General features: G+C 60.9%; 393 protein-coding genes, 24 pseudogenes and 1 riboswitch (2 of these 418 running past the window's edge). Of the genes and pseudogenes, 220 read left to right on the top strand and 197 right to left on the bottom strand.

Annotated elements, in window-relative coordinates; translation table 11 throughout:
* On the bottom strand, positions 1-916 hold the 5' portion of the coding sequence (locus tag FKV68_RS30725) for a malto-oligosyltrehalose synthase (RefSeq protein WP_180942676.1). 1,715 nt of this gene lie to the left of the window's left edge; only the first 916 of its 2,631 coding nucleotides appear in the window; it begins with the start codon at positions 914-916; its stop codon lies off the left edge, out of view.
* Between the two features lie 438 nt (positions 917-1,354).
* Here FKV68_RS30725 and FKV68_RS30720 point away from each other — a divergent pair, with 438 nt between their 5' ends.
* Positions 1,355-1,765 (top strand): hypothetical protein, encoded by a 411-nt coding sequence (locus tag FKV68_RS30720; protein ID WP_180942675.1) that lies wholly within the window; start codon positions 1,355-1,357, stop codon positions 1,763-1,765.
* A 154-nt stretch (positions 1,766-1,919) separates the two neighbouring features.
* On the opposite strand, the gene FKV68_RS30715 is transcribed toward FKV68_RS30720, so the two are convergent.
* Positions 1,920-2,834: a LysR family transcriptional regulator gene (locus FKV68_RS30715; protein ID WP_180942674.1), complete on the bottom strand. Its 915-nt coding sequence runs from the start codon at positions 2,832-2,834 to the stop codon at positions 1,920-1,922.
* 241 nt (positions 2,835-3,075) lie between these two features.
* On the opposite strand from FKV68_RS30715, the gene FKV68_RS30710 reads away from it, so the two are divergent.
* From FKV68_RS30710 to FKV68_RS30670, 9 genes are all read left to right on the top strand, one after another.
* A complete protein-coding gene (locus tag FKV68_RS30710; RefSeq protein ID WP_180942673.1) occupies positions 3,076-4,314 on the top strand; it encodes a urate hydroxylase PuuD in 1,239 nt (412 codons plus the stop codon).
* On the top strand, positions 4,311-5,660 hold the full coding sequence (gene guaD, locus FKV68_RS30705; RefSeq protein WP_180942672.1) for a guanine deaminase: 1,350 nt from the start codon (positions 4,311-4,313) through the stop codon (positions 5,658-5,660). Before FKV68_RS30710 ends, guaD begins: the two co-directional genes overlap by 4 nt.
* A 516-nt stretch (positions 5,661-6,176) precedes the next feature.
* Positions 6,177-6,542 carry a Rieske (2Fe-2S) protein gene (locus FKV68_RS30700; RefSeq protein WP_180942671.1) on the top strand — a complete coding sequence of 122 codons (366 nt, stop codon included), beginning with the start codon at positions 6,177-6,179 and terminating at the stop codon, positions 6,540-6,542.
* On the top strand, positions 6,529-7,017 hold the full coding sequence (locus tag FKV68_RS30695; protein ID WP_180942670.1) for a hypothetical protein: 489 nt from the start codon (positions 6,529-6,531) through the stop codon (positions 7,015-7,017). The genes FKV68_RS30700 and FKV68_RS30695 overlap by 14 nt, the downstream gene beginning before the upstream one ends.
* 46 nt (positions 7,018-7,063) lie before the next feature.
* A complete protein-coding gene (locus tag FKV68_RS30690; RefSeq protein ID WP_180942669.1) occupies positions 7,064-8,356 on the top strand; it encodes an amidohydrolase family protein in 1,293 nt (430 codons plus the stop codon).
* Positions 8,357-8,409: 53 nt separating this feature from the next.
* Positions 8,410-9,888 carry an aldehyde dehydrogenase family protein gene (locus FKV68_RS30685; RefSeq protein WP_180942668.1) on the top strand — a complete coding sequence of 493 codons (1,479 nt, stop codon included), beginning with the start codon at positions 8,410-8,412 and terminating at the stop codon, positions 9,886-9,888.
* An 83-nt stretch (positions 9,889-9,971) separates the two neighbouring features.
* Positions 9,972-11,081 carry a Bug family tripartite tricarboxylate transporter substrate binding protein gene (locus FKV68_RS30680; protein ID WP_180942667.1) on the top strand — a complete coding sequence of 370 codons (1,110 nt, stop codon included), beginning with the start codon at positions 9,972-9,974 and terminating at the stop codon, positions 11,079-11,081.
* A 65-nt stretch (positions 11,082-11,146) separates the two neighbouring features.
* Complete coding sequence (locus tag FKV68_RS30675; RefSeq protein WP_180942666.1) at positions 11,147-12,946, top strand: thiamine pyrophosphate-binding protein; 1,800 nt, start codon at positions 11,147-11,149, stop codon at positions 12,944-12,946.
* Positions 12,947-12,954: 8 nt separating this feature from the next.
* Positions 12,955-13,995, top strand: coding sequence for a LysR family transcriptional regulator (locus FKV68_RS30670; protein ID WP_180942665.1), 1,041 nt, complete (start codon positions 12,955-12,957; stop codon positions 13,993-13,995).
* A gap of 74 nt (positions 13,996-14,069) precedes the next feature.
* Here the strand turns inward: FKV68_RS30670 and FKV68_RS30665 are convergent, their stop codons facing one another.
* Positions 14,070-14,891: an IclR family transcriptional regulator gene (locus FKV68_RS30665; RefSeq protein ID WP_180942664.1), complete on the bottom strand. Its 822-nt coding sequence runs from the start codon at positions 14,889-14,891 to the stop codon at positions 14,070-14,072.
* 172 nt (positions 14,892-15,063) lie between these two features.
* On the opposite strand from FKV68_RS30665, the gene gcl reads away from it, so the two are divergent.
* The 4 genes from gcl (at position 15,064) to FKV68_RS30645 (ending at position 20,011) form a co-directional block, all read left to right on the top strand.
* Positions 15,064-16,848, top strand: coding sequence for a glyoxylate carboligase (gene gcl / locus FKV68_RS30660; protein ID WP_180942663.1), 1,785 nt, complete (start codon positions 15,064-15,066; stop codon positions 16,846-16,848).
* 81 nt (positions 16,849-16,929) lie between these two features.
* The gene (gene hyi / locus FKV68_RS30655) at positions 16,930-17,745 is read left to right on the top strand and encodes a hydroxypyruvate isomerase (RefSeq protein WP_180942662.1); all 816 of its coding nucleotides are present in this window, start codon (positions 16,930-16,932) and stop codon (positions 17,743-17,745) included.
* A 5-nt stretch (positions 17,746-17,750) separates the two neighbouring features.
* On the top strand, positions 17,751-18,635 hold the full coding sequence (gene glxR, locus FKV68_RS30650; protein ID WP_180942661.1) for a 2-hydroxy-3-oxopropionate reductase: 885 nt from the start codon (positions 17,751-17,753) through the stop codon (positions 18,633-18,635).
* A 107-nt stretch (positions 18,636-18,742) separates the two neighbouring features.
* Positions 18,743-20,011 carry a glycerate kinase type-2 family protein gene (locus tag FKV68_RS30645; protein ID WP_180942660.1) on the top strand — a complete coding sequence of 423 codons (1,269 nt, stop codon included), beginning with the start codon at positions 18,743-18,745 and terminating at the stop codon, positions 20,009-20,011.
* A gap of 63 nt (positions 20,012-20,074) precedes the next feature.
* Here FKV68_RS30645 and FKV68_RS30640 read toward each other — a convergent pair whose 3' ends face one another.
* Together FKV68_RS30640 and FKV68_RS30635 are read right to left on the bottom strand one after the other, a co-directional pair.
* On the bottom strand, positions 20,075-20,587 hold the full coding sequence (locus FKV68_RS30640; protein ID WP_180942659.1) for an Hsp20/alpha crystallin family protein: 513 nt from the start codon (positions 20,585-20,587) through the stop codon (positions 20,075-20,077).
* Positions 20,588-20,685: 98 nt separating this feature from the next.
* Positions 20,686-21,165 carry an Hsp20 family protein gene (locus tag FKV68_RS30635; protein ID WP_180942658.1) on the bottom strand — a complete coding sequence of 160 codons (480 nt, stop codon included), beginning with the start codon at positions 21,163-21,165 and terminating at the stop codon, positions 20,686-20,688.
* Between the two features lie 290 nt (positions 21,166-21,455).
* On the opposite strand from FKV68_RS30635, the gene FKV68_RS30630 reads away from it, so the two are divergent.
* A complete protein-coding gene (locus FKV68_RS30630) occupies positions 21,456-21,761 on the top strand; it encodes a DUF982 domain-containing protein (RefSeq protein WP_180942657.1) in 306 nt (101 codons plus the stop codon).
* A gap of 99 nt (positions 21,762-21,860) precedes the next feature.
* On the opposite strand, the gene pbpC is transcribed toward FKV68_RS30630, so the two are convergent.
* Both pbpC and FKV68_RS30620 read right to left on the bottom strand, forming a co-directional pair.
* Complete coding sequence (gene pbpC / locus FKV68_RS30625; RefSeq protein ID WP_245181887.1) at positions 21,861-24,248, bottom strand: penicillin-binding protein 1C; 2,388 nt, start codon at positions 24,246-24,248, stop codon at positions 21,861-21,863.
* 7 nt (positions 24,249-24,255) lie between these two features.
* A complete protein-coding gene (locus FKV68_RS30620; protein ID WP_180942656.1) occupies positions 24,256-29,712 on the bottom strand; it encodes an alpha-2-macroglobulin family protein in 5,457 nt (1,818 codons plus the stop codon).
* Positions 29,713-30,102: 390 nt separating this feature from the next.
* On the opposite strand from FKV68_RS30620, the gene FKV68_RS30615 reads away from it, so the two are divergent.
* The 4 genes from FKV68_RS30615 to FKV68_RS30600 all read left to right on the top strand — a co-directional run bounded on the left by FKV68_RS30615 (position 30,103) and on the right by FKV68_RS30600 (position 35,084).
* The gene (locus FKV68_RS30615; RefSeq protein WP_180942655.1) at positions 30,103-30,828 is read left to right on the top strand and encodes a DeoR family transcriptional regulator; all 726 of its coding nucleotides are present in this window, start codon (positions 30,103-30,105) and stop codon (positions 30,826-30,828) included.
* Between the two features lie 153 nt (positions 30,829-30,981).
* Positions 30,982-31,995 carry a deoxyribose-phosphate aldolase gene (deoC, locus tag FKV68_RS30610; protein WP_180942654.1) on the top strand — a complete coding sequence of 338 codons (1,014 nt, stop codon included), beginning with the start codon at positions 30,982-30,984 and terminating at the stop codon, positions 31,993-31,995.
* A 5-nt stretch (positions 31,996-32,000) separates the two neighbouring features.
* Entirely contained in the window at positions 32,001-34,385 is a 2,385-nt protein-coding gene (locus FKV68_RS30605) for an aldehyde dehydrogenase family protein (protein WP_180942653.1), read from the top strand.
* A gap of 243 nt (positions 34,386-34,628) precedes the next feature.
* A complete protein-coding gene (locus FKV68_RS30600) occupies positions 34,629-35,084 on the top strand; it encodes an RbsD/FucU family protein (protein WP_180942652.1) in 456 nt (151 codons plus the stop codon).
* 93 nt (positions 35,085-35,177) lie between these two features.
* On the opposite strand, the gene FKV68_RS30595 is transcribed toward FKV68_RS30600, so the two are convergent.
* From FKV68_RS30595 to FKV68_RS30575, 5 genes are all read right to left on the bottom strand, one after another.
* Entirely contained in the window at positions 35,178-35,681 is a 504-nt protein-coding gene (locus tag FKV68_RS30595; RefSeq protein ID WP_180942651.1) for a GAF domain-containing protein, read from the bottom strand.
* Positions 35,682-35,814: 133 nt separating this feature from the next.
* Entirely contained in the window at positions 35,815-36,555 is a 741-nt protein-coding gene (locus FKV68_RS30590) for an ABC transporter ATP-binding protein (RefSeq protein WP_180942650.1), read from the bottom strand.
* Complete coding sequence (locus FKV68_RS30585) at positions 36,552-37,385, bottom strand: ABC transporter ATP-binding protein (RefSeq protein WP_180942649.1); 834 nt, start codon at positions 37,383-37,385, stop codon at positions 36,552-36,554. The genes FKV68_RS30590 and FKV68_RS30585 overlap by 4 nt, the downstream gene beginning before the upstream one ends.
* Positions 37,385-38,290: an ABC transporter permease gene (locus FKV68_RS30580; RefSeq protein ID WP_180942648.1), complete on the bottom strand. Its 906-nt coding sequence runs from the start codon at positions 38,288-38,290 to the stop codon at positions 37,385-37,387. Before FKV68_RS30580 ends, FKV68_RS30585 begins: the two co-directional genes overlap by 1 nt.
* Positions 38,291-38,303: 13 nt before the next feature.
* Entirely contained in the window at positions 38,304-39,398 is a 1,095-nt protein-coding gene (locus tag FKV68_RS30575) for an ABC transporter permease (RefSeq protein WP_180942647.1), read from the bottom strand.
* A gap of 99 nt (positions 39,399-39,497) precedes the next feature.
* On the opposite strand from FKV68_RS30575, the gene FKV68_RS30570 reads away from it, so the two are divergent.
* The 3 genes from FKV68_RS30570 (at position 39,498) to FKV68_RS30560 (ending at position 42,358) form a co-directional block, all read left to right on the top strand.
* A complete protein-coding gene (locus FKV68_RS30570; protein ID WP_246452720.1) occupies positions 39,498-40,193 on the top strand; it encodes a helix-turn-helix domain-containing protein in 696 nt (231 codons plus the stop codon).
* Positions 40,193-41,782, top strand: coding sequence for an ABC transporter substrate-binding protein (locus FKV68_RS30565; RefSeq protein ID WP_180942646.1), 1,590 nt, complete (start codon positions 40,193-40,195; stop codon positions 41,780-41,782). The genes FKV68_RS30570 and FKV68_RS30565 overlap by 1 nt, the downstream gene beginning before the upstream one ends.
* A 147-nt stretch (positions 41,783-41,929) precedes the next feature.
* The gene (locus tag FKV68_RS30560; RefSeq protein ID WP_180942645.1) at positions 41,930-42,358 is read left to right on the top strand and encodes an OsmC family protein; all 429 of its coding nucleotides are present in this window, start codon (positions 41,930-41,932) and stop codon (positions 42,356-42,358) included.
* 23 nt (positions 42,359-42,381) lie between these two features.
* Here the strand turns inward: FKV68_RS30560 and FKV68_RS30555 are convergent, their stop codons facing one another.
* Positions 42,382-42,915: a hypothetical protein gene (locus tag FKV68_RS30555; RefSeq protein ID WP_180942644.1), complete on the bottom strand. Its 534-nt coding sequence runs from the start codon at positions 42,913-42,915 to the stop codon at positions 42,382-42,384.
* 202 nt (positions 42,916-43,117) lie between these two features.
* On the opposite strand from FKV68_RS30555, the gene FKV68_RS30550 reads away from it, so the two are divergent.
* Positions 43,118-43,921: a dimethylarginine dimethylaminohydrolase family protein gene (locus FKV68_RS30550; RefSeq protein WP_180942643.1), complete on the top strand. Its 804-nt coding sequence runs from the start codon at positions 43,118-43,120 to the stop codon at positions 43,919-43,921.
* 206 nt (positions 43,922-44,127) lie between these two features.
* Here FKV68_RS30550 and FKV68_RS30545 read toward each other — a convergent pair whose 3' ends face one another.
* Together FKV68_RS30545 and FKV68_RS30540 are read right to left on the bottom strand one after the other, a co-directional pair.
* Positions 44,128-45,501, bottom strand: a complete 1,374-nt coding sequence (locus FKV68_RS30545) for an FAD-containing oxidoreductase (protein ID WP_180942642.1) — start codon at positions 45,499-45,501, stop codon at positions 44,128-44,130.
* The gene (locus FKV68_RS30540; RefSeq protein ID WP_180942641.1) at positions 45,498-45,962 is read right to left on the bottom strand and encodes a DUF4126 domain-containing protein; all 465 of its coding nucleotides are present in this window, start codon (positions 45,960-45,962) and stop codon (positions 45,498-45,500) included. The genes FKV68_RS30545 and FKV68_RS30540 overlap by 4 nt, the downstream gene beginning before the upstream one ends.
* 221 nt (positions 45,963-46,183) lie before the next feature.
* Here FKV68_RS30540 and osmF point away from each other — a divergent pair, with 221 nt between their 5' ends.
* The 10 genes from osmF to FKV68_RS30490 all read left to right on the top strand — a co-directional run bounded on the left by osmF (position 46,184) and on the right by FKV68_RS30490 (position 56,251).
* Positions 46,184-47,095, top strand: coding sequence for a glycine betaine ABC transporter substrate-binding protein OsmF (gene osmF / locus FKV68_RS30535; protein WP_180942640.1), 912 nt, complete (start codon positions 46,184-46,186; stop codon positions 47,093-47,095).
* Positions 47,096-47,167: 72 nt separating this feature from the next.
* Positions 47,168-48,367 carry an ABC transporter permease gene (locus FKV68_RS30530; RefSeq protein WP_180942639.1) on the top strand — a complete coding sequence of 400 codons (1,200 nt, stop codon included), beginning with the start codon at positions 47,168-47,170 and terminating at the stop codon, positions 48,365-48,367.
* Positions 48,364-49,302 (top strand): ABC transporter ATP-binding protein, encoded by a 939-nt coding sequence (locus FKV68_RS30525; RefSeq protein WP_180942638.1) that lies wholly within the window; start codon positions 48,364-48,366, stop codon positions 49,300-49,302. Before FKV68_RS30530 ends, FKV68_RS30525 begins: the two co-directional genes overlap by 4 nt.
* Complete coding sequence (locus tag FKV68_RS30520) at positions 49,302-50,039, top strand: ABC transporter permease (RefSeq protein ID WP_180942637.1); 738 nt, start codon at positions 49,302-49,304, stop codon at positions 50,037-50,039. Before FKV68_RS30525 ends, FKV68_RS30520 begins: the two co-directional genes overlap by 1 nt.
* Before the next feature lie 195 nt (positions 50,040-50,234).
* A complete protein-coding gene (locus tag FKV68_RS30515; protein WP_180942636.1) occupies positions 50,235-51,392 on the top strand; it encodes a Gfo/Idh/MocA family protein in 1,158 nt (385 codons plus the stop codon).
* A 14-nt stretch (positions 51,393-51,406) separates the two neighbouring features.
* Positions 51,407-52,291, top strand: coding sequence for a carbohydrate ABC transporter permease (locus FKV68_RS30510; protein WP_180942635.1), 885 nt, complete (start codon positions 51,407-51,409; stop codon positions 52,289-52,291).
* Entirely contained in the window at positions 52,288-53,145 is an 858-nt protein-coding gene (locus FKV68_RS30505; RefSeq protein WP_180942634.1) for a carbohydrate ABC transporter permease, read from the top strand. Before FKV68_RS30510 ends, FKV68_RS30505 begins: the two co-directional genes overlap by 4 nt.
* A gap of 28 nt (positions 53,146-53,173) precedes the next feature.
* Positions 53,174-54,403 (top strand): ABC transporter substrate-binding protein, encoded by a 1,230-nt coding sequence (locus tag FKV68_RS30500; protein WP_180942633.1) that lies wholly within the window; start codon positions 53,174-53,176, stop codon positions 54,401-54,403.
* Between the two features lie 191 nt (positions 54,404-54,594).
* Positions 54,595-55,728: an ABC transporter ATP-binding protein gene (locus tag FKV68_RS30495; RefSeq protein WP_180942632.1), complete on the top strand. Its 1,134-nt coding sequence runs from the start codon at positions 54,595-54,597 to the stop codon at positions 55,726-55,728.
* 139 nt (positions 55,729-55,867) lie between these two features.
* The gene (locus FKV68_RS30490) at positions 55,868-56,251 is read left to right on the top strand and encodes a VOC family protein (RefSeq protein ID WP_180942631.1); all 384 of its coding nucleotides are present in this window, start codon (positions 55,868-55,870) and stop codon (positions 56,249-56,251) included.
* A gap of 90 nt (positions 56,252-56,341) precedes the next feature.
* Here the strand turns inward: FKV68_RS30490 and FKV68_RS30485 are convergent.
* The 10 genes and pseudogenes from FKV68_RS30485 to ehuB form a co-directional block, all read right to left on the bottom strand.
* Positions 56,342-56,806 (bottom strand): annotated as a pseudogene (locus FKV68_RS30485) (aminotransferase class III-fold pyridoxal phosphate-dependent enzyme); the annotation flags it as partial.
* A gap of 72 nt (positions 56,807-56,878) precedes the next feature.
* On the bottom strand, positions 56,879-57,952 hold the full coding sequence (locus tag FKV68_RS30480) for an alcohol dehydrogenase family protein (protein WP_180942630.1): 1,074 nt from the start codon (positions 57,950-57,952) through the stop codon (positions 56,879-56,881).
* Positions 57,953-57,963: 11 nt separating this feature from the next.
* Entirely contained in the window at positions 57,964-59,340 is a 1,377-nt protein-coding gene (locus tag FKV68_RS30475) for an aspartate aminotransferase family protein (RefSeq protein WP_180942629.1), read from the bottom strand.
* Between the two features lie 24 nt (positions 59,341-59,364).
* Positions 59,365-60,861: an NAD-dependent succinate-semialdehyde dehydrogenase gene (locus tag FKV68_RS30470; RefSeq protein WP_180942628.1), complete on the bottom strand. Its 1,497-nt coding sequence runs from the start codon at positions 60,859-60,861 to the stop codon at positions 59,365-59,367.
* Positions 60,862-60,994: 133 nt separating this feature from the next.
* Positions 60,995-61,477, bottom strand: coding sequence for an Lrp/AsnC family transcriptional regulator (locus FKV68_RS30465; RefSeq protein WP_180943968.1), 483 nt, complete (start codon positions 61,475-61,477; stop codon positions 60,995-60,997).
* Entirely contained in the window at positions 61,477-62,196 is a 720-nt protein-coding gene (locus FKV68_RS30460; RefSeq protein WP_269808479.1) for a GntR family transcriptional regulator, read from the bottom strand. The genes FKV68_RS30465 and FKV68_RS30460 overlap by 1 nt, the downstream gene beginning before the upstream one ends.
* A 14-nt stretch (positions 62,197-62,210) precedes the next feature.
* Entirely contained in the window at positions 62,211-62,990 is a 780-nt protein-coding gene (gene ehuA, locus FKV68_RS30455) for an ectoine/hydroxyectoine ABC transporter ATP-binding protein EhuA (RefSeq protein WP_269808472.1), read from the bottom strand.
* A gap of 3 nt (positions 62,991-62,993) precedes the next feature.
* Positions 62,994-63,641, bottom strand: coding sequence for an ectoine/hydroxyectoine ABC transporter permease subunit EhuD (gene ehuD, locus FKV68_RS30450; RefSeq protein WP_180942626.1), 648 nt, complete (start codon positions 63,639-63,641; stop codon positions 62,994-62,996).
* Positions 63,641-64,282 carry an ectoine/hydroxyectoine ABC transporter permease subunit EhuC gene (gene ehuC, locus FKV68_RS30445; protein ID WP_427916004.1) on the bottom strand — a complete coding sequence of 214 codons (642 nt, stop codon included), beginning with the start codon at positions 64,280-64,282 and terminating at the stop codon, positions 63,641-63,643. Before ehuC ends, ehuD begins: the two co-directional genes overlap by 1 nt.
* A gap of 150 nt (positions 64,283-64,432) precedes the next feature.
* On the bottom strand, positions 64,433-65,296 hold the full coding sequence (gene ehuB / locus FKV68_RS30440) for an ectoine/hydroxyectoine ABC transporter substrate-binding protein EhuB (protein ID WP_180942624.1): 864 nt from the start codon (positions 65,294-65,296) through the stop codon (positions 64,433-64,435).
* Between the two features lie 190 nt (positions 65,297-65,486).
* On the opposite strand from ehuB, the gene FKV68_RS30435 reads away from it, so the two are divergent.
* From FKV68_RS30435 to purU, 11 genes are read left to right on the top strand one after another with little or no spacing between them, the layout of a single operon-like run.
* Positions 65,487-66,668 (top strand): M24 family metallopeptidase, encoded by a 1,182-nt coding sequence (locus FKV68_RS30435; protein ID WP_246452718.1) that lies wholly within the window; start codon positions 65,487-65,489, stop codon positions 66,666-66,668.
* Between the two features lie 60 nt (positions 66,669-66,728).
* Positions 66,729-67,877 carry a M24 family metallopeptidase gene (locus tag FKV68_RS30430; protein ID WP_180942622.1) on the top strand — a complete coding sequence of 383 codons (1,149 nt, stop codon included), beginning with the start codon at positions 66,729-66,731 and terminating at the stop codon, positions 67,875-67,877.
* A gap of 10 nt (positions 67,878-67,887) precedes the next feature.
* Entirely contained in the window at positions 67,888-69,144 is a 1,257-nt protein-coding gene (locus FKV68_RS30425) for a sarcosine oxidase subunit beta family protein (protein WP_180942621.1), read from the top strand.
* Positions 69,145-69,153: 9 nt separating this feature from the next.
* Positions 69,154-69,420 (top strand): sarcosine oxidase subunit delta, encoded by a 267-nt coding sequence (locus tag FKV68_RS30420; protein ID WP_180942620.1) that lies wholly within the window; start codon positions 69,154-69,156, stop codon positions 69,418-69,420.
* Complete coding sequence (locus FKV68_RS30415) at positions 69,417-72,356, top strand: sarcosine oxidase subunit alpha family protein (RefSeq protein WP_180942619.1); 2,940 nt, start codon at positions 69,417-69,419, stop codon at positions 72,354-72,356. Before FKV68_RS30420 ends, FKV68_RS30415 begins: the two co-directional genes overlap by 4 nt.
* Positions 72,349-72,846, top strand: a complete 498-nt coding sequence (locus FKV68_RS30410; protein ID WP_180942618.1) for an aminomethyltransferase family protein — start codon at positions 72,349-72,351, stop codon at positions 72,844-72,846. Before FKV68_RS30415 ends, FKV68_RS30410 begins: the two co-directional genes overlap by 8 nt.
* A complete protein-coding gene (gene eutB / locus FKV68_RS30405) occupies positions 72,846-73,832 on the top strand; it encodes a hydroxyectoine utilization dehydratase EutB (protein ID WP_427915999.1) in 987 nt (328 codons plus the stop codon). Before FKV68_RS30410 ends, eutB begins: the two co-directional genes overlap by 1 nt.
* The gene (gene eutC / locus FKV68_RS30400) at positions 73,829-74,818 is read left to right on the top strand and encodes an ectoine utilization protein EutC (RefSeq protein WP_180942616.1); all 990 of its coding nucleotides are present in this window, start codon (positions 73,829-73,831) and stop codon (positions 74,816-74,818) included. The genes eutB and eutC overlap by 4 nt, the downstream gene beginning before the upstream one ends.
* Before the next feature lie 32 nt (positions 74,819-74,850).
* Complete coding sequence (gene doeA / locus FKV68_RS30395) at positions 74,851-76,032, top strand: ectoine hydrolase DoeA (protein ID WP_180942615.1); 1,182 nt, start codon at positions 74,851-74,853, stop codon at positions 76,030-76,032.
* Positions 76,033-76,035: 3 nt separating this feature from the next.
* Positions 76,036-77,034 carry a N(2)-acetyl-L-2,4-diaminobutanoate deacetylase DoeB gene (doeB, locus tag FKV68_RS30390; protein WP_180942614.1) on the top strand — a complete coding sequence of 333 codons (999 nt, stop codon included), beginning with the start codon at positions 76,036-76,038 and terminating at the stop codon, positions 77,032-77,034.
* Positions 77,035-77,057: 23 nt separating this feature from the next.
* On the top strand, positions 77,058-77,942 hold the full coding sequence (gene purU, locus FKV68_RS30385) for a formyltetrahydrofolate deformylase (RefSeq protein WP_180942613.1): 885 nt from the start codon (positions 77,058-77,060) through the stop codon (positions 77,940-77,942).
* Positions 77,943-78,312: 370 nt separating this feature from the next.
* Here the strand turns inward: purU and FKV68_RS33490 are convergent.
* Positions 78,313-78,568 (bottom strand): annotated as a pseudogene (locus FKV68_RS33490) (SDR family oxidoreductase); the annotation flags it as partial.
* A gap of 109 nt (positions 78,569-78,677) precedes the next feature.
* On the opposite strand from FKV68_RS33490, the gene FKV68_RS30380 reads away from it, so the two are divergent.
* The 5 genes from FKV68_RS30380 to FKV68_RS30360 all read left to right on the top strand — a co-directional run bounded on the left by FKV68_RS30380 (position 78,678) and on the right by FKV68_RS30360 (position 83,568).
* Positions 78,678-79,421: a FadR/GntR family transcriptional regulator gene (locus tag FKV68_RS30380; RefSeq protein ID WP_180942612.1), complete on the top strand. Its 744-nt coding sequence runs from the start codon at positions 78,678-78,680 to the stop codon at positions 79,419-79,421.
* Positions 79,422-79,489: 68 nt separating this feature from the next.
* Positions 79,490-80,464, top strand: coding sequence for a sialic acid TRAP transporter substrate-binding protein SiaP (locus FKV68_RS30375; RefSeq protein WP_180942611.1), 975 nt, complete (start codon positions 79,490-79,492; stop codon positions 80,462-80,464).
* Between the two features lie 63 nt (positions 80,465-80,527).
* Positions 80,528-81,100 (top strand): TRAP transporter small permease, encoded by a 573-nt coding sequence (locus FKV68_RS30370; RefSeq protein WP_180942610.1) that lies wholly within the window; start codon positions 80,528-80,530, stop codon positions 81,098-81,100.
* Between the two features lie 3 nt (positions 81,101-81,103).
* Positions 81,104-82,510, top strand: coding sequence for a TRAP transporter large permease (locus FKV68_RS30365; protein WP_180942609.1), 1,407 nt, complete (start codon positions 81,104-81,106; stop codon positions 82,508-82,510).
* Positions 82,510-83,568 carry an L-idonate 5-dehydrogenase gene (locus tag FKV68_RS30360; protein WP_180942608.1) on the top strand — a complete coding sequence of 353 codons (1,059 nt, stop codon included), beginning with the start codon at positions 82,510-82,512 and terminating at the stop codon, positions 83,566-83,568. Before FKV68_RS30365 ends, FKV68_RS30360 begins: the two co-directional genes overlap by 1 nt.
* Before the next feature lie 936 nt (positions 83,569-84,504).
* Here FKV68_RS30360 and FKV68_RS30355 read toward each other — a convergent pair.
* The 6 genes and pseudogenes from FKV68_RS30355 to FKV68_RS30335 form a co-directional block, all read right to left on the bottom strand.
* Entirely contained in the window at positions 84,505-84,735 is a 231-nt protein-coding gene (locus tag FKV68_RS30355) for a hypothetical protein (RefSeq protein WP_246452797.1), read from the bottom strand.
* A gap of 25 nt (positions 84,736-84,760) precedes the next feature.
* Positions 84,761-84,976, bottom strand: a pseudogene (locus tag FKV68_RS30350) (transposase); the annotation flags it as partial.
* Positions 84,977-85,346: 370 nt separating this feature from the next.
* A complete protein-coding gene (locus tag FKV68_RS30345) occupies positions 85,347-85,859 on the bottom strand; it encodes a hypothetical protein (RefSeq protein WP_245182019.1) in 513 nt (170 codons plus the stop codon).
* 125 nt (positions 85,860-85,984) lie between these two features.
* Positions 85,985-86,212 (bottom strand): annotated as a pseudogene (locus tag FKV68_RS33700) (hypothetical protein).
* A 238-nt stretch (positions 86,213-86,450) separates the two neighbouring features.
* A complete protein-coding gene (locus FKV68_RS30340; protein WP_180942607.1) occupies positions 86,451-86,837 on the bottom strand; it encodes a type II toxin-antitoxin system VapC family toxin in 387 nt (128 codons plus the stop codon).
* Entirely contained in the window at positions 86,837-87,091 is a 255-nt protein-coding gene (locus tag FKV68_RS30335) for a type II toxin-antitoxin system VapB family antitoxin (RefSeq protein ID WP_180942606.1), read from the bottom strand. The genes FKV68_RS30340 and FKV68_RS30335 overlap by 1 nt, the downstream gene beginning before the upstream one ends.
* A gap of 990 nt (positions 87,092-88,081) precedes the next feature.
* Here FKV68_RS30335 and FKV68_RS30330 point away from each other — a divergent pair.
* From FKV68_RS30330 to FKV68_RS30315, 4 genes are read left to right on the top strand one after another with little or no spacing between them, the layout of a single operon-like run.
* On the top strand, positions 88,082-89,110 hold the full coding sequence (locus FKV68_RS30330; protein WP_180942605.1) for an ABC transporter substrate-binding protein: 1,029 nt from the start codon (positions 88,082-88,084) through the stop codon (positions 89,108-89,110).
* 57 nt (positions 89,111-89,167) lie between these two features.
* Complete coding sequence (locus FKV68_RS30325) at positions 89,168-89,515, top strand: DUF4286 family protein (RefSeq protein WP_180942604.1); 348 nt, start codon at positions 89,168-89,170, stop codon at positions 89,513-89,515.
* 8 nt (positions 89,516-89,523) lie between these two features.
* Positions 89,524-90,453 carry an SMP-30/gluconolactonase/LRE family protein gene (locus FKV68_RS30320; protein WP_180942603.1) on the top strand — a complete coding sequence of 310 codons (930 nt, stop codon included), beginning with the start codon at positions 89,524-89,526 and terminating at the stop codon, positions 90,451-90,453.
* A gap of 32 nt (positions 90,454-90,485) precedes the next feature.
* Positions 90,486-92,696, top strand: a complete 2,211-nt coding sequence (locus FKV68_RS30315) for a CaiB/BaiF CoA transferase family protein (RefSeq protein WP_180942602.1) — start codon at positions 90,486-90,488, stop codon at positions 92,694-92,696.
* Positions 92,697-92,743: 47 nt separating this feature from the next.
* On the opposite strand, the gene leuD is transcribed toward FKV68_RS30315, so the two are convergent.
* The 15 genes from leuD to FKV68_RS30240 all read right to left on the bottom strand — a co-directional run bounded on the left by leuD (position 92,744) and on the right by FKV68_RS30240 (position 108,942).
* Positions 92,744-93,349: a 3-isopropylmalate dehydratase small subunit gene (gene leuD, locus FKV68_RS30310; protein ID WP_180942601.1), complete on the bottom strand. Its 606-nt coding sequence runs from the start codon at positions 93,347-93,349 to the stop codon at positions 92,744-92,746.
* Positions 93,350-93,358: 9 nt separating this feature from the next.
* Complete coding sequence (leuC, locus tag FKV68_RS30305) at positions 93,359-94,768, bottom strand: 3-isopropylmalate dehydratase large subunit (RefSeq protein ID WP_180942600.1); 1,410 nt, start codon at positions 94,766-94,768, stop codon at positions 93,359-93,361.
* A 49-nt stretch (positions 94,769-94,817) separates the two neighbouring features.
* A complete protein-coding gene (locus FKV68_RS30300; RefSeq protein ID WP_180942599.1) occupies positions 94,818-95,744 on the bottom strand; it encodes an electron transfer flavoprotein subunit alpha/FixB family protein in 927 nt (308 codons plus the stop codon).
* Positions 95,744-96,505, bottom strand: coding sequence for an electron transfer flavoprotein subunit beta/FixA family protein (locus FKV68_RS30295; RefSeq protein WP_180942598.1), 762 nt, complete (start codon positions 96,503-96,505; stop codon positions 95,744-95,746). The genes FKV68_RS30300 and FKV68_RS30295 overlap by 1 nt, the downstream gene beginning before the upstream one ends.
* The gene (locus FKV68_RS30290) at positions 96,502-97,317 is read right to left on the bottom strand and encodes an HpcH/HpaI aldolase/citrate lyase family protein (RefSeq protein WP_245182017.1); all 816 of its coding nucleotides are present in this window, start codon (positions 97,315-97,317) and stop codon (positions 96,502-96,504) included. The genes FKV68_RS30295 and FKV68_RS30290 overlap by 4 nt, the downstream gene beginning before the upstream one ends.
* A complete protein-coding gene (locus FKV68_RS30285; protein ID WP_180942596.1) occupies positions 97,317-98,183 on the bottom strand; it encodes an HTD2 family dehydratase in 867 nt (288 codons plus the stop codon). The genes FKV68_RS30290 and FKV68_RS30285 overlap by 1 nt, the downstream gene beginning before the upstream one ends.
* A gap of 9 nt (positions 98,184-98,192) precedes the next feature.
* Positions 98,193-99,425, bottom strand: a complete 1,233-nt coding sequence (locus FKV68_RS30280; protein WP_180942595.1) for a CoA transferase — start codon at positions 99,423-99,425, stop codon at positions 98,193-98,195.
* Positions 99,422-101,089 carry an acyl-CoA dehydrogenase family protein gene (locus tag FKV68_RS30275; RefSeq protein ID WP_180942594.1) on the bottom strand — a complete coding sequence of 556 codons (1,668 nt, stop codon included), beginning with the start codon at positions 101,087-101,089 and terminating at the stop codon, positions 99,422-99,424. Before FKV68_RS30275 ends, FKV68_RS30280 begins: the two co-directional genes overlap by 4 nt.
* A gap of 17 nt (positions 101,090-101,106) precedes the next feature.
* Positions 101,107-102,108, bottom strand: a complete 1,002-nt coding sequence (locus FKV68_RS30270) for a phosphoglycerate dehydrogenase (protein ID WP_180942593.1) — start codon at positions 102,106-102,108, stop codon at positions 101,107-101,109.
* Between the two features lie 64 nt (positions 102,109-102,172).
* On the bottom strand, positions 102,173-103,390 hold the full coding sequence (locus tag FKV68_RS30265) for an acetyl-CoA C-acetyltransferase (protein WP_180942592.1): 1,218 nt from the start codon (positions 103,388-103,390) through the stop codon (positions 102,173-102,175).
* The gene (locus FKV68_RS30260; RefSeq protein WP_180942591.1) at positions 103,387-105,036 is read right to left on the bottom strand and encodes an AMP-binding protein; all 1,650 of its coding nucleotides are present in this window, start codon (positions 105,034-105,036) and stop codon (positions 103,387-103,389) included. Before FKV68_RS30260 ends, FKV68_RS30265 begins: the two co-directional genes overlap by 4 nt.
* A complete protein-coding gene (locus FKV68_RS30255) occupies positions 105,033-105,854 on the bottom strand; it encodes an alpha/beta fold hydrolase (RefSeq protein ID WP_180942590.1) in 822 nt (273 codons plus the stop codon). The genes FKV68_RS30260 and FKV68_RS30255 overlap by 4 nt, the downstream gene beginning before the upstream one ends.
* Positions 105,851-106,702 (bottom strand): MaoC/PaaZ C-terminal domain-containing protein, encoded by an 852-nt coding sequence (locus FKV68_RS30250; protein ID WP_180942589.1) that lies wholly within the window; start codon positions 106,700-106,702, stop codon positions 105,851-105,853. The genes FKV68_RS30255 and FKV68_RS30250 overlap by 4 nt, the downstream gene beginning before the upstream one ends.
* A 5-nt stretch (positions 106,703-106,707) precedes the next feature.
* On the bottom strand, positions 106,708-107,634 hold the full coding sequence (locus FKV68_RS30245; protein WP_180942588.1) for an isocitrate lyase/PEP mutase family protein: 927 nt from the start codon (positions 107,632-107,634) through the stop codon (positions 106,708-106,710).
* Between the two features lie 375 nt (positions 107,635-108,009).
* Complete coding sequence (locus FKV68_RS30240; protein WP_180942587.1) at positions 108,010-108,942, bottom strand: LysR family transcriptional regulator; 933 nt, start codon at positions 108,940-108,942, stop codon at positions 108,010-108,012.
* 310 nt (positions 108,943-109,252) lie between these two features.
* Between FKV68_RS30240 and FKV68_RS30235 the strand changes: the two genes are divergently transcribed.
* From FKV68_RS30235 to FKV68_RS30200, 8 genes are all read left to right on the top strand, one after another.
* The gene (locus tag FKV68_RS30235) at positions 109,253-110,281 is read left to right on the top strand and encodes an ABC transporter substrate-binding protein (protein WP_180942586.1); all 1,029 of its coding nucleotides are present in this window, start codon (positions 109,253-109,255) and stop codon (positions 110,279-110,281) included.
* A 69-nt stretch (positions 110,282-110,350) separates the two neighbouring features.
* Entirely contained in the window at positions 110,351-112,117 is a 1,767-nt protein-coding gene (locus tag FKV68_RS30230; protein ID WP_246452713.1) for an ABC transporter permease, read from the top strand.
* Positions 112,118-112,198: 81 nt separating this feature from the next.
* Positions 112,199-113,323: an ABC transporter ATP-binding protein gene (locus FKV68_RS30225; RefSeq protein ID WP_180942585.1), complete on the top strand. Its 1,125-nt coding sequence runs from the start codon at positions 112,199-112,201 to the stop codon at positions 113,321-113,323.
* Positions 113,324-113,389: 66 nt separating this feature from the next.
* On the top strand, positions 113,390-114,607 hold the full coding sequence (locus FKV68_RS30220) for a lactonase family protein (protein WP_180942584.1): 1,218 nt from the start codon (positions 113,390-113,392) through the stop codon (positions 114,605-114,607).
* A gap of 24 nt (positions 114,608-114,631) precedes the next feature.
* Positions 114,632-115,108, top strand: a complete 477-nt coding sequence (locus tag FKV68_RS30215) for a nuclear transport factor 2 family protein (RefSeq protein ID WP_180942583.1) — start codon at positions 114,632-114,634, stop codon at positions 115,106-115,108.
* Positions 115,109-115,173: 65 nt separating this feature from the next.
* Positions 115,174-116,199, top strand: coding sequence for an ABC transporter substrate-binding protein (locus tag FKV68_RS30210; protein ID WP_180942582.1), 1,026 nt, complete (start codon positions 115,174-115,176; stop codon positions 116,197-116,199).
* A gap of 44 nt (positions 116,200-116,243) precedes the next feature.
* Positions 116,244-117,269 (top strand): ABC transporter substrate-binding protein, encoded by a 1,026-nt coding sequence (locus tag FKV68_RS30205; protein ID WP_180942581.1) that lies wholly within the window; start codon positions 116,244-116,246, stop codon positions 117,267-117,269.
* 156 nt (positions 117,270-117,425) lie between these two features.
* A complete protein-coding gene (locus tag FKV68_RS30200) occupies positions 117,426-118,493 on the top strand; it encodes an AbrB family transcriptional regulator (RefSeq protein WP_180942580.1) in 1,068 nt (355 codons plus the stop codon).
* Between the two features lie 686 nt (positions 118,494-119,179).
* Here the strand turns inward: FKV68_RS30200 and FKV68_RS30195 are convergent.
* Complete coding sequence (locus FKV68_RS30195; protein ID WP_180942579.1) at positions 119,180-120,232, bottom strand: IS110 family RNA-guided transposase; 1,053 nt, start codon at positions 120,230-120,232, stop codon at positions 119,180-119,182.
* A gap of 132 nt (positions 120,233-120,364) precedes the next feature.
* Here FKV68_RS30195 and tnpA (FKV68_RS30190) point away from each other — a divergent pair, with 132 nt between their 5' ends.
* From tnpA (FKV68_RS30190) to tnpC (FKV68_RS30180), 3 genes and pseudogenes are all read left to right on the top strand, one after another.
* Positions 120,365-120,760: an IS66-like element accessory protein TnpA gene (gene tnpA, locus FKV68_RS30190; RefSeq protein ID WP_245182016.1), complete on the top strand. Its 396-nt coding sequence runs from the start codon at positions 120,365-120,367 to the stop codon at positions 120,758-120,760.
* A complete protein-coding gene (gene tnpB / locus FKV68_RS30185) occupies positions 120,757-121,104 on the top strand; it encodes an IS66 family insertion sequence element accessory protein TnpB (protein ID WP_180942577.1) in 348 nt (115 codons plus the stop codon). Before tnpA (FKV68_RS30190) ends, tnpB (FKV68_RS30185) begins: the two co-directional genes overlap by 4 nt.
* Before the next feature lie 96 nt (positions 121,105-121,200).
* Positions 121,201-122,097 (top strand): annotated as a pseudogene (tnpC, locus tag FKV68_RS30180) (IS66 family transposase); the annotation flags it as partial.
* A 69-nt stretch (positions 122,098-122,166) separates the two neighbouring features.
* Here tnpC (FKV68_RS30180) and tnpC (FKV68_RS30175) read toward each other — a convergent pair.
* From tnpC (FKV68_RS30175) to tnpA (FKV68_RS30165), 3 genes are read right to left on the bottom strand one after another with little or no spacing between them, the layout of a single operon-like run.
* Positions 122,167-123,738, bottom strand: coding sequence for an IS66 family transposase (gene tnpC / locus FKV68_RS30175; protein ID WP_180939348.1), 1,572 nt, complete (start codon positions 123,736-123,738; stop codon positions 122,167-122,169).
* A gap of 54 nt (positions 123,739-123,792) precedes the next feature.
* A complete protein-coding gene (tnpB, locus tag FKV68_RS30170; protein WP_180939347.1) occupies positions 123,793-124,146 on the bottom strand; it encodes an IS66 family insertion sequence element accessory protein TnpB in 354 nt (117 codons plus the stop codon).
* Positions 124,127-124,600 (bottom strand): IS66-like element accessory protein TnpA, encoded by a 474-nt coding sequence (gene tnpA / locus FKV68_RS30165; protein ID WP_180939346.1) that lies wholly within the window; start codon positions 124,598-124,600, stop codon positions 124,127-124,129. Before tnpA (FKV68_RS30165) ends, tnpB (FKV68_RS30170) begins: the two co-directional genes overlap by 20 nt.
* Positions 124,601-124,678: 78 nt before the next feature.
* Between tnpA (FKV68_RS30165) and tnpC (FKV68_RS30160) the strand changes: the two are divergent.
* Together tnpC (FKV68_RS30160) and FKV68_RS33925 are read left to right on the top strand one after the other, a co-directional pair.
* A pseudogene (tnpC, locus tag FKV68_RS30160) lies at positions 124,679-125,398 on the top strand (IS66 family transposase); the annotation flags it as partial.
* A 157-nt stretch (positions 125,399-125,555) separates the two neighbouring features.
* Positions 125,556-125,750, top strand: coding sequence for an Imm27 family immunity protein (locus FKV68_RS33925; RefSeq protein ID WP_180942576.1), 195 nt, complete (start codon positions 125,556-125,558; stop codon positions 125,748-125,750).
* 1,086 nt (positions 125,751-126,836) lie between these two features.
* Here FKV68_RS33925 and FKV68_RS30150 read toward each other — a convergent pair.
* Positions 126,837-127,319 carry a BA14K family protein gene (locus FKV68_RS30150; protein WP_180943965.1) on the bottom strand — a complete coding sequence of 161 codons (483 nt, stop codon included), beginning with the start codon at positions 127,317-127,319 and terminating at the stop codon, positions 126,837-126,839.
* A gap of 400 nt (positions 127,320-127,719) precedes the next feature.
* Here FKV68_RS30150 and FKV68_RS33475 point away from each other — a divergent pair, with 400 nt between their 5' ends.
* The 3 genes from FKV68_RS33475 (at position 127,720) to FKV68_RS30140 (ending at position 130,319) form a co-directional block, all read left to right on the top strand.
* A complete protein-coding gene (locus tag FKV68_RS33475; protein WP_245182030.1) occupies positions 127,720-127,899 on the top strand; it encodes a hypothetical protein in 180 nt (59 codons plus the stop codon).
* Positions 127,900-129,321: 1,422 nt separating this feature from the next.
* Entirely contained in the window at positions 129,322-129,795 is a 474-nt protein-coding gene (locus FKV68_RS30145) for an MFS transporter (RefSeq protein WP_180942575.1), read from the top strand.
* Entirely contained in the window at positions 129,792-130,319 is a 528-nt protein-coding gene (locus tag FKV68_RS30140; RefSeq protein WP_180942574.1) for a hypothetical protein, read from the top strand. Before FKV68_RS30145 ends, FKV68_RS30140 begins: the two co-directional genes overlap by 4 nt.
* A 49-nt stretch (positions 130,320-130,368) precedes the next feature.
* Here FKV68_RS30140 and FKV68_RS30135 read toward each other — a convergent pair whose 3' ends face one another.
* Together FKV68_RS30135 and FKV68_RS30130 are read right to left on the bottom strand one after the other, a co-directional pair.
* Complete coding sequence (locus FKV68_RS30135) at positions 130,369-131,160, bottom strand: L,D-transpeptidase (protein ID WP_180942573.1); 792 nt, start codon at positions 131,158-131,160, stop codon at positions 130,369-130,371.
* A 237-nt stretch (positions 131,161-131,397) separates the two neighbouring features.
* A pseudogene (locus FKV68_RS30130) lies at positions 131,398-131,718 on the bottom strand (LysR substrate-binding domain-containing protein); the annotation flags it as partial.
* A 119-nt stretch (positions 131,719-131,837) separates the two neighbouring features.
* Here FKV68_RS30130 and FKV68_RS33470 point away from each other — a divergent pair.
* Positions 131,838-131,999: pseudogene (locus FKV68_RS33470) on the top strand (IS66-like element accessory protein TnpA); the annotation flags it as partial.
* Between the two features lie 6 nt (positions 132,000-132,005).
* Here FKV68_RS33470 and FKV68_RS33920 read toward each other — a convergent pair.
* Together FKV68_RS33920 and FKV68_RS33915 are read right to left on the bottom strand one after the other, a co-directional pair.
* Positions 132,006-132,157 (bottom strand): annotated as a pseudogene (locus FKV68_RS33920) (IS66-like element accessory protein TnpA); the annotation flags it as partial.
* A 156-nt stretch (positions 132,158-132,313) separates the two neighbouring features.
* Complete coding sequence (locus FKV68_RS33915; RefSeq protein WP_180942572.1) at positions 132,314-132,994, bottom strand: acylneuraminate cytidylyltransferase family protein; 681 nt, start codon at positions 132,992-132,994, stop codon at positions 132,314-132,316.
* Between the two features lie 172 nt (positions 132,995-133,166).
* Between FKV68_RS33915 and FKV68_RS30115 the strand changes: the two genes are divergently transcribed.
* The 9 genes from FKV68_RS30115 to FKV68_RS30075 all read left to right on the top strand — a co-directional run bounded on the left by FKV68_RS30115 (position 133,167) and on the right by FKV68_RS30075 (position 143,778).
* Complete coding sequence (locus FKV68_RS30115; RefSeq protein ID WP_180942571.1) at positions 133,167-134,219, top strand: SGNH/GDSL hydrolase family protein; 1,053 nt, start codon at positions 133,167-133,169, stop codon at positions 134,217-134,219.
* 7 nt (positions 134,220-134,226) lie between these two features.
* Entirely contained in the window at positions 134,227-134,997 is a 771-nt protein-coding gene (locus FKV68_RS30110) for an ABC transporter permease (RefSeq protein WP_180943964.1), read from the top strand.
* A gap of 103 nt (positions 134,998-135,100) precedes the next feature.
* Positions 135,101-136,120 (top strand): capsular polysaccharide export protein, LipB/KpsS family, encoded by a 1,020-nt coding sequence (locus tag FKV68_RS30105; RefSeq protein WP_180942570.1) that lies wholly within the window; start codon positions 135,101-135,103, stop codon positions 136,118-136,120.
* Between the two features lie 453 nt (positions 136,121-136,573).
* A complete protein-coding gene (locus FKV68_RS30100) occupies positions 136,574-139,195 on the top strand; it encodes a CDP-glycerol glycerophosphotransferase family protein (protein WP_180942569.1) in 2,622 nt (873 codons plus the stop codon).
* Positions 139,192-140,241 (top strand): N-acetylneuraminate synthase, encoded by a 1,050-nt coding sequence (gene neuB, locus FKV68_RS30095; protein ID WP_180942568.1) that lies wholly within the window; start codon positions 139,192-139,194, stop codon positions 140,239-140,241. Before FKV68_RS30100 ends, neuB begins: the two co-directional genes overlap by 4 nt.
* Positions 140,238-140,897, top strand: a complete 660-nt coding sequence (locus FKV68_RS30090; RefSeq protein WP_180942567.1) for an acetyltransferase — start codon at positions 140,238-140,240, stop codon at positions 140,895-140,897. Before neuB ends, FKV68_RS30090 begins: the two co-directional genes overlap by 4 nt.
* Complete coding sequence (locus tag FKV68_RS30085; protein WP_180942566.1) at positions 140,890-141,831, top strand: GNAT family N-acetyltransferase; 942 nt, start codon at positions 140,890-140,892, stop codon at positions 141,829-141,831. Before FKV68_RS30090 ends, FKV68_RS30085 begins: the two co-directional genes overlap by 8 nt.
* Before the next feature lie 93 nt (positions 141,832-141,924).
* The gene (gene neuC, locus FKV68_RS30080) at positions 141,925-143,091 is read left to right on the top strand and encodes a UDP-N-acetylglucosamine 2-epimerase (protein WP_180942565.1); all 1,167 of its coding nucleotides are present in this window, start codon (positions 141,925-141,927) and stop codon (positions 143,089-143,091) included.
* A gap of 6 nt (positions 143,092-143,097) precedes the next feature.
* A complete protein-coding gene (locus FKV68_RS30075) occupies positions 143,098-143,778 on the top strand; it encodes a PIG-L deacetylase family protein (RefSeq protein WP_180942564.1) in 681 nt (226 codons plus the stop codon).
* Here the strand turns inward: FKV68_RS30075 and FKV68_RS30070 are convergent.
* From FKV68_RS30070 to FKV68_RS30030, 9 genes are all read right to left on the bottom strand, one after another.
* Positions 143,761-144,879: a nucleotidyltransferase family protein gene (locus FKV68_RS30070; protein ID WP_180942563.1), complete on the bottom strand. Its 1,119-nt coding sequence runs from the start codon at positions 144,877-144,879 to the stop codon at positions 143,761-143,763. The two genes, FKV68_RS30075 and FKV68_RS30070, sit on opposite strands and share 18 nt — an antisense overlap.
* 291 nt (positions 144,880-145,170) lie before the next feature.
* Positions 145,171-146,310, bottom strand: coding sequence for a LegC family aminotransferase (locus FKV68_RS30065; protein ID WP_245182029.1), 1,140 nt, complete (start codon positions 146,308-146,310; stop codon positions 145,171-145,173).
* A gap of 38 nt (positions 146,311-146,348) precedes the next feature.
* On the bottom strand, positions 146,349-147,365 hold the full coding sequence (locus FKV68_RS30060) for an NAD-dependent 4,6-dehydratase LegB (RefSeq protein ID WP_180942561.1): 1,017 nt from the start codon (positions 147,363-147,365) through the stop codon (positions 146,349-146,351).
* The gene (locus FKV68_RS30055) at positions 147,362-148,354 is read right to left on the bottom strand and encodes a Gfo/Idh/MocA family oxidoreductase (RefSeq protein ID WP_180942560.1); all 993 of its coding nucleotides are present in this window, start codon (positions 148,352-148,354) and stop codon (positions 147,362-147,364) included. Before FKV68_RS30055 ends, FKV68_RS30060 begins: the two co-directional genes overlap by 4 nt.
* A complete protein-coding gene (locus FKV68_RS30050; protein ID WP_180942559.1) occupies positions 148,339-149,298 on the bottom strand; it encodes a Gfo/Idh/MocA family oxidoreductase in 960 nt (319 codons plus the stop codon). Before FKV68_RS30050 ends, FKV68_RS30055 begins: the two co-directional genes overlap by 16 nt.
* Positions 149,295-150,395: a glycosyltransferase family 29 protein gene (locus FKV68_RS30045; protein WP_180942558.1), complete on the bottom strand. Its 1,101-nt coding sequence runs from the start codon at positions 150,393-150,395 to the stop codon at positions 149,295-149,297. Before FKV68_RS30045 ends, FKV68_RS30050 begins: the two co-directional genes overlap by 4 nt.
* 183 nt (positions 150,396-150,578) lie before the next feature.
* Positions 150,579-151,913 (bottom strand): KpsE/RkpR family capsule polysaccharide export protein, encoded by a 1,335-nt coding sequence (locus FKV68_RS30040; RefSeq protein WP_180942557.1) that lies wholly within the window; start codon positions 151,911-151,913, stop codon positions 150,579-150,581.
* A complete protein-coding gene (locus FKV68_RS30035) occupies positions 151,914-152,573 on the bottom strand; it encodes an ABC transporter ATP-binding protein (protein WP_180942556.1) in 660 nt (219 codons plus the stop codon).
* Between the two features lie 255 nt (positions 152,574-152,828).
* Positions 152,829-154,139: a capsular polysaccharide biosynthesis protein gene (locus FKV68_RS30030; protein ID WP_180942555.1), complete on the bottom strand. Its 1,311-nt coding sequence runs from the start codon at positions 154,137-154,139 to the stop codon at positions 152,829-152,831.
* 572 nt (positions 154,140-154,711) lie between these two features.
* Between FKV68_RS30030 and FKV68_RS30025 the strand changes: the two genes are divergently transcribed.
* Entirely contained in the window at positions 154,712-154,957 is a 246-nt protein-coding gene (locus FKV68_RS30025; RefSeq protein ID WP_180942554.1) for a hypothetical protein, read from the top strand.
* A gap of 126 nt (positions 154,958-155,083) precedes the next feature.
* Here FKV68_RS30025 and FKV68_RS30020 read toward each other — a convergent pair.
* Positions 155,084-155,436, bottom strand: a pseudogene (locus FKV68_RS30020) (transposase domain-containing protein); the annotation flags it as partial.
* A 415-nt stretch (positions 155,437-155,851) separates the two neighbouring features.
* On the opposite strand from FKV68_RS30020, the gene tnpA (FKV68_RS30015) reads away from it, so the two are divergent.
* From tnpA (FKV68_RS30015) to FKV68_RS33465, 4 genes and pseudogenes are all read left to right on the top strand, one after another.
* Positions 155,852-156,325 carry an IS66-like element accessory protein TnpA gene (gene tnpA / locus FKV68_RS30015; protein ID WP_180939346.1) on the top strand — a complete coding sequence of 158 codons (474 nt, stop codon included), beginning with the start codon at positions 155,852-155,854 and terminating at the stop codon, positions 156,323-156,325.
* Positions 156,306-156,659 carry an IS66 family insertion sequence element accessory protein TnpB gene (gene tnpB, locus FKV68_RS30010; RefSeq protein ID WP_180939347.1) on the top strand — a complete coding sequence of 118 codons (354 nt, stop codon included), beginning with the start codon at positions 156,306-156,308 and terminating at the stop codon, positions 156,657-156,659. Before tnpA (FKV68_RS30015) ends, tnpB (FKV68_RS30010) begins: the two co-directional genes overlap by 20 nt.
* A gap of 54 nt (positions 156,660-156,713) precedes the next feature.
* Positions 156,714-158,285, top strand: coding sequence for an IS66 family transposase (tnpC, locus tag FKV68_RS30005; protein WP_180939348.1), 1,572 nt, complete (start codon positions 156,714-156,716; stop codon positions 158,283-158,285).
* A 127-nt stretch (positions 158,286-158,412) separates the two neighbouring features.
* A pseudogene (locus FKV68_RS33465) lies at positions 158,413-158,652 on the top strand (IS66 family transposase); the annotation flags it as partial.
* Positions 158,653-158,788: 136 nt separating this feature from the next.
* Here FKV68_RS33465 and FKV68_RS30000 read toward each other — a convergent pair.
* Positions 158,789-159,004 carry a hypothetical protein gene (locus FKV68_RS30000; RefSeq protein ID WP_180942553.1) on the bottom strand — a complete coding sequence of 72 codons (216 nt, stop codon included), beginning with the start codon at positions 159,002-159,004 and terminating at the stop codon, positions 158,789-158,791.
* 399 nt (positions 159,005-159,403) lie between these two features.
* A complete protein-coding gene (locus tag FKV68_RS29995; protein ID WP_180942552.1) occupies positions 159,404-161,113 on the bottom strand; it encodes a hypothetical protein in 1,710 nt (569 codons plus the stop codon).
* 287 nt (positions 161,114-161,400) lie between these two features.
* On the opposite strand from FKV68_RS29995, the pseudogene FKV68_RS29990 reads away from it, so the two are divergent.
* Together FKV68_RS29990 and FKV68_RS29985 are read left to right on the top strand one after the other, a co-directional pair.
* A pseudogene (locus tag FKV68_RS29990) lies at positions 161,401-161,640 on the top strand (transposase); the annotation flags it as partial.
* 110 nt (positions 161,641-161,750) lie between these two features.
* Positions 161,751-162,785, top strand: a complete 1,035-nt coding sequence (locus FKV68_RS29985; RefSeq protein ID WP_180942551.1) for an IS110 family RNA-guided transposase — start codon at positions 161,751-161,753, stop codon at positions 162,783-162,785.
* Between the two features lie 511 nt (positions 162,786-163,296).
* On the opposite strand, the pseudogene FKV68_RS29980 reads toward FKV68_RS29985, so the two are convergent.
* Both FKV68_RS29980 and FKV68_RS29975 read right to left on the bottom strand, forming a co-directional pair.
* Positions 163,297-163,470 (bottom strand): annotated as a pseudogene (locus tag FKV68_RS29980) (transposase); the annotation flags it as partial.
* A 593-nt stretch (positions 163,471-164,063) separates the two neighbouring features.
* Positions 164,064-164,990, bottom strand: coding sequence for a nucleotidyltransferase and HEPN domain-containing protein (locus FKV68_RS29975; protein ID WP_180942550.1), 927 nt, complete (start codon positions 164,988-164,990; stop codon positions 164,064-164,066).
* A gap of 1,210 nt (positions 164,991-166,200) precedes the next feature.
* Here FKV68_RS29975 and FKV68_RS29970 point away from each other — a divergent pair.
* The 4 genes and pseudogenes from FKV68_RS29970 to FKV68_RS33690 form a co-directional block, all read left to right on the top strand.
* Positions 166,201-166,389 (top strand): annotated as a pseudogene (locus FKV68_RS29970) (carbohydrate ABC transporter permease); the annotation flags it as partial.
* A 234-nt stretch (positions 166,390-166,623) separates the two neighbouring features.
* Positions 166,624-166,946: pseudogene (locus FKV68_RS33460) on the top strand (sunset domain-containing protein).
* Positions 166,947-167,217: 271 nt separating this feature from the next.
* Positions 167,218-167,520 carry a beta/alpha barrel domain-containing protein gene (locus tag FKV68_RS29965; RefSeq protein ID WP_180942549.1) on the top strand — a complete coding sequence of 101 codons (303 nt, stop codon included), beginning with the start codon at positions 167,218-167,220 and terminating at the stop codon, positions 167,518-167,520.
* Positions 167,521-167,806: 286 nt separating this feature from the next.
* Positions 167,807-168,072, top strand: a pseudogene (locus FKV68_RS33690) (hypothetical protein).
* A 92-nt stretch (positions 168,073-168,164) separates the two neighbouring features.
* Here the strand turns inward: FKV68_RS33690 and FKV68_RS29955 are convergent.
* The 4 genes from FKV68_RS29955 to FKV68_RS29940 all read right to left on the bottom strand — a co-directional run bounded on the left by FKV68_RS29955 (position 168,165) and on the right by FKV68_RS29940 (position 175,088).
* A complete protein-coding gene (locus FKV68_RS29955) occupies positions 168,165-169,679 on the bottom strand; it encodes a S10 family peptidase (RefSeq protein WP_180942548.1) in 1,515 nt (504 codons plus the stop codon).
* 549 nt (positions 169,680-170,228) lie between these two features.
* Positions 170,229-173,237, bottom strand: coding sequence for an AsmA family protein (locus tag FKV68_RS29950; RefSeq protein WP_180943962.1), 3,009 nt, complete (start codon positions 173,235-173,237; stop codon positions 170,229-170,231).
* A gap of 744 nt (positions 173,238-173,981) precedes the next feature.
* Positions 173,982-174,227, bottom strand: a complete 246-nt coding sequence (locus FKV68_RS29945; RefSeq protein WP_180942547.1) for a hypothetical protein — start codon at positions 174,225-174,227, stop codon at positions 173,982-173,984.
* Between the two features lie 474 nt (positions 174,228-174,701).
* Positions 174,702-175,088 (bottom strand): MarR family transcriptional regulator, encoded by a 387-nt coding sequence (locus FKV68_RS29940; RefSeq protein ID WP_180942546.1) that lies wholly within the window; start codon positions 175,086-175,088, stop codon positions 174,702-174,704.
* A 96-nt stretch (positions 175,089-175,184) separates the two neighbouring features.
* On the opposite strand from FKV68_RS29940, the gene FKV68_RS29935 reads away from it, so the two are divergent.
* The 13 genes from FKV68_RS29935 to virB11 are packed head-to-tail and all read left to right on the top strand — an operon-like array spanning position 175,185 to position 185,269.
* Positions 175,185-175,700, top strand: a complete 516-nt coding sequence (locus tag FKV68_RS29935; protein ID WP_180942545.1) for a hypothetical protein — start codon at positions 175,185-175,187, stop codon at positions 175,698-175,700.
* A 3-nt stretch (positions 175,701-175,703) separates the two neighbouring features.
* On the top strand, positions 175,704-176,375 hold the full coding sequence (locus FKV68_RS29930; protein ID WP_180942544.1) for a lytic transglycosylase domain-containing protein: 672 nt from the start codon (positions 175,704-175,706) through the stop codon (positions 176,373-176,375).
* Entirely contained in the window at positions 176,372-176,671 is a 300-nt protein-coding gene (locus FKV68_RS29925; RefSeq protein WP_180942543.1) for a TrbC/VirB2 family protein, read from the top strand. Before FKV68_RS29930 ends, FKV68_RS29925 begins: the two co-directional genes overlap by 4 nt.
* A gap of 4 nt (positions 176,672-176,675) precedes the next feature.
* On the top strand, positions 176,676-177,017 hold the full coding sequence (locus FKV68_RS29920) for a VirB3 family type IV secretion system protein (RefSeq protein WP_180942542.1): 342 nt from the start codon (positions 176,676-176,678) through the stop codon (positions 177,015-177,017).
* A complete protein-coding gene (locus FKV68_RS29915) occupies positions 177,010-179,376 on the top strand; it encodes a VirB4 family type IV secretion/conjugal transfer ATPase (protein WP_180942541.1) in 2,367 nt (788 codons plus the stop codon). The genes FKV68_RS29920 and FKV68_RS29915 overlap by 8 nt, the downstream gene beginning before the upstream one ends.
* The gene (gene virB5 / locus FKV68_RS29910; protein WP_180942540.1) at positions 179,376-180,074 is read left to right on the top strand and encodes a P-type DNA transfer protein VirB5; all 699 of its coding nucleotides are present in this window, start codon (positions 179,376-179,378) and stop codon (positions 180,072-180,074) included. Before FKV68_RS29915 ends, virB5 begins: the two co-directional genes overlap by 1 nt.
* Positions 180,071-180,304, top strand: coding sequence for an EexN family lipoprotein (locus FKV68_RS29905; RefSeq protein ID WP_180942539.1), 234 nt, complete (start codon positions 180,071-180,073; stop codon positions 180,302-180,304). Before virB5 ends, FKV68_RS29905 begins: the two co-directional genes overlap by 4 nt.
* A 3-nt stretch (positions 180,305-180,307) precedes the next feature.
* Positions 180,308-181,243 (top strand): TrbL/VirB6 family protein, encoded by a 936-nt coding sequence (locus tag FKV68_RS29900; RefSeq protein ID WP_180942538.1) that lies wholly within the window; start codon positions 180,308-180,310, stop codon positions 181,241-181,243.
* Between the two features lie 37 nt (positions 181,244-181,280).
* Positions 181,281-181,556 (top strand): hypothetical protein, encoded by a 276-nt coding sequence (locus FKV68_RS29895; RefSeq protein WP_180942537.1) that lies wholly within the window; start codon positions 181,281-181,283, stop codon positions 181,554-181,556.
* A 4-nt stretch (positions 181,557-181,560) separates the two neighbouring features.
* Complete coding sequence (locus FKV68_RS29890; protein ID WP_180942536.1) at positions 181,561-182,232, top strand: VirB8 family type IV secretion system protein; 672 nt, start codon at positions 181,561-181,563, stop codon at positions 182,230-182,232.
* On the top strand, positions 182,232-183,083 hold the full coding sequence (gene virB9, locus FKV68_RS29885; RefSeq protein WP_180942535.1) for a P-type conjugative transfer protein VirB9: 852 nt from the start codon (positions 182,232-182,234) through the stop codon (positions 183,081-183,083). The genes FKV68_RS29890 and virB9 overlap by 1 nt, the downstream gene beginning before the upstream one ends.
* Before the next feature lie 10 nt (positions 183,084-183,093).
* The gene (gene virB10 / locus FKV68_RS29880) at positions 183,094-184,263 is read left to right on the top strand and encodes a type IV secretion system protein VirB10 (RefSeq protein WP_180942534.1); all 1,170 of its coding nucleotides are present in this window, start codon (positions 183,094-183,096) and stop codon (positions 184,261-184,263) included.
* 10 nt (positions 184,264-184,273) lie between these two features.
* Positions 184,274-185,269, top strand: a complete 996-nt coding sequence (virB11, locus tag FKV68_RS29875; RefSeq protein ID WP_180942533.1) for a P-type DNA transfer ATPase VirB11 — start codon at positions 184,274-184,276, stop codon at positions 185,267-185,269.
* Positions 185,270-185,558: 289 nt separating this feature from the next.
* Here the strand turns inward: virB11 and traG are convergent, their stop codons facing one another.
* From traG to FKV68_RS29860, 3 genes are read right to left on the bottom strand one after another with little or no spacing between them, the layout of a single operon-like run.
* Positions 185,559-187,472, bottom strand: a complete 1,914-nt coding sequence (gene traG / locus FKV68_RS29870) for a Ti-type conjugative transfer system protein TraG (RefSeq protein ID WP_180942532.1) — start codon at positions 187,470-187,472, stop codon at positions 185,559-185,561.
* Entirely contained in the window at positions 187,463-187,702 is a 240-nt protein-coding gene (locus FKV68_RS29865) for a conjugal transfer protein TraD (protein WP_180942531.1), read from the bottom strand. Before FKV68_RS29865 ends, traG begins: the two co-directional genes overlap by 10 nt.
* Entirely contained in the window at positions 187,692-187,979 is a 288-nt protein-coding gene (locus FKV68_RS29860) for a TraC family protein (RefSeq protein WP_180942530.1), read from the bottom strand. The genes FKV68_RS29865 and FKV68_RS29860 overlap by 11 nt, the downstream gene beginning before the upstream one ends.
* Positions 187,980-188,200: 221 nt before the next feature.
* Here FKV68_RS29860 and traA point away from each other — a divergent pair, with 221 nt between their 5' ends.
* Entirely contained in the window at positions 188,201-192,811 is a 4,611-nt protein-coding gene (gene traA, locus FKV68_RS29855; RefSeq protein ID WP_180942529.1) for a Ti-type conjugative transfer relaxase TraA, read from the top strand.
* A 283-nt stretch (positions 192,812-193,094) separates the two neighbouring features.
* On the opposite strand, the gene FKV68_RS29850 is transcribed toward traA, so the two are convergent.
* From FKV68_RS29850 to FKV68_RS29835, 4 genes are read right to left on the bottom strand one after another with little or no spacing between them, the layout of a single operon-like run.
* Complete coding sequence (locus FKV68_RS29850) at positions 193,095-194,168, bottom strand: ABC transporter substrate-binding protein (RefSeq protein ID WP_180942528.1); 1,074 nt, start codon at positions 194,166-194,168, stop codon at positions 193,095-193,097.
* Between the two features lie 43 nt (positions 194,169-194,211).
* Positions 194,212-195,078 (bottom strand): ABC transporter permease, encoded by an 867-nt coding sequence (locus FKV68_RS29845; protein WP_180942527.1) that lies wholly within the window; start codon positions 195,076-195,078, stop codon positions 194,212-194,214.
* Complete coding sequence (locus tag FKV68_RS29840) at positions 195,068-195,967, bottom strand: ABC transporter permease (protein ID WP_180942526.1); 900 nt, start codon at positions 195,965-195,967, stop codon at positions 195,068-195,070. The genes FKV68_RS29845 and FKV68_RS29840 overlap by 11 nt, the downstream gene beginning before the upstream one ends.
* A complete protein-coding gene (locus FKV68_RS29835; RefSeq protein ID WP_180942525.1) occupies positions 195,964-197,079 on the bottom strand; it encodes an ABC transporter ATP-binding protein in 1,116 nt (371 codons plus the stop codon). Before FKV68_RS29835 ends, FKV68_RS29840 begins: the two co-directional genes overlap by 4 nt.
* Positions 197,080-197,350: 271 nt before the next feature.
* Here FKV68_RS29835 and FKV68_RS29830 point away from each other — a divergent pair, with 271 nt between their 5' ends.
* The 5 genes and pseudogenes from FKV68_RS29830 to FKV68_RS29810 all read left to right on the top strand — a co-directional run bounded on the left by FKV68_RS29830 (position 197,351) and on the right by FKV68_RS29810 (position 202,426).
* The gene (locus FKV68_RS29830; RefSeq protein ID WP_180943961.1) at positions 197,351-198,040 is read left to right on the top strand and encodes a GntR family transcriptional regulator; all 690 of its coding nucleotides are present in this window, start codon (positions 197,351-197,353) and stop codon (positions 198,038-198,040) included.
* Between the two features lie 111 nt (positions 198,041-198,151).
* A complete protein-coding gene (locus tag FKV68_RS29825) occupies positions 198,152-199,510 on the top strand; it encodes an aspartate aminotransferase family protein (RefSeq protein ID WP_180942524.1) in 1,359 nt (452 codons plus the stop codon).
* A pseudogene (locus FKV68_RS29820) lies at positions 199,507-200,923 on the top strand (thiamine pyrophosphate-dependent enzyme). Before FKV68_RS29825 ends, FKV68_RS29820 begins: the two are co-directional and overlap by 4 nt.
* The gene (locus FKV68_RS29815; protein WP_180942523.1) at positions 200,920-201,696 is read left to right on the top strand and encodes an SDR family oxidoreductase; all 777 of its coding nucleotides are present in this window, start codon (positions 200,920-200,922) and stop codon (positions 201,694-201,696) included. The pseudogene FKV68_RS29820 and the gene FKV68_RS29815 overlap by 4 nt, the downstream one beginning before the upstream one ends.
* 28 nt (positions 201,697-201,724) lie before the next feature.
* Positions 201,725-202,426, top strand: coding sequence for a response regulator transcription factor (locus FKV68_RS29810; protein WP_180942522.1), 702 nt, complete (start codon positions 201,725-201,727; stop codon positions 202,424-202,426).
* Positions 202,427-202,622: 196 nt separating this feature from the next.
* Here FKV68_RS29810 and FKV68_RS33450 read toward each other — a convergent pair.
* Positions 202,623-203,217: pseudogene (locus FKV68_RS33450) on the bottom strand (nucleotidyltransferase domain-containing protein); the annotation flags it as partial.
* Between the two features lie 229 nt (positions 203,218-203,446).
* Here FKV68_RS33450 and FKV68_RS29800 point away from each other — a divergent pair.
* From FKV68_RS29800 to rctB, 3 genes and pseudogenes are all read left to right on the top strand, one after another.
* The gene (locus tag FKV68_RS29800; RefSeq protein WP_342454808.1) at positions 203,447-204,169 is read left to right on the top strand and encodes a response regulator transcription factor; all 723 of its coding nucleotides are present in this window, start codon (positions 203,447-203,449) and stop codon (positions 204,167-204,169) included.
* 205 nt (positions 204,170-204,374) lie between these two features.
* A pseudogene (locus tag FKV68_RS29795) lies at positions 204,375-205,638 on the top strand (8-amino-7-oxononanoate synthase family protein).
* Positions 205,639-205,694: 56 nt separating this feature from the next.
* Positions 205,695-206,063, top strand: a complete 369-nt coding sequence (gene rctB / locus FKV68_RS29790) for an SMa0974 family conjugal transfer regulator (RefSeq protein ID WP_180942520.1) — start codon at positions 205,695-205,697, stop codon at positions 206,061-206,063.
* A gap of 68 nt (positions 206,064-206,131) precedes the next feature.
* Here the strand turns inward: rctB and FKV68_RS29785 are convergent, their stop codons facing one another.
* The gene (locus FKV68_RS29785; RefSeq protein ID WP_245181497.1) at positions 206,132-207,319 is read right to left on the bottom strand and encodes a right-handed parallel beta-helix repeat-containing protein; all 1,188 of its coding nucleotides are present in this window, start codon (positions 207,317-207,319) and stop codon (positions 206,132-206,134) included.
* A gap of 460 nt (positions 207,320-207,779) precedes the next feature.
* Here FKV68_RS29785 and FKV68_RS29780 point away from each other — a divergent pair, with 460 nt between their 5' ends.
* Positions 207,780-208,274, top strand: a complete 495-nt coding sequence (locus FKV68_RS29780; protein WP_180942519.1) for a hypothetical protein — start codon at positions 207,780-207,782, stop codon at positions 208,272-208,274.
* Between the two features lie 229 nt (positions 208,275-208,503).
* On the opposite strand, the gene FKV68_RS29775 is transcribed toward FKV68_RS29780, so the two are convergent.
* A complete protein-coding gene (locus tag FKV68_RS29775; protein WP_180942518.1) occupies positions 208,504-209,670 on the bottom strand; it encodes an MFS transporter in 1,167 nt (388 codons plus the stop codon).
* Positions 209,671-209,772: 102 nt separating this feature from the next.
* Positions 209,773-210,030 carry a DUF1127 domain-containing protein gene (locus FKV68_RS29770; RefSeq protein WP_245181496.1) on the bottom strand — a complete coding sequence of 86 codons (258 nt, stop codon included), beginning with the start codon at positions 210,028-210,030 and terminating at the stop codon, positions 209,773-209,775.
* Between the two features lie 129 nt (positions 210,031-210,159).
* On the opposite strand from FKV68_RS29770, the gene FKV68_RS29765 reads away from it, so the two are divergent.
* The gene (locus tag FKV68_RS29765) at positions 210,160-211,668 is read left to right on the top strand and encodes a winged helix-turn-helix domain-containing tetratricopeptide repeat protein (RefSeq protein WP_180942517.1); all 1,509 of its coding nucleotides are present in this window, start codon (positions 210,160-210,162) and stop codon (positions 211,666-211,668) included.
* A gap of 103 nt (positions 211,669-211,771) precedes the next feature.
* On the opposite strand, the gene FKV68_RS29760 is transcribed toward FKV68_RS29765, so the two are convergent.
* The 3 genes from FKV68_RS29760 to FKV68_RS29750 form a co-directional block, all read right to left on the bottom strand.
* A complete protein-coding gene (locus FKV68_RS29760) occupies positions 211,772-212,164 on the bottom strand; it encodes a GFA family protein (protein ID WP_180942516.1) in 393 nt (130 codons plus the stop codon).
* Positions 212,165-212,308: 144 nt separating this feature from the next.
* Positions 212,309-212,950 carry a LuxR C-terminal-related transcriptional regulator gene (locus FKV68_RS29755; RefSeq protein ID WP_180942515.1) on the bottom strand — a complete coding sequence of 214 codons (642 nt, stop codon included), beginning with the start codon at positions 212,948-212,950 and terminating at the stop codon, positions 212,309-212,311.
* Positions 212,947-214,347 carry a sensor histidine kinase gene (locus FKV68_RS29750; protein ID WP_425347605.1) on the bottom strand — a complete coding sequence of 467 codons (1,401 nt, stop codon included), beginning with the start codon at positions 214,345-214,347 and terminating at the stop codon, positions 212,947-212,949. Before FKV68_RS29750 ends, FKV68_RS29755 begins: the two co-directional genes overlap by 4 nt.
* A 284-nt stretch (positions 214,348-214,631) precedes the next feature.
* Between FKV68_RS29750 and FKV68_RS29745 the strand changes: the two genes are divergently transcribed.
* Both FKV68_RS29745 and FKV68_RS29740 read left to right on the top strand, forming a co-directional pair.
* The gene (locus FKV68_RS29745) at positions 214,632-215,765 is read left to right on the top strand and encodes a hypothetical protein (RefSeq protein ID WP_180942513.1); all 1,134 of its coding nucleotides are present in this window, start codon (positions 214,632-214,634) and stop codon (positions 215,763-215,765) included.
* Positions 215,766-215,835: 70 nt separating this feature from the next.
* A complete protein-coding gene (locus tag FKV68_RS29740; RefSeq protein ID WP_180942512.1) occupies positions 215,836-216,627 on the top strand; it encodes an EAL domain-containing protein in 792 nt (263 codons plus the stop codon).
* Positions 216,628-216,691: 64 nt separating this feature from the next.
* On the opposite strand, the gene FKV68_RS29735 is transcribed toward FKV68_RS29740, so the two are convergent.
* Positions 216,692-217,588 carry a LysR family transcriptional regulator gene (locus tag FKV68_RS29735; protein ID WP_180942511.1) on the bottom strand — a complete coding sequence of 299 codons (897 nt, stop codon included), beginning with the start codon at positions 217,586-217,588 and terminating at the stop codon, positions 216,692-216,694.
* A gap of 100 nt (positions 217,589-217,688) precedes the next feature.
* Here FKV68_RS29735 and FKV68_RS29730 point away from each other — a divergent pair, with 100 nt between their 5' ends.
* The gene (locus FKV68_RS29730) at positions 217,689-218,066 is read left to right on the top strand and encodes an Atu4866 domain-containing protein (protein WP_180942510.1); all 378 of its coding nucleotides are present in this window, start codon (positions 217,689-217,691) and stop codon (positions 218,064-218,066) included.
* 368 nt (positions 218,067-218,434) lie between these two features.
* Here FKV68_RS29730 and FKV68_RS29725 read toward each other — a convergent pair whose 3' ends face one another.
* The 7 genes from FKV68_RS29725 to FKV68_RS29695 all read right to left on the bottom strand — a co-directional run bounded on the left by FKV68_RS29725 (position 218,435) and on the right by FKV68_RS29695 (position 228,667).
* Positions 218,435-220,252, bottom strand: a complete 1,818-nt coding sequence (locus FKV68_RS29725; RefSeq protein ID WP_180942509.1) for a hypothetical protein — start codon at positions 220,250-220,252, stop codon at positions 218,435-218,437.
* Positions 220,253-220,741: 489 nt separating this feature from the next.
* A complete protein-coding gene (locus FKV68_RS29720; protein ID WP_180942508.1) occupies positions 220,742-222,661 on the bottom strand; it encodes a caspase family protein in 1,920 nt (639 codons plus the stop codon).
* Positions 222,609-224,633 (bottom strand): C1 family peptidase, encoded by a 2,025-nt coding sequence (locus FKV68_RS29715; RefSeq protein ID WP_180942507.1) that lies wholly within the window; start codon positions 224,631-224,633, stop codon positions 222,609-222,611. Before FKV68_RS29715 ends, FKV68_RS29720 begins: the two co-directional genes overlap by 53 nt.
* A 79-nt stretch (positions 224,634-224,712) precedes the next feature.
* Complete coding sequence (locus tag FKV68_RS29710; protein WP_209647270.1) at positions 224,713-225,660, bottom strand: glycoside hydrolase family 19 protein; 948 nt, start codon at positions 225,658-225,660, stop codon at positions 224,713-224,715.
* 22 nt (positions 225,661-225,682) lie between these two features.
* A complete protein-coding gene (locus tag FKV68_RS29705) occupies positions 225,683-226,114 on the bottom strand; it encodes a hypothetical protein (RefSeq protein ID WP_180942506.1) in 432 nt (143 codons plus the stop codon).
* Positions 226,115-226,858: 744 nt separating this feature from the next.
* Positions 226,859-227,248 carry a hypothetical protein gene (locus tag FKV68_RS29700; RefSeq protein ID WP_180942505.1) on the bottom strand — a complete coding sequence of 130 codons (390 nt, stop codon included), beginning with the start codon at positions 227,246-227,248 and terminating at the stop codon, positions 226,859-226,861.
* Positions 227,249-227,617: 369 nt separating this feature from the next.
* Positions 227,618-228,667 carry a glycoside hydrolase family 25 protein gene (locus tag FKV68_RS29695; protein ID WP_180942504.1) on the bottom strand — a complete coding sequence of 350 codons (1,050 nt, stop codon included), beginning with the start codon at positions 228,665-228,667 and terminating at the stop codon, positions 227,618-227,620.
* A gap of 287 nt (positions 228,668-228,954) precedes the next feature.
* Between FKV68_RS29695 and FKV68_RS29690 the strand changes: the two genes are divergently transcribed.
* Positions 228,955-229,500 carry an iron transporter gene (locus FKV68_RS29690; RefSeq protein ID WP_180942503.1) on the top strand — a complete coding sequence of 182 codons (546 nt, stop codon included), beginning with the start codon at positions 228,955-228,957 and terminating at the stop codon, positions 229,498-229,500.
* Positions 229,501-229,820: 320 nt separating this feature from the next.
* A complete protein-coding gene (locus FKV68_RS29685; protein ID WP_180942502.1) occupies positions 229,821-231,221 on the top strand; it encodes a 4Fe-4S binding protein in 1,401 nt (466 codons plus the stop codon).
* A 248-nt stretch (positions 231,222-231,469) separates the two neighbouring features.
* Here FKV68_RS29685 and pepT read toward each other — a convergent pair whose 3' ends face one another.
* Positions 231,470-232,702, bottom strand: a complete 1,233-nt coding sequence (pepT, locus tag FKV68_RS29680; protein WP_180942501.1) for a peptidase T — start codon at positions 232,700-232,702, stop codon at positions 231,470-231,472.
* A gap of 159 nt (positions 232,703-232,861) precedes the next feature.
* Here pepT and FKV68_RS29675 point away from each other — a divergent pair, with 159 nt between their 5' ends.
* Positions 232,862-233,923: a maleylacetate reductase gene (locus tag FKV68_RS29675; RefSeq protein ID WP_180942500.1), complete on the top strand. Its 1,062-nt coding sequence runs from the start codon at positions 232,862-232,864 to the stop codon at positions 233,921-233,923.
* A gap of 72 nt (positions 233,924-233,995) precedes the next feature.
* Here FKV68_RS29675 and FKV68_RS29670 read toward each other — a convergent pair whose 3' ends face one another.
* The 8 genes from FKV68_RS29670 to FKV68_RS29635 all read right to left on the bottom strand — a co-directional run bounded on the left by FKV68_RS29670 (position 233,996) and on the right by FKV68_RS29635 (position 243,019).
* A complete protein-coding gene (locus FKV68_RS29670) occupies positions 233,996-235,069 on the bottom strand; it encodes an ABC transporter ATP-binding protein (protein WP_180942499.1) in 1,074 nt (357 codons plus the stop codon).
* A gap of 4 nt (positions 235,070-235,073) precedes the next feature.
* The gene (locus FKV68_RS29665; RefSeq protein ID WP_180942498.1) at positions 235,074-237,002 is read right to left on the bottom strand and encodes a glycoside hydrolase family 127 protein; all 1,929 of its coding nucleotides are present in this window, start codon (positions 237,000-237,002) and stop codon (positions 235,074-235,076) included.
* 22 nt (positions 237,003-237,024) lie between these two features.
* On the bottom strand, positions 237,025-237,888 hold the full coding sequence (locus tag FKV68_RS29660) for a carbohydrate ABC transporter permease (protein WP_180943956.1): 864 nt from the start codon (positions 237,886-237,888) through the stop codon (positions 237,025-237,027).
* A 26-nt stretch (positions 237,889-237,914) separates the two neighbouring features.
* On the bottom strand, positions 237,915-238,835 hold the full coding sequence (locus tag FKV68_RS29655) for a carbohydrate ABC transporter permease (protein ID WP_180942497.1): 921 nt from the start codon (positions 238,833-238,835) through the stop codon (positions 237,915-237,917).
* A gap of 169 nt (positions 238,836-239,004) precedes the next feature.
* Positions 239,005-240,243 (bottom strand): ABC transporter substrate-binding protein, encoded by a 1,239-nt coding sequence (locus FKV68_RS29650; protein WP_180942496.1) that lies wholly within the window; start codon positions 240,241-240,243, stop codon positions 239,005-239,007.
* 39 nt (positions 240,244-240,282) lie between these two features.
* Positions 240,283-241,275, bottom strand: a complete 993-nt coding sequence (locus tag FKV68_RS29645) for a LacI family DNA-binding transcriptional regulator (protein ID WP_246452709.1) — start codon at positions 241,273-241,275, stop codon at positions 240,283-240,285.
* A 116-nt stretch (positions 241,276-241,391) separates the two neighbouring features.
* Complete coding sequence (locus tag FKV68_RS29640) at positions 241,392-242,051, bottom strand: DUF6064 family protein (protein WP_180942495.1); 660 nt, start codon at positions 242,049-242,051, stop codon at positions 241,392-241,394.
* Positions 242,052-242,101: 50 nt separating this feature from the next.
* Complete coding sequence (locus FKV68_RS29635) at positions 242,102-243,019, bottom strand: aldo/keto reductase (RefSeq protein ID WP_180942494.1); 918 nt, start codon at positions 243,017-243,019, stop codon at positions 242,102-242,104.
* A gap of 269 nt (positions 243,020-243,288) precedes the next feature.
* On the opposite strand from FKV68_RS29635, the gene FKV68_RS29630 reads away from it, so the two are divergent.
* The 7 genes from FKV68_RS29630 (at position 243,289) to FKV68_RS29600 (ending at position 250,585) form a co-directional block, all read left to right on the top strand.
* On the top strand, positions 243,289-244,224 hold the full coding sequence (locus tag FKV68_RS29630; protein WP_180942493.1) for a DUF930 domain-containing protein: 936 nt from the start codon (positions 243,289-243,291) through the stop codon (positions 244,222-244,224).
* Positions 244,225-244,635: 411 nt separating this feature from the next.
* Entirely contained in the window at positions 244,636-245,895 is a 1,260-nt protein-coding gene (locus FKV68_RS29625) for an ABC transporter substrate-binding protein (RefSeq protein WP_180942492.1), read from the top strand.
* Between the two features lie 83 nt (positions 245,896-245,978).
* Positions 245,979-246,905 (top strand): carbohydrate ABC transporter permease, encoded by a 927-nt coding sequence (locus FKV68_RS29620; protein ID WP_180942491.1) that lies wholly within the window; start codon positions 245,979-245,981, stop codon positions 246,903-246,905.
* Between the two features lie 5 nt (positions 246,906-246,910).
* The gene (locus FKV68_RS29615) at positions 246,911-247,777 is read left to right on the top strand and encodes a carbohydrate ABC transporter permease (RefSeq protein ID WP_180942490.1); all 867 of its coding nucleotides are present in this window, start codon (positions 246,911-246,913) and stop codon (positions 247,775-247,777) included.
* Positions 247,778-247,780: 3 nt separating this feature from the next.
* Positions 247,781-248,842 (top strand): ABC transporter ATP-binding protein, encoded by a 1,062-nt coding sequence (locus FKV68_RS29610; RefSeq protein WP_180942489.1) that lies wholly within the window; start codon positions 247,781-247,783, stop codon positions 248,840-248,842.
* Positions 248,835-249,599, top strand: coding sequence for a formylglycine-generating enzyme family protein (locus FKV68_RS29605; protein ID WP_180943954.1), 765 nt, complete (start codon positions 248,835-248,837; stop codon positions 249,597-249,599). Before FKV68_RS29610 ends, FKV68_RS29605 begins: the two co-directional genes overlap by 8 nt.
* A complete protein-coding gene (locus FKV68_RS29600) occupies positions 249,578-250,585 on the top strand; it encodes a ScyD/ScyE family protein (RefSeq protein ID WP_180942488.1) in 1,008 nt (335 codons plus the stop codon). The genes FKV68_RS29605 and FKV68_RS29600 overlap by 22 nt, the downstream gene beginning before the upstream one ends.
* Before the next feature lie 13 nt (positions 250,586-250,598).
* Here the strand turns inward: FKV68_RS29600 and FKV68_RS29595 are convergent, their stop codons facing one another.
* The 6 genes from FKV68_RS29595 to FKV68_RS29570 form a co-directional block, all read right to left on the bottom strand.
* A complete protein-coding gene (locus FKV68_RS29595; protein ID WP_180942487.1) occupies positions 250,599-251,381 on the bottom strand; it encodes an ATP-binding cassette domain-containing protein in 783 nt (260 codons plus the stop codon).
* Positions 251,371-253,626 (bottom strand): ABC transporter permease, encoded by a 2,256-nt coding sequence (locus tag FKV68_RS29590; protein ID WP_180942486.1) that lies wholly within the window; start codon positions 253,624-253,626, stop codon positions 251,371-251,373. The genes FKV68_RS29595 and FKV68_RS29590 overlap by 11 nt, the downstream gene beginning before the upstream one ends.
* Before the next feature lie 181 nt (positions 253,627-253,807).
* Positions 253,808-254,890, bottom strand: coding sequence for a substrate-binding domain-containing protein (locus FKV68_RS29585; RefSeq protein WP_180942485.1), 1,083 nt, complete (start codon positions 254,888-254,890; stop codon positions 253,808-253,810).
* Between the two features lie 249 nt (positions 254,891-255,139).
* Complete coding sequence (locus FKV68_RS29580; protein WP_180942484.1) at positions 255,140-256,156, bottom strand: amidohydrolase family protein; 1,017 nt, start codon at positions 256,154-256,156, stop codon at positions 255,140-255,142.
* Between the two features lie 39 nt (positions 256,157-256,195).
* Complete coding sequence (locus FKV68_RS29575; RefSeq protein ID WP_180942483.1) at positions 256,196-256,888, bottom strand: class II aldolase/adducin family protein; 693 nt, start codon at positions 256,886-256,888, stop codon at positions 256,196-256,198.
* Between the two features lie 85 nt (positions 256,889-256,973).
* Positions 256,974-257,963 (bottom strand): ABC transporter substrate-binding protein, encoded by a 990-nt coding sequence (locus FKV68_RS29570; RefSeq protein ID WP_180942482.1) that lies wholly within the window; start codon positions 257,961-257,963, stop codon positions 256,974-256,976.
* 256 nt (positions 257,964-258,219) lie between these two features.
* Between FKV68_RS29570 and FKV68_RS29565 the strand changes: the two genes are divergently transcribed.
* Positions 258,220-259,833, top strand: a complete 1,614-nt coding sequence (locus FKV68_RS29565) for an FAD-dependent monooxygenase (RefSeq protein ID WP_180942481.1) — start codon at positions 258,220-258,222, stop codon at positions 259,831-259,833.
* Positions 259,834-259,897: 64 nt separating this feature from the next.
* Here FKV68_RS29565 and FKV68_RS29560 read toward each other — a convergent pair whose 3' ends face one another.
* The 5 genes from FKV68_RS29560 to FKV68_RS29540 all read right to left on the bottom strand — a co-directional run bounded on the left by FKV68_RS29560 (position 259,898) and on the right by FKV68_RS29540 (position 265,062).
* Complete coding sequence (locus FKV68_RS29560) at positions 259,898-261,469, bottom strand: ethanolamine ammonia-lyase reactivating factor EutA (protein ID WP_209647268.1); 1,572 nt, start codon at positions 261,467-261,469, stop codon at positions 259,898-259,900.
* Positions 261,418-262,656 carry a cupin domain-containing protein gene (locus FKV68_RS29555; protein ID WP_180942480.1) on the bottom strand — a complete coding sequence of 413 codons (1,239 nt, stop codon included), beginning with the start codon at positions 262,654-262,656 and terminating at the stop codon, positions 261,418-261,420. The genes FKV68_RS29560 and FKV68_RS29555 overlap by 52 nt, the downstream gene beginning before the upstream one ends.
* 201 nt (positions 262,657-262,857) lie before the next feature.
* Positions 262,858-263,607 (bottom strand): IclR family transcriptional regulator, encoded by a 750-nt coding sequence (locus tag FKV68_RS29550; protein WP_180942479.1) that lies wholly within the window; start codon positions 263,605-263,607, stop codon positions 262,858-262,860.
* A gap of 259 nt (positions 263,608-263,866) precedes the next feature.
* The gene (locus tag FKV68_RS29545) at positions 263,867-264,646 is read right to left on the bottom strand and encodes a class II aldolase/adducin family protein (protein ID WP_180942478.1); all 780 of its coding nucleotides are present in this window, start codon (positions 264,644-264,646) and stop codon (positions 263,867-263,869) included.
* 98 nt (positions 264,647-264,744) lie between these two features.
* Positions 264,745-265,062: a non-heme iron oxygenase ferredoxin subunit gene (locus FKV68_RS29540; protein WP_180942477.1), complete on the bottom strand. Its 318-nt coding sequence runs from the start codon at positions 265,060-265,062 to the stop codon at positions 264,745-264,747.
* Positions 265,063-265,290: 228 nt separating this feature from the next.
* Between FKV68_RS29540 and FKV68_RS29535 the strand changes: the two genes are divergently transcribed.
* The 7 genes from FKV68_RS29535 (at position 265,291) to FKV68_RS29505 (ending at position 271,666) form a co-directional block, all read left to right on the top strand.
* On the top strand, positions 265,291-266,577 hold the full coding sequence (locus FKV68_RS29535) for an aromatic ring-hydroxylating dioxygenase subunit alpha (protein ID WP_180942476.1): 1,287 nt from the start codon (positions 265,291-265,293) through the stop codon (positions 266,575-266,577).
* Between the two features lie 76 nt (positions 266,578-266,653).
* Positions 266,654-267,175 (top strand): hypothetical protein, encoded by a 522-nt coding sequence (locus FKV68_RS29530; protein WP_180942475.1) that lies wholly within the window; start codon positions 266,654-266,656, stop codon positions 267,173-267,175.
* An 84-nt stretch (positions 267,176-267,259) separates the two neighbouring features.
* Complete coding sequence (locus FKV68_RS29525) at positions 267,260-268,099, top strand: IclR family transcriptional regulator (protein WP_245181493.1); 840 nt, start codon at positions 267,260-267,262, stop codon at positions 268,097-268,099.
* A 2-nt stretch (positions 268,100-268,101) separates the two neighbouring features.
* Entirely contained in the window at positions 268,102-269,106 is a 1,005-nt protein-coding gene (locus tag FKV68_RS29520; protein WP_180942474.1) for an FAD-binding oxidoreductase, read from the top strand.
* Positions 269,107-269,144: 38 nt separating this feature from the next.
* Entirely contained in the window at positions 269,145-270,095 is a 951-nt protein-coding gene (locus tag FKV68_RS29515; protein ID WP_180942473.1) for a LysR family transcriptional regulator, read from the top strand.
* 241 nt (positions 270,096-270,336) lie between these two features.
* Positions 270,337-271,272: a substrate-binding domain-containing protein gene (locus FKV68_RS29510; protein ID WP_180942472.1), complete on the top strand. Its 936-nt coding sequence runs from the start codon at positions 270,337-270,339 to the stop codon at positions 271,270-271,272.
* A gap of 187 nt (positions 271,273-271,459) precedes the next feature.
* Positions 271,460-271,666, top strand: coding sequence for a hypothetical protein (locus FKV68_RS29505; protein ID WP_180942471.1), 207 nt, complete (start codon positions 271,460-271,462; stop codon positions 271,664-271,666).
* Between the two features lie 186 nt (positions 271,667-271,852).
* Here FKV68_RS29505 and FKV68_RS29500 read toward each other — a convergent pair whose 3' ends face one another.
* The gene (locus tag FKV68_RS29500; protein ID WP_180942470.1) at positions 271,853-272,449 is read right to left on the bottom strand and encodes a HupE/UreJ family protein; all 597 of its coding nucleotides are present in this window, start codon (positions 272,447-272,449) and stop codon (positions 271,853-271,855) included.
* A 165-nt stretch (positions 272,450-272,614) separates the two neighbouring features.
* Between FKV68_RS29500 and FKV68_RS29495 the strand changes: the two genes are divergently transcribed.
* The gene (locus tag FKV68_RS29495) at positions 272,615-273,550 is read left to right on the top strand and encodes a LysR family transcriptional regulator (RefSeq protein WP_180942469.1); all 936 of its coding nucleotides are present in this window, start codon (positions 272,615-272,617) and stop codon (positions 273,548-273,550) included.
* A gap of 81 nt (positions 273,551-273,631) precedes the next feature.
* Here FKV68_RS29495 and FKV68_RS29490 read toward each other — a convergent pair whose 3' ends face one another.
* The 3 genes from FKV68_RS29490 to FKV68_RS29480 form a co-directional block, all read right to left on the bottom strand.
* Positions 273,632-274,510, bottom strand: coding sequence for an alpha/beta fold hydrolase (locus FKV68_RS29490; RefSeq protein ID WP_180942468.1), 879 nt, complete (start codon positions 274,508-274,510; stop codon positions 273,632-273,634).
* A gap of 226 nt (positions 274,511-274,736) precedes the next feature.
* Complete coding sequence (locus FKV68_RS29485; RefSeq protein WP_180942467.1) at positions 274,737-275,414, bottom strand: RraA family protein; 678 nt, start codon at positions 275,412-275,414, stop codon at positions 274,737-274,739.
* Positions 275,415-275,442: 28 nt separating this feature from the next.
* A complete protein-coding gene (locus FKV68_RS29480) occupies positions 275,443-276,552 on the bottom strand; it encodes a zinc-dependent alcohol dehydrogenase (RefSeq protein WP_180942466.1) in 1,110 nt (369 codons plus the stop codon).
* Between the two features lie 161 nt (positions 276,553-276,713).
* Here FKV68_RS29480 and FKV68_RS29475 point away from each other — a divergent pair, with 161 nt between their 5' ends.
* Positions 276,714-277,007: a hypothetical protein gene (locus tag FKV68_RS29475; protein WP_180942465.1), complete on the top strand. Its 294-nt coding sequence runs from the start codon at positions 276,714-276,716 to the stop codon at positions 277,005-277,007.
* 63 nt (positions 277,008-277,070) lie between these two features.
* Here the strand turns inward: FKV68_RS29475 and FKV68_RS29470 are convergent, their stop codons facing one another.
* From FKV68_RS29470 to FKV68_RS29455, 4 genes are all read right to left on the bottom strand, one after another.
* Complete coding sequence (locus FKV68_RS29470) at positions 277,071-278,111, bottom strand: amidohydrolase family protein (protein WP_180942464.1); 1,041 nt, start codon at positions 278,109-278,111, stop codon at positions 277,071-277,073.
* A gap of 59 nt (positions 278,112-278,170) precedes the next feature.
* A complete protein-coding gene (locus FKV68_RS29465; protein WP_180942463.1) occupies positions 278,171-279,037 on the bottom strand; it encodes a substrate-binding domain-containing protein in 867 nt (288 codons plus the stop codon).
* 211 nt (positions 279,038-279,248) lie between these two features.
* A complete protein-coding gene (locus FKV68_RS29460; protein ID WP_180942462.1) occupies positions 279,249-279,788 on the bottom strand; it encodes a chromate transporter in 540 nt (179 codons plus the stop codon).
* Positions 279,781-280,368, bottom strand: a complete 588-nt coding sequence (locus tag FKV68_RS29455) for a chromate transporter (RefSeq protein ID WP_180942461.1) — start codon at positions 280,366-280,368, stop codon at positions 279,781-279,783. Before FKV68_RS29455 ends, FKV68_RS29460 begins: the two co-directional genes overlap by 8 nt.
* 600 nt (positions 280,369-280,968) lie before the next feature.
* Here FKV68_RS29455 and FKV68_RS29450 point away from each other — a divergent pair.
* The 13 genes from FKV68_RS29450 (at position 280,969) to FKV68_RS29390 (ending at position 297,083) form a co-directional block, all read left to right on the top strand.
* On the top strand, positions 280,969-282,480 hold the full coding sequence (locus FKV68_RS29450) for a tripartite tricarboxylate transporter permease (RefSeq protein WP_180942460.1): 1,512 nt from the start codon (positions 280,969-280,971) through the stop codon (positions 282,478-282,480).
* Positions 282,477-283,004, top strand: a complete 528-nt coding sequence (locus tag FKV68_RS29445; protein WP_180942459.1) for a tripartite tricarboxylate transporter TctB family protein — start codon at positions 282,477-282,479, stop codon at positions 283,002-283,004. Before FKV68_RS29450 ends, FKV68_RS29445 begins: the two co-directional genes overlap by 4 nt.
* Before the next feature lie 203 nt (positions 283,005-283,207).
* Positions 283,208-284,212, top strand: coding sequence for a Bug family tripartite tricarboxylate transporter substrate binding protein (locus FKV68_RS29440; RefSeq protein ID WP_180942458.1), 1,005 nt, complete (start codon positions 283,208-283,210; stop codon positions 284,210-284,212).
* Positions 284,213-284,369: 157 nt separating this feature from the next.
* The gene (locus tag FKV68_RS29435) at positions 284,370-285,377 is read left to right on the top strand and encodes a Bug family tripartite tricarboxylate transporter substrate binding protein (RefSeq protein ID WP_180942457.1); all 1,008 of its coding nucleotides are present in this window, start codon (positions 284,370-284,372) and stop codon (positions 285,375-285,377) included.
* Between the two features lie 524 nt (positions 285,378-285,901).
* A complete protein-coding gene (locus tag FKV68_RS29430) occupies positions 285,902-287,128 on the top strand; it encodes a cupin domain-containing protein (RefSeq protein WP_209647266.1) in 1,227 nt (408 codons plus the stop codon).
* Positions 287,129-287,287: 159 nt separating this feature from the next.
* Positions 287,288-288,793: an ethanolamine ammonia-lyase reactivating factor EutA gene (locus FKV68_RS29425; RefSeq protein ID WP_209647263.1), complete on the top strand. Its 1,506-nt coding sequence runs from the start codon at positions 287,288-287,290 to the stop codon at positions 288,791-288,793.
* A 37-nt stretch (positions 288,794-288,830) separates the two neighbouring features.
* Positions 288,831-289,793, top strand: coding sequence for a LysR family transcriptional regulator (locus tag FKV68_RS29420; protein WP_180942456.1), 963 nt, complete (start codon positions 288,831-288,833; stop codon positions 289,791-289,793).
* A 30-nt stretch (positions 289,794-289,823) separates the two neighbouring features.
* Positions 289,824-291,350, top strand: a complete 1,527-nt coding sequence (gene gpmI, locus FKV68_RS29415; protein WP_180942455.1) for a 2,3-bisphosphoglycerate-independent phosphoglycerate mutase — start codon at positions 289,824-289,826, stop codon at positions 291,348-291,350.
* Between the two features lie 255 nt (positions 291,351-291,605).
* Entirely contained in the window at positions 291,606-292,355 is a 750-nt protein-coding gene (locus FKV68_RS29410) for a GntR family transcriptional regulator (RefSeq protein WP_180942454.1), read from the top strand.
* Between the two features lie 69 nt (positions 292,356-292,424).
* Positions 292,425-293,951, top strand: coding sequence for a putative N-acetylmannosamine-6-phosphate 2-epimerase (locus FKV68_RS29405; RefSeq protein WP_180942453.1), 1,527 nt, complete (start codon positions 292,425-292,427; stop codon positions 293,949-293,951).
* Positions 293,952-294,004: 53 nt separating this feature from the next.
* Complete coding sequence (locus FKV68_RS29400) at positions 294,005-295,336, top strand: extracellular solute-binding protein (RefSeq protein ID WP_180942452.1); 1,332 nt, start codon at positions 294,005-294,007, stop codon at positions 295,334-295,336.
* 55 nt (positions 295,337-295,391) lie between these two features.
* Positions 295,392-296,258, top strand: coding sequence for a carbohydrate ABC transporter permease (locus tag FKV68_RS29395; RefSeq protein WP_180942451.1), 867 nt, complete (start codon positions 295,392-295,394; stop codon positions 296,256-296,258).
* A 3-nt stretch (positions 296,259-296,261) separates the two neighbouring features.
* Positions 296,262-297,083, top strand: coding sequence for a carbohydrate ABC transporter permease (locus FKV68_RS29390; protein ID WP_180942450.1), 822 nt, complete (start codon positions 296,262-296,264; stop codon positions 297,081-297,083).
* Between the two features lie 117 nt (positions 297,084-297,200).
* Here FKV68_RS29390 and FKV68_RS29385 read toward each other — a convergent pair whose 3' ends face one another.
* Positions 297,201-297,620: a GlcG/HbpS family heme-binding protein gene (locus tag FKV68_RS29385; RefSeq protein ID WP_180942449.1), complete on the bottom strand. Its 420-nt coding sequence runs from the start codon at positions 297,618-297,620 to the stop codon at positions 297,201-297,203.
* A gap of 359 nt (positions 297,621-297,979) precedes the next feature.
* On the opposite strand from FKV68_RS29385, the gene FKV68_RS29380 reads away from it, so the two are divergent.
* Positions 297,980-298,495, top strand: coding sequence for an acyl-CoA thioesterase (locus FKV68_RS29380; RefSeq protein ID WP_180942448.1), 516 nt, complete (start codon positions 297,980-297,982; stop codon positions 298,493-298,495).
* A gap of 325 nt (positions 298,496-298,820) precedes the next feature.
* On the opposite strand, the gene FKV68_RS29375 is transcribed toward FKV68_RS29380, so the two are convergent.
* Both FKV68_RS29375 and bdcA read right to left on the bottom strand, forming a co-directional pair.
* Positions 298,821-299,258 carry a hypothetical protein gene (locus FKV68_RS29375; RefSeq protein ID WP_153437222.1) on the bottom strand — a complete coding sequence of 146 codons (438 nt, stop codon included), beginning with the start codon at positions 299,256-299,258 and terminating at the stop codon, positions 298,821-298,823.
* 251 nt (positions 299,259-299,509) lie between these two features.
* A complete protein-coding gene (bdcA, locus tag FKV68_RS29370; RefSeq protein WP_180942447.1) occupies positions 299,510-300,223 on the bottom strand; it encodes an SDR family oxidoreductase in 714 nt (237 codons plus the stop codon).
* A gap of 73 nt (positions 300,224-300,296) precedes the next feature.
* On the opposite strand from bdcA, the gene FKV68_RS29365 reads away from it, so the two are divergent.
* From FKV68_RS29365 to FKV68_RS29355, 3 genes are all read left to right on the top strand, one after another.
* Positions 300,297-300,890: a TetR/AcrR family transcriptional regulator gene (locus FKV68_RS29365; protein WP_180942446.1), complete on the top strand. Its 594-nt coding sequence runs from the start codon at positions 300,297-300,299 to the stop codon at positions 300,888-300,890.
* Between the two features lie 156 nt (positions 300,891-301,046).
* A riboswitch (TPP riboswitch) is annotated at positions 301,047-301,149 on the top strand.
* A gap of 113 nt (positions 301,150-301,262) precedes the next feature.
* Positions 301,263-302,057: a bifunctional hydroxymethylpyrimidine kinase/phosphomethylpyrimidine kinase gene (gene thiD, locus FKV68_RS29360; RefSeq protein ID WP_180942445.1), complete on the top strand. Its 795-nt coding sequence runs from the start codon at positions 301,263-301,265 to the stop codon at positions 302,055-302,057.
* A gap of 230 nt (positions 302,058-302,287) precedes the next feature.
* Complete coding sequence (locus tag FKV68_RS29355; RefSeq protein ID WP_180942444.1) at positions 302,288-302,497, top strand: hypothetical protein; 210 nt, start codon at positions 302,288-302,290, stop codon at positions 302,495-302,497.
* Positions 302,498-302,744: 247 nt separating this feature from the next.
* Here the strand turns inward: FKV68_RS29355 and FKV68_RS29350 are convergent, their stop codons facing one another.
* The 12 genes from FKV68_RS29350 to exoX form a co-directional block, all read right to left on the bottom strand.
* Positions 302,745-305,111 (bottom strand): polysaccharide biosynthesis tyrosine autokinase, encoded by a 2,367-nt coding sequence (locus FKV68_RS29350; RefSeq protein ID WP_180942443.1) that lies wholly within the window; start codon positions 305,109-305,111, stop codon positions 302,745-302,747.
* A gap of 65 nt (positions 305,112-305,176) precedes the next feature.
* Complete coding sequence (locus FKV68_RS29345) at positions 305,177-306,082, bottom strand: UTP--glucose-1-phosphate uridylyltransferase (protein ID WP_180942442.1); 906 nt, start codon at positions 306,080-306,082, stop codon at positions 305,177-305,179.
* A 1-nt stretch (position 306,083) separates the two neighbouring features.
* Complete coding sequence (locus FKV68_RS29340; protein ID WP_180942441.1) at positions 306,084-307,094, bottom strand: glycosyltransferase family 2 protein; 1,011 nt, start codon at positions 307,092-307,094, stop codon at positions 306,084-306,086.
* Positions 307,091-308,041: a glycosyltransferase family 2 protein gene (locus tag FKV68_RS29335; protein ID WP_180942440.1), complete on the bottom strand. Its 951-nt coding sequence runs from the start codon at positions 308,039-308,041 to the stop codon at positions 307,091-307,093. The genes FKV68_RS29340 and FKV68_RS29335 overlap by 4 nt, the downstream gene beginning before the upstream one ends.
* A complete protein-coding gene (locus tag FKV68_RS29330) occupies positions 308,038-309,030 on the bottom strand; it encodes a glycosyltransferase family 2 protein (RefSeq protein ID WP_180942439.1) in 993 nt (330 codons plus the stop codon). Before FKV68_RS29330 ends, FKV68_RS29335 begins: the two co-directional genes overlap by 4 nt.
* Positions 309,027-310,235, bottom strand: a complete 1,209-nt coding sequence (locus FKV68_RS29325) for a glycosyltransferase family protein (protein WP_180942438.1) — start codon at positions 310,233-310,235, stop codon at positions 309,027-309,029. The genes FKV68_RS29330 and FKV68_RS29325 overlap by 4 nt, the downstream gene beginning before the upstream one ends.
* Before the next feature lie 109 nt (positions 310,236-310,344).
* Complete coding sequence (exoK, locus tag FKV68_RS29320; RefSeq protein ID WP_180942437.1) at positions 310,345-311,136, bottom strand: endo-1,3-1,4-beta-glycanase ExoK; 792 nt, start codon at positions 311,134-311,136, stop codon at positions 310,345-310,347.
* Between the two features lie 5 nt (positions 311,137-311,141).
* Positions 311,142-311,540 (bottom strand): hypothetical protein, encoded by a 399-nt coding sequence (locus FKV68_RS29315; RefSeq protein WP_269808471.1) that lies wholly within the window; start codon positions 311,538-311,540, stop codon positions 311,142-311,144.
* A gap of 552 nt (positions 311,541-312,092) precedes the next feature.
* Entirely contained in the window at positions 312,093-312,350 is a 258-nt protein-coding gene (locus FKV68_RS29310) for a hypothetical protein (protein WP_180942436.1), read from the bottom strand.
* Between the two features lie 18 nt (positions 312,351-312,368).
* Positions 312,369-312,836: a thermonuclease family protein gene (locus tag FKV68_RS29305; RefSeq protein ID WP_245181518.1), complete on the bottom strand. Its 468-nt coding sequence runs from the start codon at positions 312,834-312,836 to the stop codon at positions 312,369-312,371.
* Between the two features lie 837 nt (positions 312,837-313,673).
* Positions 313,674-314,699 carry a glycosyltransferase family 2 protein gene (locus FKV68_RS29300; protein WP_180942435.1) on the bottom strand — a complete coding sequence of 342 codons (1,026 nt, stop codon included), beginning with the start codon at positions 314,697-314,699 and terminating at the stop codon, positions 313,674-313,676.
* A gap of 191 nt (positions 314,700-314,890) precedes the next feature.
* Positions 314,891-315,181: an exopolysaccharide production repressor ExoX gene (gene exoX / locus FKV68_RS29295; protein ID WP_180942434.1), complete on the bottom strand. Its 291-nt coding sequence runs from the start codon at positions 315,179-315,181 to the stop codon at positions 314,891-314,893.
* Between the two features lie 787 nt (positions 315,182-315,968).
* Here exoX and FKV68_RS29290 point away from each other — a divergent pair.
* Genes FKV68_RS29290 through FKV68_RS29275 form a run of 4 tightly spaced genes read left to right on the top strand, consistent with a single transcriptional unit; the run spans position 315,969 to position 320,285 of the window.
* Positions 315,969-316,649, top strand: a complete 681-nt coding sequence (locus FKV68_RS29290) for a sugar transferase (protein WP_180942433.1) — start codon at positions 315,969-315,971, stop codon at positions 316,647-316,649.
* 57 nt (positions 316,650-316,706) lie between these two features.
* Complete coding sequence (locus FKV68_RS29285) at positions 316,707-317,978, top strand: polysaccharide biosynthesis/export family protein (protein ID WP_180942432.1); 1,272 nt, start codon at positions 316,707-316,709, stop codon at positions 317,976-317,978.
* An 8-nt stretch (positions 317,979-317,986) separates the two neighbouring features.
* On the top strand, positions 317,987-319,267 hold the full coding sequence (locus FKV68_RS29280; protein WP_180942431.1) for an O-antigen ligase family protein: 1,281 nt from the start codon (positions 317,987-317,989) through the stop codon (positions 319,265-319,267).
* Between the two features lie 22 nt (positions 319,268-319,289).
* Positions 319,290-320,285: an acyltransferase family protein gene (locus FKV68_RS29275; RefSeq protein ID WP_180942430.1), complete on the top strand. Its 996-nt coding sequence runs from the start codon at positions 319,290-319,292 to the stop codon at positions 320,283-320,285.
* A 313-nt stretch (positions 320,286-320,598) separates the two neighbouring features.
* On the opposite strand, the gene galE is transcribed toward FKV68_RS29275, so the two are convergent.
* A complete protein-coding gene (gene galE, locus FKV68_RS29270; protein WP_180942429.1) occupies positions 320,599-321,606 on the bottom strand; it encodes a UDP-glucose 4-epimerase GalE in 1,008 nt (335 codons plus the stop codon).
* A 472-nt stretch (positions 321,607-322,078) separates the two neighbouring features.
* On the opposite strand from galE, the gene FKV68_RS29265 reads away from it, so the two are divergent.
* Positions 322,079-323,893, top strand: coding sequence for an ABC transporter ATP-binding protein (locus FKV68_RS29265; RefSeq protein WP_180942428.1), 1,815 nt, complete (start codon positions 322,079-322,081; stop codon positions 323,891-323,893).
* A gap of 150 nt (positions 323,894-324,043) precedes the next feature.
* On the opposite strand, the gene hutC is transcribed toward FKV68_RS29265, so the two are convergent.
* Positions 324,044-324,748, bottom strand: coding sequence for a histidine utilization transcriptional repressor HutC (hutC, locus tag FKV68_RS29260; RefSeq protein WP_180943948.1), 705 nt, complete (start codon positions 324,746-324,748; stop codon positions 324,044-324,046).
* A 221-nt stretch (positions 324,749-324,969) separates the two neighbouring features.
* Between hutC and FKV68_RS29255 the strand changes: the two genes are divergently transcribed.
* The 9 genes from FKV68_RS29255 (at position 324,970) to queE (ending at position 332,504) form a co-directional block, all read left to right on the top strand.
* On the top strand, positions 324,970-326,124 hold the full coding sequence (locus tag FKV68_RS29255) for a CaiB/BaiF CoA transferase family protein (RefSeq protein ID WP_180942427.1): 1,155 nt from the start codon (positions 324,970-324,972) through the stop codon (positions 326,122-326,124).
* Positions 326,117-327,271, top strand: a complete 1,155-nt coding sequence (locus tag FKV68_RS29250) for an acyl-CoA dehydrogenase family protein (protein WP_180942426.1) — start codon at positions 326,117-326,119, stop codon at positions 327,269-327,271. Before FKV68_RS29255 ends, FKV68_RS29250 begins: the two co-directional genes overlap by 8 nt.
* A 158-nt stretch (positions 327,272-327,429) precedes the next feature.
* A complete protein-coding gene (locus FKV68_RS29245) occupies positions 327,430-328,248 on the top strand; it encodes a transporter substrate-binding domain-containing protein (protein ID WP_180942425.1) in 819 nt (272 codons plus the stop codon).
* Between the two features lie 56 nt (positions 328,249-328,304).
* Positions 328,305-328,952 (top strand): amino acid ABC transporter permease, encoded by a 648-nt coding sequence (locus FKV68_RS29240; RefSeq protein ID WP_180942424.1) that lies wholly within the window; start codon positions 328,305-328,307, stop codon positions 328,950-328,952.
* Complete coding sequence (locus FKV68_RS29235) at positions 328,952-329,614, top strand: amino acid ABC transporter permease (protein ID WP_180942423.1); 663 nt, start codon at positions 328,952-328,954, stop codon at positions 329,612-329,614. Before FKV68_RS29240 ends, FKV68_RS29235 begins: the two co-directional genes overlap by 1 nt.
* A gap of 1 nt (position 329,615) precedes the next feature.
* A complete protein-coding gene (locus tag FKV68_RS29230; RefSeq protein WP_180942422.1) occupies positions 329,616-330,389 on the top strand; it encodes an amino acid ABC transporter ATP-binding protein in 774 nt (257 codons plus the stop codon).
* Between the two features lie 314 nt (positions 330,390-330,703).
* Positions 330,704-331,414 (top strand): 7-cyano-7-deazaguanine synthase QueC, encoded by a 711-nt coding sequence (queC, locus tag FKV68_RS29225; protein ID WP_180942421.1) that lies wholly within the window; start codon positions 330,704-330,706, stop codon positions 331,412-331,414.
* Positions 331,414-331,770: a 6-carboxytetrahydropterin synthase QueD gene (queD, locus tag FKV68_RS29220; protein WP_180942420.1), complete on the top strand. Its 357-nt coding sequence runs from the start codon at positions 331,414-331,416 to the stop codon at positions 331,768-331,770. The genes queC and queD overlap by 1 nt, the downstream gene beginning before the upstream one ends.
* On the top strand, positions 331,767-332,504 hold the full coding sequence (gene queE, locus FKV68_RS29215) for a 7-carboxy-7-deazaguanine synthase QueE (protein WP_180942419.1): 738 nt from the start codon (positions 331,767-331,769) through the stop codon (positions 332,502-332,504). Before queD ends, queE begins: the two co-directional genes overlap by 4 nt.
* Before the next feature lie 107 nt (positions 332,505-332,611).
* Here the strand turns inward: queE and FKV68_RS29210 are convergent, their stop codons facing one another.
* Complete coding sequence (locus FKV68_RS29210; RefSeq protein ID WP_180942418.1) at positions 332,612-334,423, bottom strand: ABC transporter ATP-binding protein/permease; 1,812 nt, start codon at positions 334,421-334,423, stop codon at positions 332,612-332,614.
* 625 nt (positions 334,424-335,048) lie between these two features.
* Here FKV68_RS29210 and FKV68_RS29205 point away from each other — a divergent pair.
* Both FKV68_RS29205 and FKV68_RS29200 read left to right on the top strand, forming a co-directional pair.
* Positions 335,049-335,300: a helix-turn-helix domain-containing protein gene (locus FKV68_RS29205; protein WP_180942417.1), complete on the top strand. Its 252-nt coding sequence runs from the start codon at positions 335,049-335,051 to the stop codon at positions 335,298-335,300.
* A gap of 320 nt (positions 335,301-335,620) precedes the next feature.
* Positions 335,621-336,310: an alpha/beta fold hydrolase gene (locus FKV68_RS29200; protein ID WP_180942416.1), complete on the top strand. Its 690-nt coding sequence runs from the start codon at positions 335,621-335,623 to the stop codon at positions 336,308-336,310.
* A gap of 60 nt (positions 336,311-336,370) precedes the next feature.
* Here the strand turns inward: FKV68_RS29200 and FKV68_RS29195 are convergent, their stop codons facing one another.
* Positions 336,371-337,006: a TetR/AcrR family transcriptional regulator gene (locus FKV68_RS29195; protein WP_180942415.1), complete on the bottom strand. Its 636-nt coding sequence runs from the start codon at positions 337,004-337,006 to the stop codon at positions 336,371-336,373.
* Positions 337,007-337,121: 115 nt separating this feature from the next.
* Between FKV68_RS29195 and FKV68_RS29190 the strand changes: the two genes are divergently transcribed.
* The gene (locus FKV68_RS29190; protein ID WP_180942414.1) at positions 337,122-338,348 is read left to right on the top strand and encodes an MFS transporter; all 1,227 of its coding nucleotides are present in this window, start codon (positions 337,122-337,124) and stop codon (positions 338,346-338,348) included.
* Positions 338,349-338,428: 80 nt separating this feature from the next.
* On the opposite strand, the gene FKV68_RS29185 is transcribed toward FKV68_RS29190, so the two are convergent.
* Entirely contained in the window at positions 338,429-338,794 is a 366-nt protein-coding gene (locus FKV68_RS29185; protein ID WP_180942413.1) for a response regulator, read from the bottom strand.
* Positions 338,791-341,661 carry a PAS domain S-box protein gene (locus tag FKV68_RS32955; protein ID WP_245181490.1) on the bottom strand — a complete coding sequence of 957 codons (2,871 nt, stop codon included), beginning with the start codon at positions 341,659-341,661 and terminating at the stop codon, positions 338,791-338,793. Before FKV68_RS32955 ends, FKV68_RS29185 begins: the two co-directional genes overlap by 4 nt.
* 204 nt (positions 341,662-341,865) lie before the next feature.
* Between FKV68_RS32955 and eglC the strand changes: the two genes are divergently transcribed.
* On the top strand, positions 341,866-343,263 hold the full coding sequence (gene eglC, locus FKV68_RS29175) for an endo-1,3-1,4-beta-glycanase EglC (protein WP_180942412.1): 1,398 nt from the start codon (positions 341,866-341,868) through the stop codon (positions 343,261-343,263).
* A gap of 58 nt (positions 343,264-343,321) precedes the next feature.
* Here the strand turns inward: eglC and FKV68_RS29170 are convergent, their stop codons facing one another.
* Positions 343,322-344,311 carry a sugar-binding protein gene (locus FKV68_RS29170; protein WP_180942411.1) on the bottom strand — a complete coding sequence of 330 codons (990 nt, stop codon included), beginning with the start codon at positions 344,309-344,311 and terminating at the stop codon, positions 343,322-343,324.
* Positions 344,312-344,359: 48 nt separating this feature from the next.
* Positions 344,360-345,340, bottom strand: a complete 981-nt coding sequence (locus tag FKV68_RS29165; protein ID WP_180942410.1) for an NAD-dependent epimerase/dehydratase family protein — start codon at positions 345,338-345,340, stop codon at positions 344,360-344,362.
* Positions 345,341-345,600: 260 nt separating this feature from the next.
* Between FKV68_RS29165 and FKV68_RS29160 the strand changes: the two genes are divergently transcribed.
* Together FKV68_RS29160 and FKV68_RS29155 are read left to right on the top strand one after the other, a co-directional pair.
* Positions 345,601-346,341 carry an ATP-binding cassette domain-containing protein gene (locus tag FKV68_RS29160; protein WP_180942409.1) on the top strand — a complete coding sequence of 247 codons (741 nt, stop codon included), beginning with the start codon at positions 345,601-345,603 and terminating at the stop codon, positions 346,339-346,341.
* A 37-nt stretch (positions 346,342-346,378) separates the two neighbouring features.
* A complete protein-coding gene (locus FKV68_RS29155) occupies positions 346,379-347,377 on the top strand; it encodes an ABC transporter permease (protein ID WP_180942408.1) in 999 nt (332 codons plus the stop codon).
* A gap of 3 nt (positions 347,378-347,380) precedes the next feature.
* Here the strand turns inward: FKV68_RS29155 and FKV68_RS29150 are convergent, their stop codons facing one another.
* Positions 347,381-348,625, bottom strand: coding sequence for a S41 family peptidase (locus FKV68_RS29150; RefSeq protein WP_180942407.1), 1,245 nt, complete (start codon positions 348,623-348,625; stop codon positions 347,381-347,383).
* A gap of 286 nt (positions 348,626-348,911) precedes the next feature.
* Here FKV68_RS29150 and FKV68_RS29145 point away from each other — a divergent pair, with 286 nt between their 5' ends.
* Positions 348,912-349,397 (top strand): DUF1772 domain-containing protein, encoded by a 486-nt coding sequence (locus tag FKV68_RS29145; protein WP_180942406.1) that lies wholly within the window; start codon positions 348,912-348,914, stop codon positions 349,395-349,397.
* Positions 349,398-349,459: 62 nt separating this feature from the next.
* On the opposite strand, the gene FKV68_RS29140 is transcribed toward FKV68_RS29145, so the two are convergent.
* The 4 genes from FKV68_RS29140 to FKV68_RS29125 form a co-directional block, all read right to left on the bottom strand.
* Positions 349,460-350,017 (bottom strand): DUF1772 domain-containing protein, encoded by a 558-nt coding sequence (locus FKV68_RS29140; RefSeq protein WP_245181488.1) that lies wholly within the window; start codon positions 350,015-350,017, stop codon positions 349,460-349,462.
* A 20-nt stretch (positions 350,018-350,037) separates the two neighbouring features.
* The gene (locus tag FKV68_RS29135; protein WP_180942405.1) at positions 350,038-351,168 is read right to left on the bottom strand and encodes a site-2 protease family protein; all 1,131 of its coding nucleotides are present in this window, start codon (positions 351,166-351,168) and stop codon (positions 350,038-350,040) included.
* Positions 351,169-351,324: 156 nt separating this feature from the next.
* Positions 351,325-351,627, bottom strand: coding sequence for a hypothetical protein (locus FKV68_RS29130; protein WP_180942404.1), 303 nt, complete (start codon positions 351,625-351,627; stop codon positions 351,325-351,327).
* A 161-nt stretch (positions 351,628-351,788) separates the two neighbouring features.
* The gene (locus tag FKV68_RS29125; protein ID WP_180942403.1) at positions 351,789-352,826 is read right to left on the bottom strand and encodes a LacI family DNA-binding transcriptional regulator; all 1,038 of its coding nucleotides are present in this window, start codon (positions 352,824-352,826) and stop codon (positions 351,789-351,791) included.
* Positions 352,827-352,961: 135 nt separating this feature from the next.
* On the opposite strand from FKV68_RS29125, the gene FKV68_RS29120 reads away from it, so the two are divergent.
* The 6 genes from FKV68_RS29120 to FKV68_RS29095 all read left to right on the top strand — a co-directional run bounded on the left by FKV68_RS29120 (position 352,962) and on the right by FKV68_RS29095 (position 359,178).
* On the top strand, positions 352,962-353,990 hold the full coding sequence (locus FKV68_RS29120; RefSeq protein WP_180942402.1) for a Gfo/Idh/MocA family protein: 1,029 nt from the start codon (positions 352,962-352,964) through the stop codon (positions 353,988-353,990).
* A gap of 8 nt (positions 353,991-353,998) precedes the next feature.
* Complete coding sequence (locus FKV68_RS29115; protein ID WP_180942401.1) at positions 353,999-354,901, top strand: sugar phosphate isomerase/epimerase family protein; 903 nt, start codon at positions 353,999-354,001, stop codon at positions 354,899-354,901.
* Between the two features lie 62 nt (positions 354,902-354,963).
* Positions 354,964-356,193: an ABC transporter substrate-binding protein gene (locus FKV68_RS29110; protein ID WP_180942400.1), complete on the top strand. Its 1,230-nt coding sequence runs from the start codon at positions 354,964-354,966 to the stop codon at positions 356,191-356,193.
* 125 nt (positions 356,194-356,318) lie between these two features.
* Positions 356,319-357,221: a carbohydrate ABC transporter permease gene (locus FKV68_RS29105; protein ID WP_180942399.1), complete on the top strand. Its 903-nt coding sequence runs from the start codon at positions 356,319-356,321 to the stop codon at positions 357,219-357,221.
* On the top strand, positions 357,218-358,045 hold the full coding sequence (locus FKV68_RS29100) for a carbohydrate ABC transporter permease (RefSeq protein ID WP_180942398.1): 828 nt from the start codon (positions 357,218-357,220) through the stop codon (positions 358,043-358,045). The genes FKV68_RS29105 and FKV68_RS29100 overlap by 4 nt, the downstream gene beginning before the upstream one ends.
* Positions 358,042-359,178, top strand: coding sequence for an ABC transporter ATP-binding protein (locus tag FKV68_RS29095; RefSeq protein WP_180942397.1), 1,137 nt, complete (start codon positions 358,042-358,044; stop codon positions 359,176-359,178). The genes FKV68_RS29100 and FKV68_RS29095 overlap by 4 nt, the downstream gene beginning before the upstream one ends.
* A 77-nt stretch (positions 359,179-359,255) precedes the next feature.
* Here the strand turns inward: FKV68_RS29095 and FKV68_RS29090 are convergent, their stop codons facing one another.
* The 19 genes from FKV68_RS29090 to FKV68_RS29000 all read right to left on the bottom strand — a co-directional run bounded on the left by FKV68_RS29090 (position 359,256) and on the right by FKV68_RS29000 (position 383,215).
* On the bottom strand, positions 359,256-360,011 hold the full coding sequence (locus FKV68_RS29090; RefSeq protein WP_180942396.1) for a FadR/GntR family transcriptional regulator: 756 nt from the start codon (positions 360,009-360,011) through the stop codon (positions 359,256-359,258).
* Between the two features lie 20 nt (positions 360,012-360,031).
* Positions 360,032-361,000 (bottom strand): galactofuranose ABC transporter, permease protein YjfF, encoded by a 969-nt coding sequence (yjfF, locus tag FKV68_RS29085; protein ID WP_180942395.1) that lies wholly within the window; start codon positions 360,998-361,000, stop codon positions 360,032-360,034.
* Entirely contained in the window at positions 360,997-362,022 is a 1,026-nt protein-coding gene (locus tag FKV68_RS29080; protein WP_180942394.1) for an ABC transporter permease, read from the bottom strand. Before FKV68_RS29080 ends, yjfF begins: the two co-directional genes overlap by 4 nt.
* On the bottom strand, positions 362,019-363,536 hold the full coding sequence (ytfR, locus tag FKV68_RS29075; RefSeq protein ID WP_180942393.1) for a galactofuranose ABC transporter, ATP-binding protein YtfR: 1,518 nt from the start codon (positions 363,534-363,536) through the stop codon (positions 362,019-362,021). Before ytfR ends, FKV68_RS29080 begins: the two co-directional genes overlap by 4 nt.
* A gap of 247 nt (positions 363,537-363,783) precedes the next feature.
* Complete coding sequence (gene ytfQ, locus FKV68_RS29070; protein ID WP_180942392.1) at positions 363,784-364,746, bottom strand: galactofuranose ABC transporter, galactofuranose-binding protein YtfQ; 963 nt, start codon at positions 364,744-364,746, stop codon at positions 363,784-363,786.
* A gap of 141 nt (positions 364,747-364,887) precedes the next feature.
* A complete protein-coding gene (locus FKV68_RS29065; RefSeq protein ID WP_180942391.1) occupies positions 364,888-365,934 on the bottom strand; it encodes a glutathione synthase in 1,047 nt (348 codons plus the stop codon).
* A 9-nt stretch (positions 365,935-365,943) separates the two neighbouring features.
* The gene (locus FKV68_RS29060) at positions 365,944-367,821 is read right to left on the bottom strand and encodes a flavohemoglobin expression-modulating QEGLA motif protein (RefSeq protein WP_180942390.1); all 1,878 of its coding nucleotides are present in this window, start codon (positions 367,819-367,821) and stop codon (positions 365,944-365,946) included.
* Positions 367,818-368,648, bottom strand: coding sequence for an N-formylglutamate amidohydrolase (locus tag FKV68_RS29055; protein WP_180942389.1), 831 nt, complete (start codon positions 368,646-368,648; stop codon positions 367,818-367,820). The genes FKV68_RS29060 and FKV68_RS29055 overlap by 4 nt, the downstream gene beginning before the upstream one ends.
* A 146-nt stretch (positions 368,649-368,794) precedes the next feature.
* Positions 368,795-369,007, bottom strand: a complete 213-nt coding sequence (locus FKV68_RS29050; protein ID WP_180942388.1) for a hypothetical protein — start codon at positions 369,005-369,007, stop codon at positions 368,795-368,797.
* 373 nt (positions 369,008-369,380) lie between these two features.
* Positions 369,381-370,313: a hypothetical protein gene (locus FKV68_RS29045; protein ID WP_180942387.1), complete on the bottom strand. Its 933-nt coding sequence runs from the start codon at positions 370,311-370,313 to the stop codon at positions 369,381-369,383.
* An 84-nt stretch (positions 370,314-370,397) separates the two neighbouring features.
* Positions 370,398-371,717 (bottom strand): glycosyltransferase family 4 protein, encoded by a 1,320-nt coding sequence (locus tag FKV68_RS29040; protein WP_180942386.1) that lies wholly within the window; start codon positions 371,715-371,717, stop codon positions 370,398-370,400.
* On the bottom strand, positions 371,714-373,924 hold the full coding sequence (locus FKV68_RS29035) for a hypothetical protein (protein ID WP_180942385.1): 2,211 nt from the start codon (positions 373,922-373,924) through the stop codon (positions 371,714-371,716). The genes FKV68_RS29040 and FKV68_RS29035 overlap by 4 nt, the downstream gene beginning before the upstream one ends.
* Before the next feature lie 9 nt (positions 373,925-373,933).
* Positions 373,934-374,662: a hypothetical protein gene (locus FKV68_RS29030; RefSeq protein WP_180942384.1), complete on the bottom strand. Its 729-nt coding sequence runs from the start codon at positions 374,660-374,662 to the stop codon at positions 373,934-373,936.
* Between the two features lie 10 nt (positions 374,663-374,672).
* Entirely contained in the window at positions 374,673-375,935 is a 1,263-nt protein-coding gene (locus FKV68_RS29025; RefSeq protein ID WP_180942383.1) for a glycosyltransferase family 4 protein, read from the bottom strand.
* Positions 375,932-376,777, bottom strand: a complete 846-nt coding sequence (locus FKV68_RS29020; RefSeq protein ID WP_180942382.1) for a class I SAM-dependent methyltransferase — start codon at positions 376,775-376,777, stop codon at positions 375,932-375,934. The genes FKV68_RS29025 and FKV68_RS29020 overlap by 4 nt, the downstream gene beginning before the upstream one ends.
* Entirely contained in the window at positions 376,774-379,017 is a 2,244-nt protein-coding gene (locus tag FKV68_RS29015) for a glycosyltransferase family 2 protein (protein ID WP_180942381.1), read from the bottom strand. Before FKV68_RS29015 ends, FKV68_RS29020 begins: the two co-directional genes overlap by 4 nt.
* 72 nt (positions 379,018-379,089) lie before the next feature.
* On the bottom strand, positions 379,090-379,749 hold the full coding sequence (locus FKV68_RS29010; protein ID WP_180943946.1) for a calcium-binding protein: 660 nt from the start codon (positions 379,747-379,749) through the stop codon (positions 379,090-379,092).
* Positions 379,750-380,024: 275 nt separating this feature from the next.
* Positions 380,025-381,449, bottom strand: a complete 1,425-nt coding sequence (locus tag FKV68_RS29005) for an HlyD family type I secretion periplasmic adaptor subunit (RefSeq protein ID WP_180942380.1) — start codon at positions 381,447-381,449, stop codon at positions 380,025-380,027.
* A complete protein-coding gene (locus tag FKV68_RS29000) occupies positions 381,449-383,215 on the bottom strand; it encodes a type I secretion system permease/ATPase (protein ID WP_180942379.1) in 1,767 nt (588 codons plus the stop codon). Before FKV68_RS29000 ends, FKV68_RS29005 begins: the two co-directional genes overlap by 1 nt.
* Positions 383,216-383,419: 204 nt before the next feature.
* On the opposite strand from FKV68_RS29000, the gene FKV68_RS28995 reads away from it, so the two are divergent.
* The 12 genes from FKV68_RS28995 to FKV68_RS28940 all read left to right on the top strand — a co-directional run bounded on the left by FKV68_RS28995 (position 383,420) and on the right by FKV68_RS28940 (position 396,979).
* A complete protein-coding gene (locus FKV68_RS28995; RefSeq protein ID WP_180942378.1) occupies positions 383,420-383,992 on the top strand; it encodes a MarR family transcriptional regulator in 573 nt (190 codons plus the stop codon).
* Positions 383,993-384,037: 45 nt separating this feature from the next.
* On the top strand, positions 384,038-385,300 hold the full coding sequence (locus FKV68_RS28990) for a glycosyltransferase family 4 protein (RefSeq protein WP_180942377.1): 1,263 nt from the start codon (positions 384,038-384,040) through the stop codon (positions 385,298-385,300).
* Between the two features lie 157 nt (positions 385,301-385,457).
* A complete protein-coding gene (locus FKV68_RS28985) occupies positions 385,458-386,930 on the top strand; it encodes a DUF6212 domain-containing protein (RefSeq protein WP_180942376.1) in 1,473 nt (490 codons plus the stop codon).
* Positions 386,917-389,595, top strand: coding sequence for a glycosyltransferase (locus FKV68_RS28980; RefSeq protein ID WP_180942375.1), 2,679 nt, complete (start codon positions 386,917-386,919; stop codon positions 389,593-389,595). Before FKV68_RS28985 ends, FKV68_RS28980 begins: the two co-directional genes overlap by 14 nt.
* A 37-nt stretch (positions 389,596-389,632) precedes the next feature.
* The gene (locus tag FKV68_RS28975) at positions 389,633-390,811 is read left to right on the top strand and encodes a polysaccharide pyruvyl transferase family protein (protein WP_180942374.1); all 1,179 of its coding nucleotides are present in this window, start codon (positions 389,633-389,635) and stop codon (positions 390,809-390,811) included.
* A gap of 43 nt (positions 390,812-390,854) precedes the next feature.
* Entirely contained in the window at positions 390,855-392,027 is a 1,173-nt protein-coding gene (locus FKV68_RS28970; RefSeq protein ID WP_180942373.1) for a polysaccharide pyruvyl transferase family protein, read from the top strand.
* Positions 392,014-393,141, top strand: coding sequence for a glycosyl hydrolase (locus FKV68_RS28965; protein WP_245181484.1), 1,128 nt, complete (start codon positions 392,014-392,016; stop codon positions 393,139-393,141). Before FKV68_RS28970 ends, FKV68_RS28965 begins: the two co-directional genes overlap by 14 nt.
* A 52-nt stretch (positions 393,142-393,193) precedes the next feature.
* The gene (rfbA, locus tag FKV68_RS28960; RefSeq protein ID WP_180942371.1) at positions 393,194-394,075 is read left to right on the top strand and encodes a glucose-1-phosphate thymidylyltransferase RfbA; all 882 of its coding nucleotides are present in this window, start codon (positions 393,194-393,196) and stop codon (positions 394,073-394,075) included.
* Complete coding sequence (gene rfbC, locus FKV68_RS28955; RefSeq protein WP_180942370.1) at positions 394,068-394,631, top strand: dTDP-4-dehydrorhamnose 3,5-epimerase; 564 nt, start codon at positions 394,068-394,070, stop codon at positions 394,629-394,631. Before rfbA ends, rfbC begins: the two co-directional genes overlap by 8 nt.
* A 9-nt stretch (positions 394,632-394,640) precedes the next feature.
* Positions 394,641-395,711 carry a dTDP-glucose 4,6-dehydratase gene (gene rfbB, locus FKV68_RS28950; RefSeq protein ID WP_180942369.1) on the top strand — a complete coding sequence of 357 codons (1,071 nt, stop codon included), beginning with the start codon at positions 394,641-394,643 and terminating at the stop codon, positions 395,709-395,711.
* Complete coding sequence (gene rfbD, locus FKV68_RS28945) at positions 395,708-396,601, top strand: dTDP-4-dehydrorhamnose reductase (protein WP_180942368.1); 894 nt, start codon at positions 395,708-395,710, stop codon at positions 396,599-396,601. Before rfbB ends, rfbD begins: the two co-directional genes overlap by 4 nt.
* A gap of 105 nt (positions 396,602-396,706) precedes the next feature.
* Positions 396,707-396,979 (top strand): hypothetical protein, encoded by a 273-nt coding sequence (locus FKV68_RS28940; RefSeq protein ID WP_180942367.1) that lies wholly within the window; start codon positions 396,707-396,709, stop codon positions 396,977-396,979.
* Positions 396,980-397,051: 72 nt separating this feature from the next.
* On the opposite strand, the gene FKV68_RS28935 is transcribed toward FKV68_RS28940, so the two are convergent.
* The 4 genes from FKV68_RS28935 to FKV68_RS28920 are packed head-to-tail and all read right to left on the bottom strand — an operon-like array spanning position 397,052 to position 401,163.
* On the bottom strand, positions 397,052-398,113 hold the full coding sequence (locus FKV68_RS28935; protein WP_180942366.1) for an ABC transporter ATP-binding protein: 1,062 nt from the start codon (positions 398,111-398,113) through the stop codon (positions 397,052-397,054).
* 2 nt (positions 398,114-398,115) lie between these two features.
* Entirely contained in the window at positions 398,116-398,964 is an 849-nt protein-coding gene (locus FKV68_RS28930; protein WP_180942365.1) for a carbohydrate ABC transporter permease, read from the bottom strand.
* Complete coding sequence (locus FKV68_RS28925) at positions 398,957-399,838, bottom strand: carbohydrate ABC transporter permease (RefSeq protein ID WP_180942364.1); 882 nt, start codon at positions 399,836-399,838, stop codon at positions 398,957-398,959. The genes FKV68_RS28930 and FKV68_RS28925 overlap by 8 nt, the downstream gene beginning before the upstream one ends.
* A gap of 53 nt (positions 399,839-399,891) precedes the next feature.
* A complete protein-coding gene (locus FKV68_RS28920; protein ID WP_209647261.1) occupies positions 399,892-401,163 on the bottom strand; it encodes an ABC transporter substrate-binding protein in 1,272 nt (423 codons plus the stop codon).
* A 218-nt stretch (positions 401,164-401,381) separates the two neighbouring features.
* Between FKV68_RS28920 and FKV68_RS28915 the strand changes: the two genes are divergently transcribed.
* Genes FKV68_RS28915 through FKV68_RS28895 form a run of 5 tightly spaced genes read left to right on the top strand, consistent with a single transcriptional unit; the run spans position 401,382 to position 408,277 of the window.
* Entirely contained in the window at positions 401,382-402,140 is a 759-nt protein-coding gene (locus FKV68_RS28915) for an IclR family transcriptional regulator (RefSeq protein ID WP_180942363.1), read from the top strand.
* A complete protein-coding gene (locus tag FKV68_RS28910) occupies positions 402,121-403,206 on the top strand; it encodes a Gfo/Idh/MocA family protein (protein ID WP_180942362.1) in 1,086 nt (361 codons plus the stop codon). Before FKV68_RS28915 ends, FKV68_RS28910 begins: the two co-directional genes overlap by 20 nt.
* A complete protein-coding gene (locus FKV68_RS28905; protein WP_180942361.1) occupies positions 403,203-405,095 on the top strand; it encodes a thiamine pyrophosphate-dependent enzyme in 1,893 nt (630 codons plus the stop codon). Before FKV68_RS28910 ends, FKV68_RS28905 begins: the two co-directional genes overlap by 4 nt.
* Before the next feature lie 10 nt (positions 405,096-405,105).
* Positions 405,106-406,545, top strand: a complete 1,440-nt coding sequence (locus FKV68_RS28900; RefSeq protein WP_180942360.1) for an NAD-dependent succinate-semialdehyde dehydrogenase — start codon at positions 405,106-405,108, stop codon at positions 406,543-406,545.
* Between the two features lie 10 nt (positions 406,546-406,555).
* Positions 406,556-408,277, top strand: coding sequence for a dihydroxy-acid dehydratase (locus FKV68_RS28895; protein WP_180942359.1), 1,722 nt, complete (start codon positions 406,556-406,558; stop codon positions 408,275-408,277).
* A 983-nt stretch (positions 408,278-409,260) separates the two neighbouring features.
* Here FKV68_RS28895 and FKV68_RS28890 read toward each other — a convergent pair.
* A pseudogene (locus FKV68_RS28890) lies at positions 409,261-410,428 on the bottom strand (IS110 family RNA-guided transposase).
* Positions 410,429-410,500: 72 nt separating this feature from the next.
* Positions 410,501-411,163 (bottom strand): annotated as a pseudogene (locus tag FKV68_RS28885) (LysR family substrate-binding domain-containing protein); the annotation flags it as partial.
* Positions 411,164-411,362: 199 nt separating this feature from the next.
* Between FKV68_RS28885 and FKV68_RS28880 the strand changes: the two are divergent.
* The 5 genes and pseudogenes from FKV68_RS28880 to paoC form a co-directional block, all read left to right on the top strand.
* Positions 411,363-411,659, top strand: a pseudogene (locus FKV68_RS28880) (helix-turn-helix domain-containing protein); the annotation flags it as partial.
* Positions 411,653-411,807, top strand: a pseudogene (locus tag FKV68_RS28875) (ISNCY family transposase); the annotation flags it as partial. The pseudogenes FKV68_RS28880 and FKV68_RS28875, both read left to right, overlap by 7 nt.
* A 486-nt stretch (positions 411,808-412,293) precedes the next feature.
* Entirely contained in the window at positions 412,294-412,929 is a 636-nt protein-coding gene (gene paoA / locus FKV68_RS28870; protein WP_180942358.1) for an aldehyde dehydrogenase iron-sulfur subunit PaoA, read from the top strand.
* On the top strand, positions 412,926-413,876 hold the full coding sequence (locus tag FKV68_RS28865) for an FAD binding domain-containing protein (protein ID WP_180942357.1): 951 nt from the start codon (positions 412,926-412,928) through the stop codon (positions 413,874-413,876). The genes paoA and FKV68_RS28865 overlap by 4 nt, the downstream gene beginning before the upstream one ends.
* A gap of 4 nt (positions 413,877-413,880) precedes the next feature.
* Positions 413,881-416,083, top strand: a pseudogene (gene paoC, locus FKV68_RS28860) (aldehyde oxidoreductase molybdenum-binding subunit PaoC).
* A gap of 138 nt (positions 416,084-416,221) precedes the next feature.
* On the opposite strand, the gene FKV68_RS28855 reads toward paoC, so the two are convergent.
* Together FKV68_RS28855 and katE are read right to left on the bottom strand one after the other, a co-directional pair.
* Positions 416,222-416,497 carry a hypothetical protein gene (locus FKV68_RS28855; protein ID WP_180942356.1) on the bottom strand — a complete coding sequence of 92 codons (276 nt, stop codon included), beginning with the start codon at positions 416,495-416,497 and terminating at the stop codon, positions 416,222-416,224.
* A gap of 80 nt (positions 416,498-416,577) precedes the next feature.
* On the bottom strand, positions 416,578-418,695 hold the full coding sequence (katE, locus tag FKV68_RS28850; RefSeq protein WP_180942355.1) for a catalase: 2,118 nt from the start codon (positions 418,693-418,695) through the stop codon (positions 416,578-416,580).
* A gap of 380 nt (positions 418,696-419,075) precedes the next feature.
* Between katE and FKV68_RS28845 the strand changes: the two genes are divergently transcribed.
* From FKV68_RS28845 to FKV68_RS28830, 4 genes are all read left to right on the top strand, one after another.
* On the top strand, positions 419,076-421,061 hold the full coding sequence (locus FKV68_RS28845) for a protein-L-isoaspartate(D-aspartate) O-methyltransferase (RefSeq protein ID WP_180942354.1): 1,986 nt from the start codon (positions 419,076-419,078) through the stop codon (positions 421,059-421,061).
* A 145-nt stretch (positions 421,062-421,206) separates the two neighbouring features.
* A complete protein-coding gene (locus FKV68_RS28840; protein ID WP_180942353.1) occupies positions 421,207-422,028 on the top strand; it encodes a nucleotidyltransferase family protein in 822 nt (273 codons plus the stop codon).
* Complete coding sequence (locus FKV68_RS28835; protein ID WP_180942352.1) at positions 422,025-422,735, top strand: metallophosphoesterase family protein; 711 nt, start codon at positions 422,025-422,027, stop codon at positions 422,733-422,735. Before FKV68_RS28840 ends, FKV68_RS28835 begins: the two co-directional genes overlap by 4 nt.
* Before the next feature lie 447 nt (positions 422,736-423,182).
* On the top strand, positions 423,183-423,905 hold the full coding sequence (locus tag FKV68_RS28830) for a haloacid dehalogenase type II (RefSeq protein ID WP_180942351.1): 723 nt from the start codon (positions 423,183-423,185) through the stop codon (positions 423,903-423,905).
* Positions 423,906-423,922: 17 nt separating this feature from the next.
* On the opposite strand, the gene FKV68_RS28825 is transcribed toward FKV68_RS28830, so the two are convergent.
* The 4 genes from FKV68_RS28825 to FKV68_RS28810 form a co-directional block, all read right to left on the bottom strand.
* Entirely contained in the window at positions 423,923-424,513 is a 591-nt protein-coding gene (locus FKV68_RS28825) for a DMT family transporter (protein WP_209647259.1), read from the bottom strand.
* Between the two features lie 214 nt (positions 424,514-424,727).
* Positions 424,728-426,110 (bottom strand): NADP-specific glutamate dehydrogenase, encoded by a 1,383-nt coding sequence (gdhA, locus tag FKV68_RS28820; RefSeq protein WP_180942350.1) that lies wholly within the window; start codon positions 426,108-426,110, stop codon positions 424,728-424,730.
* Between the two features lie 663 nt (positions 426,111-426,773).
* Positions 426,774-428,891, bottom strand: coding sequence for a carboxy terminal-processing peptidase (locus FKV68_RS28815; RefSeq protein ID WP_180942349.1), 2,118 nt, complete (start codon positions 428,889-428,891; stop codon positions 426,774-426,776).
* Positions 428,892-429,653: 762 nt separating this feature from the next.
* Positions 429,654-430,526 (bottom strand): hypothetical protein, encoded by an 873-nt coding sequence (locus FKV68_RS28810; protein WP_180942348.1) that lies wholly within the window; start codon positions 430,524-430,526, stop codon positions 429,654-429,656.
* Between the two features lie 241 nt (positions 430,527-430,767).
* On the opposite strand from FKV68_RS28810, the gene FKV68_RS28805 reads away from it, so the two are divergent.
* Complete coding sequence (locus FKV68_RS28805) at positions 430,768-431,307, top strand: transcriptional regulator (protein ID WP_180942347.1); 540 nt, start codon at positions 430,768-430,770, stop codon at positions 431,305-431,307.
* A gap of 331 nt (positions 431,308-431,638) precedes the next feature.
* Entirely contained in the window at positions 431,639-432,139 is a 501-nt protein-coding gene (locus FKV68_RS28800; RefSeq protein ID WP_180942346.1) for a GFA family protein, read from the top strand.
* Between the two features lie 677 nt (positions 432,140-432,816).
* Here the strand turns inward: FKV68_RS28800 and FKV68_RS28795 are convergent.
* Positions 432,817-434,076: a DUF763 domain-containing protein gene (locus FKV68_RS28795; protein WP_180942345.1), complete on the bottom strand. Its 1,260-nt coding sequence runs from the start codon at positions 434,074-434,076 to the stop codon at positions 432,817-432,819.
* A gap of 92 nt (positions 434,077-434,168) precedes the next feature.
* Complete coding sequence (locus tag FKV68_RS28790) at positions 434,169-436,070, bottom strand: potassium transporter Kup (protein ID WP_180942344.1); 1,902 nt, start codon at positions 436,068-436,070, stop codon at positions 434,169-434,171.
* A gap of 512 nt (positions 436,071-436,582) precedes the next feature.
* Here FKV68_RS28790 and FKV68_RS28785 point away from each other — a divergent pair.
* Positions 436,583-438,172, top strand: a complete 1,590-nt coding sequence (locus FKV68_RS28785) for an ABC-F family ATP-binding cassette domain-containing protein (RefSeq protein WP_180942343.1) — start codon at positions 436,583-436,585, stop codon at positions 438,170-438,172.
* Between the two features lie 39 nt (positions 438,173-438,211).
* On the opposite strand, the gene FKV68_RS28780 is transcribed toward FKV68_RS28785, so the two are convergent.
* Complete coding sequence (locus FKV68_RS28780; RefSeq protein WP_180942342.1) at positions 438,212-439,147, bottom strand: LysR family transcriptional regulator; 936 nt, start codon at positions 439,145-439,147, stop codon at positions 438,212-438,214.
* Between the two features lie 371 nt (positions 439,148-439,518).
* On the opposite strand from FKV68_RS28780, the gene FKV68_RS28775 reads away from it, so the two are divergent.
* The 3 genes from FKV68_RS28775 to FKV68_RS28765 all read left to right on the top strand — a co-directional run bounded on the left by FKV68_RS28775 (position 439,519) and on the right by FKV68_RS28765 (position 442,812).
* A complete protein-coding gene (locus tag FKV68_RS28775) occupies positions 439,519-440,589 on the top strand; it encodes an alcohol dehydrogenase family protein (protein ID WP_180942341.1) in 1,071 nt (356 codons plus the stop codon).
* Positions 440,590-440,608: 19 nt separating this feature from the next.
* Complete coding sequence (locus tag FKV68_RS28770; RefSeq protein WP_427916003.1) at positions 440,609-441,715, top strand: mandelate racemase/muconate lactonizing enzyme family protein; 1,107 nt, start codon at positions 440,609-440,611, stop codon at positions 441,713-441,715.
* Between the two features lie 95 nt (positions 441,716-441,810).
* Positions 441,811-442,812 carry a glycine betaine ABC transporter substrate-binding protein gene (locus tag FKV68_RS28765; RefSeq protein WP_180942339.1) on the top strand — a complete coding sequence of 334 codons (1,002 nt, stop codon included), beginning with the start codon at positions 441,811-441,813 and terminating at the stop codon, positions 442,810-442,812.
* Positions 442,813-443,003: 191 nt separating this feature from the next.
* On the opposite strand, the gene FKV68_RS28760 is transcribed toward FKV68_RS28765, so the two are convergent.
* The 10 genes from FKV68_RS28760 to FKV68_RS28715 form a co-directional block, all read right to left on the bottom strand.
* Positions 443,004-444,356, bottom strand: a complete 1,353-nt coding sequence (locus FKV68_RS28760; RefSeq protein ID WP_246452706.1) for a mandelate racemase/muconate lactonizing enzyme family protein — start codon at positions 444,354-444,356, stop codon at positions 443,004-443,006.
* 73 nt (positions 444,357-444,429) lie between these two features.
* Positions 444,430-445,506 (bottom strand): ABC transporter ATP-binding protein, encoded by a 1,077-nt coding sequence (locus FKV68_RS28755; protein ID WP_180942338.1) that lies wholly within the window; start codon positions 445,504-445,506, stop codon positions 444,430-444,432.
* Between the two features lie 59 nt (positions 445,507-445,565).
* Positions 445,566-446,912 carry an ABC transporter substrate-binding protein gene (locus tag FKV68_RS28750; RefSeq protein WP_180942337.1) on the bottom strand — a complete coding sequence of 449 codons (1,347 nt, stop codon included), beginning with the start codon at positions 446,910-446,912 and terminating at the stop codon, positions 445,566-445,568.
* Positions 446,913-446,944: 32 nt separating this feature from the next.
* Positions 446,945-447,790 carry a carbohydrate ABC transporter permease gene (locus tag FKV68_RS28745; RefSeq protein ID WP_180942336.1) on the bottom strand — a complete coding sequence of 282 codons (846 nt, stop codon included), beginning with the start codon at positions 447,788-447,790 and terminating at the stop codon, positions 446,945-446,947.
* Positions 447,790-448,737, bottom strand: coding sequence for a carbohydrate ABC transporter permease (locus FKV68_RS28740; RefSeq protein ID WP_180942335.1), 948 nt, complete (start codon positions 448,735-448,737; stop codon positions 447,790-447,792). Before FKV68_RS28740 ends, FKV68_RS28745 begins: the two co-directional genes overlap by 1 nt.
* Before the next feature lie 233 nt (positions 448,738-448,970).
* Positions 448,971-449,603 (bottom strand): DAK2 domain-containing protein, encoded by a 633-nt coding sequence (locus tag FKV68_RS28735; protein ID WP_180942334.1) that lies wholly within the window; start codon positions 449,601-449,603, stop codon positions 448,971-448,973.
* Entirely contained in the window at positions 449,603-450,601 is a 999-nt protein-coding gene (locus tag FKV68_RS28730) for a dihydroxyacetone kinase subunit DhaK (RefSeq protein ID WP_180942333.1), read from the bottom strand. Before FKV68_RS28730 ends, FKV68_RS28735 begins: the two co-directional genes overlap by 1 nt.
* 12 nt (positions 450,602-450,613) lie before the next feature.
* Positions 450,614-451,726, bottom strand: coding sequence for an amidohydrolase family protein (locus tag FKV68_RS28725; protein ID WP_180942332.1), 1,113 nt, complete (start codon positions 451,724-451,726; stop codon positions 450,614-450,616).
* Positions 451,723-452,787 (bottom strand): amidohydrolase family protein, encoded by a 1,065-nt coding sequence (locus FKV68_RS28720; protein WP_180942331.1) that lies wholly within the window; start codon positions 452,785-452,787, stop codon positions 451,723-451,725. The genes FKV68_RS28725 and FKV68_RS28720 overlap by 4 nt, the downstream gene beginning before the upstream one ends.
* Positions 452,788-452,821: 34 nt before the next feature.
* Positions 452,822-453,235 (bottom strand): Rieske (2Fe-2S) protein, encoded by a 414-nt coding sequence (locus FKV68_RS28715; RefSeq protein ID WP_180942330.1) that lies wholly within the window; start codon positions 453,233-453,235, stop codon positions 452,822-452,824.
* Positions 453,236-453,416: 181 nt separating this feature from the next.
* On the opposite strand from FKV68_RS28715, the gene FKV68_RS28710 reads away from it, so the two are divergent.
* From FKV68_RS28710 to FKV68_RS28690, 5 genes are all read left to right on the top strand, one after another.
* Positions 453,417-454,445, top strand: coding sequence for a LacI family DNA-binding transcriptional regulator (locus FKV68_RS28710; protein WP_180942329.1), 1,029 nt, complete (start codon positions 453,417-453,419; stop codon positions 454,443-454,445).
* A 385-nt stretch (positions 454,446-454,830) separates the two neighbouring features.
* Positions 454,831-456,072: an ABC transporter substrate-binding protein gene (locus tag FKV68_RS28705; protein ID WP_245181482.1), complete on the top strand. Its 1,242-nt coding sequence runs from the start codon at positions 454,831-454,833 to the stop codon at positions 456,070-456,072.
* Positions 456,073-456,142: 70 nt separating this feature from the next.
* Positions 456,143-457,024, top strand: a complete 882-nt coding sequence (locus FKV68_RS28700; protein ID WP_180942328.1) for a carbohydrate ABC transporter permease — start codon at positions 456,143-456,145, stop codon at positions 457,022-457,024.
* Positions 457,025-457,028: 4 nt separating this feature from the next.
* Positions 457,029-457,946: a carbohydrate ABC transporter permease gene (locus FKV68_RS28695; RefSeq protein WP_180942327.1), complete on the top strand. Its 918-nt coding sequence runs from the start codon at positions 457,029-457,031 to the stop codon at positions 457,944-457,946.
* Positions 457,947-457,952: 6 nt separating this feature from the next.
* Positions 457,953-459,038 (top strand): ABC transporter ATP-binding protein, encoded by a 1,086-nt coding sequence (locus tag FKV68_RS28690; protein WP_180942326.1) that lies wholly within the window; start codon positions 457,953-457,955, stop codon positions 459,036-459,038.
* Positions 459,039-459,070: 32 nt separating this feature from the next.
* On the opposite strand, the gene FKV68_RS28685 is transcribed toward FKV68_RS28690, so the two are convergent.
* Complete coding sequence (locus FKV68_RS28685; protein ID WP_180943885.1) at positions 459,071-459,853, bottom strand: SDR family oxidoreductase; 783 nt, start codon at positions 459,851-459,853, stop codon at positions 459,071-459,073.
* A gap of 170 nt (positions 459,854-460,023) precedes the next feature.
* Here FKV68_RS28685 and gloA point away from each other — a divergent pair, with 170 nt between their 5' ends.
* Both gloA and FKV68_RS28675 read left to right on the top strand, forming a co-directional pair.
* The gene (gene gloA / locus FKV68_RS28680) at positions 460,024-460,440 is read left to right on the top strand and encodes a lactoylglutathione lyase (RefSeq protein ID WP_180943884.1); all 417 of its coding nucleotides are present in this window, start codon (positions 460,024-460,026) and stop codon (positions 460,438-460,440) included.
* Positions 460,441-460,454: 14 nt separating this feature from the next.
* Positions 460,455-461,373, top strand: the 5' portion of a protein-coding gene (locus FKV68_RS28675; RefSeq protein ID WP_180943883.1) for an aldo/keto reductase. Its footprint extends 62 nt past the window's final position; only the first 919 of its 981 coding nucleotides appear in the window; its start codon is at positions 460,455-460,457; the stop codon falls past the right edge of the window.

Here is a 461,373-nt window from a genome sequence, read left to right as displayed (position 1 = left end):
CTTCGGGATCGGCGAGACCGTCGATGTGATCGACCCGAAGTCCTTCAACCAAGCCCCCCTGGACGAGGTCCAGAGTCAGTCGATGGGTGTCCTCGAAAACGGATGGATCTTCGACTCGCATGCCGATGAGACCGGCTATCTCGAAGAACCGGCGATAGCTCAGCTGGTCCCGCGCAGTCTTCCAGCTCGTAAGCCGCCAAGCCTGCATCTGATGCAGGCGCCGCAGATGATCCTTGTCGGCGGAGAGTTGTTCGAGAAATTCGTCGAGCTCGGCGGCGACCGCGGACGCCTTCACAATCGAAGAAACTGCCGAATGAAGATGTGCGATACCCGTTGGTCCGGCCGCTGCGGCAATGGCGCAGATCCTTTCGAGAGCGGAGTTCGCTGCCCTCAGAATTGCCGGATAGGTGGCCGGATTGAGCGGATAGAGCGCGTCGTAATACATGAGCGCCAGGCAATTGCGCTTGCGGTCGAGGGCGAGCCGGATGTTGCCGGCGGCGAGCTCTTCCTCAAAAGACCGTCCCAGGAAGGGTAAGGTGAGAGGCGACTGCCAGTCGATGTCAAAATGATCGGCGAAGGCACTGGAACGGCCCGATTCGATGACGCTGTGCCACCATTCGTTATCGAGGCTCGCAGCCATGTGGTTCGGGACGACGTCCAGGATTATTCCAAGCCCTTGCGCGTTCAACTCGTGGACCAGCCGCGAGAAACCCTCGCGACCGCCCAGTGCGGGCTCGATCTCGTTAAAGTCGATGACGTCGTAGCCATGCGTCGAGCCACGCACGGCGGAAAATATCGGCGAGGCGTACAGATGGGATATGCCGAGGCCGACGAGATGGGGGACCAACTCCACGGCTTTTGCGAAGTCCATCCCGTTTCGAAATTGCAGGCGGTAGGTTGCTTTGGGCGGCTGCATTGCGGGTGATTTGAATCCTGTGCTGCCTCAACACGATTCGTCGCTCTTTGTTCCCAAGCGCTTTGATAACCGCATGGGGCGAGCTCAGGCCCGCACAGTGTGACCGCAGGTGTTCCGCGCCGCCCGAACCGATCGGTGCTGCTGCAGATCAACCCTTCGCCGTGATACCGCGCATGATGGTGCATCTATAATTGCAGAAAGAATTAATCCGGAATGATGATTATGAAATAGTGGAAAGGCTGTCAGGAAAATCCTTTCTCAGATTCTGGAATTGCCTGTGCGTAGCTTGAAATTCTTACGCTAACCTAACATGAGGTGACGGCGTGTTTTGGTTGTATCATCAGAAGGCGCAACCGTGCCTAAAAATACATAAAACTGGATCCAGAAAAGCTCATTTACTTTTCCTGATCCTGCAAACAAGGAGAAAGGGAGAACGTTATGAATAGCAACAGCGAAGATACCGTAGATAAACTGCGGCGGATTCTGACCATTTCCACGGCAGCAGCATTGCTGGCGACTTTCGCTGCTCCCTTCACGACCAATGTTGCCAAAGCCGACGGCACCGGAACGGGCGAGGGCGGTGGTAGTAGCGACGGCGGCGGCGAAGGTGACGGCGGCGGCGAGGGTGACGGCGGGGGCGAGGGTGACGGCGGCGGTGAAGGTGACGGCGGCGGTGAAGGCGACGGCGGCGGCGAGGGTGACGGCGGCGGCGAAGGCGGCGGCGGCGGCGAAGGCGGCGGCGGCGAAGGCGGCGGCAATGGCAAGGGCCCGAAGGGCAACAACGGCTTCGGCAATGGCGGCGGTGACGGCGTGCCTGGGAAATCCGGCAAGACCGACGGCAATCGTTAGCATACAGAACATGTGAGGGCGGCCGCTTGCAGGAGGGCCGCCCTCCTTTGATCGAAGCACCGAAGCGGGGCGAGCGCGAAGCAATCTACCCGCCGCGATCTACATGGCGCCACGGGCCTCACCGCGAGCGCCGGTAAGCCGGCGGGTCGAGGCGTCAGACGAGCAATTTGCCAATCAGCCGCTGACAGCGTTCGGCCATGAAGTCGATGATCAGGCGCACCTTCGGATCCTGGAAGCGCTTGTGCGGATAGATCGCCGCAAGCTGCGCGCCGAGCGGCGGCGTATCCTGCAGGATCGGGGTCAGGACACCTTCGTTGATATACTGCTTCACCTCGAAGAGCGGTTTGTTGATGATGCCGCGGCCATCGAGCGCCCATTGTGTCAGCACGTCGCCGTCGTCGGAATCGTAGGGGCCGGTCACTTCGAACTTGCGCACGCCGTCTGCCGTCTGCAGCGTCCAGTAATATTCCTTGGAGCCCGGGTAGCGCAGCAGCAGACAGTCGTGACGGTCGGTGATGAGCTCGTCGGGAGTGCCCGGCGTCCCGCGCCGCTCGAAATATGCCGGCGCGCCGCAGACGACCCGCTCGCAGTTCATGATGCCGCGCATGCGCAGGTTCGAATCCTCCAGAATGCCGAGCTTGAACGCGACATCGACGCCCTCGCTCAAGATATCGACATTGTGATCGGAAAGCCGCAGGCGCACCTCGATATCCGGATATTTGTCGTGGAACTCCGGAATGCCGGAGGCAATCAGCCTTCGGCCGATGCCGAGCGGCGCGGTGATGCGAAGCGCGCCTTTGGGATTGCGCGAGAGGTCGGCGATGGCGCTTTCGGCCTCGTTTACGGCTTCGAGAATTTTGACGGCACCATCATAGAAGACGCGGCCGTGCTCCGTCGGCGTCAGCTTGCGGGTGGTGCGGTTGAAGAGGCGGACGCCCATATGCCGCTCCAGCTCCTTGATCCGGTTGCTGGCAACCGCAGGCGTCACACGCTGATCGCGCCCTGCCGCGGACAACGTTCCGAGTTCGACGACACGCACGAAAACGCGTACATTATCGAGATAAGACATGCCTCCCGCCTATGCTCCTCCAATGCCGACCGGCGTGCTTCAGCGCGCAAACAGTCGCTTTAACGCTTTGAATTTCTGCATAATTTTATTCGCAAATCGACTCCGATTTAACCGGCCATTCAGTAAAGCACTCGCGCTCCTTCGATTTTATAGTTTTTTTTGAAAGAGTTGATGCCCGCGCGGCGTTCTCCCCTGCTCAAGCAATGACACATAATGCCGCCCAGAAAAATGGGAGAGCCGCATGTATGAATTTGCCATTGCCTGGGACTGGCTGACATTTGCCGTGAGATGGCTGCATGTCATTACCGGCATCGCCTGGATCGGTTCGTCCTTTTACTTCGTCGCGCTCGACCTGGGTTTGAGACAGGGACAGGGCCTGCCGGTCGGTGCCTATGGCGAGGAATGGCAGGTCCACGGCGGCGGCTTCTATCATATCCAGAAATATCTGGTGGCGCCGGAAAACATGCCCGAGCACCTGATCTGGTTCAAATGGGAGTCCTACGTCACTTGGCTTTCGGGCTTCGGCATGCTTGCTCTTGTCTATTATGCCGGTGCCGACCTCTATCTGATCGATCCGAGCGTGCTCGACGTGTCGAAGCCGGCGGCGATTGCCATTTCGCTCGCTTCGCTCGCCTTCGGCTGGCTCGCCTATGATAGGGTCTGTCGCTCGCCGCTCGGCAACGACAACACCCGGCTGATGGTGCTGCTCTATTTCGTGCTTGTGGGCGTCGCATGGGGCTACACCCAGCTCTTCACCGGCCGTGCCGCCTATCTGCATCTCGGCGCATTCACGGCGACGATCATGTCGGCGAACGTGTTCTTCATCATCATTCCGAACCAGAAGAAGGTCGTCGCCGATCTGATCGCGGGTCGGACGCCGGACCCGGCACTCGGCAAGCAGGCAAAGCAGCGGTCGACCCATAACAACTACCTGACGCTGCCCGTGCTGTTCCTGATGCTGTCGAACCACTATCCGCTGGCCTTCGGCACTCAGTACAATTGGATGATCGCCTCGCTCGTCTTCCTAATGGGGGTCACGATCCGCCACTGGTTCAACACCCGCCACGCCCGCAAGGGCAGCCCCACCTGGACGTGGCTCGTCACGGCGGTGCTTTTCATCGTGATCATGTGGCTTTCGACCGTGCCCAAGGTTCTTTCCGAGGGCGGCGAAGCCCGAGCTTCAACGGCCGAACAGGCCGTTGTCGCGTCGGCGGACTTCGAAAAGGTACGCGACACCGTACTCGGCCGCTGCTCCATGTGTCATGCCAAGGAACCCGGCTGGGAGGGGCTCGTCGTGCCCCCGAAGGGTGTCGTCCTCGAAAACGACGGCGACATCGTCGCGCATGCCCGCGAGATTTATCTGCAGGCCGGGCGATCGCACGCCATGCCGCCCGCCAATGTCACCGGTGTAACCGAAGAAGAACGCCGCCTGCTGGTCTCCTGGTATGAAACCGCGGCGAAGGAAGGAAAGCTTCAATGAGTGAGTTGCTGATCCGCGGCCGGGTGCTGACCTTCGTCAAGGAGCCCGAGGGTATCGATGACACGGTTTCCTACTGCTTTTTCGAGGATGGCGCCGTGCTTGTCCGGAACGGCAAGGTCGCCGGTGTCGGTTCCCATGCTAACGTCGCGAAACAGGCAGGCGACGGCGTGAAGGTCGCCGATCATCGTCCCCACCTCGTCCTGCCGGGTCTCATCGATACGCATCTGCATTTCCCGCAGACGCAGGCGATCGCCTCCTATGGCGCGCAGCTTCTCGAGTGGCTGAACACCTATATCTTCGTCGAAGAGCAGAAGTTCAAAGCGCCTGAGCATGCGGCCTTTATCGCCGGCCGTTTCATGGACGAATTGCTCGCGAACGGCACCACGACCGCCGTCGCCTATTGCTCCGTACATCCGGAAAGCGTCGATGCCTTCTTCAAAGCGGCCGAGGCACGCGACATGCTGATGGTCGGCGGCAAGGTGATGATGGACCGCAATGCGCCGGACGCACTGCGCGACACGCCTCAGAATGGCTATGACGAGACCAAGCGTCTGATCGACAAGTGGCACGGCCGTGGCCGGGCGCATTATGCGATCAGCCCGCGTTTCGCCATCACCTCGACGCCGGAACAAATGGAGATGAGCCGGGCGCTTGTGGCGGAGAATCCCGACTGTTATGTCCAGACGCATCTTTCGGAAAACAAGGACGAGATCGCCTTCGCAACCTCGCTCTACCCGCAAGCGAAGGACTATACGGATATTTACGCGCGTTATGATCTTCTCGGCCGCAAGACGCTGCTCGGCCATTGCATCCATCTGAGCGACCGCGAGATATCCGTGCTTGCCGAGACCGGAGCGGTCGGCGTGTTCTGCCCGACGTCCAACCTCTTCCTCGGCAGCGGCTTGTTCGACCGCGATCGTTTCGACAGGCTCGGCGCCCGCTATTCCGTTGCAACCGATGTCGGCGCCGGGACGAGCTTCTCGATGCTGGAAACCATGGACGAGGCCTATAAGGTACTGCACCTGCAGGGCCAGCGGTTATCGCCGCTCAACTCGTTCTACATGATGACGCTGGGTAACGCCCGCGCGCTTGAGCTCGACCATTCGATAGGCTCGCTGCATGTCGGCGCTGATGCGGACATTGTCGTTCTCGACAGCCGCGCGAAGCCCGCGATGGAGTTGCGGATGCAAGTGGCCTCTTCGCTCGTCGAGGAGCTTTTCATCCTGCAGACGATGGGCGACGATCGCTCGGTGGCTGAAGTCTATGTCGCCGGCAAGCCGATGAAGCGCGGTGCGCGTGAGGCGTCTGCGCCCGCCCCCTCGGCGAAGATGGTCGAAACGGCCTGATCACGATCTTAAACGACCACGCCGGCCGGGACTTGTGTTCCGGCCGGTTGCAGTTTTCCGGCCGCTTGCGCGCCCACGGCACTGGTCAAGGCGTCGGCGGTTTCTCGCGCCATCAGGCCGCGGATGGCGGGTTTTGCATCCGTCATCTCTACGAAATGGCCGACATCGATATGCCGGCGATCGTCACCCGATATTTTTGAAGACCGTTGCCGCGAGGCCGTCCACTGTCACGATTGCAGAGTGCCGCTCGTCGCTCGAAGGAGAGCTCCGCACCGGCAAGAACCGGCGTCATATTCACGGATACACGTGTGCACGAAGCTGAAGTGCACTGTAATTTGATAATTAATTCAAAAGCCTACCGCAGACCAAAGAAAAAGCTATCGCTAAGCTAAATCGAATGTTCTGGACGCAACGGCAGTGCCGTCGAATGCTGCGTCCAACAGAGTATCGCAGCAAAAGCCGACTATCTCGGCAAGTGAACGATGCTCCAAAGCATGCAGTCAAGGGAGGTCAATTTTGGGCGAGCAATACGTCTGTAAGTCGTTCGAATTCAAGGACGGTGAACGGCGGATCATTCGGATCGGCGATGATGAAATCGGCGTGTTCAGGCACGAGGGCGAATTTTTCGCCTATAGCAATTATTGCGTTCACCAGGGTGGCCCGGCTTGCGAAGGGCTGATTATCGCGCGGGTCGAGGAGCGCCTGCGACCTGACAAGACATCAATGGGTCTCTTCTTTTCCGAGAAGGACATGAGCTTCGCCTGTCCCTGGCATGGCTATGAATACGATATGCGCACCGGCCAGCACATTGCCGATCGCAGAGTCCGCTTGCGCAAATATCAAGTCTTGCAGAAGGGGGAGGATGTCTATGTCGTCGTCTGAACGCATGGTCTCGGCCTGTGAACCCGATGCGGCGGAAAAGGTCGCCTTCGTGAAGGCTGTTTTCAAAGGCATCGAATCGGGAACCGAAGCGGCCCGGATCGTGGAGCGCAAAAAGCAGGGTGAGGCAGCAGCGCCGCAGGTGGAGCTGTTGCGCCGGATCCCGGCGCAACCATCGTCAGAATCTCAGCCTCTCCATCAGTTGTCGGCTTCCATGCTGGCAATGGCGGCCGAGATCGAGACGGCAGTTTCCGACGATGATCCTGGCCGCATCGATGTTGGCGCACAACAGGCGCTCATGAGCGCGCTTTGCCGGCTCTATGCGGCAAATGACGAACGAGGCAATCATTTCGACGTGCTCAGCGAACAGACGACGGTCACGGCAACCGATGCGATGGTTCTGTGCGGTGCGCTGCTCAAAGCCGTCGATCTGCAGGTGTTCGAGCTCGCCCTCTGGCAGAGCTGGAGTTCGCGATAACCGCAGCTTGCCTCAGCCAGACAATCTCTTTGAAAGCAAAGCCACCATGGACCTTATTTCCGATCGCGGCCGCCGCGTCCCTATCGAAGACCTCAACACGACCAGGCTTCTCGATCATGCCGCCAAGCAGGCGCGTGACCGCAGATATGAAGATGTGCTGATCGTAGATTGCGATGCGCATCATTACGAGAATGAAAATCTCTCCGAGATCATCCCCTTTATGGAAAACGAGGTCTTCAAGCAGCTCTCGCTTTCCAGCCGCACGAAAGGACGCGGTCATATTTCGCCGGTCGGCTACGGCTGGCAAGACATGGGTGGGCGCGTAACCCGTTATCCCATGCGGTCGTCAGAGAAGACGCCTGTCGAGAAGGGGCCGAAGCGGGATGTCGAGCTCGGCTTTCGCTGGATGGACGCAATGGGGGTCGATTATTCATGCCTCTTTCCGACGGGCATGCTGAATATCGGCCTGCATCCCCAGAAGGAAATGGAGTTCGAACTGTCCTGGGCCTATGCCCGCTGGGTGACCGAGAAGGTCCTGCCGGAATCGCAGGGTCGCATGTACACGATGCTGGGCCTGCCTTTCAGCGATCCGGAAGGCTGTCTGCGCATGGTGGAAACCTTCGGTGACCGCAAAGGCGTAGGCGGTTTCATGGTCACGTCCGTCCGAGAGAAGATGGCCGTCTATGACAACGCCTATATGAAGCTCTATCGGGCTCTGGAGGAGCGTGGGCTTGCGCTTGCATTCCATTCGGGGCCGAACTGGAACTCCTCGACCTTCCAAAGCTGCAACCGCTTTATTTCCGCGCACGCTCTCGGCTTTAGCTGGTTCAGCATTCTGCACTGCACCAACTGGGTTGTGAACGGCATGGGCGAGCGGTTCCCCAAGCTGCCGGTCATCTGGATCGAATCCGGGCTGGCATGGATCCCCTTCCTCATGCAGAAGCTCGATCATGAATTCATGCTCCGCCCCTCGGAATGTCCGCTTCTGAAGAAGAAGCCGTCGGACTACATGCGGGACATGTTCTATTCCACGCAGCCGATGGAAATCCAGGACATGCAGGCCCTGGAAACGACGTTTCGGATGATGAATGCCGAAACGCAGCTGATGTATGCTTCGGATTATCCTCACTGGGATTTCGACTTGCCGTCGACCATCTGGGATCTCCCTTTTCTCAGCGATAGGGCGAAGCACAACATCATCGGTGGAACAGCGGCCCGCCTCTTCAAGCTGGAGCCCCGCAATGACGCTCAACGGCAGAACCTGATCAAATATGGAAACTATCGGGGTTCGACCGCCGCACCGGCGCGGGAGCAGACGCCGCCCCAACCCGCTCTTTGAAGAAAGATCTACCGACGACCATCGGTCGGGCTGCTGTGGGAGGAATGGAAGTAATGGGAGATATCGTTTTCCCGGCGGAGCGCGCGCTCTTCTACGGCGGTGGCTGGCACGCTCCCGTCAGGGGCGGAGTGAAGCACAGCATCAGCCCGGCAACCGGCGAGGACCTCGGCCCGGTTCCGGAAGCGACCTTGGAAGATGCGGAACGGGCGATTGCTGCGGCGCAGAAGGGTTTTGAGGAATGGCGCAACGTCCTGCCGCTTGAGCGGGGCAAGATCATGAAGGAAGCGGCGGCGGTCATCCGCCGCCACGGTCCGGAACTGACCTTGCTCGATGCGGTCGATGGCGGCAATCCGATGACACCGATGGTCAAGGATGCGGTCTCGGCTGTCCAGAGATTTGAATATTTTGCAGGTCTCGTGACGGAGATGAAGGGAGCTTCGATACCGGTCGGGCCGGATGCCATCAATTTCTCCGTACGAGAACCGCTCGGTATCGTGGCCAGAATTACGGCGTTCAATCATCCATTCCAGTTCTGCGCGAGCAAGATCGCCTCCGCGCTGGCAGCCGGCAACGCCGTCATCCTGAAGCCGTCCGAACAGGCGCCACTGTCAGGGCTCCGCCTTGCAGAACTGATCGGTCCGCTTTTCCCTGCCGGGACGCTCAATGTGCTGACAGGCGGTCGCGAGTTCGGCCAGGTCTTGTCATCGCACCCGTCGATTGCGGCCGTCTCGCTCGTCGGCAGCGTTCCGACCGGCCGAGCGGTGATGCGTTCGGCAGCCGATACTCTGAAGAAGGTGGCGCTGGAGCTTGGAGGCAAGAATGCGCTCATCGCCTTTCCGGATGCCGATCCGGACCGTGTTGCGGCGGCAGCCGTCAGCGGCATGAACTACGCTTGGTGCGGTCAATCCTGCGGCTCGATGAGTCGCCTCTTCCTGCATGATGCCATTCATGACGAAGTTGTTGAGCGCATCGGCAAATATATCAGCCGCTTCAAGCCCGGCCTGCCAACCGACCCTGCAACGACTATGGGATCGCTGATTAGCCGCGCGCACTACGAAAAGGTTCTCGGGTATATCGAAACCGGGAAGCGGGAGGGAGCGCGCGTCGTCTATGGCGGTAAGCGACCCGATAATCCGGAGCTTGCAGAGGGCTGTTTTATCGAGCCGACAGTCTTCGTCGACGTGAAGCAATCGATGCGCATCGCCATGGAAGAGATCTTCGGCCCCGTGCAGTCGGTTATCCGGTGGTCTGATGAACACGCCATGCTGAAGGACGTCAATTGCGTCGAATACGGGCTGACCTCGTCGATCTACACCAACGACCTGGAAAAGGCGCATCGTGCGGCGGCGGCAGTTCAGGCGGGTTATATCTGGGTAAACAGCACCAGCCGGCACGTGCTCGGGGCGCCCTTCGGCGGCTACAAACAGTCTGGTCTGGGCCGCGAGGAGTGTCTCGAGGAACTCCTTGCCGCGACACAGGAGAAGAACATCAACATCCACTTCTCCGGGGCGCGGGCGCAAACGGCGTCGTGAGCGGTCGCCCCTGGTGGTGAGCGGCACAGCAGAGGACGTGTCCATCATCATCTGAAAAGACGTGAGCGTGCGGCGCGGTCGGATTGGATCTGCGCGGCCAGGGAGGCTTGTCGTTTGGAGGAATTGGCTGGCTGGGCAGCCACGTTGCCGAGGGTTCTCGGCAACAGTGTAGAGCGAAAGGGAGGAGTTCAATGACTATTTTTTCGAGAGGCATCGCAGCTGGTGCCGCTCTTCTTGCATGTGGATGGGCAACGGTTGCCATGGCGCAATCGGGGCCAGAATACTTCAACGGTAAAACGGTGAATTACATCATCGCGACCGAACCCGGCGGTGGTTATGACACCTATGGCCGACTGGTCTGCGAGTTCATGCAGAAGCACCTGCCGGGCTCGACCTTCGTCGTGCGCAACATGCCCGGGGCCGGCAACCTCCTTGGCGCAAATTACATCGCTGCGTCGACCCCGGACGGACTGACGATCGGTAGCTTCAACACGGGGCTGGTCTATAGCCAGCTCTCTGGAAACGAAGGCGTCAGGTTCGACCTCACGAAGATGTCGTGGATCGGCAAGGCAGCCTCGGATCCGCGTGTGGTTGTCGTAGCGGCTGACGCCAATATCAAGGATTTCAAGGAACTGCAGAGTCTCGACAAGAAGCTGAAGTTCTCCACTTCGGGAGCAGGCAGTGCGTCGGAGGTCAACACAACGATCCTGGTTAGCGCATTGAAGCTGCCGATTGATATCATCAGCGGCTACAGCGGCAATGACGACCAGCTCGCCATCATGCGGGGCGAAGTGCAGGGTGTGATCAGTTCGCGGTCGAGCTTCGAACCCTTCGTCAAGGAAGGCCATGGCAAGTTCCTTGCGCAGATTGGTGGCTCGGATACCGATGTTCCTCAGCTGGCAACGTTGGTCGACAACGCGGAAGCGCAAAAGGCCATCGCACTCGTTGAATCGCAGAGCGACATTTCGCGCCTTACCGTGGGTCCGGAGGGGATTCCCGACGACATCCTGAAGACGTTGCGGGACGCTTATTCCGCAGCAATATCCGATCCGGAGTTCGTCGCCAAAGCCGATAAGCTCGGTCTGCCGCTCGACCCGGCCATTGGTGACGAAGTCGCCGATCTGGTCAAGAAGGCACTCGATCAATCGCCGGAAATGGTCGGGTTTTTGAAGCAGGCCCTCAAGAAAGACTGATCGGCAAACGTTTCTGTTGGGCGGCGGCCTCCGCCGCTCATTTTCTTACCCAAGGAGCGGAATGCATGACGATGCAGGAGAAGGTTGATCCGAAGGCCAAGGCGCTGGAGGAGAGCGAAGGTTCGGCACCGTTCGGATGGCAGTCCGATGTGATCGCCGATCTGATCAAGCAATACGGTTTTCCCTTCATCACGCTCAATCCAGGCGCCAGTTATCGCGGCCTGCACGACTCGCTTGTCAATCACAATGGCAACACGCCGGAAATGCTGGTCTGCCTGCATGAAAAAATCGCCGTCGAGATCGCGCATGGCTATGCCAAGGCGACAGGTAAGCCGCTTGCCGTGATCGTCCACAACGTTGTCGGTCTGCTTCATGCGACCCTCGGCGTTTATACCGCCTACACGGACCGTGCGCCGGTTTTCTTGATCGGCGCCACCGGCCCGATGGACGAAGGAAAGCGCCGCCCCCGCGTCGATTGGGCTCATACGGCCAATGTTCAGGGCACCCAGGTGCGCGATTACGTCAAGTGGGATTACCAGCCAGGCGGCATCGACGGTGTCGTCGACAGTTTTGCCCGCGCCTATTCGATCATGATGACGGAGCCGCGCGGTCCGATCTACATGGTCTATGATGCCGCGCTGCAGGAAGCGCCCCTTGCTGCACCGGTTACCTTGCCGTCACCCGCTTCGGCAACGGTACCGAGCCGCATAGCACCCGATCCGAAAGCGCTGGAAGAAGCCGCGGACCGCCTCGTTTCGGCCGAATGGCCGGTGTTGCTTCCGCAATACGTCGGTTGCGATCCGAATGGCTTTTCCAATACTGTCGCGCTTGCCGAAGCGCTCGGTGCGCCTGTCGTCGACACGCAATGGCGTCTGAACTTCCCTACCGAGCATCCACTCGACATGCGCATGAACAAAGAGGTCTTCAAACAGGCCGATCTCATCACCTTGCTCGATTGTCGGGACTGGGAGCGACCGACCCACGTGAACGACCGGATCAACCGTACACTGCAACCTCTTTACCCGAAGGGGTGCGAGTGGCTGGACATCGGCTTTGCCGATATCGAAATTTCAAAATGGGCAGCCGATTATCAGCGCTACCCTGATTGTTCGCAGCGGCTGCTTGCCGATCCGGCCCTTGCAATGCCGGCGCTCACCTCGCTGATTTCAAAACGTTCCAGGGACGATAGACATCTTGCAAGGCGCATAGAGGAACGGTCGCACGCGGTGGCCGGGATGCATGATGCCCAACGCGCGAAATGGCGCGAGGAAGCGAGTGAGAACTGGAATGCCAGCCCGATTGCACTGCCGCGCCTTGCCAGCGAGGTGTGGGAGAAGATCAGGCATGAGGACTGGGTCCTGACCACGAACCCGTTCGAGGACTGGGCACCCAAGCTCTGGGATTTCGACAGGCATTATCGCTGGGCAGGCCGAGGTCTCGGTCCTGGAACACAGATAGGCATTTCCCTTGGCATCGCGCTTGCGCATCGCGGCACGGGTCGCCTGGTGGTCAATTGCCAGACGGACGGCGATCTGCTCTTCGATGTCGGCGCGCTTTGGTTCGCTGCCAAGCACAAGGTGCCGTTCCTCTGTGTCATGCACAACAACCGCGCCTATTACAACGATTGGGAACACCAGGTGACCGTGGCCGAACAGCGCGGGACGCCGGTCAACCGCGCGCATATCGGCATGGACTTGTTTGATCCTGCCCCCGATTTCGCAACGCTGGCCCGAGGATGCGGCTGGTATGCGGAAGGCCCAATCGAGGATCCGGCGGACATCGGCCCGGCACTGGAACGTGCCATTGCCAAAGTGAAAAGCGGCGTTCCCGCCCTGATCGACACGATTACTCAATTCACCGGTTGAACAACCGCTTGACGCTTGTCAAGAAAGGCGCATGCGTGAAAAGGTACGCATGCGCCGTAGTCTTGGCAAAAAGGGGCGAACTGATCCCTCAAGTGCGGACGAGAAGCAATGTCGTCACACTTTGGGAGGAACGTCACATAAATTTTCGGCAGTTGACCTATTTCCGCAAGGTTGTCGAGCTGGGCAACATGACAGCTGCGGCCGAAACGCTGAACGTCGCGCAACCTGCACTCGGCTCGCAGATCAAGCAGCTCGAAGGCGAGCTTGGCATCGAATTGCTTGTGCGGCATTCGCGCGGCATCACCCCAACCCCGGCCGGCAGACTTCTCTACACGCATGCGCAGCATATTCTCGATGATGTCGCGACGGCAGCCAACGAAGTCCGTGCGCTCAAGGCCGCCAAGCGGATTGAACTGCGGCTCGGCGTGGGTCGAACAATGTCAAAGCTACTCGGCCAAGATCTCTTGGCCGATGCGGACCAAACAATGCCAGATGTCACGGTCCGCGTCGTTGAAGAGGGGCCACCAACGCTGTTGCATGCATTGGAAGCGGGAGAAGTCGATGTCGCATTCCTCAACAATGTCGGTGAATGGTCCGGCTTGAAACGGACAGCGGTCCTGGAGGAGGATCTTCTGTTCGTCACCGCTTCGAGCCAGGCCGCACAGGAAGAAAGCATCGAATTTACAGAGGCTTTGCAATACGACCTTGCAATTGGCGGCGAACGCGGCGTTCTGCGTCATATTGTCGAAAGCGAAGCCAGGAGATTGTCGCTCGACGTTCGCATTGCCCATGAAGTTCATTCGATCGATTCAATCGCGTCTGGCGCCGCGGCGATGATCATGCCCTACAGCTTGATCGCTAAAGAAGTGCGCGAAGGAACGCTCGCCGCTCGCCGCATCATAAAGCCTGCCCTCACGCGTACGCTCTATATGGTTCGGCGACATTCCGAAGTGCCGGTTCTGGACGACCAGCGTGTGATTGATCATCTCCAGAGGCTGATGGATGTCTATCTGAGCTTGGTCAAACCATGGGCACGACTGCTCTCATAGTACAGTTGCATAATTGACGGTCCGCGGGGCGGAGGTGCGCGCCAATAGAAGCTGCCGCCGGAATTTGCCTTCCGCTACAGTTCCTCCGGCCGCTTGCCGCCCATCGCGCGTGTCAGGGCATCGGCGGTTTCTCTGACCATCGGCCCGAGGGTGGCGAGCTTTTCGTCGGTTACCCGGACCGAGGGGCCCGAGATCGATATGCCGGCGATCGTCTCGCCATATTCGTTGAAGATCGGGGCCGCAACGCAGCGCATGCCAAGCGTGTGCTCCTCGTCGTCGATCGACCAGCCCCTGAGCCGTGTTTCCTGAATGTCCCGCAACAGGCCGGGCAGCGTATCACGTGTCTTCTCGGTAAAGTGGATGAGGGTTCGGCCGGACATCAACTGGCCGATTTCCTTGTCGGACCACGTCGACAGGATAGCCTTGCCGATGCCCGACGCGTGGACCGGGCCACGCCGCCCCGGCCGGAAGAAAGCCCGCATCGGCGCATGGCTCTCGACCTGAGAGATGAAGACGACATCGCCGCCTTCCTCGATACCGATATTGGCCGTTTCGCCGCTGGCCTCCATCAGTCCTTTGAGGAACGGGCGGCTAATCGTCCCGAGCTTGCGAAAGCGCAGAAAGGCATTGCCGATTTCGAAGGCCTTGAGGCCGACCGTCCACACACCCGTGTCGCTATCGTTCATGACCATGCCGTGGGAGGCGAGCGAGGTGAGCAGCCGGTGCACGGTCGAGGGCGCCATGCCGGTGCGCTCCGAAAGCGAGGTCAGCGTCGAGTCGTCGTTTTCGGCAACGATCGCCAGGAGCGCCAGGCTGCGGTCGAGCACTTGCACGGACGATGGCGCGGCATTCTCGGCGGCCTTGCGGCCGCGCTTTCCCTTGCCCGTCAACTCCATGAATCATTCTCCAAATCGGTTGCCTCGGTCCATCTTCCTCTACCGCGATTGCATTCGATTTTCTCCTTTTTGTTGAAGATCTTTATTTCCATATGATGGAAATGATTTCCATTTATTAATTGATGAAATCGGGAAATGGATTATCGTCCTAATTCAAACAGGAGGAGTTTCCATGGCCAAGATGCGCGCGGTCGATGCGGCAGTTTATGTTCTGGAAAAGGAGGGGATCGATTGCGCGTTCGGTGTTCCGGGCGCCGCAATCAACCCACTCTATTCGGCTTTGAAGGCGCGCGGGTCGATCCGCCACATTCTCGCCCGTCACGTCGAAGGCGCCTCGCATATGGCGGAAGGCTATACGCGGGCCAGGCACGGCAACATCGGTGTCTGCATCGGCACCTCGGGCCCGGCCGGCACGGACATGATCACCGGCCTCTATTCGGCCTCCGCCGACTCGATCCCGATCCTCTGCATCACCGGCCAGGCGCCGCGCGCCCGCCTCGACAAGGAGGATTTCCAGGCCGTCGATATCGCTTCGATCGCAGGCCCTGTCACGAAATGGGCGGTCACGGTCATGGAGCCAGCCCTGGTCCCATTCGTCTTCCAGAAGGCGTTTCACCTGATGCGTTCCGGCAGACCGGGTCCGGTTCTCATCGACCTCCCGGTCGATGTTCAACTCGCCGAGATCGAGTTCGACCCGGAAACCTATTCGCCACTTGAGCCCTATAAGCCGTCGGCGACCCGCGCGCAGGCCGAAAAGGCCATCGCCATGCTGAACGAGGCCGAGCGACCGCTGATCGTCGCGGGTGGCGGCATCATCAATGCCGACGCTTCGGACCTTCTGGTCGAATTCGCCGAGATCACCGGCATCCCGGTCGTTCCGACATTGATGGGCTGGGGCACGATCCCGGACGACCACCCGCTGATGGCCGGCATGTGCGGCCTGCAGACGTCTCATCGCTACGGCAACGCGACGCTGCTCGCCTCCGACTTCGTGCTCGGCGTGGGCAATCGCTGGGCCAACCGCCACACGGGCAACGTCCCGACCTATACCGAAGGCCGGAAGTTCGTTCATGTCGATATCGAGCCGACCCAGATCGGTCGTGTCTTTGCGCCGGATTTCGGCATCGTCTCGGACGCGGGTGCGGCGCTCAAGCTCTTCCTCGACGTTGCCACCGAATGGAAGACCGCCGGCAAATTGCGCGACTGGTCGGCCTGGGCCGAAGAGTGCCGCGAGCGCAAGCGCACAATGCTGCGCAAGACCCACTTCGACCAGACGCCGCTCAAGCCACAGCGGGTCTACGAGGAAATGAACCGGGCCTTCGGCCGCGACACTTGCTACGTCTCGACCATCGGCCTCAGCCAGATCGCCGGTGCGCAGTTCCTGCACGTCTACAAGCCGCGCAACTGGATCAATTGCGGCCAGGCGGGTCCGCTCGGCTGGACGCTGCCGGCAGCACTAGGCGTCAGGGCTGCCGATCCAGACCGGCCGATCGTCGCGCTTTCCGGTGATTATGATTTCCAGTTCCTGATCGAGGAACTCGCCGTCGGCGCGCAGCACAAGCTGCCCTATCTGCATGTGGTCGTGAACAATTCCTATCTCGGCCTCATCCGCCAGGCGCAGCGCGGCTTCAACATGGATTTCGAGGTCAGCCTCGCCTTCGACAACATCAATGCCGGCGGCGATGCCGAGAAGGGTTACGGCGTCGATCACGTCGCGGTCGCCGAAGGTCTGGGCTGCAAGGCGATCCGCGTCCGCAGCCCCAACGAATTCGCTGAAGCCTTCGACAAGGCGCGGGCGCTGATGGATGAACATCGGGTCCCTGTCGTCATCGAGTTCATTCTCGAGCGCGTAACGAACATCGCCATGGGCGCCGACATCAACGCCGTCGTCGAATTCGAGGAACTCGCCGCCCGTGGTGAGGACGTGCCGACGGCGATCGCCGCCCTTCTCGACTGAGAACAATCAAAGCGGGACGAGGAAAAGTGTGTGCGGTTTTTCCGCCCGCGTCCCGCGTCAACTTCCAGGAGGAACAATCGCATGCCGAGATTTGCTGCGAACCTGACCATGCTGTTCAACGAGGCGCCGTTCCTCGATCGCTTTGCGCTGGCCGCCAAGGCGGGCTTCGAGGGGGTGGAATATCTCTTCCCCTATGAGTTCGAGAAGATGGCGTTGCGTGCCGCACTCGACCGTCATGGCTTGACCCAGGTTCTGCACAACTTGCCGGCCGGCGACTGGGCGCGCGGCGAGCGCGGCATCGCCATTCTTCCGGACCGTATCGACGAATTCCGCAAAGGCGTTGCGACCGCCATCGACTACGCGACCGCGCTCGATTGCAAGCAGGTCAATTGCCTCGTCGGCATCGCGCCGGACGGCGTCTCCGACAATATCCTGCGCACGACGCTGGTTGCGAACCTGAAGCTCGCGGCAACCGAACTCGGCAAGAGTGGCATCCGCCTCCTGATCGAGCCGATCAACCGATTCGATATTCCGGGTTTTTATCTCAACACCGTGGAGCAGGCGGCCTCTATCATCGCCGAGGTCGGGAGCGACAATCTCTTCATCCAGTACGATCTTTATCACCAGCAGCGCACGCAGGGTGAATTGGCCGGCACCTACAAGCGCTTCGCCGACCGCATCGCCCACGTCCAGCTTGCCGACAATCCGGGTCGCAACGAACCTGGCACCGGTGAGATCAACTATCCCTTCGTATTCGACGCGCTGGAGGCGGCCGGCTACGACGGCTGGATCGGGTGCGAATACAAGCCGCTCACGACGACGGCCGATGGGCTGGGCTGGCTGGGTGCCGAGCGCAAGCGCAAGCAGTCCGCAGACATCATCAAAATCAGGAGCTAAGCACGATGGCATCTATCGGTTTCATTGGACTGGGTATCATGGGCACGCCGATGGCGCGTCACCTGCAGGATGCCGGGCATACGATCATCACGTCGAAATTCGCCATCCCGCCGCGCCAGGAGCTCGTCGATAACGGCCTCAGATTTGTCGAGACGCCGAAGGCGCTCGCCGAGACCGTCGATACGATCATCCTGATGCTGCCGGACACGCCGGAAGTGAAGGATGTCCTCTTCGGCGAGAACGGCGTCTTCTACGGCCTTGATAGGGGCAAGCTGGTCATCGACATGAGCTCGATCTCGCCGATCGAAACGAAGGAATTCGCCAGGAGGGTTCGTGAAACGGGCGCGGAATACCTCGACGCGCCAGTTTCCGGCGGCGAAGTCGGGGCAAGGAATGCCTCGCTGAGCATCATGGCCGGCGGCTCGCAGGAATCGTTCGATCGCGCCCTGCCGCTGTTCAAGCTGATGGGCAAGAACATCACCCTTGTCGGCGACTGCGGCGACGGCCAGGTCACCAAGGTTGCCAACCAGATCATCGTTGCACTGACGATCGAGGCAGTCTCCGAAGCGTTGGTCTTTGCGTCCAAGGCCGGTGCCGATCCGGCACGGGTGCGTGAGGCGCTGATGGGCGGCTTTGCTTCCTCGCGCATTCTCGAGGTCCATGGCGACCGGATGATCAAGCGCACCTTCGATCCGGGTTTCCGTATCTCGCTGCACCAGAAGGATCTCAATCTGGCCCTGCAGGGCGCAAAGAGCCTCGGCATCTCGCTGCCGAACACGGCGGCCACCCAGGAACTCTTCAACAATTGCGCAGCCAACGGCGACAGCGGGCTCGACCATTCCGGCCTCGTTCGGGCGCTCGAGCGGATGGCCAACCATCAGGTTGCATAGGTTCGAAGGGGCAGAACGTTTCATGGGCTTCGAAGAAGCCTTGAAACGTTCATCCGTGGGGCGGCAGTGAGGAGGCCGCCGCCCTTCATTTTCTGGGAGACATAAACGTGGCACCGATCGCCGACCCGCGCGCCTTTCTCGAAACGCTGTTCACTTCGGCCGTCGCCGCTGCCGATCCCGCCCTCGTCATCGCCTCGAACCTGCCGGAAAGGCCGAAGGGGCGGACCGTTGTCGTCGGGGCGGGGAAGGGTGCCGCGCAGATGGCGCACGCCTTCGAAAGCCTCTGGCACGATCCGCTGAGCGGTGCCGTCGTCACCCGCTACGGCTTCGGCGTTCATTGCGAACGCATCGAGGTGCTGGAGGCCGCCCATCCCGTGCCGGACGAAAGCGGGCTGCATGCCTCGAAACGCCTTCTCGCCGAGGTTCGCGGCCTGACCAAGGACGATCTGGTCGTGGCGCTGATCTGCGGCGGCGGCTCTGCGCTCCTGCCTTCGCCACCGGCCGGCCTGTCGTTGCAGGATGAAATCGCCTTCAATCGCGCTCTTCTCGCCTCCGGCGCGCCGATCAGCGCCATGAACTGCGTGCGCAAGCATGTGTCAACGATCAAGGGCGGCAGGCTCGCAGCGGCCGCCTATCCCGCGAAAGTCGTCTCACTTGTCGTCTCCGACATCCCGGGCGACGATCCGGCGCTGGTCGCCTCCGGTCCGACGATCGCCGACGAAAGCACGCGCCGGGACGCCTTGAAGATTGTCGCGCGCTACGGGCTGTCGTTGCCGGAAAAGGTCATGCAGTGGCTGGCGACGGATGCTGCGGACGCGCCGACGCCGTCCGATCCGAGGTTTGCCCGAAACGAAGTGCGCCTGATCGCCTCCGCCGCCGTCTCGCTGGAGGCTGCGGCCGCGCGTGCCCGTGAAGCCGGGATCGAGGCGATCATCCTTTCCGACGCGATCGAAGGCGAGGCACGCGAAGTCGGGCGCGTCCATGCCGCAATCGCGCGCGAAGTGGCTCAGCGCAGCCGCCCGTTCTCGAAGCCGGTCGTCGTCCTCTCGGGTGGCGAAACGACCGTGACTATCAAGGGCGAGGGAAAGGGCGGCCGCAACAGCGAATTCCTCTTATCGCTGGCACTCGGTATCGACGGCATCCAAGGTGTATCTGCGCTGGCTGCCGACACCGATGGCATCGACGGTTCGGAAGACAATGCCGGCGCCTTTGCCGACAGCACGACGATTGCCAGGCTCAGGGGAGAGCGGTTGGACCCGTCAGCACTGCTTCAATGCAACGATAGCTGGACCGCATTCGATGCACTCGGCGATATCTTCAAGCCGGGACCCACAGGCACCAATGTCAACGATTTTCGAGCCATCCTCGTACAGTAGGGTGGCGTCGAAACGGCCCGGCGGCGCTGAGCCGCCGCCGAGCCTGATGGGTGCTACCGGCTTCTACTCGGTCCCGATCGCAATACGCTTGGACTTGCTCTGGCTCTGCTCCGTTTTCGGAAGCGTGACGCTCAGTACGCCGTTCTTGAACGACGCTTTGACCTTGCCTTCGTCAATGTCGTATCCAAGCGGAATGCGCCGTTCGAAGCGGCCATAGTAGCGTTCGGAAAACTGCTTTTCCTTGTCCTCGCTCTCGGCACGCTTTTCGCCGCGCAGCCTCAGAACGCCCTCGGAGAAGGATAGCTCGATATCCTTCTCGTCGAGCCCGGGTAGTTCCGCCGTGACCTTGATCTCGTTATCGCGGTCGGTGACTTCGACATTGGGCCAACCGGCACCGAAACCAGGATGGTTCGGCAGCGCAAAGGGCATTCCTTGATCGAAATTGCGGAAGACGTCGTCGAACAGCCGGTTCATTTCCCGATGAAGCATCAGGAACGGATTGCGGTCGCCATCGTGATAGGTTGTCGGCACGTGCTCCTGGGCGCGGCCCCATGGAATGAGATCACGTACGTTCATTGTTCAGCTCCTTTTCCTTTGTCTTTATAGCCGTCCGCCAAAGCAACGGCGGCGACGGCGCTTGCCGGCCTTCGGCATAAGGCCGTCGCCAGCATGCCCTAGGCGGCGTGCTTGCCGCCTTCGGCCCGCTCGCGGTCCTCGATCGGGGGCAGTGTGTCAGCCTGATGAATTTCGATCCGATGTGGCTTCATCTGCTCGGGCAACTCACGGACGAGATCGACTGCCAACAGACCGTTGGCGAGGTTGGCACCTGTGACCGTCACATGATCAGCCAACTGGAAGCGGCGGTCGAAATTGCGGCCAGCAATGCCGCGATAGAGATATTCGGCCTTGTCTTCTCCGGGCTTTTCGCCGCGAACGACAAGAAGATGCGGCTCGTGCGTAACCGTTATCTCCTCGGGCGCGAAGCCGGCGACTGACATGACGATGCGATACTGGTTATCGCCGACGCGAAGAATGTCGTAGGGCGGCCAATTGTCGGTTGGCGCCAGACGGCTCGCTGCGTCGAGCAGGTCGAAAACGTGGTCAAATCCCACGCTTGACCGAGACAGGGGCGAAAAGTCGAGTGTTGTTCTCATAGCCATATCCTCCTTGAGCAACATGGACGATGAGGAGCAGCGTCGAAGAGGACGATGCCCCTCGACTGCGAACCCCGAAAGGCGGCCCGCAAGTGCGATTTAGTGACTTCCGCAGCGGTTTCAAGGGGTTGTGCCGGCCGCGGCCGGGATGATCCGGCGGCACGCAAGAAGGTGGATGCAAGTCTTTGTAATATCGTGGAAAATTTCGACGCGCCCGCGCCTTGATTTTCAGGGATCGGGGCCAATATCTGTGTCATCGATCCATTGATGGCGCCTGAAAGGAGGAAGCAATGCTTCTCAATGAGATTCCGTGGACAAATCCCATCACCGTACGCCTTTCAAGTGGTATCAAGCACACCTTCAATTCCGTATACGAAGCCCTGGACTTTCTCGAAAATGAGTGGCCGCTACGCAATGGCCAGCGCTACGAACGTGCGGTACGCACGTGCCGCGGCGCGCTCAACCGGATGACGCCGGCCGCGATCGCCCGAGAGGCTTTCGTCGCCGCCTGCCTTGAAGCCGAAATGCCGATCGTGATGGCGGGCCATCCATCGCACCGGCAGGCGGGTGAAGGCAAATCAACCCGGCGTGCGTGAGGAAGAGTGAGTGCCGTCCACCGATCCAAAATGGACGATCGGTGGACGGGCGCGAAGTCGCCCGGAACCCGCCGCGCCTGATGCCGTCCGGAAACGGAATTACTCTACAAAAACGCGAACGCTTGCCGCCCGCCCCGCAGCATCGATGACCGTGAGAGTGGAATAGCCGCCGCCGTCGGGCAGCCATTGGCTGGTGCGGCGGCGAGTGACATCGGGTAACGGCCGGCCATTGGCGAGCCATCGGAACGGGGCGCGACCGCCCTGCAACTTGAGGGTCAGCGGCATCATCGTTTCACTGTTGGTCCCGCCAAGCTCCACGCGCGCGCCCTCCGGCGGAAAGACGATCTGCGGCGCCGGCTCGCGGGCCGATGCTGAGAGCAGGCCGCTCGCCGTCATCGAAAAGCGCCGCTGGCTGATCGGCAGGTCGGCCTGCGCAAAACGCACGGCACCAGCCGGGGGATCCGGCAGCGGCGTGATGGCAATCCCCGATTTGGCAAAGCCTTCGAAAAGGATCGGTGCGGCGGCACCGTAACCGGTCAGACCTGGCACTGCGCCGTTGTCCGGGCGGCCGACCCACACGCCCAGCACATAGCGGCCGTCGAAACCGACGGACCAGGCATCGCGATAACCGTAGCTGGTGCCGGTCTTGTAGGCGATGCCGCGCTGGCGGCTGCCCGCGGGCGGCAATACGTCTGAGAGGATATCGGCGATCTGCCAGGCGGCAACGGTCGAGAGCAGCGGCTCGCCGTCAATGAGGCCCGCCTTGCCCTCGATGCCGTCGCCGAGCCGCACCGGCCAGCCGCGATTGGCCAGGCCCGCGTAAAGCTGAACGAGATCACGCAAGCTGATGCCGAGGCCGCCGAGGCCAATCGCGAGCCCCGGTGCCTCATTGGGCGGCAGGGCAGGGCGCACATCGGCCCGGCGGAATCGCACCATCAGTCGGGCCGGGCCGACAGCATCGAGCAGGCGGATCGCCGGCACATTGAGCGAGAGCTGCAGCGCCTGCCGGATGCTGACGTCGCCCTGATAACTCATGTCGAAGTTGCGCGGGCGATAGCCGAAGAAATCCGCCGGCCGGTCCTCGATGATGGTTTCCTGGGCAACCAGTCCCTCCTCGAACGCAAGCCCGTAGATGAAGGGCTTCAGCGTCGAACCTGGCGAGCGCGTGACCCGCGTCATGTCGGTCCAGCCGGCGCGGCTCGCGTCGAAGTAGTCGGCCGAACCGACCTCGCCGACGATCTCGCCGCTGCGGACATCGGCCATTACCATGGCGACGGAGACCTTCGGCCCGAGCTTCGCCGCCCCCTCGCGCGCAACGGCTTCGAGCCCGCGCTGAATGTCGCGTCGTAGTGTCGTATGGTGTTGAAGGATCGTCGGCTCCTTCCGACGCGCCACTTCCGCAAGATGTGCTGCATAGGCGGGAAGCTGGAGCCGCCGGGTTGGTATGGCAGCCACCGCCGCCCGTTCGGCCTCGCCGTCCCCGATTGCGTTGGCAACCGCCGCACGGCCGAGGACCCGTTTGCGGGCAGCTTCTGCGGCGGCGAGATTGCGGTCGGGACGACGCTTTTCCGGCAATTGCGGCAGCGCGACGAGAAGCGCCGCCTCGGCAACCGAGAGACGGCGCGGCTCCTTGCCGAACCAGGCGAGGCTTGCGGCGCGCACCCCTTCGAGATTGCCGCCATAGGGCGCATGGGTGAGGTAGAGATCGAGGATCTGGTCCTTGCTGAGGCGAAGCTCGATCTGGATGGCGCGGACGAGTTGCAGAAGTTTCGCCGGCAGCGTCCGCTCTCCGCGCGGTTCGATCAGCCTTGCCACCTGCATCGAGAGCGTCGATGCGCCGGAAACGATGCGGCCGCTTGTGACGAACTGCAGCACCGCGCGACCCAGCGCCAAGGGGTCGACTCCGTGGTGATCGCGAAAGCGCTGGTCCTCATAGGCGATCAACATGTTCAGAAAGCGTGGGTCGACATCTTCCACGGTGGTCTTCAGCCGCCACAGACCATCCTTGGTCGCGAAAGCGCGCAGCAGGCGGCCGTCTTTGTCCAGCACCTCGGCAGAGACGGTACCGGCTTCCTCGAGCGGCGGCGGAAAGGCCTTGTCCGCCCATTCGAGGCCGACGATTGTGAGCGCGGTGAGGACGAGGACGATCGGCAGTGCGATCAAAATCGCGCCGAGGCGGGGATGTCGAAAACAATCGGGTTTGACCGTGCCGACCGCACCCCCCTCTGCCCTGCCGGGCATCTCCCCCACAAGGGGGGAGATCGGCGAGTGGCCACGCTTCGGTCCCCAACCCCCGCCGGAATTGGAGGCGACATCTCCGGCTGATGGACGCCTCTCAAGCTCGATGGCCGCCGGGGAGCGAGCGGCCGCATCCCTGTTCTCCTCCCCTGTGGGGGAGACGTCCGGCAGGGCAGAGGGGGGTGGCGCCGGAACAACGCCCTTGCGGCTCATCCCGAAGCCGATGAAAAGCTTTCGCAGGAAGGACATGGCGCGTCTACTGGGCTGCCAGCACCTCCATGCGGCCGGTTGCCGTTCGCGCCGAGAATTGCGGCCGGTACATATCCTCCACGCTTGCGGCCGGATGATCATAGGTGCCGGGGGTCACCGCGCGCACGACATAGGCAAGCGTGATCTCACGGTTGTCGCCGGTCGACCGATCGAAGGCTGCGACAAAGCGATCGCTCCGGAACTCGGTATGGGCGGCCTCGACTTCGCCGATCCATTCGAAGTTTGTCAGCTGCGCGCTGTCGACAAGGCTCGGATTGTCGATCTCGAACCCGGCCGGCAACAAGTCGGTGATCAGCATGCGCGACGGCCAATCATTGCTTTCGGTGACCTTGAGCACGACGACATAACGTTCGTTCTGCCGCGCTCCGCTGACATCGGCCTCGGCGCCGTCGAGTGTGTAGTAGGTGCGCTCGATCGTGAAGCCATCACCCCCGGCCGAAAGTGGCTGGGCGGGAGCCGCGACGGTCGTCACCACGGCGGAAACCGCGTCGGCGCCGTTGTTGCGAATGACGACCGGGTGCTCGATGAGGGCATCCCCGGTTATGCGTGCGGCGTAACTCCCGGTGCGCGCGGCGCCGTTGATGTCGAGTTTCATATCCTCGTCACCGCCCTGGATCGCACGGGCTGCAAGCAGCATCCAGGTCTGTTCCTGCGTGCTCGTATATTGCGCCTGCTGCCACTCCCTCGCGACGATCCTGGAAAGCTCCGGAATGATCGCCGGCACGGGGCGGCTTTCGGCGGCCAGCGCCAGCACTGCCGCATCGTCGCGCAGCGACGAGCCGTAGTCGGACCGGGCGAGGCTGACTTTGACAAGACCGGAACCGGTCGACATGTTCAAGGATGCCGCGAAGATATTCTGCGAGCGCGCCGCATCGCCGTAGAGCGCCAGCGCCGAGGCGATATGCGCCTTGGCGAGCGGCGTCGGGAAATCGTCGAGCATCGTGTCGGCGTAATAGCGAAGATCGCTGATCGCCGCCTTGCGATTGCGGGCGAGCACATAGAGCGTATAGGCGATCTCGTTGCCGCGGTCCTTGACGTTGGTCTCGTAGCTCAGCGCATTCTGGAGATTTTCGAGCGCCTGCACCATCGCCTGTTCGGGCACGTCGTATTTCTGTTCGCGCGCCCGCGTCAGGAAATCGCTCACATAGGCGTCGAGCCAGAGGTCGCCCGAACCGGGCCCCCAAAGGCCGAAGCTGCCGGAGGAGGACTGGTAGGAAAGCACGCGGTAGATCGCCTCCTGCACCCGCTTCGCCACCTCGCTGTCGTCGGCAAGGCCGGACTGCTTTGCGAGTTCGCTGAGATAGAGCAGCGGCAGGGCGCGGCTCGTCGTCTGTTCGGCGCAGCCATAGGGATAGCGGTCGAGCGTCATCAACAGTGCCGGAATGTCGAAGGCTTCCGAGCGCGTGACGTTGAGACTGACGGAAGCGCCCTGCAGCAGGCTGTCGGCGAGCAGTTGGTCGTCGACCGTCAGGCTGCTGCCGGCAGCAATGTTGACCACCTGCCGCTGGGTGACCGGCAAGGCGGCCGGGCGGACCGCAACGTTCAATGGCTGCTCGATCATCAAGCCGGAGGCGTTGGAAAGTGCCACGGTGACAAGCCCGTTTCCGGGATATTGGCCCGCCAGCGGCAGCGTGACGGCGGTCTTGCCGCCGGCGTCAAGATGCACGGTTTCGGCAGCGCCGGTCTGTTCGACGGTCACGGGACCACTGGTCGTCACCTGCAATTGGTAGTTGCCGGCAGGTGCATCCGTGTTGGCGATGTCGAGCCTGAGCTCCGCGCGGTCTCCGGGGGCCAGGAATTTCGGCAGGCTTGCGGTCACCACGACCGGATCGCGGATCACGACGTCCTTGACCGCATGGCCGATACCGGCTTTCGTCCAGGTGACGGCCATGACCCGCGCCGTGCCGTTGAACTGCGGAATATCGAAGCTGACCTTCGCCTCGCCGTCCGCATCGAGCTTCACCGGCCCCGAGAAGAAGGCAACCAGCTTTTCGGTCGGCGGGCTGCCTTGCAGCGGCATTTGCCCGCCATCTCCGCCGGTGCGCAGCCGGCCGGTGGCTCCGAGTGAACCGTCGATCAAGCGGCCGTAGAGGTCGCGGATCTCGAGGCCGAGCTGCCTTTGGCCGAAGTACCAGCCATCCGGATCGGGTGCCTCATAGCGTGTGAGGTTCAGAATGCCGACGTCGACGGCGGCGATTGTCACGTATGCGTCCTCGTTCGCGCCTGCGCCGCGCACCTTGAGGTTGACGCCGAGGGGCTGGCGCGGCTGCATTTTCTCCGGCGCGTCGAGCGTGATTGCGAGCTTGCGCTCCGCCGGATCGACCGCTAGCCACTTGATGCCGATGGCCCGCATCGGCATGCGGCTCTCGTGGGCATCGCCGGGCCGATAGAGCGTCGCGGTGACATAGGCACCGCCGCCCCACTCGGCGGTCACGGGCAATTCCACCTCGCCGCCGGTCTCGGAAATGGTCGCCGTCTTCGTCGTGATCAGGTTTTCCGTGCCGACCGTGACCAGCAATTCGCCGGCAAAGCGCGGCGAGACCTTGAGTCTCGCGGTCTCGCCGATCGTGTAGCTCTCCTTGTCGAGCGCGATCTCTAGCCCGTCCGGCGTTTCAGTCGAGGTAGCCTCGACATACCAGCCGGCATCGAACTCGACGCTGGAGGCGGGACCGTCGATCGCAGCCGTCTCGATCTCGAGGCGGTAGCGGCCCCAGCCGACCGGCACGGCGATCGTGGCACCGTCTGCGGTCACGTCGACGGTGCCGTTCGCCACTTGTTTCGTAGAGATGACCGGCTCGTATTTCCAGGCGCTTCCGTCCCGATACCATTGGTAATTGCGTTCGACGCTGATCAGCTTCCAGAGCAGGCCGGGCATCGGGATTTTCGCGCCATCCTCCCCGACTGCAATGACGTGGAACCGCCCGACCGAACTTTCGGCAAGATCCCCCGAAAACTCCGGCTTGATGCCGATCATCGGCCCCTCCGGCTTGACCGGCAGGGTGAGCGAGCGCTCCACGGCGCGGCCGCCGGCTTCCCGCATGCGGACGGTGACATTGGCGTTGAGCAATTGCGTCGTCGAGGGGACCTCGGTCAGATCGACGTCGAACATGGATCTGCCGTTCTCGTCCAGCGGCTCCAGCGCCTCGAGCGGCAGGCGCGTGTCTTCGCTCGCCTCCTCGTCGGCAAGGCCGAAGACGTAGCCCTTGAATGCAGCGCTCTCGCGCGTCGGCTTGATCGAGACTTCCCCCTCGAGCGTCAGCCCGGCCGCCGGCGCGCCATAGAGATAGCGGCCTTCAACAGAGACAGGCACCGGCGTGCCAACGGTGATCTCGTTTGCCTCGCTCGTCAGATCAAACTCGGTGCGGTCCGGTACGAAGTCGTCGACGAGGAACTGCTTTTCGCCGATCGCGGACGCCTTCGGATCGGCGAAGATCTGCATGGTCCAGGTGCCGCGCATCGCGTTTTCCGGAATCGGCAGGTCGAGCGTGTGGCCGCCGAGCTTGCCACCGTTGCTGACCATACGCCGGTCCTCGACACCATCCGGGCGCAGGAAGACGAAGGTCAGCGGCAGGTTCTCGATCGCAGCGCCGTTCACGTCGCGGGCAAGCGCTGCCGCATGCACCATCTCGCCGACGCGGTAGATGCCGCGTTCGGTCCAAGCGAAAAGGTCGATTGCGCCCGGTGCAGCGCGGCCGGTGACACCACGGTCGGAAAGATCGAAGCCGGCGCGCGTCATATCTATGAAGACGTAGTCCGCGTCGGCCTTCTTCGCCGTGATGACTGCCGGCGTCATGCTCGCCGTGCCGCGCATAAGACCGGCGGCGAAGATCGCTTTGCCCTCCGCATCGCTCGTTGCGGTGCCGAGAACCTCGTTGTTCTTCGCGACGAGTTGCAGTTCGACGCCGTCGAGCGGCTTGGCGGTGGCGAGCGAGCGGGCAAAGACGGTGAGGCCGTCCGTCCCGGCATAGGTCGAGATGCCGATGTCGGAGACGACGAACCATTGGGTGGCGCGGGCGTCCCAATCCTGGCTGAGACCGGCGCCCGACACTGCTGTCAGGACGTAGACGCCGGGCTTGCGTTGAGGGAGCGCCTCGTCCACCGGAAAGCTGGTCACCACTTCCTTGTTGAGTTCGGTGGCGATCTCGATGCTGCCCTGCCAGACGAGTTCGCCGCTTTGGTCCTTGATGAGTTCCTCGCTGTAGCCGTCGAGCTGGGTCAGGAACTGCGAATTCACGAGCAGCGAAGAAATGCTGCGGTCGCCGATGCGATAGAGCTTGAGGTTGGCGCTCTCGGTATTGACCGAGACGATCGGAATGCCGCGCCGAGCGGTCGACGGCAGCACGAAGCTGTCGCCGGTAAAGCGCACCATCGGCGAGCGATCCTTGACATAGATATCGAGGCTGACGGGCGTTTCGATGACCTCGTCGACGGAGGAGGGCAGGCCCTGCCTCAGCACCAGCTTATAGCGCTGTCCATGGGCCAGCCCCTCGACGCAGATCTGGTTTCCCTTGGCTTCGACCGCTTTCGGAGCCTTGCCGTCGAGGGTGACGAAAGAGGAATAGTCCGCTCCACTCTTGACGAGCTGCTCGGAGAACTGGACGCAGGCACGCGGGCTGGCGCTGTCGGCATCGATCGTATGGTCGGTGACGCGGAAACCCTGCCGTGCCTTGAGATCGAGGTAAGCCGCTTCGACCGTGTTCGCCTGCACGAGTTCGAGGCTCGCCTTGTAGGCCTGGAGCGCAGCGCGATAGTTCTCCGCGTTTTCGAGTGCCCTGGCGAGAACCGCAAGCGCGTCTGCCCGGCTCCGAGTCGTGCGGGTAAGTTGGTAGCCGTTGAGGGCGGCAAGCGCTGCCTGGCCGGCGATCTCGGTGTTGCCGGTGATCCGGTTGGCTGCACGCGCCGTCTCCAGCCACAACTCGCGGTCATCCGGCGTTATCGCCACCGCGCCGCGAAAGGCCTTCAGCGCGTTTTCGACGTTGCCGGCTGTCAACTCGCTCCGTCCTGCTTCGATCAGGCCGTTGACGCCGAAACCCTGCTGATCTTCGGTGAGCGCAAGGTTGGCCTTGACGTCACGCGCCTGCTGCAGGAGATCGTCCGAGATGAAGGAGAGACGTGGCGGCGCGCCGATATCGGGCTCGCTGCTGCCTGTCTCGACAACCTTGCCTGCGATCGCGCCTTTGAAGGTGTTCAACTGATTGAAGTCGGATTTCAGGAAGCACCACTTCACCTTTGGATTGTAGGTGAAGGCGCGGCAGGCCTGGTCGGCGATGCAGGCGGTCTCACATTGCTGAAGCGAGACGTTCTGCTCGGTGCGGAGATCGAACCCGAAATAGTCGCCGTCTTGGGTCATCTCGACGGTGCGGGTCGTTTCAGCCGCCACAGCCGGTGAGCCAAGGGAAGCGATGGTGAGAAGAAGGGGGAAAAGGCCGACAAGCGCGCGCATAGACTTAAGTCCTCCCAATGCTGCCCGTCTCGATTGAGCGTCACTTTGTCAACGTTCTCGGGGGCTTGTCAATCGCCCACGCGGCAAGCAGACCGCTTGTGCGAGGCTGCAACCGGAGCGATTGACGGAGAGCGGAATTCAGGGTCAGGAGACTCCGCCAACAATCACCGGAAATGCCATTCTCCAGCGTTTTCATGGACGAACTCGTTGCGCGGTCCTCGCGGGTGGTTGACGCGATCGACGCGTTGACGGCCGGATACCGCGGTTGCCTGCCCCTAGCCTGCGTCCGACCGAACCCGCTTGCCCGCAGGATAATTTCTGTGATAATTTTCACAAATATTGTTCTGCGCGGGCTGTCGCTCGCATCCTGGATCGCGGAAACCGAGACCAATGGCCAACCGCAAAGCGACGCGCATCACGACCTTGACCGACGCGCTTTCGGCGCGGCGCGTGCTGCACCTGAAAGACGCCGCCGCTCTGCTTGGCGTATCGGAGATGACGGTGCGCCGGGACATCGCCGACAATCCCGGGCTTTTTGGCTATCTTGGTGGCCACATCGTTCCCGCGGCTGATATCGAAAGCGACGTTCCCTATGAACTCGCGCGCGCGGCCGACAGCCACGCCACCGCCAAACGCGAGGCCTGCGCCCATGCGGCGCGATACATTCGCCCCGATGAGACGATCTTCATCGACTGCGGCACGACGCTTGAGTATCTCGTCGACCTGATTCCGGAAAATTATTCAATAACGGCAGTCTGTTATTCTTTGAATGCGGCCGACCGCCTGACCCGCAAGCCCAATGTGCGGATCGTCATGCTGGGCGGCGTCTACCACCCGTCCTCGGCATCGTTTTCCGGCGACGCCGGCCTGGAAACGCTGGACAGGCTCGGCATCAATGTCGCGTTTCTCTCCGCCGCCGGGATCGACCGTCAGCGGGGTGCGACCTGCGTCCATTTCCATGAGGTGCCGATCAAGCAAAGGGTGATTTCGCTCGCGCGGGAGAATTACCTCGTCGTCGATCGCAGCAAGATCGGCAAGCTTAAGCCGGCCTTCTTCGCGCCGACGAGTGCCTTTGGCGCGATCATCACCGAAGAGGGCGAGACGGCGGTCGCATAGGCCGTTTCGCGGACGCGGCCGTTTGCTTGACAGATGGACGGTTTGGTGGAATTCTAACATAAATCGATAGAACGATAACAATATCGCCAAGGCGGACAAAAGCTGCGAAGATGCGCGCCGAGGGCGACATCGGCGATACCAGGGAGTAGTCGGTTGCAAGACCTTGCTGTGAAGAGCACGGCGGCGGGGCCCGCTGAGACGGCCGGTGTAGGCCACAATTGGCCGCGCAATGATGGCATCGAGCTCGACCTTTCGTGGGTCGTCGATCAGCGCGTCAATCTGTCTGCGGCGGAGCGGCGCGTCGCAACGCTGCCGGGGCGGCGTACGGTCAAGAAAGATGCGCAGGCGGCTTGGCTGCTGAAGGCCGTGACCTGCATCGATCTCACCACGCTCAACGGCGACGACACGACGGAGCGCGTCAAGCGTCTCTGCGCGAAGGCGCGCCAGCCGGTGCGCCAGGACATTCTCGAGGCGCTCGGCATGGGCGATCGCGGCATCGCGACCGGCGCCGTCTGCGTCTATCATCGCTTCGTTTCAACCGCCGTCGAGGCGCTTGAAGGTTCCGGCATTCCGGTTGCCGCTGTCTCCACCGGCTTTCCGGCGGGTCTCGTGCCGCATGACGTGAAGCTGAAGGAAATCGAGGCCTCGGTCGCCGACGGTGCGCGCGAGATCGATATCGTCATCACGCGCGAGCATGTGCTGACCGGCAATTGGCAGGCGCTTTACGACGAGATGCGCGATTTCCGTGCCGCCTGCGGCGACGCCCATGTCAAGGCGATCCTGGCGACCGGTGACCTCAAGACTTTGCGCAATGTGGCGCGCGCATCGCTGGTCTGCATGATGGCTGGCGCGGACTTCATCAAGACCTCGACAGGCAAGGAGGGCGTCAACGCGACGCTGCTCGTAACGCTTGTCATGCTGAGGATGATCCGCGCCTATCAGGAGCGCACCGGGCGCAAGGTCGGCTACAAGCCGGCCGGCGGCATCTCGGCGGCAAAAGACGTGCTGAACTACCAGTTCCTCATGAAGGACGAGCTCGGCCGTGAATGGCTGGAACCCGATCTCTTCCGCGTCGGGGCGTCGAGCCTGCTCGCCGACATCGAACGCCAGCTCGAACATCACGTCAGCGGCGCGTACTCGGCCCTCAACAGACACCCGATAGGATAATCCCGATGACGGTTGCCAGGTATTTTGACGAAATGTCCTACGGTCCCGCACCTGAGGGCGATACGGAAGCACGCCAGTGGCTCGCGCGCCACAAGGGCGAGTTCGGCCACTTCATCAACGGCGCCTTTGTCGCTTCGGAGTCTGGAAAGACGTTCGATACCTACGAGCCGGCGACCGGTGCCTTGCTCGCCAAGATCGCGCTCGGTGGCCGTGAGGACGTCAGCAGCGCGGTTGCTGCCGCTCGCAAGGCGCAGGGCGCCTGGGCGAAGTTGCCGGGCCATGCTCGCGCGCGTCATCTCTATGCGCTGGCACGAATGATCCAGCGTCACGCGCGCCTCATCGCAGTGGTGGAGGCGATGGACAACGGCAAGCCGATCCGCGAGACACGCGACATCGACGTCCCGCTTGCCGCACGCCACTTCTACCATCATGCCGGCTGGGCGCAGTTGCAGGAGACCGAGTTTGCCGATCAGGTTCCGGTCGGCGTCGTCGGCCAGGTCATCCCGTGGAACTTCCCGTTCCTGATGCTTGCCTGGAAGGTCGCGCCGGCGTTGGCTCTCGGCAATACAGTCATCTTGAAGCCCGCCGAATTCACGCCGCTGACGGCGCTGCTCTTCGCCGAACTCGCCGCCGCGGCCGGCCTGCCGCCGGGCGTCCTGAATGTGGTGACGGGCGAGGGCGAAACAGGCGCGCTGATCGTCGAGCATGACGATATCGACAAGATCGCCTTCACCGGTTCGACAGAGGTCGGGCGCCTCATCCGCGAGAAGACCGCCGGAACCGGCAAGTCGCTGACGCTGGAACTCGGCGGCAAGTCGCCCTTCATCATCTTCGACGATGCCGATATCGATGGCGCGGTCGAAGGCGTGGTCGATGCCATCTGGTTCAACCAGGGCCAGGTATGCTGTGCAGGTTCGCGCCTCCTCGTCCAGGAGGGCATCGCGCCGCTTTTTCATGAGCGTCTGACGCGGCGCATGGGGACCTTGCGTGTCGGGCATCCGCTCGACAAGGCGATCGACATGGCGGCAATCGTCGCGCCGGTGCAGTTGCGGCGGATCGAGAGCCTCGTCGCCCAGGGTGTGACCGAGGGCGCATCGCTGCATCAGCCGAAGATCGAGCTGCCGAAGGGTGGCAGCTTCTACCCGCCGACGCTGCTCACCAATGTCCAGCCGACATCGATCGTTGCCACCGAGGAAATCTTCGGGCCAGTGGCGGTTTCCATGACCTTCCGCACGCCGGAGGAGGCGATCCAGCTCGCCAATCATTCGCGCTACGGCCTCGCCGCCAGCGTCTGGAGCGAAACGATCGGGCTTGCCTTGCATGTTGCCGCGAAGCTTGCGGCCGGCGTGGTCTGGGTCAATGCCACCAATCTCTTCGATGCTGCGGCCGGTTTTGGCGGCAAACGCGAGTCCGGCTTCGGCCGTGAGGGCGGGCGCGAGGGCGTCTATGAATACCTGAAGCCGAAGGCCTGGATCGGGCGCAAGCTCCGTGCTGCTCCGGCCGAGCCGGCCGTGAAAGCGGCCGCGGGCGACTTCTCCATGCCGGCGCTCGACCGCACCACCAAGCTCTTCATCGGCGGCAAGCAGGCGCGGCCGGATGGAAACTATTCGCGGCCGGTGCTTTCCTCGAAGGGCAAGGTGATCGGCGAGGTCGGCGAGGGCAATCGCAAGGATATCCGCAACGCCGTCGTCGCGGCGCAGGCCGCGTCGGCCTGGTCCTCCGCAACGACCCACAACCGCGCGCAGATCCTCTATTATATTGCCGAAAACCTGAGCGGCCGTGCGGCGGAATTTGCCGATCGTATTGGCGCGATGACCGGTGCCTCGGCAGCCGGTGCCACGGCCGAGGTCGATGCCGCGATCGCGCGTCTCTTCACCTATGGCGCCTGGGCCGACAAGTACGATGGCGTCGTGCACCAGCCGCCGCTGCGCGGCGTTGCGCTCGCGATGCCGGAGCCGCAGGGTGTCGTTGGCGTCATCTGCCCGCCCGAGGCACCGCTGCTTGGCTTCATCAGCCTTGTGGCCCCGTTGATCGCCGTCGGCAACCGCGTCGTTGCTGTTCCGAGCGAGCAGCATCCGCTGGCAGTAACGGATTTCTATTCCGTGCTCGAAACCTCGGATGTACCGGCTGGCGTCATCAATATCGTCACCGGTTCGGCGGTCGAGCTCGCCAAGACGCTTGCCGCCCACAACGATGTCGATGCGCTCTGGGCCTTCGGGTCGCCGGAGCTCTCGACGCTGGTCGAGAAGCTCTCCGTCGGCAACCTCAAGCGCACCTTTGTCGACTACGGCAAGGCGATCGACTGGATGGACCGGACGGCCGCCGAAGGCCCGGCATTCCTGCGTCGTGCCGTCGACGTCAAGAACATCTGGATCCCCTACGGCGAGTAGGGGGCCAAGCATCCTTCCGGCGGAAGATACGGCCGAAAGAGCGCGGAAATAACAACAATCTGTTGACGACCGGCGCTGGAAACGGCCTGATGCGGCCGTGCGCCGCTGGACCTTTGCCGGCGGTTGCCTATGGCGCCATGCGTTGATAGGACGCGCAAAAGCTCGCTATAGATCTGTGAATTGCGGCACGATTCCTTTGGTCCGGCTTCGATCTAAGGAATCATGCAGGGGAGGAAGACAGGAATGCTCAAGAATATCGACCCCGCTCTCAACGCCGACGTACTGCACGCGCTGCGCTCGATGGGTCACGGCGACACGCTGGTCATCTCGGACACCAATTTCCCGTCTGACGCGATCGCGCGCCAGACGACGCTCGGAAAATTGCTGCATATCGACAATGTCTCGGCCGCGCGCGCCGTGAGGGCGGTGCTTTCGGTCCTGCCGCTGGATACGCCGCTGCAACCTTCGGCCGGACGCATGGAAGTGATGGGAGCACCCGACGAGCGTCCGACGGTGCAGCGGGAAGTTCAGGCCGAAATCGATCGCGCCGAGGGCAAGCCGGCGCCGATGTACGGCATCGAGCGCTTCGCTTTCTACGAGGAGGCGAAGAAGGCCTATTGCGTCATCACCACAGGCGAGACGCGCTTCTACGGTTGCTTCCTCTTCACCAAGGGTGTCGTTCCGCCGGAATCCGCCTGACGCGTCAGAGCGACAACAGGCCGGACGACCAAGGGCAGAGGGTCGCGACCGCGCCGCGACCCGATCAAGCTCTCGCAAGCGACCGACCGCTCCTTATTTTGCCGTGTTCCGCGCAGCTGCGAGGAATGCGAGCTTCGCCGGCATCTCGAGGAGCTTTGAAAGCGCGACTCTCTCCGGCGTGTAGTGATGCTCGACGTCCAGGCAGTTGACGGTGCCGAGCAGTTCGCCGCCGACGACAACGGGAATGTTCACGACCGATCCGCAGCCAAGCGCGGCGATCGTCTCGTAGTCGCCGAAGACGGTCGAAATGTCGGCAATCGTATTGGCGACGAAGGTTTCGCGCGCCTTGTGGACCGTGTCGAACCAGCGATCGTAATGGATCGGCTTGGTGCCGGAGACCGGGTATTCGTCGGGATGCGAAGTATAGGCGCGGCGCGCCAGCTCGTTCGCCATGTCCACCGTCATGATCGTGAACAGCTTGGCGCCGATCAGCTTTCGGCTGAGCGTCTGCAGAGCGCGATAGGCCGCCTCCGTGCCGGCGTCGTTGGCAATGGTCGCGTCGAAATCCGCCAGGGCGGCGATATGCTCGGTATTCATCGTGTTTCCTTGGGAGGATTGGTGTGAGGGGGTTGGAGCAATTCCAGGAAAAGTGTGTAACGGTTTCCGTCCGGAATTGCGTGGTTTCAGAAGGTTAGATCGTTTCACTGTTTCAATGAAACCAGGAAAGGATCTAGGTGGCGTGTGCGGCGCTGATCTGCATCAGCTCGCGCGAATAAGGTTCCTTGAGTTCACTGCGCTTGAGCTCGTCGATGCCGGCCACTTCGACGATGCGGCCCTGGCGCATGACGGCCAGCCGGTCGCAGAGGAAGGAGACGACGGGCAGATTGTGGGTGACCATCAGGAATGTGAGATTCTGCTCGCGGCGCAGTCGCTTGAGCAGGTTGAGGATTTCCGCCTGGACCGAAACATCGAGCGCCGAGGTCGGCTCGTCGAGCAGCAGGATCTTTGGCTTCAACATCAGCGCACGGGCAATCGCCACGCGCTGGCGCTGGCCGCCGGAAAGCTGGTGCGGAAAGCGGAAGCGGAATTTCCGGTCGAGGCCGACGGAGGCCATGACCTCTTCGACCCGGGCGCTGCGGTCGCCAATGCCATGGATCGTCAGGGCTTCGCCGAGCGTTGCGTCGACGGTTTTTCGAGGATGCAGCGAACCATAGGGATCCTGGAACACCATCTGGCAGACCCGAGAGAAGCCGCGGTCGACGCCGTGGCCGCGCGCCTTGCCGAGAACGCTGATCTTGCCGGTCCACTGAGGCGCGAGCCCGGCGATCGCCTTTAGCACGGTGGACTTGCCTGAGCCACTTTCGCCGACGAGCGCGAAGCTTTCGCCCTCGGCGATATCGAGGCTTACGTTGTAGGTGATCTGCGTGTCGCCGTAGAAGATGTCGAGGTCTTTGAGAGAGAGAGCGGTCATGCTTTCGACCAGGCGTTGCGGTCGAGCACGGGCAGCTCGTCCCTTGTTTCATCGAGACGCGGAATGGAGGCGATAAGGCCGCGCGTATAGGGGTGTGTGGCCTTCATCAATTCGCCGGCCGTGCATTCTTCCACGACCTCGCCGCTATTCATCACCAGGATCCGGTCGCAATAGCTCGAGACGAGATTGAGGTCGTGGCTGATGAAAATCAGCCCCATACCCTTGCGCCGAACGAGCTCGTCGATGATGTCGAGCACCTGTGCCTGGACCGAGACGTCGAGCGCCGAGGTCGGCTCGTCGGCAATGAGCAGGTCCGGCTCGGGAATGAGCATCATCGCGATCATCACCCGCTGCCCCATGCCGCCGGAAACCTCGTGCGGGTAAAGCCGGGCAACGCGCTCCGGATCGGTGATGCGCACCGATTCGAGCATCGCATGCACGCGGTCTTTCACTTCGCGCCGCGGCAGACGTTTGTGCGTCAGCAGCGCCTCGGCGATCTGCTCGCCGATGGTCATCACCGGATTGAGCGAGAATTTCGGATCCTGCATCACCATCGAGATGCGGGCGCCGCGGATGGCGCGCATCTCTTTCTCCGAGCGGGCGTGAAGATCGATGCCGTCGAAGGCGAGCTTGTCGGCGGTCACGCGACCGGGCGCGCGCACGAGCTTCAGGATCGAGCGGCCGGTCATCGATTTGCCGGAGCCGCTTTCGCCGACGATTCCGAGGCGCTCGCGCCCGAGCGTGAAGGAGACGCCACGCACGACATCGATGTCACCGCGTGCCGTCGGGAAGGTGATGCGCAGGTTTTCGATTTCGAGAAGCGGATTCATCAGCGCTGTTCTCCGCTCTTCGGGTCGAGCACGTCGCGCAGACCATCGCCGAGGAAGCAGAAGCCGAGGCTGACGAGGATGATCGCGAAGCCCGGCATCGTTGCGACCCACCATTGATCGAGAATGAAGGAGCGTCCGCGCGAGATCATCGCGCCCCATTCCGGCAGCGGGGGCTGGGCGCCGAGGCCGATGAAGCCGAGGCCGGCGGCCGTCAGGATGATGCCCGCCATGTCGAGGGTGACGCGGATGATCATCGACGAGGTGCAGAGCGGCAGCACATGGCCGAGATTGACCCTGAGGCTCGACGCGCCGAGCAGGCGCACGGCGGCGATGAACTCGGAATTCTTGAACGTGAGCGTTTCGGCGCGCGCGACGCGGGCATAGCCGGGCCAGGAGGTGATCGCGATGGCGATGATGGCGTTTTCGATCCCGGGGCCGAGCGCGGCCACGAAGGCGAGCGCCAGGATCAGCTTCGGCAGCGACAGGAAGATATCGGTGACGCCCATCAGGACGCGATCGACCCAACCGCCGAAATAGCCGGAGACAACGCCGATGACGAGTCCGGCCGGCGCCGCAAGCACGGCAACGAGCGCGACGATCACCAGGGTGATGCGGGCGCCATAGACGACGCGCGACCAGATATCACGTCCGAGCTCGTCCGTGCCCATCCAGTGTTCGGCGCTTGGCGGCAACAGCCGTTCGGCAAGCGCCTGGCGCAGCGGGTCGTGCGTCGCGAGCCACGGCGCAAAAAGTGCTGCGAAGATCAGGGCGACGATGATGATCGCGCCGACCACCGCCAGCGGATTGTGCATCAGCGCGCCGAGGATGCGGTAGAGCCGGCCAAGTCGGGCCTGCATCGGGGAAGCGGGGCTGTCGTCGATCAGCCAGTCGCGAAGCGTTGCCATGGCCCACACCTCCCTAGCGCGCACGCGGATCGAGCACGCGATAGAGCACGTCCGAAATCTTGTTGATGCCGATGAAGACCGCGCCGACCACGAGGGTCGAGCCGAGCACCGCCGACATGTCCGCGTTGAGCAGCGCCACCGTGAGATAGTTGCCGATGCCTGGCCAGGAGAAGATGGTCTCGATCATCACCGAGCCTTCGAGCAGGCCGGCATAGGAAAGTCCGATGACGGTGATCAGCGGCACGCGGATCGGCCGGAACGCGTGGCGCCAGATGACCAGCCGCTCCGGAACACCCTTGACCCGGGCGGTGGTGACATATTCCTGGCTCAACTGGTCGAGCATGAACGAGCGCGTCATGCGGGCGATATAGGCCAACGAGAAAAAGCCGAGGCAGGAGGCCGGCAATATCAGATGCCAGACGGCGTTGCCGAAGACCTCCCAATCGCCGGCGATGATGCTGTCGATCAGCAGGAGGCCGGTCACCGGCTGCACGATGCCATCGAGGAAGATCTCGACGCGACCGGGACCTCCCACCCAGTTGAGCCGGGCATAGAACACCGCGAGCCCGACAAGGCCAAGCCAAAAGGCCGGAACGGAATAGCCGAGCAGGCCGACGACGCGGATTGCCTGGTCGAGCCATGAGCCGCGCCGGCTTGCGGCAATGACGCCGAGGGGGACGCCGAGCAGGACGCCGATGACGATGCCGAGCGTTGCCATCTCGAGCGTTGCCGGGAAGACGCGGGCAAGATCCTCGAGAACCGGCCTGCCGGTGGAAACCGACGTGCCGAAATTGCCGGTCAGCACGTCGCCGACATAGCTTACGAACTGTGTCGTCAAGGGGCGATCGAGCCCCATTTCCACGCGCACGCGCTCATATACCGCGGCGGGGGCGCGGTCGCCGACGACCGCGAGCACCGGATCGATCGGCACGATCCGGCCGATGAAGAACGTGATCGCGAGAAGTCCGAGGAACGTTACGGCCAGCGTGACGAGAAAGCCGGCAGGTGCGATGAGCCGACGGTGGCCCGAGCCGATCGCCCCACGGCGGCGTGCCGGTTCGGCGACGGTGGTCGTGCTGTCATTTGCCACGGCGGCTCCATCCCTCATTGCCCTGCATTGGGCCACGCCCATAGCGCGACAATTCGCTTGGAGTATATAAATAAATTTGCTTAAATCAAAAAAATTTTACTGGGAGGGGAGTCGGTCGTGACCGCATCGGACGATGCACGCGCCGCACAAGGGAGCGCAAATTCCGCGTCGCAGCCAAGGATCGGCGCGCTCGTCCGTGCGCGCCGGCGGCAGATGCACATGACGCTCCAGGAATTGAGCGACGCAGCCGGTGTTTCGGTCGGCTATCTCAGCCAGGTCGAACGGGATCTCGCCATGCCCTCGCTCGGCACGCTCGCCCAGATCGCACGCGGGCTCGACACCGAGATCAGCCATTTCATCCTGGCCCCGGCAATCGACACCGGTCTCTCGCGCGCTGAAGATCGAATGGTCTTTTCCGTTGGTGGCTCGCCGGTCGCCTACGAGCGCATCGGCGCAGACTTTGCCGGCAACCAGCTTTCGAGCTTCGTCATCACCATCCCGCCGGGCCACCGGTCGGAAGTGTTCAGCCATGAAGGGGAGGAGATCGTCTTCATCCTCGATGGTGAGATCCTCTTCGGCCTCGATGGCGAGCAGACGACGCTGACGAACGGCGACGGGCTGCATTTCAGGGGCGTCCAGCCGCATTACTGGTGGAACACGACCGACAAGGCGGCGCGCATCCTCTGGACCGGAACGCTGCCGCTTTTTAGGCCCCGAACCGCCGCATCGAAGGAACCAGGCGGTGCCGAGACCACGGGAACACCGGCACTGCCTGCAAAAACCAAGCCTCATCGAAAACAGGAGAAGCGATGATGAAAATCTTCAAGGCCGCGGTGTTCGCGGCATCACTGGCGCTCAGCGTCTCGCCGGCAGCATTCGCCGAAACGCCGGCGGATGTCCTGGTTGTCGCCCAGAACATCGACGACATCGTCAGCATCGATCCGGCCGAGGCTTACGAGTTCTCGTCGGGCGAATATGTCACGCAAACCTATGACCGTCTGGTGCAGTATGACGCTCCCGACGTTCAGAAACTCGCGCCCGGCCTCGCCAGCGAGTGGACAGCGGATGATGCCTCCAAGACGATCACCTTCACCTTGCGTGACGGCGTGACCTTTTCGTCCGGCAATCCGCTGCGCGCGGAAGACATCGTCTACTCGTTCAAGCGCGTCGTGGCGCTGAACAAGGCGCCGGCCTTCATCCTGACGCAGCTCGGCTGGACGCCGGAAAACATCGACAAGATGGTGACCGCCGACGGCAACAAGGTCGTCGTCAAGTACGAGGGTGACTTCTCGTCCGCCTTCGTGCTCAACGTTCTCGCCGCCCGCCCGGCATCGGTCGTCGATGCCGAGACGGTCAAGGCGAACGAGCAGAACGGCGACTTCGGCAATGCCTGGCTCAAGGCCAACTCGGCCGGAACCGGGCCCTTCGTGCTGCGCGCCTTCCGCGCCGGCGAACTCCTGAACCTCCAGAGCAATCCGAACTATTTCGGCGGCGCTCCGGCGATCAAGGGCGTGATCATCCGGCATGTGGCGGAAGCGGCGACCCAGCAGCTTCTGCTGGAGACCGGTGACGTCGACATGGCGAAGAACCTGACGCCCGACCAGGTCGCCGGCATCACCGGCAAGGAAAACATGAAGGTCGAGTCCTATCCGCAGGCGGCCGTTCACTTCCTCTCCTTCAACCAGAAGACCACCGCCCTGCAGCCGGAAGCCGTTTGGGAGGCCGCGCGCTATCTCGTCGACTACAAGGGCATGACCGAGAGCTTCCTCAAGGGACAGATGGAAGTGCACCAGGCCTTCTGGCCGAAAGGCTTCCCCGGCTCGCTCGACGAGACGCCCTATGGCTATGATGTCGAGAAGGCGAAGAAAATTCTTGCCGACGCCGGCATCAAGACGCCGATCAAGGTGACGCTCGATGTCATCAACTCGACGCCCTTCACCGACATGGCGCAGTCGTTGCAGGCATCGTTCGCTGAAGCCGGCATCAATTTCGAAATCATTCCGGGGACCGGGAGCCAGGTGATCACCAAGTACCGGGCCCGCACCCATGAAGCGATGCTGCTCTATTGGGGTCCCGATTTCATGGATCCGGATTCCAATGCCGCAGCCTTCGCCTTCAACGAGGACAACTCCGACGATCACTACCAGTCGACGACGACCTGGCGGAATGGCTGGGCCGCGCCGGCCGAGCTCAACGCGGCCACCAAGGCAGCGAAAGCCGAGGCGGATCCCGCCAAGCGGAACGCGATGTATGTCGACCTGCAGAAGAAGGTGCAGGAGAAGTCGCCGATCGTGATCATGTTCCAGGCGGCGACGCAGGTGGCGATGAACAACAATGTCGCCGGCTACGTCAACGGCGCCACGTCCGACTTCGTTTTCTATCGCCTGGTGAAGAAGAACTGAGCGACGCGCGGATCGCTATGCGATCTACGTCCATTTCTGGTAACAAATCCCGCCGCGGGCCTAATAAGGTCCGCGGCGTTGTTGCAGGAGCGGAGCTTTGGCTTGCTATTGCGCCGGTCGCGTGCGGCGGCGAGAAGGGGATGGTGAATGGCTGAATTGAAGGTAAGGACGAGGGAGACGGGCGCGACTGCCGTCGTCGGGCGGACGGGCTTTCCGCACGTGATGTCGGTCACCGGCGGCGAACTCGATATCGTCACCGGTCCGTCACAGCCGGGTTATGGCCCGCTTGATCTTCTCTATGCTTCGCTGGCGAGTTGCCTGGTGCTCAGCGCCCGCATCGCGGCAAGCCGCTTCGGTGTGCTTGACAGGCTGACGGAAGTCTCCGCGAAGGTCACTGGCGAGAAAGCTCATGACGAGCCGTCGCGTGTTGCACGCTTCGACATCGAATTTTCCATCAAGGGCGATTTCGATGATACCGTTCGCCAAGCGATCGCGGAGGCTGCGGAAAACGAGATCTGCACCGTCAGCAACACGCTGCGCGGCAATCCCGCTTTCACGAGCAGAGTATCGCATTGACACCGCGGCCAGTGCTGGCCTCGTCAGGCTGATGACGCGTCCGCGTAAGGCAGCAGTTCCGGGTCGAAATCGACTTCGACGACATTGTTGAACAACGCGGTTGCAACCATGATGCCGGCAAAGGCGACGAGGTTGACGAGCGTGGCGCTGTCATAGCGCGCCTTCAACCCGTCCCAGATCGCAGCGGGAACATTGTTGGAATCCGCAACGACCGCCCGGCCGAACGCAATCAGGCGCTCTTCGTCCTCGCTAGGCGCAATCGACTTGAAATCAATCCCGGCATTGGCAAAGGCGCGGCGAAAGAACCCCATCGCGATGCGCGAACGCATGGCCTCGGAGATTGCGTGGCAGAGCAGCCAGACGGCACGGTCGTTGAGCGCAGGCCGCAATTCCTCTCGCAGCGTGAACCATTCTGCGTAGATGCGGTGTGCCGTCGGCGAATGAAGCAGCGTGCGCTTCATGTTCGTCATTCGCCCGCGAACGCGGATCTCCTCATCGTGCGCCGTGCGGATTGCCTCGGACGCGGTGTCATAATCAATCTGCGGAATATGGCTCACGATATTTTCCAGTTGCTGTGAGGAGGACTGGCGGCGCCGCACCCCAGATGAGGCCGACTGACGTGTGGTCGCGATGTTACCGCGCGCTTACACTTCGGCTCGAATTTAACTTCCGCGCCGAGCGCTCGCAACCAGTGAACCGCTTTACAGCTTTCCTCGCCAGGCTTTAGAAACGGTTGGTCCAAACCAAAGGATGCAAAGAATGCCGCAGCCACGCCCCGCCTACGAATTCAACTCCATTATTGTCCGCACGCCGTCGCAGTCCGTCGTCAACGGCCTGCGCGCTGACGATCGCGGCAACCCGACCTTTGAGGGCGTGAAGGCCGAGCATGACGCCTACATCGGCGCCATGCGCGAAGCTGGCGTCAAGGTGACCGTTCTGCCGGCACTCGAAGCCTTTCCGGACTCGATCTTCGTCGAGGACCCGGCGCTGGTCTTCACCGAAGGCGCGATCGTTCTGCGTCCGGGCGCGGCGACCCGCGTCAAGGAGACCGCGGAAATCGAGCCGACGCTGCGAGAAATGTTCGAGACAGTTCTCGGCCTGCCGGGTGCCGGCTATGCCGATGGAGGCGACGTGCTGACAACGCGCGAAAGCGTGATGATCGGTCTCTCTGCGCGCACAGACAAGGCGGGCGCCGAAGCGCTTCAGGACTGCCTCGAAAGGCTCGGCCGCAAGAGCGAGATCGTCGCGACGCCTGAAGGGGTCTTGCATTTCAAGACCGATTGCTCGCTGCTCGACGACGAAACCGTGCTCTCCACCAACCGCCTGGCGCGCTCGGGTGTCTTCAGGAAATTCAAGCAGGTGATCATTCCGGAGGGCGAGGAGGCGGCCGCCAATGCGCTCCGCGTCAATGACGTCGTCATGGTCGGCTCCGACTTCCCGCGCACGATCGAGATGCTCGACAAGGCGGGCTTCAGGGTCGTACCGCTGAAGACGACGGAAATCGGCAAGATCGATGCAGGGCTCTCGTGCATGTCGCTGAGGTGGTTTCGGGACGCGCCATAAGCATCTGCGCCCCATCCTGAATTTGCCCCTCTCCTCGGGTTTAACCCGAGGACTAACCCTCTCCCCGCACGCGGGGCGAGGGGACGTGCCCGATACCGGCCCTCCTATTTCAGGCTTGTAGGGCGTGAGCGTTGCCGCTCGTCCCTTCTCCCCGCCTGCGGGGAGAAGGTGGCCGGCAGGCCGGATGAGGGCAACGCCTGCCTACTCTACGCAGGCGACAAATCTCCGAACACCGTCGGTATCAGTTCCGACACTGTCGGGTGAATGTGCACGGCGCGCGTGATCGTCGTATAGGGCCTTTTCGCATACATGACGTCGAGAATGCTCTGGATCGCCTCGTCGCCGCCGGTGCCGAGGATCGATGCGCCGAGGATTTCCTCAGTGTCCGCGTCGACGAGCACCTTGATGAAGCCTTGCGTTTCGCCCTTCTCGACCGCGCGCCCGACCCGCGTCATCGGTCGTGTGCCAATCATGAGCTTGCGGCCGGACTTGCGGGCGTCGCTTTCGGTCATCCCTGCGCGACCGAGCGGCGGGTCGATATAAAGCGCGTAGGTCGGGATCCGGTCGGTCACCCGGCGCGGATCGTTATCGAGGAGGTTGGCGGCAACGATCTCGAAATCGTTGTAGGCGGTATGGGTGAAGGCCCCGCGGCCGTTGCAGTCGCCCATCGCAAAGATATGCGGAACGCTCGATCGCAGAAAATCATCGACCTCGATATTGCCCCGCGCGTCGGTCTTGACGCCAGCCTTGTCGAGCCCGAGATCGTCGGTGTTCGGCCGGCGGCCTGTGGCGAGCAGCACATGCGAACCGATGACCTCCGGAGCCCCTGACGTGCAATCGACGCCGGCGGCGACTCCGTCCTTGTGCCTGGCGAAACGGATGCATTCGGCACTGAGGCGGATATGGACACCTTCCTTTTCGAGAATGTCACGGATCGCATCGGAGACGTCAGGATCTTCGCGCCCGATCAGGCGCTGCGCCTTCTCGATGACCGTGACTTCCGAACCGAAGCGACGGAACATCTGGGCGAATTCGAGCCCGATATAGCTGCCGCCTATGATGACGAGATGCTCCGGGAGTTCGCTGAGGTCCATCACCGAAGTATTGGTGAGATAGGGAACCTCGTCGACGCCCGGAAAATCCGGAACGGCGGCACGTCCGCCGGTGTTGATGAAAATCTCATCGCCGGAAATCAGTTGATCGCCGACGCGGACCTCCGTCGGGCTCTCGAAGCGCGCATGGCCTTCGAAGACCGTGCAGTTCTTCATGCTCTTGAGCCAGCTTTCCACGCCCGAGCGCGCATCGAGCCGAACCTTTTCCTTGCGCGCCATGACGCGGGCGAAGTCGACGGAAACGGCGCCGGTCACCATGCCGTATTCGGCGCCGCGGCGGGCTGTGTGGATTGCGTAGGCGCTGGCAACCATCGCCTTGGTCGGCATGCAGCCGGTATTGACGCAGGTGCCGCCGAAGAGTTTGCGTTCGATGAGCGCAACGGTTTTGCCGGCAGCGGTCAGCCGCCCGGCGAGCGATGGTCCCGCTTGGCCGGCGCCGATGATGATTGCGTCGAAGTGCTTGCTCATGACACGGAGGACACCACCCAGAAGGCTAGCAGAACTGCTATCAGGTCTTCGAGAAGGGCGGCCGGAAGGTCCTTGCCAATGGCAAGGCCAAGTCGCTTTCGCGCCTCGTAGCCGCCGAGCGTGCCGATGACGGCCCCGATCACGCCGGCGACGACGCCGCCTATGGGTGATCCGGCCGCAGTGCCGATCACCGCGCCGCAGAAACCGCCGCTGACGATGCGCGCGCCGAACTGCTGCGGCACCTTGCGGCTCGGCGTGCTCGGAAGCTGGTCGGTGACATATTCGACGAGAGCGAGCAGGCCAAAGATATAGGGTGTGAACCGGAAGCCCATGAAAGCCGCCCAGCTATTGGCGGCAGGTAGCCAGCCGGCGGCCGCGGCGATGCTGACGGCGGCGGGCGCGGTCATGGCCCGAAGCCCCGCCACCAAACCGATCAAAAGCGCGAGAATATAGACGGACATGTTTCCCCCGAAACAATTCCATGCGCAGACCGAAGAGTGGCTGAGAATGGCATCGATTGCAATGTCCAATAGAAGGGTGCGCGCGCCGGAGAATTCAACCGCAGGTACGGTCGCCCAACTCGCTCTATTTTTCGCCGAACCCTGACATATATGGAATGGCTTACCCCGACGCGGCGGAGAATCCGTGATCAAACTGCGAGACCAATCCGAGGGAGACAATCATGCGCCTGATCAAGACTGTTATCGGTACCGCCTTTGCCATTGTGCTCACCGCAGCCGCGGCTGAGGCCGATGTCGTCGTTTCCTCAAAGATCGACACGGAAGGGGGCGTGCTCGGCAATATCATTCTCGCCGTGCTCAATGCCAACGGCATCAAGACCACGGATCGTGTTCAGCTTGGCGCAACACCCGTCGTGCGCAAGGCGATTACCGCCGGGGAGATCGACATCTATCCGGAATACACCGGCAACGCGGCCTTCTTCTTCGAGAAGGCGGACGACCCGGCCTGGAAGGATGCTGCCAAGGCCTATGAGCAGGCAAAGAAGCTCGACTACGACGCCAACAAGATCGTTTGGCTGACGCCATCGCCCGCCAACAACACCTGGGCGATTGCATTGCGCAAGGATGTCGTGGAGGCCAACAAGCTCAAGACACTCTCCGACTTCGGCAAATATGTCTCTGGCGGTGGCGAGGTCAAACTTGCGGCTTCATCCGAATTCGTCAACTCGGCCGCAGCACTACCGGCGTTCCAGACGACCTATTCTTTCAAGCTGAAGCCGGAACAACTGATCACGCTTTCCGGCGGTGATACGGCGGCGACGATTGCCGCGGCTGCAAACCAGACGAATGGCGCCAACGCCGCGATGGTCTATGGCACCGATGGCGGCATCGCGCCCTCGGGCCTTGTCGTGCTCGAAGACGACAAGAACGTGCAGCCGGTCTATCAGCCGTCGCCGATCATCCGCGAGGCTGTGCTCAAGGAAAATCCGCAGATCGAAGAACTCCTGAAACCGGTGTTCGAAAAGCTCGACCTGGTGACGCTGCAGGAGCTTAATGGCCGCGTGCAAGTTGGCGGCGAACCGGCAAAGGCCGTTGCCGAGGACTTCTTGAAGAAGAACGGCTTTCTGAAATGATGTGAGGAGGGGCGCTTGCTCGGACAGGCGCCCCCTCGTCCATCCGGTCGGACGGGCAACTCCTGAAACGCCATGGGTGATGGCATGATCCAAGGAAAGGAACGCGTGCCCTTCCGCCTCGACAAGCTCGGCGTCGTCATTGCCGCGCTTGCTGTCTACGGCGCGCTTCTCGCGCCATTTGCAACGTTTCGGGCCAACCGGATCGTCCAGGGTGAAGCGAAGGCAATTCTGGAGGCCTTGCCGCCATCGCTCGGATACGCCCTTCTCGCCCTCGTCGCATTGGCTGCCGCAATTGCCTTCTTCAAGACGCCGAACCTGGTGCGAATGATGGTGGCTTTTGCCGCTCTCGTCGCGCTTGGCGTTCTGATCGGAGTGGCCGCCAATCATCTGACGCCGCCGGAAAACACCTATGCCCGCGTTTCGCCGGCCTCCGGCTTCTGGGTCATGGTTTTTGCCTTCGCGCTTCTGGTTGCCGATGCGCTGACACGCATGAACCCCGGGCCGGTCATCCGACTCCTCTTCCTTGTCGCTGTTCTTGCAGCCGCCGGTGCGATGCTGATCGCCGGCGGCTGGGACGGGCTTTCCATGCTGAAGGAATATGCGAGCCGCGCCGACACCTTCTGGAAGGAGGCGGGGCGGCACGTAACGCTCGCGCTCGGGTCGCTCGCAGCGGCGACCGTGATCGGCTTGCCGCTTGGCGTGCTTTGCCATCGGGTGGAGCCGTTGCGTGCCGGCGTGTTGAACGTCCTCAACGCTATCCAGACAATTCCGTCGATTGCGCTTTTCGGCATTCTGATCGCGCCGCTCGGCTGGATCGCGATGCACGTGCCGGGCGCAGCGGCAATCGGCATTCGCGGCATCGGCGTCGCGCCCGCTTTTGTTGCGCTGTTTCTCTATTCGCTGCTGCCCGTCGTCGCCAATACGGTGGTCGGGCTCGCCGGCGTTCCGCGCGACGCCAACGACGCGGCGCGCGGCATCGGCATGACAGACTGGCAGCGACTTGCCGGCATCGAGTTTCCGCTCGCCTTTCCGGTGATCCTCACCGGCATCCGCATCGTGCTCGTCCAGAATATCGGGCTCGCAACGATCGCGGCCCTCATCGGCGGCGGCGGCTTCGGTGTTTTCGTCTTTCAGGGCATAGGCCAGACGGCGATGGACCTCGTGCTGTTGGGCGCCGTGCCGACCGTCGTCCTGGCTTTCGCGGCGGCGATTGTCCTCGACGCCTTGATCGAAATGACCGTAACGGACCGCAACCAGGGCAATGCCGCATGATCGAAATCGAACACGTTACCAAGCGCTATGGCAACACGACCGTTGTCGATGACGTGTCGCTGACAGTCGAACCGCATACGATCACGGTGATCGTCGGCACCTCCGGCTCGGGCAAGACGACGCTGATCAGAATGGTTAACCGGCTGGTCGAGCCGACCTCGGGCACGATCAGGATCGATGGGCAGGATAACCGCGCCCTGCCGGATTTCGAGCTTCGGCGGAGGATCGGCTACGCCATCCAGGGCCACGGGCTGTTTCCGCACCGCACGGTCGCCCAGAACATCGCCACCGTGCCGACGCTCCTCGGCTGGGACAGGAGGCGCATCGACGCTAAGGTCGAGGAACTGCTGACGCTTTTCCAGCTCGAGCCCGCGGCCTTCGGCCCGCGCTATCCGCATGAGCTTTCGGGCGGCCAGCAGCAGCGGGTCGGCGTTGCCCGCGCGCTCGCCGCCGAGCCGAACGTGCTGTTGATGGACGAACCTTTCGGTGCTCTCGATCCGATCATCCGCTCCAAGGCGCAGGACGATCTCGTCGCCATCCAGAGACATTTTGGCACCACGATCATCCTCGTCACCCATGACATGGAGGAGGCCTTTCATCTCGCTGACCGGATCGCGGTGATGGACAAGGGAGAGGTCGTGCAATACGCGACACCGGCCGAGATGCTGGTCAAACCCGCGACACCCTTCGTCGAAACGCTGATCGGCACCAGCGAGCGGCCGTTCCGGCTGCTCGCGATCGACACGGCCGCAGACGCGGTCGAGCCTGGTGTGGCCGAAGGTGCGCCGATACCGGCGACGCTCAGCCAGCGCGAGGCGCTCTCCGAACTCCTGTGGTCCGGGCGGGCCGCGCTGCCGGTTGCCGCGCCGGATGGCGCGATCCTCGGCAAGGTAAGCCTTGAAGGCTTGGCGAAACGCGCGGCGAGGCCACGGTGATGGCGTGGCTTCCCAAGCTCGCCCGGATGGCGGTCCTGGTGCTGTTGCTCGCCTTCCTGCTGCAGCCCTCCTGGTTCGAACCCTTGTTGAGGCCGCTGGTGCAGCAAAATGCGCCGGCGATCTATAATCAGGGCAGCCTGTTCTGGCTGACGGTGCTGCATCTCAGGACGGTTTTTGTCGCAACGCTTGCCGCGGCGATCGTCGCTGTGGCACTGGCCATCCTCGTGACGCGGAGGGCCGGGGCCGAGTTTCTCCCGCTTTCGCGTAGCCTCGTGAACATCGGCCAGACCTTCCCGCCGGTGGCCGTTCTGGCGCTGGCGGTGCCGATTTTCGGCTTCGGGGAGAAGCCGACGCTGATCGCGCTCTTCCTCTACGGCCTGCTGCCGATCTTCGAAAATGCGCTGACAGGCTTGACGACCCTGCCACCCGCCGTGATGGAGGCTGCACGTGGCGCGGGTATGACGGAGCGCCAGCGGCTCTTCAACATTGAGCTTCCCCTGGCGCTGCCCGTCATCCTGACGGGCATCCGATTGTCCGTCGTCATCAGTCTCGCGACCGCAACGATCGGTTCGACGGTTGCGGCCAAGACACTCGGAGAAGTCATCATCGCCGGCCTGCAGTCGAACAACCTCGCCTTCGTGCTTCAGGGTGGCCTCATTGTCGCCGCGCTGGCCGTCCTCATCCATGATGCGCTTCAGGCACTGGAACGCTTCCTTTCCGGCAGGGTGCGCGCCTAGCCGTCCCGGCGGCTTTCCACTGCTCGCAGAAGTCGGGGCAGCAGCATTCCAAAAGGCAAGCTGAAGCCGTTTGGCGCAAGTGTGAAAATGAATTTCACAATTTGCCGGATTGACCGATTTTTTGTTGACGCCCTGAAAATTCTATCTCAGTCTGCGAAAATAAATTACGCCAAAAGGCAAGGGAACAGCGCGAGCATGAAAGTCGGTATAATCGGACTCGGATTCCGTCTTGGCTATCTGGGCTACGTTTTCAAGGCGATCGACGAAAGCTTCGAGATTGCAGGCTATGTCGATCCTGCGCCTGCCGGGCTTGCGACCCTTATCGAAAAAGACATATCCGCCGGCAAAGCCTATGCCTCGCCTAAGGAACTGATCGCCAGCGAGAAGCTCGATCTTCTGATGATCGGCTCGCCGAACCACATGCATCTCGATCATATCCGCATCGGCCTCGAGGCCGGCCTCAAGATTTTCTGCGAGAAGCCGATCGTCAGCACGATCGAGCAGAGCCTGGAGCTTGCAGGGCTTCTGGCAAAGCACGGTCACGACCGTCTGATGGTTGGCCTCGTGCTGCGCTACGCGCCGATATATCGCGACCTTCGCGCCGCCCAGGATGCGGGATTGCTCGGCCAAGTCGTCTCGATCGAGGCTGCGGAACATATCGAACCCTATCATGGCGCATTTTTCATGCGCGACTGGCGCCGCTATGGACGCTACGCCGGCAGTTTCATGCTCGAAAAATGCTGCCATGACCTCGATCTCTATAACGGCGTCGTCGGCGCACGGCCCGAGCGGGTCGCAAGCTTCGGCGGTCGCAAGAGCTTCATCCCCGCCAACGATCCCGCCCGCGAGGGCATCAACGATCTGCAGCTCTTCCACCGCAAGCCGAGCGGGTGGCTCGGATCGGACAAGGTCTTCGACAGCGACGGCGACATCATTGATTATCAGGTTGCGATCATCGAATACGCCAACGGGGTCGCGATGAATTTCCACACCAACCTGAACGTGCCGGACCAGTTCCGCCGCTTCTGTGTGATGGGGTCGCGCGGCATGGCGGAAGGCGACTTCATCCGCGGCTATCTCGACGTCCACGAAATGCTTTCCGGCAAGAAGGTCGTCGAGCAGCGCTATGCGGCGACGGTGCTTTCGCAGCATTACGGCGCCGACGAGCAGATGGCGGCCGAAATCATTGCCCACGTCAGGGACGAGGGGGCGCTGCCGGTCTCACCGCTCGATGCTCTGGAGGCCGGCATCCTGGCGCTTTCGATGGACGAGGCGCGGATGAAGAGGGCGGTCGTCGATCTAAGACCGCTCTGGGACCGCTTCGACGAAGCGCTTCACGTCCGCGCGGCCTGAGAGGGGGCGGGAGGATGAGCGTTCGGCGCAGCACCATCATCTTCGCCTGGATCCTGCTTCTTCCCGCCTTGCTCTATGTGTCGGTCATCGTCGCCTATCCGCTGGTGGACACTTTCATCCTGTCGTTTACGGATGCTTCACTGAAGAAGACGACGAAGTGGGTCGGCACGCTCAACTACGACAAGATCTTCAACGGCACTTTCGCGGAGGTGATCATCCGAACCTTCGTTTGGACCTTCTTTTCGGTCTCGATCAAGATGATCATCGGCACCTTCGGCGCCGTCATGTTGAACGCCGCCGTACCGGGGCGCGCGCTGTTTCGCGTGCTCACCATGCCGCCATGGATCGTGCCGATGGCGATCGGCATCTTCATGTGGGGCTGGATGTACAACGGCCAGTTCGGGATGATCTCCGGCGTGCTGCAGAACATGGGCCTTGTCGACGGCCCGATCGCCTTCCTCGCCCATGGTTCAACGGCATTCTGGGCAACGATCATCACCGATGTCTGGATCGGCGTGCCGCTGGTGACGCTCTATCTTCTGGCCTCGATCCAGGCGATTCCGCAGGATCTTTACGAGGCGGCATGGACGGACGGGGCCGGCCGCTTCTACCGCTTTCGCCGCATCACGCTCCCGCTTCTCGTGCCGGCGATGATCACCATGTCGATGCTGTCGCTGATCGCCACCTTCAACTCCTTCGACATCATCTGGATTCTTACGCAAGGCGGGCCGAACGGTGACACAACGACGATGATCATCGACACCTATCGAACGGCCATCGGCTCGAAGAAATACGGCGAAGGTGCTGCGCGCGCCGTGGTGATCTGCATCTTTCTGTCGATTTTCTGCCTGCTCTACTTCCGCGTCACCCACCGCCTCGCCTCGGGAGAAAGCCGATGAGCCAACCGGCCCTGATCAATCGCTATCGCTGGTACGAACTCATCGGTATCTATGCGGGGATCTTGGTTTTCCTGAGCTTCATTCTCGCCCCCTTTGTCGAAGGCTTCCTGGTGTCGCTGAAGCCGCTCAGCCTGCTCTTTTCATCGCCCTATCGCTTTTGGCCCGAGAATGGGTCGTTTGCCGCCTACAGAACCATGTGGGTGAGCGTGCCGGGCTTTGCCCGCTATATCTTCAATTCGTTCTTCGTTTCCACCATCGTCACCGCGGTCGTGCTGGCGCTGGTGGTGCCGGCTGCCTATGCCTTTGCACGCTTCAGGTTCCACGGCAGCGGGCCGCTGCTTGCGGCCTTCCTCGCGGTCAACATGTTCTCCGGCGCGGTGCTTTTGATCCCGCTCTTCCGGCTGATGCGCAGCTTCGGCGTGCTCAACACCTACTTCGCCATGATCGTGCCGGGTGTCGCCTTCCTCATTCCCTCGGCGATCTGGCTCTTGCGCACCTATATGATGCGCATTCCGCGCGAATTGGACGAGGCAGCCTTCGTCGACGGCGCCAGTCACTTCTACACGCTTCGCCGGGTGATCCTGCCGATTGCCATGCCAGGCATCACTGTCGTCGCGATCACCACCTTCATCGGGTCCTATGCCCAGCAGTTCATCTTCGCGCTGACCTTCAATTCCAAGACCGAGTACATGCCGCTGCCCGTAGGCCTCTTCGCCTATTTCGGCCGGCAGGAAGTGGTCTGGAACGAACTGATGGCCGCAAGCTTCGTAGGCATCGCGCCGGCCGTCATCGTGATTTTCTTCCTGCAACGTTATCTCGTCAGCGGTCTGACCGCCGGCGCGGTAAAACAATAAGCAACCACCAGAGAAGGGGAGTTCCATCGTGACCATTGCTTACAAGACTGCTTTTCTAACGCTTGCCTTGCTCGGTTCGACCGCGCTCGGGAGCGTTGCCGCGCAGGCCGCCGACCAGGAGATCAGTTGGATCTACTGTGGCGACAAGATCGATCCGATTCATGAGAAATACATCAAGGAATGGGAAGGCAAGAACGCCGGCTGGAAGGTGGTGCCGGAAGTCGTCGGCTGGGCGCAGTGCCAGGACAAGGCGACGACGCTTGCCGCGGCCGGTACGCCGGTCGGCATGGCCTATGTGGGGTCCCGCACACTCAAGGAGTTCGCCGAGAACGATATGATCGTTCCGGTCCCGATGACCGAGGAAGAGAAGAAGAGCTACTATCCGAACATCGTCGACACCGTGACCTTCGATGACACCCAGTGGGGCGTCCCGGTGGCTTTCTCGACCAAGGCGCTCTATTGGAACAAGGACCTCTTCAAGCAGGCGGGCCTCGACCCAGAAACGCCGCCGAAGACCTGGGCCGAAGAAATCGCCTTTGCGAAGCAGATCAAGGAAAAGACCGGCATTGCGGGCTATGGTCTGCCGGCCAAGACCTTCGACAACACGATGCACCAGTTCATGCACTGGGTTTACACCAACAACGGCAAGGTGATCGATGGCGATAAGATCGTCATGGATAGCCCGGAAGTGCTGGCGGCGCTACAGGCCTACAAGGACATCACGCCCTATTCGGTCGAAGGGGCAACCGCTTACGAGCAGAACGAAATTCGTGCCATCTTCCTTGACGGCAAGGCTGGCATGATCCAGTCGGGCTCCGGGGCGGCTTCGCTGCTCAAGGAAACGAAGATCAACTGGGGCATCGCGCCGCTGCCGCTCGGTCCCTCGGCCAAGGGTGAAGGGACGTTGCTGATCACCGACAGCTTGGCGATCTTCAAGGGGACTGGCGTCGAGGAAAAGGCGATCGAATTCGCGAAGTTTATCACCTCCCCGGGTCCGCAGGGCGAGTACGAACTGCAGGGCGGTGCAGGCCTGACGCCGCTGCGCCCGTCTCCGAAGGTCGATGAATTCGTCAAGGCCGACGCGTCCTGGAAGCCGTTGATCGACGGCATCGCCTATGGTGGCCCAGAGCCGCTCTTTAAGGACTACAAAGGATTCCAGAATGCGATGATCGATATGGTCCAGTCCGTCGTCACCGGCAAAGCCGAACCCGGCGACGCGCTGAAGAAAGCGGCTGGCGAACTCGAGCAGTACAAGTAAGCCCGACGGAGACCGCGGAGCGCCAGCCCGCGGTCTCCCCATGTTCTGGCGGCAAAGCCGCCTCGCCCTAGAGCATCCCGCTTTCAAGTGGAATCACTGAAAGCGGATGAGATGCTCTAGAATCAAAGTGCTAGAGCGTCCTTTGTGCGTGCACTTGAACGCACGGCGCTCTAGCGGCCGGAGACAGATTTTTGGGACAGCTCAATCTAAAAAAGGTTCAGAAATTCTACGGCACGTACGAAGTGCTGAAGGGTGTCGAACTCGAAGTCAGGAACGGCGAGTTCGTGGTCTTCGTCGGCCCGTCGGGCTGCGGCAAGTCCACGCTGCTCAGAATGATCGCTGGCCTTGACGAGACGACGGCGGGCGACATCGTCATCGACGGCAAGCGTGTCAACGACCTGCCGCCGGTCAAGCGCGGAATCGCCATGGTCTTCCAGTCCTACGCGCTCTATCCGCACATGACCGTGTTCGAGAACATCGCCTTCCCACTGCGCGTGGAAAAGGTGCCGGAGGAGAAGCTCAAGGCCAAGGTCGAGCACGCGGCGCGCATTCTCCATCTCGATCAGCGGCTGCAGCAGAAGCCCGGCATGCTCTCCGGCGGCCAGCGCCAGCGTGTCGCGATCGGCCGCGCCATCGTGCGCGAGCCGAAGATCTTTCTGTTCGACGAGCCGTTGTCGAACCTTGACGCGGCTTTGCGTGCCGACATGCGCATCGAACTGGCGAAACTGCACCGGCAACTGAAGGCAACGATGATCTACGTCACGCACGACCAGGTCGAAGCGATGACGATGGCGGACCGGATCGTCGTGCTGAACGCCGGAGAGATCGCCCAGACGGGCGCGCCGCTTGAACTTTACCATAAGCCGGCCAATACCTTCGTGGCCGGCTTCATCGGCAATCCGAAGATGAACTTCCTGCCGGTGACCTGCAGGAGTGTCAGCGAGGCCGGCGTAGAGGTCGAATACAAGGGGCAGGCGGTGATCATTCCGGTCAAGCCGCGCAGCGGCATGGCCGGTGCGATCTTGACCCTTGGTGTGCGCCCCGAACATATCCAGATCGGTTCCGGAGACCTGACGTTGACGGTCAGACCCTCAGTCATCGAGCGTCTCGGCGCGCATACCGTTGCCTATGCGTCGCTCGGGGGCGAGGGGGAGAACTATTGCGCAATGCTGCCGGGCACCGTTGCGATCCGGGCGGACGAAGAGGTCAGGACCGGCTTTCGTGCCGCCGATTGTCACCTGTTCGATGAAAGCGGTATCGCCTTCGAGCGTCGTGTCGAGATGACCGATATCGACATGGCGCTTTTCGATCCAGCGGCGGCCTGACGGCCGGCGGTGCCGGGTTGTCACCGGAAGCTCTTGGCTGCGGTTTTGGTCGTGCGCGGCGGAAGATTTCTCTTCCTTGATCGTTGGCGTAGAATGCGAACGTCATTCTGGCTCGTGGAACTCACATTGGGAGGCAGGAATGTCGGAAGTAACCGTCAACGTGCGTTACATGGTCGATGACGTCGAGGCCGCCATCGAGTGGTACACGAAGCACCTCGGATTTTCGCTTCTCTCCAACCACGCTCCGGCCTTCGCGGACGTCAAGCGGGGGGCATTGCGGCTATTGCTTAGCGGCCCCTTGAGCTCTGCGGGACGCCCGATGCCCGACGGCGAACGTCCGGCGCCCGGCGGCTGGAATCGGATCCACCTCATTGTCGATGATCTCGCTGCCGAAGTCGCCCGACTGCAAGCCGCCGGCGCTAAGTTCCGCAACGACATGGTGACCGGACCCGGCGGATCGCAAATCCTGTTGATTGACCCATCGGGCAATTTTGTCGAGCTGTTCCAGCCCGCCGGTCGCTGACTGGTGATGGCGAACCAGCAAAGGCGCGAACGCTTGCGGAGCGCCGTAGAGACAGCGCTCCGCCCGATTGAAAGACCGGAATTCAGGCCGTTATTTGCTGCCGAGGACTTCGGAGACGGCGCCGGCTGCCGCCTTCACGACGATGTCAGCCTCATCGCGCGTCAGGCAGAGTGGCGGTGCAAAGCCCAGGATGTCACCCTGCGGCATCGCCCGGCCGAGGACACCGCGCTCCGCCAGCGCCGTAGCCACTCTTGGCCCGACCTTCTGCGCCGGATCGAAGAACGTCCGATCGTCACGGTCTTCAACGAACTCGATCGCCGCCATCAGGCCGTCTCCGCGTACCTCGCCGACATGCCGGTGCCCCGCGAGTGGCTTTGCAAGTTCGGACCGGAAATAGGCTCCGGTCGAACCGGCATTCTCGACAATGCCCCGTTCGTCGATCAGTTCGAGATTGGTGATGCCGGCCGCTGCGCAGATCGGATGGGCGGAATAGGTTCAGCCGTGGCCGATCGGACCGAGTTCGTCCGAACCCTGCACCAGCACTTGCCACATCTTTGCCCAGCATGTCTCAGATCCGGCAGGGGAGGGGCGGCAATCCGGTCCTATGAGCGACCGCCCGTCGCAGGGTCAGTTCGGAACGACGACGAGTTTGCCGACGAAGTTCTTCGCCATGAAGTCTGTCTGCGCTCGATGAAATTCCGACAGAGGATAGGTCCCCCCGACGAGCGGGCGGATCTTTCTCTCTTCGATATAGCGCACCAGACGCCGGAAATCGGCGCGGCTGCCCTGGCTCGATCCGTGCAGTTCCAATTGCTTCAGATACATCGTCCTGAGATCGAGCTTAACGACGGGGCCGGCGATGGCGCCCGCGGTGGTATAGCGGCCTTCCGGGCGCAGGATCTTCAGAAGATCGTTGAAGAGCGGGCCGCCGACGAGATCGGCGACGACGTCGATCGGCTGGCCGCCGCTTACTGCGTGCACGGCCTCGGTAAGGTCGCCCTCCCCGCGGGTGACCACGGCTTCGGCGCCGATCTCGCGAATCGCGGCTTCCTTGCCGCGGCCGGCGACGGCGATCGGAATAGCGCCGCGGGCGCGGGCGAGCTGGATGATCGCCGAGCCGACGCCTCCGGAAGCGCCGGTCACCAGGACCAGCTCGCCGGCCGCGAGCCTCGCCCTTTCGAGCATGCGTTCGCCGGTCAGATAGGCGCAGCAAAAGGTCGCAAGTTCGACGTCGGTCAGGTCGGTCGCGACCACATGGGCGTTTTCGGCTGGAAGCGCCATATATTCGGCGTAACCGCCGTCGCGGCCGTGGCCCATGTAATCGATGTCGGCGAGGCTATCGTCGTCGCGATTGTAGATCGAGAAGTCGACCATGACGCGCTCGCCGATGCGCGCCTCATCGACGCCGTCGCCGACGGCGACGACGTGGCCGACCGTGTCCGTGCCCTGGATGCGCGGGAACGTCAGCGTGTTGCCGTGGCGCCGCCACGTCGAGACGGCGGAGGGATCGTCCTCGGTGCCGTAGGCACCTTCGCGCACCCAGACATCGGTGTTGTTCATGCCGCAGGCGGTGACCTTGATCAGCACCTCGCCCGGGGCTGGTGCCGGGACGGGGACGTCCCGGCTGTAGACGAGCTTGTCCAAACCGCCATGCCCGGTGAGTTGTACGGCCGCCATGGTCCTCGGAACCGAATGCATCATCCGTATTCCCCTCAACGGCCGAGGACTTCGGAGATGGCGCCGACTGCCGCCTTCACGACGATGTCAGCCTCATCGCGCGTCAGGCAGAGTGGTGGTGCAAAGCCCAGGATGTCACCCTGCGGCATCGCCCGGCCGAGGACACCGCGCTCCGCCAGAGCCGTAGCCACTCTTGGGCCGACCTTCTGCGCCGGATCGAAGAACTTCCGATCATCGCGGTCCTCAACGAACTCGACCGCCGCCATAAGGCCGTCTCCGCGCACTTCGCCGACGTGCCTGTGCTCCGAGAGCGCCTTTGCAAGTTCGGACCGGAAATAGGCTCCGGTCGAACCGGCATTCTCGACGATGCCGAGTTCGTCGATCAGTTCGAGATTGGCGATGCCGGCTGCAGCGCAGATCGGGTGGGCGGAATAGGTCCAGCCGTGACCGATCGGGCCGAGTTCATCCGAACCCTGCACCAGCACCTGCCACATCTTTTCCGAGACGATGCTGCCGGAAAGCGGCGCGTAGGCCGACGTCAAACCCTTGGCGATGGTGATGAGGTCCGGCTTCATGCCATAGTGGTCGGAGCCGAACATTGTCCCCAGGCGGCCGAAGCCGGTTACGACCTCGTCTGCGACGAGCAGGATGTCGTATTTCTCAAGCACCGTCTGGATCTTCTGCCAGTAACCCTTCGGCGGCGGCACGATGCCGCCCGTACCAAGGATCGGCTCCCCGATGAAGGCTGCGATCGTGTCCGGCCCTTCGGCGAGAATCATCTCCTCCAGCTTGTCGGCGCAATATTGCGAGAACTGCTCTTCGTTCATCGAGCGGTCCGGACGGCGGAAATAGTACGGCGCCTCGGTGTGCAGGATCGGTGCGCGCGGCAGATCGAAAGCATTGTGGAAAAGCTGCAGGCCGGTCAGCGAGCCCGTCATCACGCCGGAACCGTGATAGCCGCGCCAGCGGGAAATGATCTTCTTCTTCTCGGGCCTGCCGAGAATGTTGTTGTAGTACCAGATGAGCTTGATGTTGGTCTCGTTGGCGTCCGAACCGGAAAGGCCGAAATAGACGCGGCTCATGCCTTCCGGCGCGCGATCGATGATCATCTTGGAGAGCCGGATCGACGCCTCGGTGCCGTGGCCGACATAGGCGTGGTAGTAGGCGAGGTTCTTCGCCTGTTCAGCGATCGCCTCGGCAATCTTCTGCCGGCCATAGCCGACATTGACGCAGTAGAGACCGGCGAAGGCGTCGAGGCTGCGCTTGCCGGCAATGTCGGTGATGTAAGCGCCTTCGCCGCCGCCGATGACCCGCGTCGGGGTTTCACCGCGCGCATGCATGCCCATATGCGTGGACGGATGGAAGAAATGGTCGCGGTCCCAGGCGGTGAGTTCGTTGCTTTTTTCGAGCATGGTGTTTCCTTTCATGAAATCCGTTCAGGCGGCGGTATCGATGCAGAGATATTTGAGTTCGGTGAAGGCCTCCATGCCATGGCGTGAGCCTTCGCGTGCGAGGCCGGACTGCTTCCAGCCGCCGAAGGGGATCGGTCCGCCGGTGATCTTCACCCGGTTGATTGCCACCATGCCATACTCGAGGGCTCGTGCGAGCCGCAGCTGGCGAGCGCCGTTTTCGGTGACGACGTAGGCCACGAGGCCATATTCGGTGTCGTTCGCCCGGGTGATGACTTCATCTTCGCTGTCGAATGCGGTGACGGCGGCCACGGGGCCGAATGTCTCCTCGCGCATGATCAGGGCGTCGTCCGCTACGTCGGTGAGCACGGTCGGTTGGAAGAACAGCGGTCCCGCGGCGTGCCGCTTGCCGCCGATCGCGACTTTCGCGCCGCGCTTCAACGCGTCGGTTACCTGCTCCTCGACCTTGGCGATGGCGCGCTCATGCATGAGCGGTCCGATGTCGGTGTCTTGTGCCAGCCCCGCGCCGACTTTGAGGCGGGAAACGCGTGCGGCGAAGGCCTCGTTGAAGGCTTTGAGGATCGGTCGCTCGACATAGATCCGGTTTGCTGCGAGGCAGTCCTGACCGGAGGTCGCGAATTTTGCGGCGATCGCGATATCCGCCGCCTTCTCCACATCGGCATCGGCGAACACGATGAGCGGCGCATGGCCGCCAAGTTCCATCACCAGCCGCTTCATCGTCGGAGCGCACTGGCCGGCGATCAGCCTACCAATCTCGGTCGATCCGGTAAAGCTCATGGCGCGGACACGGGGCTCTTCGCACAGGCGGCCGACGATGGTCGCAGCATCACCGGTGACGACGTTGAACACACCGGCCGGAAGACCGGCGCGTTCGCCAAGCTCTGCGAGCGCCAGGGCAGAAAGCGGCGTCTCGGAGGAGGGGTGAGCAACGACCGTGCAGCCGGCGGCGAGTGCAGCGGCCGCCTTTCGGGTGATCATCGCCGAGGGGAAGTTCCAGGGCGTGACGACACCGACGACCCCGAGCGCCTCGCGGCGTACGATCATCTCCGCGCCCGGCAGATGGCTCGTCACGCTCTCGGCGTTGAGCCGCTTGCCTTCTTCGGCATACCACTCGATGAAGGAGGCGGCGTAGTCGATTTCTCCGCGGGATTCCGCAAGCGGTTTGCCCTGCTCGAGCGTCATCAGCAGGGCGAGATCCTCCTTGGCGGCAAGCATCAGTTCGTACCATTTGCGCAGAATGCCTGCGCGCGCTTGCGGCAGCATGCTACGCCATGCCGGAAAAGCCTTGGCAGCGGCATCGACGGCTTCCGAAGCCTGGGTGGCCTCGAGCGAGGCGACCCAGGCAAGCGTCGCGCCCGTTGCCGGATCTGAGACCTCGAAGGCCTTGCCATCACGCCCGGCAACCCACCGCCCTCCAACATAAGCGAGCTCCCGCAGGAGCTGCCGATCATTCAGGTGGTTCAATGCGTCGTGGAAGGTCGTGCGCGCGAAAACAGCAGTCATATCCGATCTCCTCTCTTGTTGCGGGTAGTCTGGACCGCAAAGGGGAGAGAAGTTGTCTATTCCGGGCACATGCGGCAGAGAGTTGGACTAAATAACCGGGACAGGAGAGCCGGATTGTCTATGATGTCCCGGTCTACAGCGTATCAGGGAGCAAGCTGGTCAGCGGGAGCAGAGTTTCTTCCTTGACCGTCTTGGTGACGATGTAGGTGAAATAGCGGTCGATGCCCAATTCGCGATCCAGCAGGCTGTCGATGAGCCGCTGGTAGGCGTCGACGTCGGCTGTCATGATCTTCAGAATGTAATCGACGCCGCCGCCGACCGACCAGCAGGCGACGATTTCCGGGATCGAGGCGACCACGCGTTCGAAGCGTTCGAAGTCGGTCTGGCGGTGGTTGCCGAGCGTGATCTCGGTGAGAACGCTTGTGACCGGGGTGACCCGGCGCATCGCGAGCCGCGCATGATAGCCCGTCACGATGCCGGCCTTTTCCAGCTTCCTCAGTCTGAGCCAGCAGGGTGTTGGCGACAGTCCCGCCTTCTCGGCAAGCGCGAGCTTGGTAATTCTTCCATCCTTCTGGATCGCTTCCAGGATGCGCAAATCAATGGCGTCAAGCTTGATCATGCCTTGGTGGGCTCTTCGGACCGTTCCGACCTCTCGGCGTAGGCCATCATGCGGTGGAAGCTCATGGAGATGTGGGCCCGCCGAATGTATCCGATCGCCTCCCAGTCGCCGATTTCGGCGGCAGACAGGACGGCCTGCATCTCGTTGCGAAAGGCCGAGTACTCTTCCGCCAATCCCAGCTTCGGCATCATCTTCAACACGACGCGAACGACCTGGTAGTACAACCGCTCGCTGATCTCCCGCAGCGGGAGGTTTCCGGTGAATGCCCTGATTTCGGTAAAGAACGCCATATTCAGGTGCAGGAACGCCCTTTGTGTCGGATTTTTCATCTCCTCGTCGCAGCGGGCTATGAGCGCCCTGATCCGTTCCAGATCCTCCGCGCTGCGTGGGATCGGAGAAAGCTTGCCGACCAGAAGCGCAAGTTCCATGCGCAAATGATAGATCTGCACCAATTCGCCGATATCGGGGTCGGTCACGATCGTCCCGACACCATGCACCGATTCCACCAGCCCCTCGGACTCCAGCCTTGCCAGCACACGCCTCACAGGCGTGCGGCTGGTGGAGAATTCTTTCGCCAGCTCTTCCTCGGACAGGCGGCTGCTCGGCGCGTACTCGAGCATGCAGATGCGGTCCCTGAGAGTGTGGTATATCCGGTCGAACCTCTCTCGGGCCGATGCGGGCTGTAAGGCGCCGCTGGTTTCGACTTTACCAGGCAATTCGGGGTGCAAGGTTATCCTGCTTCCAAGACAGCGTTGAGAAACTGTCTTGTCCTTTCGTTCTTGGGGTTTCCAAAGATTTCCGCGGGAGCGCCCTGTTCGCAAATCTTGCCTTGATAGAAGAAGCACACCCTGTCCGAAAACTCCTTGGCGAAACCCATCTGGTGGGTAACCATGAGCATGGTAAGGTCGTGCTCGTGGCCGATCTTCCTTATAACCTGCAGCACTTCGCCCACAAGTTCCGGATCGAGCGCCGACGTTACTTCGTCGAACAGCATGATCTTCGGCCGCATTGCAAGCGCACGCGCGATTGCCACGCGCTGCTGCTGACCGCCCGACAGTTGCGACGGATAGTGATCCTTCTTGGCGGACAGGCCGACCATGTCCAGGAGCTCCGCCGCGCGCTCCTCAGCCTCCGAGCGCTTCATTCCGAGTACGGTTATCGGAGCTTCGATGCAGTTTCCCATCGCAGTCATGTGCGGGAACAGGTTGAAGGACTGGAACACCATGCCGATTTTTGCACGGATCCGGCGTATGTGCTTGGTGGTCGCGGGCACAAGCTTGCCGTTCTGCATCATGTGCGTCATGGGTTCGCCATCGACCCAGAGGACACCATCGTTGATGGCCTCGAGCGTCATGAGCATGCGCAGCACGGTGGTCTTGCCGGAGCCCGAGGGACCGATGATCGATACCTTCTCGCCGCGGCCGATATCGAGGTTGAGATTGTCGAGAACGGTGAGCGCGCCGTAGCGTTTTGAAACGTTCTCGAAGCGTACCATTGGCATGTCGTTCATCTTCTATCTCCGCTGCAACCACGATTCGAGTATCCGGACGATGCCCGCTGAAACGAGACTCATAACCAGGAAGAACACCCCGACGAGCGTGACGGGCTCGGTGTAGCGGAATGTCTCAGATCCGATGTTTTTCGCGGTCTGCATGAGTTCGAGGACGGCAATGGCCGAGAGCAAGGGCGTCTCTTTGAAAAGCGCAATCAGGTAGTTTCCGAGCGCAGGAACGACCGGAGGCAGCGCCTGAGGCAGGATTATGTCCTTGAAGGTATTCCACGGAGACAGGTTGAGAGCGATCGATGCCTCCCATTGGCCCCTCGGAACGTTCTCGAATCCCGCGCGGTAGACCTCGGAGCAATAGGCGGCGTAGTGAACGCCTATGGCTGCCACGCCCGCCGTAAACGCATCCAGCACGATTCCTGCCTTCGGCAAGACGAAGTAGAGGAAGAATATTTGGATGAGCAGGGGCGTCGACCGGATGAGTTCCACCAACACCGTAACCACGACGCCGGCGGTCGGAAAGGCCAGCCTGATGGAGGCGAGCACGAGCCCGAGTGTCGCCGCTATGACGAAACCGAGAGCGGTCGCTTCGACTGTCATGATCGCCGCCCTAGCAAGCACCGGCAGAATCTCGAATGTGAATGTCCAATCCCACATCAGGCGACCCTTCCGCGTGTCAGTCCCTTCGACGCACGCTGTTCAAGCAGGCGCATGGCAATGGTGACGGTTAGAGAAATGGCCAGATAGATCAGCAGCACGAGGGTAAACACAGGTACCGTCTTCAGCGTTGACTGGTTCATTTGCTGGGCCTTGAAAGTGAGGTCCGCCAGCGTAATCAGGGAAACGAGCGAGGTAGACTTCACCAGTTCGATAAAGAGGTTGCCCCAGGGAGGAATCATGGCCGTAAACGCCTGAGGCAGAATGATCCGACGCAGCATTTGTGCTCTCGACATGTTGAGGGCGATTGAAGCCTCCCACTGTCCGCGCGCCACGGAAACGATGGCGCCTCGGACAACCTCCGCCCCGTAGGCCCCAATGTTCAGGCCGAGCGCCAGAACCGCCACCAGGAAGGCGTCAAGGAAGATGCCGAATTGCGGCAGGACGAAATAGAGCCAGAAAAGCTGCACCAGCGCGGAAGTCCCGCGGAAGATCTCAATGTAGGTCGTCGAAAGCCACCTTATCGGCAGAGGGCCATAGAGCTTTGCGAGCGCCGCTATCAGCGCCATGAACACGGCGAGCACGGCTCCCAAGACCGTAATCTCCGCCGTCAGCACGGCGCCTTCTAACAAACCTGGCATGAAGAGCCGGTATTCAGCGTTGGCTGAAAGCAAGGCGATCAGCAGCAACGTTGCCGCGAGCATCGCGACGAGCATACGAATCCACATCTGGGTCCCTCATGAACGCAGGGATTGGAAGTGCGGCGCTTTCGCGCCGCCGGCCAGAAGGCGTTACTCGCCTGCGCAAAGCTGCGCGGTCGTCTTGTTCGGCAGATAGCCCTTGCCAAAGCCCAGCGGTTCGACGAGGGCGAGATGCTCCGGGGTGCCCAGGAAGGCGGTGAGCTCCTTGTTGAAGGCCTCGACGAGATCCTTGTCTTCCTTGCGGAAGCCGAAGCCGCCGTGACCCTTGACTGACTTTCCGGCAACTTCACCGAAGGGCTCGGTCGACTCCACGCCTTCCGCCTTTTTGGCCATTTCGGCGATCGACAGTGCGGTGAGGGCTGCCGCATCGGCGCGGCCGGCTTGGACGGCAGCGACAAGGCTGGACTGATCGGGCAGTGAGATGACCTGCTCGGCGGAGAGGCCCGCATCCTTCGCGTAGCCACTTTCCACGGCACCCGCCATTACGGCGAGCTTCAGATCCTTGTTGGATGCGAAGGTGGAATAGTCTTTGACGCCCTTGGGGTTGCCCTTCGCGACCAGCATGGCCTGCCCGATGCCGTAGGAGGGCTCGGAGAAGGCGATCTCGGCGCAACGCTTGGGATTGATGAACATGCCCGCCGCGATGATGTCGAAGCGGCCGGCCTTCAGGCCGGGAATGAGCGAGCCGAATTCGGTCAGCACGCCGTCTACCTCTGCGATGCCCATTTTCTTGAGTACGGCCTTGGCGACTTCCGGAGCCTCTCCGGTGAGCTTTCCGTCCGGAGTGGCGAATCCGAAGGGCGCCTCATTGGCAAACCCGATGCGAATATAGCCGGCGGCCTTTGCTTTCTCGAGGGTCGATTCTGCATGGGCGTAGCCGCAGAAGGATACGGCGGCGACTGTGAGGGCTGCGGCCCTCAGTGCATTCCTGCGGGAAATGAGAGATTTGAACATGGGTTCCCCTTTTTTTGAAGCTGGTGTTCGCCTCGCACAGCTTGGATGCCTCGCGAGACGGTAGAAGTATACATCTGACTCTCGTTTTTACAAGATGGCCTGCTATAAATACGAAAATTTCGATACACAGTTGCGTGCTGTAGAAAATGATGTACACATCTATGACGTCGTACACGATGGAGGAGATGTCGTGAGCAGGTCGGCTGTTTTTACCGCGGCGGAGTATTCCCGCCGGATCCGTGATGTGAAGAAACGCATGGAGCGGGCGGGCTTCGACCTCATTATCTGTCAGGATCCTGCGAACATGGGCTGGCTCACCGGCTACGACGGCTGGTCGTTCTATGTGCCGCAATGTGTTCTCGTGCACGTCGACGAGGAGCGGCCGATCTGGTTCGGTCGGGCGCAGGACGAGAAGAGCGCCCTTCTGACGACCGGGTTGCCTCAAGGCAACGTCGTGCCGTTTTCGGAGTATCTGGTGCAGAACCCGGAAGGCCACCCCTTCGATGAGCTTGCCGAACTGGTCCGCGCCCGTGGCTGGGGGAAGGCGCGCATCGGTGTGGAGATGGATGCGCATTACTACACGGCGCGCTGCCATGCCCATCTCGTCCAAGGGCTTCCGGAGGCCAGCTTTTCCAACAACGGCGACCTGGTCAATTGGGCGCGCCTGATCAAATCCGAGCCCGAACTCGCCTTGATGCGCGAAGCCGGCGCCATTTGCTCACATGCGATGGAGCGGGCCATCTCGAAGATGAGCCCCGGGGTGCCGCAGAACGAAGTCATCGCCGAGCTCTATCACGCTCAGATCATGGGCGTGGGTGGTCTTGGCGGCGACTATGCCGCGATCTGCCCGCTGATGCCCGTCGGCGAGGGTACTGCCACGCCGCATCTGACCTGGACCGAGGATCCTCTGCCGCAGTCCGGCCTCGCGATTCTCGAAATTGCCGGCGCGAGGCGGCGTTACCATGCGGCGCTTACCCGCACGGTGCACTTTGGCCGGCCGCCGCAGACCTACGTCGACATCGCCAAGGCCATTGTCGATGGTGTGGATGCCGGGCTCGAGAAGGCGCGGTCCGGCAACACCGCCGAAGAGGTCGAGGCCGCATGGCAGGCGGTTCTGCGCAGCCGGGGACTGAAGAAGGAAAGCCGCGTCGGTTATCCGATCGGCCTCGCCTATCCGCCGGACTGGGGCGAGCGCACGGTCAGTCTCCGGCCGGGCGACCGGACCGAGCTGCAGCCGGGCATGTGCTTTCACATGATGGCGGGTGTCTGGCTTGGCGATTTCGGCCTGGCGATATCCGAGTCCTTCGTCGTCACGGACAAGGGCGGGGAGAAGCTTTGCACGTCGCCCCGGAAACTGATCGCCGTCGAATAGACGCCCGTTGATATCCATTCGAAGCGCCGCCGACTGAGGGCGGAAGACAAGAGAGAGACCATGGACGGTAATCCCTTTACCGATGGCGAGATCGCGCGCCGTCTTGATGCTGTAAGAGCTGGGCTCGTCGATCGCGGACTTGACGCGGCGGTTTTCGCGTCGCCGGAAAACATCTTTTATCTGACGGGCCTCGATCACTGGGGCTACTTTGCACCCCATCTTCTCATCGTCCCGCTCCAGGGCAAACCGACGCTCGTCACCCGTGCGATGGAGCGCGTGACGATCGAAAATCATGTCCGTGCCGCCGAGTTCCGCGGTCACAGCGACAGCGAGACCGCGGCCGACCTTGCGTCGCGCATTCTCAATGATCAGGGTTTTGCGGGAAAGCGGCTTGGGCTTGAGCAATGGACATCCGGGCTGAGCCATGGGCTTGCGCGGCGGCTGGAGTCGCTTGTGTCCGCCGAGTGGAACGATGTCTCCAATCTCGTGGACCACCTGAGATTGGTGAAGAGCGCCGAGGAGCAAGTCCTCATGCGGCGGGCCGCTGCGGTTACCGACGCGGCAGCCGGCGCCGCAATCGGGATGATCGCCGACGGTGCGCGGGAGTGCGACGTTGCTGCCGAATGCATCGCGGCGATGACCCGGGCGGGAGGTCATGTGCCGGGCTTCGGCCCGTTCATCCGTCCGGCCTCCCGGCTGGGCGAAGAGCACACGACATGGGGATCCGGAAACTACCGCCAGGGGGAGCCGGTCTTCATCGAGCTTTCCGGATGTATTTCACGCTATCACGCGCCGCTGGGTCGTCTGATCCGGCTTGGCGGCATCAGCGACGCCGATGCGCGCATGGCGGAAGTGACGGCTGCGGCCTTTAATGCCGTCGTCGGGGCGCTCAGACCCGGCGCGCGCGCCCGTGATGTCTACGCCGCCTGGCAGGCTGTCGTCGATGATGCGGGTCTTTCCCATTACCGCCGCCATCACTGCGGCTACTGCGTGGGCGTCGGTCAGCCTCCGTCGTGGACCGGGGGAAATACGGTGACCGGTCTTAGACACGATTCCGATCTCGAGATCCGCACGGGGATGAGCTTCCACATCCTTTCCTGGCTGATGGGGACCGGCAAGGGGGACGATTTCGTCTCCAATACCGTGTTGCTGACGGGGACCGGACCCGAGGTGCTGACGCGCACGCCGCTCGGCCCGATCGTTCGATAGGACCTTTGTCATGAGCCGGTATTCGGTCTTCTCGCTGCTACGCCACGCAGCCACAGGCAATCGGGGATGGCAACGCGCCTGGCGCGCAGCCAGTCCAAAGGCCTCCTACGACGTCGTCATCATCGGCGGCGGCGGGCACGGCCTCGCAACCGCCTTCTATCTCGCCGAGAACCACGGCGTCCGCAACGTCGCGGTGCTGGAGAAGGGCTATATCGGCGGCGGCAATGTGGGCCGGAATACCACGGTCATCCGGTCGAACTACCTGCTCGACGGCAATACCCAGTTCTACGAGTTCTCGATGAAGCTCTGGGAGGGAATGTCGGCGGCGCTCAACTTCAACGTCATGTTCTCGCAGCGCGGCCAGCTGGTGACGGCACATTCGGCGGATCAACTCGATACGTTCACTCACCGCGCCAATGTCATGCGCTCGAACGGCATCGACGCGGAGATTCTCGACCGGGACTCCGTGCGCAAGCTTGTACCCTATCTCGACTTCTCCGACACCGCCCGGTTTCCGATCCATGGCGCGATCTTCCAGGGGCGAGCCGGCACGGCCCGCCACGATGCGGTGGCGTGGGGTTATGCGCGGGCCGCAAGCGGCCACGGCGTGGACATCATCGAGGGCTGCGAGGTGACCGACTTTGTCCGGCAGGGCGATCGGATCGTCGGCGTTGAAACCACCCGCGGCCGTATCGGTGCCGGCCGGGTCGGTCTCGCGGTGGCCGGCCATACGTCCGTCCTTGCCCAGAAAGCTGGGCTCGAACTGCCGATCGAGAGCCATCTGCTGCAGGCCTTCGTGACGGAGCCGGTCAAGCCGTTGGTCGACCATGTCGTCGCCTACGGGGCGGACCACTTCTATCTCAGCCAGTCGGACAAGGGTGGGCTCGTCTTTGGCGGCAACCTCGACGGCTACAACTCCTACTCCCAGCGCGGCAACACCGGCGTGCTGCGCGAGGTCTGCGAGGCCGCAATTGCGCTGATGCCGAACATCTCGCGCCTGCGCCTGCTGCGCCATTGGGGCGGCATCATGGACATGACGCCGGACGCAAGTCCGATCATCTCGCTGACGCCCGTCGATGGCCTCTATTTGAATGGTGGCTGGTGTTACGGCGGGTTCAAGGCGACCCCGGCATCCGGCTGGTGCTTCGCCGAGATGCTGGCGACCGGCGAGACACCCGCCCTTGTCCGCGGTTACGGGTTGGGGCGCTTCCGCAGCGGGCACATGATCGATGAAGCGGGCGCCGGCCCCTTCGCCTGGCTTCAATAGGAGAGCGAGATGCTTCGTATCGACTGCCCCTGCTGCGGCGTGCGTGACCACAGCGAATTCCGTTACGGCGGCGATGCCACCGCCGAGCGGCCCGCTCACGACAATCCGGATCTCGATGCCTGGTACCACTATGTCTACGTGCGGGCCAATCCCAAGGGGCTGCATCGCGAATTTTGGCAGCACGTTCTCGGCTGCCGCCAATGGCTCGTTGTCGAGCGCGACACGGTCACGCATTCGATCCATTCGGTCAGTTTTTCAAGAAGGCGACGGGCATGACACCCACCCAAAAGCGCCTTGCGTCAGGCGGCTATCTGGACCGCTCGCAAGTTCTCAAGTTTACGTTCGATGGCCGTCAGTACGCCGGGTTCAAGGGAGACACGCTCGCTTCCGCCCTGCTCGCAAGCGGAGTCTCGCTGGTCGGCAGGAGTTTCAAGTATCATCGCCCTCGCGGCATTCTCTCTGCCGGCGCGGAAGAGCCGAACGCGTTGGTGACGGTCGGCACGGGCGCGCGCCGGGAACCGAACTTGCCGGCCACGATGTTGGAACTGACATCGGGTCTGGACGCGGCAAGCCAGAACAACTGGCCGTCGTTGCGTTTCGATGTCCAGAGCGTCAACAGCCTGTTCAGTCCGCTTCTTTCCTCCGGGTTCTATTACAAGACCTTCATGGGACCGAGCCGCCGGGCGTGGATGTTCTATGAGCACTTCATCCGCAAGGCTGCGGGTCTCGGCAAAGCGACAATGATGCCGGACCCAGATGTGTACGACTCCCGTGACGATTTCACGGACGTGGCGGTCGTTGGCAGTGGAGCGGCCGGACTTTCTGCCGCCCGGGCCGCCGCGCACGCCGGCGCGCGTGTGCTGCTGATCGAGCAGGACTTCGAAATCGGCGGCCGCCTGCTTTCCGAGCCGGCCGCAGCGGCATGGCTCAGCGCGATGCGGGCAGAGCTTGAGGAAATGGCGAACGTGCGCATCATGCGCCGCACGACCGCCTTCGGGCTCTATGACGGGAACACGCTCGCACTGATCGAGGATGCGGATCCCTTCGCTGGTCCCGCGATGGATGCGGCGCGGAAAACATTCACGTTGCTGCACGCCCGCAGCATCGTCCTTGCGACCGGCGCGATCGAGCGGCCGATGGTCTTCTCGAACAATGACCGGCCCAGCGTCATGCTGAACTCGGCGATCAGGACGTATGTCAATCGCTACGCGGTTCTGCCCGGCAGGAATGTCGTGATCGCGACCGCCGACGACAGCGCTTATCTCACCGCTTTCGATCTCCTTGCCCACGGCGCACGCGTCACTATCGCCGATGCAAGGCCGATGGCGGAGCCGACGCTGTTGACGAGAGCCAAGCAAATGGGCGCCGAGGTTCATCTCGCGACGAATGTGGCGAACGTGAAAGGCAAATATGCGGTAGAGGGCGTCGTCCTCGCCGGGATGGCAGGCACGACCGGCGTCAGCTGCGATCTGGTCGGCATGTCCGCCGGCTGGTCTCCGGTGCTGCATCTGACGTCGCACCAGGGAGTGAAGCCGGTTTACCGTCCAGACATCGACGCCTTTGTTCCGGGACTGCTCCCTGAAACCCAGTTCGTCGCCGGTGCGGCGACCAGAAGCTCGGGTGTCTCGGCGGCGATCGCCGAGGGTGCCGGCGTCGGCCGTGCGGCGGCCGCCGTCGCTGGAAAGGTGGGCGCGGTAGCCGAAGCGCCCGCGTTGGAGATCGAGGAAACGGCCGGCCCGACGACCGTCTACAAGCCGATCTTCGGTCAGCGAAAGGCATTCGTCGATTTCCAGATGGACGTGACGCTCGACGACATCCAGCTGGCCCAGCGGGAAGGCTACGAGTCGGTCGAACATCTCAAGCGCTATACGACGCTCGGGATGGGAACGGACCAGGGCAAGACCAGCAATATCAACGCCTTGAAGGCGATGGCCAAATTGCGCGGGATTTCGATCCCGGAGGCCGGAACGACAACGTTCCGGCCACCTTACACGCCGGTGGCGATCGGAGCGGTTGCCGGACGTGCTACAGGTCACCACTTCCGTCCCTACCGTCTCACGCCGATCCACGACTGGCACACGGCAAATGGCGCGCAAATGCTCGAAGTCGGGCTCTGGATGCGGCCGTGGTTCTTCGAGGCCTCCGGCAAGGACGTGAATGCGGCTTACGTCAACGAAATGCGCCACGTGCGGTCCGCGGCGGGGATCATGGATATCTCGACGCTCGGCAAGATCGACATCCAGGGACCGGACGCGGCCACCTTTCTCGACAGGGTCTACGCCAATGGCTTCGCCAGCCTCAAGGTCGGGCGCGCGCGTTACGGCGTCATGCTGCGCGACGACGGCATCGTCTTCGATGATGGAACGACGACACGCGTGGGGCCAGATTGTTTCTTCATGACGACGTCAACCGCCAAGGCGGCGGACGTCCTTTCCTGGCTGGAATTCCTGCTGGATACCGCGTGGCCCGACCTGCGCGTCTCCGTTTCGTCGGTCAGCGACGAATGGGCGGGCATGTCGGTCGCCGGACCCGAGAGCGGAAAAATACTCGCGGCCGCGTTTCCGGATATCGGTTTCTCCAACGAAGCTTTGCCGCATATGGGGCTGGCCGAGGGAGCGTTCAGGGACAGTCCGCTGAGGATCATACGCCTTAGCTACTCTGGCGAGCGCGCCTATGAGATCTATGTCGGAGCCTCGAATGGTGAAGCCGCCTGGCGGCATCTCATCGACGTCGGCGCACCCCACGGCTTGAAACCCTATGGCGTCGAGGCGCTCGGTGCGCTGCGCGTCGAAAAGGGCCACGTGGCTGGCCCTGAAATCGACGGCAGAACGACCCTCTCGGACCTCGGCATGGGACGTATGGTCGCCAAGCGCAGCGGCTATGTTGGCGAGGCCCTGAGTCGGCGCGAGGCGTTTACGGCTGCAAATCGCCAGCGGCTGGTCGGCCTGAAATGCATCGAGGCCGGCAAACGCCTTCGCGGTGGGGCGCTTTTGTTTGCGCCCGGCGAGCCGCTGGAGGGCCACGGCCACGGCCGCATGACGTCGATCACCTACAGTCCGGAACTGGACTGCTACGTCGGCCTCGGCCTCCTCGCCGCGGACTTCGAGGGCGACGAGGTGATTGCTTCCTATCCCATGAAAAATGAAGTGGTGCGGGCGCGCGTCGTTTCGCCCGTCTTCCTCGATCCTGCCGGAGAACGCATGCATGGTTGAGACGTTACCCGCCGAGCGCATGGTGCTGAAGCAACTGCCATGCCCGCTCATTCAATGTGATGCATGGGAGGGCGCACTTGCGGCGTTCGAGCCGGCGCTTGCCCGTGAGATCGGCGGTCCCCTGCCGACGCAGGTCGGGGAGATTGCCGGCCGCGACGGCCTGAGGGTCGTCCGTGCAGGACCACGCCGCTTCTGGGTCTTCCCGGCAGAGCGCGCGTCGGCGATTGCTTCCGGCATTCCGCCCGAATTGGGCTGCAGGCTCGACCTCAGCGAAGGGCGGATACGCATCGAGGTGACCTCGCCTGATCTGCGAGACCTCGTGTCCAAGTGTCTGGCGATCGACTGGGAACGGACGCTCGGCGTTGCGACCTTTTCCTCGCTGCACCGTATCCCGGTCATGTTCACGCGTTCCTCCGAGCGCGATGGCGCGTTCGTCGTACCGCGAAGTTTCGCCAGAAGCATCTCTGAATGGCTGGAGGGATGTCAGTGATGGAGCTCGATACTATCCTGGCTGCCCGCCAACGCATCGCCGGCCGAGTCCTGCGCACGCCGTTCGTGCTTTCCGCGGTGCTGTCCGAGCGCTGCGGCGTGCCTGTCGGCCTGAAGCTCGAACACCACCAGACGACCGGCAGCTTCAAGCTGCGCGGCGCCACCAACGCCGTGCTGTCGCTGAGCCCTGAGGAGCGGGCCCGCGGCGTCGTGGCGGCCTCGACGGGAAATCACGGCCGGGCGCTCGCCCATGCGGCGAAAGCGGAAGGATCGAGCGCGACGATCTGCATGTCGCGGCTGGTGCCGGAGAACAAGGTCTCGGAGATCCGGCGCCTCGGCGCGAATGTGAGGATCGTCGGCAGATCGCAAGACGAGGCCCAGCAGGAGGTCGACCGCCTGGTCAGCGACGAGGGGCTGGTTATGGTGCCGCCGTTCGACCATCCGGCAATCGTTGCGGGCCAGGGTACCTTGGGGCTGGAGATTGTCGACGACATGCCGGACGTGTCGACGGTGCTGGTGCCGCTGTCGGGCGGCGGGCTCGCGGCCGGCGTCGCCGCCGCGGTCAAGGCGCGCCGACCGAAGGCGCGCGTGATCGGGCTGACGATGGAGCGCGGTGCGGCGATGAAGGCGAGCCTCGAGGCCGGCCGGCCGGTGCAAATCGAGGAAGAGCCAAGCCTTGCGGATTCGCTCGGCGGGGGGGTCGGGCTCGACAACCGGGTCACATTCGCCATGTGCCGCGACCTTCTCGATGACGTCGTGCTGCTTTCCGAGGACGAGATCGCCGCCGGCATTCGGCACGCCTACGAACAGGAGCGCGAGATCGTCGAGGGGGCGGGGGCCGTCGGCATCGCGGCGCTTTTGGCCGGCAAGATCAAGAACATCGAGGGCCCGATCGCGGTCATTCTTTCCGGCCGCAACATCGACATGGGGCTGCATTTGCGCGTGATCAACGGCGAAACGGATCCGTTCCGCGAGGAGGCGGCATGACACGGATGACGATTTTGACCGAGGCGGAGCTGCGTCGGATCGTGCCGCTCGATCGCGAGGCGGTCGATTGCGTTGAGGGCGCGTTCCATGCGCTTGCCACCAAGGCCGTGGCGATGCCGCCCATCCTCAGGCTCGACATTCCGGAATACCGCGGCGAGGTCGACGTCAAGACCGCCTATGTTCCCGGGATCGAAGGCTTTGCGATCAAGATCAGCCCTGGTTTCTTCGACAATCCGAAGATCGGGTTGCCGAGCACCAACGGCATGATGGTGCTCCTGTCCAGCCGCACCGGTCTCGTAGAGGCGCTGCTGCTCGACAACGGCTATCTGACCGACGTGCGTACGGCCGCCGCCGGCGCGGTGGCGGCGAAGCATCTGTCGCGGGCGGATTCCTCGGTGGCCGCGATCTTCGGTGCCGGGATGCAGGCAAGGCTGCAGCTTCAGGCGCTCGCGCTGGTGCGGCCGATCCGGGAAGCGCGCATCTGGGCGCGCGACGCAGCGAAGGCCGAAGCGACGGCGAAAGCGCTTGCCGAAAAGCTCGGCTTCCCGGTCAAGGCAGCAATCGACCCGAAGGCAGCCGTCACCGGCGCCGACATCGTCGTCACCACCACACCGTCGGAAGCGCCGATTCTCAAGGCCGAATGGCTGCAGCCGGGGCAGCATGTCACCGCCATGGGCTCGGACGCCGAGCACAAGAACGAGATCGAGCCGCGGGCGATCGCCGAGACAACCTATGTCGCCGACAGCCTCAGGCAGACACGCCGGCTCGGCGAACTGCACCACGCGATTGCGGCCGGGCTTGTTGCAGCCGACGCCGAATTCGCGGAGCTCGGGCAGGTGATCGCCGGGCTGAAGCCCGGCCGGACCGGGACGGAAGAGATCACGATAGCGGATCTCACCGGCACCGGCATTCAGGACACGGCAATCGCCACGCTCGCCTTTACGCGAGCCAATGCGGCAGACGCCGGAACCACGTTCGAGAGTTAAGGCCGGCACGGCCGGAAAACGAGGGAAGAAGCATGACCCAACCCAACCTCAAATTTTCTCTTGCAGAATACGAAACGCGGCTGAAGAAGACGCGCCAGTCGATGGAGGCGAAGGGCATCGATCTCTTGATCGTCAGCGACCCCTCGAACATGGCCTGGCTGACCGGCTATGACGGCTGGTCGTTCTACGTGCACCAGGCGGTGATCGTACCGCCGTCGGGCGAACCGATCTGGTATGGCCGCGGTCAGGACGCCAACGGCGCGAAGCTGACCGCCTATCTCAAGCACGAGAACATCATTGGCTATCCCGATCACTATGTGCAGTCGACCGAGCGCCACCCGATGGACTATCTCTCCGGCATCCTTGCCGACCGTGGCTGGGGTTCGCTCAGGACCGGCGTCGAGATGGACAACTACTGGTTCTCCGCCGCCGCCTTCGCCGCGCTGCAAAAGCACCTGCCGAATGCCCGCTTTGTCGACGCGACGGCGCTCGTCAACTGGCAGCGCGCGGTCAAGAGCGAGACCGAGATCAAGTATATGCGCAACGCGGCCCGCATCGTCGAGGGCATGCATCGCCGCATCTTCGACAAGATCGAGGTCGGCATGCGCAAATGCGATCTCGTCGCCGAGATCTATGATGCCGGCACGCGCGGGGTCGACGGTATCGGCGGCGACTACCCGGCGATCGTCCCGCTGCTGCCTTCGGGCGTAGAAGCCTCCGCGCCGCACCTGACCTGGGACGATCGGCCGATGAAGAGCGGCGAGGGCACCTTCTTCGAGATCGCCGGCTGCTACAACCGCTATCACCTGCCGCTGTCGCGCACGGTCTTCCTCGGCAAGCCGACCCAGGCCTTCCTCGACGCGGAAAAGGCGACGCTCGAGGGCATGGAGGCGGGACTTGCCGTCGCCAGGCCGGGCAACACCTGCGAGGACATCGCCAAAGCCTTCTTCGCGGTCCTGAAGAAATACGGCATCGTCAAGGACAACCGCACCGGCTATCCGATCGGGCTTTCCTATCCGCCGGACTGGGGCGAGCGCACCATGAGCCTGCGTCCCGGGGACAGGACGGAACTCAAGCCGGGCATGACCTTCCACTTCATGACCGGGCTTTGGCTCGAGGACATGGGCTTCGAGACCACCGAAAGCATTCTCATCACCGAAACGGGTGTCGAGTGCCTGGCCTCCGTACCCCGCAAGCTGATGATCAAGGACTGAGACATGAGCGAGCAGCATCTGCGGCCGTCGCCGATCAGCGCGACGGTCGACTTCGAAGCCGAGGGCGTGCAGCACGGTTTCCTGCGGTTGCCTTACAGCCGCGATGACTCCGCCTGGGGATCGGTGATGATCCCGATCACCGTCATCAAGAACGGGGAGGGTCCGACGGCGCTTCTTACCGGCGGCAACCACGGCGACGAATACGAAGGGCCGATCGCGCTCTTCGATCTCGCCCGGACACTCGGGCCGGATGCGATGACGGGACGGGTCATCATCGTGCCGGCGATGAACTACCCGGCCTTTACCGCCGGCACCCGTACCTCGCCGATCGACAAGGGCAACATGAACCGCAGCTTTCCGGGAAGGCCGGACGGCACGGTGACTGAGAAGATCGCCGACTATTTCCAACGGGTTCTTCTGCCGCTCGCCGACATCGTGCTCGACTTCCACTCGGGCGGAAAGACGCTTGACTTCCTGCCGTTCTGCGCCGCGCACATCCTGCCCGACAAGGAGCAGGAGGCAAGGGCGTTCGAACTGGTCAAGGCGTTCGGCGCGCCCTGGTCGATGAAGATGCTGGAGATCGACGCCGTCGGAATGTACGACACCGCGGCCGAGGAGATGGGCAAGGTGTTCATCACCACCGAGCTTGGCGGCGGCGGAACGGCAACCGCCAGGAGCGCCGGCATTGCCAAACGCGGCGTCAGGAACGTGCTTCGCGCCGCCGGCATCCTCAAAGGTGCAGTCGAGACATCGAAGACCGAATGGCTCGACATGCCGGACGGCGACTGCTTCTCCTTCGCGGAAGATGGAGGCCTGATCGAGCCACTCGTGGATCTGGGGGACAAAGTACGCAAGGACGATCTGGTCGCCCGCATTTACCCCATCGGGCGCACCGGCGCCGAACCTGTCGCGATAAAGGCGAAGATGGACGGCCTGCTGGCCGCCCGGCACTTTCCGGGCCTGGTCAAACAGGGCGACTGTGTTGCCGTCGTCGCGGTTTAGCTCACGTCCCAAGGAAGATAGTCGTGAAATCGCACATCCTTACAATTACGTGCCGGTCGACGACCGGCATCATCGCGGCAGTTTCGGGCTTTCTCGCCGAGAAGGGCTGCAACATCACCGACAGCTCGCAGTTCGACGATCTCGAAACGGGCCTGTTCTTCATGCGGTTGGTCTTCATCAGCGAGGAAGGCGTGAAGCTTGACGAATTGCGTGAGGGCTTCCAGCCGGTCGCTGAACGGTTCGCGATGACGGCGGAGATCCGCGCCTCCGAAGAGCGCGTGAAGGTGCTTTTAATGGTGTCGCGTTTCGGCCATTGCCTGAACGACCTGCTCTACCGCTGGAAGATCGGCGCGTTGCCGATCGACATCGTCGGCGTCGTCTCCAACCACTTCGACTACCAGAAGGTGGTCGTCAACCACGACATCCCGTTCCACTGCATCAAGGTGACGAAGGAGAACAAGCCGAAGGCGGAAGCCCAGCTGATGGAACTCGTCGAGCAGACCGGCGCCGAGCTGATCGTGCTGGCCCGCTACATGCAGGTCTTGTCCGATGCGCTCTGCAAGAAGATGTCGGGCAAGATCATCAACATCCACCACTCGTTCCTGCCGAGCTTCAAGGGCGCCAACCCCTACAAGCAGGCCTATGAGCGCGGCGTGAAACTGATCGGCGCGACGGCGCATTACGTCACCGCCGACCTCGACGAGGGTCCGATCATCGAGCAGGACATTGCCCGCATCACCCATGCGCAAAGCGCCGAGGACTATGTCTCGATCGGCCGCGACGTCGAAAGCCAGGTGCTGGCCCGCGCCGTCCACGCCCATATCCACCACCGCTGCTTCATCAACGGCAACCGCGTCGTCGTCTTCCCGCCGAGCCCGGGAAGCTATGCCTCGGAGCGGATGGGGTGATCCAACAGGTGAAAAGATAGCTGCGTGAGGTGTCGATCAAGGGATGCGCGCCCGATACAGCCAGAAATGGACCACATTTAGAAGAAGGGAACGAGCGCCTTCTTCGCCGAACTCGAAAAATTGAGGATGGAGTTTTGAGTTCACCTCCCAGTGGGGCCGCCTGGCCGCCTTGATCAAGAATGGTCAGGGCGGCTTTTTTGGGGACGCACTCAGTGCTCCGAAGAAATCAATGGTTCCTGGGCGGAGCCTAGCGACCAGCTCGTCAGGTTGTCAATTTAGTCGAACTACGGCGCGCAATCCTAAAAGGCCTTGTTTCACCACCACCCCAAATTCCGCGATCCGTTGTGCGTTCACTTGAACGCACCGTGCACTAGTATCCGCCTGACATGACCAGGGTTTCGCTGGTCATGAAGCTGCAGGCGTCCGAGGCGAGGAGGAGCGCGGCGCCCACCATTTCATCGGGGGGCCGCCAGCGCGGCCCATCCAGTTGAGGGTGCGGACGTAGTGTGCCCAACCCTTTGGATCTTCGCACGGCGGGCAGCGTTGCGATCGGTATCGACTAGGCCGGCGGCAAGCGTGTTGAGCAACACGCCGCGAGGCGCGTAGTCGCGGGCAAGACTCCTGATGCGGAGATCTGGCGATAATGAGGTTGACTCGACTGCCGTGGCGAGTATCTTGGCTAAAATTGGTATGACCACTTGGCCACCTGACTGCGAGTCGATATCGAGGAGCACGATGTTTTCTGCCGTGGAATCGCGCCGCCTGTACCGGCAAGTCGCGGACCAAATGCGGGGCCTGATAAAGCGGGGCGACTTGGCGCCCGGTTCGAGGCTTCCGTCCGAGCGGGAGCTCGCGCAGAAGCTCGGTGTTTCGCGCCCCACCATCCGGGAAGCATTGATCGTGCTCGAGGTCGAGGGCTTCATCGATATCCGGATGGGATCAGGCATCTATGTCACGGCACGGCAGGTGCCGGCGTCCGACACGCCGCCAGAGGATTTCGAAGGTCCATTCGAATTGTTGAGGGCGAGGGCGGTGGTTGAATGCGCGATTGCCGAGGAGGCAGCGCGATTGGCGCGCCCCGAGCATATCGCCATTATCGATGACAATCTAAAGCGAATGGCTGCGGCGCTCGAGGATCGTCGCCAGGCGCTCGCGCTTGATCGTGAGTTCCATGTCATCGTCTCCAGTATCATCGCCAATCAGACGTTGAACCGCTTCGTCGGCAGCATCCACGACATGCGCATGACGCCCTATTTCGAGAAGCTGGCGAGCTATTTCGAAAATACCGAGACCTGGCGCGCCGCGATGGAGGAGCATCGCGTCATCCGCGACGCGATCGCTGCCGGAGATCCAGCGGCAGCGCGTGCCGCGATGCGTGCACATCTCGATCAATCCCAGCTTCGTTTGTCGGCCAGCTTCGGGGAGGAGCCGACCGACAGCGCGATACCAGCTGCGTGGAGGCGCGTCGAGGACAACTGACACTGACGGGTTGAAAGTGGGATGTGATCCCGCTTTGAGCAATCACTTCACTTTGGAGGAGGAACAAGATGAAGTCCAAACTGTTGATGCTACTGGGTGCGACTGCGACTATCCTGGCTTCAGCGCTCGCCGCTCAAGCTCAGACGGCGCTTAAATGGGCGCATGTCTATGAGACTTCGGAGCCGTTCCACACCGAGTCCGTCTGGGCAGCCGAAGAGATCGCCAAGCGCACTGAGGGGCGCTACAAGATCGACGTCTTCCCGGCCTCGCAACTCGGTAAGGAGGCCGATCTCAACCAAGGCCTGAAACTCGGCACCGTCGACATCATCATCTCCGGTTCGAGCTTTGCCGCGCGTGAATACGCGCCGATCGGGGTCACCTATTTCCCGTATACGTTCCGCGACCCGGCGCATTTGATCGCCTATACGAAAAGCGACGTGTTCAAGCAGTTGGCCAAGGGCTACGAGGAAGCTTCGGGCAACCACATCACCGCCGTCACCTATTACGGCACGCGCCATACGACCTCGAACAAGCCGATCGCCAAATGCTCCGACATGCAGGGGCTGAAGATGCGCGTCCCGGATGTTCCGGCGTACCTCGCCATGCCGCGCGCCTGTGGCGCCAACACGACGCCGATCGCCTTTGCGGAAGTCTACCTCGCATTGCAGAACGGCACGGTGGAAGCCCAGGAAAACCCGCTGACGACAATCGAGGCGAAGAAGTTCTTCGAAGTGCAGAAGCATATCGTTCTGACCGGCCACATCGTCGATCACCTGAACACGGTTGTGTCGAAGAACCTGTGGTCGCAACTCTCCGATGCCGACAAGCAGATCTTCACCGAGGTGATGCAGGAGGCCGCCGAGCGTGCCACCAAGATCATTGAAGAACGTGAGCAGAAGCTCGTTCAGACGTTCCAGGAGCGCGGCGTCGAAGTGACCGAAATCGACAAGGCCGATTTCGAGGCGACCGTGATGGACAAGGTGGCGCTCGAAGACTTTGGCTATAAGAAGGAAGACTGGGAGGCCATCCGCGCCGTCAAGTGAATCGTTGACGCCGGCCGCCCGTCAGCGGCCGGCACTCCGCCCACCGTTTGCCGGATGATCGCCATGTCACAGGAAGTCCATTTGCAAGTGACGCCGGAGGAAATTGCCCATTCCTTCGACGAAGCCCCGCCAGCCGCGGATGTCTCGAGTTATGCCTTCGAGGACTGGGTCACGCTCGCCATTTTCTGGGTGATGACGGGGTGCGTGTTCCTGCAGTTCTTCACCCGCTATGTGCTCAACGATTCCTATGCCTGGACGGAGGAGATCGCCACCAACTGCCTGATCGGCGTGGTGTTCCTCGGTTCTGTCATGTGCGTCAGGGTTTCGCGGCACATCCAGGTCGACGTGCTCTATCACTATCTGCCGCGGCCGGTGGCGCGAGGCATGGCGATCTTCGTCGATCTCGTCCGTATCGGCTTCTTTACCTATGCCTGCTGGCTGATGTGGCGCTATGTGGCGATCGTCGCCAACGAACGTATGGTGACGGTCGACCTGCCGCGCAACATCGTCTTCTACAGCGTGATGGCCGGCTTCGTGCTGATGCTCGTTCGCTCCGTCCAGGTGTTTATCGCCAATCAGCGCCGCGGTTATTCGGTTCTCGAAAAGCCCGAGGAATTCCAAAAGGTTGAGGGCTGATCCATGCTGCTGCTCGTCGGTTCGTTTCTTCTCCTGATGCTGGTGGGTGTGCCGGTCGCCATCTCGATGGCCGTGGCATCCGTCCTCTATCTGGTCTTCTACAATGTCGCGCCCGACATCATCGCTGCACAGCGAATGATCGCCGGTGTCGAGAGTTTTCCGCTGCTCGCCGTGCCGTTCTTCATTCTAGCCGGCAACCTGATGAATTCCGCAGGCGTCACCGGCCGCATCTATTCCTTCGCCGTAGCGCTCGTCGGCTGGATGAAAGGGGGATTGGCACAGGTCAACATCATCGGCTCGGTGATCTTTTCCGGCATGTCCGGCACGGCGCTCGCCGATGCCGCCGGCATCGGTACGATCGAAATCAAGGCGATGAAGGATCACGGCTATCCGGTCGAGGCCGCCGTCGGCGTCACCGCCGCCTCGGCGACGCTCGGGCCAATCTTTCCACCCTCGTTGCCCTTCGTCATCTACGGCATGATGGCGAACGTCTCGATCGGCGCGCTGTTCATGGCCGGCATCGTGCCGGGCGTGGTGATGACGGTGCTGATGATGCTGACGGTCGCGATCTTTGCTTATAAGCGCGGTTGGGGCTCGGACACGCCTTTCGAGATGAAGCGGTTGCTCTCGGCGTCGCTCGAAGTCGTCGTTGTGTTGTCCGTACCGATCATCGTTTATCTCCTGATGTCGGCGGGGTTGTCGATGAATGCCGCCGCCGGCATTGCCCTCCTGGTGTTGCTGGCCCTTGACTGGTATTTCGACTTCTCGGCCGTCATGGCGCTGATGACCCCGGTCATTCTAATCGGCGGCATGACGATGGGCTGGTTTACGCCGACGGAAGCGGCCGTCGCCGCTGTTCTCTGGTCGCTGTTCCTCGGGCTGGTGCGCTACCGGACGATGACCATGTCGACGCTGGCGCGGGCGACGTTCGACACCATCGAGACGACCGCTTCGGTGCTCTTCATCGTCACGGCCGCCTCCATTTTCGCGTGGCTGTTGACGGTCAGCCAGGCCGCCCAGATGCTCTCCGGCGCGATTCTGACGATCACCGAGAACAAATGGGTCTTCCTGATCCTGGTAAACCTCTTGATGTTGTTCGTCGGCTGCTTCCTGGACACGATCGCCGCGATCACCATCCTGGTGCCGATCCTGCTGCCTTTGTCGGCCCAATTCGGGATCGATCCGGTTCACTTTGGCCTGATCATGACGCTTAACCTGATGATCGGCCTCCTGCATCCCCCGCTTGGTATGGTGCTCTTCGTCCTGTCGCGCGTGGCGAAGCTTTCGGTGGAGCGAACCACGATGGCGATCCTGCCTTGGCTCCTGCCGCTCTTCATCGCGCTCATCCTCATCACTTTCGTTCCGGCGATCACGCTGTGGCTGCCGAGTGCAGTCGGGTTGATCCGCTGATGGCAGGTGCGCTCATCCGCACGCGTCTCACGCGGCTCTACGGTCAACGCGATCTCAGGCTGGAGGCTGAGGATGTTGCGCAACCGGGCGAAGGCGAGGTCCTCTTGAAAATGGCGGCCGGGGGGATCTGCGGCTCGGACCTCCACTATTACCAGGACGGCGGCTTCGGTCCCATCCGGGTACGAGAGCCGATCATTCCGGGCCATGAAGGCTCCGGATATGTCGCCGCCCTCGGCGCCGGCGTCTCCGGACTTGCGATCGGCGACCTCGTCGCGCTCAATCCGAGCCAACCCTGCGGCTCCTGCCGCTTTTGTGACGCGGGGCTGCCCATTCATTGCCTGAACATGCGATTCATGGGGAGCGCCATGCGTTTTCCTCATACGCAGGGCATGTTCCGCGACTGGCTCGTCGTTGCGGCCGGCCAATGTTTCGCGGCGGGGGCGCTGGTGAGCGCTGGCGAGGCCGCCTGCGCCGAACCGCTGGCAGTCTGCCTTCACGCGGTTGCCCAAGCCGGGGATCTCAAGGGCAAGCATGTGCTTGTTACAGGAGTTGGGCCGATCGGCGCGCTCGTGGTCGCGGCCGCTCGCCATCGAGGGGCCGAGGCGATCGTGGTGACGGACCTTGCCGACGCGGCGCTCGAGCGCGCAATGGCGATGGGTGCTGCGCTCGCTGTCAATGTGCGCCGCGATCCGGCGCCTTTGGCTGCATACGAGGCAGACAAAGGGCAGTTTGATGTCGTCTTCGAATGCGCCGCAGCCGAGCAGGCGCTGCGCAGTGCGATCGCCACTGTCAGACCGCGAGGCCTGATCGTGCAAGTCGGCGTGACGGGCGACATCACCCTTCCGATCAATGCGCTCGTCGGCAAGGAATTGCGGCTCATCGGATCGCAGCGCTTCAACAGCGAGTTCGCCCTTGCCGTCGACCTCATTGCTCGCCGCCGGATCGATGTCCGGCCGATCATTTCCCATGCGTTTCCGGTCGATCAGGCGGTCAAGGCCTTCGAGCAAGCCGGCGACCGTTCCGTTGCCTGCAAGGTGCAACTGACATTCCTGCCTTGAAAGTGTCGGCACATGAAGAGATAGCCTGGAATAGGAGATGATGGAAAGCGCGCGTGAAGGCGCTGGAGAGGCGGCGAGACGAGGATGCGCCAGCTGAGGTGGCGGCGATCTCTAAGCGGAGCTCGCTTCCGATGCTTTCCATGAGCGATAGCGCTAAATGCGATGTTCAGTGTGTCTTCGCCGAAGACGTACTCGGTCAAATCGCGGCCATTACCCTCGTGACGCGAAGGTCTACCGCAATTTTTGCGCCGAATATGATGGACCGCAGCAAGGGTACCTCGTGAATTTCCGCGAATACGCCGAGAACGTGCGCCCCGGCGCCTCTCTGGAAAAGGGAACCACTGCGATTACGAGAAGGTGATCGTCAAACCACAACATCCCTTTCCGCTGCGTCAATGAAGCTGCGCGCCCCCAAAAAGAAAGCCCCGCTTGCCGGCCGGGTCAGACTTCTGATCTCGGATACAGGTATAGCAAGTGCGTCCGGCGATATTTGGAGACGTTACGTCACTTTGCGCGTGACGAATCCGGCTTCATCCAGCCATTGCAGCGCGCTCGGCGCTGAGTTCTTGTCGGTGTGGAGATTGGGTGTGTAAGGATCAGTGCTCATGCTTGAGCGGACCGACGATGCTGATCCCTTCGCTCCGTGCGGCGGCCGGTCGCAAGGGGCATTTCACTTGATTTTGCCAGTGCAACGTAGCTCGCGTCGTAGCCCGGGAGGCCATGCTTAAGGGCAAGATCAACGACGGACACGTCATTGCCGATGCCTCCGTCTTGCAAGGGCAAACCGCGCAGACTCAAGGTCATGGCAAGCGCTGTTCCGGGGTTCACGCGACCACGCCGCTCCGCCATGATGAACAGATTGCGGATCTCGAACCATACATTGACGGCACGAGAACCGGCGCAACTCCAAGTGCCGCAATGAGCGGCTCGGCGGCTTCACTTTGCTTGTCGGCCAGGAACCAGCTGGCAGCAATCGAGGCGTCGAGGACGAACGCCATCGTCAGGCCCGGCCTGATCGCGCCAGGCGCGGGTCTCGTCCTGGGTGACGGGTTTGGCGAGCGCCCGCATCGCCCGGATCTCGGCGATCGCGGTCTCGATGCTGGTCTCCTTGCGAATGCGCCAAAGCACCGCAATGATGATCTCCTCGCCGGCTTCGACGCGCGCCACCAACGGCTGCGAACTCCAACGCTTCCTCGGGGGCAGGCAGAATCAGCTTGCCCTGCCGTGCCATCATCCGCCAGGTGGATAGGTGGTTCGGCTTCAGGCCATGTCGCTCTGCGACTTCATTCACCAACGCTCCGGGCCGAAGGCTCTCCGAAACGATCTGCGCCTTGATCTCGTCCGGCCAATGCCGATGAACCTCACGTCCAGACTTCCTGGTCGTGAGAACCTCCAATGTACTCTCCATGGAGAAACTCCTGTTGCTCGTTCATGGAAAGGCGATCACAGATCAGGGCGGCGACGACAACGTGGGAGCAGAACACCGCTTACGAATAAAACGCGACAACGCGCGTCTGTGTTCTGTGTTCATGTTTAAGGTGAGAAGCCGAAACAAGTTGGTAAACCGGTCGACATCTTGCAAGCCGGAGGACCTTTACCTGAGAAAGTGATTGTTATGGGCTTGCCGAGGGTCGCCATTTGCGCCGTTGGCGGGTTCGGTCCGACGATGAACGTCAATGGAACGCACGTCGTCTGCCTCGATCGACTTTGCCGGTCGGAGTGCACGCTAGTTTTTGCGCCGGTCGAATTGGTGCAGATGGTTTCCAGGAGCTTGATCGTCATTGCCTGAGCGACGCGGGGAACATCGGAGAAGTGTTGGCGGTACAGAAGTCTCGCCATGATAGCCTCAGCGACTGCGGGTTCATCTGGCGAGCGACTTCCAGCGCCGCATCGCATTTGTCCCGGAACGGCGTTAGGGCCTCCTTGAGATACTCCACGCCATGAGTTTTCACGACGCAGGCGATTTCGAACATGTCGCGAGGCTGCATCGCAGCGCCACGGTAGTATATCTTCTTTGCGATGATCTCCGCCGGGGTCTCAAGCAGAACGTCTCGGCTGCGCACGTCCGTTTTCAACGTCGGGTTGTCGGTCAGGCTGGGGGCACAGATAAAGTAGATCTCGCCGACATGTTCAAAGACGATCTTCAACGTCCGCGATTCGTCGGATTCATAGCTGTGAGGGTTGATGTCGAGCGCGTAGCCCTGTGTCTTCGGATTCAGACATGGCAGTAGCTGCGGATCGTCGAGGAAGATGTCGACATCAAAACTCTCGCGGTGATCAGTCTGGAGCATCAGGGCCGCGCCATCTCCAAAAGTCCAGCTGTCGATTAATGTGTGAGTTTGGAGTTTGCTTGATCGATGATGCGGGCGGCCTGGTGAAACAAATCACCCCATCTGCTAGCCGGGTGTTCGACCAACTAAGCCGCCCGCGCCAAAGGAAGCGGATAGCCGACACGTGCCGAGATTTTCCGTGCCAGGTCGGCGGCGGTCGATGGATCAACGTGCATTCGTCCAGGAACGAGACCTGACGATTCTCGTCTACCTCGGAAAAAAGGAGAATGCAGATGGATCGAAAGAGACCGCACTGGCAGGATCGGACATCTTGGATGCCAACTGGACAAAACCTTTACGGCAACAATCGACATCGTTTGAGACCACAGAATTCTTGGAGTTCTATATGCCGCGACGGTCTTAGAATCACTATGGATACTCGGTCCGACCGGCGGGGCGGTTTCCAAGGATTTCGGGAGCTACCAAGATGCCGCCATGTGCGGACGTGATAACGGCCGGCCGTGGCAAGGAACGGCGCTGCTTGGGGCTGGCGGTCGTCGCCAAGCTTGAGCATGGAACGTTGTCTGGGCGTGACGGGCGCGGGGTGCATTGTCATGCCGTCCCTATATCTGTTCGCGAGAAATCATCGCCTTTATAGAGCAGCGGTTCGTTGCGCGTCCTCGCCAGCGCATAGGAGAAACAGTCCCCATAGTTCAGACCGGCCGGATGTCGGCCCTTGCCGTAGCTGCGCCAGGCTCGCCTTGCGACGGCGATCTGTTCCGCGTCGACGGCGACGATTTCGACACCCGCCTTGTAAAGCCACAGATCAAGCTCTGCCGCACCTGCCTCGCCGAGGCGCGATTCGATGACGATGGCGAGTTCAAGGACCGTCGCGGCCGAGATGAAGCGCCGCGGAGCGTCGACGACTTTTTGTTCGTAGGTTTCTGCTTCCGGCTCGTTGAATGCGATCGCGACGATGGCGGACGTGTCGATGACCATCAGCCGGGGAGCCCATTTTCGTCGTACCCCAAAATCTCATCGGCGGAGCGGTTGTCGTGAACCGGCAGCTTTGCCCAACGTCTGCGGCTGGCGGCAAGCTCCTCGAGAAGAACATCGCGATTTTCCGCGTTTGCGAGGCGCCGTAGCCGTTCTTCCAGTGCCCGGCGGGTCGCCATGGTGATGGTTTCACCAGTTTTCTCGGCCAGCGCCTTGGCGAGACGTTCCGTCTCTAGATCTTTAATGCTGAGCGCCATTCCTGGTCCCTAGGTTCCTAGTCATCTATATTCTACCTTGTCCCGGCGTCGGCGCAAGCGCCTGGACCTCGTATCTGGTCGAAACTGAGCCCCCGAGCGCAAATCGGACCCGGTCGTCCACGGTGTTCGCTTCCGTCTTCGTTGTGATTTGGGGCGAATCTAGGCGATTTGCGACTCCAGATCCATCACTGTCGATACTGGATCCCTAAAACGAGATGGCCGTGATCACGGCCGGTCCATCGAACTTCGTCGGAGTGCCGTTGGAGCTCCCTTGCAGACAGAAGCCCCTAAGCATCCCAACTGAAAATCCTTTGACCACCTCTGCGGAGGTCGGGCGTCGTGTGCCTGCGATCAATCGATGTATCAGCCAACACAAAGGGAACGAACGATCATGATTTACTCTGTCAAGAACCAACTCAAAACACTCAAAGCAGGCGCATTGGCGGTCGCGACGATGGTGACCGTCGGGTCATTGTCCTGATCGACCGTGTCGGCTGTAACCCCGCAGAAATCAAAAGTCGCGATACATTGATTGTCGGTTCGTTGCCGAAGCACGCTCGGAGGCGCGGACAGGCTTTCATCCTACAAGCGCTGGAACGCACAGGCCTTTGGCGACGACACTGAGCATGCAGTCGGGTCGCCGAACAAGCGTTGCGCCTGGGTTATCTTACATACGTTTAGAGAGCCTTTCGAGTTTTGCAACGCTGTCGCTGGTCGCCTCGCGCAAACTCGCGAATACGATCGCCGAGGAGGCGAGACCGATGGTAGCCGGCTCTATCGTCGCTCGGTACCTCCAGACAGCTTTGCAGGTCGGTGGGACAATTCCGTGCGTTGGCGCCCGCCATCGGAATTCAGAAGGGCATCTTGTTCTCGAATTTCGAACAGGTCGACAAGATAATCTCATTTTAATGAACTGCAGCGGTCCTTTATTGTGCAGATCGCGGTTGGTTCAACGCCGCATTTTCGGTGAACTCGGGGAGGAGGAGCACCATGCTTAGGAGGATAGCGCACTCCGGTGCCATTGTTTTGGTATCGCTCGCTGGCAGTGTCGCAAACGCACAGGATTCGGATCTCGTCGCAGCCGCAGAGGCAGAAGGAAAGCTCGTCTGGTACACAACGGTAAATGTGCGCCAGTTCGTGCGGCCGATGGTTGAGGCCTTTGAAAATCGCTACAAAATCACAGTCGAATTCGTTTCGGGCGGCTCGCGTGATGTCGCGACCCGACTGACAAATGAAGCTCAAGCTGGGAAGGTCTATGGTGACGTCTGGGACGGCTCCACAGCCTTCTCTACCCTCGGCCCGGCGGGGCTGGCCGAGCCCTATAAGGTGGCGGCCTGGGCTGATTTTCCCGAGGCGCTGAAGGATAAGGAAGGTCGTTGGACGGCGCAGTACATTCAGGTCATCACCGCGGCGGTCAACACCGACTTGGTCCCGGCAGCCGATATTCCCAAGACATATGAGGACCTTCTGGATCCGAAATGGAAGGGCAAGATGGCGTGGAATGCCGATGGCGGCCCGACCAGCCCCGAAGGCTTTATCGGCAATATCCTTATATCGATGGGCGAAGAAAAGGGCATGGGGTACCTGCGCAAACTCGCAGACCAGGACGTTGCCAATGTTGCTGCCAACCAGCGCGCTATCTTGGATCAGACGATCAACGGAGAATACGCGATTTCGATCCTGACCGAGAACCATCATGCCTCGATCAGCGCCGCCAAGGGCGCACCCGTCAAATGGGTGCCAATCGAGCCGGCAATAATGTCGTTCAGCCGGGTTGGCATCGTCAAGGGTGCGCCGCATCCGAACGCGGCCAAGCTCTTTCTCGAGTTCCTGTTGTCGGAAGAAGGGCAGGCGATCTACCGCGAGGCCGATTATCTGCCGGCCAATCCGAAGGTCGCGGCCAAAGAGCCTGGCCTGCGGCCGGGGGCCGGCGGTTTTACGGCAAATGTGATCTCGCTCGAGACTTACACCGAGAACAAGGAAAAGTGGGCGGGCATCTACAAGGAACTCTTCGAGTAAATACTGACGCCCCCTCGGCCAGCATGACGCGGGGGGCTTTCATTTAAGGAGAAAGAGATGGACGATTCCGAACGGAAGGCCATGTTGATGGTCATGCTCGAATGCGAGCAGGGCTGGGAAGACGAATTCAACCAATGGTACGATGAAGAGCACCTTCCCGAGCGCTTGGCGTGTCCGGGATTCCTGTCCGCGCGGCGGTACAGAGCGATCGAGGGAAAGCCGCGCTTTCTGGCAACCTACGAGCTCGAGTCACTCGCTGCGCTGCAGACGGAGCAGTACCTTGCGCTGAAGGAAGGCACTGCGTGGACGAAGAGAATGCGTCCCCACAAAGGGGGATTGGTACGCCATGTCTATGTGGATATTACCACGCCACTGAGACCCTTCCTCGGCCCCCGCAAGTTCTAGGCGCGCCGATGGCAGAGCGACACAGTTTTGAACCTCATCAGCAAAACATTTCGGCGGGTGGCAGAACCCTTGGCCTTGATCCGATCTGTGCCGACTTTGAACTGGAGCGTTTTGCGCATGTGCCGGGCGCACGCCTGGAGGGGCCGGTCTTCGACACGGAAGGCAACCTCTGGGTTGTCGGGCTTAATACCAGGAAGGTGTATCGCATTGACGGCGCGGGCGCTGCAACCGCCGTTGCGGAAACCCCGGGACCGAACGGGCTCGCAATCGGGCCAGACGGCAACATCTACGGTGCCGATCATGTCATGGGTCTGTTTCGCCTCGACCAATCGACGGGCGTCGTGGCGTGGCTGGCAGGGAAAGGCGGCCATGGCAACTTCCGCGGTCTCAATGATCTGACTTTCGATGCCTCAGGCGGTCTCTACCTCACGGACCCACGTGGATCGGGCGAATTCAGACGGTGTGGCGGGCTCTACTATCGCGCCGCTGACGGAGCGTTGACGCGGCTGGTCGACAATATGGCCTACCCGAACGGCGTGGCATTGTCGCCGGCGCAAGACATGCTTTATGTCGCCGAGACCGCCGCCAACCGGGTCGTCCAGTTCAAGATCAAGGCGCCGGGTACCATCGATCTAGAAGACGGTCGCGTCTTTGCGTGGCTGAATGGGGGGCGCGGTCCTGACGGGCTCACGGTCGATGCGGGCGGCAATGTCTATGTCGCGCACCATTCGGCCGGAGAGGTGCTCGTCTTCAGTTCGCTCGGGTTCTACTATGGCGCGATCCTCATGCCAGACGATGCCATGGTGGCAAACAATGTGCAGATCCACCGTGGTTATCTCTACATCACGGAGGCTGATGGCCATTCCGTCTGGCGGATCAGAACACGCATCCCGGCAATCGGCGAAGACACCAAACAGAACTGGCCGGAGTACAAATGACACGCAGCGCATCGTTGGGGTAGGGAAAGGCCGTGACCAACAGTAAGGGTGCGTTGCATGGGATGAGGGTCGTCGACTTCGGCCAATACATGGCTGGCCCCATGGCTGCGATGTACCTGGCCGATGACGGAGCGGATGTGATCCGCGTTGAGCATCCCGCCGGGCCTCTATGGGATATTGCGGCCAATGCGGTTTGGAATCGCGGCAAGCGGAGCATCCGGCTTGATTTGAAAACAGCCGAAGGGCTGCGGGTCGCCAGGCGATTGATAGAGTGTGCCGACGTCTTGATAGAGAATTTCCGTCCGGGCGTCATGGAGCGTCTGGGTCTCGGTTCGGCAGAGATGCTCCGACTGAACCCGCGTCTCATCTACCTGTGCTTGCCGGGTTTCGGCCGCCGGGACGATCGCTCCGGAAATCGCGCATGGGAGGGGGTTCTGGGTGCCGCGACCGGCGCTTTTCGCCCGGCCGAAAGAGGGCAGCCCGTCTACACGGCAATCCCGTATTCCTCGGCATTCGGCTCGTTTCTGGGAGTGGCTGCCGTTGCTGCGGCCCTTTTCGAGCGAGAGAGATCCGATCTGGGGCAGGTCATCGAGGTGCCTCTGTTCGACGCGACCTTCACGGCCATCGGCTTGAAGGGAATGAAAATTCATAGTCATCCCACCGAACATGCCGCCTTCAACTGGACACGGCAGGCAAGGACTGCCGACGGCCGCTGGTTCATGTACATGGGCTCCAACAAACGGGCAGGGGCGTTCTTGAAGGAGACAGGGCTGGACCACCGGGCCGATCCGGCTGCGCCTGACGATCTTGCCCGGGAATTCGACGCTCTTTTCGCCACTCGAAGCGCGGCAGAGTGGGAGCAGATCTGTGAAGCGATCGGAACCGAAGGGGTAACTTGCCTTATCAGTGCGGAATGGATGCAGCATCCGCAAGCCCGGCAATCCGGAGCGATCATCACCCTGGACGACCCGCAACTCGGCATGGTCACGATGCCGGGTCTTCACACGCTGCTTTCGCGTACACCTGGGTCAATCCGTGGGCCAAGGCCACTAGCAGACCAGGACCGCGAGTCGGTATTGGCGGAACTCGAGACCATGCCGCCACCGGCACACGACCGCCCGAAGGCGATACCCGCAACCGCGGCGGCTCTCGAGGGCATCCGAGTTCTGGACCTTTGCATCATCTTGGCCGGTCCCGCGTGTGGTCGGACGCTTGCCGAGTTCGGCGCCGAAGTCATCAAGATCGACAGCCCGCACCACGACTTTGTGAAACTGCACAATGACATCAACCGCGGCAAACGCAGTCTTCTACTCGACCTGAAAAGCCCCGATGGGATGGAAATCTTCTTGAAGCTGGTCGATCGTTCGGATGTGGTCTTACAGAATTTCCGCCCCGGCGTGGCAGAAGCCCTGGGGATCGACTACGCGCGCGTTCACAGACGCAAACCCGATATCGTTTACTGCTCGCTCAACACCTACGGGCAGGTGGGTCCCTATGCAGAACGGCCGGGGCACGAGCAGATCGCACAGGCCGTCACCGGGATGCAGCTTCGCTATGGCGGCGGGCGCCCCGTGCTCGCGCCCTTTGCGGCGAATGACTACGGCACCGGCGTGATGGCCGCCTACGCGGTCATGCTGGCGCTCTACCATCGCAAAAGAACCGGAGAGGGCCAGCTTGTGACAAGTTCGCTGATCCAAACCGCGACGCTGTTGCAGTCGCACCTGCTGGTGGACTTCGCGGGCAAGTGCTGGGACGAACCATCGGGCCAGCAGGCTCTCGGTGCAGGCGCGCTCTGCCGGGCCTATCGTTGCGCGGATGCTTGGATCTTCCTTCAGGGCCGGCCCGAAGAGGCGGTCAAATTAGCCGAGTTGTGCGACGCGATGGAAGACGAACGCGCGATGGAACAGGTCTTCGTCACCCGAACGGCACGGGAATGGTGCGTGCTTCTGACTGCCGCAGGACTAGGGGCTCATGAGGTCGAATTCGACATGGACGCTCTGATGGAGGACGCGCGGGTCAGACGCTTCGGCCTCAGCCTGACACGCGAGCACGATGGCATCGGGCCGGTCACGACGACAGGGCCTGCCATTAGTCTGTCGCGCTCGCCAATTCGTGCGGGCGAGCCGGCGCCGATGCCGGGGCGCGACGGGCCTGCAATCCTACAGGAACTGGGCTTCGCCGACAGGCTGGAAGATCTCGTCACCCGCCGCGTCGTCGCCATTGACGGCGTGCGCTCGATCTAGCGGGCCGCTTCGGCGCCAAAGTTCGTAGGCGGTCTGCGGCGCCTCAATCAGGCGAACCATGGATTGTCCCGGAAATGCCGTTCTTCGAAGGAGCGGATCTCATCCGCGCTTTCGAGCGTCATGCGCACGGCATCTAATCCGCGCACGATCGCATCCTTTCGCAGGGGGTCAATATCGAAGGAAACCTGTGTATCCCCCGTGCGCATGGTTTGCCCGGGAAGGTCGATAGTGAACCTGTTCGCACCAGGGGTCTCAGCAAGATCGGCAAGCTTTGCGACCGTCTCGGGTTCCAATGAAATGGTCAGAAGCCCGTTGCGCTGACAGTTGTCGTTGAAGATCCCTGCGAAGCTCGTACCGATCAAGGCACGGATGCCAAGCTGCATCAGGCCCCAGACCGCATGCTCGCGGCTGGAGCCGCAACCGAAATTCGGGCCTACAACCAGGAAGGCTGCCTCTTGCCAGGGCGCCTGGTTGAGAATGAACTCCGGGCGGACTGCACCGCTCTCATCGAAACGAAGCGCGTGAAAGACGCCGACATCAAGTCCTTGGCGATCCACGCCCTTCAGGAACTGCTTGGGCATGATTACATCGGTATCGACATTGGGCAGCATAAACGGGGCAGCCTCGCCGGTCACTGTGGTGAATGTAGGCATGTCGTTTCCTTATCCTAAAGTCCGCACATCAGTGAGATGACCTGCCACGGCGGCGGCGGCCACCATCGCCGGGCTCATCAGATGGGTGCGTGCACCTGGACCCTGACGCCCTTCGAAATTGCGGTTGGTACTGGAAGCGCAACGGTCGCCGGCCTCTAGAATGTCGTCATTCATTGCAAGACACATCGAGCAGCCCGATTGCCGCCATTCGAAGCCTGCATCCAGAAATATGCGGTCGAGTCCCTCCGCCTCAGCTTGGGCACGCACCTGCGTGGAGCCGGGCACAATGATGGCGCGCACGCCGTCGGCTACCTTGCGGTCCTTGAGAACCCGTGCGGCATCGCGCAGGTCCTCGATCCGCGAATTTGTGCAGGAGCCGATGAAGGCGTGGCTTATTGGAACGCTGTCCATCGGCGTTCCGGGAGTCAGTCCCATATAGTCCAACGCACGCTGCATCGCCTTGCGCTTGATCGGGTCGTTAATGTCCTCGATCGAGGGGATTGCGGCGGTCACCGGGCAGGCCTGATCGGGGCTCGTTCCCCACGTCACCATCGGCACCGCCTCGTTGGCGTTCAGCACCACTTCCCGATCAAAGCGGGCGTCGGGATCGGATCTGAGATTCAACCAGTCTGCACAGGCCCGGTCCCATAGCTTGCCCTTCACCATGCGTGGCCGATCCCTGAGATAGTCGATCACCTTGTGGTCCGCGCCAATGACCGCCCCGCGGGCGCCTGCTTCGACGATCATCGTACAGACGGTCATACGCGCCTCGACCGACATTTCGAAAATCGCATCGCCTGCGAATTCTACCGCGTAGCCGGTTGCCCCGTCGGCGCCGATCCGCCGGATCAGTTCGATTACCAGGTCCTTCGAGGTCACGCCCAGCGGGAGCTTTCCGTTGACTGTTACGCGCATGGTTTTCAGGCGACGATAGACCAGCGTCTGCGTTGCCAGATAATGTTCTATATCGGAGGTGCCGATACCGAAGCCAAGCGCCCCCAAGGCACCATAGGCCGTGGTGTGACTGTCGCCTGCAGCAATCACCATCCCAGGCATGACAAGACCTTGTTCCGGTGCGACGACGTGTTCGATGCCCTGGCGCGGATCAAGAATATCCAGGAGCTCTATTCCGAAATCGCGGGCATTCTCATGAAAATACGAGACCTGCCGCGCCGCACCAGGGTCCGGCATTTCGCGGGTGCGACGGGCCGCTGTTGGGTTCACATGGTCGACGACCATAAGAGAGGCCGAGGGCCGCCATGCTTTGAGCCCCTTTTCCCGCAAGCCGGAAAAGGCCTGCGGGCTGGTGTACTCGTTCATGACCGTGCGGTCGACATATAGCAGGAGTTGACCCTGGTCACCCAAGGTTTTCACCGTATGGGCATCGACGATCTTGTCGTAAAGGGTTGTCTGTTCCATGGGCGTAACTCTCGAGTTGTCCTGTAGTTTTGTCGGCCAGGCGATATATTCAGAGCTTTGCGGTGAGTTCGGGCAGGATTTCGAAGAGGTCTCCGACGACGCCATAATCTGCGACTTGGAAGATGGGGGCCTCTTCGTCCTTGTTGATGGCGACGATGATCTTCGAATCTTTCATGCCCGCTAGATGCTGGATGGCACCCGAGATGCCGACGGCGACGTAAAGCTGTGGCGCGACGACCTTGCCGGTCTGGCCCACCTGCCAGTCGTTCGGGGCATAGCCGGCGTCCACGGCCGCTCGGCTGGCACCCACTGCGGCGTCAAGCTTGTCGGCCAATTGCTCGATCAGGGAAAAGTCGGCCTGTGACCCGACGCCGCGCCCGCCGGAGACGACGATCTTAGCGCTCGTCAGATCCGGACGGTCCGAAGCCACGACTGTGTCTTCGACCCAAGCCGACAGCCCCTCGGCCGCGGGCCCGCTAACCGTCTCGATTTCAGCTGAGCCACCCGCGCCAGCGGCGGCAAAAGCGGCGGTGCGCACCGTGAAAACCTTGGTCGCATCGCCGGACCTCACCGTCTGGATCGCATTGCCGGCGTAGACCGGTCGCTCGAACGTATCGGCATCGATGACCGCCGCCACATCGGAGATTACCATTACATCCAAGAGAGCGGCGACACGGGGTATGATGTTCTTGCAGAAGGCCGTCGAGGCGCCGCAGACATGACTGTAATTGCCTGCAAGGCTGACGATCAGGGCCGCAATCGGCTCGGCAAGGCCGTGGCTATAGGCGTGATCGCCGGCGAGCAGCACCTTTGCCACCCCGTCAAGCTTCGCCGCCTCGGCCGCGGCGCCATCACCGTCTTGACCGGTCACCAGCACATGCACCTCGCCAAGCGGCTTCACCGCGGTCAACGCCCGGGCGACCGTTTCCGTCGCAAGTCGCCCACCGCTCACCTCGGCTAGAAGAAGGACAGCCATCAGATCACCCTCGCTTCGTCTCTGAGTTTCGCGATCAGTTCGTCGACCGATCCCATTTTCGCGCCAGCCTTGCGACGCGCGGGTTCCGCTGTCCTCACCACAGTCAAGCGCCGAGTGACGTCCACGCCGTAATCCGCGGGAGTTTTAATAGCCAATGGCTTCGCCTTGGCCTTCATGATGTTCGGCAGCGAAGCGTAGCGTGGCTCGTTCAGCCGAAGGTCTACGGTGATGACCGCCGGAAGCTTGATCTTGATTGTTTGCAGTCCACCATCCACCTCGCGCGACACGGTGGCGCTGTCGCCATCCGCCGTCACCTCGCTGGCGAAGGTTGCCTGCGACCATCCAAGGAGGGCAGAAAGCATCTGGCCTGTCGCGTTCATGTCATTGTCTATGGCCTGCTTGCCCCCGAGGATCAGGCCGGGGGCCTCCTCCTTCGCCAGGCTTGCGAGCAGCTTGGCCACTGCGAGCGGTTCGATGACGGTGTCAACGTTTGCCGCCGCCTCGATCAGGATCGCGCGGTCTGCCCCCATGGCGAGCGCCGTCCGCAGCGTCTCCTGCGCCTGCTTCACGCCCACGGAAACAACCACGACCTCGCTCGCAATGCCTTTTTCCTTCAATCGGATAGCTTCTTCGACAGCGATCTCGTCAAAGGGGTTCATCGACATCTTCACGTTCGCAAGATCTACGCCGCTCCCATCCGAGTGCACACGAACTTTCACATTGTAGTCGATCACCCGTTTGACCGGGACGAGCACTTTCATTCGCCTTCCTCCAAAGAAGTTGTGCTGCGCAGGATCGCTGTCGCCCGGTCGATCACCGGGCGGTCGATCAACGCGCCATCCAGTTGAAATGCGCCTTTGTGTCCGGCGGATTCGGCGGCCGCAAGGACGCGCCGCGCCCAGGCAATCTCCGCTTCTCCCGGGAGAAAGAGACGGTTTACCTCGGACACTTGTCTGGGGTGGATGCAAAGCTTGCCCCGGAAACCAAGCTTGCGGGCATGTCTGATGTCGGCCTGCAGCGCCTCGGCGTCGTCCACCTTCAGGGTGACACCGTCGATTGGTGCGACTTTGTGCGACATGGCGGAAGCCAGAACCAGGCGACTGCGGGCGTGAAGCATGGCCTCATGATCTTGAGCGATGCCTGTTTCGGCCTCCAAGTCGACCGAGCCGAACGCTATCCGGGCGGTCCCTGCTGCTCGCGCGATCTCCCCTGCATTCCAAATCCCGAGCGCTGTTTCGATTAGGGCAATGATCGGAATTTCACCATCGAGAACTGCGGCGAGACGATCGATCTGATCGCCGGTTTCTGTCTTGGGCAACATGACCGCGGCAGGTCTGACGCGTGCAATCAATGCACAATCGACCGAGTGTTCATCGCTACCAACCGCGTTGATCCGCACCGCTGCCCTTCGTCCGTCGGCGAGCCAATGTTCCACGGCGGCACGAGCCTCGGCCTTTCTGCCAGGCAGGACGGCATCCTCGAGGTCGAGCACAACGACATCGGCCCCGCTTACTTCAGCTTTGTCGAACCGCTCCGGCCGGTCACCCGGAACAAACAGGAACGAACGTTGCATCATCGGTCTCCATCAGCGGGCGTCCGGAGCGTCGCTTCGGCCTGCATGCAATCGTCACCGTCTGGTCCGCGCGCTGCCAGCATCACCCGGTCCGGGCCGCTCTCCCCGCAGATCAGGAACGGGGCGATGTCGAAGACAGGACGTCTGGCACGAAAGCTGAAGCTGGCGAGACGGTTGCCGGTCCGACGTTCCGCGAGATTGGCCAGCAGCGTCGCTAACAATGGACCATGCACCACAAGGCCGGGATAGCCCTCTTCTGCGGTCGCATAGCTGCGGTCATAGTGGATACGATGGCTGTTGCTGGTGGCGGCAGAGTAGCGGAACAACTGCACGGGAGAGGGAGCGACCGCTTCCGTCCACGCCATCGATGGCGCGGGGGAAACGCTGCCGGCCGGTGCCCTCGGCGTCTCGTGCCCGCGATAGACGATATCCTGCCGCTCCTCGATGACGAGACGGTCGGCAACGGACAGCCGATGTTCGACGGTCACGAAGCACAGAGGACCACTGCGGCCCTCCTTCATGACGACGTCGGCGATGGTCGACTTGCGCGTCACCTCATCACCAAAGCACAGGTCGCGGTGAAAGCTCACCGCACCACCTGCCCACATACGGCGCGGCAAATCGACCGGAGGTAAGAATCCCCCCCGCATTGGATGGCCGTCCACATCATTCAGTGCGAGGGGCACGATCTGCGGGAATAGCAGCCAATGCCACAGGGCAGGCATGACGTCGGCGTCTCCTCCCGGTACGCATTGCGGAAGGATCGAGGCCAGCATCCGCGCGGCGCTCGAGTCGGCGCACAGTCGGTCGGTGGATTCGATGCTACGGCCGATCCATTCGGCGAATTGCTCTCTGCCTTCAGACATGGGGAACCCCTATGATGGTTCGGCTGCGTCGGGTCCGGCGACGATGCCCTTTTCGTGCAATCGCCCGATCTCGGAGGAAGAAAGGCCCAGTACCTCGGCCAGAACTGTGTCGGTGTCCGCTCCGAGCTTAGCCGCAGGGTGGACAGGCGCGCGCTCGTCCCCGACAATGCGTACCGCGGCGCCGGCGGAGAGATGGGCGCCTACGCCTTCAGTTCGAACTCGCTCAAAGACCGGGTTCGAGGCCGACAGGCGCGGGTCGTTGGCCAGCGCCTCGCGCGTCGTGGCATAGCGCCCCCAGCACACACCCGCACGATCGAAGGCGAGCGCAATCTCGGCCAGAGTGCGGCTTCGGCACCATTGCTTGACGAGGGCCGCGATCAGATCACGCCCCTCGAAGCGATCGGTCTCTTTCTTGAAGTCCATGGCAGTTGTACGTTCTATCGCGGCGATGGCATCGGCCATGTCGCAAGCCTCCACCAAAGCCTGCCATTGGCGCAGGGAAATGGCGGCGACCATCAGCCGCTGATGGTCGGCGGTGCCGAAATCACGGCCGAAGGCCCCGTAGATGTCATTGCCGATGGCCGTCCGCGGGTCGGGCAAAAGCTCAGCCTCGGTCAGGATGCCAAGATGCGAGAGAAGGCTGAAGGCAGTGTCGGCCAGTGCCAGCCGCATCTGCGCCCCTTGGCCCGTTTGTTTTCGCCGGACCAGAGCTGAGGCTATGGCCGTCGATGCCTGGAGTGCACAGGCCAGATCCCACGCGGGCAGCGCCTGATTGACAGGGCGATCGACTGAGCCATCGCCCGTGATCGCGGGAATGCCCGTGGCGCAGTTGACCGTGTAATCTACCGCAGTCGTGCCGTCGGGGTTCCCTTCGATCAGACAGGAGATCAAGTCAGGGCGCATTTTCGCCAGCGCGGCCGGATCAAGCCATTTCGCGGGAATGTTGCTCAACAGTATGCCGCCACCATCACCTGGGGCGGTGACGAGGTCCGCCACCAACTCGCGGCCCTCCGCTCGCTTCAAGTCGATGGCAATCGAGCGCTTGTTCTTGTTCAGGCTGGTCCAGTAGATGCTGCGGCCCTCGGGCATCAGCGGCAGACGGCGATAGTCGATGCCGCCGCCGATGGCGTCCACCCGGATCACGTCTGCGCCCATTTGTGCCAGTGTCAGTCCACCCAGTGGCGCGGCGATGAAAGCCGAGCTTTCGATAATCCTCGTGCCGGAAAGGAGATCGTAGGTCATGCCGCACCCCAATTGCGTTGCGTGATGCGGTCCAACAGGCCGCGGCCAATGACATGAGCCTGGATCTCGGCCGATCCTTCGAAAACGCTGAGGATGCGGGCATCGCACAGCACGCGGCTGATCGGCGTTTCCAAGGCATAGCCAATGCCACCATGAATCTGCATCGCGGCATCGGCATTGGCCCATGCCACGCGCGCAGCCAACAGTTTTGCCATGCCCGCCTCGATATCACTGCGATCACCCCGGTCCTTCACGCGGGCGGCGCGATAAGTCAGTTCGCGCACGAAAAGCGTGTCTGCTGCCATCTGCGCGATCTTGTCGGAGACGCGCGGAAATGTAGCAAGCGGCTTGCCGAACTGCATGCGTTCGGTTGCATAGCGGGCGCCAAGTTCCATCGCATTGCGCGCCACCCCCACGGCGCGGGCGGCCGTCTGGATGCGCGCGCCTTCAAAAGTCTGCATCAGTTGCCGGAAGCCTTGTCCGCGCTCGCCACCCAGAAGCGCGTCAGGGCCGACTTGAAACCCCGTGAATGCGAGGTCGTATTCGCGCATACCGCGGTAGCCCAGAACGCGGATTTCGCTGCCGGTCAGGCCCGCGTCGGGGAATGGGGCATCTTCGGTGCCGCGGGTCTTGGCTGCAAGAAACATCGACAGGCCGCGATGGCCTGCCACATCTGGTTCGGTGCGGGCCAGAACAGTCATCAGGTCGGAACGGCTGGCGTGGGTGATCCAGGTCTTCGCGCCGGTGATCGTCCAGCTGCCATCTTCGCCTTGGCGCGCGCGCGCGGTCAGCGAGCCGAGGTCCGAGCCCGTGTCAGGCTCGGTGAACACGGCGGTTGGCAGCACCGCCCCCGAGGCGAGGCGTGGTAGCCAGGTTGCCTTCTGGGCGTCGGTCCCCGCGGCGGCGATGAGGTCTCCCGCGATTTCCGACCGGGTACCAAGGGATCCAGCTGCGATCCAGGCGCGGCTGAGCTCTTCCGTCACGACGCACATGGCAAGCTTCCCCAGGCCAAGGCCGCCATGGGTCTCGGGGATGCAAATCCCGAACACGCCCAGCTCGGCCAGCTGCGCCACTACCGTGTCCGGGATAAGGGCATCAGCCAGATGCCACTGATGGGCATGAGGCGAGATATGATCCTCGGCAAAACGGCGGATCATGTCGCGCATCGCGTCGAGTTCGTCGTCCAACCGGTCATCAAGCCATTCGCCTGCCGCGATATGCTTGGCCAGCGTTGCACGTAGCGAGGCCCCGGCATCCTCGCCCAGCAGAGCGGCTGCTGTCCGGGCCATTTCGGGGTTGGGCTCAACGCCAAGCTCAAAGGCCCGGAAGGTTTCCACTTGGCTCATAGCAAGGCCTGAGGCGAGCTGGTACAGGGCTTCGGCGACGGCAAGCCGGGCGGCCGCTAACTCTGGCGGGGTGCTGCGTTCGCGTGCCCAGTCGGCCACGGCTGCAACGCCTTCGGCAAGAGTAGCCGTCCAGGCAACGCCATGGGCTAGCCTCTGTTTCGCATTCAGTTTTTGGCTTGCATTACCGGAATCGTTCTGGAGGTGGGTCAAGAGACCTGCAAGGCAGGCGTCCGAGTGCGCGCCTGCAAGACGCTTCGCGGCGTCGAATAGCGCGTCAGGCGCGGTGTTCGAAAGGAATGAAACGTTCTCGATCGTCATTTCTTGACTTCCTCCAGTCAGGCGGTTGCTGCCAAGGTGCGGCCATCGGCAATGACTGTGCCGGGAGGGGGTTCGTGCCCGTCGAGAATCGCCACAACGGCGCGGGCGGCCACCATGTTGGTACGCGCCAGCCCTTCCATCGACGATGCACCGGCATGCGGCGTGGTCACCACGTCAGGTCGAGCAATAAGCGCTTCGGACACCGGCTTCAGCTCGGGCTGTGCCTCGCTTTCGAATACATCGAGCCCCGCCCCCAATAGCTGCCCCGATTCCAATGCCGACAGCAGCGCGCGGTCGTCCACCAGACCGCCTCGTGCCGTGTTAACTAGGATTGCTCCCGGTTTCATCCGTGCCAGGGTATCGCCGTTGATGATGTGGCGCGTATTCTCGTTCAGGGGGGCATGTAGCGTGAGGACGTCGCTTTCCCGAAGAAGTGTTTCGAAATCGACGAATGTGACATCGGGCGTTTCCACCGGCGAACGCGTGCAGACCAGCACGCGCGCATCAAAGCCGGACAACCGGCGGACTACGCTTTTTGCGATGCGCCCGAAGCCCAGGATACCAACGGTCTTGCCGTTAAGATCATGCGAAGGCAGGATTCGCCAGTCACCCTCTTCCATGCGCCGCTGGCTGTCGCGCAGGCGGCTTCCAACCGAGAGGATCAGGCCTAGCGTATGATCGGCAACCGATGCATCGTTGCCGCCCGCGCCGATAGCGAGAACTCGGCCCAGATCGCGCACGGCCTGAACGTCGACCCGCTCGTAACCAACTCCCCGGCGGGCAATCACCTTCAGATCCGGCAGCCGCTTCAGCAGCGACCGGGTGATCAGCGGATGACCGACAATCCAACCTTGTGCCTCCTGCAGAAGCTCTACGAGCTGGTCCTCGGACAGATTGCGCTCGGCGACACCTTCGGGCAAGGCCGGGCTTTCAAGGCAGCACCCGTGGGACCGTAGAAACGATGTGGTTTCCCCATCCAGATAGTTCTGGGTGAATACGACTTTCCTGTCAGTGGACATACGTCCCTATCCTTCTCTCTATCAAACGTAAGATCCGCGCAAGCGGGCAAAGAGCCCTACCTGGTTAGCCGACCCGCTTGAAAATAGCGGTCAGCCCCTGGCCGCCGCCGATGCACATGGTCTCGAGCCCATAGTTCGCTTCGCGGCGCCGCATTTCCCGTAGCATCGTGGTCAGGATGCGCACTCCGGTGGCGCCGACCGGATGGCCAAGCGAAATCCCCGAACCGTTCACGTTCATGCGTTCAAAATCGACCGCTCCGAAGCCCCATTCGCGGGTGCAGGCCAGAACCTGCGCGGCAAAGGCCTCGTTCAGTTCGATGAGATCGATGTCCTTAAGCGCCAACCGGGCGCGCTCCAGCGCCTTCTTGGTCGAGGGTACCGGTCCGATTCCCATGCGCGACGGATCAACTCCGGCGGCTGCCCAAGTGACCAGTTCCGCATAGGGGTGCAGGCCCAGTCGCTCAGCAGTTTCGATGTCAGTCATCAAACAGACGGCCGCGCCATCGTTCTGGCCACTGGCATTGCCGGCGGTTACGGTCGCTTCGGGGTCCGCGTTCGCCATCACCGGGCGCAGCTTTGAGAGCTTCTCCAACGTTGCGTCGGAGCGCGGATGTTCATCGCGATCGATCACCAGATCGGGTTTTCCGTGCTTGCCGGGTACGATGACTGGTACGATTTCTTCTGCAAAGCGCCCGTCCGCTATCGCCGCGCACGCACGCACGTGTGAGCTCAGCGCGAATTCGTCCTGCTCGGCCCGAGGAATGGCATAGTCGCGCCGCAGGTTTTCAGCCGTTTCCAGCATGCCACCCGAAACCGGATAGCGAAAGCCGCCAGACGTGACACGCCCGCGCGCCAGCCTGTCATGCAACTGAGCAGGGCGCCCCTTGGCTCCCCAACGCATGTCTTCCGTATAGTATTCGGCACGGCTCATGCTTTCAGCGCCGCCCGCCAACACGATATGGGCGACGCCGGTTTGGATGCGCATTGCAGCGTCCAGGACTGCCTGCAGGCCGGAGCCGCAACGCCGGTCAATCTGCAGACCGGGGATGGTGACCGGCAGGCCGGCATCGAGAGCCGCCACCCGCCCGATGGCCGGTGCCTCGCCATTGGGGTAGCATTGGCCGAATATGACATCGTCGATCCGTTCGGGATCGATCTTCGTGCGTGACAGAACGGCTTCGATCACGGTGCGGCCCAAGTGAGTTGCGGGCACATCGACATACATCCCGCCGTAGCCGCCAACCGCGGTGCGCAACGGTTCGCAGATGACCACGCGTTTCATGCTGTTTCCTTTCGCTCAGGGCTGTGGCTTAGGGCCAGAGCCTTTGCCATCTCCCGCAGGTCGGCGGCCTTGATCTTGGCACCATTGACCCCAGCGACAGTCGGCATTTCTTCGATGATGTGAATGGTTTGCGGTACCTTGTAGGCGGCCAGCCCCGATGCGCACCACTGCCGCAGATCTTCCGCAACAACCTGCTGTTCCCCGGCGAGGGTCACAAAGCCGATCGCAACGGTTTCGCCGTCGCTCTGACGCAGGCCGACGATCTTGGCGAGGTCAACGGCACTGTGGGCAAGCAGGCGCTCCTCGATCTCGGTCGGTTCGACCAGGAACCCGCGGAGTCGCAGCGAGTCGCCGATGCGGCAGAGATAGTCGAAGGAGCCGTCGGCAGCGACGATGGCGAGATCTCCGCTGCGGAACCAGCCATCCTCGGTGAACTGCGCTGCGTGAAGGTCCGGCTGGCCAAGATAGGCGTCTACGATGTTTTCGCCTTTGATCTGAAGCTCTCCGGTTTCGCCCGGAGCCTTCAAAGCCCCGGTTTCCGGATCGGCCGCTCGCACTCTGATGTCTTTGCTGACGGGTGTGCCACCGCCTTGCCACCGGCGTGGTAACGCCTCGGTCGGCGGCCTAAGCGCCATCAAGGAAAAGCTTTCGGACGATCCATAGACTGCCCCGGCTTTGAGACCAAAGGTCGTTTCGCCCCATTCGGCCAATTCCTTCGAAAAGCCGTTGAAATCGGCAAACAGCATTCGTCGCCATTTCGGAAGCGGCAGCGGATTGGCATTCCAGGCATCGGCTATGCGGCCGATGATGTCATCGGCCCCGATTACGTGCGTGACGCCAAAGCTTGCCATATGCGCAACGATCCGATCAGCGTCGAAAACCGGTTCGAGAAGGCAAAGACCACCGACGCCAATGCTCGTCATGGCCGGTATGAACGAGAAAACGCCGGTGAGAGGGAGGGCGCACAGGATGACGTCCGTCTCGCGCCAATCGTCGAAAGTGGCGACAGCAAGCATTTGCGCGGCCACCGCGCCGGCGTTATGGGCTGCGAGTTTGGGTTTGCCGGTGGAGCCGGAGGTGGTGAAGGCAACTGCAAGCGCCTCCGGATCGGTCGCGGTCGGAACCGTCCCGGACTGGCGCGATGGAACGAAGGCGCCGGCGCCAACGTCATAGCTTGCCAGGATGTGGACATCCGCCGGGGCCTTGCCCGGGCCTGTCAGCACGGCGACCCTAAATGCCGGGCATGCCGCCTGGGCGAAGGCTGCGTGAAGCCGGTCGCGAAGGTCGAGCTTGTGAAAGCCATGCGCAACGGCAACTGCTTTCGGCCGGGCTTTTTCCAAGACATGGGCGATCTCATCCACATTGTAGCGCGTGTTGATACCCACCACATGTGCGCCAAGCGCGATCGCCGCGAACTGCCAGACCAGGCTGTCCGTCCAGTTGGGAAGCCAGACGGCAAGGCAGTCGCCCTCGCTCACGCCGGACTCGCGCAGTTCTTCGGCGAGCCCGACGGCGCGGCCGAGCAATTCGCCGCGCGATACGAAGATTGGCTCGTCGCCGCCAGCGTCGATAATGGCCGTACGCTCGGCCGCTTCCGTCGCTCGCTGGATCAGGAAATCCAGTGGGGTTGAAGCATCGATACTCATATCGCTCTGTCCTCTGTCATTTCAGTAAACCAGGCGTCGAGGCGTACGGCGATGTCGGGCACTTCCTCCATAGGGTAGTGGCCGATGCCGTTCAGCAGAGTGAAGCGGCCACCCGGAATACGCTCAACCGTTCGCCGTACCGCTGCGGAATCCACCCAGAGATCGTCGGCACCGACCGCGAGATGAATAGGGCAGGCCACTGCATCGAGCCGTGACCAGCGGTCAAAACCGGCCCAACCGATCAGGTCGGAAATCGAAACGAGCGGATCTTCGCGCCGGTGCATCAGGGCAATCATTTCCGCCCGCTCGCGCGGTACCGCCTGCCCGACCACGGCATGAGTGCCCAGGTACGTCCGTTCTGATCGACTGGGCGCGGCGCTGTCTTCCAATTCGCGCCGCAGGCCAGCCGCCATGGCGGCGCCTCGTTGGGGCGCAAGCCCGGCATCCGCCGCCATCGCGACGGCAGCCGACAGACGATGGCCGTGATTGATCGCCAGATCGAGAGTGATCTTGCCGCCAATTGAGCAACCGGTCACGAACGGTCGTTCCAGCCCAAGCGCATCGATCAGCGCCGCGCAGAAAGCCGTATAGCGGCAGAGGTCCGTCACCGGCCCTCCCTGGGCAGGGTCTGATCTGCCGTGTCCGGGCAGGTCGGGTACAATGGCCATATATCCCAGCCGCGCGAGCTCCGGGGCAGCGTAGCGCCACTGAACCCCGCTTTGGCCGGCGGTGTGGATGCACAGAACCGGGCGACCGGAGCCCCACCGTTCGACATAGGCATCTGCGCCGTCAATCCGAATGTAATCGGCAGAAATCACAACTCCGCTCCTTCTTGTGCGAAGTCGCGCATCGCACTCACGACGAGGCTCAGTGCCTTGGTGAAGCGCAGGTATTCGTAGGCGTTACCACGTACTGAGAACGCGCCTTGCATGGCCTCGATCATGAACAGGCCGTCAGCCCCGGTCATCAGACGGCTCCAGGTCGCGCCGTCGGCGTGCACGGCAAAGTCTGTTCCCCTCGGCGGCCGCGTGCCCGCCTCGATGATTCTGCCGCGATAAATGCGAAAGGCGACCTCATCCCTGTTATTGCCAAGTCCGAAAGCGCCGTCCCAAGTGGCCATAGCCGAAACGAAAGCTGCATTTGCGTTCAGCCGTTCAGCCAAGGCTTTGGCCCATTCGCTGGTGAAAAGCTCCTGGCCCAGCCTGCGACGACCGGGTTCACTGCGATACATCAGCGCGCTGTTGCCCTTCTGGACCACGGTGCCGGACTGGTTCAGGACCTCGACGCTGCGCGTCACGATGCCCCGGTCACCCGTCGACGTACGGCGGCAGCCCGTGATGATCATGCGGAAGCTGAGCGTATCGCCCGCGTAGATCGGTCCGACATAGTGCCAGTCGGTATTCAGAAGACCGACGATGTCTGCCCGCGCAAGCGACAAATCAAAGAACCATCCGAAGAACGCCGACAGTCCGAGGGGACCATGCGCGAGCTTCGACGCATATCCCTGTGCTTGGGCGGCGCTGTCGTCTCGGTGCAAGGGGTGGAAATCACCGCCAAGATCGGAAAACCGGGCGATATCTTCCTCCGTTACCCGGCGCGAACCGCCGGCAAACGTCTGGCCGATCCTGAAATCGTCAAAGCTGCAGATGACAGGAGCTTCGCTCATGCCGATTACTCCGCCGCCATAGCGGAATGGCCGTTCAGTGCATACCATTCGCTAAAGTCGACAAGCTCGATCCATTCGTTGAAGGGCATCGACATGTCTTCAAAGCTGTTGCAATCCCCGGTCTCACGGAACTTGCGCGCAGCCACTTCGATGGCTTTCATCATGACGGTCTGGAACGTCGCGCCGACCGTCAGCAAGTGATAGCCGAGCTCAAAATAGTCTTGAGCAGTGCGGACCTTCTCCTTGCGCCCTCCTGACCCCACGCGGCCCTGCGCCCGCTCACCCGCAATCGACTGAGACAGCGGGCAGCTGAATTCGCGGCGCACGCGTGCCAGATGGTCATCGTTGTAAACGCGGGGCCAGATGATGTCGGCGCCGGCCTCTTTCCACATGTGGAAGCGCCGCATGCTTTCCTCGAACGCCGCCTCCTTGTCGGGGAAGGCGATGGACGAGGTAGCGCCACAACGAACCATAATGAGGAAGTCATCGTTATCGCGGCGGTCGCAGATTGCCTTGATCTTGTCTGCAATGCTCTCGGCCGACATCAGCTGTGGAAGATAGGGCGGCAGCCAGGGGCATTTATCATCGCCGTAGTCATCGATGTGGATAGCCGCCGCACCTGCGCGCTCGAACTCGTGCGCCCAGTGCACCGCCGATGCGATGTCGTACTCGCTGCCGTAACCCGATTCGAAATCCACCATCAACGGGATGTCGATGTGATCGCAGATGTTGAATATGCGATCTCGGGTTTCCGCGGCAGACAGCAGGCCGATGTCGGGCAAACCGAGCGAAGCCGCCAGTTGGGATGAACCGAGCTTGACCGCATCGAGACCTGCACGCTCTTCGATGATGGCGGAAAGAGAATCCCATACCCCACCACAAAGTATCATTTCACCATTACGCAGCCTGCGCGCCATATCCCATCTAGCCACCAGTCGATCCTTTCGCGTTGCTGATCGTCCGTCGCGGCAAAGTGCGCACGACGGGCAGCCCGCGGTATCGCGTGCTGCATACCCATGGTTTCAAAGTCCGGAGGATTACGTGCAACCTGGCTGCGGCCAGATCGGGCGGGTGGCTGTTTCACGCCTACCGATGGCATACTGACACGAACCAGCACACATCGAGCGAAGCGCTCAACCGGCCCGTGTCCTTACCCGTCGTGCATCCCGCCTTTTCCAAAGGACTTCGAGTTACCTTGGAAGAAGGTAGCGGCGGGCTTTGCATAAGTATAATGAGAGTTTCTGTATCACGCGATCTAAAAAACAGAACGCATTGACGTCAGCGATACGCTTGAAACGAAAGCCACTTCAGTGCGCGGTCGCATCGGCGATGAGATCGGCTTCCCAGCGTCCATCTTCGACAGCTTTACGGACGAGTTGCACGAGAAGCTTACGCATCATCTCCGTTACGAAGGTCTCTGGTCGCTCGGCCAACTCTACAAGGCAAAGCGTGCGCTTGAATTGCGCGTCGGCAATCGGCCGCATGGCGACGATCCCGCTTTCCACGAGTTCCTGCGTGTACAACTTACTGCCGATAAAGCAGCCATGGCCGACAGAAAGCGCTTGGCCGATCGCCTGGAAGCTGTTTATCCGGACCCGAGCGCGAGCGTTAATCTCTCGCAGCACTGACGCCTCGACGGATGGTGCCGAGAACTGTCGATACATTACGAGGGGCAAACGCAACACCTCGTCCAGCGAGATCGGCTGATCGGTGTCACCAATGAAGGACGGCAGGCCGACACAGACCAGGGGCTCTTCGACGAGTGGTGTGCGTGTCAGTTCACCGAGTGCGGGCGGATTGAACGTCATCGCAATGTCGAGCTCAGTCTGCATCATGTGGAGAAGGGTGCTGCTTGGAACGCTTTCGGTTAGCGATAGGCGCAGTCGCGGATGGTTCTCGAGTGTCGTCCGCATAAGATCTGCGCCGATTACCTTCACCACGGAATAGGCAAGTCCTATCGAGTAGTCGCCGGCCATTTCACCTTGCCGCTGGTGCATCGCCTCCGTCGCGACCGCAAGGTTGCGCAATAGTGGCACGGCGTGCCTGTATAGCAGTTCTCCCGAAGCCGTAGGCTGCATGCCCCAGGTCTCGCGGATGAACAGCTTGGTGCCAAACTCCTCCTCAAGCTTCGTGATCTGCAGGCTAACTGCTGACTGGGAGATGTTACAAAGATCGGCAGCCCGCGACAGGTGGCGTTCCTCGTAGACCTTGACGAAGTAGCGAAGCTGTCGCGTATCCATGGCACCTCGTTCTGTAAAATAGATTGGGGCGTTGCAAACTTCATATTATACAGATGGCCGGACTTTGGCTACGGTCATTCTTGGTCATCGACCCGCTGAATTACGCAGCTCCCGGAGCACGCGGGACAAACACGCGCTTGGGAGAGGAGCCCGGCGTCCGCAAACAACGCAGCTCCAGCCTGCCGGTGCCAGATATTGTGGCCTGTGAGGCGCCGCCGATTGACGCGGCGAAAAGTTGTGTAGGCGGTCTCTGGCCAATCAAGCGCATCGATGCTCGTTATCTGATGCACGAATGAAGGGAGGAGAAGAAATGTTGAAAAGACGCAGCGTGTTGATATCACTGCTTGCGATGACTTGCTTTGCCGGTGCGGCATCGGCAGACGGCGCTGCATTGGTCGAAGCGGCCAAGAAAGAAGGCAAGGTTATCTGGTATTCCAGCGTCAATGTCGACGCGGTTGTCCGGCCCATGGCGGCTGCATTCGAAGCCAGGTACGGCATTCCTGTCGAATATGTCACCGCCGGGGCGACCGATCTTGCCGCGCGTCTAATCAATGAGGCCCAGGTCGGTCAAGTTGGTGGCGATGTCTGGGATGGATCTAGCACGTTCCCAACGCTTGATGCCGCGGGCCTTACGGATGCCTACAAGTCGCCTTCTGCGGCGTCGTTCCCAGCGGAGCTTCGCGCTGCGGATGGCAAATGGTACGCGCAGTCGGTGCAATACTATGGACCGGCAATTAATACCGAGCTCGTTCCGAAAAGTGACTGGCCGAAGACCTACCAAGACCTTCTCAATCCGCGGTGGAATGGCAAGATGGCCTGGCCCGCCGAAACGGGCATGACAAGCCCGGTTGGGCTCATGGTCGTTCTTGCAAACGCCTTGGGAGATGAGCAGGCGAAGGCCTTCATGGAGCAGCTTTCGGCCCAGAAGGTCGCCAATGTCCCGAGCGGCAATCGCGTCGTTCTCGACCAGGCCATCGCAGGTGAATATGAAATCGCGATGATGGCCCAGAACATCGCAGTCGAAAGCAGCAAGGAGAAAGGCGCGCCGATCGAGTTTCTGCGTCTTGACCCTGCCGTAGGCGTGACAAGCCGGATCGGTGTCGTCAAGGGCGGCCCCAATCCGAATGCTGCGCGCCTGTTTCTTGACTTTGTGTTGTCAGAAGACGGTCAGAATGTTTACCGCGACGCGGGGTACATCCCGTCGAACCCCGCGGTGGCGCCCGCAAACCCGGCGCTTGCTCCTGCGACCGGAAACTTCAAAGGCGCCATGCTCGACCTCGAAGATTTCACCGAGAAGAAGGATCACTGGGTCTCGGTTTTCGAGAGCCAGTTCCAGTAGTCGATTGGCAACGGACCAGAGCGCAACGCGTTCTGGTTCAGCCGGTTGAGTTTGATAAGGAAAATCACCGTGACCACGAACGGTAATCTGCCTGCGGCCACAACCTCGTTCAGCGGCCAGTCGTCCATCGCGTTTGGCAGCTTTGGCCGGATGTTCAAGGCCTCACCGCTCAGCATCATCCTGATTGTGATCCTGACGGCGCTTGTCTTTCCGCCGCTCTACATGCTGATCCAGACGAGCGTGCTGGAAGTCCGACCGGATCTCAGCCTGGGTGACTTTACTTTAGAGTATTACCACAGGCTCGTTACCAATCCGCGCCTGTTTGAGGTGGTCACCAACTCGGTCATCTTCGGCATCCTGTCGACCGCGCTGGCATTGATCGTCGGCTCGCTTGTGGCGTGGGTTGTGGAGCGTACCGATGCTCCGTGCAAGTTCCTTATCTACCTGACCTCGATCGTCGCGCTCGGCACGCCCGGCATCCTGAAGGTTTCCGCCTGGCTGTTCCTGTTCGGCCGGTCCGGTCCTTTCAACGAAGCCTATCGCAATCTGACCGGCATGCGGGGCAATCTCATCAACGTCAACTCCATGACGGGAATGGTACTGATCGAGTCGATCATCTGGCTCCCAATGGTGTTTCTGCTGATGTCGGCGACATTCCGCGCTGCGAATGCCGAGATGGAGGAGGCGGCCCGCATGAGTGGCGCGAGCGTGCCGACAACCGTCTGGCGGATCTCACTCAAGCTTGCAATGCCTGCGGTCTTGGCGCTTGCGATGTTCATCTTCATCCGCACGCTCGAGGCATTCGAAGTTCCCGCCTTGGTCGGCATGCCAGGGAAGGTCGATGTTCTGACGACCGAAATCTATCGTTCGATGCACGATCTGCCGCCGCAGACGGGCTATGCGAGCGCTTTCTCGGTCATTCTCCTGTTGGCTCTCTCGGTTCTCCTGGTTTGCTACTCGCGCATTTCCCGCAATGCCGAAAAATATGCGAGCATCACGGGCAAGGGCTACCGCCCCCGTCCATTCCAGCTGGGCCGCTACCGCTGGGCCGGCGCTCTGATGAATATCGCAGTCTTTCTTATCGTCCTGGTCCTGCCATTGGTCGGAATTCTTTGGGTCGCTCTGTCACCTTTCCCCCAGCCGATCCGCATTTCAGGAATGTCGCGCCTGACGATGGACAATTTCGCTCACATCGTGAACTCGGCGTACTATTCCAAGCTTGTCGTCAACACGCTCCTGGTTGCCGCAGGCACGGCAACGGTTGCGATGACCTTCAGCCTCGCCGCCGGTTGGCTGGCCGCACGACGCAAAGCTGGCGGACAAATCATCGACCAGCTGATGACCATTCCTCTGGTTTTTCCGGGACTCGTACTTGGCGTTGCGATGCTGCAAATCGGGCTTCGTTCGCCAGTTCCGATCTATGGCACCCTCTGGCTCATCGGCCTGGCGTTTTTGATCCGCTATATACCGTATGGGATGCGCTATTCCTTCACGGGCGTGCTGCAGATTCATCCGGAACTGGAACAGGCTGCCGGCGCGGCAGGCGCCAACACCTTTGAAACGCTGCGAAAGATCGTTTTTCCGCTTCTTCTGCCGGCGCTGACCTCCGGCTGGATCTTTATCTTCCTGCTTTGCGCCAAGGAAATGTCACTGCCACTGCTGCTGGCGGGTCCAAACTCTCAGACCATTCCGGTGGCCATGTTCAATCTTTGGACGAACGGCCAGGCAGGAGAAGTGGCGGCACTGGGTTTGCTGTGGGCACTCGCCCTGACGATCGTCGCAATTGTGTTCAAGAAGCTCGCCAATCGCGGGGCTGCGGACACGTTCGGCCACTGAGGAGACACCATGAACACCATCAAACACTCAGATTTTGCGCCCGCACCGCGCAGTATGCCGCCTCAGAAGGGAGCCTCCTCCATGGCTGACACGTCACAGAACTTCGAGGTGCGAGACCTCTCAAAAGTCTACTTCTCGGCAGATGGCCTGTCCGGAGGTATCCGGGATGCGAATTTCTCGCTCGCACCTGGAACCTTCTTCACCCTGCTCGGCCCCTCGGGCTGCGGCAAGACGACGACACTTCGCTGTATTGCCGGGCTTGAGCAGCCGAACGAGGGGGTGATCTCTCACGGAGAGGATGTTTACTTTGACGGCGCGCGCAAGATCAACGTCGCCCTCAACCGTCGCAATTTCGGCATGGTGTTCCAGAGCTATGCGATCTGGCCGCACATGAGCGTGTTCGAGAACGTGGCTTTCCCGCTGCGCGTCTCGAAGTCGCGCAAATATGCTGCGTTCGAAATCCAGAAGATGGTCGGTGAGGCGCTGGAAATCGTCGGCCTCGGGGGCTTCGCACAGCGTGCTGCGACCCGGCTTTCCGGTGGGCAGCAGCAGCGTGTGGCGCTTGCCCGAGCTATCGTCGCCAGGCCGAAGCTACTCCTGCTCGATGAACCACTGTCAAACCTCGACGCGGCGCTCCGGGAAGAAATGCGTGCAGAACTGAAACGGCTGCAGCAGCAGATCGGCGTCACTACGATCTACGTGACACACGACCAGTCGGAAGCCCTTGACATGTCCGACCTGATCGCCGTCATAAACCAGGGCCGTGTCGTGCAGTTCGGGTCGCCCCGGGAAATCTACTTCCGTCCGAGCAGCCGCTTTGTTGCCGGGTTCGTTGGTTCTACCAACCTCATCCGCGGCAAGCTCCTGGAGCCCGCGGAGGACAATGGCATTGCGGCGGTGCGGCTGGAGCAGGGCGACGTCGTGCGCTGTATCTTCCCCCGAGCCGAGGCACGGGACACGGAGATTTCCGTTTCGGTCCGACCCGAGTCGATCTCAATGGGTGACACGGGCACTGAGGCGACCGATCTAAACCGAGTGCAGGGGGTGGTGGAATCGAATGGCTTCCTGGGAAACCTGAACCGCTATGTCGTCAAAGTGGGCTTGACGCCGCTGATCGTGAATACCGGCCCTGAACTGATGTTCGACATCGGATCGACGGTGAACCTGAGCTTCGCTGTCGAAAGCACGCTTGCAGTGCCCGACTGATCAGATCGCCCGCGGTCGCCAGTTCGGCGACGATGCCTACTGCAATCTCTCAAGACGTGAGTCGAGATGGCCGAAAACCGTATCGCAATTCATGCGTCTGAAGGCGCAATTCTTCACAGCTATCTGCTGGACAAGGCTACCGGATCCCTCACCGCCGTGGCAAAAGTCAAGCTGCCTCAGAAGGCGCAGTACGGCTGGTATCACCCGGATGGCCGACATCTTTATGTGGCAAGCTCCGACGGTGGGCCGCGTAGGGCAGGCTGCGATCATGCCCTTTCAACGCTTCGTATTGCCCCGGAGGATGGCCGGCTATCCCACGTAGCCAAGCCGCAACCGCTGCCCGCTCGTTCCGTTGCGATCTGCCTCGACGGCGATGCGAGCAACATCATTTCGATTTCCAACGAACCGACGGGGCTGTCACTCTCGCCGATTGATCAGCAGGGTGTCGCCCAAGCTGGCGTGGCACAGCCGGTTGAAGGCACACTGGGAACGTTTCCCCATCAGGTTCGCGTGGTTCCGGGCGGAGAGCATGTCGTGGTTGTTGCACGTGGTTATCCGAATAGCGGTCCGCGCGGACCGGCGCCCGGCGCCTTATGCCTGTTCCGGCAGGTGGCCGGCCGGATGGAACCGGCAGGGTTTATTGCTCCAAACGGCGGGAGATCATTCGGCGCACGAAACCTGGACTTTCACCCCACATTGCCTGTGGCCTATGTCGGCTTGGAAACCGAAAACCGGCTCATCGCCTTTCCGCTGTCAGATGGCCGCATAACGCCTTCTGCCATCGTCGATCTATCAACGCTGGAGCGTCCAGAAGCCGCAGATCCGCGCCAGATTGCCGGATCGGTAAAGGTCCATCCGCGGGGCAGCTTCGTTTATGCGATCAATCGCGCCGACGGGACCGATGCCGAAGGCGTTTTTCACGGGGGTGAGAACTCCATCGCGGTTTTCCGGCTAGATGGCGACGGATTGCCAAGCCTCACGGGTCATGTGCCGACGGGAGGCATCCATGCCCGGACCTTTGCCATAGATCCTTCGGGTCAATGGATGGTCGTTGCAAATATGAAGCCGCGCCGGATACCCGGTGGAGACATCGTGCCACCCAGCGTCGCCACTTTCCATCTTGGCGAGGATGGTACGCCCGTGCCCTGCCGTACCCACCCTCTGCCTTTCGACAGCATCGACTTGACCAACGCCTACGCGCCGCATTCGGGGCAACGGTCGGTGTTCTGGATGGGTCTGACGGAGTTGCCCTTTGCGGCAGCAGCTAAACCCACCTCGCATTGAAACATCACACCAAGGATCAATGAAGTGTCCAAACTGACTGCTGACGACCACATGGAGATTCTCAACCTCTATGGTCGATATTCCTTTGCCCTCGATACGGGCGATGGTGTGCTGCGCGGGTCCACATTTGCCGAGGATGGCACCTTCGCGACGTACCTTTCCGGCCATCAGCCGGAACATGTCAACGGTTTGATCGCCCGAACCAACGAGATCGGTAATCGGGGTCACAGGCACCTGACATCCAACATCATCATTGAAGCTTCCGATGATGGCGCGATCGGTCAATGCCACGTCCTCGTCCTGGGGCGGCACGCCCCCTACGACGCGTCGACCTATGACGAACCGGGTAATGGCTACACAATGAAAACCGGGTTCTACCGCGATACGCTGGTCAAGACGGCACAAGGCTGGCGCTTCAAGACGCGACACCTCTTCCTTGACCATGAGGCTGACAGCCCGTTCCGGGCCAGGCGCCCTTCGACGTTTCCTACATCCGACTGATTGACGGTCCGTGGCGATCCGGGGCGCAGGCGATGAGTCTGTGAGATACGAAAGGGAGGAAAGACATGCAAAGGCTCATGCTGGCAGCACTCTGCGTTGCGCTCGGCGGTGTTCCGGCATCGGCCCAGGTGACCGATGATCTGGTAAGGGCGGCGAGAGAAGAAGGTAAGATCGTATGGTATACGACCGTTGCCGACGGCCTCACCGTTCTCACACCTCTGGCCGCGCTGTTCAAGGAGAAATACGGCGTAGCCGTCGAATATGCGACCGGCAGCACCGCCGACAATGTATCGAAGATAGTCAACGAGGCCAAGGCGGGCGTGCTGCAAAGCGACCTATGGGATGGCTCGACCGCGTACACGACCATTGCCGCGGCCGATCTGGCTGGGAGCTATCTTCCTTCTTCTGCGGCGTCGCTGCCCGCCGAACTGAAAGACCCGAGTGGACGATGGGTGGCGATGACACTGCAATATTACGGTGCCGCAGCGAATACAGAACTGGTCGGCACCGATGCTCTGCCTAAGTCATATCAGGATCTTCTTCGTCCCGAATTCAAGGGACAGATGGCCTGGAGTACCGGCGGGGGTATCATCAGCCCTCCAGGTATGATCGGTGGTCTCGTGAAAGCCATGGGCGAAGACAACGCGCTGGCTTATCTCGAGGCGCTCTCTACACAAGACGTCGCCAACTCGGCTGAGCGCCAGACCGGACTGCTGGACCAGGTGGTGGCGGGCCAATACAAGATCACTCTGGTTGCCGGGACCCACCATGTCCACGCGCGACAGGCGAAGGGTGCACCGATCACTTTCCTCAAACTCGATCCTGCGATCACCCTGATCAGTCGCGTAGGAATGCTGAAAGGCTCTCCGCACCCAAATGCGGCCCGGCTGTTCCTGGAATTCATATTGTCCAACGAAGCCCAGTCGATCTTCGCGAAGGGTGGCTACATTCCCGCCAATCCCAACATACCGCCGAGCGTGCCTTCGCTGGCTCCGTCAACCGGTGATTTCAATGCCGTGGCCGTTTCACTGGAGGAGTATGAAGCAAGGCAGAAAGAGTGGAAGGCAATCTACGAGCGATTGTTCCAATAACGAGAACGCTGAGGCGTGATCCACATACACAGGAGGAGGATAAAGTGAAGCTGCTTAACGCGATCTGTGTCGCATCACTATTTGCGACGGCTACTGTGCCGGCGATGGCTCAGGACCGGACGTTGATCGACGCCGCGAAAACTGAAGGGGAGGTCGTGTGGTATACCACGCTTGTCGTCGATCAGGTTGTTCGCCCTATCGCCGAGGCCTTTGAAGCCGAGTATGGCATCAAAGTGAATTTTGTATCCGGAAACATGAACGATGTCGTGTCGCGTCTGGTCAACGAAGGCGCAGCGGGAACGATGGTTGGTGACCTTTGGGACGGGTCAACGGCATTTGTTACCCTGCGTGATGCCGGTCTAACGGAAGGCTTCAACGCGCCGGCGGCGGCGAATTTTAAACCGGAACACAAGGATCCGGAAGGCCGCTGGTACGCACAGTTCCTGCAATATCCTAGCGCCGCCATCAACACCGAACTAGTCGCCGCGGAAGAGGCACCCAAGACGTTCGAGGATCTGCTTGGCCCCAAGTGGAAGGGCCGCATCGGCTGGACCAGTAGTCCCGGGGTGAATGGTCCGATAGGCTTCATCGGCAATATTCTGAACACGATGGGCGAGGAGCAGGGGCGGGCCTATCTCGAAAAGCTGGCCCAGCAGGAGATTGCAAACATCCCCTCGAACCAGCGCGTTGTCCTCGATCAGGCGATTGCTGGACAGTATCCCTTGGTGCTGCAGGTCCATAACTACCATGCCGCACTGTCCAAGGCGAAAGGCGCGCCGATTGAGATCGTCTATCTTCCCACCAACGTGGGTAACATGAACACCATTGGTCTAGTGAAGGGTGCTCCCCACCCCAACGCGGCCAAACTGTTGATCGACTTCATTCTTTCCGAAGGAGGCCAAACAATTCTGGTGAATGCGGGCTACATCCCTGCGAACCCGGCGGTTGACGCGGAGTCTCCTGAGCTTCGCCCCGAAACCGGGGGGTTTAAAGCCAATGTCATCGGCTTTGACGAATACATCGAAAAAAAGGATCACTGGACAGCGATCTATAAGGAGCTCTTTGAATAGCATCTCACCGGCGCTCCGAAGCAAGCGAATCGTTCGCTTCGGAGCCGAGCCGTGAGTGCTCTCTTCCAGCCAGAAATTCATTTGCATTCCACGCCAGCCGACAATCGGCCAGTTGCACGGAAACTTGCACGCCAACTGCCTCTACGCTCACGGTGAATGAACGACATGAAATCTTGCATCCAGGATGGCACGAGACTTGCGGCTGTCTATCTGGTCGCCGCCCTCGGTGGATGGCTTATGGCTCGCATCGGGGCACCGTTGCCTTGGATGATTGGAGCATTGATCTTTACTGCGCTCCTCTACCTCACGCAGTTTGCCCGGTTGACTATTCCTGCGCGTACGCGGCCGGTGGGTCAATTGATCGTGGCTATTCAAGTCGGGCTGGCCTTTTCGCCTACTGCCTTCGAACAACTGATATCGCTTGCGCCTTTGCTGGTCGGCCTGGCTGCGGTGACGGCTTTCGCCTCTCTTGCGGTCTCGATAATTCTTAGCCGCATGTCGGGAATGCCGCTGGTTACATCATTTCTTTCGACCATACCGGCCAGCCCGGTTGAAGCAGCGGTCCTGGCCCAGAAATATGGTCTGCAGACTGGACCTATCGTCTTCTCTCAGATCTTGCGGATAGCAAGCGTCGTCATTCTCATTCCGATCGCACTCTATGCGGTCGACGGCTGGCCGGAGCGAAGTCTCACGGTACAGTCAGCGTTGCACGACCCGATGGGAATGCTTACACTGATCATTGCAGGCGTGGTCAGCGCGACAGCCTTCCGGATTTTGGGCATTTCAAACCCGAACTTCCTTGGACCTTTGGCCGCGGCTGCCGTGATGAGTGCATCTGGCGTTCCACCGGCACCTTTTCCGCCCGTGGTGTTGGCTGCCGCCCAAATTGTTCTCGGTACCTGGTTGGGATCCTGCTTTAAGCCGGCTTTGTTTGCGAACGCAGGCCGCTTGGTGGGTTCGGTAATGGTTTCGACCCTATTGTGTCTTGTCCTGACCACAGGCTTTGGTGTGGCCCTTGGCCATTTTATCAACGTACCTTGGGAGGACATGGTGCTCGGTGCGGCACCCGGGGGGATCACGGAACTGTCGCTAACGGCTAAGTTTCTTGCACGCGATGTTCCGTTTGTAGCCGCGTGCCACATCGTCAGAATTTTTCTGATCGTGCCAGCTTTGCCATTTGGCGTCGCCGTTATCCGCCGGTGTATCAATTTCAAGCCCACCTAGAGTTGCACGTCAACTCTCGGAGAACCCAAATCTGGCCACGACTTAATAGGACGATTTGATTGACTGGAACAGTCGTCTCTACCCACGTCCTTCCAGAAAGATACCTTCGACATTTGTGGGATTAGAACAGGACATCGGTCCGATGTACTGTTCAAGCTAGTCAACCGGGCTTCAGTCCATCGTGATGTTCCTGCTTTGTGCTTTGAAAGTCGCATAATGTATCAACCGGAACATCGTCTTTGACGCCGAACGGTGTTGAAGTACTTCAGCGCATCTTCAATTTCGAACTGAAAACAAGAACGCTCAAGCGTAATGTATACCTCCGGTGACGGCCGCCTTGCCGACGTAGGCTGAAGACTGCAAGTCCTAGTGCAAGCACTTCTCTATTCGGCGGTTGCGGTCAAGCGCTTGCGAGCTTTGCGTTCCGGCCGGCGCTAATTTGGATGCTCTTCGCGGGGTCTTGCTTCTCTTCGGGATCGGCACCTTGGCCCTCCCACCATGGGATCGGAAGAATGAAGCGGTCCAATCTAGGAGACGTCCTGACCGCAACTGATGCGACCGGCACAGTGCTTGCAACGAACTCACCTCATCCATCGTCCCGCGAAGGACATCCATACCGCCGGGGGCGGAATATCGTCACCTCCTCTTGTTCGGTCCTCGACGACGTCAGGCTCGGGGCGGAGCCTTCAAACAGCGCAGCGTTGAGCCGGGCCAAGATCGTCTTTTCTGCTCCAGCAAAACTCGGTTTCATCACTCCACATGCGATGCATGATCACCGCCAGCCGGCGGCCAAGCGCGACGACTGCTCGTTTGAGACCACGTCTCCTGGCGACATTCATCGCCCAGGCCTTCAGCCACGACCATTTCTTCACGCGCGTCAAAAGCACCTGGGCTGCTTCATAGAGCAAAGTCCGCAGCATCGCGTCGCCGGCCAGCGAGATATGGCCGATGCGACAGCTTTCGCCCGATTGGTTGAGCACCGGCGTCAGCCCGAGGGCCGGGCCCACCGCCTTGGAGTTTTTGAACCTCGCGGGGATGTCGATGGTGCTCTTGAAGGCTAGCGCCGTCACCGCGCCGACGCCGGGGATCGTCATCAGCCGCCGGCAAACTGCATCGTCGCGCACGATCGACAGCAGTTTGCCACTCAATCTCGTGAACTCCTGACGCAGCTTTCGCCGTGCCGCCAGCAGACAGGCAATGATTTCCTCTAACTCCGGCATGCGCTCGACGAGCTCACGGATGCGGTCCTCGAACTTGATTGCACCGACAGCGCCGACCTTGAGGCCGAAGTTGCGCAGCAGGCCACGGATATCATTCTCAATGGCAATCGCCTTGGTCTGCAAGAGCTTGCGGGCCGAAAGCAACGCCCTGCGGTTCTGACTCTCAAGAGTCTTCACATGCACCGGGCGATAAAGTCCGACCCGGACCATCTGGGCAATGCCACGGGCATCGTTCCGGTCGGACTTGTTCACCTGCGCCTTCAGGAAAGCCTTGGCGTGCCGGGTCTCGATGCAGATCGCTGGTAGGCCGGCACGCCAAAGTCCATCGAACAGCCATTGCGACAACGGTCCCGCTTCAAGGCCGACACGGGCCAGTTGCCAGACCGGGTCCATCAGCGCCCGCGCCAAATCCTCCGGATGGCTGGTGACCTTCAATTCCCGGCAGATCTTGCCCGTCTCATCGACAATGCAGATCGAGGTCTCTTTTACCGACACGTCCAATCCAGCATAGTGTCTCATGCTGCGCTTCCTTTCCTGATGCTTGTGGCTGTTCTCGCAGACCACGTTTTATCATCAGCTCGAAGCGCAGCACCTCTCTTCACCCCACCACAGATGCAGCGCAAGCCGAATACCCCATCTAGGACTAGTCCTATGACGAAGCATCAGATTGAGGTGATCACGTCGGTCGAGCGGCGTCGGCGCTGGTCCCGGGAGGAGAAGGAGCGGCTGGTCGCGGCGACGCTTGAGTCAGGCGCAAGTGTTTCGGAGATTGCTCACTCGGCCGGCATCCATGTGAGCCAGCTCTTCCGCTGGCGCAAGGAGCTCTGCCAGATCTCCGCGCCGTCTGTCCCGCAACTCGTTCCGGTGGAGGTCGTCGAAGCGCTGCCAGCGCCAGCGACCCCGGCCGAGCCGCCGCCGGTCTCCCGGCCGCGCAAGAAGGCAAGCATGGTCATCATCGAGCTTGGCGGCGGCCGTCGCCTGCGGGTCGAGAGTGACATCGACACTGATGCGCTCGGTCGGATCCTTGATGTGCTGGAGCGGCGATGATCCCGGTCCTGAGCGGTGTGAAGGTCTGGCTTGCTACCGGCTATACCGACATGCGGAGAGGCTTTCCCGGCCTGTCGCTGATGGTGCAGGAGACCTTGAAGCGCGATCCGATGAGCGGCCATCTGTTCGTCTTCCGGGGCCGGAGCGGCGGCTTGATCAAGGTGATTTGGCACGATGGCCAGGGTGCCTGCCTGTTCACGAAGAAGCTCGAGCGCGGCCGTTTTATCTGGCCGTCGGCGGCCGACGGCACGGTGGTGATCACGCCCGCCCAGCTCGGCTATTTGCTCGAAGGCATCGACTGGCGAATGCCGCAAAAAACCTGGCGTCCGACGTCGGCAGGATGAGCAAAACCGCTGGCACGGCGGGAGCGAATATGATTCCATCCCGCCATGACCGATGCGGCCGATCAGCTTCCCGACGACCTTGCCAGCGCGCATGCGATGATCCTCGCGGAGCGCGCGGCACGTCGTGAAGCGGAAGCCGTTGCCGCCCGCGCCCAGGCGGTGAACTCGCACTCGGATGCACTGATTGCCCGGCTCCGGCTGGAGATCGAGAAGCTGAAGCGCGACATCCATGGCAGCCGCTCGGAGCGCAAGGCCAGGCTTCTCGAACAGATGGAGTTGCAGCTCGAGGAGCTGGAGGCCGACGCCAGCCAAGACGAACTGGCGGCGGAGATGGCGGCACGTTCCGCCACGGTCAGGGCCTTCGAGCGCAAGCGTCCATCGCGCAAGCCTTTTCCAGAGCATCTGCCGCGCCAACGCGTCGTCATCGCCGCCCCGGCAAACTGCCCGTGCTGCGGATCGGCCAAACTGGCGAAGCTGGGTGAAGACGTCACCGAGACGCTGGAGGTGATCCCGCGTCAGTGGAAGGTGATCCAGACCGTGCGCGAGAAGTTTACCTGCCGCGAATGCGAGAAGATCACCCAGCCGCCGGCACCCTTCCATGTGACGCCGCGCGGCTTTGCCGGGCCGAACCTCTTGGCGATGATCCTGTTCGAGAAGTTCGGTCAGCATCAGCCGCTGAACCGGCAGAGCGAGCGCTATGCCCGCGAGGGCATCGACCTCAGCCTGTCGACGCTGGCCGACCAGGTCGGAGCCTGCGCCGCGGCGCTGAAGCCGGTGCATCGGCTGATCGAGGCGCATGTGCTGGCCGCCGAGCGGCTGCATGGCGACGATACCACCGTGCCGATCCTTGCCCGCGGCAAGACCGATACGGGTCGTATCTGGACCTATGTCAGGGATGACCGGCCGTTCGGCGGAACATCGCCGCCGGCAGCGCTCTACTATGCCTCGCGCGATCGGCGGCAGGAGCATCCCGAGCGCCATCTGAAGAGCTTCACCGTAAGCGCTCATTTCCCCGCACGTTGACGGCCCTTGCAACTGATCGCTTTCAGACGGACGCGTCGGTCAGGCTGCGGCGGCCTTGAGGAAGTTGAAGGGCAGGAGATCGTCGATAGCTACGTTCTGAGGGCGCTGAGGCAGTTCAGTAAGGACGTGGCGTAACCAGGCTAATGGCTCGACGCCACAGGCGCGGCAAGTCAGCATCAGGCTATAGATGACTGCGCTAGCTCTGGCTCCGTCAACGGTATCGCTGAACAGCCAACTCTTTCTGCCGGTTGCAAAAATTCTGATATCGCGCTCCAGAAGATTGTTGTCGATCGGCATCCTGCCGTCCTCGGTGTGGCGCGTCAGATAGTCCCACTGGTTCAGAGTGTAGGACACAGCGTCGCCGAGCTTGCTGTCCGGCAAGACCTTCGGCGCGATGTCGTCGAGCCAAGCCTTGAGTGCGTTCAGGACGGGCACGCTGTGCTGTTGGCGAGAGCGCCGAATGCAGTCGGCCTGCGTTTCACCATCCTCGGGTTTTCTGTCCCTGGCCTGCCTTTCAATCCGGTAGAGCTGTTCGAAGAAGCGGAGTGCCTGCTCCGGTGGTCCGCCACCCTTCTTTCTCGCCTTGAGGGCGTCGACAAAGCGTCGTCTGGAATGGGCCATACACCCAAGATGGGTTGCCCCATCCAGCGTGCGCCAGGCGGAATAGCCATCACTCATCACTATCCCGCGATAATCGCCGAGGAAGGTTTGCGGGTATATCTGGCCGCGGCCCGGCTGATAATCGAGCAGCACGATCGGCTCGTCACTGTCCTCGCCGCTTCGGTAAGCCCACATATATGACGTGCTGGCGGCCTCTCGATCCTTTTCCTTTAGGACCTGAACAGTCGTCTCGTCGCCATGGATGAGGGGCTGCGATCTGAGCCGCAGCTTCAGGGCGTTATAGATGCGGGAGAGATGCTTTTCGCTCGAGCCGATCACCCAGTGGCCCAGAGCGCCACGGCTGACAGGAACACCTGCGCGCTCGAATGCCTGCGCCAAGCGGTAGAGCGGTGTGCCGTCGACATACTTATGAACGAGCGCGAAGGCCAGCGTCGAAGCCGTGGCGATGCTGCCCGGCAAGGGCTGCGCGGGCATCGGCGCGATCACGACCGGGGTGTTGATCCCGGTGCGGTCGCAATGACGGCAAGCATATTTGAACCGCACATTCTGCAGGACCTTCGCCTTCACCTCGATATGAAGTTGCTCGGTAACGGTCTCGCCCATGCGATGCATCTGGTGACGGCAGCATGGACAGGCCTTCTTATCGTCGGGAAGGTCATACTCGACACGCTCGCGCGGCAGGTTTTCCGGCAAGGCCTTGCGGCCGCGCTTCTTTCCCGTCGTGCCGTCGGTCGCCGGCAAGCCCGTGTCCGGCAGAGCAACGACATCGCCATCTTCGTTGTCGGCATCGTCCTCATCCGCGGCCTGTTCGGCTTCATTGAAGAGGCGGTCAATGTGCTTTTCGCTCTTCGGCGCAAAACGATGCAGCCGTGCAAGCGCCAACTCTTCCTCGAGTTTGACGACGCGTTCTGTGAGCTGGCGGTTCTCCGCCTGCAGCGCAGCAATACGCGCCATCAGCTCTTCAACAGTCGGTTCGCCGGATCGATTCATCAGATTCTTGAATCGAAAGCATGCCGCCGCGTCAACCGCGGAGTTCGAGAGCCCTCAACCAGCAACCTGATATTGCCGCACCGGATGGCGGACCATTGCATCGATATCGATGCCGTCGAGGAGCCAGTGCAATTGCTCGGTCGTAAGCTGAACGACCGCCGCCTCCCGGCGAGGCCACCGGAACTTGTCCTCGGTCAGCCGCTTCAGAACCAGCACAAAGCCGGATCGGTCGAAGAACAAGAGCTTCATCCGATCGCGACGGCGATTGCAGAACGCAAAAACCGCCGGCGCAAACGGATCGAGCGCCATCGTCTCCTGAACCAGCACCGCAAGGCTGTTGATGCCGGCCCTGAAGTCGATCGGCTCGCGGTGAAGGTAGACTTGAAGGTCAGCGCCCAGTGTGAACATGACCCAACGCTCCGATGACCGCTGCCAACGCATCCACATCACCGCATTCCAGCGTCAGCTTCACCCCGTTCGGCAGTGACGCGCTCACCTTGGCTGGAGAGGAAAAAGGCGCAGCCCTTTTCGATGCCGACCCACGCACTCCATCGCAAGTCCCCGGCAAATCCACCGCAGCCATGCTGCTCTGTCGCAGCAAGGCCCGATCGGAAGTGCTTTCAATCTGAACCGGGATAAACGACGGTGATGAGGACGGCGGGAGGGACTGGGTCTCCGTGCGCTTCTTTATCCACTTCCGAAGAAGGTTCGCATTGACCCCATGTTCGAGCGCAAGCCTCGATACCGACACGCCAGGCTCAAGGCAGGCCGAGACAAGACGGTTCTTCGATGCGGGGTCGTATCGGCGTCTCCCGTTCCGACCAACAAGCCTTACCTGCAGTTTCTGATCATCTTCTTCCATCACAAGGTGTCCACCTATTTTGGTGGACACCTCATGCATCAGAGCACTCAACAGCAAAAGGTGCGGGGAAATTCGCGCTTACGCTTCACCGGCATTCTGCAGGCGGACGCCTATGGCGGCTACAACCCACTGTTCAAGGTCGATCGCAATCCTGCTCCGCTGACGCAAGCGCTATGCTGGGCCCATTCGCGGCGCAAATTCTTCCTGCTTGCCGACATCGCCAGCAACGCCAAACGCGGCAAGAATGCTGCCGCAATCTCGCCGGTCGCGCTGGAGGCGGTCAAGCGCATCGATGAGCTGTTCGACGTCGAGCGCGAGGTCAACGGCCTTTCAGCCAACGACCGGCTGCAACGACGTCAGATGGACAGCCGTCCCCTCGTTGATGAGCTTCGGACCTGGCTTCGATCTGAGCGAACAAAGTTGTCGCGCAGTTCACCGGTCACTGAGCCGATCGATTACATGCTGAAGCGCTGGGACGGGTTTACGGCCTTCCTTGGTGACGGCCGGGTCTGCCTGACGAATAATGCCGCCGAACGGGCGCTGCGTGGCTTCGCTCTCGGCAGGAAGTCGTGGCTCTTCGCCGGCTCCGATCGTGGTGCCGATCGCGCCGCCTTCATGGCAACACTGATCATGAGTGCCAAGCTCAATGACATCGACCCGCAGGTATGGCTTGCCGATGTTCTCGCTCGCATTGCGGACACGCCGATCACCAGGCTCGAGGACTTGCTCCCTTGGAAGTGGTCGGCCTTGGCAGTGATTGGTGAAAGGCTGCCTGATCAAGGATCGGATCGGGGATGAAATGCTCGTCGAGAACACGATTGCTCTGTCGGGATGGTCTCCGAGGATGGTTGTTTGTTACGACAACGCGGGTCGGTTCTGGTGGCGCAAAGGAATTGGTAGCCCCCAATATGAGCGTCAATGAACCGGCGAATGTCACTATGAAGAGTGTGGAATAATGCGTAGCAGCGACGAGTATATTGGGGGAGAAGCTCTTTCGCGCGCAAAGAGCCTCACTAAAGTTAAAGTTGACTCTGATAATTGGGAGACAGAGTATAGGGACGAAGCAACGGGGGAGATTTGGATTCTCGATTACCCCCACTCTGAACAACATGGTGGCGGAAGTCCCAGGCTGCGAAAAACGCGACCATAATTTGACTAATTCCCCAAACTCTCAATGCCAGCCGCCGCGGTTCTCACCGGAGGCATACAGCGTAATAGCCCCGAACAGAAGGTCTCGCAACTATCAGTCACGCGTGAAGGATCCGGCCGAACTGCGTGAAAATCGACTGATCAGAGAAAAGAGAAGCCCGCGAAGAGGGATGCGGGCTCATTGACGCCATTGGAAGCCCGGTGACCGACGGCCTGCCGAGCACGGGTTACGTTGCTTGGGTGATCGAGCCGCTGGGACTCGCTGTCGGGGTTTCGCGATGCCGCTGGTGGCCTGGTCCCTCGCGAGGTATGTTCCCTCGTGTAACCGCTAGCAATATTGCCACAATCAAGACGGGTTAGAAAGTGGGACCTACAGCGCCGCGCGTCTTTTCAGACGCGCAAAGGACGCTGTAGCACTTTGAATTGCTGCATGTTCTTGTCCTTTAATCGGCTACGATTAGAGGCGACATGCAGTAGGTCCGAAACGGTGCCGAAAAGGCCCTTTGTGTCCCAATCGCGGAACGATCCCTTGAGCACAGCGTTTGGGCTCTGCCGCTGTTAGCGATCCTCTCTCAGGAGGATGCCGGTCTTAGACCGGAGCCGGCAAAGAGCGATGTTGGCCACTGCGAACTCCTGCTGGCATCGCTCACCCGCTCGCTTTGAGGTTATGGATGCGGGACGCTTACGTTCTCAGCTTCATCATTCTGATTGGCGCTCTCACGACCTTTGTTCTCGTGATGGTGGGCTAGCGGGACCGATTCGCGGAAGAGGCGTAAAAGGAGCCCGCCGGAGAGGGAGAGAAAGAGAGCGGGCTCAGTTTGTCGCCAGCAATATTGGCATGCATACGATGCCAGAACCTGTCGAATTGTCGAGTAGACCGATCCGGCTAAATCGAGCCGACGCCCTCTGACCTCGTCACGCGATTGCCGCGGCATTGGTTATCGCCGGGGCAATCTTCTCGGCGGGTGGCTGCACTAGCCCGCAGGGGCCACAGGCTCCCACCAACTACCAGGACATTTTGAGCGACCACAACCACTCGACCGCATGGACGGCGGTCATTTGGTGGTCGCGCGTCTGCCAAACTGCATCAATAGTACGGCGAAATGCACTGCTGACGCGGCCCATAGTAGGGCTGGAATGTGTTGTCGTAGGCACTATACGAACGGTAACGCGAGTAGCACCAGTCAACGTGGGCCGAGTTTGAGTTCGAGTAGGCCGGACGCGGTGGCGACGCAATCGCTCCGCCGATAATCAGTCCTGTTCCAAACGCTGCGAGTGGATACCACCATCCGTCATTGTGCCGATGGTAGCCATGTCGATAGGATCGATAACCCCGGTAGCCATTGTAGTAGCCGTAGCGCGGACCGGCGCTGTATCGCGGGCCGCCGTATCTGCCGTACCCACGCGCGTGCTTCGGGCCGCCACGGTGGCCGGGCTTGTGGTGGATCAAGTCCACGCCCTGAGCGCTCAAATCCGGCACCGTAACCATTGAAACAGGCAGCGCCTGGGCTGGGGCCGCGCCCGCAAATGCCGTAGCCGCCGCGATTAACAATGCACCAATCCTCTTCATCAACATAACCATACTGTTTGCATCCCTGAATTCCTCGGTTTCGTTTTCTTCGCTACCGCGCGGCCCAAGACAAGCGAAAGGCCCGGCGACCGACGGCCTGCCGAGCCCGGGTTACGTTGCTTGGGACATCGGCCTCTGGGACTTCGTCCCGGTCTTGCAGACGATGTCGCTGGTGGCCCTGGTCCCTCGCGATGCCTCCTCCGTAACCGATACCGATATTGCCACGACAGCTAGCAGTCACCCACGGACTAAAGTCCGAGCCAGATGGGCAAAGGTCCTAACCGCCTTCGAGCCTGGAACGATCCAACGAGCATAGAGTTCGCCCCTCAGGGCGCGTGGAGTTCCTGGGGCTGCTTGATGGAACTCCGCCGCCTCGGCTTCCCGCCGAAAGGAACTCGTGATGCATGATAGAGACAATTATGGACATCCGGAACGAAGGGCTTCAACTGGTCTGCCCTTGGGTATAATGCTCCTTTCGATGTTAGCAATTGGCGCTTATCTGCTGGTCGGAGGCGCGCTGTTGGACGACGAAAACCAGGACGTCGTGGTCTACGTCCCCAGGGTATCCGCACCAAATTAATTCAGCATGCGCACTTGCCGATCTGTGGGAGCCAGCGCGCCGCTGACGTACCGGCGTGCAACTCTACAGGTGGCGGGATAATTCGGGACAGCCATTCGGTTGCCGCGAGGAATCGCATGCGCTGAATACGCCGGTTCCCGCTGATCGCTAACGCTTAACTTGCTGCTCTTCTGTCAGATGCGTCCGCTTAGGGGGTGCCGAGTCTCTCCCCTAGACTCTCCGCTCCGGTCGGGAGAAACCGCAAACAGATTTTTTTCAACAAACGGAAAAGATTTCCAGGTGAGGGAAATACCCTGAATCATGACTAACTTGGGCGGCACCAGACTTGAGATGAAGGCGCAACGACATTCGTCTTCGCGCCTCCTGAGCTTTCCCGGCAGCGAAAAAGCGTCATAGGATCCTAGGACGGGCAAGCGAGACTCAAGCTCATGATCGGCCTCACTCTAAATTGTGTCTGAAAGGATTAGGTCCTTGTCGGTGCGTTGTCCGCGGCAACTCCCTGAAAACTAGGGGGATCTCAACTTACATCTATGGGCCTTAAGTCCGATCCTCCATGCCAAAGGTCTTATGGCTGTTGTCGAGTGTTTGTGGCGCAACATATGCTCGGTCAACGCCGAGGAGGGGCGCTATCGATCGACTCAAAAGGGACTACGAGGATTTTCTGTGATGGCATCGAGTTCTAAATGGAAAGATCGCACGACCGATTTCATTTGGGCGGTGTTATCCAGCCCCTCCACGCTCGGTATCTACATCGGCCTTGCCCTGGTGTTTGCCTTTCTTGCGAGCGCAAGGACAGGTGTCCCAGCGTACATATTTATGGCCGTAGGGTTTCTGTTGGTGATATTCGTCGACCCACCGGAGCGATTGGCCAGGTCTAGAGAACGGTGGCGGCGATCGCAGAGCCGCCATTACGATGGATATTCCGGTCCCGATTCTCGGGTGCGGTCGCGGTAGCTATCACATGGCTCCCGCAGAGGTCCCGGGACAGCGAGCCGCCGGGACCTGGGATTCCGCGATATCGCTGGTGACTCTGGTCCCTCGCTATACATGGCCTCCTAGGGCAGTCCAATGCGGATGGGCAAAGATCTCCACACTTCGTTCTCGGTCTCATGCTGCCTCGCGGCGATTCTATGCCCGAAGAACGGAATTCATATGAGAACGTGGCGGGAACTTCGCTTCCCGGAAAACGTTCTACATCAGGTGTTCCTGGAACATCACACATGCATACTCGTCATGTTACTTCGCCCGCTCTCAGGCGGGCGTCTTTTTGCCGGCGCTACTGTCAGTCATCTGGGATCCAACCAAACACTTCGAGGCATCAGCACGGTGGCTGGCAAGCGATTGGGACTCCTGCTTTCCGGCCTCCCAAGCCACCCCTTCGGTTGAACTCTGCTCGTTGACGCACCTCCCGCCGCGCCTTCTTTGGCCGCATCGCTTGCCGTTTCCGGCTGGCGCAGCATCTTCGTGGCGCTGGGCCTGCTCGGTTTGGCGAATTCCTATCTCGTCTGGTGTCGTCTGCCGGAAACGTCGGAGCGAAACCGACACGACGCGCCGCCGCTTATGAAAAGTTATGGCAAGCTGCTGCGTTCGCCACGCTTCATCGGCTTCGTGCTTGGCGGAAGCTTCGCGACGACCGCCATCTATGCCTTCGTAAGCGCTGCGCCCTTCATTTTTGTCCAGCAGTTGCACCGTCCCCCGCATGAGGTCGGCGCCTATCTCGCTCTCAACTTTCTCGGCACCTGGATTGGAAGCCTCGCCGCGAGCCGGCTGATCGGCAGAGTTCCTCCGCGCATGCTTCTTGACGGCGGCAACCTGATCGGTTGCTTCGGAACTGTGTTGTTTCTGCTCTTGTTCTTGCGGATCGCCTCACCGTTTCCGGTGTCGTGCTGCCGATGATCCTGTTCAGTTTTGGCGTCGGCGTTGCCTCGCCGATGGCCTTGTCGGAGGCGCTCTCGGTGAATCCTTCGGTCGCGGGCTCGGCGTCGGGCATTTACGGATGCGTGCAGATGGCGATCGGCGCGTTGTGTGCGGCGACCGGCGGATTTGGCGAAAATCCGGCTCTCGCGGCTGGGGTGACGGGTTATCGCCGGATGTGTGGCGCAGGTCGCGTTTTTCGTTGCCGGCCGTATGAGACGTTGATCGCAAGAACGCTGGGGATGCGGGGGGCGCAAAGTAACCATTGCGCCCCGGCTGATCTCAATGACGGCGTCGAGTCCAATCTCACCCGAGACATGGAAGATGGAACGCTTCGTGTCTGGAGTAAGACGTTGCTGATCCCATTGGGGGAGTTTGGCACAGTAGCATTGTACTGTGTCTGTTTCCGATTTGTGCGTCCAGGATCGCATAATGTATCAACGGCTACGGTCATTTCGCTCAACGGCCGAAGGGCGACGGCGGATGCGGCAGTATTGAACGACTGACCTTTTTCATAGGGCCTGGCGTGGCTGATGAGTAGGAGCGAGGCGCCTGTCACGCCACCACGATCGGGACTCTGGTCGGAGACGCCTTGACCCGATTGTAGAGATCGATGACGTCCTGGTTGATCATGCGAACGCAACCGGAAGACGCCTGAGTGCCGATGCTCCACCACTCGGGTGAGCCGTGCACGCGATAACCAGTGTCGCGGCCGTCCTTGTAGATATAGTGCGCGCGGGCGCCGAGAGGGTTGTCGAGCCCGCCCGGCTGACCACCCGACCATTTCACCAGCTCCGGCTTGCGCGCGATCATCTCTTTCGGCGGCGTCCAGGTCGGCCACTGTTTTGTGTACTGGATCTCCGCGCGGCCGTTCCATTCGAAGCCGGCCTTGCCGATGCCGACGCCGTAACGGATCGCTTCCCCGCCTTCCTGTACCCAATAGAGATGCCGCTCGTTGAGCCGCACCACGATTGTGCCTGGCGCTTCTCCCGTCGGATCGAGGACGATCTGACGACGGAATTCCGGCTTGACCTTCTGGAATGGGACTGCGGGGATCACGAAGCCATTGTCGATCAGCGAGGCATACATCGTGCCATTGTCGGTGATGTTGCTGTCAATGCTGACCAGTGGGATTGAACCGGTCGACATGCGGTCAACGCCCACAGGCGGCATACCACCGGACGGCTCGACTGTTCCCAGAGACGGAAGTTCGAGCGTCTGCGAACAGCCGGAGGCGCCCAATAAAGTCATGACACCGAGGCCTGAAAGCACAGCGCGCCGGGAAAGGACATAGCTGGAGTCCGACAGGCCGCCAAAGGACAGCTTCTGATCTTGCGGCTTACGCATGCACTCTTTATCCCCGCCAACGGTAGGCATCATGCCCACCGGGTAAGGGCATCTTCACAATTCATGGTTAAGAAGGCGTGAAACCATGGCCGACGATATCCGCTCGTACAGGAGTACCGGACTAGACCTGCGCCGTTGAAATCTGTGGTTCGTAGCCCTCCAAGAGCCACGCCAGGCTTGAGGATCTCGTCGTCCGCGGCCGACCCTGTGCCCTGCGAGTAGAAACCTTCGCTACAACTATCTTCGATGCCGCAGCGCGTCGACAATGACCTTGAACGCGGGGAGGTGCTGCCGGCGGCTGGGATAGTAGAGGAAATAGCCGTCGAACATCGGCGACCAGTCGTCCAAAACTTGCACCAGCGCGCCAGAAGCGATCTGCCGCTCGACTATGTTCTCCGGCACATAGGCGATGCCGTAGCCGTTCACCGCGGCGTCGATCATGGCGTAGGAGTTGTTGAAGGTGAGCTGACCACCCACGCGCACGCGCAACTCCTGCCCGTCCTTCTCGAATTCCCAGGCGTAAAGCCCACCGGCGGTCTCATGGCGCATGTTGATGCAGGCACTGCCGCGATCGAGATACCGGAGACGACCACCATTCTAGTGAGCGACGAACATCCCACCTTCCTTTTGTGATGGAGGCCGCGAGATAAGCTCCTTCATCGATAGGAGCGGAACGAATGATTGGAGATCGCGCTGATGCCATGCTTGAAGTCATGGTTGAAGCCAGGCATGAGGGAAGGTATCGTCGGATCGAGGTGACCACCGGTCGGCGCCAGCGGCGGAATTGGACGGACGAGGAGAAGGCGCGGATCCTTGCGGAAAGCGCAGAGCCCGACGTTCTCGGAAGACGTTCTATCGCCAACCACCGTCACCGGCACGAACATCGGCTGCTGCGCGCAGGCTTTCGCGGATCGTTGAAAGTCAGTCCGGCTTCGCGACGCCAGACGTTCAGCAGACCCCGGTTGACGCCCCAGCGCCGGGCAATCGCCGAGATGTTCTACCTATATCTATGCTGATGCGAATGGCGATAAGCTTGCGGATTTCAAGATCAATCGGGATAATGCCGTGGCGCTGACAAAGGACTGCTTCATTCTGTAGCCGCGCTCTGAGAGCGGAGGCGGCAGGCTCGGAACGTGACCTCGACAAGTTGTTCCTAACTGTTCTGCTCCCCTCCCGCATGCGTGCTATAAACGGCCTTGGCCACTGTGAGGTCGTATGGCGTGTCGATATCGACAGAACGTTCAGGCGGCATTAGGTATGGCAGCGCTCCAACTGACCACCACGCATCGCCACTTCGTAGAAATTCAGCGCTAAAAACATATACTGCGCCGTTTGGGGAGAAATATTCTACTTCTTGGCGCTGAGTCGCGAACTCGATCGCTGGGGTGAGTGCCCCGCTATTTGTTTTGCGAAAAAGCCAAGGTTTTGCGGGGCATACGGATACGACGGGTTTGCCCGTCTCGCGATAGAGTGAGACGCAGGCCGCAACGTCTCCGGCAGTTCGCAACGGAGACGTAGGTTGTAGGACTACCACGATATCGGCTGGCGATTGGTCGAGCGCATGGACGACAGCGGCCATAGTAGATGCTTTGTCATCGGCAAGGTGTTGCGGCCGCAACCAGGGAGCAATTGCCCCGCCCGCAATGGCTATGTCGGCTATCTCCCGGCTGTCGGTCGAAACGAGAACCGTATTACAACAGCCAGATTCCAGTGCGGCAGAGATAGACCAATGGATGAGCGGTCGCCCATGAAATTCTATGATGTTCTTGCCGGGCAGCCCTTTGGAGCCTGACCTTGCTGGGATCAAAGCAAGTACTGAGCCAGGAATTTGCATATCATTGTCCTCGTGGATCGATCACGGCGACGACTATCAGGCAAAACGCAGGTTCGCAACGCTGGGGATAGGCGCACCGAGCCCTTATCCGCTCGATTGTGAGTCATTGACGTTGTGTTCGATTGATGCTGATTAGGCGGCCGGATCCGCGGCGATTGAGGGGAGGCAATCCGTGCTCTTAAACTTGGCTCCTGAAAGAAGGGAAATAGCGATTCAGGGAAGTGCGTGGATGCGAACTCTCTTTGGCTGCAGAGGATTTTCAGGTTTTAATGCTATGTTCGGATCGTCCGAAAAGAGATTGGTAGAAATTGAGGCTCTTATCGACAGGGCCGGTGTGTTGGCCAGAAAAGGAGAGATAAAAGAGGCTATCGCATGCTTTAAGGATGCGCGTTCAAAGCTGGTTCACGCCGATCCTCCGAAAGTCGTGGCGGCAATCGAAGACGAGCATACAAAGCTCGATCAGGAGTCAGCTGATTTTGAGCAACATGCGAGAATGCATTCCTCGGAGGGAGAGACTCTCAGGAAGGCAGTGATAGTCAGCGATTCTCTTGGGCTTCCGAGAGGGGTTCCCGGATCCAAGATTGAGGCTACAAATTTCGAGATGACAGCTTCTGGAAAAATACTGGAAAGCATGCTCGAGAGTGGGAGCGCGTCGGTCCAGCCTTTGTGCCGGCGCTATGGCACTACTGAGTTCATGCTTAAGGCTCTTCGATCGCGGGCAGACTGTCGCAACGCTGACGTGCTCATTCATATCGGACTCAATGACTGCGTTGTCCGCATGTTCATGGAAGAGCAGCGATTGGCACTCTCGACTCTGACGGTAGAGATTCGCCAGAAGATTGTACAATTTGCTCAAGTATATCGCACACCTCTGGTTGAGAGTGATTTCGATCATACCTACACTCCACTGACAGTCTACGAGAAGCGCCTCGAGGAAGCCGCGAAGTTGGCCCGCTCCAATGGGGCTCGCTCAGTCACCTTTGTCACTATCATTCAGCCACCGACGAAGTTTGCCGCCAAAACGCCGCACATGTCATGGAGCTTTAACCGCTTCAACATGGCAGTATATGATGTTGCCAAACGCGAGCGATGCAACCTCATTGATATGGACCGGATCTGCTGGGAACAGGGAACACAGAAGACCTTGTCACCCGATGGGATGCATCTGTCGGCAGCGGGGCACGCGCTTATGGCTGAAAACTTTATGGCGCTCTTGAAGATCTGAGGTGTTTGTGGAGCTTATCAGACAACATGCCCGCGTTACCGCGGCTTTGATGATTAGGGAGATGTCTACAAGGTATGGTGGCAAGCCCGGGGGTTACCTGTGGGCGCTTTTTGACCCGGTCGCCCACGTCGTGATGTTGACCCTGATATTTCAGACAATCGCCAGATTGCCTGCGCTCGGCACCAGTTTCCCCCTATTCTTTGCCACGGGCTACTTGCCATTTCACTGTTATCAGACGATGCAGTCATTCGTCTCCGGCACGATAAAGTCCAACAAGGCTCTTTTGAGTTATCCGATGGTCACGCCGGCGGATGCCGTTTCGTCGCGTTATTTGTTGCAAGCATCCACGTCGTTTCTCATCGTAATTATCGTAATGAATGTGGTGGCCTTGGAGAGCGATCTCACGCTGCATATCGACTTAGCCTCTGCCGCGGGGGCTTGCTTCCTGGCGACACTCTTGGGCTTAGGTGTTGGTCTTTCCAATATTGCCCTGTTTGCTCGCTTCCCAATATATGAGCAAATCTTCGGCGTGGTAATGCGTCCCCTTATGCTGCTATCTGGGGTACTCTTCTTACCACATTTAATCCCGCATCCATTCGACGATGTGCTGCTATTCAATCCTGTCGTCCACGCTATCATCCTTTTTAGGAAGGGCGTATATCCTGAATATTGGGCGCAGGGGTTGGATCTAAACTACCTCTACACATTCACAGCGATCAGTGTGTTCGTCGGCCTCTCACTTTTCACTTTCTCGGCAAGAGCAATGAGAGAAGGTTGAGTAGTCGAATAGCCAGATACGCTTCGCCACGGCGACTTGCGAGTTCTGATATTGAAACGCACCGCTCCTTCCGGAATATACTCCCCAAAGACTGGAGAGGCTCATGGCACGGCAAGCCGTTTTCTTTGGGTTCAAACCATGGAAACAATACATCCCCCGCTGGTTCCCGGATTTGCAATGCACTGTGGTTACCCGCAATCCCAAACTGATGTTTTTGCAAGGTTGGCCTTTGCGGCTTCTGCTAGTCCCACGGCCAAGTGTCTTCGTTTGGGGTTTCAAGTATCCGGCCTTCTTGAAGGCATTTTGTCGGCAGTTTCGCATTCCTTTCTTCTATGTTGAGGATGGCTTCGTTCGCTCCGTATCACTCGGCACCCTGAACGCTGCGCCGGCCTCCTTGATCATCGACAGACGAACGGTCCACTATGACGCGAAAAATCCATCGGAGTTGGAGCGAACGCTGCAGACTTATGATTTCCGAGCGGATACGGCACTGATGGAGCGCGCCGATGCATGCATCCGGATGCTACTCGACTTGCGAGTGAGTAAATACAATATGGGCAAGCACGTGGACATCGACACGTTGCTCGGTCCTAAAATAAGGAAACGCGTGCTTGTGGTCGGTCAGGTGGAGACAGATGCAGCGATTGCTTATGGGTGTGACAGGCCCTTCAACAACAACGAACTCGTCAGACTTGCCGCGTTGGAAAATCCTGGCGCCCAGGTGGTCTACAAACCTCACCCCGAAATCTTGCGCAAAAAGCGGGCGGGTGTTTCTGATCCAGCCGAGGTGTCACATCTCTGCGATATTCTGGATATGGACGTGACGCCTGCCGACGCACTCGACGTAGCCGACCACGTTTATACGATTACCTCCCTGATGGGCTTCGAAGCAGTATTGCGCGGCATTCCCGTTACCTGCGTCGGTCTGCCGTTTTATGCCGGTTGGGGTGTTACCGACGATCGACAGACGAGTGCCCGTCGGACGCGACGCCTGTCCGCCCGCGAGATTTTCGCTGCCGCGTACCTTATGCATTCGCAATATTTTGATCCCGAAACAGGGGGGCCCTCGTGTTTAGAGGCGGTGATCCGTCGATTGGCTGAGATGCGCCGTCCCCGCCCTTAAATTGTCCGTGCGAACGCTAGCCGCAGGACCACGCTTGACGCGCCGCGCTGCATCTGCCTTAAACACTTCAGCGTCGATGAGGTCCGACAGAGGAACACGACTTATGAGTTTGACAAATGCAGAGGAAATTGCTGGCGGGGTGTTCGTTCCTTCAACTCCGGCAAAGCCCAGGCTAGGAAACTTCTTTGACAAGGAATTAACCCGTTTGGTCTAATTCCCAGAGGTTGAGAAAAGAGCTTAGCGCAGCTCTGTGCCTCGGGGGCCCTCGCTCCAACAGGATTTACAGTTGCGCCCTCGATAGCAGCTTTGAGCACAGATTGGTCAGGGGCCATCATTGAAAGATCTGGACAACTTCGTCCGTGTCGCCTAACGCCATTCCGCTCCTCTCGCAGGCAACTAGGCGCGAATGCAGCCTGAATATCGCGTCGTCTTTTTTGAACAAAAATAATGCTCATGAACCGCATTCTTGCATATCTCCCGAATAACCTCGAAGCGCGCTACTCTCGAGCCATGATGAGTTTGCTGGCGGGCGCTCTGGGGCCGCGAGCTGCTATTGGATGGATGACCCACTTTCCGCTTCGCCGGCGCACAAGGGCGAGGCTGCTCTGGCTTCACAAGCGGCTTGTGACACGCTACGGTCAGGACATCGGCGATAGCTTGGTTCAAAGCTACCTTTGCGCGAAACCTCGACCTAAAGATTATCGGATTCTTTTATGTGAGACTGACGATCCGACGTCCTCGGCGAGACTAAGAGAGATGGTGCCTCAACTCGCCGACAGTACGCGCGGAGATCCCGCCCGTATCGCAGGCCTGGCCGTGGCGCTGTTGGAGCGAGGTGAAGCGGACTTACTTGAAGCCTTGCTGGCTTTGATCACAAAAGGATCAAACCAGCCGGTGATCCCATCAGCTGTGAAAGCGATATTTCTGAGGCCGCTTGGACAGGGAGCAGATGCCTCGGTCGCTCCGAATGGCGCACACGCCCTCAGTCGCCCTGCGCCATGCCGCAACCGTTTGCTAGTCATCGATGGCGAATTGCATCCAAAGGTCATGAGCCGTCTGGCTGCCGGAGCCAAGAGACTGACGATCATCCGATACGGAGATCTCTACGGTCACGCTGATCTCGCGGCGGTCCAAGCTGAACTGCCGGGCATAGACATAACGATTGAGCACGCACGGTCGCGTGTTGATCGTTTTCATCGTCGGTATCACCGGTTGCACGAAGCCAGCCACAAGGCAGCTGCCGCCCTCTCCAACGCTTTTTTTGAGGCCAATCCTTGGATCGAAACCGAGATACCCGAATTCGACGGCGCAAAAGCCGACTTTACTCTCGGGGTCGCGGACTTCATTTTTTTCAAGATGCTTCGCATGGAGGGCGTCGCTCAAGCGCTCCAGGAACCGACTTTCGATAGCGTAATCGTATCGTTTTCGGAAAATCGGGAGCTTTATGGTTTATGCGCTGCTGTGCCGAACCTCGTCGGGGATCCGCGCATTGAAGCTTGTTGCTGGCAGCCGGGGAGCGCGCAGATCAAGTTCGAAGCGCGCCAAGTCGACATGGGAGCGCGGCGCGGAACAGCAGGAGGTTACTTACCCAGAATCTTCGAAGACATCAGAGAGTTCAGTGAAACCCCACTCAGTGTCGCGCCTGAAGCCGTGCGAGCGTATCTCCGAAAGGCAACCAAGCTGCCTCGTTATAGACGAGGTAGCCATCAAAGGGGGCGCCGCAACATAGCGCTGATTTCAAATGAGACCCGCGCATACGGCTACAATGCGGTGCAAATCGCTTCCGCACTGCAGACGCATTTCAATGTCGATGTGGTGTGGACGCAGGGGCGGGAGAGGTCGTTTCACGAAAGCATCAGTCGAGCCGCTGATGATCCCGTGCTCAGCAGTTTGAAGCAGAACGATGCCTCTCTACCAGGATTCATGCGCGCAGTTTCACCCGTTCCGGACGCCCGCGCAAGTACCGCCGTCCGTGCATCGACATTTACGGCCTTCGCGGCTCCAATCTCGAACCTGGCAAGCGAGTGGAAACGCGATCCAGCGGTCATCAACGCTCTGGCCTGTGTCGTTAGAGATGGACTTGTGGATTTCATGCTTCGGCAAGTCGGCCAGATTGCTCTTGCGAAGAGGCTGTTAGAATCCTACGAGTATGATGCCATCGCGATTTCCCCTATACGAACATCAACCAACGCAATCGTCGGGGCTGTCGCGCGGATGAGCGGCATTCCAAGTTTGACGATCGAAACGCATTGCCTGAACGCGGCCTATTGCCGTTATACAAGCATCCGTACAGACTACGCCGCCGTGTACTCGGACCATTTCGTCCAGGAATACGACCGACACTTCGGTATTCCGGCAGAGAGGGTCCGATCTTTTGGGTCTCCCCGCATACTTCGTCCGCACTATTACAATTCGGAAGAGGCGCGTCTGCATGCAAGGGAACGGCTTGGTCTCGAGCTTGGTGCCGACCGCATCATCGCGGTCCCCACACAGCCCATGCCGCCCGCGTTAAGCATGGCTCTATGGCGGATGATAATACAGGCGGCCAAAGGTCTGATGCAGCCTGTCAAGGTCCTCCTCAAGACCCATCCCGAGGAGGGGCAGGGTCATATCGAGCGATACAGACACATAATAGACGATGAAGCCGCGGGCGACATATGTTCTGTGATCGACCCCGATATCAAGAACCTTCTCATGGCCAGCGACCTTGTGCTGACGGCCTACAGTGTCACCGCGCTCGAAGCCGTGGTCTTGGAACGCAATGTTGCGATTGTTGGCCAGCCGGGCGTGAGCTATCCAGCAGCGTATGATGAGATTCTGGGCGTCCCACTTTGCTGTACCCCGGCGGAGACGCTTGCCGCCATGGAAGAAGCCTTCGCACTGGGGCCGAAGGCAAGCTCTGGTGCAGGGGCCTTCAAGGCCAAGAATCCGCATCTCTTCGACAACAGTACTTACAGTAGGCTGAGGGAGATCGTAGATGAGATCATACACAAGGGGACGCTTGGAATTCGAACACAGAGCGAACTTCCCCGGGAGATCTTCGTCACGGCCCCTTTTCAGGAGTACATGGTATGAGCGTTGGTTTTAAGATTGGCGACCGTGCAATTGGCCACGGTGAGCCATGCTTTGTCATCGCGGAAATTGGCGTAAATCATAACGGTTCGATCGAATTAGCCGAGAGGATGATCTCGGCTGCGCGAAAGGCCGGGGCCGATGCCGTAAAGTTCCAGACGTTTCGGGCTGATCGTCTGGTCGTCAGGGACACCCCGACGGCGGCATATCAGAAGACAAACACGGGGGAAACAAACCAGCACCAGATGCTGTCTGCCTTGGAGCTGGACGCAAGGGCACACGAGCGGCTCCTGAAACATTGTTCTGCGGAAGACATCATTTTCCTTTCCTCGCCCTTTGACCGGGACAGCATAGATCTGCTCGATGCAATGGACGTGCCCGCATTCAAGGTTCCGTCACCCGACTGCGTTTCTACCTCCTACCTTACCGACATGGGAAAACGCGGCCGACCCGTCATTCTCTCGACGGGTATGTGCGCGATGGAAGAGGTCATGACCGGCATATCGACATTGCGAAATTCTGGTTGCAATGAGATAGCAGTTCTCCACTGCACCAGCTGCTATCCAGCGCCCCTCGACGAATTGCACTTGCGGGCGATTCCGCTAATGCAAGAGGTGACATCGCTGCCAATTGGCTATTCCGATCATTCAGAAGGGATAGAGGTCGTGCTGGCAGCCGTTGCTTTGGGCGCATGCATCATAGAAAAACACTTCACGTTGGATCGGGGTCTCCCGGGTCCGGACCATCGTGCTTCCTTGGAACCGGCCGAATTCGCCGCGATGGTGAAGGGCGTTCGCATCGTCGAACGATCGCTCGGTCAAGCCCGAAAGGAGCCTCAGCCATGCGAAGCATCGTCGCGTCGCCTGGGTCGCCGCAGTCTGGCTGCTGCCCGCGACATGTCGCCCGGAGAAAAGCTATCGGAAAATGACATCATATTGCTGCGTCCGGGCACCGGATTGGCTCCGTCTTTGGAAGTCGAGATGATCGGAAAGCGTTTGAAACGGCAGGTGAGGGCGTTGACGCTCTATTCGATGGGCGATTTCGAATGAGCGAAGGCCGATCCCTCATACTCCTGGGCGCCGGCGGCCATGCGAAGGTGGTCGCCGAAGTGGCGCGTGCTAGTCACTGGCAGGTGGCGGGGTATTTGGACCCCGCTTTGATGCGGGGAGAGATTGTTGCTGGTGCCCCCGTTCTTGGTGGCGTCAGCGATCTATTCGACGGTGCCGCTTGGTTGAGGGAATATGCAGTGTTTCCTGCAACCGGAAGGACAGACATCCGGTGGCGGGAATTTCAGAGACTATTGGAGCTCGAAGCGACCGTCCCCACGTTGGTGCATCCGAGGGCAATTGTTTCGTCGTCCGCAGTCATTGATACGGGTACTGTTGTAATGGCAGGCGCCGTGATTCAGGCGGACGCGAGAGTAGGCGCATGCTCGATTATCAATACTGGGGCGCTCGTTGATCACGATTGTGTCATCGGTTCGGGCGTGATGATTGCGCCAGGAGCTGTTCTCTTAGGTGGGGCTAAGATCGGGAACAACTCCTTTATCGCCGCCGGCGCCATTGTTGTGCCTGGAGCAATGGTGGGAAGTGGAGCGTTCGTGGGCGCGGGGACGGTCGTCGCAGGTGATGTTCCGGATGGTGCGCGCATAACATCTGCGCGGAGCAGGATCTCCGCTGAACGTCAGGGTGAAGTCGATGTTTGAGTACCGATTGTTCCAGCTGGGTGACGAAAGCGCGATCACTAAACTCTTTCAAACAGTGTTTTCCAGGTCAATGTCACGCGACGCATGGACGTGGCGATATCTAGGTCATCCTGCGGGTTCGGCCAAAGTGATGCTGGCGTTCTCCGGTGATGAGCTTGTGGGTCACTATGCAGCGAATTCGGCGCCTCTGTCCGTGGACGGCTCAGAAATTTCCGCCGCTTTGTCCATGACCACAATGACACACCCGGACTACAGAGGCCGCGGGCTTTTCGAGAAGACCGCGAATAAGCTATATGGTCACCTCCCGGAGATGGGGGTGGCGGCTGTATACGGCTTCCCCAACGCGGCTGTCCACGCCCTCAGGCAGCTAAAGGTTGGCTGGCGTGACGTTTACGAAGTGCCCACGTTGACGCTGGATTTGGGCTCTCTTTCGAAGGTTTACAGGCCAGACTCGACGGTCGTCGAGATCGACCATATCGACGAGCGGTTTGACCTTTTTTTTCAAGCCGTTGGACCAAAGCTGCCAATTTGCGGGGCGAGAAATGCGGCCATTCTAGCGTGGCGACTCGACCAGCATCCTGATAACCGGTATACGCGACTGGTCCTATGTGAGGGCAGTGAGATATCCGGTTATGCAATCACTAAATCCTATGGTGCCGATGCGACAGACCTGGTTGAGCTGCGCTGTTCAGACAACAGTGCCGCGCGAGCGCTGTTGTCAACCGTAATTGCACGAGCATCGGCTGCCGGGCACGCCCGTATTTCAACCTGGTGCCTTCCGGAGGAGACGCATAGATTGGTCCTCGAAGCTTTGGGGTTCAAGGCCGGTGGGCCGGTAACATACTTTGGGGCTCGAACTTTTCTGCCAATATCGAAAGACATGTTTGACAGTCGATTGTGGCGACTATCGATGCTCGATTCTGATCTCTATTGAATTGCGCGCGCGTCTAGACTCCGTTCACGCGTCAACCCCTTGATAGTGACTGAACGCAACAGTCCATGCAAGTCCGTAGAAGAAGGGCCGCAAATGCACCGTCGCCTGATACATTTCCTGACTGGAATACGCTCGGAGTACGACATTTTAGCGCCGATCATAGAAGCTGTAGGCGCTAGACCGGATCTGGAGGCCGCTGTTATTGCCACAGGCGCTCACCTGACGGGTCTGCATGGGTATTCGGTGCAACAGATCAGAGCGGATGGTCACCGAATCGTTGGTGAGGTTGATTCGCTCCTCGCGTCCGATGGACTCTCTGGGCGCGTCAAGGGCATGGCGCTCCAGTTGACAGGCATGACTGATATATTCGCACGCGAGCGGCCGGACTTTCTTGTCGTCATGGGCGATAGGGAGGAAGTGATGACCGGCGCCATCGCTGCCGCCTATCACCGTATACCGCTGGCACACGTGGGCGGTGGCGATCACGCCGACGATGATAACGTGGACAACATCATTCGCCACGCCGTATCAAAGATGGCGCATATCCACATGGTCACAACGGAGTTGAGTGCTAAGCGGCTCCGCGCGCTTGGGGAGGAGGAGTGGAGGATCCACGTAACCGGCGCGTCGGGGCTCGATAGGTTGTTATCCGTTCCTCTAATGAGCCGAGCAGAGCTGGACGAGGCGGTGGGGGTAGATTGGGCCGGTGCGCCCTACGTGGTGCTGCTCTTCCACCCGACGATTACCGACTTTTCGCAGGCGAGCGAGCATATAAAGGCTATCACGCGCGTATTAGAGCACAGCGAATTGCGTGTGGCGGCGATGGCACCCAACTCTGATCCGGGCAACCACGCAATAAGCGCGGAGATCGCGGAGTTCGCCGCTCGCTGTTCGCGCGTCAAAGTCTTCAATCATCTTGACAGGCAGAAGTTTGTAAATCTGCTGCGGCACGCATCATTGATGATAGGCAACTCGTCCGCCGGAATACTCGAGGCCCCCAGTCTCGGGCTCCCTGTTGTGAATGTTGGCATACGCCAGCGCGGTCGCGAATGCGGTGATAATGTCATCTTCACAGGTTACGACGAAAGGGAAATCTCCGCGGCGATCGACAAGGCAACCCGCGATGCTGGCTTTCGCGACCGCGTTTCTCAATGCCGGACGCCTTATGGCGACGGTCGCACTGGCGCGAGAATTGCAGCGATACTCGCGGAGGTTGAGTCCGGACCAAAGTTGTTGAATAAGCGTTTCATCCTGGAGTGACACTAAATGTTCGAACCAAACAGCGGCCCTGTTATGATCGTTGCGCCTCATCCTGATGATGAGACACTCGGAGCAGGCGGATTTCTCCTGCGAGCAATTGAGGCTGGAGTATCGGTCCACTGGCTGGTCGTAACTGGAATCTCTGTCGAACATGGGTGGGCGCAGGAAAAGGTTGCGCGTCGGGAACAGGAAATTTCGGCTGTTGCCGACGCTTATGGATTTGCTGGCGTGCATCGTCTCAATCTGCCCTCCGCCAAGCTTGAGACGATTCCGATGGGCGAAATGGTCAGCGCCATCGGAACGGTCGTGAAGTCGGTGGAGCCAACGACTCTTTTGGTTCCTCACCGAGGAGATGCTCATTCAGACCATCACGTGGTGTATGAAGCAACAACGGCTTGCACGAAATGGTTCCGGTACCCGTCGATCAAATGGACCCTGGTCTACGAAACGCTATCAGAAACAGACGCAGGGCTTTTCAATAGCGATCCTTTCCTCCCCAATTTGTATATCGACATCTCCAGCCAATTGGAGAAGAAGTTGCACATCACTTCGATGTTCGGCGATGAAATTGGCGGGTTCCCATTCCCCCGAAGCCTCGAAGCGGTGGGCGCCCTCGCAAAGGTGCGAGGAGCCGCGAGCGGGTACACGGCAGCGGAGGCGTTTATGCTCCTACGCGGCAGGACTTAGCGGCCGTTTTAGAGCGATGATCTCTGCAGCATCATACCGGGCGCGCTCGAGGTCTTCGATACGGCCGATATCACACCAGTACTCGCGAAGCGGATATACCGTAGCTGCTGCCGGATCATCGGCCATAAGCTTGTCGAAGAGCGAGGGCATATCGAAGTAGCCCTCAGCCGGAACGTGCGACAATGCAGAAGGATTGAGAACGTATATACCCGCGTTGACGAAATGTTGGTGCTTGGGTTTCTCTTGGAACCCGGTCAGCCGCCCGTCCTCGTGTTCGATGACGCCATACGGCACTTCCACTGTGTATTCGCGGAGGCACATAGTCGCTTCCGCACCACAATCGAGGTGATAGTGCATCAACATGCTGAAGTCAGTTGTCGTAAGAAGGTCCCCATTCATGACAAAGAAAGGCGTGTCCGGCACGGTAGGTAGCAAGCGCAGGCTGCCGGCAGTGCCCATTCGTTCGAACTCTTCCAAGTAGCTCACCTCCACGCCTAGATTGCTACCGTCACCGAAGTGAGATTTGATTACCTCGGCCATGTAGTTCACCGAGAGGTAAAAGCGGTGGAAGCCGTGTGACTTGAACTGCAAGATGATCTGTTCGAGGATGGGCCGTCCGCCTACCTCCAGCATTGGCTTCGGCATCGAGTCAGTATACGGGCGCAAGCGACTACCCAGGCCACCGGCCATTAACACTACAGGCCACTCTCCAGCTGCCTCAGGCGCGATTTCCTCAGCCCGATACAAGCCTATGACCTTGCCGGCTGCGCTGACAACCGGCAGTCGAAGGATTCGACTCTTGGCGCAAATCAACTGGCCCAGCTCGTGCATGCTCATGTCCTCGCGGGCGACAAGAGGCTGATAATTGAGAACCTGCGATATCGGGCTGTGCAGTTGGGTGCCGCGCAGAATTGCGCGACGGATATCGCCGTCTGTGATCACACCAACAAGACGCTTATCGTCATCGATACATAAGGCGATCTGCATTGCTGCAGCGTCTACGACTTTGATTGCATCGATGACTGTCGAGCTCAAAGTAACAAACGTAGACTCCGCAGGGTAGAGTTTTAGGGGAGAAACGCCTTTGGTCGAAAGTGACATATACTACTCCGAATATTTTCCGCGAGGTTGGAATGCTGCTGCGTCTTTATTCAAATAATCGCACCGGATGTGTGGCTATTGTCGCGACGAGAAAACTATCGGTAAGCGTGTGGACTCTGCTTTGATGAGCCCCCACAGCTGTAACGATCTTGATCAATAATGGCAACCCTACACTGGTCCGTGATCAATCGTTTCCAAGTAAGATTGGAAGATACCAGAGGAATGGCGACGGGCCCCCTATTGATTGTGGCTCCACATATTATTCCGAGAAAAACACGCTATTTCTAGCCGCTACCCTTTATTCGCCACGCCGAGTTTGGGACTACTCGGTATATTGACCAGCCGCGACTCGATAGCACGGGCAACTGGCAACTCCATCTGTGGGCAATCGCGATACATCGGCAGATCACACATGAGTTTCCAACAAGGGCGCGTCATGATACCTGCATCGTTTGTAGTGCTTAGGAAGTCATCCCGCTGGTCGGGATCGTCCAAGATCACTGCGTTGAGCCAGTAGTTGCTCTCTGCCCCATCCGGTTCAGCAAAGAAACGCAGTCCCGAAAGGCTTGCGAGTGCCTCCGAGTATCGTCTTGCCAAGGCACGCTTCGCGTGTATGAATGCCGGCAACTTTTCCAATTGCGCACATCCGAGCGCCGCATTGATGTTAGGCATTCGATAGTTGAATGCAGTTTCATCATGCGAAAAGGCCCAGCGGTGAGGTGCCTTGGCGGTGGTTGTCAGGTGTTTGGCTCGATTGGCGAGAGCGTCATCGTTTGTGAGGACGGCGCCGCCTCCTCCTGTGGTAATGATTTTGTTGCCGTTAAAGCTGGTTGCCCCAAGCAGACCAAGCCCGCCGAGTGGTCGCCCGTTTTGTAGGCTACCAAGAGACTCCGCCGCGTCTTCAACCACGGGTAATCCCCACCGGGTGGCGACCTCCAGGAGGCTCGGCATGTCCACTGGATGGCCGAATGTGTGCATAGGGACGATAGCTGCCAGTCGGCGCCCCGTTACGCGGTTTCGAGGCCCGTCGGCATGCGGTTCTGCAATCCGATCAAGCCAATCTGAGAGAGCTTGAGGGTCAAGTCCAAGTGTGTCCCACGAACTGTCGACGAAATGCGGAATACCTCCGCAGTGAGCAATCGCGTTTGCCGTCGCGACGAACGTGAGCGCCGGGGTTAGCACCTCGTCACCACGCCGGACTCCGGCTAGCAACAGTGCGATGTGGAGTGCGGCAGTGCCGTTTACGACTACTACTGCCCGTTCGACCCCGAAAGCCGCGGCTAGATCGCCTTCAAATCGATCCACAAAAGAGCCAACCGAAGACACCCACCCCGAATCGAGGCATTCTTTAACATATTCCCATTCCGCCCCCGAGAATTGTGGCTCATGCAGAGCCACGTGTCCTCCCGACGGTGCAGCGATTTCGGCCATCACTGATGTCGCATGTCTGACGTTCAAACCGACCATCGTTACACCATGTAAGAATCGGGTTTATAGAACGAGAGATTTTCAGGATTACTGAACCATTTGATAGTTTCTGCCAATCCCCTCACAAATCCGTCCCGCCCGGAGTACTGTGGCGACCAGTTCGTGAGACGACGCGCCTTATCGATGCCTGCGAACAGACGTTCGACTTCACTCAGCTCAGGTCGTAGGCGTTCCTCTTCCGACACTACACCCGCGTCAACCCCCATCGTTTGGGCGATAAGGTTCGCAACCTCGCCAATGGAAATTTCAAAGCTGCTTCCGAAATTGACAACCTCGCCCAACACGCTGGGACTTTCTGCCATAGCTTGGAAAGCGCGCGCGGTATCCGTAACGAATGTGAAATCTCGCGTTGGACTGAGTTTCCCGAGACGGACTTCCGTCTTGCCAGCTGCCAACTGGCTGATGATGGTTGGGATAACGGCACGGGCCGATTGCCGTGGCCCGAAGGTGTTGAACGGGCGAATGACAGTAACCGGTGTTCCGAACGAACGGTAGAATGACAATGCCAGTTGGTCCGCGCCGATTTTTGAGGCCGAGTACGGCGACTGGCCGACCAGCGGATGCTCTTCCGTGATCGGAACGAACTGTGCGCTCCCGTACACCTCACTCGTGGAAGTGTGCACCACTCGGCTGACATCGAGCTGGCGAGCAGCTTGTAGAATGTTGAGAGTGCCTTTGATGTTCGTATCGACGTATGTGTCAGGTGAGTGATAGGAATAGGGAATAGCAATGAGCGCCGCGAGGTGCAGGACGATGTCCACGCCGCGCATCGCGGTCAGCACGCCATTTGGGTCGCGTATATCCCCCATGAATACTTCGAATTGATCGCGAACGTCGTCTGCGAGTCGATCCAGCCACCCCCAGCTTCCGAAACTGTTGTACAGCACAAACGCGCGTACTTTCAGTCCCTGCCGCACGAGATGTTCTACGAGATGCGATCCAATGAAGCCGTCAGCTCCCGTAACGAGGATTGTCTTGCCTTTCAGCGCGGTGCTCATTCAGTCGTCGTTCCTTGTGATGTGGAGTAAACGCCGCCATCGCGGATAGTGGCGTAAACAGCGAAAAGCGAGGCGTGCTTGGCAAGCGGAAGTAACCTTTCGTCTGGCTCGGCAGCGAGAAACGCTCTCGTCTGACGATAAATACCGGGTTTGTAAAGGCGATCCAACTCGTCGTCCAAGCTCATTTGTTCTAGGTTGAACGTGTTATGATCTTGACGAAAGAGCTGCTCCATGGGTTGCAGAACCAAACGCCTGTGGCGTGTCATGATTTCCACTCCCCACCGGCCGGGGGCAAGCCAATTTGCGTGATAGGAGAAAATTGCGTCGCGATTCGTGACGCCATGGCCGCTGAAGATGGCACCGGTCGGATGCCATGGTAAGGCACCGCAACTCTGCGCTTGCAATTCGCGTGGTTCACCAGCCAGAAAAAATGCTAGGTCGACGACGTGCGTGGAGTTGCCAAAAAACCAGCCCTCCAACTCGGTAGCGCTTTTGCCGATGGCCTCAATTCGGCGCGTTGCTTCTGTGAAGTCAAACTTCAGGGACAAGGCGCCCCCGTCTTCCGCAATTAGACTTTGGGCTCGCGAGACTGACGAATAAAAGCGACGGTTGTAGGCAACGTAAGCGTCCACGTCATGCCGTTCCGCGAGTCGCGCGAGATCAGCGACTGCGGCGGGGTTCATCGCGGCAGGCTTTTCAATAAGGATCCTGCGGCATCCAAATTTGATCAAAGCCTTGGTAACTTCGGCGAGCGACGCCGCGCTCACTGCGACGATCGCTGCAGCAGGCAATGGCTCAAGAGAGGCGAGCTGTTCCTCATGAGGACCATGTCCCACGGTCACATCCCACTCGGCGGCAAATTTCTCGGCGCCTGCCTGGCTCCGCCCCAAGACCACGAACGGCTGCTCTATTTGGCGCAACACCTTCGCATACGCGGCAGCCATGCCGCCGCAGCCAGCCAATATTATTCTTTTTAACTGATCGGACACGGCATATCCTCCGAAAGACGCATGCCCAGCCTGCGGCGTATCGCGTCGATAAACAGTCGATGGTGGATTGCTGAGGTCTCGTACGAGGGAAGGCGTGATTTCCGATTCTCCAAAATCTCCTCGTACAAATGCCCCATGCGGCTAACCGTCATTGTTTCAAATGGGCGCGAAGATTGTTGTACTCCGTCGATTTCATAAATTACTCGCCCTTTCGACTCTTCAACCGTCCATCTTTCGTTTCGGTGAGATATCTCGATTGCAAGCGGAACGCCCGGAGACCGTAAGCTCGTGAGTTTGAGCGTCCCTCCGCCAGCCATTTGAGCCACCAAACTTCCGAAGAACTCAATGCAACCGGGGTGCCGGCTGGGGATAGGTTCGGGTTCTAACTCTTTCTCTGATAACGACACCGGCATGTCGCCGAAAAGGTGCGCAGCCAAATCAAGGAAGTGGATCCCGTTGGAGCAAAGGTTCCAGTCCGACCCCACCACATTCATCGACAGTCCGCGCCGGGACCCGAGTTGGATGCGCAAGCGATCATAGTCGTGGAAACCACGCCGGCCGCAATTGACTGCAGCTGGTATTCCTAGCTGGGAAAGTATTTCTTCACATTCGTCCAGGTCGCGACGGGTTGTGAACAGCACCTTTTCAAGGACAACAAACCCCGGGCGCGTGGCCGAAAGCAAATTTTCCAAGACCAGCCGCCGTGGGGCGGCCGACGTTGCGACGATGGCGAGGTCAACCGACTGCGGTATGCCCGCCCAATCCGCTTGCAAACGCGTGGTGATATGGTCAGAGAAGGGCGCCAGGAGTGCGGCAGTTGCTTCTCGTGCGGAGCTTTCTGGCTCAATGACGAGCAGCTCCAAACGCCGCTTCAGTGTCGATAGGGCCTGTAGATGACGGCGGCCAATATTGCCGCTACCAACTAGAAGGATGGTGTGTTTCATTGCTGCTCCGTTTCAACCAAATTTTGGAATAGTCTGAGCTCGGCCTTCCAGTTGTGGCGGCTTGGCCGATCGCCTTGAACACTTCCGTGATGGTAGATCGACATGTTCTCCCTGTTGTCCTCAAGTGAGTAGCCGAAGACTCGCGTTTGTGGAACCCGATTGCCCCAATGCTCTGCAAGGAGCGCGAGACCCAATATTCCGCTACTCGGCGACGCCTCGAGCTCTTTAAAAAGCTTCGCGTATAGGGACGACGGCACGACAGCTATATCGCCATATTCCTCGGGACAGGCGGCCAATAACTGAACCGCATCCGAAAACCGGTGCCGCAAGTTCGGCCCGGTGAAAAGGAGCAGCGGCTGCTTCCGGAACTTCCTCCAAGGTACGTACTGCGGGAACGGCGGGCGGACCCAAATATCAGTGCGTTGGCCAAGGTCGATGACGTCTCCTGTAGCATAATTGTTAAATCGCATTACGTTTCGATGAGCATCGATTTTCGACCCCAGTGATCGGCCTTTAAGCGAGCGGCCGTTCGCGACAACGGCGACATCCCTCGTGTCCAGCAGGGACTGCAAACGTGCGGTCCCTGCATCGAGTCTTTGTGCGACGGCGGCCGCCTTCCGAGCTTGAGCCAGGTGGTTGAACCCTGCTTTTTGCGCAGCGAGTGTCAGTTCCAGGTATCCCATGTTACGGAGCGAACGAGGGTGTTCGTTTGCGACTTCCGCTAGCAGTTCGAGTGCCTCCTCCGCCAGTCCTGCGTCATGCATGAGAGCCGCCAAGCGCAATTTCATGGCCGGCTTCGAACCAAGCCAGGGCATGGTCCCGGGCAGATGGACAACTGCAGCTGCCGCGCCAGCTCTTTCCCAGCACAGATTCAAGAGATCGATTGACGCATTTCGCGCCAAGTTGGGCGGGGCGTTATCGACGATCTTTAGCAGCATTTCCTTCGCATGCTCAAAAGGAACAATACCGTACCTTGCCCATCGGGACATTCTTAGCTGAAGAGAGTAGTCATGAGGAAATTTATCGAGCGCCACCTGCAGCCAGTCAGCCGCATCCGAATACAGGCCTGAAGCATAGGCGCTATTGCTGAATCCCAATTCGGCGGATCCCGGCCTGCCGTTTAGGCACCACGAGACTCGACAGGTTAGGTTCCTTGCCCACCTTGCTGCGTGGGAGACACTCTTGATGGCCAGTTTTTTCATAAAACATCTGGGCGACCGGTCGCCGTTCATTGCGTTGGAAGCGCGTGGGAGTGCGGAGAGAGGAAGCGATATGCGGGGTTACGCCCTGTCACGAATGTTGTAGTAGCCCATCACCCCAATGCCCCAAATAAAAAGGAGCCCGAAGGTGACAAGCAGAGCATTCATGATGCGTGCCGGATATTGCGCCATCTCGGAAAGAGTAGGCTCGATAAATAGTGCGAGGTAGCGTTGCCTGTTGTTCGCCTCAACCCGCGCTTTCTCAAGAGAGCCTAATGCAGCAGTGTATGCACGTTCAGCAAATTCGCGTTCGGTTTCCAACTCCTCGAACTGCGCAATTCGTCCCGCTACGTCCTTGAAGCCCGATTCGAGACGGGATGCAGAACCGCTCTCTCCGGTGCCAAGACGTTTGCGTTCGAGGTCCAGTTGATTTTCAAGGCTCTCGATGCGCGCTTTCAAGACACGAATTCTTGGCGTGTCGTCACTCATCTGGCTTTTCGCCGTAGCGAGGTCGGCGTTGAGTTTTGTCAACTGCTGCTCAAGTGAAGCGATGATCTGGACAGCGAGCTTCGCCCCTTCTTCCGGACTTATTTCCTGCGATCGGTCTCGATACTCGCGGAGCGCTACGCGGGCCTTTGCCAAGCGGGCTTCGCCTGCCAGTACTTCATCCTGCGCCGCCCTCAGTACATCATTGCGGGCAGAAAGCGATAGGCTGTTTACGAGATTGTCGCTCTGGTCCACGATAAACTGCGCAATAGCCTGCGCCTGCTTCGGATTGAAGGCCTTCACGGTCACCTCTAAGATCCCGGACGCATTGTCGAAATTGACGCTCACCATGCTGCGCCAGTAGGCCAGCTTGTCCTCGATCGGCAGGTCGGAGCCGATGCCGTAGAAATAGTCGAGGCCGCGGGCAGCATAGACATCTTCGAGCTTGAACCTGCGATCGGCGTCGGCCGCCATTCGCTCGCTCAGGATGTAATCCATCAGAATATAGCTGTCGGAAACCGTGCTGCCGCCGGAGGCTTGGGTGAACATACCGAGGATATCGCTGGAAAAGCCGCCGTCGATGCTGCGCACCGCAAAGGACGTGGTGCTGTGATACTGGTCGGCGGCGATGAAGGCCATGTAGAGTGATGAGAGCGTGGCCGGCAGGGCAACGAGGCCAAGGAAGGAGGCGCCAATTATGGCGTGGCGCCAGCGCAGCTTGTTCAGCCACTTCGGCTGCCAACCGGTCTTCTCGGACGGCTCGATCTTGGTACGTCCCGGAAGGGGAATGATGGGGGCGCTCTTCTTGCCGAGCAGACCTTCCAGTACCGCGATACCTTTGCTTGTATCGATGGCCTTGGCGGCCTCGTTCTTGTCGGCCGCCTGCGCGGAATCAGGCTTGTTCACTGCCGCGTCTTTGCTTGCCGCCATTCAGTTGCCCTTCATGTTCCTGTCGTGCGCGTCGATCGCGTCCTCGACATCCTCATAATAGGTGAGCTTGCCCTTTTCCAGCACGACGCCGCAATCGCAGTAGTCGCGGATCGTGCTGGTACTATGTGAAACCATGATCACGTCGGAATCCCGGAGTTTGGTGTCAAAGATAGCCTGACATTTCTTCTTAAAATTTGCGTCACCAACAGCAGTAATTTCATCTACCAGATAATAGTCAAAATGAATGCCCATGCTCAAGCCGAACGCCAGACGTGCTTTCATTCCTGAAGAATAGGTCCCGACGGGCGCCCTGAAGAATGGTCCAAGTTCAGCGAACTCCTTCACGTAGTCAATGAGCTGTTCAGTGTCCAGCCCGTAGATGCGTGCGACGAAGCGCACATTCTGTTCGCCTGTCATTGAACCCTGAAAACTTCCTTGAAAGCCCAACGGCCAAGATATCTTGCCGCGGCGGATAATCCGCCCTTTATCCAGCCGGATCGCGCCGGCAATCAATCGCAGCAGCGTCGATTTGCCGGCGCCATTGCGGCCGAGCAGGCCGACACTCTTTCCCCGGTTAAGGGTGAGCGAGGCGTCCTCAATAATCGGCTTCTTAATGCCCTTGGTACGGGCATATTTCGTCGCCTGCTCGAACCGGATCATTCGTTTCTCAGCGTCTTTGGGAAAGGGTAAGCACAAGCATTCCGCCAAACAATGTCAGAAATGCGATTCGGTAAAGACAATCCAAGCCTAATCCAACTGCGCGACATTCCGATAGACCCCACCCCGCCGGAGGCACGTGGTGATGTAGACGAGCGGATGACAGGAGCAGCAGATCGCGGTGGCTGCTACTCCATTCGCGTACCAGGACGCGGCGCCGACGACACGAAGATGAGTGGACGATTAGGCTCACGTCACTCATCCGAATGGATAGAGAATGCGGCCGATGATCCTGAGTCGGTGGTCGGAAAGACCACGGAAGAAGCGGATGGGATCGGCCCTGAATTCTTCGACGTCGCGGTCATTGCCCAGGTGGCGGATCGCCGGCATCACGGCGGCGGTGAGCAGGTGGCGCCAGCCGAGGATGCCATATGGCCCCCAGGCGCGCCATGCCGGCCGCTGGGGAGAGAGCGCTTCCGGCTCCTCGATTTGCCTTCGGATGGTGGCGACGGTCTCCTCGAATGTTGTTTGTCCTCCGGTTTCGGGATCGAAGTAGCGAGGGTAGAGGAGATAGGCGCCGGCGAAAAGCGCCTCCAGGCTGAGTTTCCGCCCTCGACGTGGGTTCGGCTGCCTGTCATCCGTCAGGCCCCAGCCGGAATAGAAGGGACATCCGGCCGTTGTGACCTTTATGCAGCGCATCAGCGCCTCGAAGCCCGCGAGCGAGGTGATCGTATAGACGTGGTCCACGGTACGCAGTGCCTCTGCAAGCGGAAGCCTGTCGGTCACGATCTCGCAGAGATGCGCTACGTCGGCCGGATTGGACTTCAAGGCACGCACGCGGCTCAGAACGTCTGGATGCGGCCTGTACAGGATCTGGGCGTCCGGCTGCTCCGCAGCGGCGAGCCGCACCAGATCGTTGTTGCTCGTCCGGCCAAGACATCCGTAGAGAATTGAGGCGTCGTCCTCTACCTGGCCGACGACGAGCACGCGCTTGCGTGTCTTTTCACCATAGACCTCTTCCGCTGTCTGAGTGCGCTCGTCGTTGTATTTGCTGATGCCGCTTCGCAGCAGCAGATCAATTCCTGCCCGGGCACGCTCCATCAGCGGCCGATCCGCCTCGAAATTGTAGGCGTCAAGCAGCGCTTCGAGATCGGAGGGCTTGCGGCAATCGAAATAGGGAGTTCGGCGGTCGAGCGCCAGCGAGAGGGGAGGGGTGCGGCTGGCGCTGGGGCGCGCCGAACGGAGAAGGCCGTCCTCCAGAAACCAGACAGGAATGTTCTGCACCCTGGCGAGCGCGGCCAGTGCTGTAGGCAGTTCCGTGCCCCAAACGAAAAGTTCCGCGGCCCGTTCCCCTTGAATTCGAGGCTTCCAGAGACGCTCGAAATCGCGCTCACTCAGATCTTTTGGTAGGAAATGGAAGTGTCTTTGAGGGAAATATCGCCTAAGAAAGGCCTTTTTCCATTCCGTGATGTGGACGGCAAAAGTCGACACCAGCCCTGTTGCCCGAGCAGTGATTGCGTAGTCGCCTGCCGCTTCCGCCGCCTCTGTCTGTCGCTTAGTCACCACCATCGGCGCTCAACCCAAGAAAACCCACTGCTATATACATGTCCGCCCACATCTCGGCCAGCCTTCATTCGCCGTATCTTGGCACTGGTTGGTGGCGTTTCATGTCAAATCTTTCGATCAGCTCTGGCAATGTTGGCGCGAACTTCTTACGTGATCTGGTTTCAAGCATGCTGGTGGGGCTTTGCGTTTGGAGCGTGGCCATTCCGCCGCAAGATAAATGATGTCGATCGCCGCAGGTGCTCGGTACGACGACGTTCTCCGAGCGGGCGGGCAACGTGAAGGCTTCGAATACACCGACGATGGCACGCCGCCGGCGATTTCGTCGGTCATCGTCACGGGTCCGGATGCCATGCACATCAGGCTTGCCTCGACGCCGGCCGGTGCAAACAAGAAGATCCGCTATGCGATGAAGAAATACGACACGGCGAACCCGCGTCCTGCCCTCAGAGCGGCAGCGCGGCAACCTGCGCGACAACAACCCAACCCGCGCCCGTTTCGATCCATCGAGGGCCGTCTACAACTGATGCGTCCATTTCGCAAATGTCTGTGGCTCTGGGAGCATCTGATGAGCCTGCGTGCAAACCTCGACCGTCGTTGTAAAATCCGACATCACCTTAAGCAAGGTCACTCTGTTGCAGCAGCTGGAGGCTGTCGTCCCGGCAGGCCTGACGCACTGCCTCAATGCCATCGCGGCGCAACTCGCCGGCGGCGTCGTCACCTGCAACGACCTGGTAACCGGAGAGGCGCCTGCGCTTTCGTCGGGAATGGTTGCCTTGACGGAGGGCGCGAGCGCGCCAGTCAAGTTCACGCGTCGTGGGTGATATCGTGGTACGCGCCGGCGCCGATGTCGATCCCGATCACCTGACCAAGATTCTCCGGGTGGTCCGCAAGGCATGCTCGCTTCCGCATTTGTGGTTTACGTGTCGTGCCGCCAGTCGACTTCCGCAAGGGAGCCGCGTCTCCTCGATGCGTTCAAGGTGACTGGCAACGCCCTTGCGCGGAAGCGGCGCACGCTTCGGCGTGTCCGCGGCCGCGCGGTTTGAGTTCGCTCTGGATTTCCGAAAGGCCGATTTCGACCTGCTCGAACGCAAAGGACACCTGTTCGTCGTTGACAGCCAGGCGTAGCCGTTCGGGCCGCGTGCCATGTTGCGTGCGCTGCAATACTTTCAGGATCGACGTGAGGTTGGCGATCCGCTCATTGGCGCTTTTTCTCGACGGCCTTCAGCCGGGCGACCTCTGCCGCCGCGGCTGCAAGTCGTACCTCGTTCGCAGCTCGCTCCTCGGCCATTGCGAGGATCATCGCTTTCAGCGCATCGACGTCGTCGGAAAGCAGGCAAAACCATGGGAGGCAATAGAGAACAAAAACAGCCGCTTTCCCAACCGCTACAGCCACATGATTGTAGCAGACCGCTTTCAGCCCGTCAGCAACGGCCGCCTGACCTTGGCCGGGCGGATCTTTTTCCAATCGAGCCTGGCCCAGAGGCGCCATCAACTGCGAATGGTCCAGACCGCATCCGCGCCGGCGATGTGCCCGACCAGCAGAAGCCTCGGTCTTCCGGAGTTTTCGAATAGCGGCAAACCCCGCCGCCGCCCACCAAACGATCCGAACACGGTCCGCCCGCTTCAATCGAAAGTAAGCGCGAATTTCCCCGCACCTTTTGCTGTTGAGTGCTCTGATGCATGAGGTGTCCACCAAAATAGGTGGACACCTTGTGATGGAAGAAGATGATCAGAAACTGCAGGTAAGGCTTGTTGGTCGGAACGGGAGACGCCGATACGACCCCGCATCGAAGAACCGTCTTGTCTCGGCCTGCCTTGAGCCTGGCGTGTCGGTATCGAGGCTTGCGCTCGAACATGGGGTCAATGCGAACCTTCTTCGGAAGTGGATAAAGAAGCGCACGGAGACCCAGTCCCTCCCGCCGTCCTCATCACCGTCGTTTATCCCGGTTCAGATTGAAAGCACTTCCGATCGGGCCTTGCTGCGACAGAGCAGCATGGCTGCGGTGGATTTGCCGGGGACTTGCGATGGAGTGCGTGGGTCGGCATCGAAAAGGGCTGCGCCTTTTTCCTCTCCAGCCAAGGTGAGCGCGTCACTGCCGAACGGGGTGAAGCTGACGCTGGAATGCGGTGATGTGGATGCGTTGGCAGCGGTCATCGGAGCGTTGGGTCATGTTCACACTGGGCGCTGACCTTCAAGTCTACCTTCACCGCGAGCCGATCGACTTCAGGGCCGGCATCAACAGCCTTGCGGTGCTGGTTCAGGAGACGATGGCGCTCGATCCGTTTGCGCCGGCGGTTTTTGCGTTCTGCAATCGCCGTCGCGATCGGATGAAGCTCTTGTTCTTCGACCGATCCGGCTTTGTGCTGGTTCTGAAGCGGCTGACCGAGGACAAGTTCCGGTGGCCTCGCCGGGAGGCGGCGGTCGTTCAGCTTACGACCGAGCAATTGCACTGGCTCCTCGACGGCATCGATATCGATGCAATGGTCCGCCATCCGGTGCGGCAATATCAGGTTGCTGGTTGAGGGCTCTCGAACTCCGCGGTTGACGCGGCGGCATGCTTTCGATTCAAGAATCTGATGAATCGATCCGGCGAACCGACTGTTGAAGAGCTGATGGCGCGTATTGCTGCGCTGCAGGCGGAGAACCGCCAGCTCACAGAACGCGTCGTCAAACTCGAGGAAGAGTTGGCGCTTGCACGGCTGCATCGTTTTGCGCCGAAGAGCGAAAAGCACATTGACCGCCTCTTCAATGAAGCCGAACAGGCCGCGGATGAGGACGATGCCGACAACGAAGATGGCGATGTCGTTGCTCTGCCGGACACGGGCTTGCCGGCGACCGACGGCACGACGGGAAAGAAGCGCGGCCGCAAGGCCTTGCCGGAAAACCTGCCGCGCGAGCGTGTCGAGTATGACCTTCCCGACGATAAGAAGGCCTGTCCATGCTGCCGTCACCAGATGCATCGCATGGGCGAGACCGTTACCGAGCAACTTCATATCGAGGTGAAGGCGAAGGTCCTGCAGAATGTGCGGTTCAAATATGCTTGCCGTCATTGCGACCGCACCGGGATCAACACCCCGGTCGTGATCGCGCCGATGCCCGCGCAGCCCTTGCCGGGCAGCATCGCCACGGCTTCGACGCTGGCCTTCGCGCTCGTTCATAAGTATGTCGACGGCACACCGCTCTACCGCTTGGCGCAGGCATTCGAGCGCGCAGGTGTTCCTGTCAGCCGTGGCGCTCTGGGCCACTGGGTGATCGGCTCGAGCGAAAAGCATCTCTCCCGCATCTATAACGCCCTGAAGCTGCGGCTCAGATCGCAGCCCCTCATCCATGGCGACGAGACGACTGTTCAGGTCCTAAAGGAAAAGGATCGAGAGGCCGCCAGCACGTCATATATGTGGGCTTACCGAAGCGGCGAGGACAGTGACGAGCCGATCGTGCTGCTCGATTATCAGCCGGGCCGCGGCCAGATATACCCGCAAACCTTCCTCGGCGATTATCGCGGGATAGTGATGAGTGATGGCTATTCCGCCTGGCGCACGCTGGATGGGGCAACCCATCTTGGGTGTATGGCCCATTCCAGACGACGCTTTGTCGACGCCCTCAAGGCGAGAAAGAAGGGTGGCGGACCACCGGAGCAGGCACTCCGCTTCTTCGAACAGCTCTACCGGATTGAAAGGCAGGCCAGGGACAGAAAACCCGAGGATGGTGAAACGCAGGCCGACTGCATTCGGCGCTCTCGCCAACAGCACAGCGTGCCCGTCCTGAACGCACTCAAGGCTTGGCTCGACGACATCGCGCCGAAGGTCTTGCCGGACAGCAAGCTCGGCGACGCTGTGTCCTACACTCTGAACCAGTGGGACTATCTGACGCGCCACACCGAGGACGGCAGGATGCCGATCGACAACAATCTTCTGGAGCGCGATATCAGAATTTTTGCAACCGGCAGAAAGAGTTGGCTGTTCAGCGATACCGTTGACGGAGCCAGAGCTAGCGCAGTCATCTATAGCCTGATGCTGACTTGCCGCGCCTGTGGCGTCGAGCCATTAGCCTGGTTACGCCACGTCCTTACTGAACTGCCTCAGCGCCCTCAGAACGTAGCTATCGACGATCTCCTGCCCTTCAACTTCCTCAAGGCCGCCGCAGCCTGACCGACGCGTCCGTCTGAAAGCGATCAGTTGCAAGGGCCGTCAACGTGCGGGGAAATGAGCGCTTACAATCGAAACGCGGAAAGCGAACCATTGAACGGTCGAGACCGCCGTCCCTCACCAACACCATCAAAGGGTTATCGAGCCGGAAGTCACGGCCGACGGCGCCGGGCAGGAAAGGGTTTTGATCGGCGAGAACCGCTCCGGGTGGCTGGACGTCGCGCCGCCCCAAATACGTGTTCCGAGGCCGCGACGGCGTGGTTCAGGCCTTAGCGCCAGCACACGTCATTGATAGCGGCCTGCCGACGGAGGCGGCTGCTCGCCTATATCGCCTCCCCTTTACCGGCAGGAGGCGACCTATCTGCGCGATTCCTCGCTCAACTTCGCGGGGCGCTGGGCGGTGATGACCTGCCACAATGTCGATCTGGCGCTCAATAACCCAGAACGCCGCGATCATGCAGGCCATCGCCGCCTATGGCGGGATCACCGGCGACAAAGCATCTTAGCTACTTGCGAGCCTTCCTTGCTCGGAGCGTCCTCTCGATCACTTCGATCCGCTCCACGACGTAGATGATCTTTGGGGTTGGGGCCCCGTTATCTTTATCGGGTACGGAAGCGTCGAAGACGATCTGCGTCCCGTTGGGGTGATCGTTGGCGTGCAGCACCTTGCTGAAGTCGACAACGGTTTTAGTCTGATTGGTTGTTGTGAGTGAAATCCACATTGAAGAAATCCTACAACTGGGATGCTTGGCTTGGGAGACCTGCCGTGCTTGTGCACAGGATAGCCGAGCGGCGCAAGCGAAATGTCTCATAAAAGTTGAGTTAACCAAAAGAACTCGCGCGATGCGGCCGGCGCCCTTGCAAGGGGCGAATAGTTGGTTAATAGGTTGCGGTCTCTGTGAATTCGAACGTTCAGACGCGGGCCCCTCCTTTCGTTGCGAGAGAAGGGCCTCTTTAATTGCGGACGTCGGACCTGGGAAACTTGCGTCCCTGCCTATACGATACGCCTATTGCGAATGCGTTCTATACTCTGTCGTCGAGGTTGAGCGTTGCCCCGGACAGAAGACTGAACCTGCGGCACGCGTCGTTCAAGGGGCTAGGGAAAACAATGGATCATACGCCTATTTGAGTCGCAGGTCAGTCAAGCCTGCGCTGTAAGATGCGAAGGTGTTGCCGACCGCGAGAATTTGCTGGGGTGTGCCAATTACCGTTTTGCCCCCGACGCGGTCGGTTAGGGTCAGTGTTAGGTTCGCGAAAGCGGCCATGCTCGGATCGATGAGGCCACCGGTTAGGACGTTTCCGTCGACAGCAATCTCCATTTCGCCGGTCAATTCGTCTGCAGCCACCCGTAACGAGGGGTTGGGGTCGATGCGAACGATGTATTCGTTGATGACACCGTGGTGCTCAATACCCTTGAAAGACCAATTGAAGCAGTTCTGTGGGGCCCCAGTCGGGCCTGCGTCGTCACCAAGCGCTCGACCGCGACGCACTACTACTACGTTATCTACCTTGCCATGGTGAACGAAGCTGTTGATGCTTAGGTTTCGCCCCCAACCCCATATCATAGCGCCGACGCTGCCCGTCAGCCCGTATCCGACACGTGTGCGATAGTCTGTCGGGTATCCTGGCGATGTGCTCGGATAACTGGGGTCATTCCGCCCCCGCACGTTGCTGATACTGACGTTCTGGGCCTCTAGGAAGTTGATGATGCCTGACTTTTGCCGGTCGCCGCGGACGATGCGGTGTGGAGAATGGCCGAAATTCTCGTATTTGATATTGTTCGCTATGATCACGCTGTCGTTGGTGTCGCCATCAGGGTCAGCGGTGGAGTTGATACCCGCCGCTGTTAGCAAAGAGCCGCCGTTCTTCGCATATATATTCTCCCAGCGGACAACGGCTCGCTTCCTCTCACCATTGGCGAATGTCCCCTCTACTCCTTGGGCAAACAGCGGGTTGTGGACGCCATCAAACGACGTTCCGATCACGTTGAGATCCACGACGCCCTGTTCTCCACTCACTCCCTTGCCGCCTGTGCCGGACGGTACCATTTTCTCGGCGGCCAGATTTCGCATTGAGCCACCAATGATCCTGAGGTGACCCGCTCCGGCCGCGACGCCGATCAGGTTATCGTTCCAGCCGGCCAGAATTCTCGTTCCCGCGGGTGGGTTGCGCGACCATGGGGTAGAATGCGTGGCGGTCCTTGTTGACCCGTCGTAGTGAGTGACGATGCGGAGCCCGCCGCCGTTCGCACCGCCGGTATCCTCCAAACACAGACCGACATAGAACCCGTCAACAGCAGAGGCGTTAGCTCTAAAGGTCACGGTATTGCTTGTGGAACTCAAAACCTCGAGTTCGACGGGAGAAGGGTAGAACGAGCCATCAAGCTGCGGATTTTCCAATGTGATATTGGAGACGATTGAGCGAGGACTGCTAGAGTCCGGATCAAGGTTCTGGATGAGTGAACCCGTCCGGGAAAACCCATCAAAATACGTGTAAGCGCCATGCAACCACTGTACATGCAGATCGCTTCTAAGGGTCAGCTGGCCGCGAGGCCGGAGCGGCTCTTTCATCAGGACTGCGCCCCTGTTTCCAGCCGCTGCGTTCCACGCCGCCTGAATGGTGCCGCGATCGTCCCTGGTACCCTCGTGAACGACGACTAGATCATTATTATCAACGACGGAGAAGGTGTCGGCGACGATGGGGGCGTACTGGCTGATGGTCTCCTCCAGCAAGGTGATCGGCGTTTCAGGATGATCCTCGCCCATGCAAGGTTCAGCACGGAACAAGATAGCGGCTAAAGATGCAAACGTGATGAGTGACTTGTAAAACATGAGCGAGTCTTCGGTTTCGTGGAGGCCTTCTCAGCTCCGAGCATAGATCGGTCGCCGTAGCGACGGCTAGATGATCGCGCCGGGACGTTTCGCACTAAAAGCTGCGGGCAACCATGTTGTCCCATTAGGAAGAAACAAGAGTGGCTGGGTGGAGCGTGTAAGGGCCGACCGCGTGGAATTGTACGGAATGTTTCAGGCTATCACTCGGCGTTCGTCTTGGAGTTGGGTCTGGTGCCCCGTTTACTTGTCAACGTGGCCCACCACTGATCCGATCCCGAAGTTCCTAGGCCGACTGGTTTCGCAATGAGCTGAAGGAGAAGGGAATTTCCCCGTGTATCCCGCCCAAACGAAACCGCCGGCAAGCCATCGCGTACGACGCGCAACTCTACAAGCAACGGCACCGGATCGAAAACATGTTCGGCGGGATCAAGGACTGGCGGCGCATCGCCACCCGATACGACCGATGCGCCCACACCTTCTTCTCCGCTATCCTCATCGCCGCGACCTGCTGCTTCTATCTCAATTAATGAGATGCTGTAACGGGGCCTGCGCCGTGCACCACCGCCTCACGCATCTTGCAATTGCCCACGGCAAGCCGTCGCTGTTCCCGTGTCAGTCTCAATCGGAGGAATACGGGATGAAGCTGTTTATCGGACTGGATGTGTCACTGGCGAAGACTGCGGTCTGTGTGATCAATGAGCATGGCAAGATCGCAAAGGAAGCGCAGGTTCCCAGTGATCCTCAGGCGATCGTGGACTTTGCAAACACCCTGGAGGGAGCGGTCGCCATTATAGGGCTGGAAGCTGGACCGCTGTCCCAGTGGCTGCATCGCGGTCTCACCGATGCCCGGCTGGATGTCGTCCTGATGGAAACCCGACAAGTGAAGGGCGCACTGAAGGCGATGCCAATCAAGACGGATCGGCGGGACGCTGAAGGGATAGCCCGACTGCTTCATCTCGGTTGGTTCAGGCCCGTACATTGCAAATCCGTGTCTGCACAGGAGGTGCGCGCGCTTTTGGCCGCCCGCAAGGCGATACAACAGGGTATGATCGCACTAGAGCAATCACTGCGCGGACTGCTGAGAAACTTTGGCCTGAAGGTTGGCGCCATCTCACGCGGCCAGTTCGACGCCCGGATTAGGGAACTGGTGGATGGCAATCCCATGCTGCAAGCAGCGTCCGGGCCAATGTTGCGCGCGCGCACCAGCCTGCGCCATGAACTTGCGGGGCTCGAACGTCAGGTCCGTCTGCTTGCGAAGGAAGACACGGTGTGCCGGCGGTTGATGACGATGCCAGGTATTGGGGCGGTCGTCGCCTTAACTTTCCGATCCGCTGTCGATGATCCCGCGCGGTTCTCATCGTCTAAAAAAGTTGGTCCATGGGTTGGCCTTACACCTTCGCGCAACCAGTCCGGCGAGCGCGACGTGATCGGCGGCATTACGCGAGCTGGCGACGCCAATCTGCGAAGAGCCTTGTGCCAAGCAGCTACCGTCATGCTCCATCGGGGGCGCTCGACATGGCTGAGGAGTTGGGCCGCACAAGTTGCCAAACGTCGAGGTGCAAAGCGTGCGATGGTGGCTTTGGCGAGGCGCATCGGCACAATCCTTCACCGCATGTGGAAGGATGGCACTGAATTCTCCACGACAGTGCCGTTGATCGCCAAGTCTGCCTGAGCGTTCACATCAGAACCATGTCGTTGACGTCTGCCTGAGCGCAGACCTTCGAGGTCCCAACCGGGACGCGGTTCCGATGATGCCGTGGTCAGGACTGTCGCCGGCCTCGGGTCGAGCACGCCAATGAGATGGGCACATCGGAATTACCGCACTGGACCAGCATCATGTTGGCAGCCATCGCGCTGACCACGGACCGAAGCATGAACCCGGGGGCACCTCAAACGAAGGGCGAAGCGAGCCAGGCGCCGACAAACAGGAAGTATAGCCGCGCTGGCAGCATGACTGCGCTACTGCGGCCATATCTTTTTTGACTCAGACGGCCCCGTTGCCGAAGTCCTGAGCCTAGGGTTTTTCGCTCGCGTCTGGCCCTTGGGCTGATAGCGGCGGAGCAGTCGATTCTTTGTGCGGGGTGCTTCCTTCGATTCGCCGGCTGACGGACGGTCAGTTTCGTATTGGTCGAGGTCTCGAACAACCGGTGACACGACCAGTGCAAGCGGATGTGATTACCCGTGGCGGCCTGCGCGTCATCATCGAACGCGCCTTCCTCATACTTGCGCACCCAAATCCGGATCAGGTTGCGTGACACGTCGTGGCGTTTGGCCAGACCATGCAGCGTCTCGCCCGCGATAAACTCCTGCACGACCTGCCGTTTGAACTCGATACTGTGACTACGATGTCTTGCCATGGGTTCCACTTTCGGAAACCCGACAACCCTGGTCAATTCATCAAGCCTGTCTGTCCACCCTCAGGGGCGCACTCCAATAAGGGGTGAATTTTGGACGCCGATTGACAGCCATCGTCGGCTTTGCGATCTATGCGATCACGTCCATGCCGGTCGCGCGAAGCGACATTCGGGCCGGAGGCGCGCGTTTCCGAGATCACGCGATCGGCCGGCACCATGTGAACGAGCTTTTTTCGCTGGCGCAAGGAACTCTGCCAGATATCCGCGACGCATCCGACACATATCAACGCATGTGTGGCGCGCCACATATCCGTTTAGCGGCCATCTCTTCGTTTTTCGGGGGCGCAGCGGCGGCCTGATCAAGGTGATTCAAGCTGCCTAACCTGCGGCCTTGGCCGGATGGTTACTGATGTCATATAGCCTATTCGGCTGAGAACATTCGGCCAGGACGCGAGATTAGCTTGCGGCCTACCGCGGCGTAGGCGGCATCTTCAGAGCTATGCAATGTGAACGGCTCCTGCCAAACGATGCCGACGGCGATCGGCAAACCGCTCGGTTAAGCAGCGCGAGGTTGACAGATGCCCGCAAAGGGAAAGTCAATTGGCGCTGCCTTCCCGCGCCAGTTCCGACAACCACTCCTTACAGATAATTTCTACCAGACTGCGAAGGTGTTCGGTTCGCTCAAGCAGCCAAATGAGCGCTTCCCCCGTGATCTCGAAATTCTTCGAATAGCGAGCCTTCACATAGGCCTCGTTGAGGACGTTGTACCACGCGGTATACCGGTGTTGGTCACGTGGCCAAGCGTCTACGAGCCGACGATCTTGGTCCTCGGCGAGACCGCGTAGGAACTTTAGGTTATGTGACGGCGGACTGTAATTCGTCCGTGTAAGCAGCAGTGCGGCATACAATCGCTCAATGGCCTGATGCAATGTGAATGCCGCATCTTTCGCCCATTCCGGATCTCTCAGCATTTTATGGAGATGGAACCGCGCCGTCTCGAGGAGGCGCTCGGACGCCGGCAACATTGTGGAGTAATGTTTTGTGGCCGCTTGATAGCGCTCCGCTGGGCTCAACCGCTTCGGTTCCGCGAGGGGGCGGCCGTCGAGCGCGTAGAGCACGATGCCTTCGCGCCGGATGTCGACGAAGAAATATTGGCCATCGGCGAGGAAGTTATTCACCTCGCGGGCGCCATGGACGATCAGCCCAACCGGTGTCGAAACGCCCTTGTCCCACATCAGCCGGTCGGTCACCTTATCCCAGTATTGCGGTTCGGCCAGCTTCTTCGAATTGACGATGACGAGGATATCGTAGTCGGAGCGATAGCCTTTCATCGTATGCGGCTCGTCGACGAAGGTGCCGCGGGCATAGGAGCCGAACAGGATGATCTTCAGGATCCGCCCGCGCTTCTTGAAGTCAGATGAACTTCCCTCGAGCGAATCGGCGAATTCCTCGTGAATGATCTCCACGACGCGGGCAAGCTCGCGCTGCTTTATCTCCGGCAGATGTTCGAGGCTCGATCTCATGTTCCAACCGATAGGACAAAGATGACTCTCCGTCTACTGCCGGAGTTCATGGGTTCTCGGCATCGACTTCCTAAGGGGTCAAGGGCCCATACTCGGTTCGACCATGCTTTCGAACGGGCGATTCCGGTCCCGAGGGAGGGGAGAAGAGGGTACAAGAGGGGGACGGCGCTGGACTTGCCGAGCGGAGCAGCTTGCCCCGGGGGCAGTTCTCTACTTGCGGCCTTCCGGTCAACTGGTTTCTTCCAGCCTCCTCTTGCTGGCTTCACCGTTCTACGTAGTCGAGACGGGTGCTCGCCAAATCACGGCATCGGATGCTGTGGTTCCCAATGTCAGTCGTGCGGTCCTGTTTCAGAAGCCTCGCAACTCCCCTGCGGGATCACACAGCTCCGTCCGGCAAGGGATAGGACTGCCGTCAGCTACGGATCTGGTGATCGATCGAGACGCCCCTACCACCGCGCACCTGTTCCTTATCGCGAGGGGCGTTAAGGCTTCCCTTCGAAGGCCGGCGGCTTGCTTGATGCTCTCGAACTAACCCATTTGTGCAGCTTTTGCTGATGCGCTCGGGCTGCTGGCTGGCGGAAGGCATACAGATGACCAGCCCTGGAGATTTTCTCAATCAGGAAACGGTTCTCGCCCTTTTTGTTGGCACTTGTGTCGGCCTGCTCGCGTATTTTGCGCTGTCGAGGTTCATCGGCGGGGTAGGCCCTTCAAGAACAAATCATTGGTCGAGCGGCAATTCAGGAACATTTTCGCTATCGTGGACGAGGGGCGGCGGCAGTCGCTGATCCAATACTACATGGAAAAGTATCAATGCAGTCGAGCGGAGGCAATGTGTCGGGCAGTCGACGAGCGCCAGCGAGACGCCAACAGGTGGTAGGTTCAATGCGCACGAGGGGTGGCGATGCCAGCACGAGATTGCAGCGGGCCGACATCGCTCTTGGCCGGTTCCGGGCTAAACCGACATCCTCCTGCGGGAAGGGTTGCTGACAAGAGCGACAGGTTTCCACGCGCAATCCCGATGCATGGTTCCGGGCTTGAAGAGGTGCGGCGCAAGGGCGGATTTTAGCGCGGCCTGCGTTCGGCGCCAGCACCACACCCGCTCCTCCGATGTCAAGAGCCTTTGTCGAGCAGCTAATGTTCACGCTCCGGTGCTTCGACGTCGCATAATTACAGCAGGGAAATTCGGACAACCGAATGCTCCTTCAAGCGGATGGTCCTGATGCCCCTAGTGACGGCCGCGCTCGGCGACTTGCGCGTCAATCCTTTCGGCCTGCCGTCGGAATGGCTGTGGTCGAACTATCTCGATATTCTTTTCGGCGACCGCTACTGGCGGCAGACGCTGAACTCGCTGTTCATTGCGGCGGTGACGGTGGTGTTGACGATCATCGTCGCGGCCATGGAAGTCGGTTCGCGCGATCGCGACGTCAGAGAGGGCCTGGCTCAAACAATCAAATCTATCACTGGTTGTGAAGCGAAGGTTGTGTCTAGAACGCGATTCACGCAGAGGATTAGAGACCCTGGAGTAGAGGACTAGCCGCAGGACCACGTTGGCGGCGACTAACACCCATTTGTGCAGCTTTTGCGAAGTCGTGTCCTGAACTACCATCTTCGCGCGAGTTCGCTGGGGAAGGACATGAGCTATCGTCAAAGGGGTAGGAGTCCACAGCAGCGTTCGGTGCTCCGCACGGCGCCTGGGTTAGTGATTGCGGCCGTCGCGGTGGGCGCCGCAGGCGGCATGACCGCAACCGACCTGATCGCCAAGTGGGATAGTCTTGAAAGCATAGGAACGTCTTGCAACATCAAGGGCAATATCAGCATCGATTCAGGTGAGCGGATATTTCATGTGCCTGGCCAGAAATATTACTCGCAGACGCGAATAAGACCGGAATACGGGGAGCGCTGGTTCTGCTCGAGGAAGAGGCGTGGGCTGCTGGCTGGCGGAAGGCATGCAGATGACCAGTCCTGGAGATTTTACCGGAATAATATCATAAAGTTGCGCACCCCTCTTGGGGGGGCTGGGGGACTTCCCGAGCGGAGCAGCTTGCCGGGGTTCTCTAATTGCGGATCGCCGGTCGAGTGGCTTTTCCACCCCGCTCTAGCTGCTCTGTGAGACGACTTGCCGTACGCTGACATACGGCGAAGTTTATGTGCCGCCTGAAAGGCATATTATGCTTGCGCGTCACGGTGAACCGCTGCAACGATCGTCGCGACAACAGGAATCAAGCAAATGTCGTCAATTCCATGGATAGAATTAGTTCAGCACAATACGGCTAAATACAGCGAGCTCGTTGCTGGCATTGATCCTTCGCTGGTGGATATGCCTGCTTGCTTTGATCAGGATGACGGCATCCCCTGGATTAGCCGCTTCGTCGATTTCGTTTTGGATGCCATCGACAGACAGGTTGGATTCGTAAAGTTTCAGAGCGCCTACTTCGAAGCATGCGGCCTTTCCGGTCTCACGGCGCTCTCATTAGGCATGAAGCGGGCCAAGGTAGGCCCGGACGAGAGGATCACCACATTTGGAGAATGAAATCTGCCCGAGAATGAACGTGGACATACGAATTGGACAGGCTGACGCTCGTCGCGGCACGGGGGACGCGACTTTCCGCTCGCAATGCTGGCGTCGAGGCTACGATGTCCGCGGTGCGGCTCGAGGCGCGTCGCTGTCGTCTTCATGCCGTCTTCACAGGGTGAGCTTGACGCCGGAAGGAACGAACCTGCACGAGCGCGGTTAGGGAACTAGCACTTCTGCGAGTTTACGGTCGAGTGGGCGCCTGCTTACTTTTCGCGTGAATTGACAAGCGGGAACAGTTTCCATGGCCCAGAGTACTAAGCAGAAGCTGATGAAAGCACGCGATACCCGGCCTTCGTCGACGACGTTGTAAGGACCGGCTGCGATATCTGCGCTGTTGGGCACGACAAATATGTGCTCGGCGACATCGAAGAAATGGACGCGGCAGCCGACGATCTGGACCGCATCGGCGACAAATACGGCGACAGGGACTTCCTCAAGCTTGAGATTGCCGCTTACCTGCGCTCAATCGGTCGGTACGTCGATGTTGGCGCGGATGGGTCTGAATAGCCATCCGGCGAAGCCGCGGGCAACGACCCCCACATCGGACTGAAGTCCATCATGGGAGCAAGGCGAATAGCTCCAGAGCCGGCGCGGCGACACTATTGGGCGGGCTGATAGATATCGACAGCCATTTCCTTCAACGCTCGCCGGCTATCGGGCCTGAAATACATCATGTGGCCCCCCTCGAGTACGGCGGCGCGAATGGGCTTTGCATCCTGAAGCGAGCTGATCTGGTTTAAAAGATAGCGAGTGATCATGTATGGCGTGACAAGATCCGTATAGCCGTTGACGATCAGCACGCCCATGGATGGATTCAGGCTGCGCGCACGCTGGAGATCATCCATTACACCAGCGTAGCCCTGGCGCGATGCGCTGGTTCCATAGTCCCATTGTCGGCTGACCTCATCATTCAACAGGCGATAGGACATGTCCGTGCGAAAGCCCAACTCGTCGCGAACGTAGGCCGTAAACGCCGATGTCAGCACAGAAACGCTGCGATCGAGTACCGGATCGGGACCTGCGGCTCGGCTCTGCGGTTCGATGTCTCCAGTCTCGATCATGCCGTCGTAAGGGCTCAGGACACTTGCTCTTGTCCGGGCAAATTCCTTGGTGAAGAGACCAGTTGAAATGCGCGCGAAGTTGCGTTGCACGACCTCAAGCGGCACACCGGTAATCGCGGCGACCCGTTCGCTCGCTAAGCGGCCGCCGGACTCCAGTCCGCTGGCGAGGGCGACGATATAGTCGCCAAGAGCGTAACGCTCGACATCCGCCAGACGGTTTTGCAGGTCACGGCCGGTGACGCCCTCATGCTGCAAGCGCACGGCCGCGAGCGAGGGGAGCTCCAATGCCAGGTGGACAATGTCGAATTCATCGGGCCGCAGCAAGGCGAATTCCAAAGCGGGAGAGACGAGGACGATGCCACTTGGACTAATGCCGACATCTTGCTGAAGCGTCCTTGCCAGAAGAGCTGCCCGGTATCCGCCGTAGCTCTCCCCAGCGAGGAAAACCGGCGATCGGCTTCGGCCCGTCTGCGCAAGATACAGCCGGATGAACGCGCCCATCGAGGATGCGTCTTGATTGATGCCCCAAAAGCTCCTGGACTGCTGGCCTGGCGCCTCACGGCTGTAGCCGGTGCCAACCGGGTCGACGAAGATCAGGTCGGTTATGTCAAGCCAAGTATCGGGATTGTCGATGACCGTCTGCGGTGAGGGGAGGAAGGCTCCGTTGGAACCCGTTGCAACTATGCGCGGACCCATTGCTCCCAGATGGAGATAAGCTGCTGCAGCCCCCGGACCGCCATTGAAAACGAAGGTTATCGGTCGCTGCGGTATCGGAACCTGTCCTTGCTCGGGGCGGAGCGTATATGCGACATAGAAGACTTCCGCCGTCACGTCGGCGTTGCCCGCCAGCAACGATAGGGTGCCCGCTCGGGCTTGGTATCGAAGAGTGCGCCCGTGGATGTCGATCGAATGTTCGCTCGTCCGTGGCGGAGGCAAAAGCGAGAGGACGCCACCTCTTGGCGCGGGGCGCTCGACAACCTCGCCGTGGCTAGCATCCGGGACGACTGCGAGCAATACGAATGCTGCGGCGATGGCTTTGGCTAGTGCGTGCATTCGGCCTTCGGAGGGTCATATTGCCTGTATTTTGGCCGCTCTATTGGCCGTTCTTATTTTTGCGATCACCAAAATAATATCATATAGATGGATTGCGTGGAGGCCTAGACCATTCCTCTTCATTGGCCGCTTTCTCTGCCGGTTCTAAATCCTCATCTGACGGAAAACGGATAAGTTGCGCACCCCTCTTGGGGAGGGCTGGGGCTTCCCGAGCGGAGCAGCTTGCCGGGCGCAGTCGGTCCCGGTTTCCGCCCTTCGGGCGGCGCTATGCGAAACCTCCTGCGGCTGCCCTGTTGACCGGTCAAGCTGCGCGCGAACTGGCTACGGCGCTCAGGCGCATCCGCCTGGTACGCTCTTTGTTAGTTTGGCGGCATGAAATCCTCTAGGGATTCATGCCGCAGACCTGCGGGCTCAAAAAACGCGGCGCTTATTGCGGAGAAGCCTACCACGTCGCGGTATCGCAACGGAGTCGCTGGGCCGCACGCAGATTTGTCGAGAAAGCTGCATCTCGACGTAGCGTAAGGCTTCTGCCTCTCGAGGCGAGATCCTTTATCTAAATATCTGATTGAACAGGCTTTCCAGCGAGCCGCCGGATTCCTGGTCGGGCTGTTCTGCACCTTGCGGCGGTTGCTCATTTGTCGCTTCGGGCTGGGCAGGTTCCGGGCCGGCCTCTTGTGTCGGAAGTGCCTGGTCGCGGTTTGCGGCATTGCCGGTGATAATCTCTTCGATGGAAAGCTGGTTATCTTCTCCTTTCAGCATCTTTTCCACGTTGCCACGGATGAGGTTCTCAACCGGGCCGCTCTTTTTTCCTTTGGTGAGGAGACCGTCAATCCGCAGCTTGTCGGTTGGCAGTCCTATTTTCTTCAGTGCAGCCAAAGCGGCGCCAGGATCCTTCAACAATCCCGAGAGATCTGGATAGATCCGCGGGTTGGCAAAGCTCCCCTCGACGACGACCGGGACCCCGATGCCATCGGTCGATATCTCGGCTCCCTGTCCTTCCAGCGAAGCGACGACCCGAGGGTCGAGACGAAAATTCAGGGAGCTCTCTGCAAGGTTGGCGGCGCCTTTCCCGGTCATGCGGACCAACGGGCCGACAAGCTTGATATCTTCGGTTTGTGCAACGCCACGCTCAATGGCAAAGGAAGCGCCAAGTTCGGTGAACGCGGTTGCGTTGTTCTGGTCCTGTTTGAAACCCGATGACATCAGGCCGACGAGATTGTTATAGACGTCGGCAATATCGAGGCCGCGAATGGCGCCATCCGAGAAGCGGACATTTGCGGTCCCGCGAAGTGAGTTTGCCATTGCCTTGGTCGTCCCGCCCGCGCCCGCAATGTCGAACTTCGCCTGCAACGCGCCCTCAAGATGCCTGAAGCCTGCCATGTCGGTCAGAAGCGGCGCGGCCGAGGCTCCCGAAATGGACGCCTGCAAGGCAATCGCAGGTTCCGACTGGGAGCCATCGGCCTTCAGGCTTGCAGCAACCTGGCCGCCGTAAAACGGGCTCTTCGGAAGGGCAAGACTTGCGACACCATCGGAGACGATGAGGCTCGTTGCCACCGGTCCGGCGAAGACGCGACCGTATCCGAGTTTTTTCGCGTTCAACTTGATCGTTGCGTCGATCGATTGCAGCGCAGAAAGATCCAGCGGAGCGTCGGGGCTTGTTTTGTCTCCTTTCGCTTTTTTCGCTTTCGCTTCAGGAGCAGGTGAGTGCGCGCCGGCGAGGCGCGCAAAATCCAGTTCGTCGAAGCTGAGTGCGCTGGATATTTTTGTTGGCGCAGTGAACTCAACAGACCCGTTCCCGCTCCCTTGCACGCCGTTGATCGACAGGATGGCGCGCTCGAAGGAAACGCCTGTTGGACTTCCACTGACGTCACCTTTGAACGCCAGCAGGCCGACGCTCTCTGCCCCGCTCCGTCCGAGCCAGGTAAGAAACGCATCAAGATCAGCTGTCGAAAAATCGAGCTTTCCAACATACTGACTCGGAAGCACAGCCTTGCCATCGATGGCCAGGGATGCGTCCGACATGCGCATCTGAAGCTTGAGGGGGATGTCAGTTGTGCCAGGATTTTTGTTTAGAAGCAGATCCCGGACGGGCATTTGCAGGTCGACGGCGATGGGCTTGTCCCGCCATGCCAGGCTGCCCGAAAGGTGCACCGGTTTTGTGAGATCGTCGATCCTGATGGCAAGCTTCTTTGCCTTCACCTCACGCATGCTTTCATCAGCTACATTCGGCGCGACAAACGTCGCGTCGCGCATGCCGATATTGCCGGTCAGATTGAGTGTTTCTCTTAAGGTATCCCCGCTGAGGCCGCGAAAGGCAAAGGCGGTATCTATCGTCAAGGCACCGGAAAGTGGGACCGATTGCCCCATCAACGTTGCAAGTTTGTCGATGTCGAGTCCGTCGCTCGATATATGACCCTGGAAGGTCGGCTCGTCATCGCGTACATCGGTGCTGACATTGGCGGCAATGCTGCCCGCATCAATACGCAAGTGCTCGAGGCGCGCGGAAAGCTCTCCGTCTTTGAGCTCCGCCACCAGCGACACGTCGGAAGCCGACATGTCGCCCAAGGTCAGGGTGCCCACGTGAACGCTCATGTCGCTGTCGAAATCAGCCAGAAATCGCAGGCTTGCGGGGGAGGCGGGGTCTGCCGATCCTGCCTCTGATTGCGAGGAACCTGAAGTGGCCTCGGCAAATGGGCCCAAATCCAACCGGTCGGCATCGAGGTCGGCGAGAATCCGGGGACGCTTGCCGGGTATGAAGAGTGTGTCCAGGCCAAACGCCTGTTCGCCGACGCGCAATTTGCCCCCGCGGATCTGATAGCTGCCATTGGCATTGAGGGCCACTTGCCCGACTGCCTCGAATTCCGACAAACCGGATGCAGGATCTGCTTGCAAGGAGACGGTCATGTCGGTTGGCCGGCGTTGAAGCAGTGACTGCAAAGAGGAGATCGTGAGGGTAGTCTCGTAGCGTCGCTCCGCCATTCGGGCGCTCGCCGAAAGAGACAGTTCATCATCGATGCTCGGCGCCGTAAGCGAAAGGTCGACATCGGTCACGGTCTGCTCGGAGCCCGCCGCGTCTTTCCGAATAAACGTGCCGCCGGCGATCGAGATTGAATCGATCGCGCTACGTTCAAGGAAAGTTGCAACGGCCGCAAGTGGGTCGCCTTGTTCGGCCTGATCGTTGCCGCCAGCCTCTTTCGTCGATGCGCGACCTGTGCCTTCACTGAGCACGATCACCGGTCGATCCACCTTGATCTCTTTTATGTGCAGGCGATCCGACCAGAGGGATGACAGCGTCACAGAACCCGCAACCTCCCCGAATTCGGCTGTGATGCCCTGCGTTTCCGCGGAGAGTGCGACATCTTCCGCTAAAACTGCGAGATGGGGGAAGGCAGAAAGCCTGACAGGACCATTGAGCGAAATCGAACTGCCTGTCGCAGCAGATAGTTGCCTGCCGAGTTTGCCGCGAATCCATTCGCTTGAAACGAGGCTTGGCAAGACGACGATGGAAGCGACAGCGAGCGCACCGAGCGCCAGAAGACCTAGAAAGTAGCGCCTCATGTGCCCTCCGTCTTTCAAAAGCGGCTGATTCGCTATGGTTTTCCAGAAGGTGCCCATTTGCAAATGTTCCGTAGAGCTCGGGCTACTCCGGGGCAGGCTGTCGCCCTGGCAAAATACCCCTTCGCCCTCCGGCCAACTCTGGGGCGTTGTTCGAAGAGAGGCCGGCGCCTCGTGCGCTGGCTATGACGGCAGGCCGTCGCGATTTTCCCGCATTTCAGATGCGAGAAAATTCCTGACTCGTGGTGCTGCTGTCGGACTTCGCGCATCGCGGGAAAGTCCATGCCAATGCCGTCGGTTGGGGAGACGGTAGATAAGGACTTGCACAGCTCTGGCGGCGGCCGGCGAGGGCAGGAAGCCCTCACGTTCGGGATGTCGTCGATCTTTGCCACGCGGTCACAAGCGCTGTTGATGGATGCATCGCCCAGGAGAACCGTCCGGTGGACCGTAAAAGCGGCTGAAGCTCATCCACCTTGCGGCGGGGTGAAAGTCGTCAGCCTATTCGCGTCGCTCTCGTAATCATTCAGCTCTGACACCAAGGCGCGGGGCAGGAGCCGATCCAGGTCACGACGTATGTATAGTTAACTGCTATTTTGGGTAGCAATTACGGGGTGGCCCACCAGGAAATTACCCGTGGCAGGTCATGCCAAAGCTGCGCCGTCGCTGCAGTACTGCCTCGTGCCCTACAGAGGCACGCGCGAAAGCTGCGTAAACTGACACTTGCGAGAGTACGGCTGGAGCCCGTCGTCAACCTGGCTGGCAGATTTCACCGAAGCAATTCGGATTGGATTTCAGAGACAGGAAAATATGCAGCCAGAACGTGAATTCGCCTTCACGTCTGAGGACCCAAGCCTCAACCCCACGCTTTGCGGCGGCAGTTGCGGGGTCACAGTCGTAATACTCCATCGCGCGCTGCACAGCGACCCTTACGGCATGATTATCCGCATCCGCCACATTTCCCGGGCGAACTGTCTTCTTCGATAGCTTTGACATGACGACTCTCCTTCGAGAATCCGGCGCCTGGAAGATGTGGCCGGACGTTCTCGCAGCGAAAATCGAAATCGCATCGTCCGGAAGCACGGGGCCGTTCATGTCAGGTAAGCTGTAGCCTATTTTATTTCCCTCGAAAGGAGAAGCCCGATTTGCTGCCCCGACGGGATATTCGCATCGTCCCCGAGACCATACCACCGGATGAAGCGTAGTGGCGACGAGCAACGAGGCTGAAGTTTCCGAACCATGATCATGCTCCTCAAAAGGAGCTGCATCACATTTCGAGCCCAATGAGTGACGCGCGAACTTCAGCGGACCCAGACCTCAAAGAAGGTCCGCGTGAGAGCCGTTTTCAATCTTTTGGGTTGCGGGAACGGCGCCAAGCAGGACGGTGAAACAGTAATGTCGGTCGAACCGCTTGCGCTTCCCGCTAGACCGACCGGCCGCGCACAATCAAAGTGAACTGTTTGCTGCACTCTATGTTGACTGACGCCGGTCCACGGCGGGATTTTTGCCACTCTCGAAGTCGCGAATCTTCTCCAATATCTCCGGTGCGATCTCGAACTGCCGAGCCTTGCCGCGGCCCATCGAGTTCTTCACGAACGTCTCGGTTAGTAGCCCGCGCTTGACCAGCGGGTCAATCGTTTCCGTCACACCTGTGCGCGTCAGGCCTGTATTTTCAATGATATTTGAAAGGGTTAGCCGCTGATGCCCTTGATGCATGATGTATAGCACGCTCATCATGCCGATCTGCTTCAGCCGCGACTGTGGCGTCTCGTCTTCCTGCGGATTGTCAATGATCTCGTGAAAGATGAAAGCCGAGAAGGCTAGGCTGTGCCACTGCTGATTGAGTGCTCTTGTCATTCGTTTAACTACGTTATATAAGTTTGTATGTCGGGCTCGTGACGCTCGATCGCGAACAGGTGTTGAACTGCGTTGTGTTGGCGGAGGGTCATCTCCATGAGAAGCCTTTTGATCGGGATAGTCTCGGCAGTTGTAAGTTCATCATATCTCATTTCAGTGAGTAATGCGCGGGGCGGCGACTGGGGATGCGAGGTTATCCTATGCCTTTCAAACCCCGGTGGACCGTCGCAGTATGCCGAATGCCGGCCGCCAATCCGGAAACTGTGGCGCGAACTTGCCAAGGGGCATTCATTCCCGACCTGCAGCGGCGTCGGGTTCAAGGCGTCGCGGCGGGGATACGAGCCTTACTATTGCGACAAGGACTACAGGCTGACGACGCGATACGGTGACCGCCGGCGGGAAGCAAGCTGCGTCTCGACGAGCCCGCAAACTGTCGCAAACGATCAATGCTATTCCGACAGCGGAAGCGCAGTTCGCTCTTCCGGCTGGAACTGGAACGATGGCCGCCGGCAATGCCGCCGCTACGTGACCACACGGCCACATGTGCGCTCTCAGCCGCACTACGTCGACGTGACGATCGACGGTATCGGAAGCCAAAGGGTGTGGTACTGAGTGATGCCCGTTGCCTTCATCGATCTCGCGCAAACATGCGCGCCAAACGTTGCACCCGAAACGATCGCCGCCGTCATCAGCCTGGAGAGCAATTTTCAGCCTTATGGCATTCGCATCAACAGCGGTCCGCCGCTCGCCGAGCAGCCCAGGACCAAGGCGGACGCGATCGAGGTCGCAACCGCGCTCAGGACCCAACGCCAGGATATTCAGCTGGGTCTCGGTGGCATCGGCGTGGAGGAACTGAACAGGCTCAATCTCACCGTCTCTGACGCTTTCGATCCGTGCCTCAATCTCAAGGCGACCGCTTCCTTGCTCGACGGTTATTACCGTTTGGCCGTCCAGGCTGGTGAGACGCCCACACGAGCAGAGCGCGTCATGCTGCAATCCTTTTACGGGCGAGGCGATCCCTCGGTAGGTGAGATGATCAGATATGACGAACAGGTCCAGCGCGAGGCGAAACGCCTTTTCGAAAAGCTGGCTTCTCTGACGATAGGCAAAGGGACTCCGGAGCCAGAGAACGATGCCACGCCTTCTGCGGCAACGGCATCTGCCGCCAGCGCTGACGGTTCCGCCATAGAACAGGCCCCAGGCGTTCAAAGGTGGGACGTCTTCACATCGGGACGGACCTCTTCCGTCCTCGTTTTTCAAGACAACCAGGTGGAGCAGAGTGAATGATTGCCAATTCCCGAATCCGTCCGGTCGCCGCATCGACGCTCATGGCGGCCGCCATGGTGGCTTGCATGGTCGAACCGGCCTTTGCACAGGCCGCCGGCATCGAGACCGTGCTGCAGAACATCGTCGATATGCTGACCGGCAACATCGCCAAGCTTCTGGCGGTCATTGCGGTGATCGTGATCTGCATCGCCTGGATGTTCGGTTACATGGACCTCAGAAGGGCAGGGTTCTGGATCATCGGCATCGGTGGCATCTTCGGCGCGACCGAATTGGTGGATACCATCGTAGGGGGGTAGGTCGATGATAACCGTCTTGCCCTCTCTCGAAGAAGATACCCTTTTCCTTGCCTGCACGCGGCCCACGATGATCGCCGGCGTGACCGTGGAGGCCATGGGCATGAACATCATGCTCACGACCATTCTCTACATCACAGCGGGATCGATCGCCTACGCTCTCGTCGGCGTTGTCTTTCATTTCGTCTTCCGAGCGCTCGTCAGGCAGGACCACAACATGTTCCGCGTCCTGCTTGCCTGGGTGGAGACGCGAGGACGATCCCGAAACAGCAGCTATTGGGGCGGTGCGACCCTGTCACCGCTCAGGCTGGCCCGCCATTACGACGAAAGGGATCTCGCCATTGCCTAGCATTGCGACGCTTAAGGCTCGGGAACTTGGACCGGAAACCTTTATCCCCTATGTGCGGCACGTCGATCACTCGACGATCGCTCTCGACTCCCGCGCACTCATGGTGATGATCGCTCTGGAGGGCGTCTCGTTCGAGACCGCCGACGCGCTGGACCTGAATGCACTCCATCGCGATCTCGACACGCTTTATCGGAACATCGCCGATGAGCGGCTCGCCTTGTGGACACACCTCGTCCGGCGCCGGGACAACGCTTACCCCGAGGGCGATTTCGCGACGCCGTTCTCGGCGGCTCTCAACGAGAAATATCGGGCGCGAATGGTCGAGGAAGACCTGTTTCGCAACGACCTCTACCTGACGCTCCTCTGGTCTCCGGCCCGCGATCCGGCCGACCAGGCTGCGAAGCTGCTGTCGCGGCTGCGACGGGCGCGTCGGACGGGTGTCGAACTGGATGAAGAGGCTCTCAAGCAGCTTCGAGACAAGGTCATCGATGTCACTGCCGGGTTGAAGCGGTTCGAACCGCGCGTGCTGTCCCTCTGCGAGCACGACGGCCTGTTGTTCTCGGAGCCGAGCGAAGTGCTGCACCAGATCGTCGGCGGCCGGCGGGAGCCAGTTCCGCTAACAGAAGGGCGCATCGCCTCAGCGATCTACTCGGATCGCGTCATCGTCGGCCGCGAGACGATCGAAATCCGGCACGAGGCGACAAGCCGCTACGCCGGCATGTTGAGCTTCAAGGAATATCCGGCCCGCACCAGGACCGGCATGCTCGACGATGTGCTCACCAGCCCGTTCGAGCTGATCCTGGCGCAATCCTTCTCTTTCGTCTCGAAGGCCGATGCGCGCGTGATCATGGGCCGTAAGCAAAACCAGATGGTCAGCAGCGGCGACAAGGCGGCCTCGCAGATCGACGAGCTCGACGAGGCGATGGACGATCTTGAGTCTAACCGGTTTGTACTCGGTGAGCACCACCTGACGCTTTCCGTCTTTGCTGCTTCGGTAAAGGAACTGACGGACAATCTCGCCAAGGCGCGCGCCAGCCTGACCAACGGCGGCGCCGTTGTCGCGCGCGAGGACCTTGGACTTGAGGCCGCCTGGTGGGCGCAGTTGCCGGGCAATTTTCGCTATCGCGCCCGGTCCGGCGCGATCACGTCGCGGAACTTCGCCGCGCTGTCACCCTTCCACTCCTATCCGATCGGACAGGAAGACGGCAATGAATGGGGGCCCGCGGTCGCCCTCCTCAAGACGGCGTCGGGGTCGCCGTTCTATTTCAATTTTCACTACGGCGATCTCGGCAACACCTTCGTGTGCGGCCCCTCTGGCGCCGGCAAGACGGTGCTTCTCAACTTCATGCTCTCGCAGCTCGAGAAGCATGACCCGTTCGTGGTGTTCTTCGATAAGGACAGAGGAGGGGACCTTTACGTGCGCGCCGCCGGCGGCACCTATCTGCCACTCAAGAACGGCAGTCCGACCGGCTGCGCACCGCTGAAGGCGCTTGACCTCACGCCGAAGAACAAGGTCTTCCTGGCGCAATGGCTGGGCAAACTTGTCGGCTCGGCCACGCGAGAACCGTCGGTCACCGAAGTCCGGGATATCGCTTCGGCGATTGACGGGCTGGCTGACCTGCCGGTGGAACGCCGCACGATCGGTGCGCTCAGGACGTTCCTCAACAACACCGATCCGGAAGGCGTCGCCGCCAGGCTGCGGCGGTGGGAAAGGGGAGGGCCGCTCGGCTGGGTCTTTGACAATGACGCCGACGACATCGGCATTGGCGCCAAGTTCATCGGCTACGACATGACCGATTTCCTCGACAATGAGGAAATTCGTGCCCCCCTGATGGCCTACTTGTTCTATCGGGTCGAGCAGCTGATCGACGGCCGCCGGATCATCATCGTCATCGACGAGTTCTGGAAGGCGCTGCAGGATGAGGGCTTCCGCGACCTTGCGCGCAATAAGCTCAAGACAATCCGCAAACAAAACGGGCTCATGCTGTTTGCAACGCAGAGCCCGCGCGATGCCATCGCGTCTCCGATCGCGCACACGATCATCGAGCAATGCCCAACGCAAATCTTCCTGCCGAATTCGCGCGGAAATCGCGCCGACTACATCGACGGCTTCAAGCTGACGGAACGCGAATTCGAACTGATCGCCCGCGAGCTCTCCGTTGAAAGCCGCCGTTGCGTCATCAAGCAGGGGCACAACAGCGTCGTCGCCGAACTGGATTTGAATGGCTTCGATGACGAGCTCGCCATCCTGTCTGGTCGGACGGCGAATGTGGAACTCGCCGATGCGATCCGCGCTAAGGCCGGCGACCGGCCCGAGGAGTGGCTACCAATTTTTCAGCAACGAAGGAGTACGAGCTGATGGCCCTATATCGACTTTACGGCCCGGCTGTCGCCGCGGCGCTCATGCTTTCCGCCGGTGGTGCGGCAGGGCAGGGAATCCCGGTGATCGACCAGACCGCAATTGCCAAGCACATCGAGACCATCGCTCAGCTCAAGTCGCAACTCGATGCACTCAATAAGCAGATCGAGCAGGCAGAGCAACTCTATGGCTCGCTGAACAAGCTGACCGATATGGCGGATGTCGCGAGCGTTCTCAACGATCCGGCCATCCGCCGGGCATTGCCGGCAGACTTCAACACCGTTGAGGATCTCGTCAAGGGTGGTGGCAGCGGTGCGCTTGCTGATGCCGCCTCAACGTTCCTGGAAGAGAATTCGGCCTATCGGACCGACGCCGAGGACTTCTATGCGCAGGAGCTGTCGCGCATCCAGAACAGGAATGCGGGCCAGATGAGCCTTGGGCAGCAGATCTACTACGCAGCGACGAAGCGCATCGACGGCATCGACCAGTTGCGCGAGAAGATTGCGACGGCAGCCGATGCCAAGGATATCGCCGACTTGCAGGCGCGGCTCCAGGCCGAAACGGCTTTCCTGCAGACCGACGTCCTTCGCATGGAGGGGCTGCGCATGGTGCAGCAGGCACAGGCGCAGGTCGATGAGCAGCGCAAGGCCGAGGACTGGCGCCAGCGCATGGACGCGATCAAGGCGGCGCTGCAATGAGGAGACTGCTTGTTCTTCTGGCAATGCTCGGTGTGGCTGCCTGCTCGGACCAATCCGAGCGGACCTACACCGTCGACGAACTGGTCGCGGACGAAGCGCTGCTTTCCCAAATCATCACGAAGTGCCGAAACAACCCGGGCGACCTTCGCGATAGGGCGAGCTGCAAGAACGCCGAAGCGGCGGACGGCAAGCTGCGGCTCCAGCGAATGCGGCAATCGTTGGGAGTCTGAGCTATGTATGAGGTGTTCGCCTTCGTCGATGAGCAGTTCAAAACACCGTTGGAGAACTTCATCTCCACGGGTACGTCGAACATCTCCGAATGGGTCTCAGGCCCGCTGACGGCGGCGGTCACCCTCTATGTCGCGCTCTACGGCTATCTCGTCCTTCGCGGCTCGGTCCAGGAACCGATCCTCGATTTTGCTTACCGGGCGATCAAGCTCGCCATCATCCTGATGCTGGTGAAGAACGCCAGCGAATACCAGACCTATGTCACGAACATCTTCTTCGAGACCTTGCCGCGGGAGGTTTCGCAGGCGCTGAACAGTGGCACGGCGCCGAGTGCCTCGACCTTCGACAGCCTGCTCGACAAGGGACAGGCCTCCGCCACCGATATCTGGTCCCGCGCATCCTGGCCGGTCGACATTGTTACCGGCGTCGGCGGCATGATGGTCATCGGCGCGAGCTTCATCGTCGCGGCGATCGGCTACATCGTCTCGCTCTATGCAAGGTTAGCGCTCGCCATCGTGCTGGCGATCGGCCCGATCTTCGTGGCGCTCGCCATGTTCCAATCGACGCGGCGTTTCACCGAGGCCTGGATCGGGCAACTTGCGAACTTCGTGATCCTGCAGGTGCTCGTCGTCGCGGTCGGCTCACTGCTGATCGCCTGCATCGACACCACGTTCGCCGCCATCGAGGAATACAGCGATGTGCTGATGCGGCCGATCGCGCTTTGCGCCATCTGCCTCGCAGCCCTCTACGTCTTCTATCAGCTTCCCAACATTGCCTCGGCTTTGGCTTCCGGCGGGGCGTCATTGACCTACGGTTACGGCGCGGCCCGCGACGCCCATGAGAGCACACTCGCCTGGGCTGCCTCGCATAGCTTCCGGGCCGCCGGCCGCGGGGTTCGCGCGGTCGGGCGGACATTCAGATCGAAAGGCGCCAGTTCATGACGCCCTTCGCACGAACAAGAAGAAGGCCTTTCTCGGAATGATCAAACCAATATTGCTGTTATGTGTGGCAGCCGCTCTCAGTGGCTGCGCATCGATGACTTATCCGCTCCCCAAATGCGACGGCTATTCGCGGCGGCCGCTCAATCGCTCGATGTGGCAATGGGAGGACAATAGCAACCTCAAACAGAAACATTCGGATGCCGGCCCGCTAACCTCGTCGCGTGTCGCTGCTGCCTTTGCCGAAGAGCGGAAGGAGCCGCCAGCCTTCGCCCATCTCGGCAGCGATACCTCATACCGTCGTTGCGAGGGATAGCACCATGGTGACGACGGACGATCTCAAGAGCTATTTCGAGAAGGCACGGCGTTTCGATCAGGATCGCATGATCCAGGTGGAGCGATCGAACCGCATCGCCTGGTCGATTGCCATCGGCGCCAGCGTTGTCGCTGGCGCCTCGATCTTCGCGATTGCGGGGCTTACACCGCTCAAGACCGTGGAACCCTTTGTCGTGCGGGTCGACAATTCTACCGGCATCGTCGACGTGGTCTCGGCGTTGGGCTCGACGCCCGGCACCTACGATGAGGCCGTCACCAAATACTTCGCCGCGAAATACGTTCGCGCCCGGGAAGGGTATGTATGGAGCGAGGCGGAAGAAAATTTTCGGACAATCGCCCTGTTGTCGGCACAGCAGGAACAGACCCGGTTTGCGGCGTTCTATCGTGGCAGCAATCCTGAATCTCCGCAGAACATCTACGGCCGCGGCGCGACCGCGAAGATCGCCATCGCGTCGATCTCCCTCATCAATCAGCATGTTGTTTCGGTTCGCTATATGCGCACGATCACCCGCGGCGATGACGTCCGCACGACCCATTGGGTTGCAACGCTCACCTTTTCCTATGCCAACGTCCCCATGTCGTCGACCGATCGACTGGTGAACCCTCTCGGCTTTGCGGTGAGCGAATACCGCTCCGATCCGGAGGCGATCAATTGATGCCAAAAACCATCATTCCGACCCTGCTTCTCGCCGGAATTGCTTCCGTCGCTTGCGCCCTGGAAATACCGCGCGGTGCGTCGCAGGATAGCCGCGTCCGCTTTGTCGATTATCAGCCGTACAACATCACGCGGATCGTCGGTTCATTGCGTTCGTCGGTGCAGGTCGAGTTCGCGCCGGACGAGGAAATTGCCCATGTGGCGCTTGGCAACAGCGTTGCATGGGAGGTCGCGCCCGCCGGCAACATCCTGTTCCTCAAACCGCGCGAGAACCAGCCGGTCACCAATATTTCCGTGGTGACGACGCGGCGGGATGGGTCGACGCGCAGCTATCAGATGGAACTCATCGTTCGCGACGGGTCGGTCGAAGTCGGTCAGAATACATATTTCTACGTGAAGTACCGTTATCCGGCAGATGAGGCCGAGCGCCGACGCGAGGCGGCCGCCGCCCGGGCGTTCGCAGCCCAGGCAAAGGAAGCCGACGACGTGCTTGCCCTCCACGAAGCCCATGGCCCTCGGAACTGGCGCTACTCGGCGCAGGGCGCTAAGGCGCTGGAACCGCAAACCGTCTACGACAACGGCAAGATCACCACCTTCGCCTTCGTCGGCAATCAGGAAATCCCGGCCATCTACGTTGAAAACTCCGACGGCTCGGAGAGTCTTGTTCCAAAGTCGGTCGATGGAAATCTGGTGTTGGTCCACGCCATCGGTCGAAAGTTCATCCTGCGGAGCGGAGGGGACGTGCTCTGCGTCTTCAATGAGGCCTATGACCGTGTCGGCATCAATCCCGACACCAACACGACCTCGCCCTCCGTCGAACGCGTCGTGAAATCCGATGTTACGGCGCAGTAGGGAAACCGTCATGGTACAGGACGACGAAGACCGCATACCAGGCGAACGCGCTGAAACAGTCTCCGGCAGGCGGATCGACAACAATCCCGTGCTGAAGCGCGGCGCGATCGCGCTCGCCATAGTTGCATTTGTCGCCTTCGCCCTATGGTCGATGAGTGGTGAAAGGATAAAGCAGGAAAACGCTCAAGCCGAGCGGGTGGTCATTCGTCAGACGACAAGCTTCGAACCCGCCAAGGAGAAGGTGGAACCGGTTCAGGCGGTCCCGGAAGTGAAGCTGCCGACGCCGGTCGTCGAACAGGCCATTGAGGACGAGGATCCGTTGCTCGACTCGGCGCGTCGTGCGCCTGTCATGGCCTACAGCGGACAGAGACAGGCGACAGGGCGCCGGGAGAGCGAGAATTCGGCCACATCGGCGAATTCCGACTACCTGCCACTCGACGAAAATCTTGTCAGCCAAAACGCGCAAGCCAACGGCAACGAGCAGAGGTTTAACGCTTTGCTGAGACCGACGCAGCTCGAGGGCTCACGCGCCGGCACGCTCGGCAATCGCGACTTCATCGTTGCGATGGGGGCGTCGATCCCCTGCGTCTTGGAAACAGCGCTCGCGTCTGATCAGCCGGGCTTCACGAGCTGCGTGATCAACCGCGATGTCCTGTCGGACAACGGCCGTGTCGTCCTGATGGAAAAGGGCACCCAAGTCGTCGGCGAATACCGCGGCGGGCTGCAGCGTGGGCAAAAACGGCTGTTCGTTCTGTGGAGCCGGGCAAAGACGCCGGAAGGTGTCATTATCACCCTCGCGTCGCCTGCCACGGACGCGCTTGGTCGCGCCGGCGTGGACGGGTTTATCGACACCCACTGGTGGGAGCGGTTCGGCAGCGCCCTTCTGCTGTCGATTGTCGGCGACGCTTCCGCCTATGTTGGCAGTCGTCTCCAGGACAGCGACCTAGATGCTCAGGGCACCACGAGCGCCGGCGGGCAAGCAGCGGCAATTGTCGTCGAGCAATCCCACAACATTGCGCCCACCTTGGAAAAACATCCCGGCGAGCCGGTTTCGATTTTCGTGGCGCGCGACCTCGACTTCTCGAGCGTCTATCGCTTGCGTGTGACCGAACCACGCAAGCGGATCTATGACCGGGCGGTGCTTGGGGATTTCGGTCCGCGGCCGACGCCGGCGAAGTAGGGCTGGAGGAATGTCAGAACATCCCGATGCCGGTGTCGTGCGCGAGCTCCTCGCTCCGTTGTCACGCTTCTTCAACGATCGGTCGCTCTTCGAGATCGTGGTCAACCAGCCCGGCCAGGTGCTCACCGAAGGGGCGGGGGGATGGCGGACCCACGCCGTGCCGGAGTGCACCTTCGAGAAGCTGATGCGATTGGCTCGCGCCATTGCCACCTATTCGAACCAGGCGATCGACGAGCAGCATCCGATCCTTTCAGCGGCCCTGCCGGACGAGGAGCGCATTCAGATCGTCATCCCGCCCGCGACGAGCAAGAACACGATCAGCATCACAATCCGAAAGCCGTCTTCCGTGACACTGAGCCTCGATGATCTGGAGGGTGATGGGCTTTTCGCGGATGTGAGGCCTGTCGCCGATGGCATGACGACTGCAGACCTCACGCTGAGCGAACTCCATAAATCCGGGCACCACAAGCAGTTCCTGCACGCGGCGGTCGTGGCACGCAAGAACATCATAATTTCGGGCGCAACCGGATCAGGAAAAACGACGCTGTCGAAGGCGCTGATCCGGCATATCCCCGAAAGCGAGCGGATCATCTCGATAGAGGACACGCCTGAACTCGTCATTCCGCATCCAAATCATGTGCGGCTGTTCTATTCGAAGGGGAGGCAGGGGCTCTCGACGATCGGGGCGGGGGAGCTCTTGGAGGCCTGCCTGCGCATGCGGCCCGACCGTATTCTGCTGCAAGAGTTGCGTGACGGTACGGCCTTCTCCTACATCCGCAACGTCAACTCCGGGCATCCCGGCTCGATCACGACCGTGCACGCCGACTCCACGAGGTTGGCGCTCGAACAACTGACGCTCCTCGTCAAGGAGTCCGAGAGCGGCCGGGAACTTGATCGAAACGACATCCGCAGCCTTCTGAAGAACGCCATAGACATAATCATTCAATGCAAGAGGAGGGATGGACGGTTTCGCGTGACCGAGATCTACTACGATCCGCCTTGTTAGATGCAGTTTCCTTTGGTGCAGCAATAGGGTAGCCATCGATCTTTCAGGGCTGATTGCCGAGGGCATCACGCTTCGATCATGCCGGCGGGCGTCGTCGTCTTCGCGAACCGGGATGCGGCCAACGGCATTCCCTGATGGGCGTTCGGCCTGACGATCGGTCTTGTTGCCTTCACAATCGGCTACACGATCCTTCTCGACCGGCTCACGCCCCCACCGCCTCCGACGATCCGCCCGAACAGTATCGTAGGGGGCTACCGTTCTGGGATTGGGCGGTACGCAACACGGAACGTCAAATCTTGACGAAACGATTGGCCTTTGCCGCTTCGTTCATGTCCTTTCGCCTGAAGTAGATCGCGCGACCGCAACGGATCGGGCTATGGCCCTGCACGATGATGACCTGCTCGTCCTTGCGCATGGACTGTGTGATCTCGTGCGGCATGATCAGCGGCCGGCGCTGGAAGTTGACGCTCTCCGATTTGCGCGACGCTCCGCTCTTTGTGTCCCAGCCGACGCTGCGCGAGCTGCCCTTCACCTCGACCGTCATGTCGCCACACTGCGCCGAGACGTTGCGTGCCGTGTCGAGCGCCTTGATCGCGGCATAGCTAGCGAAGGCGCATCCGTCGATCCACGACGTTGCGCCGTCCTTCCCGAAGTGCCGCTCCAGCTGTCCGACCGACTGGTACATCAGCATCATGCTGATGCCGTACTTTCTGCCTCGGTCGCGCGCCTCCTCCAGCACGCGCATATAGCCAAGGAGATCGGCCTCATCGAGCATGAAGAGTGCCCGGCGCTTGAAGCCGCCATCGGCCTGAACCATAGCATTGATAAGCGAGCCGATGATCACGCGGCCGATGCCCGGATAGGAGCGAAGGATCGATGCCGGGATGTTTAAGAAGACGTCCTTCTCGCCGCTGACTAGGTCGCTCGACCGAAAGGCGTTGCCGCAGACAAGGGCGGCATAATTGTCGAGGGACAGCCACTGCGTATCCTTCGATGCCGTCGAATAGACGCCGCTGAAGGTCTGCTCAGTCATGTTCGTGAAGACGCCAAGCGTCTCCCGGATGAAAGCCGAAGCGGAGTGCTCCTGAATGTCACGCAGCATCGCCAGCACCGAGGGCTCCGGCTCGGAAACGATCTGCCGGAGATTGCGCAGGTTTCGTCGTCCCTCATATTCCGGCGACAGCATCACATGGGCGAGTAGGCCGGTTAGAAGATTGTGCGCCTGGTTCAGGAAATACGACCCGGTCGAGGATTCGAAACGTACACTTTCCGACAGCAGCATATGCGCGATGCCGACTATGTCCTCCTCCTTCTGCCGCGACGTCCCGATCCCGTCGAGCACATTGAAACCCATGATCGGCTTTGTCGGATCGAGCACCATCACCTCGCGACCGAGGATGCGGGTGCGATGTTCGACCACCATTGGCGCGACCTCCGTGGAGGGATCGAGGCAGATGAGCGGGCCGGTGTAACGGAGCGCGGTCGGCACGACATTGCTCGTGGTCTTGTATCCGCCCGACCCGGCAAAGAAGAGCATATGCGTGGAATCGAAGTCCTGCTTGTAGGTGAGCAACGGGGCTTTGCCGCCTTGCCCCCATGTGGCCCGATCGTTCGGATCAAACGCGAGCTCATGGACGATTTCCTTGTCGACCTGGTAACGCTCGCCGACGACGATCTCGCCGTCGGGCGGAAACAGTTTTCCTGCCGCCGACATGGGCAGCCAATCTGCGTCCCCAAAGGTTCCGCGCTTGGCGCGCTTCACTGGATCTGACACGACGGTGGAAATGCGGGCAGCCACTGCCACGGCCACGAAGCCGGCGAATGCGCCGAGGACGACCATCATATCGAGATAGGAAAGCGCCCGATCCCATGTCACCGCGCCGCTCTCCACGGACGGAGCGAGTCGGCGAAATTCGCGCAGTGCGTAGAAGCCGGCGACGGAGAGGAAGCAGGCAAGGCTCGCCATTGCGACCGACCTTCGCCGGTGCAACGGCAGCATCTGTACGGTCAGCAATCCGGCAAGCGGTCCAAGCAAAAACGCCGGCACGGGTGACGCCCGGAGAAACCAGTGTGCCGTCTTCCCGGAGAGGCCGGTGGCCAATCCCGGCCAGCGCCACTCGACAACATAAACGGCAACAGCGGTGACGGCGATTGGCACTAGTCCAAGCAACAGGTTTTGATGCGATTTTGACTTCAGGGCCACTTCGCCGTCTCCCTGACGGGCAGTGATGCCACATCGGCCGGCGCGATCTTAAATGCCTCCGCACCGATATCGCGAAGCCGTAGATGTTCCGACGAGCCCGGCGCGATCCTCGCCAGTTCGATGAGGCCGCCGAGCAGAAACGCCCGGTCGGCCTCAGACAGGCCCGCCCTGACGACGATGCCGCCGAGCAGAAATTTCTCCCGCGCCTCGCGCTTGCGCTCAGCCGTCATGAGAAGCCTCCGCCGGCGTTCCAGTCGCGCCACCTGGCAGGCGACGCGGCGCAGCAGCTGCGCCAGCAATCCCCTTCTTCTCGCCTTTGCAAAATCGCCCGGCGATCTCTGCGAAGATGCGATCGACCTCCTCGTCGGCGATTTCCATCTCCGCAAGACCCGACTTCGTTGCGGCCCGGGCAAAACGCTCGGCGGATTTTACTATCAGCTTTCGTCTGCGTTCGTGCAGCTTCTCGATCTGTGCTTCGATGTCGGAGATAGATGATTTCGAGGCCATTCCAGAGTCCTTCTTTGTTGGAGCAATCTACGCAATGCCGACTATACTATCTTGTTTGAGATAGTAAAATAGGCTATTTGCATCATCCCGAAAACGTCGCTGCCGGAGTTTTTTCCCTTGCCCGTCTTCCGGAGAAGCGGCATCGGCCTTGGTAGACCGATCGGTTTGAGCGGCACATTTTCGGCGCTGACGCGACGTGTGCGAAAGGTCTGGAGAAGGTCGTGGCTATCATGTTCGTCAGAGCGCAGGTGATCAGCAGGGGAGCGGGACGCAGCATCGTCTCCGCCGCCGCCTATTGCCATCGCGCTCGAATGATGGATGAACAGGTCGGAACGACGTTCAGCTATCGCGGCGGGACGCCCGATCTGGTGCATGAGGAACTGGCCCTGCCAGACCAGACCCCGACCTGGCTGAGGACGGCGATTGGCGGGCAAGCCGTCGCCAAGGCCAGCGAGGCGCTCTGGAATGCGGTCGACGCCTTCGAGAAGCGGGTGGATGCGCAGCTTGCCCGCGAGTTGGTCATCGCCTTGCCGGAGGAGCTGACCCGAGCGGAGAACATCGCCCTCGTCCGAGAGTTCGTCCGCGACAATTTCACCTCCAAGGGGATGGTCGTCGATTGGGTCTATCACGACAAGGACGGCAATCCGCATGTCCACCTGATGACGACGCTGCGACCGCTTGCGAGGGAGGGCTTCGGGCCGAAGAAGGTCCCTGTCCTGGGCGAGGACGGCGAGCCGCTGCGCGTTGTCACGCCCGACCGGCAGAGTGGCAAGATCGTCTACAAGCTTTGGGCGGGCGACAAGGAAACGATGAAGGCGTGGAAGATCGCCTGGGCAGAAACGGCGAACCGGCATTTTGCGCTTGCCGGCCATGAGATCCGCCTCGACGGACGATCCTATGTCGAACAGGGCCTCGGCGGGATCGCGAAAAGACATCTCGGACCGCAAAGGGCCGCGCTCTCCCGCAAGGGCATTGAGATGTACTTCGCGCCGGCCGATCTCGCCCGCCGGCAGGATATGGCCGATCGGCTTCTTGCGGAACCGAAGCTTTTGCTGAAGCAGCTGGGCAACGAGCGCTCCACCTTCGACGAGAAGGATATCGCCAGGGCGCTGCATCGCTATGTCGACGATCCGACCGATTTTACCAATATCCGCGCGCGCCTGATGGCCGCAAATGAGTTAGTGACGTTGAAGCCGCAGCAGGTCGATCCCCAGACCGGCAATGTTTCGGAGCCTGCGGTCTTCACCACGCGGGAGATCCTGCGCATCGAATACGACATGGCGCAGTCGGCTGAGGCCCTCTCGAGGAGAAAAGGCTTTGGCGTTTCTTCACGGAATGTCGCTGCTGCCGTCAAGAGCGTGGAAACAGCCGATCCGAAAGCGCACTTGACACTCGATGCGGAACAGGTCGATGCCGTCGGTCATGTCACCGGCGACAGCGGCATTGCGGCCGTCGTCGGTCTCGCGGGCGCAGGCAAGTCGACGCTGCTTGCCGCCGCGCGGGTTGCCTGGGAAAGCGAAGACCGTCGTGTGACCGGAGCGACGCTTACCGGAAAGGCAGCGGAGGGACTGGAGGACAGTTCCGGTATCAGATCGCGGACGCTGGCGTCCTGGGAACTTGCGTGGGCCAGTGGGCGCGAATTGCTTAGTCGCGGCGACGTGCTGGTTGTCGACGAGGCCGGCATGGTGTCCTCGCAGCAGATGGCGCGCGTCCTGAAGACTGCGGAGCAGGTGGGAGCGAAAGTCGTTCTCGTTGGCGATCCGATGCAGCTCCAGCCGATCCAGGCCGGCGCGGCATTCCGCGCGATTTCCGAGCGTGTCGGCTTTGCCGAACTTGCCGGGGTGCGACGGCAGCGCGAGCAATGGGCGCGCGATGCCTCGCGCTTCTTTGCCCGTGGCGAGATCGAGAAAGGCCTCGACGCCTATGCGCGCCACGGCCGTATCGTCGAGGCGGAAACGCGCGAGGAGGTCATCGGCCGCATCGTTTCCGACTGGGCGGGCGCGAGACATGATCTCCTTCAGAAATCCGCCCAGGGCGAGAATGCGCGTCGCTTTCGCGGTGACGAGTTGCTCGTGCTCGCCCATACCAATAATGATGTCAAACGGCTGAATGAGGCGCTCCGCGAGGTCATGACTGACGAGGGCGCGCTCAGCGACGGCCGCACCTTTCGGACGGCGCGCGGTGCGCGGGAGTTTGCCGTCGGCGACCGCATCATCTTTCTGGAAAACGCCCGCTTCGTCGAGCCGCGGGCGCGGGGTCTCGGCCCTCAATATGTCAAGAACGGCATGCTCGGTACGGTCGTCTCGACCGGCGACAAGCGGGGTGACACACTGCTTTCCGTGCGTTTCGACAACGGCCGAGATGTCGTCATCAGCGAGGACAGCTATCGCAACGTCGACCATGGCTATGCTGCGACGATCCACAAGTCGCAGGGTGCCACGGTGGACCGGACCTTCGTCCTCGCCACTGGTATGATGGACCACCATCTGACCTATGTATCGATGACCCGGCATCTCGACCGCGCCGATCTTTATGCGGCGAAGGAGGATTTCGAGGTGAGTCCGGAACGGAGGCGGCAACCGCGCGTCGGCCATGCCGCGGGTGTCACCGGCGAGCTCGTCGAAACCGGGGAAGCCAAATTCCGACCCGATGATGATGTTGCGCACGAAAGCCCCTATGCCGACCTTAGGACAGACGACGGAGCCGTTCACCGTCTCTGGGGCGTGAGCCTGCCGAAGGCCCTCAAGGAGGCTGGGGTCTCGCGAGGTGATACGGTTGCGCTGCGCAAGGACGGTTTCGAGAAGGTCAAGGTCGAGGTCACCGTCGTCGATGAGGCCACTGGCGAGAAGCGAACGGAGGAACGCAAGGTCGATCGTAACGTCTGGACCGCCAGGCGGGTCGAAACCGCCGAGGCTCGCCAGGAGCGGATCGAACGCGAGAGCCATCGGCCGGAGCTGTTCAAACAGCTCGTCGAGCGACTGTCGCGTTCCGGCGCCAAGACCACCACGCTCGATTTCGAGAATGAGGCAAGTCACCAGGCGTATGCCAGCGATTTCGCACGCAGGCGCGGGCTCGATCATCTGTCGTTCGCCGCGGCGGGAATAGAGGAGGGCTTGCCGCAGCGGTGGGCCTCGATTTGGGAAAAGTGGGAGCAACTGGCGAAGCTCTGGGAACGGGCGAGCATAGCGCTCGGCTTCGCGATCGAGCAGGAACGGCGCGTTTCGTACAGTGAGGAACGGACGGAATCTCTCTCCGAAGGAATCCTGGTCGGTAGGCACTCTCTGATCCGGTCCGCGACTGAATTCGCCCGGAGCGTCGATGAGGATGCGCGCCTCGCGCAGCTTTCGTCTCCGGCATGGGCCGAGCGGGAAGCGACCCTCCGGCCGCTTTTGGAAAAGGTCTATCGCGATCCGGAGGCAGCGCTTACCGCCTTGAACGCGCTTGCTTCGGATACCGCTACCGAGCCCCGCAAGCTTGCCGACGATCTCGCCAATACGCCGGTGCGGCTCGGCCGTCTGCGGGGGTCTGCTCTCGTCGTCGACGGTCGTGCTCAACGCGACGCGCGCAGCGTCGCCAAGGCTGCCCTGCAGGAGTTGCTCCCCGTGGCCCGTGCCCATGCGACCGAGTTCCGTCGAAACGCCGAACGCTTCCGTGAGCGCGAGCAGACGCGCCGCATGCATATGTCTCTGTCGATCCCAGCGCTCTCACCGCGCGCCATGGCGCGTCTCGTTGAGATCGAGGCGGTGCGCAAACAGGGTGGAGACGATGGTTACCGGGCTGCTTTTACGCTTGCCGTCGAGGACCGCTCGGTCGTGCAAGAGGTGAAGGCAATGAGCGACGCGCTGACAGCCCGTTTCGGCTGGAGCGCCTTCACCTCAAAGGCGGATGCGGTCGCCGAACGCAACATGGTCGAACGCATGCCGGACGATCTGACGAGCGAACAGCGCGGGAGGTTGAGACGGCTGTTCGAAGCGGTACGGCGCTTTGCCGAGGAGCAGCATCTTGCCGAGAAGGAGAACCGGTCGAAGATCGTCGCTGGTGCGAGCGTCGAGTCCGGTAAGGAGACGACGGCCGTGCTGTTGCCGATGCTTGCCGCCGTGACAGAGTTCAAAACATCGGTGGACGAGGAAGCGCGCACACGGGGGCTCACTGTTCAGCACTATCGCCATCATCGCGCGGCGCTGGCCGAGACCGCGAAGCGCATCTGGCGCGACCCGGCCGGTGCTGTCGACAAGATCGAGGAACTCATCGTCAAGGGCTTTGCGGCCGATCGGATCGCGGCGGCCGTGACCAACGACCCTACCGCCTATGGTGCGATGCGTGGTTCGGATCGCCTGATGGATCGGATGCTCGCCTCCGGCCGGGAGAGGAAGGACGCGCTCAAGGCCGTGCCAGAGGCGGCGGCCCATCTGCGCTCGCTCGGCGCATCCTGGGTGACCGCGTTTGAGGCGGAACGCCAGGGCGTTAAGGAAGAGCGGCGTCGGATGGCGGTTGCTATTCCGGGACTATCGCAAGCCGCGGAAGAGGCCTTGCGGCGGCTCTCGGCCGAGATGAAGAAGAAGGGCTGCAAGCTCGACGCTACCGCCGGTTCGCTCGATTCCACGATTCGGCGTGAGTTCGCCGCGGTCAGCCGGGCGCTCGACGAACGGTTCGGCCGCAACGCCATTCTGCGCGGCGAGAAGGACGTGATCAATCGCGTGCCGCCGACGCAGCGCCGCGCGCTCGGGGCCCTGCAGGAGCGGCTGAAGCTCTTGCAGCAGACCGTCCGATTGCAGAGCAGCGACAAGATCCAGCAGCGAACGATCGCTAGGTCACGTGGTGTCACTCCATAGATACACAAGGAGAGACATCCTGACGCCATTTGCCGGTGATAAGGTGCAAGGCAGATTTTCCAGTGTGATCGCAGCTGACGAGAGCTTGCGATCGAATGTGGCCGCCATGCGCTTTTGCCAGAGCCGGAAAGTCACGGCAGCTGGTCGCGCAAGATGTTAACGATTTCGAACGTGACGGGCGGCGCTTCAGATGAGGTGACAGAAGCGGAACTCCATTGCGCTCCGCCGCTACTCGGGCGGCGGAGGTTGCTAATAGTCCTGCGTTTTGCGCGTGAAGAAGTCTTCAACGGATCCACTCGTTCCAACGCTGCAGTAGCAGCGCTGCGTTTGTGTTGATCCATTCCGCGTCGGGCACGATGATATGATCGCGAACGTCGTCAGCCTGCGGCATTGTTCTGCGAGCTTCCGCGGACATCAGCGAGACGGCGTCCCGACTCGGCGGCGTGCAGGAAAGCGCTTCGCAGGCCTTGGCCTGGGCGGCTGGCGAGTTCAGCCAAAAGGCGACCAGCTTGAGTGCATTGTCGCGATTCGGTGCGCCCTTCAGCAGCGCGATCCGGTCGCCGACGAGGAAAGACGCCTTGTAGGACCAGGCGATTGGCAGTCCCTCATCTTGCATCGCCTTGGCGCGCGTCAACCAGATCTGGCCGAGTGAGTAGTCACCGTTGCGAAACCCTTGCACGCTCTGATCACCCGTTTTCCACCATAGCGAAACCGAAGGGCGGATCTGCTCGAGCTTGGCGATGGCGCGATCGATATCGAGCGGAAACAACTCGTCGCGGCTGACGCCATCGGCAAGGAGGGCGGCCGCCATGACGCGCCAGGGGTCGTCGAAATTCGGAAAGGCACGGTCTCCCGGAAACTTCTCCGTGTCCCACATATCCGCCCAGCTTTCCGGAACAGGCTCGCCCGGCTTGCCGGTTCTATAGGCCAGCAAGGTTGCCGTTGATTGCAGGAGTGCGCCGCCGGCGGCACAGGCATTGGCACTGAGGCCCGGGCGATCGGCAAACTGCCGGCAGAACTCCGTCAGATCCTCGGTGATTTCGCGATGTGCTTTCGACGCGGCTTGGATCTCTCCGTCGAGGTAGAGGTCCCAACTGACATTTCCGGTCTTCACCATCGCCGCAGCCTTGGCGCGCATCTCAGCGTTGGTTGCTACGACGGTGACGACCTCGATGCCTGTTGCTTTGGTGAACGGATCGAACCAAGCCTCCTTCAACGCCCGGTCATAGGCACCCCCGGTTGATGCGATGATGACTTGTTCCGCGGCGAATGCCGGTGGAGCAATGGACGCAATGTACAGGAGACCGGCAAGCGCCGGCCTGAAGATTTTTGCGGAACGCGGAAGCAGAGAGAGCATAAGAGTCCCCTTTGTCTTATGAAAAGTGGAGTTTTTTGTTTTTTCAGGAGCGGGGTTTACGGGCGTTCACGAGATGAACCGCGCCCATGAGTAGGAGCGATGTGGCGACAAGCACCGTCGAGACTGCGGCAATGACGGGCGTCAGGTTGAAGTCGATATCCTCGAACATCTTGCGCCCGATCGATTTGCCGCCGACGTCCGAGATGAAGAAAGCTACGGTCGCTTCGTCGAATGAGGCGAGGAAGGCGAACACCGCGGCGGCCGCCACGCCCGGGGCTATGTTCGGCAGCACGATGAGGAAGAATGCCTGCAGCCTGTTCGCCCCGCAGTTCAGCGCTGCCAGTTCGAGCGTCGGATCGAAGCGCTGCAGCGCCGCCGTGACGGTGATAATCACATAAGGGATTGCCAACACCGTGTGGGCGACGAGAAATCCGGGGAAGCTGCCGGTCAGCTGCAACGGCGAGAAGGTCAGATAGAGCGCTACGCCGAGGACGATGTGGGGCACGATCATGGGCCCGAGCGCGAGCGCCTGCACCGCGGTTTTGAACGGAAGGAATCCGCGAACGATGGCCAGCGCCGCCATGGTGCCGGTGATCGTGGCCGTTGCCGTCGTCGCAAGGGCGATCTTGAGGCTGAACCACGTCGCCGCCATCCAATCGGGATCGTTGAAATAGACGCTGTACCATTTGAGTGTTACGCCGCGCGGCGGGAACTCGATATAGTTTGTTTCGCTGAGCGACATCGGGATAACGATGAGCGTCGGCAGCAGCAGAAAGAAGAGAATGGCTGCAATCGCCGCGCCTGCGGCAAGGAGTCCCAATGCCGTCGAGTAGGCGCGCAGAGCGGGGGAGGCGAAGACATCCAGGATCGCGGGAAAACTGCCCGACAGCCGTGCTTGATCAATAGACACTGTTCAATCCCTTGCTGAGCGATAGCGTCCTGCGAAACAGCAGAACAAAAAGGAGCGTGACGGCGAGAAGGACGGTCGAAAGCGCCGCCGCGAAGGGCCAGTCGAGCAGCACCGTCGTCTGCTGTCCGATGAGGGTTGCCATCAGCATCGAGCCGGGCCCGCCCACTAGCGCTGGAGTAATGTAGAAGCCGAGCGCCAGCACGAAGCACATCACGCTGCCGGCAAAGATGCCGGGGAGACTGAGCGGCAGTGTCACGGCTGTGAAGGCCCGGGCGGGACCCGCCCCGAGATTGCGGGCGGCCCGCACGTAGTCAGTGGGGAGCGCACGCAACGCCGAATAGATCGGCAGGATCATGAACGGCATCAGCACATGCGTCATCGCGAGAATGACCGCGCCTTGGGTGTAGATCAGCTTCAACGGCCCGTCCGTTGCACCCGTATCGGTGAGCAGCTTGTTGATCATGCCGTTTCGCTGCAGCAGCACGACCCAGGCGTAGGAGCGAATGAGGACGGAGGTCCACAACGGAATGAACACGCAGGCTGCGACGATCATGGCCAGGCCCTTCCTCAGGCGCGCCATGAGATAGGCAACCGGGAAACCGAAGAGCAGACTGGCGACCGTCACCACCAGGGCGACCTCGATCGTGCTTAAGAGAACGCTGAGGTGAAGCGGCTCGGTGACAATGCGCCGATATTGAGTGAGCGTTCCTCCGGAAAAGCTCAGCGCGACCAGCTTCAGGACCGGATAAAGAAATCCGATCGCAAGCGCCGCGATGAGCGGCGCGGCCAGGGCGATGGATGTGGGCAGCGAATAAAAGCGCGCCGACGAGAATCCCGATTTCCAAAAGGAGAGCGGACGTGGCGGTGCTTGTGGCCTGGAATTTGTCATGCCGCGCACCTCTCCGCTAAAGGAAAGGCGTGCACAGCCTCGTCGTCTAGGAGGACATCGACGCCGTCGTTCCGCTCGAATGGGATGAACCCGTCCGCCGCGATCTGCACCTGCAAGATCGCCTCTGGCCGATCGGCAAGGCGAACGACGACGATGTATGTGGAGCCAACGAATACCGAGGTGTCCACGACAGCCGGAAGCGCATTCGCACCGCCCTGGCCACGCTTGGCAAGGCGTATGCGTTCCGGCCGGATCGCCACGCGCAGAGCCGTTCCCGGTGGGTACTCGCGCTCGCGATCATTCGTAGAACGCAGGTTCAGCACGCTTCCCTCGGACAACCGGACGACGGTCTTCCCGCCCCTGCTGTCGAGGCAATCGCCGTCGATGAAGTTCATACGGCCGATAAAATCCGCGACGAATTCGGAACTCGGTTGCCGGTAGAGTTCCGCCGGCGTGCCGCACTGCATCAGGTGGCCATCCGACATGATTGCCACCCGGTCTGACATCGTCAGCGCCTCGTCCTGATCATGGGTGACGTAGACGACCGTCGCGCCAAGCCGCTCCTGGAGACGCTTGATCTCGAACTGCATGGCCTCCCTCAGCTTCTTGTCGAGCGCGCCAAGCGGTTCGTCCATCAGGAGGACGGGGGGCTCGAAGGCCAGCGCGCGCGCCACAGCAACGCGTTGCTGCTGGCCACCGGAGAGCTGGTTGGGGTAGCGCTCCGCGTAGCCGGAGAGCTGGATAAGCTCGAGCATCTCATCGACCCGCCGGGCTATCGCAGATTTCTGCAGTTTGCCTCGCATCCTGAGCGGGAAGGCAATGTTCTGGCGGATCGTAAGGTGCGGGAAGAGCGCGTATTTCTGGAACACCATGCCGATATTGCGATGATTGGGGGCAAGTCGCGTCACATCGCGCCCGCCGATGAGGATCATGCCGGCGTTGGGGCGATCAAATCCGGCGACCATGGTCAGGACCGTTGTCTTGCCCGAGCCGGACGGTCCCAATAGGGAGACGAACTCGCCGGCGGCAATGTCGAGCGACAGTTCACGAACCGCGAATGTCGCTCCGTATCGTTTTTGAAGTCCCACAAGGGATAGAGATTGACCGATCAATTCTGCCTTTCCTTTCAGCTGGACGCTGACAGCGTCTTCCCCTGATGCGTGCCGTTGGCCGGCCGCGATGAGAAAGCCCTCGACGACGGGATCGGGGCACGTTTGTTTTGTTAAGATTGTTGGCGTCCCGCAGATCGCTAAGCTGCGGGCCCGCGTGACCATAATCGGGAAAGCTGCTAAAGCCTTTGACGCGACAAAAGCTTTGCAAAACCTTCACACTTTACTTTTGTTGCATCAAAAATTCATAGTGTCAACCGATCGAGGAGGTGAAATGTCCGATGTCCCGAGTGAATCCGCACAAGTGGAGCGGGCGATGGAAAGGTTGGGTGATGCTGCCTATCGCGAGATGAAGGAGCGGATCATTCGCGGCGTTTACAGGCCGGGGCACAAGTTAACCGTGCGCGCCGTCGCGCAGGACCTGGATGTCAGCACAACACCCGCGCGTGACGCGATCAATCGCCTGACGAACGAGGGGGCGCTCGTCTATGCAGGACCGAAGACGGTTGTCGTTCCGGTTCTGGATGCGGCCGCGCTTCGAGAAATAACGCTCACGCGTCTGGCGCTCGAGGGGTTGGCCTCGGAGCAGGCTGCACAGCGTGGCACTCCGGAGGAAGTGGAGAAACTCAAGTCCCTGCAAGCGCTTATCAATGCCGCGCTTGAGGAAGGGCGCTACGCGGAGGCGCTTTGGCATAACAAGGAATTTCACTTTTCGATCTACCGTCTTTCGGGTCTTCCACACCTCGTCTCGATCATCGAGAGCCTGTGGCTGAGGATTGGTCCTTCCCTGCACAACCTCTACCCTGAGTTTGCGCAGGAGAAATACGGCGTTCGCAACCATGAGGTCGCCATGGAGGCGCTTGAGGAGCGCGATTCGGCAGGTCTCAGAGCGGCTATGGAGAATGACATTCGTGACGGATTTCGCCGGCTGAAGCGCGCGAACCGGGAAAGGGGTGAAGGCTGAGCTGGCGCTAAGTTTTTGTTGCATGCACTTGACGAGCGATAATTTTGTTGCAACAAAATTGTGAAGCTCGTGCAAAGCGAGCGATCCTATCTCTTTCAGAAAGCCGGAATCATGCTCGTTCAAGCAACAAACAGGCTGCGGCAGCCGACTGCTCGCAGCAAGTCTAGACATCTATTCCATCGCGCCAAGGCCGTGTTCCCCGACGGAACCACGCGCGCCACCGTGGAGAGGGACCCCTTGCCGATCTATGTCGAGCGCGGCGAGGGGGCCTATCTCGTCGACGTCGATGGCAACCGTTTCCTCGACCTCAACAACTTCACCACCCTCATTCATGGACACGGCTTCGCACCGGTCTCGGAGGCGGTTGTCGACCTCATGCGCTCGGGCACCTGTTTTGCCAATCCGACCGAGCACGAGATTGCCCTTGCCGAACTGCTGACGGCCCGCATTCCCGCGATCGAGCACGTCCGCTTCGTCAACAGTGGAACGGAAGCGGTGATGTTTGCGATCAAGGCGGCACGCGCCTTTACCGGGAGGCACGCCATCGCGCGGATCGAAGGTGCCTATCACGGAGCCTATGACTGGGCGGAGGCGGGACAGGGGGTTGCGCCAGGCAAGGGCGGTTGGGATCCAGGGCCTACTGCGACCCCGGCCTATCGGGGCACTCCGCCGAGCGTCGCCGACGAGGTTCACCTCCTTCGTTTCAATGATGTCGAAGGGTTGGAAAGGCGCTTGGGAGAAATCAGCGACCGCATCGCCTGCGTACTGATCGACCCGATGCCAAGCCGGGCGGGGTTGATCCATCCAGAGCCTGCTTTCATCGAAGCGCTGTCGAACACGGCACGCAAATACGGGATCCTGATCCTTGCCGACGAGGTACTTAATCTTCGGCAAAGTTATGGCGGAGCCTCTGCGCGCTACGGGCTGACGCCCGACCTGATCACCGCGGGAAAAATCATCGGAGGCGGCTTTCCGATCGGCGCCATTGGTGGCCGCGCGGAGGTGATGCGCGTGTTCGGAAGCGATGAGACAAAGCCGTTGCTGCCGCAAGGCGGCACCTTTTCCGCCAATCCTGTTTCGATGGTTGCCGGCCGAGTGGCCATGGAGGCCATGACGCAAGACGCCTATGATCGCCTCGAGCAGATCGGCGACAGGCTGCGGGATGGCCTCCAGGCCTGCATTGCCAGGCACGAAGCCGCCTTCTCGGTGACGGGCGCCGCCTCGCTGTTCCGTATCCACCCCAAACGTCTTGCGCCGCGTGAGTTTCGCGATGCTTATCTGAGCGCTTCAGAAGCGGCGTTGATGCGGACGATGGGTCGCCAATTCCTGGAGCTCGGCATCCTTCTTCCCCGTGGCGCCGCGGCCTGCCTGTCGACGGCCATGACCGACAGCGACATCGACCTAATCCTCAATGCATTTGATGAGTTTCTTGCCACAGAGGCAAAATCCGGAAAGGAGCGTCCGCAATGACCAGCCACGATACCCCCAAGACTGTTGCGCAGCGGATTGCCGCAAATCTGCGTCGCCACGACGTGGAGTTCATTTTCGGTCAAAGCTTGCCATCGGCGGTCATCCTCGCCGCCGAGGCAATCGGCATTCGCCAGATCGCCTATCGGCAGGAGAACATGGGTGGCGCGATGGCCGATGGCTACGCGCGCCTTTCCGGCAAGGTCGGTGTTGTTGCCGCGCAGAATGGTCCCGCTGCAACATTGTTGGTGCCGCCGCTCGCCGAGGCCTTAAAGCCCATCGGATACGGCACTGGCCGAGGCGGCGTCTCTCATCGCGTCCGCACAGGCGCCGGTCGTCATTGCCGGCGGTGGCATTCACTGCGGCGGCGCCGCGGCGGAACTTGCGGCACTGCGGGACGAGGCATGCCTCCCGGTCTTCACCACCAATATGGGGAAGGGTGCCGTCGACGAACACCATCCGCTTTCCGCCGGCGTTCTTGGAGCTCTGGTCGGCCCGCGTTCACTCGGTCGTCATACGTCCGCGCTGGTCGAGGACTCGGATCTCGTGATTCTGATCGGAACGCGCACCAATCAGAACGGAACGGACACTTGGCGTCAGATCTCGCCGAAGGCGACCGTCATCCATATCGATGTCGATCCCGCTGAAATCGGGCGAAACTACGAGGCGATCCGGCTCGTCGGCGACGCCCGGGAGACGCTTGCGGCGCTGCGCGAGGCGCTCCAGCGCGTCGACCTGACGCGGCGGAGTGCGGATCGCGCACGGCTAGTGGAGACCATCGCCGCATGCTGGAAGCGCTTCCAGCGTGACAAGCGGGATGTCGCGACCTCGCCGTCCCGCCCGATACGGCCAGAGCGGCTTATGGCTGAGCTCCAGAATCTGCTGACCGGCGAGACGACCGTCGTGGCCGATGCGAGCTATTCGTCCATGTGGGTATTGGGGCAATTGCGGGCGCCCGCTGGCGGAATGCGGTTCATCACACCGCGTGGGCTGGCGGGGCTCGGTTGGGGCCTGCCACTCGCGATCGGCGCCAAGGTTGCCCGTCCGGATAAGCCGGTGATTGCCATCGTCGGGGATGGCGGCTTCGCCCATAGCTGGGCAGAGATCGAGACCATGGTGCGGATGAAGCTTCCCGTTACCATCGTCGTCCTTAACAACGGTATCCTCGGGTTCCAGCGTGACGCGGAAACGGTGAAGTTCGGCAACTATACATCCGCCTGCCACTTTGCCGAGGTCAATCACGCGAAGCTGGCGGAGGCCTGCGGCTGCCCGGCTGTCCGGGTAGAAGACCCGAGCGAACTCGGTTATCACCTGCGCCATGGCTTGGCCGAGGGGCCGCTTCTTATCGAGGTGATGACCGATCCAGCGGCACATCCGCCGCTTTCGCTTTTCGCCAAGATGGATGAAGCGGCATGACGGCTCGGGCAATATCGAGAATCGCGGTTGTGACCGGCGGAACTTCGGGGATCGGGCTGGCGACAGCCCGTCACCTCCTTAAGTGTGGCTACCGAGTTGCCGTCTTCGGCCAGAGTTCCACCCATGTCGAACGTTCTGCTGGCGAGCTGTCGACGCGGTTCGACCCTGAGCGCGTGTTCGCGCGCAGCGTCGATCTCGCCAACCCAAGCCAGGTGTTCGCCTTCTTTCGGGAGCTGGAAGAGCATTGGGGCCGGGCGGCGGTCCTCGTATGCAACGCTGGGATATCGCCCAAGGGGCCCGATGGTGCGACACCATTCCCGCAGATTACGCTCGATGAATGGAACGCTGTTCTGTCGGTCAACCTGACGGGCGCAATGCTCTGCTGCCAGGCGGCCTTGCCGGGCATGGTGGCGCAAGGATTTGGCCGCATCGTATTCGTTGGCTCCGTCGCGGGCCGCGCGGTGCCGAAGATTGCCGGCACCGCCTATGTCGCCTCGAAAGCGGCACTTGCTGGCCTTGCACGCTCGCTTGTCGGCCGATACGCGGCGAACGGCATCACCATCAATCTCGTCGCGCCCGGCCGGATTGCTACGGAGATGGCGGGGCCGCGCGACAGCGCGGTCAATCGCGCGGCCGTGTCGCGTATTCCCGTGGGGCGCATGGGGGAGCCGGAAGAGGTTGCGGCAGCGATCGGCTTCCTAGTGTCCGAAGAGGCCGCATACGTGAATGGGGTGACCATCGACGTCAATGGTGGGGAATACGCTCCGCTCTGATCACGCCCAGAGAAACGGCAGGTGCGAGATGACTGCGGGAATCCTGATTCAGACCGAAAATGTGCAGCTCTTTCTTCTCCTGAAGCATATCCTTGCCGCCGAGAGGTTCGAAGTTGGGATTTGCAGTCATCCGCGGGAGCTGCTCGATGCGATCCACGCCGAAACACCGGCAGCCGTCCTGCTTGACTGCTCCAATCGAAACGGAGACCTTCCCGACGTTTGCCGACGCATAAAGGCGGCAAGAGGTGGCAATATAGCCATTGCCGCCTTCGCAAACGCACCGAATGCCGATCACGGCTTGACACGTGTAGCTGGAATTGACGCGGTCATATGCAGCCCTTTCGATCCTGCCGTTTTGCTCGACTTCCTGACGCGACTTCGAGCGAGCATGCCAAGTCGTTTGGATATTACACCCGAGACGGTCCTCCGCTACGCAGACGTGGTGATGAATGTTGCGGGCGTTCGGGTAACTCGGAACGGCCACGTTGTCGATCTTACCGCCTTACAGTTCCGATTGCTCCTTCATCTCATGAGGCAGCCTGCCATGGTGCACAGTCGTGAAGACCTGATTGCAGCCGGTTGGCCGCCTGAGGCCGAGGTCGAGCCACGCACGGTGGATATTCACATTGGCCACGTCAGGCGTGCGTTGAATCGTCATGGCGCCGACATCATTCGCACGGTGCGATCTGTTGGCTACTCCCTCGACGAACGGGTTCACTGGTTGGACTGAGAAGCGGTTGCTCAGCCAGTCGTGCCCGAGAATCGCATACGTTGTGCCCGACATGAACAGGCGCAACGAGTTGCGATTTGGGTGCTTCGAGGAGCGGCGTCGTCGACTTCCGGTGGACCGTATTCCGGTCTGCGGTAGATGGGGCTTCTACATCAGGCTGCGGTTTCTCAATCGGAGAAAGACCTCAGTCGCTGATCTCGCTCCTCGCGAGGCTGCGCAAATCTCTCAGATTATGAGATGCGGGCTGTAACTCGTCTGCGCAAGCAAGAGGGCTGAATAGGCTTGTTCGACAGCTTGATGCAGGAAGTCTTCTGCTAGCCGCAGAGCATCGGCCGACGCACGTGGTCTCGGCTCGGCCAGCTTTTCGTCGTCCAGTTCGTAAAGCACAATGCCATCGCGGCGCACCTCAACGAAGAAATACCGTCCGTTGCAGAATGCGGTGTTCACCTCATGTCTCGAATGGACGATGAGGCTCACTGGCGTTCGGATCTTTGGCAGATGCATGGGCCGGTCCTGCGCCTAGTGCCAATAGGTCGCGAAATTCGTCAGCTTCCTGTTGTTGACGACGATCAGTAAATCGTAGTCCGATTTGTATCCCTTCGTGTGCAGTTCATCGACCCATGTGGCTCGGGCATTCGACCGAAGAGGATGATTTTCAGAATGCGGCCGCGTTCCTTGAAATCGGCTGTCCCCTCTTTGAGGGCATCCTCGAATTCTTGATGTAACACCTCCACGATGCGCGTGAGCTGGCCCTGATTTCGGTGCGGGAGGTGATCGAGGCTGGTCTTCATTTGTGCCGGCGCGTTCTTTGAGGACATTGGGAACGAATAGAGAAGCCGGTGAACTTAATTTGCTGAATGCAGAACGCTCGCGAAAATCAACAAAATGTTGCAACAAAAGCCAGGAAAAAAACACCGCTTTTTTGCATTCATCTCGATTTTTCTCGCAAAACCCGTGAATATGCGGGGGTTACGCGAGAGGGCATAGATACTATTTGCATTTTTTGTGACAACAAACCGTATGGAACGCATGAAGGCTCAACACGCAAGACCACTGGTTCTTATCTGCTCCGACAACGCAGATTTCTACGTGCTACTTTCCCATATCCTTGTGCGTGAAGGCTTCCAGACGATCCTGGTGGGCGACGATGATGTCTTCGAGCAGGCGTCGGTGAAGGAAGTTACCGCAATCATCCTAGATTCGGCGAGAGAGCCCAGCATCACGCTGACAGCTTGCGCGGCGATTAAGGGCACGGATGCGACCTCGCACATTCCAACGATTGCACTCGTTTCAGCAGGCGATGAGCGTCACTATCTCAATTTGCTCAAGGCGGGAATCGACGAAAACTTCGTCCGGCCGGTCTCGCCCGCGAGACTACTCGCATATCTTAGTTCCCTCGTCCAAAGCGGGGCAAACCGTCCGCGACCAGCGGGGGAGAACCCAACTCCCACGGTTGGATTTGGCGCCCTCAAATTGGATGAGGGTCGCCGCACTGTGTCCTATGGTGACCGCGAGATCCAACTCGGACCGATCGAATTCAAGTTGTTGCGCCGGTTGTTCGAATCACCGGGCCGGGTCTTCAGCCGTCTGGAACTGATCGAAGCAGCGTGGCCACCGAATATTTATGTTCAGGCACGTACCGTTGACGTCCATGTTGGACGACTGCGTCGCTCGCTGCAGCGCCTGACGGGGCTGGCTCTCATCCGCACCGTCCGGGCTGCGGGCTATGCGATCAATATTTGAAGGAGCGATCCTTTGTGGAAAGTAAATGCGAACGTCGAAGGATAATGTAAAAACGCTCAATGTTGCAATTTTAAGTTCACAATTCGCAATACTCAGTAGTTTAAAGAAATTATTGAAGAAATATTTCGCCGAGGCTTTGTTGAATTCAATTCTCGAAGCAATCAATCTCCCGTCGAGCTTGTATTAGCGCAGCGGGAGATTGATTATGGAAACTGAAAACCAGCCACTGGAAAAACCTGCAGGCAGGGGTGCGTCCAGAAACACAAACAGCCTCATCCGACAGGCCGACAGACACTTCGACGCTGCACATTTCCAGGGATTGATGGCGATCTACGGGCCGCCCCTCAGCGGGGCGCACCGTTGAGCTCCCCAACGAGAAGGGATGCAACGTCGTCGACTTCGTGCGTTGCTCTTATCTCGGCCTGGATAATCACCCGAAGATCGTTAGTGGTGCAGTCGAAGCGCTACGCACATACGGCGCGCTCCATTGGTCATGCGCGAGAACGCGCCTGAATTTCTCGATTCTGGGTGACCTGGAGGCGGCTCTGTCGGAATTGTTCGCCGCGCGGGTGATCACCTACACCACGGTCCTGGCGGCTAACATGGGCGCTTTGCCGCTGATCGCTTCCGGACACCTTACCGGTGGCGTCAGGCCGGTGATGGTATTCGATCGCCTCGCGCACGCGACGCTCGCCTTTCACAAAGGGACCATCGCCGCCGAAACAAGAGTCGAGACGATTGCACACAACGACGTCGACGCCCTTGAGACCCTGTGCCGCGCCAACGACAGTGTCGCTTATGTTTGTGATGGCGTCTACTCCATGGGTGGAAGCGCCAACATCGAGCAACTGCGCGGTCTTCAGGAGCGATACGGCCTCTTTCTCTACATCGATGATGCACACGGCGTGTCAATTTTCGGCGAGCGTGGGGAAGGGTTCGCCAGGTCGCAGATCGCGGGCTCCTTGGGGGAGCGGACGATCATTGCCGCATCGCTTGGAAAGGGCTTCGGTGCTTCGGGTGGCATGATCATGCTTGGCACGGCTCGACAGGAAGAGCTGTTTCGAAGGTTCGCTGTGGCGCACGCGTTCTCGGCATCACTGAACGTCGCGGCCATCGGCGCAGCGTTTGCATCGCAGGAACTGCATCGGACGAAAGAGCTTACCGATCGGCAGCAGACACTCCGCGAGAGGACGGCCCTCTTTGACAGCCTCGTGCCCAGCGAGCAGAAGGGTTCTTCTTTGCCCATCCGCACAGTGGAGATAGGCGACGAGTTGACGGCAATCGGAGCCGCGAGATCGCTACTCGACCGCGGCTTCTATACGTCGGCCATTTTCTTTCCCACCGTTGCACGCGGGAAGGCAGGGCTACGACTTTGCCCGACGGCCGGTCACTCGGAAAACGATATCCGGGCCTTGGGCCGTGCAGTCCAAGAGGTCTTGGCGGAGATATCTGACTCTCAACGACGATAGGTGCCCGCCGGCATGCCAGGACCAAGACCTGTCATTGAATTCTCATAAGGACTGTCATGTACGAGCACCTCTCCGAGTGCTGTGTCTTCTTACCGGATTCAGTTGGGCTTTTCGACGGAGTTTCCCTCCAAGTTGCCCAACTGTGCGAAACGACAATAGACAACGGACTGGAGAAGATCTTCCTCTTTATCGATGGTGAGGTTGTTGCGAAAGCCTTTGATCGCTGGATCCTAATGCGGGTCGGGGCGACAAATTTGATTGCTTCTCACGCCATAAGAATTGCATTGGAGGCAAGCATCTTCGATGTGGCGGCGTTCGCGCCGGAGGAGTTCGTATGGCGATCAGCCGACCAAGCACCGCCTGCACCCATCGAAAGTGTACTTCCGCCGAAGATAGTTGAATTAAATGCGAAAACTCGCGTCTGAGCGGAGCGGTTCAGCGACAGGGCGGGGCAACCATCGAATCTGTAGATGGATGTGTCGGTCATCGCTCGTCACCCGCCCGTCGCCACATTCGCCCCGACATCGTTCGTGGTATCATCATTGCGGATAAGGCTTTCGGAGCCACCCACAAGCTTGTTGTCCCGCACTATGTTGTGCCGGGCGAAGTCGAGATTGCTGGCGGCGCTGCCGAAGGGAGAAGCCGGCTCGTCGGAGCAGTAGTTGCGGTTGCCGTTGCGGGAGTTCAGCCAGACAGCCGGCTGGGTGAGGAAAGCCGATCCATAGCGGAATGTATTGCCGGTGATCTGATTGAACTCAGGTTTCTGGTGGCGGATGACGCCGCCTTCTCCGCAGTTGCGATAGACGAATATTCCGCCATTCTCGGGGTGGTCGAAGGTGTTGTTGGCAATCCTGTTGTTCGCCGAGCCGTCGATGGCGATCAGTTCCCGGCTTTCCGTGGAGATTCCGAAAACATTGTTGCTGATCGTGTTGTTGGCGGATTCCGCGTCGAGATAAACCGCGACGGACGTCGACTTGCCGTCAATGCGTGAGTCGACGAGGGCTGCTCCGGTCACGCCGGGTCCGATGTAAATGGGTATGCCGTCAGGCGCCTTGAAGGTCACGTTTTCCAGGCGGACATTCTTCGGGGCCGAGGCCTGTGCAAATGCCGTGTGGTTGGCATTCAGCGACGATGCTTTCATGGTCTCGCCATTGGCGTTCTCGCCGAGACCATAAATGCGGACGAAGCCGTTGATCCTGCAGTTGCGGATCGTGACGTTCGATGGTGCTGACCAGGCTCCGGAGCCGGCTTTGCTGGACCGGACGACGACCGCCGTTTTCTGCTTCCGGGATGTGCCGGCGCTGACATCGATTGTCCCGCCACCGCAGTCCAGTACGGATCCGGAGGCGGCAGCACCTTCGAAGACGAGGGCATGCGTGACGACGTCTGCCGATGAAAGGCGGATGCTGCAATCGAGCGAAACGGCATTCGCGCCAGGGGCCTTCAGCTTGGCCTGCACGTCAGCGCCGCAGGCGGGCTTTGGCTCCGCCTGTTCCGGTGCCGGCGCAGGCGGGACTGTAGGCGGCTCGGCGACCGGGGGTTGTTCGATCGGAGGCCTGGGCGGCTCGCTGAAGGCGGCGTCTGCCACCGTGGCCAGATCGCTTTGGCAGCCCGCCAAGGCCAGGCTTACGAGGGCCAGGCTTGCCAGGAACAGGCTTATGGTCTTTGTCGGATGCATCATCAGCTCGAGTCCTGGGTCCGTCTGAATCGCGATAGGCATTTCGCCTGGCGGTTCCGAATCGCGCGATCACGTGCCCTTTTCTGCCACCTTTGGAAAACAATTGGCAACGGCGATGGAAGCCGGAGCGGGCTAGAAGCGGGCGCGTGACAGCATTCGATCTGCGCCCCGATCGCGTGCCAACGGCCAATGCAAGAAGCGCCATGACTACCTCAGACCTTGGTCCTAAACGGGCCGGACGAACGTCCGAGCGGGTCGAGTTAAAGGTCCGGGGCAGCCGCGGTTTTCGGCGCTCGGAGTTGACGGCGGGATTGAAGCGTGAGCAAAGACTTGAGGGTGTCTCGCAGGCTTGCCGCGCCGACGGCGCTTTTCGCCGCCCGGAAATGGCAGTCGTTGCGCCCGCATGTTTTCAATGCCGTGGTCGCGTGAACGAAGCGCCGATGGAGGTTATTAAAGGGCTGAAATGATGGAGCGTCGAAAGTTCCTCACCGCGTTGTGCACCGCGTCGATCGGCTTCGCCATCGCGGCCCTCCCGTACAAGATCACGGTGTCCGGCTCCACACTTGACGTCGCCTCCCAGTCTGCCCTCGCCAAGAATGGCAACAACGGCGGGGGCAATGGCAATGGAGGTGGAAACGGCAATGGTGGCGGAAATGGCAACGGAGGCGGCAACGGCAACGGCGGCGGAAATGGCGGCGGCAACAGCAACGGCGGCGGAAATGGGAAGGGAAGCGGCGGCTCGAACAGTAGCCGGTCGAGCAGCAGTCCGGCCAAGTCGACCGCAACGAGCACGACTGTTCGAGACAACGGTTCGGGCCTGAGTGTTCGCCATTCCGACGGATTGAGCGAGGAAATCAGGGGCGGCCGCTACATCATGAAGGACTCGCGCGGCCGCACGATCGTCAACCGGCGAGCAACCTCGGCAGATGAAAAGCGGCTTCAGGCCTTCGTTGATTAGAGCACTTTCGTTGAAACAGCGACGCGCTGGCTCTTGGACCCGACAAAACGCCGGACGGAAAACCGCTACCCGCTCTTCGTAGGGACCAACCCGGCGGGAATGCCGCAGTGCGCCTTCGCCGTGATGCTGCATCCTCCACTCGGCGTGGAAAGTCCTTGCGCCTTCACCTGGCATCTGTGTCGAAGATCGACAGCGTGGTTCTCTGAATACACGGGCTCCAGTGCCTCGATCAGCCTCTCCGCTTCTCCGCCACCAGAAACACCGCCAGTACACAGCAAAGCAGCCCAAGGGACGCTGGCAGCGCCCGGTATCCGATCATTTGCATCGCCAGTCCCGTCGCGGGCGAGCCCACAATGCCGCCGATGCCCCATACGAACGCGAAGGCCGCGTTGCCGGCGATCAAGGCTCGGCCGGTGAAACGCTCGCCGAGTTGGATCAGCGACAGGGTGTAGATCCCGAACGAGACCCCGCCCCAGGCGAAAACGAGCGGCCAGATGAGCGACGAGTTGAAGATCGACGGCAGCAGCAGGCAACCCGCCAGCGACGCGAGGGCGCAGAACAACAGGGTCCGCGTTGAGCCAAACTTTTCGGCCGCGCGCCCGAGCAAAATCTGCAGCACGGCATTGCCTGCGATGAAACAGGTGATGAGGGAAGCGATGCGCTCCTCGGCGCTGCCGAGCGCGGCGCCATAAACCGTGAACAAGGAAAGCAGGATCTGTTCGAAGGCGGCAGCAGTGAAAACCGCGAACAACAGCAGCGGCGCAAGTGCGAAGAAACGGGCAACCGACGTTGCCTCGCCCTCATGCGGCATCTGAGGCAGGCGCGGCACGACCGCAACGACGATCAGGCCGCAGAGAAGGAAGGCCACGATGCCGACCATGAAGGGCGGCCAACCCTGCGTTCCGACGAGGCCGAGCGACAGCGGGCCGATGGCGAAGCCACCCGAAACGATCGATGAATAGAGGCCCATGATGCGGGCCCGGCGTGATGCGGGCGTGATCGAGATCAGCCAGGTTTCGCTGATCACGTAAAGCGGATTGGCGAAGAAGCCGAGCAGGAAGCGCAGCGGCATCCAGGTCCAGACTTCCTGCGTCCAGGCAATCGCCATCAGGGTAAACGCCGCCAGCATCGAACACAGGATCGCCAGTCGCGCCCCGCCCAAGCGCCACGCCAGCGTCGGAATGAAGGGCGCGGAGACGATGAAACCCAAGGGTGTCATCGCCGCCGACAAACCGATGAGGCCGGGCGTCATCCCCTGCCGCTCCAGGATGAAGCTGAGCAGCGGATAGGTCAGCCCCTGTGCCACGGCGAACACCGTGACGGTCGCGATGATGCCGGCCATCGCCGCCCACGGGACCCGATCCTCGCGCGGTAATGTCGTGCTTTCGGCCGTCATGCGGGCTTCGGAGCAGGACCGGCAAATGCCGGCAAGTGCAAGTGCCGGTAAGCTGCTGCGGCGGGCGGAAACTGGCGATCCGGTGTCATTGCAGCATTCGCCTTATCGTTGCCAGAAGGGCTTGGCGATCTCCGCCTCGACCTCCTGCCTCGTCAGGCCGATATCATCGATCAAATGCGGATTGTCCTTCGACTTTCGCTCAAGCTCCCAGCGAAAGCGTATCCGCGTGTCCCAGGTCGCTATGATGCCTCGCAGGGTCGCCAGCCTGTGGCGCCCACGCGATCGGTCCGCGAGCCCCACGCGCGTTCCCGGCCGTACTGCCTGATGCGGAGCCGACGCAGGGCTGAAAGTTTTGTTCATGGCAACCTCCATGCGGATTGAGGTCCGGGGACAAAAAGAAGAATGAATTCTGCAGGATACGAACCGCGCTGTAATTAAGCCCTCCCAAAAAGTTCTCAAAAACTTCCAAACGGACTATAGATACGCCGCATGCAGGAATCGCGCTTTGCCTTTGGTCCGTTCGTGCTTGATCCGGGTGCGGGAACGCTCCTTCGGAACGATGATCCCGTCGCTGTCGGCTATCGCGGGCTGAAGCTGCTTGCGGCGCTCGTCGAACGGCCCGGCGAAATTCTGGCCAAGGCCGAACTGATGGACGCGGCGTGGCCGGGCACGGCCGTCGAGGAAGGCAACCTCACCGTCCAGATCGCGCAGCTGAGGAAGCTGCTTGGTCCGGCCGCCGACGGCGGTGAATGGATCTCAACTGTTCCGCGCGTCGGCTACCGCTTCACGGGCGCCATCGAGCAGCTCGCTGGCGCGAAGCGGAGAACTTTGCCGCTGCCCAGCAAGCCATCGATCGCCGTGCTGCCCTTCGTGAATGTCAGCAACGATCCCGAGCAGGAATCCTTCGCGGATGGGTTGACCGAGGACCTGATCACCGACCTGTCCAGGAGCTCCGGCCTGTTCGTCATCGCACGCAACTCGGCCTTTGCCTACAAAGCGAAGGCGAGGGACGTGCGCGAGATCGCGCGAGACCTTGGCGTACGCTACCTGCTGGAGGGTAGCGCAAGACGCGCCGCAGGGCGTGTGCGCATCAACGCTCAGCTCGTCGACGCCGTGAGTGGCGAACATCTGTGGGCGGAACGCTTCGATCGAAGCCTGGAAGACATCTTTGCCGTTCAGGACGAGGTCACCGGCAAGATTGTTGAGGCGTTGCTCGGGCGGCTGCGCGCGCCACCGCCGCGCAATCGGCCCAAAAATCTCGAGGCCTACGATCTCTGCGTGCGGGCGCGCAAGCTGATAGACGATTCGCCGCAGACGGCGCGCGAAGCGCATCTGATGCTCACGCGCGCGGTGTCGCTCGATCCCGAATACGCCGAGGCCTATCGCTGGCTTGCCATCAATCACTGGACGGGATGGGTGCATTGGGGGGAACCCATTGAGCCTAACCGCAGCGTTGCCTTGGAACTGGCGCGCAAGGCTGTCGCGATAGATCCCCACGACGCTGGCTGCCGCTGGGTCCTGGCTAACCTGCTTGCCTATGAGCGCAGCTTCGCCGAGGCGGATGCGGAATTCGCCAAGGCGATCGAGCTCGACCCGAACGAGGCCGACACCTGGGCGACACTGTCCGACATCGCGGTCTTGGCCGGGCGGGTCGATGAGGGCCTTGAACACATTCGCAAGGCGTTCCGGCTGAACCCGTTGCCGGCGAGCTGGTACTATCTGACGCTCGGCCAGGCGCAATATGCGGCCGGCGACTACGAAGCCGCTGTCGAGACTCTGCGCAGGGACGAGACTTATCGTACAAGCTCACGCCGTTTCCTGGCGGCAAGCCTTGCCCAACTGGGCCGGCTCGACGAGGCGCGCGCAGAGGTCGAACTGTTCCTCGTCTCCAACCCGCATTTCTCAACCCGCCACTGGGCGGAGACGGAGCCGTTCCGCGACGGTGCGGCGCTTGAGCACTTCGTTGATGGCTTCCGCAAGGCCGGTCTTCCGGAGTGACGCGCCGGCGTGATCGAAAGCCCTCGATCATCTGGTTTGAGATGTCGATTAAGGCAGACATCTCGGCCACCTCGTAACGGCACCTTCGCACCGTTCGCGCCACCTACTCCTCAAAGCGACCAGTGGCATCACGATCACGGTCGTATCGTTTCTTGAGCGGAAACGGCGGCAACCAGGACTCGCGACGGACAATCCAGCTTTCGTAAGTTGGCATCAGTTGGTCAGGGGCATCCAGGGATCCCAGGTTCACTTCGATCTCGTCTGCGGTGCGCGCGAAAACGGACGAGCCGCAGCGGGGACAGAAAAACCGCCCGGCGTAGTCGCGTGTTTCGCCATCGATTGTCACCGCATCCTCAGGGAATATCGCGGATGCGTGAAAAAGGGCCCCATGATGCTTGCGGCAGTCGAGACAGTGACAAAGGCCAACCCGGTAGGGGAGCCCCGACGCCACAATGCGGACATTGCCGCACAGGCAGCCGCCCGTGAATCGGTCCATGCTGCGTCTCCTCTAAGATCAAGCGGACGGAATGTTACGACGAACAACACTGCCATTGCAAATAGCCGGCTGCGCGGCGAGACGCGTCTTTCCTGCCTGGCGGGCGATTGCGCGGGACGAGGCAAGTGTAGGCTTTGAAATGATCTAACCGGAGCGGCCGTCTATTGCGTCGCGCAGCACCATCGCCGCTTCCGTCCGGTTGGCGGCGCCAAGTTTCGTCATGATCTGCGTCATGTGGTGCTTGACAGTCTTCTCCTGGAGATCGAGCTTTCTTGCAACCTGCTTGTTGCTCATGCCAGAGGCCACAAGGCGCAGAACCTCGTGCTCCCGAGCGGTCAGTTCCGCGATGAGGTCGGATTTGTTCACAGTGGCCGGCGAAGGGTTCGAGAGCAGCTTGGCAGAGAGTGTCGGAGCGACGTAGCTGTCGCCGGAGGCCACCGTCCGTATGACGTCCGCCAGCGCCCTCGATCCGATCCCCTTCAGGACATAACCCTTCGCGCCGCCATTGAGAGCCGCCGTGACGTCGTCGCCAGCCTCGGACACGGTGAGCATCACGATCTTCTGCAGCGGTACCAATTCCAGGATCAGCGGAATCGCGTTCAGCCCACCGCCCGGCATGGAGATGTCCAAGAGCATGACGTCTGGAGAAAGGTTTTGGGCGATTCTCAGCGCGTCGTCGCGCGAACTTCCCTCCGCAACGATCTCAAACCCGTCGATTTCCGAAAGGCTTCTCGTCACGCCCTCTCTGAACAGAGGGTGATCGTCGATTACCGCCACACGTATCATGCCTGTCCAATCTCCTCGATACCGAGTGACATCCTGGCGATGGTGCCGGGGCCGGCGCCGTCGACTTCAAATGTGCCGCCCAGACTCTCTATCCGTTCCCTGAGCCCGGCCAGTCCGAGGCTCGTCGGTCGTATGTTTTTGGGATCAAAACCCGTTCCGCCGTCCGCAACCGCAATGCAGACCCTGTTGCCTTCCGTGCTCTGCGCCACACGTTGTCCGACACCGCCACCGTGGCGGTAAGCATTGTTGAGCGTTTCCTGCACGAAGCGGTATATGCATATCTTTGCGGAGGGAGAAAGGCGTTCAGGCGGATCGGACAGCAATAGCTCGACAGTCGATCCGGTTCGTTGTTCATGGGCGCGAACGACACGCTCCAGGAGTTCCGGCAGGCTCGCCATCTCGATCTGCGGCAGAACCAGCCCGCTGCATATCGTTCTGATCTCGTGCATCGCCTCGTCGAGGCTTGCCTTGATGGCTGTGATTTCCCGTTCGCGTACCGCGGCCGAAGTCGATGCACTGACCAATGCGTTGCTGTCCAGCCGCAACGAGGCGAAGGCGACGAGCTGCGCCGGGCCATCATGCAAATCGGCACCGAGTCGGCGCAGCATGTTCTCGTTCAACGCTGTTGCGCGTTGCGAAGCGTGCTGCAAGCGCCCACGCAGGGCCTCGTTCTGCGAGAGCAGAGCCGAAAGCTCGTCCACACGCTGCCGAAGCGCATGGCGCTGCTTTTCGATGGTCCTGCTGCCGCGCATAACGATCGCAGAAAGCATGATGAAAAACGCCAGGGTGAAGCCTGCGACGGCCAGCCAGGTCAGAAAACGGGCCTGACTCAGGCTGGTTTCGAAATCGTGGGCAATTTCATGGAACTCCGAAACCGCGACGACCTGTCCGGACCAAGGCTGGAGCACAGGATTGTAGATCTCGAGCAGCGGCTTGCCCGCCCGTTGGTTCGTCTCGTCCGCGGCGTCGTCAGCGGGCTTGAACTGAGCCACCATCTCGCCGCCGAATGCGGTTCTCAGCTCATCGCCGAGCTCGAAACGCTGTCCGACCATGTTCTCTTCGTTCGAATAGAGAATGGTGCCGTCCGAGCGCCACAGGCGAAATGCCAGCAACCGGTTTCCGAGGGCCCCTTGTCCGAGCGTCTCGTCGAGCGCGCGCGCAACCGTGTCGTCGAGAACTTGCGTCGTCTGCATGTCGGGCAGGAGCGGCGCGATCACGCTGTCCACGTAGAGTGCAGTCGTCGCTGCCGAGTTCCGGGTAACGGCGCCTTCAATGAGGCTGGTGACGAAAGCGCCGACCACCAGCATGGCGGACATTGCAACGATGCCGCCGATCAGCAGGAACTGCTTCGCCAGCGGCTGCGCGTTCCATCGTTTGATCAGGTCATTGGCACGCAAGAGGAATCTCGGAGTTACACGCTCAACAAAGCAGCTGGACGTCGATCGCAGTCGCGTCGGTAAAACTAATGCGCCCAAGCGGCCGGTCAATGCCATGCGGCCTTGGTCATGTCCATCGGACTTTTGATGGCGGGTGATCGGACCTAAGTCCTATCCATCAGCGCAATGGTCCGGGGACGGTGGTGTCCTCCAGCGGCGCAAGTTAACGTTGCACCAATTCGAATGTGGTTCGATCAGCGCTATCGGCAGCGGGACCGCAAGCATCAAAAGACACGGAGAAGTTCATGACCATTTCCAAAGTAATCGGACGAAGCTTCGTCGCGCTGGCGCTCACCGTCGCCCCAGTTGCAGCCGTTACCTTCGGCGCATCGACTGTTGCTTTTGCCAAGGGCGGCAATGGCGGTGGAAACGGCGGGGGAGGGGGCAACGGCGGTGGCCATGGGGGTGGAAACGGCGGCGGCCACAGTGGCTCGCATTCCAGTTCGGGGAAATCGGGAACGTCCAAATCGGGAACGTCAGGGACGAGCAAGAAAAGCGGCAATAGCCACGGTACGTCGAAGCAAAAATCCGTCACCACACACAAGAAATCCGGCTCGGCAGTCAAGGCGGCAAAGGTCGTGAAGACGGAAACGGTGACCGTAACCACGCCGGAGACGGTTTCCGACACAGCAAAGCTCAGTTCGCTGAACCGGAACTATCATGCCTATTTGAACTCCAACGACCCCCGCATGAAGGCCATTTCCGCCTATGCGATCGCCTATGCCGAGTTCGAGGCTGAGAACGGCCCGGACGCCATTCCGACAGATCCTGCCTTGAGCGATGAAGCGCTCCGCGAAGCCCTCGAGAGCTTCACGAAGGACGGCGTTGTGACCGACGACACGCTCGCTGACGCCAAGGACATACTCGGTGTCGGGCCGGCGGTCGGCAAGATCGACGAGATCCGCGCGACGCTTCCGGAGCCTACCGATCCCGAGTTGGAACCTGAGACAACCGATCCGGAGGCGGCGGAGGCCGTAGATACGGAAACAGTGACCATAACCGAGCTGGAGAACACAACCTCCGACACGGCAAACCTGAGCTCGTTGAACCGGAACTATCATGCCTATTTGAACTCCAATGATCCTCGCATGGCCGGCATTTCCGCCTACGCCACCGCCTATGCCGAGTTCGAGGCTGAGAACGGCCCGGACGCCATTCCGACAGATCCGGCCTTGAGCGATGACGCGCTTCGCGAAGCCCTCGAGGGTTTCACGAAGGACGGCGTTGTGACCGACGACACGCTCGCTGACGCCAAGGACATACTCGGTGTCGGGCCGGCGGTCGGCAAGATCGACGAGATCCGCGCGACGCTTCCGGAGCCTGCCGATCCCGAGTTGGAACCTGAGACAACCGATCCGGAGCTGGAATCCGCAAATTGAACCTAAGCCTGGCCGGCAGTGGCGGTAACCGCTGCAGCCGGCCCTTAAGCCGAATGGGACGGATCGATCCATGAACCTGGAGAAATTCAGCAGTGTCGTTCGTCATGTGACACAGGCGATGCAACACGGACGGATCGGTTTTTCCCTGCAGCAAATCAACGCGGTCGACGATCCAAGCGAAGTTCTCTATTCGGAATGCTTGGGAAGGCTCGTCGAGCCTGACGGCACAATCAGGACCTGTGGCGAATTCATAGCCTTTCTCGAAGCGTCGGGGCGGGCGCCCGCTTTTGACCGGCACGTGGTTGATCTCGCATTCGACTGGTTGGCTTGCCATCCGGCGGCGTCTTTGGGCTGCAACATTTCGGCAGAAAATCTTGCCGGCAAACAGAATTGGGCTGTTCTGTACGATCTGCTTCACAGGCATCGAGCGATGGCTCCGCGCCTCGTTCTCGAGATAACGGAAAGCCTGCCGGTTGCGACGCTCTCCGCCGCGGCTGAGTTGCTTCAGAGCGTTCGCGATCTCGGATACAAAGTCGCGATAGACGACTTCGGTACCGGCTATTCGACGCCCGAAACGCTTTTGTCCCTCCCCGTCGACATCGTGAAGATCGACGGCTTTTTCGTACAGCGCCGCGGCGATAAAGCGGAGCGGTTCCTTCGGCACATGGTCGGTCTGGCGTGCTGCGCGGCGTGCACCGTGGTCGTCGAAGGCATCGAGACATATGCCCAGTTAGAGGCTGCGAAAGCGGCCGGGGCAACACATGTGCAGGGGTTTCTCCTGTCCGAGCCAACCCTGCCACCCGTCCATTGCGGACAGGTGAATTCCGCCCGGCATGCGGTCGCTTCCAAATGGATGATGTGAGGGCGAGAACACGGTCCGCCTATGCGGCTCCCGTTGCTTCCGCCGATGTTTTCGGCGGCGTCGTTCAAGCCTTTTTCGATTTCCGAATGTATTCGACCAATGCGCGCAGCTTCAGCGGCTGCTGGTGGCGCGTGGGGTAATAGAGATAGAAGCCGGCGAAGGGCGGACAGTAGGCTTCGAGCAGCGGCACGAGTTCGCCGCGCTCGATATAGGGCTGGAACGTCTCCTCCATCCCGAAGGTGATGCCCGCACCGGCCCTGGCCAGACGGATCATCATTCCCATGTCGTTGGTCGTCACGATCGGATCCACTGAGACATCGAAATCTCGACCATTCTCTGTGAATTCCCAGCGGTAGGGCGCAGTGTCCGGGCGCGGCCGCCAGCCGATGCAGACATGCGTCGAGAGATCGCGCGGATGGCTGGGAGTCCCGTGCCGTTCGATATATACGGGGGAGGCGACAGCGCATTGTCTTTGCTCCGCCGACACCGGCAGCGCGATCATGTCCTGCTCGATGACTTCGCCAAGGCGCACGCCCGCATCGAAACCGGCCTCGACAATGTCGAACTCCTCGTCCGTGATCGTCAAGTCCAGCCTCACCTTCGGAAAGGCCTCGACAAAACCGGCGAGCAGCCTGCCGGACAGGAAGCTCTCGGCGATCGACGAAATGGCAATCCGCAAGCGCCCGCTCGGATTGGCCTCAACCTCCCGTACCGTCTGTACTGCAGCGCTGACCTGGGCGGCCGATAAACGCACGCTCTCGTAAAAAAGCTCGCCTGCTTCCGTCAGCCTAACGCTGCGCGTCGTGCGCTGCACGAGAGCGACGCCGATGCGATCTTCCAGGCGTTGCAGTGCTTGGCTCACCGCCGAGCGGGTGACGCCCAGTCGCTCGCTCGCAACGCGGAAGTTGCGCGCTTCGGCGATCGCCAGAAATACCGAAATGCCTTCGAAATCATCGACCATTGGTTAGAAACTCTAACCAACGCATCCTGGATTGGCAACTCGATCGCGGCATATCGGGCGCATACTCTGCGATCGTCATCAGATCTTCATGAGAGGAAACATGTTCACGACCTTTCCCAAGAACCTGGCGCTCGGTCCGGCCATCACCTTGCTTGCGACCTGCACATCGGTGAGTTCCGCCTCGGGTGAAGACCGGATTCACGATCCGTCACCGCATCAACGCACGAAGCAGGAAGCAATGGCACCGCATCCTTATGTCGGGATGTGGGTGACGGACGACGGATATGTCCGGCACGAACTCCTCGCCAACGGGCGCTACGATGAGGCCCGCGGTACTCGGGATAGCGCCTACCAGGGGCGCTACGAGGTCTCCGGCAATCATATCGAATATTGGGACGACACCGGTTTCACCGCCGACGGCGATTTTGTGGACGAGAACACGCTCCATCACGGCGGCATGGTCCTCCGCCGTCGATAGCCGCGAAAGCGTTACACGCTTTTCCTGGAATGCTCTAATAACGGATCAATCCCTATTTGCGCTATCGCAACGACCTCTGCCTGCTTACGGACGACAGTGTTATTGCAAACTGAGGTTGATGGGGGTTCAGGATGAGCAAGATCCGTAAAGTTGGCAGGGGTCTTCTGGGTCGCACATTCGCCGCTATTGGTGCCGCAAGTGCTATAGCCACCGCGATTGAAGACAATCGCCGTCCCAACGATCGCGACCTAAGGACGTTGGGTATCGACCCTGGGACTTTCCCGCAATTTACCCTCTAAGGGCGTCCCCTACAAGATCGCGCCATGTGCCGCTGCGCCCAGTGGTCTTTGCTATCTAATGCCGCAAATCTACACGGGCCGTACACCGGCCAAAGCGGCCTGGTTTCTGGCCTGGCCATTTGACTGCAAGCTCAAAGCGAAGGTCACGAGCGCGATCAACGAGAACAGTGATTTGGATACCAGGCTCACCAGAAATGTCGCCCGATAGGCAGGTTCGATCAGGATGCTCGTCTCAAGCAGAATATAAATCACGATGAATATTGCCGCGAAACAATAAAGGGGAAGCCTGAGGCCTTCGGATCTTTCTTCGTTCTCGATAACACAATCCGTTATTACGCAGATGCCGACGCCATACATTGCCGGAATAAGAGAGCAGATTGCGTAATACCCCGTCAGCACAAGAATTCCTCCTTGGCCGATCTGCAAAAGCGCAGTCACGCTGTCATATCTCCACTGATACAAAATTACCCAAATGATGGCTGTGGCGAAGGCACAAGTCATTGCGGCGAAGACGATACCGCCATACTGGGAAAGCGGGAAATTCCGGATATCCGAGAAGGCTGTCCACGCACCCTGGTCGATCTTGTGGGTTCGTATGACAAGAGCGCAGATCCCGGCCGCGAGGAAGCTTGTAAAGAGTGATGCCGAGGTGAAGAAAGCCTCTTCGAACGGACTCACTGTCGAAGGGCCGGGCAAGAAAACAGCATGTATTTTGTGGTATGCGGTTAGCAGGATCACGCAGCCGAGAAATGCAGTAAAGGTCGACAACAAGGCTGAGTTATTCCATGGCCGAGGCTTGCTGCGGCTTTTCCGCACGAGCAACAGCAGTTCTCTAAGCACCACGTCCAGGGGCCGAGCGCCTCGGTCCGGGTGCACGTATGCCTTCATCACTCTTGTGTCATTGAGAGCAATGATCGCAAAAAGGGCACTCAATCTGCGGTTGGATATGCCGATTTCGGCTGCTTTCGCGCGCCACAGGTCCGCAAGCGTCAGGTAGGAGCGAATATCCTCTTGCTCCAGCGACGCGAAAATTGACCCTGGATTAGCGAGAATTTCGGCGGAAATAGATTGAATCCTTTGTGAATCGCCGTCCTTGATCGGAGCCTCCGGCGACGTGTTGCTTCTTTCAATTATGTATCTCACGACGGGGGAAGATGAGGTCTTTGAAACAAGTTCCTTTACCTCCTGCTTCAGGTTTTCGGACCTGGGCCTGAGAACATCCAGGACATCGCGGTATTTGTCGAATTCGCCCGCCGACCAAATGTCCTGGCCGTTGATCGTCCATCGGGCAAACAGTTCCGCGCCCACCGTCCGCCTTGCGACTTTGTCAGCCTCCTCCCGCGAGCAGCCAGCATAGAGAGCGAGGCTTTGGATCTTGCGGAACCGCTGCAGGTCCGGCTCATAGCGGGGATCCCTTCCTACATACGCCTCGATCTCGCTCTGGGAGAGCTTGGTGACACGCTCGAAAAATTCATCGGGGATGTTGGATACACTATGGGCCATGCTGCGCAGGGCAAGTTCGATCTGAGCGAACAGTGGAGTGGACGGGATAACGCCTATGACGATCAGGGCCGCACCAAGCGGCCATGCCGGTCCTTCAAAACCGTCGAGTTTTCCCTCGGCCAGCACCCGTATGATCGGCTGTGATGCACACATGAAGAAATAGAGAATTTCCAGTGACACCGTGTAGATGAGGTAGGCCTTGCGGAAAACGCTCTTGCCGACGATTGCCGGCAGCGAAAGCAGACGTACGAAGTCGAATTCCTCGCCTCTGGGCGGTGTTATCAGGGACTCGACCCGCTTTCTTGAATGAAAGGCGATCGTCAAGGCCCCGAACAGGAATGTCAGGCTTGTCGGGTCACGCAACCAGTCAACCAACGCGCCCATGGCGTGCACCCCTCAGCATCGATTGATTTGCGGATTACATTGCGCATTCGCGTCCCACGACGCGGCAGGAACCAGCCCGCATGCTATGGTTGTCGCCAAAAGTAGGGTCAGGAGGAATTGCTTTCGCATGGCCAGCTCCACGAACAGGACCTCGCGGCACCTTTCAGGCGTGAGATGGTTGAGGTTCGATACAAAGCCGCCTTGGGAAAGAATAATCGCCTTCAAATACGCAAGCGGCTTGTAGATATTAGATGATAGCGCGGGCTGATCGCCGGACCTGTTACATTTGTTACACTATAAATTTCTTCGGCTGGTTTGAGTCCAGATGTCCTTATTGTCCGTGATGCGACTTGCAAACAGCAAACCGCGTCGGCGAGCCGATAGTAATCTCTTCCCGTAATCTGATGGTGAGGGACGGCTCCCCCATGGGAGCCGTCCGGCCGAGTTCCATCTTCGCCCTCGGTCCTCTCAGCGACCTGCTCAAAATGATCAGATCGCAAAGGGCGTCTGCGCATCGTAAATAGGGTTCCTCGGTCCGACCTGCCAGTGGTTGGGGGTCTGGTCGGGTGGCAATTTCATCATGATGGCCCGGTGGAAGGCGGCATAGTCGCGGGTGAAGCGACCATGGTTCCAGGTGGAGATCAACGCGGCGGTAAAGGCACCATTGCCGATGCCGTCGAGCGAGACCTGGTTATCCTGGCATCCGGAAATCAGGCGAACGCTGCACGAGATCGGAGACGTGATCTCGCGTGTCAGATTGCGTCCTTCGCCAAGCGAGATGGAGGCGCCGAGGCGCGCATAGAAGTCGCGGTTCTGGCGGAACGTCCGCGTGGCGACGTCGATGGGCATCGCGCGCGGTATGCCCGCGGCAACTGCGTGACCGTTCGTCAGTGCATGTCCGTCAGCGACGCCGGCGCGCACGACGGTGCCGCTGTGGCAACTGTCCGAAACGACCAGCACGCGGACGCCCGCCCTGAATTCGGACCAGAGGCCATAGAGCTCGTCATCGACAAGCTGGCCGTCGTAGAGACACCAGGTTTCGTCGGTGGAATCGTCTTCATCGTTGTTGAAATCCGGGAGCTGCCCGCCATGACCCGAGTAGCTGATCAGGAAGATATCACCCTCCTTGAGATCCCTCGCTGCTCTCTTGACCTCGCTGATGACGTTCTGGCGTGTCGCCTCCTTGGTGAGGAGCGACTTGGTGTCGTATCCGAGAGCGGCCGCGATTTCCTGCATATCGCTGGCGTCGAATTCACAGGCGCGCAGCGGTCCGTCCCAGCCCGCATAGTGAGCGGCGCTGACCATATTCAGGCCGATGTGGAGCGACATCCCTGACGGCCCGTCGGTTGCTCGCGAACTTGCGGCAGCCGGGCGGGAAGGTGTTTCGAGGGCCGCTGTCGCGGCGGACGGCGCCTTGGCTCTTCCGGCGCGCGCCTTGCTCGCTTTATGCTCGACGTCCCGTGCCCTTGAGGCAAACTGTTCGATCAGCGCCGCAAATTTTTGTGCCACCTTGGCATAGCCGTTGTCTGTCGGGTGCAACTCGTCGAACCACTCCGTTGCGCCCACTATGTTGCGGCAATTGATGTAGTTGAGCCGCGCCGATGAGCTCTGCAACAGCGACAGGCGTTCATTGAAGCGATCGATCATGACGCGGGCAATCGCCCGCTGGAAATCCGGATCCTTGATCCCTCGCGATTCCATCGGTTTGCCAAGCCAATTTCCCTTTGCCGGGATCGTGTAATCGTAACCATGACAAAGGATCTGCACTTTCGGAAAGGCCTTGGCGACCTGCCGAACGAGCTTGCCGTACATGCCGATTGCATCGTCCAGCAGCGCCTCGAACGAGGGCCTGAGATGCGCCTCGGGCGGCAAGGCAGGATCGAAATCGAAGAGATGAGCGGCGAGGTTGCCGCCCGCCACGACATCGTTGCCGCCGCCGCTGAACAGGAAGATGGATGCTCCCGTGTTTTCGATCGCATCCATGTATTCGGCTTGTCTCAGCATGTTCGACAACGTGTCGCCGGCGGCGTCGAGGCTGAAGATTGCGTAGTGCTTCATCAACTGGTCGATGACGTCCATCAGGCGGAATGGATACTGAAACCAGCTGTCGCCCTCAGAGACGATGATCGGCCCCTTGTAGTCTCCGCTGCCGATGCGATTGTGGAAAGCGGCCTGGCGGCGAAGGCGCGAGATGAAGTTCGCGCTGTTCAGAAGTGCGGCGCTGCGGGCCCGCCCTTCCGGTGTCGCGGGCACGGTGACCAACTCGCGATTGATCTCGAGCACCGGGTTGAAGGGTCCCGACTTCTCGTCGTCGACCAGAAAGTATTTCTGAAGCTCCTGCTCGCTCAGACTGGGATCAGCAAGCTTCCTGTTCAGTTCTTCCAAAGATATTTTGCTGCCTGACGTCATAACCCGTCCTCCCTCTTTGCCGGTCGGGAACATCCGACACTGGCGCGATGCGGTTGAGTATCTGGCTGATGAGGTCGGTCTTCAGCTGAAGATCTTCCTGTTGGAGCAATTCTCCGAGGCGAGGCGGGATCGAGATTTCGTTGATCTGGATTTTCGCGAAGGCGGGGTGATCTTTCCAGATCTCGTCGATCCGAGTCTTGCGAAGCGACTTGCCGATGAAGACCGGCGGAGGGTCGCTCGAGCGATCGGAGAAAGCTTTCTCTATGAGGTCGAGTATCGACTTCGAGTACATGCCGACGGTCAGCCTTCCATTCGTAGCCGAGTCAGGGACGTGGAGCGCAACAGCCGGCGCATTGGTTTGGCCCGTTGGCGGTAGCGCCGATATCAGTTGCGTGAAGCCGTCAGCAAAGTCCTTTGCGTCAATCGTCGGCGTGATGAAGTCGAGACTGGCGAGACGCCTGGCGAGCAGACGGAACGACGCGACGCGGTCACGTCTCCATCTCTCAATGAGGTCGCGGAAGAGAAGGACGCCAGCGCCGTCGCAAATGATGTGCAGGGAATATTGATCCAGCGGCAACAGGCACTCCAGAATATGATCGACCGGGCCCTTTATTGCCGCTGACTTTCTGCTGGCCGACTCGACGTCCCGCCAGAACGACCTGCCGATCCCATGTGCAACGTCCTCGATCAGGTGGTCCAGCCGATCGCTGCGAACATCGATCTGCTTGGTGGCTTCGGTGAAAAGACCGGAGAGGATCGCGGTCGTCTGGTCGACGAAGTCGTTGCACCAAACGATCGTCAGCGGGTAGAGGCCATGCTGCTTTATCGCATTCTTTTCTCGTGCGATCTGCTGGGCGGTCTGACCGAGCCCCAGCAAACTGCCGCCAAACCGCAGCAGAATTCCGCGGTAGCCACGATTGGCCGGGCCGTCCTTTGGCTCCCAGACCGGCGCGACGGGTTCATTGTCTCGGCCGTCCCGACTGAGGAACCTGACGGTTTCGTCGAATGTCTTGGCGGAATATGGGTAGGGCGCTCTTTTGACTTCTTTCCCGTCGTCGAGGTGGATGAGGTGACCCAGCACCTCGTAACCCGGGACACCGGCAACGCGGGCAGGCTTGCGAGCAAAAAAGATGCCCTGTTCTCCGATTGAGAGGTCGAAGGCGCCGGGGGTGGAAACGCCCAGCCGAAGTACCCAGCCATCGAAGATGTTGTCGGCCCAGTCCTGATAGGACCAATGGCCCAATCCGTTGCAGCCGAGATAGCTGCCCCACTCCGTCCCCCACGAATTGAGCACGAGAAAGCCCGTGCTGTCGTAGCCGACGACGACAAAGGCATGGCCGCCTCCGTCTCCGGTCGACTGTATGATCTTGCCTTCATTCGCGCGCACGGCTTCGATATTCCAGCCGGTGTGCGTCGCGGCGGAAACAAGGACGGGTCCAACTTCGTTCAGGGCCGCGTGATAGTCGTTGAGGCTCGGACGCAAGCGATAGTAGGCGCCCAGCGACACTTCGCGTGCGGCCTTGGCACGCCTGACGTTCAGCGTACCGCGGGGGTCACCTGGTTCGTACTTCCAGAGATCGTCGGAGCAAACGCCATGGTGGTAAAAGCTTTTGATGGCTTCCCTAAGGGAAAGGCCCTCATCGCCGTCAGCTGGTTCGCGCAGTCGAGCCATCTCGTAAAGCATGCGCGCGCTGACCGGCACGTTGGCAGCTGCATCCTGGCAATTGAGCAATCTCTGGAGATCGATGAGACTGGCGAGCGCCTGGGCGCTGCACGTGCCCTCCACGCCCTGATTTCTCGGCAGCCAGTACAGAGGCTCGGCGCTCTTCAGCGCATCAAGAACGAGTTCAGCCGGCGACAGCGCCGGGAGGAGAGGGCGAAGGTTCGGCGTGTAGATCTGATCGCGCAAATCAGTTGGATCGCGCGGAACATTGCGTACCGTCTCCTGCCGCTTGCGAGAAAAAACCTGCATGGTGGTAAGCGCCCAAAAGCCAGAATCGGTTCTGATTGGCTGACGCCCGGCATGGAATGCCGGGCGTCTTCCCATGATTTCAAGCAGCGCGCGGTTCCGCCTCTTCGCTCCCTTCGAGATACTCATTGTCCGGTTCGGCAAGCCGCCGGCGGCGAGACAAGTCGTCGGAGTTCGAAAGGGCGAAGTAAACGTCCGCGATCAGTTCGGATATCTTGGCGGGATCGAGCTTGTTGTTGCTCACGAACCCGGTCACGATCTCGGTCGTCATCTGCAATATCGGATCCGGTTGCGCCGCGTCGCTGTCCATGGTCTCGACAGGGAACAGCGGAGTCCTGGGTGTCTCCATGAATTCCGAGCCGTCGTCGTAATGGGCTGCGGCGATCGGAATCGCCGAGCGCGTGCCGATCCCTTGTACGACCTCTGGCCCAAAGGCAGTCTCCAGCCCGCCTCTGACGGGCACAACGAGCCGGAGGGCTCCAAGAAACCGTGCGTGATACCGCGCAATCGCTTCTGCAATCCCTGGTTCGTGCCCGTTGATGATGGCGCGCGCTCCGACAGGGTCGTTTACGTTATGCCGGAAGTACCGCGCCAAGCTGTGCCGGCCGCCGCTGTCGCCTCGAAACCAACCTTCCCCCATGCCGACAAACATGATCGCGGCTGCATAGTCCGGCCGCAGAGCCAAATCAGGGTTGTCGGCGAGATTGTCGCCGACATGGCCGCCGGCGCGTCGATAGTTATCCCGCCAGGTCAACTGGACATATCCACGCCCGTAGTAAGGATAGTAGCGAAGGTTGCGCCGTCGCCAGGCTTCGGAGAGCCAATAGGCCTCCTTCACCGGTGTCATCTGCCGGGCCGTTTCATGGAATGTCGTGGCAAGCATATAAGCCAGCCAGCGGGGGTCGCCGTCCGGAAGTCTCAGCTCCCACTCGTCAAGTATGGCCGACATCCCGTCTACTTGACCTTGAGTCAGCCGGCCACCGAACATCGGCCGAGCTTGATTGAAGAAGAATGTGCGATCGAATGGCATTCGTGCCTCCTATGTTCAAGACTCACTTGAGAGAACAGGACATGGGTGATTGGAATCCGAATGCGTTGAGCGTTGCGCCCAAGGTTTCACGGTTAATGACAATGGCGGCCGAGGTTGGATGAAGACCGGGATTGTTTCCCTGGAGCCGGTCCGAGTAGGCGATGATATGGCCTTGGGAAGAGATGATGCTGTCGGCTTTCCCTTCCCAGCACCCGTTGTATGCGCACACCGACATATCCTTGGTGCTGGTATTGACCACGCCGCCAGCAGGCGTGAAGTCCTCTTCACTCTCGCACTTGTAGGAGTTGCAGTGGATTTCGAACTCACCGTTGCTGCATGAGTAGTCGCCTGATGCCGCGAAGGTGTCGAAGGGTGAAAGTATTATGATTATTGCGGCTAGATGAACGTTTCGCATGATGACCCACCCCAAAAGTGTTGTTTCGCGTTGTTCCAAGTGGTCGCGAGCTTTCTCCCCGCGCCATGGACTTCCATGCGTGTTCGATAGTCAGGGTCTAAGCATCGAAAAATCAGCGGGTAGGGCGCGGGAGCAGAATGCATTTCGGCCGAAACGTGGGCCGACTTGCATCAAAAGTTACGCGGAGCCGTTCAGCTCCCCGAGCACTAACCGAACTTTATAAGCCACTAACGAAGTGTCTTTAACTGGCGTGTGACGGCATGAAGCCAAGGTCCTGGTGCAAGACCTGCTCGTCGGTCACAGAGGTATTGTCAGTATGCTTCAACGGTAGCATTAATCATACCGCATGGGCGCCCTGATCCTTGTTACATCTGTAACATCTCCGCTCTCGGTTGGCGCGCGCATCGCTTGTTGGAAGCGCATTTCGCCGGCCCTAGGTCCTTGTTGAGGTTTGCATTTGGCTGCGCGGACGATGTCATCGGGGCTCGCCCCGGCGCGACCGTGGCGGCAGCGCCATTTGTCGAATTCGATGACGACAAGCAGTGATGATGCGGCGAGAACCAGCACACTCCTTTCGGCGAAGGAGGATGGGGCGAACTGCTGTGTGTCGCTCAGCGAACGCGCGCCCAGAGCATCGACCGCGCGGAATAGCCGAGAAAAAGACGCACCAAACCATTCGTCATGCAATTTTACGCGCGGCAATTTGATGCTCTTGCGGCGGAATTTCTCCCACCAGCCTTAACGGTCCGTCATTCTGTTCGCGGCTACGACCCGAGACCGCATTCACATGACCAATTGCCCGGCCATGTCCTTGGTCAGCAATTCCTTGTCCTCGCGAACCTGCTTTGCCGTCTCGGCTGCCATGTCCGATCCGATCTCCGCAATGCGCGCGGCCTCGTCGGAATAGTCGAGAACTGCGTTCTGCCAGAAGCTGCAATAGAGGTCGAACGTTTCGTTGAGATGGTCCGGCGAGAGCAGATCCTCGAGTAGCTTCAGGTCCTGTTCGCGTCGGGTCTTCAGGAAATTCAGCATCTCGACCTGGTAACGCAGCGTCATCCTCAAGGCCTCCGCCTGGAAGCGTCCCATCGAGAGAAGGTATTTCGCACCATCGGCCATCGGCGGCCAGCTTTGCGTCGGTGAGGGGGGCATAGGGGTTGCGATCATGCTGGGCATTGACACGACTCCTCGTTCTCGGGCTCGTCATTTGTTCGGTCGGCAAAGCGGCCTTCCGAACGGTCCGCCGCACTGCCAAAGAGCGTTGAAGGGACTTTTACCGAGCCGTCAGTCTACGTCGAAACGCACGGCGTTTCGAAAAAAAGTTAAGCCCGAGGAGTTCTTTCGATCCTTGATCCGCATCAACGAGCGCCCATGGCGCGGGACGGATGCCGGCACGCGGCTGGCCACAAAGGCTTTTATGGCAACAGCGGAGGCCACATGCGAGGGCCGCAGTGGTCGTGAGCCACAGCCAGGTTGCGTCGGGATTTGCGGGGAAAGCTGGGGAGGAGGTCGTCGCTGGCGCCTGTTCCTTCCTGAACGTTCGGGCTAGTCGCGGCTCGCCAAGCTGGATCCTGCAGCCGCCCAGCTGTGCCACTCGTTCTCGCTGCCGTGGAACACGTTGAGGTCTATCCTGCCGTCCACGCCGTGCGAAAGGCCGGAGCCGGAATATTGCCAGAAGAGCCATTTCCGTCCCGGATAGACCTTGGACGGGTGAGCGGCCACCGAGCGCAGCCAGAATGGATGGTTCGGGAAGGCGCCCTTCAGGTTGTCGCGATAGAAATCCGGCGCGGTGTAGATGATCGGGCGCTGACCGTAGTGCCTCTCCAGCTTGTCCATGAAGACCTGCATCTTTTCCAGGACACGTTCGCGCGAGGGGCGCCTTTTGCAGCTCGACTCGCCGTTCCACTCGACATCGATGACCGGCGGCAATGCGCCGGCTTCCCTCGGCACGTTGCGGATGAACCAGTCGGCCTGTTCGCCGGCGGTTCGGCACCAGTAGAAGAAGTGATAGGCGCCGCGTTTGAGCCCGGCTTCCTTCGCCCGGCGCCAGTTCTTCTTGAACATCGGATCGAGATGGTCGCCGCCATCGGTCGCCTTGATGTAGGCGAAGTTCGCGCCCTGCGTCCGCAATTTCGCCCAGTTGATCTCGCCCTGCCAGCGCGAAACGTCGACACCGTGCACGGCAAGCTTCCTCGGCGAGCGGGAGCCGAAATTGATCGGTTTGGCGTCGCGGAAGCGATGGCTGTAGATTTGCCCGCGCGTTGGCGGCGCCTCCTCGATCGCCGGGTTTTCCGGCGTGCGCAGAGTGATCGGTCTTTCCGAAGGGACGGGCATGCCGGCAGTTCTTGCCACGGGCGCGAAGGCCTGCGGCTCTGGAACGGGCCCCGCCCACGCGAGCATTTCCTGCGGCGGTGCCGCTGGCGAAGCAGCCGCGCCTACGTTCGCGGCAGGCATTGGGGCGGGCGACTGGGCGACGGAGCTCGTCGTTTCCCGGGATGGTTGCTGAGCGGCAACCCTTTCCCGATTGGAACTGAACCCGCAGCCCGACAAAACGAGACCGGCAAGGAGGAGCACTGGCACAGCTGAGAAACGCATAGGAACCCGTACGCAAGACTTTCGGTGACGGCAGAGCCGCCGTCGAACCCACTGACGGGAATTGCTAACGGAAAATTACCAAGAAAGACTGAATCCGATCTTTGCCGCCGACGGATTTCTTTGTGATCGAGAGGCACCGCAGAAGCCCCTGCCGCGAAACGGTGTGGAACCGGGACGCGAGTAGTTTGCTCCAGCGCAATGATCTTCAGATATCGCGCGCATAAAAGGTGAGAAAACAACTCATAAATAAGAGCCGATTGGCTCGCTTCCCGGGAAGGAAAACACGCATGTGCTTCAAATTGCTTCCGCTCGCATCGGTCGGCGTCCTCGTCACGGGGGTGTCGTTGGCGTCCGCGGCGGAATATCGGATCGGCGATCCGTTGTTGAGCCACGGCATGGAGATAGCAGCCGTCTACCTGCAGCCGATCGAAATGGATCCTCCCGGCGTGATGACGCCGGCGGCCGAAGCCGATATCCATCTGGAGGCGGATGTTCAAGCCGCAGCCGATAACAAGAACGGTTTTGCGGAAGGGGACTGGTTGCCCAACCTCCACGTCGAGTATCGCTTGACCAAAGCCGACACCGGTGAGGAGACGGCAGGTTCCTTCATGCCCATGGTCGCGAGCGACGGGCCACACTATGGCGACAACGTCAAGCTCATGGGCCCGGGCAAATACAGACTGGAACTGACCATCCACTCGGAATCCCATGACGAGACGGCCCATTTTGGTCGTCACGTGGACAAGGAAACAGGGGTCGCGCCCTGGCCCGAGGCATTTTCCGTCGAATATGAATTCACCTACGCCGGCGTGGGGAAGAAGGGCGGCTACTAGAGCGCCGTGCGTTCAATGAACGCACAAAGGACGTTCCAGCATTTTGATTCTAGAGCATCTTATCCGCCTTCAGTGATGCCACTTTGAAAGCGGGATGCTCTAGAGCCTGTCCCACGGCGTGAACGGGAGCGGCCGATCTTGACGGTAGACGCCGCGCCCTACAGCCGGGGAGGCCGCGCAAATGCGGCCTCTTCGCACCCCGCCATAGCGATACCCGGACCTACCATGGCGCCAATTCTCCAAATCTTCTTGCCATGCGCGGGACTTAAGGTCCCGCTCGAAGAAAGGCGGACTGACCGGGCGAAGCGGCGGGCCGTCGCATGACCGTGACTGTGCTTTTGTCGCGTCCACAGCGCGATGTCTGGCAGCGCATCGGCGACTGGCTGGCGCGGCACCAAAGGCAAATCCGTTGGCTTCAATGGAGCGTCGTTTCGGTCTATGCGGCGCTGCTCGTCGCCCCGGTTTTGCGGCCGATGCCGGGCAACGCCGCGCATATCTGGGACGATTTCACCCGCTTTGCGCAGTTTGCGTTCTGGGGCATATGGTGGCCAATGGTCCTGCTTGCGACGGCGCTTGTCGGGCGCGTGTGGTGCGGGCTTCTTTGCCCCGAGGGGGCGATTTCCGAATTCAGCAGCCGACACGGACGGGGAGGTGGTATCCCGCGCTGGGTCAAATGGAACGGATGGCCGACGATCGCCTTTGCCGGCACGACGCTCTATGGCCAGATGGTCAGCGTCTATCAGTATCCGAAACCGGCGTTGCTGGTGCTCGGCGGGTCAACGCTGGCGGCGGCCATCGTGGGTTATCTCTACGGCAAGGAAAAGCGTGTGTGGTGCCGCTATCTCTGCCCAGTCGGCGGGGTATTTGGCCTGCTCGCGAAGCTCGCGCCGCTGCACTTCCGCGTCGATGCGGAGATCTGGCGGGAGACACAGCGGGCGGGGTTCAAACCGGGCGCCGTCAACTGTGCGCCGCTGGTGCCATTGAAGACGATGCGGGGCGCAAGCGATTGCCATATGTGTGGCCGGTGCAGCGGATTCCGCGGCGCGATCCGGCTCGCGCGCCGGTCGCCCCTTCATGAGATCGTGCATGTGGCGGGGGAACATCCGAAGCCGTGGGAAACGGTGCTGATCGTCTTCGGGTTGATGGGCGTTGCTGTCGGCGCCTTCCATTGGAGCGTGAGCCCCTGGTTCAACGCCGCAAAGCAATGGGTTGCCGAATGGCTTGTCGAACGCGGTGTGCTGTGGCCGCTGGAGATTTCGCCGCCCTGGTGGGTGCTGACGAACTATCCCGAGAGAAACGACGTATTGTCTCTGCTGGACGGGGTGATCCTCGTTTCCTACGTGCTCACGACGGCGCTTGCCGTTGGGCTCGCGATCACGCTGCTGCTTTCGCTTGCAACACTGTGCCTTGGTCGCTGGAACGCGGCGCGGTTTCATCATTTTGCGCAAACGCTCATCCCGCTCGCGGCCGCCGGCGTCTTTCTCGGACTGTCCGCGCTGTCGGTCACGCAGCTTCGCATGGACGGGATCGATCTGCCGTGGGTCGATGAAGCGCGCGGAGCCATGCTCTTCCTTGCGAGCGGTTGGTCCGGCGTGCTCTGCTGGCGCGTCACAGGGCTTTATTGCAAACCGCCAAGGCGCCGCATGATGGCGCTTGCGAGCGTTGGGCTTGCGGTTGCGATCGCCAATGCGGGCTGGTTCCTGTTTTTCTGGGGCTGGTAACGGATGCCGCTTTCCGGCGTCAAGACCGGCCGTACCCTCGCTTGCAAACCGCGCACATCCGGCTATCTGTCGCGGGGCAGAGACTGAACGATGCCAGCGCGGGATGAGGAAAAGTGTGTACGGTTTTCCGCCCGCATCCCGCGCTAACGCATTAGAATCGATTACGTTTATGATTTACGTCGATCGGACGTAAAATCACCGTGATCTAGCGCTGGCCGTGGCCGGCCAGCAGCCCGAACCAGGATGGTCTAGGCGCGCTCTTCCCAGATCTTGGCAAGCTCGACGAGCGTCGCGACGCTTCTCTCCATGTCCTGCCGGCTGATCCATTCGAGCGGTGAATGGAAGGCATGGCCGCCGGCGAAGATGTTGGCGCAGGGCAGGCCCATATAGGAGAGCCTCGAACCATCGGTGCCTCCGCGGATGCTGCCGCGCACCGGTGTCATACCGGCGCGGCGGATAGCCTCCACGGCATTCTCGACGATATCCGGGTGGCGGCCGAGGATCGCCTTCATGTTGCGGTACTGCTCCTTCACTTCGAACGCGTAGCTCGAACGGGGAAACTCCGCCATGACGCTTTTTACGATGTCCTCGAGCATCTTTTCCTTGACGGCAAGGCCGGCTTCATCGAAGTCGCGGACGATAAAGCCAAGGGTGGCTTTTTCCATCGATCCGGTCACGCCGATCGGATGGATGAAGCCGTCCCGGCCTGCGGTCGTCTCCGGCGCAATGTCCTTCGGCAAGCGCTCGATGATCGCGCCGGCGATCTTGATGGCGTTTTCCATCTTGCCTTTGGCGAAGCCGGGATGGATGGCGACGCCCTGAATGGTGATGTCGACGCCGTCGGCCGAGAAGGTTTCGTCCTCGATATGGCCCGCCGTTTCACCGTCCACGGTATAGCCGAACGCGGCTCCGAGCTTCTTGAGGTCGGCCTTGTCGACACCGCGGCCGACTTCTTCGTCCGGCGTGAAAAGAAGCTTGATCGTGCCGTGCTTGATTTCCGGATTGTCGATGAGGACTTGCGCTGCCGTCATGATCTCGGCGAGGCCGGCCTTGTCGTCGGCGCCGAGCAGCGTCGTGCCGTCGGTGGTGATGATGTCGTTGCCGATCTGGTTGCCAAGCTCGGGATGGTCGCTGACGCGAATGACCTGCTGGGGATCGCCGGGAAGCCGGATGTCGCCGCCGGCATAGTTTCGCACCACTTGCGGCTTGACGTTGGTGCCGGTGAAGTCGGGCGCAGTGTCCATGTGCGAGCAGAAGCAGATCACGGGCACCGGCTTGTCGACATTCGACGGTATCGTCGCATAGACGTAGCCGTGCTCATCGAGATGCGCATCGGCAAGCCCGATCGCCAGCAATTCCTCGACCAGTATCCGGCCGAGATTCTTCTGCTTTTCAGTCGAGGGCTGCGTCGACGACTTGGGATCCGATTGGGTGTCGATGACGACATAGCGGAGGAAGCGATCGGTAACGGTGTCGGTCATGGCAGCTCCAATCTGTTCGTCGGCGTTGCGACCGCTATAGCCTTCGCGGGCCTTTCCGTGAATGCATTTTTTTGTCGGACCTCCTCAAACGCCGTCTCGGTTTGGCTTATCCTAACAGGGGATGTGCCCATCGTGGCGCTCAAGGCAAGGAGTGCATGCATGAGCCGTGATTTCGTCTATAGCGGCAGCCCTGCTCACATCGTTTTCGGCGAAGGCAAGGGCGCGCTGGCCGGGGAATGGGTAGAGAAGATCGGTTGCCGGAAAGCGCTTGTGCTCTCGACACCACAGCGGCAGGCGGACGCAGAGGCGCTGGCCGTGCGTCTCGGTCGGGTCGCTGCCGGTGTATTTGCCGGCGCCGTGATGCATACCCCGGTCGACGCGACGGAAAGGGCGATGGAGACGGTGGCGCGAACGGGCGCCGACTGTGTCGTCTCGCTTGGAGGTGGTTCGACCACCGGCCTCGGCAAGGCGATCGCCTATCGCACCGATCTGCCGCAGATTGTCATTCCGACGACCTATGCCGGCTCAGAGGTGACCCCGATCCTCGGTGAGACCGAAGGCGGGCGGAAGACGACCGTCCGTCATCCACGCATTCTGCCGGAGGTCGTGATCTATGATCCCGCTCTGACGCTGGGGCTTCCAGTCGGCATCAGCGTTAGTAGCGGCTTGAATGCAATGGCGCATGCTGTCGAGGGGCTGTACGCGCAGGACCGAAATCCGATCTCGACGCTGATGGCGGTCGAGGGGCTGCGCGCCTTCAAGGCGGCTTTACCTAAGATCGTGGAGGCTCCGCGCGACATCGAAGTGCGGACCGAGGCGCTTTACGGCGCTTGGCTCTGCGGCGCGGTGCTCGGCACGGTCGGCATGGCTCTGCACCACAAGATTTGCCATACGCTCGGTGGCACTCTCGATTTGCCGCATGCCGAGACGCACGCAGTTATGCTGCCGCACACCGCCGGTTACAACGCCGCCGCTGTCCCGGAGCTATTGGCTCCGGTCGCGGAGATTTTCGGCGGCGCGATCGGGGGCGGGCTTTGGGATCTCGCCACGCAAATCGGCGCGCCGCTGGCGCTGAAGGATCTGGGCTTGAGCGAGCCCGATCTCGACCGGGCCGCGGCGATCGCGACAGAAAATCCCTATTGGAACCCGCGGCCGGTCGATCGCCGATCCATCCGCGCCTTGCTGCAGGATGCCTGGGACGGCAAGCGGCCAGCGCGTTAAAGATGCGCTCTCCCGCGTCCTGCTGCCAGGTCACGGCTGATCCACCCACTACAGTAGGCGATCTGCCTCGCTTCACCGCAGCCGCCGGCCGTCAGCAGCAAATAACCGCCGCTGATTGCCGTCGACCGAAAGGGCTATCGTGCTGCCCGCATTGATTCCCGGTCCCGAACGGTATTCGGCAATGAGCGGCTGGCTATCGGCAAGCTGGCAATAGAGATACTGGGTGCCGCCGAGATATTCGGCAAAATCGACCTTTGCGGGAATGCATCCCTCTCCGCCTTCGGTGACGAAAAGATGCTCCGGCCTCGCTCCGAAGCAAACCTTTTCTCCGATCTGCAAGTCCTCGTCGGAGACGGGCACCGACATCTCGCTGCCCGCGACGCGGACGCGTCCGTTGCCTAGCCAGACTGCGTCGAGCAGGTTCATTCGTGGGGAGCCGATGAAGCCCGCGACGAAGATATTGGCGGGATTTTCGTAGACCTCGCGCGGTGTTCCTGCCTGCTCGATGCGGCCGTCGCGCAACACGACGATCTTGTCGGCAAGCGTCATCGCCTCGGTCTGGTCGTGGGTGACATAGATCATCGTATTGCCCAGTTCGCGATGGAGTCTGGCGATCTCGATGCGCATCGAGACGCGCAACTCCGCATCGAGATTCGAAAGCGGCTCGTCGAAAAGAAAGACGTCAGGTTTGCGCACGATCGCTCGTCCGATCGCGACGCGCTGGCGTTGCCCGCCGGAAAGCTGACCCGGGCGACGGTCGAGCAGGTGGTCGATCTTCAGGATCGCGGAGGCGGCTTTCACGCGCGCCTCGATCTCGGCCGTCTCAGTGCGCGCCATTTTGAGGCCGAAGGCGAGATTTTCGCGCACGCTCATATGCGGATAGAGGGCATAGGATTGAAAGACCATCGCGATGCCGCGATCGGAGGGATCGAGGTCGGTAACGTTGCGGCCCTTGATCTCGATCTCGCCGTCGGTGACCTCCTCGAGGCCCGCAATCATGCGCAGCAACGTCGACTTCCCGCAGCCGGACGGCCCGACGAAGACGACGAACGAACCTTCGGCAATCCTGAGGTCGATGCCATGGATCACCTCCAGGCTGCCGAAGCTCTTGCGAATGTCCGTCAATACAACTCCGGTTTCATGCATGCCGTCACCGCCCGACTTCGCCGGCGCGAACCCAGACGAGCATCTCGCCGGGCGTGCGGTTGTCCCACAGGTGATAGGGAACGAAGCGGGCCGTTGCCTGGTTCACTTTCGGCGGTGATGTGCGATAGAGGGTGGCGCCCCAATCATCCGCTTTGTCGCGGGCGACGGAAATGTCGAGCGCGACTGCGCCTTGAAGTTCAGCGATTTCTGCAGTCTTCGCGTTCGAAATGTCGCCGCCAAGCACGATTCCGTTCAAACCCGCGCCGTTGTCGGTTGCCTCTGCGCAATAGACGAGCGGCCCGCGCATGAGTGCGACGCGGCCGGTGTCCTGCCGCACCTGCGGATTTGCCCAGAGTGTACGAGGCTTTAGCGGGATATCGAGCTCCACGCGGTCGCCGCTTCGCCATTCGCGCTCGATGCGCGCGTAGCCGTCGATCGTTACATTCGAAAGGTCGACGCTCTCGCCGTTCAGTTTCAACGCGGCGCCCTCCGCCCATTCGGGAATGCGCAGCGACAGCGAGAAGCGGACCGGATCCTGCGTCGTGACGTCGAAGCGGATGGCGCCGTCCCAGGGATAGCGGGTCTTCTGCGCAAGCTCGACCTTCTTGCCGCCGATTTCGAAGCGGCCCTTGCTCTCGCCGTAAAGATGGACGGCGATTTCGTCGTCGGCGACGGCATACATATAGGAGCCGATAGAGGCGAGCAGGCGCGAGATGTTCGGCGGGCAGCAGGGGCAATGGTGCCAGATCCAGCGATGATGCTTGCCGGCGCTTTCCAATGGGTTCTCGTAGAAGAAGGTTTTCCCATCGAGCGAAAGACCCGCCATGGCGCCGTTGTAGAGCGCTTGCTCCATGATGTCGGCATACCGCCGATTGGGGCCGCGCCCGAGCATGCGGCTTGCCCAGAAGACGAGACCGACGGAGGCGCAGGTCTCGGCATAGGCGCTCTCGTTCGGCAGGTCGTAGTGATCCGTAAAGCCTTCGTTCGACGCCGCCGGTCCGATCCCGCCGGTGACATACATCTGCTTGGTCGTCAGGTCGTCCCAAAGGGTTTCGAGCGCCGTGGTGAGACTGTCGTCGTTGTACTCGGTCGCGATATCCGCCATGCCGGAATAGAGATACATGGCGCGAACGGCATGGCCGACAACTTTCTTCTGCTCTCTGACGGGCAGATGGGCCTGGCCGTATTCGTAGGTCTTCTGGATGAACTGCTTCGGATCGCGGCCGTCGCGGATCGCTTCCTCGGTGAAGAAGTGGGGCTCTCTGCCGCGCTCGTCGATGAAGAACTTGGCGAGATCGAGATATTTCTTCTCGCCCGTGACGCGGGCAAGCTTTACCAGCGCGAGCTCGATTTCTTCATGGCCGCAGTAGCCCGGCAGTTGCCCTTCGCCATGGCCGAACACTTCAATCATATAGTCGGCAAAGCGGGCCATGACGTCGAGCAGCTTGCGCTTTCCCGTCGCCTGGTAATAGGCGACGGCGCCCTCGATCAGATGGCCGGCGCAATAGAGTTCGTGGTGATCGCGAAGGTTGGTCCAGCGCCGGCCGGGTTGCACCCGCTGGAACCAGGCGTTCAGGTAGCCGTCCTCGTCCTGCAGCTTTTCATACATGTCGACGATGGCATCGACACGCGCCTCGAGCCTGGGGTTGGGCCTCCGGTAGAGCGAATAGGCAATGGTCTCGATCGATTTTCCGAGATCGCTGTCCCAGAACATCTGGGTCGAGCCCGACCAGGCCTGCAGCGGAATGACGATGCCGGGGCTTGGCTGCTCGACGTCGATCGCCCTGAGCATGCCGGCCTCGACGCAGCGGTCGAGCAGGACTTCGGCGGTGGATTCGCAGATTGCGTCCTGGCGGTCGCCGAAAAGACCGTGCACTTCAACACTCGGAACGGGGAGGGGGCGGAACTGGCGATCCTGTCGGAGTTTGTTCATGGCTTCATCCGTTTCTTGGAGTTCATTTCACGGCGCCGGCCATCAGCCCGCGCATGTAGTAGCGTTGCAGAAGCAGGAAGACGACGAGGCAGGGCAGCGTCATGACGGCGACACCGGCCTGAACCGCGCCCCAGTTGACGGCGCCGAGGCGACCGGCGCGCACGGCCATCATCAGCACCGGAAGCGTATATTTCTCGTTGCTCGACAAGAGCACGAGTGCCGCCAGGAATTCGTTCCAGGCATTGAGGAAAGCGAAGATCGCGACCGTGGCGATGCCGGGCAGCACCAGCGGCATCAGCACCCGGAAGAGCAGTTTCAGGTCGCGGGCGCCGTCGATGCGGGCCGCCTCCTCGATCTCCTTCGGCACCGCATCGAAGGCGTTGCGCATCATGAAAACCGAGAAGGGAAGCTGCAGCGTCACGTAGACAAGCGTCAGCCCGAACAGCGAATTGTTGAGTCCGAGTCTCGCGAGGATGATGAAGAGGGGCGTGAGGATCGACTGGAACGGGATCATCAGCGTGGCGATGATCAGCACGAACAGCACGTTCTTCAACGGAAAGCGGTAGCGCGAGAAGCCATAACCCGCAAGCACGCTGACGGCGACGGTGAGCGCGACGGTTGCGAGCGACACGAGCAACGAATTGAACGTGTGCTGCCAGACGCCGGCGCCGAAGGTGTCGAGCGAGCGATAGGAATCGAAGCTGATGCCATTAGCCGGCCACGGCGGCAATGGCGGCAGACGCGCCTCGGTGCCGTGTCGGAACGACGCGAGCAGGGTGATGGCGAAAGGCGCCAGGAAGAAGAGCGCGATTGCCACGCCTGTCGCGTGATAGGTCGATTCTGCCCGAAAGGCCTTGCGTGCCCGGCGCCGACTGGAGAGACTCATGTTGGACATGTTCATCTTGGAAAGGGTCAAGGGCGATCCTCCCCGACGCGAAGCAGCCGCAATTGCACGATGCTGATAACCACCAGGATGGCGAGGAGCGCGATCGAGAGAGCCGCGCCATAGCCGAGATTGAAGGATACGAAGGACTGGTTGAAGATGTAGTAGACGACGGAGATCATCCGGTTCTGCGGACCGCCGCTGGTCATGATGTAGAACTGGTCGAAGGCGAGGATCGAGCCTGTCACCGAAATGATCAGCGCCAGCGCGATCGTCCGGCGCATCAGCGGTAAGGTGAGATAGCGGAACCGCTGCCACCGACCGGCGCCGTCGATGCGGGCCGCCTCGGTCAACTCGGAGGGAATGGCCTGTAGCCCGGTGAGCAGGATGATCATCGTAAAGCCGGCGATCTTCCAGACGACCATGACGATGATCGTGAAAAAGGCGCTATCGAAAGTGGCGAGCAGATTGGGGCTCTTCTCCACGAGTCCGAGTGCCTTCAACGCAGGGCCGATGAAGCCGCTGTCGACGTTCGCGAGCCAGACCCAGAGCAACGATGCCGAGGCGAGGCCGACGACGACGGGGAGGAAGATGATGGTGCGGTAGGCGCCGACGAAGCGTCGGTGCTTCTCGACGAAGATCGCCAATGGGAAGGCGACGGCGAAGATCGCGATCGTCACGATCACCGTGTAGTAGGTCGTGAAGCGCAGGGCCGAGACGAAGCGCCCGTCGTTTGCCATCCGGAAATAGTTGTTGAAGCCGATCCAGCGCGGCGAACCGAGCAGAGGCCAATTGTGCAGGCTCATCCAGCCAGTAAACAGCACCGGCATGACGAAGAAGACGATGACGAGGGCCATCGCCGGGGCGATATAAAGGAGACCGCGCCATTGCGAGTGGCGCCGCCGTCTCCTGCGCACGGGCAATGCTTTTCCTGGGCCAGAGCCGGCCATTGCAATTCTCCGCCTGTTCAAGAAAGAGGGGCCGGAGGATTGCCTTCGGCCCGCTGCATGTTCCTTAAATCGGAGCCGATTTAAGGATAAAAACATGCAGCAATTCAAAATGCTACAGCGGCCCTCGTGCGTCTGAAAAGACGCACGGCGCTGTAGTTGCAGCTTGCGATCACTGCCCAGTGTCGATGATTGACTGCATTTCCGACTGGGCGTTCGAGAATGCCCCGTCGACATCGTCGCCATAGATTGCCGCATTGGTGAAGGTCGCCCAGGGGCCGTTGGCGCTGTTGATCAGATCGTTGAACTGCAGCGTGTAGGGTGTCTTGGCGACTTCGATCGCCTTGATGCCCACCTGCATGCGCGGGTCGAGACCCTCAAGTACCTTGTCGGCGATATCGCCGCGGGTCGGCAGGCTGCCGTATTTCGCCATCACCTTCTGGCCGTCCATCGAATAGGTGTATTCGAGGAATTCCTTCACCGCATCGATCTTCTTCGTGCCCCTCGTGATGACGAAGTTGTCGCCGCCGGCAAAGGACGAGGTTCCGCCATTGACGCCGGGGATCAGCGTCACGCCGAAGTTGATGTCGGGGTTTTCGGTGACCAGCGTGCCGATGGCAAAGGCGCCGAGGCTTTGCTGGCCGATCTTGCCATTCGTGAAAGTCAGGAAGTTTACGCCGTTGTCGCTGGCCGAACTCGCCGGCACGAGGTCCTTCTTGACCATCGAACGGTAGATATCGACCGCCTTGCGCATTTCCGGCGTGTCGAGCGTCGCCTTCTTGCCGTCGCCGGAGAGAATGTCGGCGCCCGAACCCCAGACAAGCGGCGTGAAGGTGAAGATCATGCAGCCGCCGCAGCCGCCGCCGGAGAAGTAGAAGCCGTAGATATCGTCACCGAGCGCGCGGATCTTTTCGGCATTGGCTTCGATCTCCTCCCAGGTGGTCGGCGCCTTTTCCGGGTCGAGGCCGGCCTTCTTGTAGAGGTCCTTGTTCCAGGCAAAAATCGACGTCTCGACCGAAAGCGGCAGGCCATAGATGCGATCCTGATAGGTCCCGAGCTTGACGTGCGACGGCGAGAGCGAATTGAAGTAGGGCAGTGCCTTCGCCCAATCGGTCAGGTCCTCGAGTTGGCCGGCGGCGGCAAAGGCCGGGGTGTAGATGAGGTCGAGCGAAAGCGCGTCCGGGGCCTGCCCGCCTGCGATCGCGGTCGCATATTTTTGCACCAGTTCGGAGAACGGCACTTCGGTCATGGCGACCTGGTTCTCGTGGCTGGCGTTGTAGGCCTCGACGACCTTCTTGAAGGATTCGCCGATGCCGGAACGAACCCACATTTCGATTTTCTCGGCGGCCGACGCACCGGACGCCAGACACAAGGTAATGATGCTCGTTGCTGCCAATAGACGCTTGATCATGGCACTCCTCCCGTTGTGGCGCCTCCTCGCGCCGTTTCGTCATTCCGTGGGGCTCATGCCCCCGCACGATTGCCGGACAACCAACCGGCACGGCAATTTCCTCACGCCCGGCTCGACGCGCCGCCCCTCTGCGAGCGCGAGCACAGTCAGGCCGGCCTCACGGCCAAGCTCTTTCAACCCCATGTCGATGGACGTCAGCGGCGGCCGCGTTTGCGCCGCCAGGATCTCCCAGTTGTCGAAGCCGACGATCGACAAGTCTTCAGGCACCCTGACGCCGCGCTCACGCAAGGCGTCGACGACCCCGCGGGCGATCTGGTCGTTGCCGCAGAAGATGGCATCGGGCTTTTCTCCGGGCCGATCCCAGATTGACCCGACCGCCTCATGTCCCCAGCTCTCGGCCCAGACGCCGTAAAGCACCGGCTCGACATCGCCGGCGACCTCTCGGTAGGCGCTGGCGCGCTCGCGGACCGAGAAGAAATCCTCAGGTCCCGTGATATGCGCGATCCGACGGCGCCCCAGCTTCGCCAGCCATTCAACCGCAAGACGCGCGCCCTGCGCATCGTCTGAGCGCAGCGTGACACTGTTTTCCGTGCCTTCCGTGAAGGCGTAAACGACTGGTACTGGCAGGCTCGACAGATCGACCGGCAAACGCCGGTCCAGGCGCTTGCCGGAGGCGATGATGCCGTCGACCTGCTTGTCGAGCATGGCATCGACATGGATCTGCCCCAGCGCTGGGTCGTCTTCGATTGCGCAGAGGAATACCGAGACGCCGTGATCGACCAGTGCTTCCGAAATGCCCGCCATGACCGGCAGGGTAAAACGTCCATAGGTGTCGTTCGTCAGGAGCCCGATGGTGAAGCTGCGCTTGCTGAGCAATCCGCGCGCAAGCGCGTTCGGCCTGAAGCCGATTTCGCCAGCGATGCGCTTCACTCTCTCGCGCGTCTCGGCGCCCATGCGGCCAGTATTGTTCAACGCCTTCGAGGCCGTTGAAATACTGACGCCTGCTGCCGCAGCCACGTCATGAATGGTCACGCGTCTGTTGGTCGGATTGTCCAGCGCACCCTCCTATGGTCAGGCAGAGAAAACCTTTTCTCACTGCCGCTGTCAACAGAAAAAAGGTTTTCTCAGCATCGGTTCCTAGACAGGGTTCAAGGCCGGGCAAGGGGCAGCAGCAAGATCGCGACAAGGACGATCGAGGCAAGCGGGACGACTGCAGCACGATCCTCCATGGCCAGCAGAGTCAGGCCACTGAACGCGCACCACAGGAGCGGAATGGGCAGAAGCAGCAAGAGGCGTCTTCCTCTGATTGTCAGCACGGTGCCGAGCGTCGTGATCGCGGTTGGATCCGGCATCATGCCGAAGGTTTCTGCGGCGGCCAGCGAACGCGTCGAAAACAACGCGAGGAGCGGGTGAACCAAGAGCCCGAACAAGGCAAGAACTGTCCCGCCGTAGCGGCGCCATCGGTTCACGGCGATGCCATGGTTCGTATCAAAGCTGAGAATCGTCAGAAGCCCGGCCTGAAGAAAGAAGGCCATTGCGGCATAGGTCACGCCCCAGTTTATGGTCGCATAGCGAAGCCAGAGGAACTGCCATGCGCAAAAGGCCCAGGCCACGGCCAATGCCGGCAGAAGCGCGGCCTTCGCCAAGCGTACCTCTCTAAGCGCGAGAACCACGATCGCCAGCATGCCGATCACGAAGACGAGCTGAAGCGGCCAAAAATCCTCATTGTAGCGCTCGACGAGACGAAGGTAGACGCGCGGCGAGAACATCAGGAAATCGCCAGGTGTGTACGTCCACCACTCCGACATTCGCCGACCTCACAACTCATGCGTTGGGCAGCAGCGGGTGAGGCGGGTGATCACAACGCCTCCACGTAATCGACCATACGCCGTCGCATCGCCTGGTCAGGCAGGACGCCGCCGCCAGCTTCGAGATTCTCGCGCACGTGGTCGACGCGGGTCGTCGCCGGTATGGCGCAGGTGACCGCCGGATGCGCGACGATGAACTTGAGCAGGAACTGCGCCCAGCTTCGCGCGCCTGTCTCGGCAACCCATTCGGGCAGAGGTTCGTCATCGAGCTGCCGGATCAGACTGCCCTGGCGGAACGGGCGGTTGACAATGACCGCGATGCCTTTCTCCCGCGCCAGAGGCAGGATGCGCTCCTCCGCCTCACGGTCGAGGATGTTGTAGGTGAGTTGTACGAAATCGATCGGCTGGCTCGCCATGATGCTTTCGATTTCCCGATGCCGCCGCCCTTCCGATGTGGTGATGCCGACGTAACGCAATTGCGCCTTTGCCTTCATCTCGAACAGCATCGGCAGATGGTCTTCCCAGGAAACAAGATTGTGGACCTGCATGAGATCGAACTTCTCAACGCCCCAGTAGGCGCGGGAGGCTTCGATCTGCTCCGCCCCACTTGCCGGATCGGAAACCCAAACCTTCTCGGCTGAAAACAGGCGATCGGGGTATTTCAGCTTCTGAAGGCCATAGCCGATGGTCGGCTGCGAGGAGCCGTACATGGGAGAGGAATCGACCATGCGTCCTCCGTCTTCGAAGAAGGCGCCCATCACGGCGGCGCACTCGTCCTTGAGGACCGGATCGTCGCCGACGTTGAAAGTGATCCAGGTGCCGAGCCCTATTACCGGTATTTCCTCGCCGCTCGACGGGATTGTCCTTCGGGTGAGAGCGGTGGTCTGGGCACGTGAGGAGCGTCCGATCGCCGGCAAGGATGCTGCCAATGCAAGTCCCTGAAGGACGCTTCGCCGTGTGAACCTCATCGGGGCACCTCCTTTCCGCGCTCGGTAAGGGACAAACATTCAAAACGGTATCCGCTGCATCCGACGAGATAATGAACCGCTGCCGCCGGGGCCTGAAACCACGAAGTCGTGATGCGAGACACGGTGGGTCGCGTCGGGACTTTCCGCTTGTTCAGAGCCGTTCAAGCCCTTATGTGACGTTGATCGTCACAGGCTGGAGCGGGGTGGGGCAAAGACTGCTTCGTCTTGCTGTACGGCCATTGCCCGCGCAGCCCGCTGTCTTTTGAGCAATGCAACAGTTCGCCAAGGCGCCGAAGAGAGAGATCGCATGGGGCATGCCGACGTCGGTTGCCCTGCATCTGGCCGTCGCGTTCTTGTTGCTCTTTCGTCCGCCCGAAGCACCGCCGGAACCGGCGAAGGAGCAGAGCGTCAACGTGGAACTGGTTCCGCCGCCGCGTCCGAAGGCGGAGGAAAAACCGCCGGTAGAACCGGCGAAATCAAGCACCAAGCCATCGGCCGCGCCGCCACAGGCCTTCGAATCCGCTTCAGCGCACGCGGATCTAAACAACGAAGAGCAGCAACTTCCGCCGAAGCAGGGTGAGGCGCAACAAGCTCCGAAAGCCGTCGAACAGCCGAAACAGACGTCATCCACGACAGAAACCGCTGCGCGCGAACTGCCGGAACCCAAACCGGCGCCGCCGGTGCTGGCAACGCCGCAACGGCACGCGGCGACCCAGCAGGGTGAGACGGAAGCGGCCTCCCTTGAAAGCGTGCCGATTCCCGCGCAAAGGCCGCCGCCGGAAACTGCGGAGAAACAGCAGTCCCCGGAGCCGACAGGCGCGAAAGTCGAACGGAAATCCGACGCGCTTGTTCCGGCAAAAGAACTCTTTTCGCCAAATGCACTGTCGAACCCGCGCATCAAGCAAGCGCTCGGGAAGCTCCCCGTCACGAAGCGGATCGCGCAGATCTGCAGCATCGAGGCGCTGGAGCAGATCCGTAACCAGAGGCCGGGCGCTTTCCCGGATATGCTGGCCCGCGCCGGGACTATTTCAACTTCGGCGGTCACCGCGATAGGCAGCGCCTATCGAAGCAAGGCGAACTGGTACAACGTCGATTTCAAATGCGAGGTCGACGCCGAAGCGACGTCGGTGGTTTCCTTCAGCTTTGCGATCGGCGGCGCTGTGCCGAAGAGCGAATGGGATGCGCGCCGGCTGCCGGTGAACTGAAGGGCACGCGCCAATCTCGCGGCTTCATCTGCCCCATCGCCCGGCCGACCCCCCGCCGCGAGATGTCCCGAACGATCGGTGCCACAAGCCGTCGCGGCGGGAGGCTGTCGCCGTTTCCCCGACATGCTGCCCGGATGCGCAGAGTAGAAGGGCAGTAAACCCAAAGATTGGCTCCCGCGCCCTCCCGATTGCGTAAGACGTCATCTAAGTTGTCGCTAATGTTGCGCTTATGAGGAATGCGCGCACTGTGATAAAATCGCGCCTGGGAGCAATTCCGGCCTAGGGAGGCGCCGGAAAATTTCAGTTTCTCGTTACACGCTTCAAAGCAGCGTCTCCGCCATGCCGGATAGGGTGAGGTCCTCCTTTCGAAAAAGCGGCCTCTGAATAACAACTCGGAATGGGAGGTGTATGATGGTTCGTAAACTGTTTCTCACCTTGGCTGCAGCGGCGTCCGCGCTCGCGATCGGGGGTGTCGCATGGGCCGATATCACGGTCCTCGTGCCATCCGGCAGCGAAGGCGACGGCCTGAGAGCCGCGGCCGCAGACTACGCAAAGATGAAGGGCACCAAGGTAGAGACCGTCCAGGCGCCCTACGCCAACGTCTTCGAACAAGGTGCCAATGCCGGCGCCACCAAGTCCGGCGTCTTCGATATCGTCCTGATGGATGATCCTTGGATTCCGTTCTTTGCAGAAAACGGGCACCTGGAGGACCTGACGCCGTACTTCAAGAAAGCTGGGTTGGAAGGACCCGACAACGATTTCCTGTCGAAGTCGCTGGCGATCTGCCGCAACCCCTATAATTCCGGGCCCTATGTCTGCCTGCCCTATGTGGGAAATGCGCAGATGTTCTTCTATGACGCCGCCAAGTACAAGGAAGCGGGCGTTGACGCCCCGAAAACCTGGGACGACGTGCTGAAGGCCAGCAAAAAGCTGACGGAAGACGGCGGCGGCCGCTATTTCGGCTATGTCTTCCGCGGCGGCCAGGGCAACCCGGTCGTTGCCGATTTCATGCCGATCTTCTGGTCTTATGGCGCCGACCTCTTCAATGCCGACCGGAGCAAGGTCACGATCGACACGCCGGAAGGTGCTGCCGCCATGAAGACGTTCATGGCGCTGCGCGACGTCTCGCCGAAAGGGGTCGAAAGCTACAATGCCAACGAAGTTGGCACGGCGCTCGCCGCGGGCACGTCCGCTTCATCGATCAACTGGCCGAACTGGGTCGCGACCTTTGAGGATCCGAGCCAGTCGAAGATGGTCGGCAAGATCTCCTACACCGCCATTCCAGCCGGAACGAAGCCCGGCAGTTCGGAAATCGGCCACTGGACCATGGGCATCATGTCGGCATCGAAGAACAAGCAGGAAGCCTTCGACTTCATGCTCTGGGCAACTTCGCCCGAACAGATCAAGATTTCCGCAGAGCGCGGCAATCCGCCTGTCCGGGCCTCAGTCTTCACCGATCCGGAACTGACGAAGCAGGAGAAGTTCCGGCACTATCCGGTGCTGATGGAGGCAATCCAGGCTTCGACCCCGCGTCCGCGCCATCCGAAATGGCCCGAGATCGAAAATGCCTTTGGCATCGAACTCTCCAAGGCCGTTGCCGGCACGATCACGCCGGAGGAGGCGCTGAAGAACTCGCAGGCGGCAGTCGAGCAGATCACCGGCCTCAAATAGCCGGAATTCCTGCACGAACGGAGCTTTCGGGCCCCGTTCGTGACAGGAACCGAGAGCGACAGAGGGTCTGCAGGGAGAGACGGATGTTGAAGTCCGCGAGCGACGGCACATCGACTGCACAGTCTCAGCCAGGTGGTGGGCTGGAACGGTGGGCGGAGCGCCACCTGCGCTACCTGATGCTTGCGCCGACAGTTCTGATACTGCTGGCGCTGACGATCTTTCCGAGCCTCTACATGTTCTACGCGGCGGTTCACAGGATCAGCCCGAACCCCGATCTGCCGTGGGAGTTCGTCGGTGCCGGCAATTTTGCGCGGCTCCTGTCGGATGCGCAGTTTCATGTGGCGCTCCGCAATACCATCGTCTTCACGGTGGTGGCGGTCACGGCCGAATTTCTTCTCGGTCTCGGCCTGGCGCTGCTTCTTGATAAATTCATCCGCCGGCTGACTTTTCTAAAGACCGTGCTGATGATTCCGATGATGCTGCCGCCGATTGCCGTCGCCATCACCTGGAAGCTGATCTACGAGCCTCAATTCGGTGTGCTCAACGAAATCATGTACCGCCTCGGTCTTCCCTTGCAGGCATGGGCAGGCGACGTGAACCTCGCGATGTTCTCGATCATCGTTGCCGATGTCTGGCAGTGGACACCCTTCATATTCCTGTTGATGCTGGCGGGGCTCGCGAGCCTGCCGGTGGAACCTTATGAGGCGGCCGCACTCGATGGCGCCTCGTCCTGGCGGCAATTCTGGGACCTGACGATCCCCTTCCTGAAGCCGGTCATCGCAATCGCGCTGCTGCTGCGGGTGATGGACGCACTGCGTCTCTTCGATCTGGTCTTCATTCTCACCGGCGGCGGCCCCGCCGATCGCACCAAGGTGTTGAGTCTCTACATCTACCAGGTCGCTTACCGTTTCGCCGATCCCGGCTATGCGGCGGCGATATCGCTGTTCGTGCTGTTCGTAACGATCGTTCTCAGCACCTGGTTCATGAAGCGCATGCGGCTGGCGGATTGAAGACGATGGCGACAAGGACCCTCCACAGACGCAGTCGCACCAAAGAGGTGCTCACACGCCTTTTGGCCTATCTGGCGATCCTGGTCGCACTGATCCTGACGCTTTTCCCGATCTATTGGATCGCTGCCAATTCGTTCAAGTTCGATATCGACATTTTCGCCGTGCCGCCGGAATGGCTGCCCAGAAACCCGACATTGAAACATTACCAGGAAGCCTTCATCCAGCGTCCTTTCCTGCGCTACGCGCTGAACAGCTTCCTCGTCGCGGTCGGGACGACGATCGTCTCCGTGGTTTTCGGCACTATGGCGGGTTATGCCCTGGCACGGTTCCACTATCCGTGGCAGTGGCGCAAGCAGGTTTCGTTCTGGATTCTTTCGACACGCATGATGCCGCCGATCGTCAGCATCATTCCGCTCTACCTGTTCTTCAACTACTTCCAAATGCTGAACACGAAGTCGGCGCTTGTGATCGCCTACACCGCCTTCAACCTGCCGTTCGCGACCTGGATGATGAAGAGCTATTTCCAGGACCTGCCGGTCGAACTGGAGGAGGCTGCGGTCGTCGACGGCGATACCCGTTGGGGCGCCTTCCTGCACGTGGCCTTGCCGCTTGCCCGGCCGGGACTTGCGGCAACGGCGATCTTCTGCCTGATCATTTCGTGGAACGAGTTCCTGCTGTCGCTTATCATCACGCTGACCGAGCAGTCGCAGACGCTGCCGATCGGCATTGCCGGGCGGGTGACGCAGTACAACACCTATTGGGGCGAGATCAGCGCCGCCGGGTTCATGGCTTGCGTTCCGATCGTCATCTTCGCTTTCATCGTTCAAAAGCATCTCGTCCGGGGGCTCTCCCTTGGGGCTGTCAAGGGTTGAGCCATGGCGTCGGTTAGTTTCAAGAACGTCTCGAAGAAGTTCGGCGAATTCGTCGCGATCATGGATTTCAACCTTGAGATCAGGGACAAGGAATTCCTCGTCCTGCTCGGTCCTTCCGGCTGCGGCAAGACGACGACCATGCGCATGGTTGCGGGGCTCGAGGAGGCGACCTCCGGCGACATCTACATCGACGCGGACCGCATCAATGGCGTGCTGCCCAAGTATCGTGACGTGGCGATGGTCTTTCAGTCCTATGCGCTCTATCCGCATCTGACTGTCGAGCAGAATATCGGCTACCCGCTAAAAATCCGCAAAGTGCCGCCGGCCGAAAGCAAGCAGCGGATTGTCGAGGTGGCGCGGCGCGTGGAGCTCGACAGCCTGTTAAACCGTCTTCCGAAGGAGCTTTCCGGCGGCCAGCGGCAGCGCGTGGCGCTCGCTCGCGCCATCGTGCGCACGCCGCGCGTCTTCCTGATGGACGAGCCGCTCTCCAATCTCGATGCCAAACTGCGCACCCAGATGCGCTCGGAGCTGAAGCATCTGCAGCATGAACTCAAGGTCACGACGATCTATGTCACCCATGACCAGATAGAGGCGATGACGCTTGCCGACCGCGTCGCAGTAATGAACAAGGGTGTGATCGAGCAGCTCGGAACGCCGAGGGAAATCTACAACGATCCGCGCACGCTTTTCGTTGCCGGTTTCATGGGTTCGCCTTCGATGAACCTCATCCCCGGGGAAGTGCGGGATGGCGTGTTTGCGAGTGCTGGTCTCAGGGTCGGCGGGCTCGGCCGCGTCAGCATTTCCCGCGCTGTCCTCGGCATCCGTCCGGAGGACGTCCATGCGGCTCGGGTCGACGATCCCGACGTCAATCTGGTCGCGCCGATCTATTCGGTCGAACTCACCGGCGACAGTACGCTCGTCAGCCTGCGGCTCGGCGCACAACTCGTGACGCTACGGGGCGACAAGAATTTCGCCGGGCAGATCGACCAGCGGATCGGCGTGAAGGTTGCAGCGGATCGCGTGTTTCTGTTCGACGGGGAGACACAAGCCCGTGTCGATGTCTGACCTTTGCGCAGCGGCGATCTTCATCGCTCTCACATCCCAAGCGGCCGCGGCCGATACCGGGCCGATCGCCGACAATCCGCTTATCGACATCCCTGCGGGTCCGTTTGTCTTTGGTCGCGATGACGGTCCGGAAAACGAGCGCCCGCGCCGCGTGCTCGACGGACAGGCCTTCGCCATCAATCGCACGGAGATCACCAACCGCCAATATCGCCGTTTCGTCGAGGCAACCGGTCATCGCGCGGCATTCTATGCAAATCACCCTGCACTCGGCCTGGACGACAGGCCGGTGGTCGGCGTCAGCTGGGGAGATGCGGTAGCCTTTTGCCGTCACTACGGCCTGTCGCTGCCGTCGGAGCAGCAATACGAGAGGGCCGCGCGAGGCTCGAATGGGGCCGCGTTTCCTTGGGGCGAGCACGGCGGCAAGGTCGTGCCGGCGAATTTTGGCACGGACAGCTGCTGTTCCGGCGACGCGCGCGACGGCTACCCCATGACTGCGCCGGCCGACGCCTTTGCCGAGGGCGCAAGCGAGGAAGGCGTCCTCAATCTCGTTGGCAATGTCTGGGAATGGACGAGCGACCTCTACGCGCCTTACGAGGGCCAGGCTGCGGCGGAGAGTGCCGGGCAGTACCGCGTGCTTCGCGGCGGCTCCTGGAACAGCGATCCGAGCCACCTTACCACGACCTATCGTCTCGCCTATGATCCGGAGTTCCGTTTTGCAGCCAACGGCGGCTTCCGATGCGTTCGCTCCGCGCCTTGATCATCGCCACCAGTCTTCTGTTCCTCGCAGCTGGCGCTGCCGCCGATCCCCTCGCCGCTCCCGGCTACCGGCTGGAAACCGTCAGCAAACCGGGTGCGGCCCTCTCCGGCCTTTCGCGTGACGGGGAGGCGCTGCTCATCACCGATCTTGCCAGCGGTCGGCTCTTCCGGCGCGAGGCAGACGGTGAGCTTGTCGCCTTCGGCCCGGTGTTTCCTCACGGCCTCGACGTCATTGGCGACCCGACCGGGCCCTATCGCGTCGTGCGCGTTGGCGATGCTTTTGTCGTGGCTCAAGGGTGGACGCCGGCCGATGCCGGCGAGGGCCCGCTTGACCATGCCCTCGTGGCGGTCGGCGACGACGGCAACACCCGTGTGATCAGCAGCGATTTCTGGAATCCGTTCGACTTCGCCGTCGCCAATGGAACCTATTACGTGATCGACTCCGCACGAAACAGTGTCGAGCGCATGCAGGCGGACGGTCGCAAGCAAACGATCATGATCTTTCGCCGCATGAAGCAGGAAACGACGGCGCTGCGACAACTTTCGCCGACGGAGTTCACCGAAGAAGGCGGTTACGAAGTCGATGCGGTGCCGACCGGCATCGCCCTTCGCGACGGGCGCATCCATGTCGCGTTGTTTGGCGGATTTCCTTTCCTCGACGGTGCTGGAAAGATCGTTTCAGCTCCAGAGACGGGCGGAACTGCGCCGCCGCGGGCCGATGTCGATGGCCTGAACGCCCCGGTCGCGATCGCCTTCGACGCCGATGGCGGGATGCTCGTACTCGAACATGGTCGCTACGACCAGAAGGAAGGTTTTCTGAAGGGCAGTGGCCGATTGCTCAAACTCGATAAGACGACGGGCGCCCGGGAGACCATTCTCGCTGGGCTGACACGACCGATCGCCGTTCTCGTCTGGGACGAGCGGCGGCTCGTCGTTTCCGAACTCGCCGGCAATCTCCATTTCCTGACACGGGAACCGACGCCGTGACGTTGGCCAGCCATCAGGCCTTCCTTGCCTGATCGGCGGTCAGCGCCTGCTCGCGCGTGCCGGAGACGATGATCTCCAATACCTCGTGCTCGTCGGTGTTCTTGATGTAGCGGTCGCCGACATATTCGCCGCGCTTCAGCACCATGACACGATCGCCGACGGCGAAAATATCGACGAGGCGGTGCGAGATGATGATCTGGGCGACGCCCTGTCGCTTCAGTTCCAGCATGGTTTCGAGCAGCCGTTCAGTCGCCATCACCGAGAGGTTAGCTGTCGGTTCGTCGAGTATTACCACGCGCGGCTCGAACGAGATTGCACGGGCGATCGCCACGGACTGCTGGCGGCCGCCCGACAGGCTCTCGACTTTCTGGTAGACCGAGTTCACATCCACCTTGAGGCGCTTCAACACGCTATCGGCTTCCGCATACATGCGTCGCCGGTCGACGAAGAAGCCGCGGCGCGGCCAGCGGCCGAGAAAGATGTTCTGGCCGACGTCCATGTTTCCGCAAAGGGCGAAGTCCTGATAGATCATCTCGATGCCCGCCGCGCGGCTTTCATGCGGGCTCTTGAAATATACCGGCTGTCCGGCAACGAAGATCTCGCCGGCGTCGCGCTGGTAGGCGCCGGTCATGATCTTCATCAGCGTCGACTTGCCGGCCGAGTTGTCGCCGACGAGGCCGAGGATTTCGCCCGGATAGAGCACGAGGTCGACGCTGCGGAGCGCCTGCACCGCCCCGAAGGCCTTTTCGATGCCGCGCATCTCTACGATCGGGGCACTTGCGGGGCTATCTGGCATGGCTTGTCTCCGGGGCTCGCTGGCGCACTTTACGCTCGCGCAGGCGGCCAAACAGATTGGCCTGGCGAACCCAGATGTCGACCAGCACCGCGACGATGAGGATGCCGCCGATGAAGACGTTGATCCAGTGCTGCGGCATGCTGAAGCCCTGCACATTCAGCTGCAGCAACGCCCGGACGAGCGTGATGACGCCAGCGCCGGCGAGCGCTCCGATCATCGTGCCGTAGCCGCCGAAGATCGAACCGCCACCGATGATGACAGCGGCGATCGCGTCGAGCTCGCGGAACTGACCGGCTACCGGGTTGAAGCTGCGGAAATAGGCGACGTTGATGATCCCGGCCATGGTCGCGCAGAGAGCCGCCAATAGCAGCGAGAGGAAGCGCACGCGGTTGGTGTTGATGCCGGCATAGGCCGCGGCGCGGACGTTGCCACCGGTGGCGTAGACCTTCTGGCCGAACGGCGTGTAGGCAAGGCCGATACCGGCGACGAGCGCAACGAGGAGCATCCAGATCGTCTGCACGCTCACAACCTGGGCGACGGCGCGCGAGAGGCCCTCCGGCAACACGATATCCATGTGGAGGAGGATGTCGTTCACCTTACGGCCGATGAGGTTGTAGCCTTCGGGCCAGCCGGTCAACTGCTGGCCGGCGACGAACCAGGCGGCGAGGCCGCGGGCGATGTAGAACATGCCGAGCGTGGCAATGAAGGCCGGCAGCTTGAAGCCGACGGTGACGACCGCATTGACGAGGCCGGCAGCCATCCCCGCCAGCAGGCCCATGGTCACGGCCGTGAGGGGATCGGCGCCCAGCACCTTCAGAAAATAGGCGGCCGTGCTGCCGGCGAGCGCGAGCACGGCGCCGACGGAAAGATCGATATCACCGGCGGCGATGACATAGACGAGCCCGACCGTGATCAGTGCCAGCTCGGTATAGTTGAGCAGGACCGCGAAGGTGTTGGAGAGGTTCCACCAGTAGTCGGGGCGCAAGGCAAGTCCTGTCAGCCACAGGAGAACGGCCAAGGTGATGGCGAGCGCATCGCGGCGGGCGAAGAACCGGCCGAACGCCGTCGCCGACGCCTCGATGTCCGTTGCCATCGCGCCCTTGGTCTGGACACCCTCCAATGCCACACCGCCAATCTCGTAGGCCGGCGGCGGTGGCCGGCCGCGCAGCCACGCCCAGAAGCGGGCCGCCAGCTGACGACGAATGAGATGCGGCTCGATCAGCACGGCGATGACGAGGAGGAGGCCGAGGAACACAAGGACAGCGCCCGCCGGCAGCGTGTATCGAGCATTGACGGCGATGCTCTCGCCGTCGATCACGACGGTGCGCGTAATCGACCAGCCTTCGCGCAGCACCTTGTCGATCAGGACGACAACGGCGGTGCCGAGGCAGGAGCCGATCACACGGCCGCGGCCGCCAAGGATCGACGCCCCACCGATAATGACGGAGGCGATGACAGTGAGCTCCCAGGTAACGCCGTAGAGGGGAGTCACGCCCTTATCCTGGGCAGCCGACAGGAGTGCCGCAAGGGTCGCCGAGAGCGATGAGATCAGATAGGCGCGTATGCGCACCCAGTTCGTCGGGATGCCGGCATAGATCGCCGCCTGCTCATTGCCTCCCGTGGCGAAGGTCTCGTAGCCCCAGCGGGTCTTGGCGAGCACGAACGCGCCGATAATGGCGACGACAGCGAAGATGACGATCTGGTTGTTGAAGCCGAGGACGTTGCTCTCACCAAGGTGGAAGAAGAGCGGGTAATCCTTTGCTTTGCCTGAGTAATAGATCGCCTGGCCGTGCGTCAGCGCGAGCACGAAGCCGCGGCCGATGAAAAGCATCGTCAATGTGGCGATGAATGCCGGCACCTTCAGGAGTGTGACGAGCGTGCCGTTGACGAGACCGATCAGGGTGCCCAGGAGCACGCAGAGGACGACCGAGGTCGCGACATCGAGATCAAGGAAGCTCGGCGCGAACAGCCGGGCAAAAATGACAGCAATCAGTCCGTATGTCGAACCGACCGAAAGGTCGAGATCTTTGTTGGCAATGACGAAGGTCATGCCGACGGCAATGATCCCGACGCGAGACGTGTCACGCAAAAGCGCGTGAAGGGCCCCTGTCGAACCGAAGAAGGCCGGATTGACCAGCGCACCACCGAAATAGAGCAGAGCGAGGAAGATCAGGAGGCCGGCCTCCCAACCGCCGACAAGCTGCGGTGGTGCACGGCCGAGCGATGTCGTCGTCGTGAGCGCCATAGAGTTCCTACCGGTCGGTCCTTGCCAACGGGGGCGGGAGAGGCTTGCCCTCCCGCCTATGCTCGGGATGCGTCTACAGCCTGCGCGCCTAATCAGACGCGCAAAAAAATTGCTGTAGCACTTTGAATCGCTGCATGTTTTTACCTTTGAACGTACTCGATTTAAGGCCGTGCAGGCGAACTCAGTTCTCGAAGCGCTTGCCGACCTTGGCGACCGTATCCTTCGTCACGAGCTGGGCGCGCGTGTCGAGATTGGCGGCCGAGATGCCGCGGTCGATCTGCAGGTAAAGCTGCATCACCGGCCAGAAGCCCTGCAGGAACGGTTGCTGCCCGAGCGAGCCGGTCAGGTTGCCGGCAGCGATGCCCTCCTGCTGGGCCGGACCGAGGTCGAAACCATAGGCGCAGAACTTGTTCGTCCACCCCTTCTGTTCAACGGCCTTGACCAACGGCGGCGTGAAGACGTTGTTGGCAGTAAAGGCGCCGACCACGTCGCCGCGCGACTCGAACAGCGACACGAGCGCGTTGACCGGATCGTTCGGGTTCGTGTCGATGCCGACGTTCTCCGGACCGGCATCGACCTTGAAGGCGTCGAGCTTGCCGGCATCCTTCAGCGTCTTGACTATTGCATTGAAGGCTGCCGTAACGCGGTTGTTGACCTCGATGTTGCCCATCGCAGTCGACGACGGCAACAGGATCGAGCCCGAAGTGGCCCCGCTATCGAGCACGCATTTGGCAAGCGCCTCGCCGCCGATCGCAGCAGCCGAAGCGTCCTGGCCGGTGTGGCTGATGCCACTGCGGTTAAGGATCGTGCCGTCGAAGGAGTTGGTCGTGGCGACCGGAATGCCGGAGGCCTCGGCGGCTTTGACGATATCGTTGTATGCCCCGGACTGCGGCGTCGTCATGATGATCCCGTCGATCGTCGGATCCTGCACGATCTGGTTCAGGATCTCGATCTCGCGGGCGGGATCGTCCACTGGCGATTCCGAGCCGAGCAGCAGGATATTGGCGCCGATCATGTTGCCGGCGACCTTGGCCCCCACATAGACCGGATCGAAGAAGCCGTTGCCGGCGGTGTGGGTCACGATAGCAAAAGTGAGATGGCCATCGGCCGAATGGAAGTTCTTCGTTTCGGGTGCTTCCTTGGCGGCTTCATCGAAGTTGTAGCCGCCGACTGCCTTTTCGACACTGCCGGATTGGGCAAAGCTGTTCTGCGCGCAAAGAGATAACGCCGCGACCGATGCCGCGTACAATAAAACTCGCCTCATGTTGGTCCTCCCTTATGGTCAAGGGTCGGAAGCCGTTCGGGCGGATGTAACGAGAGGGTCCGAAACGCTTCCTCCCATTTGCCAAGGTGCTAATATTCTGCGCATTCTGGTAGAAGTAAATGGGGCCTCACCGTATTGGTGAACTTGTTGCACTTCGAAGCACCCTAAAAGGCTTAGGACCGTAATGTGCGCGGCCGACGCCGAGGGAGCAATCGCTCCTTGACCAGCGTCGGCCGCGTCCCCCGAAAGTCAGTGCGCCGACAACCCGAAGAGCGCCTCGGCATTGCGGAAGCAGATCTTTTCGAGATCCTCTTTGGGCAGGTCGAGGCCGTTCAGGATCGCCAGCGTATCGCGGATATAGCCAGGCCCTCTTTCCGGATCGAAAGGAGAGTCGGACGCAAAGAGGATGCGGTCGCTGCCGTAGAATTCGAGGCCGCAGAGTGTCGCGGCGCGCGAGCCGAAAACGGCGGTATCGGCGTAGAAATCCTTGAAATAGTCCAGCGGGCGCTTCTTCAGCCGCTTGAGCACTAGCGACAGATCCTCGTCGGAGGTCCGCTTGCCGAGTTGATCCCAGCCGGGGCCGACACGCCCTTCGAAATAGGGGACCATCGCCCCCATGTGATGGGCGAGAACCTTGAGAGCCGGAAGCCGGTCCATGAAGCCGGAAAAGACGAGGCGGGCCATGGCGGCACTGGTCTCGTATGGCCAGCCGAAAGTCCACCAGATCTCGTATTTCGATTTGTCCTCGGTCGCATAGTCCGGCATGGACGAGTTCCGTGACGGGTGCAGCAGCACCGGCTTGCCGTGGCGGGCAGCGGTTTCGAAGATCGGAAAGAAACGCTCCTCGTCGAGCGGCGCGCCATTGACGTTGGTGTGGATCTGCAGGCCGTTCGCGCCGAGTTCGGTGAAGGCGCGCTCGGCTTCCCTGACGGCCGCTTCGGGAGCGTTCATCGGGAGTGCGGCGACGAAGCCGGCGAACCGCTCCGGGTGTTTCTCGACGAGCTCCGCCAGGCCATCATTGCCGAGCTTGGCAAACTCCGTCGACAGTTCCGGACCGCCCATGGCCTCGAGCGGCGGCATGCCGAGCGAGAGGATCTGCGAATAGTCCCTGAACTCGTCCATGACGCGGAAGCGAGCTTCCAGGTCGTAGATGCAGGGAATGCCCTGCATTCTGCGGCCGATATCCTTGCCGGCCCCGTCGAGCTCTTGGATCCGTTGCCACAGCGCCTTCGGGAAAAAGTGATTGAACGCATCGATATAGTGCATCGTCTTCCTCTTGGTGCGATTTGGTTGTTGTGCCGATGGTCAGCCGCGCTTCAGGCGCCGGACGAGATAGGCGAAAGTGGCCTTGAACATTTCTTCGCGGAACATGTGCCGGCGCTTCGCCTTGATATCCTCCGGCTTGCCGAGTGCCTTGGCCCCGCCTGCGGCCTCGACCCAAAGCTGCATCATGCAGGCGGTTTCGAGCGAAAGTGCCAGGTAGATCGCCTGCTCGATGCTGGCGGCGGCGGTCACGATGCCGTGGTTCTGCAGCAGCATGGCGCCATGACCGCCGAGCGTTGCGGCGACCGCGCGGCCGCGTTCGGTCGTGGTGATCAGTTCGGTCGTCTGGGAAAAGACCGGCAGTCCTTCGGAGAAGATCGATCCGGCGTGACCGATGGCCTGCAACGGCTTGCCGAGGGCCGAGAAACTGACTGCGTAGGGCGCATGCGTGTGCACAACGGCATTGACGTCGGGTCGCGCCTTCAGCACCTCGGAATGGATGTAGACCTCGTTGTGACGGCCGAGATCCCCGGCGATCTTCTCGCCGTCGAGACCGACGGTGATGAGATTGTCGAGCGTGATTTCCTCAAGGCCGATCTTCGAGGCCTTCATGTAGAAACGATCCGGCGCATCCGGCACGCGCACGGATATATGGCCGCGCGTCCAGTCGCCCTGTCCGGCCTGTTCGAGAATTTTGCCGGCCTCGACCATTCTCTGTTTCACGTCCTCATGCATTGTCTTTTGCTCCGATGGCTCATTGCACAGGAAAGGATTGCCGCTCGGGAGGGCTGCTGCGCCCGAGTCGTGCAGGTCGCAGGCGCTACACACGGTGCTTGTCCCCCCGCTTGCGGCCCTGCGACACGTCGAGGAAAAGCTCGGAGAGCGGGACCTTGCGATCGATCAGGCCCTGTTCGTGCGCATAGCCGACGACGGTTTCGAGTGTCTTGCGGTTCTGGCCGTCGAGGCCGTAGGCCCACGGGTCGTCGCCGAGAATTTCCTGCTGCTCCTCCCAGGCTTCGCGGTACCAGGCGAGCGGCACGATGCGCGGGTTTTCCATGCGCCGCATGGCGATGCGCTTCGCCTCGTTGAACGCCTGAAAGAGATTGATCGGCACCCAGGGATGACGCTCGACAATTTCCGGTCGGATGCCGAGAACGTGCATGATGGGGAAAATGCCGGTTCGCTTGCAATAGGCGATCTCCTCCCGCTTGTAGTCGGCAAAGAGCCGGCCGACGCGGGGATCGCGCCTGACGATGGGCTCGATCAGGTCGGGATGGAGGAGCGCGTCGATCTCGCCATCGAGCAGCATCTGCTCGACCGACTGATTGTCGGGAAGCCGATGAAGCCGGAGCCCTTCCGGCGGCGTGAAATCGACATCCTCGTCCAGTTCGGCATACCAGTCGATCGACTTGTGCGGGACGCCGTACTCGCTTTCGAGCAGCCCGCGCAGCCAGAGCGTTGCGGTGACGAGATAGCTCTTCACGCCGACCTTGCGGCCGATCAGATCTTTCGGTTCGCGGATTCCGCTTTGGGTGTTGGTGAAGATGAAGCCGTGGCGAAAGCGGCGGTGCAGAAAGACCGGGATGGCCGCGAAGGGCAGCCCCCGCGTCTTCGCGGCGATGTAGGAAGACAGAGAGACTTCGGCGACGTCGAACTCGCCGTTTCTCAGAAAGCGCCAGTGACGCGTCGTCGAATCCATCTCGGTCAGGATCGTGAGGTCGATCCCGTCCGGCCGCACGTCTCCCTCTTTCAGTGCCCGGACGATCTCGTAATCGCCGCAGGCGAGCGTCAGCTCAATCTTTTTCGTCACCCGTTCCTCCCACCTCATGCGAGCCGCCCTGCGGCATCAGCGAACGCACCATGCGCCAAACGCGATCGGAATGTCCAGCAGAATTTCATTGTTTCCCGTAATATGAGATTTGCGGATTTTCCGTTTGACGAATGAAATGATCTGACAGTACAAGTTCGGCATCCCTATCGAACAGCGCTTCCGGCATAGTAGCTTTGAGTGAGGCGAGTTCGTTATGTCCGGTTTGGTTGTCAACAAATGGTGATGGAATCTTAGTATGCGCGAAACGGATGTCCTTATTGTCGGTGCCGGACCTGTCGGGCTGACGCTTGCGATCGATCTCGGCCAAAGGGGGGTGCGCTGCACGCTGATCGAGAAGAAGGCGGCGCCGGAGTTCCTGCCGAAGATGGAGCGCTGCAATGCGCGAACGATGGAGATATTCCGGCGCATGGGGCTTTCCGAGCGGATCAGGGCGGCCGGACTCGATGCCTCGATACCGATGGACGTCTATATCGTGCTTGCGATGAACGAGCCGCCGCTGTTGCGGCTGCCTTACCCGTCGGTTGCCGAATCGTTGGCGGAGATCGCGCAGAGCACGGATGCCTCGCAACCGCTCGAAGCCTATCAGCTCATCTCGCAATATACGTTGGAGCCGCTGCTGAAATCGGTCGCCGAAAGCCTGCCGAGCGTCACGGTGCGCTATGGCTGCGAGTTCCTGTCGCTCGAACAGGACGAAGGCGGCGTGACGGCGCGGACCGCGGATGCGAACGGGACGATCGAATATATCCGCGCCAAGTACCTGGTCGGCTGCGACGGCGGTGGGAGCCCCGTGCGCAAGCAGCTCGGCATCAAACTGCGCGGCGAGGGCAACCTCCTGCACCTGCGTCAGGCGCTCTATTACAGCGAGACGCTTTATGACCGTATTCCGATCGGGGATGGTCCCGGGCGTGGACGGCACTATCATGTCGCCGACGGGCAGGCGACGTTCCTCATCATGCAGGATTCGACCAAACACTGGACGCTTCACGCCGTCGTCGAACGCGACGAGGACATGGCGGAACAGTTCGAGAAGGCCGTCGGTGCGGCGGTCGACTATACGATGCTCTATGTCGGGCAGTGGAAGCAGAACCTGCTTCTGGCGGATCACTACGGCGCAGGACGGGTCTTCCTCGCGGGCGATGCGGCGCATCTCGTGATCCCGACCGGTGGACTCGGCATGAATACAGGCGTCGGCGACGCCGTCGATCTCGGCTGGAAGCTTGCGGCGGTGCTTGAGGGCTGGGGCGGACCCAACCTTCTGCGCTCCTACGAGATCGAGCGGCGACAGGTGGGCGACCGGAACGTTGGTGCATCGCGCTATGCCTCGCTCGGGCGACGCAAGTGGCGCTCGCAATACCGGCCAGACATCCGCGACGCGACACCGGCGGGGCAGGCGACACGCGACAATCTTGCGCGTGTCGCAGACGTCGAGCAGCGCAAGACCAACGAAATGATCGGTGCCGAACTCGGTTATCGCTATGTCGGGTCTCCAGTCATCACCGATGAGCCCGGAGGACCGGAGCATCTCTTCCGCGAGTACCATCCGACCACCTGGCCCGGCGCCCGGCTGCCGCATCTCTGGCTCGACAACGGCGGGCCGGTGCAGGACCGCATCGGGCAAGGCTATACGTTGCTGAGGCTCGGTGGCACGGGCGCCGATGACGGCGCTCTCGGTAAGGCTTTTCGCGCTCGCGGCGTACCGTTCGCGACCGTCGATATTGCGGAGCAGAGGGCGCGGGATATCTACGGCTACAATCTCATTCTCCTGCGTCCCGATATGCATGTCGTCTGGCGTGGCAACCAGGCTCCGGACGATACCGTCGCGCTCGCGGCGATGGTGGCAGGCCACTGAACGAGGAATGCCGCGAAGCCTCCGGGGCTTCGCGGCAGGTACGAAGAGCGGTCGATTGCTGCGGTCAATCGCGATCGAAAGCTTCATGGCCGAGACCGAGGCTCGGGAAGACAAGCGATTTGATCACCACCGGCACCGCGCCGGACGTCTCGAGCATGGCGCCGATGTCGATGAAATCGAACTCGTCGAGCTTGATGCCATCGATGGAGACGAGTTTTGCGATGCCGGCTTCCTGTTTGCAGTGCATTCCGACGAGGCCCCCGATGTCACCGTCGCCGACAAGGATCAGGGGATGGCCGTTGTGAAGGATTGGAGCGAGCCCATCGACAACACCGCGACAGAAAGCGTCGAGGCGTCGATAGCTTGCCGAGCCGTCCCATTCGTAGCAGACGGCGACCGCACTCTCGCCATCGCTGAGATCGAGCCGTGCGAGGCTTTCCCGCACCGCTTGCGCGATGGCGGCCGCATCGATCTCCTCATCGAAGGCGAGCGCTGGCTTGATGACCGGCACGTTGCGCACCGGCAGCATGTCGAGCGGATCGACAAAGATCGTGCTGCCGCTCACTTGCACCGTGTATTGCGAGGCGCCGACGACAGTCGCGCGGATACCCTGCTGCGGGCGCTCCAGACGCGGTGACCAGTTCGCCAGGCGCTGTCGAAGTTCGACGGCGAGAAGGGAACCGAGATCGCTGAAATCCTGTTCTGCATCCGCGTAGAGGAATTCCGAAACGCCGCCTGAGATCGTCACGACGTCGGGCGCTGGACCGGCCGGCAAAGGGGGCAAGCGATGGAGATCGGCAGTTTCCCGCCGCATCTCCCCGCCCTGCATGGCCTCGAACAGCACGTCGACCATAGAGGCGGCGATGCGGCGAGCATCCTCGGCCGTCAACAACGCGCCGAGTTCGATCGCGATCGCTGCGCGACGCGCAAAGTAATAGCCTGCCTCTTCGATCCGGGTGATGCGACGGTTGGCGTCAAAGGCGATTACACGTGCGCCGATATCGATGGCGCTGATGTGCCTGATTGCTCCGTCTTCGCAAAGGGCGAGCTTGGACGTGCCGCCGCCGATATCGACGTTCATTACCCGTCCGCTTCTGCCTGAACGCGCGACCGCGCCCGAACCGAAGGCGGCAAGCGTCGTTTCGAGCCCGTCTCCGGCGCTGACGACGACGAATTTTCCGGTCTGGGCGGAGAATATCTCGCCGATCGCCCGCGCGTTGCGGCGGCGAACCGCAACGCCGGTCAGGATCAACGCGCCCGTGTCGATCGCTTCCGGCTTGAGCCCGGCTCTCCCGTATTGCTCGGCAATGAAGGCGCCGAGCGCCTCCGCATCGATCTCGTTGTCGCCCGCATAAGGCGTCAGCAGGACCTCGGACTGATGCAGCAGCGTGCGCTCTACCACCATGTAGCGCGTATCGAGCCGCTCGAGCACGATACGCGAAAAGGCAAGGTGAGACGTCGACGAGCCGATGTCTATACCGACGCTGGTTAGTCGGATCTCGTCCTCGAGTTCCATGCTGCGGCCGACGTTCGAAAAGAATATCCGGCCGCCCTGTTCTTCTTCCTCTGACATCGCTCTGCCAATCAGACGACCGTCGACATCTTCTTGGTCGTATCCGCCGGCTTCTCGTACCATTCCGGTTTCATCCGGATCTCCACGCCGTTCCGCTTGAGATGCGCCTCGTATTCGTTGCGGATGAAGGGATCTTCCATCCAGTAGGGGATGGCGGTACCGCCTTCATTGACGTCGATCGCCGTGTAGTCGGTGTGTTTTTCGCCGGGTGCACCCGGATCGCGACCCGGGTTGTGCGGGCCGAACCAGGCCATCAGGCGGAAGGGTTCCTTGGAGACGCTGAAGTGCTGGTGGTACCAGCGGGCGCCGCCGGGTGCCGCCGTGACCATGCCGAACGGGCCGTAGTCGAGGCGACGCACCTTGTCCGCGTGGCCGTCCTTCCACGGGTTGACGCCATATTGCTCCGGCCAGGTGTAGGTATAGCCTTCGCCCTTCAGGCAGATCAGGATCGCCGCCGAGGTGTGAGCGTGCGCCTTGGAATAGCGCCCGTTCTCGTGCTGCCCGATCCAGTAATAGAAGGTGTTGTTGGTCATGAAGGGCTCGACGCGGCGGTAGCCGGGCGAGCGCCGGTTATCGAGCGGCAGTTCGCAGTTGACGGCGTCCGGCAGGAAGTTCGTCCGACGCATGGCGAGACCGCGCACCGGATCCGGCTCGATATCTTCGCGATATTTGTAGAAGTCGTCGGCGCCCGAAAAACGGTCGCGGAAGACGTAAGGGTTGTTGAAGACGGCGTCGGCGTTCTGGAGCTGGTTGAGCACGTTCGGCGCCGTCGTGCCGCCGAGCAGCAGAGCCGGGCTGTTGGTGGCGTTGACGATGCGGTGCCAGGCATTCATCGGGATGGAGAACATGGAGCCCTCCTGCCACTCGAAGACATGCTTGCGGCCCTCGCCCTCGAGCCAGACCTCCGTGGAGCCGCGTCCCTCGACCACGATGTAGATTTCCTCGTACATGTGCTTCTCGGGATTGAGCGCGCCGGCGGCGGGAACCTCGACGAGGTGGCAGCCCCACTTGGTTTCGGTGCCGTAGAGCTGGATGTAGGTGCCGTTGCCGCCGGTCCGCTTCCACGGCTTCAACGGCAGGTTCTTTACGCTCGATACGCCGAGATCGCGAAAGACCGGAATGCCTTCTTCTTCCATGAACTGGTCATAGGGCGTCGGTTGTTTCTTGAACTCGCCGAAGCCAGCCTTCTTGGTGCCGGCGGGCTCGTGCCAATGCGTACCGGTGCCGCCGCCAAGTGGGTCCTGATGCATTCCTGTCTCCTCTCGGTTGTCGCAGTCGGGCAGGGCGGGTTCGCGCCGCGGGAGCGCGCCGCTCCAGATTGCCCGTTTCAGCCAAACGCTAACAGACGCAGGGAATGACGGTAGTGCGTTTTCGGAAAGGCCTCCTTTCCGATCCGATCGCAAGTCGGCGGACGATCTGCAGGCCTGCAACGGCGCGAGGACCCTCGGTTCTCAGCTGCGCGCGACGGTCTTGGAGATGATACCGGCGCAGAATACGACACGCTCGGCGACATCCTCGATCATTTTCGAGTTGGTACGCGAATCTCGGAGCGTCAGGCTGAGGCTGCCGAGAATTTCCGATCGGCTGTCGAAGACGGGGGCCGCCACGCCGGTCACGCCGGGGGTCACGTCGCCGGTTGTGCTTACCCAGCCTCGTTGCCGGTGCTCCCTCAGTGTCGCCTTGACTTCCTTCAGCGTCGCGCCGAGGCCGGCAGTGCCGAACTGTTCGGGTACCAGGCCATAGAACTTGCGCAGTTGATGGTCGGGCAGGTAGGCGAGGATTCCGAGCGATGCGGCGCCATGAAGGAGCGAGCGCCTGCGCCCGCGTTCATAGTTGCTGTGGATCGTATCCGTCCCGCTTTCCTGATGGACGCAAAGGACGTCGAACCGATATCGGCGACAGAGGAGGGCGATGCCGCGGAACTGGCTGGCGAGCTCTTCCATCACCGGTCGCGCTGCCCGGATCAGCACGTCGCCCGTCCGGATCTTGTAATCCAGTTCGACGATCCGCGGGCCGAGCATGTAGCCGACCGAAGGCAGCGAGGTGAGAAGGCCCGCGTCCGTCAGTGTTTTCAGGTAGCGATAGAGTGTCGAACGGGTGTAGCCCAGCCGTTCATGCATCTCGTCGAACGTCACCGCGACGGCGTCCTCGCCGCTGTCGAAAAGATCGAGGATGCCGAGCATCTTTTCGTGACTGTTCACGCGTCGATCCCCCGTAGTTCAGTAGTATGCAAAAGGAAAAAGAGGGGAGATCGCGAAGACAGGCCGATTGGTGGCGACATCGATACGTGTACTCGAAGCTTACAGGGCGCGGCGCCCCGTTCTGCGCGACGGACCGGAGGTTGCCGGCCCGTCAATGTGGGATTCGCGCATATCTTGTGCCAGCCCATAGCTTCCATCAAGCAGCAAATTTCAGAGGCCGGTCGCCCGGCCTCGTCGATGTTGGTCAGCGGCGCTTGCTTCAGGCGCCCGCGTTCCAGGCTTCGGGGAAGATGCCGTCCCGGATGGCCCCGCGCGCATAATAGTTCCAGAGCTTCCGGATGTGATGCCCACGCCTGAAGCCGTGCGAGAACGACTCGATTTCCGCTTCCGTCAACGGCTTCACCTTGCCGATCGCGGCGGCGCGATAGGCGGCCTCGGCGTTTTCGACGAGATGCACCGAATCGATGAAGACGCCGCGAACCGTTTCGGCGGTGACGATCTGCCCGTGCGCACGGATCTGCATGGCGTGATGCGGTCCGAGCGTCGCGACAATACCCCGTCCCCTCTCGGCGTCGTCGACGTGGGCCGGGTCGGCGTGAACCGGGATGCCGCTCTTCCAGCGGATCGCGTGGTTCTTGAAGGGCAACAGCGGCACGTCCTCGACCAGCGTGAATACGTTGGTGACGTCGTGATGGAAGTGAGCGATCGAATTGACGTCCACCCTTGCGCGATAAATCTCACAATGAAGGAATACCTCGGATGGAGGCTTGACGCCTGACGGGCCGGACACGACCTTGCCATCAAGATCGCAGACCAAGAGATCGTCGGGAGAAACCTCCGCGCGGCTCTTCTCCTGCGGCTGGATCAGAAAGGTCACGCCTCCCGGCAACCGGGCACTGACATGGCCGCTGTACTCCAGTATTTTCAGGCTATTGAGCAGCCGCGTGCTCATCGCCACATCGAGGCGCGAGGACGCCTCGGATGGCACGTCCGCTGCCTCCACAGCCGCCGCGCCGTCGCTTTTTCCATGAACCTGCATGCGTTCCTCCGTGAGATTGAATAAATCTCACATTATACGACTTTTTTGTTTCCGCAAGCGCGCCGGATCTCCCGACCGCGCCTGACGCGCGAGCGCCGTTAAACCTCGATCGTGACGTGCTCGTCTTCGATCACCACCTTGTAGGTCTTGATCGGGATCATGCAGGGGGGCGTGACCACTTCGCCCGTGCGTATGTCGAACGCGCCGTTGTGGAAGTCGCACTCGATCGTGTGGCCGTCGAGATAGCCCTCGGAAAGCGATCCTGGGCCGTGTGTGCAGAGGTCGTCGGTAACGTAGAACACGCCGTTGACATTGAAGACGGCGAGGGTGAGGTCGCCTTCCTCAACCCGTATCGCGCCGTCCCAGTCGACGTCGCTCGTGGAACACAGCCTGATTCTGGTGCTTGCCTCGGCCATTCCTGGCTCCTCCTTCGTTGCGTTGCAGGCCCGCTTGACGGGACGGTCATCAGATTGTACGTTGCTTAAAAAGAAACAGCGTTCCGTATAAAGGAACACAGAGAAAATACCTGATCGGTCGAGAACGTCAACCCGCAATTCGGAAAAGCCGCGCGGCGGTCGGAAAAAGGGGCGTGGCGATGCAAATCGGCGCACTGCGCAAGCGGTCCGCAACATGGAGGAAGTGAAATGCTCAGGAAGGAACAGAACGATCTTCTAACGCAGACAGGCCCGGGCACGCCGATGGGCGACATGTTTCGCTGTTATTGGATCCCGGCGCTGCTTGCGGAGGAACTGCCGGACAACGATTGCGCGCCGGTCCGTGTGAAGCTCCTGAGCGAGCGTCTGCTCGCCTTCCGCGACAGCGAAGGCCGCTACGGCCTGATCGACGAATTCTGTGCCCACCGCGGCGTCTCGCTGTGGTTCGGCCGCAACGAGCAGGGCGGTCTGCGCTGCCCCTATCACGGCTGGAAATACGATCACACCGGCCAGTGCACCGAGGTTCCGTCCGAGCCGAAGGAGAGCGGCTACTGCGGCAAGATCAAGCTGAAGTCCTATCCGCTGATCAAGATCGGCGACATCCTTTGGACCTACATGGGGCCGGCGGAAAAGCAGCCGCCGCATCCCGAATGGGAATTCGCCCTCGTTCCCTCGGAACAGACCTTCACGTCGAAGCGCTGGCAGGAGTGCAACTGGCTGCAGGCCATGGAAGGTGGCATCGATTCCAGCCACGTGTCCTGGCTCCACAGCGGCAATCTCAATAGCGACCCGCTCTTCAAGGGCGCGCGCGGCAACAAGTACAACATGTCCGATGCGAGACCCTTCTTCGAAGTGACCGACAATGAGGGCGGCCTGTTCATTGGTGCGCGACGCAATGCCGAAGAAGGCCACTACTATTGGCGCATCACGCCTTGGGTCATGCCGTCCTTCACCATGGTCCCGCCGCGTGGCGACCATCCCGTTCACGGCCACTTCTGGATCCCGATCGACGACGAGAACTGCTGGGCCTGGAGTTTCGACTATCACCCGGTTCGTGCTCTGACGACGGAGGAACGTCAGGCGATGATCGCCGGCAAGGGCATCCATGTCGCCTATGTGCCGGGAACCTACCGGCCGCTCGCCAACAAGGACAATGACTACCTCATGGACCGCGATGCCCAGCGCAAGGGCATCACCTATTCTGGCGTCGAAGGCATCGCCATGCAGGACGCCTCACTGCAGGAAAGCATGGGTCCGATCGTCGATCGCAGCAAGGAAAACCTGGTGTCGACCGACAACGGCATCATCATGGCGCGCCACCGCCTGTTAAAGGCCGCCCGCGCGCTGCGTGACAAGGGCGTCGTTCCTCCTGGCGTCGATCCGGCACATCACCGCGTCCGTTCCGCTGCGATCGTGCTGCCGGTCGACAAGTCTTATGTCGATGTCGCCGAAGAGGCATTGACCGTGATCTCGGGCAAGGCACCGACCAGCGTCTGAGGCTGGAGCCACCATGTTGACCCGGCGCTATGCGCCGGGTCGGCTCGCCGCCGCCGCACCAATGAGGAGAAATGTCATGCAACTCGGACTGAGCGAAAGTGCGCGCTTCGCCACTGCGGAGGAAGCACGTTTCCGCATCGAATACCCGAATTCCAGCCCACGCAAATCGCGTGTCATCGCCTTGGATGAACCGAGCCTGGGGTTGCTGCGCACCCTTGCCGACATGCCCTGGAGCGGTGCGCATTTTCTGCGCTACGTGAGCGCAAAAGGAGCCACCGATTCGCTGCACATGCTGCCGGTCGACGCGGTTTTGGAGGACCTTGAAGGGAAGTCGGTCAGCCTCGCCGACGAGGTCGCCGACGCCGACATCATCGTCATGATAACGACAGCCGGCACTGCGGCGGAGGCTGCCGAAGTGATCGGCAATGCCTGCTTCGTCCGCAACAAGCTGACAACCGGCCTGGTGCGCAACGCCGATGGTGTCTCCGCGGACGATCTTGCACGTACGCTGACGACCATGCGGCCCTTCGCGGCGATGCTCGTCATCTCCAACGGCGACGAATATGTCGGCGAAATGCTGAGCGCGCTCAGGGTTTGAGGCGGGCAGGGGTGGTGATGTGAGACCATGGCAACTGTGTTATGGACGAGCCGTAACTCTCGCGATGAAACGGACAATCACGCCATGAATGCACCCACCAAACCACCCGCGCGCGGAGGAAAAGGCCCTGCCGGCAAGCGCAACCGCCTGTCTTCGGTCACGACGGCGATCCGTCTCTTGAAGGCTTTTTCCGAGGACGAGGCCGAGATCGGCGTCAGTGCGCTGGCGCAAAGGCTGAAGGTTGCGAAGAGCACGGTCCACCGTCTGGCGGTGACGCTCGTAACCGAAGGCCTGCTCGAGCAGAACCCGCAAACCGAGCGCTATCGCCTCGGGGTCGGCCTCTTTGCGCTCGGTACGCTTGTCCGCCGGCGCATGGATCTGTCGAACGAGGCGAGGCCATACCTGTTCGACCTGCGCAAGCTGACAGGCGAAACAATCATTCTGGGCGTCCCCTCTGATGGAGAGGTGATGCACGTCTACGATCTGGAAAGTCCGCAGGCTCTGGCGATGAAGTCCGACCTCGGTGCGCGCAAGCCCGCCCATTGCAGTGCGGTCGGACGCGCGATCTTCGCCTTTGCCCCGGAACAGGCGATCGAGCGGTTGCTGGCCGGTCCGCTGCAGCGGCGAACGGCAAAGACCGTCACCGATCCGGCGCGCCTCAGAGAGATGCTGGCCGAGACCCGGCAGCGGGGCTTTGCCATCGAAGACGAGGAAAGCGAACCCGGAATCCGGGGCATCGCTGCTCCGGTACGCGATTCGACCGGCGCCGTCGTCGGAGCTGTCGGCATCGCAGGCCCATTGCAGCGGCTGTCGCTGGAGGCGCTTGAGGGCTATTCGCCCGCGCTTCTTGAAGCGGTCGCGGCCATTTCATCCCGCCTTGGTTACACGGCGGCTTTTCGAGAGAGATACGACTTAGGGAGTTGAACATGGCGGCAATTGCACTCAAGGGAAGCGACGTCCAATGGACATGCGCAGACGACGACACGATCATGCGCTCGGCGTTGCGCGCGGGCCTCGGCTTTCCCTATGAATGCAATGTCGGCTCGTGCGGCAACTGCCGTTTCGACCTCCTGGAGGGAGAGATCGAGGAATTGCGCGCCGATGCGCCCGGTCTCAGCGATCGCGATCGGGAGCGCGGCCGGCGCCTCGGCTGCCAGTCTCGTCCGCTGACGGATTGCGTCGTAAAGCTCCGGCTGATGCCGCAATATGAAAGCCGCTTCCCGCCCGTGCGGCAGCAGGCGGAACTGATCGAAGTGCGCGACATCACGCACGACATCCGCGAGTTTCGTTTCCGGCTGGACAAGCCGGTCCGCTTTCTCGCGGGTCAGTATGCCTTGCTGGACCTTCCGGGTGTTGCAGGCAACCGGGCCTATTCCATGGCGAACGTGGAAAACGACGCGGGTGAATGGCATTTCCAGATCCGCCGCGTGCCGAACGGGGCGGCGACAGGAAAACTGTTCGACGGGCTCTCGCTCGGTGATCGCATCGGCGTCGACGGTCCCTACGGCATGGCTTATCTCAGAGCCGAATCCGACCGCGATATCATCTGTCTTGCCGGCGGTTCCGGCCTTTCGCCGATGATATCGGTCACCCGCGCCGCCGCGGCGACGCCGCTCTTGGCCGGACGCCGGATCGACTTCATATACGGCGGGCGGACGGCACGCGATATCTGCGGCGAGGACATGCTGGCCGAGCTTCCCGGGTTCGGTTCCAACATCCACTACCACCCGGTCGTCTCCGCCGCGGACGGCGACGGCTGGGACGGCCATTGCGGCTTCGTGCACGAACTGGCGGGAAAGCTCTTCTCCGATCGCCTTCCCGAATGCGAGGTCTATTTTGCCGGCCCTCCGATGATGGGGCAGGCGATCCAGAAGATGCTGATTGACCTCGGCGTTCCGCCGGCCCAGGTTCATTTCGACCAATTCTACTGATCGGTGAAAGGCGCACATCAGAAATGCTTGGACATGCAATGAAGCTCCGCCAGCTTGCCTATTTCGTCAAAGTCGTCGAAGTGGGCAACATTACGCGGGCGGCAGAGCAGCTCAACCTCGCTCAGACCGCGCTTGGCATCCAGATCCGCAATCTCGAGGACGCTCTGCAGATCCAGTTGCTGGACCGCCATTCGCGCGGCGTGAGCGCGACGCCCGCAGGCATGCTGCTATATGAGCGTTCCATCGAAATCCTGCAGCGGCTCGAAGAGACCCGCCGGGACCTGATCGCGCTCGGCGGCGAGCGGGTACGCATCCGGTTTGGCGCTACGCCGAGCATTCTCAAGCTGATCGGGACGGAGCTGCTGGTCGCCGCCAACGCGCAGTTGCCGGGAATCGCGCTCCATGTCGTGGAGGAATTGAGCTTCGTGCTGGCCGATGCCCTTGAGCGCGGCGAACTCGACTACGTGCTCGCCTACGACATAGAGGAAAACCCTGGTATCCGGCGCGTTGCTCTGATGGAGGAGGACCTTCTCCATGTGTCGGCGGCGAACGGCGGGGAGCAGGGCGGTGATATTTCCTTCCGGCAGGCAGTCGCCGGCGATCTCGCCCTGGTTTCGAACCGTGACATCATCTGGCGGCGGGTGCACGAGACAGCCTCGCGACTCTCCGTCGACGTCAAGATTACCTACCAGGTTCAATCGAACGAGGCGATCAAGGCGCTGGTGCTGCACGGCGTTGCGCAAAGCATCATGCCCTACGGGATCGTCGCAGAAGAGATCAAGACGGGGCAGATCATCGGGCGGCGCGTGGACCGGCCCGGCGTCAAGCGGACGCTGTTTCTCGCTCATCCGGCTCATAGGGGGGTCGCGGATGAAAAGCCGTTCCTCGCGTTCATCGACAAGATGGTCGACCGTCTGATGGTCGAGGTCGGGCCTTACGCACACCCGATCGATCGGCTGGTTCCGATGGAGCAAGCGGATTCTCTTTGAGCAAGCCAATAGGTTTTATCTTGGACATTTGGAGTCCCGCATTCGATGATTACAGCAGATCGGAGATGTGAAACGGCGGGAAGCGGCGGCGGAGCCGTCCAGGATTTTTGCTTGTAAGTCGCGGACTTGCGCTCGACTAACGCAGGCTTTCCTGGCCCCCGGTAGTACTAGGGAGACTATTCTGACTTCGTCGCTTCGTTTGTCGTTCGGTTGTTGGAACTACGACCGGACACGCCCCCTCATGGACAGAACGGTCGCGCCTGACGGGATCGATCTCGTTTATCTCAACATGCCGGTGGAAGAGACTTTCTTTCGCATGCTGCGCCATCGGGAATTCGACATCGCCGAGATGTCGCTTTCCTCCTACGTCATGTCCTGTTTCTCCGAAACGCGTCCTTTCGTGGCGATTCCGGTCTTTCCGTCCCGCTACTTCAGGCATTCGTCGATCTATGTGAATGCCGCGTCGGGCATTCGGGAGCCTAAGGATCTGATCGGCAAACGCGTCGGGACGCCCGAATATCAGATGACCGCGCCGGTCTGGATACGCGGCATCCTTTCCGACGAGTATGGCGTGAAGGTCGACGACGTCACCTATTATGCCGGCGGCGAAGAGCAGCCGAACCGGCCGGAAAAACTGCCGCTCGACCTGCCGGGCCACATCCGCGTCAACCGCATCGGTCCGACGCAAACACTCTCGGCGATGCTGCGCGACGGCGAGATCGACGCGCTCTACACGGCGAGAAAGCCCTCGTCCTACGAGGGGCCGACGGGCCGTGTCCGTCGTCTCTTCGAGAACTTCGTCGAGATCGAGCGCGCGTATTTCAAGCGGACAAGCATCTTTCCGATCATGCACACGATCGTCATCCGGCGAGAGGTATACGAGGCGCACCGCTGGATCGCGCAATCGCTCTACAAAGCCTTTGCCGAGGCGCAGTCGCGCGTCTATCGCGAACTCGAAGAGACCGCCGCGCTGAAGGTCATGCTGCCCTGGCTCAACGCACACGTCGAGGAAGCACGTCGGCTCATGGGCGATGACTACTGGAGCTACGGCTTCAAAGAGAATCGGGAGACGCTCGAGACGTTCCTCCGCTACTCCTACGAGCAGGGGTTGTCGAAGCGGAAACTTTGCGCGGAGGAAATTTTCGCGCCGGAGACGATGGAGAGCTTCGTCATCTAGGGACCGAGACGACGTCGGCTTGGTGAAGCAGGCCGAACAAAGATTTGTTTAACCCGCGTAAGGTGTTAGCGGGGACCTGAAGGAAGCTTACCCTGCCATGCGGTTGCTGCATGGCAGGGCTGTTCGCGTTGATCTTCTGGTTGTTGCAAAGCAGCATTATATCTAATGCGTATGCAACGGAGAGATGATGGAAATGACAACGCTCGCAGCACGTCCCGCAAACGCACAGTGGGTTCGCAGCATGTTCGGCGGGTTCATGGAGGGCATGAGCCTGGTCAGCGCTGCGCATGAATGCGCGATGGCGACCAGAGAGCGCCGCCACCCGTCCGCCGCTGCACTGCAGACGCTCGGTATCGACGAAGGCGCCTTCGGCCGCACGCTCAAGCGCCGCTAAGCGCGTCCCGGTTTACGAACCAGTGCTTGCCTTGCGATGAACGACTGCAGCGGGGAAGTGATTCCGGCGAACAGGTCACGTGGCGCCGCACATCTTGTTCCGAATACATGAAAAACGGGCGGCTCCTCGAGCGGCCCGTTTGTTGTTTCTAGCCCCGATTACGCTGGGCCTTTGTAGAAGCCGTCCTTAGAGAATGCCCGTCATGATGCCGAGGCCGGCAAGCGCCATGGCACTGCCGCCGAGTCGCGTTGCGACGTGGGACTTAACGCCGACGCGTGCAAGGCCGAGGCCGAGTGCGATGCCGGCGACATGCAGCAATGCAGTCGCACCCATGAAGCCGAGCGCGTATTGGACGCCGGACGCATCCATCGGCATTTCAGCGCCGTGAGCATAGCCGTGGAATACGGCAAAGAGGCTGACGACGCCCATTGCAACGGCCGTCGGCGGGTTCCAGCGAAGCGCGACCGCAAGGCCAAGGACGATCACGGACGCCGCGATACCGATTTCGACAAACGGTACGGCAACGCCTTCGATCCCTAGGATGCCGCCTGCGGCCATCATCAGCACGAAGCTTGCCGGAACGAGCCAGAGGGCGCGGCCGCCAAGGATGGAGGCGAATGTGCCGACGGCGACCATGGCGAGGATATGGTCCAGGCCGCCGACCGGGTGCATGAAGCCGTGTGCCAGGCCGCCTGCCGCGCCGACGCCGGTGTGAGCATGGGCTACGGCCGGTAGCGCTACGGCAGCCAATGCCAGCAGACCGCTTTTGATTGCTGCTTTCATCTTTCAGTTCCCTTGATGTTGCGAACGATTTTGCAGATGCCAACCGCTCGGTACCTGTGCGGATCTCATTGGGGGCGAACCTGCTACGTTGAAAATCAACCATCTACGCACGAAAGTAAATTTTAATCTCTTTACGTGTGCGTTAAGTTTTTTTATGCTCCCCGCATGAAAAATATCACGTTTCGGCAGCTGAAGTCGATACGAGCGATCGAGGCGCACGGCAAGATCGTCGGCGCTGCGAAAGCGCTCGGATTGACCGCTCCGGCCGTCACCTTGCAGTTGAAGCAGATCGAGGCTGAAGCAGGCGTGCAGCTGTTCGAGCGCATGGCCCACGGGATGTTTCCGACGGAAGCTGGACACGCGGTCCTGGCTGCGGCGCGCGATATCGAGGAGCGCCTTTCCCTGCTGGAAACGGAGCTCGACGCCTTCAAGGGCGTGAAGCGCGGGCACATCGCCGTCGGCGCCGTTTCCACCGTCAAATACTTTGCAAAGCCGATGGTCGCGGCCTTTTCGAGCGCCTATCCCGACATCGACCTCGAGCTTTTCATCGACCGCCGCGCTGAAACGGTCGAGCGCTTGAAGAATAGAACGATCGACGTCGCGCTGCTCGGGCGCCCGCCGCGGGAATTCTCGGTGCGCGCGGCAGTCTTCGGGGAGCATTCGCTGGTCGTCGTCAGCGCGCCCAATCATCCGCTTGCCAAGCGGCAGGGTATTTCGAAGGCGGAAATTGCGCGTGAGCATTTCTTCCTGCGCAGCCCGGACTCCGCCACACGCAACTTTTTTGACCGGTTCATGAGCGAAATTCCGGGAAGGGCCGACGGCCCGAACACGGAGATGGAATCGATCGAGGATATCAAACGGGCGGTGATGGCGGATACCAGCGTCGCCTTTCTTGCGGCGCACAGCGTCGCCGCCGAGGTGCAGGCAGGCGAACTGACGATCCTCGATGTCGTCGGTCTGCCGATCCGCCGGCAATGGTTTGCCGTCAGCCGGACCGATCGCGCGATGACGCCGGTCATTGCCGCCTTCGAGGAGTTTCTCGCGACCCAGGGGAAGGAATTCCTGCCGGACCTGTTGGCCGCGGAAGATGCGGTCCCCTGATCGTCGGGGACCGCCTTGCCGCTGCTTATCGCTTACAGCATTCAGCAGTTAAAAGTGCCGCAGTGAGCTTTGCGCGTCTGATCAGACGCGCGGCGGTGTGTTGCGCGACTCTTCCGTCTGGCGGAGGAATTCGATCACGCGCGCGTTGGTGGCGGCGGATGTTTGCTCCGAGACGGGGACGTCCCAGTATTGCGATCCGGGGATGCACTCCTGGAGATACCGTGCGGCCGATGTCGCGTGGGAGGCGTCGGCGCCCGGAATGATCAGCGTCGGGATGTTCAGGCGCAACAGATCTTCCGGTTCGGCGCCGGGCGAGGTATCCCTGTCGAGCAGCGTTCTCGGCATGCCCGCCAGGATCGCCTTGTAGTGATCGACATTCTGCCGGACATAGCGGTCCGTGAACTCCGGATCGTGCCTGAGAACCGAGACCCATGGGCCGCCGCGAGGATCGGCGCCGAAGGCCTTGTTGCTCTCTTTCGCCAGTGCGACGACCGCCTCCAGGCCATTCTGGTGGACAAAAGCCAGGTGCTCGGCGAAGCGCTGATGGCCAGCAATGCGATAACGCGCGCCGCCGACGGGCCAGAAGAGCACCATGCCGAGCACGGATTCGGGAAGCTCGGCCGCAAAGGCTGCGACGACGCTGCAGCCCATGCAGCCGCCCATCAGATAGGCCTTGTCGATGCCGAGATGGTCGAGCAGGCCCTTGCCCTGCCTGACGTAGTCCGACCAGGTTACCCGCTCGACGCGGCCGCCTGACTGGCCGGTCTCGCGCCGGTCGAAAGTAATGCAGGTAAAATGTTGAGGCAGCTGTTCCAGGAACTGGATTTCGGCATAGATACCCTGCGTCCGCCATTTCTCGATGGTCGCATCGAAACCTCCGGGCGAATACATCAGCAGCGGTGGCCCCGAGCCCAGTACCTCGTAGCGTGTCGCGATGCCGTCGATCGTTGTCATTGCCATGTTCATTCCTCCTCGAAACGGCGCATCATCCTTTTCAAAGCCGCTTGGCATACGCGCGCTCGCGGACCGTGCCTTTTGGAAGGCACGGTGACGCGTCGGACCAAGCGGCTCCTGAACGTGTCGCGCCCGGCAGGGCGCACCAGATCACTGATTTCGGTCGGATCGACCCAAATCAGTGACCTATTCCGATAAGGTAGAGCGGAAAACCGCTCACACTTATCTGGCTCTAGACGCCCTCGCAGCCGAGCTTCTTCAGGCTTTCGTCTACCCAGAGCTTGGGGTCGAGCTTGCCGGCGAGCGTGTTGGCGAGCGTTTTCGCCTCCGCTTCATTCTTGCCTTTTGCCTGGGCGTAGACTTCCTCGACCTGGTCGAACGGTACGCAGACGAGGCCGTCGTCATCGCCGAGCATCAGATCGCCCGGCTCGATGATCATTCCGCCAAGGGAGATCGGGACATTGATCTCGCCCGGCCCGTCCTTGTAGGGACCGCGATGGGTGATGCCGGCAGCGAAGACCGGGAAGGTATTGGTCTTGATCCAGCCATAGTCCCTGACGGCGCCATTGATCACGACCCCGGTGACGCCGATCGCCCTTGCGTGGGAGAGCATGAGCTCGCCGACGAGAGCATTGGTGAGGTCCCCGCCGGCATCTACCACGATGACGTCGCCGGGACCGGCCATTAGCAGCGCCTTGTGGATCATCAGATTATCGCCCGGCCGCGTCTTCACCGTGAATGCCGCGCCGGCGAGCACGCCCGAGGCGTGGAGCGGCCTGAGGGCTGCCCCGCCCGCCGTCATGCGGGACATGACGTCGCTGACGTTGGCGACCGGCAAGTCGCGAAATTTTTCGACCATCGCCATGCTGACGCGCTGGCGGCGCTCAAGGATCCTGAAACCCAGTGTCATCTTCCTGTTCCTCCCTCGACGCTGTTGCTCACATCCACGGCATCAGCGATGCGTGAATGACATCCGGCACGCCCTGTCCACCGACGGACTTGATTGCCAGGTCGGCGTCCTTGAGGCCGAAGCGGTGCGTGGTGATCTTTTCGAGCGGGAAGCGGTTCGATGCGATCTGCTCGAGCGCCAGCTCGCAGGCAAGATAGCTGTGACCGCGCGCGCTCTTGATGGTGATCGCCTTCGTCGTCACCTTCTCGAGCGGGAAGTTCGGGAACTCCTTCATCTCGCCCTGCACGAGAATGGTGCCCGCCTTTCGCTTCAGTGCCTCGACACCGAGAAGGATCGGGATCGTGCCGGCGCCGGCCGTGCAGTCGAGCGAGATGTCGACACCCTTGCCGCCGGTGATCTCCATGATGCGTTGAAGCGGATCCTCCTTCTGCACGTCGATGACGTAGTCAGCGCCAAGGGTCTTCGCGACCTCCAGGCGGGCCGCGTCCTTGGAGGTGCCGGTGACGATGATCAGCGATGCGCCTGCCTGCTTGCAGACGACTGTCTGCGACAGACCCTGTTGGCCCGGCCCTTGAATGAGGACGGTGGAGTTGTAGCCGACGCCTGCGTCGAAGAGCGACCACTCAACCCCGTTCGCCATCGGCGTGACGAGACCCGCAAGCTCCGGCGTCACGCCCTTCGGCACGCGGTGCACGACGGCATTCCACGGCAGGTAGACATATTGGGCGAAACCGCCCCACAGGTGCGGTGCGCGTTCGGCCGAGGTGTAGCCGTAACGGATGCCATCTGGATTATTACGCCAGTCGGTATTCTCGCAGTGGCGATACTGTCCCTGGTGACACCATTGGCATTTGCCGCACATGACATAGTGCTCGACGAAGACGAGGTCGCCTTCCTTGAAGCCCTTGCGACGGGTGAACTCGCGGCCGGCCTTGGCGATATAGCCGATGTTCTCGTGGCCCATGATGGTGGGCGCATTGTTCGGCGGGCTCTTGAAGAGCTTTACGTCCGTGCCGCAGATGCCGGCCACTTCCATCTTCAGAAGTGCCGCATCCTCCGGGATGTCGGGCATGGGAAATTCCCGCATTTCCATCTTGCCCGGACCGGTGCGGACCGCCGCGAGGACCTGTTCCGTCATATCTTTGTTCCTTTCGAGTACTGTCGGCCCGGCCGGATGCATGGCATGGCATTCCGGTCCGGCTGGTTTTTCCGAATTCGTTTTTGACAGGCGCGACCGCGGCGCCCTATGTAGAGAGCGATCGCCCCAGGCCTTGGCGCCGGCGCGACTGGTTCAAAATCATGCTGAAGACCGCCGCTCCGAAACCCGAACATCTCGCCGCCATCCGCCAGGTGAAGGCCTGGACGCGCGAGCGTTTCGCGCTTGCCGACGATGTCGCGATCATGGTGTCCGAAATTGCCTGCGGTCTGCCGGGGTGCCCGCCGCTCGAAACGGTGGTCGCCTTCTGGACGGCGCCTGACCGGCGCCACCAGTTCAAGGTCTTCAAACGTGCCGTCGAAGTTCGGGAGGACGATTTGCCGCCGTCCTGGATGAAGAACGCGATCATCTCGGACGACGACGCGTCCTGCTGCTGAAGCGACCGAGCTTTGGGCCGGCGGACAGCGGTCGATGATGGGTGAAGCGCCTCCCATGACGTGTCACGCCGCCCGCGCAGGCCGCCCGCGCTTTGCGAGGTGGGCATCGAGCCGCGGATAGACGCGCCGGGCGTTGCCTTCGAAGATCTTATAGCGGCTTTCCTCGTCGAGCGTTTCAAGCTGGTCGATGTAACGCTTCGTGTCGTCGTAGTGGTGCCCGGTTTCCGGATCGATGCCCTTGACGGCGCCGAGCATCTCGGACGCAAAGAGAATGTTGTCGACCGGGATGACCTTGGCCATCAGTTCGATGCCCGGATAGTGATAGACGCAGGTATCGAAGAAGACGTTGTTCAGAAGGTGCTCCGAGAGCAGCGGCTTCTTCATCTCCTGCGCAAGCCCGCGATAGCGCCCCCAATGGAACGGCACCGCGCCGCCTCCGTGCGGAATGACGAACTTCAGCGTCGGGAAATCCTTGAAGAGGTCGCCCTGAATCAACTGCATGAAGGCGGTGGTATCGCCGTTGATGTAATGCGCGCCGGTGTGGTGGAAACACGGATTGCATGACGATGTGACATGGATCATCGCCGGTACCTCGAGCTCGCAGAGCTTCTCGTAGAGAGGGTACCACTGCCGGTCGGTGAGCGGCGGATCGGTCCAGTAGCCGCCCGACGGATCGGGATTGAGATTGACGCCGACGAAACCGAGTTCGTTGACGATGCGCTCAAGCTCGGGAATGCAGTTCTTTGGCGGCGCACCAGGATGCTGCGGCAATTGCCCGACGGCGGCGAAATTGTCGGGCAGCAGGCTGCAGATCCGATAGATCAGGTCGTTCGACATCGCCGACCATTGCTTGCTGATGGCCTCGGTTCCGACGTGGTGGGCCATGCCGGCGGCGCGCGGCGAGAAGATCGTCAGATCGCTTCCGCGCTCCTTCTGGAACTTGAGCTGCGGTTCGACCGATTTCAGCAGCACCTCGTCGGTGATGCCGAGGTCCGACGCGAGCGGCCGGCGCATCGGGTCTGCAAGACCCGCGAGCTGCTTGTCTCTGAACTGGTGGAGCGCCTGCGGCTCCGTCGTATAGTGTCCGTGAATGTCGATGATCATGGCGGCATCCTTGTGCTGCTATGGGCGAAGGCGGACGTCGTCCGCCACGTCCTCAAGCGTCAAATCGAAGGGAAAAGTTCGTCCACGTCATAGACGCGGGGCGTGATCTGCTGCTCGGCCGAATAGGCAAAGGCGAGCTGCAGCGATCGGCGGTTTTCCTCAAGCCCATAAGGCGGAGGCGGTGCTGCGCCGTCGGCCTCGGCGACGCGTCGCGCCTCGTCGAACAACTCCATCAGCTCGCCGGCAAGCCACGGGTGCTCTTCCATAAGAGCAGTCTTGACCGTCAACACGTGGTTGATCGGAACGATGCCGGTCGAAGCAATCCAGTCCTTCGCAGCCTTCTCGGCATTGGGGATGACACTGCGGATCCCTGCCGGATCCACCTCGCGCTCACCCATGATCGCGGAAAGTTCGCCTGCAAGCATCAGCGGCCGCAGCGCCATCTCCGAACGATTGCGTACCGCGATGGCCGGGTCGTCGTATTCGCTTAAGTGCGCATCCTCCATGGTGACCCAGGTGATGCTGTTGAGGTCGACGCCGTATTCATGCTGCAGGATGCCACGGACCCAGACGCCGGACGTCTGTGCATAGGCGCGCACGCCGACCTTTGTGTTTTCCAGGTCACGCGGCCCTTCGATCTTCGAATCGACGGTACAGACGAGGTTGGTATGCGGCAGCCGGCTCCAGAGCGGCACCGCAAGGCCGGTGATCGGCTTCCCGTAGTGATGCGCCAAGAGATGCGTAACGATCGCCATTTCGGAAAGATCGAGATCGCCACCGCGCACCATCGTGCGGAACGCCTTGGGCAGCGGATCGAATTCCTGGAACTCGAGTGTTACCCGGCTCGATCGCACCCTGCCATCCTTCAGGGGCTTGACGTGGTCGTGTTTCCCGACCGCGGTCCGCAAAACCAATGGTTCGGCCATTTGCGTTCTTGTCCTCCCGTTACATGTTCCTTTATGCGGAACAATGTTCTGATTTAAGTATCATACTGTGAATCACCCTCTGGTCAATCGCGCCCCGCAGATTTTTATCTTTCGTCACGTTCGGGGTGAGGGAACGGCACCCGGAGGACGCGCGGCCTCGACCGCAGCCGGTGAGGCCGCGGCACCCGAATGGATGGGCTTGCGCTGGAGTTCAGGCCATTCCGCCGAGGCTCAGCAGAAAATAGCTGACACCCACGACGGCGAGGACAGGATAGGGGCCGGTCTTTGTCGTCAGCAGGACGGCACCCGCACCAAGGGATGTTGCCAGTTCGAGCGGCGTGAACCTGGCCGACTGGGCGACCGCAAAAACGCCGGCGAAAATCAGGCCGACGGCGACTGGGGCGAGGCCCTTCTCCGCGGCAATCGCCCAGGCCGAGCGGCGATGGCGCTGCCAATAGCTGCCCAGGATGCAGAGCAGGATGGACGAGGGAATGAATATCGCGAGCGTTGCGAGGATCGCGCCCCACAGGCCGCTGACCTCCCATCCGATCAGCGCCACGATCAAGGTGCCGGGGCCGGGAGCCGCGCGCGAAATAGCATAGAGATCGGTAAACTGCGGGCCGTTCAGCAGATGCAGGACATCGACGGTCTGATGCTGGAGGCTCGCCACGATCGTCTGGCCGCCGCCAAAGGAAACCAGCGACAGCGGAATGCAGAGGAGAATTAGATTGAGCAGCTTTTCGTCAACCACGCGATTTCTCCCGTTCGACCCAGAACGTCGCGGCCACGCTGACGGGAATGCTGCCCGCAACGACGGCAACGAGCGACCAGCGCATGACGCCAACCATCAGGAAAACGGCGAGCGCCATCAGAATGGGCAATGCATGTCGGTGGAGCCGGCGGGCGGTTTTGATTCCCATCGTTAACGACGAGGCGATGCCAACACAGGCGAGTCCCCGCAGCACCGCCTGCGCCTCCGGATGGGACTTGAGTTGCTGATAGGTGACGCTCATGGCCAGAATCACCGCGAAGGCGGGCAGCACCATGCCGAAGAGCGCGATACAGGCGCCGGCAACGCCGCGCAGTTTAAGGCCGATATAGACGGCGAGATTGACCGGATTGGCGCCCGGCATGACCTGGGCTACCGTCAGTGTCTTGAGGAATTCGTCGTCGGTCAACCAGCCGCGCCGTTCGACGATCTCGCGATGGGTCCAGCCGGCCATGCCGCCTCCGAAAGAGGAGGCGCCGAGCCGCAGAAACGAAGCGAGCAGGGCAAGAGAGGTCACATCCTCGTCCCTCTCCATGCCGATGTCGCCGACAGGTTTGTCCATTGGTACTCCGATAGCCGCAACCTCCCCTCGGCAGTCCGAAGCCGTGGAGAGAGCAATTGAATAGAGGTGCGATTGGCGCGGCGCGCTTGCCTTGCGCGCCTGTGAGCATCGGTATGCTAGTGGTGTAAGCCACGGAAAGTCCATGCCATTTCGTCTTAGCTGCGTAGTAAGAAAAATTTATCGGCGCGATCCGCGTGGGTAAAACATGTCCGTCGAATGCGCCGGTTAAAGCCTGGCTCGCCTGGACCGCGTCACAACCAAAGAGACGGTCGAATGGCCGGTACAATGTGGATTATTACTTTCTAAAGAAGGCAAATAACCGTGATATCAAGCGCATAAACGTGTGATTGCGCGAGGCTGCCACGGAACCCTCGATCCTGCCTCCAAAATTCTGTCCGCGCGAAAATCGTTGGACTAAGCATAATTTTTTGCTTTGGACAAAGGTCGCAGCGATGGCACTAATGAAACCACGCAATAGGCAGGGGTCAGCGCGAATGATGGCAATCGCCCTGTCTACAGGAGGAGTTCGCAAGTGATTGCCCGATGGAGCCGCGATTTGATCGGCGGGCACTCCATTCTACGGGAGGATTGGAACCAGAAATGATCGAGACTATGTTCGGGGCGCTCTTCAATCTTGTGAGCACCCCTCACACAATGGGTCTCATGCTGATCGCGGTCGTCTTCGGACTGCTCGTCGGCGTGACGCCTGGGATCGGAGGCAAGCTCTCCATCGCCATGGCGATTCCCTTCGTCTATGGCATGGACATGGTGGCGGGCGCCGTTTTCCTGCTGACCATGCATGCCGTCAACGGCACCAGCGGCCAGATATCGAGCATCATGTTCGGCATCCCCGGTGACGGTGACGACGCGGCAACCACGCTTGACGGCTATCCACTCGCCAAGCAGGGGCAGGCGGCGCGCGCGCTCGGTGCTAGTATTACGGCCTCCGGTGTCGGCGGCATCATCGGTGCGGTCGTTTTTGCGATCATGATTCCGGTGCTGGAACCGGTCATCCTGATGTTCAGCCCCGCCGAGTTCTTCCTGATCGCCCTTCTCGGCATCAGTTTCATTGCGTTCCTGGCAAGCGGCAGCAAGATCGTCAAAGGCCTGATCGTCGGCTTCTACGGCCTCATGCTGTCGACGATCGGCATGGATCCGATCACCGGCACGCCGCGCTATGCCGGCGACATGCTCTTCCTGTGGGACGGCGTCAGCCTCGTCACCGCGGTGCTCGCCATGTTCGCCGTACCGGAAATGCTTTCGCTGGCCACTAAGGGCGGCTCGATCTCGGCCGTGCCGATGGACAAGGCCTTCTCGTATCGTCAACTGTTGTCCGGCGTGATGGAAGTGCCGCGTCACTGGTGGCTCGTGGTCCGCACCTCGGTCATCGGCTCGGTCATCGGGATGATTCCCGGTCTCGGCGGCTCGACTGCGGCATGGCTCTGCTATGGCCATGCGGTGCAGAGCTCGAAGACGCCGGAGCGTTTCGGCAAGGGCGCGATCGAGGGCGTCATCGCCCCGGAGACCGCCAGCAACGGCAAGGAAGGCGGCTCGCTGCTGCCGACCCTCTTCTTCGGCATCCCGGGCAGCTCCGGCATGGCCGTGCTGCTTGGCGCCTTCCTCATCCTGGGTATCCAGCCCGGCGCGATGATGGTCACCAAGCATCTCGATCTGGTCTGGACGCTGATCTGGGCGCTGGTCGTGGGCAACCTCATTGCCGTTGCAATGCTGCTCGTCGTCTGTCGCTGGCTCGCGGTTCTGACCTTCGTCAATGGCCGCATGCTGGCACCCTTCATCCTCGTCTTCGTGACGATCGGCTGCTTCGTCAGCGATGTGCAGTGGCAGAATCTCGTGGTCCTCGTGCTCTTCAGCGCGGTCGGCTACGGCTTCCAGCGGGCCGGCTGGCCGCGCTCGCCCTTCGTCATCGGCCTGGTTCTCGGCGGGCAAGCGGAAGCGTCGCTGCACCAGGCGCTGCAGCTGTGGGGTTACTCCTTCTTCCTGCGCCCGATGTCGCTGGTTCTCATCAGCATGATCGTCGCGCTGATGGTCTACGCTTTCTACCGTAACTTCCGGCCCGGCAACCGCCAGCCCAGCGTGGAGATCAACACGTGAAGAACCTTTCCTTCAGCACATGGCTCACCATCGTCATGCTCGCTTTCTTCATCGTCATGGTGGGCCTCTCGATGGAATTTCCAGCCAAGGCGCGCTTCATGCCCCTGATCGTCGGTCTGCCGGCCATCGCGCTCTGCCTCGTCCAGATCGGCATCGATTTGATGCCGTCCTCGAAAAGCGCATACCACGGTGCACCCCGCGCCGGTCTGACACAGCAGGCCGGTCTGGAGCCGGAACTGCCGGAGTTCGGGCCGCACACGGTCTCGCAGGAGATCTTGATGTGGATCTATTTCGTGGCCTTTGTCGCGGGGATCCTCACCTTCGGGTTTTACGTGAGCGTGCCGGTCTTGCTGTTGACGTTCCTTCGTCGGGAAGCCGAGGCGTCGTGGCGGTTCGCCTTCTCGTTGGCGGCTGCAGCTACGCTGGTGCTCTACCTGATGTTCGGCGCACTCCTGCACATCCAGCTCCATCCCGGCTTCGTAACGCCCTGGCTGGTGCAGACGATCGGGATCGGGGCAGCCTGATCAGGATCCGCGAGGAGGCGGTTCGAAAAAATGCACGCCTTCCGGGGCGCGCGCCAAAAAAGAAACACCAAACGCACTGCAAGGATGGCTTCACGTTGGCGGCGCCGCCGTGAGCGGGGTTGGTTTGCCGCTTGCAGACGTTATCGGAAACCAGGTGTCCGCAAGAGCGGGCAGCCTACGCCGCAAGGCAAAGGGAGGAATTAATGGGAATTGAAACACTTCGCATCGCGGCATCGGGTGCTGCGATCCTGTCGGCACTGTGGCCCGGTCTCGCCTTGGCCGAGGACGGCGTCGAGTTCTTCAACGGCAAGACCGTCAACTACATCGTCGCCACAGCGCCGGGCGGCGTTTACGACACCAACGGACGTCTCGTTGCGCAATACATGCAGAAATACCTGCCAGGCTCGACCTTCGTCGTGCAGAACATGCCTGGCGCAGGCCATCTGCTGGGCACGAACTATATCTATGCCTCCGAACCGGACGGTCTGACCTTCGGCACCTTCAACACTGGACTCCTCTACGGTCAGCTCAGCGGCGACCAGAACATCAAGTTCGACCTGACGAAGATGTCCTGGATCGGAAAGGTCGCATCCGACCCGCGCATCATTCTCGTCACCAAGGAATCCGGGATCGAAAGCTACGAACAGCTGAAGGCGCTGAAGGAGCCGATCAAATTCGCGACCGCCGGAAAGGGCAGCGCCTCGATGATCGAGGCGACGATGTTCGTCAAGGCGCTCAAACTGCCGATCCAGGTGGTTTCCGGGTATAATGGCAACGAGGACCAACTCGCGATGATGCGCGGCGAGGTTCAGGGCGTGATCGGATCCCGGTCGGAATTTCAGCAGTTCGTCGATGAGGGCAAGGGCCGTTTCATCGCGCAAGTTGGCGGCACCGAAACGGACGTACCGCAACTCGCTTCGATGGTCGACGACGCCACGGCAAAGCAAGTCGTCGGCCTGATCGAGTCGCAGAGCGGGATCTCGCGGCTTTCCGCCGGCCCGGCCGGGATCCCCGAGGATCGCCTGAAGGCCCTCCGCGACGCCTATAAGGCTGCTACGACCGATCCGGAATTCGTCGAGAAAGCGCGTGCACTCGGCCTTCCCGTCGATCCTGCAGTCGGCGACGAGGTCGGAACGCGGGTCGAGAAGGCTTTGGACCAGGCTCCGGAGGTCATCAACGTACTGAAAGAGGCGCTCAGCGAAGGCTGATGCGCACCAGATCACAATGGCTTTGGGTCGAACCGACCAAAAGTCATAAAATGTGATCGATTCTAATAAGTTAGAGCGGGATGCGGGCGGAAAACCGCGCACACTTTTCCTCATCCCGCGCTATCGAATTTTCAAGCTTCAACTGGGAGGAAAATCAATGAAATGGCATTCAATTCGCATGGCCGCTTGCGCGACCGCGGCTTTGCTTACGATCTCGACGGCCGCCGCTTGGGCGCAGGAAGGCAAGGAGTTCTTCAACGGCAAGACCGTCAACTACATCGTCGCGACCGGACCGGGCGGCGGCTACGACACCAATGGTCGTCTCGTGGCGCAGTTCATGCAGAAGTATCTGCCGGGCTCGACCTTCGTCGTCCAGAACATGCCCGGCGCCGGCCACCTCATTGGAGCGAACTATATCTACGCTTCCGAGCCGGATGGCCTGACATTCGGTACGTTCAACACCGGCCTCATCTACGGGCAGCTTGGCGGTGACCCCGGCATCAAGTTCGACCTCGCGGACATGTCCTGGATCGGAAAGGTCGCCTCCGACCCGCGCGTCATCGTCGTGAGCAAGGATTCCGGCATCGAGAGCTACGAGCAGCTCAAGGCTCTGAAGGAGCCGATCCGGTTTGCTTCCGCCGGTGTCGGCAGCGCCTCGACGATCGAGACCACGATGCTGGTCAACGCGCTCCATCTGCCGATCCAGATCGTTTCCGGCTACAACGGCAGCGACGACCAACTTGCCTTGCGACGTGGCGAAGTGCAGGGGATCATTGCCTCGCGTTCCTCGTTCCAACAGTTCGTCGATGAGGGTAATGGCCGCATCATCGCCCAGATCGGCGGTTCGGAGACGGACGTGCCGCAGCTCGCCTCGCTGGTCGACGATGAAGATGCCAAGAAGGTCATTGCGCTGGTAGCCTCGCAAAGCAACATTTCTCGCCTGACGGCGGGTCCGAACGGAATTCCGGAAGACCGGTTGAAGGCACTGCGCGACGCCTACACTGCCGCCACGTCCGATCCGGAATTCCTGGAAAAGGCCAAGTCTCTCAGCCTGCCGGTGGATCCGAAGGTCGGCGACGACGTCGCGGTAACGGTCAAGGCGGCACTGGATCAGACGCCCGAGATCGTTGAGTTTCTGAAAGAGGCTCTCTTGTCGCGGAACTGAGCCTTGCGGCTGTGCGGGCGGCGGTCTTGCCGCCGCCCGTTCATCTGGCAGCGCCAGAACATGCGCGCCATCGACGCCTTGCGTGATGTGCCAGTGCCATTCCTTGAACCTAGCCAGTTCAAGGAAAAATTATGCAGTGATTCAAAGGTTTGCGCAGGCGTTTTCATGTCCTGGAAGAGGCGTGTCGCTGTGGCGCGGCCAACAAATGCTGATGTGGAAATGAAAATCGGCGTCGTCGGCTTCACGGTTTCGGCCTTCGACCTCGGCGAACAGCGGGCTCACCGCCGCCGCGGTGCGCCGCCTTGCAGCGAGGCCCGTCCTGAGCGCTCCCATGATTGTCCCCCGCGGCTACTGAAGGCGGCCTCGCTTGGCGGCAATTCGTCCTTTCGGAGGCCAGGGGCGACCGGCATGGGAGCATAGCGTCGGGAAAACGCCTTTTCCGAAAACACGCTACCGATGCCGGCACAAAAGACTCATAGTTCGTGCCGAATGCGGAACGACAAAGCGAAATGAAAGTGAACCAGATGGCCAGTACAGTCGATACAACGCCGCTCAGTGGTGAACCGGTTGCGGTGCCGGATCCCGGCAACACCAAATTCCTTGTCGATCCCTATAAGGATTGGTCCAAGGGCGAGGGTATCCCGATCCATTTCGATCTCGGGCACGATCTGCTTGCGCTGGAAACCGGGCCGTGGGACCGCTACGATGCACGCGGCTGCTTCGCGCATACCCATGGTATGGGCGACTTCATGGCGAACTACGTCATCGAAGTGTTGCCTGGCCGCAAGACGCGCCCTGTGAAGCACCTCTATGAAGCGTTCTTCTATGTCCTGTCAGGCTATGGGTCGACGACCGTATGGCTCCCGAACGGCGAGGTCCGCACCTTCGAATGGGGGCCGAAGGCGCTCTTTGCGATCCCGTTGAACTGCCTCTACCAGTTCAACAACGGTTCCGGTGTCGATACGGTGCGTCTCTCCTGCACGAACAATGCGCCGCTGACCATCAATCTCTATCACAACCTCGATTTCGTCTTCGACAATGACTTCGCCTTCAAGGACCGCATCGGCCAGGCCAAGCATTTCGAAGGCGAGGGCGCACTTTATTCCTATGGCTTGGAATCGGCGCGAAAGGTGCAGAACATCTGGGAAACCAACTTCGTCCACGATCTGACGAGCTTCAAGCTCTATGAATTCGAGGGACGCGGCAAGGGATCGCTCAACGTCAATTTCGTGCTGGCTGACGGAACGATGCATTCCCACGTTTCGCAGATGCCGGTCGGCCGCTACAAGAAGGCCCACCGCCACGCCGCCGGAACGCACGTGCACGCGGTTGACGGCGAGGGATACTCGCTGATGTGGTACGAGGGAGACTCCGAGTTCAAGGAAATTCCGTGGCGCCACGGCTTCATGTATACGCCGCCGTTCTGGATGTACCATCAGCATTTCAACACCTGCGATCAGCCGGCGCGCTACGTCGCCTGCAGCCTCGGCAGCCGGCGTTACCCGTTCATCTCGCTGCGCCGCAAGAGTGCGGAAGGCGGCGGTGCGACTTCGGTCAAGGACGGTGGACGGCAGATCGAATACGAGGATCAGGATCCGCGCGTACACCGCAAGTTCCTCGAGGAACTGCAGAAGACCGGAGTTCCGTCGGCCATGGGCGACATCTTCGACGAGCCGGCGATCATGGCCCTGCCGCAGGAAAGCCTGACGGGCGTCATCCAGACGCCGATCCTTGCCGGTCCGGCGACGTAAGGCGCGGCATGCAGTGAAGCCAGGTCGGCGGCCGGGCTTCACTGCGTGATTTTGTTCTAGAGCGGAACCGCTTTAAGGACAAAATCATGAGGCAGTTCATGGTGCTACTGCGCCCCTACGCGCTTGATACGCGCGGCGCTGTAGAGAAGGAGGAGTTGCGTGCACGATCTCGATTTCGACCACGAGCATGACAATCTGTCTGACAGCGAACGTCAGCAGATCGCGGACTGGCTGTGGAAACAGGAAACCGTCGATCTGTTGACGGTCGGTATCGATATCGGCAGTTCCACCTCTCACCTCTTGTTTGCAAATGTCGTCCTGCGGCGGGAGACGGACGATCTTTCCAGCCGTTTCGTCGTCGTCGATCGGCGGGTGGTCTGGCGCTCGCCGATCCTGCTCACGCCGTTTTTGCCGGACGGGACGATCGATGCGCACGAGTTGAGACACTTCTTTCAGCACTGCTATCACGACGCGGGTTACAAGCGCAGCCACATTGACACCGGCGCCGTCATCCTGACCGGCGAGGCGATCAAGCGAAAGAACGCGCGGGCGATTGACGAGATCTTTGCAAACGAATCCGGGCGGTTCGTCTGTGCGACGGCCGGCCACAAGCTCGAATGCATGCTCGCGGCCCATGGTTCGGGCGCGACCGCGCTCTCGAAGAAAAGGGACGCCTGCGGTCTGCATGTCGATATCGGCGGCGGCACGACCAAGCTTGCGTTGATCGACAAGGGAGAAATCGTAAGCGTCGCCGCCTTTGCCGTTGGCGGACGGCTGCTGGCGCGGGATGCCCAAGGTACCTGGTCGCGCATTGACGATTCTGCCCGGATCGTTGCCGACGTACTCGGGCTCGGCACGGATCCCGCGACGATTGCCAACCCCGAGAACCGCCGTGCCATTGCGAAGCGCCTGGCTGCGGCCGCGGTCGATGAAATACTCGGCGAGCCGCTCGACGCGCTCGGCCAGCGCCTCCTGCTGACGGAACCTCTCGAACGCCCGGTCCAGCCCACCTACATCACCTTTTCCGGTGGCGTCTCCGAGTACATTTTCGACTACGAGCCGAATGATCATGGCGATATAGCGCGGGATCTCGCCACCGAGATCGTGGCGCAGCTCAAACCGCGCATCGAGATACCGGTCGTCGATGCCGGGCAACGCATCCGTGCGACCGTCATCGGCGCATCGCAATTCACCGTGCAGGTGAGCGGCAAGACGCTCTACATGAACGGCGCCGACGCTTTGCCGAAACACAATATCCCTGTGGTCCATCTCGGAAAGACGCTTTCCGAAGAGATCGATCCGGGGGAAATCGCCGCTGCATTCCGTGAGAGCGCCGCCAGGCAGGATCACGATGTTTCCGCGATGACGGCCCTTGCTTTCTCCTGGACCGGGACACCGGACTACCAGCGCCTGCTCGCCATGGCCAAGGCGATCAAGATGGTTGCAGCGCCGGACGGCGAGCGCAAGGAATTGCTGGTGCTGATGATCGATGGCGACGTCGGCCAGACGATCGGCCGGATTCTCGATCGGGAGCTCGGCATCCAGTCACACCTGATTTCCATCGACGGCGTGCGGCTGAAGGATCTGGACTACGTCGATCTCGGCGAGTTTATGAACCCGCCGGGGGTTATTCCCGTTGTTATCAAGTCGTTGCTCTTTTCTTGAATTGTCCCCGGCGCAGAGTTGTGCCAAGACGCCGGAGATGATCAAGTCTTCCGACATGCCGAGATCGAGCTTTGACGGGCTCGATCTCAACGACATCGTGATCTTCACGCGCGTGGTGCAGCATGGCAGCTTCACCACCGCCGCAAAGATCTTTGGCAAGTCGCCGTCCTATATGAGCAAGCACGTCTCCCAACTCGAGGAGGCGCTGAAGCTCACCCTGCTTAACCGCTCGACGCATGCCGTCTTTCTAACCGATGCGGGGAGTGTCTTCTTCGATCACTGCACGCGCATCCTTGCCGAGATCGACGCCGCGAAGGCGGATGCGAGCGGGCTGAGCAGCGAATTGATCGGGACTCTCCGGGTTCACAGCACGCCGGGCGTCGGCCAGGCGCTCGTCGCACCGGCGATCGTCGATTTCAACGCGCGATATCCTTCAATAAAGGTCGAGCTCACCGTCAGTGCCTACTCGGTGAATCTCATGGAACGCGGCGTGGACGTCGTGATCGGCAGCCGCGATTTCGATGACGACGAGTCCTTCCACACCGGCCTTTTCGAGCGCAAGCTCGGTCCCGCGCCCTATGTCATTTGCGCCGCGCCGTCCTACTTCGCCGAGCGGCAGAAACCGCACAAGCCGGCCGACCTTCGAGAACACAACTGCCTGATCCACACGACGCAGAAGCCCGATCCGCGTACCTGGAGCGCACGCTTCGACGACGAGGAGATCACCGTGCAGGTGGACGGCACATTTCATTCGAATTTCGAGAGCGCGATCGTGCTCGCGGCCCTCCAGGGCGCCGGCATTGCCCGGCTTCCGCTTTACAGCATCGTCGAGGAAATCCGCGCTGGGAGGCTGCTTTCCGTCTTCGACGGCGAGATCGTCTCGCGCCGCGTGATCAAGGCGTTCTATCCGCGCAGCCGTTTTGTGCCGAAGAAGCTTCGGGCTTTCCTGGCCATCCTGGAGGCGCGGCTGAAGGATGCGATGCGGCCGGGCGCAGAATAATCCCGGGACTTAAGCAAATAGGGGGTTACCTTGGCTAAGAAGAAACCGACCGTCCTGATGATCATGGACGGATGGGGCTGGCGAGAAGAGATAGAAGGCAATGCCGTCCTGCTCGCCAAGACGCCGAACTTCAATCGTTTGTGGGCGACCTGTCCGCATGCGTTTCTCACGACGCATGGCCCCGCTGTTGGCTTGCCCGAGGGACAGATGGGCAATTCCGAAGTGGGGCATCTAAATATCGGAGCGGGGCGCGTTGTGATGCAGGAGCTGCCGCGTATCGATGCCGCGATCGCAGACGGCACCCTGCGCGATCTGCTCGCCGAGAGCGGGCTGCCGGACGCGCTCGGGCGGACGGGGGGTGTATGCCATATTCTCGGACTCGTTTCCCCGGGCGGCGTGCATTCCCACATGAACCATGTCGCGGCGACCGCCCGGGAGCTGGCGAGCCTCGGCGTGCGGCCGATCATTCATGCCTTTACCGATGGCCGCGATACCCAACCGGGGCAGGCGGCGCCGTATCTCCGCCAACTCACTGAGAAGCTTCCGGACAGTGCTGTCGTTGCCACGGTCAGCGGCCGCTTCTTCGCGATGGACAGGGACAGCCGCTGGGATCGGGTCAGACTCGCCTACGAGGCGATCGCTCTAGGCAGGGGCGTTCGTGCCGGTACGGCAGAGGAGGCAGTCGCTCTTGCCGCGGCCGAGGGTAAGACGGATGAATTCATCCCACCGAGCGTCATCGGCGATTATGCCGGCATTCGCGACGGAGACGCGGTTCTCTGTGCGAACTTCCGCTCGGATCGCGTGCGTGAGATTCTTGCGGCTCTGACGCTTCCGGATTTTGATGGCTTCGATCGGGGCAGGGGGCCGGACCTGTCGACCGCCGTCGGAATGGTCTCGTACGGCTCGGAACTCGACGCCTCTATGGGCACGTTGTTTCCACCGCAGCGCCTCGACGACGGATTGAGCGAGACGATTGCGAAAGCCGGGAAGACGCAAATCCATCTCGCCGAAACGGAAAAATACCCCCACGTCACGTATTTTCTGAACGGTGGGCGCGAGGTTCCGCATGAAGGGGAGGAGCGGGCGCTCGTACCCTCGCCCAAAGTGGCCACGTATGACCTGCAACCCGCGATGTCGGCTCCAGAACTGACGACGAAGGTTGTGACCGCGATCGAGAGCGGAGGCTACGACCTGGTGGTCGTCAACTTCGCCAACCCGGATATGGTTGGTCACACCGGCAAGCTCGATGCGGCCATTCTCGCCGTGGAGACGGTCGACGGCGCGCTCGGTGAAATCGACGCGACCGTCTCGCGTGCGGGCGGGTCGATGCTGGTCATCGCCGACCACGGCAACTGCGAGACGATGATCGATCCCGAAAACGGGGAGCCGCACACGGCCCATACGATCAATCCGGTGCCGGTCCTGCTGTCGGGGCCGTCGCGCGATGTAGGCCTGCGCAGCGGTATTCTCGCCGACGTCGCCCCCACCATTTTGGCGCTTATGGAGATCCGGCAGCCAGAGGCCATGACGGGCAGGGCGCTTCTTGCGGATCGATGATCTCCCTCGCGGAAATGACTTGGCGGCGCAGCCGGCGAAGTGAATTCCGCGCCGGTGCATCCGCGGATTTGCGCTAGATCATTTCATTGTTTCATTGAAACGCTGAAATGATCTAACTCGTAGAAACTACGCAATTCCGGACGGAAAACCGTTACACACTTTTCCTGGAATTGCTCTAGGAGGATAATACCAGTATAGCTCCAGCTGGCGTTTGTGGATGAAATCCACAGGCGGTTCAATTTGCGTGGAGCGGCAATGGAAACCGATACCTTCATCGAACTGGTGGGCAAGGAACTTGCCGGCGCGGCGCCCGGTTCACCGCTCTACAAGCAATTGAAGTCGGCAATCGAGACCGCAATCCGCTCCAACGCTTTGAGGGCCGGTGCAGCCCTGCCCGGCGAGCGCGTCATTGCCGATGCATTTTCGCTCTCTCGCGTGACAGTACGAAAAGCGCTCGCCTTGCTTGAAGAGGAGGGATTGCTCAATCGCCGGCATGGCTTCCGCACGGAAGTTGGATCGCGCGTCGAAAAATCACTCTCGACGCTGACGAGTTTTTCCGAGGACATACGCGCACGCGGCTTGACACCCGGATGCGTCTGGCTTTCCAAGCAGATAAGTCGGCCTTCGCCGGCCGAGATGATGGCATTGGGGATCGCCGGCAACGCCAATGTCGTCCGCATGAAACGGGTTCGAACTGCCGATTTTGCACCGATCGCTGTCGAGATTTCTGCAGTTCCGGTTCGCTTCCTGCCATCGCCGGATCTCGTCGGCGACTCCCTCTACGGGGCGTTGGAGGCGCGTGGCTTTCTGCCTCAGCGCGCGATCCAGAGAATGCGGTCAAGACCAGCCAGCGAGGAGGATGCCCAGCATCTTAATTGCGACCCCGGCGCGCCGCTGCTGATGACCGAACGGCGCTGTTTTCTCGGGGACGGCCAGATCGTCGAATACTGCGAGACGCGCTACAAGGGCGACGTCTACGATTTCGTGTTCGAGCTGCAACGATGATACCAGTCATAAACTGGTTGTATTCTGGTATTTTCTATCTATCGTGATGCCGGAGAGGGAGTTTCACGATTGCAGCGCGAAGACATAAGGAACGGCCTGATCGTCTCATGCCAGCCGGTTCCGGCCGGCCCGATGGACAACGCCGAATTCGTGACGGGGTTCGCCAAGGCGGCGATCGATGCAGGCGCTCGGGCGCTGAGGATTGAATCCGTCGCCTATGTCAGGGCTGTACGTTCCGCCGTCACAGTGCCGATCATCGGTATCGTCAAACGCGATCTTTCCGACAGCCCGGTGCGTATCACGCCCTATGTCTCCGACGCTGAGGCCCTTGCAGACGCCGGTGCGGACGTCGTTGCTTTCGATGCAACGGACCGGGTGCGCCCGGCCGGTATCGAGGAGCTCGTGCGGGCGGTAAAGGCGAAGGGCAAGCTGACGATGGCCGATTGCTCCTCGCTGGAGGATGCCACGCAAGCGCTCGCCGCCGGCGTGGACTTTGTCGGCACGACGCTATCCGGATATGTGGGTGGCCCCGAACCGGTCGATCCGGACATAGACCTCGTTGCGGCGATGCGGAGGCTTACCCCCTACGTCATTGCCGAGGGACGCATCCGCTCGCCGGAACAGGCGGCCGCCGCCGTCAAAGCCGGCGCCTATGCCGTCGTGGTCGGGTCGGCTATCACCCGCACGGAGCACGTAACGGCATGGTTTCATGAAGCCTTGGCGAAAGCCTACACCAGGCAGGATGGAAGGTCTGCGGAAACCGTGCTTGCGGTCGACATCGGCGGCACCAAGACGATGGCGGCGCTGGTCAAAGGCACCGTTATTGCCGATGAGATTCTCGTTCCGACGGCACGCGAGGCGGGGCCTGACGCATGGCTCGAAGCCGTTGCCGAGCGTACCGCGCAATGGCGCGGCCGTTATGCCCGTATCGGCTTTGCGGTCACCGGTCTCGTTCAGGACGGGCGTTGGTCGGCGCTCAATCCGGCGACGCTAGGCATTCCCCACGGCTATCCCCTGGTCGACAGGGCGACACGCCTGTTCGGCAAGCCGGTCTTCGCCATGAACGACGCGCAGGCAGCCGCCTGGGGCGAATACAAGTTCGGCGCCGGCTCCGGTGAAAACCTCGTCTTTCTGACCATCTCGACCGGGATTGGCGGCGGGATCGTCATCAACGGACGGCCGCTGCCGGGGCTTGCAGGTCATTTCGGTCTCATTCGCGGCCCGTCGCAGGGTCGGTCTCCCTTGGAGGACGAGACGTCCGGGCGGTGGATCACAGTGGAGGCGCTGAAGGCCGGCCACGAAGCGGAGGCCGCCAAGGTTTTCGAAAATGCGAGGCAGGGCGCGCCATGGGCGCGGGCGATCGTTTCGCAATCTGCGCTGCGCGCGGCAACGCTCTGTCGCGACATTCAGTTGATGCTCGATCCGAACCAGATCGTCATCGGTGGCGGGGTCGGTCTTGCTGCCGGCTACATCGATGAGATGCGCGAACATCTGAAGGATGTTGCGCCGCGTCTCGCCCCACGTCTCGTCGCGGCCAAGCTCGGCGGCCGCGCCGGCATCATCGGCGTCGCCGACCTCGCGGGAGAGGGCGGGTAGCGGCGCTGCTTCGCATGCATTCGAACCGTCAAAAGATAAGAAAGGGAACAACGATGAAACTGAACAGGACGTCTTTTCCGGCTGCGGCCGTTCTTCTCGCAAGCGTTGCCCTGCCGGGCATTTCCCATGCAACCGTCACAGTGCTCGGTTGGCCGGGCGGTTCGGAGGAGACCGCCTTGCGTGCGACCGTCGAGGCCTATAACGCCCAGTCGGGCATTGCCGACGCAGACAAGGTCGAGCTGCTCTTCTTCAACCGTGACGGCTTCTTCGACAAATTGCAGGCGGACATGGCGGCCGGCTCCAACGCCTTCGATGTCAATCTCGTCGCGACCTATTCGATCGGCCGTTATGCGCCTTACATGGAGCCGGTCGATCTCGGCGCCGACGCTGGCAAGGTATTCGGCGAGTCCGTGCTGAAGACGATGCAGTTCGACGGTAAGCAGTATGGCGTGCCGACCGACCTGTCGTTGCACTTCATGTACTACCGCAAGGACCTCGTCGACGCGCTGATGCAGGACGATGCCGCCAAGAAGAAATATGCGGAAATCGCCAAGGAGCATCTCGGCAAGGATCTGCAGCCGAAGGATCCCGATAGCTGGACCTGGGACGATTGGGCGGCGACGACGCTTTATTTCAGCAAGCAGGTGAACTCCGACAGCCCGGTGCGCTACGGCACGGTGCTGCAGATGAAGAACCTGCTCTTCAACATGATGGTGTTCCAGTCTCTGCCGCGTTCCTACGGTGCGGACTGGACGGACAAGGACGGCAACGTCACGGTCGATTCCGACGCCTACAAGACCGGACTGGAGCTTTACAGGAAGCTCTATGACGCCGGTGCCTCGCCGAAAGATTCGCTCAGCTACGAATATGCGGAGACAAACGCGGCCTTTGGCGCCGGCCAGGCGGCGACGGCGCTGCAATGGAATGCCGCGGCCGCCGATTTGACCAATACGGAGAAGACCCCTGCGGTCGCGGCTGTCACCGGCATCGTCGCGCCTCCGGCAGGCCCGAATGGCCGCGCCGACCATATCCATGGGCTCGGTCTCGGCCTCAACAAGAATGCCAAGAACAAGGAGGGTGCCGTCAAGTTCCTCAAATGGCTGGCCACCGAAGATGCCGCTCTGCTTTATGCCCGCAGCGGCGGTTCGCCGGCGCTTGCCCCCGACGTTGCGGCCAAGGTTTCAAACGAGCGACCGGACCTCGTCAAGCTCGGGGAATTCGCCAGCCAATACGGCTACGTGATGAACGGCGCCACCTCGGCAAACGCGCTTTCGATCTACGAGCTGCAGGCAAAGGAATTCACCGGCTACTGGGCTGGCCAGCAAAGTCTGGAAGACGCATTGGCGCACACCAAGACCGGCATGCAGGATCTGCTGAAGAAATAATTTTGAGCCGGACGCTGGGCAAGAGCCTGGCGTCCGGCGCATCTGGCGGATGGAAATGGCTATCGTAAACCGCGCCGAAGGCAGAGCCTATCTCACACCGCTCGTGGGTTTCCTCCTGTTTTTTCTGGGTTTTCCTGCGGCGGTCAATCTGGTCTATTCGATTTCGACGGTCTCATTCGAGACATTGCGCAGTCCGAGCCTCAGCGGTTTCGGCAATTACGCCGCGGTGCTTGCCGACCGCGAATTCTGGGGCGCCGTCTCCTTTTCCATGCGCTTCGGTGTACTGACGGCCCTCGCGGAATGTTTGATCGGACTCTTTCTGGCGGTCTTCCTCACGCCGCTGCTGGCGAGGCGCTCATACCTGATGGCGCCCTTGATGCTGCCGCTGATGGTGGCCCCGGCGATGATCGGACTCATGTACCGGCTCGTCCTGCACGAGTTCGCTGGCCCGGTGCCCTATTATCTGTTCGAATGGTTCGGCGACAGCCCGGCCTTCCTCGACGTCGACAACGCCTTCCGCACGCTGCTCGTTGTCGAAATCCTGCAGTGGACGCCATTCGCCTTCCTGCTCTTTTACATGGCCTATGCGGCGATACCGCTCGAGGTTCGCGAAGCCGCCTCGCTCGATGGCGCGTCGGCCCTGAAGGCGCTCTGGTGGATCGAACTGCCGCTGATGCTGCCGACGCTGGTGATTGCCTTCTTCATCCGCTTCATCGATGGCTTCCGCGTCTTCGACAACGTCTACGCACTCACCGGCAGCGGGGCGGGCGGATCGACGACCTCACTCTCGATCTACATCTACCAGGCCTTCTTCAAGGGCGGGGCGATCGGCAAGGCTGTTGCGGCATCCGTCGTCCTTTTCCTGGCGTCGCTCGCCGTGCTTTACGGCCTCAACTGGATAACAGGCCGCGGGAGGCGCTGACCGATGCTCAACCTGCTGCGCTGGCTTGTCTTCTCGATCGTCGTGCTCGCGATGAATTTTCCCGTCCTCGTCACGGTGATCACGTCCCTCAAGAGCGCGCGCGAACTGTCGTTCAATCCTGGGTTCTGGATCGGCGAGCCGACGCTTGAAAATTACATGCGGGTGCTTGGCGAGACCGATCGCTTCAACATCTACGGCTATCTCTTCAACAGCACCGTCGCCTCGCTGATCGGTACGGGACTGGCGATCGCGCTCGCCTTTCCGGCCGCCTACGCCATCGCCCGAAGCGAAGCGGGGAATCGCACGCTGCTGCCGCTCATCATCAATTTGCGTGCTGTGCCGCTGATCATTTTCGCGATCCCGCTCTATATGATGTACCAGTGGCTGGGGCTGCTCGACACGCAGCTCGGCCTCGGCCTGATCCTGACGATCGTCAACACGCCGCTGGCGCTCGTCATCCTCGTCAATGCGATCTCCGACGTGCCGTCCGAGCTGGACGAGGCGGCAAAGATGGACGGTGCCAGCTCCCGGCAGGTCATGCTGATGATCATCCGTCCGGTGGTGCGCCCGGCGCTCGTCACGACCTTCATCTTCGGGTTCATCACGGCCTGGAACGAATTCCTTTTCGGCCTGATGCTGACGACGAGCCGGGCGGTGCCGATGACGGTCGGAGCGTCATTCTTCTTCGCCGCCAGCGGGGGAGGCGTGCAATGGGGCACCGCCTCAGCCGTCATGGTGCTCGGGGCACTGCCCCCCGCCTTGCTGGGTCTGTTGATGTACCGGCAGATCTCGGCGTCTTTGACCGCGGGTGCAGTGAAGGGTTAGGCCGGCGACTGCTGCTTAGATTATTTCATTGTTTCATTGAAACAGCGAAATAATCTAACTCTTTGAAACTACGCAATTCCGGACGGAAAACCGTTACACACTTTTCCTGAAATTGCTCTAGACCGGATCGGCGTCGATTGCCTTCAGCGCGGCGCGAGCCACCTCGAAATCCTGCTCGCTCGTGCCGGAACCGACGCCGATAGCGCCGGCGAGTTTGCCGCCGAAGCGAATGGGAAGGCCGCCTGCAAGATGCGTCACGCCGCCCTGCGATGCGATCCCCGCGGCAACGCCGAATTCGACCGCCATTGCGCCTGTCGGCCCGTTGATCGAGGCTGCGGTGCGGGCCTTTGCGCGAGCCGTATGCATGCTCAGGTATTTCGCGCCGTCCATGCGGATGCTGGCGATCGTCTCGCCGCTCGCATCGACGATGAAGACGCATTGCGGGACGCCCATCGTTTCCGCGTGGCGCACGGCCGTCGCCAGGGCATTGATTGCGCCTTCGTGGGCAAGACTGATTGTCTCTTTGTAATTCGCCATTGTTTTCTCCTTGTTCGCCACGAGCCTACAATGACAAGCGAAAGTGAGAATGCTCGTGTTCGGCGAAGCACTTTCGCTGCTGGGGAACAAGTCAGAGTGTCGCGGTGGCTTGGTGACCGGAGACTATGTCGCGATCGGTGAGCAGGGAGGTCGTGGTGTTACCGGGCGGGGCCACAATTTGCAGCGTTCGCCGGTCAGCCGTTGGGTTGTCGCGTCAACAGCCAGACAGGTGCTATCTATGTGTATCCTTAAGTTATAGCCGGTTTAAGGATAGAAACAGCCAGCGTTCAAGGCGGTGTTCGATTGCGCATCGGATCGGAAGCACGGCGCAATAGAGGCGAAACGAAAGGATAGAGCCCATGACATCGACGGAACAGGATGCGCGACGCCTTGAAATGACGGTTCTGATGACGCCGGACATGGCCAACTTCAGTGGCAAGGTGCACGGCGGCGCGCTTCTGAATCTGCTCGATCGGGTAGCCTTTTCCTGCGCCTCCCGCTTTTCCAAGCAATATGCGGTGACGTTGTCCGTCGACCAGGTGATATTCAAGGAGCCCATCCATGTGGGCGAACTGGTAACCTTCCGCGCCTCGATCAACTATGCCGGCCGCACGTCGATGGAGGTCGGCATTCGCGTGGAGGCGGAAGATATTCGTGCCGGTACCCGGCGGCATACCAACTCCTGCTATTTCACCATGGTCGCGGTGGACAGCGGGGGCCGCCCGGTGGAGGTGCCGCAATGGCGTCCGGAGACTGCAGCCGATCAACGCCGACATCGTGCGGCCGAGTTGCGCCGGACACTGAGGCGTGAGTTCGCCAACCGGCTGGAGGCGGTTGCGAAAACGGGTCGCGACGTGGAGGGACCGGGGGACTGAGACGATGCCACAGCAGCAAGGGCACGATCTCGACGCGACGCTGTTTTGATTGCCGCACGAGCGGATTTCTGTCGCGAAGGATGTTGGCTTATCTCGCAGGGACCACGGCGGCCAATTGCCACCCATGCGGCCGCGATCGACGAAATCCCGCGCGCATGAAGAGGCGGGGCCACAGGCGGGCCCCGAACCCAGGAGACCAAACGTTCTCATCCCGGCCGAAGCGGTCGGGTTGATGCAGATAAGCCAGCCATAAGCATCTGCTTTGCGGTCAGGCCAAGCGGCCAACCGCTTCAACCATCAGGCCGCAGAGCGTGGCCGGCTGGCCTCAACCGACAAATATGGCGCGCAAACGCGCGAACAGGCCTGTCTGCTTGCCGGCTATCGCCGAGCGGATGTGACGGGCCGCCGTCGCAGCGCTTACCGTAGCACCGAAGTGGCAATAGCAGATAACCCTGTGCAGTTGCTCGTCGCTCAGTTCGAAGAACCGCTTTGCTTCGCCATAAGTGTCATTTTCCATTCCGGCTGCGCGCAGGACGGGGTCCTTGAATGCGACCGAGATCGGCGAGTCGTCGCCGCGCATGGTCGCACGCACTCTGGCCGGCTGGTACTCGGTCTCGTGCAGCGTCGAGAGGTGTCTGTGCGGAATTTGTTCGAGGAGTTCCGCCCAGCGTTCCAGACGCTCTGCGCGCGTTGTAAGCCGGCGCGGGAAGTCCTGCTTGACCTCTGCGACGATCTGCAGTTGCTCGAGTGCATGGTGCTTCATTTTGGCCTCCATTCAGACGATAGTTGCTCCGCCCCAGTTCCGAATTCAGCCCACTATAAAAGTGACTCTTGCGCGTGCCGAAGTCCAATCACGATCTGTCGTGGAGAGCCGCTTTCACCAAAATGTGCAGCTTTCGCAACGGCGTGGCCTTCTTGCGAGCCTCGTTTTGCGCGTGTCCGGAGATATTGCACACAGGCCACAACCCCATGCCCGGATGCAACCGCCGCATGGGGTCGGATCATGGCCGCGCACTAGGCGCCAAAGCCGCCGTCGATGGTATGAAGCGCTCCGGTCGTGAAACCGGCTTCGGGGCCAGCGAGGTAGGCCGCAAGACCGGCGACTTCCTCCGGGCGGCCATGGCGCTTGATCGCCATGAAGCTGTGCATGAAATCGCTCATCGGGCCGTCTTCCGGGTTCATGTCGGTCGATGTCGGGCCGGGCTGGATGACGTTGACCGTGATGCCCTTAACGCCAAAATCACGGGCGAGACCACGGGCCATGCCCTGCACGGCAGACTTGGTCAGCGCATAAGCGGCACCGCCTGCAAAGGGCATGCGATCACCGTTTACCGAGCCGACGATGATGATGCGACCGCCTTCGGGCATCTGCCGCGCGGCCTCGACCGCCGCGTGATAGGGTGCGCGCACATTCACGTCGATCATCCGGTCGACGGCATCCGCATCCACCTCCAGAGGATCGCCGAGAACCAGGGTTCCTGCGTTCACAACGAGGACGTCGAGCGCGCCTTGATCCTTCACGACCTTGATGACGGCATCGCGGTCCGAAGCATCCGATTGGATCGCAGTCGAGCCCGTTTCCGAGGCCAGTGCCTTTGCCGCCTCGGTTGCCCCGGCATAGGTGAAGGAAACGACCGCACCTTCATTGGCGAAACGCCGGACGATTGCCGCACCGATCCCGCGGCTGCCGCCGATGACGAAGATCTTCTTTCCGCTGAAACTGGTCATTGCTCTCTCCTTGAGAAAAAATGTAGTAAGTGCTACATAATATGAGCAGGAGACGAGCGCAAGGAATTTTGTAGTGCACGATACAAAAAATGCGAAACCGCGCGGTCGGCCCCGTGCCTTTGATGTCGATGAAGCCGTCGGCAAGGCGCAGGCACTGTTCCATCAACGGGGATACGACGCCGTCAGCCTCGCGGACCTGACGGGTGCGCTTGGAATCAATCCGCCGAGCTTCTATGCCGCGTTCGGCAGCAAGGCCGATCTCTATGGGCGTGCGCTCGAGCGCTACGCGAAGACGGAAGGCCTGGACTTCGAGCGCCTGCTTGCGCCGGACAAGGCATTTAACGAAGCGCTGGCAGCGCTATTCGAAGCCGCAGCCGTTGCCTATACGGCGGATCCTGGCGCCACCGGCTGTCTGGTGATCGAAGGCGCGCGCGGCGGAACGGATGCCGTCGCCTGCGATAAGGCAAAGACGCTCTGGCGTCAGAGCCGTCAGCTGGTGCGCGATGCGATCGCCCGCCGAGAGGCAGACCAGGCGGACGAGATCGCCGACTATGTGATGGCTGTGCTGGCGGGGATTTCGGCAAGTGCGCGCGACGGTCTCGACGTTAGCCGCCTGCGCGCGATCGGGTGCTGGGCATCGCGGGCCTTCATGCACGAGAGGACATAGGCACTTCGCGGTCAGTCGTGCTCGAGCTGCATCGCGGTGATCAAGCGCACGCGTGCGGCGAGCGCATCGATGGCGCGTTCGCCGAGTTCGCAGGCAACGAGATTGAGAAGGCTTGCTACTTTGTTGACAGACCGGCGTCGCTGTCCGATACAATGCCGACATTCCGAGGGGAGCACCGGGCGGTGCTGAGACGGCGGTGAGCCGGACCCTTGAACCTGATCCGGGTCATGCCGGCGTAGGAACGGGAACAGCACCCTTGAAGGCGCTCTCGCCACTTCTTCGCGATTTCCTGGATCTCCGTGATGTTCCAATCTGGAGACCGACAATGATGCTCAATCTTTCGTTTCTGCCTGTTGTCGAGGTGCAAGCCCGATGACGGCGATCGCGCTGACCATAGCCGGTTCCGATTCCGGCGGCGGGGCAGGCATTCAGGCTGACCTCAAGACATTCTCCGCGCTCGGTGTCTACGGCGCCAGCGTCATCACCGCCGTGACGGCTCAAAATACGAAGGGCGTCACCGCCGTCGCCGACCTTTCACCGGAAATCGTCGCGGCACAGATCGACGCGGTCTTTGCCGATCTCGACGTCGCTGCCGTCAAGATCGGCATGGTCTCGCGCCAGGAGACGATCGCCGCCATCGCCGGCGGGCTGCGCCGCTTCGGCAAGCAGGCGGTTATCGATCCGGTCATGGTGGCGACCTCCGGCGACCGGTTGTTGCAGCCGGATGCTGTGGCGACGCTGACGGAGGAACTCTTGCCGCTGGCGCTGGTCGCCACTCCGAACCTGCCCGAAGCCGCATTGCTGACCGGCCGTTCGATCGCCGAGGATGAAACGGAGATGGCGCGGCAGGCCGAAGTCATTCTGACGACCGGTGCCCGTTCGGTGCTGCTCAAGGGCGGCCATCGGACGGGCAGCGAAGCAACTGACCTCTTTTTTGACGGCACGACGCTTATCCGCCTCCCGGCAGCCAGGATCGAGACGAGCAACGATCACGGCACGGGCTGTACGCTTTCGGCGGCCGTCGCTGCCGGCCTCGCGCTCGGACGGCCGTTGATCGACGCGGTGCGCGAGGCGAAGGCCTACCTGCATGCTGCGCTTTCCGCGGCGAATACCTTGTCTGTGGGCGAAGGACGGGGGCCCGTGCACCACTTCCACCGTTGGTGGTGATATGGGGATGGCAGGGCATTATCGAAGCCGCATCCCAACACAGCCGCCGCCTCGGTGTCGCCATTGTTGCGATGCAACATGTTTTCGTCCAAGGTTAACGGATGACCGCGTGATTCCTAAAACGTAGCCGATTTACGGATAAAACAAGCGGCAATTTAAATCGCTTCAGCGGCCTTTGCGCGTCTCAGGACGCGCGGCGCTGTAGCCGGTTCCACGAAGGCAGAGGATAGATGCAGTTCCTTGCTCGTCGTTTGGAAGCGTTCAACCGAGACGAATTGCCGGACTGGCGCCGATCGCCGACGGTGCTGGGTCGCGCGCTGCGGCTCGTTCCGAGCCTCTTGGAGTTTTCCCTGTTCTATCTCCTGGCGTTCGCCATCCTCGCGGGCGTGGTGGCACTGATGGCGCTGGCCTGGATCTTCAGGGTCGATCGAAAGCCGTAGTAAGGACGTCTCGATCAGACGAGAAATTTCAAGGATTTAGATCATTTTATTGACCCAATAAAGTAACGAAATGATAGGCCTTGCGGCGTGCGTAGCTACCTACCGCATGTTTCCTTAGAGCAATTCCAGGAGAAGTGTGTAACGGTTTTCCGTCCGGAATTGCGTAGTTTCAAGGAGCCGATTCTAAGGATAAAAACATGCAGCGTCGCGCGTCGACGCTGCATGGCAGATGCGGGCATCCATTAGCTCACGCCGCGGGCCGGTCCCCGCTGATCGAATGCTCGACATAGTATTTGCCGTAACGGTGTCGATATTTCTCGACGCCGCCGAAGTCGCTGTACTTCGAAAGCTCGTCCATGTCGGTCTTGTTGAGGATGACCCCGAGCACCTTGGAATTGATTTGCGGCTCGGAATGGAGCACGTCGCGCACCAGTCGGGACGGTGTCTTTCCCCATTCGACAACGAAGATGAAACCATCTGCAAGCGGAGCAAAGGCCTTCGCATCCACCACAGGCGCGAGCGGAGCGAGGTCGACGACGACGTAGTCGAACGAACTGCGCGCATTCTCGATCAGGTTTGCCATGGCCGCCGAGGCGAGCAGTTCGTGGCTCTGATGGGGTTGATGGTTGGACGCCCCGCCGCCGACAGGGAAGATCGCAAGTTTGGTGCGCTGGTCGACCTTGATGCCGGCGGGCCAGGTGGCTTCACCCATCAGCGTCTCGACGAGCCCCGTGCGGGGGGCGGGCGTGATCATCTGGGTGAGGCCGGGCTTGCGGATATCGCCATCGATCAAGAGCGTCCGCTTTCCGCTGGCGGCCAACTGCGCCGCGAAGTTTGCGGCGATGACCGATTTCCCTTCGTCCGGAACCGCTGACACGATCCCGATCACCCGGCTGTCGTTGCCGTGCAGCATGTGATCGCAAGCAAGCTTGGCATTCCGGAAGGTCTCGGCAAAGGAGGATTGTGGCGCTTCGAGGACCATGCGCGACAGGCGCTGGAAGGCCACCGTCTCCTCGCCGAGTATTTCCGGTTGCCTGTCGGAGGCAAAGCGTGTGCGGACGAGTTCCGCACTTTTCTTTGTCCGTGAACCGATCAGCGGCACATAACCGAGCGACTTGTGACCGAGGATTGTGCGCACATCGTCTTCAAGCCGGAAGGTTCTCTCGCGGAACTCCTGGAAGGCGGCGAAGGCGCCGCCGGCCATCAAGCCGAGCACGGCGGAAAGTGCAAGCGTCAGGGTCTTCTTCGGGCTCGACGGGGCGGTGGGAACGCCGGCTTCGGAGATGACCCGAGCCTTGGCGATTGGGAAGGAGCGTTGCTGCGCGGCCTGCTCGTAGCGGCCGAGATAGGACTCATAAAGCGTCTTCAGAGCCGCCGCCTTCTGCTCCAGGTCCCTCAACTGAACGAGCGACTTGTTGGCATTCGTGTTTTTCCCCACGACTCCTTCGATGCTTTCACGCAGTGACTGCTCGCGCGAGCGGGCGACTTCATATTCATTCTTGTAGCTCGCCGTCAGTTGCTGCAGTTCCTGGTAGATCTGCCGCCCCATGTCGGCCTGCTCGGCCCTCAGTGATACAGCCTGAGGGTGGTCCTTGCCAAAGCTTCGGGCGACCTCCTGCTCGCGCTTCACGACGGCGAGATAGCGGGCCCTGAGGTCGCGGATCACCATGTTGTCTCCCTCTTTGGGAGAAATCGTCGCGTTGTTAACGGCGGTTTCCGGCCCCTGGTCGACAATCGACTTGAACTGGTTGTAGCGCGCCGAGGCACTTGCAGTGTCGGCCTGGGCGACGATGAGCTGGCTGTTGAGGTCCGACAATTGCTGTTCCGACATCAGCTCGCCGCGCGCGGCAGTCAGACCGTTTTCGCTTCTGAACTGCTCAACCTCGAGTGCCGCCGCCAGGGAGCGCTGCCGCAAATCCGTTAGGCGTTCCTGCAGCCAGACGGAAGCACGTTCCGTCGCTTCGAAATTGGCGTTCAATTGATCGGTGAGATATGCCTGCGCATAGCCACGCACGACGGTTGCGGCAAGGAGGGGGTCGTTCGACTTATAGGAGAGGGCCACCACCGAGCTTCGCGATACGCGCTCGACCGTGAGGGCCTGCTGGATCAACGCTGCCGCCGCCAGCCGCCGATTCTTGCGTAATACCTCCTCCGAAACCGTCGGACCTGACGAAAAGAGGCCGGTCGCTGTCCTCACCCAATCCTTGACGTAGGCAACCGGCGAAAGCGGCGGATTCATGATCGTCTGGTTCTCGGAAAGATTGAGTTTGTCGACGACCCGCAGGGCAAGCTCGCCGGACTTCAGGATCTCCACGGCGCTCGCGATCTGAGTGTCCAGCATTTGGCTGTTTGCCGGCGTTGGCTCTTCTTCGGCAAACTTTGACAAGTTCTCGTCGAGCAGAACCTGCGTCATGGACGTGTAGGTCGGTGTCGCGAAAAGCAGGTAGACGACACCCAGCATGATGAAGAGGACAACAAAGGCCGCGACCATTTTTGCCCTGCGGGCGGCAATCGCCAGAAGCCGATCAAGATTGATAAAGCCGTCGGATTCTTCCTCGGGGGGCACAATGCTCAAGGGGACACTTCTTTGTTTCATGGGGGCCGCTCTGTTCATTTTTTTCTCCGGTCCGTGCCGGCGGCTCCTGCTGTATGTTTCCGGAGCCGCCGGGAAACATTTGCTTATGCCGCTCGGATGCGGCTTTCGTGAGACAAGACGATCTCGCGAACGGATTCGAAGACCATGTCGCCGATATCCGCCCGGTCAAGCGCGAAGGCGACGTTCGCCTCGATGAAGCCTTGCTTCGAACCGCAATCGAAGGTTCTGCCCTCGTAGGGATGGGCGTGGAAGGGCTGATTTGCCGAAAGCTTCAGCATCCCGTCGGTCAACTGGATTTCGTTACCTGCGCCGCGTTGCTGGTGTGCGAGGATGGAAAAGATCTCAGGCTGGAGGATGTAGCGGCCGTTGAGATAGTAGTTTGACGGAGCCTCGCCCGCGGCGGGCTTTTCCACCATCTCTGTTACCGCAAATCCGTGCTTCACCGTTTCGCCCTTGCCGACGATGCCGTATTTGGAGGCGTCTTCGGGGGCGCATTGCTCGACGGCGACCACGTTGCCTCCGACCTCCTGGTAGAGATCCATCAGGCCGGCCATGCAGCCGCGTGGGCCGAATGAAACCATGTCGGGGAGCAGCAGCGCGAAGGGCTCGTCGCCGATAAGATCGCGTGCGCACCAGACCGCATGGCCAAGGCCGAGCGGGGCCTGCTGGCGCGTGAAGCTCACGGAACCGGCCGTCGGCAGCATGCTTTCGAGTTCGGAAATCTGCGCGCTCTTGCCTGAACGTGACAGCGACGAGATCAGTTCCGGCGTGTCGTCGAAGTGGTCTTCGATCGCCTGCTTGTTGCGGCTGGTGACGAAAACGATGTGCTCGATGCCGGCCTGACGGGCCTCGTCCACGGCGTATTGAACCACGGGCCGATCGACGATCGTCAACATTTCCTTCGGCACGGCCTTCGTTGCGGGAAGGAAACGGGTTCCATTTCCGGCAACGGGAATTACGGCTTTCCTGACGGTCCTGATACGGTCCATTCTATCGTCCTTTGCTTGTAAAAGGGCTGTCGCCCGGCGGGGATTGTTCGGTCGCCACCGTGATGGGGGCGGTGCTTGAGCGCGCCGCAAGGCGGCGCAGTCGTACGGCGATCGGCATGTGCAAATGCCGAAGCGCAAGGGGGTCGGCGAGCGCGGTCTTCAGCGCGCCGGCCAACGATCTGGTTTTCAACTGCTCGATGAGGACGAGAAACGAGCGCGCCTGGTGGAAGCCGCGGGTACGCTTGCGCTGCATTCTCTCGGACAGGATATCAAGCGGAAAGCGGCGCAGGAATGCCTCGTCCGCGGACATCATGGCGTCGATATGGTCGAGCTTGAGCACGCGAGAGATGGAACCCTCGCGGATATGATAGATATAGCCGGCCGAAGGCTCGATGGCGCAGCGGGCGCCGGAGGCAAGGGCGGAGGCAAGCAGAATGTAGTCCTCGCCGATCCGGAGCGCTTCGTCGAAACTGAGGTCATGCCTTTCGAGGAAGTGCCGCTCGAACACGGGCTTCATGTAGCCGAAGTTGTGCTGCGAGCGGAAGATCACATTCGACTCGATGAAGGCGGGAAGCGTCAGAAGCGGCTGCCGAGCAAGTTCGGCCTCCGGGAACATTCTGATGCTCTGCCCATCGAGCGAGACGACGTCGAGATTGTCGACGACGACCTGCGCTCCGGTCTTCTCGGCGCGTTCGATCATGCGCGCCAGCCGATCCGGCCTCACGGTGTCGTCGGAATCGAGAACCGCGATCCACTTGCCGCGCGCCGCCGCCAAGCCGGCATTGCGGGCCCCTCCGGGGCCGCGGTTCTGCTCGAGAGCAATCAGGCGCAGCCTCGGGTCGGCGATGGTAGAAACGATCTCCACCGTCCCGTCTGAAGACCGATCGTCGACGATCACCACCTCGACGGTAACGCCTTCCTGACGAAGCGCACTTTCGACGGCGCGCACGATCGTCTCCGCGGCATTGTAGGCGGCCACGACAAAGGTGACGTCCGGAACGAACCCGCTCATGGCGATGTCACCCCCGTTGCTCCGTATTGTTCAAGTTCCTTGTGGCCCAGGAGCCCGCTAACGACGCCGGCGTGCATGATCGCCCGCAGCGCAAACCGATAGCGGTGTACGGGTGAGGGCAGCAAAAGCAGGGTCGCCAACGAGCAATAGGCCGATTTGGCCGATGCCAGGGCGAGGTTCCACGGCCGCCGCGAACGGTTCGATTTCTCCGACAGCAAGCGCCCGTGCGTCTGGCCGGAGCGAAAGCGACGCTTCGAAAGCCACGCGAGCGAGGCCCGATTGTCCGGCACCGGTTCGTAAACCCAGGCCCCTGAGGCGAAAGCGATTGTGCCTCCGGCGTCATGCATGGCGGCGAAGAAGTCCGTGTCTTCGCCGCCGCTTTTGCCAAGCGCGAGCTTGAAGCGACGGCCGGTTAGCGCCGGGGCTCCGACGTTCAGCATGACGTTGCAGGTGTAGCCGGTGCGAATTTCACCACCGACCCAGACGGGCCGTGTCGAATGAAAATCGCCGCGACGCATCCAGGCGGGCGCCGACGTGCCGTAGGCAGCATGGACCGGTCCGAGGACCGCATCGGCGCCAGTCGTTCGCGCGGCTTCCACGAGGGCTACCAACCACTCTTTCGAAGCGGTCTCATCATCGTCGATGAAGGCGAGAAAATCGCCTGTACTGTTGTCGAGGCAGGCGTTGCGCGCGAGCGAGATGTTCGACGCCGGGCAATGGACATAGGTGATGTCGAAGGGCATCTCCGGGCGGAGGGAATCGACATGAGACTTTGCGCTAGGTTCGACGTCGTTGTCCGCCACGATGATACGGACCACCGCGTTCGCGGGCACCGTGATTCCCGCCAGCGAGCGAAGCGTCTCGACGAGCGCGGGCCGACGGAAGGTGCAAACGGCGATATCGATCCGCATCGGCTTCTGCGATGCTTCTTTGCTTGCAGCCGTCATGGGATCACCCGAAACCGTCGCAAGTCGAGAAGCTCACGCCAGAAGCCGGCCGACCAGGCGAGATGCATGACCATTGCCGAGACGGCAGCCAGCGGCCCATAGGGATTTCTCTGGCCGAGCGCCATCCATGCGCCATAGCCAAGGCACGCAAGTGCCCAGACGCCGAACGGAATGGCGGCGACCCAGTTGACGACGGCAAGCAGTGCTCCGACAGCCACGGGCGCGACCGCCAGCGGCAGCATCTGCCGCAAGCCGGGCACGGCGCGATGCTTGAGGAAGTTCTTTGCACGGCCACGGCCATAACCGAAGTACTGCCGGAAGAGCGGGCCGACCTTCGCGCGCGGGTAGTAGACCATGTTCGTCTTGTCGGTCATCCAGATGCGGTACCCGGCTTTCGCCAAGCGATAGTCCAACTCAGCATCTTCATTGTGGCTGAACGTCTCGTCGTAACCTCCGACCATCTGGAAAGCGGCGATGCGCATGAGCGCGTGGTGCCCGTGTTCGGCCCAATGACCGGCCGCGCCGGCCCGATGCTTGGAGCCGCCGTTGCCAAGCGTCGAGTTTTGGGCGAAGGCAGTTGCCTTCTGAAAGGTGCTGAAGCCGACAGTCTGCATCGCCACGACCACCGAGTCGGCGTCGGTCGCCACGGCCTCTTCGACGAGACGTTGGCAATAGTCGTCCGGGTAGCTCCCATGCGCGTCGATGCGGATCAGGTAGTCGAAGGAGGACCCAAGTTCCGAAACGGCCCGGTTGATCGCCGCGCTCTGTATGCGCTTCGGGTTGTCGAGGAAAAAGACACGTTCGTCCTCGGCAGCAAGACGGCTCGCGATCTTGCGCGTACCGTCGATGCTGCCGCCGTCGACGATCGCAATCTTTGCGTTCAGCGGCTCCAGGGATGGGCGCAGCTTTGCGACCAGCTCCTCGATGTGCTCGGCCTCGTTGAGGCAAGGAATGACGATCAGGCTGGAGGTCAGACGGTTCGGGCTCATAGCAATCCACCCTCGTTGTGGCGGGGCTCCGGTATGGCCGGAGTCGGCATCGTTTGCGGCGTTTCGACAGCGAGTGCCGCAAGGCGCCGCACCAGGGCCTCGCAGTCCGTACGGTCGAAGACCCAGGTTCCGGAGTTGCATTGGGCGACACTGTTGGCAGCTTCGATGTATCGATCCGGCGTCATCGATCCGATCAGCGTGGCAAGGCTGTCGGCATTGGCCTCCTCCAGCACCAGCCCGATGCCACGCACCGAGAGGAAACGTGCCGTCTCGGTGCCCTTCATGGCGATAGGCACCCGTCCGTAGCGGCATCCCTCATAAAGGCGGTTCGGCAGCAGCCATGCGGAATTCTGGCCCTCCTCGAAGAAATCGATCGCCCATGTGAAGTGGACATCGCCATAAATGTCGGCGAGGTCTTCCGGATTCCGGTAGGCCCCATCGAAGCGCAAGAAGGGCTCATTGCGGACGAAAGCGTCAAAATCCTCGAATTCGGAATAAGCGGGCCTACCCCGCAGAACGATTTCGAAGCGGCCCTCCATCTTTCTGGAGAACTCGGCGAGCAGCGCGAGCGACTTGGCGCAGCGCAAGGCTCCGAACCAGCCGATCTTCCATGGAGGACCGGGCACCGGGCATTGCGCGGAAACGGCGATCCGATCCGCAGGGCCATCGATCTCCAGGACCTTGTTTTCGAGAAGCAGCGCCGGCGCGTCGAGCCCCGAGAGCGGCCGAAAATAGTGTTCGATGAAGGCTGGCGAACTGGTGATCAGCCAGCGCGCGTCGCGTCCGAGACGAGCCTCCGTGGCACGCAGCGCCCGCCCGACGACGTCCTTGCGCAGGAGCAAGCGGTGTATGTCGAGGCACTCGTAGACAATCGGAACCTGGCCGCCGAAAAGCGACACGGCGCGTTTGGCGATGGCCAGCATCTCGAGATTGCGTGCGATGATCAGGTCGGGCTTGCCGACATGCGCCAGCTTGCTCTTCAGCGAAAGGCAGGCGGCGGCAACCGCTCCGATGCGCTGCGCAAAGCGACCGTCGGCCGTAACCCCCAGTTCGATCGGCTCGATGCCATGCATGGCGGCGAGCGAATTGGCGTCCCGGCGAAAGCCGGCAAGCGTCACATTCGCTCCACCCGCGACGAGCGTCAGAAGCCGCCGGCGTACGGCAGGATCAGCAAGGTCCTGTGCCAAATAAAGTATCTGCAGCATGAAAACGTCCGTTTCCGTGCTCAGCCCCAGCCGAGCTTAATTCAGTTCTTTGTGCATCGCAACAAAACGCTGCATATGCTCAATTGTTGGTCAAATGCTCGGAAGCTGCTCAATCCATGCGGCAGGCGATTGACTCGGCGAACTGGCACTCGTCGCCAGGAGCCGTGAAGGCGACACGATCGACCTGAAGCATTGTCGGCTCCGTGTAGGAAAATGTGCCCATCCAGTCGCTGAGGGTGTCCGTTCCCCAAAGGCTGAAGAAAATCTTCTGCGCGTTCGACGGGATCTTCGCCGGATCCGTGACCTCATGGACCAGTTCGCCGTTGACGTAGTAGCGGATCCGGTCCTTCTCCCAGACAAAGGCGTAGTCGTTGAAGCCCTGGTTGGCTCCGCCTGGAACATCGGCAAGATGCTCGTTGCCGCCCTTGGCCGAAACATATTGATTGACCTGGACTTTCGCCGGATTCTTGCCGAGCACTTCGAAATCGATCTCGTCGTGCGGTTTCTTGTCGGCGGGACCGATGTAGGTGAAGAAGGCCGAGTTCAGGCCAGACCCGTCCGCCGTCTTGATCCGCGCCTCGTACGTGCCGTAGCCGAAACGCTTGCGGGTCTGAATTTCACCGCAGGCGAAATTGCGCTCGCCCTCCTTTCGATGTTCGAAGGCAAGTTCCAAAATGCCGTTGTTTATCTTCACTTGCTTCTTGGACCAGGTGCAGTTCTGGTGGGCGCCGTTGTTCCATCCGTCCGAGACGTACCAGAAGCCGGTGTTCAAAGTGTCGAAATCGTCCATGAAGGATGCGCCGTTGGCGCCCGGCTGGGCGACCGCCGCTCCGGCAAGGCCCGCAAGCGGAAGCGTGACGAGTGTGAGGTTGCGCAGGCGCGCATAACAGTCGGATATCATTGTCATTACCTTTGTTGCGGCGAATAGCTCGCATGTCCGCCACCTTGTGCCGGAAGCGCCCTTCGCCCTTTCCCTGCCCGGCTCCCCGTGAGGGCGTCGAGCAGGTCGGGTGCCTGTCGCCTCATGAGATTGTGGGAAGCGACTAGGATCGCGATCACCAGGATCGGCATCGTGAAGTAGAAGAGGGGGTGGTAGATCAGCCCGCTGCGATTCCAGAGCATCCAGAACAGGACAAACAACGGATAGTGAGCGCAGAAAATCCAGAAGCTTGGGCCCCCGGTTCGGGTCAGTCGCTCGCCGAGGCCGGCGCGCATGCGCGCGAACACGATGCAGGAAACCAGCACAATGCGCATCAGATCGATCCGCGACGAAACACTCGCGTCCATACCCACGATGTCAGTCACTCCCTATCTGGCAGCGCTCGGCGGCAGCCGTCTCAACAGAGCGTCTTGAGCCCGTAGGAAGTAAACTAGAGCATCGGCGAAGAAAAAATATGGCAGTGCAGCAGAAAAATGAAACGAATCCTGCTGCGCTGCACCTAAACGGCGAGCCCGTGAGAAACCGGCGGTGGCCGCTCCATGCCGTGCTTCTTTGAAAAACCTCGGTTTCGTCGCATGTTGTAGAAATTGTGCCCCGCAAAATTCTGGGGCAAGCAGAGGTTGAGTTACAGAAATATGATTTTTTTAATCGATTGTGTTTTTCGACGGCCGATCGGGCGTGGGAGCGAAGGACGCGACGAATTGCGGCAAGCTTTGGGCAGCTTTTCGGCGTGCGATCGAGGATAGAGTCGGCAAACGCCAAAGCCGTTGAACATGCTCGGATATTTGGCGTCGCGCCCAAGCCGGGTTGACTGGCCGCCTTGTTGACCGTGCCCCTGAGCACGGCTGGATTTCAATCATTGAGCAGCGACCGAACGCCGCCGTCTGTTGCCAACTCCACTCGCGCAGCCTGTTGCGTCAGTCCTTGTCATGCTTTGCGGAAACGGTTCGCGTCTCGCTCTCCAGCAGCGGTCTCGCGATTTCCTCCGCTTCGTCCTGGCGCTTCTCGGCGAGCGCCTTGTCTTCTGATTTCAGCGAGGGCATCAAAAGCGCAACGATGATGCCTATCGGGCCGAGTACACAACCAATCAGCAACCAGCGAAGACTGTGTCCACCCCTGAGCGCGGCCACGACCGCGGTCACGATGCTGCATAAGATCCAGATTTCAATGATCATCGATTTCGCTTGCTGCCTTCAACACATCGGCTTTCGGTTCACGCGTCCGCGCGGGGCCGGACATGACTGGCCGAACTGACTGCGCCAAATACCGGCACCGGCCGAACGGGCGGTCGCCTGCGCGTCAGCATAGACGCCGTTATTGTGCCCTTCCCGGTCGATTGCATTACCGGTCTCCACCAGCCAGCGGTTCACGTCTTTGCCATCGGCGCGAAAGCAGGTGCCGACAAAACGGCCATAGCGATCGCGCTTGACGAACTCGCAGCGCGTAGGCCGGGAACCCGCCAGAAACGCGTCCAAGGCGGAAGCCGCTTCCTTGCCGCATCGGTAATCGAGGCCTTTCTCATCCAAGCAGACTTGCCAGCCTTCCGGTGCGTCGACGCCACTGAACTGGATCCGCTCGCCAGCGATTTCAATGGTATCTCCGTCAACAACCGACGCATGACCAATGATCGGCTCGTCCGCTTGCGCACTGTTCGCCATCATCAGCAGAACCAGGGAAAGTTTAATTTTCCCCTTCGTTACTGAAGACCAGGCGACGTTGCAACTCGATTTCGTTCGGGGTTGCCGGGAAGGAAGTCCGTTGCCGAAAGCCGTTGCGGTCATCCCTATGCCGATCATGCGCAGTTCCCATACAGCCTCAGTCGTTATCAGCGTAACGCAAGTGGCCCGCCGTTCGCATCCCGCAAAACTTGGGGTGAATGACGGTGTAAGCGCATTACCGCTGATTGAGTCCGTTGGGGGCAAGCCCGGATAGGGAAACACAGGCGGGCTCCCGATGCGGTCAGAAGACAAACATGTAAAGCAGAATGATGACGATCAGGGGAACACCCATCAGCCAGAGAATGACGCCTTTCATGCCGTTACCTCCATGTCGTTACTGTTGAGGTCGTAACGCGAAGGACCGAAGAAGCGTTCCTGGTTCAGTTCCCAGGCAACAAAAAAGGCCGGGATGTCCCGACCTTTTCCTCTCCGCTGCTCTATCTGCCAGTACATCCGTGGTCAGCGTATCGGGCGCGAAGTCTGCCTGCAGGTCAGGCGATCTCGCCGACATCTGAACAGGCAATTTGATGATGTGCATGTGGGAATTCCACGGAGCGATTGCAAGAGCAGGCGCGCCCAATCCTTTCGGACACTATTGGGCGGAAGCCGACGTCCTGTGCGCCGACGGCCGCTCGCCAATTCACGGAGCCTCCGCAACAGCGGTCGCTGTGTCAAAGCGATGAACAGCGCGCAGAGCGCGAAGCCAACCACCGCGCTGACGATCACCTGCAAAACAGCATTCGCCAAGTGGACGAATTCCTGCGAGCTTTTGAGCTTCGGCTATTCCCGCGGCTCGGCCACCGGCGCTTCAAGCAGATAGCGGATGGCACCCGAGCCCCCGAGCGCGACCGGTGCAGATGATTGACGGGGGCGAAAACGCTCAGTCTTGTCGGCAAGGATCCCGCCAACGATCGCCGGAAGCGCACCGGGATTTGTCAGCCCATAGCCGATCGCGCTCATGTAGCCCGTCTGGTTCTTGAGATCGAGAAAATGCCGCAGTTCATAGCGATCCCGGATGTGGCGCTCATGGCGCCGGATGGCGCTGGCGGCATCGGAGCTCAATGGGCTTTCGGTGAGGATCGCCTGGTCCGCCTCGTAAAGCCGCCTCAGGTCGGCCGTGCGGTGGCTGCCGCTCAACGAGTTGCCTCGGACAACGGCGGCATAGCCGCAGCTGTGGATGATCTTGTAGCGTGCGCCCTTCGCGAGCGCCCTGGCATAGAGGTCGTAGTCTTCGCCGAGGCGCAGGTCTTCATTGTAACGGAGCCGATGGTTTTCGAGGAACGAGCGCCGCATCAGTGGCTTGAGGAAGCCGATCTCACCGCGACGAACGCCGCGCCGGGAGATATTGCCTTCTACAAAACCGACCAGATCGAGCAGGCGGGGGCTTGCCGTGAAACGGCTGATCCGGCCGTCGGCGGTTTCCGCCTGGCTTGCATCGATGAACGCGATGTTGTCTGCAATGAAGTCCCAGCCGTCCTCTGAAAGCATCTGGCGAAGTCGACCCGGAAGAAAGAAGTCGTCGGCATCGAGTACGGCAAGAAGAGGAGACTGCGAGATCGCGATTGCATGGTTGCGTGCGGCGGCGGGCCCGCGGTTTTCTTCGAAGCGGACTACGTTCAGTCGGCCGCTTCCGTCATCTGCGGCCCGTGCCGTGCGGGCGGTGTCATCGGTCGAACCATCGTCAATGACGATGACTTCCGCAGCCTCGGGTTCGGCAAGGGCGGAGGCGATCGCTCGGGTGATCGTGTCGGTGGCGTTCTTTGCGGCAATGATGATGCAGACATTCGTCGGCGCGGCTACGGTCATACTGGGCTCCAGCAGGTGATCGAGATGCGTCGGTGTAATCAAGTTCCCACCGGACCTGCAAAACATGTGCGGTGATCGTGTCGCAAACGCGTCAAGCGCAAATTTTTTTTGCAGTGCGGGAAGAAACGCCCGCGAGGGCCTTGATCAAGGGCTGCCTCCGCTGGAGGCCCGCTGCGCGGGGACCCAATAATTTAGGGGTTGGAGTGGCCCGGGCGATTCAAAGGGCCAATGGAGACCGTGCCCGATTGTTTGTCATCGGATGTCGATTCCATCGACACCTTGCCAGGTGACAGTTTGCGCCGGCCACTGGCTTCCTTCCAAACCAGGAACAAGACGGCGATGAAATATCCAACTTGCAGCAGTACGGCACAGATCAGTGTCTGTATCGCGGTCGAAACCAGCGAGCCGTTCAGGAGATAGGTTGCAATGGCAAAAGCCACCAACGCGCCGATCATGCTGGCGAGGACGCGCGGCGCAAACATTGCGTTTCCGCCCTTCGGATTTTCGACTGGTACCGTCATTGGACTCTTAGCCCTCTCCTCCCGTTTCCCCACTATATTAGTGGTCGCTTTTCTCTTCAACATGCAAGCCGCAACTTTGTCGCTACCGTTTTTATCGCGGGAACCTTTCCGTCAGCTTGACCCGCGACCCGGGGACAAATCACTTCGGAGTGATCATGCGTAGGTATATGCAATTAAAGATAGAGTGATGAGGAGATATACAACAAGCCCTCGACAAAATCCGGATTCCAAATGGCCCGTTTGTGGGCCCCTAAATTGACAGGGGTAAATGCGAACTCATTCTGATTCCTGCATCTTTCGGTTCAAGCGGACGCCTTTTTCCGATCAACTTTTGTTACAAGTTGATTGCAGAAACACCCAGGAGAATGTGCGCTGCAAAATGATGATGCGATGCAAAAAACTAAGCCGGAATTACCCCTTGTCAATTTCGTACCGACGCCGCGCTCGGCCGGCCGAGTGAAACAATGATACGTTTCCTGTAATACTTCGCGATCCGAAAGCATTAAATCCCGCGGATGTTTGAGTGTGGCAACTGCGTAACAAGATATCTTAGTTATAAATTTCCAGTCTTTATAATTAAATTTTAGTAATAGTCCGTGCCCCCGGTTGATCAAAAACCCTCCGTGACGGAGTGCGCCGAAGCGGCCTTGATTTCGCCTTCAAAAAACAAATTCTCACCATACACTCGCGCTAAATGACCCGCGTCCTGCGGGACCGACAATCGCAAAACGTAAATGGAGTCCCCTCTATGAAGTCCGCGACTCGCTCGGCTACTTCGCCGTTTTTCATCGCCAAAGAGACCGGAATGTTCCGGCCGATAGGCGGCATATCGAAACGAAGTTTTGACATTGCCGCCGCGTCCCTGGCTCTCGTCTTCTTCAGCCCGCTCTTCCTGCTCATCATGGCTCTCGTGAAGCTCTCCGACGGAGGAAGTGTTTTCTATGGACACCGCCGCATCGGCCACAACGGACAGGCCTTCAAGTGCCTGAAATTCCGGACGATGATGCAGAATGGCGATCGCGTGCTGCAAGACTATTTCAAGGAGAATCCTGACGCCTACGAAGAGTGGCGCACGACTCGCAAGCTGCAGGACGACCCCCGGGTCACCGCGGTCGGAGCCGTGTTGCGCAAGCTCAGCCTCGACGAGCTGCCGCAGCTCCTCAACATCATTCGCGGCGAAATGAGCGTGGTCGGTCCGCGCCCGGTCGTAGAGGACGAGCTCGAGCTTTATGATTCGGCTGCCGTCTATTACCTGCGTTCCCGGCCCGGTCTGACCGGCCTTTGGCAGATCAGTGGCCGTAACGACGTATCCTACGCCGCCAGAGTGGCCTTCGACACGCAATACGTCCAGAACTGGTCGCTCCTCGCCGACCTTGCCATCGTCGTCAAGACGATTCCTGCCGTCTGCTTCTCCCGCGGCAGCTATTGAAACCCTGGCGCTGACCCTCAGGGTCGAAACAGTGTCAGGCATCAGGAAATCACGAAAATGCAACCTATCAAAACTTCGGGGACGCTTGACGTCTCCAAAAAGCTTTCCTGTTTCGCCCGCGTCGCGCTGATCGCGGTCATTGCCGCGTCGGGGGTGAGCGCGGCACAGGCCGACGAATATCGACTTGGCGTGATGGACAAGCTGCGTGTCCGCGTTGCCGAGTGGCAGACGGCCGAGGGCTCGGTGCGCGATTGGTCGGCCGTCAGCGGCGAGTACACGATCGGCGCGTCGGGTAATCTCTCGCTGCCTTTCGTCGGCGACCTGCCCGCCTCGGGCAAGACAACGACGGAAGTCGCTGCCGAGATCGGCATCCAGATGCAGAAGCTCTTTGGTCTGCGCGACCGGCCTTCGGCCTCCGTGGAAATGGCGCAATACCGTCCCGTTTACCTCACCGGCGAAGTGGAGACTCCGGGCGAGTATCCCTATGTCCCGAAGATGACGGTACTCAAGGCGGTTAGCCTCGGAGGCGGATTGCGCCGGGCCGAAAGCGGCGGGCGTTTTGTCCGGGACTACATCACGGCGAGCGGCGAATCCGCGGTGCAGGTCGCGGAGCGCAACAGGCTGCTCATTCGCCGTGCCCGGCTCCAGGCTGAAATCGGCAAGCGCAAGAACATCGAATTGCCTAACGAACTCAAGAAGGTCGAGGGCATCGACAAGCTGCTCGCCGACGAGACGGCTTTGATGGCGTCGCGCGACAAGCGGCAGGAGCGGCAACTAGCCGCTCTAGCCGATCTTAAGTCTCTTCTTCAGGGCGAAATCGAGTCGCTCGGGAAAAAATCCGAGACGCAGGCCCGCCAGCTTGAACTTGTCAAGGAAGATCGAGAGAAGGTCGACAGCCTCGCCGAAAAGGGGCTGGCGCTGAGCCAGCGCAAACTCGCGCTCGAACAAAGGGTTGCGGACGTGCAGTCGTCGCTCCTCGACATCGATACCAATACGCTCAAGGCCAAGCAGGATTACAACAAGGCGACGCAGGACGAGACCAATCTCCGCAACGATTGGGACGAGCAGCTCGCTCAGGAACTGCAAAACACGGAGTCGGAGCTCGACACGCTCTCGCTGAAGGTCGGCACCAATCGCGACCTCATGGCCGAGGCTCTGCTGCAATCGGCCGAAGCGGCACGACTGGAAGACCAAAAATCCGAGGCGAACATCACCTACTCGATCATCCGTGAAAAGGATGGCAAGCCGGCGGAGATCGCGGCGAACGAAAACACCGAAGTGCTGCCCGGAGACGTCATCAAGGTAAGCGCCGCGTTGGCGATGCGGTGAGTTTCAGCATGCGAATTTCGAAGGCGAGCCTCGTCAGCCCCGGAACGAATCAGCTTTACGGCACTTTCGCCGTGGCGCTGTCGTTGTTCGTCTTCGCCTATTCCCCGCGCTTCGGACAGGTTTCGATCCTCTTCTACTACGCTTTGTGGCTGCCTCTGGTTCTCGTCGACTACCGCAAGGTTCTAGGCAATTACGGCAAGTATCTCTGGATTTTTGCCTTCACTGTCTTCGCCTGCCTTTCCTTCTTCTGGTCGGCGGCGCCGGGGATGACGATGCGCACCGGAGTGCAGTATCTCAGCCACGTCGTCTGTGCGCTGATCGCCATGCGGACGATCGATATCCCGACCCTGACGCGCGGGGGGATCGCCGGCGTCGCCCTTGTCCTTCTCTATTCGCTGCTCTTCGGCGTGTACCATTATGATCCGCTGGACGGTACGTTCAGTTTTGTCGGTGCCTTCGCATCGAAGAACCAGTTGGGCTTCTACGCCTCGCTGGGCATCTATTTCGCCTTCGTCGCTGTCTTCACCCTTGGCGAGCGCGGGATCTGGATGGCTGCGGCGGGCGTCTCGGGGTTGATCGCGGCCTACTCGCTGCTGGCCTCGCAGTCGGCGACTTCGGTCCTGACGACCGCCGCAATCATTGGCCTCTCCCTCGGAATGCGGGTGATATCCGCCCTGCGGCCGTCGAACCGCAAGGGCCTCTTCCTCGCCGCGGCAATGTTCGGTGTGGTCGCCGCCGTTGCGATTGCCTATAGCGGCGGGATCGACGTGGTACTCGGCGCATTCGGCAAGAATTCGACCCTTACAGGCCGCACCTATCTGTGGCAGCAAGGCATCGAGGCGGCAAGCGCTTCCCCGATCGTCGGGGTCGGGTACCAGGCCTATTGGATCCAGGGGTTTTCCGAGGCGGAGCGGCTATGGGAAGAGTTTTATATCACCGCGCGCTCCGGCTTCCATTTTCATAACACCTATATCGAGGCAATCGTGGAGACCGGCTTGATCGGCCTCCTGTTGCTGACCATGGTACTGGTCACAACGGTCTTCGGTCACCTGAAACGGTTGCTTTCCGAGGATCGCGATCCGGATTCGATGGTGCTTTTCGGTATAGCAATACTGCTTCTCATCCGATCTTTCGTCGAGGTCGACATTCTCAACCCGTATCATGTCGGATCGTTCTTGCTCTATTTTTCGGCGGGCAAGCTGACGATCAGGCGCACGCGACCGACGATGAACTGGCTATGGCCGGAAGACCGGCGTTCGGCAGCCTACAGAGTCCGGTTCAGCGCATAGTACTGCGTCGTGGGGGCGCTTGATGAAAACGATCCACGGGATCCAATACCTGCGCGCTGCGGCAGCGTTGTCGGTCGTGATATTCCATGCCGCAGAAAAGACTGGCCATCATTTCGCGATCGGTGCGGCCGGTGTTGACGTCTTCTTCGTCATCAGCGGCTTCATCATGTGGGTGATCAGCGATCGCCGGCCCGTCACGCCGGCGCGGTTCATGGTCGATCGCATCCGCCGCATCGTGCCCATCTATTGGTTGGCGGCCATGGTCATGGTCGCCGGAGGGATCGCGGGGCTCTTCCCGAACATGGTCCTATCCGTCGAGCATGTGCTCGCCTCGCTGTTCTTCATGCCAATGCGCTCTCCGAGCAACGGCGAGATATGGCCCGTTCTGGTGCAGGGCTGGACGCTCAATTTCGAGATGCTCTTTTACGCTGTGTTCGCGGTCTCGCTATTGCTGCCGCGAAACTGGCGCCTGCCTTCGATCGCCGGTCTGTTCCTCTTCCTGGTCGTGACCGGGTTCGCGACCCGCTTCGACAATCCTTTGATGTTGACTTACACGCGCCCGGTCATTCTTGAATTCGTGGCTGGTATGGTCATCGGCGAGTTGTGGCTGAAGGGCAGGGTGCTGCCGCTCGTGGCCGGCGTGGCGCTGATCGCTTGCTCGGTCGGCGGCTTCTCTCTTATCGGTATTCTTCACCTGCCATTCGATGAATTCACAATCGGTCCGCTCGCAGTGATGCTCGTCGCCGGTGTCCTCGCGATCGAGGCTCGCGGACATTTCCGTTCGCTGAAATTGCCGAACCTTCTCGGCAACGCTTCCTACTCGATCTACGTCTGGCACACTTTTGCAATTTCCGTGGTCGCCAAGGCCGCGTCGATGGTCGGGATCGATGCCTGGATAGCGATGGTGGTTTCCGTGCTTTCCGGCACGGCGATCGGCATTGCCGGCTATGCGATGCTGGAGCGTCCGTTGCTTTATCGAAAGCGCGTGCAACCGGCAGCCCAAAGCGTGGCTGGCTAGCGCATCGGCCCGAAAATCGGAATCGATTTTCGGAGGCACGATGCGTAGATTCAAAGACTTACAGCGCCCTTTGTGCGTCCTGAAGGACCACGGCGCTGTAGGTCAGCATTGGAGCGCTTGGCTGTGGCGGCGCGGTGACCTTGGCGTGCGTTACCCACCTATTTTCAAGGCGCGCCTGTTCCTCGGAGCGAAACGCGGCACGTCTGCAGCGCCGCGCGTCTTTTCACGGGCGCGGCGCCGTAGCACTTTGAATTGCTTCGGTTCTAATCCTCCGATCGCAGCCGATTTAAAGATGCTGGTGGCTGCGCAGAAATCAGACACCCTGATTTCTGCGCGAATGCCAATTCCAGGCCGACTCGGTGATCGCCGCGAGGTCGTATTGCGGCTCCCAGCCGAGCACTGCGCGCGCCTGATCGTTGTTGGCGACCAGTGTGGTCGAGTCGCCTTCGCGCCGATCGGCATAGCGGATATTGAACGGCCGGCTCGCAACCTTTTCGATCGCGCTTAGAAGCTCCTTGACCGTCGTACCGGTCCCGGTACCGAGATTGAGCTCGACGCTCTTGCCGCCTTCCAGCAGATAGTCGACCGCCCGCACATGCGCATCCGCAAGGTCGAGGACATGGATGTAGTCGCGCACGCAGGTGCCGTCGCGGGTATCGTAGTCGGTGCCGAACACGCTGAAACTTTCCCGCCGGCCAAGGGCCGCATCGATAGCGAGCGGTATCGCGTGGGTTTCCGGCTCATGCCATTCGCCGATCCGTCCTTCGAAGTCGGCGCCGGCTGCGTTGAAGTAGCGCAGGATTACGGAACGCAGGCCCTTGTAGAGACCATAGTCCTTCAACGCTTGCTCGCAGACCCATTTCGTCCGCCCATAAGGGTTGATCGGCGCCTGCTTGTGGGTCTCGTCCATCGGCACGCTATCGGGCAGGCCGTAAGTGGCGCAGGTGGACGAGAATACGAAGGCGTCGATGCCGGCAGCAAGCGCCGCCGACAGCAAGGTGAGCGTGCCGATTACATTGTTGTCGTAGAATGCCGCCGGATCCTTCACCGACTGGCCGACTTCGATCATGGCCGCAAAATGCAGGATCGCACGCGGCCGGTATCGGGCGAGAACGTCGTCGAGACGCTTGCGGTCTCGAATGTCACCTTTTTCGAGAACACCCCATTTGACGAATTCTTCGTGACCGTTCGAGAGGTTGTCGTAGACGATGGGCTGGTAGCCTTTGGCGGCCAGTTGGAGACACGTATGGGAGCCGATATAACCGGCGCCGCCGACGACAAGAATGTTGTTGTTCTGCACAGTCAACCTCAAGATTCGCATCTAGTTTCAATAGGAACCGCTCTACGGTTCGCAACGAATAGCGGCGAAATTCCCAGCAGATTGTAAAAGTTCTGCGAAGCGGGCGGCATTTTTGGGCCAGACGGCCGTTCTGCGCGGACGGTGGCGGGCAACTGTTGCAAACGGGCTTCACCCAGCCAGCGACGACGTCGAAAATGCAATATTCGCGCTTGGCGCTTTGTCCGTGTTCAACTATAAGGGGTCTTCCGGCAATCGGAATCAGGGAGGCTAAGATGACAGTTTTTTCCTTCTCCCTATCGGGCGATCCAATATTCTCTGTGTGACGTAGGGCGCTTGCGCTTCTGATCGCAGTCCCGGAATTGGCTTCGTCCGGTGCCCTCCGCCTGGAGATCGCGCCGATTCATTGATGCCGCAGCGCCCGTTCGCTTTTCCTGACGGCATTCCTATCGTTACTGGATTTTGAGGCCGGTGCACGCGTCACCGGGCAAATCGTATGGCTTTTAACCGTTTTGTAGCGCGCGACCGCGCGTTCCGTAGCGTCTTCCGCTTTTGCTGGATTCACTGGAAGAAACAGCCGGCACGTCTCCTGGCGATCCTCGGCGCCGTGCTTCTTTCCACGCTTGCCGACGTGTTGACACCACTCTATTCCGGCAGGCTCGTCGACGCTGTCGTCTCAGGCGCAGCGACTGACGAGATTGCCTGGAACGCGGCGGTGTCGGCCTTCCTCATGCTGATGGCCCTGTCGCTCGGCGCCATCGTGCTCAGGCACGTAACATTCATGGGCATCGTCACCCTGACGCTGAAGATGATGTCCGACATCGCCTCCGGCGCCTTCTTTCACATTCAGCGGTTTTCCAGCGACTGGCATGCCAACAGCTTCGCCGGCTCGACCGTGCGCAAGGTGACGCGCGGGATGTGGGCGCTGGATCTCCTGAACGACACGCTGCTGGTGGCGCTGTTCCCGTCGGTGATCATGCTGACCGGATCGACGGCATTGATGGCTTGGTACTGGCCGATGATGGGCGTGATCATCGGGGTGGGCTCGGTGGCCTTTATTGCGGTTACCGTCACCCTCTCGCTCGGCTATGTGGCGCCGATGGCAAGCCTTGCCAACAGTTGGGATACAAGGCTCGGCGGTGCGCTTGCCGACGCGATCAGTTGCAACATCGTCGTCAAGGGGTTCGGCGCCGAGCAGCGCGAAGATCAACGCCTCGCCAAGGTTCTTGGCAAGTGGCAGAACCGGACCCGGCGCACCTGGATTCGCGGGACGATCAACGGCACCGCGCAAGGCACCATGCTGCTCCTGCTACGTGCGGCGGTGATCGGTTTTGCCTTGGTGCTGTGGGCGAGGGGGCAGGCGAGCGCCGGCGACATCACCTTCGTGCTGACCTCCTTCTTCATCCTGCAAGGATATCTGCGCGAAGTGGGTATGCACATCCGCAACCTGCAGCGATCGATCAACGACATGGAGGAGCTTGTCGACATCCATGCCCAGCCGCTCGGCATCGAAGACCGGGCCGGTGCGACGCCGATCCGCATCACCGACGGCAAGATCGAGTTCAAGGACGTGACCTTCCACTACGGCGCACACCGGGCACCGCTCTATGACGGCTTCTCGGTGACCATCCGCGCCGGCGAGCGGGTCGGGCTTGTCGGACATTCCGGATCGGGCAAGACCACCTTCGTCAAGCTGATCCAGCGCCTCCACGACCTGAAGGCGGGCGAGATCCGGATCGATGGGCAGGATATCGCCGGCGTGACGCAGGCGTCGCTCCGCCAGCAGATCGCCATCGTGCAGCAGGAGCCGATCCTGTTCCATCGTTCCCTTGCCGAAAACATCGCCTACGGGCGGCCGGGAGCGACCCAGCGCGAGGTCGAGGAGGCAGCAAGGCTTGCCAGCGCGCATGATTTCATTGAGGCGTTGCCGAAGGGCTACGGGACGTTGGTCGGCGAGCGCGGCGTCAAGCTCTCCGGTGGCGAGCGTCAGCGCGTCGCCATCGCCCGGGCATTCCTGGCGGACGCGCCGATCCTGATCCTTGACGAAGCGACATCGAGCCTCGATTCCGAATCCGAGGTGCTGATCCAGCAGGCGATGGAGCGGCTGATGATGGGGCGCACAACCCTGGTAATTGCGCATCGGCTGTCGACGGTGCGCGCGCTGGACCGGTTGCTGGTCTTCAGCCGCGGTCGTATCGCGGAAGAGGGCGATCATGGCACGCTCATTCGTCTGAAAGGCGGCATTTACCGTGGGCTCTTCGAGCGGCAGGCACTGGAGCTCACCAAGGGCCTTGTCCTCAACGATGGTTGAGAGAACCGCATTCACGCAGCAGTACGCAGGCCGCACCTCTGGTAAAGCGCGCGGCCTGTGGCGCCGGTTTGAACGTTTCGGCTGTTCGGAGCGGGCGCGAATTTAGCGGAAGGGAACTGCGCATTCGCTTCCGCAAGATTGCGTCAGGTGTTAGCCCGCGTGATCGCGGCCCTCGCCGGCGCCGAAACGGTGGCCGGGCTGGAATGCCACCCGGACAGTGGTGATGGGGCCGAGATCATTCCAGGTTGTGCGATGCAGGATCAGCAGTGCCTGACCTTGCCTAGTCTGCAATAATCGCGCGTCGCGCCGATCGGCGTTTTCGGCCGAGAAGAAAAATTCTGCCCGAAGATAGGGGGCGTTGCGCACCAGCCATTCGTTGGCATTCAGATCCCGGAGGTCGGCTTGCTGCAGCCCTGGCGCGGCGCGCGGGTTAAGCCAGCGCTCCTCCAGTTGGTAGGGCTTTCCGTCCGCGTAGTGCACGGCCCTGAGATGAACCAGAAGCTCGCCTTCCGGAAGACCCAGGCGCGTTGCGATCTGCGCTGGGACCGGACTGAGTCGCTGCGCCACGACGCGATGGCTGTAGGCCATTCCCGCCTCCTCGACCTGCTCACGCACGATCGGAATTGAGAAGGTCGCCTTGCTCACCGGATTGATCGCCACACGCGTGCCGGCCCGTCGTTTGCGATCCAGCAGGCCCTCGTCCGCGAGCACTTGCAACGCCTTGTTGACCGTCGCCCGCGCAGCGTCGAACTCGACGGCGAGTTCCGCCTCGTCGGGTATACGTTCGCCCTGGCGCCATTTCAGTTCGACGATCCGACGACGGACCTCGTCGGCGATACTTTGTGCCTTGGGCATGGTCCGGCCAGTCAGTTTGTCGCTCACATCTCCTCCACACCACCAGAGCAGCGCCACCGGTAAGTTTAGACACATCTTCAAAATAAGTATAGACATATCTGCGGCGTTATGTTTAGACATTATCCATGTGTCGGCACCAATCGGGAGGAGGAGCGGATGCACGTTCTCAGCAATGCCATGACTCGTGACCAGGTAGCGCACCCAGCGTCGGAGACGCGGGTATGAGCCGGCCGCTTGCGGGGATCAAGGTGCTGGACCTGTCCCGTGTGCTGGCGGGGCCCTACTGTACGGCCCTGCTTGCCGATCTCGGGGCCGAGGTCATCAAGCTGGAGCCGCCCACTGGCGATGACTATCGCCATATCGGCCCGTTCAGTCAGGGCGAAAGCGCCCTCTTCACGCTGAACAATCGCGGTAAGCGCAGCGTTGTCCTGGACCTTAAGAATGCGGACGACCTGGCGCTGGCTGAGGCGCTTGCGGCTCGTGTCGATGTCGTGGTCGAGAATTTTCGCCCCGGCGTAGCCGCACGGTTGGGGCTTGGCGCCGAGGCGCTGCGAAAAGCCAATCCGCGCCTCATCTATTGCTCGATCTCGGGCTTCGGACAGGAGGGGCCGTTCAGGGACTTGCCGGCCTATGACCTGGTGGTGCAAGCCATGTCCGGGCTTATGGCCAGCACCGGCGAAGAGGGCGGTGCGCCGCTGAAGACCGGCGAAAGCATTGCCGATCTGTTGTCGGGGCTGTTTGCCAGCTGGTCGATCATGGCCGCGCTGGTGCAGCGCAATACGACAGGGCAGGGCGCCACCCTCGACGTCGCGATGTATGACGCGCTGTTTTCCATGCTGACCACCAGCCACGCGCTGCATCTTTATGCCGGACAACTGCCGCGACGCGTCGGCAACCGCCATCCGCTCTCGACCCCCTTCGGTTGTTTTGCCACCAAGGATGGGCAGGTGGTGATCGCCGTGCTGAACGCCAGACAATTTACCGCGCTTGCGGATCTCATCGGCGAGCCCGAGGCTGCCGGCGATCCGCGCTTCGCCACGGACACAAGCCGCACGGAGCACGAGCCGGCGTTGAAGGCGCTGATCGAAAGCTGGTCCCGCACCGTGACCACCGAGGAAGCCGTCGCCGCCCTCTCCGCCGCAAGCCTGCCCGCCGCGCCGATCTGGGACATCGCGCAGGCGATGTCGAACGAGCACGCAGCCACGCGCGGTTTGGTCAGCCTGCTGCAGCATCCGGTGCTGGGCGAGGCGCCCACAGTCGGTCAGCCTGTCCGCTTCGACGGCGAAAAACCGGTGGCGGCGACCTCGGCACCGCGCCTTGGAGGCGATCGCGACGCGATCCTCAAGGAATTCGGATTGGAGAACGCGCATGAGTGACGAATGGTACATGCTGGCTGAGGAAGAGCGGCTTTTTTGCGACGTGCTCACCCGCATCTGCGCGGAGCGCATAGCACCAAAGGCGGCAGAGACCGACGAAACCTCGACCTTCGTTCATGACCAACTGGCAATATTGGCCGAAGCCGGGATGCTGGGCGCCAACCTGCCCGAGGCGTATGGCGGCAGCGGCATCTCTGCCCCCGCGCTGCTCAGGGCCGTGGCGATCGTCGCCGGCGCCTGCGGCTCCACCGCGTCGGCGCTGACGGCACATTATCTGGCGACCGACTCGATCCTCTTTGGCGGAACGGAGACGCAGAAGCAGGAATGGCTGACCAGGGCCGCGACGGGCGAAGCCTTGGGAGCGTTCGGCCTGACCGAACCCACTGCGGGATCCGATCCGGCCGACATGAAAACCCGCGCACGCCGCACCGGCACCGGTTGGCATCTCAAGGGTACGAAATGCTTCATCTCGAATGGCGGTGTGGCGGATTTCATTGTGCTCTATGCTGTGACCGACCCGGAGAAGCGACATCGCGGCATCTCGGCCTTCATTCTGCCCAAGGGCACGCCGGGCCTTGAGGCCGCTCCGGCGGAAAAGACCATGGGGCTGAAGGGCGGTCATGTCTTCACGCTGAACATCGATTGCCATCTCCCTGCGGATGCGCTGCTCGGCGAGGAAGGCAGCGGCTTCCGCACCGCGATGCAGGTGCTCGACAATGGCCGCATCGAAGTGGCCGCTCAGTGTCTCGGAATGGCCGAGGCGGCGATGAAAGCGGCCATCGGCTATGCGAAGGACCGCATCATCGGCGGCCAGCCGTTGAGTGACCGGCAGGGCATACGGTGGATGATCGCGGATATGGGATTGGCCTATCGTTCGGCATTGCTGCTCGCTCAGGACGCAGCGCGGCAACGGGACCTGGCGCACGCAGGCGGCGGGCGCTTCTCTCTCGCGGCCTCCATGGCTAAGCTGCACGCATCCGAGGCTGCCGGCCGCATCGCGGATTGCGCGCTGCAACTGCACGGCGGCTATGGATATACTCGTGATTTTCCGATCGAAAGGATCAACCGCGATTTGCGGATCATGCGAATCTACGAAGGATCAAGTGAAATTCAACGCATCATCATTTCCGGCCAGATGCTGAACTGACCCTGCTGCATGTTCCTTAGATCGTAGCCGATTTAGGGATAAAGACATGCAGCAATTCAAAACGCTACAGCGTCCTTTGCGCATCTTGTCAGGCGCGGCGCTGTAGGGGCGGAACCGCAGACAGTCCAGAGCGCAATACATAACAAGGAGCAACTGCAATGAGCATTCACATGACCATCAAGGGCGCGCTTTTCGGCTTGGCCGCACTTGGCCTCGCGAGCGCCGCCGAGGCCGACCAGCTTGCCGACATCAAGGCCGCGGGCAAGATCGTTACCGCGACCGACATGCACTACGCCCCCTTCGATATGCTGAACAACGGCACCTATGAGGGCATGACCAAGGACCTGTTCGATGCGGTTGCCAAGGAGATCGGTGTCGAGCCGGTGTATCAGGATATTCCCTGGACCGCCGAGCTGCCGGGTCTCGAGGTCAAGAAGTTCGATATCGTGATCGCACCGGTGACCATCACGCCGGAGCGGCTTCAGCGCTACGCGTTCACCTTGCCGATCGCCGACGCGACCGTCTCGTTGGTCAAGGCCGCGAACAACAGCGAACTTACCAAGCCCGAAGACATCAAGGGCAAGACCGTCGGCGTCCAGCAGGGCACCGCGCAATTCAAGCAGCTTGAAGCCTACGGCCAGAAGCTGGGCGATGTGTCGATCAAGGAATACGGCACCACGGACGAAGCCTATGCCGACCTTGCTGCCGGCCGTCTGGATGCCGTTGCTGGCTCGCTGCCGAACCTCACCTATCTGGTGAAGAACCGCGCTGAGACCTTTGCTCTCTTCACGCCCGCCCAGTTCGGTGAGCCGAAATACTTTGCCTGGGTGCTGCGCAAGGACGCCGACAGTGAGAGTTTTGCCAAGGCGATCAACGACGCGCTGCTGAAGATGACCGCTGACGGCCGCGTCAAGTCCATCCAGGAAAAGTGGCTGGGCACCTACACCGAATTGCCCCGCGAAGTCCCGGCGAATTGAGTTGCTTGCGGGCGGAGGCCGCCTCCGCCCGTTCCCTTGTAGCAAGGTGAGGGCGCATGTTTTCCTTCGCGGTTTTCCTTGAAAGCTTCGGGCCGCTGTTCTGGGCGGCGCGATACACGCTGCTGATCTCCGTTCTGGGCATCGGGCTGGGTCTGGTGATTGGTACGTTGATCTGCGCCGCCCGCCTGTCGCCTTACCCGCCACTGCGCCGTTTTGCGGCCATCTGGGTCAGTTTCCTGCGCGGCGTGCCGCTGCTCGTGCAATTGCTGGTGTTCTACTACACCTTGCCGGTCATCGGCCTGGATGTGCCCCCGATGGTCGCCGCCGTGGTGACCGTAGGCATCTGCGCCAGTGCTTATATCTCGGAAATCTGGCGCGGCGCGATCGCGGCGCTGCCGAAAGGCCAGACCGAGGCTGCGGTCGCCATCGGCATGAACCCCCGCGACGTGTGGACCCGAGTGATCCTTCCGCAGGCCGTGGCGCTTTCGCTGCCGGCATTGATCAACGAACTTATCTTGCTAGTAAAGGCGTCTTCGCTGGTTTCCGTCGTCGGCATTCTCGAAATCACCCGCGCCAGCCAGGCGCAGGCCGCTACCACCTTCCGTCCGCTTGAGGTCTATATAGCGGCGGCTTGCATCTATCTGCTGATAAATTTGTGCTTGGCGGCGCTGGGACGTTACCTCGAACACAGGACGGCCGTCTGATGGAATGGAGCATCCTGCAGCAATACGGCCCCTCGATGCTGAAGGGCTTCGGCAATACCATCCTCTGCTGGGCACTGGGCACGGTCTTCGGCATGGCGCTTGGCCTCGTCATCGCGCTCATTCAGCGCTATGCGCCGCGCTGGGTCACCTGGATCATCCAGGCCTATATCGAAGTGATCCGCGGCACGCCCTTCCTGGTGCAACTGTTCGTGCTCTACTACGGCGGTCCGCTCGTCGGCCTGCGCCTCGACGCGCTGCCTGCGGGCCTCCTGGGATTGACGATCTATGGCAGTCCCTATTTCGCCGAGATATTCCGCTCGGGCTTCCGCGCCGTACCGCTCGGCCAGATCGAGGCGGCCCGTGCGATCGGCATGTCCGAACTCAATATCGTGCGCCGTATTCTGCTGCCCCTGGGTCTGGTTTCCGCGCTGCCGGCGCTGGTGAACTTCTCGATCATCCTCACCAAGGAAACGGTGATCCTGTCGATCATAACCGTTCCCGAACTGCTGTATCAGGTGCAGCGAATGTCGGCCGAAACCTTCCGCTACCTGGAAGCAAACCTGGTATTGGCGCTGTTCTTCTGGGGGCTGGTCGAGGCGATCTCGCGTGTCGGCCGCAGAATGGAAGCGCGCATCACGAAACATCTGATCGAAAGGACGTAAGATGCTTGCTGCGTCATCCGTCGAAATCCGCAAGGTCAACAAATACTACGGCGACTTTCAGGCGTTGAAGGATATCGACCTATCGATCCTGCCGGGCAAGGTCACCTGCCTGATTGGACCTTCAGGCTCGGGAAAGTCGACGCTCCTGCGCTGCATTAACTTCCTTGAGGAGTATGATTCCGGCGAGGTTCGTATCGACGGCCAGCTGATCGGCTATGACGCGCCGGGCAAGAAGATGCCGGGTCGCAAGCTGCGCGAGATGCGGCGCTCGATCGGCATGGTGTTCCAGCAATTCAACCTCTGGCCACACATGACTGCCAGGGAGAATGTTGCCGAAGGGTTGATCCGCGTGCGCGGCATGTCGAAATCCGAGGCGGAGCGCCGCGCTGCCGAGGCGCTGACCAAGGTGGGGCTGGCGGACAAGATGGCGAACCATCCCTCGCGGCTTTCCGGCGGCCAGCAGCAGCGCGTTGCGATCGCCCGCGCGATCGCCATGGAACCCAAGCTGATGCTATTCGACGAGCCGACCTCGGCGCTGGACCCGGAGCTGGTCGGCGAGGTGCTGAACGTCATGAAAACGCTGGCCGGCGAGGGGATGACCATGGTGGTGGTGACGCATGAAATGGGTTTCGCCGCCCATGTCGCCGATCAGGTCGTCTTCATGGAAAAGGGTGAACTGGTCGGCGTCGACAGTCCCGACCGCATCCTGCATCATCCCGAGGACGCGCGGATTCAGTCCTTCCTGCGCACCTATCACGAGCGCAACAGCTTCTGAGTGGGAACGGGCGTTGCGGCGGTGCCGCAGCGACTGAGGCGCGACGGCCAGCTTCCTTGTTGCAGGGGGCGTCACAGGAACAGCCAGCGAATGTCGTTGCCAGTTCGCCTGCCGCCCGATATCGAGCTTTCAAGGAGTTAGGTCATGTCACTGTTTCAATGAAACAATGAAATGATCCTAGGACGCGTTCGTGTCCATCGGACAAAGTGCCTCCTTCGTACAGCCTGGTATTCACAAGGCGCGCCGTTTGGCCTAAAGAACGCGCAGATAAAACTCCGGTCGCAGCCTACCCGGTCAAAACAAGGACACCTGTCATGAAAACCATCGTGATCTGCTCCGGCGGATTGGATTCCGTTTCGCTTGCGCACAAGGTGGCAGCGGAACACGAACTTGTCGGCCTGCTGTCGTTCGACTACGGCCAACGGCATCGCAAGGAACTGGATTTCGCCGCCGCCTGCGCCGCACGTCTCGGCGTCCCCCACCAGACCATCGACATTCGCGAGATCGGCCGCCACCTCAGTGGTTCGGCATTGACCGACGATGTCGATGTGCCGGACGGGCATTACGCCGAGGAAACCATGAAGGTAACGGTCGTGCCGAACCGCAACGCCATCATGCTCGCGATCGCCTTCGGCGTTGCCGCGGCCGGCAAGGCCGATGCGGTGGCGACCGCCGTACACGGTGGCGACCACTTCGTCTATCCCGACTGTCGGCCGGGCTTCATCGACGCGTTTCAGACGATGCAGGCCCATGCCCTTGAAGGCTATGCCGACGTCATGCTCCATGCGCCGTACGTCAACGTCTCCAAGGCCGAGATCGTTGCGGACGGGGCGAGGAATGGAACGCCTTTCGCCGAGACCTGGTCATGCTACAAGGGTGGCGAGCGCCATTGTGGCCGTTGCGGCACCTGCGTCGAACGGCGCGAAGCCTTTCATCTGGCGGGCGTCGAGGATCCGACGGAATACGACGATCCTGATTTCTGGGCCGCGGCCACAAGCGCCTTCTCCGCCGAGGAGGTGAAATGATGTTCCGCATCACCAAGGAATTTCATTTCTCCGCCTCGCATCAGCTGACGAGCCTGCCGCCCGAGCATCAGTGCGCCCGCCTGCACGGGCACAACTATGTCGTCGAGGTCGAGCTTTCGGCCGAAACGTTGAACGAACACGGTTTCGTCCGCGACTATCATGAGCTCGCGCCGTTGAAGCGCTACATCGACGAGACCTTCGATCACCGGCATCTCAACGACGTTCTCGGCCACGACCGCGTGACGGCGGAATGTCTGGCGCAGCACTTCTACGACTGGTGCAAGGCACGACTTCCGGAGACGACCGCGGTGCGCGTCAGCGAAACGGCGAAGACCTGGGCGGAATACCGGCCATGACCTCCGAAAGATCTGTCGAGATCCGCGTCAGCGAGATTTTCGGGCCGACGATACAAGGTGAGGGCGTGCTGATCGGCCTACCGACCGTCTTTGTCAGGACCGGCGGATGCGACTATCGTTGCTCCTGGTGCGACAGCATGCATGCGGTCGACAGCCGCTATCGCGACGAATGGCAGGCGATGTCCACGGAGGATGTCTGGCGCGAGGTCACGCGGTTGTCTGACGGAAAGCCGCTTATGGTTTCGCTCTCCGGCGGCAATCCGGCCATCCAGCCGCTTGGCGGACTCATCGATCGCGGCCATCGCCACGGCTACCGTTTTGCCCTCGAAACGCAGGGATCGGTTGCTAGGGACTGGTTTGCCGACTTGGACGTGTTGGTGCTGAGCCCGAAGCCGCCGTCGAGTTCGATGGAAACGGACTGGCAGGCATTCGACGTATGTCTGCGAATGTCTGGGGGCAGACCGCAAACGGTGCTGAAGATCGTCGTGTTCGACGAGGCGGATTATGCCTATGCCAAGGCCGCGGCGGCGCGTTATCCGCAACTGCCCGTCTATCTGCAACCCGGGAACCACACACCGCCGCCCGCCGATGACGACAATGCGGCGATCGACATCGACGGCATAATGGAGCGCACGCTCTGGCTGGTCGCCAAGGTCACTGAGGACCGCTGGTTCGAGGCGCGCGTCCTGCCGCAACTGCATGTTCTGCTCTGGGGCAACAAGCGCGGCGTCTGAAGCAATTCCACATTGTATAGAGTTGACGTTATTTCAAAGCGCTATATCCGTTCCCTGATCTCGAAGCATGATGACTTCGGAATGCGAGCGCCGAAGCCATAGCGCCGTCAAGACGCGCTTGCCGCGAGTTCCTTCTCGTGCAGGCTAGCGCCAAGGTGAATGGGCTTCAGTACGGGACCTTCGGCCTCCTTCACGAGATGGATGACACGGGAGAACAGTGGTCCGTTCCGCGGCGTGCGGCCGATCTTGACGACGGCGGTATCGCGCAGGTCGTCCTCGAAGATGGATAGGGCCAGCTTCATCGCTTCCCCATCCATCGTCTCGAGTGCCTCATCGATGATCACCCAGCGCGGCCGATGGAGAATAAGCCGTGCGAAGGCGAGTGAACGTTGTTCGTCATCGCTCAGTTCGCGCTCCCAGCGCGCTTCACGATCGAGCAACGTGGTCAGCTGATCAAGCCCGACTTTCGAAAGGGCAGCAACAAGGCTCGCATCCGAGAAGTCACCAGCGCGCGGATAGGAAAGCGCGTCGCGCAGTTTGCCCCGCGGAAAATACGGGGAGCGCGGGATGAACGCGACCATCTCGCCAGCCGGCAACCCGACGCGTCCGCTTCCCCAGGGCCAAAGCCTTGCGAGCGCCCGGAAGAGCAGCGTCTTTCCTGCGCGGGGGTCGCCGCTGATGACTACGCGCTGACCGGCGCCGATCTCGATATGCGGTTCGGAAAGCCTGGTACGTCCGCTCGACGACGCGACTTCGAGATTGTCGAAGGTGAGCTTGTTCGTGTCGTTCTCGACGAATTCGATCCGTTTTTCCGCGTCGTGCAGGACGTCCGTCATGATCATGGCGCGGCGGAAGGCGGCGACGCGCAGAAGCGTCGCCCGCCAGTCGGCGATGGCGCTGATATTGGCGACGAACCATTTGAGCGACGTGTGCACCTGGTTGAAGGCGCCGACAGCCATCATCAGGCCGCCGAAGCTGATCTCGCCGGCGAAATAGACGGGCGCGGCGACCAGGATCGGCGCCACAACCGTGACCCAGCCATAGCCGTCCTGGACCCAGCCAAGATTGATCTGGGCACGGTAGATATTGCGCATGGCCCGGAGCACGGTTGCGAGATCGAGTTCCAGACGCCGCCGCTCGCCGGTCTCGCCCCCGGCAAGCGATATGGCATCGATATGTTCGCTGACATGCATCAGCGAGAAACGCAGTTCCGCTTCGCGTGCGTATCGATCCCCGTTCAAGACGATCAGACGCCGCCCGACAAGCCAACTCAGCCAGGATGCCGAGCCGGCGTAAAGGATCGCTGCCCAGACCATATAGCCCGGGATCTCGAGCGAGTAGCCGCCGATGTGGAAAACAAAGCCCGACGAGAGCGCCCAGAGGACGCTCACGAACGATGTGAGGAGGATGGACGACTGCAGAAGGCCGAAACCGAGATCGGTGGTGAGATCGGCAAGATGGCCGGCGTCCTCCTGCATTCTCTGGTCCGGATTGATGCCCATTGCACCGGAGTTGGCAAGCCGGAACGCGCGCAGCGGCCGCATCCATTCGTTGATCAAGTCGAGCGTCAGCCCCTCGCGCAGCCTCAATCGCACCATCTGGTTGAGCCATTGCTGCGTGACATTGAGCACCAGCAGGCCGCCGGCGATGAAGACAAACAACAGGAGCTGATAGAAAAAGGCGTCGAGATCGCGCCGCTCGATCGCGTCAAAGAAAGGCCGGTTCCAGCGGTTGAGGATGATCTGCCCGATCGCTGTCGCAATGATGATCGCGAAGCTGCCGGCCGTAAGCCAGAGGATTGTCTTCAGCAGCGGGGACGCCATGAAGGCATGGCGCATCATGTCGAACTGGTCCCGGAGGCTCGTGCCCTCCGCGCCCGCGGGCTTAGGTGCTGCGTTCGCTCCGGCTTGATTCGTCATCTTCGGTTCCTTCCCTTCAGAAGGGGCAATCCGCCAAAGCCGTTCGGATGCGGCAGGCTGGGCTATCGTCCAGAGTGGGGCACCACCATCGGATTGGAGGATCTTGCGGCCGCACTTGGCCCGGCGACGGAAACAATTCCGCGGAGTGCCGCCTCCAGCCGGCGGAGCCGGTTACAGGGGTCGGCGGCAACTGTCTATTCTGTGAAGAACCAAGACATCCGGCCTCATTGCTGCTGTCGCGATGTCGCGTTCGCGTGTCGAGCAGCAGCCTATGCAAAGCGAATATGCCACTGAAGATCCGGAGGTGCTGAAATGCAGTGAAACTAGAAACCCTCATGATTCCAGTTTATGGCCAACGGCGCCCGCTGGAAACAGCGTTTTGAGTATAGGGGCAGGATCTCGCCTCCGGATGTTAGAAATCCCGTGAGCGCACACAACGACGTCAAGAGCGTGATTGCATTCGATTTTGGTAGCGTGGCGCGAGCCGGTTGCAGTGCGTTTCGCGGTATGGTGGCTTGTCTATGTTACATCGATGACATAAAACGTTACCGCCGTCGCCAAGGCGCGTGTCACCCCCCTCAACATCGAATTTAAAAAAATTCAATGCCAAGAGAAGGAGACATTTATGTCCATTTCACTCGAAAGTTTTGACAATCAGCAAGCCGCCGCCGTCGTCAGCAACGACGTGGCCGCCCGTGTCCGGGCCGCCCGTGAGGCTGTCGGCTACAGCATCGAAGACCTTGCTGTCACTTGTGGCCTCGCCAACGTCGAAATCAGTGAGATTGAAAGCGGTCTGGATAAAACTCCAGCGAAGCTGAAGCGTATCGCATCCGCGCTGCAACTGCCGCTTTCGGACTTCTTGACCGTAGAAATTTGACGGACAAGCCGGCCGGTCCCGCCGCGCGGGCCGGTCGGAAAGTCTCCCGGTCCTCTGCACCACATTGATTTTATTCAGGTAATTCCGGCTCTTCATCAAGCCTCAAGCGGGGAGCCAGATGGTTCAAGCACCAGCGTTCCTTGCCAGCATTCCTCACGCTTCCTTCCGCATCCGCTACTGCATGTTGCCCGAGGCATAGCCGGTTAAAAATATATAGCATTGCGGCGATTCGCTCGGCTCAATGCCCGGTCGGATCTCCCTCGTAGAAGACCGCAGGCTTGGCAGGTTGAGCGGTGAGACCATTTGAAAGAACCGAACGGATGAACATCGTCCTTGTCCCCGGTTTCATGACCGACGGCGAGCTATGGTCGGACATGCTCCGCCGGCTGCATATCAGCGGCCAAATCGTCCATGTCGATCCGACGCGGGCGCAGTCGATTGAGGACATGGCGAGACAAGCACTGATTGACGCGCCAGAGCAGTTCATGCTCGTCGGTTTCTCCATGGGAGGTTACGTCGCGCGCGAGATGGTACGGCTTGCACCACAGCGGATATCGTCGCTCGTGCTGATCGCCACCTCCGCGCGGGGAGATGGGGAAATTCAAGCTCGGCGCAGGTCGGCAGCCGCCGCATTCGATCCGGCCACGTTTCGGGGGCTCAGCACTGCTTCCCTCCGCGCCTCTGTTCACCCGGATCGACACAACGACGTTGACTTGATCGAGCGGATCCATGCGATGAGCGTTCGCCTCGGCGGCAGGGTCTTTCAGCAGCAGACAATGTTTCGCCGTGATGGCGATCTTGAACGTCTCGGCGAGATCCGCCGCGCCACGCTCATCGTCGCGGGAACACAGGACCGCCTCCGCAGTATCGAGGAGGCCGAGGAATTGCGCGATGGCATCCCTGGCGCGGTCATGGAGTTGGTCGAGGCCGGGCATATGATCCCGATGGAAGCACCAGAGGAACTTGCGGCGATCCTGAAACGCTGGCTCCAGGGCCGTTCGGCTCAGTAAGTGGCGGGCAGGCGCCTCGCGGGTGTCGATGGCGCTTGTCGCCGATGTGTTGAAGCTCGTTCAAGATCCTGTTGTTGAAATCGTGGCGCGAGCTTTGACAGTGTCTGCGTCAGGCCTCTTCAGTCGCTCGAGCAGCACCCGGAACGCCTCCACCGCTCTTTGCGATGTTTCCTGCGGGGCCTCCGAGTTGGCGATCCACAAGGCAGCATGGCTGCTGGCACCGTTGATCAGGCGCGCGGTCGCTTCTTCATCGACGTCGATAATCGCTCCGTCCGCCTTGAGTTGGCTCAGGCTCCGACTGAGGGCTGCGATACAGCCGTTGGTGCTTGGCCACTGCGATATGTCCCCGAGGACGGCGGGGCCGTCGCGAAACATGATTCGTTGAATTTCGGGCTCGAGCGCCATCTGGATATAGGCCACACACTCGTCGACGAAGCCCTCCCAGCGCGTGGGTGCTCGTGACGAGACACTGTGCAACCGCGCCGTCATCTCCGCATCCAACTCTTGAATCACCGCCTGCAGCAGCCCCTTTTTGTCTCCGAAGTGGTGATAGAGCGCGCCACGCGTCAATCCCGCGCCTGCCGTGAAATCATCCATTGAGGATTGGGCATAGCCTACCGTTCCGAAGGCGAGCCGGGCAGCGGCAAGCAACTTCGCGCGTGTCTCGGCGATCATGACCGGGCGCGGCTTGCTCATGGAGTCTCCTTCTTCGCATACGGTGCGTATTTTATTTGACATACGGCGCGTATGCAACTACCGTCCACATACGCTACGTATGTAAGTGGGCGTCCTGATGACGAAGGAACACCTCATGTCTAATCCTTACAGGGAGATCTTCAGTGTGCGGGGCGCGAAAGGCTTCTCCGCCGCGGGCTTTTTCGCGCGCCTGCCCATTGCCATGGCACCGATCGGCATTGTCGCCATGCTGTCGCAGACACGTGGGGAGTATTGGATCGCGGGCGCGGTTTCAGCAACATTCGCCCTTACAAATGCGCTTGTCTCTCCGCAAATTTCACGACTGGTCGATCGGCTCGGCCAGTCGGCAGTCATAGCGCCGACCACGGCAGTCTCGGTCCTGGCTTTTATTGCTCTCATCGTGGGAGCGAACCAGGACTGGCCAGCATCGGCGCTGTTCGCGTCGGCGTTTCTAGCGGCGGCGATGCCAAGCATTCCCGCGATGTTGCGGGCGCGCTGGACAGAGATATTCCGCGACCGTCCCGAGCTGAACACGGCCTTTGCCTTTGAGTCGGCAGCGGACGAACTGGTTTACATCGCCGGCGCATCGCTCTCGGTCGGGCTGGCGGTCGCTCTGTTTCCGGAAGCCGGGATTCTGGTCAGCACCATCTTCCTTGCGGTCGGGACGGCTGCTTTCGTCCTGCAGCGGTCTACTGAACCGAAGGTGCGTCACCTGGAGCGCGGCGCTTCCCAAGGATCGGCAATTCGGCTGCGCCCGGTGCAGATCATAACGCTCGCCCTGGTATTCGTCGGCTCGATGTTCGCTACGGCGGAAGTCAGTGCGGTTGCGATTACGAAAGAGCTCGGGCAGCCGAATGCCGCAAGTCTCGTCATCGGCGTCTACGCGATCGGATCGTTCGTCGTCGGCCTGGTCATCGGGGCTCTCAATCCCAGCATGCCGCTGCAGCGGCAGCTGCTGATCGCGGTCAGCGTCCTTGCCGTGACGGCCCTGCCGCTCACTGTTGCCGATACGGTACCGCTTCTGGCACTCGCGGTCTTCGTGAGCGGCATCGCCATCTCGCCGACCTTCATCACGGCCTTTGGCTTGATCGAGCGCCGGGTTCCGGACTCAATGCTGACCGAGGGTGTTACGTGGGTGATGACCGGCATTGGCATCGGCATGGCGCTCGGGGCGTTCGTGGCGGGCTGGGTAGTCGACAACTTCGGCGCGCAGAACGGCTTCTTCGTATCCGTAATCGCCGGCGTGGCGTCCGTCGCGATCATCGCTTTGGGTCAGCGGACATTGGCCGGAGGCAGAATGGAAGCTGCTGCGGGGACGCTGCCCCAACCCGCTGCAGAGTAGGAAAGAGCTCAACGATGACGGGGCATTCAGATAGAAGCAGAATGGCCCGCCTTCGGTGTCGGCATCCACGGGGCGGGCTGTCATTTCGCGTTCAGAAGGCTTTCGACCTTCCTGATCAGTTCCGGGCCGTCGAAAGGTTTTGCCAGGCGAGGCAATGCGCGAAATCGCTCCGGCAAGTCTGACGCCGTATAACCCGTCAGCAGCAAGACGGGCAGCCCCCGCTCAAGCAGTTCATCGACGAGCGGATAGACAAACTCGCCGCGCAGGTTCAGGTCCAGCGTGGCGACTTCGAACGTCTGTTCCCGCGACGCAGTAATCGATCCCTGCAACGTCGTGAAGGGGCCCACGACAACGTAGCCGGCTGCGACAAGGTCGTCCTCGATCTGCAATGCCACCAGGAATTCGTCCTCGACGACGAAGACCCGGCACCCCTCAGGCTTCATCATTCGGCGCCCCTGAGGTAAGGCACGTCGATCGTGCAGTTCAGCCCGTGCAATGCAAACTCCAGGCGGACATCGCCGCCGAGATCGGAAGCGAGAACCCGTTCGAGAAGCAAGCGGCCGAAACCGTTGCGGCCCGGCGGGGAGACTGGCGGACCTCCCGTCTCGCGCCAGCGGATGCAAAGCCGGTTCTCGATCGGATCGACCGCCCAATCGACTCGTACTCGACCGGACTTGACGGACAACGCGCCGTGCTTGGCGGCATTGGTGGCAAGTTCGTGTGCAGCCATGCCGAGCGTCAGGGCATGTTTTGGTGGCAGAGTCGTTGGTGGGCCGTCCAAAGAGATGTTGTCCACGTCCTCATTTCGATAGGGAGCCAGCTCATCGGAGAATATCGTCTGCAGGGAGACGCCCGACCATCTGGTTTCCGCAAGACGGGTATGTGCCTGTGCCAACGCCCGGATGCGGGCATCGAACGATCGCTGCGCATCGCGTGCGTCCGGGTTCGTCGAAAAAGACTGCCGCGCGATCGAGTTGACGGTGGCCAGCGTATTCTTCACGCGGTGGCTGAGTTCAGCGACCAGCAAGTCCCGCTGCGCCTCAGCCTCTTTTCGCTCGGTGATGTCCATACAGATGCCGGCCAGACGCTCACCCGCCGTGCTGCCAGGGGGCGAGAACCGGCCAAAGGCTTCCATCCAGCGTATCGTTCCGTCGAGCAGGCGCATGCGGTAGGCGACATGATAGTCCTCGCGGGTCTCAAGGGCTCTCTCGATCGCCTGTTCGACGGCCGGGAGATCGGCGGGATGAATGTCACGCTTGAAGTCTGCAAGGGTCCCCTCGAATGTTCCGGGCTCGAGATGATGAAGCACCTCAAGCCCGGGTGACCAGATTACCCTGCCGCTCTGCAAGTTCCACTCCCAGGCGCCCATCCGCCCGGCATCCAGAGCCATTTTCAGCCGGCGCTCACTCTCTCGCAGGGCCTCTTCGGTCTGCTTGCGCTCGGTGATGTCGATGAAGGCGGCCACGGCGCCGGTCACTTCCCCGAGTGCGCTTCTCATCGGGGTTGCGTTGCCGAGGAGATGGCGTGATGTACCATCCTCGAATCGGATCTCCTCTTCGAAGTTTTCGACCTCTTCTCCGCGTGCTGCGCGCTGCACGGGCAGTTCATCAGCAGAGAGCATCCTGCCAGCCGAAAAAGTCTGGAACCCGGAGGGCCGCTCATCAGCGGGCGCCGAAAGAGAGAGGTTCGAACCCGGCGGCAGGTCAAGCAACTCGTAGGCGCTTCGGTTGCCTTCGATGACACGGCAGTCAGCCGTTCGTGTTATCCAGATGGGGGTCGGCACCGCCTCCATGATGGCCTGCAGTTCGGCCGCGCGTGCCCGCTCGTTGGCCTCGTTGCGCCGCAGTTGCTCCTCCGCGAGTTGCCTTGCCCGTTCAGCCCGGATGCGCTGGATGCTGAAACCGAGCTGTCGAGCGATTGTCAGCGCGAGGCTGATCTCCGTCTCGGTGAACACATGTGGCTTGTCGTAATAGGCCATGAACTTGCCGATCAGCCTTCCTCCGGCAATCAAGGGAATGAACCCGAGTGCGGCAATACCTTCCGAGGCGATTGTCGCTTTGAGATCGTCGGAAAAGTCAGCTTCAGTGACGTCTTTAACGAAGATGGGATCCGGATCGCGGGCGTCCGAAGTCCATGGAGAATGGCCGTCGACCGCATGGCGGTAATGTTCCGACAATCCGCTCCAGGCGACGAAGCGCATCGTATCGGACTGGTCGAACAACAAAATCGACGCGCGGCTGCAGTTAAGCGCCGCTCTGATAGCGTCCAACGCCGCGTCGTAGACCTCTTCAATCCCCTTCGCGCGGTGAAGCTTTTCGGTGAGACGGTAGAGGGAAGCTTGCTCGCGCAGCCGCGCTTGCATTATCTCTTCGGCTCGCTTCTGTTCGGTGATGTTGCGGGCGATTTTCGAGGCACCGATTATACGGCCTGTGGCATCTCGAACGGGGGAAACCGTGAGCGAAATATCCACAAGGCTTCCGTCCTTGCGCTGACGCTTCGTTTCGTAGTGATCGATGCGCACCCCATTGCGGATGCGATCGAGAATACGGGGCTCCTCATCCTCATGGCCGGGCGGCATGAGAATGGTGATCGGCTTCCCGATCACTTCATCGGCGGCGTATCCAAAAAGACGCTCGGCACCGTTGTTCCAGCTGGTGACGATGCCGTTCAAGTCCTTGCTGACGATGGCATCGTCGGAGGACTCGACGATCGCTGCGAGAAACCGGGAATCCTGTTCGGCGCTTTGGCGGCGTTCAGCCTCGCGCTGGCTGTCGAGCAGTAGATCTGCGTCGTTGACCGCTGCTCCTGCGTGTACCTCGCTGGAGCCGGAGACGACCGCGTCCAGGACCTCTATTCGCTCTGCCTTCGAGCTCAGGATAGTTGCCAAGCCGTTTCGTTCGCTGATGTCGACAAGGAGATTGATCGCTCCCGTCATCGTCCCCGACTTGTCGAAGATCGGTGTCGGGTAGGGAAGGATCGGAACCATCGTTCCATCCGGTCGCACAGCCATAATCTCATGCCCCTTGATTGCGCGCCCTTCCTTGAGCGTCTGGGCCATCGGACACTCGTCATGGGGCAGAACTGACCCGTCCGCGCGACGCAACTCCCAGCTGACGCACCAACGATCCTTGCCGAGCTCGGGCTCCCTGCCGGCGAGATCCGCGGCCGCCTGATTGAAGTAGGTAATGATGCCCTCTCGGTCCGTGGCGTAGACCGCCATAGGCAATGCATCGAGCACCGCCTGAAAATCCGGCGAATTCAATGCACCGATTTTGCTCCCCAAAGTTTTTGGCAGAGCCTCCGCGCTGCACATAGGTCCCTCCGCAAGCGCTCGCTGACCCGGGGAAACGCGGCACGGGCGGGTTTGTTCCGGATAGGCACATACGCCGCCTGCCTTAGAACCCCCAAGGTCACACGGTAGATCGTCGGAAAACCCGATGTTAGGTTCCCGGCCGGGTGGAGTAGGGCCTGCGCGGCCCAGTGGAGGAGACCGAGTAGATAAATCGGAGATGTTTTTATGAGCAAAACTGTGCTGAACGCCGTGGGCAAGCCGCTTTATTACAGCGGAAGTTCGACTGCGTGGTTTTCCGCCACCGGATCGGGCCCCACACTCTACGGGACGTCCGGCAACGATTCCATTTGGGGCGACAGTTCCGTCAATGTCACCATGATTGGCGGCAAAGGCGACGACATTTACTATCTCTACTCCGGGATTAATAGAGCGCGCGAGGTGGCGGGCGAGGGTGTCGATACAATCAACACCTGGATGAGCTATACGTTGCCGGACAATTTCGAGAACCTGACCGTCACCGGCAACGGACGTTTCGCCTTCGGCAATGACGGCGACAATATCATCACCGGCGGCTCCGGCAGCCAGACGATCGACGGCGACGGCGGTAACGACGTGCTGACCGGGGCGGGCGGCGCCGACATCTTTGTCTTTTCGAAGGGCAATGGCAGCGATCTGATTACCGATTTCAGTTCGAATGATGTCGTGCGGCTGAACGGCTACGGTGTCACCTCGTTCGACCAGATGCTCGACAATATGGTGCAGGAGGGGGCCAATCTCCGCCTTAGCTTCGCCAATGGCGAAAGCCTGGTCTTCGCCGATACGACCGTCGACGAACTGCAGGCAAGCCAGTTCCAGTTGAGCCTCGACCGCTCTGCTCTGACGCAGAGCTTTTCCGACGATTTCAACACCCTCCAGCTTCATGACGGCGCGAGCGGTATCTGGGATGCCAAATTCTGGTGGGCACCCGAAAAGGGAAGCACGCTCACGGGTAACGGCGAACTGCAATGGTATATAAATCCGGCCTACCAGCCGACGGCATCCGCTAATCCGTTTTCTGTCAACAATGGTGTCCTGACGATCACCGCGGCGCCGGCGTCCGATGCCATTCAGGCCGAGATCAACGGTTTCGATTATACCTCCGGCCTGCTCACGACCCATTCGTCCTTTGCCCAGACCTACGGCTATTTCGAGATCCGCGCCGACATGCCGGACGACCAGGGCGTCTGGCCGGCCTTCTGGCTGCTTCCGGCCGACGGCTCCTGGCCGCCGGAGCTGGATGTCGTCGAGATGCGCGGGCAGGACCCGAACACCATGATCGCCACCGTCCACTCCAACGAAACGGGCTCGCAGACCAGCATCGCAAGCGCCGTCAAGGTCGCTGACACCAGCGGTTTCCACAAATACGGGGTGCTTTGGACGGAAGACGAGATCGTCTGGTACTTCGATGACGTCGCGGTCGCACACGCCGACACGCCTTCGGACATGCACGAGCCGATGTACATGCTCGTGAATCTCGCCGTTGGGGGCATTGCAGGCACGCCCGCTGACGGCCTAGTCGACGGGGCTGAAATGAAGATCGATTATATCAAGGCCTATTCGCTCGACACCGACTGGCACATCTAAGCGATTTTATCTTGGGTGGAGACCGGCATGAAAAGCTGCCGGCCTCCACCACGGGACGTTACTTCTGAATGCAGGTGTCGACCGTGTCCTTGGTGCATTCGTCGAGGCCCGTGAACACCGGATCTTCGACCGGCTTGCCGGCGATCAGGTCCATCATCACAGATGGCGCCTTGTAACCCATCTCGAACGGCCGCTGGCCGACGAGCGCTGTTACGAGGCCCTCGCGCGCGATCGCGACTTCGTCGCCGATGGTGTCGGCGGCGCCGATGACGAACTCGTTCTTGGCGATCTTGTCGGCCATCGGCTTGAAGAGGTCGCGGTAGGGTTGCGGTGCACCGAACAACGGCCAGCCGCCCATGATGCCGAAGGCATCGAGGTCCGGGTTGGCCGCAAGGATATCGGTCATGGCCTGGACGCCCTTGGCTCCGTCGTCATTGGTGAACACCGGGCAGCCGGCGACTTCGGTCCAGCCACCTTCACCCTTCAGCTCTGCCAGACCCTTTTGGCCGGTCAGCGTGTCGCGCATCCCCTGGGCGCGGCGCAGAATGTTGTCTGCACCGGGGTTGCCTTCGATCGTGCAGATCTTGCCACCGTCGGGTTTGGCCTTCTTGATGTATTCGGCGATCCGCGCGCCCATCAGGTAGTTGTCGGTGCCAAGATAGGTTTTGCGCAGTGCCGAATCTTCTGCGGCGAGATCCGCATCCAGCGTCATAACCGGAATCGACGGATTGGCCGTCTTCAGTGTTTGGGCTATGAGTTTCGCGTTTGACGGTGAGATGGCGATGGCGGCCGTCTCCGCCTTGCCGAGCATATCCTGAACAATCTGCGCTTCGCCAGCCTCGTCCGATGTCGATGCCGGTCCGGTGTAGAAGCACTCAAATTCCGAATCCGGGTTTTCCTTGTTCCACTTCTGGCAACCCTGGTTGATCGCTTCGAAAAACGGGTTGTCGAGGCCCTTCACGACAATGACGAGCTGTTTCTTCTGGGCCATGGCCGTTCCGGCGCTGAGTGCCAAGACGGCAACGGCAAGCAATAGTGCCTTCCTCATTCCTTCCTCCCTTGAAACAAACGGGCACCCACGCGCCCGCCACACAAATCAACCCGGGTACCAGACGACGCGCGGATCATCCCCCGAACGCTCGTATTGCCAAGCCGAGTCGATAAGCTTCTCCATGTCGTACTCAGGTCGCCAGTTCAGCAGGTACTTCGCCTTGCTGTTGTCCATCCAGTTCGAGTGAAACTGGCTTGCTATGTCGACGGAAGCGAGGCCGCGGGTGCGGGCGAGATAAGCGGCGACCTCGCCATAGTCGACCGGGCTGTCCATTGAGATATTGAAAAGCTGCCGCGTCGCGCGTGGATTGTCGATCGCCGCCAATATGGCGGAGACCAGGTCATCGACATGCACGAAATTGCGTTTCAGCGGCCGCCCGTCGGCATCGCGCAGCAGCGGCACCGTGCCGTTTTCGGCGTAGCGTTTTGCGTCGGCCTGCGGAACGAGGCTCTTCCACACCGGGCCGCCGAAGACGTTATCGCCGAACGACAGCGTGTACTTGAAGTCGTCCTTCTCCATGATCCACGGCGCGCGCAGGCAGCAGCCATTGAGGCCGTACTGGATGCCGAACTGCTCCAGCATCACCTCCTCGAGCACCTTCGACAGCGCGTAGCACCCGGGATACGCCTGATGCGGCACCTTCTCTGTAATCGGCCCGTCATGGCGGTAGTAAAAATGGCCCATACTGGCGTCGCCGCCGATGAGGATGAACTGGGACGCGGTCGCGCTTGCGCGGAACTCCTCCAGCAGCCAGAAAAGCCCCTTGACCGTGACATCGATGACGTCGTCGGGTGTTTCCTTGCAGGTGGCGAGGTGCACCACATGGGTGACGTCGGCGAGCGCTTCAGACACGACGCGCCGGTCGGCGATCGATCCGCGCGCCACCTCGACCCGGTCGGTTTCGGGGCACAGACGATTATGACAAAGCGCACGGATGCGCGCCTTGGGAAATCGCGGATCGTCAAGCAGCCCAGCAATGAAGTGCCGCCCGACCTTGCCCGTTGCACCGGTGACAAGGATCAGCATGCTCTTGCTCCCCTTTTCAAAGCTAATATCCGCGTGCTTCGCTCGTCAACGAGTATTTGTAATACAAAACGGATTCTTGCCCGCGTCGAGCGACTTAAATCGCAGGACAATCGATTGACGCTGTCGCAAGGATTTGCGTAAATTCGCATAATCGCTCTCTGGGGGAGAAAATCGGAGAAGCGGGATCGCGACGGCTCCGCATCCAGGGTGGAGGGTTTGGAGCGGCCGCAAGCCTAAGGCTATCGGGAGGATAGAAGGCCGTGGCGGTTCTCGAACTCGCCAACATTTCCAAACATTTTGGCGCCATCCAGGCGGTCAGCGACGTTTCGCTTTCGCTGGACGCAGGGCAAGTGGTGGGCCTGATGGGCGATAACGGCGCCGGCAAGTCTACATTGGTCAAGATGATAGCTGGCAACTTTCGGCCAAGCCACGGCACCATGCGCCTCGACGGCGAGGAACTGGTGCTTCATCGACCCGTGGAGGCGCGCAAATACGGGATCGAGATCGTCTACCAGGATCTGGCGCTCTGCAACAACCTGACGGCCGCGGCAAATGTGTTCCTCGGACGCGAACTGCGGCGCGGTCTCGGTCCGCTGCGCATTCTCGACCACAAGACAATGTACAAGCGTGCCGGCGAAATTTTCAGGGAGCTGAAATCGGAAACGCGACCGCGTGATCTAGTCAAGCAGATGTCGGGCGGTCAGCGGCAGGCGGTGGCAATTGCCCGCACGATGCTCTCCGAGGCAAAGATCGTGCTCATGGACGAACCCACCGCCGCGATCTCGGTCCGTCAGGTGGCGGAAGTCTTGAACCTGATACGGGAACTTCGCGACCGGGGCATTGCGGTCATCCTGATCAGCCACCGTATGCCGGACGTCTTCGACGTCGCCGACCGTGTCATTGTGATGCGGCGGGGCCGAAAGGTGGCAGACAAGCCGATTGCCTCAAGTTCACCGGAAGAAGTTACCGGACTAATTACCGGCGCGATTGAACAAGTCTGATGGCACTACAGCGCCGCGAGAGAGACGAAGGTCGACGATGGCAACAACGCTGGAACGGACCATAGAACACAGGCAGCAAACCTGGCCCGCGGCGTTGCTCGCGAGCCAGACGTTCTGGGTGCTGATCGCGGTGATCTTCGCCTGCATATTCTTGTCTTTCGCCACCGACTCCTTCGCCACCGCCAAGAATCTCTACAACATCACCCGCAACGTGACCTTCGTTGCGATCATCGCTCTCGGTATGACCCTGGTCATCATTACCGGCGGCATCGATCTCTCTGTCGGATCCGTGCTGTGCCTATGCAGCATGGTACTCGCCGTCGTCATGCATGCCGGCTACAGCATCGAGGTCGGCATTGCCGCCTCGATCGGCACCGCGCTTCTGATCGGCGCCTTCAACGGAGTCATGATCGCCTATCTCGGGTTTCCACCCTTCGTAATCACGCTTGGCATGCTGTCGATCGCACGCAGCCTGGCGATGGTGGCGTCCAACAATACCGTGGTTTTTCAGTTCGGACCGGATCACGACAAGTTGCTGGCGCTCGGCGGCGGCGCATGGTTCTTTGGAATCGCCAATCCCGTGCTCTACATGATCGCGCTGGCGCTCCTCACCGGTTTCGTGCTGCGCTGGACCAAGTTCGGCCGCTACGTCTTCGCCATCGGCGGCAACGAGCAGGCGGCCACACTGACGGGCGTTCCGGTCAGAAGGATCAAGGTTGCGGTCTACATGATCTCCGCGCTCGCGGCCGGGATTGCCGGCATCATTCAGACCGGCTGGCTCGGCGCCGTTACCACCAACATCGGCGCGGGAATGGAACTTCAGGTCATTGCCGCGGCGGTGATCGGCGGGGCCAATCTCGCCGGTGGCGTCGGCACGGCCTCTGGAGCGCTGATCGGCGCGGCGCTCATCGAAGTGATCCGCAACAGCCTTGGCCTGCTTGGGATCAATGCCTTTTGGCAGGGCACCTTCATCGGCGGCGCCACGGTGCTCGCCGTCCTGTTCGACCGGATCCGCAACTTCCGGCAGAGCGAATGAGCCTCAGCCCTTCACCAGAATTCGCCGCATCTCCTCGATCGCGGCGTCGAACTGCGGGTCCTTTCCTGCCGCGTAAGGCAGGCTGAATGGCACCGGAATGTCGGGATCGACGCCTCGGCCCTCAAGCCGAAGCCCCTCGTCGATGACGGCGTCCGAGACTGCCAGTTCCAGCAGGCTGTCGTCAGGCAGCAGATAGGCGCGACCCGCGAGCAGAGCACCGGCCGTTCGCGTGCCGACGAGCGGAATTCCGTTCATTTTCAAGGCGTAGGCGAAGAGTTCTAATCCACTCCTGGCACCCTCGTCGATGATCGCCACCACCGGCCGGCGCCAGCGCACGTTGGCGAGTGTCTCCTTTCCCCCTCGCGAGATCAGCCGGAACGTCGGCGTGTCGCCGACGAAAAGCTCGGCCGCGTCCGCAGGCCCGCCGCCCCACCGGCCGCGCAGGTCGACGATCACACCGTCGGCATCCTTGAGGCGCCCGGTCGCGAGTTCGCGGGCCACGATGTCCAGCCCATCTTCCGTCGAGAGCGTCCACAGTCGAACATAACCGATCCGCCGTCCGTCATGCTCCGTCACTTTTACGCTGCTCTCGATCGCCCGCTCGAATGTCCGCAGCGGCCTCAGTCGCTCGACAGTAACCTTGACGGCGATCGGCACGGCGCCTGGCTGACGCCGCAAGCGAACTTCGACGGTTCGCCCGACCTTGTCTCGAAAGGATTCGACCTCGCGGTAGGGGGCGCCATCGACCGAGAGGATCTCGTCGCCGACGAGAATTCCCGCGCGGTCGGCAGGCGAGCCGTCATAAACATCGGTGACGAACCGCTGGCCATTGCTCTGCGTTACCATGCCGATGCCGGCATAGTTCACTTCCCCATCCGGCGGAAACAATCGCCGCATGTCGTTGCGGACGGCAAAGCGGAATATATCGATGAGCTCGAAATAGTCGATCGTATCGCGTTTGAAGCGGGCGGTATGCGACGCACCGAGGCTGGCGAGGACAGTATCGATTGCCTTGTCGACCTCAACCTGTGAGCTCTTGGCGGTTAGCGGCACATCTTCAATTTCCCGGCGCACCGCTGCGACGAACCGGTCGAGCGCCGATGCGTCGTGAAAATTGTCGACCGTGAGTTCGACCGCCCGGTCGAAGACCGGCTGTCCCGATCGCGGCGGCTCGAGGGCGAGGGCTCGCCCGGATGTGAAAAATAACAAAAGTATGAGGGGGAGGGAGCCGACCGTCCTTGCGCGCATGGGCCGATTTCCGTTTCTGTTTCGGCTACTGCATGTTTCCTTAAATCGCCGATTTAAAGGATAAAAACATGCAGCAATTCAAAGTGCTACAGCGTCCTCTGCGCGTCTGATAAAACGCGCGGCGCTGTAGTATCGGCGAAACCGCGGCTGGATTGCGACGCCGGCAAACAACATTCCGTGAGTGTCGTGCCGATCTCGCGGTGTCTTCGGTGGTCGGAGAACATTGGGCGGAACAATGCACAACCGAGTGATGTTCAGTGGTTTGGTGCGGCTCGAAGGACGAACGATGATCCTCTATCTGACTGCTCTTGGTTCGCTTTTGTTGACAGCGCTCAGCCTCGGCCCGTCATTTGCCCATGTGCTGGAGGCGCCGCCGCGACTGAGTGTGTGGTCGCCTGAGCTCTGGCGAGAGGCGACAGTCTTCAACGGCCAGTTCGAGTTGTTCGCCAGAATTGGCGGTCCGCTCGACATCGCGGCCATATTGGTCGCGGCTCTGCTGACTTATCTGCTCGCGGGCGAGCGACTGGCCTTCTGGTTCGGCCTGGCCGGAACGTGCCTGTTGACACTAGGCCTCGTGGCGTGGTTCACGCTCGTTGCGCCGGTAAACGCCATATTGGCTACCTGGACACCTGGCCCCATCCCCACAGATTTCGCATCGATCCGGCTGCGTTGGGAGACGGGACATGTGGTCGTTGCGACAGCAAAGCTGCTCGCGCTCGTATCGATAAGCATGGCAGTGTTAGCGCCGCGGCTGTCGGATGGGAACACCTGATCGACATTCGTTTTGCAACTGATGATCTCGACGAGCAACCGCCACCTCAGCCGCCGTATGAGCTAGAGTGCGACCGCCATCACAAGAAGGATCAGGCTGATCAAACCAAGCGCGGCCCGTGCGACATGGGAGAACTCCCACCGATCACGAAGATAGGTCCAATCCGGATCGCCGGAATCGCCAGGACCGCGCGAAGCGGCCAGTGAGAAGAAGCCGGCGCTCACCCCCTTCAATTCGACATCCTTGAGCCAAAAGTTGTTCACCGGGTGCGTCAGGATCCAGTACGTCGCCTGCATGGCCAACAATCCGATGAAGGCGGAGGCTATCAGCCAGAAAGCCAGCGTGGCGGGAGGCATCAAGAACAGGAGAATAGCGCTGAATAACAGGCTGAGAGGCTCGGCTGCGCCTCCGATGGTGAAGCCGGGATAGTAGATCGGTTGAATGGCGAAATACTGTTCCTTGGCCAGTCTGAGCTTGCCGGGCAACTCGAGCGCGTGCGCGAGTGCGAGCGCCATGGCAATCGCCACGACGGTGATCGTCAGAACCTGCAAGGCGAGAAACATGGTCGAACCCCGTTCGGCTTCAGAGGCCGAACGCTTCAGTCCAGGTTCGGTTCCCATGCCGTTTCCCGCCGAAAGAGTCAAAAGTGGGTGGGATCACCCTTCCCCCGGCGCAGGTGGCCGAAACGGAAGCTGCCCGATACCGCCGCGCGCACCATCATCATTTCGCCGATCGTCTCATGGGTCATGAGACCGACAAGATGGTCCGAACCGTCGACCACCGCAACGGCGGGAGAACTTGTCTGCTGCATCAGTTTCAGGCTCTCCTCGAGGCGCTTGCGGTAGTGGATCCGCGGTATGTCGTTACGCATCGCGCTGACGACCGGCGTTTCGGCCCCTCTTTCCTTCAGAGTGCGGATCATGTCGTCGCGTGTCAGCAGGCCCTCGAAGCGACCGGTGGCGTCGACGACGGGGAACTCGCGTTGCGTCGTTGCAAGGAGCATCTCGATCGCTTCGTCGATCGTCGCCGAGCGGTCGAGTCTTGCGAATTCGGTGACCATGACATCGGCGACGAGGACGCTGCCGGACACGGCGCGAATATGCGCGTTCTGTGCTTCGGCCGTCGCGGCCAGGTAGACGAAGATGCCGATGAAGATCAGAAGCGGATTATAGAAAAGGCCGACGAAACCAAAAACGAAGGCAAGGCCCTGGCCGATTGCTGCAGCGATCTCCGTCGCCCTTGCCCAGGTGAGACGCGAGGCGAGGGCTGCGCGCAGCACCCGGCCCCCATCCATTGGAAAGGCCGGAATCATATTGAAAAGCACGAGGAACACGTTGACCCCGGCAAGCCTTGCGAGAAAGCTCCTTCCGGGATCTTCCACTTCGGCCATCTGCTCCATGCCGACCGAACCGCCGAGCGCAAGAAAGATGAGCCCGGCGATCACGACATTGACGAGGGGACCGGCTATGGCGATCACAAACTCCTCGCGAGGTTCCTCGGGCATGCGTTCGAGGCGTGCCACGCCGCCGATCGGGAGCAGCGTGATATCCGGCGTGTTGATTCCGAAATAGCGTGCCGCGGCGATGTGCCCGAACTCGTGCAGCACGACGCAGACGAAGACGGCAATGATGAAGATGATCCCTTCCCAGGCGGCAGGCGCCCCGCCAATCCGGTAATGCATCAGCCATATCCAGACAAGCAGGAGGGCAAAGGTGACATGCAGCCGTATCGCCGTGCCAGCGATCGTTCCAATCCTGAGAGACCAACCCATGCGCGTCTCGCTCCCGCATCCTGTTGCCGGTAGGCAGTCTTCCTCGTCTTTGATCGCCCGTCGGCCGAGGCGCCGACAACGCTATGATAGTCGATTACCCCGGCTTCGCCATGGCGAAGGTGCCATTTGCGAGGGTCGGGCTCTTTCAAAAAATGTTCAATAGGCCCGCGGCGGCACGAACAGACAAATTGTCTTGCTGTGCTCCTCACCCGCGGCGGAGCACCAATGGTAGTAGCCGTCCGGCGAGATGCGTACTCTTCCGTCGGTGTAGGGAAGTACCTCACCGGTCGCCTTGATGATATAGCCTTGCGGACGTTCGCTTATTGCCGTCTGGGTGACTTGACGACAATCCATGTTTGAGCAGCAGGAGTTCGGGTATTTCCATCCGCTTGGGGCGTCATGGGCAAAGGCGGTCGTGGACAGCCCGAGAAGGGCGGGGACGAGGAAAATTCCGCGCATTGCAATCTCCTTTCAGGGGGGCTCCGACGGGAGACACAGGCCGAAGCCGACAATTGACCTAAATCTTCAAACGCCGAAGTTGCGGAAATGATCCATTTGCCGCTGTCGGCAGGATCAGATTGGGCGACAAGCACGCCAGCCCCGGGAGTGTCTGCGTACACTCAGCGCCGAGGGGCGCGGAACGGATCGCTCTCGCCCTCGACAAGTTCCATCTGCCAGACCCTGTTTGCGGGGGCCTGCGGATAATGATCCTTGAAAGCCGGCATGGCGGAAAGCAGGGTTTCCGCCAGCGCAATGCCTAGATCGCGAAGAGACAGGCGGAAGCAGGTGAGTGGCGGAGAGAGGAAATGCGCGTGCGGGCTGTAGCGCCCGATCACGGCGATGTCGCGCCCTGGCTTGACACCCGCTTCGGAGAGCGCCTGGTAGAAGCCGATTGCGATCGTTTCGTTGATCAGCACGATCGCCGTCGGCGGCTCATCGAGCGCGAGAAGGTCACGAGCGATCTGGTAGCCGCCCGCTTCGTTCGGTGTCGAGCGGAAGATCAGATCCTCGTCTAGAGCTAGGCCGTGCGCCGCCAGCGCCCGGCGGCAACGATCGACGAAGATGTAGCCGAGGTTGATGTCGTCGTGCGGCCGCGTGATGGCGATGCGCCGATGCCCGCGGGCAACCAGCCGATCGATCGACGCCTGCGCCATGCCCTCGAAATCGAGATCGAGCCAAGGCTGACCGGCATCTGTCAGGCTTCGGCCGAGCGTGACGAAGGGGATGTTGCGTTCGGCCAGGAATTCGATGCGGGGATCGTCTCGCTGGGTTGCCGACAGGATCAGCCCGTCGGCGAAGCCGCGCGCCACGACGCGGCGCAGATAGTCGCTCGGATCTTCCTCAGACGAGCAGAGCAGGGCGACGAGGTCGAGCTTGTGTCTGGCAAAGACCGCCTGAACACCGTCGAAAACACTCATGAAGAATATGTCGCCCTGGCCGGTGATCTCCGTGCCCGTCTGCATCATGAAGCCGATGATATTGGTCGTGCCCTGCCGCAGGCTGCGGCCCGATTGGTTCGGAACGTAACCAAGCTCCGCGGCGGCCTGCAGCACGCGCCTGCGGGTCTCTTCATTGACGTCAGGCTTGCCGTTGAGCGCCCGCGAGACGGTTCCGATGGAAATATCGAGATGTTGCGCAAGGCGCCGAATTCCCTTCATCCCGGGTGTGATCCTCCATCATTCATCGGTCGTTCTCCGAATCCCTATTGACATGTTTCGGAAACTACGCATAGTTCCGTAAACGTTTACGGTAGCCAAAACAAGGCGATTTCGTAGACTTGTGGGAGGAGAAACGTGATTTTGCGCGCAGTTCTGTGCGGGTGCGGAGCTATGGCCAAAGGCTGGCTGAGGGCAATCGCAGCAAACCGCGAACTTCAATCATCGATCCGCATCGTCGGGCTCGTCGACGTGAACGTCGAGGCAGCCCGGGCGCTGGCGAAAGAGTTCGATCTCGCGGACGCGCTCGTCGGTTCCGATCTCGACGCCGTGTTGAGCGAAACGAAGCCGGATCTGCTCTTCGATGTCGTCGTGCCCGCCGCCCGCCATGAGGTGGTTGCTGCCGGGTTGAGGCACGGATGCCACGTGCTGAGCGAGAAGCCAATGGCGACCTCGCTCGCCGCCGGGAGGGAGCTCATCCGCCTTGCGGGTGAGGCCGGCAAGATCCACGCCGTCGTCCAGAACCGCCGGTTTATCTCCGGCGTGCGCCGTATCCGCCGCTTCGTCGAAAGCGGCGCGATCGGCAGACTGACCGGTCTCCATTGCGACTTCTTCATCGGCGCACATTTCGGCGGGTTCCGTGAAGAGATGGACAACGTGCTGCTCTTGGACATGGCGATCCATACTTTCGATGCGGCGCGCTTCATCGCCGACAAGACGCCGCTTGCGGTCTATTGCCACGAAAGCAACCCGCGCGGCTCCTGGTACGCGCACGGCGCAGCCGCCAACGCCATCTTCGAACTGTCGGACGACGTCACATTCACCTATCGCGGCTCGTGGTGCGCCGAGGGCGCGAACACCAGTTGGGAAAGCCAGTGGCGGATCATCGGCACCGAGGGCACATTGCTCTGGGATGGAGCCGAGAGCTTCCAGGCCAACAAGGTCGCCGGCAGCGAAGGCTTTCTGCGCGAACTGCTCCCGATCGAGGTCCCGGAACCAGCCGATCAGGCAGAGACATATGGCCACGCCAGCGTGATCACAGATTTCGTCGCGGCCATCCGCTCCGGCAAGAAGCCGGAAACGGCAAGTGACGACAACATCAACAGCCTTGCCATGGTTTTTGCGGCGATCGAGAGCGCCCGCTCCCGGCAACGCGTGACAATTTGAGGTATCTGATGAGCAATCCAGCCAAATCGATCCGCATCGGCACCATGGTCAGCGCCACGAAAGGCGAGGCCGCCAAACGCATCGGACAGATCGCCGACTTGGGCTTCGAAAGCTTCGAGCCTTTCTTCTGGCAGACGACCAACGGGCAGGACCTCGCCGAGCTCGGCAAGCGCTGCAGGGAGGCGATCGGCGACCGCGACATCACCATCTCGACGCTCGGCATGTTCGGCAATCCGCTCGAGGAGACCGATATCGACGTGCAGACGCTGCAGGGCTGGAAGGACTGCATCGACAACGCGCACCATTTCGGCGCGACCTGCGTCGCGGGGTTCACCGGCCGCATCCGCAATCATCCGCTGACCGACAGCCTGCCGCGCTACCGGAAGATCTGGCGCGAACTCGGTGAGCGGGCTGCCGACAAGGGCGTGAAGATCGCCTTTGAAAACTGCGCCATGGACGGGAACTGGGCGACGGGCGACTGGAACATTGCCCACAATCCCGATGCCTGGGAACTGATGTTCAACGAGACGCCGGACGACCACATCGGCCTCGAATGGGAGCCTTGCCACCAGATGGTCTATCTGATCGACCCTTTGCCGCAGATCCGCAAATGGGCACACAAGATCTTCCATGTGCATGGCAAGGACGCGACGATCCGCTGGGATGTCATCCGAGAGCACGGCATCTTCGGCAAGGAGAAATTCGTCTTCATGCGCACGCCCGGTTTCGGCGACAGCAATTGGACCGACATCATCTCGGAACTCCGGCTCGCGGGCTGGTCCGGTTCGATCGACATCGAAGGCTGGCACGACCCGGTCTATCGCGATGCGCTCGAAATGACCGGCCAGGTCCACGCGCTCAACTATCTGAAAACGTGCCGGGGCGGCGATTTCGTCGTTGATCCGGTCTGAGACATGCCCGACGACCGGCATGGAGGATGCCGGTCGCGGGACAACCATGAGAGGAGGAGACTATGGGTATTCGCAGATTTGCAATCCTGGGCACTGTCGCCCTCGGCACTTCCCTGGCAGCATTCGCCGCCAGCGCGGAAGATGTAACAATCAGTGTTTGGTCCCTTGACCGAGACATTCAGCCGGCACCGAACCTGATCAATGATTTCAACAAGCTGAACACAGGAATTAAAGTCGAATATCGCCAGATCCAGTTCGACGACGTGGTCAGCGAGGCAATGCGCGCCTATTCGACCGGACAGGCACCCGACATCATCGCGGTCGACAATCCGGAGCACGCGCTTTTTTCGTCGCGCGGCGCTTTTCTCGACCTCACCGACATGATCGCAAAATCGTCGGTCGTCAAAGCCGAGAACTATTTTCCGGGGCCGCTCGCCTCGGTGACCTGGGAAGGAAAATATTACGGGATTCCCAAGGCGACCAATACGATCGCGCTCTACTACAACAAGGACATGTTCAAGGCGAAGGGCCTTGACCCGAACAAACCGCCGCAGACCTGGGACGAACTGGTAGAGACGGCCCGCAAGCTGACCGACCCGGCCGCCAATGTCTACGGCCTGACCTTCTCCGCCAAGGCGAACGAAGAGGGGACGTTCCAGTTTTTGCCCTGGGCGCAGATGGCCGGCGGCGGCTATGATGCGATCAACTCGGACGGCGCGGTCAAGGCGCTCGATGTCTGGAAGAAGATCATCGATGAGAAATTGGCGTCGCCGGATACGCTGACGCGAAGCCAATGGGACTCGACCGGCACCTTCAATTCAGGCAATGCTGCGATGGCGATCTCCGGCCCGTGGGAACTGGACCGGATGATCAAGGAAGCCAACTTCGACTGGGGCGTCGCGCTTCTGCCCGTTCCGGAGCCCGGCGCAGAACGCTCCTCGGCCATGGGTGATTTCAACTGGGCGATTTTTGCCAACACCGAGCACCCGGCGGAAGCCTTCAAGGTTCTGGAATATTTCGTCTCGCAGGACAACCGGATGTTCAAGGACTTCGGGCAATTGCCGGCCCGTTCCGACATCTCCATCCCGCCGACTGGCGAAGCGTTGAAGGATGCGGCGCTAAAGGTTTTCGTCGAGCAACTGAAATACGCCAAACCCCGCGGTCCGCACCCGGCCTGGCCAAAAATCTCCAAAGCGATCCAGGACGCGATCCAGGCGGCTTTGACTGGTCAGATGAGTTCCAAGGACGCGCTTGACCAGGCGGCCGAAAAGATCAAGGCGGTTCAGGGTTGAGAAATGCCGCCGCTCGAAGAGTGGCGGTCGGCATTCACCGGCGGATCCAGCATCCGTCCTCGTTTCCTCCCGGAGGAGGCGATCTTTGGCTTCGGCCGGGATCGCCTCAGGGGAAGGGGATCGCCATGAAGAAAATTCTATCCAGTGTTACGGACGGCAAGGGTTTCGACATCGGTCTCGTCGTGCTGCCGCTCGGCTTCCTGTTCGTCATGTCCGGCCTGCCGCTCGTCTACAATGTCGTGATGAGCTTCCAGGAGGTCGACATGTTCAGCCTCGGCAGCTTCGCTCGACCTTTCGTCGGTTTCCGTAACTATGTCGACCTGTTTTCCCAGCCTGAAACCCGGCCGATCCTCTTCAACACGGCTCTGTTCGTGATGGCTTCGATCGCCGGACAATTCGCGATCGGCTTCGGCCTTGCGCTGTTCTTCTGGACCAATTTTCCTGGCGCCTCATGGCTGCGCGGGCTCTTCCTCGTCTCCTGGGTGATGCCGGGTCTCGTCGTCGGCGCCATCTGGAACTGGATCCTTTCCGGCGATTTCGGTGTTCTCAATTTCCTCCTGAGGGAAACGGGTGTCATCGACGGCAATATCTTCTGGCGCTCCGATCCTAACTATTCGCTCTGGGCCGTCATCATCGCCAACATCTGGCTCGGCACGTCCTTCAACATGATCCTGCTTTCCGTCGGGCTCTCGGGCATACCGAAGGATCTCTACGAGGCGGCCGAACTTGACGGCGCCAATGCCCCCCAGCGCTTCTGGACGATTACCCTGCCGATGATGCGTTCGACGATCGGCGCGATCATCGCACTCGGCCTGATCTTCACCCTGCAGCAGTTCGACCTCTTCGCCGCGATCACATCGGGAGGGCCGAACAACACGTCCAACGTCACGCAATATTGGGCCTGGGACCTCTCCTTCCGCCAGTATGATTTTGCCAAGGGCGCGACGATTTCGGTGATCATGATCGTCTTCGTGATGTTCGCCTCGGTCGTCTATGTCCGCTCCACCCGTCATGAGGTCAGAGGATGAGCGAGCAAATCCGCAACCGCTTGATGCTGGCCGTCGCGCTCGTGCTCGCCGCCATCTATCTGTTTCCGCTCTACTGGATGTACATCACCGCGTTGAAGACCGGTTCGGCCATGTTCGCGACGCCGCCGAAGTTCTGGCCGAGCGAGCCGCAATGGAGCATCTACGCGGACGTCTGGCAAAGCCGGAACATGGGGCGCTACCTCTGGAACTCGCTGGTCATCGCATTCGGTGCGGTGGCGCTGATCTCGGTGCTCGGCGTCGGCTGCGCCTATGTTCTCGCGCGCTATCGCAATGTCTGGGTCGATATCGGCCTGTTCCTTATCCTCATGCTGCAGGTGCTGCCGGCCTCGCTGATGGTCACGCCCATCTTCGTCGGCTTCTCGCAGTTCGGGCTTCTCGACACGCCGCGCTTTGCGGTCATCCTGGCGATCGCCGCCAAGAGCATGCCGTTCTTCGTGGTGCTCGTCCGGGCGACCTTCATGAGCGTGCCGATGGAACTCGAGGAGGCGGCGCTCGTCGACGGCAATTCTCGTATCGGCGCCTTCTTCAACATCGTCCTGCCACTGGCGCGCAACGGCATTCTGGTCAGCGCGATCCTGATCTTCATGCAGGCCTTTGGCGAGTTCGTCTATTCGAAGTCGATGATCCAGGCCGTCGAACTGCAGCCCGCCAGCGTCGGCCTGAATTCCTTCATGGGGCCGAACACCAATGAATGGAACAATATCATGGCCTACGCCACGATCTATGTGACGCCCATTCTGGCAGCCTTCATTCTCTTGCAGCGCCGCATCGTTTCCGGCCTCACTTCGGGAGCCCTCAAATGACCCTTCAGATCGAACTCAACGGCGTCAACAAGTTCTACGGTGCCTTTCACGCGCTGAAGAACATCAATCTCGCGATAGAGGAGGGGACCTTCGTCGCCCTCGTCGGCCCGTCCGGCTGCGGCAAGTCCACTTTGCTTCGTTCGCTCGCGGGTCTTGAGAAGATCTCGACCGGCGAGATGAAGATCGCCGGCGCGCTCATGAATGACGTTCCGCCTCGCAAGCGCGATGTCGCGATGGTCTTCCAGTCCTATGCGCTTTATCCGCATATGACAGTCGAGGAGAACCTGACCTACAGCCTGCGCATCCGCGGCGTGAAGAAGGCCGAGGCGCGCAAGGCGGCGGAAGAAGTGGCGGCAACGACCGGCCTCTCGCATTTGATGAAGCGCTACCCGCGTGAACTCTCGGGCGGCCAGCGCCAACGTGTCGCGATGAGCCGAGCGATCATCCGCCACCCGAAAGCGTTCCTATTCGACGAGCCGCTTTCCAATCTCGACGCGGCTCTTCGCGTGCACATGCGCAAGGAAATCCGCGCCCTGCATGACCGGCTCAAGGCAACATCCGTCTACGTGACGCACGACCAGATCGAGGCGATGACGATGGCCGACCATGTCGTCGTCATGCGCGACGGCATCATCGAGCAGCAGGGCCGACCGCTCGATCTCTATGACCGCCCGGCCAACAAATTCGTGGCGGGCTTCATAGGCTCGCCCGCGATGAACTTCATACCGGCGACCGTCGTGGAAGATGGTGCGCATATCGTCCTCGACTTCGGCAAGACGCAGGCGAAACTCGCACTTGGCAGCCGCCTTGCGTCAGGCTCGTCCGTCACTGCAGGTATTCGGCCAGAGCACATTAAGGTTGTTACCGAAGGGCAGGGTGCTTTCGACGTCCCGGTCGGTATCGTCGAGTCCACCGGATCGGCGACCTTCATCACGTCGGCGACCGAGCCGGAATTGACGATCGTGGAGACCGGGCGTGGCGCGGCAAGAAGCGGTGAGATCATCGGCCTTGCGATAGACCCGGCGCAATTGCATCTTTTTGACATCGCGACGGGCAAACGGATTGAATCGGAAAACGGCCGCGTCGGCATCGAGCCGCCGCGCCATCTCCATCTTGCGGGTCACGCGAGCTAGGCAATCGTCAGATCGGGCGGCCGCTTTATCTGAAGAGGCGGCCATAACAATTTGTTCTTCACATAACGTTTCGAGTTTTACGACCCGTTCCGAAGAGATGCCTTGCCCTCCGTGAGGTTAAGCATGAGCCGATCCTGCCCCACACGGATCACGTTTTCCATTGCGTTTCGGGCGCCGTCCTCGTCACGGCGCTGGATCTCCTCGACGATGCGGATATGCGCCATCGCAACGCGGTCGATTTCGGTGTCATCGCGGGTTGGGCTCGTGAGTTTGAAGACGCCGATCAAGGCTGCTTCGATAAGGCTTCCCACCGTTCGCATGAAGGGGTTGAGCGAGGCTTCGAGCAGATGAAGATGGAATTCGAGGTCGGCATGGGCCAGCGTCTGGGCACTGTGCTCGCCATCGCCCATGGCGACCGCAAGCCGCATCATCTGGCTGATGTCCGCGTCGGACGCCCGTCGGGCCGCAAGGGCGGCAGCATAGGGCTCGAGGGCCAGCCTCACCTCGCTCAGGTGATGCAGGAAATCCTGGTCCACCCCGACATTGAAATGCCAGGAAAGGACATCGCCGTCGAACAGGTTCCAATGCGTCCGCGGCATGACGCGCGTTCCGATGCGCGCACGCGGGAAGACAAGCCCCTTCGCCGCAAGCGTCTTCATCGCTTCGCGCAGGACGGTGCGCGAGACATTGAAACGTGCCGCAAGCTCCGCGTCGCCTGGCAGTATGTCGCCAACGGCAAATTCGCCGCCGACCACCGCCTGGCCGAGCTCGTCGACGACGAGCTGGTGGCTTGTGCGCTTGCGTGGTCGTTTGGCGAAGGTTTCCGGCGCCATTCACAGGGTCCTCGGCTCACTCAAGCGCGTTGTCGGGCATCGCGCGACAGATGGATGATCCCCTTTTGCAGGAGGATGAAGGCAAAGAGAAGCGCGCCGATCAGGATCTTCGTCCACCAGCTGGAGAGCGATCCATCGAAGGTTATGTAGGTCTGGATCAGGCCCTGGATGAAGAGACCCACAAGCGTTCCGGCAACGAAGCCCGATCCACCGGTCAGCAGCGTGCCGCCGATGACGACCGCAGTGATTGCATCAAGCTCGACGCCGACTGCGGCAAGCGAATAGCCGGCCGACGTGTAAAGCGAAAAGACGATCCCGGAGAGCCCCGCAAGCAGCCCCGAGAAGGCATAGATCTTGACCGTTGTGCTGGCGACCGGAACGCCCATGAGCTTTGCCGTCGCCGTGCCGCCGCCGAGCGCATAGACGTTCGTACCGAACCGGGTCCGGTGAGCAACCAGGATGCCGACGGCGAAGACCAGCAGCATCAGGCCGCCGATGAGGGTGATCCGTCCCCCGCCTGGCAGCTTGTAATAGAGCCCTTTCAATGTCGCGTAGAACGGATGCTTGATCGGGATGGAATCGATCGACAGCACGAAGGCCATGCCGCGCGCCAGGAACATTCCAGCCAGCGTCACGATGAAGGCCGGCATTTCGAGATAATGGATGATCACCCCCATCAGCGCGCCGAAAAGCGTGGTGATAGTGAGGACCAGCGCGAAGGCGGCGAGCGGGTGCATGCTGGTGTGTTCCAGAACAACAGCCAGGAACACCCCCGTGAAGGCGATGACGGAACCCACCGAGAGATCGATGCCGCCCGAGAGAATGACGAAGGTCATGCCCACGGCGGCGATGCCGAGGAAGGCATTGTCGGTCAACAGATTGCCGATAACCCGGGTGGAGAGAATGTTCGGATATTGGGCGGCGCAAAGCGCATAACTTAAGACGAAGATTAAGATTGTTGCCGTAAGTGGCAGATATTTCTGCTTCATTTCGCCTCCTGCTCGGTCGTTTTGGCTGCTCGCCTCGGGATGGCGAGGAAGGCACAGGCGGCGCGAAAACGCGGCGACTGGAGGACCAGGATGAAGACGATGATTGCCGCCTTGATGATGAGGTTGAATTCCGGCGGGAAACCGGAAAGCAGGATGCCGGTATTGATCGCCTGGATGATGATTGCCCCAAGCACCGACGCGGCGATGCTGAAGCGGCCGCCGAGAAGGGAAGTCCCCCCGACCACGACCGCCAGAATGGCGTCGAGCTCCAGCCAGAGCCCGGCATTGTTGGCATCGGCCCCTCTGATGTCGGCAGCAGCGATGATGCCGGCAATCGCGGCGCTGAGGCCGGAGAGCATATAGGCGGCAATCAGAAGCACCGGCGTAAGAACTCCTGACAGCGTGCTTGCCTGGCGATTGACGCCGATCGCCTCGATCAGCATGCCGAGCGCGCTCCGCCGCACGAGCAGTGCGACGAGGATTCCGAAGACGAGCCACACTACGACAGGCATCGGTAAACCGGCAAAGGAACCGCTGCCGATGAAGATGAGGCCGGGGTCATTGAAGGTGAGGATTGCGCCCTCGGTGACGAGCTGGGCGATGCCTCGCCCGGCAACCATCAGCACAAGCGTTGCAATAATCGGCTGAATGTCGAGGACCGCAACGAGAATGCCGTTCCACATCCCGCAAAGGATACCGACTGCAATCGTGATGAGGAGCGTTTCAAAGAGGGAATGGCCGGAAGTGATGAAGGACGCGGCCACGGCACCGCAAATCGCCATGACCGCGCCAACGGAAAGATCGATGCCCTTGGTTGCGATGACGACGGTCATGCCGATCGCCAGCAGCACGACCGGAGCACCCCGGTTGAGGATGTCGATCAGGCTGCCGTAGAGGCGGCCATTCTGAATTTCCAGGTTGAGAAAACCGGGAAACGTCATTGAAATCGCGATGAGAATAGCCGCGAGTGCGATTAGCTGCGGAAGCAAGCGGGCGAGATAGGTGCGGAGAATTGGTATCACGATGCCCTCCGCTCGTTGGCCGCGGCAATCGCCTCGACGATCTGATGGGCGGTAATGTGCTCTCCCTCGAGTTCGGCGACGTGGGCGCGGTCGCGAAGAACAATGATCCGTGTGCTGTAGGCGATCAGCTCTTCGAGTTCCGATGAAATGACGATCAGTGACATGCCCTTCTCACGCAGTGATTCGATCAGCCTGACGATCTCGGCATGTGCGCCGACATCGATACCGCGCGTTGGTTCGTCGAGGATCAGGAATTCGGGTTCGGTGGCCAGCCAGCGGGCGAGAATGGCTTTCTGCTGGTTTCCACCGGAAAGCAGCTTGATCGGCTTTTCCCTGTCGGCGGTCCGGATATCCAGGGTCCGGATATAAAGGTCAGCCAGTCGATTCTGCTCCGCACGCGAGATCGGACGCGTCCAGCCGCGCCTTGCCTGCAGAGCGAGGACGATGTTCTCACGCACAGAGAGATCGCCGACGATGCCGGCGGTCTTGCGGTCCTCTGGGCAAAAGCCGAATTTCTGGCGGATGGCAGCACGAGGCGACGATAGGTCGACGCGGCGGCCGTCGATTTCCGCAGTGCCACTGTCGGCGCGATGGGCACCAAAGAGTACTTCGGCCATTTCGGTACGGCCCGAACCGAGCAGGCCGGCTATACCGACGACCTCACCCGCCCTGACGTCGAGATCGAAAGGATCGATGCGTCCTCGCCGGCCGTAGTTTCTGAACCGGTAGCGAGGCTCGCCTTCCGCAGCGTTAGCCTGGACTGCGTGTATCTCTGCCGCGAGTTCGCGGCCGATCATCATCGCGATCAGATCGCGGCGGTTGAGGTCGGCCGTGTTGCGGGTTCCGACAAGCCGCCCGTTCCGGAGCACCGTAATGCGGTCCGAAATTTCGTAGACCTGCTCGAGGAAGTGCGTGATGAATATGATGCCTAGCCCGCGTGCCTTGAGGCGCCGGACGATGCAAAAGAGCATCGCGACTTCATGGGCATCGAGGCTCGCCGTCGGCTCGTCGAGGATCAACACCTTGCCCGAAAGGTCGACTGCGCGGGCGATGGCCACGATCTGCTGGATGGCGACCGAATAACTCCCGAGGGCGCGCGTGACATCGAGCTCAAGCTCGTATTCCGAAAGAAGCTCGCGTGCCTTGCGGTTCATTGCCCGAATGTCGACCATGCCGAGGCGGCGCGGTTGCCGTCCGAGAAACAGATTCTCCGCTACGCTGAGGTTCGGCAACAGGTTCACCTCCTGATAGACGGTCCCGATCCCCAATCGCTGGGCGTCGAAGGTGTCGCGCGGGTCGACTTCGACCCCATCGAGCAGGATGCTGCCGCCATCCCGGCGGTAGGCACCGGTCAGGCATTTGATGAGCGTCGATTTGCCGGCGCCGTTCTCTCCGAGAAGCGCGTGAACCTCGCCTCGCTGCAGAAGGAAGTCGACCTTGTCCAAGGCCTTGGTGCCCGGAAAGCCCTTGTCTATCCGGACCGCTGAAAGAATGTTGTCGCTGGTGGCTTGCATGGATTCCGTCTCTGGAACGTCGAGACCGGGGCGGAGACAATGCCGCGTCTCGGCGACATCTCTCCTCGTTTCCGGTCGTGCCTTCTTTGCCGAACGGCAGAAGCGGCCCGCAACGGATCTGCCGTGGCGGGCCGCTACGGCGCCGTGCGTCCTTTCAGACGCACAACGGTCGCTGTAGCACGTTGAATTGCTGCATGTTTTTGTCCTTAATCGGCTACGATCTAAGGAAACATGCAGTAGCGAGAGATCAGTAGCCGAGGCCCTTCTTCTCCTCGTAGACCTTCATCGGATCGTCAGCCTGGGTATAAAGCTTCGATTCCGTCTGGATCCATTTTCCCGGTGCCTTTCCATCCTTCAAGTAGGCGGCGAGGGCGTCGAAGGCGGGTCCCGCCATGTTCGGGGTCAGTTCGACCGTCGCGTTGGCTTCGCCAGCGGCCATGGCCTGGAAGATATCCGGAACGGCATCGATCGAGACGACGAGGATGTCCGTGCCCGGCTTCAAGCCGGCTTCCTTGATTGCCTGGATCGCGCCGACGGCCATGTCGTCGTTATGGGCGTAGAGCGCGCAGATGTTCTTGCCGCCGCCTTCCGCCTTCAGGAAGCTTTCCATGACTTCCTTGCCCTTGGTACGGGTGAAGTCGCCGGTCTGGCTGCGGATGATCTTCAGGTTATCGTGACCGGAGAGGGCCTGCTCGAAGCCCTTTTTGCGGTCGATCGCCGGTGACGAACCGGTCGTGCCCTGAAGCTCGACGACGTTGCAGGGCTTGCCGGCAACCGTGTCGGCAAGCCACTTGCCGGCAACATTGCCTTCGTGGACGAGGTCGGAGGTCACCGCTGTCAGATAGAGATCGTCGGATGCGTCGACGGTGCGGTCGAGCAGGATGACGGGAATTTCGGCATCCTTCGCCTCCTGCAGCACTTCGTCCCAGCCGGTTGCGACCACGGGAGCGACAAGGATCGCGTTCACGCCTTGCGCGATGAAGGAACGGATAGCCTTGATCTGGTTTTCCTGCTTCTGCTGCGCATCGGCGAATTTGAGGTCGATTCCGCGCTGCTCGGCCTGCTGCTTCGTCAGTGTCGTTTCGGCAGCACGCCAGCCGGACTCCGATCCGATCTGGGAAAAGCCGACGACGAGTTCCGCGGCCGATGCGCTGCCGAAAGTGCAGGCAGCAAGGATCGTTGCACTCGCGAGTGCCTTCGCAAATTTCATGATTTCCTCCCAAAGAAAGCTGCTCTCCATGCAGCTGCCGAGAAAAAATCATATAATATTACTTTTGTAAACTCACGTTTGAAATCATTAAGCGTATTCGCGCCAAATTCATTGGCGAGTCATATCGCTTCAGTGATGACGTCAGAGCGTCGCCAGCGTGCGGTTCGACAACGTTTTCCCATAGAGCCGCCGAATGCTCTGCTTGTTTTCCAGCGCGATGATGATGTCCTCGCTGAAATCCACGCCATAAAGCGCGGCGATCTCCGGGAGGGCTCCGGGACTGAAGACATTGATCTCCAGTATCTTGTCGCCGACGATGTCAAGGCCCACCAGAAACATGCCGTCTTCAACCAGCTTCGGTCGGAGCTTTTCCGCCAGGGCCAGGATTTCCGGCGTGACCGTTGCTGCTTCGGGTGTACCGCTCGCGTGCATGTTCGAGCGCACATCGCCCTTGGCCGGCACCCGGCGGAGCGCGGCATGTACACCGTCGCGCTCCAGAGGCCGTCCGTTCATGAGAAAAAGGCGGATATCACCGGCGGTCGCTTCGGGCAGGTAGGTCTGGGCAATCAGGTACCCTTCGCCGCTGGCAGCTTCAAATATCTGATTGAGGTTGGCTTCTTCCCGGGAGCTGATCTTGAAAACGTTTTTGCCGCCTGATCCCTGCAAAGGCTTCAGGATCACGCCGTCAGGATGCGCATCGATGAAGCCCCGGATTTCCTCGATGCTCCGGGAGATCAGCGTGGTGGGGCGAACAACTTCCGGAAAACCTTGCAAATAGAGCTTGTTCTGAGCACCCGCCAAGCCGGCCGGATCGTTGACGACGATCACGCCGCGATCAGCCGCCAGGTGGCCAAAATTCACGCCGGCATAGGCTGCCCACGAACGCCGTTCGGCGTCTTCCGAAGGATCGTTGCGCAGAAAGAGCACGTCGATTTCCTTGATGTCGATCGTCCTGACCTTCGCTCGCTCGTCCTTGAGCGCATTGAGCAACGTCTCCGGCTTCTTCGGTTTCGGGCCATGCAGGGTCGTCGCGCGGACAATCAGGCTGTCGTCGGAACGCAGCACGAAGTCCCCGGGAGTGACGTAGCAAACATCGTGGCCACGGGCGAGTGCCGCGAGTGCAAGCCAGGTCGTCGCGTAGTAGGTAGCCTCGCCTTCGATGGAATTGACGAAAAAGGCGATGCGCATGTCCGGCTCCTAACGTTCGACCATGTCGAGTGGCGACATTCCCGCGCGTGCCTTGGCCAAGCGCGACGGTGCTTCCGGATTGTCAAGAAATATAGGGCGCACGGCTGGCACTCCAAGCAGCCCGCGGGCGCTCAGTTCCTGCATCACGCCGAAATGCGAAGCGGCGATCTTTCCCATCCAGAAGGGCTCCAGGGCGCCGTCGGACGCCAAATGGGCGAGGAGTTGCAGAAGGCCGCGCAGGTAGATCGCATCCTTGGCAAGACCCCCGCTGCGGTAAACGCGCAGGACGACGTTGAAGGCATCGGCCTTCAAGAACCCGTGATCTTGAACCAGCAGTCGATAGGCTTCCGGCAGCGATGCGCCAGCGAGCATTGCGGCGCAGGCAACGACGCGGGCGGCGATGAGGCGCAGCCGCTCGTGGCTCATGCCACCCGTCAGAAACTCCGCAAAGACCGCCAATCCCTCCTGCATGCCTTCGTACCCGGCGAGGCCGGAGCGGAAAAGGCGCAAGCCTTGCGCCGAACCGTTGAAATAGGTTAGCAGATGGACGCCGATCTCGTGGCTCAAGATCGGTTCGACACGCTCCGCGTCCATGGCCGTGCTGCGTGCAATGAGGAGGCGGCTGCCAGACACCAGAAGGCCGGTGGGAAGATCGTCGCGCACTTCCACGGTGGCGTCGAAGCCCGCATAACGGCGGCGGTACTCGGCAATCATCGCGCGCGCCTGTTGCTCGACGGAATAACAATCGGCATGTCGCTCCGCAACGCGCGATTCGGGGGCTGCATCGGTGGCGCCGTCGCCGGTCCGTGCAAGGATATCCTGCGCTGTCCGCAAGAGTTCCGGCTCGACGGGACCGTAGAGGGCGCGGCCGAACTCGATGAATGTTGCGCGCTCCCGGGCCGAGAGCAACGAAAGCTGAAGGTCGAGCTCCTGCTGCTTTTCGCGGTAGAGATGATAAAGCACCGGATCTTCGAGGTGGTCGAAGGCGATCGAGAAGAGCTTTTTCTTTGCCTTCTCGACCTCCAGCGTCAACGGCCGATAGAGAAAACGGGGAGGTCGCCTGTACTCGCTTGCGGCAAACTCGCTCCAGGCTGCTTCGGCGTTGATCGGGGTCACGGCGAGCAGGAAATCGAAGGTCGAAGCAACCTCGTCGATACTGCGGTCTGTGCGCACCACGGCGTCGATGAAGGCCTTCCTGCCGAGCGCCCGATGCGTCGAGATGTTCATGCTTTTGGTAGCCCTGACGAAAGCCGCGAAGGCTTGCAGGCCGGCATCGAAGATGCTCGCGATGAGGCGCTCACGTAGCTGCGGATAGATGTTGCCGGACTCACGCTGCCGATAGATCGGTGCAAACCGCACGCGAAGACAGGGAAACGGCAGGTCCAGTCCTTCGGCTTCACGAATCTCGACACGTGGCGTACGGAACTTCGCTTCGGTCGCCTCGGCGGCATTGGCGAATGCCTTGGCGGCAATCCGCGCCGGCCCTTGCGGGCTTGCCGTGACCTCGATCTTGAACGGGGGAAGGTACGGCGCGTCGTCGGTCAACAGTTCGTCGCGGGCGAGTTCGCCGATTTCGAGGACCATGAATGCACCGAGACGCCGCTTGAGCAGCCCGCCGACGGCTTCGATGACCAAGGCAGAAACGTTGGCATCTGGCGCAACGAGGTAGGAGGCATTCGCCTGGGCGATCTCGCGGGCAACCGGACCTTCGTCGTCGCCGGAGATGTGCAGGCAAAGAAAGGGCAATGCGCGATCGATATGCAGCCGTCCGCCATCCGGAAGGTCTTTTCGTACAGCCTTGTCGGCCTTGATGCTCGCCAACGCCTCCGCGAGCCAGTCGGGTGTATCTGTCGTATCCCTGGCGGCGGGCGCGGCGGAACGTTTCATCGGCTCGGTCCCAAAGCGTTGACGAGCGACGGCAGGGTCGATGCGACAAGCTCCCTGAGCGCCGCAAGCGCCTCCATGTTCGGTTCGCCCGTCCACTCGTCCATGAAGAACTTCTTGAATTCGACAGCGATCGCGCAACCCGTGTCAGGGAAGCGCTCATGGATGAATCGCGTTTGTTCACCTCTGCCCTGAAACGCGATGTTTTCGCGTATGTCGAGGCGTCGTCCTTGCCAGTCAACTGTCCCCAGGGCCTCGACGAAAGCATCCACGACCCGGGCCCATTTCACGCGATCCATCGAAAATGTGCCGATGTTGACCTCCGGCGCCGCTTCCGCCCGCATTGCTTCCGCTTCAGGACCGCGGCGCCGGTGGTTGTAGCTATGGACGTCAAGAACGACGAAGCGTCCATGGCGCCGCTCGATGCCCGCGAGCATCGCCTCCAGCATGGCGTAATATTCGTCATGCATCGCGAGCGACGCTTCGACCAAATCTTGCGGGGGCTTGACGGTCCAGACATTGAGGCCCCAGGCCTGCTCAGGCCGCACGTATATCGCAACACCGCGGGGGCGATTGATATCGACCTCGAAGCGCGACCGGTGAACGACAATCCGGTTCGGGAAGTCGCGGATGATGAACTCGGTGAACGGATCCTCCTCCCGCAGTCGTTCCGCGGCCGAAAGGCCGAGGAGACGTCCGACCTCGCCGCGCACCGCATGGCCGTTGTGGATGGCCGTGGCGACGATCGGCGAGTCACCGCGATGCTGAGTCCACCATTCGTCGTCGAGAGACTCTGTCGACACCTTGCTGGGGCAATCCGGTCTATTCATCTCAACGCTTTCGCAGCCGCATTCCGCGTATCGGTGACATGGCTACAATTCAGAAACGAAGTTTTCTGTTCCGCGCGTGGGCGCAAAAAATCACCCGCTAAAGCGGCACACGCTGGCACTGGTGCGGACTCAGCCAGGCCTTTGCCCTATGCGCGATTGATCGTAGGCAGCAGGAGTTGCACCTCGCGCTGTCTTTCCGGCCCGAGACTTTCGACGTTTTTCCTCCAGAACGCCTCGGCCGCCGCAGGCTCAGGCTCCCAGTTTCTGACCGAGGTCTGGTTATCGTCGATGACCACCCGGCGATGACCGCCGAGGCGCAGATATTCCTTTGCCAATTTGCAAGCGTTTGTTTGTTCCATGGCCCTCACTCCAGGTTGTTCCCGGATGGTCGGCTCGGCGGCGCTTCGCCGGATACTGCATATCCGAAACGTTCCGGGCGCACGGACGTTCCCGAAACGCGGGCCTTCGAGGCATGAGGCGCTCGTCCAACCGAAGTCCATGATATTTATACGCGCTCGGCGCCGCCTTGTTCAACTGCGCGCTCTGGTGGTCGCGATCGCCCGAAGAGCGCAGCCCGCGTGCGCGCCTTTTTCGATCTTGTTCGCGAAGGCCTTGTTCGCGAACGTGAGCTGTTCGAAGGACATTGGAGAATAGAGGGGTGTGCAGTTTGCGGGATCTGATCTTCTTTCCGCTGTAGGGCTGCCGAACCCGAGGTGACCTAAGGGTTCGGATCTAGATTGCGCGAGCCATACGGCTTTCGAGCTCCTTTAACCGCCACGCGAAGCCTGGGTCACCCGGTCGCAGCGCGACGACCTCGGCCAGCTTGTCGCGTGCAACGCCGAGTTCGCCGTCGCGGATATGGCGGTTGGCGCGATGGTAGAGAAAGTTGACCCGCTCGACAGGAGAAAAGCCGCCGCCGAAGCGCCGATGAACCCGGTCGGCCCAGGCGGGGTGGCGGGCAACCGCCGCGACCGCGATCTGATAGGGACGCATGGGTGCATCGACCCGGGCTGCGCGAGCGAGTGCGTGCAGACTCGGATCGTCGTCTGCGCGGCAGGCCTCGATAAGCGAAAGGGCGCGCGCGGTTCCGGCGAATGCCCGGACCGTGCCGTGCCCCGTCATGTGCACGGGGATGAGGCGTGTGTTCGCTTGCAGTGCCGCAATCCGCTCGGCGTGGCGGCGATCGACAGCATGGAAGGGGTCGTAGAAAATATAGGCGCTGCCGGCCGCTTGGTCCGCTGCAATCCCCATGTTGGCATGGAGATCGGCCACGTAATGGCGCGTGAACCGGCCGTCGAACGGCACGGCCCTGGGGTCTATCGAGAGTTGCGGACAAAAGGCGATGGCGACCGTCGCGTCGAAGCGGCGCCGGTAGCGCAGCGCCGCGTAGCCGCCCTGCGAATGGCCGTAGAGGATGCGCTCCGACGCTGTGCGAAGTATCGATGCCGCGGCGTTCACCGCCTTCACGACGCTTGCGGCCGGGAACCAGTTCGGTCGCCTGCTGATGAAACCGAGTGCGGCAATGTCTGCCTTTTCGCAGAACCGTTGACCCCAAAAGCGACTGCCGTTCGCCTGCATTTCCATTTCATTGAAGGTGACGAGAAGATACGCCGACGATCCGGGGCGATGTATGACCTCGAGGTTTTCGTCGGAATAAATGAGCATATGGAGTCTCCGAAACAATTTGGACCGCACCGCGAACGTGGCTTCACCCCTTCGGGAAACATGACGGGCTTCTTCCCAAGGGGTTCAGGCGGTCAGTGAGACCGGGTCGTAGTGCCCGCCATTCCTCGCGCTCCGTTTTTCTCCGAGTAGCCGGCGATAGAGGTCTGCGTGGGCGCGAGCGGAGTCGACATGGCTCGTCGGCGGCCGCAGGGTTGCATGCAGTCGATCCCAAACCTGTGGCTCGCGCACCGCTTCGATCAGTCGATCGGCCAGATCCTGCGCGCTGCCGGCGCGGAAATGCAGGCCGTCTCTCCCGTCCCGAACTTTCTCGGCCATCCCGCCGATGTCGGCGCAGATGATCGGCCGACGGTGGTGCAACGCTTCCTGGATAACCATCGGCGAGTTCTCCCACCAGGTGGACGGCAGGACCACCCAGTCGACGGAGCGCATAAGCCGCGGCATGTCCCCGTTTTGATAGGCACCGTAGAAGCGCACCCTGCGGCCGGCCTCGTCGATAAGCTTCTTGAGCCGGTCCTGGAATTCGGTTGGCTGGCGTTCAAGGTTGCCGCCGAAGATCATCAGGCAGGAATCCTCGCCCCAGATCTCCTGCGGCACGCGTGAAACGGCATCGATGAGCACATCGATGCCTTTAAAAGGTGTCATCTGCCCGAAATAGGCGAAGCGGTTTCGCCGGGCGGTCTGAGCCGGCAGGTCTCGCACCGGCGCGATCTCGCCAGTCACTATCCCGTTGTCGATGACGGAGAGTTTCTCCGCGTCGATTCCCCATTCGACATACCGCGTGGCGAGGAACATGCTGGGCGAGACGAAGGCGTCGGCAAGGCCGAGCATGCCGCGCAGGAACTGTTCGCGCTTCAGGAATCGGGACACCGGGATTTCGGGAAAGCATCCGTGGCAGCCGATGGGCGAAGCCCTGCTACAGAGTTGGCCGGAAGGCCGCTTCACCATTTGCCCGTGATTGTGGCAGATCGAAAGATATTCGTGGAAGGTCACCACGATGATCGCTTCCGGCAATGCCTCGCGAAGGGCATAGAGGGCCTCCACTCCCATGCCGATCAGGTGATGGAAGTGAACCACATGGGGGGTGAGATCGCCGACAAAGCGCAGGAGGTCGCGACGGATTGCTTCGGTATCGCCGTTGGAGAGGAAGAAGTGGTCGTAGTCGTCGGCGTGGAAGAGGACTTCATCCGGCGCGAGACGGTGGCTCATGAGCGCCGACGCACCGTGGCGCGGGACAGGATGGCCGACGCGAGCCAGATAGATCGATTCAAGCCCCGGCAACGTGTTCAGCCCCTTGTGAAGGCTGTGGGACGCCGTCTCCGCTCCGCCAAGAGACATTGTCGGATGGCCATGTGAAACAACGAGAACACGGAGCCGATCGCTCATGCGGAGACCTCTTCGAACCAACTGTCATGGCGAGCCGGAGCCCAGCGGGAAGCGAATATTCTTCGATCGATCCGCTTCACGAGGGGAGCGAGTGCCGCCGTCGCTGCACCGGACGACTCATCAGCCCCCAGCATCTGCACCGCTGGCAGCCAGTACGAGGGTATTCCGGAGCGGCTGAGCCTCAGGCCAAGGTCCAGGCCCTTTTGCTGCGAGCCGAGATAGCCGCCGGAAAAGCCTCCGGCGACGAGGAAGGCTTCGCGTGGCAGGATGCAGCACTCGAAGGATGCTGCCGCGACCTGGGTCAATTTGAGGCCTGTTACGGCGCTTAAGGGGTAGCCGGCATAGCGGCTCAACGCCGGATATTCGGATTGCCCGGCCGGCCAGCTTCCGGTCCAGCGAACTGAATGGTCCTCATAGGCAAGCGTGGGGGAAATGACGCCCCCCTGCGTGTCATGGGCGGCGACGAGCTTGCCGTACCATCCGGCTCGGAGCGGCAACAGCGAGCCGGCAAGCAGAACCACCGTTTCATGCGACAGCGCCCGGACCCCCGCTTCCAGAAGGTCGTAGAGATCGCCGCTCTCCTCAGCCGCCATGAGCTTGAGCGACAGCCGGTAGAATTGCGCGAGTTCTTTGACGCGGCTTGCCTGTCGCCGAAAGCGTTCTGCGGGCAAGACGAGTGCGATAGGCGCAAGGCGGGTTTCGGGATCGAGTGCCAGGAGTCCGAGGATGGGAGCGATATCTCCGTCCTCGGTGTCCTTGGCGGCTATGACGATCGGCGGACCGCCTGCCTGCTCGAACGGACCCGCGTCGACGGTGGCGGCAATCGATGGAGAAGTCCTCTCTGATGCGCACAGGAAGGGAACGATCTGGCGATCGACGATTTCGGCGATTCCCCAGTGTTCCGGATCGATGGCACTGATCTGGCGAAGGACGGCCACGCGGGGCGGAACGCGGATCGGCGTGAGCGGCATGAAGGCGCGACGAGAATCCCTCAGCGTCAGCTCCAGATGGAAGGATATCGCCGAATCCCAGCCGGGGCCACTTACAAAAGCGATGAACCCGTGGGGAGGGCTGTCATGGTCGAATGCGCTCCGGAACGCCGGCTCATCGGTGAACGCGTCCGTCACGTCGGAGCGCTCCAGCCTGCTCCAGTTATCGTCGAGCCGCGTGGCTGCCCGTCCGCTACAGAGCTTGACGCTTTGCACGTGCGCTTCGGGGTCAAGCAGCCAGCCCGAGATCAGGAATGCGCCTCCGCTCACCTGAAAGGCGCTGTCTATTCCCATCCGAACCGGGACGGGAAGCGCGGAGACCGTCTCGCGGCCCTCGAAGCTGTTTGCGGCCGAGCGCAGTTCCAGGAGAACCTGCGGCGAACTACGGGTCTGGAGCAGCACGGAGCGAATATGCCCGGGTGTCTCCGAAGGCCCAGCGACCTGCCGGTGCTCATGAACGGGAGCGTACCTCCAGCCGCCACGCCCGCGATAGACGAGTCCCTCGATGTCACGGACCCGAAGCGGTTCTCTTGTCGATAGCAGTCCGACGAAACCCGAGCCTCCTGCCGGAACGTCCTGACGGAGAAAAGTGGCAATCCCACAGTCGCAGAAGGCGGGCTTGGCGCTATTCACCACCACGCGGCAGCTGCCGGGTTCGATGATGCGGCTCCAGCCCTTGACGAAGATTACTCCGTCCTGGGTTTCGCCTAGGAGCTCTATGGAACCGTCGCTCCCCTTCCGGGACTGCAAAAGAGCGATTATCGCGGCAAGCCTTCGCGGCCCGACAGTTCCTTGCATCAGCGCATCGGTCAGAGAATCCAGCGTGTCGCCGATTTGCTCCCCGGCAAGTTCCGCCAGGATCACGGCTGCATCGCTCACCGGGACCAATCGCGGGGTGAAGATGTATCGCTTGTCGGCCTCCTCTCCGAGGCGGAGCGTCGAAAGCGGACGGCCGGTGTCCTTCATCTGCAGCAACGCCGCGAACCCATGCGTCGCCGATCTCGAAGGCGAGGCCAAGCGCCAGCCGGTGACAGAGGCAGTCCCTCGGGTGGCGTCGTCGTCGTTGATCTCCGCCAACAGCGTTCCGGCCATTCGTTCGCCCGTACCGATGACGAGTAAAGATGCTTCATCGACGGGGCAGGCGAGGACTCGTCCACCCTTGATGATCCTGGTGGCAAGCTGCGAAGCCGAAGGAAGTGCTTGTTCTACAGCGACCATGTCGAGCCCTTACGCGCCGGCGAAAAGCGCGAGGGCAGCGCCGGCAGCAAAGCCCACGAGAACGAAAAGCAAGAGCAGCAAGGGTTTCACCTCGGCGTTCGAACGCTTCTGCAAGCCGCCGAGGTTCTTCTCCATTGCCGCTACGACGCCGTCGAGCCGCATGAGGTGGACATCGAGGTCGTCCAGCCGCTGCGCGACCTCTGAGCGGAGGTTTGCAACCGCGTCGCCGATGGCGGTCAATCCCTGTGTCTCGATCTCGCCGCTCACATCGTTCGGCGTGCGCAGAAGAGAGCGCTGTGACACCTGCAATTGTCGCTGGGCTGCCATCAGGATGTCGAGCTTGTCGAGAACCTTCGTCAGCGGCGCGGCAATGAGAGCTTCGGCGGCCTGCTCGTCGGGGCGGGGGACACGCAGCCTCTGCTCCGCGCCGCGCCCGTCCACGGCCGTCACGACGAGGTCGGCCGTGCGTGCCGCAGCCGCCTCCGGCAGCGCAATCTCGAAGGCGTGGCTGCCGTCACCGATGCCGTTGCGCTTGAGGTCGGGACGATTGCGGTCGGCGACGGCCTCGGCGATCACGCTGCCATCGAGGATCACGCGGATGATTAGCCGTTTGCTGGGCGTCGCCGGGTCGAATGCCCAGCCGAAGAGGCGACCCTGATCGATCGCGTCCACGCGGCCATTCATGGGCCTCGCATTGTCCTGTTCCGGGGCGGCAGTTGATTTTTCGGCAACAGACATTGTTTTTTCCCTATGCCGCTTCGATACGCGCTGGCTCGATCGCTTCGATCAGCTCGAGATAGCGTCGTGCGGTCGTATCGATGTCGTCGGGCTCGCGGGCGTTTGCGGAAAGGCGCCGCCCCAGAGCCGGGTCTTCCACGAAGCGTCGAATCGCGGATGCCAGCGCGCGCGGATCGTTGGGCGCGACTGTGAGACCATTGACGCCGTCCTCGATCATCTCGGCCATGCCGCCGATGTTGCTGGCGATGACCGGCCGACCGAGAGCCTGCGCTTCCTGGATGACGAGTGGCGCGTTCTCCCACCAGATCGAAGGAACGATCGTGCAGTCGACCGCGGCGATGAGATCGGCGACATCTTCGCGGCGATAGGGGCCGCGCTGTTGCACCACCGGTGCCGTTTCGCCGAATAGGCGACCAATCTCTTCCCTGAAACTCTCGCTCTGGAAGGGGGCGCCGCCATGAACACGCAGCTCGAACGGTACGCGTTCGGCAATGAGCTGTCTCGCCGCCTCGAGGAGCACCGGCACGCCCTTCCATGGGTTGAGATTGCCGAAGTAGCCGAAAACGGGCCGGTCGCCACTGATGCGAGGCGCTCTTGCGCCTACGCCTCGATGTGGCAATCCATTCGGAATGACGCTGATCGCATCTTCTTCAAGCCCCCACTCGATGAATCGCTGCCGGAGGAAGCGGCTTGGTGCAACGAAGCGGTCCACTTCGCGCAGCAGGGCCTTCAGATGACTTTCGCGCAACACGAATCGGTCGAGAGCGATGTCCTTGAAGCAGGCGTGGCAGCGGTCGGGAGTTGCCTTGTGGCAGAGTTCCTTGCCGGACGTGCGCACCATCAGCCCATCATGGTGACAGATCGGATAATAGTCGTGCAGCGTGATGACGATCCGGCACTCAGGCAGTGTGCGGCGGACGATATGCGGGAACTCTGCGCCGAGCAGAAGCAGGTGGTGGATGTGTACCACGTCAGGCCGGAATTCGCGCAACAACTCCGCGAGATCCGGAACGACGCCGTAGAGATCGATCTGGCTCATGAAGAACCGGTCGAAGTGACCGGACCACAACAACACTTCATCGCCTGCCGGGCCGATCCCCTGAAAGCTCGTGCCGGGCCGCGCCTGGCGATGGATCTGGTTCGTGGCGCCGAGAAAAAGCGTTTCGCAGCCTGCCCGCCGATAGGCGCGGAACAGGTCGTGCGCGAAGATCTCGGTGCCTCCGGGATGGAGTGCCGGATGGTTATGGGCGGCAACGAGAACACGCATGCTCAAGCGGCGCTCCCGCGGTGCTCGGCAACAAAAACGTCCTGATAATGATCCGCCGCCTGCCCGCGCCAGGAGCCGAGCGACTTCACGACGGCTGTGAGGCCGGCCCGGCCGAGGGCAGCGTCGAGAAAGCCGTCGTCGAACCCCACCGCGGCAAGCGGCGGCAGATCGGGCACGAACCAGCAGGGCCCGTCGCCATGGCGTTGAAACGCCAGGCGCGGATCGCGCCCGCCTGTTTCATTCGCCGCGGCAACCGGGTCGACAACGAAGGCGGTCATGAACAGGCGTCCGCCCGGCCGCAGGAGCCTGCCGATCTCGCTCAGATAGACGAGGACTTCGTCCGGCGGCAGATGAGTCACGATCGATGTCATGATGACGAAATCGAAGTGACGATCGGCATAGGGAAGTCTCAATGCCTTGCCGCTGATCTTGCCTTGCGGATTGTAGAGGTCGTGTGCGATGTCGACCCGCTGGAACGCGAAGTTCGGATAGGCCGGAGTGATGAAACGCCGGCACCAGGCGATACCCCCTTCGACGGGGTCGATGCCGCTGTAGCGCCCCTTCTCGAAGTCCAGATACTGGGTGAGCGGAACCGCCATCCGACCGATACCGCAACCGATGTCGAGCACGCGGCTTTCCGGTTGCAATCCGCCCATCCGGATGAAATGGCCCAGGAATTCGGCACCCACCGCCCGGAAGTCGCCATCGCCGACGAAAACGCTGTCCGGGGCCGGTTGCGGCAGGAAGCGGTTGCTGAGGATGCTGCCCAGTAACCACTGAACGCGATCGTCACGGGCGGTAAGCGCCGTTGCCGGCGCGCTCTCTTGTCGCAGCGCGCTCTCGCTCATGCCGCACTCCTTGCTTCTGCTTCGCCGCCGAGGGACGCGATTGTCTCACAGCCGCTGCCGGCGGCCATCAGGTCGGCGATGTCACCGTTCCAGCGTTCGGTATGCAGCCACGAATTGTATTGGCTGGCGACACCGCGCATGTAATCCTGGCTGCGGCGGATCGACCGGCGCTCAAAATGATAAAGGCACGCCGATGGCTCATAGCCGATGTCGTAGCCGCACCGACGGATCTTGAGGCACAGATCGCTGTCCTCGTAATCGCCGATGACGTAGTCCTCCGTGTATCCGCCAACGCGTTCGTAGATATCCCGCCGTGTGACCAGGCACGCGCCGGTAACGCCGGGAACGGAGCGCCGGACCTGCGCCGGCGCATAGTCACCCGGCATGCCCTTGTGGAAGTGGTGGTTGAGCCACACGCCGTGCCGGTCGCGCGCAAAGTAAAGCCCTGCATGCTGCAGCGAACCGTCCTCGAAGATGAGCTTCGGACCGATGGCGCCGAGCCTAGTCTGTTCCTTGAGTGGCCCTATGAGCGCCTGCAACCAACCGGTTGCCGTGGGTACGACGTCGGAATTGAGCATCACGAGCATTGTGCCTCGCGCGAAGCGCGCACCCGCGTTGCAGGCCCGTGCATATCCGCCATTGCGGTTCATGACCACGAGCTTCATCGGCAGACCGTGGAGGAGATGGAAGCCGCCAAGCAGATGTTGCGTCTCGTCCTGGATTTCGGGGGAATCCAGCACATAGATGATCTCCGCGTTGCGCGCGAGCCAGGGATCGGTCGCCATGCCCGAGAGCTGGAATCGCAGGAAATCGAGAACGCGGTAAAGCGGTACGACGATCGAAACCGTCGGTGCCTTCTGCGGCAGGCCGTAGTCCTTCGTGTAGTCGACTTCTATCGTCCTGCCCAACCTCCGTTCCACATCCTGCAGAGCGGGCGCAAGTATCGTGCGGAAGGCCTGATCGAGGGCATGCTGCGGCGGGACTGCGCGCAGGATACGATTGCGTTGCGCCGTGGGTTCGAAGGGCTGCGGCTTCGGCACGAGGGGCTTCGTTGCGCCGGAGGCGAGCCGCATCTGGAAGCGCGGCTGGAGGAGGGCACCCAACGGCTGATTGAGCGGCAGCCAGGCGACAAAACCGGTCACGTCGGTTCTCGAGTTCTCGTCGGTTCCACGCGCCCAGGCGGGAAACTCATACGAATTGCCGTCGAGCGGCACCACCGTGCCGTCCTCTTTCAGGTAGTCGATTCCGGCGAGAATACCTGTCGGGTCTCGGGACCAGCCGCCCGCGAGCAGGCCTCCTGAAAGGGCGAGAGCAAGATCGACCTCCGCGGCGGGATGCATCGAGGATTTGCCGACCTGTCGCGAAGGCAGCGGGGCGCGAAGCTGCAGGTCGACTGCCATCGCCGCCCCGCCTTCCGGTACGCCCGACAGGGACCGCACGACAAACTCCCGAAGGTCGGGCGCGCGGCCGCGTTCGCTCCACCAGGCTTGGAGGCTCGGATAGCGGGGGTTGCCGCGTGCCACTTCCCGGACCGCAATGCCCCTTTTGCCCTGCAGGACCAAGGAGTGGGGCAGCCTCGCGCATTCGACGATCAAATGGCACCGCCGCAGGCTTTTCTCCGCTTGGCCGCCGACAAGAAACTGTGAGGTCAGCGGCAGTACGGCGCTCGGGCCCAAGCCATAGACCGCGCTGATCTCGCCGAAATCAGGACTGATTGCGGTCTCGACAAGGTAACGGCCTTCAGCGACGGGGCAGGCGACCTTGGCGAGCCTCGGCCGCGAGGTGAGTGCGTGAAGTGCGTCCTCAACGACGCCGACGAAAAGCGGGTCCCTCGAAAGTCGGAACGCGCTTCGCCAGCTAGTCAGGAGATTGCTCAGGAACCTGATGCAGCCCTCCGGCGCAAGGTCGGCAAACACGGCCTCGACATCGAAGGGGGGCAGTTCACCGATGGGCCTCAGGATAACCGCCTTAAGGCGGCCGCTTTCGGTCGAGATTTGCGCGGGGGCCGGTTGCTTCCCGGGGCGCATGGCCCAGAGGATGCGATGGCCGCCGGTGGCAAGCGAAAGGCTGGTGCTGACAAGCGGGACCGGTTGGTCATGCATGATGAGTGTGCACTTGGCCGCGGACGGCAACCCGGCGGGAACATCAAAGATCAATACGGCTACATCGGAGCCGAGCCGAAAGGCCTTCGCGTCGTCGAAAACAACGCTGGCGTCTTTCGTGCGGTCGTCGAACGTCACACGCCACTCCTCTGGACGGATTGCAGGAGATGGCACGCCCCGCGGGAGGAGGCAGGGCGCGCCCGTTCAAACTCAATGGATTGTGAAATAGTTTCCAGGATGAGCCTGAATGTCTTCGGCGTCTGTGTTCACCAGCGTCAGGGTGTCGCCATGGCCGAGGTCGATTACGACATTGCCGCCGACCTGGGTGATGCGCGAAGCCAGGTCCTCGGGCGCGGTGACGTCCAGACCATTGATGCCCTTGGCAATCTGCAGCACGTCCTCGCCGGGGGTGAAGTCGAGGATGACGTCGTTGCCGCCACCGCCGTCGAAAACGAAGACATCGCTGCCCTGGCCGCCGACCAGGAGATCGTTGCCTTCCCCGCCATTGAGGATGTCATTGCCGGCGCCACCGTAGAGCAGGTCGCTGCCTTTGCCGCCGACGAGGAAGTCGTTGCCTTCGCCGCCGAGAAGGATGTCGTTACCCTTGTCGCCGTCGAGCAGGTCGTCGCCCGCTCCGCCGACCAGGTTGTCGTTGCCTTTCTCACCGTAGAGAATATCCGTGCCTTCGCCGCCGAAAACGGTGTCGTTTCCGTCGCCGCCGAACAGCAAGTCGTCACCTCCATCACCGAAGATGATGTCGTGCCCCTTGCCCCCGTTGACGAAATCATCACCGCCGTGGGCGCGAATGAAATCGTCAAAGCGAGAGCCAAACAGGGCGTCGTCGTATGCGCCGCCTTCCAAAGTGGCCATCTGCTTCTCCTCTTCGTCGTTTGATGCATGCATCATCGGCAGGAAGCCGAGATTGCGTGCCGGAGTGTGCATTGCAAAAAAGGGGAAGGCAACATCCAGAACACCAATAAATCCATGTGGTTTCGAGGTGTTTTTCGTATTTTTTTTGAAGAGTTTGTGCATGTGCCAATATTGGCACAATATATTTTTAGGAGTTATTATACGGGCAATGCCCGTAAATCGCTTCAAAATTCCAAGTACTTTTTGCGATGCAGTCGTCTCTGGCGGAATTTCCGTCAATCTTCCCGGAATGCCCGGTTGAAGCTGTCCGTGACCGGGGAAACGAGATAATCGATTGCCGAACGGGCCTTGTGCACGATCAGCACCTCGGCGGGCATGCCGGGATAGAGGCGAATATCGGGATTGGCGGCGAGGGATTCCGGCGCGACCTCGGCACGTGCCACGAAATAAGAGACGTTGGATTTCTCATCCACCGATTGGTCGGCCGCGATATAGGTGATCTTGCCGTCGAGCGGCAGATGGGTGCGCTGATTATAGGCCGTCAGGCGGATCTGCGTCTTGGAGCCGATGGTTATGCTGTCGATGTCGCGCGTGCTGACGTGCATTTCCACAAGCAACGGCTCGTCCTCTGGGACGATGTCGAGCAGGGGCTGGCCGGGGGTGACCGCGCTGCCGGGCGTCCGCAGTTGGATGTTGGCAATGACGCCTGGCTGGGGAGAGCGGATCTCGAGGCGGCGCAGCACGTCCTCTGCAGCGATCATTCGCTCCTCGACGTCCGCGAGTTCGAGCCGTGCCGTGGTGATCTCCCCGGCGATCTCCGCCTGGAAGTCGCTTTCTATTCCGGTCAGCGCGAGCTCGGCGCCGGCCATCGCTTTTTGCGCCTGGGCCTTGTCACCGGCAACCTCGCCGCGTGTTGCGGCAAGTTCGCTGAGCCTGGCGTCGATCTCGATGAGCTTCGAGCGCTGGGCAAACGCCTTGTCGACCAAGGTTGCGATTGCCGTCCGCTGCACGTTCATGAGCTCGATCTGGCGCTCGGTCGCCTGGAGCTGCGCGGCGAGCGACTTGGCCTTCTCGGAATATTCCTCGATGGTCTTGCGCTGGATCTCGATTTTTCCCTTCTTGGCTTCGCGGCGTTTCTCGAAGAACGCTGTTTCCGCCATGACGGCGTCGTGGGCGGCCGTGTCGCCCGTGCTGACGAGCTCTACGGGGAAGTCGATCTCCGTTGCCTCCGCCTGCTCGGACCGGAGGCGCGCGAGCTTTGCTACCAGGCCGACGCGCCGGCTTTGCAGCGCCTGGAGATCGGAGCGGGCACGCGTGTCCTCGAGCTTGATGACCGGTTGCCCGGCGGCAACGTGATCGCCCTCCTGAACCAGGATGCGGCTCAGGACGCCGCCTTCGAAATGGCTGATCGTCTTGCGCTTGGAGTCGACGACGACAGTGCCGCTGCTGACCGAGGCGCTGCTGAGTTCGGTCGAAAATGCCCAGCCGAAGAATCCGCCGAACGCGACCAGGATCGTCGTGAGTCCCGCAACGACGAGGCGCCGAATGGGCGAACGGGGATGGTCCTCCGAAAGGTCGGGTTCCGTCGCGACCGGCGAAACAGGCGCGCCTGCGCGGACGGGCAGGCGGCGTTCCGGATTGTCGATCTTGACGGGAGGCTGCGCATCCAGGCGAACGGGCAGGATCGGTTCTTTCATCATCAGGCAGTACCTTCGCGTCGTGTTTCGCCCGGCATCATGGAAGCGACAACGTCGGTGCGCGGGCCGAACTGGCTGATCCGGCCGCCTTCCAGCACGAGCAGTTTGTCGGTGACCTGCATGATGGCCGGCCTGTGGGCGATGAGGATGACGATGGCGCCGTCGCGGCGCGCGTGTTCGACCGCGCGGATGAGGGCCCGCTCGCCGATCGCATCGAGATTGGCGTTGGGTTCATCGAGGACGATGAGGCGTGGGTGGCCGTAAAGGCACCGGGCGAGCGCGATGCGCTGCCTTTGTCCTCCGGAAAGGGTCAATTGGCCTTCGCCCACCGGCGTATCATAGCCGAGCGGCAGGCGGCCGATCATGTCGTGGACGTCGGCGAGCCGTGACGCCTCCAGCACCTTGTAGGGATCGCTTTCTTCCATGCGGGCGATGTTTTCGCGGATCGTCCCCTCGAGGAGGGAAACGGACTGCGGAAGATAGCCCGCCACCTTTCCAAATGAACTGCGCTCCCAAAGATAGACATTGTTGCCGTCGAGGAAGACGCCACCCGCCGTGGGCTTGAGAATACCGACGAGCAGCCGCGCCAGGGTGGACTTGCCGGCGGCGGAGGGGCCGACGATCCCCAGCACCTCGCCGGGTGAGAGCGCGAAGGAGATGCCCTTGATGATCGGCACGTCGATGCCGGGAGCAGCGTAGACCAACTTGTCGACGACCAGGTCGCCTTCGGAGCGCGGCGTCGGCATGGTCTGGCGGATCGCGAGGTTTTCGTTGAGCGCTGCCTCGATCCGGCGCCAGCCGGCGATAGCGAGGACCCATTGCCGCCAGTTCTCGATGACCGAATCGAAAGGCAGGAGAAGGCGCCCGACAAGAATGGTCGTCGCCATCATCGCGCCGGGGGAGATCTCCTGCTTCATCACGAGCAGGGCGCCCGCGGCGAGCGATATCATCTGAATCGCAAAGCGCAGGCTACGGGTAATCGAGGCCATTGCCCTGCTTCTGGTCCCGCTGGCTTCCAGCACGCTGAGCGCGTGCAGTTGCGCGGAGCGCCACTTTTTCGCGAGTGCGGGCAGCATTCCCATCGCCTCTATGGCCTCGGCGTGGCGTAATGTCGCACCTATTTTCGAGACTGCCTCAATATTAGCCTGACTTGCCTCTTTCATGAGCCGCCGGGTCAAAAGGTCGTTCAGGAGACCGCAGCAGAGAAGCACCGTCACGGAAATCGCTCCGACCATCCCGAAGAGAGGGTGCAGCAGAAAAAGGACGCCGAGAAAAATGGGTGACCAGGCAGCGTCCAGGGGAGCGCTGACCGCCGACGAGGTCAGAAAGCCGCGCAGCTCGGTCAAGTCTCTGAGCGACTGCGTCGCGCGCGCAAGCCCTTGGTCGGCCGAGGCTTGCACTGCAGCGGTGAGCACCGGCAGGTTGAGCCAGCGCACCACGGCACTGCCCATGGCCTGAAACGTCAGGGCGCGAATGAAATCCAGCACGCCGAGAACGACAAGGGCGCCGAGTGCCAGGACCGTCAGCATCACCAGCGAGTCCATGCTCTGGCTATTCAACACCCTGTCATGTACCTGCATCATGTAGAGCGGCATCGTTAGTTGCAGGAGGTTGATACAGGCGCTTAGCAAAGCTGCATAAATAAGCGTCACAACGAAGACGCGACGCGCTCGCAAGACTAGCATCCTTGGGTTGATTGTCCCGTTTTGCACCGGATTTGCACTGATTTGGCCCTTGCTAATCAATTGATTCGGAACAGTATTACGCATCGGCGATTTTCCGGCTAAGAGGTGTGTGCGAGGTCGCGATTTGGGTCAGATTCACTCAAATCACAGTATTGCTGCGATCAGTGTGGCACAATAAAGATCGCTTGCTCAAGATCAGGAATTCGGGGGCAGGGGTGTCACGAAATTTGCTTCAATTTTTGAAGTAAATTCCCGAATTTTGAAGTAACTTCCCCAATGGAGAGAGGGATGAATCATAAGATTCACTATCCGTTCGCAAACTTCGCAGACACGGTCGCGGTCCTGCCCGCCAATGACACGATGAGGAAGGTGCCCGACAAGCCTGAGAGTGACCGTGATGCAGACGGTCCTCTGATCACGTATTTTGAGCTCGCTCGGGTCATGGAGCGAGCCAGCCGACGGTTTTCCGGCCTGTTGCGCACGGAACTCTCCAAGATCGGTGTCGACGATATCGGGCCCGCCCAGGCGATGGTCCTTCTGGCCATCGGAGAGGCGGAACTCTCGGTGGGCGAACTCCTGGACCGCGGCTACTATATGGGGTCCAACATCTCCTATTATCTGAAGCAACTCGGCGACGGCGATTACATCGACCGAATCGCTTCGCAGCGCGACAAGCGGTCGGCCCGCATCCGGCTTTCGGAAAAAGGCAGAAAGCTTTGCGCCAGCCTGCGCGAAGCGGCGAGGTCCTATGAACGTGCCCTTACCCATGGCGAACAGGACCGGCAGAACCTCGAGACCGCCTTCCAAACGCTGCATCGTCTCGAATTGGTCTGGGGCAATGCCGCCCGTTACGGCATTTGATGCGCCTTAGAAGAGCGGTTCCTGTTTTGCGGTTGGGTTGAGAACATGCATGTAGCATTTGTGCACCGGCGCGGCTTTGGCCAGTTCGCGGCCCTCGCTCACCACCTCGTGCAGGCAGGCAACGAAGTGACCCTCGTGACCGAAACTGTGGATCAACGGATCCCTTCGGTCCGGGTGGTCCGGCACAGGGCAGAACCGGGTCCGCGGGCATATCCGCAAATGGCGCGGCACCTCGGCGCGCCCGACCACCACGTGCGGATCGGCCACCGCGTCGCAGAGACTTTCGACGCGATGGCGCGCCTCGGTCAGGTCCCTGACATTATCCTCGGCCACACAGGCTGGGGCAGCATGATGTTCGTGAAGGATGTGCTGCCGCGCGTGCCCGCGCTGGGATATTGCGAGTTCTTCTATCGTGCCGAAGGGGCGGATGTCGGCTTCGCGCCGGATGAGGAGCCCGATTCGGAGACCCGCAAGCGATTGCGCCTGCGCAACATCGCGCAACTCCTGTCGCTGGAGGCGATCGAGGGCGGCATCAGCCCGACCAATTGGCAGAGAAGCCTTTATCCCGCCGACGCGCAGCAACGCATTGCGGTCTGCCATGAGGGGATAGACACGCGACGCTTTCGTCCCGATCCTGCAGCTTCGTTAAGGCTTCCCGACGGGCGTGTGCTCAAGGCCGGTGACCCGGTCATTACCTTCGTTGCCCGCGACCTCGAGCCTTATCGGGGCTTTCCGCAGGCGCTCGAGGCGGCCGCGACAGTCGTCCGGCGGCATCCGGACGCGCTATTCGTCTTTGTCGGCGGCGATGGCGTAAGTTATGGAGCGCCACCCCCCGGCGGAGGATCGTGGAAGGATCACCTTCTCGCGTCATTGGATGTCCCACGCGACAGGCTTATCTTCCCGGGCGTCGTGGCGCATTCCACGCTTCGTCAGCTATTTCAGGTCTCTGCGGCTCACCTCTACCTGACCTATCCCTTCGTCCTGTCTTGGTCGGTCCTCGAGGCAATGGCGTGCGGCGCGCTCATTATCGGCTCGGACACACCTCCCGTCCAGGAGATCATCCGCTCGGGCCGCAACGGTCTTCTCGTACCCTTCTTCGATACCGGCGCGCTTGCCGATGCCATTCTCGACGTGCTGGAGCGTCCAGATAATTTCCGCGTCATGCGTGCCGCCGCGCGTAGAACGGTTGAACAGAGATTCCGATTGGACGATTGTCTCGCAAGGCAGATGACATTGATCGGAAATGTGACCGCGCAACGGACGTTTTCTTCATTTAGGCCAAATGTTGCTTCAAGTTTTGAAGTATAATTAAAGATCAAAACCCCAAAATTTGATTGTTGTGCACTGCAAAAGCCGGAGATATGTTTATTTTATTGATGAAGTTTCTTGGGGTTGGAAGTTAATCTCCTCGAAGTCATCCTCCGAATAATTCGATTTCTTCTGGGGTCGCTGCGTGCAAGAGTTGATGTCTGCTGGCATGAGGCAAATGCCGGCTAAGCACAGATTGGTTGTGGCATCCAATCGGGATCGGGCAGATGTTGAAGGCAGCGACATCGAACACCTGGTCCATTTCCTGGAGACGGGTGCGCAATCCCAATCTCCTCTGCAAAACGCATTCCCGCTGATTGCGCTCGCCTTCTCGAATGAGGGGGAGGCGGAACTAAGGGGGGGACTTGCGGCGCTCCGCGCCCTGGGAACGATTCCTGAAATACCGATTCAGCGCGTTGACGCGACGAGCAGGGAGGAGAGCCTGGCGCTCGTTCGTGCGCTGGTGGAAGGCGGTGTGGGGCGGCTTGCCCGCTTCGCCACCTCGGTAACATCGGAGCTCGCCATTCTCAGGCGGGAGCGGGAAGCGCTGCTTGAGAACTACCGCACGCTCGAGGATGCGTTCCAGGCTCGAAACTGGGAGCCGGTTGCGGAAATCTTCGCACACGATCCTTATGTCGATCCGAAGGACGAGGGCATAGGGCAACTGCTTGCAACCGGGTATGTCGAGCAACTCCTGCCGGTCTCCAGCCATGGCGTCGCGGGCATCGCGCTGCACCTCCACTCCGTCCCTAGGGATGGCGGTGAACTGGTCGTGATGCTGGGCTATGTCGAGAGCGGGGAGGGCGTGGCCGAGTGGACCGTGCCTTACGCGCAGGTCGCCGCAGGCTGGAATTTCTTCGCGCTGCCGCGGGCTTGCGGAGGCGGGGCAATGACGCTGCGGCTCAGAGTCTCCACAACGGGTACGGAAATGGTAGGGCTCTCGCTCGGTTATCCGATCGCAAGCGAGCGTTATACGGCCCGGTCTGACGCCGCGCATGCCGATCTCGATCTCAGGCCTCTTGCATTTCGGGTGTTTACGGGGCTGGCCGGTGTCAGGCCGGGGCGTATGCCCAACATGATCGCTCCAACCGCCTTGCTCGAAGGGCATTTCATCGAAGACTATCGTCTGGCGGTCGAGCTCTTGAGCCAGATTGTCGACGTGTCCGTCACGCCTGTGGTTCCGGAGTTCCAGACCGTCCGCTTCCTCGAGCACGAGCATGCCGTGGTGTGTCACCCGCTGCCGAGCGGAATTTCGGCTGGCACCATCGGTCGCGCCGTCGAGCCTGGCACGATTTCCTTTTCGGCGAGCGCCGTCATCGATCATCCGCAGGGCGCCCCCGCGGCCGTTAGCTTTCTGCTCGCGCCGACCAATTCGAATGCGCGATCCGAGGTGGCAGAGCTGGCGCGCAAGGGAGCGGCCAAACCTTCGGCATTCTTCAGCGGCTGGCGTGAAGTTACCGCCCAGCAGGCGATCAACATCAACTTTCAACTGGATAAACCGGTGCGCGAGCCCATGGATCTCATGATTCTCAGCCGCGCGGTAACGGACACCGTCGATTTTTCCTGGCTCAAGGTGTCCGGCTTCCGGTTGGTCAAGCAGTCCGCAGGGGCGTCACATGTCCGGCAATAGGGGCGTTTCGGACCTTATCGCAGTCGCCATGCCGCTCTACGGCCATGCGGCGCTCGTCCTGGAGGCGATCGAATCGGTGCTGGCATCGACCGTTTCCGAATGCAGGATTGCGGTGGTCGTATCGGTCGACGGCGATCCTCGGCAGGAGACCTTCGACCAGTTGCTCCTCTATGCCGCGGCACATCCGGCGGTTCATGTCCTGTTCGGAACGAATGCCGGGCCGGGTGGAGCGCGCAACCGCGCGATCGACTATGTGCTCGAAAATCTTCCGGAGGCACGAGCCGTCTACTTCCTCGATGCCGATAACCGCGTCCTGCCGGGCACGATCGAAACCCTCTACCGGCAACTCGCCTCGAGCGGGTGTGGCTGGGTCTACACCAATATCGACACTTTCTCGGTGAGCTGGCGTGCCCACTACGGCAACCGCTACTCGCGGCTTGTTCACTGCATTACCGACAATATCTGCGACACGGGCTCGATGATCTCGATGGACGTATTCCGTGCCGGTGTCCGCTTCAACGACGACAGGCAGAACGGCTTCGAAGACTGGGAGTTCTGGCTGTCCTGCATCGAGCAGGGATTTGTTGGAACGCCATGTCACGACACCACGTTCGAGTACCGGCTGCGGGCGGAAAGCCGCTTCAAGGAAGCCAACCGTGATCGCGCCGCCTCGGTGAGCTTCCTCAGAAAACGCCACAGGGCACTTTTCCAGCGGCCGATGCTCGTCGATTTCGAACATGAGGAATGCCCGCGCTATCTCTTCGCGCGGACGGAAGATGCCGCGATCTCCTTCTTCACCGATCCGACGAAGGCACCTCACAAGCTTCGTCTCGACGATATCATCCCAGCCTTCTGGGCGAGCGTCGGCGAGCCGGATAACGTGCATTTCCCGCCGTTCCTGATCGCCGGAAGCGGCGCCACCCTCGACCTGCTGCTGCGCTCGCGCATGCTGCCGAATGTGCTTGCCCATCTGGAGCGCTTGAGCGAGAGGGCCAACGTGGTCTTCGTCCAGCTCGGCAATGATGCCGCGCAACGCAAGATCGAGCCGGTCTTTCATGAGGCCGGGGCGCATGTCGGGCACGCCGACCTCATCTTCCTGCCGACCTCGCTCGTGCGCGACGTGATTCAGAACAATGCGCTCGACTGGTTCGCCTCGATCGGCAACCAGCAGGTATGGCCCACATCGGCGGTCCTGAAGGTGCGTTTTCCCTTCCCGAGAACCTTGCCGCGCCGTTCGCTGATCACGCCGCAGCAGGTGATGATCAACTGCATCAACGCCATCGCGACCAGCCCGCTGCGCCGCACGGCTGGCCGCCGTTGGACCTGGCGCCCGGCGCGACTCGTCCCTTACGCGGAACTCCACAAGGCGCTCCGCCACGAGCTCGGCGGCGCGCCCGTCCTGCCGCTCGGGCATAGCGAGGGCGGCAAGCGCACTGCGGCGCTGCTCGTTCCGAACGCATCGTTCGGCGGCGCCGAAAAGGTGGTCTATGCGGCGGCGCGTGAACTGAAGGCGAACGGCTACGAAACTCACCTGTTCGTGCTCGGAACGTCGAGGATGGACGTGATCGACGAGTTCGACGGGAGCTTCGATTATATTCACTTCTGGGACCAGGGCATTCCCGCCTGGGGTGGTTCCGGTTGGTTCCTGGGGCAGGACTTCATAGCCGAGGGCCATGAGGTCGATTGGGCGGCGCTCAAGGGTCAGCTTTCCGGTTTCGACCTCATAATCAACAATCACGTCATGGCGGTGCATCCGCTCATCGCGCGCCTGCGAGCCGAGGGAACCCGTACCGCATGCTATCTTCACGTCGTCGACAATACGGGGTTCAAAAGGCCTGCTGGACAGCCGTTCGCGGCAATCGCCCACGAACATTGCTACGACGCTTTCCTGACCTGCTCGGAGCAGCTCAAAATCTATCTGCATAGCTTCGGCGTCCCGCACGAGAAGACCTTTGCCGTGCCTAACGGCGCGAGCTTCTCCGTACCGCCCAAAATCTTGTCCGAGGTACTGTCGGTCAGGCGGATCGAGCGCAGGGACGACCGGCTGCGGGTCCTCTATATGGGCCGGCTCGATCAGCAGAAGGGGATCGACCGCCTGGCTGCTGCGATCGCGGAGCTCAGGGCCTCGCGCGTACCTTTCGACGCCAGGGCGATTGGTGGCGAGATCCTTGCGGACGCCACCGTATCGTGGACGGATCGGCTGAAGGACCTTGGTGTTGACGTGCGCCCGCCGGTCTTTGCGAGCAAGGATCTCGTCAAAGCCCTGGGGTGGGCGGACGTCCTCCTGATGCCATCGCGTTGGGAAGGGGCACCATTGATGATCGCCGAGGCGCAGCAGCTCGGCTGCGTTCCGATCGCCACCGCCGTTGGCGCCGTCGACGAGCTTATAACGGATGGCGAGGACGGCATCCTGATCGACGCCGCCGCCGATCCCCAGGTGGTGCGGGACATGGCGAAAGTCATCGCCGAGGTGGCTCACAATCGCGAGAAGCTCGCGCCCCTCATGGAGGGGTGCCTGAGAACCGCTGCACGTCGCTCGTGGGCCTCCTCCTTCTCCGAGTTCCTCGGTTGGTGCGACCGCTCAGTGAACAATTCATCCCTCTCGCGCGCGACGGTCATTCGCGGGCGCGAGACGTCCAATCCCGGAGTTGCGGCGGTGGGCTGACACGCCCGCGCCGGTTTCAAGAAGAAGGGTCTATTGCATGCGTCCAAGAATCCTCGTGACGGGAATTCCTGGCCACTACACGCGCCTTGCCAATGGCGCTCACGGCCTGTCGGTGTCCTATTCGGAGCGGCAGAAACAACCGGAGACAAAAGAGGAGTTTCTTCAGGAGCTTCGCAATATCAGCAATACAGGAAACTACCTGATTGGCGAAGGGGCGCTCCGCGCGATCGCGCCGCATGCGAAGCAGGTGCCGTTCTGGCATCTCTTCAACTGCAGCAAGAATGGTGTTGGTCTGGAAGAATTCAACGCCAATTTCGACATCTGCGTGTTCACCTGCGCGAACCTTCTGCGCAAGGGCCTCTCCGCCGACGCGGAAGCCGAAGTGTTGAGCAAACTGAAGATGCCGATCGTCATGCTCGGCATTGGTCTCCAGAACCGCCGGGATCTCGAGAACAGCCTGCCTGAGGGCACGAAGCGGCTCCTGAACGTCCTCAAGGAGCGAGAGCACTATTTCCTCACGCGGGGGTTCGAGACGGCAGGCTTCCTGAAGGACCAGGGGTTTTCCTACGTTCAGCCGACGGGCTGCCCCTCCGTCTATTTCATGCCAGACAACATGCGCGCGTCGCTGAAGAAGCTGCCGCATGTGAAAGTCGGCAAAGCGCGGACGATCTTCTCCGGCTATCTCGGCGCCAACCACGACACGATCGTCGATGCCCATGCTCTGGCGCCCGAGGGCTCGCGCCCTCAATACGTAATCCAGGACGAGTTCCTGCACTTCGACATGAAGGTGGAGGCGAATGGCGACGGGCGCGTCTATGATTCCGCCTCGGGTTCGATGCTCGGCGAGCTCAGCTATCCAGGCACGGACCGGCTGAAGACAGCCTTCGACATCCGCACCTTCTTCGATACGAACCAGTGGCGTGCCTGGGCTTCGTCCATGGACTTCAATTTCGGGCGGCGCTTCCACGGTTCGATCATCGCCATGCAGGCGGGTGTCCCAAGCCTGATGGTGGCGGTGGACGACCGGATGCGCGAAATGCTCGGCTATACGGGCCTGCCCGCCGTGGATGCCACGGATGTGGACACGGCGGAAAACCGGGCCGAGTTCGTTGCCGATCACCTGGCCGGGCTCAACGCATCCGAACTCACCGACAGATATTCCGATCGCGAGCGCACCTTCCGCTCGGCGCTGCGCGAAATCGGCATCGGCCAATAATCCTTCGCGGGGCGGTCCCGCATTTCAGAAATCAGGTGTTTCGATGCGTGTCTTGCTTACAGGAATCCCGTCGTATCTGCAGCGTACCGTAGCGGGCGTATCCGGGTCGGAGGTTCGCCACAGGCCCTATTTCGATGAGGTGAGGACAAAGAAAGACCTCATCGACCAGGTGCGGAAGATCGCCAACACGGGCAACTATCTGATCGGCGAAGGTGCCGCCCACGCCCTGCGCGGACATGACGTCACCTATGTGCCGTTCTGGCATCTCGCCAACAGCCGCAACTCGAACGATGTTTACGCGCGCTTCAACGAGGAGTTCGACATCTGTGTCTTCGCCTCGGCCAATCTGTTGCGGCCCGGTTATTCCGCAGATCTCGAAGCTGAGGTGTTCGAAAAGCTGAAGATGCCCGTGGTGGTGATGGGCATCGGCATACAGCGCAGAGAGGGGCTGAAGGAAAAGCTGCCGGCCGGCACCCTCAAATTCCTGGACGTGCTCAAAAAGAAAGAGAGCTTCTTCCTGACGCGCGGTTATTTCACCGCCGAGTTCCTCAGGGAGCAAGGCATGAAATCCGTAAGGCCGACGGGCTGCCCGTCGCTTTTCTTTGCCCCGAACGAGATGAAGCGCTCACTCACCGCTCTTGCCAATCCGGAGTTGGCCACGGCCCAGAAAATCGCCTTCGGTGGCTATCTCGGCAGCGTCGCCGATACGATCGTCGATGCGCACGCGCTCCTGAAGCCCGACAGTGTGGCAAGCTACGTCGTCCAGGACGAAGTGGTTGCCTATAACCTCTCCCTGCCCGGCGAGGACGACGTGCCTGTGTACGACCGGGCAAGCGGACGCATCACCGGGCAGACCGAGTACAAGCATTCCGAGAAGTGGCAGAGGAAGCATGAGCTGTTGGTCTTCTTCGACACGAACCATTGGCGAAGCTGGGTCAGTTCCCGCGATCTTTGCTTCGGCCGCCGGTTCCATGGCTGCATCATCGGCATGCAGGCGGGGGTGCCCTCGCTCATGATCGCGGTCGATGACCGCATGCGCGAGATGCTGGAGTTCATCGGCTTCCCCTATATGGAAGCCGCGATCTGGAACCGCGAGGCGGACAGGAAGGCCTATCTCGCGAATTTCCTTTCCAAGATCGACTCGCAGGCCGTCATCGACCGGTATTCGGCTTGTGAAGCCAACTTCCGCACTGCTCTGGCCCATGTCGGCCTCTAGGCTGTGGGTAGGGGCGGCGGCAGTCGCCTTGAGCGGGTGGCTTGCGCTCGTACGGCCTGCCTATCCCGATGACGCTCCGGCTACGCGCATCGGGATAAACCGGGTGAACCTCGGATGGCTGTCCCATGGTGAGCAGGAGAGAATACTCAAGGAAATCGCTTCGAGTGGAGCGACCGACGTGCGTCTCTCTCTGTCGCGACCGGTGGAGAAGAGCATCGAGGCGGTGGCGATCGCCAGTCGGCTCGGTCTCAGGATTCTTCTCGAAATCCAGCTTGCGAATAAGAGCTACTATCCCGAGAGCGCCCGCCCGCGCACAGGATTCGGCCGTATATGGGACATCTATCGGCTCTCCGACCTCGATCTCGATCGCTACCGCAAGGGTTTGCGCGAGGCACTTCAACGCATCGATGCGCTCGGCATTCGCCTCGAAGCGATCGAGCCCGGAAACGAGATCAACCATGCCGGCTACAACGGCGACCTTGCCGTCTACCGGAAGCCGGGCGCTTCGACGGCGCACAGCATCGCCGATCTTAAAGACCGGCTGGCGTTCGAGCGGGGTCTGGACAAGTATGTCCGTGTCCTGGAGATCAGCCGCGGCGAGGTGCGTGCCACTGTGCACAGCCACAACGCAACCGTCGTTTCCGCCGGCCTTTCCGACACGAGCGCCAAGGAGGCCGACAAGCGCGGCGTGGAACGGCTTGATCCGCGCGTGTTCGTCGCGGCTCTTCGCCAGCGTGGTGCCGACAGTCTCGTCGATGCCTACGGCGTCCACCTCTATCCTGGGCGGAAGACGCCCGCAGTATTGGCCACTCATGTACGGAGCCTCCTCGATTTCTGCCGGGCAGCCGAACGAGCCAAGCCGTGCTGGGTGACGGAATGGGGTATTGCCAATACCGCGCGTTCCTGCCCCTTCGATGACCGGGCGCGAGAGGGAGCGGTGCGCGCCATGCGCACAATCCTCGGCGAACAGATGGAGGTAGGGCGGCTGGCGGCAGCGTATTACTACGATTGGGACAGTGAACCGTCCTACAGCCTCTGGCGCTGCGGCAAGTTGAGCCCCGCCGGTGCTGCAGCGATCCGACCGGCCGAAATCGAAGGGGCGCGGGCGAGATGAGGGGGACGTTCAACAGCCGCAAGCGGACTTTGACCACGCCGGGAGGCACCGCATGAAGGGAATCATTCTCGCAGGCGGCAGAGGGACTAGGCTCTACCCGGTAACGATCTCGGTCTCGAAGCAATTGCTGCCGGTCCACGACAAGCCGATGATCTATTACCCGCTCGGCACGCTCATGCTGGCGGGAATTCGCGACATTCTGGTAATCACCATGCCGAGGGACAGGCCGCTGTTCGAGGAACTGCTTGGCGACGGAAGTCAGCTCGGCCTCTCGATCTCCTATGCCGAGCAGTCCGAGCCGAATGGCCTCGCGGAAGCTTTCATCATCGGCCGCAAATTTGTCGGGAACAGTCCCGTCGCGCTGATCCTTGGGGACAATATCTTCTACGGTGCGGGCCTTCCCGAACTCTGCCGCGAGGCGGCGGCTCGCAAAAGTGGCGCTACGATCTTCGCCTATCGCGTGGACGATCCCGAGCGTTATGGCGTCGTGAGCTTCAATAGCCACAACGGTCGCGCCGAGACCATCGAGGAAAAGCCGCAACGGCCGAACTCGAGCTGGGCCGTAACAGGCCTCTATTTCTACGAGAACACCGTGCTCGATATCGCAGCCTCGATCAGACCGTCCGCCCGCGGCGAGCTGGAAATCACCGACGTCAACCGCGCCTATCTTGACCGCGGTGACCTTCACGTCTGCCGGCTCGGCCGGGGTTTTGCCTGGCTCGATACAGGCACTCATGACAGTCTGCACGATGCCGCCTCCTTCGTGCGTACGATCGAGCATCGCCAGGGCGTGAAGATCATGTGCCCGGAAGAGATCGCCTTCGAGCTCGGCTACGTCTCTGCCGAACAGGTGCTCGAACGCGCCGCCTTGCTCGGCAAGAACGAGTACGCGACCTACCTCCAGCGACGCATCAGGGAGCTTGCCGATGCTTGAGATAAGAGCCCTGGGCCTCGATGGCGTCCTGGAAATCGTGCCGCGCAAGTTTGGTGACGAGCGGGGCTTCTTTTCGGAGACCTACAATGCCCAGAATTTGCTGGCGCACGGCATCCGGCTCGCCTTCGTGCAGGACAACCACTCCTATTCCGCGGCGGCGGGCACGTTACGCGGCCTGCATTACCAGCTTCCGCCACGCGCGCAGGCCAAGCTCGTCCGCGTCGTTCGGGGGAGGGCGTTCGATGTGGTCGTCGATATCCGCAAGGGATCGCCGACATTCGCGCAATGGATTGCGGTCGAACTCTCGGCCGAAAGGTGGAACCAGGTTCTGGTGCCCGCAGGATTCGCCCATGGTTTTGTCACCCTCGAGCCCGAGACGGAGGTTCAATACAAGGTGAGTGAGCACTATTCCGCAGAACATGATCGTGCGATCCGCTTCGACGACCCGCAGATCGACATAAGATGGCCGGTCGCCGTCGACCATCTGCTACTGTCCGCGAAAGACAGGGACGCGCCGCTGCTGGCCGATGCCGGCCTCTTTGAAACTCGTGGGTGAGGGGCAGCCATGCGTGTTCTCATTACAGGAGGCGCCGGCTTCATCGGCTCTGCGGTCTGCCGGCATCTCGTTGCGAATGGCGCCGAGCGTGTCGTCAATGTCGACAAGCTGACCTATGCCGGCAATCTTCAGTCCCTGCGCGCGGTGGACAATCACCCGAACTATGCTTTTTACCGGGCGGATATCCGCAACGAGCAATCTCTGCTGGACATCATGCGTCTCGAGCGCGTCGACGCTGTCATGCATCTCGCTGCCGAGAGCCATGTCGATCGATCGATCGACGGGCCCGGCGCATTTGCGGAAACGAACGTCCTCGGCACGGTCCGTCTGCTTTGCGCGGCGCTCGCCTATTGGTCGGAGCTCGGCCCAACAGCGCGCGATCGGTTTCGGTTTCACCATGTCTCCACCGACGAAGTATTCGGGGATCTCCCTTTCTCCGGCGGTGTTTTTGTCGAAGGGACGCGCTACGCGCCTTCGTCGCCTTATGCGGCCTCCAAGGCGGCGGCGGATCATTTCGTGCGTGCCTGGCATCAGACGTATGGGCTGCCGGTTGTGCTCTCGCACTCCTCCAACAATTACGGGCCGTTTCATTTTCCCGAGAAGCTAATCCCGCTGACGATCATCAATGCGATCGAGGAAAAGCCGCTGCCGCTCTATGGATCGGGTGCGAACGTTCGCGACTGGCTCCACGTCGACGACCATGCACGCGCGCTGGAGTTGGTGATGAGGGAGGGAAGGCCGGGGGAGAGCTACAACATCGGTGCCCGGGCCGCGCGCAACAATCTGTCGGTGGTAGAGAGCATCTGCGACCTGCTCGACATCCGCCTGCCGCGCAAGGACGGGAAAAGTTATCGGGACCTCATCACGCTTGTCGCCGACCGGCCCGGCCACGACCGGCGGTATGCGATCGATCCCTCCAAGATCGAGCGCGAACTCGGCTGGCGGCCAAAGCAGGGTTTCGAGGCAGGTCTGAGCGATACGATCGATTGGTATCTTGCCAACAGCTGGTGGTGGGAGCCGATCCGGCGCGAGCGCTACAACGGCGCGCGCCTTGGCGGATGCCATCGGAGCGTTGCGTGAAAATTGTCGTGACGGGCTCCCGGGGGCAACTGGCGCAGAGCCTCGTTGAACGGGCGTGTGGACGGCCGGATATCGAGATCATCACGGTCGGGAGGCCGGATCTCGATTTGGCCCGCATGGAAACGATCCTGCCCGCGATCGAACGCTGCCGGCCTGATTTGGTCGTTTCGGCTGCAGCCTACACCGCCGTGGACCAGGCCGAGAGCGAGGCGGAAAAGGCCTTCGCAATCAACGCGCTCGGCGCCGGAGCGGTTGCCGAAGCGGCGGCCTCCCTCGATGTGCCGGTCATCCACCTTTCCACCGACTATGTCTTCGACGGGACAAAGGAGGGCAGCTATTGCGAAGACGACACACCTGCTCCGCTCAGCGTCTACGGCGCTTCAAAACTGGCTGGCGAGAGGGCCGTGGTCACGGCGAATCCCCTCCATGTCGTCCTGCGGACTGGTTGGGTCTATAGCCCCTTTGGCAAGAATTTCGTGAAAACCATGTTGCAGCTCGCCGAGGATCACGAGGAAATCGCCGTCGTCAACGACCAATGGGGCAACCCATCGTCGGCTCTGGATCTGGCGGACGCTATCCTTGTCGCAGCCGGTCTGATGACCCAACGCAACCGTGATCAAGTATCCGGCATTTACCACTTGTCAGGGACCGGCATCGCAAGCCGCGCCGATCTTGCCCGCCATGTTCTCTCCGTGAGCGGCACTCATGGCGGCCCGTCGGCGCGCGTGCGGAACGTCCCGACAACAGATTTCCCGGCGCCCGCGCGTCGTCCGGCCAATTCGTCTTTGTCTTGCGCCAGATTTGCAGAGATATTCGGCCGGACTATGCCTGCCTGGCAGCCTTCAGCGGAGACGACCGTGCGTCGACTGCTCCGGGACAGACCGGGTTGAAGGCGCCTGGTAGTGCTGCTGCTGCGTGCCGACGGCCGACGCTTGAAGTTCCATAAGATAGATTATGCGATCTTCTGATGTAGCGGCATTTTAGAGATGCGACATATGAGCCGGTTAGAGATGCGACAGTCGTCGCCTCTCGGGATGCTGGTCAAACGTCAACGTTTGGAAGGAAGACTGGCGTCGATCCTGGGCTCCTCGGGCAAGCTCGATGAGGCGGCCAAGGAAAAGGAGCGGCTTAACGCCAAAGCTCCCGGCCTCATGCAGACCGTCGGCAGCGAAGTGCGAAAGCGATTGCAACGTTCGGAAGACCAAGAGCGGTTCTTCGCCGGACTGCGTGCAGCCGGCGTTGTCATTGACGCGCTGCCGCCGTCATGAACTGACGGTCCTGACACCGAGACCAGCGCGGCTCGTGAACAGATGTTATGTGCTGCAACGAAGGCAGGATGCCTAATCAGCAAGCGCAACGCCGTCCCTGTCGAAGGCGTGAACCTTGTCGCCGATCGGCAGCATTCCCACGACATCTCCTGCCGAAACGTTGCTCTCGTTCGGGACCGCCAGCGTGATCGGATCGCTCAGGCCTTCCGCTTCCACATAGGCGTAGGTTTGCGCTCCAAGGCGTTCGATCAGTTCCACCCGGCCGCGAATGCCGCCGTGCTCCGGCGGGAGGATCGTCACGTGTTCCGGCCGAACGCCGGCGGTAACGGTTCCTGCGGCATTCCAGGGGCGCGAGCGCTGGACGGGCGTTCCATGCACGGTGAGGTTCCCGCCTCGCACCGAAGCCGGAAGGAAATTCATCGAAGGGGCACCGATGAAGCCGGCGACAAAGGTGTTGGCCGGGCGCTCGTAGAGCTCCATCGGCGCACCGACCTGCTCGATCTTGCCCTTGTTGAAGACGATAATTCGGTCGGCGAGCGTCATGGCCTCGGTCTGATCATGCGTTACATAGATCATCGTAGCGCCGAGGCGTGCGTGAAGGCGGGCGATTTCCAGCCGCATCTGCACGCGCAGCGCCGCATCTAGATTCGACAACGGCTCGTCGAACAGGAAAATCTTCGGCTGGCGAATGATGGCGCGGCCGATGGCGACGCGCTGGCGCTGGCCACCCGAAAGTTCCCGGGGAACCCGTTCAAGAAGAGGGCTAATCTGTAGGGTGTTTGCGACCTCGTCTACCCGGCGGGAAATCTCCTCTTTCGCCAATCCCGAAAGCTTCAGGCCGAAGCCGATATTCTCCGCGACCGTCATATGAGGAAAGAGCGCATAGGACTGGAAGACCATGGCGATCTCGCGCTTCGCCGGGGCGGTCGTGGTCACATCCTGGCCGGCGATGCCGATCGTACCATCCGTCACGTCCTCAAGGCCTGCGATCATGCGCAGCATCGTCGACTTGCCGCAGCCCGAGGGACCGACGAAGACGACGAACTCCCCCTCCGCGACGTCGAGGTCGACCCCGCGAATTACCTCCAGCGCGCCATAAGATTTGCGGATGGAGCGAAGTGCAAGCTGTGTCATAATCAACCCTTTACCGCGCCCATGGTCATGCCCTTGATGAAGTAGCGCTGGAAAAACAGAAAGACGAAAAGCGTGGGCAGGCTGGCGATGAGCGAGAGCGCGCCCTGCACGCCCCAGGCAACGGAATACTGGCCCTTGAGATTGACGATGCCGATCATGATGGTCCGCTTGTCGTCGGACTGGGTGAAGATCAGCGGCCAAAGGAAATCGTTCCAGATCCACGTGAACTGCAGCGTCGCCAGCACAGCGAGCGCCGGCAGGCTGAGCGGCAGCACCACTCGGGTCAGCACCTGCCATTCGCTGGCGCCTTCGAGGATCGCCGCCTCGCGCAAGGCTGTCGGGACGGTGGCGAAGAAGTTGCGCATCAGGAGCGTGCAGATTGGGATGCCGAGCGCGGTGTGGACGATGAAGACCGGCCACAGCGTATCGATCAGCCCCATGCCGTTGAACAGGCGGAAGAGCGGAACGAGAATGACCTGCGGCGGGAAGAACATTCCCGCCACGAGAACGAGAAACAGCATGTTGGAGCCGCGGAACGGCAGCTTGGCGAAGACATAGCCGGCAAGGACGCCGAGCGCCGTCGAGGCCAGTGTGCCAGGGACCGTGACCAGCAGCGTATTGAGCAAGTAGCGATGCACGGCGGGGTTCGACAGCACCTCGACGAAGTTGCCGAGATAGAACGCCGTCGGGAACGACCAGAGGCTACCGAGCGCGATCTCGCGCGTCGTCTTCACCGAGGCGAGCAGCACGCCGAGCGTCGGCAGCAAGAAGAGGATCGCAAGCGCAAGGAGCATGGCGAAGATCGCTCCGCGCCACGGGTTGAAACGACGGGCGGCGGAAGGATTAGCCATAGATCCGGTCCACCTTCTTGAGCTGGCGGAAGTAGATACCGATGATCGTAAGCGCGATCAGGAACAGCACGACGGAAATGGCGCTACCGTAACCCATCAGGTATTTGCGGAAGGACTCGTTGTACATGTGCATGGCAAGCGTATCGGAACTGTTGAACGGCCCGCCGCCGGTCATGATGTACAGGATGTCGAAACCCTTGAGCGAGTTGATCACGGAAAGGGCGATGACGACGACGGTGGACGGGGTGAGGAGCGGCAGCACGACGAAGACGATGCGCTGCCAAAGTTTCGCGCCCTCGATCTCGCAGACCTCCAGGAGGTCCTCGGGGATCGCCGTCAGGCCGGCAAGGTAGATCACCATGGAAAGGCCGGTTTGCTGCCAGGACCAGGCGAGGATCACCGATCCGAGCGCCGTGTCAGGCTTGGCAAGCCAGGCATAGCGCATCTTCTCACCGTTGATGTTCGAGAGCACAGCGTTGAGCAGGCCCCAGTCGGGCTGGTAGATCCATATCCAGATCTGCCCGACGATGACGGCCGAAAGGCAGATCGGCAGGTAGAACACCGTCTTGAAGGCACGCCCACCTGGAACCTTGCCGTCGAGCAGCAGAGCCAGCCCAAGCCCGAACAGCGTCGGCACCACGATCGCGGCGGCCATCCAGATCGTCGTGTTGATCGCCGCGTTCATGAATAGCTTGTCGGTGAAGATCTTGGCGAAGTTGTCGAGACCCACGAAATCATAGTCGGAGCCGAAGCCGTTCCAGTTGGTCACGCTATAAAAGAACGAACTGAACAGCGGCCAGAACACGAAGACGGCAAAAACGGACAATGGCGGTGCCAGCAGCGCAATGCGCCAGACTGTGTTGTGCCGCTCCATCGATATTCCTTTCCGGGAAATCGCGGCCCGCACGGGGCCGCGATCCTCGTTTGCTATTGCTTGAAGGCTGCCTTGGCATCGACGGCGACCGCCTTCAGAATCTCGTCCAGCTTGGACGGATCGTCGATGAAGCGCGTAAACATGGAAAGGCCGACTTCGGCGACAGGCGGTGTGGTGGCAAGGTCATAGTTGAAGGCAAATGCTTCGGCTGCCGCAACCGTCTTGGCGGCATCCTGCATGACGCTGTTATAGGTCTTGGGATCGACGTTGACGTTTGCGGACAGCGCGCCCTGGGCTTCCGCCCATTTTGCCTGGACATCAGTGTTGGACATCATGAAGGCGAGGAATTTTTCCGCGCCTTCATGATTGGCGGCGTTGGCGGAGATCACCAGACCGTCGACCGGCCCGACGGCGGCGTTCGGAATGCCGTCCCTGATCTTCGGGAAGGGGAAGAAGTCATAATCCTGACCCGGAACGAGACCGACGCCGTTCCAGTAGCCGGTGATCCAGGTTCCCATCAGCGTCATCGCCGCATCGCCGCGGGCCACCTTGTCGGCGGCGTCCGTCCAGTCGTCGGCATTGGCGTTTTCGACGAAGAACCCCTGATCGAGCATCTCCTTCCAGAGGCCCATGGCCGCAACAACCTGCGGATCGTCGTAGGAAGCCTCGCCCGCCATCAGCTTGGCGCGGTAATCCGGGCCGGCGGTGCGCAGCAGCAGGTAATCGAACCAGAACTGCGCCGGCCAGCGGTTCTTCGAACCGAGCGCGATCGGCGCGATGCCCTTTTCCTTCAGGGTCTTGCAGAGCGTGATGAATTCGTCCCAGCTCGCCGGCGGCGCCGTCATGCCGGCGTCGGCAAGCACCTTCTTGTTATAGAACACGCCGGCATAGTGATAGTTGAACGGCACGAGGAAGCGCTTGCCGTCGTAGATGGTCGCGCTGTCGGCGATCGGTTTGGCGACGACGCTATCCAGCTTTGCGCTCGCCCACATATCGTCGATCGGACGCAGACTGTCGGACTTCACGATGAAATCGACGCGCGCTCCGGCCCAGTAGCTGAACACGTCCGGCAAGCTGTGGCCCGCCGCCCGCACCAGGATATCGGTCTTGAAGTCCTCGTGGCCAACCGGGCTTTCCTTCATCTTGATGCCGGTCGCCTGTTCGAACTTTCCGACCTGTTCATTGAAGGCCTTCAGGCCGAGCTCGCCGGTGAAATAATGGCTGATCGTGACCTCGCCGGCGTCGGCGAAGACCGGGCCGGCAACGCCCGTCGCGGATGCCAGAAGCGCTGCAAGCATAAGCGAGCGCCGCGTGATGGAAAACATAGGAACCTCCCGTAAGGTTTGCGATTGTTAAACTTGTGACCTCGCAAAACCAGAATTCGGCAAACTTGTTGCCGATGTCAACACAAAAGTATTGCATTTCGAAACAAAACCGGCAATTCATCCATCTAGCGGGCGGTAAATGCCGATTTAGTTGTCATATGCTGTACTTGAGTTTAGCATGGCGCAAATCAACGGAAACCCCCGAAGGAGTTTTACCGATGCGCCTATTGCAATCTCTCACGCGCGGCCTCGAAGCCCTCGATTTCCTTGCGGCAAACCGCGAGCCCGCCCGGCTGACCGATGTCGCCGAGGCGCTGGGCGTGGACAAGTCCAACGCATCGCATCTGATGAAGACCCTGGTCGCCGCCGGTTACGCGACCCAGGATTCGGCCCGTCGCTACCAGCCAACGGACAAGATCGCGCGGCAAACGACCAGCAGCCACTCGCTCATCGACATCGTTTCCGTGAAGGAGGCCTGGCGCCCGGTGCTCGAACGCTTCGTCGCAGAGACAGGCGAATGCGCCCACATGGCGGTGCTCGTGGGCAGCCGCGTCTGGTATATCGACAAGATTGATTCCTCGCTGCCGCTCAAGGTCGATCACCCGATCGGCGCGCTGGCGCCACTCCATTGCACTGCGCTCGGCAAGGCGTTCCTCGCCTTTGGCGATGCCCATGTCGATGGCCCCTTCCCGTCCTTCACGCCGCGCACGCTAACCACGCGGCGCGCGCTTGATGACGAGATCACCCGCACCCGTGCGCGCGGCTATTCCATCGATAATGAGGAATTCGCCCACGGCATTCGCTGCGTCGCCCGCCCGATCTACGACGATCACGGCCGAATGATCGCCGCCGTCGGTGTTTCCGGCCCCTCCGTCCGCGTGACCGACGAACGCCTCGCTGAACTCGGCCACATCGTCACCTCCGTTTCCATGCCCGCATCACAGAAAGGCCCCTTGCATGAACAGCAATCCGATTAGGGTCGCCGTCATCGGCACCGGTCGCATCTCCGATCTCCATGCGATCGAATACCTCCAGAACCCGGCAAGCCGCATCGTCGCGCTGTGCGATCGCGACCCGGCACTCGCCGCGGCCAAGGCGAAACAATGGGGGATAGAGGACGTGGCCATCGAGACCGATCTCGATGCCGTGCTGGCAATGCCCGATGTCGATCTGGTGGAAATCCTGCTGCCGCACCACCTCCATCTTGGCGCCGCACTCAAGGCAATGAATGCCGGCAAGATCGTTTCGCTGCAAAAGCCGATGTGCGTTTCGCTGGAAGAAGCCGACCAGCTCGTGGCCGCCGCCGAGGCCTATGACCGGCCGGTCAAGATCTTCGAGAATTTCATCTTCTATCCGCCGGTGCTGAAGGCACGCGACCTCATCGACCAGGGCGCCATCGGCACGCCGCTTTCCATCCGCATCAAGTCCAACCCGGCACGCAGCGCCACCGCCTGGGATGTGCCGGCTGCCGCGAATGCCTGGCGCCAGAAGCAGGACCAGGCCGGCGGCGGACCGCTGGTCTTCGACGACGGCCACCACAAATTCGCGCTTGCCTGGCATTTCATGGGCGAGCCGGACGAGGTTCATGCCTTCATCGGCGATACCGAAGGTCCCGGCGGCATCCGCTTCGATGCGCAATCGCAGATTTCCTTCCGCTTTCCCGGCAACCGCATCGGCAATCTCGAGATCGTCTATTCGCCCGAAATGGAACTGGCGACACGGCACTATGCCCAGGACGATCGCGTCGAAATCACCGGCACCAAGGGTGTCATCTGGATCAATGGCGGCCATGGGCGGCTGGCCGACAGTCCGCCGGTGGTGCTCTACAGCGACGGAAAGCTGACGGAATTCCGCGATATCCCCACCAGCTGGGAACAGAGCTTCGTGCTGTCGACGCGGCATTATATCGACGCGATCCGCACCGGCGGCACGCCGGTGCTCACCGCCCGCCAGGCCCGTGAAATCCTGCGCTTTGCGCTTGCGGCCGAAGAATCGGCCCGCATCGGCCGGCCGGTGGATCTCAGGAATGGGAGGCCCGCATGACGCTTCCCCCGTTTCCCGACGACCTCGCCCACACGGCCGCTGACCGCGCCGCATGGCTGCGTGCCGCGGGCGGCCTGAAAACCGCGATATCCGACGACCGCCTCAGCGCGCCCACGACGCTGCCGCTGGTCGAGGCGCTGGTGCTTGGCCTGATGCGCCAGGGCGTGACCAAATATCTCGCGATCTTCGGCCATGGCAGCACTGCACTCGCGGACGTGCTCAAAGCCTATGAAGCCGAAGGGCTGGTGCGTTGCTGGCAGTTCCGCAACGAAGTGGAAATGGCACATGCCGGCACGGCCCTCTCCTGGGTCTATGGCGAAGTCGGCGCCGTCGTCACCTCGATCGGGCCGGGCGCGTTTCAAGCCATGGCGGCATCGCTTGCCGCCGCCTCCAACGGTGTCGGTCTCTACCACCTCTATGGTGACGAGACGACCCATGGCGAAGGTTACAATATGCAGCAGGTGCCGAAGCCGGCACAGGGCGTCTTTTCCCAAATTACCTCCCTTATGGGAAGTGCCTATACGCTGCATAGTCCGGGCGCGCTGCGGGATGGATTGCGCAAGGGCGCGACCTGCGTCTTCCACCCGTGGCGCCCCGGCCCCTTCTACATGAACCTGCCGCTCAACACTCAGCCCGCGCCGGTGACGCTACGTCTCGACGCCCTGCCCGACCGGCCGGTGTTCCCGGCACTCGCCCCTGCCGATGATGGTCCGTTCCGCACGGCAGCTGATGCCGTCCGCACCGCCGCGAAGGTGGCGATCAAACTCGGCGGTGGCAGCCGCACGGCGTCCGATGCCGTCCGGCGACTGGCCGAGGCGGCCGGCGCGCTGGTCGTCTCGAGCCCCGGCGCCAGCGGCGTCATGCCTGCCGATCATCAACAAAATATGTGCGTGGGCGGCTCCAAGGGTTCGATCAGCGGCAACTGGACGATGGACGAGGCCGAACTCCTCATCGTCATCGGCAGCCGTGCCGTCTGCCAGGCCGATTGCTCCGGCATCGGCTGGCCGAAGGTGCGCCATGTCATCAATATCAATGCCGACCCCATCGATGTGCAGCACTATAACAACACAATCGCGCTGACGGGCGATGCCGCGATCGTCGCCGGACGGCTGGCCGGTATGCTTTCGGGCGCCGATACCGAGCCACGCAAGGCGGCGTGGCTCGAGGCCGGCCGCGCCAAGCGCGCGGAGTGGGATGGCTTCCTTAGCCGGCAGGCATCCTCGCCGCCGCTCTTCGATCCCGTCTGGCAGAAGCCGGTGCTGACGCAGCCGCGCGTCATCCGGCTTGCCGCCGGTTTCTGCCGCCGGCACGGCGCCCTGAAATTCTTCGATGCAGGCGACGTGCAGGCAAACGGCTTCCAGATCGTCGAGGATCAGGTGCCGTTCGAAACCTTCACCGAGACCGGCGCGTCCTACATGGGTTTTGCCGTCAGTGCCCTGCTTGCCGCCGGCATCGCCGACAAGGGTCGCTACGGCATCGCCTTCACCGGCGATGGTTCGTTTATGATGAACCCGCAGGTGCTGATCGACGGCGTCGAGCATGGCGTGCACGGCACGATCCTGCTCCTCGACAACAGGCGCATGGCCGCTATCAGCCACCTTCAGAACGCGCAATACGGCCGCGATTTCCGCACCAATGACGGTGTCCCCGTCGATTATGTGACGCTCGCCGGCGCGGTGAGCGGCGTTCGCGCGCTTTTCGGCGGCGAGGACGAGGAAAGCCTGATGGCCGCCCTCGAAGAGGCGCGCGCCTGGCCCGGCCTCAGCCTGGTCCACGTGCCCGTCTATTTCGGCGACGATCCTGCCGTTGGTCTCGGTGCCTACGGCCAATGGAATGTCGGCAACTGGGTGGATGACGTCCAGCGCCAATATGCCCGCACCCTGATTTGAGAGAACGCCCATGTATGAACAATTCGGACTGCTGATCGACGGCGTATGGCGCGCCTCGCGCAGCGGAGACGCCTGTCCTGTCATCGATCCCGTCGATGAGGAGATCATCGGTCACCTCCCCTCGGCCGATGCAAGCGACCTCGACGAGGTACTCACGGTTCTCGCTCGGGAAGCACCCCGCTGGAACAAGGTTTCCGGTTGGGAGCGCAGCGCCATCCTCCGCCGCATCGCCACGGAAATGCGTGCCAACTCCGACCGCGCGGTGCACGATATGTCCGCCGAAACGGGCAAGCCCATCGCCGAAGCCGTTGGTGAATGGAATGCCGCTGTCGACCAGTTTGACTGGTATGCCGACGAGGCACGCCGTATCTTCGGCCACGTCCTTGATGGCCGTGACCCGAATGTGCGCCTCAATGTCCGCTTCGATCCGGTCGGCCCGGTCGCCGCCTTCACCGCCTGGAACTTCCCCGCCCTCCTACCGGCCCGCAAGATCGCGGCCGCGCTCGCTGCCGGCTGCCCTGTTGTCATCAAGCCCTCGGAGGAAGCACCTTCCAGTACGCTGCATATCGCCGCAGCGGCGATCAAGGCCGGCCTGCCCGCCGGTGTGCTGAATGTGGTCAGCGGCAAGTCGGCGGACATTTCCTCGCACCTAATTGCCTCGCCCGTTATCCGTAAGGTCTCCCTTACCGGCTCCGTTCCGGTCGGCAAGCTGATCCTCAGGCAATGCGCCGACACTGTGAAAAAGGTCTCCATGGAACTCGGCGGCCACGCACCGGTACTGGTGCTGGAAGATGCCGACCCGGTAGCGGCCGCGACGGCCTGCGCCCGCGCCAAGTTCCGCAATGCGGGTCAGGTCTGCATTTCACCGAGCCGTTTCTATGTCCATGACTCCCTCTACGAGCCCTTCGTCCGCACGATGGCCGATGTCGCCAACGGCCTCAGGATCGGCCGGGGCAGCGATGATGGCGTCGACATGGGCCCGATGGCCAACGCCCGCGGCCGTGAGCGCATCGTCGGGATGGTCTCCGACGCACTCGCCAAGGGCGCGACCCTGCTTGCCGGCGGTGAAGTTCCCGGGGATCGCAATCGTGGCTTCTTCTATCGCCCGACCGTTCTCGGCGACGTGCCGGATGATGCCCTGATCATGACCGAGGAACCCTTCGGCCCGGTTGCCCCGATCGCCCGGTTCTCCGACCTCGACGACGCCATAAAGCGGGCCAATGACGTGCCCTTCGGTCTCGCCGGTTATGTCTTCTCGCACTCGCTCGAAGGCGCAAACAAGGCGGCGGAGGCCCTCGACGTCGGCATGGTCGGGGTCAACGACATGCTGCTCGCCGCAGCCGAAATCCCCTTCGGCGGCGTCAAGGAGAGCGGCATGGGCCGTGAAGGCGGTCAGCTGGGGATCTTCGATTATCTCGAAGCCAAATACATCAAGATGCGGGTCGCGTAAGGAGAAAACCATGTGTGACGACGGCAACACATCCGGCAAGGACAAAGGTCTTTCGCGCGGCCTGACCAACTATGGCGACCGGGGCTTCAGCATCTACCTGCGCCGCTCCTTCGCCAGCTCGATGGGGTATAGCCGGCAGATGCTCGACCGGCCGATCGTCGGCATCGCCCATTCGGCGAGCGGATTCAACAACTGTCATCGGCACTTTCCCGAGATGATCGAGGCTGTGAAGCGCGGCGTTCTCGCCGCCGGCGCGCTGCCGGTCGAATTCCCGACCATCTCGCTCGGTGAGGTTTTCCTCAGCCCGACAAGCCTCAAGTTCCGCAACCTCATGTCCATGGATGTCGAGGAGATGACTCGCGCCCAGCCGATGGACTCTGTGATCCTGCTCGGTGGCTGCGACAAGACCGTTCCCGCGCAACTGATGGGCGCGGCCTCCGCCGGCTTGCCGTCGATACAGCTCGTTGCCGGACCGATGTCGACCAGCCGCCATCGCGGCGAACGTCTCGGCGCCTGCACCGATTGCCGCCGCTTCTGGCAGCGCTATCGCGCGGGCGATGTCGACGACCGGGGCATCGATGAAGTTGAAAAGCGTCTCGCTTCCACCAGCGGCACCTGCGCGGTGATGGGCACCGCCAGCACCATGGCTGCGCTTGCCGAGGCCATCGGCATGATGCCGGCAGGCTCGGCCGCCATCCCTGCCGTCGATGCCGATCGTCTTCGCATGGCTGAGGAAACCGGCCGCATCGCCGCCTCGCTGATCGGCACGGACAAGACCCCGAAGAAGATCATCACGGAAAAGGCCCTGGAGAACGGCGTGCGCATGCTGATGGCGATCGGAGGCTCGACCAACGCCGTCATCCATCTCGCCGCCATCGCCGGCCGCCTCGGATTGAAGCTCGACCTGAAGCGAATGAACGAAATCAGCGACACGACACCCGTGCTCGTCGACCTCAAGCCGACCGGTAGCGCCTATATGGAAGACCTGCATGCCGCAGGCGGCATCCCCGCCGTCATGCGCGAACTGAAGCATCTCCTTCATCTCGACTGCGAGACGATCACTGGTGAGACCATCGGCGAGCGCATCGACGCGGCGGACTCCTGGGTCGACCGTAACATTGTGAGACCGATCGACAGCCCTATCCGCGAGAGCGGCGGGCTCCTTGCCGTCTTCGGCAACATGGCGCCGCGCGGGGCGATCATCAAGCGCTCAGCCGCAGACCCGAACCTCTTCGAAAAGACGGGCCGCGCCGTCGTCTTCAACTCGCTGCAAGACCTTGCCGCCCGCATCGATGATCCAGACCTCGACGTCACTGCCGATGATTTCCTGGTTCTCCAGCATGCCGGGCCGCTCAGCGACGCCGCCATGCCGGAAGCTGGCTATATTCCGATCCCGGCCAAGCTCGCCCGCGCCGGCGTCAAGGACATGGTGCGCATCTCCGACGCCCGCATGAGCGGCACCGCCTACGGCACGATCGTCCTTCATGTCGCGCCGGATGCAGCCTCGGGCGGACCGATCGGATTGATCCGCAACGGCGACAGGATCGCGCTAAGCGTCAAGGACCACTCGATCCGCCTCCTCGTCTCCGATGAGGAATTGGAGAGGAGGCGCGGCGAACGCAAGGTGGAGAAACGGCCGGCTCCGCGCGGCTACGATATGCTCTACCGTGATCATGTGCTGCAGGCGGACGAAGGCTGCGACTTCGACTTCCTAAAGAGCGCGCCGTCGTAACGCTAGCCTCGCGGGGGAGTTGCGACCGTCGCTGTTCAACGCCTTTGGCCTAAAGCATCTTAACCTCGACCCGGCCGAAACCTCGCTCCGCGGCGAGCGCCACCGGCGTTGGCTAGACTAAAAGAGCGACCCTGAAACGACCTGAACGATAAGCACGTCGCGGCAAGCATCGCCATTTGCACACTCGCCGCGACAGGCGCCGAGGCGGAGGAAGAGCGCCACCTCTTGGCTTCGCCCGCCGTGCACGAAGTCGCGCCCGACCCTCCGATTGCGCCGTCTGCTTAGTGCTGCTGCTTCTGTCCTCGAATGTCGATTTGAAGTCCCGCTTACCGGTGAATCCTGCAGGCTTTTTCAACCCGAGAGGCAGTCCTTCGCTGTAGGCGGTTCGGTGACAATCGGCGAGATGCGGAAGCCACAGGCGCCGCATCCCCACTTAAACGAGAAATGAGCATACCAGGCGCAGTCGTATGATGCGCCGAAGCAAGTTCGCGCGCAGCTTGACCGGTTAAAAGGGTAGCCGCAGGAGGGTTAGCATAGCGCCGGCCGCATGGCCGGAAACCGGGACGACTGCCCCCGCAAGGTGCTCCGCTTTGCGCGGGCGAGCCCGCCCCTCACCTGCCACGTCTCACGAGTGACCTCGCGATGTCGATGATGTCGTCGCGGCTCGCGGTCGGGTCCTCCTCACATGAGGAGTTTGGAGTCAACGGTTTTCAAGGTGACATTTGGATTTCCTCGTTCCGATCCAAGGTCTGAGCCCGATACTTTACCGGCCCGGCCTGCGAGCCTGTACAACCTCACATACGGTCGCCGCTGCGGGCGGCTGCACCACGATCCCGCGTGCGGCGGGCAGGAGCTCAGGAGAACGGGCCATTCTTGTTCCCGGCTGTTGACGCCATGAGGATCCACGGGCCGTTCACCTGGATCCGTCAGGACTGATCAGGCCCTGAGGATTGGAATAGCTTTTGCAGTTGAGCGGTCGCCGGTCAGGCGGATTTCATGACTGCCCCCTCGATGACGACACCGGCGTTCAGATATTTCCATAGCGCGACCAGCAGCTTGCGGGCGAGTGCCACGATCCATCGTCTTTTTGAAGCGTCCGCCATTGCGCGTGACGCGCTCCTTAAACCAGCAGGAGGGCGTTGAGCCCGGCTGGTAGCGCAGCCATAGCCACGCGAGCTCGACCATCGTCGTCCGCAGCCGTGGATTGCCCGCTTTCGACACTCCCTGCTCACGATCGATCGAGCCGCTCTGCCATGGCGACGGCGCTAGCCCCGCGTAGGCGGCAACCTGGCGTCGATTGTCGAAGTGCCGGAACAGGCCTTCAGAGTGAAGGATCGCCGCAAACTCCGGACCAATTCCCCTGATGCGGAGCAGCACTGCCGCTGGCGCCGGTGTGCTTGTCATCTGCTCGACCGTGAGTAAATCCCGTTCGGCCTCCACAGTCTTGATCTGCTCGAGCAGCAACTCGAGACGGTCGAGTTCGCGGGAGATTTGGGCTCTGATGTGCCGGGGGAGCGCGCGGCGATCGCCCGTGCGAAGTTCTTCAAGACGCGCTCGGCGATCACGACGCAAAGGCTCATAATCCCGGATGCCCTGGCAGAAGAGCAACCCCTTCACGCGGTTGACGTGGGAACCCGCTCGGCGATCAGCACTCTTCGCTCGCGGCCAATCCGGCGGCGATCCTCTTCCTCGGGCGTCGGCATCCTGACTATCGAACAGACCCGTGGCTCTCCCCGCTTCCAAGCCATCAGCGTGCGAAGCAATGTTTCGCCATCAATACGATCGGTCTTTACGCGACGGCGACGGCGCGGTACCGCGATCGAAGCGGCGTCGACAATGTGAACTCTCAATCCAAGCTTCGTTGTTCAGCGCTCGGCTGATCCAGAACCCGTCCAAACCCGCCTCCTGGATCACCACCAACGGATAAAGCCTTCTCTCGCGTGACCGTACGTTTTTGCGCAGCTCGGTAAAGCAGGACAACAGGCCGGCGATATCACCGCCGGCGACCGTATGGCGGGACATCTTCTCGCTTCCCGGTGAAAGCGATGTCACCAGCCAAATCGATTTGCTCAATTCCAACGAAACAAGAACTGCGCCAAAATCGATGCGGATAGCAGCAGGTGCCTCAGGTTGATCAGCTGTCGTAAGCATGGTTGGCCTCCAGAGAGATTTTAGCGAACTCACTCTGCCACGGTGCAGGCCGCTATCCACTCCCCATAGGATCTTGTTCCAGGCGACGCCAAGGCCGATGCGGAAATCGATGCCGCTGACCTTGCGCAGCTCGAAGTTGCGGTTCGGCATGCCGTCGGTCCATTCCGGCGCAAAGCCGATGCCGAGACCAGAGGAGACCAGTGAGACGAGCGAGAAGGTGTCGTCGCAGGTATAGGCGATGTTCTTCGTCAGATCGTGCTCTTCGAACTTTTCGGCAAAATAGCGCTCGGTGTAGGAGAGGTTCGCACGGGAAAAGGAAATGATCTTCTGGTCTTTCAAGTCCTCGATGCCGATCTCGCTTCGAACGGCAAGTGGACTGCTTTTCTCCACCGCCAGCAGATAGCGCTCATGCGCGATCGAGAAGAACCGCAGTGAGCCGATGTTCTCGACCGGCCTTATGAAGCCGAGATTGATCTGGCCGTTCTCGAGGTTGCGGATGATGTCGTTGGTGGTACCGCTTGCGATATGCAGCTGGATGTCCGGATACTTCCTGGCGATGCGCGCAAGAAAGGCCGGCAGAACGCCAATGGTCGCCGGATAGACGGTACCGATCTTGATTTGCTTCACCCGCTTGCCGGCCACCGAGCGCGCCACCTCCGCGGAGACATCCACCTCGCTCAGGATTCGGATTGAGCGATTGTAGAACACCTCCCCCGCCCTGGTCAGCGCCACCCGCCCCGATCTCACCTTGCAACCCGGAGCAGCCGGTCAGATCGGGGCTGGTCGTCGTGCCGTAGGCAGCCCAAAATGACATTTCTACTTTGCGCAACAGCGGACAATTCAACCTGGCCGCCACATTATGTAGCCGGGGTACATTCTATTTTCAAGTGCGACATGCCAATGATTTCAATGGCTTCCATTTGGAGATTTTGGAATGTCTCGACGCTATTTGCAGCTGAACCTGGCTGATCGACGCCGCCTCTACCACTTTGTCGAATGCAAAGTGCCGATCCATGAAATGGCCCGCCAACTCGGCCGCCGCCGATCGACAATCTATCGTGAGATCAGGCGCAACACCTTCCACGATCGCGAGCTGCCCGAGTATAGCGGCTACTTCCCGACGATTGCCTACGACATCAGCAAGCAGCGTCGACGACGCCTGCGCAAGCTCATGCGTGATCCACAGTTGCGCGAACTGGTCATCGATCGGCTGAAGGCGCTTCGGTCGCCGGCCAGAAGGTCATTGTCTGTGATTATCCCGACGGCCGCCTCGCGATCACCCACGAGGGGACCCCTGCCCCACAGGACCTTCGACACGCTGCGTTCGGTGCACTGGTCCGAGGTCGTTGAGGACAGGCGCCTCGATGACATACTACAGCGTCGTGCGTCCTTCAGGACGCACAAAGGGCGCTGTAAGTCTTTGAATCTACGCATCGTGCTTTCCGAAAATCGATTCCGATTTTCGGGCCAATGCGCTAGCGCTGGTCGCCGAAATGCCGGCCGGGTGAGAGCAGCAGCGCTGCCTCTATTCGCCGGCGTCGACGTAAGGCTTCCAAGAAAAGTCTTATGCCTCACGCTCAGAACCGGCTGATCAGGGTCGCTATGGGCGGAGTTAACTTCGTGCGACAGGTGACGCTGGCAGCTTGCGTTCAAGCCGGCGGCGTTGAGGATCGCGCGCTTACAACACGGTTGTGACTCAACGCTGCCTTTCATGAATCCAGCTCATAGCGTTTTCGCCAAGCTCTACGGTCCTAACTCATTCGTGAACGCACGCACCCGGATCATTCCGTCGGTTCGATCGTTCCGCCTCTGTGGCTTATCGATAGTCGCGCGCTCTGGACCGTCACTAAAACAGGGAGCTGGACATGCAAAATCCTGGCGCACTCGAAATCTCGCGGCGCGACCTGCTTGTCGCCTCGGCCGCTACCGTCACTGTGGCGAGCGCGGGATCGCTGGCTCACGCCAAGACGAATACCTCCGCAGCGCCTACGGGCACGAAAGTCTCCTTCACGGTGAACGGTGAGCGCCGCGAGCTCGAGCTCGACAATCGCACGACGCTTCTCGACGCACTCCGCGAGCATCTGCATCTGACGGGCACAAAGAAAGGATGCGACCACGGCCAGTGCGGGGCCTGCACCGTCCTCGTCGACGGCCGGCGGGTAAACGCCTGCCTCACGCTCGCCGTGATGCATGATGGAGACGAGATCACCACGATCGAAGGATTGGGGCAGCCGGACAACCTTCACCCGATGCAGGCCGCATTCGTCAAGCACGATGGATTCCAGTGCGGCTATTGTACCCCTGGCCAAATCTGTTCCTCCGTCGCCATGATCGATGAGATCAAGGCTAACATTCCGAGCCAAGTGACCGCCGACTTGACGGCGCCGTCCGAAATCACGCCCACCGAAATCCGTGAGCGCATGAGCGGTAATATCTGTCGTTGCGGCGCCTACTCGAACATCGTCGAAGCGATCACCGAAGTCGCGGGGAGGAAGGCATGAGAGCGTTCAGTTACCAGCGCGCCTCGTCGATCGAGGAGGCGGCGAACGCCGCGGTCGGCACAGAGGGCGCGAAGTTCATCGCCGGCGGCACGAATCTCCTCGATCTGATGAAGCTCGAGATCGAGACCCCGCCCCATCTGATCGACGTCAAGGGGTTGGGGCTGGACAAGGTCGAACCAACGCCGGAAGGTGGCCTCAGGATCGGCGCCCTTGTCCGCAATACCGACCTTGCTGCCGACGAACGGATCCGCCGCGATTACGCCCTGTTGTCGCGAGCTCTCCTTGCCGGAGCGTCAGCGCAATTGCGCAACAGGGCGACGACCGCCGGCAATCTGCTTCAGCGCACGCGCTGTCCCTATTTTTACGACACCAACCAGCCCTGCAACAAAAGGCAGCCCGGCAGCGGCTGCGCGGCGCTCGCCGGCTTCAACCGCCAGCTTGCGTTGGTCGGGGTCAGCGATGCCTGTATCGCCAGCCACCCGAGCGACATGGCGGTCGCGATGCGCGCCCTCGACGCCTCGGTCGAGACGGTTCGAGCCGATGGTGCGACGCGCAGCATTCCGATTGCGGAGCTCCATCGCTTGCCCGGCGACACGCCGCATATCGAGCATGTCCTCGAGCGGAGCGAGCTGATCACGGCAGTTGTCCTGCCGAAGCCGCTTGGCGGCAAGCAGATCTATCGCAAAGTTCGCGACCGCGCGTCCTACGCCTTTGCGCTCGTCTCCGTCGGCGCCGTCGTGCACCCGGATGGAACAGGTCGCGTCGCGATAGGCGGCATCGCGCCCAAGCCATGGCGTGAGGAGGCGGCCGACAACGAGCTTGCGAACGGAGCAAAGGCGGCAGCCGCCAAGCTTCTCGCGAATGCCCGCCCGACGGAACAGAACGCTTTCAAGCTTACACTCGTCGAACGCACGCTGAGTGCGGTTCTTGCCGAAGCGAGGGAATGAGGAAATGAGATTTGACAAACCAGCAACGATGAATCCGATTGACCAGCTCAAGGTCGTCGGCCAGCCCATCCATCGGGTCGACGGTCCGCTCAAGACCACCGGGCGGGCGGTCTATGCCTACGAATGGCATGATCCGAATATCCGCTATGCCTACGGCTATGTCGTCGGCTCAGCGATCGCCAAGGGCAAGATCAAGTCAATCGATATTACCGCCGCAAGACGCGCGCCCGGCGTGATTGCGGTCGTCACCTCCGACGGCGTGGGAGAATTGAAGAAGGGCAAATACAATACCGCCAAGCTCTTCGGCGGCAGGGAAATCCAGCACTATCACCAGGCGATTGCGGTCGTGGTCGCGGAAACATTCGAAGAGGCCCGCGCGGCCGCTACGCTCGTCAAGGTTGACTATATCGAGGAAAAGGGCGCCTTCGATCTGGCGGCGGAGAAGGACGCTGCTGTCAAACCGGAGGAAGGCGGGTCGGATTCCGCGGCAGGCGACTTCGATGCCGCCTTCGAGGCAGCACCCGTCAAGCTCGACCAGGTCTACACCACCCCGGACCAATCGCATGCAATGATGGAGCCGCATGCCTCCATTGCCGCCTGGAACGGCGAAGGACTGACGGTCTGGACCTCGAGCCAGATGATCGACTGGTGGCGGACCGACCTCGCAACGACCCCTCGGGATCGACAAAGAGAAGGTCCATGTCATGTCGCCATTTGTTGGCGGAGGCTTTGGAGTCAAGCTCTTCCTCCGCGCAGACGCGGTGCTCGCGGCGCTTGCCGCGCGCGAAGCCAAGCGCCCGGTGAAAGTCGCCCTCCCTCGTCCATTTCTGATGAACAACACCACGCATCGCCCGGCGACGATCCAGAGGATCCGCATCGGCGCCGAGCGTGACGGCAGGATCACCGCGATTGCGCATGAAAGCTGGTCCGGGGACCTTCCTGGCGGTGGGCCCGAAGTGGCGGTTCAGCAGACGCGTCTGCTTTATGCCGGTGAAAACCGGATGACCGCCATGCGGCTAGCCACGCTCGACCTTCCGGAAGGAAACGCCATGCGTGCTCCCGGCGAGGCGCCGGGCATGATGGCGCTGGAGATCGCGATCGACGAGATGGCCGAGCGGCTAGGCCACGACCCCGTTGAGTTCCGGATCATCAACGACACACAGGTCGATCCCGAGAACCCCGAGAGGCCTTTCTCGCACCGCGATCTCGTCACCTGCCTGCGTACCGGCGCGGAGCGCTTCGGGTGGCAAGACCGAAGCAAGCAACCTGGAGGCAGGCGCGAAGGCAATTGGCTGGTCGGCATGGGCGTCGCCTCCGCCTTCCGCAACAATCTACTGGTGCCCTCTGGAGCCCGCGTCCGCCTCGATCGCGAGGGCATCGTCACGGTGGAGACGGATATGACGGACATCGGCACGGGCAGTTATACGATCATTGCCCAGACTGCTGCCGAAATGCTCGGTGTACCGATGGACAAGGTCGCCGTCAGGCTGGGCGACTCGCGCTTCCCGGTTTCATCGGGCTCGGGCGGGCAGTTCGGAGGAAACTGCTCCACGGCAGGCGTTTACGCCGCCTGCGTCAAGCTGCGCGAGGTCGTGGCGCAGAAACTCGGCTTCAACAATGCCGAGGGTCTCGTCTTCGCCGGTGGCGAAGTCCGAGCCGGCGAGCGCAGCATGTCGCTCGCGCAAGCTGCAAGCGATGAGGTGCTCGTGGCAGAGGACCGTATCGAGTTCGGCAAGCTCGCGGAGACCCATCAACAGTCCACCTTCGGCGCACATTTCGTCGAGGTCGGCGTCGATGTGGCGACGGGCGAGACACGAATCCGGCGGATGCTGGCTGTGTGTGCCGCGGGCCGCATTCTCAATCCGATCACCGCACGCAGTCAGGTGATCGGCGCGATGACGATGGGGGTCGGTGCCGCGCTGTCCGAGGAGCTCGTCGTGGACAAGGAACGCGGCTTCTTTGTCAACCACGACCTCGCCGCCTACGAGGTGCCGGTGCATGCCGACGTTCCGCATCAGGAAGTCGCCTTCCTGGACGAGACCGATCCGATTTCGTCGCCGATGAAGGCCAAGGGCATCGCCGAGCTTGGTCTATGCGGCGTCGCGGCGGCTGCCGCCAATGCCATCTATAACGCAACCGGCGTCCGCGTGCGCGACTATCCGATCACGCTCGACAAGCTGATCAAAGGACTTCCGGAACTCAGCTAGCGCCTGCGCTAGAGGACTCAAACTAGTCGACGACCGCAGGTGTCTTTTGCGCCACTTGAGTGGTCGTAGATGGTCAGATGGCAAGATGAAGCGGCGCGTACGTGTGGGCTGCAGCGAAACGACGAGATCGGCCCGAGCTCAGTCGAAGATCGTGCCCTTGGCGCCCTCATATTCCCGAGCAAGAGTTTCGATCGCCGCCGATGCCTCATCGAAGGTCCAGCCCGCCTCTTCCGCTCTGTGGGCGAGCGCGAGCAATTCGTCGGTCATCTCTCCGCCGATTGCCGCAACGATACTGTCCTGAGAAGTTGCGGTCAGATCGGATACGGCTGGCCTCAGCGCTGCAATGCAGTCTGTCTGCCGCCCCGGATAATCGGAAGTCTGCCGAGGCCGGGAAATTGCTTGTGAGTCCTCCATCATTCTCTCCATTGCTGTTGGTATTCGAGCGCAGTCGCGGCAGAGATCATGGCCTTTGCTCTCGCTTCAGGCGCGCGTCGCTACTTCAGCTTGACCGAAGGCTCTCTCGCCCAAACACGCAAGCTGCCAAGACTTTTGACAAAGGCTTCGACACTCCTGGCATCTCCAAGGCTGATCGTCCCCTCGTCGAGCGCGTCGGTGATGCCGGCTCTCGCCAGAAGGGGCACGGCCGCCTCGACGTAGCCGATGTACTTGCAATGGGCGAAGGCGTCGGCAACGAAATCCCGCGCCGCTGCAACATCGACCAGTTCGGAGACCACTTCAGGCGAAGGCAGGAGAGCCACCGCATCGTAAAGGACCGACGGCCCTCCCTCGATCATTTGATGCGCCTGTACCCATTTGCCATCCGAGGCCGTAATACCGCCGACCTTCGGGGCGACGAGCTCGAACATGGCCCCTTCTTTCGTGACCGCTGTCGTCACGGCTTTCAAGATCGATGCATCTGTCCCGTCGGTTACCAGTATCCCAAGCTTGCGGCCTTCGAAACGTCTTGGCCCGCGCTCGATAATGCTCAGCGCTGGCGAGGGGGCGAGATCCTGGCGTGTCGGGACGGCGGCATCCGCCGGTTTCGGAACCGACTTGAGGCCCAACGCGTGCGCAACTTTCTTGCCGAGGGTTTCGTCGATGTTGAGGAGATGCGACACCATGCGTTCTCGTATCGCCGGTGTCTGGACCTTGCTCAATTCGAATGTGAGCGCGTCGGCGATATGGCGCTGCTCGGGCGGCGTCTGGCTAACGAAGAACAGGCGGGCCTGGCTGTAGTGATCGGCAAAGCTCTCGGCGCGAAGACGGGCCTTCGCGCCCTGTTCGTCGGACGCGTAATGCCGGAATCCATCCTCGAGTGACTCGCGTGGTCCCTCGCCCCAGGAGTTCGGCTGATAATTCACGCGCCCGACCGGGTTGCGCATCGCCATATGCCCGTCCTGCTGGAAGTGGTGGAAGGGACATTTCGGCGCATTGATCGGAATGTGCGTGAAGTTGGAGCTGCCAAGCCGCTTGAGTTGCGTGTCGAGGTAGGAGAAGTTTCGTCCCTGCAACAGCGGATCATTGCTGAAGTCGATACCAGGCGGCACATTCTGGGTCATGAAGGCGACCTGCTCGGTCTCGGCGAAGAAATTGTCCGGCATCCGGTCGAGAACCAATCTTCCCACCGCCTTCGGCGGCAAGACCTCTTCCGGAATGATCTTGGTAGGGTCCAGGACGTCGAAGTCGAAGGCGTCGGCAAAATCCTGATCGAAAAGCTGGACCTGCAGTTCCCATTCGGGGAAATTGCCGGCCTGTATCGCCTCCCAAAGATCGCGCCGATGAAAATCGGGATCGGCTCCATTGATCTTCACCGCTTCGTTCCAGGCAACCGATTGGAGGCCGAGCTTTGGCTTCCAGTGAAACTTGACGAAAGTCGATTCGTCGTTGGCGTTGACGAAACGGAAGGTGTGGACGCCAAAGCCCTCCATGAACCGGAACGATCGTGGGATCGCACGGTCCGACATGACCCACATGATCATGTGCATGCTTTCCGGGGTGAGACTGATAAAGTCCCAAAAATTGTCATGCGCCGACTGCGCCTGCGGAAAGCCTCTGTCCGGTTCCGGCTTTACGGAATGGATGACGTCAGGGAACTTGATCGCGTCCTGGATGAAGAAGACCGGAATATTGTTGCCGACGATGTCCCAGTTTCCCTCCTTGGTATAGATCTTGACCGCGAACCCCCGAACGTCGCGTGCGAGATCGACAGATCCCTTGCTGCCAGCGACCGTGGAAAATCGCACGAAGGCGGGTGTTCGCTCTCCGGCGCGCTGGAAGACATCCGCACGCGTAATTGCGGAAAGCGGTTCATAAGTCTCAAAGTAACCATGGGCGCCATAACCGCGCGCATGCACGACGCGCTCGGGAATGCGCTCGTGATCGAAATGGAAGATTTTTTCGCGGAAATGAAAATCCTCGATGAGCGTCGGGCCGCGCTCGCCCACGCGCAGACTGTTTTGGTCGTCCGTAACCGGCCCCCCTTGCGCGGTCGTCAAAACGGGAGTGCCGTCCTCGGCGATTTGATGAAGCTCCCCTCCGTTGCCGCGCGTCAGCTTCTGTTCGTGAATTACGGCCGACCTGGAATTTGCCGGGCGCGCATTTCTCTTGGCCATGGGAATTTCTCCGTCGATCGGACATGGGAACGAACGACAAACCGATGCGTGAATGCTTGGTTCCCAAGAAAGGTCGCGGAGAGGCAAAAACTGCTGTCCTGGCTTCCAGACTGCCAAAAGCGGCCAAGTGTCCGCCTGATCCCACAAACATGCCAAGGGGTACCGGAGCGGAGAACGGTGCAGCAGGGCACATGCGAATAGTTTCTCTCGGCCTCTATTGCGCATGCTCCGCTGGGGAGACGAACCCACTGGCTCGGGGTGATGGTGCGCGGAACATTCGCGCGCTTCACTGGTTCCCGACTGAGCCGCGGAAACCGTCCACACGCCGTGGGACACACTCGGCGGACACCCGCCGCACAGTCGACGTAAGGGGATCTCTCATGAAGCTTGACCTATCCCGTGCTCGCGACCGGATGGTGGATCTTCATATCGTCCGCCGTGGGATCGATGACCCCCGTGTCGTCGAAGCCATGCGGATCGTTCCTCGCGAGGCTTTCGTCGATCCGGGCTTCGAGGAGTTTGCCTATGAAGACGCTCCGCTTTCGATCGGCGAAGGACAGACGATCTCGCAACCCTACATCGTCGCGCTGATGGTCTCGCAGGCCGAGATCGAGGCCGGCGATACGGTGCTCGAAGTAGGAACCGGATCCGGTTATGCAGCTGCGGTTTTGAGCAGGGTCGCCGGACATGTCTACAGCGTCGAACGTCATGCCCCGCTCGCAAACGAGGCCAAGCGGCGATTTCTCAGGCTCGGCTACGACAATATCGATGTTCGCATCGGTGATGGAACGAAGGGGTGGCCGGAAGCAGGCCCCTTCGATGCCATTCTCGTTGCGGCAGGTACCCCGAGCGTGCCGCAAGCGCTGAAGGAGCAGCTCGATCTTGGCGGCCACATGGTCATACCGATCGGATCGGAGCGCGAGCAGCGTTTGCTCAAGGTGACGCGCGTCAACGCCACCACCTTCGAGGAGCATGACCTTGGCGGCGTCCGCTTCGTCCCGCTGATCGGAGAGCACGCCCGCAAAGACGAGAGGTCGCCATCCGCCCACTCGACGCCTCCTCCGCCTTCGCGGACGCTCCCGGAAATGGTGGCGGACGTCGCCGAGCCATTGCCTGCTCTCGATGATGCAGCCTTCGGGCGGCTCTTCGATCGTTTTGGCGAGCGTCGCGTGGTGCTGCTCGGCGAATCAAGCCATGGGACCTCGGAATTTTATCGTGCACGCGCCGCCATCACCCGCAGGCTGATCGAGGAGCACGGTTTTACGATCGTCGCGGTGGAGGCCGACTGGCCGGACGCGGCAGCTGTTGATCGGTATGTTCGACATCGCCCTTACAGGCGTGGCATGGATGCTCCCTTCCAGCGCTTTCCGACGTGGATGTGGCGAAACCGCGAGGTTATGGCCTTCGTCGATTGGATGCGCGAATACAACGGCGGCCCCGCGGGTCAGGACCAAGCCGGCTTCTACGGGCTCGACATCTACAACATGCGCGAATCCATTGCCGCCGTTCTGGACTATCTCGACAAGACCGATCCGGCTGCCGCGGCCGTCGCGAGGGAACGCTACGGATGCCTGACCCCCTGGCAAAACGAGCCATCTACCTACGGTCGGGCCGTGCTGACCGCTAGCTACAACAAATGCGAGGAGGCCGTGGTGCGTCAGTGCCGGGAGTTGCTCGAGCGGCGCCTCCAAGCAACCGACAGTGACGGGGAGCAGCTTTTCGACGCGGCGCAAAATGCCCGGCTGATTGCGTCGGCCGAACGATACTACCGAACCATGTACTATGCCGGTGCCGAATCGTGGAACTTGCGCGACAAGCACATGTTCGAAACGCTCGAACATCTCCTGGAGTCGCGCGGTTCGGGTTCGAAGGCGGTCGTGTGGGCGCACAATTCCCATATCGGCGATGCGCGCCATACGGAAATGGGAGCCGCTCGTGAGGAGTTGAACATCGGCCAGCTTTGCCGCGAACGTTTCGGGGAACAAGCTGCATTGATCGGTCTCGGAACGCACGGCGGCAAGGTGGCGGCGGCAAGCGACTGGGATGGCGAAATCGAGATGAAGGAGATCCGGCCTTCCCTGCCCGGCAGCTACGAACGGGTCTTTCACGACTCGCGTGTGGATCGCTTCCTGCTCGATTTCTCGCGCGACGACGCTTTGCGCCGGCGCCTCGACGAGCCTAAGCTCGAGCGATTCATCGGTGTCATCTACAGACCAGAGACCGAACGCATGAGCCACTATGCCCACGCGTCGTTGCCGCACCAGTTCGATGCGTTTGTCTGGTTCGACCTGACGACACCGGTAACCCCTCTGATGCCGGAGCATCTGAGCGCAGGCGTACCCGAGACATTCCCCTTCGGGCTCTGAGGCGACCAGCAGATCTTCGAAGTGACTTTTGCGCAACTATACCTCGCTCGAGCGAGGCGGCGTCTTCAGCTGCTTCCAACGAGTTGCGGAACTTCCCCAAGTTTACCGTGTTTTCGTAGGAGATTCTGCCGGTTGGGAGAAGAGCATGACGTCAGTCATATCGCCGCAAAAGAATTCAAGTCGAGCGGCCGGGCCACTCGCCATGCCGCAACTCGTCGACGAGGAAGCCGAGGCGTTCGTCGCGGAAGCACTTGCGGAGCTGGTTCGCTCGAAAATTCCCTTTCTGATCGCGGGCACGTTTGCCGTCAGCGCCTATACCGGCATATCGCGGCCGACGAAGGATCTCGATGTCTTCTGCAAGGCGGGCGATTACACACGTATCCTCAAGCACTTCAAGTCCCGCGGATATGCGGTCGAGATCGAAGACGATCGCTGGCTGGGCAAAGTGTTCAAGGGCAGATTTTTCTTCGACGTTATCTTCGCCTCGCCAAATGGGACGATGCTGGTCAACGACGGCTGGTTTGCGCATGCGCTGCCGGTGGAAATCAGCGGGTGCCCGGTCTCGATCGCCGCGCCAACGGAATTGGTCTGGTCGAAGTCCTTCATCCAGTTTCGCGAACGCTATGACGGCGCCGACATTGCGCACGTGATCCTGAAGGCGCACGACCGGATCGATTGGGCAAGATTGCTGGAATACATGGAGGTTCACTGGGAAGTCCTGCTCATCCACCTCCTCAATTTCCGATGGATCTACCCTTCCGAGCGCGACAGGGTCCCGCAGTGGCTGTTGGACGAGCTCCTGAGCAGGCTTTCGGCGCAAAGGGACTTGCCGCTGCCGCAGACGAAGATCTGCCGCGGGCGCATATATTCGCGTCCCGATTACGAGATCGACGTCAGAAAATGGGGGTTCGCCGATGTCGGCGGCGATGGCGAGATGCGCGAAGGAACAGAGGAGCAGACACCATGAGCAAGCTGAAAGTCGCCGCGGTCGCGGACCTTCACGTGAAGGAGGATGGATCTGCCTCCTATACGGAACTGTTTTCGGAGATTTCGCAAGCCGCTGACGTGCTCGTCATCGCCGGCGACTTGACGGACCTAGGCAAGCCGGTTGAAGCCGAACTCCTGGCGGACGACCTGAAGTCCTGCTCGGTTCCGGTCGTTGCCGTTCTTGGAAACCACGATCACCAGGGTGATGCGACAGAGGAAATCTCGTCCATTCTCGTTAAGGCTGGCGTCCACCTCCTAAACGGCCAGGCGGTCGAGCTCGCGGGCGTGGGATTTGCCGGCACCAAGGGCTTCATCGGCGGCTTCGGCCGGCACATGCTGGGCTCCTTCGGCGAGACTGCCATCAAATCCATGGTCTCGGAGAGCGTCGAAGAGGCCATGCGCCTGGAGAATGCCTTGAGGAACACGAGGGCACAGCGCTCCCTTGTCGTTCTGCACTATGCCCCGATAGTCGAAACCGTTGCGGGCGAACCCAAGGAAATATATCCGTTTCTCGGCTCATCCCGACTGGCCGAGACCATCGACCGCTTCAAGGTGAGTGCGGTCGTTCACGGCCATGCGCACCAAGGGACCTATGAAGGGCAAACGCCAGGCGGCGCTCCGGTGTTCAATGTCGCGGCCCATATCGAAAAGCCGACGGGCCGACCCTACGCCATCCTCGAGCTTTGACGCGCAACTGCGGGCACGCGTGGCACACATCAGCACCTGATGGCGGCGTTTCCGCTTACGGCCCCAGGACCGCCTTCACGCGATCATTCCTTCCTGTCGCCGAGGGTCCCAGAGGCTCACATGATCGGCTCCGCATGCCTCGGGGCTTGTTGGGCAGCAGCGGGCACACGCCATTCGAAGTCGGTCATAGCGGCTCATGCCGGCTCTGAAGCACGACTTGGTGCGCTATGAAAGTTACGGGGTGCCAAACGGTCAGCTACTAACCTTCAATCTTCCTCGCCAAAAATCGAAGGCCGCTCCTGCATCGGCCTCTCACAATTAATGCGTTCACGGCCTAGTTTGATGGCAAGATCGCAACGTTCGGAAGACACGGGCCATACCCGCCTTTGTACTTCTACTGCTGGATTCAAGGAACGCCGCCATCCCTCCATAACAAGGACCATGCCAATGAAACTGACTGACTTCAAAGCCCTCACCTTCGACTGCTACGGCACGCTCATCGACTGGGAATCGGGCATGTTCGAGGGCCTCGAGCCGCTGACCGCCCGGCTTGCCACGCCGCTGTCGCGCAACCAGGTGCTCGAAGCACATGCGCGGCATGAATCGTCGCAGCAGCTTCGGACGCCAGCCAAGAACTATCGCGATCTGCTTCCGATCGTCTACAAGCGGCTCGCAGAGGAATGGGGCATCGCTGTTTCCTGGAGAGAGTGCGTCGCCTATGGCCAGTCCGTGAAAAACTGGCCGGCATTCCCCGATTCCGCCGGTGCTCTCCAGTACCTGAAGCGCCACTACAAGCTCGTCATTCTGTCGAATGTTGACAACGAGAGTTTCGCCGCCAGCAACGAGAAGCTCCAGGTCGAATTCGACGCCATCTACACCGCCGAAGATTGCGGCTCCTACAAGCCGTCCGACCGCAATTTCGAGTACATGCTGAAGAAGCTCGAGAGCCTGGGCATCCAGAAGCACGAGATCCTGCACACGGCTGAAAGCATGTTCCACGACCATGGCCCGGCCAATCGTCACGGCCTCGCCTCGTGCTGGATCTATCGCCGCTACGAGCAGGAGGGTTTCGGCGCAACGATGCATCCGGGCGATATGCCGAAATACGACTTCCGCTTCAACAGCATGGCCGACCTCGCGAAGGCACACCAGGAAGCATTGCGCGGCTAACTCGAGGAAAGGCGGTACTACCGCGTAAAGTTGCCCGTCCATGCGGCCATGCGATCGCCGAACAATGTGATAAGTGCGCCACAGATGACAAGCAGCGCGCCGACAAACTTGATGGCGGTCACCGGCCTCAGAGCCGAATTCAGCAGGCCGAAGTTGTCGATCACCAGAGAGGTTACCAACTGCCCGGTGATGACAAGGATCAGAAGGTTGGCCAAGCCGATTTTCGGTGTGATGAGGATTGTCGAGAAAATCGCCCCAGCGCCGAGGAGGCCTCCGATCAGCTTCCAAAAGGGTTGCGAAGGAATAGTGGTCAGGGCGGTCGGCAGGCCGCCCTGTACCGAGGCGATGATGCCCAAGGCGATTGTCCCGGTGGCGAAGGAGTAAAATGCCGCACCAAACACGTTGCCTCCGAACCCTGCCGCGAGTTGGGCGTTTACCGCTGCTTGGACGGAAATGGCGCAACCCGCGGCGAACGCCAGTACAATGAATATGGGCAGCATTTCGGTTCCTTTCAGTTCTTCACGGCGAAACTCGGCGAACATCTCTTCCTTGAAACCCACAAAGAGATACTCGCGCGAACTCTCAGTCGCCCGGCGGACCTTCGCCATGGCCCCGCCGCCGAAAGCATCGGTGATGACTCGCTGCGCTCCGCACCGGTTCGGCCGCAATGAGAAGCCGGCCGAGGGCGACCAGGAATATGGCGAACGAGACGGTATTCGCGGCAAACGCCCACCCAGCCCGACGGCTGCGATGATGGGCGACTGCCGTGCATACGCAAGATCAAAAAGGCGCAAGCCCCCGAACTGCCTTACCCCCACCGGGCTAGATCACGCCGAGCGCATTCATTGCTTCGGCAACACGGACGAAGCCGGCAATATTGGCCCCGAGCACATAATCGCTCGGCGCTCCGTATTCCTCAGCCGTCTCCGCGCAGCGATCATGGATGTCGTGCATGATGGTTGCGAGCCGACTTTCAGTCTGTTCGAAGGTCCAGCTGTCGCGTGACGCGTTCTGCTGCATTTCCAGGGCCGATGTCGCTACACCGCCGGCATTCGCGGCTTTTCCGGGCGCGAACAGAACCCCGGCCTGCTGGAAAATGCGTACAGCGTCGGGCGTCGAGGGCATGTTCGCCCCTTCGCCGACCGCAATCACGCCGTTGCGAACGAGCGTTGTCGCATCCTTGCCCGTCAGTTCATTCTGGGTCGCGGACGGCATGGCGATATGGCACGGAACATCCCAGATCGATCCGCCCTCGATATAGCGCGTGCCGTCGCGCTTGATCCGAGCATATTCCGCTATGCGCTCGCGGCGAACCTCCTTGATTTCCTTGACGAGGTCGAGATCAATCCCGGCTTCGTCGACCACGTAACCGCTGGAGTCCGAGCAGGCGACGATCGTGCCGCCGAATTCGATGACCTTTTCCATGGTATAGATCGCAACATTGCCCGACCCCGACACAACAGTCTGCCGGCCTTCGAAGGAATGCCCCCGAGTGGCAAGCATGCGTTCGACGAAATAAGTGGCGCCATATCCGGTGGCTTCCTTGCGCGCTCGCGAACCGCCGTAAAAGAGGGCCTTGCCCGTAAGAACCCCGGCTTCGTACCGATTGGTCAGCCGCTTGTATTGTCCGAACATATAGCCGATCTCACGTCCTCCGACGCCAATGTCGCCTGCCGGCACGTCGGTGTGTTCCCCCAGGTGGCGATGAAGCTCAGTCATGAAGGATTGGCAAAAGCGCATGATCTCTCCATCTGAGCGACCGCGGGGATTGAAGTCCGAGCCACCCTTTCCGCCGCCGATCGGCATCCCGGTTAGGGCGTTCTTGAAGGTCTGCTCGAAGCCGAGGAATTTGATGATCCCGACATTCACGGATGGATGGAAGCGGATACCGCCCTTGTACGGGCCGAGTGCGGAGTTGAATTGGACACGGAAGCCACGGTTGATCTGGACCTGGCCTTCGTCGTCCACCCACGGGACACGGAAGATGATCTGCCGTTCCGGTTCGCAGATGCGCTCGATAAGGGCGTTGTCAGCATAACTTGGATGTTTGGCGATCACGCGTCCGAGGCTTTCGAGTACCTCTCTGACCGCCTGGTGAAACTCCTGCTCGCCCGCGTTGCGCCTAAAGACCTCGTTAAGGATCGGTTCGAGCTTCTCATCCACATTGACCAATTTTTTTCGTCTCCATTTGTCTCTGCCCGGCATGGACAGTGCCCCCTGATACCCTAATTGTTGACCGCTCTGAACAAGAATTCGGCGGAGGGCATGCCGGAGATGACCGCACGCATATCCGCATAGGTTAACCAGCGATGCGTCACCGGAGAGACAGAGTTCGTTTGTATTTGCAATGACATGGATAGAGGCGTCAGAGGCCTCCTTCGACTATGGGCTCCAGATCGCGCGGGCCAATCACTATCGGCTTCTGCAGGAGGTCCAAGATTGGAGGGGGGGAAGCCTGGCTTGAGTTTTTTGCAGGCGTGGCCGAGAAAGCCGATCAACCGTATTGCACGACTCTTCGACGAGGGGCAGGGCCTCGAGAAATGGCGAAGGCGCGCGCCTAAGCTTCGTTCTGCGAGTCCTTCTTTTCCCCTTCTTCTCGCTTCTGCGCAGCACCCCGATCAAAAGGCCGATGAAGAAGGCGAGGAGCAGGATAGACGCGAGGACCAACGGCCACCAGAGGCTGAAGATCTCCGCCAACGTGATGGCAGCGCGCGGCGAATGTCGCGCTCGAGATCTGCTTCGACGGCCGATCGAGCATTGTCCCTTCGCGAGGCGTTTCGATCCGTAGGTGTCAATCGGCTGGGCGACGACCGCCATATTGCCGGCAGGATCGCAAGCTGCGCATCCAGTTGCGCCGGCCGAGTATGACTATTTTCCGGCCTTGTTTCCCGATTGTTTAGTGGCCGCCTTCAGCACGCCTCCCTGCAAATCCGCCTCATCGGCAAGAATGGCGGCGGCCTCGTGCAGCAAGACGTCCTTTGCGTTCTTGCGGGCATTCTCAAGCGCAATATCAGCACTCAGGCTACGCTCGTCTGCATTGAGGCCATCATCTCCGGTAGTATCTTCACCATCACTTGCTTGCGCTCGAGACTTGAGTCGGCTTTCTTGAGCAGTCAGTTCTCTGCGACGTTCGGCTTCATTGAGGGAGACAACCCCTTTCTCGCGCAGGGCCTTCATGTCCGCTATGTCTTTTAGCAGGCGTTGGAAATCCGGATCGCTCTCAGCCCGTGCATCATGGCGGCTTTGCAATGCCGGGAGCAACGCCCTTACAGTATCGGCCGGGGCATAGTTCGCGGGCTTGATCTCCGCCCACGGCAGGGCATTGTCGTAACTGGTCTCGCCAAAGCTTGTCGGATCAGAAAGTCCCGGCAAGCTGATATCAGGCGCCACGCCACGCAGTTGCGTCGTACCGCCGTTGATCCGGAAGAACTGTGCGATCGTCACTTTCAGCTCACCGAATTCGGGTTTGCTGTTGCGAACAATCTGATCAAGATCCACGACCGTCTGAACGGTGCCTTTACCGAAACTGGGTTCGCCGATGATCACCCCTCGACCGTAATCCTGAATTGCCGCGGCAAAGATCTCCGAAGCCGATGCCGACCCGCGATTGATTAGGACACCCACAGGGCCGGTCCAGATGGGCTCTGGAAAATCAGCGCTTCTTACGGCAACCTTGCCGTCGCTATCGCGTTGCTGAACGACCGGACCATTGCCGATGAACAGGCCGGTCAAGGCAATCGCCTCGTCCAACGAACCGCCGCCATTGTTGCGCACGTCAATGAGAACGCTGTCGACCTTTTCCTGCTTCAGTTCGCGGAGAAGCTTCTCAACATCGCGGCTCGCGCTTCTATAGTCCTTGTCGCCTTTGCCCCGCGCTTCAAAATCCTCATAGAATGCCGGCAGAGTAATCACCCCAATTTTACGCGTGGCGTCGCCCACTTTCACAGAGAGCACGGCCTTCTGGGCAGCCTGCTTTTCCAGGCTGATTTTATCGCGCACCAGGGTGACGACGCGATGGGTGGCATCTGCTCCGGCATCCGCCGGCAGGATGTCCAAGCGCACGACGGATCCTTTTTTCCCTCGTATCATTTGCACGACTTCGTCAACGCGCGTGCCGACCACTTCCTTGATCGCCCCCTGCTTGCCCTGACCGACACCGGTAATGCGGTCTCCGACCGAGAGTTTGCCGGACAACTGCGCCGGGCCGCCGGGCACGAGCTCACGGATCGTCGTGTAGTCGTCGCGTTCCTGCAGTACCGCGCCGATACCGACCAGCGAAAGCTTCATCGCGATATTGAAATCGGCCGAAGCGGTCGCGCCGAAGTAGTCCGTGTGCGGGTCGACCGACGTCGTGTAGGCGTTCATGAACGCCTGGAAAACGTCATCGCTTTTATACTTGTAAACGCGCTCCAGAGCGTTTGCATATCGTTTGTCGAGCGTTTCGCGAATAGCCGCGTCGGTCTTGCCGCCCAGTTTCAACCGCAACCAGTCGCTCTTTACGCGCTTGCGCCAAAGCTCATCGCGCTCGGCTTGCGACTGCGGCCAAGGCGCTTTATCGCGCCGCACGGAATAGTCTTCCTGTGCACCGAAATCGAAGTCCTCTTTCAGCAAGCTGCGCGCGTAGTTCATGCGGTCGGCAACGCGCTTGCCATACCCGTTGAAGATCGCAAACGGGATCCTCAAGTCCCTCCGTTTGATGGCGTCGTCGATCTCGCTGCGGTCAGACATGAACCTGTCGATGTCCGCTTGCAGGAAGAGCATGCGGTCCGGGTCGAGTGATTCGATGAACCGATCCATGATCGTCGCCGACAAGGCGTCGTCGAGTGGAACGGGCTTGTAGCTGAAACGCGTGAGAAATTTTGCGCTCAACTGAGCGGCTTGTGCCTGTTGCTTTACCGGCGCCAAAGCGGGCGGTGAGGCAAGCTCAGCATATGCGGACTGGACGATTGCAAGAAATGCACCAAGGAAGACGTATGATATGCGCATTCAGTGTTGGTCCATTCTTAATGCCGAGTGTCGATGCACGATCTAGGTGAAGCAATTATGGCTTTTTGGCAACCGGGTGGATCATACGCGCCAGTTTTCCGCAAATCTGCGGGCGGCTGGCAAGGGCAAGGTGGCCAAGACTTCGTTCCGGAAAATCGGTCCGCGCAAGTTGGGTCGAAGTTCCTTGCCGCTTCGGACCAGTCGGCTCCCCTCCGTTGGTGATATCTCATGCCTCCTGCTCCGGTAAAACTCGCCCACAGATGGTAATTCAGGGAGCATATCAGCAAAAGCTGCGCAAATGGGTTAGTTCAGGGGTGTCAAGCAAGCAACCGCCCTTTCGAAGAGACAGCCTTAATGTTCGTGCGATAAGGAACTGACATCCGATGGCGCGGTTATCCCTTGGCCATGAGCAAGGATAGCGCACATCACCGGTCGACGGCACGCCCCCACCTCAACTACACGCTCGACGAATTTACCGTCGCCTACGGCTTGAGTACAGAACGCGCCAAAGATCTCTACCGGCGCTTTGGTCCGACACGGGCTAAGCTAGACCTGCTGATGTCGGCGATTAGACGCTTCTGAGGCTGGTGGTCGTCCCGAGTCGCAATTGTGCGGGCGTGCGAGGTGTTATCCCTTCCAAACACAAAGGATAGAAAAAAGTGGAACTTTCGGTACGCTGCAAGAACCCGCGGCGGTCAGGCCGAACGCGCATTCGATGATGCGAACATCGGCTGAGAGGCGACACTGCAACCTTACAAGCCGCTAGGCAGTTCGAGTTTTGCGTTCGTTCGTCCTCGCCTTCCTCCTCGCCTCACGCAGTTCCTCGATCGTTGGCTGCCACCAGCCGCGTTCAACCTCATAGGCTCCCGGTCGGGTTTTCGAAGGCCAGCTTCGGACGAGCTCGTCCAGACCGGGCGCGCGCCATTTCCCCCAAATGTGCTCATCCGTGGCGTCCGGATAGACATCGGCGACAAGTTCCGCATCGACGACTTCGCCGGTGATCTCCGTGATGATGATGATCCCATATGTCGTCGTGGAGATCGGTCTCCCGATCGGCGGTAAATCGTGCGCCCACAGCGGAATGCGACGACGCCTTCGCTCCGCAGACCGGCGTCGTGCCGCCCTCTCCTCCTCGGTTCCCTTGCGTGCCTCGGCGCGCTTGCGCCGCTCCTCAGGTTCATGGCGTTTCGCGGCCTCCTCGATCGCCTGCCAATGCCTCCGGAGGTCGTCGTAGGAGGCGAACGGCACACGCCAGACTTTGAGTTCCGGCTGCCACTGGGCGAACGGCACCTGCCGCAGCTCTTCAACGATCGTCCGCGAATACGGCGTGCGGATCCGGAAGCCTTTGTTGTCGATATTCAGGTAAGGGCTGAGAATGGGTTCGAACGCGTAGGCATCACGGCCTTTCTGATCCGCAAAGACATCTCTTCTCGACGCCTCTCGGGCGAGCCAGCGATCGATCCTGCGCGCGGCGGTGGATCCGGGAACAAACCAGGCCTTGCGCTCCTCACTCCATCGAGCCCGCGGAAACGTCTCGCGAAAGCGCTGGACGGTCATCCGGTCAAATGGAAAGCTGACGGTCTCGCCGATCTTGCCGTCGTCTTCCTCATGGTGCGTGTCCGGCTGGTCCTCCACGTTGCTTCTGCCCTCATCTATTCCGTTTTCATATTCAGAACGCATGGCACGAGAAAAGGATGCTGACGCGACGGGGAAGCCTCGCCGCGCGTTGAAACTCGCCACCGGTGTTGACGCCGTTCTCGCTATTGCAGGAAATAGCGGTGTCCGCGCCAAGACGACGCTGTAGCACTTTGAATTGCTGCGTGTTTTTATTCTTAAATCGTCTACGATTTAAGGAAGCAAGCAGTAGGTAGCGTGGATGATCGTGTTCCTGGATTTCGAAGCCTCGTCGCTTGCCAAAGCAAGCTTTCCCGTTGAGGTCGCTTGGGTGTTCGAGAATGGCGACGCGCGGACGAGCCTTATCCGGCCAGCTCCCGGCTGGGACGATTGGTCCACGGAGGCTGAAGCCGTCCACGGGATATCGAGAAGCCGGCTAGATACGGAAGGTGCATCTGTCGATGTCATCGCAGCCGAAATGACGGAAAGCCTGTCCGGCCACCAGCTGTATGCGAGCGCACCGTCGTGGGACGGAAAGTGGCTCAGCGTACTCCTGCGAGCCGCGGGTTATCCGCGGCATGCCCTTCGGCTCGGTGTTTCCGGTGACGCCTTTACCGACGCCGCCAGAGCTGTGCTTGGTCACGACGCAGCCGAGACGGTTGTTGCTGAGATCGTTTCAGCGGTCACGGCGCGTACAGAGCCCGCGACTAGACCGCACCGCGCCCTACCCGATGCCATGCTCGAGTTGAAGCGTTGGCGGCTCATACGACAGGAGGCGGCTGCTCTGGCATCGAAATCGTAACGATATCGAAAAACTTGTTCCTCGCGACAGCATTCAAGCGAATTTGGCACGCCAAACTCCATCGCCTTTCGACGTAAACTGGGCGAGATGCTCGAACCGCTCCCGCGTCAACAATACAATGAGCATACCAGGCGCAGGCGATTGAAGTGCCGAAGCCAATGCGCGCGCTGCTTGATCGGTTAAAAGGGAGAAGGGGTGCCCCGGTCCGTTCTTTTGGGTTGGCAAACCACGCCCGCGAACACCGGAACTGGATCCGCTCTGGTCTGGACGATCAAAAGACGAAAACCTAAAAGAGATTAAGCCCAACCCGCCGCTTGAAGGAGCAGAAAAAATGAAACGCATCGAGATGGAGGTGAGCGGCGGCTGCCAATGCGGTGCGGTACGCTACCACGCCAGCGCTATGCTCGACAATTCGCATCTCTGCCATTGCCGCATGTGCCAGAAAGCCTCGGGCAACATCTTTGCCGCGCTCGTCGCCGCACCCGATGACGCGCTCACCTGGACACGCGGCAAACCAAGCGTCTGGAAGAGCTCGGAGCTTGTCGAGCGCGGCTTCTGCGCCAATTGCGGCACGCCATTGTTTTTCCACCACCTCGAAAACGGTCGCACCAACCTGATGATCGGTTCGCTTGACGATCCGCACGCCTTCTCGCCGCTTGCCAATATCTGCACCGAGAACATGGTGGCATGGTTCGATACGATCACCGACATAGAAAATACCGGTGCGACCGAAAACAACGGCGCCGACTGGGCTGCGGCAATCAAGGAGAGCAATAACCAGCACCCCGATCACGATACCAGTTCGTGGGTAGTGAGGGGGTGCGAGGGCTGAGCCGTATTCCGGCGGCTATCAGTACGGCGCTGTTCGTAGCCGCTATTCCGAAAAGCCGTCCTGTCGGAAACAACGGCGACAAAGGCGATACGGGGGGGTACCTGAAGGTCTGCTCTTCAGCTAACTCGTGCCTCGAAGCAGCCTGCCGGTTTCCGGCCCCACCGGGAGGTTAGAGTATTCGATTGGCAATAACCGCTCCTGGCGCACTTTGCTCGTTCCATGGGCGAGTCGAGCGGCAAAGTTCCACTCGACCAAGACGGATCGGAAGCCGGCGACATGCCGGTGACGATGTACTCGAACCTCGGCGGGTTGACGGCCATCCCCGGCGTCCTGACGCCAAGGGCCCTCCCCGCCTCCGTCCCTCTCGCATTCCTCAGCATTGTTCCTCGCAGCGTCCTTGCCGAGGGCGGATGCACCGCCATTGCGGTGTGTCTATATTGCGGCCGGCCAAAGCACTATGCCGTGCCCTTCGACGTGAGGGACGCCAGAGCCATAGACATGCAGATCATGATTTCACGTTTAGTTTGATTTGTTTTGACAAGCGGCCTTGGCATTCAGCCGTAGCTTCACGCCTGCGTGCTCACGTGGGCGAGCAAATCTCGCGCACCGTTGCAACCGCGGCTTTCATGGGAAAAGGCGCGAGCGATGTCCTTGTCTATCCGAACCGCGCGCTCTCGCTAAGAGCGTGCTTTCTCGTCAGACTGCTCAGGATGAGCCTCCCAACCAAAGATGCTGCGACCGTCCCATTCGGGGGACCGGCGGAACTCCCCGGCGACAATTTCTTTTAGATCTGGACCAGTAGCGTATTTCTCCAATTGCCTGGCCTGATCGTCCAAGCGTCTCAGCGCTTGTAGCTCCTCATCACGGCCCAGCCGCGCTTTGGTCACGGCCGACTTCATGACCTGGATCGTCTGATCGTAGACTTTGAGCGGCACGGGAAACGGGTGGCGATCCTTTCCACCGTGCGCAAGCGAGAACCGTGCGGGATCGGCAAAACGGCAGGGCGCGCCATGCACCACTTCTGCGACCATCGCGAGCGCGTTGACCGTCCGCGCGCCGACGCCAGGGACGAGCAGGAGCTGTTCGAAGTCTTCAGGCCCGCGATCGGCGGCCGCCGCAAGCGTTGCATGCAACCGCTTCATGTTGATGTTTTCTTCTCTGACCTCATGATGCGCCGGCATTATAAGGTGCGGCAGCAGGGGTTGCGCGACTTCCTTCGTTCTGGCCTTCGGGTCAATCCGCACTATCTCGCGGACGATTTGGTCCGGCCCCAGAGAGGCCAGAAGGTCAAGCTGACTATCTCGCGATGCTGCGGCACGCCTGTCGGCGAGATTGACGATTTCGCCCTGGCGCCTTCCTTCTATCGCTGCATGGGGAGAATCGACGAAACTGGAAATGCCTTCGGATAGCCAGTGGTAGCGCCGAGCCTGTCGCTTATCGCCATTCATGCCCTGCTGCACGACCACCCATTTGCCGTCGTCGGCCACGATGAAGCCGTGCAGATAAAGATCGAATCCATCTTGAACCGCTGCGCTGTCAATCTTTGCGACGAGCCGGCTGGTGGTTGCGAGACGCCCGCCGTCGATGCCGACACGGTTGCCGATGTTGATCAATTCGCCTGGTGTCTGCCTCGAATTTCGCCCACGGCCTCCACACACATGAACACCCAGTTCCCGCGAAAGGGGCCCGAGACCGCGCTTCAGAGCGCCGATGACGCTGGTTGTGATTCCGGAAGAGTGCCAATCCATGCCCATGACGCAGCCAAAGGACTGGAACCAGAAAGGATGCGCCAACCGCCGGAGAAACTCGTCGCGGCCATATTCGATCACGATTGCTTCCGTGATGACTGCGCCAAGCTTCGTCATACGGTCGCCCAGCCATCGGGGAACCTTGCCGCCATGAAGCGGGAGATCTGCACTGCCTGCTCTTTGAACCATGCGTTCCTTATAAACCGGCAGTCTTAGCTATGACAGGGAGAAGTTCCTAAAATGTTCTCTTTTGCGCCGATTCATAGGAAACGGAACGTCCATTAGATGATTACCTGCTCGCCCATTTCGACAACGCGGTTTGCCGGAAGATGGAAGTAATCGGTCGGATCGATCGCCGATTCCGCCATTGCAATGAAAAGCTTGTCCTGCCACTTCGGCATGCCTGACAGGGGATCTGAGACTAGCTTGCGCCGTCCGAGATAGAAGGACGTCGTCATGATCTCGAACCTGAAGCCTTCCTTCCGGCAGCGCGCCAGTGCCCTTGACACATTCGGATCATCCATGAAGCCGAATCTGAGCTCCAGTCTGCTGAACCGATCGGTAAGCTTTGTAAGCGTGTAGCGGTTCGTTTCCGGAATATACGGCACTTTGGCGGTCTTGATGGTCAGGATGACGTTCTGCTCATGCAGCACATGATTGTGCTTGAGATTGTGCAAGAGAACGCCTGGGGTGGTGTCAGGTGTCGCTGTGAGAAAGATCGCCGTTCCCGGTACGTCGACCGGGGCGTGCTCGGATTTTCGTTCGATCGCCGTTATGAACTGCTCAAGGGGGACGTCCTGGCGGCTCGTCTTTTCGCGAACGAGCCTAACGCCTGTTCGCCAGGTCCACATCAGCGTCATCAACGAGCCAGCGAAGAGGATGGGCACGTAGCCGCCATGGTGGAGCTTGAACAAGTTGGCGCCGAGGAAAACCAGTTCGAGCAGGAACAGAGGAAGCAGGAATGCGGTCGCGGCCAAAACGGGCCAGTTCCAAAGGTATCGGAGGAATGCGAAGGCGAGAATGGTATCGATCACCATGGCGCCGGTAATTGAGACACCATAGGCCGGGGCAAGAGCTTCGGAACTCCCGAATACAAACATGAGCACAAGCACGCCGGCGAGGAGTGCGGAGTTGACCAAAGGCAAATAAATCTGCCCCGTTTGCGTCTCCGAGGTGTAACAGATCTCAAATCTTGGCAGGAATCCGAGGTGGATCGCTTGCCGTACGAGTGAAAACGCTCCGGTGATCACTGACTGGCTGGCGATGATTGTTGCGGCAGTGGCGAGGATTACCACCGGCAGCAGCGCCCATTTCGGGAACATCAAGAAAAATGGATCCGAAATGGCGTCGGGATGTGACAGCACCATCGCGCCCTGTCCGAGATAGTTCAAGGTCAGCGCGGGAAACACGATTGCAAACCAGGCCGCCTGGATAGGCTGGCGACCGAAGTGGCCGAGATCAGCATAAAGCGCCTCGGCTCCTGTCACCGTTAGGAAGATGGCGCCCAGCACGATGAAGCCAACGAGCCCGGCATTCCATAAGAAGGTGACAGCGTAGATAGGATTGAATGCAGCGAGGATTGCCATGTCATCACCGATATGGGCGACACCGGCAGCTCCCATGACAACGAACCAGACGAGAGTGACGGGGCCGAAGAAGCTCGATACTGCGCTTGTGCCGCGGGACTGCACTGCAAACAGCAGCACCATGATGGCGACGGAGATGAGCAGAACGTAATCTTGAAGCGTTGGCGTGACGAGCTTCAGCCCCTCAACGGCCGAGAACACCGAAAGCGCCGGAGTGATCATCGCATCGCCGATAAAAAGGGCGGCGCCCAGGATACCTGCGACGAACATCCCGGTCGTATGTCTTGATGCTCTTTTCATGAGCAAGGCGAGCAGGGAGAGCGTACCACCCTCCCCGTCATTGTCGGCACGAAGCAGGAACAGGACATATTTGCACGTGACGATCATCGTCAGGGTCCAGATCACCAGTGAAATGAGCCCGACTACCTCCTCGCGCCCGACACCGCCCGCCGCAAACGGGCGAAGCGCTTCGCGGAAGGCATAGAGCGGGCTCGTTCCAATGTCGCCGTATACCACCCCCACCGAACCGAGGACCATCGCCAGGAATTGGCGCGAATTGCTTGCCTGTGCAGGCACATGATCGAGAGACGCGGTCATCGATTCCCCTTTTGCCGCAGCGGGTCTGCTTTAGCGCATTCGCATTTGTTAAGGGCGGTTACTTCTCCTCCCCGGAGAACGCTTAGTGTGACAGGAAGTTTCCGACTTTAAAGTGGGGGCCACCGGCTGCTGGAAAGAATTATGCGAGATCTGCGGCGCCTTGGGCTGCGCGCTCGCCCCGCCAAGGCCAACATGTCCGCTGGCTCGTTGACGAAGGCGGTAGCCTCGGTTCCCTCCAGGGGCGGGACGGCACAGAAAGTCAGATCAGCTGACTGCAGCGGTTCGAGGATTGGCCGCAACGTGATGCGATCTCCCTTAGCGCCAACCGCGAACAATGAGAATTAACCAGCTGATTCAGCAGACCATTTACAAGGCTGCCCTGCCTCACCGACGCCTTGAATCCTCCGCATTTGCTGCCTAGATAGCCACCATCGCAGCACCAACAGGATGGTTGAACATGGATACTGCCCAGATCGCAATGCCACTTCGCCTTGCAATCCGGGATTCTCTCCATGCCTTCCATCGCGCTTGCCAATCTTTCGTGGTCAACGCCTGACGGCCGATCGCTCTTCTCAAACCTCGCTATGAGCTTCGGTCCCGAACGCACCGGGCTTGTCGGCCGCAACGGCGTCGGGAAGACCACGCTGCTGAAGCTCATCACCGGTGAACTTTCACCCAGATCCGGCACGGTGTCGGTCTCCGGCACGCTCGAGGTACTGCGCCAGAGCGTGCAGGTGGCTATGGACGAGACGATTGCCGATCTATTTGGAGTGCGGGACCCGCTCGACCTGCTTTCCCGCGCCGAAAGGGGTAACGCGACGGCGCACGAACTCGCCGATGCCGATTGGATGCTAGAAGCCCGCATAGCTGGGGCGCTGGCGCGCGCCGGGCTTGAGGCGACGGCCGAAACGCCGCTTTCAAGGCTGTCTGGCGGCCAACGCACCCGCGCGGCGGTTGCGGCATTGATCTTTCGCGAACCGGATTTCCTCATCCTCGACGAACCGACAAATAATGTCGACCGCAGTGGCAGGCAGGCGGTGATCGATCTTCTCGCCGGCTGGCAAGGTGGGGCGATCGTCGTCAGTCATGACCGGGAACTGCTCGATACCGTCGATGGGATCGTTGAGATGACTACCCTCGGCGCCACCCGCTACGGCGGCAACTGGAGCCGCTATCGGGAGCGCAAGGCCGTGGAGTTGGCGGCCGCCGAGCACGACCTCGCGGATGCCGAAAAGCGGATCGCGCACGTGAACCGCTCCGCGCAAGAGACCGTCGAGCGCAAGGCTCGCAAAGACAGGACCGGCAATAAGAAGGCGGCCAGGGGCGACATGCCGCGCATCATCGCCGGCGGGCTGCGACGCAAGGCCGAGAACACCAGCGGCGAAAATGCGCGATTGGCGGAGCGGATGAGAACACTTGCAATGGAGGACGTTGACGCCGCGCGGCAAAAGATCGAGATTCTGCAACCGCTGGCGGTGACCCTGGCACCGACAGGCCTGCCGGTTAGCCGCACCGTCCTCAGGATCGACGATGTCACGGCCGGCTATGATCCGCAAAAGCCTGTACTGCGAAACCTTTCGCTTGAGATCGTCGGGCCGGAACGGATCGCCGTCACAGGGCCGAACGGATCTGGCAAGACCACGCTGCTTTCGATGTTGACTGGGGCGTTGCAGCCGTTTGCTGGTGAGGTACGGGTGCCGGTGAAATCCGCCATGCTGGATCAGCGGGTAAGCCTGCTCGACCCAGCCCTCACAATCCGCGACAATTTTCAACGGCTCAACCCCGGCGCAGACGAAAATGCCAGCCGCGCGGCGCTGGCGCGCTTTATGTTCCGGGCCGACGCGGCGCTGCAGGTCGCCGGCACGCTTTCGGGCGGGCAGATGCTGCGCGCCGGCTTGGCTTGCGTGCTCGGCGGGCCGGAACCGCCGTTACTCCTGATCCTCGACGAGCCGACCAACCATCTCGATATCGATTCCATATCAGCGGTGGAGGCGGGGATACGCGCTTATGACGGCGCACTCGTCGTCGTCAGTCATGACGAGCTATTCCTCGAAGCGATCGGCATCACCCGTCGGCTGGAGCTCGGCGTCAGCAGCGCATGAGCTTCTCATGTTCCTGACTGCAGTTGGCGAAGGGGCGCACTATTCGATCGTAGCGGCAGGACATGGATTGTTGCGCGTGACCTTCGCTATCGATCGTAGCCACTCTCGCAGAATCAGCGTCGCAGACGAGAGCTCGCGGTGTGAGTTCCACGTTAAGTAGTATCCGCCCGGCGAACGGATCACCAGATCGGTGAAACGAACCAGGGTACCTTGCTGGACCAAGTCGCCCACGATGCGGTGCCAGCCGATCACCACGCCCTGATCGGCCATCGCCGCTTGCAGGGCGACGTTGAACTTTCCGAACCGCTTTCCGTCGAACGCTGCGTGAGGGAGGCCCGCCCGGCGAAGCGCTTCTTCCCACCCAACCCAGTCAGGGCCAACCCAGTTGACGTCCAACAGCGGCAAGTCGGGAAGATCGGCCATGGTTGCGCCTTCGAAGCGCGCCGCAAAGTTGGGGCTGCAAACGGGATAGACGCATTCATCGAACAGGAATTCGGAGGTCTCGTCGCTCCACGCACCAGGCCCGAAGCGAATCCTGAGCTCGACCTCGGCACGGCGAAAGTTCCGCATGTCGTCCGAGATCAAGTGATCGACCATTATGTCCGGATGGCGACGCCAGAAATCGGGCATCTGCGGGATCAGCCACATGGTTGCGAACACGTCGCTGCAGGCGAACTTCACGTTTCGCGCTTTGTCACGTCGCTTGATGGATCTGGCAGTATCGGACATGCGCGAAAACGAATTCGCAAGAACGTCGTAGAGCTCTTCTCCTTCGGCAGTCAGCGTCACGCCCTTTCCGCTACGAACAAACAGCTGGACGCCAAGCTCCTCTTCGATCGCCTTTATCTGCCTGCTGACGGCACTGGGCGTTACATTGAGTTCGCTTGCAGCAAGTTTGAGACTGGAATGGCGCGCCGAGGCCTCGAAAACGGCCAGCGCAGTCAGCGACGGTAGCTCATAGTACCGACGAACCATAGGGAATTACCTACCTCCCCGCGAAAGCATCCCTGAAGTCTTATTGCACATCCGGATAGATATCACACCCGGACCGGCCGGTCTGCCCGAACCCGGACGTTCGGATAGTCCCCAGGTCGTGCTCGGGACAGAGAGGCCGGTCACGAACTGAGTGAACCTGAAGTCAATTGCGGATGAGAATTAAGCGCATTGTCATTCACGGCGGGATGGCCTCAGATTTAAGGACAAGGCAGGCGGTCAGCATCCAGTGAGACAACGACCGACACAGCCTGCATGACCGACATCACGAATATACATTGCGGGAATCCAAGACGGTGAACAGAACTTCTCTTCGCCCGGACGACACTCGTTTGTCCGCAATTCCAGAACGTATGAGCGGGGTCGTCCTCGTCGGTCACGGCGGATTCGACAAGCTCGAGTATCGCAATGACCTTCCGGTACCGAAACCGGATCGAAACGAAGTTCTCATCAGGGTGGCGGGCGCCGCCGTTAACAACACCGACATCAATACGCGCATCGGCTGGTATTCGAAGGTCGTGACGAGCGAAACCGGCCATGGCGCGACACAGGGCATCGAAGACCTGCGCGATACGGACGCGAGCTGGTCTGGAGAAGCCATCAAATTCCCCCGCATCCAGGGTGCCGACTGCTGCGGCCACGTCGTTGCCGTAGGATTGGACGTCGATCCGGGACGGATCGGCGAACGGGTTATCGTTCGCAACATGCTTCGCTCGTATGTCGATTACCGACCGATGGAATGCTGGACGTTCGGGTCCGAGTGCAACGGCGCGTTCGCTCAGTATACGAAAGCACCTTCACGCGAGACGTTTCGGGTCGATTGCGATTGGAGCGACCTCGAACTTGCTTCCCTCCCCTGCGCGTTCTCCACCGCCGAGGGCATGATGCACCGCGCAAATGTCGGCGCCGGTGAACATGTCCTCATCACCGGCGCTTCGGGTGGAGTCGGCTCCGCCGCCGTTCAGTTGGCCAAGCGTCGTGGCGCGATCGTGACGGCCGTCGCCGGGAACGAAAAGGCGGCCCATGTGCGCAGTCTTGGCGCAGACCGAATTGTTGATCGGCACGAAAGCCTGGTCGAGAATCTAGGCACCATGAGCGTCGACGTCGCGATCGACGTCACGGCCGGTCCTGCGTTTCCCGAGGTCCTGGAGGTGCTCAGGAAGGGCGGACGCTATGCCGTCGCTGGGGCGATCGCAGGCCCGATCGTGGAGCTCGATATGCGAACCTTGTATCTCAAGGACCTGAGCTTCTTCGGCTGCACGTTTCAGGACGACGTCGTCTTCGAAAATCTCGTGCGCTACGTGGAGCGAGGCGAGATCCGTCCGGTGATCAGCAAGACCTACCCGCTCGAAAACATCGTCGAGGCGCAGAAAGACTTCATCTCAAAGACGTTCAGCGGAAAGCTTGTCCTTGCCATCACGTGACGGGAGAACCATGACGGACATTAAGATAAAACAGATAGATGTGTTTCGGGTGGATCTGCCCTACGCAGGTGGGGTCTACACCCTTTCCGGCGGGCGGGAGTACCGCAGCTTCGACGCTACCATCGTAAGGGTGACAACCGACAACGGCCTTGAAGGCTGGGGCGAAAGCACACCGTTTGGATCGACCTACATCGCATCACACGCGCTCGGCGTTCGCGCGGGCATCGCGGAAATTGCGCCTCACCTGATCGGCCTCGATCCACGGCGCGTCGACCGCATCAATGACACCATGGACGCGGCGCTTGTCGGGCACGAGCATGCGAAGACCGCAATCGACGTTGCTTGCTGGGACGTCTTCGGGAAATCCGTTGGGCTTCCGGTTTGCGACCTTTTGGGCGGACGCACAAATGTCCGCATGCCGGTCATTTCATCGATTTACATGGGCGATCCAGAGGACATGCGAAGGCGCGTCGCCGAACATCGGGCGATGGGCTACGTGGGCCACTCCGTCAAGATTGGCGGAGAGCCAGCGGTCGACGCCGCTCGCATCGCCGCCGCACTGGCGGACAAGCAGCCAGGCGAGTTCTTCATCGTGGATGCAAATGGGGGAATGCTCGTCGAAAACGCGTTGCGCATGCTCAGGCTGCTGCCGTCTGGTCTCGATTTCGTGCTTGAGGCTCCCTGCGCGACCTGGCGGGAATGCGTGTCGCTGCGGCGGCGCACCAATGTCCCGATCATCTTTGATGAGCTCGCAACCAGCGATTCTTCGATCGCCCAACTCATCGGCGACGACGCGGCCGAGGGGATCGGCCTCAAGATCTCGAAGAACGGAGGCCTCACGAAAGGTCGTCGGCATCGGGATATGTGCCTGGCCGCCGGCTACACCGTCAGTGTCCAGGAGACGACCGGCTCCGACATAGCATTTGCTGCGATCGTGCATCTCGGCCAGACGGTGCCCGAGCGAAATCTTCGATGTGTCCTCGAGAGCCGCGACATGGTGTCGGTGAAAACGGCTGACGGGTCCTACGACGTGGTTGAGGGACGTGTCGTGGCACCTGCCCTCCCCGGCCTCGGGATAACGCCGCGGCTCGACGTGCTCGGGCAGCCGGTCGCGCGCTACGCCTAGGCCTTGGGGCAACCGGAGGCTCGGAATTCCAGTCACGCGAACGAAAAGCGGCAGCCCGCGTGAAGAAAGTGTGCCGCTGAAAAGGGGAACGAAAAATGAAAAAGTATCTGCTTTCGACATCGACGATCTTCGGGCTGCCATGGGGCATCACCGCAGCAGATGCCGCCGACTGCGGCGACGTCACCCTTGCGGTGCATAACGTCCAGAGCGCCGAAGTGCTCACCTTCGTCGACAAGTTCATCCTGGAAAACGGCTACGGCTGTAATGTCCAAACCGTTCCCGGCGATACTGTGCCGACTACGACCTCGATGGTCGAAAAGGGGGATCCGGACGTGTCGTCGGAGACGTGGATCGACCTCCTGCCTGAGATCGTTCCGCGTGGCGTCGCTGACGGGAAGATTGTGCTGGGAGCGGCCGCGCTACCGGATGGCGGCATTCAAGGCCTATGGATTCCAAAATATCTGGCAGATGCGCATCCCGACATCAAGACCATCGATGATGCGCTCAAACATCCTGAATTGTTTCCGGATCCGGAAGATGCGAGCAAGGGCGTGATCTTCAACGGCGCTGCCGGCTGGGGTGCGACAATCGTGACCGCGCAGTTGTTCAAGGCATACGACGCGAGCGAAAGGGGCTTCAGGCTTCTCGATCCTGGCTCTGCGGCAGGCCTCGACGGCGCCATTGCGAAGGCCTACGAGCGCAAGGAAGGTTTCATCACATACTACTGGGCTCCGACGGCGTTGCTTGGAAAGTATGAGATGGTGATGCTGCAGCCAACCGTCCCGCACGATGCCGCCGAATGGAAGCGCTGCAACACAAACCTGGAATGCCCCGATCCCAAGGTAAATGCCTGGCCTGTCGACAAGGTCTATACCGTCGTGACCAAGGCATTCGCGGATCGAACCAGCCCGGAAGTCATGGCGTATTTCAATACGCGCGGTTGGAGTAACGATACCGTCGGCAAGCTCATGGCGTGGCAGACGGAAAATCAGGCGGCCGGCGAGGAGGGCGCTCAGCACTTCCTAGAGCAGAACAAGGACATCTGGTCGAAATGGGTGCCAGCGGACGTCGCTGAAAAAGTCGAGGCGGCCCTCTGAACCGAGCTTGGGGAAGCGCGTGGATCTCAAACGGCGCGCTTCCTTTCGCTACTTGTGATCACGGCTGGACCAAGACTCGCGCCTGCCGCCCTCCTTAAGCCAACGCTCATTGCCAATCTTTGGCTTTAGTACTCATACGAGTGCTGAACGCCGTGAAAGACACCCGTCGCCGGGGGGTATCCTTCTTCACGCTAGCGTCGACCACGGATAAGCTGGGTCTGATAGCGCGGCGGTTCGACCCGTTCGAAGCCTGCCTTACGCTTGTTCCACTCCTCGGTCGGCAGAAACAGTGCGTCCGGTTCGCGCAGGTTGGCCTTTACAGCCTCCAGATTGAGTTCGATGCCAAGCCCTGGCAGATCAGGAACCTTTACGTAGCCTTCGTCGAGATATTTCGGATCGAGACCCGTAACCAGTTCCTCCCAAAACGGCACGTCAAGGCCATGATGTTCGACCGCCAGCAGGCTGTTGATCGCAGCACCGCAGTGGACGTTCGCCATGAAGCCGATCGGCGAGCAGCACGAATGCAGTGCGGTAGCGAGGCCGTAGCGCGCGCCGTAGTCGGCGATGCGCTTTGTCTCCAGCATGCCGCCCGACGTCAGGAGATCGGGGTGCAGGATATCGAAGGCCTGGGTTTCGATCGCCTCGCGGAAACCGTCGACAAGATAGAGATCCTCACCGCCCGCGACCGGCGTCAGCAGGGCGTCCGCAACCTTCTTGTGTCCCTTGATATCGTGCCAGATGACCGGGTCCTCGATCCACGCAAGGTTGAACGGTTCAAGCGCCTTGCCGATGCGGATCGCCTCATCCGCAGTGACGTAGCCTTCGCCGAAATGATCGACGCAGAGCGAGATCTCACTGCCGACCTCGGCACGAACCGCCCGCACGATTTCGACCGCGGTTTCGATCCCCTTTTCCGAAATCTTGGCGCCGCGTCCGGAGCCCGGCGCGCGGGTGCTCCTGCCGAGATCGTATTCGTGTTTCGTAGCCGCGCCGATGAGCGCACCTTCCGTCGTTTCGAAGAGCTTGGGCGGCAGGTCGAACTTGATGAAGGTGAGACCCATGTCGGCGCGCGCGCGGACAGCCTTGGCGTAGGCCTCGGGCGTCAGCTCTGCGGGCGCAGGCGTATCGCCGTAGATGCGGACGCTGTCGCGATACTTTCCTCCGAAGAACTGGTGGCAGGGCACGCCGTAGATCTTGCCGACAAGATCCCAGAGCGCGATCTCGATGCCGGAAACTCCGCCTCCTTCGCGCCCGTCACCGCCGTAGAGCCGCAGCGCGTTGAAGATCATGTCGACATTGCAGGGATTCTGGCCGAGCAGGAAATGCTTGAGCCGCAGCGCACTTTCCGGATGCCCGCCATCGCGAACCTCGCCAAGCCCGTAGACGCCCTGATTGGTGTCGATGCGGATGATCGGGTAATAGCATATCCCCGTCACGACGGCGATGCGCATGTCGGTGATACGGATGTCCGAGGGGCGAGAATGCGTCCGCACGGCATTCTCGACCGCCTCTAGCGTGGAGGCCGCGTTGATGGGCTTGTTCACTTTCAATCTCCTGGTTTGAAGGCCGACCTTGGGAAACCGGCCCTTGAAGTCGGTTTTTGCCTCGATGTTCCACCTAGGCCGCGTTCAGCCGCATCCCGGACTGGCGATCAAAAACATGCACGAGTTCCGGCGCGACCGAGGCCTCGAAAGCCTGGCCGGTCGCCACTTGATGCTCACCATCGATGACAGCAACGATATTGTGCCCGCCGAGATCGAAGGTGACATGCGTCAGCGCCCCCGTGGGCTCCACGAAACGCGCCGGGCCTTTAAGGCGCGTGCCGGCACCATGGGTTGCGAGATGCTCTGGACGGAAGCCGAGCGTCACCGGCCTGCCCTCTTCCAGTCGCACGCCATCGACACGGATCGCTTCGCCGCCCGCGAGCTTCGCCAAGGCACCTCGATCGTCGCTGCCACCGACGGCGTCGACGAAATTCATGGCCGGAGTACCGATAAAGCCCGCAACGAACAGGTTGGCGGGCCTGCGATAAAGCTCCATCGGATGTCCCTGCTGCTCGATGCGGCCGCCATGCATGACGACGATATGGTCCGCGAGCGTCATTGCCTCGATCTGGTCGTGGGTGACATAGATGGAAGTTGTCCTGACCTTCTGGTGCAGGCCCTTAATCTCGGAACGCATTTGGACGCGCAGTTTGGCGTCGAGGTTGGATAGAGGCTCGTCGAACAGGAAGACTTGCGGTTTGCGCACCACGGCGCGCCCCATGGCGACGCGCTGGCGCTGTCCCCCGGACAGTTGCGAGGGGCGGCGGTCGAGCAGCGGGGTGAGGCCGAGCATCCTGGCCGCTTCGCTCACGCGAGCATCGATCTCGGCCTGCGGCTTCTTGGCGAGCTTCAGATTGAAGCCCATGTTTTCCGCAACCGTCATATGCGGATAGAGCGCATAATTCTGGAAAACCATCGCGATATTACGCTCGCGAGGCGTCAGATCGTTGACCACCCGATTACCGATGGCGATTTCTCCGCCCGACGTTTCCTCGAGCCCCGCGATCATCCGCAGAAGGGTCGACTTCCCGCAGCCGGACGGACCGACCAACGCCACGAAGGCGCCATCCTCGATCTTGAGATCGATACCATGGATGACATCCACGGCGCCGAAGCTCTTCCTGACCTCTGTCATCTGAACGGAAGCCATGGTCCTCTCCTTTCTATATGGGACAAGCCGGGCGGGCGATATTCCGCCCGGCAATTCGATCAGCCCGCGCGGCGCATCGTGCGCTCCCAGCCGGTCGCGACCTCGTCCATCGCGTCCTTCGGCGACGCCTGACCGAGCAGCGTTTTGGAAAGACCGGCGCGAAGCTGCGCCTCCACGGCGCCCCAGAACGCATCGCGCGGATTGGCGATTGCGGTCTTCAGCTGGTCGGCCATCACGCCTGTGAAGCCGTAGGTGTTGACGACCTCCGGATCCGTTAGGACGGAAAGGCGCGCCGAGGCATTGCCCTTTTCCATCGAACGCTTCGCCCATTCGCGGCTGGTGATGAACTGCACGAACTCGAAGGCCCAGCCGGTATGAGCACCCTTGGACGGAACCGCAAAACTCCAGCCGCCGAGCGAGGAGCGGCTGTCGGCCGCGCTCTCAAGACCCGGAACCATCGCCCATTTCCACTTGCCCTTGGTCTTGGACTTGTCGGACCTGTTGATGGGGGTAGCGGAGGCGTTGAGCGTGATCGCCATCGCGTAACGGTCGTTCTGGCCGTTGGCGATGATTTCATCCCATTCCCACGTGAGCGCGTCCTGCGGCACCACATTGTGCTTGTTGAGCAGGCTTGCGTAGAATTCGAGGCCGGCCAGCGACTTCGCATTGTTGATCCAGATGTCCTTCGTCTTGCTGTCGTAAAAGCCGCCGCCTGCCGAGAGAAGGTAGGGACCGAAATGATCGACGATAGCCCCACCCTGACGGGCGCAGTAGCCCACACCGAAACGGTTCGGCTTGCCTGCCTCGGTCAGCTTCTGGGCCGCATCGAGATATTCGGCGAATGTGGTCGGCGGGGCCTTGATGCCGACCGCTTCCAGGAGAGCCGGCTGGTAGTGCAGGATATAGGTGGTGCTGCGGTAGGGCACGCCGCGCAGGACGCCGTCGATGCTGGCGAGGTCGAGCGACGCCTGCGAGAATTCGTCCATGCCGAAATCGGCGGCGTACTTCCCGCCAGCCTTCTTCAGGAGCTCGTTGACGTCTTCCATATACGGATGCATCCAGCCGATCATCGAGGCGCCCATCTGCATGACGTCGAAGCTCGTCGTGCTGCCACTGGTCAGTTCGGCGCGGGCGCGGGTAATGAGCGGCTCGTTCGGCAACTGGATATATTCGACCTCGATGCCTGTCTCCTTGGTGAAGGCCGGAATGGCATCTTCAACGATCGTGCCCTTCCACGGCGCGCTGTCGCCGAGTACGGTGAGCTTCTGCGGCTTGCTCTGGGCAAGCGCCGGCGTGAAGAGCGACGAGCTCATCAGCCCCGCGCCGGCGATGGTCGCCGCCGAACCGATCATCATGCTGCGGCGGCTGATAGCTGGTCCGCCATACGTTCCCTTGTTCTTCTCCATTCCCATTTCCTCCTCCGTTGCTGCAGACACATTCACTTCACGGTTCCCGACGACAGTCCCTGCACTAGGTGCTTCTGGACGATCAGCGAGAAGATGATGACGGGGATGACGACGAGCACGCCCGAGGCGGTGATCGCTCCCCAGTTGGTGCCGGTCTCCCCACCGGCATAGCTTGCGAGCAGCACCGGCGAGGTACGCGTCGCGTTGTTTGTGAGGATCGCCGCGAAGATGAAGTCGTTCCAGGCGAGCAGCAGCGACAGGATCGCGGCGGTGACAATGCCCGGCCGAGCGAGCGGCAGCACGATTCTGCGGAAGGCGAGCATCCTGGAAGCGCCGTCAATATAGGCGGCCTCCTCCAGCTCCTTCGGCAGGTTGGCGAAATAGTCCTTCATCACCCAGACGATCAGCGGCAGGCTGAAGGTCGTGTAGGCGATGATGACGGAAATGCGCGTGTTGGACAGTCCGACTGCCTTGAAGAGCACGAAGAGCGGAAGGAGGATCGCGACCGGCGGCAGCATCCGCATGATCAGGAGCGTGATCATCGCCACACCACGGCCCCGAAAATGGAAGCGCGCGAAGGTGTAGGACGCCGGGATGCCTATAAGCAGGGAAAGCGTCACCGAGGCCGTCGTGACGACGAGCGAATTGCCGAAGGACGCCAGGAAGTCCGACTGCGTCAGCACGTGCACATAGTTCTCAAAGGTCGGTATCCAGAAGAACACCGGCGGGTTGGTGAAGATCTGCTCGCGCGTCTTGAGCGAGATACCGACGATCCATAGAAGCGGGAATACGAAAACCAGGAAAAGGCTTACGAGGCCTGCGTAGGTCAGCACGTAGCTGATGAACTTGCGGCGCTTGCCGCGGGCGAAACCGGACATCACTGGATCTCCTTCCGCTCGGTGGCGAGGATGAAGAAAACGCAGAAGATCAGCACGATGAAGAGCATAACCCAGGACGAGGCAGCCGCGAGCGTCAGGTCGAAGGACAGGAACGACGCCTCGAAGGTGTAGACGGAGAGCAGCTTTGTCGCATTCGCCGGGCCACCGCCCGTCATCACCCAGATGTTCTCGAAGGAGCGGAACTCGAAGATCGTGCGGAGAAGCACTGCCACGACCACATAGGGCATAAGGAGTGGCAGTGTCACATGGCGGAAGGTCTGCCAGGAGTTCGCGCCATCCACAGCGGCCGCCTCGACCGGCTCGCTCGGCAGCGACTGCAGACCGGCGAGCAGCAGGATCGCGACGAACGGCGTGTTCTGCCAGATGTTGACGATGCCGACGGCAATCAGTGCCAGATTGGGGTCTCCGAGCCAGACCGTCTTGGTGCCTAGGATGGCGTTGACCAGCCCGTAGCTTGGATCGAGCAGCAGCTTCCAGGTCAGTGCGGCCACGATCGGCGTGATCATCATGGGAATGATGAGCGCGGTGCGGAAGATGCGCACGAAAGGCACGCGGCTGTTGAGAAGAAGTGCCACGCCAAGACCGCACAGGAGTTCCAGCGTCACTGTCGAGAGCGTGTAGCCAATCGTCAGCAGGAGGCTCGACCGAAACAGCGTATCGGTGAAGAGATCCTCGTAGTTGGCGAGACCGACGAATCTGCCGGCCAGCAGCGCGCTGTCGATTGTCCAGCCCTGAAAGCTCAGCAACAACGAGAAAGTGAGCGGGATGCCGAAGACGAGAAGGCTCGCGATGATCGTCGGAACGGTCGTCAGCGGTACGAACATCCGGTCCTGAAATTTGATCCACGCATTGCGACGCTCGGACATGGCGTCCTCGCCGACCATGTCGACATATCCGCCTGTCGGCTCGAACTGTTGAGCCACCATTTTTTCCTCCTCCTACAGCGGGTCCCTCCAGACCCTCCGTCGCCTTCCGTTTACCTAACGTCCAGCATCAACACTCAAACCATTTACCTAACACAATGCAAGCAGAAATTCGCGTTCTGTTATTTTCTTTAGCTTTACCTACGCTTTCCCGGTGGCTATGGGGAGAAATCGCCGTCACCGGCAACTCGCCTTGCGTAAAAATACGTTGATAGCGCGGTGGAGTGCTAAGCTTGTTAGGGTGTTAGGTTGCGCTTTGCGGGGATTTTCGCCACCGCCTTTGTCAACGCGGCAAAGGCCAACATGCCGGGATCGTCGAGACCCACACTTTTCTCGGCAAAGAACTTTGCCCGCCCCATACGACAAGGCCGGCCGCGGAACTCAAGTATAACCCGGTCGACCGCCTCCCGGGCGGCACGCGCAGCTCCTTCGGCATCAACCTTTCCGGCCACCGCGGCAGCAACGGCATCCAGCGCGTCCAGCACCGTCTTGTCGCCGAGCTTGGCGTTGCCCCTCGCCATCATCCCGTCGCGCGCCGCGGCAAGGAGACCGGAAAGGTCCTCCCAATCGACGCGTTCCCATTCTCTTGTCTGCTTCGACAGAGCCAGGAGCGAACTGGCGAAAAGCGTCCCCAGGCTGGAGCCCGTTGCCGACATGCCGGCGCGGGCAAGCCTGCCGAAGACGTCGCTCACCGATCTTGCCGCTTGCGGCTCCGATGCCGCCATGGCGCCAATAACGCGGGCGAGCATGGAGCCCGTGTCGCCATCACCCAGCTTCGCGTCTGCGGCGTTCAATTCCTGCTCCAGGCCGGCCATGGCCCGGGTGGCGCGGCTGACGCCCTCGGCGATCTGGAAAACCGTCAGTTCCATCAGTCGACCCTCCAGAACGGGCATTCGGCCGGGGCGCGCAGCAGCGTCTTCAATTCCTCGTCCAGATGGAAGAGGCTGACCGATGCTCCCTGCATTTCCATCGAAGTCACGTAGTTGCCGACGAGCGGCTGAACGACGTTCACGCCCGCATCGTCAAGCCGTTTCCTGACCCGCCGATAAAGGATGAAGAGTTCCTCCTGAGGGGTGGCGCCGAGACCGTTGACCAGAACCGAGACCTCGCCGCCTGTCTGCGCGGGCAGATCGGCCAGCAACCGATCGACCATTTCGTCGGCGATCGCATCCGCGCTCCTGAGTTTGTCGCGCCATATGCCCGGTTCACCGTGGATACCGATCCCCATTTCAATCTCGTCTTCCGCAAGCTCGAAGCTCGGCTTTGCGGCCGACGGCAGCCGGCAGGGAGCAAGCCCGACACCGATCGTGCGGGTCGCAGCGACCGCTTTTGCGGCGATCCGAGTCACCTCCTCCAGGTCGGCCCCTCTGTCGGCAGAGGCTCCGGCAGCCTTGTAGGCATAGATCAACCCGGCCACACCGCGCCGACGGCCGATTTCGTCTGGCCCGCCACTGGCGATGTCGTCGGTGCCGAGCACGGTCGTGCAACGGATGCCTTCGTCCTCGAGCACCTCGCCGGCCATATCGAAATTCATCCTGTCGCCGCCGTAATTGCCGTAAAGCCGCAGCACACCCCGACCACCATCGGCGAGTCGGATCGCATCTACGCAGCTGTCGATGTTTGGGCCCTCGAAAACGTTGCCGATCGCGCAGCTATCGATGAGGCCACGGCCAACATAGCCGGTGAAAAGTGGCAGATGGCCGAAACCGCCACCAGAAGCGATGCCAACCTTCCCTCTGGTCACGCCCTCCGCGCGCCGTATGACACGGCCAGCCGCGCCGTCGCGCACGAGCGACGGAAATGCGAGCGTCAGGCCATCGAGGGTTTCGTCGACATAATGTGCAGGATCGTTGATGAGCTTCTTCATGAAACAGGTCTTTCAATCGAGATTGGCATAGAAATTCATGGCGTTGTCATGGAACAGCATTTGCCGCTCGGCGGCGGTCATCGGCATCACGATCGCTCGCTGTGGATCGTCGAAGTCCCAATGCGGATAGTCGGTCGCAAACATCATGCGGTCGAAACCGATGAGGTCGAAGAGCAGGCGCAGGTCTTCGCGGTGCTCCGGCTCTTCGGCGGGCTGGGTGGTGAACCAGACGTTCTGCCTGAGATATTCGGAGGGCGGCCTTTTGCAGAGCGGCGTTTCGCTTCGCATCTTCCGCCAATGATTGTCGAGCCGCCAGCCAAGCGATGGCACCCAGGCAAAGCCGGCCTCGATCATGACGATGCGGAGCTTCGGGAAAAGCTCGAAGACGCCTTCGAGGATCATGCTCGCAACCTGCGCATGGGCGCTGTGGGTCAACACATGATGATCTTCGATATAGTAATCGGGCCAGCCGCTTGGCGACGGTGCATAGGGCGACGGGCCGCCGACATGGAAGCCGACCGGCAGGTCGTTGCGCTCGGCCGCCTCGAAGATCGGCCAGTAGCGCTTGCGGCCGATCGGCTCAAGGGAGCGCGAACCGAGCTGGATCTGCGCGAAATTCCGGTCTCCGGCACGACGCTCGATTTCCTCGACGGCAAGTTCGGCATCCTCCGCGCCGATGTGGATCGATGCCTTCAGCCGTCTGTCCTTCGAAGTAAACTCGTCCACCTGCCAGTCGTTGGTGGCCGTGCAGAGCGCTGCCGACAGGTCCGTGTTGCGGGCATTGTTGGCGCCGACGATCGGTTGCAGGATGCCGAACTTGACGTTGTGCGCGTCGAGATGCTGGACCTGCATAAATTCCAGGTCAGAACCGGGCGGGTTTCCGTTCGGCGGCCACGCGTCGCGGCGCGCTGTCTCGGGCGTGAAGCGCGGATAGGGGCCGCCTCGTCCGGCATAGACGCAATGCGCCAGGCTGCCATAGGTGTCGAGGTGATCGCGCCAACGCTTCTCGAGATAGGGGTGCAACGCCTTTTTGTGCTTCAGCGACGGATGGATATCGCAGTCGACGAACTGAAGCCTCGCGGCGCCCTGTACCGGTCGCTCAAGGATTTGATCGGCCGGGGTCATTGGATCGTCTCCCTCAGTCTCGGATAAGTGGCGAGCGGATTGTCGTGCGTCATCTTCTCGATGAGGCGAGCCGATACGCCCTCGGGAAGCACGCGATCGGCGTCGAACTGCCAGTGCGGGTAGTCGGTGGCGAAGAGCAGCATGTCGTCCGAGCCGATCTGGTTCAGCACCCGCTCAAGGATTGCCGGATCGCCGGGGCCATCGATGGGCTGGGCCGTGAGGCGCACGTGCCGGCGCACGATCTCGATCGGGGATTCGTCCACCCACGGCACTTCCGGACGCACCGCGCGCCATGTCTTGCGCGCGCGCCAGAGGAAGCCTGGAAGCCACGTCACGCCGCTTTCGATCAAAACGATCTTCAACTCGGGAAACTTGACGAACACGCCCTGGGAAATGAGGCTGAGAAGCTGGCTTTCGAACGCATGATTGTTGCTGACATAGTCCTGCAGATAATGGCTCGGCCAGCCATTCGTCGTCGGGGCGTAACGGTAAAGGCTGCCGGCGTGGAGACCGATCGGTAAATCGTGACGGGTCGCCGCCTCGAAAATCGGCCAGTAATGCTGCTTGCCGAGCATCATGTCGAGCGCCACCGGCATGAGGATCTGCACGAAACGACGATCCCCCGCCAACCGTTCGATTTCCTCGACCGCAAGCCGCGGGTTCTGGGTCGGCACCACGATCGACGCGCGCAGCCGCGGATCGCGAGCCAGCCATGCCGCCCTCACCCAGTCATTGACTGCCGAGCAGATGGCGGCGCCCATCGTTTCGCTGATCGAGAAAGACCCGCCGTAAAGGACATTACAGATCGCAAAGCGGGCGCTGAAGCCATCCAGCGCATGCTTTTGCAGGAGATCGAAGTTGCTGCCTGGAATGGCGTCGCCATCGCGCCAGTCGGACCGGCAGGCGATCGGCGAGTTCGGCAGGTAGCTTGCCGGCTGGAAATTATCCTGCCCCCGCGCAATGAACGCCTCCCGCCAATAGTCGTTCATGTAGGGCAGCAGCGCCTTGATCGTTGGCACCCCTGGATGAATATCGCAATCGATGGCATCGGAAATCGACAAGACGGAACCTCCTCATTCCGGACTTGGTGGCGACCTAGAGCTCCACGACGACGTACTGGTCCTCGACGGAGACACCGAACGTCTCGGCGACATACGGACCTGCGACCAGTGCCTCGCCGGACTCGACACTCAGGTCGTAGGGCCTCGCCCGGAATTTCCGCGGATCACACCAGGATTTCCCGGTGCGCAAATCGAATTCCCAGCTGTGCCATGGGCAGCGGACGAACTCTCCCGGACGGGAATGACAGAACTTTCCCGGTTCCGTTGAGGTCGTCAGCCCAACGGTCGCGCCGGCTGCGAGGCTGCCGCCCTGGTGAGGGCAGGTGTCGGAAATGCCGAACAGTTCGCCGTTGACGTTGAAGACGGCGATGGACCGCCCCTTGACATGGACAAGCTTCTGCGATCCCGGAGGGATCTCCGCCAGAGCGGCGACTATGTGCCTCGCCACGATTTCCTCCCGGAACGGCACCCGGACGGTCCTCCACCGAGAGCCGGACCTTTGATCTTGTTAGGAGCGGAAGCTAACATTACAAAACACGGAGCGCAACATTGTTTTGCAATTTGCCGCATGACTTGACGTTAAGCCTCTCCTGCGTCACAACAAAACCGACAAAGAACAGAGTTTGGCCATGGCTTCCAACCGCGTTACCATTCAGGATCTTGCCGACAGTCTCGGTCTTTCGAAGTTTTCCGTGTCGCGCGCCCTGTCCGGAAAACCCGGCGTTGGGGAGGCAACCCGGAACCGCGTGATCAGGGCTGCCCATTCAATGGGTTATCGCGTCAACCAGGACGTCAACTACACGGCAGGGCACATTCTCTTCGTTCGGCAGGAGATCGATCCTGTCAGCAGCGAGCTTTGGCTCAACATCATGCACGGCGCGGAACAGGAGGGAGAGAAGCTCGGATTTGCGATTCTTCCCCGTCAGGCGCGCCATCTCAACGACGCAGCGCCGCTGGATTCGTCAATCGTCGGCATCATACTGGCGGTGCCCCGCCCATCCGAATGGTCCGCCCTTGCCGCGCGAACCGGCCTGCCGGTCGTCTGTGCGAGTTATGCGAGCCCGATGGAGCGGATCGACCAGGTCGTGGGTGCCGACTGGGAATCCGGCTACGCGGTTGCACGGATGTTGGCCGGCCTCGGCCACCGCAACATGGCATTCGTGCATGGCAGCGCAACGCCCATGGGCCGCGCGGAACGCTTTCGCGGCTTCCGTGATGGCGCCTCGACCGTCGAAGACGCCGTGGTGGACGATATCGTCTTCGACGAATCGCAAGGATTCCGCAGCGCCTTCTTCCGGTATCTTCGCTCCGGCAAGGAACCGACGGCACTCTTTTGTGCCCATGACGGGATTGCAATCGCTGTAATATCCGAACTGCTGCGCCTCGGCATCCGGGTCCCGGAAGACGTTTCGGTCGTGGGCTTCAATGACTTCGCCTCCGCCACCCATATGTCGCCGCGGCTGACCACGGTCAGAACGCCGCAGGTGGAGATGGGCGCCGCCATGGTGCGCTGCATCGCCGAGCGCATGGCAAGCGCCGAAGCCCGCAATCGGCCGCCGGTGCGGCTCGCACTGGTTTCCGAAATCATCGAGCGCGAATCCGCAGCGCAGGCGGGCAAGACCGATTGGCTTGCGCGCGTTCTTGAAGCGGCCGGGTGACTTGATCGCGCCCGCCCGCGCCCTTTCCTGCCAAATCTGCCTCGGTTTCACGAGACCCGGTTGCGCGGTTGTTTGGCCTTGACAATCTCCGACACGCTTGCAATTCTAATTCGAATTGTTGTCGTTCATATTTGACCTACATCGGGACCGCACGGAACGCCGCATCCGGGGGATTAGGAAGCGCGATGGATGACGCGGCGCGAGAGCGAACCTAACAGCCTAAACATTTACCGCAATATTATTGCGGTAAATGTTGACTAAAAAGGCGATTGGAGCATACGCTGCCTACGGACGAGGAGGAGGAGAACCTTATCCGCGACAGGTTCGACTAAAGCCCGGGCGCTGCCAACTCAGCGTGTCGGGACCGCTATGGGAGGAGACAAGAATGCTGCAGAGATATCGCGCCTTGATTGGCGCAAGCGCCCTGGCGCTCGCACTGGCTCAATCCGCTTTTGCCGCCGAGAAGGCCGAGGTACTGCATTGGTGGACAACGGAAGCGCAGTCGAAGGCGGTGAAGGTCTTTGCCGATGCGTTCAACGCTGCCGGCGGGGAATGGGTGGACAACGCAATCGTCAACGGTGACGTCGCGAAGCCAACCGGGATCAACCGGATCGTTGGCGGCAACCCGCCGACGGTGATGATGATGAATGCCGGCAAGCAGTTCGGCGAACTTGCCGACCAGGGACTGCTCAACAATCTCGATAACGTTGCCGCGGCCGGTGACTGGAAGAAGTCGCTTCCCGCCGACGTGCTGGAGGCCGTAAGCCGAGACGGGCACATCTATGCCGTGCCGGTGAACCTGCAGACACCGAACTGGCTCTGGTACAACAAGGCACTGTTCGAGAAATTCGGCGTCCAGGAACCGACGACCTGGGAGGAATTCTTCGCCGCGGCCGACAGGTTCAAGGCCGGCGGCATCATCCCGCTCGCATTCGGCGCACAGCCCTGGCAGCAGCACCAGCTCTTCAATGGCGTGCTCGCGGGAGCCGGCGGTCGCGATCTCTACCTCTCGATCTTCCGCGACAAGAACCCGGAAGCGACCAAGACGCCGGAGTTCAAACGCGTCGCCGAAACTTATGCGAAGATCCGGAGCTATACGGATCCCGGCACGCCGAACCGTTCCTTCAACGAGGCCGCGTCGATGCTGACCACCGGCAAGGCGGCTATGCATATCATGGGCGACTGGGAAAAAGGCGAGTTCACCGCCGCCGGCTGGGTTGCGGGCAAGGACTATGGTTGCGTTCTCGGGCTCGGCCAGCAGAACTTCCTGATGGATTCCAATGTCTTCATCATGCCGAAAGGCGGGTCGGAAGCAGCCGCCAAGGCGCAGGCCCTCATGGCGGAAGTCATGCTGGACAAGGATGTGCAGGTCAAATTCAACAACCTCAAGGGTTCCATGCCGGTCCGCAATGACGTTGACACGTCCGGCCTCGATGCCTGCTCCAAGGTGGGTCTTGAGGTGCTCAAGGACCCGGGCAAGCAGCTTGCAGGCCCAGACTGGCTGGCTGGCGCCGACATGCTGAATTCGCTCGCCGACGTCGTGGTCGAATATTGGGCGACGCCTTCAGAAACGCCGGACGAGTTCGCCGACAAGTATGCGGCCGTGCTCTCCGAGTTCCAGGAATAGAAACTTCCAGCCACGCGAGCGGCAGGACACTGCCACTCGCTTTTTCTTACGCATTGTCCGGGAAATTCCGATGAAGCAGCGTCCAATCCGCTGGAGCGTTTATGCTGGCCTGACGCCCGCGATCCTGATCGTCGTGTTTGCCTATATTGGCACGATCATCTGGACAGTTGGCATTTCCTTCACCGATTCCCGGATGTTGCCCGTCGCCCGTTTTGCAGGCTTCAGCCAGTATGTGCGCCTCTTCGGCACCGAGCGCTGGCTAACGTCAATCCAGAACATGGTGATCTTCGGCGTGCTGATGATCGCCATCTCGCTCGCGTTGGGCTTCCTGCTTGCCGTCGCCCTGGATCAACGCATCCGCGCCGAGGGGTTTCTGCGCACCATCATTCTTTATCCCTATGCCATGAGCTTCATCGTCACCGGCCTTGTGTGGCAGTGGATCCTGAACCCGACACTCGGCATCGAGCAGACCGTTCGCGGCTGGGGCTTCGAGAACTTCCGCTTCGACTGGATCATCCGGAAGGAAACGGCAATCTATTGCGTCGTTCTCGCCGCCGTCTGGCACGCGGCCGGACTCGTGATGGCGATCATGCTTGCGGGGCTTCGCGGCATCGATCCGGATCTCTGGAAGGCCTCGCGCATCGATGGCGTGAAGCCCTGGCGGTTCTACTGGCACATCGTCGTGCCGATCCTGCGGCCGAGCTTCATCAGCGCAACCGTTCTCCTTTCTCTCGGTGTCGTCAAACTCTACGACCTTGTGCTGGTGCTGACCGGGGGCGGGCCGGGATTCTCGTCCGACGTGCCGGCGAAATTCGTGATGGACTACCTTTTCCAGCGCCAGAACATCGGGCTTGCAACTGCCGCCGCGACGACGCTGCTGATCACGTTGCTCTGCGCCCTTACCCCTTGGCTCTACGCGGAATATTTCCGCGCCGAAAAGCGGAAGGACTGAGCCGATGAGCACTCCTCCGGCAAAGATCCACCACGTGCGCATGGGCGAAGGTCCAAGCGGCCGAGCTCCCAAAAGCATCGGTCCCGCCCGTATCGGCATCTATGCCTTTCTCGTCATTTCCGCATTGTTCTTCCTGCTGCCGCTCTACGTGATGATCATCACCTCGATCAAGCCGATGGAGGAAATCCGCCTTGGCGGTCTTTTTTCTCTGCCCACGACCGTAACGTTCGAGCCCTGGGCAAAGGCATGGTCCAGCGCATGCACCGGTCTCGATTGCCGCGGCATCAGCCCAGGGTTCTGGAACTCCGTGAAAATACTTGTGCCGTCGGTGTTCTGCTCGATCTTCGTCGGCGCGCTAACGGGCTATGCACTCTCATTCTGGCGCGTCCGCTTTGCCAATCTGCTGTTTGCCGCTCTCCTGCTCGGCGCCTTCCTGCCCTATCAGGTCTTCATCTATCCGCTGGTGCGCATCTATTCAGCGACGGGCCTGTTCAGCACGATCTATGCACTGGTTCTGACGCATGTCATCTTCGGCCTGCCGGTGATCACTCTGCTCTTCCGCAACTATTATGCGGGGATACCGATCGACCTCTTCAAGGCTGCACGCGTCGATGGCGGGCGGTTCTTCTCGATCTTCTTCCGTTTGATGCTGCCGATGTCGATCCCCATGCTGGTGGTGGCGGTCATCCTGCAGGTCACCGGAATCTGGAACGACTTCATCATGGGGCTCACCTTCGGTGGCCTCGCCAACCGCCCGATGACGGTGCAACTCACCAACCTCGTCGCGCCGACCGAGGGTGAGATCGCCTACAACGTCAACATGGCGGCCACCATCATGACCGCCGCCGTCCCCCTCATCGTCTATTTCGTTTCGGGCCGCTGGTTCGTGCGCGGCATCGCCGCTGGCGCAGTCAAAGGGTAAGCATTCATGTCCAGCGTTTCCATTCGGAATCTGCAGATCTCCTTCGGTGTCTTGAACGTGCTCGAAACGCTCGATCTCGAAGTGGAAGAAGGCGAATTCCTCGTGCTTCTCGGTCCTTCCGGCTGCGGAAAGTCCACACTGCTCAACGCCATCGCCGGGCTTCTCGACATCGCCGAGGGTCAGATCTGGATCGGTGGCCGCAATGTCACCTGGTCCGAACCGCATGAACGCGGCATCGGCATGGTCTTCCAGTCCTATGCCCTTTATCCGCGCCTCACGGTGGAAGGAAACCTTTCCTTCGGGCTGAAAATGTCGGGAATGCCGAAAGCCGAGATCGCCCGGCGCGTCTCGGAAGCAGCGCGCATCCTCCAGCTCGAGCCGCTGCTGCAGCGCCAGCCGGCGCAGCTTTCAGGCGGACAGCGCCAGCGTGTCGCGATCGGCCGCGCGCTTGTGCGCGACGCAAAGGTGCTGCTCTTCGACGAACCGCTTTCGAACCTCGATGCCAAGCTGCGGACGGAACTGCGCGTCGAAATCAAGCGGCTGCACAAGCGCCTGGGCTCGACGATGATCTTCGTCACCCACGACCAAGTGGAGGCATTGACGCTCGCCGACCGCATCGCGGTCATGCACAAGGGCGTCATCCAGCAGCTCGCGACGCCCAAGGAAATCTACCAGCGCCCCGTCAATCGCTTTGTTGCGGGCTTCGTCGGATCCCCGCAGATGAACTTCCTCCCCGGAACTCTGGTCCGAAAAGACGCCGGCACCAGCTTCCGCCTTGCGGACGGCAGTGAGATCGACCTGACCGCTTATGAGTTCTCCCGACCGTTTCACGACAGACAAGAGGCGACGCTGGGGTTGCGTCCCGAACAGGCCCAGTTGCGTCCATCGGAACAGCATTCCGCAAGACTGGAGGCCACCTTTACGATCGAGGAGTCGATGGGGCCGGATACACTCCTCTGGGGCATGCTCGCCGGCGAGAATTTTTCGATGCGGATTTCTTCGGATCAGGCAGCCTCGATCGGCGCCCCTACCGACATCTACGTGAACATCGCCCAGGCATCGCTGTTTGACGAGGCGGGGGACCGATTGTGAGCCCCCGCCGTCTCCGGCGTTGCCTGCCGCTGTCACCGCAGCAGGCTCTGGCCACCGTCGATCCAGACCGGCGATCCGGTGATGTGGCGTGCGTGGTCGGACGCCAGGAATGCTATGATTTCGGCGACGTCCTCGCTCGTGCCCGCCTTGCCGCCGGTGATCGGAATATCGCCCTCCGGCCAGACGACCGGAATGCGTGCGGCGTCCTGATTGCGTTTGATCGTGCTGTCGGGAATGTTGGTGGTGATCAGGCCGGGGCAGACCGCGTTGATGCGGATGCGGGATTTTCCGAGCTCAAGCGCGAGCTGCTGTACCATGGCAAGCTGCGCCGCCTTGGTGGCGGAATATGCCGTCGCGCCGGCGGTCGTGAAGGTCCGGGTACCATTGATCGAGGAAACGACGACGATCGAGCCGCCGCCGGCAAGCTTCAGGTGCGGCACGACGCAATGAATGGTGAGGTAGGTGCCGCGCAGATTGACGGCGATCGTCTTGTCCCATTCATGCGGCTGCAGATCGTCGATCGGCGCCCATACGCCGTTGATGCCGGCATTAGCGACCACGATGTCGAGCCGTCCCCAGGCCGAGACGAGCGTTTCAACCGCGCCTTTCATGTCGTCCTCGAGGCTGACATCGCCGGTGAGCGCCAGCGCCTCGCCGCCAGCGGCCTCGATCTCCTCCTTCGCCTTCAGTATCTCGCTCCCGGTCCTGCTCAGCACCGCGACCCTTGCGCCTCGAGCAGCCAGCATGAGCGCCGACGCCTTTCCGATGCCGGAGCCCGCACCCGTCACAAGCGCCACCTTACCTTTCAAATCCATAGCCGTTCCTCCATCCGGACCATGCGGCAACGCTGTTATTGCATTCCGCAACATATGAATGGTTTTACATAACAAAGTTCTCCGTTTCCAGGGTAAGTTTTTGTTTTGGAAAGATTTTTTCACCATCGGCTACGACGTAGCCGACCTATCCACCATAGAGGAGACAGACAATGGCAACAGCCACCCAAACTGCCAAGCCACCGAGGATCATGCACACGATGATCCGTGTCGGCGATCTGCAGCGATCGATCGACTTCTACTCCAAGCACTTCGGCATGGAGGTCATCCGCACGATCGATGTGCCGGAAGGCAACTACACCAACGTCTTCATCGGCTACGGTGCCGAAAAGACCGATCCGATGATCGAATTGACCTACAACTACGGCGTCGAGAGCTACGAAAAGGGCAATGGCTTCGGCCATCTCGCCGTCGGCGTGCCGGATATCTACGCCGCCTGCGAGGCCATGCGGAACGAAGGGGTCAAGATCGTTCGCGAGCCCGGCCCGGTCAAATTCGGTACCACCGCGATCGCCTTCGTCGACGATCCGGATGGCTATCGCATCGAACTTATCCAGGAAAGCAAATAATCGGAGTCTTGACGATGGAATATACCAGACTGGGGAATTCGGGGCTCGAGGTCTCGCGCATCTGCCTCGGATGCATGACCTTCGGCGAACCCGATCGCGGCAATCCGAAATGGACACTCGTAGAAGAGGACAGCCGCCCGCTGATCAAGAAGGCGATCGAGCTCGGCGTCAATTTCTTCGACACGGCCAACATCTACTCCAACGGCTCCAGCGAGGAGATTGTCGGCCGCGCCCTCAAGGACTTCGCCAAGCGCGATGAGATCGTGCTGGCAACCAAGATCAATTCTCCGCTGCGCGACGGCCCGAATGCAAAGGGACTCTCGCGCAAGGCGATCATGCAGGAAATCGATCATAGCCTGCGGCGCCTCGGCACCGACTACGTGGATCTCTACCAGATTCATCGCTGGGATCCGGTAACGCCGATCGAAGAGACACTCGAAGCTCTGACGGATCTCGTGAAGATCGGAAAGGTTCGCTATATCGGCGCCTCTTCCATGCATGCCTGGAAGTTTGCCAAGTCGCTCTACCTTTCGGACCGCAAGGGTTGGGCGCGCTTCATCTCGATGCAGAACCACTACAACCTGCTCAACCGCGAGGAAGAGCGGGAAATGGTGCCGCTTTGCGCGGCCGAAGGTGTCGGCCTCATCCCGTGGAGCCCCCTTGCCCGCGGCCTTCTCGCCCGCGAGGACGGGCATGACTCGCTGCGCAAGGGCACCGACATCCTGCGGCCGGTCCTCTACGGCGATACGGAAGAGGCCGATGCGAAGGTCATCAATGCCGTCGCCAATGTCGCCAGGCGCCATGGCGTGCCCCGCGCCCGCATCGCCATAGCCTGGCTTCTGTCCAACCCGGCCGTTGCGGCTCCGATCGTCGGCGTCAGCCGCGAGAGCCAGATCGTCGATGCCGCGGAGGCGGTCACGATCAAGCTGACGC

The sequence above is a fragment of the Sinorhizobium mexicanum genome (assembly GCF_013488225.1).
GTDB lineage: Bacteria > Pseudomonadota > Alphaproteobacteria > Rhizobiales > Rhizobiaceae > Sinorhizobium > Sinorhizobium mexicanum.
Note: the sequence above shows the minus strand (reverse complement) of the source record. Positions and strands in the feature narration are given on the sequence as shown.

Bases quoted from the DNA above. Each gene is read 5' to 3' on its own strand.
- FKV68_RS29675 (WP_180942500.1), top strand. From the start codon at position 232,862: ATGAGCCGTGATTTCGTCTATAGCGGCAGCCCTGCTCACATCGTTTTC.
- FKV68_RS29890 (WP_180942536.1), top strand. From the start codon at position 181,561: ATGGTGACGACGGACGATCTCAAGAGCTATTTCGAGAAGGCACGGCGT.
- FKV68_RS30290 (WP_245182017.1), bottom strand. From the start codon at position 97,317: ATGCAACGTTCGTTCCTGTTTGTTCCGGGTGACCGGCCGGAGCGGTTC.
- FKV68_RS29710 (WP_209647270.1), bottom strand. From the start codon at position 225,660: ATGCCATTCGATCGCACATTCTTCTTCAATCAAGCTCGGCCGATGTTC.
- FKV68_RS29515 (WP_180942473.1), top strand. From the start codon at position 269,145: ATGAAGCTCCGCCAGCTTGCCTATTTCGTCAAAGTCGTCGAAGTGGGC.
- FKV68_RS29585 (WP_180942485.1), bottom strand. From the start codon at position 254,890: ATGAGGCGAGTTTTATTGTACGCGGCATCGGTCGCGGCGTTATCTCTT.
- FKV68_RS29865 (WP_180942531.1), bottom strand. From the start codon at position 187,702: ATGACGGCTGAGCGCAAGCGCGAGGCGCGGGAGAAATTTCTGCTCGGC.
- FKV68_RS29560 (WP_209647268.1), bottom strand. From the start codon at position 261,469: ATGGTACGAGAAGCCGGCGGATACGACCAAGAAGATGTCGACGGTCGT.
- FKV68_RS28840 (WP_180942353.1), top strand. From the start codon at position 421,207: ATGACGTCAGTCATATCGCCGCAAAAGAATTCAAGTCGAGCGGCCGGG.
- ehuA (WP_269808472.1), bottom strand. From the start codon at position 62,990: ATGAACGACATGCCAATGGTACGCTTCGAGAACGTTTCAAAACGCTAC.
- FKV68_RS30280 (WP_180942595.1), bottom strand. From the start codon at position 99,425: ATGACCTACGATCTCCTTTCCGGCACGAGGATTATCGAAAGCTCGGCT.
- FKV68_RS30575 (WP_180942647.1), bottom strand. From the start codon at position 39,398: ATGAGGGATGGAGCCGCCGTGGCAAATGACAGCACGACCACCGTCGCC.
- rfbA (WP_180942371.1), top strand. From the start codon at position 393,194: ATGAAGGGAATCATTCTCGCAGGCGGCAGAGGGACTAGGCTCTACCCG.
- FKV68_RS30150 (WP_180943965.1), bottom strand. From the start codon at position 127,319: ATGAAGAGGATTGGTGCATTGTTAATCGCGGCGGCTACGGCATTTGCG.
- FKV68_RS30590 (WP_180942650.1), bottom strand. From the start codon at position 36,555: ATGACCGCTCTCTCTCTCAAAGACCTCGACATCTTCTACGGCGACACG.
- FKV68_RS29985 (WP_180942551.1), top strand. From the start codon at position 161,751: ATGAAGCTGTTTATCGGACTGGATGTGTCACTGGCGAAGACTGCGGTC.
- FKV68_RS30240 (WP_180942587.1), bottom strand. From the start codon at position 108,942: ATGGATACGCGACAGCTTCGCTACTTCGTCAAGGTCTACGAGGAACGC.
- FKV68_RS28845 (WP_180942354.1), top strand. From the start codon at position 419,076: ATGAAGCTTGACCTATCCCGTGCTCGCGACCGGATGGTGGATCTTCAT.
- FKV68_RS29340 (WP_180942441.1), bottom strand. From the start codon at position 307,094: ATGAGCGGGTTCGTTCCGGACGTCACCTTTGTCGTGGCCGCCTACAAT.
- FKV68_RS28705 (WP_245181482.1), top strand. From the start codon at position 454,831: ATGCTGCAGAGATATCGCGCCTTGATTGGCGCAAGCGCCCTGGCGCTC.
- FKV68_RS29035 (WP_180942385.1), bottom strand. From the start codon at position 373,924: ATGGTCGCTGTAGAACAAGCACTTCCTTCGGCTTCGCAGCTTGCCACC.
- FKV68_RS30430 (WP_180942622.1), top strand. From the start codon at position 66,729: ATGGACGGTAATCCCTTTACCGATGGCGAGATCGCGCGCCGTCTTGAT.
- FKV68_RS29810 (WP_180942522.1), top strand. From the start codon at position 201,725: ATGACTGCGGGAATCCTGATTCAGACCGAAAATGTGCAGCTCTTTCTT.
- FKV68_RS28915 (WP_180942363.1), top strand. From the start codon at position 401,382: ATGCGCCTATTGCAATCTCTCACGCGCGGCCTCGAAGCCCTCGATTTC.
- queD (WP_180942420.1), top strand. From the start codon at position 331,414: ATGTTCCGCATCACCAAGGAATTTCATTTCTCCGCCTCGCATCAGCTG.
- FKV68_RS29375 (WP_153437222.1), bottom strand. From the start codon at position 299,258: ATGAAGCACCATGCACTCGAGCAACTGCAGATCGTCGCAGAGGTCAAG.
- FKV68_RS28755 (WP_180942338.1), bottom strand. From the start codon at position 445,506: ATGGCTTCCGTTCAGATGACAGAGGTCAGGAAGAGCTTCGGCGCCGTG.
- FKV68_RS29625 (WP_180942492.1), top strand. From the start codon at position 244,636: ATGGTTCGTAAACTGTTTCTCACCTTGGCTGCAGCGGCGTCCGCGCTC.
- FKV68_RS30525 (WP_180942638.1), top strand. From the start codon at position 48,364: ATGATCGAAATCGAACACGTTACCAAGCGCTATGGCAACACGACCGTT.
- FKV68_RS29780 (WP_180942519.1), top strand. From the start codon at position 207,780: ATGATGGAGCGTCGAAAGTTCCTCACCGCGTTGTGCACCGCGTCGATC.
- FKV68_RS29975 (WP_180942550.1), bottom strand. From the start codon at position 164,990: ATGAGATCGAGCCTCGAACATCTGCCGGAGATAAAGCAGCGCGAGCTT.
- FKV68_RS28750 (WP_180942337.1), bottom strand. From the start codon at position 446,912: ATGGAGAAGAACAAGGGAACGTATGGCGGACCAGCTATCAGCCGCCGC.
- FKV68_RS30300 (WP_180942599.1), bottom strand. From the start codon at position 95,744: ATGGCTGTCCTTCTTCTAGCCGAGGTGAGCGGTGGGCGACTTGCGACG.
- FKV68_RS29685 (WP_180942502.1), top strand. From the start codon at position 229,821: ATGACCGTGACTGTGCTTTTGTCGCGTCCACAGCGCGATGTCTGGCAG.
- FKV68_RS29030 (WP_180942384.1), bottom strand. From the start codon at position 374,662: ATGTCTGTTGCCGAAAAATCAACTGCCGCCCCGGAACAGGACAATGCG.
- FKV68_RS30375 (WP_180942611.1), top strand. From the start codon at position 79,490: ATGAAGTCCAAACTGTTGATGCTACTGGGTGCGACTGCGACTATCCTG.
- FKV68_RS30195 (WP_180942579.1), bottom strand. From the start codon at position 120,232: ATGAGACACTATGCTGGATTGGACGTGTCGGTAAAAGAGACCTCGATC.
- FKV68_RS29020 (WP_180942382.1), bottom strand. From the start codon at position 376,777: ATGAGCGAGAGCGCGCTGCGACAAGAGAGCGCGCCGGCAACGGCGCTT.
- FKV68_RS33475 (WP_245182030.1), top strand. From the start codon at position 127,720: ATGCATGATAGAGACAATTATGGACATCCGGAACGAAGGGCTTCAACT.
- rctB (WP_180942520.1), top strand. From the start codon at position 205,695: ATGTACGAGCACCTCTCCGAGTGCTGTGTCTTCTTACCGGATTCAGTT.
- FKV68_RS29895 (WP_180942537.1), top strand. From the start codon at position 181,281: ATGATCAAACCAATATTGCTGTTATGTGTGGCAGCCGCTCTCAGTGGC.
- FKV68_RS28980 (WP_180942375.1), top strand. From the start codon at position 386,917: ATGTCCGGCAATAGGGGCGTTTCGGACCTTATCGCAGTCGCCATGCCG.
- FKV68_RS29200 (WP_180942416.1), top strand. From the start codon at position 335,621: ATGAACATCGTCCTTGTCCCCGGTTTCATGACCGACGGCGAGCTATGG.
- FKV68_RS29670 (WP_180942499.1), bottom strand. From the start codon at position 235,069: ATGCATGAAACCGGAGTTGTATTGACGGACATTCGCAAGAGCTTCGGC.
- FKV68_RS29615 (WP_180942490.1), top strand. From the start codon at position 246,911: ATGGCGACAAGGACCCTCCACAGACGCAGTCGCACCAAAGAGGTGCTC.
- FKV68_RS29500 (WP_180942470.1), bottom strand. From the start codon at position 272,449: ATGAAAGCAGCAATCAAAAGCGGTCTGCTGGCATTGGCTGCCGTAGCG.
- FKV68_RS29510 (WP_180942472.1), top strand. From the start codon at position 270,337: ATGGACAGAACGGTCGCGCCTGACGGGATCGATCTCGTTTATCTCAAC.
- FKV68_RS28970 (WP_180942373.1), top strand. From the start codon at position 390,855: ATGCGTGTCTTGCTTACAGGAATCCCGTCGTATCTGCAGCGTACCGTA.
- FKV68_RS30545 (WP_180942642.1), bottom strand. From the start codon at position 45,501: ATGAGCAAGCACTTCGACGCAATCATCATCGGCGCCGGCCAAGCGGGA.
- FKV68_RS28700 (WP_180942328.1), top strand. From the start codon at position 456,143: ATGAAGCAGCGTCCAATCCGCTGGAGCGTTTATGCTGGCCTGACGCCC.
- FKV68_RS30360 (WP_180942608.1), top strand. From the start codon at position 82,510: ATGGCAGGTGCGCTCATCCGCACGCGTCTCACGCGGCTCTACGGTCAA.
- FKV68_RS30035 (WP_180942556.1), bottom strand. From the start codon at position 152,573: ATGATCCGGTTCGAGCAGGCGACGAAATATGCCCGTACCAAGGGCATT.
- FKV68_RS30365 (WP_180942609.1), top strand. From the start codon at position 81,104: ATGCTGCTGCTCGTCGGTTCGTTTCTTCTCCTGATGCTGGTGGGTGTG.
- FKV68_RS29435 (WP_180942457.1), top strand. From the start codon at position 284,370: ATGAAATGGCATTCAATTCGCATGGCCGCTTGCGCGACCGCGGCTTTG.
- FKV68_RS30060 (WP_180942561.1), bottom strand. From the start codon at position 147,365: ATGAGCACCGCGCTGAAAGGCAAGACAATCCTCGTTACGGGAGCTGAC.
- FKV68_RS29925 (WP_180942543.1), top strand. From the start codon at position 176,372: ATGATTGCCAATTCCCGAATCCGTCCGGTCGCCGCATCGACGCTCATG.
- FKV68_RS29135 (WP_180942405.1), bottom strand. From the start codon at position 351,168: ATGGGTTGGTCTCTCAGGATTGGAACGATCGCTGGCACGGCGATACGG.
- FKV68_RS30580 (WP_180942648.1), bottom strand. From the start codon at position 38,290: ATGGCAACGCTTCGCGACTGGCTGATCGACGACAGCCCCGCTTCCCCG.
- FKV68_RS30370 (WP_180942610.1), top strand. From the start codon at position 80,528: ATGTCACAGGAAGTCCATTTGCAAGTGACGCCGGAGGAAATTGCCCAT.
- FKV68_RS29105 (WP_180942399.1), top strand. From the start codon at position 356,319: ATGAAGAAAATTCTATCCAGTGTTACGGACGGCAAGGGTTTCGACATC.
- FKV68_RS29145 (WP_180942406.1), top strand. From the start codon at position 348,912: ATGATCCTCTATCTGACTGCTCTTGGTTCGCTTTTGTTGACAGCGCTC.
- FKV68_RS28745 (WP_180942336.1), bottom strand. From the start codon at position 447,790: ATGTCCGGTTTCGCCCGCGGCAAGCGCCGCAAGTTCATCAGCTACGTG.
- FKV68_RS28785 (WP_180942343.1), top strand. From the start codon at position 436,583: ATGCCTTCCATCGCGCTTGCCAATCTTTCGTGGTCAACGCCTGACGGC.
- FKV68_RS28905 (WP_180942361.1), top strand. From the start codon at position 403,203: ATGACGCTTCCCCCGTTTCCCGACGACCTCGCCCACACGGCCGCTGAC.
- katE (WP_180942355.1), bottom strand. From the start codon at position 418,695: ATGGCCAAGAGAAATGCGCGCCCGGCAAATTCCAGGTCGGCCGTAATT.
- FKV68_RS30635 (WP_180942658.1), bottom strand. From the start codon at position 21,165: ATGAGAACAACACTCGACTTTTCGCCCCTGTCTCGGTCAAGCGTGGGA.
- FKV68_RS29430 (WP_209647266.1), top strand. From the start codon at position 285,902: ATGGCCAGTACAGTCGATACAACGCCGCTCAGTGGTGAACCGGTTGCG.
- FKV68_RS29595 (WP_180942487.1), bottom strand. From the start codon at position 251,381: ATGCCAGATAGCCCCGCAAGTGCCCCGATCGTAGAGATGCGCGGCATC.
- FKV68_RS29770 (WP_245181496.1), bottom strand. From the start codon at position 210,030: ATGAACAAAACTTTCAGCCCTGCGTCGGCTCCGCATCAGGCAGTACGG.
- gcl (WP_180942663.1), top strand. From the start codon at position 15,064: ATGGCCAAGATGCGCGCGGTCGATGCGGCAGTTTATGTTCTGGAAAAG.
- FKV68_RS30210 (WP_180942582.1), top strand. From the start codon at position 115,174: ATGCAAAGGCTCATGCTGGCAGCACTCTGCGTTGCGCTCGGCGGTGTT.
- FKV68_RS29395 (WP_180942451.1), top strand. From the start codon at position 295,392: ATGGCTATCGTAAACCGCGCCGAAGGCAGAGCCTATCTCACACCGCTC.
- FKV68_RS30090 (WP_180942567.1), top strand. From the start codon at position 140,238: ATGAGCGAAGGCCGATCCCTCATACTCCTGGGCGCCGGCGGCCATGCG.
- FKV68_RS29825 (WP_180942524.1), top strand. From the start codon at position 198,152: ATGCTCGTTCAAGCAACAAACAGGCTGCGGCAGCCGACTGCTCGCAGC.
- FKV68_RS29185 (WP_180942413.1), bottom strand. From the start codon at position 338,794: ATGATGAAGCCTGAGGGGTGCCGGGTCTTCGTCGTCGAGGACGAATTC.
- tnpB (WP_180939347.1), top strand. From the start codon at position 156,306: ATGTTCACACTGGGCGCTGACCTTCAAGTCTACCTTCACCGCGAGCCG.
- FKV68_RS29900 (WP_180942538.1), top strand. From the start codon at position 180,308: ATGTATGAGGTGTTCGCCTTCGTCGATGAGCAGTTCAAAACACCGTTG.
- FKV68_RS29095 (WP_180942397.1), top strand. From the start codon at position 358,042: ATGACCCTTCAGATCGAACTCAACGGCGTCAACAAGTTCTACGGTGCC.
- FKV68_RS28790 (WP_180942344.1), bottom strand. From the start codon at position 436,070: ATGACCGCGTCTCTCGATCATGTGCCTGCACAGGCAAGCAATTCGCGC.
- FKV68_RS30505 (WP_180942634.1), top strand. From the start codon at position 52,288: ATGAGCCAACCGGCCCTGATCAATCGCTATCGCTGGTACGAACTCATC.
- FKV68_RS29535 (WP_180942476.1), top strand. From the start codon at position 265,291: ATGCTCAGGAAGGAACAGAACGATCTTCTAACGCAGACAGGCCCGGGC.
- FKV68_RS29655 (WP_180942497.1), bottom strand. From the start codon at position 238,835: ATGGCCGGCTCTGGCCCAGGAAAAGCATTGCCCGTGCGCAGGAGACGG.
- FKV68_RS28995 (WP_180942378.1), top strand. From the start codon at position 383,420: ATGAATCATAAGATTCACTATCCGTTCGCAAACTTCGCAGACACGGTC.
- FKV68_RS30000 (WP_180942553.1), bottom strand. From the start codon at position 159,004: ATGTGGATTTCACTCACAACAACCAATCAGACTAAAACCGTTGTCGAC.
- FKV68_RS29380 (WP_180942448.1), top strand. From the start codon at position 297,980: ATGACATCGACGGAACAGGATGCGCGACGCCTTGAAATGACGGTTCTG.
- tnpB (WP_180939347.1), bottom strand. From the start codon at position 124,146: ATGTTCACACTGGGCGCTGACCTTCAAGTCTACCTTCACCGCGAGCCG.
- leuD (WP_180942601.1), bottom strand. From the start codon at position 93,349: ATGCCTACATTCACCACAGTGACCGGCGAGGCTGCCCCGTTTATGCTG.
- FKV68_RS29715 (WP_180942507.1), bottom strand. From the start codon at position 224,633: ATGCAGGTTTTTTCTCGCAAGCGGCAGGAGACGGTACGCAATGTTCCG.
- FKV68_RS29945 (WP_180942547.1), bottom strand. From the start codon at position 174,227: ATGTCAAAGCTATCGAAGAAGACAGTTCGCCCGGGAAATGTGGCGGAT.
- FKV68_RS29350 (WP_180942443.1), bottom strand. From the start codon at position 305,111: ATGAACAGAGCGGCCCCCATGAAACAAAGAAGTGTCCCCTTGAGCATT.
- FKV68_RS29345 (WP_180942442.1), bottom strand. From the start codon at position 306,082: ATGGACCGTATCAGGACCGTCAGGAAAGCCGTAATTCCCGTTGCCGGA.
- FKV68_RS28825 (WP_209647259.1), bottom strand. From the start codon at position 424,513: ATGGCGAAGGTCCGCCGGGCGACTGAGAGTTCGCGCGAGTATCTCTTT.
- FKV68_RS29600 (WP_180942488.1), top strand. From the start codon at position 249,578: ATGCGTTCGCTCCGCGCCTTGATCATCGCCACCAGTCTTCTGTTCCTC.
- paoA (WP_180942358.1), top strand. From the start codon at position 412,294: ATGCAAAATCCTGGCGCACTCGAAATCTCGCGGCGCGACCTGCTTGTC.
- FKV68_RS29290 (WP_180942433.1), top strand. From the start codon at position 315,969: ATGAAGTCCGCGACTCGCTCGGCTACTTCGCCGTTTTTCATCGCCAAA.
- tnpB (WP_180942577.1), top strand. From the start codon at position 120,757: ATGATCCCGGTCCTGAGCGGTGTGAAGGTCTGGCTTGCTACCGGCTAT.
- FKV68_RS30515 (WP_180942636.1), top strand. From the start codon at position 50,235: ATGAAAGTCGGTATAATCGGACTCGGATTCCGTCTTGGCTATCTGGGC.
- FKV68_RS30235 (WP_180942586.1), top strand. From the start codon at position 109,253: ATGTTGAAAAGACGCAGCGTGTTGATATCACTGCTTGCGATGACTTGC.
- FKV68_RS28900 (WP_180942360.1), top strand. From the start codon at position 405,106: ATGTATGAACAATTCGGACTGCTGATCGACGGCGTATGGCGCGCCTCG.
- osmF (WP_180942640.1), top strand. From the start codon at position 46,184: ATGCGCCTGATCAAGACTGTTATCGGTACCGCCTTTGCCATTGTGCTC.
- FKV68_RS28725 (WP_180942332.1), bottom strand. From the start codon at position 451,726: ATGACCCCGGCCGATCAAATCCTTGAGCGACCGGTACAGGGCGCCGCG.
- FKV68_RS30595 (WP_180942651.1), bottom strand. From the start codon at position 35,681: ATGAATACCGAGCATATCGCCGCCCTGGCGGATTTCGACGCGACCATT.
- FKV68_RS30715 (WP_180942674.1), bottom strand. From the start codon at position 2,834: ATGTCTTATCTCGATAATGTACGCGTTTTCGTGCGTGTCGTCGAACTC.
- FKV68_RS29255 (WP_180942427.1), top strand. From the start codon at position 324,970: ATGAGCCGGCCGCTTGCGGGGATCAAGGTGCTGGACCTGTCCCGTGTG.
- FKV68_RS30720 (WP_180942675.1), top strand. From the start codon at position 1,355: ATGAATAGCAACAGCGAAGATACCGTAGATAAACTGCGGCGGATTCTG.
- pepT (WP_180942501.1), bottom strand. From the start codon at position 232,702: ATGACCGACACCGTTACCGATCGCTTCCTCCGCTATGTCGTCATCGAC.
- FKV68_RS30250 (WP_180942589.1), bottom strand. From the start codon at position 106,702: ATGAGCGAAGCTCCTGTCATCTGCAGCTTTGACGATTTCAGGATCGGC.
- FKV68_RS28730 (WP_180942333.1), bottom strand. From the start codon at position 450,601: ATGAAGAAGCTCATCAACGATCCTGCACATTATGTCGACGAAACCCTC.
- FKV68_RS29410 (WP_180942454.1), top strand. From the start codon at position 291,606: ATGGAAACCGATACCTTCATCGAACTGGTGGGCAAGGAACTTGCCGGC.
- FKV68_RS29265 (WP_180942428.1), top strand. From the start codon at position 322,079: ATGGCTTTTAACCGTTTTGTAGCGCGCGACCGCGCGTTCCGTAGCGTC.
- FKV68_RS29475 (WP_180942465.1), top strand. From the start codon at position 276,714: ATGCTGAAGACCGCCGCTCCGAAACCCGAACATCTCGCCGCCATCCGC.
- FKV68_RS29010 (WP_180943946.1), bottom strand. From the start codon at position 379,749: ATGGCCACTTTGGAAGGCGGCGCATACGACGACGCCCTGTTTGGCTCT.
- FKV68_RS30675 (WP_180942666.1), top strand. From the start codon at position 11,147: ATGACGATGCAGGAGAAGGTTGATCCGAAGGCCAAGGCGCTGGAGGAG.
- FKV68_RS29110 (WP_180942400.1), top strand. From the start codon at position 354,964: ATGGGTATTCGCAGATTTGCAATCCTGGGCACTGTCGCCCTCGGCACT.
- FKV68_RS28925 (WP_180942364.1), bottom strand. From the start codon at position 399,838: ATGGAGCGGCACAACACAGTCTGGCGCATTGCGCTGCTGGCACCGCCA.
- FKV68_RS30695 (WP_180942670.1), top strand. From the start codon at position 6,529: ATGTCGTCGTCTGAACGCATGGTCTCGGCCTGTGAACCCGATGCGGCG.
- exoX (WP_180942434.1), bottom strand. From the start codon at position 315,181: ATGTTTGCGCCGCGCGTCCTCGCCAGCATGATCGGCGCGTTGGTGGCT.
- FKV68_RS29995 (WP_180942552.1), bottom strand. From the start codon at position 161,113: ATGTTTTACAAGTCACTCATCACGTTTGCATCTTTAGCCGCTATCTTG.
- tnpA (WP_180939346.1), bottom strand. From the start codon at position 124,600: ATGGAAGAAGATGATCAGAAACTGCAGGTAAGGCTTGTTGGTCGGAAC.
- FKV68_RS29920 (WP_180942542.1), top strand. From the start codon at position 176,676: ATGATAACCGTCTTGCCCTCTCTCGAAGAAGATACCCTTTTCCTTGCC.
- tnpC (WP_180939348.1), top strand. From the start codon at position 156,714: ATGAATCGATCCGGCGAACCGACTGTTGAAGAGCTGATGGCGCGTATT.
- FKV68_RS28990 (WP_180942377.1), top strand. From the start codon at position 384,038: ATGCATGTAGCATTTGTGCACCGGCGCGGCTTTGGCCAGTTCGCGGCC.
- FKV68_RS30490 (WP_180942631.1), top strand. From the start codon at position 55,868: ATGTCGGAAGTAACCGTCAACGTGCGTTACATGGTCGATGACGTCGAG.
- FKV68_RS30620 (WP_180942656.1), bottom strand. From the start codon at position 29,712: ATGCGCGCGCTTGTCGGCCTTTTCCCCCTTCTTCTCACCATCGCTTCC.
- FKV68_RS29530 (WP_180942475.1), top strand. From the start codon at position 266,654: ATGCAACTCGGACTGAGCGAAAGTGCGCGCTTCGCCACTGCGGAGGAA.
- FKV68_RS29245 (WP_180942425.1), top strand. From the start codon at position 327,430: ATGAGCATTCACATGACCATCAAGGGCGCGCTTTTCGGCTTGGCCGCA.
- doeB (WP_180942614.1), top strand. From the start codon at position 76,036: ATGAGCGAGCAGCATCTGCGGCCGTCGCCGATCAGCGCGACGGTCGAC.
- FKV68_RS29850 (WP_180942528.1), bottom strand. From the start codon at position 194,168: ATGCTCTCTCTGCTTCCGCGTTCCGCAAAAATCTTCAGGCCGGCGCTT.
- FKV68_RS32955 (WP_245181490.1), bottom strand. From the start codon at position 341,661: ATGTGCAGCGCGGAGGCTCTGCCAAAAACTTTGGGGAGCAAAATCGGT.
- FKV68_RS30050 (WP_180942559.1), bottom strand. From the start codon at position 149,298: ATGAAACACACCATCCTTCTAGTTGGTAGCGGCAATATTGGCCGCCGT.
- FKV68_RS29725 (WP_180942509.1), bottom strand. From the start codon at position 220,252: ATGGGCGCGTTGGTTGACTGGTTGCGTGACCCGACAAGCCTGACATTC.
- FKV68_RS29640 (WP_180942495.1), bottom strand. From the start codon at position 242,051: ATGTCGGAGTGGTGGACGTACACACCTGGCGATTTCCTGATGTTCTCG.
- FKV68_RS29565 (WP_180942481.1), top strand. From the start codon at position 258,220: ATGCGCGAAACGGATGTCCTTATTGTCGGTGCCGGACCTGTCGGGCTG.
- tnpA (WP_180939346.1), top strand. From the start codon at position 155,852: ATGGAAGAAGATGATCAGAAACTGCAGGTAAGGCTTGTTGGTCGGAAC.
- FKV68_RS29440 (WP_180942458.1), top strand. From the start codon at position 283,208: ATGGGAATTGAAACACTTCGCATCGCGGCATCGGGTGCTGCGATCCTG.
- FKV68_RS29140 (WP_245181488.1), bottom strand. From the start codon at position 350,017: ATGGGAACCGAACCTGGACTGAAGCGTTCGGCCTCTGAAGCCGAACGG.
- eglC (WP_180942412.1), top strand. From the start codon at position 341,866: ATGAGCAAAACTGTGCTGAACGCCGTGGGCAAGCCGCTTTATTACAGC.
- FKV68_RS30425 (WP_180942621.1), top strand. From the start codon at position 67,888: ATGAGCCGGTATTCGGTCTTCTCGCTGCTACGCCACGCAGCCACAGGC.
- FKV68_RS30550 (WP_180942643.1), top strand. From the start codon at position 43,118: ATGCCGCAGCCACGCCCCGCCTACGAATTCAACTCCATTATTGTCCGC.
- FKV68_RS30470 (WP_180942628.1), bottom strand. From the start codon at position 60,861: ATGACTGCTGTTTTCGCGCGCACGACCTTCCACGACGCATTGAACCAC.
- ehuD (WP_180942626.1), bottom strand. From the start codon at position 63,641: ATGTGGGATTGGACATTCACATTCGAGATTCTGCCGGTGCTTGCTAGG.
- FKV68_RS30565 (WP_180942646.1), top strand. From the start codon at position 40,193: ATGAAAATCTTCAAGGCCGCGGTGTTCGCGGCATCACTGGCGCTCAGC.
- FKV68_RS29195 (WP_180942415.1), bottom strand. From the start codon at position 337,006: ATGAGCAAGCCGCGCCCGGTCATGATCGCCGAGACACGCGCGAAGTTG.
- FKV68_RS28985 (WP_180942376.1), top strand. From the start codon at position 385,458: ATGTCTGCTGGCATGAGGCAAATGCCGGCTAAGCACAGATTGGTTGTG.
- FKV68_RS29090 (WP_180942396.1), bottom strand. From the start codon at position 360,011: ATGGCGCCGGAAACCTTCGCCAAACGACCACGCAAGCGCACAAGCCAC.
- FKV68_RS29330 (WP_180942439.1), bottom strand. From the start codon at position 309,030: ATGAGCCCGAACCGTCTGACCTCCAGCCTGATCGTCATTCCTTGCCTC.
- bdcA (WP_180942447.1), bottom strand. From the start codon at position 300,223: ATGACCAGTTTCAGCGGAAAGAAGATCTTCGTCATCGGCGGCAGCCGC.
- rfbB (WP_180942369.1), top strand. From the start codon at position 394,641: ATGCGTGTTCTCATTACAGGAGGCGCCGGCTTCATCGGCTCTGCGGTC.
- FKV68_RS28835 (WP_180942352.1), top strand. From the start codon at position 422,025: ATGAGCAAGCTGAAAGTCGCCGCGGTCGCGGACCTTCACGTGAAGGAG.
- FKV68_RS29480 (WP_180942466.1), bottom strand. From the start codon at position 276,552: ATGACGGAACAGGTCCTCGCGGCGGTCCGCACCGGTCCGGGCAAGATG.
- FKV68_RS29815 (WP_180942523.1), top strand. From the start codon at position 200,920: ATGACGGCTCGGGCAATATCGAGAATCGCGGTTGTGACCGGCGGAACT.
- FKV68_RS29720 (WP_180942508.1), bottom strand. From the start codon at position 222,661: ATGACGTCAGGCAGCAAAATATCTTTGGAAGAACTGAACAGGAAGCTT.
- FKV68_RS28965 (WP_245181484.1), top strand. From the start codon at position 392,014: ATGTCGGCCTCTAGGCTGTGGGTAGGGGCGGCGGCAGTCGCCTTGAGC.
- FKV68_RS29240 (WP_180942424.1), top strand. From the start codon at position 328,305: ATGTTTTCCTTCGCGGTTTTCCTTGAAAGCTTCGGGCCGCTGTTCTGG.
- FKV68_RS30270 (WP_180942593.1), bottom strand. From the start codon at position 102,108: ATGTCCACTGACAGGAAAGTCGTATTCACCCAGAACTATCTGGATGGG.
- FKV68_RS29745 (WP_180942513.1), top strand. From the start codon at position 214,632: ATGACCATTTCCAAAGTAATCGGACGAAGCTTCGTCGCGCTGGCGCTC.
- FKV68_RS29100 (WP_180942398.1), top strand. From the start codon at position 357,218: ATGAGCGAGCAAATCCGCAACCGCTTGATGCTGGCCGTCGCGCTCGTG.
- FKV68_RS29520 (WP_180942474.1), top strand. From the start codon at position 268,102: ATGGCGGCAATTGCACTCAAGGGAAGCGACGTCCAATGGACATGCGCA.
- virB5 (WP_180942540.1), top strand. From the start codon at position 179,376: ATGGCCCTATATCGACTTTACGGCCCGGCTGTCGCCGCGGCGCTCATG.
- FKV68_RS29170 (WP_180942411.1), bottom strand. From the start codon at position 344,311: ATGAGGAAGGCACTATTGCTTGCCGTTGCCGTCTTGGCACTCAGCGCC.
- FKV68_RS29605 (WP_180943954.1), top strand. From the start codon at position 248,835: ATGTCTGACCTTTGCGCAGCGGCGATCTTCATCGCTCTCACATCCCAA.
- FKV68_RS30275 (WP_180942594.1), bottom strand. From the start codon at position 101,089: ATGACGATCGAGAACGTTTCATTCCTTTCGAACACCGCGCCTGACGCG.
- FKV68_RS29490 (WP_180942468.1), bottom strand. From the start codon at position 274,510: ATGGCAATGACAACGATCGACGGCATCGCGACACGCTACGAGGTACTG.
- FKV68_RS28805 (WP_180942347.1), top strand. From the start codon at position 430,768: ATGATCGTGTTCCTGGATTTCGAAGCCTCGTCGCTTGCCAAAGCAAGC.
- FKV68_RS29965 (WP_180942549.1), top strand. From the start codon at position 167,218: ATGTCGTCAATTCCATGGATAGAATTAGTTCAGCACAATACGGCTAAA.
- FKV68_RS30030 (WP_180942555.1), bottom strand. From the start codon at position 154,139: ATGGTGGTGACTAAGCGACAGACAGAGGCGGCGGAAGCGGCAGGCGAC.
- FKV68_RS30135 (WP_180942573.1), bottom strand. From the start codon at position 131,160: ATGCGTAAGCCGCAAGATCAGAAGCTGTCCTTTGGCGGCCTGTCGGAC.
- FKV68_RS28895 (WP_180942359.1), top strand. From the start codon at position 406,556: ATGTGTGACGACGGCAACACATCCGGCAAGGACAAAGGTCTTTCGCGC.
- FKV68_RS30415 (WP_180942619.1), top strand. From the start codon at position 69,417: ATGACACCCACCCAAAAGCGCCTTGCGTCAGGCGGCTATCTGGACCGC.
- eutB (WP_427915999.1), top strand. From the start codon at position 72,846: ATGGAGCTCGATACTATCCTGGCTGCCCGCCAACGCATCGCCGGCCGA.
- FKV68_RS29540 (WP_180942477.1), bottom strand. From the start codon at position 265,062: ATGGCCGAGGCAAGCACCAGAATCAGGCTGTGTTCCACGAGCGACGTC.
- doeA (WP_180942615.1), top strand. From the start codon at position 74,851: ATGACCCAACCCAACCTCAAATTTTCTCTTGCAGAATACGAAACGCGG.
- FKV68_RS30690 (WP_180942669.1), top strand. From the start codon at position 7,064: ATGGACCTTATTTCCGATCGCGGCCGCCGCGTCCCTATCGAAGACCTC.
- FKV68_RS28765 (WP_180942339.1), top strand. From the start codon at position 441,811: ATGAAAAAGTATCTGCTTTCGACATCGACGATCTTCGGGCTGCCATGG.
- FKV68_RS30285 (WP_180942596.1), bottom strand. From the start codon at position 98,183: ATGTCTGAAGGCAGAGAGCAATTCGCCGAATGGATCGGCCGTAGCATC.
- hyi (WP_180942662.1), top strand. From the start codon at position 16,930: ATGCCGAGATTTGCTGCGAACCTGACCATGCTGTTCAACGAGGCGCCG.
- FKV68_RS28940 (WP_180942367.1), top strand. From the start codon at position 396,707: ATGAGCCGGTTAGAGATGCGACAGTCGTCGCCTCTCGGGATGCTGGTC.
- FKV68_RS28740 (WP_180942335.1), bottom strand. From the start codon at position 448,737: ATGGTGGCTCAACAGTTCGAGCCGACAGGCGGATATGTCGACATGGTC.
- FKV68_RS30330 (WP_180942605.1), top strand. From the start codon at position 88,082: ATGCTTAGGAGGATAGCGCACTCCGGTGCCATTGTTTTGGTATCGCTC.
- FKV68_RS30335 (WP_180942606.1), bottom strand. From the start codon at position 87,091: ATGGCGCTCAGCATTAAAGATCTAGAGACGGAACGTCTCGCCAAGGCG.
- FKV68_RS29755 (WP_180942515.1), bottom strand. From the start codon at position 212,950: ATGATACGTGTGGCGGTAATCGACGATCACCCTCTGTTCAGAGAGGGC.
- FKV68_RS29150 (WP_180942407.1), bottom strand. From the start codon at position 348,625: ATGCGCGCAAGGACGGTCGGCTCCCTCCCCCTCATACTTTTGTTATTT.
- FKV68_RS30605 (WP_180942653.1), top strand. From the start codon at position 32,001: ATGACGGTTGCCAGGTATTTTGACGAAATGTCCTACGGTCCCGCACCT.
- FKV68_RS29420 (WP_180942456.1), top strand. From the start codon at position 288,831: ATGATCAAGTCTTCCGACATGCCGAGATCGAGCTTTGACGGGCTCGAT.
- FKV68_RS29045 (WP_180942387.1), bottom strand. From the start codon at position 370,313: ATGCTCATTTATTCCGACGAAAACCTCGAGGTCATACATCGCCCCGGA.
- FKV68_RS29760 (WP_180942516.1), bottom strand. From the start codon at position 212,164: ATGGACCGATTCACGGGCGGCTGCCTGTGCGGCAATGTCCGCATTGTG.
- FKV68_RS28795 (WP_180942345.1), bottom strand. From the start codon at position 434,076: ATGGTTCAAAGAGCAGGCAGTGCAGATCTCCCGCTTCATGGCGGCAAG.
- FKV68_RS28685 (WP_180943885.1), bottom strand. From the start codon at position 459,853: ATGGATTTGAAAGGTAAGGTGGCGCTTGTGACGGGTGCGGGCTCCGGC.
- FKV68_RS30380 (WP_180942612.1), top strand. From the start codon at position 78,678: ATGTTTTCTGCCGTGGAATCGCGCCGCCTGTACCGGCAAGTCGCGGAC.
- FKV68_RS29930 (WP_180942544.1), top strand. From the start codon at position 175,704: ATGCCCGTTGCCTTCATCGATCTCGCGCAAACATGCGCGCCAAACGTT.
- FKV68_RS30600 (WP_180942652.1), top strand. From the start codon at position 34,629: ATGCTCAAGAATATCGACCCCGCTCTCAACGCCGACGTACTGCACGCG.
- tnpC (WP_180939348.1), bottom strand. From the start codon at position 123,738: ATGAATCGATCCGGCGAACCGACTGTTGAAGAGCTGATGGCGCGTATT.
- virB9 (WP_180942535.1), top strand. From the start codon at position 182,232: ATGCCAAAAACCATCATTCCGACCCTGCTTCTCGCCGGAATTGCTTCC.
- ehuB (WP_180942624.1), bottom strand. From the start codon at position 65,296: ATGTTCAAATCTCTCATTTCCCGCAGGAATGCACTGAGGGCCGCAGCC.
- FKV68_RS29050 (WP_180942388.1), bottom strand. From the start codon at position 369,007: ATGGAACAAACAAACGCTTGCAAATTGGCAAAGGAATATCTGCGCCTC.
- FKV68_RS29660 (WP_180943956.1), bottom strand. From the start codon at position 237,888: ATGAGTCTCTCCAGTCGGCGCCGGGCACGCAAGGCCTTTCGGGCAGAA.
- FKV68_RS29355 (WP_180942444.1), top strand. From the start codon at position 302,288: ATGCAGTTCCTTGCTCGTCGTTTGGAAGCGTTCAACCGAGACGAATTG.
- FKV68_RS28775 (WP_180942341.1), top strand. From the start codon at position 439,519: ATGAGCGGGGTCGTCCTCGTCGGTCACGGCGGATTCGACAAGCTCGAG.
- FKV68_RS30260 (WP_180942591.1), bottom strand. From the start codon at position 105,036: ATGAGTATCGATGCTTCAACCCCACTGGATTTCCTGATCCAGCGAGCG.
- FKV68_RS29630 (WP_180942493.1), top strand. From the start codon at position 243,289: ATGCAACAGTTCGCCAAGGCGCCGAAGAGAGAGATCGCATGGGGCATG.
- FKV68_RS29590 (WP_180942486.1), bottom strand. From the start codon at position 253,626: ATGGCGCTCACGACGACGACATCGCTCGGCCGTGCACCACCGCAGCTT.
- virB11 (WP_180942533.1), top strand. From the start codon at position 184,274: ATGTCAGAACATCCCGATGCCGGTGTCGTGCGCGAGCTCCTCGCTCCG.
- FKV68_RS29785 (WP_245181497.1), bottom strand. From the start codon at position 207,319: ATGATGCATCCGACAAAGACCATAAGCCTGTTCCTGGCAAGCCTGGCC.
- FKV68_RS33925 (WP_180942576.1), top strand. From the start codon at position 125,556: ATGCGTAGCAGCGACGAGTATATTGGGGGAGAAGCTCTTTCGCGCGCA.
- FKV68_RS29205 (WP_180942417.1), top strand. From the start codon at position 335,049: ATGTCCATTTCACTCGAAAGTTTTGACAATCAGCAAGCCGCCGCCGTC.
- FKV68_RS29620 (WP_180942491.1), top strand. From the start codon at position 245,979: ATGTTGAAGTCCGCGAGCGACGGCACATCGACTGCACAGTCTCAGCCA.
- FKV68_RS30225 (WP_180942585.1), top strand. From the start codon at position 112,199: ATGGCTGACACGTCACAGAACTTCGAGGTGCGAGACCTCTCAAAAGTC.
- FKV68_RS28920 (WP_209647261.1), bottom strand. From the start codon at position 401,163: ATGTTTTCCATCACGCGGCGCTCGCTTATGCTTGCAGCGCTTCTGGCA.
- FKV68_RS29650 (WP_180942496.1), bottom strand. From the start codon at position 240,243: ATGATCAAGCGTCTATTGGCAGCAACGAGCATCATTACCTTGTGTCTG.
- FKV68_RS33915 (WP_180942572.1), bottom strand. From the start codon at position 132,994: ATGCAAATTCCTGGCTCAGTACTTGCTTTGATCCCAGCAAGGTCAGGC.
- FKV68_RS29235 (WP_180942423.1), top strand. From the start codon at position 328,952: ATGGAATGGAGCATCCTGCAGCAATACGGCCCCTCGATGCTGAAGGGC.
- FKV68_RS29935 (WP_180942545.1), top strand. From the start codon at position 175,185: ATGAGAAGCCTTTTGATCGGGATAGTCTCGGCAGTTGTAAGTTCATCA.
- FKV68_RS29695 (WP_180942504.1), bottom strand. From the start codon at position 228,667: ATGCGTTTCTCAGCTGTGCCAGTGCTCCTCCTTGCCGGTCTCGTTTTG.
- FKV68_RS29040 (WP_180942386.1), bottom strand. From the start codon at position 371,717: ATGAGCGATCGGCTCCGTGTTCTCGTTGTTTCACATGGCCATCCGACA.
- FKV68_RS28935 (WP_180942366.1), bottom strand. From the start codon at position 398,113: ATGACACAGCTTGCACTTCGCTCCATCCGCAAATCTTATGGCGCGCTG.
- FKV68_RS29465 (WP_180942463.1), bottom strand. From the start codon at position 279,037: ATGGCCGAACCATTGGTTTTGCGGACCGCGGTCGGGAAACACGACCAC.
- FKV68_RS29400 (WP_180942452.1), top strand. From the start codon at position 294,005: ATGAAACTGAACAGGACGTCTTTTCCGGCTGCGGCCGTTCTTCTCGCA.
- FKV68_RS30640 (WP_180942659.1), bottom strand. From the start codon at position 20,587: ATGAACGTACGTGATCTCATTCCATGGGGCCGCGCCCAGGAGCACGTG.
- FKV68_RS29115 (WP_180942401.1), top strand. From the start codon at position 353,999: ATGAGCAATCCAGCCAAATCGATCCGCATCGGCACCATGGTCAGCGCC.
- hutC (WP_180943948.1), bottom strand. From the start codon at position 324,748: ATGCCCAAGGCACAAAGTATCGCCGACGAGGTCCGTCGTCGGATCGTC.
- FKV68_RS29155 (WP_180942408.1), top strand. From the start codon at position 346,379: ATGGCAACAACGCTGGAACGGACCATAGAACACAGGCAGCAAACCTGG.
- FKV68_RS30520 (WP_180942637.1), top strand. From the start codon at position 49,302: ATGGCGTGGCTTCCCAAGCTCGCCCGGATGGCGGTCCTGGTGCTGTTG.
- FKV68_RS29690 (WP_180942503.1), top strand. From the start codon at position 228,955: ATGTGCTTCAAATTGCTTCCGCTCGCATCGGTCGGCGTCCTCGTCACG.
- FKV68_RS29525 (WP_245181493.1), top strand. From the start codon at position 267,260: ATGAATGCACCCACCAAACCACCCGCGCGCGGAGGAAAAGGCCCTGCC.
- FKV68_RS30140 (WP_180942574.1), top strand. From the start codon at position 129,792: ATGATCCTGTTCAGTTTTGGCGTCGGCGTTGCCTCGCCGATGGCCTTG.
- FKV68_RS28815 (WP_180942349.1), bottom strand. From the start codon at position 428,891: ATGCGCATATCATACGTCTTCCTTGGTGCATTTCTTGCAATCGTCCAG.
- FKV68_RS30345 (WP_245182019.1), bottom strand. From the start codon at position 85,859: ATGCTCCAGACTGATCACCGCGAGAGTTTTGATGTCGACATCTTCCTC.
- FKV68_RS28930 (WP_180942365.1), bottom strand. From the start codon at position 398,964: ATGGCTAATCCTTCCGCCGCCCGTCGTTTCAACCCGTGGCGCGGAGCG.
- FKV68_RS29335 (WP_180942440.1), bottom strand. From the start codon at position 308,041: ATGACGGCTGCAAGCAAAGAAGCATCGCAGAAGCCGATGCGGATCGAT.
- FKV68_RS28975 (WP_180942374.1), top strand. From the start codon at position 389,633: ATGCGTCCAAGAATCCTCGTGACGGGAATTCCTGGCCACTACACGCGC.
- FKV68_RS29470 (WP_180942464.1), bottom strand. From the start codon at position 278,111: ATGATCATCGACATTCACGGACACTATACGACGGAGCCGCAGGCGCTC.
- FKV68_RS29165 (WP_180942410.1), bottom strand. From the start codon at position 345,340: ATGCTGATCCTTGTCACCGGTGCAACGGGCAAGGTCGGGCGGCACTTC.
- FKV68_RS29555 (WP_180942480.1), bottom strand. From the start codon at position 262,656: ATGCATCAGGACCCACTTGGCGGCGGCACCGGTACGCATTGGCACGAG.
- yjfF (WP_180942395.1), bottom strand. From the start codon at position 361,000: ATGAAGCAGAAATATCTGCCACTTACGGCAACAATCTTAATCTTCGTC.
- glxR (WP_180942661.1), top strand. From the start codon at position 17,751: ATGGCATCTATCGGTTTCATTGGACTGGGTATCATGGGCACGCCGATG.
- FKV68_RS30615 (WP_180942655.1), top strand. From the start codon at position 30,103: ATGGCCAACCGCAAAGCGACGCGCATCACGACCTTGACCGACGCGCTT.
- FKV68_RS30685 (WP_180942668.1), top strand. From the start codon at position 8,410: ATGGGAGATATCGTTTTCCCGGCGGAGCGCGCGCTCTTCTACGGCGGT.
- FKV68_RS29230 (WP_180942422.1), top strand. From the start codon at position 329,616: ATGCTTGCTGCGTCATCCGTCGAAATCCGCAAGGTCAACAAATACTAC.
- FKV68_RS29905 (WP_180942539.1), top strand. From the start codon at position 180,071: ATGAGGAGACTGCTTGTTCTTCTGGCAATGCTCGGTGTGGCTGCCTGC.
- FKV68_RS29700 (WP_180942505.1), bottom strand. From the start codon at position 227,248: ATGCCCAGCATGATCGCAACCCCTATGCCCCCCTCACCGACGCAAAGC.
- thiD (WP_180942445.1), top strand. From the start codon at position 301,263: ATGACGGCGATCGCGCTGACCATAGCCGGTTCCGATTCCGGCGGCGGG.
- FKV68_RS29285 (WP_180942432.1), top strand. From the start codon at position 316,707: ATGCAACCTATCAAAACTTCGGGGACGCTTGACGTCTCCAAAAAGCTT.
- FKV68_RS29580 (WP_180942484.1), bottom strand. From the start codon at position 256,156: ATGCACTATATCGATGCGTTCAATCACTTTTTCCCGAAGGCGCTGTGG.
- ytfR (WP_180942393.1), bottom strand. From the start codon at position 363,536: ATGCAAGCCACCAGCGACAACATTCTTTCAGCGGTCCGGATAGACAAG.
- FKV68_RS30065 (WP_245182029.1), bottom strand. From the start codon at position 146,310: ATGGCCGAAATCGCTGCACCGTCGGGAGGACACGTGGCTCTGCATGAG.
- guaD (WP_180942672.1), top strand. From the start codon at position 4,311: ATGAGTGAGTTGCTGATCCGCGGCCGGGTGCTGACCTTCGTCAAGGAG.
- FKV68_RS28710 (WP_180942329.1), top strand. From the start codon at position 453,417: ATGGCTTCCAACCGCGTTACCATTCAGGATCTTGCCGACAGTCTCGGT.
- FKV68_RS28865 (WP_180942357.1), top strand. From the start codon at position 412,926: ATGAGAGCGTTCAGTTACCAGCGCGCCTCGTCGATCGAGGAGGCGGCG.
- FKV68_RS29950 (WP_180943962.1), bottom strand. From the start codon at position 173,237: ATGAGGCGCTACTTTCTAGGTCTTCTGGCGCTCGGTGCGCTCGCTGTC.
- FKV68_RS29005 (WP_180942380.1), bottom strand. From the start codon at position 381,449: ATGATGAAAGAACCGATCCTGCCCGTTCGCCTGGATGCGCAGCCTCCC.
- neuC (WP_180942565.1), top strand. From the start codon at position 141,925: ATGCACCGTCGCCTGATACATTTCCTGACTGGAATACGCTCGGAGTAC.
- exoK (WP_180942437.1), bottom strand. From the start codon at position 311,136: ATGATATCCGACTGTTATGCGCGCCTGCGCAACCTCACACTCGTCACG.
- FKV68_RS28910 (WP_180942362.1), top strand. From the start codon at position 402,121: ATGAACAGCAATCCGATTAGGGTCGCCGTCATCGGCACCGGTCGCATC.
- FKV68_RS29325 (WP_180942438.1), bottom strand. From the start codon at position 310,235: ATGCTGCAGATACTTTATTTGGCACAGGACCTTGCTGATCCTGCCGTA.
- FKV68_RS30585 (WP_180942649.1), bottom strand. From the start codon at position 37,385: ATGAATCCGCTTCTCGAAATCGAAAACCTGCGCATCACCTTCCCGACG.
- FKV68_RS29575 (WP_180942483.1), bottom strand. From the start codon at position 256,888: ATGCATGAGGACGTGAAACAGAGAATGGTCGAGGCCGGCAAAATTCTC.
- tnpA (WP_245182016.1), top strand. From the start codon at position 120,365: ATGACGAAGCATCAGATTGAGGTGATCACGTCGGTCGAGCGGCGTCGG.
- FKV68_RS29610 (WP_180942489.1), top strand. From the start codon at position 247,781: ATGGCGTCGGTTAGTTTCAAGAACGTCTCGAAGAAGTTCGGCGAATTC.
- FKV68_RS29280 (WP_180942431.1), top strand. From the start codon at position 317,987: ATGCGAATTTCGAAGGCGAGCCTCGTCAGCCCCGGAACGAATCAGCTT.
- FKV68_RS29305 (WP_245181518.1), bottom strand. From the start codon at position 312,836: ATGATGGCGAACAGTGCGCAAGCGGACGAGCCGATCATTGGTCATGCG.
- FKV68_RS29455 (WP_180942461.1), bottom strand. From the start codon at position 280,368: ATGGACAAACCTGTCGGCGACATCGGCATGGAGAGGGACGAGGATGTG.
- FKV68_RS28735 (WP_180942334.1), bottom strand. From the start codon at position 449,603: ATGGAACTGACGGTTTTCCAGATCGCCGAGGGCGTCAGCCGCGCCACC.
- FKV68_RS30325 (WP_180942604.1), top strand. From the start codon at position 89,168: ATGGACGATTCCGAACGGAAGGCCATGTTGATGGTCATGCTCGAATGC.
- FKV68_RS29860 (WP_180942530.1), bottom strand. From the start codon at position 187,979: ATGGCCTCGAAATCATCTATCTCCGACATCGAAGCACAGATCGAGAAG.
- FKV68_RS30070 (WP_180942563.1), bottom strand. From the start codon at position 144,879: ATGTCACTTTCGACCAAAGGCGTTTCTCCCCTAAAACTCTACCCTGCG.
- FKV68_RS30265 (WP_180942592.1), bottom strand. From the start codon at position 103,390: ATGAAACGCGTGGTCATCTGCGAACCGTTGCGCACCGCGGTTGGCGGC.
- FKV68_RS29840 (WP_180942526.1), bottom strand. From the start codon at position 195,967: ATGACAAATTCCAGGCCACAAGCACCGCCACGTCCGCTCTCCTTTTGG.
- FKV68_RS30200 (WP_180942580.1), top strand. From the start codon at position 117,426: ATGAACGACATGAAATCTTGCATCCAGGATGGCACGAGACTTGCGGCT.
- leuC (WP_180942600.1), bottom strand. From the start codon at position 94,768: ATGGAACAGACAACCCTTTACGACAAGATCGTCGATGCCCATACGGTG.
- FKV68_RS29065 (WP_180942391.1), bottom strand. From the start codon at position 365,934: ATGCGCATCGCCTTTTTCGTCAATTCCATCGAAGGCGAGGCTACCTAC.
- FKV68_RS29385 (WP_180942449.1), bottom strand. From the start codon at position 297,620: ATGGCGAATTACAAAGAGACAATCAGTCTTGCCCACGAAGGCGCAATC.
- FKV68_RS29450 (WP_180942460.1), top strand. From the start codon at position 280,969: ATGATCGAGACTATGTTCGGGGCGCTCTTCAATCTTGTGAGCACCCCT.
- FKV68_RS29635 (WP_180942494.1), bottom strand. From the start codon at position 243,019: ATGAGGTTCACACGGCGAAGCGTCCTTCAGGGACTTGCATTGGCAGCA.
- FKV68_RS30220 (WP_180942584.1), top strand. From the start codon at position 113,390: ATGGCCGAAAACCGTATCGCAATTCATGCGTCTGAAGGCGCAATTCTT.
- FKV68_RS30540 (WP_180942641.1), bottom strand. From the start codon at position 45,962: ATGTCCGTCTATATTCTCGCGCTTTTGATCGGTTTGGTGGCGGGGCTT.
- FKV68_RS29390 (WP_180942450.1), top strand. From the start codon at position 296,262: ATGCTCAACCTGCTGCGCTGGCTTGTCTTCTCGATCGTCGTGCTCGCG.
- FKV68_RS29060 (WP_180942390.1), bottom strand. From the start codon at position 367,821: ATGAAACGTTCCGCCGCGCCCGCCGCCAGGGATACGACAGATACACCC.
- FKV68_RS29665 (WP_180942498.1), bottom strand. From the start codon at position 237,002: ATGAACAAACTCCGACAGGATCGCCAGTTCCGCCCCCTCCCCGTTCCG.
- FKV68_RS28855 (WP_180942356.1), bottom strand. From the start codon at position 416,497: ATGGAGGACTCACAAGCAATTTCCCGGCCTCGGCAGACTTCCGATTAT.
- FKV68_RS30410 (WP_180942618.1), top strand. From the start codon at position 72,349: ATGGTTGAGACGTTACCCGCCGAGCGCATGGTGCTGAAGCAACTGCCA.
- virB10 (WP_180942534.1), top strand. From the start codon at position 183,094: ATGGTACAGGACGACGAAGACCGCATACCAGGCGAACGCGCTGAAACA.
- FKV68_RS29125 (WP_180942403.1), bottom strand. From the start codon at position 352,826: ATGAAGGGAATTCGGCGCCTTGCGCAACATCTCGATATTTCCATCGGA.
- FKV68_RS29800 (WP_342454808.1), top strand. From the start codon at position 203,447: ATGGAACGCATGAAGGCTCAACACGCAAGACCACTGGTTCTTATCTGC.
- FKV68_RS29000 (WP_180942379.1), bottom strand. From the start codon at position 383,215: ATGCGTAATACTGTTCCGAATCAATTGATTAGCAAGGGCCAAATCAGT.
- FKV68_RS29130 (WP_180942404.1), bottom strand. From the start codon at position 351,627: ATGCGCGGAATTTTCCTCGTCCCCGCCCTTCTCGGGCTGTCCACGACC.
- FKV68_RS29940 (WP_180942546.1), bottom strand. From the start codon at position 175,088: ATGACAAGAGCACTCAATCAGCAGTGGCACAGCCTAGCCTTCTCGGCT.
- FKV68_RS30085 (WP_180942566.1), top strand. From the start codon at position 140,890: ATGTTTGAGTACCGATTGTTCCAGCTGGGTGACGAAAGCGCGATCACT.
- FKV68_RS29055 (WP_180942389.1), bottom strand. From the start codon at position 368,648: ATGAATAGACCGGATTGCCCCAGCAAGGTGTCGACAGAGTCTCTCGAC.
- FKV68_RS29250 (WP_180942426.1), top strand. From the start codon at position 326,117: ATGAGTGACGAATGGTACATGCTGGCTGAGGAAGAGCGGCTTTTTTGC.
- FKV68_RS30530 (WP_180942639.1), top strand. From the start codon at position 47,168: ATGGGTGATGGCATGATCCAAGGAAAGGAACGCGTGCCCTTCCGCCTC.
- FKV68_RS29505 (WP_180942471.1), top strand. From the start codon at position 271,460: ATGGAAATGACAACGCTCGCAGCACGTCCCGCAAACGCACAGTGGGTT.
- FKV68_RS29300 (WP_180942435.1), bottom strand. From the start codon at position 314,699: ATGACCGTAGCCGCGCCGACGAATGTCTGCATCATCATTGCCGCAAAG.
- FKV68_RS29495 (WP_180942469.1), top strand. From the start codon at position 272,615: ATGAAAAATATCACGTTTCGGCAGCTGAAGTCGATACGAGCGATCGAG.
- FKV68_RS28695 (WP_180942327.1), top strand. From the start codon at position 457,029: ATGAGCACTCCTCCGGCAAAGATCCACCACGTGCGCATGGGCGAAGGT.
- FKV68_RS30665 (WP_180942664.1), bottom strand. From the start codon at position 14,891: ATGGAGTTGACGGGCAAGGGAAAGCGCGGCCGCAAGGCCGCCGAGAAT.
- FKV68_RS29765 (WP_180942517.1), top strand. From the start codon at position 210,160: ATGCAGGAATCGCGCTTTGCCTTTGGTCCGTTCGTGCTTGATCCGGGT.
- gdhA (WP_180942350.1), bottom strand. From the start codon at position 426,110: ATGCCGGGCAGAGACAAATGGAGACGAAAAAAATTGGTCAATGTGGAT.
- FKV68_RS30560 (WP_180942645.1), top strand. From the start codon at position 41,930: ATGGCTGAATTGAAGGTAAGGACGAGGGAGACGGGCGCGACTGCCGTC.
- FKV68_RS29830 (WP_180943961.1), top strand. From the start codon at position 197,351: ATGTCCGATGTCCCGAGTGAATCCGCACAAGTGGAGCGGGCGATGGAA.
- ehuC (WP_427916004.1), bottom strand. From the start codon at position 64,282: ATGCCAGGTTTGTTAGAAGGCGCCGTGCTGACGGCGGAGATTACGGTC.
- FKV68_RS30510 (WP_180942635.1), top strand. From the start codon at position 51,407: ATGAGCGTTCGGCGCAGCACCATCATCTTCGCCTGGATCCTGCTTCTT.
- galE (WP_180942429.1), bottom strand. From the start codon at position 321,606: ATGCGAATCTTGAGGTTGACTGTGCAGAACAACAACATTCTTGTCGTC.
- rfbC (WP_180942370.1), top strand. From the start codon at position 394,068: ATGCTTGAGATAAGAGCCCTGGGCCTCGATGGCGTCCTGGAAATCGTG.
- FKV68_RS29545 (WP_180942478.1), bottom strand. From the start codon at position 264,646: ATGCAGGTTCATGGAAAAAGCGACGGCGCGGCGGCTGTGGAGGCAGCG.
- FKV68_RS30420 (WP_180942620.1), top strand. From the start codon at position 69,154: ATGCTTCGTATCGACTGCCCCTGCTGCGGCGTGCGTGACCACAGCGAA.
- FKV68_RS28800 (WP_180942346.1), top strand. From the start codon at position 431,639: ATGAAACGCATCGAGATGGAGGTGAGCGGCGGCTGCCAATGCGGTGCG.
- FKV68_RS30630 (WP_180942657.1), top strand. From the start codon at position 21,456: ATGCTTCTCAATGAGATTCCGTGGACAAATCCCATCACCGTACGCCTT.
- pbpC (WP_245181887.1), bottom strand. From the start codon at position 24,248: ATGTCCTTCCTGCGAAAGCTTTTCATCGGCTTCGGGATGAGCCGCAAG.
- FKV68_RS29190 (WP_180942414.1), top strand. From the start codon at position 337,122: ATGTCTAATCCTTACAGGGAGATCTTCAGTGTGCGGGGCGCGAAAGGC.
- FKV68_RS30295 (WP_180942598.1), bottom strand. From the start codon at position 96,505: ATGAAAGTGCTCGTCCCGGTCAAACGGGTGATCGACTACAATGTGAAA.
- FKV68_RS30480 (WP_180942630.1), bottom strand. From the start codon at position 57,952: ATGATGCATTCGGTTCCGAGGACCATGGCGGCCGTACAACTCACCGGG.
- queE (WP_180942419.1), top strand. From the start codon at position 331,767: ATGACCTCCGAAAGATCTGTCGAGATCCGCGTCAGCGAGATTTTCGGG.
- FKV68_RS30340 (WP_180942607.1), bottom strand. From the start codon at position 86,837: ATGGTCATCGACACGTCCGCCATCGTCGCGATCGCATTCAACGAGCCG.
- FKV68_RS29740 (WP_180942512.1), top strand. From the start codon at position 215,836: ATGAACCTGGAGAAATTCAGCAGTGTCGTTCGTCATGTGACACAGGCG.
- eutC (WP_180942616.1), top strand. From the start codon at position 73,829: ATGACACGGATGACGATTTTGACCGAGGCGGAGCTGCGTCGGATCGTG.
- FKV68_RS29210 (WP_180942418.1), bottom strand. From the start codon at position 334,423: ATGACGAATCAAGCCGGAGCGAACGCAGCACCTAAGCCCGCGGGCGCG.
- ytfQ (WP_180942392.1), bottom strand. From the start codon at position 364,746: ATGAAATTTGCGAAGGCACTCGCGAGTGCAACGATCCTTGCTGCCTGC.
- gloA (WP_180943884.1), top strand. From the start codon at position 460,024: ATGGCAACAGCCACCCAAACTGCCAAGCCACCGAGGATCATGCACACG.
- FKV68_RS29485 (WP_180942467.1), bottom strand. From the start codon at position 275,414: ATGACACTGGGTTTCAGGATCCTTGAGCGCCGCCAGCGCGTCAGCATG.
- FKV68_RS28690 (WP_180942326.1), top strand. From the start codon at position 457,953: ATGTCCAGCGTTTCCATTCGGAATCTGCAGATCTCCTTCGGTGTCTTG.
- FKV68_RS28780 (WP_180942342.1), bottom strand. From the start codon at position 439,147: ATGGTTCGTCGGTACTATGAGCTACCGTCGCTGACTGCGCTGGCCGTT.
- FKV68_RS29730 (WP_180942510.1), top strand. From the start codon at position 217,689: ATGTTCACGACCTTTCCCAAGAACCTGGCGCTCGGTCCGGCCATCACC.
- queC (WP_180942421.1), top strand. From the start codon at position 330,704: ATGAAAACCATCGTGATCTGCTCCGGCGGATTGGATTCCGTTTCGCTT.
- neuB (WP_180942568.1), top strand. From the start codon at position 139,192: ATGAGCGTTGGTTTTAAGATTGGCGACCGTGCAATTGGCCACGGTGAG.
- FKV68_RS30100 (WP_180942569.1), top strand. From the start codon at position 136,574: ATGAACCGCATTCTTGCATATCTCCCGAATAACCTCGAAGCGCGCTAC.
- FKV68_RS29775 (WP_180942518.1), bottom strand. From the start codon at position 209,670: ATGACGGCCGAAAGCACGACATTACCGCGCGAGGATCGGGTCCCGTGG.
- FKV68_RS29310 (WP_180942436.1), bottom strand. From the start codon at position 312,350: ATGATCATTGAAATCTGGATCTTATGCAGCATCGTGACCGCGGTCGTG.
- FKV68_RS29955 (WP_180942548.1), bottom strand. From the start codon at position 169,679: ATGCACGCACTAGCCAAAGCCATCGCCGCAGCATTCGTATTGCTCGCA.
- FKV68_RS30710 (WP_180942673.1), top strand. From the start codon at position 3,076: ATGTATGAATTTGCCATTGCCTGGGACTGGCTGACATTTGCCGTGAGA.
- FKV68_RS28830 (WP_180942351.1), top strand. From the start codon at position 423,183: ATGAAACTGACTGACTTCAAAGCCCTCACCTTCGACTGCTACGGCACG.
- FKV68_RS30040 (WP_180942557.1), bottom strand. From the start codon at position 151,913: ATGGCGGCAAGCAAAGACGCGGCAGTGAACAAGCCTGATTCCGCGCAG.
- FKV68_RS30320 (WP_180942603.1), top strand. From the start codon at position 89,524: ATGGCAGAGCGACACAGTTTTGAACCTCATCAGCAAAACATTTCGGCG.
- FKV68_RS30075 (WP_180942564.1), top strand. From the start codon at position 143,098: ATGTTCGAACCAAACAGCGGCCCTGTTATGATCGTTGCGCCTCATCCT.
- FKV68_RS30105 (WP_180942570.1), top strand. From the start codon at position 135,101: ATGGCACGGCAAGCCGTTTTCTTTGGGTTCAAACCATGGAAACAATAC.
- FKV68_RS30475 (WP_180942629.1), bottom strand. From the start codon at position 59,340: ATGCTCGAAAAAAGCAACGAACTCACCGCCTGGGACCGCGACCATTTC.
- FKV68_RS29275 (WP_180942430.1), top strand. From the start codon at position 319,290: ATGAAAACGATCCACGGGATCCAATACCTGCGCGCTGCGGCAGCGTTG.
- FKV68_RS29735 (WP_180942511.1), bottom strand. From the start codon at position 217,588: ATGGTCGATGATTTCGAAGGCATTTCGGTATTTCTGGCGATCGCCGAA.